This window comes from Luteimonas sp. A482 (assembly GCF_054072655.1).
Genome location: NZ_JBSVRO010000003.1, coordinates 1 through 399,119 on the forward strand (window position 1 = coordinate 1; position 399,119 = coordinate 399,119).

The 399,119-nt window shown below is 69.4% G+C and carries 324 protein-coding genes, 7 pseudogenes and 2 riboswitches; of the genes and pseudogenes, 157 read left to right on the forward strand and 174 right to left on the reverse strand.

Annotated elements, in window-relative coordinates; translation table 11 throughout:
• Positions 1 to 150 precede the first annotated feature (150 nt).
• From ACW5DW_RS10830 to ACW5DW_RS10855, 6 genes are all read right to left on the reverse strand, one after another.
• Positions 151 to 444, reverse strand: coding sequence for an immunity 53 family protein (locus ACW5DW_RS10830; RefSeq protein WP_457018870.1), 294 nt, complete (start codon positions 442 to 444; stop codon positions 151 to 153).
• A 64-nt stretch (positions 445 to 508) separates the two neighbouring features.
• A complete protein-coding gene (locus ACW5DW_RS10835) occupies positions 509 to 1,159 on the reverse strand; it encodes a hypothetical protein (RefSeq protein ID WP_457018871.1) in 651 nt (216 codons plus the stop codon).
• A gap of 74 nt (positions 1,160 to 1,233) precedes the next feature.
• Positions 1,234 to 2,031, reverse strand: coding sequence for a hypothetical protein (locus ACW5DW_RS10840; protein WP_457018872.1), 798 nt, complete (start codon positions 2,029 to 2,031; stop codon positions 1,234 to 1,236).
• Between the two features lie 554 nt (positions 2,032 to 2,585).
• Positions 2,586 to 5,744, reverse strand: a complete 3,159-nt coding sequence (locus ACW5DW_RS10845) for a TonB-dependent receptor (RefSeq protein WP_457018873.1) — start codon at positions 5,742 to 5,744, stop codon at positions 2,586 to 2,588.
• A gap of 484 nt (positions 5,745 to 6,228) precedes the next feature.
• Positions 6,229 to 9,219 (reverse strand): TonB-dependent receptor, encoded by a 2,991-nt coding sequence (locus ACW5DW_RS10850; protein WP_457018874.1) that lies wholly within the window; start codon positions 9,217 to 9,219, stop codon positions 6,229 to 6,231.
• A gap of 288 nt (positions 9,220 to 9,507) precedes the next feature.
• The gene (locus ACW5DW_RS10855; RefSeq protein WP_457018875.1) at positions 9,508 to 10,479 is read right to left on the reverse strand and encodes a LysR family transcriptional regulator; all 972 of its coding nucleotides are present in this window, start codon (positions 10,477 to 10,479) and stop codon (positions 9,508 to 9,510) included.
• Positions 10,480 to 10,674: 195 nt separating this feature from the next.
• On the opposite strand from ACW5DW_RS10855, the gene ACW5DW_RS10860 reads away from it, so the two are divergent.
• The 5 genes from ACW5DW_RS10860 to ACW5DW_RS10880 are packed head-to-tail and all read left to right on the forward strand — an operon-like array spanning position 10,675 to position 15,998.
• Positions 10,675 to 11,298 carry a 2-dehydro-3-deoxy-6-phosphogalactonate aldolase gene (locus ACW5DW_RS10860; protein WP_457018876.1) on the forward strand — a complete coding sequence of 208 codons (624 nt, stop codon included), beginning with the start codon at positions 10,675 to 10,677 and terminating at the stop codon, positions 11,296 to 11,298.
• Positions 11,295 to 12,446, forward strand: coding sequence for a galactonate dehydratase (dgoD, locus tag ACW5DW_RS10865; RefSeq protein ID WP_457018877.1), 1,152 nt, complete (start codon positions 11,295 to 11,297; stop codon positions 12,444 to 12,446). The genes ACW5DW_RS10860 and dgoD overlap by 4 nt, the downstream gene beginning before the upstream one ends.
• 4 nt (positions 12,447 to 12,450) lie before the next feature.
• Positions 12,451 to 13,368 carry an SMP-30/gluconolactonase/LRE family protein gene (locus ACW5DW_RS10870; protein WP_457018878.1) on the forward strand — a complete coding sequence of 306 codons (918 nt, stop codon included), beginning with the start codon at positions 12,451 to 12,453 and terminating at the stop codon, positions 13,366 to 13,368.
• Positions 13,365 to 14,267 carry a 2-dehydro-3-deoxygalactonokinase gene (locus tag ACW5DW_RS10875; RefSeq protein ID WP_457018879.1) on the forward strand — a complete coding sequence of 301 codons (903 nt, stop codon included), beginning with the start codon at positions 13,365 to 13,367 and terminating at the stop codon, positions 14,265 to 14,267. The genes ACW5DW_RS10870 and ACW5DW_RS10875 overlap by 4 nt, the downstream gene beginning before the upstream one ends.
• 27 nt (positions 14,268 to 14,294) lie before the next feature.
• On the forward strand, positions 14,295 to 15,998 hold the full coding sequence (locus tag ACW5DW_RS10880) for a glycoside hydrolase family 43 protein (RefSeq protein ID WP_457018880.1): 1,704 nt from the start codon (positions 14,295 to 14,297) through the stop codon (positions 15,996 to 15,998).
• Between the two features lie 192 nt (positions 15,999 to 16,190).
• Here ACW5DW_RS10880 and ACW5DW_RS10885 read toward each other — a convergent pair whose 3' ends face one another.
• Positions 16,191 to 17,873: a 4Fe-4S dicluster domain-containing protein gene (locus ACW5DW_RS10885; protein WP_457018881.1), complete on the reverse strand. Its 1,683-nt coding sequence runs from the start codon at positions 17,871 to 17,873 to the stop codon at positions 16,191 to 16,193.
• A gap of 161 nt (positions 17,874 to 18,034) precedes the next feature.
• Here ACW5DW_RS10885 and queD point away from each other — a divergent pair, with 161 nt between their 5' ends.
• Positions 18,035 to 18,388 carry a 6-carboxytetrahydropterin synthase QueD gene (gene queD / locus ACW5DW_RS10890; RefSeq protein WP_457018882.1) on the forward strand — a complete coding sequence of 118 codons (354 nt, stop codon included), beginning with the start codon at positions 18,035 to 18,037 and terminating at the stop codon, positions 18,386 to 18,388.
• Between the two features lie 144 nt (positions 18,389 to 18,532).
• Positions 18,533 to 18,937: a phasin family protein gene (locus ACW5DW_RS10895; RefSeq protein WP_457018883.1), complete on the forward strand. Its 405-nt coding sequence runs from the start codon at positions 18,533 to 18,535 to the stop codon at positions 18,935 to 18,937.
• A 577-nt stretch (positions 18,938 to 19,514) separates the two neighbouring features.
• Here the strand turns inward: ACW5DW_RS10895 and ACW5DW_RS10900 are convergent.
• Both ACW5DW_RS10900 and ACW5DW_RS10905 read right to left on the reverse strand, forming a co-directional pair.
• Entirely contained in the window at positions 19,515 to 22,670 is a 3,156-nt protein-coding gene (locus tag ACW5DW_RS10900) for a multidrug efflux RND transporter permease subunit (protein WP_457018884.1), read from the reverse strand.
• A 6-nt stretch (positions 22,671 to 22,676) separates the two neighbouring features.
• Entirely contained in the window at positions 22,677 to 23,918 is a 1,242-nt protein-coding gene (locus ACW5DW_RS10905; protein WP_457018885.1) for an efflux RND transporter periplasmic adaptor subunit, read from the reverse strand.
• Positions 23,919 to 24,383: 465 nt separating this feature from the next.
• Here ACW5DW_RS10905 and ACW5DW_RS10910 point away from each other — a divergent pair, with 465 nt between their 5' ends.
• Both ACW5DW_RS10910 and ACW5DW_RS10915 read left to right on the forward strand, forming a co-directional pair.
• Complete coding sequence (locus ACW5DW_RS10910; RefSeq protein WP_457018886.1) at positions 24,384 to 25,574, forward strand: efflux RND transporter periplasmic adaptor subunit; 1,191 nt, start codon at positions 24,384 to 24,386, stop codon at positions 25,572 to 25,574.
• A gap of 79 nt (positions 25,575 to 25,653) precedes the next feature.
• Positions 25,654 to 28,827, forward strand: coding sequence for an efflux RND transporter permease subunit (locus ACW5DW_RS10915; RefSeq protein WP_457018887.1), 3,174 nt, complete (start codon positions 25,654 to 25,656; stop codon positions 28,825 to 28,827).
• Between the two features lie 81 nt (positions 28,828 to 28,908).
• Here the strand turns inward: ACW5DW_RS10915 and bioD are convergent, their stop codons facing one another.
• Positions 28,909 to 29,580 carry a dethiobiotin synthase gene (bioD, locus tag ACW5DW_RS10920; protein ID WP_457018888.1) on the reverse strand — a complete coding sequence of 224 codons (672 nt, stop codon included), beginning with the start codon at positions 29,578 to 29,580 and terminating at the stop codon, positions 28,909 to 28,911.
• Between the two features lie 126 nt (positions 29,581 to 29,706).
• On the opposite strand from bioD, the gene ACW5DW_RS10925 reads away from it, so the two are divergent.
• The 3 genes from ACW5DW_RS10925 (at position 29,707) to ACW5DW_RS10935 (ending at position 32,827) form a co-directional block, all read left to right on the forward strand.
• The gene (locus tag ACW5DW_RS10925) at positions 29,707 to 30,189 is read left to right on the forward strand and encodes a GAF domain-containing protein (RefSeq protein ID WP_457018889.1); all 483 of its coding nucleotides are present in this window, start codon (positions 29,707 to 29,709) and stop codon (positions 30,187 to 30,189) included.
• Positions 30,186 to 30,566 (forward strand): TfoX/Sxy family protein, encoded by a 381-nt coding sequence (locus ACW5DW_RS10930; protein WP_457018890.1) that lies wholly within the window; start codon positions 30,186 to 30,188, stop codon positions 30,564 to 30,566. Before ACW5DW_RS10925 ends, ACW5DW_RS10930 begins: the two co-directional genes overlap by 4 nt.
• Before the next feature lie 49 nt (positions 30,567 to 30,615).
• A riboswitch (cobalamin riboswitch) is annotated at positions 30,616 to 30,848 on the forward strand.
• Between the two features lie 113 nt (positions 30,849 to 30,961).
• Positions 30,962 to 32,827: a TonB-dependent receptor domain-containing protein gene (locus ACW5DW_RS10935; RefSeq protein WP_457018891.1), complete on the forward strand. Its 1,866-nt coding sequence runs from the start codon at positions 30,962 to 30,964 to the stop codon at positions 32,825 to 32,827.
• Between the two features lie 52 nt (positions 32,828 to 32,879).
• Here the strand turns inward: ACW5DW_RS10935 and ACW5DW_RS10940 are convergent, their stop codons facing one another.
• From ACW5DW_RS10940 to polA, 4 genes are all read right to left on the reverse strand, one after another.
• Positions 32,880 to 33,359, reverse strand: a complete 480-nt coding sequence (locus ACW5DW_RS10940) for a hypothetical protein (RefSeq protein WP_457018892.1) — start codon at positions 33,357 to 33,359, stop codon at positions 32,880 to 32,882.
• A gap of 55 nt (positions 33,360 to 33,414) precedes the next feature.
• Positions 33,415 to 34,116, reverse strand: coding sequence for a phosphoglycolate phosphatase (gene gph / locus ACW5DW_RS10945; protein WP_457018893.1), 702 nt, complete (start codon positions 34,114 to 34,116; stop codon positions 33,415 to 33,417).
• A gap of 52 nt (positions 34,117 to 34,168) precedes the next feature.
• A complete protein-coding gene (dinB, locus tag ACW5DW_RS10950) occupies positions 34,169 to 35,245 on the reverse strand; it encodes a DNA polymerase IV (protein ID WP_457018894.1) in 1,077 nt (358 codons plus the stop codon).
• A gap of 781 nt (positions 35,246 to 36,026) precedes the next feature.
• Entirely contained in the window at positions 36,027 to 38,804 is a 2,778-nt protein-coding gene (gene polA, locus ACW5DW_RS10955; RefSeq protein ID WP_457018895.1) for a DNA polymerase I, read from the reverse strand.
• 141 nt (positions 38,805 to 38,945) lie between these two features.
• Between polA and ACW5DW_RS10960 the strand changes: the two genes are divergently transcribed.
• A complete protein-coding gene (locus tag ACW5DW_RS10960) occupies positions 38,946 to 39,242 on the forward strand; it encodes a DUF2782 domain-containing protein (RefSeq protein WP_457018896.1) in 297 nt (98 codons plus the stop codon).
• A 40-nt stretch (positions 39,243 to 39,282) separates the two neighbouring features.
• On the forward strand, positions 39,283 to 40,326 hold the full coding sequence (locus ACW5DW_RS10965) for an oxidoreductase (RefSeq protein WP_457018897.1): 1,044 nt from the start codon (positions 39,283 to 39,285) through the stop codon (positions 40,324 to 40,326).
• 9 nt (positions 40,327 to 40,335) lie between these two features.
• On the opposite strand, the gene ACW5DW_RS10970 is transcribed toward ACW5DW_RS10965, so the two are convergent.
• A complete protein-coding gene (locus ACW5DW_RS10970; protein WP_457018898.1) occupies positions 40,336 to 40,785 on the reverse strand; it encodes a universal stress protein in 450 nt (149 codons plus the stop codon).
• A 93-nt stretch (positions 40,786 to 40,878) separates the two neighbouring features.
• A complete protein-coding gene (gene gnd / locus ACW5DW_RS10975; RefSeq protein WP_457018899.1) occupies positions 40,879 to 41,784 on the reverse strand; it encodes a phosphogluconate dehydrogenase (NAD(+)-dependent, decarboxylating) in 906 nt (301 codons plus the stop codon).
• 144 nt (positions 41,785 to 41,928) lie between these two features.
• Here gnd and ACW5DW_RS10980 point away from each other — a divergent pair, with 144 nt between their 5' ends.
• Positions 41,929 to 42,171, forward strand: a complete 243-nt coding sequence (locus tag ACW5DW_RS10980; RefSeq protein ID WP_457018900.1) for a hypothetical protein — start codon at positions 41,929 to 41,931, stop codon at positions 42,169 to 42,171.
• 19 nt (positions 42,172 to 42,190) lie between these two features.
• Here the strand turns inward: ACW5DW_RS10980 and uvrD are convergent, their stop codons facing one another.
• From uvrD to ACW5DW_RS11020, 8 genes are all read right to left on the reverse strand, one after another.
• Positions 42,191 to 44,371 (reverse strand): DNA helicase II, encoded by a 2,181-nt coding sequence (uvrD, locus tag ACW5DW_RS10985; protein WP_457018901.1) that lies wholly within the window; start codon positions 44,369 to 44,371, stop codon positions 42,191 to 42,193.
• Between the two features lie 59 nt (positions 44,372 to 44,430).
• A complete protein-coding gene (locus ACW5DW_RS10990; RefSeq protein ID WP_457018902.1) occupies positions 44,431 to 45,687 on the reverse strand; it encodes a cation:proton antiporter in 1,257 nt (418 codons plus the stop codon).
• 70 nt (positions 45,688 to 45,757) lie between these two features.
• Positions 45,758 to 46,468, reverse strand: coding sequence for a DUF6445 family protein (locus ACW5DW_RS10995; RefSeq protein ID WP_457018903.1), 711 nt, complete (start codon positions 46,466 to 46,468; stop codon positions 45,758 to 45,760).
• A 7-nt stretch (positions 46,469 to 46,475) separates the two neighbouring features.
• Entirely contained in the window at positions 46,476 to 48,104 is a 1,629-nt protein-coding gene (locus tag ACW5DW_RS11000; protein WP_457018904.1) for a tryptophan halogenase family protein, read from the reverse strand.
• A gap of 94 nt (positions 48,105 to 48,198) precedes the next feature.
• A complete protein-coding gene (locus ACW5DW_RS11005) occupies positions 48,199 to 49,221 on the reverse strand; it encodes a cupin-like domain-containing protein (RefSeq protein WP_457018905.1) in 1,023 nt (340 codons plus the stop codon).
• A gap of 2 nt (positions 49,222 to 49,223) precedes the next feature.
• Complete coding sequence (locus tag ACW5DW_RS11010) at positions 49,224 to 49,970, reverse strand: SapC family protein (protein ID WP_457018906.1); 747 nt, start codon at positions 49,968 to 49,970, stop codon at positions 49,224 to 49,226.
• 191 nt (positions 49,971 to 50,161) lie between these two features.
• On the reverse strand, positions 50,162 to 53,380 hold the full coding sequence (locus ACW5DW_RS11015; protein ID WP_457018907.1) for a TonB-dependent receptor: 3,219 nt from the start codon (positions 53,378 to 53,380) through the stop codon (positions 50,162 to 50,164).
• Between the two features lie 590 nt (positions 53,381 to 53,970).
• Positions 53,971 to 54,624: a TIGR00645 family protein gene (locus ACW5DW_RS11020; RefSeq protein WP_457018908.1), complete on the reverse strand. Its 654-nt coding sequence runs from the start codon at positions 54,622 to 54,624 to the stop codon at positions 53,971 to 53,973.
• 353 nt (positions 54,625 to 54,977) lie between these two features.
• On the opposite strand from ACW5DW_RS11020, the gene ACW5DW_RS11025 reads away from it, so the two are divergent.
• On the forward strand, positions 54,978 to 56,426 hold the full coding sequence (locus ACW5DW_RS11025; protein ID WP_457018909.1) for an MFS transporter: 1,449 nt from the start codon (positions 54,978 to 54,980) through the stop codon (positions 56,424 to 56,426).
• Positions 56,427 to 56,486: 60 nt separating this feature from the next.
• Here ACW5DW_RS11025 and ACW5DW_RS11030 read toward each other — a convergent pair whose 3' ends face one another.
• The 3 genes from ACW5DW_RS11030 to ACW5DW_RS11040 form a co-directional block, all read right to left on the reverse strand.
• Entirely contained in the window at positions 56,487 to 57,503 is a 1,017-nt protein-coding gene (locus ACW5DW_RS11030; RefSeq protein ID WP_457018910.1) for a cupin-like domain-containing protein, read from the reverse strand.
• A gap of 114 nt (positions 57,504 to 57,617) precedes the next feature.
• Positions 57,618 to 60,683: a TonB-dependent receptor gene (locus ACW5DW_RS11035; RefSeq protein ID WP_457018911.1), complete on the reverse strand. Its 3,066-nt coding sequence runs from the start codon at positions 60,681 to 60,683 to the stop codon at positions 57,618 to 57,620.
• Between the two features lie 341 nt (positions 60,684 to 61,024).
• Entirely contained in the window at positions 61,025 to 62,035 is a 1,011-nt protein-coding gene (locus tag ACW5DW_RS11040) for a LacI family DNA-binding transcriptional regulator (RefSeq protein ID WP_457018912.1), read from the reverse strand.
• Between the two features lie 276 nt (positions 62,036 to 62,311).
• On the opposite strand from ACW5DW_RS11040, the gene ACW5DW_RS11045 reads away from it, so the two are divergent.
• From ACW5DW_RS11045 to ACW5DW_RS11055, 3 genes are all read left to right on the forward strand, one after another.
• Complete coding sequence (locus tag ACW5DW_RS11045) at positions 62,312 to 64,909, forward strand: glycoside hydrolase family 3 N-terminal domain-containing protein (RefSeq protein ID WP_457018913.1); 2,598 nt, start codon at positions 62,312 to 62,314, stop codon at positions 64,907 to 64,909.
• 184 nt (positions 64,910 to 65,093) lie between these two features.
• Positions 65,094 to 65,804 (forward strand): glutathione binding-like protein, encoded by a 711-nt coding sequence (locus ACW5DW_RS11050; RefSeq protein WP_457018914.1) that lies wholly within the window; start codon positions 65,094 to 65,096, stop codon positions 65,802 to 65,804.
• 63 nt (positions 65,805 to 65,867) lie between these two features.
• Complete coding sequence (locus ACW5DW_RS11055) at positions 65,868 to 68,165, forward strand: DPP IV N-terminal domain-containing protein (RefSeq protein WP_457018915.1); 2,298 nt, start codon at positions 65,868 to 65,870, stop codon at positions 68,163 to 68,165.
• A 259-nt stretch (positions 68,166 to 68,424) separates the two neighbouring features.
• Here the strand turns inward: ACW5DW_RS11055 and ACW5DW_RS11060 are convergent, their stop codons facing one another.
• Positions 68,425 to 69,114 (reverse strand): YdcF family protein, encoded by a 690-nt coding sequence (locus ACW5DW_RS11060; RefSeq protein ID WP_457018916.1) that lies wholly within the window; start codon positions 69,112 to 69,114, stop codon positions 68,425 to 68,427.
• Positions 69,115 to 69,225: 111 nt separating this feature from the next.
• Here ACW5DW_RS11060 and ACW5DW_RS11065 point away from each other — a divergent pair, with 111 nt between their 5' ends.
• From ACW5DW_RS11065 to ACW5DW_RS11080, 4 genes are all read left to right on the forward strand, one after another.
• Positions 69,226 to 70,428 carry a beta-ketoacyl-[acyl-carrier-protein] synthase family protein gene (locus tag ACW5DW_RS11065; protein ID WP_457018917.1) on the forward strand — a complete coding sequence of 401 codons (1,203 nt, stop codon included), beginning with the start codon at positions 69,226 to 69,228 and terminating at the stop codon, positions 70,426 to 70,428.
• Positions 70,425 to 71,204 carry a beta-ketoacyl synthase chain length factor gene (locus tag ACW5DW_RS11070; RefSeq protein WP_457018918.1) on the forward strand — a complete coding sequence of 260 codons (780 nt, stop codon included), beginning with the start codon at positions 70,425 to 70,427 and terminating at the stop codon, positions 71,202 to 71,204. Before ACW5DW_RS11065 ends, ACW5DW_RS11070 begins: the two co-directional genes overlap by 4 nt.
• The gene (locus ACW5DW_RS11075; protein WP_457018919.1) at positions 71,197 to 72,000 is read left to right on the forward strand and encodes a glycosyltransferase family 2 protein; all 804 of its coding nucleotides are present in this window, start codon (positions 71,197 to 71,199) and stop codon (positions 71,998 to 72,000) included. The genes ACW5DW_RS11070 and ACW5DW_RS11075 overlap by 8 nt, the downstream gene beginning before the upstream one ends.
• 67 nt (positions 72,001 to 72,067) lie before the next feature.
• Positions 72,068 to 73,744 (forward strand): NAD(P)/FAD-dependent oxidoreductase, encoded by a 1,677-nt coding sequence (locus ACW5DW_RS11080; protein WP_457018920.1) that lies wholly within the window; start codon positions 72,068 to 72,070, stop codon positions 73,742 to 73,744.
• A gap of 13 nt (positions 73,745 to 73,757) precedes the next feature.
• Here ACW5DW_RS11080 and ACW5DW_RS11085 read toward each other — a convergent pair whose 3' ends face one another.
• The 10 genes and pseudogenes from ACW5DW_RS11085 to ACW5DW_RS11130 all read right to left on the reverse strand — a co-directional run bounded on the left by ACW5DW_RS11085 (position 73,758) and on the right by ACW5DW_RS11130 (position 81,760).
• On the reverse strand, positions 73,758 to 74,222 hold the full coding sequence (locus tag ACW5DW_RS11085) for a hypothetical protein (RefSeq protein WP_457018921.1): 465 nt from the start codon (positions 74,220 to 74,222) through the stop codon (positions 73,758 to 73,760).
• A gap of 149 nt (positions 74,223 to 74,371) precedes the next feature.
• Positions 74,372 to 75,091, reverse strand: coding sequence for a 3-oxoacyl-ACP reductase FabG (fabG, locus tag ACW5DW_RS11090; protein ID WP_457018922.1), 720 nt, complete (start codon positions 75,089 to 75,091; stop codon positions 74,372 to 74,374).
• 106 nt (positions 75,092 to 75,197) lie between these two features.
• Positions 75,198 to 75,650, reverse strand: a complete 453-nt coding sequence (locus ACW5DW_RS11095; RefSeq protein WP_457018923.1) for a phosphotransferase — start codon at positions 75,648 to 75,650, stop codon at positions 75,198 to 75,200.
• A 113-nt stretch (positions 75,651 to 75,763) separates the two neighbouring features.
• Positions 75,764 to 78,073: pseudogene (locus tag ACW5DW_RS11100) on the reverse strand (MMPL family transporter); the annotation flags it as partial.
• Positions 78,070 to 78,732 carry a LolA-related protein gene (locus tag ACW5DW_RS11105; RefSeq protein WP_457018924.1) on the reverse strand — a complete coding sequence of 221 codons (663 nt, stop codon included), beginning with the start codon at positions 78,730 to 78,732 and terminating at the stop codon, positions 78,070 to 78,072. The pseudogene ACW5DW_RS11100 and the gene ACW5DW_RS11105, both read right to left, overlap by 4 nt.
• The gene (locus ACW5DW_RS11110) at positions 78,635 to 79,654 is read right to left on the reverse strand and encodes an LpxL/LpxP family acyltransferase (RefSeq protein ID WP_457018925.1); all 1,020 of its coding nucleotides are present in this window, start codon (positions 79,652 to 79,654) and stop codon (positions 78,635 to 78,637) included. Before ACW5DW_RS11110 ends, ACW5DW_RS11105 begins: the two co-directional genes overlap by 98 nt.
• Entirely contained in the window at positions 79,651 to 79,959 is a 309-nt protein-coding gene (locus tag ACW5DW_RS11115; RefSeq protein WP_457019260.1) for a hypothetical protein, read from the reverse strand. Before ACW5DW_RS11115 ends, ACW5DW_RS11110 begins: the two co-directional genes overlap by 4 nt.
• A 6-nt stretch (positions 79,960 to 79,965) precedes the next feature.
• Positions 79,966 to 80,802, reverse strand: coding sequence for a lysophospholipid acyltransferase family protein (locus ACW5DW_RS11120; protein WP_457018926.1), 837 nt, complete (start codon positions 80,800 to 80,802; stop codon positions 79,966 to 79,968).
• Between the two features lie 8 nt (positions 80,803 to 80,810).
• On the reverse strand, positions 80,811 to 81,494 hold the full coding sequence (locus tag ACW5DW_RS11125; protein ID WP_457018927.1) for a ketosynthase: 684 nt from the start codon (positions 81,492 to 81,494) through the stop codon (positions 80,811 to 80,813).
• Positions 81,491 to 81,760 carry a phosphopantetheine-binding protein gene (locus ACW5DW_RS11130; RefSeq protein ID WP_457018928.1) on the reverse strand — a complete coding sequence of 90 codons (270 nt, stop codon included), beginning with the start codon at positions 81,758 to 81,760 and terminating at the stop codon, positions 81,491 to 81,493. Before ACW5DW_RS11130 ends, ACW5DW_RS11125 begins: the two co-directional genes overlap by 4 nt.
• 181 nt (positions 81,761 to 81,941) lie before the next feature.
• Between ACW5DW_RS11130 and ACW5DW_RS11135 the strand changes: the two genes are divergently transcribed.
• The 5 genes from ACW5DW_RS11135 to aroE all read left to right on the forward strand — a co-directional run bounded on the left by ACW5DW_RS11135 (position 81,942) and on the right by aroE (position 87,356).
• On the forward strand, positions 81,942 to 83,309 hold the full coding sequence (locus ACW5DW_RS11135) for an NAD(P)/FAD-dependent oxidoreductase (RefSeq protein WP_457018929.1): 1,368 nt from the start codon (positions 81,942 to 81,944) through the stop codon (positions 83,307 to 83,309).
• Entirely contained in the window at positions 83,306 to 84,337 is a 1,032-nt protein-coding gene (locus ACW5DW_RS11140) for a chorismate transformation enzyme, FkbO/Hyg5 family (protein WP_457018930.1), read from the forward strand. The genes ACW5DW_RS11135 and ACW5DW_RS11140 overlap by 4 nt, the downstream gene beginning before the upstream one ends.
• Before the next feature lie 669 nt (positions 84,338 to 85,006).
• Positions 85,007 to 85,249, forward strand: coding sequence for a hypothetical protein (locus ACW5DW_RS11145; protein WP_457019262.1), 243 nt, complete (start codon positions 85,007 to 85,009; stop codon positions 85,247 to 85,249).
• 61 nt (positions 85,250 to 85,310) lie between these two features.
• Positions 85,311 to 86,300 carry a porphobilinogen synthase gene (hemB, locus tag ACW5DW_RS11150; RefSeq protein WP_457018931.1) on the forward strand — a complete coding sequence of 330 codons (990 nt, stop codon included), beginning with the start codon at positions 85,311 to 85,313 and terminating at the stop codon, positions 86,298 to 86,300.
• A gap of 216 nt (positions 86,301 to 86,516) precedes the next feature.
• Complete coding sequence (gene aroE / locus ACW5DW_RS11155) at positions 86,517 to 87,356, forward strand: shikimate dehydrogenase (RefSeq protein WP_457018932.1); 840 nt, start codon at positions 86,517 to 86,519, stop codon at positions 87,354 to 87,356.
• 290 nt (positions 87,357 to 87,646) lie between these two features.
• Here aroE and ACW5DW_RS11160 read toward each other — a convergent pair whose 3' ends face one another.
• From ACW5DW_RS11160 to ACW5DW_RS11195, 8 genes are all read right to left on the reverse strand, one after another.
• On the reverse strand, positions 87,647 to 88,132 hold the full coding sequence (locus tag ACW5DW_RS11160; RefSeq protein ID WP_457018933.1) for a GIY-YIG nuclease family protein: 486 nt from the start codon (positions 88,130 to 88,132) through the stop codon (positions 87,647 to 87,649).
• Positions 88,133 to 88,154: 22 nt separating this feature from the next.
• Entirely contained in the window at positions 88,155 to 89,525 is a 1,371-nt protein-coding gene (locus ACW5DW_RS11165) for a DUF58 domain-containing protein (RefSeq protein WP_457018934.1), read from the reverse strand.
• Positions 89,522 to 90,511, reverse strand: a complete 990-nt coding sequence (locus ACW5DW_RS11170) for an AAA family ATPase (RefSeq protein ID WP_457018935.1) — start codon at positions 90,509 to 90,511, stop codon at positions 89,522 to 89,524. Before ACW5DW_RS11170 ends, ACW5DW_RS11165 begins: the two co-directional genes overlap by 4 nt.
• A complete protein-coding gene (locus ACW5DW_RS11175; protein ID WP_457018936.1) occupies positions 90,508 to 91,626 on the reverse strand; it encodes a DUF4350 domain-containing protein in 1,119 nt (372 codons plus the stop codon). Before ACW5DW_RS11175 ends, ACW5DW_RS11170 begins: the two co-directional genes overlap by 4 nt.
• Entirely contained in the window at positions 91,623 to 93,200 is a 1,578-nt protein-coding gene (locus ACW5DW_RS11180) for a DUF4129 domain-containing protein (RefSeq protein ID WP_457018937.1), read from the reverse strand. Before ACW5DW_RS11180 ends, ACW5DW_RS11175 begins: the two co-directional genes overlap by 4 nt.
• A complete protein-coding gene (locus ACW5DW_RS11185; RefSeq protein ID WP_457018938.1) occupies positions 93,190 to 94,266 on the reverse strand; it encodes a stage II sporulation protein M in 1,077 nt (358 codons plus the stop codon). Before ACW5DW_RS11185 ends, ACW5DW_RS11180 begins: the two co-directional genes overlap by 11 nt.
• Positions 94,263 to 94,946, reverse strand: a complete 684-nt coding sequence (locus ACW5DW_RS11190; RefSeq protein ID WP_457018939.1) for an RDD family protein — start codon at positions 94,944 to 94,946, stop codon at positions 94,263 to 94,265. Before ACW5DW_RS11190 ends, ACW5DW_RS11185 begins: the two co-directional genes overlap by 4 nt.
• Positions 94,947 to 95,064: 118 nt before the next feature.
• Entirely contained in the window at positions 95,065 to 95,616 is a 552-nt protein-coding gene (locus tag ACW5DW_RS11195; protein WP_457018940.1) for a gamma carbonic anhydrase family protein, read from the reverse strand.
• Positions 95,617 to 95,668: 52 nt separating this feature from the next.
• Between ACW5DW_RS11195 and ACW5DW_RS11200 the strand changes: the two genes are divergently transcribed.
• From ACW5DW_RS11200 to xth, 4 genes are all read left to right on the forward strand, one after another.
• Positions 95,669 to 97,084, forward strand: a complete 1,416-nt coding sequence (locus tag ACW5DW_RS11200; protein ID WP_457018941.1) for an aldehyde dehydrogenase family protein — start codon at positions 95,669 to 95,671, stop codon at positions 97,082 to 97,084.
• A 3-nt stretch (positions 97,085 to 97,087) separates the two neighbouring features.
• Positions 97,088 to 98,002 (forward strand): hypothetical protein, encoded by a 915-nt coding sequence (locus tag ACW5DW_RS11205; RefSeq protein ID WP_457018942.1) that lies wholly within the window; start codon positions 97,088 to 97,090, stop codon positions 98,000 to 98,002.
• Positions 98,003 to 98,345: 343 nt separating this feature from the next.
• Positions 98,346 to 100,457, forward strand: coding sequence for a putative bifunctional diguanylate cyclase/phosphodiesterase (locus ACW5DW_RS11210; protein WP_457018943.1), 2,112 nt, complete (start codon positions 98,346 to 98,348; stop codon positions 100,455 to 100,457).
• A gap of 50 nt (positions 100,458 to 100,507) precedes the next feature.
• Positions 100,508 to 101,281, forward strand: a complete 774-nt coding sequence (gene xth / locus ACW5DW_RS11215; protein WP_457018944.1) for an exodeoxyribonuclease III — start codon at positions 100,508 to 100,510, stop codon at positions 101,279 to 101,281.
• A 17-nt stretch (positions 101,282 to 101,298) separates the two neighbouring features.
• Here xth and ACW5DW_RS11220 read toward each other — a convergent pair whose 3' ends face one another.
• The 5 genes from ACW5DW_RS11220 to ACW5DW_RS11240 all read right to left on the reverse strand — a co-directional run bounded on the left by ACW5DW_RS11220 (position 101,299) and on the right by ACW5DW_RS11240 (position 105,225).
• Positions 101,299 to 101,745: a hypothetical protein gene (locus tag ACW5DW_RS11220; protein ID WP_457018945.1), complete on the reverse strand. Its 447-nt coding sequence runs from the start codon at positions 101,743 to 101,745 to the stop codon at positions 101,299 to 101,301.
• On the reverse strand, positions 101,742 to 102,386 hold the full coding sequence (locus tag ACW5DW_RS11225; RefSeq protein WP_457018946.1) for a DUF5671 domain-containing protein: 645 nt from the start codon (positions 102,384 to 102,386) through the stop codon (positions 101,742 to 101,744). The genes ACW5DW_RS11220 and ACW5DW_RS11225 overlap by 4 nt, the downstream gene beginning before the upstream one ends.
• Before the next feature lie 191 nt (positions 102,387 to 102,577).
• Positions 102,578 to 103,018, reverse strand: a complete 441-nt coding sequence (locus tag ACW5DW_RS11230; RefSeq protein ID WP_457018947.1) for a PepSY domain-containing protein — start codon at positions 103,016 to 103,018, stop codon at positions 102,578 to 102,580.
• Positions 103,019 to 103,246: 228 nt separating this feature from the next.
• The gene (locus ACW5DW_RS11235) at positions 103,247 to 103,513 is read right to left on the reverse strand and encodes a GlsB/YeaQ/YmgE family stress response membrane protein (RefSeq protein WP_457018948.1); all 267 of its coding nucleotides are present in this window, start codon (positions 103,511 to 103,513) and stop codon (positions 103,247 to 103,249) included.
• Positions 103,514 to 103,845: 332 nt separating this feature from the next.
• Positions 103,846 to 105,225, reverse strand: coding sequence for an AMP-binding protein (locus tag ACW5DW_RS11240; protein ID WP_457018949.1), 1,380 nt, complete (start codon positions 105,223 to 105,225; stop codon positions 103,846 to 103,848).
• An 88-nt stretch (positions 105,226 to 105,313) separates the two neighbouring features.
• Here ACW5DW_RS11240 and ACW5DW_RS11245 point away from each other — a divergent pair, with 88 nt between their 5' ends.
• From ACW5DW_RS11245 to ACW5DW_RS11280, 8 genes are all read left to right on the forward strand, one after another.
• On the forward strand, positions 105,314 to 105,904 hold the full coding sequence (locus tag ACW5DW_RS11245; protein ID WP_457018950.1) for a 4'-phosphopantetheinyl transferase family protein: 591 nt from the start codon (positions 105,314 to 105,316) through the stop codon (positions 105,902 to 105,904).
• A 102-nt stretch (positions 105,905 to 106,006) separates the two neighbouring features.
• Positions 106,007 to 106,648 carry a 16S rRNA (guanine(527)-N(7))-methyltransferase RsmG gene (gene rsmG, locus ACW5DW_RS11250; RefSeq protein WP_457018951.1) on the forward strand — a complete coding sequence of 214 codons (642 nt, stop codon included), beginning with the start codon at positions 106,007 to 106,009 and terminating at the stop codon, positions 106,646 to 106,648.
• 179 nt (positions 106,649 to 106,827) lie between these two features.
• On the forward strand, positions 106,828 to 107,652 hold the full coding sequence (locus ACW5DW_RS11255) for a ParA family protein (RefSeq protein ID WP_457018952.1): 825 nt from the start codon (positions 106,828 to 106,830) through the stop codon (positions 107,650 to 107,652).
• Positions 107,649 to 108,557 (forward strand): ParB/RepB/Spo0J family partition protein, encoded by a 909-nt coding sequence (locus tag ACW5DW_RS11260; protein WP_457018953.1) that lies wholly within the window; start codon positions 107,649 to 107,651, stop codon positions 108,555 to 108,557. The genes ACW5DW_RS11255 and ACW5DW_RS11260 overlap by 4 nt, the downstream gene beginning before the upstream one ends.
• Positions 108,558 to 108,821: 264 nt before the next feature.
• Positions 108,822 to 111,530 carry a bifunctional acetate--CoA ligase family protein/GNAT family N-acetyltransferase gene (locus ACW5DW_RS11265; RefSeq protein WP_457018954.1) on the forward strand — a complete coding sequence of 903 codons (2,709 nt, stop codon included), beginning with the start codon at positions 108,822 to 108,824 and terminating at the stop codon, positions 111,528 to 111,530.
• Between the two features lie 258 nt (positions 111,531 to 111,788).
• Positions 111,789 to 112,025 (forward strand): 50S ribosomal protein L28, encoded by a 237-nt coding sequence (gene rpmB, locus ACW5DW_RS11270; protein WP_149103333.1) that lies wholly within the window; start codon positions 111,789 to 111,791, stop codon positions 112,023 to 112,025.
• 10 nt (positions 112,026 to 112,035) lie between these two features.
• Positions 112,036 to 112,200, forward strand: coding sequence for a 50S ribosomal protein L33 (gene rpmG / locus ACW5DW_RS11275; RefSeq protein WP_027070918.1), 165 nt, complete (start codon positions 112,036 to 112,038; stop codon positions 112,198 to 112,200).
• 358 nt (positions 112,201 to 112,558) lie between these two features.
• Positions 112,559 to 116,023, forward strand: a complete 3,465-nt coding sequence (locus ACW5DW_RS11280; protein WP_457018955.1) for a PAS-domain containing protein — start codon at positions 112,559 to 112,561, stop codon at positions 116,021 to 116,023.
• A gap of 116 nt (positions 116,024 to 116,139) precedes the next feature.
• Here ACW5DW_RS11280 and ACW5DW_RS11285 read toward each other — a convergent pair whose 3' ends face one another.
• Both ACW5DW_RS11285 and acs read right to left on the reverse strand, forming a co-directional pair.
• Positions 116,140 to 116,808, reverse strand: coding sequence for a response regulator (locus ACW5DW_RS11285; protein WP_457018956.1), 669 nt, complete (start codon positions 116,806 to 116,808; stop codon positions 116,140 to 116,142).
• An 87-nt stretch (positions 116,809 to 116,895) separates the two neighbouring features.
• Positions 116,896 to 118,839, reverse strand: a complete 1,944-nt coding sequence (gene acs / locus ACW5DW_RS11290; RefSeq protein WP_457018957.1) for an acetate--CoA ligase — start codon at positions 118,837 to 118,839, stop codon at positions 116,896 to 116,898.
• Between the two features lie 108 nt (positions 118,840 to 118,947).
• On the opposite strand from acs, the gene ACW5DW_RS11295 reads away from it, so the two are divergent.
• From ACW5DW_RS11295 to ACW5DW_RS11320, 6 genes are all read left to right on the forward strand, one after another.
• Positions 118,948 to 120,765 (forward strand): putative nucleotidyltransferase substrate binding domain-containing protein, encoded by a 1,818-nt coding sequence (locus tag ACW5DW_RS11295; RefSeq protein ID WP_457018958.1) that lies wholly within the window; start codon positions 118,948 to 118,950, stop codon positions 120,763 to 120,765.
• Between the two features lie 6 nt (positions 120,766 to 120,771).
• Complete coding sequence (locus tag ACW5DW_RS11300; RefSeq protein ID WP_457018959.1) at positions 120,772 to 121,395, forward strand: exonuclease domain-containing protein; 624 nt, start codon at positions 120,772 to 120,774, stop codon at positions 121,393 to 121,395.
• Between the two features lie 117 nt (positions 121,396 to 121,512).
• Positions 121,513 to 122,880, forward strand: a complete 1,368-nt coding sequence (locus tag ACW5DW_RS11305) for a DcaP family trimeric outer membrane transporter (protein WP_457018960.1) — start codon at positions 121,513 to 121,515, stop codon at positions 122,878 to 122,880.
• A 28-nt stretch (positions 122,881 to 122,908) separates the two neighbouring features.
• On the forward strand, positions 122,909 to 123,166 hold the full coding sequence (locus tag ACW5DW_RS11310) for a DUF4212 domain-containing protein (RefSeq protein ID WP_457018961.1): 258 nt from the start codon (positions 122,909 to 122,911) through the stop codon (positions 123,164 to 123,166).
• A gap of 10 nt (positions 123,167 to 123,176) precedes the next feature.
• Entirely contained in the window at positions 123,177 to 124,952 is a 1,776-nt protein-coding gene (locus ACW5DW_RS11315) for a sodium:solute symporter family protein (RefSeq protein WP_457018962.1), read from the forward strand.
• Positions 124,953 to 125,089: 137 nt separating this feature from the next.
• Positions 125,090 to 125,608, forward strand: a complete 519-nt coding sequence (locus tag ACW5DW_RS11320) for a hypothetical protein (protein WP_457018963.1) — start codon at positions 125,090 to 125,092, stop codon at positions 125,606 to 125,608.
• Between the two features lie 16 nt (positions 125,609 to 125,624).
• Here the strand turns inward: ACW5DW_RS11320 and ACW5DW_RS11325 are convergent, their stop codons facing one another.
• A complete protein-coding gene (locus ACW5DW_RS11325) occupies positions 125,625 to 126,881 on the reverse strand; it encodes a putative Na+/H+ antiporter (RefSeq protein ID WP_457018964.1) in 1,257 nt (418 codons plus the stop codon).
• Positions 126,882 to 127,351: 470 nt separating this feature from the next.
• On the opposite strand from ACW5DW_RS11325, the gene ACW5DW_RS11330 reads away from it, so the two are divergent.
• From ACW5DW_RS11330 to ACW5DW_RS11340, 3 genes are all read left to right on the forward strand, one after another.
• Positions 127,352 to 129,028: an MFS transporter gene (locus ACW5DW_RS11330; protein WP_457018965.1), complete on the forward strand. Its 1,677-nt coding sequence runs from the start codon at positions 127,352 to 127,354 to the stop codon at positions 129,026 to 129,028.
• A 635-nt stretch (positions 129,029 to 129,663) separates the two neighbouring features.
• A complete protein-coding gene (locus ACW5DW_RS11335) occupies positions 129,664 to 130,989 on the forward strand; it encodes an ATP-binding protein (protein WP_457018966.1) in 1,326 nt (441 codons plus the stop codon).
• Entirely contained in the window at positions 130,979 to 131,518 is a 540-nt protein-coding gene (locus tag ACW5DW_RS11340; RefSeq protein ID WP_457018968.1) for a response regulator transcription factor, read from the forward strand. The genes ACW5DW_RS11335 and ACW5DW_RS11340 overlap by 11 nt, the downstream gene beginning before the upstream one ends.
• A 264-nt stretch (positions 131,519 to 131,782) precedes the next feature.
• Here the strand turns inward: ACW5DW_RS11340 and sctU are convergent, their stop codons facing one another.
• On the reverse strand, positions 131,783 to 132,886 hold the full coding sequence (gene sctU / locus ACW5DW_RS11345; protein WP_457018970.1) for a type III secretion system export apparatus subunit SctU: 1,104 nt from the start codon (positions 132,884 to 132,886) through the stop codon (positions 131,783 to 131,785).
• Positions 132,887 to 133,092: 206 nt separating this feature from the next.
• On the opposite strand from sctU, the gene ACW5DW_RS11350 reads away from it, so the two are divergent.
• From ACW5DW_RS11350 to ACW5DW_RS11360, 3 genes are all read left to right on the forward strand, one after another.
• Entirely contained in the window at positions 133,093 to 133,398 is a 306-nt protein-coding gene (locus ACW5DW_RS11350; protein ID WP_457018971.1) for a hypothetical protein, read from the forward strand.
• A 39-nt stretch (positions 133,399 to 133,437) separates the two neighbouring features.
• Positions 133,438 to 134,118: a hypothetical protein gene (locus ACW5DW_RS11355; protein ID WP_457018972.1), complete on the forward strand. Its 681-nt coding sequence runs from the start codon at positions 133,438 to 133,440 to the stop codon at positions 134,116 to 134,118.
• 142 nt (positions 134,119 to 134,260) lie between these two features.
• Positions 134,261 to 135,124: a hypothetical protein gene (locus tag ACW5DW_RS11360; RefSeq protein WP_457018973.1), complete on the forward strand. Its 864-nt coding sequence runs from the start codon at positions 134,261 to 134,263 to the stop codon at positions 135,122 to 135,124.
• A gap of 9 nt (positions 135,125 to 135,133) precedes the next feature.
• Here the strand turns inward: ACW5DW_RS11360 and ACW5DW_RS11365 are convergent, their stop codons facing one another.
• Positions 135,134 to 135,928, reverse strand: coding sequence for a sulfite exporter TauE/SafE family protein (locus ACW5DW_RS11365; RefSeq protein ID WP_457018974.1), 795 nt, complete (start codon positions 135,926 to 135,928; stop codon positions 135,134 to 135,136).
• Between the two features lie 67 nt (positions 135,929 to 135,995).
• On the opposite strand from ACW5DW_RS11365, the gene ACW5DW_RS11370 reads away from it, so the two are divergent.
• Both ACW5DW_RS11370 and ACW5DW_RS11375 read left to right on the forward strand, forming a co-directional pair.
• Positions 135,996 to 137,933 carry a transglycosylase SLT domain-containing protein gene (locus tag ACW5DW_RS11370; RefSeq protein WP_457018975.1) on the forward strand — a complete coding sequence of 646 codons (1,938 nt, stop codon included), beginning with the start codon at positions 135,996 to 135,998 and terminating at the stop codon, positions 137,931 to 137,933.
• A gap of 189 nt (positions 137,934 to 138,122) precedes the next feature.
• Positions 138,123 to 139,388: a multifunctional CCA addition/repair protein gene (locus ACW5DW_RS11375; RefSeq protein ID WP_457018977.1), complete on the forward strand. Its 1,266-nt coding sequence runs from the start codon at positions 138,123 to 138,125 to the stop codon at positions 139,386 to 139,388.
• A gap of 82 nt (positions 139,389 to 139,470) precedes the next feature.
• Here ACW5DW_RS11375 and ACW5DW_RS11380 read toward each other — a convergent pair whose 3' ends face one another.
• From ACW5DW_RS11380 to ACW5DW_RS11400, 5 genes are all read right to left on the reverse strand, one after another.
• A complete protein-coding gene (locus ACW5DW_RS11380) occupies positions 139,471 to 140,559 on the reverse strand; it encodes a DNA topoisomerase IB (RefSeq protein WP_457018978.1) in 1,089 nt (362 codons plus the stop codon).
• Positions 140,560 to 140,607: 48 nt separating this feature from the next.
• Entirely contained in the window at positions 140,608 to 141,678 is a 1,071-nt protein-coding gene (locus ACW5DW_RS11385; protein WP_457018980.1) for an acyltransferase family protein, read from the reverse strand.
• A complete protein-coding gene (nagA, locus tag ACW5DW_RS11390; RefSeq protein WP_457018981.1) occupies positions 141,675 to 142,829 on the reverse strand; it encodes an N-acetylglucosamine-6-phosphate deacetylase in 1,155 nt (384 codons plus the stop codon). The genes ACW5DW_RS11385 and nagA overlap by 4 nt, the downstream gene beginning before the upstream one ends.
• 124 nt (positions 142,830 to 142,953) lie before the next feature.
• A complete protein-coding gene (locus ACW5DW_RS11395) occupies positions 142,954 to 144,000 on the reverse strand; it encodes an SIS domain-containing protein (protein WP_457018982.1) in 1,047 nt (348 codons plus the stop codon).
• Between the two features lie 5 nt (positions 144,001 to 144,005).
• Complete coding sequence (locus ACW5DW_RS11400; protein WP_457018983.1) at positions 144,006 to 145,106, reverse strand: LacI family DNA-binding transcriptional regulator; 1,101 nt, start codon at positions 145,104 to 145,106, stop codon at positions 144,006 to 144,008.
• 345 nt (positions 145,107 to 145,451) lie between these two features.
• On the opposite strand from ACW5DW_RS11400, the gene ACW5DW_RS11405 reads away from it, so the two are divergent.
• From ACW5DW_RS11405 to ACW5DW_RS11415, 3 genes are all read left to right on the forward strand, one after another.
• Complete coding sequence (locus ACW5DW_RS11405) at positions 145,452 to 146,504, forward strand: glucokinase (protein WP_457018984.1); 1,053 nt, start codon at positions 145,452 to 145,454, stop codon at positions 146,502 to 146,504.
• Positions 146,505 to 146,612: 108 nt separating this feature from the next.
• Complete coding sequence (locus tag ACW5DW_RS11410) at positions 146,613 to 149,420, forward strand: TonB-dependent receptor (protein WP_457018985.1); 2,808 nt, start codon at positions 146,613 to 146,615, stop codon at positions 149,418 to 149,420.
• Positions 149,421 to 149,514: 94 nt separating this feature from the next.
• Positions 149,515 to 151,851 (forward strand): beta-N-acetylhexosaminidase, encoded by a 2,337-nt coding sequence (locus tag ACW5DW_RS11415; RefSeq protein WP_457018986.1) that lies wholly within the window; start codon positions 149,515 to 149,517, stop codon positions 151,849 to 151,851.
• A 224-nt stretch (positions 151,852 to 152,075) separates the two neighbouring features.
• Here ACW5DW_RS11415 and ACW5DW_RS11420 read toward each other — a convergent pair whose 3' ends face one another.
• Positions 152,076 to 152,489: a VanZ family protein gene (locus tag ACW5DW_RS11420; RefSeq protein ID WP_457018988.1), complete on the reverse strand. Its 414-nt coding sequence runs from the start codon at positions 152,487 to 152,489 to the stop codon at positions 152,076 to 152,078.
• A 14-nt stretch (positions 152,490 to 152,503) separates the two neighbouring features.
• A complete protein-coding gene (locus ACW5DW_RS11425; RefSeq protein WP_457018990.1) occupies positions 152,504 to 153,682 on the reverse strand; it encodes a class I SAM-dependent methyltransferase in 1,179 nt (392 codons plus the stop codon).
• Between the two features lie 53 nt (positions 153,683 to 153,735).
• Here ACW5DW_RS11425 and ACW5DW_RS11430 point away from each other — a divergent pair, with 53 nt between their 5' ends.
• Positions 153,736 to 154,479: a pteridine reductase gene (locus ACW5DW_RS11430; protein ID WP_457018991.1), complete on the forward strand. Its 744-nt coding sequence runs from the start codon at positions 153,736 to 153,738 to the stop codon at positions 154,477 to 154,479.
• Positions 154,480 to 154,610: 131 nt separating this feature from the next.
• On the opposite strand, the gene ACW5DW_RS11435 is transcribed toward ACW5DW_RS11430, so the two are convergent.
• The 5 genes from ACW5DW_RS11435 to tsaD all read right to left on the reverse strand — a co-directional run bounded on the left by ACW5DW_RS11435 (position 154,611) and on the right by tsaD (position 158,884).
• On the reverse strand, positions 154,611 to 155,444 hold the full coding sequence (locus tag ACW5DW_RS11435) for a DUF6159 family protein (protein WP_457018992.1): 834 nt from the start codon (positions 155,442 to 155,444) through the stop codon (positions 154,611 to 154,613).
• A gap of 109 nt (positions 155,445 to 155,553) precedes the next feature.
• Positions 155,554 to 156,066, reverse strand: coding sequence for a 2-amino-4-hydroxy-6-hydroxymethyldihydropteridine diphosphokinase (folK, locus tag ACW5DW_RS11440; protein WP_457018993.1), 513 nt, complete (start codon positions 156,064 to 156,066; stop codon positions 155,554 to 155,556).
• A 73-nt stretch (positions 156,067 to 156,139) separates the two neighbouring features.
• Positions 156,140 to 157,408: a mechanosensitive ion channel family protein gene (locus tag ACW5DW_RS11445; RefSeq protein WP_457018994.1), complete on the reverse strand. Its 1,269-nt coding sequence runs from the start codon at positions 157,406 to 157,408 to the stop codon at positions 156,140 to 156,142.
• A 13-nt stretch (positions 157,409 to 157,421) separates the two neighbouring features.
• A complete protein-coding gene (folB, locus tag ACW5DW_RS11450; protein ID WP_457018995.1) occupies positions 157,422 to 157,778 on the reverse strand; it encodes a dihydroneopterin aldolase in 357 nt (118 codons plus the stop codon).
• A gap of 41 nt (positions 157,779 to 157,819) precedes the next feature.
• Positions 157,820 to 158,884, reverse strand: a complete 1,065-nt coding sequence (gene tsaD / locus ACW5DW_RS11455; protein WP_457018997.1) for a tRNA (adenosine(37)-N6)-threonylcarbamoyltransferase complex transferase subunit TsaD — start codon at positions 158,882 to 158,884, stop codon at positions 157,820 to 157,822.
• A 145-nt stretch (positions 158,885 to 159,029) separates the two neighbouring features.
• On the opposite strand from tsaD, the gene rpsU reads away from it, so the two are divergent.
• From rpsU to ACW5DW_RS11500, 9 genes are all read left to right on the forward strand, one after another.
• Entirely contained in the window at positions 159,030 to 159,245 is a 216-nt protein-coding gene (gene rpsU, locus ACW5DW_RS11460; RefSeq protein WP_457018998.1) for a 30S ribosomal protein S21, read from the forward strand.
• 160 nt (positions 159,246 to 159,405) lie between these two features.
• Entirely contained in the window at positions 159,406 to 159,852 is a 447-nt protein-coding gene (locus ACW5DW_RS11465; protein ID WP_457018999.1) for a GatB/YqeY domain-containing protein, read from the forward strand.
• 70 nt (positions 159,853 to 159,922) lie between these two features.
• Positions 159,923 to 160,810: a YihY/virulence factor BrkB family protein gene (locus ACW5DW_RS11470; protein ID WP_457019001.1), complete on the forward strand. Its 888-nt coding sequence runs from the start codon at positions 159,923 to 159,925 to the stop codon at positions 160,808 to 160,810.
• A 44-nt stretch (positions 160,811 to 160,854) separates the two neighbouring features.
• Complete coding sequence (dnaG, locus tag ACW5DW_RS11475) at positions 160,855 to 162,582, forward strand: DNA primase (RefSeq protein WP_457019002.1); 1,728 nt, start codon at positions 160,855 to 160,857, stop codon at positions 162,580 to 162,582.
• A 102-nt stretch (positions 162,583 to 162,684) separates the two neighbouring features.
• Positions 162,685 to 164,037 carry a hypothetical protein gene (locus tag ACW5DW_RS11480; RefSeq protein ID WP_457019003.1) on the forward strand — a complete coding sequence of 451 codons (1,353 nt, stop codon included), beginning with the start codon at positions 162,685 to 162,687 and terminating at the stop codon, positions 164,035 to 164,037.
• Between the two features lie 76 nt (positions 164,038 to 164,113).
• The gene (locus ACW5DW_RS11485) at positions 164,114 to 164,560 is read left to right on the forward strand and encodes a hypothetical protein (protein ID WP_457019004.1); all 447 of its coding nucleotides are present in this window, start codon (positions 164,114 to 164,116) and stop codon (positions 164,558 to 164,560) included.
• A gap of 432 nt (positions 164,561 to 164,992) precedes the next feature.
• Positions 164,993 to 165,304, forward strand: coding sequence for a hypothetical protein (locus tag ACW5DW_RS11490; protein ID WP_457019005.1), 312 nt, complete (start codon positions 164,993 to 164,995; stop codon positions 165,302 to 165,304).
• A 184-nt stretch (positions 165,305 to 165,488) separates the two neighbouring features.
• Positions 165,489 to 166,736, forward strand: a complete 1,248-nt coding sequence (locus ACW5DW_RS11495) for a DNA/RNA non-specific endonuclease (RefSeq protein ID WP_457019006.1) — start codon at positions 165,489 to 165,491, stop codon at positions 166,734 to 166,736.
• A complete protein-coding gene (locus tag ACW5DW_RS11500; RefSeq protein WP_457019007.1) occupies positions 166,733 to 167,122 on the forward strand; it encodes a hypothetical protein in 390 nt (129 codons plus the stop codon). The genes ACW5DW_RS11495 and ACW5DW_RS11500 overlap by 4 nt, the downstream gene beginning before the upstream one ends.
• 132 nt (positions 167,123 to 167,254) lie before the next feature.
• On the opposite strand, the gene cyoE is transcribed toward ACW5DW_RS11500, so the two are convergent.
• The 4 genes from cyoE to ACW5DW_RS11520 form a co-directional block, all read right to left on the reverse strand.
• Complete coding sequence (cyoE, locus tag ACW5DW_RS11505; protein ID WP_457019009.1) at positions 167,255 to 168,190, reverse strand: heme o synthase; 936 nt, start codon at positions 168,188 to 168,190, stop codon at positions 167,255 to 167,257.
• Between the two features lie 72 nt (positions 168,191 to 168,262).
• Positions 168,263 to 169,453 carry a COX15/CtaA family protein gene (locus ACW5DW_RS11510; RefSeq protein ID WP_457019010.1) on the reverse strand — a complete coding sequence of 397 codons (1,191 nt, stop codon included), beginning with the start codon at positions 169,451 to 169,453 and terminating at the stop codon, positions 168,263 to 168,265.
• Positions 169,450 to 170,019, reverse strand: coding sequence for a hypothetical protein (locus ACW5DW_RS11515; protein ID WP_457019011.1), 570 nt, complete (start codon positions 170,017 to 170,019; stop codon positions 169,450 to 169,452). The genes ACW5DW_RS11510 and ACW5DW_RS11515 overlap by 4 nt, the downstream gene beginning before the upstream one ends.
• The gene (locus ACW5DW_RS11520; RefSeq protein WP_457019012.1) at positions 170,016 to 170,729 is read right to left on the reverse strand and encodes an SURF1 family protein; all 714 of its coding nucleotides are present in this window, start codon (positions 170,727 to 170,729) and stop codon (positions 170,016 to 170,018) included. Before ACW5DW_RS11520 ends, ACW5DW_RS11515 begins: the two co-directional genes overlap by 4 nt.
• Positions 170,730 to 170,794: 65 nt before the next feature.
• Here ACW5DW_RS11520 and ACW5DW_RS11525 point away from each other — a divergent pair, with 65 nt between their 5' ends.
• The gene (locus ACW5DW_RS11525; protein ID WP_457019013.1) at positions 170,795 to 171,025 is read left to right on the forward strand and encodes a twin transmembrane helix small protein; all 231 of its coding nucleotides are present in this window, start codon (positions 170,795 to 170,797) and stop codon (positions 171,023 to 171,025) included.
• 172 nt (positions 171,026 to 171,197) lie between these two features.
• On the opposite strand, the gene ACW5DW_RS11530 is transcribed toward ACW5DW_RS11525, so the two are convergent.
• The 5 genes from ACW5DW_RS11530 to coxB are packed head-to-tail and all read right to left on the reverse strand — an operon-like array spanning position 171,198 to position 175,481.
• Positions 171,198 to 172,097 carry a cytochrome c oxidase subunit 3 gene (locus ACW5DW_RS11530; RefSeq protein WP_457019014.1) on the reverse strand — a complete coding sequence of 300 codons (900 nt, stop codon included), beginning with the start codon at positions 172,095 to 172,097 and terminating at the stop codon, positions 171,198 to 171,200.
• Between the two features lie 25 nt (positions 172,098 to 172,122).
• Positions 172,123 to 172,710, reverse strand: coding sequence for a cytochrome c oxidase assembly protein (locus ACW5DW_RS11535; protein ID WP_457019016.1), 588 nt, complete (start codon positions 172,708 to 172,710; stop codon positions 172,123 to 172,125).
• The gene (locus ACW5DW_RS11540; RefSeq protein WP_457019276.1) at positions 172,707 to 172,847 is read right to left on the reverse strand and encodes a hypothetical protein; all 141 of its coding nucleotides are present in this window, start codon (positions 172,845 to 172,847) and stop codon (positions 172,707 to 172,709) included. The genes ACW5DW_RS11535 and ACW5DW_RS11540 overlap by 4 nt, the downstream gene beginning before the upstream one ends.
• A 1-nt stretch (position 172,848) precedes the next feature.
• A complete protein-coding gene (gene ctaD / locus ACW5DW_RS11545; protein ID WP_457019017.1) occupies positions 172,849 to 174,483 on the reverse strand; it encodes a cytochrome c oxidase subunit I in 1,635 nt (544 codons plus the stop codon).
• 26 nt (positions 174,484 to 174,509) lie between these two features.
• Positions 174,510 to 175,481: a cytochrome c oxidase subunit II gene (gene coxB, locus ACW5DW_RS11550; protein ID WP_457019018.1), complete on the reverse strand. Its 972-nt coding sequence runs from the start codon at positions 175,479 to 175,481 to the stop codon at positions 174,510 to 174,512.
• Positions 175,482 to 176,049: 568 nt separating this feature from the next.
• Here coxB and putA point away from each other — a divergent pair.
• Positions 176,050 to 179,382, forward strand: coding sequence for a bifunctional proline dehydrogenase/L-glutamate gamma-semialdehyde dehydrogenase PutA (gene putA, locus ACW5DW_RS11555; protein WP_457019019.1), 3,333 nt, complete (start codon positions 176,050 to 176,052; stop codon positions 179,380 to 179,382).
• 685 nt (positions 179,383 to 180,067) lie between these two features.
• Here putA and ACW5DW_RS11560 read toward each other — a convergent pair.
• Positions 180,068 to 181,378, reverse strand: a complete 1,311-nt coding sequence (locus ACW5DW_RS11560; RefSeq protein WP_457019020.1) for an OmpP1/FadL family transporter — start codon at positions 181,376 to 181,378, stop codon at positions 180,068 to 180,070.
• 207 nt (positions 181,379 to 181,585) lie between these two features.
• Here ACW5DW_RS11560 and ACW5DW_RS11565 point away from each other — a divergent pair, with 207 nt between their 5' ends.
• The 3 genes from ACW5DW_RS11565 to crcB all read left to right on the forward strand — a co-directional run bounded on the left by ACW5DW_RS11565 (position 181,586) and on the right by crcB (position 183,129).
• Positions 181,586 to 182,278, forward strand: a complete 693-nt coding sequence (locus ACW5DW_RS11565; protein WP_457019021.1) for a rhomboid family intramembrane serine protease — start codon at positions 181,586 to 181,588, stop codon at positions 182,276 to 182,278.
• Positions 182,279 to 182,415: 137 nt separating this feature from the next.
• Positions 182,416 to 182,736, forward strand: coding sequence for a DUF1820 family protein (locus ACW5DW_RS11570; protein ID WP_457019022.1), 321 nt, complete (start codon positions 182,416 to 182,418; stop codon positions 182,734 to 182,736).
• A gap of 3 nt (positions 182,737 to 182,739) precedes the next feature.
• Positions 182,740 to 183,129, forward strand: coding sequence for a fluoride efflux transporter CrcB (crcB, locus tag ACW5DW_RS11575; RefSeq protein WP_457019023.1), 390 nt, complete (start codon positions 182,740 to 182,742; stop codon positions 183,127 to 183,129).
• Between the two features lie 377 nt (positions 183,130 to 183,506).
• Here crcB and ACW5DW_RS11580 read toward each other — a convergent pair whose 3' ends face one another.
• From ACW5DW_RS11580 to gpmI, 3 genes are all read right to left on the reverse strand, one after another.
• Positions 183,507 to 185,138: a S41 family peptidase gene (locus ACW5DW_RS11580; protein ID WP_457019024.1), complete on the reverse strand. Its 1,632-nt coding sequence runs from the start codon at positions 185,136 to 185,138 to the stop codon at positions 183,507 to 183,509.
• A 139-nt stretch (positions 185,139 to 185,277) separates the two neighbouring features.
• The gene (locus tag ACW5DW_RS11585) at positions 185,278 to 186,522 is read right to left on the reverse strand and encodes a murein hydrolase activator EnvC family protein (protein ID WP_457019026.1); all 1,245 of its coding nucleotides are present in this window, start codon (positions 186,520 to 186,522) and stop codon (positions 185,278 to 185,280) included.
• The gene (gene gpmI / locus ACW5DW_RS11590) at positions 186,519 to 188,075 is read right to left on the reverse strand and encodes a 2,3-bisphosphoglycerate-independent phosphoglycerate mutase (RefSeq protein WP_457019027.1); all 1,557 of its coding nucleotides are present in this window, start codon (positions 188,073 to 188,075) and stop codon (positions 186,519 to 186,521) included. Before gpmI ends, ACW5DW_RS11585 begins: the two co-directional genes overlap by 4 nt.
• Before the next feature lie 119 nt (positions 188,076 to 188,194).
• Between gpmI and ACW5DW_RS11595 the strand changes: the two genes are divergently transcribed.
• The 3 genes from ACW5DW_RS11595 to ACW5DW_RS11605 all read left to right on the forward strand — a co-directional run bounded on the left by ACW5DW_RS11595 (position 188,195) and on the right by ACW5DW_RS11605 (position 191,352).
• The gene (locus tag ACW5DW_RS11595) at positions 188,195 to 188,869 is read left to right on the forward strand and encodes a hypothetical protein (RefSeq protein WP_457019028.1); all 675 of its coding nucleotides are present in this window, start codon (positions 188,195 to 188,197) and stop codon (positions 188,867 to 188,869) included.
• Between the two features lie 153 nt (positions 188,870 to 189,022).
• The gene (locus ACW5DW_RS11600; protein WP_457019030.1) at positions 189,023 to 190,711 is read left to right on the forward strand and encodes a M28 family metallopeptidase; all 1,689 of its coding nucleotides are present in this window, start codon (positions 189,023 to 189,025) and stop codon (positions 190,709 to 190,711) included.
• Between the two features lie 242 nt (positions 190,712 to 190,953).
• Positions 190,954 to 191,352, forward strand: a complete 399-nt coding sequence (locus tag ACW5DW_RS11605; RefSeq protein ID WP_457019032.1) for an MAPEG family protein — start codon at positions 190,954 to 190,956, stop codon at positions 191,350 to 191,352.
• 99 nt (positions 191,353 to 191,451) lie between these two features.
• Here ACW5DW_RS11605 and tyrS read toward each other — a convergent pair whose 3' ends face one another.
• Entirely contained in the window at positions 191,452 to 192,669 is a 1,218-nt protein-coding gene (gene tyrS / locus ACW5DW_RS11610; protein WP_457019034.1) for a tyrosine--tRNA ligase, read from the reverse strand.
• Between the two features lie 174 nt (positions 192,670 to 192,843).
• Here tyrS and ACW5DW_RS11615 point away from each other — a divergent pair, with 174 nt between their 5' ends.
• Positions 192,844 to 194,334, forward strand: a complete 1,491-nt coding sequence (locus ACW5DW_RS11615; protein WP_457019035.1) for a peptidoglycan DD-metalloendopeptidase family protein — start codon at positions 192,844 to 192,846, stop codon at positions 194,332 to 194,334.
• A 312-nt stretch (positions 194,335 to 194,646) separates the two neighbouring features.
• On the forward strand, positions 194,647 to 195,747 hold the full coding sequence (locus tag ACW5DW_RS11620; RefSeq protein WP_457019037.1) for an anhydro-N-acetylmuramic acid kinase: 1,101 nt from the start codon (positions 194,647 to 194,649) through the stop codon (positions 195,745 to 195,747).
• Positions 195,748 to 195,898: 151 nt separating this feature from the next.
• Here ACW5DW_RS11620 and ACW5DW_RS11625 read toward each other — a convergent pair whose 3' ends face one another.
• The 8 genes from ACW5DW_RS11625 to ACW5DW_RS11660 all read right to left on the reverse strand — a co-directional run bounded on the left by ACW5DW_RS11625 (position 195,899) and on the right by ACW5DW_RS11660 (position 203,104).
• On the reverse strand, positions 195,899 to 196,996 hold the full coding sequence (locus tag ACW5DW_RS11625) for an alpha/beta fold hydrolase (protein WP_457019038.1): 1,098 nt from the start codon (positions 196,994 to 196,996) through the stop codon (positions 195,899 to 195,901).
• A gap of 174 nt (positions 196,997 to 197,170) precedes the next feature.
• A complete protein-coding gene (locus tag ACW5DW_RS11630; RefSeq protein WP_457019040.1) occupies positions 197,171 to 198,502 on the reverse strand; it encodes a glycoside hydrolase 5 family protein in 1,332 nt (443 codons plus the stop codon).
• Positions 198,503 to 198,837: 335 nt separating this feature from the next.
• Positions 198,838 to 199,101 carry a hypothetical protein gene (locus ACW5DW_RS11635; RefSeq protein WP_457019041.1) on the reverse strand — a complete coding sequence of 88 codons (264 nt, stop codon included), beginning with the start codon at positions 199,099 to 199,101 and terminating at the stop codon, positions 198,838 to 198,840.
• A complete protein-coding gene (locus tag ACW5DW_RS11640) occupies positions 199,098 to 200,399 on the reverse strand; it encodes an AmpG family muropeptide MFS transporter (RefSeq protein ID WP_457019043.1) in 1,302 nt (433 codons plus the stop codon). Before ACW5DW_RS11640 ends, ACW5DW_RS11635 begins: the two co-directional genes overlap by 4 nt.
• Positions 200,396 to 201,196: an exodeoxyribonuclease III gene (locus ACW5DW_RS11645; protein ID WP_457019044.1), complete on the reverse strand. Its 801-nt coding sequence runs from the start codon at positions 201,194 to 201,196 to the stop codon at positions 200,396 to 200,398. Before ACW5DW_RS11645 ends, ACW5DW_RS11640 begins: the two co-directional genes overlap by 4 nt.
• A gap of 301 nt (positions 201,197 to 201,497) precedes the next feature.
• Positions 201,498 to 201,848 carry a zinc ribbon domain-containing protein YjdM gene (locus ACW5DW_RS11650; protein ID WP_457019046.1) on the reverse strand — a complete coding sequence of 117 codons (351 nt, stop codon included), beginning with the start codon at positions 201,846 to 201,848 and terminating at the stop codon, positions 201,498 to 201,500.
• Between the two features lie 60 nt (positions 201,849 to 201,908).
• A complete protein-coding gene (locus tag ACW5DW_RS11655; protein ID WP_457019047.1) occupies positions 201,909 to 202,682 on the reverse strand; it encodes a cytochrome-c peroxidase in 774 nt (257 codons plus the stop codon).
• Positions 202,683 to 202,729: 47 nt separating this feature from the next.
• The gene (locus tag ACW5DW_RS11660) at positions 202,730 to 203,104 is read right to left on the reverse strand and encodes a hypothetical protein (RefSeq protein ID WP_457019049.1); all 375 of its coding nucleotides are present in this window, start codon (positions 203,102 to 203,104) and stop codon (positions 202,730 to 202,732) included.
• 127 nt (positions 203,105 to 203,231) lie between these two features.
• Between ACW5DW_RS11660 and pyrE the strand changes: the two genes are divergently transcribed.
• Positions 203,232 to 203,894 (forward strand): orotate phosphoribosyltransferase, encoded by a 663-nt coding sequence (gene pyrE, locus ACW5DW_RS11665; protein WP_457019050.1) that lies wholly within the window; start codon positions 203,232 to 203,234, stop codon positions 203,892 to 203,894.
• A 25-nt stretch (positions 203,895 to 203,919) separates the two neighbouring features.
• Positions 203,920 to 204,564, forward strand: coding sequence for a hypothetical protein (locus tag ACW5DW_RS11670; RefSeq protein ID WP_457019051.1), 645 nt, complete (start codon positions 203,920 to 203,922; stop codon positions 204,562 to 204,564).
• Between the two features lie 283 nt (positions 204,565 to 204,847).
• Here ACW5DW_RS11670 and ACW5DW_RS11675 read toward each other — a convergent pair whose 3' ends face one another.
• Positions 204,848 to 206,095, reverse strand: coding sequence for a TIGR03862 family flavoprotein (locus tag ACW5DW_RS11675; RefSeq protein WP_457019053.1), 1,248 nt, complete (start codon positions 206,093 to 206,095; stop codon positions 204,848 to 204,850).
• Between the two features lie 84 nt (positions 206,096 to 206,179).
• Here ACW5DW_RS11675 and ACW5DW_RS11680 point away from each other — a divergent pair, with 84 nt between their 5' ends.
• The gene (locus tag ACW5DW_RS11680; protein ID WP_457019054.1) at positions 206,180 to 207,301 is read left to right on the forward strand and encodes a Gfo/Idh/MocA family protein; all 1,122 of its coding nucleotides are present in this window, start codon (positions 206,180 to 206,182) and stop codon (positions 207,299 to 207,301) included.
• Between the two features lie 311 nt (positions 207,302 to 207,612).
• On the opposite strand, the gene ACW5DW_RS11685 is transcribed toward ACW5DW_RS11680, so the two are convergent.
• The 3 genes and pseudogenes from ACW5DW_RS11685 to coaBC all read right to left on the reverse strand — a co-directional run bounded on the left by ACW5DW_RS11685 (position 207,613) and on the right by coaBC (position 211,648).
• Positions 207,613 to 209,952, reverse strand: a complete 2,340-nt coding sequence (locus tag ACW5DW_RS11685) for a phosphomannomutase/phosphoglucomutase (protein WP_457019056.1) — start codon at positions 209,950 to 209,952, stop codon at positions 207,613 to 207,615.
• A 21-nt stretch (positions 209,953 to 209,973) separates the two neighbouring features.
• Entirely contained in the window at positions 209,974 to 210,444 is a 471-nt protein-coding gene (dut, locus tag ACW5DW_RS11690; RefSeq protein WP_457019058.1) for a dUTP diphosphatase, read from the reverse strand.
• A pseudogene (coaBC, locus tag ACW5DW_RS11695) lies at positions 210,441 to 211,648 on the reverse strand (bifunctional phosphopantothenoylcysteine decarboxylase/phosphopantothenate--cysteine ligase CoaBC). Before coaBC ends, dut begins: the two are co-directional and overlap by 4 nt.
• 195 nt (positions 211,649 to 211,843) lie before the next feature.
• Here coaBC and radC point away from each other — a divergent pair.
• From radC to ACW5DW_RS11720, 5 genes are all read left to right on the forward strand, one after another.
• Entirely contained in the window at positions 211,844 to 212,518 is a 675-nt protein-coding gene (radC, locus tag ACW5DW_RS11700) for a RadC family protein (protein WP_457019060.1), read from the forward strand.
• A gap of 61 nt (positions 212,519 to 212,579) precedes the next feature.
• Positions 212,580 to 214,268 carry an arginine--tRNA ligase gene (argS, locus tag ACW5DW_RS11705; protein ID WP_457019062.1) on the forward strand — a complete coding sequence of 563 codons (1,689 nt, stop codon included), beginning with the start codon at positions 212,580 to 212,582 and terminating at the stop codon, positions 214,266 to 214,268.
• A gap of 12 nt (positions 214,269 to 214,280) precedes the next feature.
• Entirely contained in the window at positions 214,281 to 215,021 is a 741-nt protein-coding gene (locus ACW5DW_RS11710; protein WP_457019064.1) for an SPOR domain-containing protein, read from the forward strand.
• A gap of 33 nt (positions 215,022 to 215,054) precedes the next feature.
• Positions 215,055 to 215,471, forward strand: coding sequence for a hypothetical protein (locus ACW5DW_RS11715; RefSeq protein ID WP_457019066.1), 417 nt, complete (start codon positions 215,055 to 215,057; stop codon positions 215,469 to 215,471).
• Between the two features lie 167 nt (positions 215,472 to 215,638).
• Entirely contained in the window at positions 215,639 to 216,391 is a 753-nt protein-coding gene (locus ACW5DW_RS11720) for an SDR family NAD(P)-dependent oxidoreductase (protein WP_457019068.1), read from the forward strand.
• Here the strand turns inward: ACW5DW_RS11720 and ACW5DW_RS11725 are convergent, their stop codons facing one another.
• Together ACW5DW_RS11725 and speA are read right to left on the reverse strand one after the other, a co-directional pair.
• Complete coding sequence (locus ACW5DW_RS11725) at positions 216,392 to 217,345, reverse strand: MBL fold metallo-hydrolase (protein ID WP_457019069.1); 954 nt, start codon at positions 217,343 to 217,345, stop codon at positions 216,392 to 216,394.
• Positions 217,346 to 217,573: 228 nt separating this feature from the next.
• Positions 217,574 to 219,463: an arginine decarboxylase gene (speA, locus tag ACW5DW_RS11730; protein ID WP_457019263.1), complete on the reverse strand. Its 1,890-nt coding sequence runs from the start codon at positions 219,461 to 219,463 to the stop codon at positions 217,574 to 217,576.
• 244 nt (positions 219,464 to 219,707) lie between these two features.
• Here speA and speE point away from each other — a divergent pair, with 244 nt between their 5' ends.
• Complete coding sequence (gene speE / locus ACW5DW_RS11735) at positions 219,708 to 220,565, forward strand: polyamine aminopropyltransferase (protein WP_457019070.1); 858 nt, start codon at positions 219,708 to 219,710, stop codon at positions 220,563 to 220,565.
• A 68-nt stretch (positions 220,566 to 220,633) separates the two neighbouring features.
• Here speE and ACW5DW_RS11740 read toward each other — a convergent pair whose 3' ends face one another.
• A complete protein-coding gene (locus tag ACW5DW_RS11740; protein WP_457019071.1) occupies positions 220,634 to 220,888 on the reverse strand; it encodes an SHOCT domain-containing protein in 255 nt (84 codons plus the stop codon).
• 147 nt (positions 220,889 to 221,035) lie between these two features.
• Positions 221,036 to 221,374 (reverse strand): P-II family nitrogen regulator, encoded by a 339-nt coding sequence (locus tag ACW5DW_RS11745; RefSeq protein WP_457019073.1) that lies wholly within the window; start codon positions 221,372 to 221,374, stop codon positions 221,036 to 221,038.
• Between the two features lie 165 nt (positions 221,375 to 221,539).
• On the opposite strand from ACW5DW_RS11745, the gene ubiK reads away from it, so the two are divergent.
• From ubiK to ACW5DW_RS11760, 3 genes are all read left to right on the forward strand, one after another.
• Positions 221,540 to 221,818 (forward strand): ubiquinone biosynthesis accessory factor UbiK, encoded by a 279-nt coding sequence (gene ubiK, locus ACW5DW_RS11750; RefSeq protein ID WP_457019075.1) that lies wholly within the window; start codon positions 221,540 to 221,542, stop codon positions 221,816 to 221,818.
• A 10-nt stretch (positions 221,819 to 221,828) separates the two neighbouring features.
• Positions 221,829 to 223,343 (forward strand): YifB family Mg chelatase-like AAA ATPase, encoded by a 1,515-nt coding sequence (locus ACW5DW_RS11755; protein WP_457019076.1) that lies wholly within the window; start codon positions 221,829 to 221,831, stop codon positions 223,341 to 223,343.
• Positions 223,344 to 223,421: 78 nt separating this feature from the next.
• Complete coding sequence (locus ACW5DW_RS11760) at positions 223,422 to 225,503, forward strand: S9 family peptidase (RefSeq protein WP_457019078.1); 2,082 nt, start codon at positions 223,422 to 223,424, stop codon at positions 225,501 to 225,503.
• A gap of 244 nt (positions 225,504 to 225,747) precedes the next feature.
• Here the strand turns inward: ACW5DW_RS11760 and ACW5DW_RS11765 are convergent, their stop codons facing one another.
• Positions 225,748 to 227,598, reverse strand: coding sequence for a putative bifunctional diguanylate cyclase/phosphodiesterase (locus ACW5DW_RS11765; RefSeq protein WP_457019080.1), 1,851 nt, complete (start codon positions 227,596 to 227,598; stop codon positions 225,748 to 225,750).
• A 194-nt stretch (positions 227,599 to 227,792) separates the two neighbouring features.
• Between ACW5DW_RS11765 and ACW5DW_RS11770 the strand changes: the two genes are divergently transcribed.
• A complete protein-coding gene (locus ACW5DW_RS11770; RefSeq protein WP_457019082.1) occupies positions 227,793 to 231,500 on the forward strand; it encodes an indolepyruvate ferredoxin oxidoreductase family protein in 3,708 nt (1,235 codons plus the stop codon).
• 12 nt (positions 231,501 to 231,512) lie between these two features.
• Here the strand turns inward: ACW5DW_RS11770 and ACW5DW_RS11775 are convergent, their stop codons facing one another.
• Positions 231,513 to 235,400 (reverse strand): hypothetical protein, encoded by a 3,888-nt coding sequence (locus tag ACW5DW_RS11775; RefSeq protein ID WP_457019083.1) that lies wholly within the window; start codon positions 235,398 to 235,400, stop codon positions 231,513 to 231,515.
• Positions 235,401 to 235,672: 272 nt separating this feature from the next.
• Here ACW5DW_RS11775 and ACW5DW_RS11780 point away from each other — a divergent pair, with 272 nt between their 5' ends.
• Positions 235,673 to 236,554, forward strand: coding sequence for a hypothetical protein (locus ACW5DW_RS11780; RefSeq protein ID WP_457019085.1), 882 nt, complete (start codon positions 235,673 to 235,675; stop codon positions 236,552 to 236,554).
• 77 nt (positions 236,555 to 236,631) lie between these two features.
• On the forward strand, positions 236,632 to 237,066 hold the full coding sequence (locus ACW5DW_RS11785) for an I78 family peptidase inhibitor (protein ID WP_457019086.1): 435 nt from the start codon (positions 236,632 to 236,634) through the stop codon (positions 237,064 to 237,066).
• Between the two features lie 45 nt (positions 237,067 to 237,111).
• On the opposite strand, the gene ACW5DW_RS11790 is transcribed toward ACW5DW_RS11785, so the two are convergent.
• The 10 genes and pseudogenes from ACW5DW_RS11790 to ACW5DW_RS11835 all read right to left on the reverse strand — a co-directional run bounded on the left by ACW5DW_RS11790 (position 237,112) and on the right by ACW5DW_RS11835 (position 249,362).
• Positions 237,112 to 238,362: a TCR/Tet family MFS transporter gene (locus ACW5DW_RS11790; RefSeq protein WP_457019088.1), complete on the reverse strand. Its 1,251-nt coding sequence runs from the start codon at positions 238,360 to 238,362 to the stop codon at positions 237,112 to 237,114.
• 235 nt (positions 238,363 to 238,597) lie between these two features.
• A pseudogene (locus tag ACW5DW_RS11795) lies at positions 238,598 to 239,743 on the reverse strand (lytic murein transglycosylase); the annotation flags it as partial.
• Positions 239,744 to 240,100: 357 nt separating this feature from the next.
• Entirely contained in the window at positions 240,101 to 240,481 is a 381-nt protein-coding gene (locus ACW5DW_RS11800) for a YchJ family protein (RefSeq protein WP_457019090.1), read from the reverse strand.
• Positions 240,481 to 241,086: a GTP cyclohydrolase I FolE gene (gene folE, locus ACW5DW_RS11805; RefSeq protein ID WP_457019091.1), complete on the reverse strand. Its 606-nt coding sequence runs from the start codon at positions 241,084 to 241,086 to the stop codon at positions 240,481 to 240,483. The genes ACW5DW_RS11800 and folE overlap by 1 nt, the downstream gene beginning before the upstream one ends.
• A gap of 138 nt (positions 241,087 to 241,224) precedes the next feature.
• Positions 241,225 to 242,685, reverse strand: a complete 1,461-nt coding sequence (locus tag ACW5DW_RS11810) for an efflux transporter outer membrane subunit (protein ID WP_457019092.1) — start codon at positions 242,683 to 242,685, stop codon at positions 241,225 to 241,227.
• Positions 242,679 to 243,410 (reverse strand): SDR family oxidoreductase, encoded by a 732-nt coding sequence (locus tag ACW5DW_RS11815; protein WP_457019094.1) that lies wholly within the window; start codon positions 243,408 to 243,410, stop codon positions 242,679 to 242,681. Before ACW5DW_RS11815 ends, ACW5DW_RS11810 begins: the two co-directional genes overlap by 7 nt.
• Before the next feature lie 106 nt (positions 243,411 to 243,516).
• Entirely contained in the window at positions 243,517 to 246,696 is a 3,180-nt protein-coding gene (locus ACW5DW_RS11820) for an efflux RND transporter permease subunit (RefSeq protein ID WP_457019095.1), read from the reverse strand.
• 365 nt (positions 246,697 to 247,061) lie between these two features.
• A complete protein-coding gene (locus ACW5DW_RS11825) occupies positions 247,062 to 248,243 on the reverse strand; it encodes an efflux RND transporter periplasmic adaptor subunit (protein ID WP_457019265.1) in 1,182 nt (393 codons plus the stop codon).
• A 7-nt stretch (positions 248,244 to 248,250) separates the two neighbouring features.
• Positions 248,251 to 249,093 (reverse strand): SDR family oxidoreductase, encoded by an 843-nt coding sequence (locus tag ACW5DW_RS11830; RefSeq protein WP_457019097.1) that lies wholly within the window; start codon positions 249,091 to 249,093, stop codon positions 248,251 to 248,253.
• A gap of 23 nt (positions 249,094 to 249,116) precedes the next feature.
• On the reverse strand, positions 249,117 to 249,362 hold the full coding sequence (locus tag ACW5DW_RS11835; RefSeq protein ID WP_457019098.1) for a hypothetical protein: 246 nt from the start codon (positions 249,360 to 249,362) through the stop codon (positions 249,117 to 249,119).
• A gap of 126 nt (positions 249,363 to 249,488) precedes the next feature.
• Between ACW5DW_RS11835 and ACW5DW_RS11840 the strand changes: the two genes are divergently transcribed.
• Positions 249,489 to 250,520 carry a LysR substrate-binding domain-containing protein gene (locus ACW5DW_RS11840; RefSeq protein ID WP_457019099.1) on the forward strand — a complete coding sequence of 344 codons (1,032 nt, stop codon included), beginning with the start codon at positions 249,489 to 249,491 and terminating at the stop codon, positions 250,518 to 250,520.
• A gap of 16 nt (positions 250,521 to 250,536) precedes the next feature.
• Here the strand turns inward: ACW5DW_RS11840 and ACW5DW_RS11845 are convergent, their stop codons facing one another.
• The gene (locus ACW5DW_RS11845; RefSeq protein WP_457019100.1) at positions 250,537 to 251,514 is read right to left on the reverse strand and encodes a zinc-binding dehydrogenase; all 978 of its coding nucleotides are present in this window, start codon (positions 251,512 to 251,514) and stop codon (positions 250,537 to 250,539) included.
• A 127-nt stretch (positions 251,515 to 251,641) separates the two neighbouring features.
• Between ACW5DW_RS11845 and ACW5DW_RS11850 the strand changes: the two genes are divergently transcribed.
• Both ACW5DW_RS11850 and ACW5DW_RS11855 read left to right on the forward strand, forming a co-directional pair.
• Positions 251,642 to 252,838: a mechanosensitive ion channel family protein gene (locus tag ACW5DW_RS11850; protein ID WP_457019102.1), complete on the forward strand. Its 1,197-nt coding sequence runs from the start codon at positions 251,642 to 251,644 to the stop codon at positions 252,836 to 252,838.
• 99 nt (positions 252,839 to 252,937) lie between these two features.
• Positions 252,938 to 253,432 (forward strand): lipocalin family protein, encoded by a 495-nt coding sequence (locus ACW5DW_RS11855; RefSeq protein WP_457019103.1) that lies wholly within the window; start codon positions 252,938 to 252,940, stop codon positions 253,430 to 253,432.
• A 469-nt stretch (positions 253,433 to 253,901) separates the two neighbouring features.
• Here ACW5DW_RS11855 and ACW5DW_RS11860 read toward each other — a convergent pair whose 3' ends face one another.
• Both ACW5DW_RS11860 and ACW5DW_RS11865 read right to left on the reverse strand, forming a co-directional pair.
• Positions 253,902 to 254,468 (reverse strand): TlpA family protein disulfide reductase, encoded by a 567-nt coding sequence (locus ACW5DW_RS11860; protein ID WP_457019105.1) that lies wholly within the window; start codon positions 254,466 to 254,468, stop codon positions 253,902 to 253,904.
• 376 nt (positions 254,469 to 254,844) lie between these two features.
• Positions 254,845 to 255,399: a YdeI/OmpD-associated family protein gene (locus tag ACW5DW_RS11865; RefSeq protein WP_457019106.1), complete on the reverse strand. Its 555-nt coding sequence runs from the start codon at positions 255,397 to 255,399 to the stop codon at positions 254,845 to 254,847.
• A 111-nt stretch (positions 255,400 to 255,510) separates the two neighbouring features.
• Here ACW5DW_RS11865 and htpG point away from each other — a divergent pair, with 111 nt between their 5' ends.
• Positions 255,511 to 257,394, forward strand: a complete 1,884-nt coding sequence (gene htpG, locus ACW5DW_RS11870) for a molecular chaperone HtpG (RefSeq protein ID WP_457019108.1) — start codon at positions 255,511 to 255,513, stop codon at positions 257,392 to 257,394.
• A gap of 270 nt (positions 257,395 to 257,664) precedes the next feature.
• Here the strand turns inward: htpG and ACW5DW_RS11875 are convergent, their stop codons facing one another.
• A complete protein-coding gene (locus ACW5DW_RS11875; RefSeq protein WP_457019110.1) occupies positions 257,665 to 257,889 on the reverse strand; it encodes a hypothetical protein in 225 nt (74 codons plus the stop codon).
• Positions 257,890 to 258,057: 168 nt separating this feature from the next.
• Here ACW5DW_RS11875 and ACW5DW_RS11880 point away from each other — a divergent pair, with 168 nt between their 5' ends.
• The 4 genes from ACW5DW_RS11880 (at position 258,058) to ACW5DW_RS11895 (ending at position 261,655) form a co-directional block, all read left to right on the forward strand.
• Entirely contained in the window at positions 258,058 to 258,513 is a 456-nt protein-coding gene (locus ACW5DW_RS11880) for a PA2169 family four-helix-bundle protein (RefSeq protein WP_457019111.1), read from the forward strand.
• 222 nt (positions 258,514 to 258,735) lie between these two features.
• Entirely contained in the window at positions 258,736 to 260,049 is a 1,314-nt protein-coding gene (gene egtB / locus ACW5DW_RS11885; protein WP_457019113.1) for an ergothioneine biosynthesis protein EgtB, read from the forward strand.
• The gene (gene egtD / locus ACW5DW_RS11890) at positions 260,046 to 261,005 is read left to right on the forward strand and encodes an L-histidine N(alpha)-methyltransferase (protein WP_457019114.1); all 960 of its coding nucleotides are present in this window, start codon (positions 260,046 to 260,048) and stop codon (positions 261,003 to 261,005) included. The genes egtB and egtD overlap by 4 nt, the downstream gene beginning before the upstream one ends.
• A 98-nt stretch (positions 261,006 to 261,103) precedes the next feature.
• Positions 261,104 to 261,655, forward strand: coding sequence for a DUF6630 family protein (locus ACW5DW_RS11895; protein ID WP_457019115.1), 552 nt, complete (start codon positions 261,104 to 261,106; stop codon positions 261,653 to 261,655).
• 87 nt (positions 261,656 to 261,742) lie between these two features.
• Here the strand turns inward: ACW5DW_RS11895 and ACW5DW_RS11900 are convergent, their stop codons facing one another.
• Genes ACW5DW_RS11900 through ACW5DW_RS11915 form a run of 4 tightly spaced genes read right to left on the reverse strand, consistent with a single transcriptional unit; the run spans position 261,743 to position 263,628 of the window.
• Positions 261,743 to 262,120, reverse strand: a complete 378-nt coding sequence (locus ACW5DW_RS11900; RefSeq protein ID WP_457019116.1) for a hypothetical protein — start codon at positions 262,118 to 262,120, stop codon at positions 261,743 to 261,745.
• A gap of 14 nt (positions 262,121 to 262,134) precedes the next feature.
• Positions 262,135 to 262,563, reverse strand: coding sequence for a hypothetical protein (locus ACW5DW_RS11905; RefSeq protein ID WP_457019117.1), 429 nt, complete (start codon positions 262,561 to 262,563; stop codon positions 262,135 to 262,137).
• A gap of 13 nt (positions 262,564 to 262,576) precedes the next feature.
• On the reverse strand, positions 262,577 to 263,056 hold the full coding sequence (locus ACW5DW_RS11910; RefSeq protein WP_457019118.1) for an RES family NAD+ phosphorylase: 480 nt from the start codon (positions 263,054 to 263,056) through the stop codon (positions 262,577 to 262,579).
• Complete coding sequence (locus ACW5DW_RS11915) at positions 263,053 to 263,628, reverse strand: antitoxin Xre/MbcA/ParS toxin-binding domain-containing protein (RefSeq protein ID WP_457019119.1); 576 nt, start codon at positions 263,626 to 263,628, stop codon at positions 263,053 to 263,055. Before ACW5DW_RS11915 ends, ACW5DW_RS11910 begins: the two co-directional genes overlap by 4 nt.
• A 204-nt stretch (positions 263,629 to 263,832) precedes the next feature.
• Between ACW5DW_RS11915 and ACW5DW_RS11920 the strand changes: the two genes are divergently transcribed.
• Entirely contained in the window at positions 263,833 to 264,240 is a 408-nt protein-coding gene (locus tag ACW5DW_RS11920) for a hypothetical protein (RefSeq protein WP_457019120.1), read from the forward strand.
• Between the two features lie 262 nt (positions 264,241 to 264,502).
• On the forward strand, positions 264,503 to 266,656 hold the full coding sequence (gene dcp / locus ACW5DW_RS11925; RefSeq protein ID WP_457019121.1) for a peptidyl-dipeptidase Dcp: 2,154 nt from the start codon (positions 264,503 to 264,505) through the stop codon (positions 266,654 to 266,656).
• Positions 266,657 to 266,722: 66 nt separating this feature from the next.
• On the opposite strand, the gene ACW5DW_RS11930 is transcribed toward dcp, so the two are convergent.
• Together ACW5DW_RS11930 and ACW5DW_RS11935 are read right to left on the reverse strand one after the other, a co-directional pair.
• Positions 266,723 to 267,151 carry an Sbal_3080 family lipoprotein gene (locus ACW5DW_RS11930; protein WP_457019122.1) on the reverse strand — a complete coding sequence of 143 codons (429 nt, stop codon included), beginning with the start codon at positions 267,149 to 267,151 and terminating at the stop codon, positions 266,723 to 266,725.
• Complete coding sequence (locus tag ACW5DW_RS11935) at positions 267,042 to 267,344, reverse strand: helix-turn-helix domain-containing protein (RefSeq protein ID WP_457019267.1); 303 nt, start codon at positions 267,342 to 267,344, stop codon at positions 267,042 to 267,044. The genes ACW5DW_RS11930 and ACW5DW_RS11935 overlap by 110 nt, the downstream gene beginning before the upstream one ends.
• Before the next feature lie 76 nt (positions 267,345 to 267,420).
• On the opposite strand from ACW5DW_RS11935, the gene ACW5DW_RS11940 reads away from it, so the two are divergent.
• Positions 267,421 to 267,858 (forward strand): hypothetical protein, encoded by a 438-nt coding sequence (locus ACW5DW_RS11940; protein ID WP_457019123.1) that lies wholly within the window; start codon positions 267,421 to 267,423, stop codon positions 267,856 to 267,858.
• Positions 267,859 to 268,310: 452 nt separating this feature from the next.
• Entirely contained in the window at positions 268,311 to 269,750 is a 1,440-nt protein-coding gene (locus ACW5DW_RS11945; protein ID WP_457019124.1) for an NAD(P)-binding domain-containing protein, read from the forward strand.
• A 132-nt stretch (positions 269,751 to 269,882) separates the two neighbouring features.
• Here the strand turns inward: ACW5DW_RS11945 and ACW5DW_RS11950 are convergent, their stop codons facing one another.
• Positions 269,883 to 270,800 carry an AEC family transporter gene (locus ACW5DW_RS11950; RefSeq protein WP_457019125.1) on the reverse strand — a complete coding sequence of 306 codons (918 nt, stop codon included), beginning with the start codon at positions 270,798 to 270,800 and terminating at the stop codon, positions 269,883 to 269,885.
• 178 nt (positions 270,801 to 270,978) lie between these two features.
• Between ACW5DW_RS11950 and ACW5DW_RS11955 the strand changes: the two genes are divergently transcribed.
• Positions 270,979 to 271,242 (forward strand): helix-turn-helix domain-containing protein, encoded by a 264-nt coding sequence (locus tag ACW5DW_RS11955; protein ID WP_457019127.1) that lies wholly within the window; start codon positions 270,979 to 270,981, stop codon positions 271,240 to 271,242.
• A gap of 4 nt (positions 271,243 to 271,246) precedes the next feature.
• The gene (locus ACW5DW_RS11960; RefSeq protein ID WP_457019129.1) at positions 271,247 to 272,569 is read left to right on the forward strand and encodes a type II toxin-antitoxin system HipA family toxin; all 1,323 of its coding nucleotides are present in this window, start codon (positions 271,247 to 271,249) and stop codon (positions 272,567 to 272,569) included.
• A gap of 121 nt (positions 272,570 to 272,690) precedes the next feature.
• Here the strand turns inward: ACW5DW_RS11960 and ACW5DW_RS11965 are convergent, their stop codons facing one another.
• The 3 genes from ACW5DW_RS11965 to ACW5DW_RS11975 form a co-directional block, all read right to left on the reverse strand.
• Entirely contained in the window at positions 272,691 to 273,788 is a 1,098-nt protein-coding gene (locus tag ACW5DW_RS11965; RefSeq protein WP_457019131.1) for an alpha/beta hydrolase, read from the reverse strand.
• Between the two features lie 72 nt (positions 273,789 to 273,860).
• Positions 273,861 to 274,079 (reverse strand): polyprenyl synthetase, encoded by a 219-nt coding sequence (locus ACW5DW_RS11970; RefSeq protein ID WP_457019133.1) that lies wholly within the window; start codon positions 274,077 to 274,079, stop codon positions 273,861 to 273,863.
• Positions 274,080 to 274,176: 97 nt separating this feature from the next.
• On the reverse strand, positions 274,177 to 274,608 hold the full coding sequence (locus ACW5DW_RS11975) for an excalibur calcium-binding domain-containing protein (protein WP_457019134.1): 432 nt from the start codon (positions 274,606 to 274,608) through the stop codon (positions 274,177 to 274,179).
• A gap of 497 nt (positions 274,609 to 275,105) precedes the next feature.
• On the opposite strand from ACW5DW_RS11975, the gene ACW5DW_RS11980 reads away from it, so the two are divergent.
• Together ACW5DW_RS11980 and ACW5DW_RS11985 are read left to right on the forward strand one after the other, a co-directional pair.
• Entirely contained in the window at positions 275,106 to 276,152 is a 1,047-nt protein-coding gene (locus tag ACW5DW_RS11980; RefSeq protein WP_457019136.1) for an AI-2E family transporter, read from the forward strand.
• A gap of 174 nt (positions 276,153 to 276,326) precedes the next feature.
• A pseudogene (locus ACW5DW_RS11985) lies at positions 276,327 to 276,602 on the forward strand (hypothetical protein); the annotation flags it as partial.
• Here ACW5DW_RS11985 and ACW5DW_RS11990 read toward each other — a convergent pair.
• The 9 genes and pseudogenes from ACW5DW_RS11990 to recC all read right to left on the reverse strand — a co-directional run bounded on the left by ACW5DW_RS11990 (position 276,583) and on the right by recC (position 294,804).
• The gene (locus tag ACW5DW_RS11990) at positions 276,583 to 278,463 is read right to left on the reverse strand and encodes an ATP-dependent nuclease (RefSeq protein ID WP_457019138.1); all 1,881 of its coding nucleotides are present in this window, start codon (positions 278,461 to 278,463) and stop codon (positions 276,583 to 276,585) included. The pseudogene ACW5DW_RS11985 and the gene ACW5DW_RS11990 sit on opposite strands and share 20 nt — an antisense overlap.
• Positions 278,464 to 279,004: 541 nt before the next feature.
• Positions 279,005 to 279,898 carry a nuclease-related domain-containing protein gene (locus tag ACW5DW_RS11995; RefSeq protein WP_457019139.1) on the reverse strand — a complete coding sequence of 298 codons (894 nt, stop codon included), beginning with the start codon at positions 279,896 to 279,898 and terminating at the stop codon, positions 279,005 to 279,007.
• Positions 279,899 to 280,114: 216 nt separating this feature from the next.
• Positions 280,115 to 280,882, reverse strand: a pseudogene (locus ACW5DW_RS12000) (ATP-binding domain-containing protein); the annotation flags it as partial.
• Positions 280,883 to 281,171: 289 nt separating this feature from the next.
• A complete protein-coding gene (locus ACW5DW_RS12005) occupies positions 281,172 to 282,404 on the reverse strand; it encodes a sensor histidine kinase (protein WP_457019140.1) in 1,233 nt (410 codons plus the stop codon).
• A complete protein-coding gene (locus tag ACW5DW_RS12010) occupies positions 282,404 to 283,081 on the reverse strand; it encodes a response regulator transcription factor (protein WP_457019268.1) in 678 nt (225 codons plus the stop codon). Before ACW5DW_RS12010 ends, ACW5DW_RS12005 begins: the two co-directional genes overlap by 1 nt.
• A 41-nt stretch (positions 283,082 to 283,122) precedes the next feature.
• Complete coding sequence (locus ACW5DW_RS12015) at positions 283,123 to 285,507, reverse strand: TonB-dependent receptor (RefSeq protein WP_457019141.1); 2,385 nt, start codon at positions 285,505 to 285,507, stop codon at positions 283,123 to 283,125.
• Between the two features lie 284 nt (positions 285,508 to 285,791).
• A complete protein-coding gene (gene recD / locus ACW5DW_RS12020) occupies positions 285,792 to 287,732 on the reverse strand; it encodes an exodeoxyribonuclease V subunit alpha (protein ID WP_457019143.1) in 1,941 nt (646 codons plus the stop codon).
• A complete protein-coding gene (locus ACW5DW_RS12025) occupies positions 287,729 to 291,406 on the reverse strand; it encodes a UvrD-helicase domain-containing protein (protein WP_457019145.1) in 3,678 nt (1,225 codons plus the stop codon). The genes recD and ACW5DW_RS12025 overlap by 4 nt, the downstream gene beginning before the upstream one ends.
• Positions 291,403 to 294,804 carry an exodeoxyribonuclease V subunit gamma gene (gene recC / locus ACW5DW_RS12030; protein ID WP_457019146.1) on the reverse strand — a complete coding sequence of 1,134 codons (3,402 nt, stop codon included), beginning with the start codon at positions 294,802 to 294,804 and terminating at the stop codon, positions 291,403 to 291,405. The genes ACW5DW_RS12025 and recC overlap by 4 nt, the downstream gene beginning before the upstream one ends.
• 163 nt (positions 294,805 to 294,967) lie before the next feature.
• Between recC and ACW5DW_RS12035 the strand changes: the two genes are divergently transcribed.
• The 4 genes from ACW5DW_RS12035 (at position 294,968) to zapE (ending at position 299,394) form a co-directional block, all read left to right on the forward strand.
• A complete protein-coding gene (locus ACW5DW_RS12035) occupies positions 294,968 to 295,483 on the forward strand; it encodes a c-type cytochrome (RefSeq protein ID WP_457019148.1) in 516 nt (171 codons plus the stop codon).
• Positions 295,484 to 295,557: 74 nt separating this feature from the next.
• On the forward strand, positions 295,558 to 297,306 hold the full coding sequence (locus ACW5DW_RS12040) for an ExeM/NucH family extracellular endonuclease (RefSeq protein WP_457019149.1): 1,749 nt from the start codon (positions 295,558 to 295,560) through the stop codon (positions 297,304 to 297,306).
• A gap of 251 nt (positions 297,307 to 297,557) precedes the next feature.
• Positions 297,558 to 298,229, forward strand: coding sequence for an alpha/beta hydrolase (locus tag ACW5DW_RS12045; RefSeq protein ID WP_457019150.1), 672 nt, complete (start codon positions 297,558 to 297,560; stop codon positions 298,227 to 298,229).
• The gene (gene zapE / locus ACW5DW_RS12050; RefSeq protein ID WP_457019152.1) at positions 298,222 to 299,394 is read left to right on the forward strand and encodes a cell division protein ZapE; all 1,173 of its coding nucleotides are present in this window, start codon (positions 298,222 to 298,224) and stop codon (positions 299,392 to 299,394) included. Before ACW5DW_RS12045 ends, zapE begins: the two co-directional genes overlap by 8 nt.
• 296 nt (positions 299,395 to 299,690) lie before the next feature.
• Here the strand turns inward: zapE and ACW5DW_RS12055 are convergent, their stop codons facing one another.
• The gene (locus ACW5DW_RS12055) at positions 299,691 to 300,449 is read right to left on the reverse strand and encodes a helix-turn-helix domain-containing protein (protein ID WP_457019154.1); all 759 of its coding nucleotides are present in this window, start codon (positions 300,447 to 300,449) and stop codon (positions 299,691 to 299,693) included.
• A 168-nt stretch (positions 300,450 to 300,617) separates the two neighbouring features.
• On the opposite strand from ACW5DW_RS12055, the gene ACW5DW_RS12060 reads away from it, so the two are divergent.
• Positions 300,618 to 301,583, forward strand: a complete 966-nt coding sequence (locus tag ACW5DW_RS12060; protein ID WP_457019156.1) for an alpha/beta hydrolase fold domain-containing protein — start codon at positions 300,618 to 300,620, stop codon at positions 301,581 to 301,583.
• Complete coding sequence (locus ACW5DW_RS12065; protein ID WP_457019157.1) at positions 301,580 to 302,173, forward strand: FMN-binding negative transcriptional regulator; 594 nt, start codon at positions 301,580 to 301,582, stop codon at positions 302,171 to 302,173. The genes ACW5DW_RS12060 and ACW5DW_RS12065 overlap by 4 nt, the downstream gene beginning before the upstream one ends.
• A 395-nt stretch (positions 302,174 to 302,568) precedes the next feature.
• On the opposite strand, the gene ACW5DW_RS12070 is transcribed toward ACW5DW_RS12065, so the two are convergent.
• Together ACW5DW_RS12070 and ACW5DW_RS12075 are read right to left on the reverse strand one after the other, a co-directional pair.
• Positions 302,569 to 304,857, reverse strand: coding sequence for a prolyl oligopeptidase family serine peptidase (locus ACW5DW_RS12070; RefSeq protein WP_457019158.1), 2,289 nt, complete (start codon positions 304,855 to 304,857; stop codon positions 302,569 to 302,571).
• Positions 304,858 to 305,048: 191 nt separating this feature from the next.
• The gene (locus ACW5DW_RS12075) at positions 305,049 to 307,334 is read right to left on the reverse strand and encodes a TonB-dependent receptor (RefSeq protein ID WP_457019159.1); all 2,286 of its coding nucleotides are present in this window, start codon (positions 307,332 to 307,334) and stop codon (positions 305,049 to 305,051) included.
• A 375-nt stretch (positions 307,335 to 307,709) separates the two neighbouring features.
• Positions 307,710 to 307,936, forward strand: a riboswitch (cobalamin riboswitch).
• 168 nt (positions 307,937 to 308,104) lie between these two features.
• On the opposite strand from ACW5DW_RS12075, the gene ACW5DW_RS12080 reads away from it, so the two are divergent.
• The 5 genes from ACW5DW_RS12080 (at position 308,105) to purU (ending at position 313,708) form a co-directional block, all read left to right on the forward strand.
• A complete protein-coding gene (locus ACW5DW_RS12080) occupies positions 308,105 to 310,579 on the forward strand; it encodes a ribonucleoside-diphosphate reductase subunit alpha (protein WP_457019160.1) in 2,475 nt (824 codons plus the stop codon).
• A 139-nt stretch (positions 310,580 to 310,718) separates the two neighbouring features.
• Positions 310,719 to 311,780: a ribonucleotide-diphosphate reductase subunit beta gene (locus ACW5DW_RS12085; RefSeq protein ID WP_457019162.1), complete on the forward strand. Its 1,062-nt coding sequence runs from the start codon at positions 310,719 to 310,721 to the stop codon at positions 311,778 to 311,780.
• A 160-nt stretch (positions 311,781 to 311,940) separates the two neighbouring features.
• Positions 311,941 to 312,420 (forward strand): flavodoxin, encoded by a 480-nt coding sequence (locus tag ACW5DW_RS12090; protein WP_457019163.1) that lies wholly within the window; start codon positions 311,941 to 311,943, stop codon positions 312,418 to 312,420.
• On the forward strand, positions 312,392 to 312,718 hold the full coding sequence (locus ACW5DW_RS12095) for a thioredoxin family protein (protein ID WP_457019164.1): 327 nt from the start codon (positions 312,392 to 312,394) through the stop codon (positions 312,716 to 312,718). Before ACW5DW_RS12090 ends, ACW5DW_RS12095 begins: the two co-directional genes overlap by 29 nt.
• A gap of 138 nt (positions 312,719 to 312,856) precedes the next feature.
• Positions 312,857 to 313,708: a formyltetrahydrofolate deformylase gene (purU, locus tag ACW5DW_RS12100; protein ID WP_457019165.1), complete on the forward strand. Its 852-nt coding sequence runs from the start codon at positions 312,857 to 312,859 to the stop codon at positions 313,706 to 313,708.
• Positions 313,709 to 313,900: 192 nt separating this feature from the next.
• On the opposite strand, the gene ACW5DW_RS12105 is transcribed toward purU, so the two are convergent.
• The 8 genes from ACW5DW_RS12105 to ACW5DW_RS12140 all read right to left on the reverse strand — a co-directional run bounded on the left by ACW5DW_RS12105 (position 313,901) and on the right by ACW5DW_RS12140 (position 325,649).
• A complete protein-coding gene (locus ACW5DW_RS12105; protein WP_457019166.1) occupies positions 313,901 to 314,530 on the reverse strand; it encodes a nicotinamidase in 630 nt (209 codons plus the stop codon).
• Between the two features lie 67 nt (positions 314,531 to 314,597).
• A complete protein-coding gene (locus ACW5DW_RS12110; protein ID WP_457019168.1) occupies positions 314,598 to 315,491 on the reverse strand; it encodes a fructose bisphosphate aldolase in 894 nt (297 codons plus the stop codon).
• 150 nt (positions 315,492 to 315,641) lie between these two features.
• Positions 315,642 to 316,820, reverse strand: a complete 1,179-nt coding sequence (locus ACW5DW_RS12115) for a CaiB/BaiF CoA transferase family protein (protein WP_457019169.1) — start codon at positions 316,818 to 316,820, stop codon at positions 315,642 to 315,644.
• A 124-nt stretch (positions 316,821 to 316,944) separates the two neighbouring features.
• On the reverse strand, positions 316,945 to 318,840 hold the full coding sequence (locus tag ACW5DW_RS12120) for a glycoside hydrolase family 127 protein (protein ID WP_457019171.1): 1,896 nt from the start codon (positions 318,838 to 318,840) through the stop codon (positions 316,945 to 316,947).
• Positions 318,833 to 321,034, reverse strand: coding sequence for a formylglycine-generating enzyme family protein (locus tag ACW5DW_RS12125; protein ID WP_457019172.1), 2,202 nt, complete (start codon positions 321,032 to 321,034; stop codon positions 318,833 to 318,835). Before ACW5DW_RS12125 ends, ACW5DW_RS12120 begins: the two co-directional genes overlap by 8 nt.
• A 108-nt stretch (positions 321,035 to 321,142) precedes the next feature.
• Entirely contained in the window at positions 321,143 to 322,141 is a 999-nt protein-coding gene (locus tag ACW5DW_RS12130) for a ribokinase (protein WP_457019173.1), read from the reverse strand.
• Positions 322,138 to 323,283: a serine hydrolase domain-containing protein gene (locus tag ACW5DW_RS12135; RefSeq protein ID WP_457019174.1), complete on the reverse strand. Its 1,146-nt coding sequence runs from the start codon at positions 323,281 to 323,283 to the stop codon at positions 322,138 to 322,140. The genes ACW5DW_RS12130 and ACW5DW_RS12135 overlap by 4 nt, the downstream gene beginning before the upstream one ends.
• A 224-nt stretch (positions 323,284 to 323,507) precedes the next feature.
• Positions 323,508 to 325,649, reverse strand: coding sequence for a TonB-dependent receptor (locus ACW5DW_RS12140; RefSeq protein ID WP_457019175.1), 2,142 nt, complete (start codon positions 325,647 to 325,649; stop codon positions 323,508 to 323,510).
• Positions 325,650 to 325,892: 243 nt separating this feature from the next.
• Here ACW5DW_RS12140 and ACW5DW_RS12145 point away from each other — a divergent pair, with 243 nt between their 5' ends.
• On the forward strand, positions 325,893 to 327,572 hold the full coding sequence (locus tag ACW5DW_RS12145) for an alkaline phosphatase (protein WP_457019176.1): 1,680 nt from the start codon (positions 325,893 to 325,895) through the stop codon (positions 327,570 to 327,572).
• A gap of 30 nt (positions 327,573 to 327,602) precedes the next feature.
• On the opposite strand, the gene ACW5DW_RS12150 is transcribed toward ACW5DW_RS12145, so the two are convergent.
• The 3 genes from ACW5DW_RS12150 to ACW5DW_RS12160 form a co-directional block, all read right to left on the reverse strand.
• Positions 327,603 to 328,478 (reverse strand): LysR substrate-binding domain-containing protein, encoded by an 876-nt coding sequence (locus ACW5DW_RS12150; protein ID WP_457019177.1) that lies wholly within the window; start codon positions 328,476 to 328,478, stop codon positions 327,603 to 327,605.
• Between the two features lie 97 nt (positions 328,479 to 328,575).
• Positions 328,576 to 330,939, reverse strand: a complete 2,364-nt coding sequence (locus ACW5DW_RS12155) for a sodium:solute symporter family transporter (protein ID WP_457019178.1) — start codon at positions 330,937 to 330,939, stop codon at positions 328,576 to 328,578.
• A gap of 11 nt (positions 330,940 to 330,950) precedes the next feature.
• Positions 330,951 to 331,829, reverse strand: a complete 879-nt coding sequence (locus ACW5DW_RS12160; RefSeq protein WP_457019180.1) for an HpcH/HpaI aldolase/citrate lyase family protein — start codon at positions 331,827 to 331,829, stop codon at positions 330,951 to 330,953.
• 245 nt (positions 331,830 to 332,074) lie between these two features.
• On the opposite strand from ACW5DW_RS12160, the pseudogene ACW5DW_RS12165 reads away from it, so the two are divergent.
• Positions 332,075 to 332,614 (forward strand): annotated as a pseudogene (locus tag ACW5DW_RS12165) (mechanosensitive ion channel domain-containing protein); the annotation flags it as partial.
• A 589-nt stretch (positions 332,615 to 333,203) separates the two neighbouring features.
• Positions 333,204 to 334,499: an amidohydrolase gene (locus ACW5DW_RS12170; protein WP_457019181.1), complete on the forward strand. Its 1,296-nt coding sequence runs from the start codon at positions 333,204 to 333,206 to the stop codon at positions 334,497 to 334,499.
• 152 nt (positions 334,500 to 334,651) lie between these two features.
• Here ACW5DW_RS12170 and ACW5DW_RS12175 read toward each other — a convergent pair whose 3' ends face one another.
• Positions 334,652 to 335,437 (reverse strand): TSUP family transporter, encoded by a 786-nt coding sequence (locus ACW5DW_RS12175; RefSeq protein WP_457019182.1) that lies wholly within the window; start codon positions 335,435 to 335,437, stop codon positions 334,652 to 334,654.
• 124 nt (positions 335,438 to 335,561) lie between these two features.
• Between ACW5DW_RS12175 and ACW5DW_RS12180 the strand changes: the two genes are divergently transcribed.
• The 9 genes from ACW5DW_RS12180 to ACW5DW_RS12220 all read left to right on the forward strand — a co-directional run bounded on the left by ACW5DW_RS12180 (position 335,562) and on the right by ACW5DW_RS12220 (position 345,039).
• Positions 335,562 to 336,866, forward strand: coding sequence for an amidohydrolase (locus ACW5DW_RS12180; protein ID WP_457019269.1), 1,305 nt, complete (start codon positions 335,562 to 335,564; stop codon positions 336,864 to 336,866).
• Positions 336,867 to 337,175: 309 nt separating this feature from the next.
• Entirely contained in the window at positions 337,176 to 337,988 is an 813-nt protein-coding gene (gene queF / locus ACW5DW_RS12185) for an NADPH-dependent 7-cyano-7-deazaguanine reductase QueF (RefSeq protein WP_457019184.1), read from the forward strand.
• 147 nt (positions 337,989 to 338,135) lie between these two features.
• Positions 338,136 to 338,510: a LysM peptidoglycan-binding domain-containing protein gene (locus ACW5DW_RS12190; RefSeq protein ID WP_457019185.1), complete on the forward strand. Its 375-nt coding sequence runs from the start codon at positions 338,136 to 338,138 to the stop codon at positions 338,508 to 338,510.
• A 51-nt stretch (positions 338,511 to 338,561) separates the two neighbouring features.
• On the forward strand, positions 338,562 to 339,044 hold the full coding sequence (locus ACW5DW_RS12195) for a hypothetical protein (RefSeq protein WP_457019187.1): 483 nt from the start codon (positions 338,562 to 338,564) through the stop codon (positions 339,042 to 339,044).
• A 153-nt stretch (positions 339,045 to 339,197) separates the two neighbouring features.
• Complete coding sequence (locus tag ACW5DW_RS12200; RefSeq protein WP_457019188.1) at positions 339,198 to 341,423, forward strand: NADP-dependent isocitrate dehydrogenase; 2,226 nt, start codon at positions 339,198 to 339,200, stop codon at positions 341,421 to 341,423.
• A gap of 391 nt (positions 341,424 to 341,814) precedes the next feature.
• On the forward strand, positions 341,815 to 342,681 hold the full coding sequence (locus tag ACW5DW_RS12205) for a class I SAM-dependent methyltransferase (protein ID WP_457019190.1): 867 nt from the start codon (positions 341,815 to 341,817) through the stop codon (positions 342,679 to 342,681).
• Positions 342,682 to 342,867: 186 nt separating this feature from the next.
• A complete protein-coding gene (locus tag ACW5DW_RS12210; protein WP_457019192.1) occupies positions 342,868 to 343,272 on the forward strand; it encodes a PPC domain-containing protein in 405 nt (134 codons plus the stop codon).
• 12 nt (positions 343,273 to 343,284) lie between these two features.
• A complete protein-coding gene (locus ACW5DW_RS12215; protein WP_457019271.1) occupies positions 343,285 to 343,839 on the forward strand; it encodes a pseudouridine synthase in 555 nt (184 codons plus the stop codon).
• Positions 343,840 to 343,938: 99 nt separating this feature from the next.
• On the forward strand, positions 343,939 to 345,039 hold the full coding sequence (locus tag ACW5DW_RS12220; protein WP_457019194.1) for a hybrid sensor histidine kinase/response regulator: 1,101 nt from the start codon (positions 343,939 to 343,941) through the stop codon (positions 345,037 to 345,039).
• Positions 345,040 to 345,205: 166 nt separating this feature from the next.
• On the opposite strand, the gene ACW5DW_RS12225 is transcribed toward ACW5DW_RS12220, so the two are convergent.
• A complete protein-coding gene (locus tag ACW5DW_RS12225) occupies positions 345,206 to 345,571 on the reverse strand; it encodes a hypothetical protein (protein ID WP_457019196.1) in 366 nt (121 codons plus the stop codon).
• A 223-nt stretch (positions 345,572 to 345,794) separates the two neighbouring features.
• Positions 345,795 to 348,281, reverse strand: a complete 2,487-nt coding sequence (hrpB, locus tag ACW5DW_RS12230; RefSeq protein ID WP_457019197.1) for an ATP-dependent helicase HrpB — start codon at positions 348,279 to 348,281, stop codon at positions 345,795 to 345,797.
• Between the two features lie 112 nt (positions 348,282 to 348,393).
• Between hrpB and ACW5DW_RS12235 the strand changes: the two genes are divergently transcribed.
• Positions 348,394 to 349,197 carry a TatD family hydrolase gene (locus ACW5DW_RS12235; RefSeq protein WP_457019198.1) on the forward strand — a complete coding sequence of 268 codons (804 nt, stop codon included), beginning with the start codon at positions 348,394 to 348,396 and terminating at the stop codon, positions 349,195 to 349,197.
• Positions 349,198 to 349,260: 63 nt separating this feature from the next.
• On the opposite strand, the gene ACW5DW_RS12240 is transcribed toward ACW5DW_RS12235, so the two are convergent.
• From ACW5DW_RS12240 to ACW5DW_RS12260, 5 genes are all read right to left on the reverse strand, one after another.
• On the reverse strand, positions 349,261 to 349,404 hold the full coding sequence (locus ACW5DW_RS12240; RefSeq protein WP_457019199.1) for a YadA-like family protein: 144 nt from the start codon (positions 349,402 to 349,404) through the stop codon (positions 349,261 to 349,263).
• A gap of 127 nt (positions 349,405 to 349,531) precedes the next feature.
• The gene (locus ACW5DW_RS12245) at positions 349,532 to 352,183 is read right to left on the reverse strand and encodes a protein kinase domain-containing protein (RefSeq protein WP_457019201.1); all 2,652 of its coding nucleotides are present in this window, start codon (positions 352,181 to 352,183) and stop codon (positions 349,532 to 349,534) included.
• Positions 352,184 to 352,187: 4 nt separating this feature from the next.
• Entirely contained in the window at positions 352,188 to 352,412 is a 225-nt protein-coding gene (locus ACW5DW_RS12250; protein WP_457019202.1) for a hypothetical protein, read from the reverse strand.
• Positions 352,413 to 352,417: 5 nt separating this feature from the next.
• Positions 352,418 to 352,939, reverse strand: a complete 522-nt coding sequence (locus tag ACW5DW_RS12255) for a hypothetical protein (protein WP_457019203.1) — start codon at positions 352,937 to 352,939, stop codon at positions 352,418 to 352,420.
• Positions 352,940 to 353,125: 186 nt separating this feature from the next.
• Positions 353,126 to 353,665: an ECF-type sigma factor gene (locus ACW5DW_RS12260; protein WP_457019204.1), complete on the reverse strand. Its 540-nt coding sequence runs from the start codon at positions 353,663 to 353,665 to the stop codon at positions 353,126 to 353,128.
• Positions 353,666 to 353,796: 131 nt separating this feature from the next.
• Between ACW5DW_RS12260 and ACW5DW_RS12265 the strand changes: the two genes are divergently transcribed.
• Positions 353,797 to 354,927, forward strand: coding sequence for a hypothetical protein (locus tag ACW5DW_RS12265; RefSeq protein ID WP_457019205.1), 1,131 nt, complete (start codon positions 353,797 to 353,799; stop codon positions 354,925 to 354,927).
• Here ACW5DW_RS12265 and ACW5DW_RS12270 read toward each other — a convergent pair.
• Positions 354,909 to 355,196: an OmpA family protein gene (locus ACW5DW_RS12270; RefSeq protein WP_457019206.1), complete on the reverse strand. Its 288-nt coding sequence runs from the start codon at positions 355,194 to 355,196 to the stop codon at positions 354,909 to 354,911. The two genes, ACW5DW_RS12265 and ACW5DW_RS12270, sit on opposite strands and share 19 nt — an antisense overlap.
• An 89-nt stretch (positions 355,197 to 355,285) precedes the next feature.
• On the opposite strand from ACW5DW_RS12270, the gene ACW5DW_RS12275 reads away from it, so the two are divergent.
• Positions 355,286 to 355,441, forward strand: coding sequence for a hypothetical protein (locus ACW5DW_RS12275; RefSeq protein WP_457019207.1), 156 nt, complete (start codon positions 355,286 to 355,288; stop codon positions 355,439 to 355,441).
• A 173-nt stretch (positions 355,442 to 355,614) separates the two neighbouring features.
• On the opposite strand, the gene panE is transcribed toward ACW5DW_RS12275, so the two are convergent.
• Genes panE through ACW5DW_RS12290 form a run of 3 tightly spaced genes read right to left on the reverse strand, consistent with a single transcriptional unit; the run spans position 355,615 to position 358,312 of the window.
• Positions 355,615 to 356,547, reverse strand: coding sequence for a 2-dehydropantoate 2-reductase (panE, locus tag ACW5DW_RS12280; RefSeq protein WP_457019208.1), 933 nt, complete (start codon positions 356,545 to 356,547; stop codon positions 355,615 to 355,617).
• Positions 356,547 to 357,347, reverse strand: a complete 801-nt coding sequence (locus ACW5DW_RS12285; RefSeq protein ID WP_457019272.1) for an ABC transporter permease — start codon at positions 357,345 to 357,347, stop codon at positions 356,547 to 356,549. The genes panE and ACW5DW_RS12285 overlap by 1 nt, the downstream gene beginning before the upstream one ends.
• A 5-nt stretch (positions 357,348 to 357,352) precedes the next feature.
• On the reverse strand, positions 357,353 to 358,312 hold the full coding sequence (locus ACW5DW_RS12290; protein ID WP_457019209.1) for an ABC transporter ATP-binding protein: 960 nt from the start codon (positions 358,310 to 358,312) through the stop codon (positions 357,353 to 357,355).
• Positions 358,313 to 358,402: 90 nt separating this feature from the next.
• Here ACW5DW_RS12290 and ACW5DW_RS12295 point away from each other — a divergent pair, with 90 nt between their 5' ends.
• The 5 genes from ACW5DW_RS12295 to ACW5DW_RS12315 all read left to right on the forward strand — a co-directional run bounded on the left by ACW5DW_RS12295 (position 358,403) and on the right by ACW5DW_RS12315 (position 363,184).
• Positions 358,403 to 359,167, forward strand: coding sequence for a ferredoxin--NADP reductase (locus tag ACW5DW_RS12295; protein ID WP_457019211.1), 765 nt, complete (start codon positions 358,403 to 358,405; stop codon positions 359,165 to 359,167).
• A 277-nt stretch (positions 359,168 to 359,444) separates the two neighbouring features.
• Complete coding sequence (locus ACW5DW_RS12300; protein ID WP_457019212.1) at positions 359,445 to 359,645, forward strand: helix-turn-helix transcriptional regulator; 201 nt, start codon at positions 359,445 to 359,447, stop codon at positions 359,643 to 359,645.
• Positions 359,642 to 361,159, forward strand: a complete 1,518-nt coding sequence (locus ACW5DW_RS12305; protein ID WP_457019213.1) for an alpha/beta fold hydrolase — start codon at positions 359,642 to 359,644, stop codon at positions 361,157 to 361,159. Before ACW5DW_RS12300 ends, ACW5DW_RS12305 begins: the two co-directional genes overlap by 4 nt.
• Positions 361,160 to 361,259: 100 nt before the next feature.
• The gene (locus tag ACW5DW_RS12310; RefSeq protein WP_457019214.1) at positions 361,260 to 362,018 is read left to right on the forward strand and encodes an ABC transporter ATP-binding protein; all 759 of its coding nucleotides are present in this window, start codon (positions 361,260 to 361,262) and stop codon (positions 362,016 to 362,018) included.
• Positions 362,015 to 363,184: an ABC transporter permease gene (locus tag ACW5DW_RS12315; protein WP_457019216.1), complete on the forward strand. Its 1,170-nt coding sequence runs from the start codon at positions 362,015 to 362,017 to the stop codon at positions 363,182 to 363,184. The genes ACW5DW_RS12310 and ACW5DW_RS12315 overlap by 4 nt, the downstream gene beginning before the upstream one ends.
• Before the next feature lie 568 nt (positions 363,185 to 363,752).
• On the opposite strand, the gene ACW5DW_RS12320 is transcribed toward ACW5DW_RS12315, so the two are convergent.
• The 5 genes from ACW5DW_RS12320 to rpmH form a co-directional block, all read right to left on the reverse strand.
• Positions 363,753 to 364,793, reverse strand: a complete 1,041-nt coding sequence (locus ACW5DW_RS12320) for an energy transducer TonB (RefSeq protein WP_457019217.1) — start codon at positions 364,791 to 364,793, stop codon at positions 363,753 to 363,755.
• 189 nt (positions 364,794 to 364,982) lie between these two features.
• The gene (gene mnmE, locus ACW5DW_RS12325; RefSeq protein ID WP_457019218.1) at positions 364,983 to 366,329 is read right to left on the reverse strand and encodes a tRNA uridine-5-carboxymethylaminomethyl(34) synthesis GTPase MnmE; all 1,347 of its coding nucleotides are present in this window, start codon (positions 366,327 to 366,329) and stop codon (positions 364,983 to 364,985) included.
• A gap of 49 nt (positions 366,330 to 366,378) precedes the next feature.
• Positions 366,379 to 368,094 carry a membrane protein insertase YidC gene (gene yidC, locus ACW5DW_RS12330; RefSeq protein ID WP_457019219.1) on the reverse strand — a complete coding sequence of 572 codons (1,716 nt, stop codon included), beginning with the start codon at positions 368,092 to 368,094 and terminating at the stop codon, positions 366,379 to 366,381.
• A gap of 13 nt (positions 368,095 to 368,107) precedes the next feature.
• Positions 368,108 to 368,542, reverse strand: coding sequence for a ribonuclease P protein component (gene rnpA / locus ACW5DW_RS12335; RefSeq protein ID WP_457019220.1), 435 nt, complete (start codon positions 368,540 to 368,542; stop codon positions 368,108 to 368,110).
• 52 nt (positions 368,543 to 368,594) lie between these two features.
• Positions 368,595 to 368,735: a 50S ribosomal protein L34 gene (rpmH, locus tag ACW5DW_RS12340; protein WP_027070414.1), complete on the reverse strand. Its 141-nt coding sequence runs from the start codon at positions 368,733 to 368,735 to the stop codon at positions 368,595 to 368,597.
• A 217-nt stretch (positions 368,736 to 368,952) separates the two neighbouring features.
• Between rpmH and dnaA the strand changes: the two genes are divergently transcribed.
• From dnaA to ACW5DW_RS12390, 10 genes are all read left to right on the forward strand, one after another.
• Complete coding sequence (dnaA, locus tag ACW5DW_RS12345; protein ID WP_457019221.1) at positions 368,953 to 370,287, forward strand: chromosomal replication initiator protein DnaA; 1,335 nt, start codon at positions 368,953 to 368,955, stop codon at positions 370,285 to 370,287.
• Positions 370,288 to 370,778: 491 nt separating this feature from the next.
• Positions 370,779 to 371,879 (forward strand): DNA polymerase III subunit beta, encoded by a 1,101-nt coding sequence (gene dnaN, locus ACW5DW_RS12350; protein WP_457019223.1) that lies wholly within the window; start codon positions 370,779 to 370,781, stop codon positions 371,877 to 371,879.
• A gap of 115 nt (positions 371,880 to 371,994) precedes the next feature.
• A complete protein-coding gene (gene recF / locus ACW5DW_RS12355) occupies positions 371,995 to 373,089 on the forward strand; it encodes a DNA replication/repair protein RecF (RefSeq protein ID WP_457019224.1) in 1,095 nt (364 codons plus the stop codon).
• Positions 373,090 to 373,252: 163 nt separating this feature from the next.
• Positions 373,253 to 375,700, forward strand: a complete 2,448-nt coding sequence (gyrB, locus tag ACW5DW_RS12360; protein WP_457019225.1) for a DNA topoisomerase (ATP-hydrolyzing) subunit B — start codon at positions 373,253 to 373,255, stop codon at positions 375,698 to 375,700.
• Positions 375,701 to 375,858: 158 nt separating this feature from the next.
• Positions 375,859 to 376,650 carry a M48 family metallopeptidase gene (locus ACW5DW_RS12365; protein ID WP_457019226.1) on the forward strand — a complete coding sequence of 264 codons (792 nt, stop codon included), beginning with the start codon at positions 375,859 to 375,861 and terminating at the stop codon, positions 376,648 to 376,650.
• An 83-nt stretch (positions 376,651 to 376,733) separates the two neighbouring features.
• The gene (locus tag ACW5DW_RS12370; protein ID WP_457019227.1) at positions 376,734 to 377,939 is read left to right on the forward strand and encodes a tetratricopeptide repeat protein; all 1,206 of its coding nucleotides are present in this window, start codon (positions 376,734 to 376,736) and stop codon (positions 377,937 to 377,939) included.
• Positions 377,940 to 378,077: 138 nt separating this feature from the next.
• Positions 378,078 to 378,746: a TonB family protein gene (locus ACW5DW_RS12375; RefSeq protein ID WP_457019228.1), complete on the forward strand. Its 669-nt coding sequence runs from the start codon at positions 378,078 to 378,080 to the stop codon at positions 378,744 to 378,746.
• A gap of 72 nt (positions 378,747 to 378,818) precedes the next feature.
• A complete protein-coding gene (locus ACW5DW_RS12380) occupies positions 378,819 to 379,559 on the forward strand; it encodes a MotA/TolQ/ExbB proton channel family protein (RefSeq protein WP_457019230.1) in 741 nt (246 codons plus the stop codon).
• Between the two features lie 23 nt (positions 379,560 to 379,582).
• Positions 379,583 to 380,014 carry an ExbD/TolR family protein gene (locus tag ACW5DW_RS12385; RefSeq protein WP_457019232.1) on the forward strand — a complete coding sequence of 144 codons (432 nt, stop codon included), beginning with the start codon at positions 379,583 to 379,585 and terminating at the stop codon, positions 380,012 to 380,014.
• Positions 380,015 to 380,029: 15 nt separating this feature from the next.
• Complete coding sequence (locus ACW5DW_RS12390) at positions 380,030 to 380,446, forward strand: ExbD/TolR family protein (protein ID WP_457019234.1); 417 nt, start codon at positions 380,030 to 380,032, stop codon at positions 380,444 to 380,446.
• 99 nt (positions 380,447 to 380,545) lie between these two features.
• Here ACW5DW_RS12390 and ACW5DW_RS12395 read toward each other — a convergent pair whose 3' ends face one another.
• The 3 genes from ACW5DW_RS12395 to cls form a co-directional block, all read right to left on the reverse strand.
• Positions 380,546 to 381,301, reverse strand: a complete 756-nt coding sequence (locus ACW5DW_RS12395) for a pyridoxine 5'-phosphate synthase (RefSeq protein WP_457019236.1) — start codon at positions 381,299 to 381,301, stop codon at positions 380,546 to 380,548.
• 28 nt (positions 381,302 to 381,329) lie between these two features.
• Positions 381,330 to 381,605, reverse strand: a complete 276-nt coding sequence (locus tag ACW5DW_RS12400) for a hypothetical protein (RefSeq protein ID WP_457019237.1) — start codon at positions 381,603 to 381,605, stop codon at positions 381,330 to 381,332.
• 88 nt (positions 381,606 to 381,693) lie between these two features.
• Positions 381,694 to 383,133: a cardiolipin synthase gene (cls, locus tag ACW5DW_RS12405; RefSeq protein WP_457019274.1), complete on the reverse strand. Its 1,440-nt coding sequence runs from the start codon at positions 383,131 to 383,133 to the stop codon at positions 381,694 to 381,696.
• Between the two features lie 63 nt (positions 383,134 to 383,196).
• On the opposite strand from cls, the gene ACW5DW_RS12410 reads away from it, so the two are divergent.
• From ACW5DW_RS12410 to ACW5DW_RS12420, 3 genes are all read left to right on the forward strand, one after another.
• Positions 383,197 to 384,297, forward strand: a complete 1,101-nt coding sequence (locus ACW5DW_RS12410; RefSeq protein ID WP_457019239.1) for a PA0069 family radical SAM protein — start codon at positions 383,197 to 383,199, stop codon at positions 384,295 to 384,297.
• Positions 384,298 to 384,414: 117 nt separating this feature from the next.
• Complete coding sequence (locus ACW5DW_RS12415; protein ID WP_457019241.1) at positions 384,415 to 385,443, forward strand: sensor histidine kinase; 1,029 nt, start codon at positions 384,415 to 384,417, stop codon at positions 385,441 to 385,443.
• Entirely contained in the window at positions 385,440 to 385,880 is a 441-nt protein-coding gene (locus tag ACW5DW_RS12420; protein WP_457019243.1) for a response regulator, read from the forward strand. The genes ACW5DW_RS12415 and ACW5DW_RS12420 overlap by 4 nt, the downstream gene beginning before the upstream one ends.
• A gap of 163 nt (positions 385,881 to 386,043) precedes the next feature.
• Here the strand turns inward: ACW5DW_RS12420 and ACW5DW_RS12425 are convergent, their stop codons facing one another.
• Entirely contained in the window at positions 386,044 to 386,745 is a 702-nt protein-coding gene (locus ACW5DW_RS12425) for a 2OG-Fe(II) oxygenase (protein WP_457019245.1), read from the reverse strand.
• A 152-nt stretch (positions 386,746 to 386,897) separates the two neighbouring features.
• Here ACW5DW_RS12425 and ACW5DW_RS12430 point away from each other — a divergent pair, with 152 nt between their 5' ends.
• The gene (locus ACW5DW_RS12430) at positions 386,898 to 388,364 is read left to right on the forward strand and encodes an FAD/NAD(P)-binding protein (RefSeq protein ID WP_457019247.1); all 1,467 of its coding nucleotides are present in this window, start codon (positions 386,898 to 386,900) and stop codon (positions 388,362 to 388,364) included.
• Here the strand turns inward: ACW5DW_RS12430 and ACW5DW_RS12435 are convergent.
• From ACW5DW_RS12435 to phhA, 3 genes are all read right to left on the reverse strand, one after another.
• Positions 388,295 to 390,454, reverse strand: coding sequence for a TonB-dependent receptor family protein (locus ACW5DW_RS12435; protein WP_457019248.1), 2,160 nt, complete (start codon positions 390,452 to 390,454; stop codon positions 388,295 to 388,297). The two genes, ACW5DW_RS12430 and ACW5DW_RS12435, sit on opposite strands and share 70 nt — an antisense overlap.
• Positions 390,455 to 390,836: 382 nt before the next feature.
• Positions 390,837 to 392,033: an amino acid aminotransferase gene (locus ACW5DW_RS12440; RefSeq protein WP_457019250.1), complete on the reverse strand. Its 1,197-nt coding sequence runs from the start codon at positions 392,031 to 392,033 to the stop codon at positions 390,837 to 390,839.
• A gap of 175 nt (positions 392,034 to 392,208) precedes the next feature.
• The gene (phhA, locus tag ACW5DW_RS12445) at positions 392,209 to 393,102 is read right to left on the reverse strand and encodes a phenylalanine 4-monooxygenase (protein ID WP_457019252.1); all 894 of its coding nucleotides are present in this window, start codon (positions 393,100 to 393,102) and stop codon (positions 392,209 to 392,211) included.
• Between the two features lie 159 nt (positions 393,103 to 393,261).
• On the opposite strand from phhA, the gene ACW5DW_RS12450 reads away from it, so the two are divergent.
• Positions 393,262 to 393,738, forward strand: a complete 477-nt coding sequence (locus tag ACW5DW_RS12450; RefSeq protein WP_457019253.1) for an Lrp/AsnC family transcriptional regulator — start codon at positions 393,262 to 393,264, stop codon at positions 393,736 to 393,738.
• A 37-nt stretch (positions 393,739 to 393,775) separates the two neighbouring features.
• On the opposite strand, the gene ACW5DW_RS12455 is transcribed toward ACW5DW_RS12450, so the two are convergent.
• Both ACW5DW_RS12455 and ACW5DW_RS12460 read right to left on the reverse strand, forming a co-directional pair.
• The gene (locus ACW5DW_RS12455; protein WP_457019255.1) at positions 393,776 to 394,693 is read right to left on the reverse strand and encodes an SMP-30/gluconolactonase/LRE family protein; all 918 of its coding nucleotides are present in this window, start codon (positions 394,691 to 394,693) and stop codon (positions 393,776 to 393,778) included.
• Positions 394,694 to 394,935: 242 nt separating this feature from the next.
• Positions 394,936 to 395,943, reverse strand: coding sequence for an integron integrase (locus ACW5DW_RS12460; RefSeq protein WP_457019256.1), 1,008 nt, complete (start codon positions 395,941 to 395,943; stop codon positions 394,936 to 394,938).
• Positions 395,944 to 397,011: 1,068 nt separating this feature from the next.
• Between ACW5DW_RS12460 and ACW5DW_RS12465 the strand changes: the two genes are divergently transcribed.
• The 3 genes from ACW5DW_RS12465 (at position 397,012) to ACW5DW_RS12475 (ending at position 399,031) form a co-directional block, all read left to right on the forward strand.
• Positions 397,012 to 397,476 (forward strand): hypothetical protein, encoded by a 465-nt coding sequence (locus tag ACW5DW_RS12465; RefSeq protein ID WP_457019257.1) that lies wholly within the window; start codon positions 397,012 to 397,014, stop codon positions 397,474 to 397,476.
• Positions 397,477 to 398,057: 581 nt separating this feature from the next.
• Positions 398,058 to 398,414, forward strand: coding sequence for a hypothetical protein (locus ACW5DW_RS12470; protein WP_457019258.1), 357 nt, complete (start codon positions 398,058 to 398,060; stop codon positions 398,412 to 398,414).
• Positions 398,415 to 398,536: 122 nt separating this feature from the next.
• Positions 398,537 to 399,031 (forward strand): hypothetical protein, encoded by a 495-nt coding sequence (locus ACW5DW_RS12475; RefSeq protein WP_457019259.1) that lies wholly within the window; start codon positions 398,537 to 398,539, stop codon positions 399,029 to 399,031.
• Here ACW5DW_RS12475 and ACW5DW_RS12480 read toward each other — a convergent pair.
• A pseudogene (locus ACW5DW_RS12480) lies at positions 399,005 to 399,119 on the reverse strand (IS30 family transposase); the annotation flags it as partial. The gene ACW5DW_RS12475 and the pseudogene ACW5DW_RS12480 sit on opposite strands and share 27 nt — an antisense overlap.

Consider the following 399,119-nt stretch of genomic DNA (forward strand, 5'->3'; position numbering starts at 1 on the left):
CGGACTGCGGTCGCCTTGAAGGTCGTGCTGTAACGCGGGGTCGTACGTGGGCCTGGTTTCGGCATGGGAGCATCTCCTGATTCGTTAGGTCAGGGTGTCCACTAAAGCGAAGGAAGTGCCGGTTCGGCTTGAATGAATTGTTAGGCCGCGCTACCGACCCGCCCACGTGAGGAATTGCTGTAATAGCTCAGCTAAGTTGCCCGCGCCGCCAGAACCAAAAAATTTCTCTGACTCCACTTTGCAGTGAATCCAATCTGCATCGTCCTCAGAGTCTCCCCGACTGATCGCACTGAACTCCTTGCCGCTCAACTCAGTCTCGCGAAGATCAACTTCTAGCGTCCAGCCAGGATTGTCGAGCGTTTCGATCTTGACGCCGAACGAATGCTCCCAGTCCTCGTTGCATTGGGACGTGTACCAATCTTGCAGTCCCTGAAGTTCTTTCATAGCGGCCTAACGCTTGAGTTAAGCCGAACCGCGAAGCGGTTTCGGCTTGAATGAACTGTTAGGCCTACGCGCTGAGGAGGTCATGAAGGTGAGGGCAGCATTCGTTGCAGTAGTGCAGGAATGCAGAGGTCTCCTCATCTTCGAGTTCATCATATGTCATTAGATCCTGCTTCTCCGGCAAACTCACGCCCGCATTTCGGGCGCGGTCCCAGCTGTCCTTAGGCATTGGGGCATAGGACAGAGCGAACATCCCTCGAACAATTGCGGGGTGACAGATGCCGACCGCTGCACCATCTAGAGTGTCAGTCCAAAGATCAGACATGACAGTTTTAGAATCCACCTTGCTCAATGCGGATTTACTCATGAAACTTGCTAAGTCGTGGGTCCCATTCAACCCCATCAGATCAGTGAGCACGTAATCCGAGAATTTCATGTTTTCGTTCACATGAGTTGGAACGAGATTCTCAGATGCTAGTTTTGCGACTTGTCCGCCGCTCTCCGCGAGTCCGAACATTGCGTGATAGAAGGTGTCAACGCGGTCACGGTAGCGAGAGCCGAGAATACAACCCAATTGAAAGAAGTAGCTTCGAAGCGCGTAGCTTTGAGCCAACTTCATGTAGGGCCCTCCAAAAATTCTGGAGCTTTGTTCATGCTTGACGCGGGCGCCAATCAACATCCGGGCATAGCCTGCAATGTCGCCGGTGCGTTCGATCATCTTTCGGGCTCCAGAAGTAGGCCTAACGCCTGAATTAAGCCGAGCCGCGAAGCGGCTTCGGCTTGAATGAATTGTTAGCCCTCTGCTGCGCCACGCTCAACGAGCTTGATCTTGTTGTCCTCAATGGCCCAGAGGGTTCCATTTGGCGGCGTGGAAACATACATGGTTTTCTTGGCCCAAAGGCTCCAAAACACGTGTGCCTCTGTGGGAACAGGGTCGAGCAAGTGCGTGATCATTAGCCCTACTGAACGAGGATTAGTTTGCAAGGCGATACAAGTGCGGGTAAATCCGCGCCGCGAAATCACCTTGGAGCCATCAGTCTCGACGCGGTAGGTGCCCCCTATCGGGACGACGTTGCTCTTTGTGGTTCCAGGAAGCAGGTACACAACCCAGCTCTGAGTGGGGGCGCCATTGCCCGGCAACACAACGGAGTTGTAGTCGTTGGAGCACGGCTGAAAGTTTGAAGCTAATGCTGTGACGCGAGCCGCAGCAGCGCCAGACTCAAACTCGGTCAGAGGGGTGGGCGCGTCAAGCACAGCGATAGGGCCAACGAGCCTGCCGGTGTTTGAAACTATGGCGCGGTACAGCGCTGCAGGAGCTTGATCGATGAACGTAACGGTGATCTCGCCTTGTCGCTCCTCAGTGATCCAACCCTTTACGCGCTTGTCTTTCTTGAATGCACGAATCTCAAGAGCCGCATCCGTAGCAACTGCAGCAGCCCGATCATGGCGATAGATGGCCGATCCCGTAGCTTCAGCCGCTTGTAGTGCGACAGCTTCTTGGTCAGCTGGCAATTCAACGGGTAGTGGTTCCTGTGCAGCAGCCGATTGGCAGGCAAAGGCGAGGGCAAGCGCTAGAAAGTAACGGGTCATATGGATCTCGGTTAAGAGGGCTAACTACGATTAGACCGACAGTATCGGCATAATCCCGATTCTCCGCTTCAGATCTCTGCCACGTCAACGGGAACTTTCCGTTCCCAGTCAGGCGCTTGGGACCCCGGATGGACATGGGCGCCGTCCGATGCGGCAATGTTTATCCGGTGTGCCCGCGGTCATATCGCATATGACGGCCATGTCACCGCATATCGGGGCGCAGGGGACGTACGGTTGCGGGAGTGCCCACCGCTTGATTCGCATGGAGGCGGGCCGTCTCTCGCCGAGCGCGGGACCGTCTATCCAGTCGTCCGTTGCCACCAGATGGGCGGGATATGCGGCGAGAATCCTTCGGAAGCTGCGTGCATTGACTGGCCCGCTGCGGCGCAATTCTCGTAGGCGTGTGCACGCACACGCCATGCATGGCTCGCGCCAGCGCCTGAGGGGCCGCGATCCCTTAGCGCGCTTTCCGGCGTTAGTGGTACCGGGCCGCATCCGGCTCTAACGCAAAGCCACCGCGCGGCTGGGCCGCGCGGTGGCATTTGCTCGTCGGCTTACCAGCTTGCGCGCAGCACCGCCGAGTAGCGGCGGTCATTCTCGAACCAGGCGCGGTTGTAGAGCGTCTCGTCCACGAAACCATCGCGGCGGTAGCCGCGCGGGCCCATCAGCAGCTTGGTGGTGCTGTTGGTGATGTTGTTCACCTGCAGGCCCAGCTGGATGTTGTCGGTGAGGTTGTAGAAGAACGAGCCGTCGAGCTGGCCGTAATCGTCATTCCACACCGGCTGGCGCATCGCCGGCATCACGTCGCTGCTGGTCAGCAGGTATTGCGAACGCCAGTTGTACGCCAGGCGGAACGACACCGGACCGCGTTCGAAGATGCCGATCACGTTGTAGCTGCGGCGGGACAGTCCTTCCAGCGGCAACTCGAGGGCGACCTCAGGGACCACGGGCGCGCCGGTGGGAATGCCCACGTCGACGTTGGTGCCGCCGGAGCTGTCCACGAAGGTGTAGTTCGCCTGCACACCCAGGCCGGGCAGGAAATCGAAGAACTGCGAATAGCCGAGCTCGAAGCCCTTGATCTTGCCTTCGTCCAGATTACGCGTGCGGTTCATCTGGTAACTGCGCCCATCGATGATGTCGGTGCCCAGGGACGTGGCGAAGTAATCCTTCACGTCCTTCTTGAACACCGTGATGTACGCGCTGTTGGCAGGACCGAAGTACCACTCGAGTGCGGTGTCGAACTGGTTGGCGCGCATCGGCTTCAGCTCGGGATTGCCGCCGCTGCCGCTGTAGGCCAGGTCATCGGGCCCGCACAACTCGGTGCGCAGTCCATCGCGCCGGGCCTGGGAACAGCCTGCCGCATTGGCCGACAGGGTGATCCAGTTTTGCATCAACCGAAATTCCGGCCGGGCAATGGCCTTGGACGCCGCAAAACGCCACTGCAACCCATGGTCGAAGCGCACGCGCAGGTTCAGGCTGGGCAGGACGTCGGTGTAGGAGGTGCTCACCTGGCTGGTGAACGCCTGTCCATAGAACATATCTGCCAGTTCCGGCACCACGTCTTCCACGTAGGAGCCGACCATGTTCGGCATCAGGCCACCACCCAGGCTCTTGACGCTGGTCTTGACCACGCGCACGCCGACGTTGCCGTCGACCGGATTGGCCAGCTCGTCGTTGCCGAAGTACAGGATGCCGTAGCCGGCCTGGGTGCGCTCGCGCTGCTGGTTGATGGCGTCAGGCGTGAAGCTGATCGGGCTCCACTGGGCACCCGTGATCGTCCCCAGGGTCCCGTCGACCCTGTCAATGTCCACGAAGCCGTCCTGCGCCGCCCAGAACTGGGTCGGGACATTGGCGTCGCCGCCGAAGAAATCGTTCATCGTGTACAGCGACGACTCGGTGGGGTAGAACTGGTCCAACCACGCCACCGGCGGCCGGGTCGGATCCGGGTTCTCGATCCTGTTCCAGTCGTCGCTGATGGGCTGCCAGTTGTAGCCGGTGGACTGGCTGGTGTACTCGCGATCGGCGACGCGCACACCGAATCGCGCCATTTGCAACCAGCTGCTGTCGACGAAGTTGTACTCGAAGTCCATGCGACCGGCACGCTCGTGGCCTTCGTTGTCGGCCAGGTGGTCCATTGCCGAGCGCCAGAAGTAGCTGTCCTGCTGCAGGACCCTGCTCGAATCATCGAGCGTCACCGACGGGTACTTGCCGGTCAGGTCCAGATGGATGCCTTCCAGCAAGGTCGACGTATGGACGGAGAAGTCGACCTGGTCACTGGTGGCCTTCACGTACTGGAAGTCACCCCGCACGAGGAAGTTGTCGGTAATGAAGTGCCTGAAGCCGGCCGACCAGTCAGTGGTCTTGGAGGACTGCACGTTGTAGCGATTGCCGGCCGCGAACTGGATGCCGGGACCCTGGTACATGCCGTTGGAATCGTCCCCCGGCTGCCCGCGCCAGCCACCCAGGCGAATGTTGCCCCGGAGGAACCGGCCGTTGTCGTCATACTCGAACTGCGTACCAGGCATCGGGATGATCCTGTTGGTGCGGTCCGCCAGGCCATCGCCACCATCGTAGGCGTTCCCGAAATAGTTGGGGTCACCGGTCCAGTTGTCGGTGTTGTTGGCTTCGCCCGCTCCGGCGTACTCCATGAAGTGCTCGCGCCACGTCATGTCGTACTTGGACGTGATGAACTGGGTGTAGATCTCGGTGTCGTCATTGGGACGCCACTGGAACGCAAAGGCGCCGCCCTGGCGCTTGCGATCGAAATCGGTGCGGCGCCAGTTCACGCCGCCCGGCACGAACACGTGGTCGCGGTCGGTGCCTTCCAGCAGGAGATCGCGCTGGCTGTCGGACGACACCCAATTCTCCTCCTCCCAGTCGTACACATAACCTTCCCCGTTTGGCAGGCCTTCCGGCTGCTCGGCCGGCGTGCGGCCGCGACGCGAATAGGGCTGGATCTGGATGCCGTCGGACTGCGTGGCCAGTTCGGAGTAAGAGACGTTGGCCAGGAAGCCCATCTCACCCACGCCGGTCTGCCAGCGGTCGCTGAACAGGAACGAGGCGGACGGGCGGGCGTCCTTGGCCTTGTCGCCGTAGTTGTAGTCGACGCTGCCGGCGATCTTGCGGCCCTGCTCGTCAAACGGCATGCGGGTACGCAGGTTGATGGTGCCGCCCAGCCCGCCTTCGATGATCTCGGCCGACGGGTTCTTGTACACGTCCACGCCGGCCATCAGCTCGGCCGACACTTCCTCGAAGCTGATGCCACGGCCACCGTTGGCGGTGAACACGTCGCGGCCGTTGAGCTCGCCGCGCACGAAGGTCAAGCCGCGGATCATCACGCCGCTGCCCTCGGCCGAAAAATGGTCGGTATCGTCGCGCGCAGCGAAGCCGGTGACGGTCAGGCCACTGATGCGCTTGAGGGTCTCGGTGACGCTGCGGTCGGGCAGCGCGCCGATGTCCTCGGCGGTCACCGAATCGACGATCTGCGTGGCTTCCTGCTTGATCTCCTGGGCGCGCATGACGCTGCCGCGGATGCCGGTGACCACGACCGTATCGAGGTCGACGGCCGCGTCATCGGCGACCGGCGCGGCCTCCTGGGCGAGAGCCGGGCCGGCGAGCAGGGCCGAGACCGCGAGGGCGATGGCGCTGCGCCGCAGCGTGCGTGAAGTGGCCTGGCGGCCGCCTGGATGACGGTTGTTTCGAAGTGTTTGCATGTTCCCCTCCCAAGGAATACGAGCAGACATGTACGGCAGCACGGACCCGCGTCCCGGCAGTCTGCCGAGCCGCTACGCCTGCAGTGGTATCGCGTTTATTGCCCCCTTGCTGCAATCGCGGCGCCGCCCTCGGGCACGACACGTGCAGCAACCTGAAACGGCGGGAATCCGATTCCCGTTATTCTCGTGGCGGTCTGTGCCGCAGGGCGAAGTTACCGCTAACACCGCGAAGCCGTCAATGCATCGGTGCGCCCGAAACCATCACGCGACGGGCGGGGGCTGCATCGGGTTTTGCCGGGTGATGCCGCCGCAAGCGCCGGCAACGGTGTGCGCAGCCGCGGAGGGGTGCGGCCGGCCCGATGGAACCAGGCCGCCCTCCCGGCCTGGTCCGCTGGTGGTGAGGTCCCAGCGGATCCGCGGAATGGCCGCGGCCAGGTCGGGATTGCGGTCGTCGACGCCCGCCCGGGCGGGCGGGCGCTGGCGATCAGAACGACAGGCGCACGGTCGCGGCGTAGCGACGGTCGTTGACGTACCAGGAGGTGATGCGGCTGCCGGCGCCGTTCTGATCCATGATCGTGCGCTGCTCGGCGTTGTTGAGGTTGTTCATCTCCAGCCCGACCTGCACGTGGTCGGAGAACCGGTAGAAGATCGAGCCGTCGAGCTGGCCGAAGCTGTCGCTGTAGACCGGCAGCTTCCAGGCGATGGTCTGCTGGGTGTCGGGCGTCGTGTACTCTCCGTTGTAGCCATTCGGCCCCACCGCCAGCAGGTACTTGCTGCGCCAGTTGTAGGCCAGGCGCACCTGCCACGGGCCCTTCTCGTAGAAGACCGCCGCGTTGTAGGAGTTCTTCGAAAGACCGTCGGCCGGCAGGTTGTCGAATGTGCTGCCGTCGGTATCGACCGGCACCGCGTTCGATCCGCTCGGGATCCGCGTCGAACTGTCGATATAGGTGTAGTTGGCCGACATGCCCAGGCCATCGAACGGCGCGGGCAGGAAGTCGAAGAACTGGTTCCAGCCGAGTTCCGCGCCCTGGATCTTCGCGGTACCGATGTTGACCAGCCGCGAAACCAGGTAGTTGTACTCGTTGCCGTCCGTGCCCGGGTACGGCACCAGCTCGGTCTGCTGGCGGAAGTAGTCTTCGACATCCTTGTAGAAGAAGTTCACCCAGGCCATGCCGCCGTGGTCGGGCGCGAAGTACCACTCCAGCGACAGGTCGAACTGGTTGGCCTTCATCGGCTCCAGGTAGGGGTTGTCGTTGGAACTGCCGGTGAGCTCGAGGTCGCTGACGGGCGGCAGGCTGCCATCGGTCGGCGGATCGATGCCGGACCGCATGCTCGCATTCAACAGCTGATAGGCCTGCATGTCGCTGAAGTTGGGGCGGGCGATGGCCTTGGACGCGGCGAAGCGCGCGATCAGGTCCGGCGCGAACTCCCATCGCAGATTCAGGCTCGGCAATACGTCGGTGTAGGAGTTCTCCGCGGTGATCGGCGTTGATTCGCCGGCACCCAGATATGGCGCGTAGACCAGGTTCGGGTAGACGGTGAATCCATTCGCTGAATTTCGGGTACGGACCACGCGCACGCCTACGTTGCCGTCGAATGCAGCGTCGACGGGACCGAAGCTGAGCATCAGGTAGGCGCCATCGGTCGACTCTTCCTGCTCGTTCAGGTGTTGCGGGCCCGGGAGCATCGGGACATAGGGCGCAATTGTGGGCGAGCCGTCTGCGTTCCTCAGGTAATAGGGGTCGGCGGCATCGTGAATCGCCTGATAGCTGTTCGGGTATCCCAGCGCGGTCGAGAGAATGGGTGCGTAGAGTCCACCGGGAGCGCCGACATCACCGCGATAGAAGTTCTGGAACTGGTTGAGATGGACCAGGCTGGAGTTGACCTCGCCGTTCAGATCGAGGCCGGGCAATGGCTGGTCGCCCGGCAGTGCCCACCACTGCATCCATGGCTGGATGACCGCCACCCAGTTGTAGCCAGTGTCGATGCTGGTGGCGTCGCGCCGGGTCATGCGCACGCCACCTTCGATCGACCTGAAGAACCCCGCATCGAAGCTGTGCTTGAGGTCCGCACGCCAACTCACCTGCTCGGCTTCATTGTCGTCCTGGTGGTCCATGGTGAACCCCCAGTAGTAATTCGCCGGGTTTGTCGTGAACTGGCCATCGACGTTGATGGAGGGCAAGCCTCCACCCAGAGACACGTCGATGTATGGCACCCGCAAACCCAGGGCCACGGTGGAGTCCAGACTCTTCGTGGTCGACTTGATGTACTGGATGTCGGTGGACAGTTCGTTCCTGTCGCCGATCAACCATTTCAGGCCCGCCGAGAAGTCGTTGGTCTTGGATGCGCGGTGTGATGCACGGATGTCAGTCCCCATTGGCACGCCGCCAGGCTGGGTGATCCGCCCGGAACGGAACACGCTTCCGTCCAGTTCGTACGGTTGGCTGGCGTCGAGCGCGACCTGCGTCGGATCGTTGTCGACGAAGATCGCATCTTCATACCAGAGTTCGTCGTACTTGCTCTGGAAAGCCGTCGCGAAGACTTCGACACGATCGTTCGGTCGCCACTGCAGGGCGACGTAGGCACCTTGCCGTTCGCGTTCGTACTCGAGCGTGCGCCAGTCGGCGCCACGCGGCAGCCAGAGGTCATCGGCGATCCCGTCGCCACCAAGATCGGTATTGCCGTTGTTGAAGAACGGCCGCACGAACATGCCGTCGGTGCGGGTGGCCAGTTCGGAGTGGGCCAGGTCGACCAGGATGCCGAACTCGCCGGCGTCGGTTTCCCAGCGGTTGCTGTAGAGGATCGACCCGGAGGGTTTGACGTGTTCGGCAAAATCGCCGCGGTTGACGCTGAAGGACGCGCTCAACCTGCTGCCGTCAAAGTCGAGCGGCATGAAGGTACGCAGGTCGACGCTGCCACCAAGGCCACCCTCGATCATCTCGGCGGTCTGGTTCTTGTACACGTCCACGCCGGCCATCAGTTCGGACGGGACGTCCTGGAAGCTCAGCGCGCGACCGCCAGAGGCGGAGAAGCTGTCGCGCCCGTTGAGCTCCGAGCGCACCTGGGTCAGGCCGCGCACCTGCACGCCGCCACCCTCGGCGGAGAAGTGCTCGGGATCGCCGACGGAGAGGAAGCGGTCGATGGTCACGCCCGGAATGCGCGAGAGCGTTTCGGTGACGCTGCGGTCGGGCAGCGCGCCGATGTCGAGCGCGGTGACCGAATCGACGAAGGTGGCGGCCTCGCGCTTGATGTCCTGCGCGCGATAGACCGAGCCGCGGATGCCCGACACCACCACAGCATCGAGAGTCTTGGCTTCTTCCTGCGCGGCGGCGGGCGGATCGGCCTGCTGCGCATGCAGCGGGGCGGCGAATACGGCAGCCACGCCCAGGGCGATGGCGCTGCGGCGGAGACTGCGGACGGCGTGGTGTCCCGCGGACCGGCTTGCAGCCGGGCGGCGCTGGTCGAGCGTTGACATGATGTTCCCCTCCCAAGGGCACATGACAAGCGGTTCGGATGTCTTTGCTGGCCTGGTGGCGGCCTCTTCGCGGTACGCGGCAATCCGGCATGACAACGCCAGACACTGCGCTCAGGGCGAGCATAGGAGCGCCGATCCATGCGCTACCAATGAATTTTTAGGCTCGAGCTAGTCCGGCCCGGAATATCTCGCTCACCGGCGCGCCAAGTGGGAGGCCCGCGCGAGGCCAAGGATGACACCGCTGGACAGCCAAGGCAGCGCATGAGATGGCGCTGCCACAACGGCGGCTCAGGCAGCCGGTCCCAGCTCCGGCAGCGGCGGATAGATCCGCCGCGCGGTCGCGCGCAGGGTTTCGAGCATGTGCGCCACGCCGGGGGCCGGCGCCTTGTCGCGTCGGCGGATGATGCCGAAGTACTCCATGCGCACGTCCAGCTCGATCGGCAGCACCTGCATCTGCGCGGTCTGCAGGTAGGGGGCGACGCATTCCGGCGGCAGTGCGGCCAGCAGGTCACTGTGGCGCAGCAGGTGGATGATCACCGGCAGCGAGGCGGTCTCGACCAGGTTCTGCGGCGAGCGCAGGCCGTGCTGGTGGAATACCGCGTCCAGCCGCGTACGCAGCACGCTTGCCGCCGGCGGCATGATCCAGCCGTAGTCCTGCAGGTCGGCGTGCCGCACCTGATCGCGCATCGCCAGCGGATGCCCTGCCCGCACGATCACAGAATGCGGCTCGTCGGCCAGCGGTTCGAATTCAAGTTCGGCCGCGCCTTCTGGCCCCATGATGCGGCCGATCACGACGTCGAGGTGTCCGTCGAGCAGGCGCGCGACCAGCGGCCGGCTGTAATCCATCTCCACTTCGACCAGGATGCCCGGGTAGTCGCGCTTCATCGCCGCCACCGCCTGCGGCACCAGGGTGGTGCCGGGGTTGACCACGGTGCCGATCGCGACCTTGCCCAGTCGGCCTTCGCGCAGGGCGGCGATCTCCTCGCCGCCGCGCTCGATCTCCGACAGCGCCGAACGCGCGCGCCGCACCATCGCCAGGCCGTACGCAGTCGGCTCCACCCCGCGCGCATGGCGGTCGAACAGCTGCACGCCCAGCAACGACTCCATTTCGGCCAGCAGCTTGGACGCCGCCGGCTGGGTCATGTTGGCCGCCTCGGCTGCACGCAGCACCGAGCGCTGGTCGTGCAGGTGCAGCAGCAGCGCCAGGTGGCGCGTCTTCAGACGGCTTGCGCTGGTCCAGCCACCGGCGGCTTGCGCCATGCCCTGTCTCCCTGCACGCTATTCGGTCGTGGAATAGCGTACGCCGAATATTTCATTTGTCGTACATACCCCACCACGCCAGCCTAGTCCCGCCGCGACGGGCAGGCAGCCCCTCAGGCGACCTGTCGCACTAACAACCTCTGCCTCATCCCCAACGGATGCGCCGCAGATCCACCGGAGCCCCACCGCAAGCCCATGGACGACCCGCACCCGCCCTTCGCTCCCCCGCTGATCGCGATCCTGCGCGGCATCACGCCGACCGAGGTAGCCGCACACGTCGAGGTGCTTCTGGAAGCAGGCTTCGGCGCGATCGAGATCCCGACCAATTCGCCGGAGTGGGCACGCAGCGTGGCGATCGCGGTCGCGGCCTGCGGTGACCGGGCCGCGGTTGGCGCCGGCACCGTGCTCGAGCCGTCCCATCTGGACGCACTGCAGGCGTCCGGGGGGCGCCTGGTGGTGACGCCCAACGTGCGTCCGGCGCTGATCCGGCAGGCGCGCGAGCGCGGATTCACCATCGCCGCCGGCTGCGCCACCGCCAGCGAGGCCTTCGACGCGCTCGAGGCCGGCGCACACATGCTCAAGCTGTTCCCGGCATCGGTGTATGGCCCGGCGCTGGCGCGGGCGCTGCGCAGCGTGTTGCCGCCGGTGCCGCTGCTGGCCGTGGGCGGCATCACCCCGGACAACCTCGGCGAGTACCTGTCGGCCGGGTGCAGCGGCGCGGCCATCGGTGGCGAGCTGTATCGCCCGGGCCAGGCGCCGGCGCAGACGGGGGCAAACGCGCGCCGCTTCCTCGATGCGTGGCGGGAGCACGCCGCATGAAGATCACCCGCCTGACCACCTGGCACGCGCCGCCGCGCTGGCTGTTCTTGAAGATCGAGACCGACGAGGGCATCAGCGGCTGGGGCGAGCCGGTGATCGAGGGCCGTGCGGCCACGGTCGAGACGGCCGTGCACGAGCTGGGCGAACTGCTGGTCGGCCGCGACCCGGCGAACATCAACGACCTGTGGCAGCTGATGTACCGCGGCGGCTTCTATCGCGGTGGCGCGATCCTGATGAGCGCGATCGCCGGCATCGACCAGGCGCTGTGGGACATCAAGGGCAAGGCGCTGGGTGTTCCGGTGTACCAGCTGCTGGGTGGCCTGGTGCGCGAGCGGATGAAGACCTATCGCTGGGTCGGCGGCGACCGCCCGGCCGACATCGTCGCGCAGATGCAGGCGCACCGTGCGCTCGGCTTCGACACCTTCAAGTTCAACGGCACCGAGGAGCTCAAGCTGATCGACAGCCCGCGCGCGATCGACGCGGCGGTGGCGAAGGTGGCGGCGGTGCGCGAGGCGGTGGGCGACACGATCGATTTCGGCATCGATTTCCACGGTCGCGTCAGCGCGCCGATGGCGCGGGTGCTGCTGCGCGAGCTGGTGCCGTTCAAACCGCTGTTCGTCGAGGAGCCGGTGCTGCCCGAGCAGTGGGAGTACTACCGGCCGCTGTCGGACGCGACGTCGATCCCGCTGGCCGCGGGCGAGCGCATGTACTCGCGCGCCGAGTTCAAGCCGGTGCTGGCCGCGGGCGGGCTGGCGCTGCTGCAGCCGGACCTCTCGCACGCCGGCGGCATCACCGAATGCATCAAGATTGCGGCGATGGCCGAGGCCCACGACGTCGGCCTGGCGCCGCATTGCCCGCTCGGCCCGATCGCGCTGGCCGCCTGCCTGCAGGTGGATTTCGTGTGCTGGAATGCGATGCTGCAGGAGCAGAGCATCGGCATCCACTACAACCAGGGGGCGGATCTGCTCGACTACGTGCTCAACAAGGACGATTTCCGCTGCGACGCAGACGGCTGCATCGCCGCACTGCCAGGTCCCGGCCTGGGCGTGGAGATCGACGAGGAACTGCTGGCGCGCGTGAGCCGCGAGCCGCCGCAGTGGCGCAATCCACTGTGGCGCCACGCCGACGGCAGCATGGCCGAGTGGTGAGGCGATGAGCCGCGTGCACGCTGCCGATTCCGTCGCGACGCTGGCGGTCGACAGCCGCTGCCAGCTGGGCGAAGGCATCGTCTGGGACGAGCGCACGCAGCGCCTGTACTGGACCGACATTCTTTCATCGCGGCTGTGGATGCACGCACCCACAACGGGCGAGACGCATCGCTGGGACTTGCCTGAGCCCCTGGGCTGCCTGGCGCTGTGCGAGGACGGTCGCTTGCTGCTTGTCCTGGCCAAGTCGATCCGCATCGCCGATGCGCCGGTGCCGGATGCCCCGCTCGTGCTCGACACCCTGTGCGCGCTGGAGCCGGAGCTGGGCGCATCCACGCGCAGCAATGACGGCCGCTGCGACCGACACGGCAACTTCGTGTTCGGCACCAAGGACGAAACCGGCGCCGATCCGCCGCTGGGACGCTACTACCAGTTCTCCATCGCACACGGCCTGCGCCCGCTTCCATTGCCGAGTGCCGCGATCCCCAACTCGATCTGCTTCTCGCCCGACGGCGCGACAATGTACTTCTGCGATTCGGTGGTCCCGCGGATCCTGCGCTGCAGCTACGACCCGGCGGCGGCCACGGTGTCCACGCCGGAACTGTTCGCACAGGTCGAAGGCGGCGGCGCACCCGATGGGTCGACCGTCGATGCCGAAGGCCATCTGTGGAACGCGCAGTGGGGCGCGGGCCGCGCGGTGCGCTACGCGCCCGATGGCCGCATCGAGCGCATCGTCGCCATTCCCGCAGGCATGCCGTCTTGCTGCGCCATCGGCGGCGAGCGCCTGGACACGCTGTACGTCACCACCGCGCGCGAGGACATGGACGCGGCCGCACTGGCGATCGCGCCCACCGCCGGCAGCGTGTTCGCACTGGCGCTCGGCGCGCCGCTGGGCCTGCCCGAAGCGCGGCTGCGCAGCGCATGATCGCGGTCGACTGGGGCAGCACACACCTGCGCATGTACCGGCGCGGCGGCGACGGCACGCTGCACAAGCGCGTGCGCAGCGGCCAGGGCACGCTGGCCAGCAACGGCCGCTACGGCGAGGTGCTCAGCCGCGAACTCGCCGACTGGGACGAAGGCCCGGTGCTGCTGTGCGGGATGGTCGGCGCCCGCGGCGCCTGGCATGAGATGCCCTACCTGGACTGCCCCGCCGGCATCGACTCGCTGGCAGCCGGCATGCGGCGCGTGCAGCTGCCCGACTTCGCCGATCGCGAGCTGTGGTTCGTGCCCGGCCTGCGCGACGCCGGCGCGGACGCGGTGCCGGACGTGATGCGCGGCGAGGAAACCCAGGTCGCCGCCCTGCTCGATACGCTGCCCGACGGCGTGCATCACGTCTGCCTGCCCGGCACGCACAGCAAATGGGTGGGCATCCGCGATCGCCGCGTGCAGCGCATCCGCACCTTCATGACCGGCGAGCTGTACTCGGTGCTGCGCGGCCACAGCATCCTCGGCGCGCTGATGGACGGCGACGACAGCCGCTTCGACGCCGAGGCGTTCGATGCCGGGCTGCGCCGCAGCGGTGAGCCCGGCGGCCTGACCCACCATCTGTTTGGCGTGCGCACGACCGGCCTGTCGGGCCAGTTCCGCGGCGAGGCCCTGTCCTCGTATCTGTCGGGGCTGCTGATTGGCCATGAATTGCACGGCGGACTGGCCGAAAACGGGGCGCGGCCGGGGCTGGTGCATCTGGTCGGCAGTGAGCGCCTGCTCAACGTGTATGCCCGCGCGCTGACCGCATTCGGCATCGGCGTCCAACGCCACCCCGAAGACCTGGCCGCGCATGGCCTGCATGTGCTGTGGCAGCGGCGCATGGCGGCCGCGGCCTGAGCCTTGCTCCACACGAGGAGCACGCCGATGCGCGCGTACCTGATGCACGGATTGACCGGGCTGCTCGCCAGCCTGCTGGCCGCCGGTGTCTGCGCCGGCGAGGCGCGCTTCACCGCGATCGACTACCGCGGTGACGATGGCGGTCCGCCGCCCCTGGCATCGCAGTTCCGCAATCCGGTGGTCGCGGGTTTCCATCCCGATCCCTCGGCGATCCGGGTCGGGGACGATTTCTACCTGGTCACCTCGAGCTTCGGCTACTACCCGGGGCTGCCGCTGTTCCACAGCACCGACCTGGTGTCGTGGCGGCAGATCGGCAACGCGATCGATCGTCCGCAGCAGATGCCCTATGGCGATGGCGAGGAGCTGACCCGCGGCCTGTTCGCAGCGACGCTCAGCCATGACGGGCGCCGCTTCTACATCGCCAACACCTGCTTCTACTGCCCGGGCCGCGGCATGGGCAATTTCATCATCACCGCCGACGATCCGGCCGGGCCCTGGTCGGATCCGGCATGGCTGGACATCGACGGCATCGATCCTTCGCTGTTCTTCGACCGCGACGGCCGCGCCTGGCTGGTCAACAACGGTGTGCCCGAAGGGCCGATGCGCTACGACGGACATCGCGCGATCTGGATCCAGCAGTTCGACCCCGGCACGCTGTCGCTGACCGGACCGCACATCCAGCTGGTGGACGCGGGCGTGGATCCGGCCAGCAATCCCGAACACGTCGAAGGCCCGCACGTGTTCCGCCGCGGCGACTGGTACTACCTCACCGCGGCCGAGGGCGGCACCGGCGAGCAACACGCGCAGATGATCTGGCGCAGTCGCAGCGTCACCGGCCCTTACGAGGCATGGCAAGGCAACCCGACGCTCACCCAGCGCGACCTGGATCCAGCGCGCGAAGTACCGGTCACTTCCACCGGCCATGCGCAGTTCGTCGAGCTCGCCGATGGCTCGTGGTGGTCGGCGTTCCTCGCCACGCGCCCGTATCGCGGCAACCAGTACAACCTCGGGCGCGAGACCTTCCTGCTGCCGGTGGAATGGCGCGACGACTGGCCGCAGATCCTGCCGCGCGGCGCGCGCGTGCCGATGGCGCTGGAACGCCCGGCGCTGCCGCGCAGCGAGCAGCCACTTCCCAGCAGCGGGCCGATGGCGTGGACGGAAAGCTTCAGCGGCGATGCGTTGCCGCATGCATGGGTGATGCTCGATCCGCCGGCGAGTTCGTGGTTCTCCACGGGCGCCGATGGGCTGCGCATGACGCCCTCGGCGACGCCGCTGGGCAGCCACGGCACGGGACACGGCCAGGCCTCGTACCTCGGCCACAGGCTGCAGCACCATCGCGCGAGCATTGCCACCACCATCGATGCGTCCGCGCTCGATGCCGGCGAACTCGCCGGCCTGGCGCTGCTGCAGGACGAGCGTCATCACTACGTCGCGGCGATCGAGCGGGACGGAGATGGTGCTTGGCTGGTGCTGCTGCGACGTGCCGGCGAGGCTGATCCCCTGCACGGACATGAACTCGCACGCGTCGCCCTGCCATCGCTGCCTGCGCAGGCCTGGCTGCGGATGCGCCTGGATGCGCCACGCCTGGACGTGGACTACGCGCTTGCGCCCGGCGACTGGCAGCCGCTGGCCGAGGACCTCGACGCCAGCGTGCTCAGCGTCGACACCGCTGGTGGCTTCATCGGCAACACCTTCGGGCCATATGCGGTGAAGCGCGAAGGCCAGCCGTAGGGATCTGTCAAGGCGGCTTCGATTGACGCCGACGTTTCGACCGACGTTGTCATTTCGAACCGAAGGGAGAGGCGCTCTTCAACGGCGAAGCCGGTAGATCTTCGTTCCAATGCGACGGAAACGGATTTCTCCCTCCGGTCGAAATGACAGGCGCAGTGGAATGCCGATGTCCGCCACAACCGGCGCCAGTCGCTACATTCCTGCGTAGTTCGGCCCGCCGCCACCCTGCGGCGCCACCCACACGATGTTCTGGGTCGGGTCCTTGATATCGCATGTCTTGCAGTGCACGCAGTTGGCGAAGTTGATCTGCAGCCGTTCGTTGCCAGGCTCCCCCACGAACTCGTACACCGCCGCCGGGCAGTAGCGCGCCTCGGGGCCGGCGTATTCCTTCAGGTTCACCTCCACCGGCACCGACGCGTCCTTCAGCGTCAGGTGGCTGGGCTGGTTCTCGTCATGGATCGTGCTTGACAGGAACACCGAGCTGAGCCGATCGAAGGTCAACACGCCGTCGGGCTTTGGATACTGGATGCGCGCGTGCTGCGCCGCCGGCTCCATGCAGGCGTGATCGGGCCTGTCGCGATGGATCGTCCACGGCGGGTTGCGGATGCCGAGCTTCGGCAGCAGCCACTGTTCGATGCCGGTCATCAGGGTGGCGAACGTGCGCCCCTTCTTGAACCACTGCTTGAAATTCTTCGATTGCAGCAGCTCGGCGTGCAGCCAGCTGCCCTCGAACGCCTGCGGATACGCAGTAAGTTCGTCATGCGCGCGGCCTTCGCCCAGTGCCGCGAACGCGGCCTCGGCGGCGAGCATGCCGGTCTTGATCGCGGCATGGCTGCCCTTGATCCGGCTGGCGTTGAGGAAGCCAGCCTCGCAGCCCACCATCGCCCCGCCCGGGAACACGAGCTTCGGCAGCGACAGCAGGCCGCCCGCGGTGATCGTGCGCGCGCCGTAGCCGATGCGCTTGCCGCCCTCCAGATGCTTGCGGATCGCAGGATGCGTCTTCCAGCGCTGGAATTCCTCGAACGGGCTCAGCCACGGATTCGCATAGTCCAGGCCAAGCACGAAGCCGACCGCGATCTTGCCGTCCTCGGCGTGGTACAGGAACGAGCCGCCGTAGGTATCGTCGGCCAGCGGCCAGCCGGCGGTGTGCACCACCAGGCCCGGCTGGTGTGTCGCCGGATCGGCCTGCCACAGCTCCTTGATGCCGATGCCGTAGCTCTGCGGGTCGCGGCCCTCGTCGAGCCGGAACTTCGCGATCAGCTGGCGGCCGAGATGGCCGCGCGAGCCTTCGGCGAAGATCGTGTACTTCGCGTGCAGCTCCATGCCCAGCTGGAATTCAGCGGTCGGCTCGCCGTCCTTGCCGAGGCCGAGGTTGCCGGTGGCCACGCCGCGCACCGCGCCGGCCTCGTCGTAGAGCACCTCGTCGGCGGCGAAGCCGGGGAAGATCTCCACGCCCAGCGCTTCTGCCTGTGCGCTGAGCCAGCGCGCGACCGCGCCCAGCGAGACGATGTAGTTGCCGTGGTTGTTGAAGCAGTCGGGCAGGAAGAATGCCGGGGTGGACTTCGCGCCGGATTCGTCCAGGAACAGGAACTCGTCGCGCGCGACCGCCTGCTTCAACGGCGCGCCGCGCGCTTCCCAGTCGGGGAACAGCTCGGCCAGTGCGCGCGGATCGATGATCGCGCCCGAGAGGATGTGCGCGCCCGGCTCCGAGCCCTTTTCCAGCACGCAGACCGAAACTTCGCGCCCGCCCTCGGCGACCAGCTGCCTGAGCCGGATTGCGGTCGCCAGCCCGGCTGGGCCGGCGCCCACCACGACCACGTCGTATTCCATGGCCTCGCGCGGGCCGTAGGTGGACAGAAGTTGTTCGGGCGTCATCGGCTTTGCTCCTTGCGGGGCATGGCGGGGGTGGGAACTGCACGCGGCGGTCGTCGGCACAAACCGCGGGCGGCGCTACCGGAGGTGCCGTACGCTACCGCATCGCCCCCGCAAACCCCAAGCGCGATTGCCGCCCAGCGGCCGCGCGCGGACAATGCGGCATGGAAATCTTCAAGAGCTTCACCCTCGAGGCCGCGCACCGCCTGCCCAACGTGCCGCCGGGCCACAAGTGTGCGCGCCTGCACGGGCATTCGTTCGGGGTGGAACTGCACGTGGCCGGCGAGCCCGGTCCCGATACCGGCTGGGTGATGGACTTCGCCGACATCAAGGCCGCCTTCAAGCCGCTGTACGAGCAGCTCGATCATCACTACCTCAACGACATCCCCGGCCTGGAGAACCCGACCAGCGAGCGCCTCGCGGCCTGGATCTGGGAGCGGCTCAAGCCCGCGCTGCCGCAGCTGAGCGCAGTCGTGATCCGGGAAACCTGCACGTCGGGCTGTCGCTACAGCGGCTGACACACGCAAGCCATTGATTCTCTTGGTAGATGAATCCTTGCTGTGCCGTTCGTCGGGAAATGTTGCATCGCAACAATAGGGCGGATATGCTGCATCGCACAAACCGGCAATCCGTGCCGGCACCTGTCCGCCAAGGAGATTCCCATGAACTACCAGTACAACGAGCAGTTCGCCGCCGCGTCGCGTCAGTTCGCCGACACCGCCGCGCGCATCAACCAGCTCACCCTCGAGAACGCGCAGAAGGCGTTCGGCCTGCAGCTGGCCACGCTGGAAGAGAACGCGCAGGCCGCCTTCTCGTTCTTCGGCGAGGCTGCCGAGGTGCGTGACTTCGACGGCTTCAAGACCCTGCTGCCCAAGGGTGTGCAGATCGCCCGCGAGAACGTCGAGCGCAGCATCGGCGCCGGCCAGGAAGTCTTCGGCAGCACCGTGAAGACCAACGAAGCCATCGCCCAGATCGCCAAGTCGCAGCTCGAGACCGCCACGGCGAAGGCCCAGGCTGCCGCCGAGACCGCGACCGCCCAGGTCACCAAGTCGGCCAAGCGTCGCTGATCCAAGCGGGTCCCCAAGCCGACGCGATCCCTCCCCTCTCGCGTCGACGCAACCCGGCAGCTACGGCTGCCGGGTTTTTTTATGGGCGCTCCTCCCGTTCGAGTCCTGTTCGAGGGGAGTCGGCTGCTGTGCAAGCGATTGGATCAGGCCTGCGGTCGGAGTCGTCCCGGCCCGGGGGTTGCTCCCCGGCTCGGTCAGCCATCCATGGCTGACTCGCCGCCGCAGCGCATCCATGCGCTGCTTTCCGCAACCCCCGGCCCGGGACGACCATCGGCGAGTCGCTGTCGCGGCTTCGAAAAAAGCTCCCACCGAAGCATCGCAGCACCAGTCGCAGTGAGCCGCGTCCTGGCGACCGGGGATCGCGGAAAGCAAAACATGGATGTTTTGCGCGCGAGTCAGGACAGGATGTCCTGACCGAGCGAGAAGCGATCCCCGGTCGACAGGGCGCGGCGTCCATTCGAAGCCCGCGCCGGACTTCCGGCAACCGGGGCCGCTCTCTCCCTTGGCTGGGAAAGAACCATGAAAAAAGCCCGCCCCTGCAACAGGGGCGGGCTTGATCAATCGCGTCGCCGACCGGTCAGTCCTGCGGCTGCGCCGGCTGCTTCTGCGGCAATGGCTCGTCCATCTTGTCGCCGAGCATCCTGCGCACCGCGACGAAGAACACCGGGATCAGCAGCAGGCCCAGGAAGGTGGCGAACAGCATGCCGCCGATCACGCCGGTGCCGATCGCGTGGCGCGCGTTGGCGCCAGCGCCGGTCGAGATCGCCATCGGCACCACGCCCATGATGAAGGCCAGCGAGGTCATCAGGATCGGGCGGAAGCGCAGGCGCGCGGCCTCGATCGTCGCATCGCGCAGGGTCTTGCCCGCCGCGCGCTCGAGTACCGCGAACTCCACGATCAGGATCGCGTTCTTCGCAGCCAGGCCGATCACCGTCACCAGGCCGATCATGAAGAAGATGTCGTTCGACAACCCGCGCAGCATCGTGAACACCACCGCGCCGAGGATGCCCAGCGGCACCACCAGCAGCACCGACACCGGGATCGACCAGCTCTCGTACAGCGCCGCCAGGCACAGGAACACCACCAGCACCGACAACACCAGCAGCAGGGTCGCGGTATTGCCGGCGATGATTTCCTGATAGGACATGCCGGTCCAGTCGGAGCCGATGCCTGCCGGCAACTGCTCGGCAACGATGCTCTCCATCGCCGCCATCGCCTCGCCCGAGCTGCGGCCCGGCGCCGGCGAGCCGTTGATGTTGACCGCCGAGTAGCCGTTGTAGCGCGTCAGCGAGGGCGTGTTCATGCCCCACTCCGAACGCACCACGTTGCTCAGCGGGATCATCGCCGGCGTGCCGTCTGCAGTCAGCTGGCTCGAGGGCGAATAAAAGCGCGAGAACGAATCCTGGCCGGTGCGGAAGGGCGCATCGGCGCGCATGACCACGCGCTTGATGCGGCCGTCGGCGAAGTAGTCATTGACGTAAACCGGCGCCAGCATCAGCTGGATCGCGTTGTACACGTCGCCGGTCGACAGGCCCATGGCCTCGGCCTGCGCGCGGTCGACATCGAGCTGCAGCTGCGGCGCATCGGCCAGCGTGTTCGGACGCACCCCTGCCAGCAGGTCGGGCTGCTGCGCCGCGGCCCCGAGCAGGGTGCCCTGCGCCTGGGCCAGCGCCTGCCGGCCGAGGCCGGCGCGATCCTGCAGGTACATGTCGAAGCCGCCGAACTGGCCCAGGCCCTGGATCGTGGGCAGGTTGACCACGAAGATCGACGCGTCGCGGATGCCGTACAGCGCGCCATTGGCCTGCTGGATGAACTCGGGCACGGTGACGTCGCGGTCGTCCCAGTCCGTGAGCTTGATGAAGGCCATGCCGACGTTCTCGCCCTGGCCGACGAAGCTGAAGCCGGCGATCTGCATCATGCCCTCGTAGCCGTCCAGCCCCTCCAGCGTGCCGCGCACCTGTTCGAACACCTTCTGCGTGCGCTGCAGGGTGGCACCCGGCGGCAGCTGCACGATCGCCATCGCGTAGCCCTGGTCCTCTTCCGGCACGAAGCTGCCCGGCAGGCGCGTGAGCAGCACGCCGCAGGCCACCGTCAGCACCGCGAACACCACCATCCAGCGCGGCGTGTGCCGCACGGCGCTGCCGATGTGGCCGACGTAGGTGCCCGCCACCCGGTCATAGACGCGGTTGAAGCCGCGCACGAAGCGGTTCTCCTTCTTCTCGCCAGGGGCCGCATGCTGCTTGAGGAAGGTTGCGCACAGCGCGGGAGTGAAGCCCAGCGCGAGGAACGCGGAGAAGCCCATCGCCACCGCGATTGTGATCGCGAACTGCTTGTAGATCTCACCCGAGGCGCCGCCCTGCAGCGCGCTGGGGATGAACACCGCCGCCAGCACAACGGTGATCGCGACCACCGCGCCGGTGATCTGGTCCATCGCCTTCTCGGTGGCCTCCAGCGGTGGCAGGTGCTCCTCGGCCATGATCCGCTCGACGTTCTCGATCACCACGATCGCATCGTCGACCACGATGCCGATCGCAAGCACCATCGCGAACATGGTCAGCTGGTTGACGGTGAAGCCGATCAGGCTCAGGACCAGGAAGGTGCCCAACAGGGCGACCGGAATCACGAGGGTCGGGATGATGGTGGCGCGCAGGTTCTGCAGGAACAGCAGCATCACCAGGAACACCAGGATCATGGCCTCGATCAGGGTCATGATCACGTTGTTGATCGACAGCCGCACGAAGGTCGTGCTGTCGAACGGCGAGAACCACTCCACGCCGGGCGGGAACGACGCCTGCAGCTCGTCCATCCGCGCGGTGACCGCCTCGGCCACGCCCAGCGCGTTGGCGCCGGGCTGCAGCATGATCGCGACCGCGCCGGTGGGCTGGCCGTTGAACTGCGCGTCGAAGCCGTAGCCCTGGGCCCCGACCTCGATCCGCGCCACGTCGCCCAGGCGCACGATCGCGCCGCCCTCGTCCGAGCGCAGGATGATGTTGCGGAACTCTTCGGGCGAGCTGAACCGCCCTTCGGCCGAGACTGTGGCGGTGAAGCCCTGTCCCTCGGGCGCCGGGTCGGCGCCGATCGAGCCGGCCGCGAACTGCGCGTTCTGCGCGCGCACTGCCGACAGCACCTGGGTGGCCGACATGCCGAAGCCCTGCAGCCTGGTCGGGTCCAGCCAGATGTTCATGGCGTACTCGGAGCCGAAGTGCTGGGTGTTGCCGACGCCGGGCACGCGCGCCAGCGGCTCGAGGATGCGCGAGGCGATCAGGTCGTTGAGCGCGTTGCGGTCCATGTCCGGATCGCTGGAACGCAGGCCCACCACCATCAGGAAGCCGCTGTTGGCCTTGGCCACCACCACGCCCTGCTGCACCACCTCGGTGGGCAGGCGCGGCGTGGCCAGCGAGACCTTGTTCTGCACCTGCACCTGGGCGATGTCCGGGTCGGTGCCCGTTTCGAAGGTGAGCGTGATCGAGGCCCGCCCCGACGAGCTCGAGGTCGAGTTGAAATACAGCAGGTTGTCGATGCCGGTGAGCTGCTGCTCGATGACCTGGGTGACCGCCTGCTCGGCGGTCTGCGCATCGGCGCCGGGATAGGTGGCGCCGACGGTCACCTGCGGCGGGGCGACGTTGGGATACGACTCCACGCCCATGTTGAGCACGGCGATCACGCCCGACAGCGAGATCAGGATCGCGATGACCCACGCGAAGATCGGGTGGTGGATGAAGAACCTGGACATGGCGGATCAGCCTTCGGCGGAGTCGGTGGCCGCAGGCGCATCTGCAGCAGGGGGCTGCGATGACGGAGCTTCGTCGGCAGCGGGCGCGTCGCCATCGCTGGCGGGTGCGGCGTCTGCCGGCGCCTGGCCAGCCGCGCCGGCCGGCGTCCATGGCACGGCCTTGGCGGGCGCGCCTTCGCTGATCTTCTGCAGGCCCGAGACGATGACCTGGTCGCCGTCCTGCAGGCCGGCGGTGACGATCCAGCTGCCGCCGTCGGCGCGGTCGAGGGTGATGTCCTGGCGCGCCACATTGCCGTCCGCGCCCACCACCATCACGTAGGCGCTTCTTGCATCACGCTGCACCGCGGCCTGCGGGATCGAGTACACGCCCTGCATCTGGCCCAGGCGCGCGCGCAGGGTGACGTAGGTGCCCGGCAGCAGGCGACCGTTGGGATTGGGGATCAGCGCGCGCATGGAGATCGCACCGGTGGCCGGGTCGACGATGTCGCCGGAGAAATCGAGCGTGCCGGCGTGCTCGTAGGCGCTGCCGTCGGCCAGGACCACCTCGACCGTCGATTCGGCGCCCTGCGCGGCTTCGCGCGCGCGCCGGATCTGCTCCAGTTCGCCCACGCCGATGGAGAAGTTGGCGTACAGCGGGTCGACCTGGTCGATCGTCGTCAACAGCGTCACCGTGCCCTGCCCGACCAGCGCGCCTTCGGTGACCTGCTGCTTGCCGGCACGGCCGCTGATCGGCGCGCGCACGGTGGCGTAGCCGAGGTTGATGCGCGCGGCGTCCACCGCGGCCCGGCCGGCCTGCACGGCGGCGGCGGCGCTGCGTTCGGCGGCCAGCGCGTTGTCCAGGTCGGAGCGTGAGATGAATTCGGTGGGCGCCAGCTGGCGCGCGCGGTCGGCGTTGGCCTTGGCGTTGGCGAAGTTCGCCTGCGCCTGCGCCAGCGAGGCCTGCGCGGTGCCGAGCGCGGCCTGCAGGGGGGCCGGATCGATCAGGAACAGCACGTCGCCTTCCTTCACGTCGCTGCCTTCCTCGTACACGCGCTTCTGCAGCACGCCCGGGACGCGCGCGCGCACGTCGGCGCTGCGGAAGCCGGCCAGGCGGCCGCCGATCTCGCGGGTCAGCGGCAGGTTGGTGGCGCTGGCCTCGACGACGCCCACTTCGGGCGGCGGCGGCTGGGCGGGCGCCTCTTCTCCACCGCAGGCGGCGAGCAGGCACACGGAAAGGACGAGCGGCAGGGCGGCGGCGGTACGGAGCATCGGGGAGGACCTGTCTGGGCCTGCACGCGGCAGGTGGCGGCGAGGTAATTTCTGAACCGGGCAGTATACTTGCTCGCTGGATGAACGGAACCCTGCCACAGGTCAGGTTTGCTGGCGGTGTTTGCAACGTTCCGGCGGTGCTCCGCTTCCGCCCTGCGTGATGGGTCACCGGATGTGTCAGTCAGGCCCGGTCCATGGCGGACGAGGGACTGACGATCGGCCCATGGATCCTGTGTCTGGGCATGCATACTCTGGCGCAGCAGCGGGGCCTGCTGGATCCGGCCATCGGCGAGCCCTACCGGCTGCTGTTCCAGCACCCGCACTACTGCTCAACGGCCATGGCTGGCAGCCGCTGTTTGGCCCCGGCGACGACGATGCGCTCGACCGGTCGGTCGAACGCCTGTGCCGAGACGTGTTCGACGCCCACTGTCCGTACCCGCCCACTGACGTTCACGGAAGACTCCCATGTCCACCGCCCCCACGAAGCGCAAGCCGCGGTTCGCGCTACGCCTGATCCTGATGCTGGTGCTGACGCTGCTGGTGTTCGGCGGCGTGTTCGCCGTCAAGGCGATGATCGGCGCGCAGACCAACAAGTTCTTCGACAACATGCCGCAGCCGGCGGCCGCGGTGAGCGCGGCCACCGCGACCACCGAGCGCTGGAGCGACGACGGCGAGGCGGTCGGCACCCTGGTCGCGGTCAACGGCACCGACGTCACCACCGAGGCCGGCGGCGTGGTGCGCGCAATCGAGTTCGAGGCCGGGCAGCCGGTCAAGGCGGGCGAGGTGCTGGTGCGCCTGAATACCGACAACGAGCTGGCCACGCTCAAGTCGCTGGAAACCGCGGCCAAACTGGCCGACGTCCAGGCCGAACGCTGGCAGCAGCTGGGGCGCGACCAGCTGGTCTCGCTCGACGAGATGCAGCAGCGCGTCGCCGCGGCCGCCAGTTCGCGCGCGCAGGCCGACGCGCAGCGCGCGCTGATCGCGCAGAAGACCATCCGCGCGCCCTTCAGCGGCGAGCTCGGCATCCGCCGGGCCAATCTCGGCCAGTTCCTTTCGCCGGGCGATCCGATCGTGAGCCTGCAGCAGCTCGACCCGATCTACCTGGACTTCAGCCTGCCCGAACAGCGCATGGATACGCTCGCACCCGGCACGCGCATCCGCGCCACCGTCGACGCGCTGCCGGGCAAGGTGTTCGAAGGCGAAGTGACGGCGGTCGAGCCGCGGGTCGATCCGAACACCCGCAACTTCACCGCGCAGGCCACGCTGGACAACCCCGACGGCGTGCTGCGCCCGGGTGCGTTCGCGCGCGTGGGCTTCTCGCTCGGCGGCGAGCGCGAGGTGGTGGTGATCCCGCAGACCGCGGTCAGCTTCAATCCCTACGGCAACGCGGTGTTCGTGATCGGCAAGGTGCCCCGCAGGGAAGGCGAAACCGACATGCAGGGCAATGCGCTGACCGGCGACAAGCTCGTCGTGACCCAGCGCTTCATCCGCACCGGCCCGACCCGCGGCGACCTGGTGACGGTGACCGAAGGCCTCAAGCCCGGCGAGCAGGTCGCCACCAGCGGCCTGCTCAAGCTGCGCAACGAGGCCGAGGTGACGATCAACAACAAGGTGCAACCAACGGCTGAGGCGGCGCCGGAGGCGCAGAACCGCTGAGCGATCGCCTTGCTCCCGCGCTGCGCGCGGGCCCCCACCCCGTCCCTCCCCCGCAAGCGGGGGAGGGGGAGTTGCCGCCATGAAGTTCACCGACATCTTCATCAACAAGCCGGTGCTGGCGCTGGTCGTCAGCCTGTTCATCCTGATCTTCGGGCTGCGCGCGTTCACCGAGCTCAACGTGCGTCAGTACCCGGAGCTGCGCAACGCGGTGGTGAACGTCAGCACGGTGTACTACGGCGCCGATGCCGACCTGATCCAGGGCTTCATCACCACGCCGCTGGAGCGCGAGATCGCCAGCGCCGAAGGCATCGACTACCTCAGCTCCACCAGCTCGGCCGGGGTGAGCACGATCCAGGCCTACATCCGCCTGGACCACGATCCCAACGAGGCGCTCACCCAGATCGCGGCCAAGGTCAACAAGATGCGCGGCCAACTGCCGCCCGAGTCGGAGGACCCGGTGATCGACCTGCAGCAGGGCCAGCAGATCGCGGCGATGTACGTGTCCTTCGCCAGCGAGACGCTCGACAACAACCAGATCACCGACTACCTCACCCGCGTGGTCCAGCCCAAGCTGGTCACCGTGGACGGCGTGCAGCGCGCCGACATCCTCGGCGCCGGCACCTTCGCCATGCGCGTGTGGCTCAAGCCCGACCGCATGGCCGCGCTGCAGGTGACCGCGAGCGACGTGTCCAACGCGCTGCAGTCCAACAACGTGCTCTCGGCGGTGGGTTCGACCAAGGGCCAGATGGTCGCGATCGACATGACCGCGCGCACCGACCTGCGCAACGCCGATGAGTTCCGCCAGCTGGTGATCCGCGAGGAAGGCGGCGCGATCGTGCGCCTGGGCGACGTGGCCGACGTGGCGCTGGGCTCGGAGAACTACGGCACCTCGGTGCGCATCAACGGCGAAGCGGCCACCTTCATGGGCATCTTCGTCTCGCCCGACGCCAACTCGCTGGACGTGATCGGCGAGGTCCGCGAGCTGTGGCACGGCGAGATCGTGCCGCAGCTGCCCGAGGGCGTCGTCGCCACGATTCCCTACGACAGCACCGAGGCGATCCAGGACGCGATCAACGAGGTGGTCAGCACCATCATCGAGGCGGTGATCATCGTGATCGTGGTGATCTACCTGTTCCTGGGGTCGCTGCGCAGCGTGCTGATCCCGGCGGTGACCGTGCCGCTGTCGCTGGTGGGCGCGCTGTTCCTGATGCTGCTGATGGGCTTCACCATCAACCTGCTGACGTTGTTGGCGATGGTGCTTGCGATCGGGATAGTGGTAGACGACGCGATCATCGTGCTGGAGAACATCCACCGCCACATCGAGGACGGCCTGTCGCCCTTTGACGCGGCGATCAAGGGCGCGCGCGAGCTGGCCTGGCCGGTGGTGGCAATGACCACCACGCTGATCGCGGTGTACCTGCCGATCGGCTTCCAGGGCGGCCTGACCGGCGTCCTGTTCACCGAGTTCGCCTTCACCCTGGCCGGAAGCGTGCTGCTGTCGGGCGTGATCGCGCTGACGCTCACGCCGATGATGAGTTCGAGGATCCTCAAGCCGCACGGCGAGGGCAGCAAGGGCCGGCTGGAGGCGTGGCTGGACGCGCGCTTCGACAAGATCCAGCGCGGCTACCAGCGACGCCTGCATGGCGCGCTGGAGACCAAGGCGATCATCGCCCTGTTCGGCGGGATCGTGCTGGTGTCGTGCGTGTTCCTGTACATGACCGCGCCCAAGGAGCCCGCGCCGCTGGAGGACGAGGGCTTCGTGTTCGCGATCTCGCAGGCCGACCCGACCGCGACGCTCGACTACGTCGAGAGCTATACCGAAGAGATGTCCGCGATCGCGCAGGGCATACCGGAGGTACAGGACTACTTCCTGTTCAACGGCGGCTTCGGCGGCAGCGGCGGCGGCGCGAGCCCGATGGCGATGGCCGGCTTCGTGCTCAAGCCCTGGAGCGAACGCAGCCGCTCGACCAAGCAGGTGCTCGAGCAGGATCTGCAGCCGAAGTTCAGCGACGTCACCGGCCTCAACACCTTCGCCCTGGTGCCACCCTCGCTGCCCAGCGCCGGCGGCGACGGCGGCGGCGAGTTCATCATCGGCGGCGTGGGCGAGCTGGCCCAGCTCGCCGAACTGGCCGACGCGATCCTGGCGCGGGCGATGGAGAGCAAGCGCTTCATCTTCCTCGACAAGGACCTGAAGATCGACAAGCCGCGCATCGAGGTGCACATCGACCGCGACAAGGCGGCGTCGCTGGGCATCGACATGCGCACGCTCGCGGCCGACATGGCGGCGATGCTCTCGGGCGGCTACACCAACCGCTTCGCGATGCAGAACCGCTCCTACCTGGTGATCCCGCAGGTGCAGCGCAGCGACCGCCTCAACGCCTCCGACCTGCAGAACTACTACACCCGCACCCGCAACGGCGACCTGATCCCGCTGTCGACCCTGGTCACGCTGCAGGAAAGCGCGCAGCCGCAGTCGCTAAAGCGCTTCCAGCAGCTCAATGCGGTGTCGATCACCTTCGCCCCGCGCCCCGGCGTGAGCAAGGGCGAGGCGCTGGCGATCCTGGACGAGGCCGCGCGCGACGTGCTGCCGCAGGGCTACACCGTCGACTACGCCGGCGAGTCGCGACAGTTCAAGCAGGAGGGCTCGGCGATGCTGATGACCCTCGGACTGGCGCTGATCGTCATCTTCCTGGTGCTGTCGGCGCAGTTCGAGAGCTTCCGCGATGCCACGATCATGCTGCTGACCGTGCCGATGGCGATCTGCGGCGCGCTGCTGACGCTCAACGTGCTGGCGATCGCCAGCGGCGTCCTTGGTTTCGCCGGGATCGAGGCGTTCCCGGGGATGAGCATCAACATCTACACCCAGGTCGGCCTGGTGACCCTGGTGGGCGTGATCTCCAAGCACGGCATCCTGATCGTGGAGTTCGCCAACAAGCTGCAGGAGCAGGGCCTGTCCAAGCGCGAGGCGATCGAGCAGGCCACCGCGATCCGCCTGCGCCCGGTGCTGATGACCACCGCCGCACTGGTGTTCGCGATGATTCCGCTGCTGATCGCCAAGGGGCCGGGCGCGGCTTCGCGCTTCTCGATGGGCACGGTGATCGCCTCGGGCATGACCATCGGCACGATGTTCACCCTGTTCGTACTGCCGGCGTACTACCTGTACCTGGCGCGCGACCATGCGCGCGACCGGGGCCGTGAGGACGCGGCCGAAGCGGATGACGCACCGGAGGCGCCACAGCCGCAGCACGGTTGAGGGGACGCGCTCGCGCCTGAACCGAGCTGCCGACTGCCCCAACCCTCCCCCGCGTGCGGGGTGGGGGCAGGCCGCAGCCGCTCACTCCGGCAGCACCAGCTCCTTCGCCGCAACAGCACCGTCGCCACCCACCGCATGCCGCAGCACGCCCATGCACGGCGCGGGCAGCGCCTCGCGCAACAGCGCCAGGTAATCGTCGACGCGATCGAATGCCGGATCGACGCGGTTGCCGATCCACCCCGCCAGCCGGCAACCGTCTGCTTCGATCGCCTTCGCAGTCAGACGTGCATGGCTGAGGCAGCCCAGCCGCAGCCCCACCACCAGCATCACCTGCCCGCCCACCGCGCGCGCCATCGCCGATTGCTCCAGGCCATCGCCCATCGGCGCCAGCCAGCCGCCGGCACCCTCGACCACCACTGCATCGGCGCTGGCCGACAAGCGCGCGAACGCATCCAGCAGCGGCGGCAGCGTCACCACGATGCCCGCATCGCGCGCGGCAAGCTGCGGCGCGGTGGCAACCGGCAGTGCGAACGGATTCACGTCGGCGTAGTCCGGCACTGGATCACTCGCGGCCCGCAGCGCGAGCGCATCTTCGTTCTGCCAGCCATCGGCGCCATGTTCGCAGCCGCTGGCCACCGGCTTCATCCCGACCGCACGCAGCCCGCGCGCGCGCAACGCATGCAGCAGCGCCACCGACGCGAAGGTCTTGCCCACGCCGGTGTCGGTGCCGGTGACGAACCATGCCTGGCTCACCGCGCGCCCCCGTCCTTCCGTTCCGACGTCCGCAGCGCGCGTATGCACAGGCAGGCCGCGGCGCGTTCTGGACCGTGTTTCATCCGTCCTCCGGAGGGGTCGTGCACGCGCTGCTACACTGCCCGCATGTTCACTGCAGCAAGTCTAAGCGGCGACAAGCCGCAGCAGTACGCCCAGCTCGCACAACAGGCACGCGCGCTGCTGCATGGCGAACACGACCGCATCGCCAACGCCGCCAACCTGTCCGCGCTGGTCTACCACGCGCTGCCCGGGCTGAACTGGGTCGGCTTCTATTTCCATGACGGCACCGAGCTGGTGGTCGGCCCGTTCCAGGGCTTGCCCGCCTGCGTGCGCATCCCGCTCGACAAGGGCGTGTGCGGCGCGGCCGCAAGCAGCCGCCAGACCCAGCGGATCGACGACGTGCACGCCTTCCCCGGCCACATCGCCTGCGACTCCGCGTCGCGATCGGAGCTGGTGGTGCCGCTGCTGCACGGAGACACGCTGGTTGGCGTGTTCGACATCGACAGTCCGGAGCCGGCCCGTTTCGACGTTGAAGATCAGGAAGGGCTGGAAGCCATCGCCCGCATCTGGGTCGAGTCCCTGTCATGAATGCACCGCTGAAGATGCGCAACATCGGTCCGAAATCCGCCGCCTGGCTGCGCCAGGTGGGCCTGCGCACCGAGCAGGACCTGGTTGGCGCCGGCCCGGTGGACGCCTTCATGCGCGTGCGCCGCGCCGGCTTCAAGCCCAGCCTCAACCTGCTCTATGCACTCGAAGGCGCGCTGCGCGATTGCCACTGGCAGGAAGTGCCGGAGCAACGCCGCGTGGAGCTGGTGGCCGCAGTCGAGGCCGCGACGGCCGAGCTGCCGCTGCCGCGCGGGCGTCCCGCCGCCGCGCCGGTCACCACCACCCACCATCAGGAAGAAACCCCGTCCGCCTCGTTCGGCTTCCTCGATGAGCCCGACCGCGGCGGCGACCGCGACTGAGCCACCTGCGCGCGTCGCAGCACGCGCCGCCGCACGCACCCTTCCCGTACAATGCCGCCAGCTCCAGGGTGGCCCGCGGATCTTCGTCCAAGGGCTGAAACGGGAAGCCGGTGACGCCGGCGTCGCAACGCGCGACGCGGTCATCCCGGCACTGCCCCCGCAACGGTAAGCGAGTACGGCCGCCGCATCCGCCACTGTGCACACGCATGGGAAGGCGCGGCGACCGGGGCACACCTGCCCCAACCCGCGAGTCCGGAGACCGGCCCTGGAGTCCACTGGTTGCGATGCGGAGGGCGTCGCGGCGTGCCGTGCGCCGTCGTGTGCCCGTCCGCCATCTCTCCGCGCGCAACTCCATGCCATGCAAGGCGCGCGGGGCGCGCGATGGAGCCGATGCGATGTTGAACCGTTGTTCCCTTTCCCTGATCTCCGCGGCGGTGGCCGCGGCCCTGCCCATCGTGGCACTGGCCCAGTCGGCCACCGACCTCGACGAGGTGGTGGTCACCGGCACACGCACCGAGGTGGCCCTGGCCGAAAGCCTGGTGCCCGCCCAGGTGATCGACCGCGCGCAGATCGAGCGCAGCCAGGCGCGCGACCTGATCGGCCTGTTGCGCGGGCGCGCCGGCATCGACGTCGGCAACACCGGCGGCCGCGGCAAGCTCAGCAGCCTGTACCTGCGCGGCGCCGAGTCCGACCACGTGCTGGTGCTGGTCGACGGCATCAAGATGAACTCGGCCACCGCCGGCATGCCCGCGATCCAGGACCTGCCGCTGGCGCAGATCGAGCGCATCGAGATCATCCGCGGCCCGCGCTCGAGCCTGTACGGCTCCGAGGCGATCGGCGGCGTGATCCAGATCTTCACCCGGCGCGCGCAAACGCAGGGTCTGGCGCCAAGCCTCGCCCTCGGAATGGGCAGCCACGGCAGCCGCGAGCTGGGGGGCGGCTTCGACCTGCGCGGCGCGCGCGGCTGGCTCGGCGTGCACGGCGCCTACGATTCCACCGACGGCTTCAACGCCTGCCGCGGCTCGGGCGCGCTGTTCCAGGGTTGCTTCGCCGACGAGCCCGACGACGACGGCTATCGCAACGTCTCGCTGGGCCTGCGCGGTGGAGTGCAGATGGGCGAGGCGTTCGAGCTGGAGGGCAGCTTCCTGCAGGCCGATGGCGACACCGAGTTCGACGGCTCCTGGACCAACCGCTCCGAGGTGCGCCAGCAGGTCAGTGCGCTGCAGCTGCGGCATGCGCCGCAGGGCGGACGACTGGAACTCACTGCGGCCCTGGGGCGCAGCCAGGATCGCTCCGACGATTACCAGGGCGAGGAACTCCGCAGCGCCTTCGTCACCCGCCGCGACAGCGCTTCGCTCCAAGGCGACCTGGAGCTGCGTCCCGGCCATCTGCTGACCGCAGGCATCGACCATCTGGACGACCAGGTCGACAGCTTGGTCCCCTATACCGTCGATGCCCGCGACAACACCGGCGTGTTCCTCGCCTACGACGGTCGCATCGGCAGGCAACGGCTGCAGGCCAGCGTGCGCAACGACGACAACGCGCAGTTCGGCAACCATCTCACCGGCAGCCTCGGCTGGGGCACCGCGCTGGGCAACGGCCTGCGGTTGTCTGCCAATGCCGCGACCGGCTTCAAGGCGCCGACCTTCAACGACCTCTACTACCCCGGCTCCGAAAGCCCTTGGCTGCAGCCGGAAACCTCGCGCAGCCTCAACCTCGGCCTCTCGCGCACCGCGGCGGGCCACCGCTGGTCGCTGGACGTGTACGAAAGCCGCATCGACGACCTGATCGTGTTCGTGTACCCGCCGCCGGACTTCCTCGGCGTGGGCAGCAACATCGACCAGGCGCGCATCCGCGGCGCCGAATTCACCGTCGACACCGCGTGGGCAGGCTTCGACCTGTCGGCCCAGCTCAGCCACACCGACCCGCGCGACCGCAGCGGCGGTGCCAACCACAACCGGCTGCTTGCGCGGCGCGCGCGCACCACCGCCCGCATCGACATCGACCGCGACTTCGGCCCCCTGCGCGCGGGCCTGAGCGTGCAGGGCGCCGGCGCGCGCTACGACGATGCCGCCAACCGCGTGCGCCTGGGCGGCCACGCGACCACCGACCTGCGCCTGGAGTACGACCTCGGTCGCGACTGGAGCCTCGCCGCGCGCGCCAGCAACCTGTTCGACCGCCAGTACGAGTCGGTGGCCTGGTACTACCAGCCCGGGCGCGAGTACCAGCTCACCCTGCGCTGGCGGCCCGCGCCGCGCTGAGCCCTTGCACTGGCCCCGCCCATCGCGCGCCTGGTGCCCGCGGTGGGCGCGGTCAGTGCAGCACGGTCCCGCCGGGGGCGGAGAGCATGCGCGGGTCGCGCAGCGCGCGTACGCCCTGCAGCACCGCGACCAGCTCGCGGTAGCTGGCGGCCAGGCGCGCGAACAGCTCGGCATAGGCGTCGCGCCCTGCTTCGGCCACGCCCTGGTAGGCGCCGCGCCCCAGGTCGACGAAATAGTCCACGCTCACCCGGCGCCGCTTCGCCAGCGCCGGGAACAGCCCGGCCACCAGCAGGCAGCGGTCGCCCACGTCGCGCAGCGCATCCGCGCGCGCGCTGCCCGTCTGCTGCTGGGCGTCCAGCCATTCCAGCGCCTGGATCCGCGCCAGCAGCCGCTCGTCTCGCTGGTGGCGCAGCAGCACGAACACCAGATAGCTTTCCTGCGACTCGTCGAGTGCGCGACCGCCGCCCTCGCAGGCCTCACGGATCGCCGATTGCCACAGTTCGGCCGCGGCCCCCTGTCGGATATCGCCCACGCCAGTCCTCCGGTTGCACGCGCCGAGACTAGCGCCGGCGCGCGCGGAGGTGTTGTCAGCAGTCGGGTCGCGCTGCTGCCAGCACGAACGCCTCGCCGGGCTGCAGCAGCGCGCGCAGGTCGCCGACCACGCGCCAGGCGCCGGCGCCATCGAGGTCGAAGTCGCGCCGGTAGCCATAGTCGACCAGGGCCAGCGGCATCGCCGCGGCCGCGGCAGCGTCTGCGTCGGTGCGCGAATCGCCGACCATCAGGCACTGCTCCGCTGCCAGGCCAAAGCCCTCGGCGATGTGCAGCAGCGGGCGCGCATCGGGCTTGCGCTCGGGCAGGGTGTCGCCGCCGACGATGGCCTGGAAACAGTCTTCCCAGCCGAGCGCCTCGAGCAATGGCGCGATGAAGCGCGCCGGCTTGTTGGTGCAAAGGGCGATGGGCACGCCCCGTGCCTGCAGCGCCTGCAGCGCTTCGGCGGCGCCCGGATAGGCCACGGCCTGGCGCGGCAGCGATTCCCCGTAATGCCGCATCAGCAGCGCATACGCCGCCTCGAAGCCGTCGCCGTCCGGCAGCGTCGCACCGGCGTGGTCGAGCGCGCGGCGCAGCAGCAGGCGCGCGCCATCGCCGATCCAGCTGCGCACGGTGGACTCGTCCTGCGCGGCGTGGCCCAGCGCCAGCAGCGTGCGGTTGACCGCCTCGGCAATGCCGACGGCGCTGTCGATCAGGGTGCCGTCCAGGTCGAACAGCACGGCGCGGAACGGAAATGTCATCGGTCGACCATCGGCAGGGGGCCGGCCAGTGTATCGGCCTCGCGCAACCGGCTCAGGCGCAGGTCGCGGCCTCGAACAACTGCGCCTGCACCGCGCGCTCTTCCGGATCGTGGAAATTCGACAGGCCCACGCCCACCAGCCGGTAGCGGGTGGCCTGCGGCAGCGCCACCCGCGCCAGCAGCGACAGCGCGATCGCGCTGAACGCATCCAGCGTCGCCGGTGGCGTGTCGGGCGTCAGGCTGCGGGTGAGGATGCGGAACTGCGCGGTCTTGAGCTTGAGCACCACGGTGCGGCCGACGCGCGGCGTCTTGCGGGTGGAATGCCAGGCCTTCTCCGCGATGCGCCGCACGTGCGGCGCCAGCTCGTCCAGCGGCAGGTCCTGGGCGAAGGTGTCCTCGGCCGAGATCGACTGCACCGGCTGGTCGGGTTCGACCGGCCGCTCGTCGATGCCGCGCGCGCGCCGGTACAGCGACGCGCCGTAGCTGCCAAAGCGTGCCTGCAGCGCCTCCAGCGGCAGCCCGCGCAGCTCTCCCACCGTGCGCACGCCCAGTTCCTCCAGCTTGCCCTGCATCACCTTGCCCACTCCCGGAATGCGTCCCACCGGCAGCGGGGTGAGGAAGGCATCGACCTGTGTTGGCCGGACCACGAACACGCCGTCGGGCTTGTTCCAGTCCGAGGCGATCTTGGCGATGAACTTGTTGGGCGCGACGCCCGCGGATGCCGTGAGCCGCGTTTCCTCGCGGATGCGCGCGCGAATCGCCTGCGCGGTGGCGGTGGCGCTGGGCGATGCGATCTTGGGCGCGGTGACGTCGAGGTAGGCCTCGTCCAGCGACAGCGGTTCGACCAGGTCGGTGTGCTCCAGGAAGATCTCGCGGATCTGCCGCGACGCCGCCTTGTAGCGCGGGAAGTCCGGCGGCACGAACACCGCGTCCGGGCACAGCCGCTCGGCGCGCATGGCCGGCATCGCCGAGCGCACGCCGTAGCGCCGCGCTTCGTAGGAAGCCGCGCACACCACCGAACGCGCGCCGCGCCAGGCCACGACCACGGGGCGGCCGCGCAGCGACGGATCGTCGCGCTGTTCCACGGATGCGTAGAACGCGTCCATGTCGATGTGGATGATCTTGCGCACGGCTGCGCCATTCTAGTGCGCCGCCGCGAGGCGGCCGCTGCCCTGCATCCGGGTCCGGCCTTCGGACGGACGCCACGCCCTGTCGGCCGGGGATCGCTTTTCGCTCGGTCAGGGCCGCTGCGCGGTCCGGCCCGGCAAAGCATACCGGGCGCTCGCGTGGATGCGCGGCATGCCGCGCAAGCCATCCACGCTTTCCCTGCCCTGACTCGCGCGCAAAACATCCATGTTTTGCTTTCCGCGACCCCCGGCCGCCAGGACGCGGCTCGCTGCTGCTCCTGCTGTGATGCTTCGGCGGGAGCTTCTTTCGAAGCCGCGACAGCAACTGGGCGATGGTCGTTCCGGGCTGGGGGTTGCGCAAAGCAGCGCATGGATGCGCTGCGGCGGCGAGTCAGCCATGGATGGCTGACCGAGCCGAAGAGCAACCCCCAGCTCGGAACGACCCCAACCGGAGGCCCGGATCCACCGTCGTCAATCCTTTCGCAATGCGGAGAACACCCACAAAAAAGCCCCGCAGGCAGGGGGGGCCGGCGGGGCTCGGGGAACGGGACTCGGGGAGAAGTCTTACGTTCCGGATCTTCCCCAGGGGAATGGGAGGAGATCAGCGACAGACCTTGCATCTGTCGCGACCTATATGACCACTTCCAACATTGAGACTTCGTGAAGAAGACGCTATGCCGTCCGAATAATTCAGCCACCGTTTACCCGGTGGATTCCCGGACAATATCCGTGCCGAAAGTCATGATTTATGCCGAGATACGCGCAAAGCGTGATCGGGTCCGCATCAATGGGCCTGATCCCAGTTGGTGCCCACGCCAGAGTCCACCACCAGCGGAACACGCAGTTCCGCTGCTGCCGCCATTCGCGCCGAAGCCTCGCCCACGAGCACGTCGACAAAGGCCTCGTCGACCTCGAATACCAGTTCGTCGTGCACCTGCAGGATCATCTGTGCCGCGCCGCCCTGGGCCGCCAGCCAGCCGTCGATGTCGATCATCGCGCGCTTGATGATGTCGGCCGCCGTTCCCTGCATCGGCGCGTTGATCGCGGCGCGCTCGGCGCCGGCGCGCTGGGCCTGGTTGCCGCGCTGGATGTATTCCAGGTAAAGACGCCGGCCGAACACGGTTTCGACGTAGCCCTGCTCGCGCGCCTGCTGGCGGGTGCGCTCCATGAAATCGCGCACGCCCGGATAACGCGAGAAATAGGTGGCGATGTATTCCTGCGCCTCGCCGCGGCCGATGCCCAGGTTGCGCGCCAGCCCGAACGCGCCCATGCCGTACATCAGGCCGAAGTTGATGGCCTTGGCCGCGCGCCGCTCGCTGGTCGTCACCTCCTCCAGCCGGCGGCCGAAGACCTCGGCGGCCGTGGCGCGGTGGATGTCGGCGCCGGCCGCGAAGGCCTCGAGCAGGCCGGCGTCCTCCGACAGGTGGGCCATGATCCGCAGTTCGATCTGCGAATAGTCGCAGGCGACCAGGCGCCGTCCCGGCGGGGCGATGAAGGCCTTGCGGATGCGGCGGCCGTCCTCGGTGCGGATCGGGATGTTCTGCAGGTTGGGATCGCTGGAGGCCAGGCGGCCGGTGGCCGCGCCTGCCTGGTGGTAGCTGGTGTGCAGGCGGCCGGTCCCGGGATTGATCATCTCCGGCAGCTTTTCGGTGTAGGTGCTGCGCAGTTTCGCCAGGCCGCGGTATTCGAGGATCACGCGCGGCAGCTCGTGCTGGTCGGCGATCGCCTCCAGCGCCTCCTCGTTGGTGCTGGGCTGGCCCTTGGGCGTCTTCACCAGCGCCGGCAGTCCGAGTTCGTCGAACAGCAATGCCTGCAGCTGCTTGGGCGAGTCGAGGTTGAAGCTGCGCCCGGCCATCTGGGTGGCAGCCTGCTGGGCGGTGAGCATCCGCCGCGAGAGGTCGGCGGTCTGCCGGCGCAGCTCATCCGCGTCGATCATCACGCCATTGGCCTCGATGCGCGCCAGCACCTGCACCAGCGGCATCTCGATGTCGCGGTAGACCGACTGCAACGAAGGCACCTGCGCCAGGCGCGAGGACAGCTCACCGTGCAGGCGCAGGGTGATGTCGGCGTCCTCGGCGGCATAGCCGGTGGCGTCGTCGATCGCGACCGCATTGAACGGGATCTGTTTCGCGCCCTTGCCGGCCACCGCTTCGTAGGGGACGGTCTCGTAGCCGAGCAGGCGTCGCGCCAGCGAATCCATGTCGTGGCGCTGGCTGGAGTTGAGCACGAAGCTCTGCAGCATCGTGTCCTCGGCGTAGCCGTGCACCTCGATGCCGTGGCGCCGGAACACGTGCAGGTCGTACTTGCCGTGCTGCCCGATCTTGCGCACCTGCGCGTCCTCGAGCAGCGGGCGCAGCGCCTCGAGCGCGGCCCCGCGATCAAGCTGCGCCGGCACGCCGGGATAGTCGTGTCCCAGCGGCAGGTAGGCCGCGCGCCCGGACTCGGCAGCGAAGCTGATGCCGATCAGGTTGGCCCGCAACGGATCGAGCGAATCGGTTTCGGTGTCGAGCGCGAAACAGCCGGCCTGGCGCAGTTCGTCGATCCAGGTCGCCAGCTGCCCGGCATCGAAGATCGTCTCGTAGCTGCCCGGTGCCGCCAGCGCCGGATCGGGCAGCGGCTCGTCCGGCGAGGCCGGCGCGGCATAGCGGCCGCTGCCGCGCGCCCGTCCCGGCTCCTTCTCGGCGGCGTCGGCGACGCTGCCGCCGTCGAGTTCCCTGAGCGCCTGGTTGAAGCCGTAGCGCGCGTACAGCTCGCGCAGCGCCTCGACGTCGCGCTCGCGCAGGGCCAGCGTCTGCGGCGTGGCATCCAGCGCGACGTCGAGCTTGATCGTGGCCAGCTGCCGGCTCAGCGGCAGCTGCCCCAGCGCCTCGCGCAGGCTCTCGCCGATCTTGCCCTTGACGCCATCGGCGCCGGCGATCACCGCGTCGAGGGTGCCGTGCTCGGCCAGCCACTTGGCGGCGGTCTTGGGCCCGCACTTGGGCACGCCGGGAATGTTGTCGACGCTGTCGCCCATCAGCGCGAGCATGTCGACGATCTGGTCCGGGCGCACGCCGAACTTCGCCATCACCGCCTCGACGCTGTCCAGGCGACTGCCGGTCATGGTGTTGACCAGTTCGACCAGGCCCTGGCCGGGCGCCGGCTCGCGCACCAGCTGCGCGAAATCCTTGTCGCTGGTGGAGATGGTGACGTCGATGCCGTCCGCCGCGCCCTGCACGGCCAGGGTGCCGATCACGTCGTCGGCTTCCACGCCCGGCTCGCGCAGGATCGGGAATCCCAGCGCCTCGACGATCCTGCACATCGGCTCGACCTGGGTGCGCAGGTCGTCGGGCATCGGCGGACGGTTGGCCTTGTAAAGCGGGTACAGCGCCTCGCGGAAGGTCGGACCGCTGGCGTCGACCACGAAGGCGACGTAGTCCGGCTTCTCCTTGAGCGTGGCGCGCAGCATGTTGACCACGCCGAACAGCGCGCCGGTCGGCTCACCGTCGCCATTGGTCAGCGGCGGCAGCGCGTGGAAGGCGCGGAACAGATAGGAGGAACCGTCGATCAGTACGAGTCTGGGCATGGACTGATTCTACGCGCGGCATGGGCCGGGCCCGGTCGACCGGATCCCACGCGGCGCGCCCGGGCCGGCGCTGTCTTCACGCTCGCCCCGCCTTGATCGGGCATGCGCATAATGAACGTCCAGCCACGCCGGATGATCTCCATGCACGCCAGTCGCCTGCTCCTGCCCCTCGCCCTGTCTGCGCTGCTGACCCTGGGCGCCTGCGCCACGACTGCGCCTGCGACGGTCGAGATCCCGCCGGGCGCCGAAGAGAACGTGCGCACCGAGGCCAACGGCGACGTGATCACCGAATACCGCGTCAACGGCGATCTGCGCGTGGTCCAGGTGCAGCCTTCGCGCGGGCCCACCTACCTGCTGTACGTCCGCGACGGACGCGTGCTGTCCACGCGCGAAGGCGACGATTCGCCGCAGACCTATTTCAAGCTGTTCGGCTGGTGAGCTGGGCGCGCCTGGGCAGTCGGCCACCAGGCCTGCACGCATGAACCCGCCGTTGAACGTCGCATTGGTCGGCTACGGCTACGCCGGGCGGGTGTTCCACGCACCGCTGGTCGCGCATACGCCAGGGCTGCGGCTGCACACCGTGGTGTCGAGCGATGCTGCGCGCGTACAGGCGGATTTCCCGCAGGCCGACGTGGTCGCGGATCCGGCAGCAGCGTTCGCGCGGCCCGACATCGATCTGGTGGTCATCGCCGCGCCCAATGCGGTGCATGCGCCGCTGGCGATCGCGGCGCTGCAGGCCGGTCGCCACGTGCTGGTCGACAAGCCCTTCGCCACGACCCTGGAGGAAGCGCGACAGATTGCTGCCGCGGCGCGGGCCGCCGGGCGCATCGCCAGCGTGTTCCAGAACCGGCGCTGGGACGCGGATTTCCTCGCCCTGCGCGGACTGCTGGACTCCGGCGCGCTGGGCGAAGTGGCCGAGCTGCATTCGCACTTCGACCGGTTCCGGCCGCAGGTGCCCGACCGCTGGCGTGAGCGCGCCGGTCCCGGCGCCGGACTGTGGTTCGACCTGGGGCCGCACCTGGTCGACCAGGTGCTGCAGCTGTTTGGCCCGCCGCTGTCGGTGCAGGCGGATATCGCCGTGCAGCGCGAGGGCGCGGTGGTCGACGATTTCTTCCATGTTGTGTTGCGCTACCCGCGCTTGCGCGCGGTCCTGCATGCGGGCGTGCTGGTGCCGGCAAGCGGCCTGCGCCTGGCTGTGCACGGCACGCGCGGCAGTTTCATCAAGCACGGGCTCGACCCGCAGGAAGCCGCGCTGCGCGATGGCATCGCACCCGACGGCCCGGACTGGGGCCTCGATGAACAGCCCGGCCTGCTGACCACGATCGACGGGGATGGTCGCGCGCTGGAGCGCGTGTTTCACGGACCGCCCGGCGACTATCGCGCCTGCTACGCCGCTATGCGCGATGCCGTGCTCGGGCGTGGCCCGCCGCCGGTGGCGATCGAACAGGCGCTGGCGGTGATGCGCGTGCTCGAGGCCGGATGCGAAAGCGCTGCCGGTGGCCGCGCGATCGCATTCAATTGAGCGACGCGCTCAGCGCACCACGAGCACCGGCAGGTGCCCGCGGCTGACGACCGACTGGGTCTGGCTGCCCAGCAGCAGTTTGCGCAGCCCACGGTGGCCGTGCGAAGCCATCACGATCAGGTCCGCGCCACAGCTGGCGGCGGTTTCCAGGATGGCCTCGTCGGCCAGGCGTTCGGGCACGTAGACGGTGTCCAGGGCCACGCCGCTGTGCGTCGCCCGCGCCCGTGCGTCATCGATGACCGACTGCGCCTGCGCCTGCTTTTCCCGGCGCCGTTCCTCGCGCAGCTCGGCGCCCAGCGCCATTCCCGATGGCTCGGCTGCCATCATCGCCTGCCAGGGATCGGACACCGTCACCAGGGTCGCCCGGGCCTGCAGCGCCGCGGCCAGCGCGAGGCCGGCGTCGAGGCCCTTGCCGGCCAGCTCAGAGCCATCGCTCGCGATCAGGATATGCCTGTACATCGAAGAACACCTCCGCTGTCGTGGACGCTGCATGGAACCACGCCCGGCCCCTGCATGCATTGATCCGGAGCAAGCCCGGCTTGCCGGCCGCACTCAGCCCGGCTTTACGCCATGTCCGCCAAAGCCCGCGCGCATCGCCGCCAGCATCCGGTCGGCGTAGGCATTGTCCTGGCGCGAGCGCAGGCGTTCGATCAGCGACTGGGTGATGACCGGAGCGGCCACATCCAGTTCGATCGCCTCGGCGACCGTCCAGCGTCCCTCGCCCGAATCGGGCACCCAGGGCGCGATGCCTTCCAGCGTCGGATTGTCCGCCAGCGCCGCCGCGGTGATGTCGAGCAGCCACGAGCGCACCACGCTGCCGTGCCGCCACAATTCGGCCAGGCCGGCGATGTCGGGGATCAGATCGGGCCGACGCTCCAGGATCGCGAAGCCCTCGGCATAGGCCTGCATCATTCCGTACTCGATGCCGTTGTGGATCATCTTCGCGTAGTGGCCGGCGCCGTCCGGGCCGACGTGGGCCCAGCCGCGCTCGGGCGCGGGCGCCAGCGAGCGGAACAAGGGCGTGAGCGCGGCGGCGGCATCGGCGTCGCCGCCGACCATCAGGCTGTAGCCCTCGTCTAGCCCCCACACGCCGCCGCTGGTGCCGACGTCGACATAGGCGATGCCCGCCTCGCGCAGGGCCTGCGCGCGGCGCTGGCTGTCGCGGTAGAAGGAATTGCCGCCGTCGACCAGCACATCGCCCGGCGACAGCAGCGGACGCAGCGCCTCGATCGTGGCGTCGACCACCGCGCCGGCGGGCACCATCATCCACAGCGCGCGCGGGGTGCCGCTGCGCTCGGCCAGTCCGTCGAGCGTCGTTTCGGTGGCGATGCCATCCGCCGCCAGCGCTGCGCGCGCGTCCGCCGATGGATCGAATCCAGCGACCTCATGCCCATCGCGCTGCAGGCGCCGCGCCATGTTCGCGCCCATCCGGCCCAGTCCGATCATGCCCAGCTGCATCGAATGCTCCTTGCCTCGTGGTCAGGCCATGATGATGCATCACGCCGCGTAAGCGCTGCATGCCCGCGCCGCGACAGCTGCCCAACCAGCCCGGGATGCAGGTTTTCACATGTCGTGCAGGGCTGCGCCGCAACACTTGTCGACATGTACGGACGTGAGCGACGCCAGCGGCAGGAAGATGCGCGCGCGCTGCGCGAGGGCCTGACGGCTGCACAGCTGCAGGCGCTGGAGACCCTCGAGCACTTTCACTGGACGCTGGAGTTCGTGCGTCGGCCGATGTTCGAGGACCCGATCCCGGTGGTCATCGACCGTTACGGCGAGCGTTACGCGGTGCTGCGCGCGGACGGCAGCCTGGATGAATCGCCGGGCTTCCCGATCCGCAAGTAAGGGCATCGCCGCTGCGCCGCTACCCCGGCGTCAGGTTGGCGTACGCCAGCACCAGCCACTTCGATCCGGCGTCATCGAAGTTCACCTGCACGCGCGCATGCGCGCCGCCTCCTTCGAGGTCGGTGACCACGCCACTGCCGAATTTGGCGTGCACCACGTTCTGGCCAAGTCGCAGTCCCGGTGACTGGTCGAGCGAGGCATGGCCCCAGTCGCGGCGCGGCTGCGGCGTGAACGCCGGGCGCGAGACCTGCACGCGCGGACGCACCTCGTGCAGCAGCGTTGCGGGAATCTCGCGCAGGAAGCGCGAAGGCATGCCGTACATGTCCTGGCCGTGCAGGCGTCGCGACTCGGCGTAGCTGAGCACCAGCTTCTGGCGCGCGCGGGTGATGCCCACGTAGGCCAGCCGGCGCTCCTCCTCCAGGCGCCCGCTCTCCTCGATCGAGCGCGCGTTCGGAAACAGGCCTTCCTCCATTCCGGCCAGGAACACCAGCGGGAACTCCAGACCCTTGGCGCTGTGCAGGGTCATCAGCTGCACCCCGTCCTCGCCCGCCTGGGCCTGGCCTTCGCCGGCCTCGAGCGAGGCGTAGGCGAGGAAGGCCACCAGTTCGCTGAGCTGCGCCGCATCGTCCTCGTCGCCCCTGACAAAGCGCGAGGCCACCGACACCAGCTCGTCGAGGTTGTCCACGCGCGAATCGGCCGCGCCCTTGGATTCGTTGGTGTAGTGCACGCGCAGGCCCGAGCGCAGCAGCACGTGGTCGATCTTGTCCTTGAGCGGCAGTTCCGCCGCTTCGCCCTCAAGCGCGTCGACCAGCGTGTGGAAGCCGGCCAGCGCGTTGCGCGCGCGCGCCTGCAGCGCGGCGCCCTGCTGCACGCGCAGCGATGCCTCCCACAGCGTGATGCCGCCGGCGCGCGCCTGCCGCCGCACTTCGTCCAGGGTGCGCTCGCCGATGCCACGCGTGGGCGTGTTCACCGCGCGCTCGAACGCCGCGTCATCGGCGCGATTGGCGACCAGCCGCAGGTAGGCCAGCGTGTCCTTGACCTCGGCGCGCTCGAAGAAGCGCACGCCGCCGTACACGCGGTAGGGCACCTGTTCGGCGAGCAGCGTTTCCTCGAACGCGCGCGACTGCGCGTTGCTGCGGTAGAGGATCGCGCAGTCGCCGTGGCTGCCGCCGCCCTGCACCCACTGGCCGATGCGCTCGACCACGAAGCGCGCCTCGTCGATCTCGTTGTAGGCCGAGTACAGGTCGATCGGCTCGCCTTCGCCGCTGTCGGTCCACAGCTGCTTGCCCAACCGCTCGGGGTTGTGCGCGATCACCGCGTTGGCCGCGCCCAGGATGTTGGCGCTGGAGCGATAGTTCTGCTCAAGGCGGATGGTCTGCGCGCCGGGATAATCGCGCAGGAAGCGCTGCATGTTCTCGACCTTGGCGCCGCGCCAGCCGTAGATCGACTGGTCGTCGTCGCCGACCACGAACACCTGTCCCTGCTCGCCGGCCAGCAGCCGCACGAAGCCGTACTGGATGGCGTTGGTGTCCTGGAACTCGTCCACCAGCAGTTGCCCGAAGCGCTGCCGGTAGTGCGCCAGCAGCGCCGGCGTATCGCGCAGCAGCTCGTGCGCGCGCAGCAGGATCTCGGCGAAATCCAGCAGCCCGGCGCGGTCGCAGCGCTCCTGGTAGAGCGCGTAGCTCTTGAGCATCACCTCCGACCACTCGTCGCCGCCCGACTGGATGTTCTGCGGCCGGCGGCCCTCGTCCTTCTGCGCGTTGATCCACCACGCGATCTGCCGCGGCGGGAAGCGCGCCTCGTCGAACTCCAGCTGCTGCACAACCCGCTTGACCAGGCGCAGCTGGTCGTCCGAATCCAGGATCTGGAAGCCTTCGGGCAGCCTGGCGTCCTGCCAGTGCAGCCGCAGCAGGCGATGGGCGAGGCCGTGGAAGGTGCCGATCCACAGGCCGCGCGCGCCGTTGCGCAGCTGCGCGTCGATGCGGTGGCGCATTTCGGCCGCGGCCTTGTTGGTGAAGGTGACCGAGAAGATGCCGTGCAGCGGCACCCCGACCACCTCGTGCAGCCAGGCGATGCGGTGGGTCAGCACACGGGTCTTGCCGCTGCCGGCGCCGGCCAGGACCAGGTAATGGCCGGCCGGTGCGGACACGGCTTCGCGCTGGGCCGGGTTCAGCCCATCAAGCAGGTGGGAAACATCCATGCGCCCATTCTAGGCGACCGCTGTCGCAGCCCCGGGAACCCCGGCCGGCCGTGCGTATCTCAGGAGGCCCGTTCGGCCCCCGCATCGGCCGCCTCCGCGTGCTGGCCGCGGTAGAGCAGACGCACCAGCGGCGAGGCCATCACCGTGGTCACCAGGGTGACGGCGAACAGCATGGTGAACAGCGCCGGCCCGATCAGGCCGGCGTCGTAGCCGATCTTGATCACGATCAGCTCCATCAGGCCGCGCGCGTTCATCAGCGACCCGACCGCCAGGCTGTCGCGCCAGCCGTAGCCGTTCAGCCGCGCGCCCGCCGCGCAGCCCACGACCTTGCCGGCGATGGCCACCAGCAGGATCAGGCCGAACGCGCCGATGCCGGCGCTGCCAAACGCATCGGGCGTCGCGCCCTGCCCGGCCACCACGAACATCACCGGCATCAGCAGCCCGATCGCCAGCGGCTCGATGCGCCTGGCGAACCAGTGCAGCAGGCGGTCGTCGCGCGGCAGGCAGGTGCCGAACAGGAAGGCGCCGAAGATGGCGTGCAGGCCGATCCATTCGGCGAACGCGGCGCAGGCCAGCAGCCCCAGCAGCACCGGCGTGAGCGCGGATGCGCGCGGCTCGCCGTCGAGCGTGGCCGGGCGCAGGAGGCGGGCATACACCGGCTTGAGCAGCCCGAAGGTCACCACTACCAGGGCGACCGCGCCTGCGACCGTCAACGCGACCCCGCCTGCCGAGCCGCCGCCGGCCAGGGCCAGCACCGCGGCCAGGAAGATCCACACGACGCCGTCGTTGACCAGTCCAGCGGCCAGCGCGAGCCGGCCCGGCGTGGAGCGGGTCAGGCCGCGGTCCTTGAGGATGCGCGCCAGCACCGGGAATGCGGTGACCGAGATCGCTGCAGCGATGAACATCGCGAACGGCCAGTAGCCGACGCCATCGGGTGCGAACGCGCGATACAGCGACGGCGCGATCGCCAGCCCAAGCGCGAACGGGAGCACGATGCCGAACCCGCCGATCGAGATCGCGGCACGCACCTGCCTGGCGCTGCCCTCGGGCGCGCGCAGCTCGGCGCCGACGATGAACATGAACAGGCTCACGCCCAGCGTGCCCAGGCCCGCGAGCATCGGCAGAGACGCGGCCGGGAATACGGCCGCATGCACCTGCGGTGCCCACGCCCCGAACACCAGCGGCCCCAGCACCAGGCCCGCGGCCATCTCGCCGATCACCGGCGGCTGGCCGAAATGGCGCAGCACGGCGCCGCAGAGCTTGGCTGCGGCGAGCACCAGCACCAGTTGCAGCAGGAGCAGCAGCATCGGGCTCACGCCGACACCTGCGCGCGGCAGGCGACGATTCGGCAGGACCGGCCCGGACCCACGTCGGCAGCAGCCCGGCTCACTGCGACGGCTCCAGGACGTCGATGAAGCTGTTGATCGACAGGCGTCCGGCATGGACGTCCGCCGGCGGAACGCGGGTGCTGTCGATGTTGCCCGAATGCAGCACGTTGCGCCGGTAGACCACGATGCGGTTGTAGACGCCCTCGACGCTGCCGATCTGTTCGAACAAGGTGGAATCCCCGTTGATATACCCCATGCCGGTCGCGTCTTCGCGCCGGCTCTCTTCCTGCAGGGTCTGGTAGTAGGCCTGATGCCGCGAGGCGTCCACGGACTCGAAGCCGGTGGCGCGGTGACGGTAGAAGGCGGTGCCTCCCCAGTCGCCGCGGAACAGATAGTGGACCGTGGCCAGGCCATTGGCCTGCACCGAATCGATGTGCGGGATCTGCTGCAGGAAGCTCAGCCGCTGCGGCGGCAGCGTCACCAGCGAATAATGGCAGGTCGGAAACGCGAACCGTCCCTGCGCCGGCAGCCCGAAGTGTTCGGCCAACAGCGGCCGGATCAGCTGCTCCAGGAACACTTCATAGGAAATCGGCGCGCGGATCCGCACGCCGGGAAACATCGCCCCGTGCGGCGCGAAATGCCCGCGCGCCGCCTTGCGCACCAGGCGATCGGGGTCGGCCACCGCCTGGTCGATGACCAGCAGCGGCGCCTCTTCCGCGCCGATCCGCCGTACCTGAAGGCGCAGTCCGGGGTGCGCCTGGATCAGCACCTGCGCGTCACCTGGTCAGGTCTCCGCCGACGCCCGCGACCTTGCCGGTCACCCGCTCATGCTGCCGGGCGCGTGCGTACATCTGTTCCCAGGCCGAGGCCGGCGCCTTGCAGTAGCTGTCGAGAAACTGCTGGTGGCTGGGCATGGCTGCTACCGCGCCATCGATCGGCTTGCGCACGCCCTCGAGCAGGCGCTTGAGATCGGCATCCGACAGCGCGCGGGTCAGCGGGTGGTGGTTCTGGGGCACCACGCCCTGGCCGAGCATGCAGTGGGTCCAGGAATCGAGGCGGAACAGCTCGTCCTCCCCCTGCCACGCGTAGCCGGTCTCGCGGAACACCTGGATGCGCTCGGCCAAGCCCGGCGGCAGCTCCATTTCGCGGCACTGCTTCCACAGGGGCTCGTCGCGCTGGTTGAGGTGGTAATGCAGCACGACGAAGTCGCGAACGTGCTCCAGCTCCTGGCGGCTGACCTGGTTGTAGCGGTCCACCGCCGCCTGGCTGATCCCCTCGAACGGGAAGAACTGCACCAGCCGGGTCACCGCGCTCAGGGTCAGGTGGATGCTGGTGGACTCCAGCGGCTCGATGAAGCCGCTCGCCAGTCCGAGCGCGATCACGTTCTTGTTCCAAGCCTTGCGCCGGCGTCCGGTGCGGAACGGGATGATCCACGGGTCGCGCAGCGGCTTGGCCGGGTTCTCGGCAAGCAGCTTGGCGGTCGCCTCGTCGTCGGACATGTGCGCATCGGAAAACACGATGCCACACCCGATCCGGTGCTGGAGCGAGATCTTCCAGTGCCAGCCGGCCTCGTGCGCGATCGCGCGCGTGTACGGCACCGCCGGTCCATCGGCTTCGGTCTGCAGCGCCACCGCGCGGTTGCTTGGCAGCCAGTGGTTCCAGTCCTCGTAGCCGGTGTGCAGCGCCTGCTCGCTCAGCACCGCGCGCGCGCCGGTGCAGTCGATGAACAGGTCGCCTTCGATGACCTGCCCGTCCTCCAGCACCAGCGCCTGCACGAAGCCGCTGTCCGGGTCCTGGCGCACCTGGGCGATCCTGCCCTCGACCCGCTTGAGCCCGCTGCCCTCGCACTTGATGCGCATGAACGCGGCATACAGCCCGGCGTCGAAGTGGTAGGCATAGCTCACATCTTTACGCTCCATCGCGGCCGCCTGGGTCCAGCGCATCGACCACTGCTGGGTGCTCTGGCCGGTATTGAACAGGGCGAAGCGGTCCTGGCGTGCGGCGGCGGTCTCCAGGCAGTAGTCGCCCAGATCGCTCTGCATGCCGCGGCGGCGACTTTCCAGCCAGAACTGGTGGAAGTCGCAAGACCAGGTGTTCACACCGGTGGTGCCGAACGGATGGAAGTAGTGCGAACCCGGACGGATCCAGTTCTCGAACGAGATCGACAGCTTGAAGCTGCCGGCCACGGCGGTGAGGAATTCGCGCTCGTCGATCTGCAGCAGCTTGTGGAAGGTGCGGATGGTCGGGATCGTGGACTCGCCCACGCCGACGGTGCCGATCTCCTCGGACTCGACCAGGGTGACGTCAAGCAGGTCGCGGAACTGGTGGGTCAGTGCGCACGCCGTCACCCAGCCCGCGGTGCCGCCACCGGCGATGACCACCTTGCGGATCCGGTTCTTTTCCAAGGTATCCCCTCCATTCAAGGGCCCGCCGCGAAGGCGGCTGGCGAAGTAACGACGTCGCACCAGCGCGGCGCCGGAATCCGCTGCCCGCAGGCGGTCAGCGGTTGAGTCTGGACAGCAACGCCGCGCGCATGCGCCGGGCGGCGGTTTCGTCGAACGGGCCCAGCTCGCCGCGGCCCTGCTCGGGCAGGTGCGCGCCGGCCAGCCCGGCCGGGCCGAACACGTAGTACTCGAACAGTTCCCGCCAAGCGCGCTTCTCGTGCTCGGGGCGGTCGCGGATGGACCACAGCGCCATGTTGAGCGCATGCATCGGCGTGGGGATCCACTCCGGCATGCTGCTCCACCAGTAGTTGACCAGCACGGTGAACGGATCCAGCCCCTTCACGTGGTGCCACCACAGGCTGGGAATGAAGATCGCGTCACCAGGCTGCAGCACGACGGTCTGGCCGGCCTCCATCGCCGCGGCGAAGCGCGGGAAGCGCTCCAGGTCCGGGGCATCGAAATCCACCACGCTCACTGCCTGGCCGCCGGGCGTGGGCTGCAGCGGGCCCGGGTACAGGTTGTGCACCTGCTCGGGAGGGAACACGGTGAAGCGGCGACGGCCGACAGCACAACAGGCGATGTTGTTCGGCGCGTCGTAATGGCAGGACGCGGTCACCCGGTTGCCGATCCAGATGCTGGGCGGCGCCTGAACCCCCTGCTGCTCCAGACCCAGGTCGTTGTGCTGGCGCAGGGTCGGCAAGGAGGAGTCGACCAGCAGCGAGGCCACGTAGTAGGTGGGCGGCGCCGGGTCGTCCAGATGCGAGGCCAGCTCGTCCAGCACCTGGTCCAGGGTGCCACGACGCACCTGGCAGTTCAGTGCGGTGAAATCATCGTTGTAGAACGGTCGGCCGCTGGTGGCCGGCTCGCCCCAGCTGTACTGCACCGGGCACCCGTTGTAGCTGGCACGCAGCTGTTCCATCGCCGTGCGCGGCGACTCCAGCCCGGCCTGCACCAGGCTCCACTGGCGAGCCACGCCCGGAAGCACGGTGGGCAGATTCTCGGCAATGAGGCGATCGACCGGCAAGGTCCCGGCGCTGAAACCCTCCAGGACACGCACCTTTGGCAGCCGGTCAAACATGCTCAGGCCGCCCGGCCCGCTGCCTGTGCGTGCAGCCTGCTCTGCTTCTCGGCGACCAGCCGTTGCATGTTGTGCAGCGAGGACACCAGCAGGTAGACGCCTTCCAGCCAGCCGGCGCTGTGCAGCTGGTGCAGCTGGGTGGCGTCCAGCGCGGCCAGGCGCTCGCGGTCGATGCCGTACAGGCCTTCGAGGTTGATCTGGCTGTCGTCGTCGAAACGCACGTCCAGCTGCACCGGCTGGATCAGCTCCAGGCGCTCCAGCTCTGCGTACATGGTCTTGGCCGCGCCGGCGCCGGCATGCAGCCCGCGCAGCACCCGCATCACCTTCTCAAGGTACGGGCTATGGCCGCCTTGCGGCGCGAACACCGGGTGGCCGTGGCCATCGCGCACGCGCGGATGTTCCAGGTCGACGTGCAGCACCGGCTCGTTGCGCAGTTCGCCGTCGACCATCTGCTCCTGGAAGCCGATCAGGAACGGACCACGCGCGATCACCGCCGGCAGGTAGTTGGCCTGCCATGCGTCATCACGTAGGTACAGGTTCTCGTTCGGCCCGAAGCCGAGCAGTGCAACGGCATGGAACGAACCGTCGGAATCCTTGCGGAAGAAAATCGGGTATTCGCGCTGAATCTCGGCGAACTCGGTCGGGAATGCCTCGACCATGCCGACGTCATCGCCGTAATCGGCGCTGAAACGCGCTGACACGCGCAGGTGGCTGTGCGCGACGTTGTTGAGCAGTTCGTAACGGGCCATTTAGGCTCCAACTTGTCCTTCGGACCGCAGGGGTCCCTTCCCGGAAGCAGTGCTTCCCCCCGAGGACCATATCGGCAACCGGGTATCGCCCGCAAGCGGCGCGCGGCCTGCAGCAGGGCAGAGAAAAAAGGGACCGTCGCCGAAGCGACGGTCCCTGCCTTTCCATGGAACTTGCTACATCACTGTTGCGGTCAGAACACGTAACGCAGACCCACCATGTAACGCGGGGACTGGTCGACCACGCGCACGAACTGGTTATGCGAACGCGCGCTCCAGCGGGTGTCTTCGCCGGTAACGTTGATCGCTTCAGCCGCAACCGTCAGTTGGTCGGTCAGCTGGTAGCTCACGCTCAGGTCGATCTGCTCGTACTCCTCGACGAAGTACGGGTTGCGGTTGTTGCCGTTCTGGTTGGCAGCCAGCAGGTACTCGTCACGCCAGTTCCAGGCCACACGCGCCGACCAGCCGTACTTCTCGTACATCAGCACGGCGTTGGCGGTGTCGCTCAGACCGGTCAGGGCAAACACGTCCGTACCCGGATCAGCGGCACGGTCCACGCCCACGTCACCCTTCACAACGGTGTAGTTGGCCTGCATGCCGAAGCCAGTGTCACCGAAGAAGTACTGGCCGCCAATTTCCCAGCCGCGCAGCTTGGCCGCACGCTGGTTGACAGGGCGATTGACGTCGAACATGTACAGCGGGTCGCCAAGGGCGGCATCGCCGATGATGTCGTACTGGGCCTCAAGCGCGAGCGACTGCGGGCCGGAACCGTCGTACGCCGCCAGGCCGCCGGTCTCGCCGGCGTAACGGAGCAGCGCGGTGGCAGCGAACAGGGTGGTGTAATTCTGGTTGCAGCCCTCGGCAGGGTCGCCACCCGCCGCAGTCACCTGCGCAGCACATGCCGGGCTGGCCAGGAACGCATTGGCCGCCTGCGCGTCCGCGCCGGTGGTCGGGTCGAGCAGGTCGTACAGGTTCTCGCGTACCACGGTGTTGCCGATGAAGTTGGTGACGCGCTTGTTCCAGTACGTCACGCCGATGAAGCTGGACGGAGCGAAGTACCACTCCACGCCGAGGTCGAGGTTGTCGGACTCGAGCGGCAGCAGCGACGGGTTCTGGGCGTTGCCCGTGGCACGGAACTGCTCGCCGAAGAGGGTCGAACCGCTCGGGCCACCTGCGGTCGGGCCGGCATACAGGTTGCCGTACGGGGCGCGGGCGATCGTCTTGCTGAACGACGCACGGCCCTTGAGGTCGGAAGTGAAGTCGATGCTGAAGTCGAGGTTCGGCAACAGGTAGCTGTAGCTGTTGGTCTCGCTGAACGGCTGGGATTCAGGCGAGGTCCGCACCTGGAAGTCGTTGTTCGACAGCCACGCCATGCTCCCCGGCACCTGGATGACCGAAGTCGATGTCAGGTCGGTCTTCTCGTAACGCAGGCCGGCAACCGTGTAGGTCGGGAAGTCGCCAAGCATGCCGTCCTGCTCCCACTGGACGTACACCGACTGAGTCTTCTCCCGGACCTGGTTGTCAGCGTCATACCTGTCACGGACCTGGGATGAGATGTTGTCGCAACGGTTGTTCGCCGCCCACGCCGCGGGCGCGGTACCGGCGGCGCAAAGGCCTTCGGCCCACTGGGCCATCTCGCTGGCGTTGCCGATCCACACGTTCGAGTCAGCTTGGCCGACGTTGAAGTCGTTGAACTGGTCGGTGATGCTGAACGGGTTCAGCAGCGAAGCGATGTCGGCGATCTGGCCGCGGTCGGTCGAGCCCCAGTCACCCAGGGTCATCAGGTGCGTATGGCCGTCGACGTTCAGGCGCCGCATCTTGGTATCGCTGGTGTCGACGCCGAACAGGAAGCGACCGTTGTCGAACGCGAACTCACCGTCGACGCGGCCCTGCATGACCTCGCTGTCCTGCCGGGTCGACCAGATGCGCATGATCTGGCTGCCGAACTGCTCCGGGGGGAAGTCCGGGTTGACCACGCCATTGGTGTCGGCCAGCGCGTCCGCGGTGGTCGGATACAGCGTGTTCCACGCGATCGGCAGGCCGCTGCCGAACTCGTATTCCTGGGTCCAGTTGTTGGTGCTCGGATCCGGGGCGAAGCCGCCGAAGCTGAACGCCGTGGAGCTGCCCCCGGTGATCGGGTCGTTCGGACGGCTGCTGTTCTTGGTGTTGTGGGCGTCGACGCTCAGCGTGAAGCTATCGGTGAGGGCCCACTTCATGTTCAGGCCGATCGAGTCGAGCTCGGACTTCTGCTCGTCGCGCTGCTGCTCGAAGCCGAAGTCCTTGCCGCCGCCCGCCAGGTCGCGGATGTAGGACGGGGTGGCCACATCCGGGTTGCCGTCGAAGGTCACGTGGGTCAGGTTGTTCTGCAGCCACAGGGTCTGCTCGCCACGATTCTGGGCGATCTCGTTGCTCGAGTGGGTGTAGTCCAGGGTGAAGACCACCGCGTCGGTCGGGGCGAACTGCAGCACCGCCTGCGCGTTGAGGCGCTCGCGCTCGAAGTCCTGGTACGCGTAACGCACGTCGTTCGGCATGGAGTACAGCTGGCCGATCGCCGGCGCGTTCTCGACCACCGCGTCCGGGCGGAAGCGGCTGTCCGAACCGGTCCAGCGGGCCACGTTCCAAGTGTTCTGGGTGGCCTGGACCGAGCCGCCGTGACGCTTCTGGTGGCTGGCATTCACGCTCACGCCCCAGGTCTTGTCCGGGTTGGCGTAGCTGAAGATACCCGAGACTTCCGGGGTGATGTCGCTGTCGAGGATCTGCGACTCGTCGGACATCGCCTTGATTCCGCCGCTGGCGATGATTTCGCCACCGGGGTGGTTGAACGGACGCGAGGTCAGGATGTCGATCGTGGCGCCGATGCCGCCGCTGGGCTGGGAAGCACGGCCAGTCTTGTACACGGTCACGCCGCTGACGGCCTCGGAGGCCAGCTGGGCGAAGTTGAAGCCACGGGAACCGGAACCGACGCCGCCGATCTCAAGGCCGCCGCTGCCGAAACCGTCGGCACCCGGGATCTGGCGACCGTTGAGGGTGACCAGGTTGTAACCCGGGCCGAAGCCACGCGCGGTGACCTGGGCGCCTTCGCCGTCGCGGCGCTCGATCGAGATGCCGGTGATGCGCTGCAGCGACTCGGCGAGGTTGGTGTCGGGGAACTTGCCGATGTCCTCGGCGCTGATCGCGTCGACGATACCGCTGTTGTCGCGCTTGATGTTCATCGAGTTTTCGAGGCTGTTGCGCAGCCCCGTGACCACGACTGTATCGAGCGTCGACGCGTCCTGGGCCGCGGCCTGGGTCTGCTGCGCGACGGGTTCGGGCTGTGCCGGATCCTGCGCGAATACCGGGTTGATGATCAGCACGCCACCGACGAAGGTGAACATTGCCTTTGACTTCAACCCTTTCAACTTCTTGTTGCTCATGGAATATGTCCTCAGCACTGGATTAGAGCGAAGAAAAGCGCGTCGCTGCACACGGCGGCCTGTTGGCCGCGCCAGTGCGGAACTTCCAGGATCCTGTTCACCCTCATTCGACTGCCCTCCCCGTAGATTCATGACTTCAGTAGGTGTTTCGGCGTTGCGCCCTTCCTCCGGGCTGCACGGGACCTGGGGCCCACGCGCTTTTCAACAGACCTCGATCGACTCCTATCCCGCCCGCCGTCCCCCTGTCGGACTACCGGCCGTGTTGCGCGGGAGGTGGCGCTTCCCTGCATGTTTTCCCGTTCTTATTCTTGTTAGCGCTAACACACGCGCGCCGACTTGATAACATATCGTTACGCGGGGTGTCACCGTGCGGTGCAGCAAGCCGCCACGGGCCGCATGACAGCGCAGTCGTTGCCCGCGCAACCACCGCCTGCAGTGCCGGGATGCGCGGAGATGATGCGGTTTTTCGCCGCATCGCGGCTGGCTGCAGGCCTTGGTGCGGCGGTGGCGGCGTGGAGACGCGGCCTCGGGGTCGGTCCCTACCTATCGCGGCTGAAGCCGCTCCTACACGAGAGCGGGGTGTATCGGGATCAGTGTCCGGTCGCGTGTTCGCGCTTGGCGGTGCTGCCGGTCATCAGCTTGTCGGTGTAGGCGATGCCGATGGCCGACAGGATGAAGGCGCCGTGGATGATCGACTGCCACATCACCCCGGCCGTGGTGACCTTGGTGCATGCGGGCGCCGCCAGGACAAGGCCGTTGGCGACCGCCTGCGCATGCGCACCGAGTGCGGTGATGTACTCGAGCGATCCGCACAGCGGCGCGCCCACTTCGCCGGCGGCGATGAAGGTCTTGAGCAGGTGGATCGAGGAGATGCCGATGATCGCCATCGCCAGCTTCACCTTGAGTACGCTGGCGTTGACGTGGCTCAACCACTCCGGCTGGTCGGGGTGGTTGTGCAGGCCCAGGCGCGACACGAAGGTCTCGTAGCCGCCGACGATCACCATCACCAGCAGGTTGGAGATCATCACCACGTCGATCAGCCCCAGCACCAGCAGCATGATGCCCTGCTCGGTCAGGGCATTGGCGTCCTGCACCAGATGCAGCAGTTCCTTGACGAACAGGAACACGTACACGCACTGCGCCACGATCAGGCCGAGATACAGCGGCAGCTGCAGCCAGCGCGATCCGAAGATCACCCAGGCGAGCGGGGACAGGCGCGGGGTGGGGCTGGCAGTGGACGACATCGGCGCTCTGGCGGGGGAGGGAGCGCGGAGATTAAAGGTGTCGCGGGAGGCTGCCAAGCGCGCTGCGCGATCGACTTCAGGCAGTCACTGTAGCCGCTGCACGGTGTCATGCTGCAGCGCATCCAAATGCTCGCGGAATCAAAACGTTGCGATGGATCCCTGGTCGATCCGGCGGAAACATTTGACAACGTTGTCACGAGTCCGTACAAGCGTTGCGTCGCCTGTGTCAGGCGCGGCGGTGCGAGGAGAGGCGCACCGCGGCGACGGCATTTGGGGACATGGCGGCGGCCGGATGGGGAAATTCGGCCGCCGCCCTTTTACTTTCCCGACCTCAACTCGCAACGGCAGGACCCATGGCCACCCAACAGACCCGCTGGTCGCAGTTCGGCGTGCTCGTCACCGTGTTCTTCTTCTGGGGCTTCGTTGCCGCCAGCAACGACATCCTGATCCCGGTCTTCAAGAACGCGTTTCATCTCACGCAGCTGCAGAGCATGTACGTGGCGTTCGCGTTCTATGTCGCGTATACGGTCGGCTCGATCATCTACTTCGCCACATCGTGGGCCACCGGCGGCGATCTGCTCAACCGGATCGGCTACAAGAACGGAATCTGCCTGGGCCTGCTGATCTCGGCCGCAGGCTCGCTGCTGTTCTATCCGGCGGCCAATGCAGCCTCGTTCGGGCTGATGCTGTCGGGCCTGTTCATCGTGGGGCTGGGCTTCTCGCTGCAGCAGATCGCCGCCAACCCCTTGGCGATCGTGATGGGCAACCCGGCCACCGGCGCGCAGCGACTGACCCTGGCCGGCGGCGTCAACAACTTCGGCACCACGATCGGGCCGCTGCTGGTGAGTTTCGCGATCTTCGGCGGCGTGCTCAGCGGCGGCACCGAGGCCAGCATCGAGAGCGTCAAGATTCCCTATCTGGTGCTGGGCGCCGCCTTCGTGCTGGTCGCGGTCTTCCTCAAGTTCTCATCCGTGCCCAACCGCATCGACCTGGATGAGGTCGCGCGCGACGAGGCCGAAGACCCGAGCCATCTGGTGCACAAGAAGTCCGCCTTCGCCTACCCGCAGCTGGTGCTGGGCATGATCGCGATCTTCGTCTACGTCGGCGTCGAGGTCTCGACCATCGCCAACCTGCCCGCCTACCTGGAAGAGGATCTCGGCATCCCGACCTCACAGCTTGCGCCCTACGTGTCGCTGTACTGGGCCAGCCTGATGATCGGGCGCTGGGCCGGCGCCGCTGGCGCGTTCGAGGTTGGCCTGACCGCACGCCGCATGCTGACCGTGTTGCTGCCATACCTGGCCTTTGTCGTCTTCCTCGCGGTCAACGCCATCGCCCGCCACGAGGTCACGCAGTTCTTCGGCTATGCGGTGGTGATCGTGCTGATGATCGCGGCCACCTTCGCCAGCCGCGGCAATCCGGCGCGCATGCTGCTGATCTTCTCGCTGTGCGGCATCGCCGCGCTGCTGCTGGGCATGGCCACCACGGGCAGGGCCAGCATCGTTGCCTTCGTCAGCGTCGGCCTGTTCTGCAGCACGATGTGGCCGTGCATCTTCGCCCTGGCCATCACCGGCCTGGGCCGCAACACCAACCAGGGCAGCAGCCTGCTGATCATGATGATCATGGGCGGCGGCGTGGTGAGCTTGTTCCAGGGCTGGCTGGCCGATGTCACCAGCATCCACATGAGCTTCATCGTGGGCGTCGCCTGCTTCGCCTACCTGGCGTTCTATGCAGCGCGCGCACCGGCAATCCTCAGGAAGCAGGGGATCGACCTGGACAAGCTGGCCGCTGGCGGCGGGCACTGATTCCCGACGGCTTGCGCTGACGGCACGGCGCGAGCCCAGCCGCCGCGAGGCGACAGCCGTTCAGCGCTGCAGGCGTTGCACCAGGTGCGCCCTGAGATTGGTCGCCCTGGCTTCATCCAGCGGCGCCAGCACGCCACGCGCCGGTTCCGGGATATGCCCCGCCACGGCTGCCTCGTCGAACTCGAATACGTGGTGGCGGAACACGTCCTGCCAGATCGCGCGTTCGTGCGCGGGCAGCTGGCGGATGCACAGGATCGCCGCCATCAGGGCGGTGATCGGCGCGTCCATGTACGCCGGCACCCGACGCCACCAGTAGTTGACCAGCACGTTGAACGGATCCAGCGCCTCGATGTGGTGCCACCACATGCCGGGGATGAAGATCGCATCGCCCGGCCCGAGATCGGCCACCACGGCATGGTCCCAGGCCTCGGCAAACTTCGGATAGCGGGCCAGGTCTGGCGCCAATGGATCGACCAGGCTCACCGGCTGGCCTGCGGGGGTCACGTCCAGCGGCCCGATGTACAGGTTGGCCAGCTGGCTCGGCGGAAACAACAGGAAGCGACGGTGCCCGGCGGCGACGCAGGCCAGGTTGTCGGGCAGGTCCTGGTGGACCGGTACGCGCGAGCGGTTGCCGATCCAGATGCTGGCCAGCGCCTCGCGTGCGCCCAGGTCCACGCCGTTGGCCGCGTCCAGGTCGGGCAGGTAGGTCTCGAGCGTGGTCGCGCCAAGGTAGATCAGCGGCGGATCAGGCTCGTCGCGGTACTTGAGCAGCGTGTCCAGCGCCACGCCGAGCGGAATCTTTTCGCGGCGGAAGTCGAAGCCGCGCATCGTCGCGTCGTAGAAGATGCGTCCGCCCGCCTGCGGCGGGGCGATGGTGGCGATCGCTGGCAACGCCGGATTGGCGAACTGCCTGAGGTATGACACCGCATCGGCGTCCGAGCGTCCGGCGGCCTGCACCAGCGGCCAGCGCTCGACAAGCCCACGGATGACGCGCGGCTGCTGCGACGCCAGCACGTCGTGCAGCGCCGACACCGGCGCCTCGGGAATGCGCGGGAGCGCATCGATGGCTTGCAGCATTGGATGGCCTCCGGCATCGAACCCTGCCCTGCCCGGGAGGCGTTCCTCCGGGCAGGGTAGCGGATCGGATGCCGTCGCTGCGGCGCGATGCCGGCCGCAGCGACGGGCGCGACTTCAGAAGCGGTAGCGCAGTCCGAGCATGTAGCGCGGTCCGGTCTGGGTGGCATAGAACACCTGCCGCTCATGTCGTCCGTGCGATCGCATCGTCTCGTCGGTCAGGTTGATCGCCTCGGCGTGGAGCGAGAGGTTCTCGTTGACCCGGTAGCTCACGTTGACGTCCACCTGACCGTAGGCTTCGACGTAGACCGGGTTCGGCCGCCAGCTGTCGAAGGTGCTCGACAGGAACTCGTCGCGCCAGTTGTAGGCCGCACGCACCTGCCAGGGCCCCTGGTCATAGAACGCCACGAAGTTGGCCGAGTCGCTCAGCCCCACCAGCGCGAACTGGTCGCCGAGGTTGTAGTCGTCGTAGGTGAGGTCGGATTCGACGATGGTGTAGTTGGCCGACATGCCGAAGCCACTGCCGCCGAACATGTGCTGGACGTTGAGCTCCCAGCCGTCGAGCTGCGAGGATTCCTTGTTCACCGGCACGCTGACGCGGAACACCGCCAGCGGATCGCCGGGCAGGCCGGCAATGGTGCCCAGCGGCTGCCCGTCCTGGCCGATGCCGGTCTGGACCACGCCCGGCGCGCCTGCGTAGTTGTCGAAGATGTAGCTGCGCACGCAGCCGCGGAAGTCGATCGCGCCCTGCACGCAGCCATCGGCGATGGCCTCGTTGAAGTAGGCGCCGCCCACCGGCGTGCGCAGGTCGAATGGCGAGATCTCGACGACCGACGTGCCGATGTAGTTGTCGATGTCCTTGCGGAAGTAGCCGACGGACAGGTAGCTGCCCTCGCCGTAATACCACTCGAACGAGAGATCGAAGTTCTTCGATTCCAGCGGCTTCAGGCCCGGGTCGCCCTGCGAGCCGGTGCCGCCCTCGTAGCCGGCGAACGAATCGAGCGTCTGCCCGCCCTGGATATGGTTCCACTGCGGCCGGCCGATGCTGTGGCCGTAGCTGCCGCGCAGGACCATGCTGTCGGTGATCTCGAGGCCCAGATCCACGCTGGGCAGCCAGTAGTCGTACTTGCCGCGCAGGGTGGTGAAGTCGGGATCACCGAACTGCACGGAGAACTCGTTGTTGCCCGTCCACAGCAGCCCGGTCGCGATCGGCACCAGCGCGCTCGAGGTCACCTCGGTTTCTTCGTAGCGCACGCCGACGGCCACGTTGAGCGGCATGCTCAGGTCGAAGGTGTTGCTCCATTGCACGAATGCGCTCTGGGACTTTTCCGTGGTGCGGCGGTCGGTCGAGAAGTAGTCCGGCGGCAGGTAGGCCGCCTCGTCCCCGCCACGCGCGGCGATCGCGGCCTCGCGCAGGCGCGCGAAGTCGAACAGGTAGAACTGGCCGAAGGCATCGCCGCTGCCCGGGAACTGGTCGAAATAGCGGCTGATGTCGTCGGCGATCCACAGATCGTCCGCATAGTCGCCCGCGCCGCCGCCGAAGCCGCCCCAGTCGTCGCGCTGGGTGAAGTGGTAGGCGGTGCGGTTCTGCACCTCGGTGTACGCGACGCCAAAGTCCAGGCGCGAGTAGTTGTCGAAATCGAAGCGGCCGCGCACCTGGCCCTGGTCGACTTCCGACTTCATGTGGCTGTTGCGGAAGGACGAGCCGGTCACCATCATCTCGTCGGCGCCCACCGTGGACACGCCGGGCGGCAGCAGCACCGACAGCACCGGGAAGTCGCCGCTGAAATCCACGTTGGTCACGCCGCGCGCGAAGGCCGCGGTGCCGATCACATTGTTGGAGCCGAACGGGCTGTTCGCGCCCGACTCGGCGCTCGAGCGGTGGTAGTCGAACTCGAGGTCGAACGCGTCGGTCACTTCCCAGGCCACGTTGAAGCCGAGCGACTTGTTCTCGTTCTTCGTGGAGTTGAGCGATCCAGCCATCGCCAGGTCGCCCCATCGCGGCTCGAAGCCGGCCGGACAGACGTTGGCCACGTCGCTGGCGGTCCACTGATCGGTGGCCGGGTTGAAGCAGCCGGCGTACTCGGTGTAGCTGGTCGGTGCCGCGATCGGGCCGTCGGTCCACGCGGTTTCGGAGGCCGCCTGGTTGAACCAGGTGGACAGCTCGTGCCGGCGCGCCTGGATCCTGTTCTCGGCGTAGGTGTAGTCAAGCGTGGCGGTGATGCTGTCGGTCGGCGCCCACTGCAGGGTGGCCTGGCCGTTGGTGCGCTGGCGCTGCACGCCGTTGACCGCGTAGATCAGGTTCTGCGGGATCGAGTAGATGTCGCCTGCGCCGGGCGGATTGGCTGCGTTGGCGGCCGGATCCGCGTTCGCCAGCGGGCCCTCACCACCCGGGAAGGCGTACCAGCCGCCGCCCACCGCCGCCTCGTTGTAGCCGAAGTCGCGGTCCTGGTAGCTGCCGCTCAGCGCGATGCCGACGCGACCGTCGGCGAAGGTGTCGCTGAAGATGCCGGACATCTCGCCGGTCCACTTGTCGCCGCGCATCGCGCCGGGCAGGTTGTCGACGGATGAGTCATTCACCGCCTTCAGGCCCACGCTGGCCAGCGGGCCGCTGTCCAGCGGACGTGCTGTCTTGATGTTGATCGTGGCACCGATGCCGCCGGTGGGCGTCGACGCGCGGCTGGTCTTGTACACCTCGACACCGGAGATCGATTCCGAGGCCAGGTTGGCGAAGTCGAAGGCGCGCGAGTTCGATGCGTTGGTGGCCTCGATGCTGGACGCGGGCATCTGGCGCCCGTTGAGCAGCACCAGGTTGAAGTCCGGACCCACGCCGCGGACGGTGACGCGCGAGCCTTCACCCATCGACCGGTCGATCGACACGCCGCTGATGCGCTGCAGCGATTCGGCCAGGTTGGTGTCGGGGAACTTGCCGATGTCCTCGGCGACGATGCCGTCGACGATGCCCTGCGCGTCGCGCTTGAGGTTCATCGACGATTCCAGGCTGGCCCGGATGCCGGTGACGACAATGGTGTCGAGTTCCGAGGGTTCGCCGGTCGCCTGTTCGGCGGCCGGCGTCGGCGCGGTGTCCTGCGCCAGGGTTTGCGCCGCGAGCGGCGTGCTCAGCGCGAGCAGCAGCGCCGAGGTCAACAGGCGCCGCCGGGGCGCTGCTTTGTTGGTTGTCATGAACCTTCCTCTCCCAAGGTCGTCACGAATCAGGTTGAGATGCCGCATCCGGCATGCCGGCGGCGGGCTGGATTAGGAAGGTGCCTGACAGCGTTGTCAACCCTTGAATTCAAGGCTCCGCGACTGTTAGCGCTATCTTTTTGCAACGCGCCTTGTCGCGCCGCAGGACAGCCCTGTCCCATGCCAGACACGCGTCATCGGGGACGTCAAATGCTGCGTGACAGGTCAGCAGATGACCTGGCGCTGTCCGTGCCTACCATGGGCAAGACACGGCGCGACGCGGCGCTGCCACGCCCGGAAAGGGGCGCAGCGGACGCGGCAGACAAAGCGATGGATTGTGCTCAGACCCTTCGCGGGCCGGTCGATCGGCGCAGCTGCAGCGCGTACGGCACGGTCACCATGCCGCCGCTTTCGCGGTCGCGGATTGCCTTGAGCAGTTCCACGCCGGCAAGCCGGCCCATCTCCCGCGTGGGTTGGCGCACGGTGGTGAGCGAGGGATAGATGTGGCGCGCGATCGGCGTGTCGTCGAAGCCGCAGACCGAGATGTCGCGCGGCACCGACAGGCCGCGTTCGCAGATCGCGCCGATCGCGCCGGCGGCCATGTCGTCGTTGGCGGCGAAGATGGCGGTGGGCGGGTCGGCCAGGTCGAGCAGATGGTTGGTCGCGTCGAAACCCGAGTCGTAGGAGAACTCGCCGTCGGCGATCAGCGTTTCGTCGAGCTCGAGGCCGGCGCGCTCCATGCCTGCGCGAAAGCCGGCCAGCCGCCACTTGCTCGCGCCGTGCGCGGGGTGGCCCTTGATGTGGGCAATGCGGCGATGGCCGAGCGAGGCGAGGTGGTCGATCATCTCGGCGACTGCGCTGGGTTCGTCCACGACCACGCCGATGCGGCGGTTGCGCTCGGTCGGCGAGATGCTTGCCCAGGGGATGTCGAGTTCGTCCAGGCGCGCCAGCAGCGCGGCGTCGTCGGTGATCGGCGGCGTCAGCACCACACCGTCCAGGCGCGACTGCAGCACCAGCGATTCGACCTTGGAGACGATGTCCTTGGCGTCGTACACCAGCGGCGCCAGCATCAGGTTGTAATGCTGGGCCTGGCAGGCGTCGAGCACGCCCTGCTCGACTTCCATCAGGTAGTTGCTCGACGGGTTGTCGTAGAGCATCGCCACCAGGTAGGACTTGCGCCCGGCCAGCACGCGCGCCGACGGATGCGGCCGGTACTGCAGGCGCTCGACGACCTCGCGGACGCGTTCGCGCGTTTGTTCAGAGACATTGGGTTCTTCGTTGAGCACGCGCGAAACGGTCTTCATCGACACGCCCGCTTCCGCCGCCACATCTTCGATCCGTACGCGCACCATCGGTTTGCAGATCCCCTTCACAAAGCCAGCGGATTCTGCCAGACCCTCGCCGCTGGCGGCGGATTGTGCGCTCGTGTCCGGACGATCCCTGTCGCCAGTGCCCATTGATTTCCCCGGTCGCGCCCGCTTGTGCTGTGCAGCAAGCATCGTTGGCGCAGAGCGGGTATGGTGCGCGATCTGACAACGCTGTCATGTCGCGGCGCAGCATCGCGGGCGTGCAGCGCGGGACATCAGCCCGGATCAGATCCGCTTACGAAGCCCTGGGGACGTCCGCACATGAGTACACCTTGCACCTCCTTGTCCGTCGCACGTCTGGGCGCCGCCCTGGCCGCCGCGCTGCTGCTTGCCGCCTGCGGCGGCGAGCGCGCAGGCCAAGCCAATGCCGCCAACGCACAGCCGGCCGAAGCCTCCGCGGCGACGTCGGACGCAGGCGCGGTTGACGCGTCCAACTGGCCGCAGCCCGAATGGCCGTTCGCCGATGATCCGGCGCTGGAAAAGAAGGTCGACGACCTGCTGGCGACGATGACGGTCGAGGAAAAGGTCGGCCAGATCGTGCAGGGCGACATCGGCAGCATCACGCCGGACGACGTGCGCAAGTATCGGCTCGGATCGATCCTCGCCGGCGGCGGTTCGGATCCGGGCGGCAAGTACAACGCCAAGCCTAGTGAGTGGCTGGCGTTGGCCGACGCGTTCTGGGAAGCGTCGATGGACACCAGCGACGGCGGCAAGCCGATCCCGGTGATCTGGGGCATCGACGCGATGCACGGCCAGAGCAACATCGTCGGCGCGACGCTGTTCCCGCACAACATCGGCCTGGGCGCGACGCGCAACCCCGAGCTGCTGCGCGAGATCGCGCGCATCACCGCGATCGAGACGCGCACCACCGGCATGGAGTGGACCTTTGCGCCCACCGTGGCGGTGCCGCAGGACGACCGCTGGGGCCGCGCCTACGAAGGTTATTCGGAAGATCCGGCGCTGGTCGCCAGCTACGCCGGCGTGTTCGTCGAAGGCCTGCAGGGCAAGCCCGGCACGCCGGAGTTCCTCGACGACCATCACGTGATGAGTTCGGTCAAGCACTTCCTCGGCGACGGCGGCACCGCCAACGGCAAGGACCAGGGCGACACCGTCATCAGCGAGGCGAAGCTGCGCGACATCCACGCGGCCGGTTACGTGCCATCGATCGCGGCCGGCGCGCAGGCGGTGATGGCCTCGTTCAACAGCTTCCACGGCGAGAAGATGCACGGCCACAAGCCGCTGCTGACCGACGTGCTCAAGGAGCGCATGAACTTCGGCGGCTTCATCGTCGGCGACTGGAACGGCCACGGCCAGGTGCGCGGCTGCACCAACACCGACTGCGCGCAAACCTATATCGCCGGGCTCGACATGGCGATGGCGTCCGACAGCTGGAAGGGCATGTACGAATCCACCCTGCGCCACGTCAAGGACGGCACCCTGCCGATGGCGCGGCTGGACGATGCGGTGCGCCGCATCCTGCGGGTGAAGTTCCGCGCCAACCTGTTCGAGAAGCCGAAGCCTTCCGAGCGCGCGCTTGGCGGGAAGTTCGAACTGCTCGGCGCGCCCGACCACCGCGAGGTCGCACGACGTGCCGTGCGCGAATCGCTGGTGCTGCTCAAGAACCAGAACGGCATCCTGCCGCTGTCGCCCAAGGCCAGCGTGCTGGTCGCCGGCGACGGCGCCGACAACCTCGCCAAGCAGTCGGGCGGCTGGACGCTGACCTGGCAGGGCGACGGCACCACGCGCAAGGACTTCCCCAACTCCGATTCGATCTGGGACGGGCTGAAGGCGCAGATCGACGCGGCCGGCGGCCACGCCGAGTTCGTCGAGGACGGCGCTTACACCCGCAAGCCGGACGTGGCGGTGGTGGTGTTCGGCGAGGAGCCGTATGCCGAATTCCAGGGCGACCTGTCGAACCTGATGTTCAAGTCGGGCACGTCGGGCGACCTGGAGCTGATGCAGAAGCTCAAGGCCGACGGCATCCCGGTGGTCGCGGTGTTCCTGAGCGGACGCCCGCTGTGGCTCAACCGCGAGATCAATGCCGCCGATGCCTTCGTCGCCGCGTGGCTGCCGGGCTCGGAGGGCGCCGGCATCGCCGACGTCCTGCTGCAGGGCGCCGACGGCAAGCCGCAGCACGACTTCAAGGGCAAGCTCAGCTTCTCGTGGCCGCGCCGCGCCGATCAATACGACAACAACGTCGGCCAGGACGGCTACGACCCGCTGTTCGCCTTCGGCCACGGCCTGACCTACGCCGACAAGGGCGACCTGGCCGCGCTGCCGGAGGATCCGGGCATCGATCCGGACGCGGCATCGGCCAATACCTGGTTCGTGCGGGGCGCACCGACCACCGGACTGACCCTGCGCCTGGTGGGCGCCGACGGCGCCGCGATGGACGTGGTGCACCCGGCGGCGAAGACCGCGGACGGTTCGCTGGACATGACCGCGATCAACACCGAGGTGCAGGAAGGCGCGCGCCTGTTCGCCTGGACCGGCGAGGGCGTGATCCAGCTGCTGTCCTACCAGCCGGTGGACGTGTCGCGCGAGACCAACGGCGACGTGCCGGTGGTGCTGGAACTGCGCGTCGACGCATTGCCGGCCAAGCCCAACGCCACGCTGGCGGCCAGCTGCGGCGAGGGCTGCAGCGGCGAGGTGGCGATCGGCGACGCGCTGGCCAAGCTGCCGCGCGGTGAGTGGACGCGCCTGGCCGTGCCGCTGAAGTGCCTGCGCCAGGGTGGCGCCGATACCGCGAAGCTCGTCGTGCCGTTCGCGCTGCGCGCCGCCGCGGGCACCACGCTCGCGCTGACCGGCGTTTCGGTGAGCACCGAGTTCGACCATATCGTCGAGTGCCCGACGGGCTGAAGCTTCCTCCGCCGGGACGCGCCGATCGGTGATCGGCCGTCCCGGTCTTTTTGGGACAGAGTCCGTCGATGTCGTCAGGGGGCTCATCGGGACGCGGCTGACGCCGATCCCGCAGGAGTCCGGCGTGATCCGGCGCGAACATGACAGCGGATAGACTCGTCGGTCCTCCCGAGCGAGCACGCCGATGATCGACCTCCACTACTGGCCCACGCCGAACGGCCACAAGATCACCTTGCTGCTCGAGGAGCTGGCCGAAGCCGGCGCCGGCCTCGAGTACGCCATCCGCCCGGTCAACATCGGACAGGGCGACCAGTTCAAGCCGGACTTCCTCGAGATCTCGCCGAACAACAAGATGCCGGCGATCGTCGACCACGCGCCGGCAGACGGCGGCGCGCCGCTGAGCGTGTTCGAATCGGGCGCGATCCTGCTGTACCTGGCGGAGAAGACCGGGCGCTTCCTGCCGGCCGACCCGCGCGGACGCACGGCTGCGCTGGAATGGCTGTTCTGGCAGATGGGCGGCCTCGGCCCCATGACCGGGCAGTACGGCCACTTCCACGTCTACGCGCCCGAGTCGATCGACTACGCGAAGCAGCGTTATGCGAGCGAGGTCAAGCGCCTGCTTGGCGTGCTCGACCGGCGGCTCGAAGATTGCAGCTTCATCGCCGGCGACGAGTACAGCATTGCCGACATGGCCACATACCCGTGGATCGGCGTGTACGACAATGCGCCAATCGACCTGGCGCCGTATCCACAGCTGCAGCGCTGGCAGGCGGCGATCGCCGCGCGTCCGGCCACGCAGCGCGCGTATGCACTGGCCCGCGAGGTCAACCCCGATCTCGGCAAGCCGATGAGCGAGGAGCAGAAGAAGGTGCTGTTCGGGCAGTCCCCGCGCTGACCAACGCCAAACGCGCCCGTCGCGGCCTCCTACAATGGGGCCGATGTTCGCCGGATACCGCCCATGCGCCTCGCCGCCCTGCTCGCCATGACCCTGATCGCCGCCACGACCGCGCACGCCGCGGCCGACACCAGCCCGCGCAAGCTCAGCCTCGAGGCCATCACCGGCGACGCGCCGCTGTCCGGGCCGACGCTGATGAAGCCGCAGGTCGCGCCTGACGGCTCGCGCGTGACCTTCCTGCGCGGCACGGACCAGGACCGCAACCGGCTCGACCTGTGGGAATACGACGTCGCCAGCGGACAGACCCGGATGCTGGTCGATTCGCGGGTGGTGCTACCCGGCGAGGAAACGCTGAGCGACGAGGAGAAGGCCCGACGCGAGCGCCAGCGCATCGCCGGGCTGTCGGGCATCGTCGACTACCAGTGGGCGCCGGATTCGAAGCGGCTGCTGTTCCCGCTTGGCGGCGAGCTGTACCTGTACGACCTGGAGCGCAGCGGCGGCGCCGCGGTGCGCAAGCTGACCGATGGCGAAGGTTTCGCCACCGATCCGCGCATCTCGCCGGCCGGCGGCTACGTCAGCTTCGTGCGCGCGCGCGACCTGTGGGTGATCGACCTGCGCAACGGCAAGTCGCTGCGCCTGACGTCTGACGGCAGCGACACCATCGGCAACGGCGTGGCCGAGTTTGTCGCCGACGAGGAGATGGACCGCCACACCGGCTACTGGTGGGCGCCGGACGATTCGGCCATCGCCTTTGCCCGCATCGACGAGTCGCCGGTGCCGCTGGTGCGCCGCTACGAGATGTACGCCGATCGCACCGAGGTGGTCGAACAACGCTATCCGGCCGCCGGCGAGCACAACGTGCTGGTGCAGCTGGGCGTGATCGCGCCGAAGGCCGGTGCGAAGCCGCAGTGGATCGACCTCGGCAAAGAGCGCGACATCTACCTCGCGCGCGTGGACTGGCGTGACCCGCAGCGATTGACCTACCAGCGCCAGTCGCGCGACCAGAAGCGTCTGGACCTGGTCGAGACGGTGCTTGCCACCGGCGCCCAGCGCACGCTGGTCACCGAAACCTCGAAGACCTGGGTGCCGCTGCACAACAGCCTGCGCTTCCTGCCCGACGGCCGCTTCCTGTGGTCGTCCGAGCGGGACGGCCATGAGCACCTGTACCTCGCGTCCGAGGATGGCAGCCAACTTACCCAGCTGACCCGCGGCGACTGGCCGGTCGACGCGCTGCTGGCGGTGGACCAGGCGCGCGGGCTGGTCTACTTCAGTGCAGGCATGCGCACAGCGCGTGCCGGGCTGGCCAGCGATGCAGCGTTGCCCTCGCCAGTCGCTGCGCCGACCGAGCGCCACGTGCACGTGGTGCCGCTGGAAGGCGGGCCGATCGGCACGCTGTCGCGCGAATCGGGCCTGCACAACGCCAGCTTCGCGCGCAATGCCAGCGTCTATGTCGACAGCTGGTCGAACACGGCCACGCCGCCTCAGATCGAACTGTTCGGCGCCGACGGCGCGCGCATCGCCACGCTGCTGCCCAACGTACTGGATGATCCCGACCATCCCTACGCGCCCTATCGCGACGCGCATCGCCCCACCCGCTTCGGCACGCTGACCGCGGCCGACGGCAGCACCCCGCTGCACTACAGCCTGATCACCCCGCCCGGTTTCGATCCGGCGAAAAAGTATCCCGTCGTTGCCTACGTCTACGGCGGCCCCGCCGCGCAGACCGTGCTGGACAGCTGGCCCGGGCGCGCCGACGCGTTCTTCAACCAGTACCTGGCGCAGCGGGGTTACGTCGTGTTCTCGCTCGACAACCGCGGCACGCCGCGGCGCGGGCGCGACTTCGGCGGCGCGCTGTACGGGGTGCAGGGCACGGTCGAAGTCGACGACCAGCGCAAGGGCGTGGAGTGGCTGCGCGCCCAGCCCTGGGTCGACGGCGAACGCATCGGCGTGCACGGCTGGTCGAACGGCGGCTACATGACCCTGATGCTGCTCGGGCGCGCGCCGGGCGACTACGCCTGCGGCGTGGCCGGGGCGCCGGTCACCGACTGGGCGCTGTACGACACCCACTACACCGAGCGCTACATGGACCTGCCCGACGCCAACCCAGACGGCTACGCGGCCGCACGCGTGCTTGCGCATTCGGCCGGCATCCGCCCGGGCGCGCTGCTGCTGGTGCACGGCATGGCCGACGACAACGTGCTGTTCGGCAACTCGACCGCGCTGATGAGCGACCTGCAGTCGCGCGGCACGCCGTTCGAACTGATGACCTATCCCGGCGCCAAGCACGGCCTGCGCGGCCAGGATGCGCTGCACCGCTACCGGCTTGCCGAATCCTTCCTCGGCCGCTGCCTGCGACCGTAGGCGAGGCCGGGGATGCAGCCGGGTGCGCATCCAGTGACGCGCAGGCGGATGCGCGGCGATGTGGGACGCCGATCGCGGCTGAAGCCGCTCCTACAGTGTGTTGCATGCGCTGATGCGCGGCTGAGGCCGCTCGTGTAGGAGCGGCTTCAGCCGCGATGGCCGGCAGCCATCCCGATCTTCCAGCGCCAGAGCGCCTCGACCCGGCGCTCCGGGGCAAGCGATGCAACCGAAAAGCCGCGCCCACCCACGCCCGGGCAGCTCAGCTCAACCTCGCCAGCATGCGCTGGTGGCCGATCAGCCGCGCCCAGCGCGTGGCCAGGTCCATCCAGCACACGTAGGCCGCCTCGCCGGCCAGGCGCCACAGCTCCGACGGTCGCCATGTGAACGTGGGCTCGGCCGCACACAGTTCCCAGCGCATGCCCAGTTGCCCGGCCAGCAGCGCACAGCGCGCCAGGTGGTAGCGGCTGCTGAGCAGGGTCACCGTCTCCGCCGCTGCGTCCACCTGCCACAGCGCGCGCGCGTTGCGCAGGTTCTGCAGGGTGTCGCGCGAACGATCTTCCAGCACCAGCGGCGCGTCGGCGGGCACCCCCAGTTCAAGCAGGCGCGCATGCGCCAGCGCGGCTTCGCTGGGCGCGCCGGCCGGCCCCCCGCCCAGCAGCATCATGCTGCGCGGCGGACGCTGCCGCCACAGCGTGGCGGCACGCTGCAGACGCGCCTGGAAGTCCGGGTCGGGGCGGCCGCGTGGCGCATGCTTGCCGAACAGCAGCACGGTCTGGCCGCGCACCGGTTCGCAGGGCGCGCTGCGCGCGATGCGGACCACGTGCACGAGGTAGCCCACGTAGACCACGCCCAGGCTGGCCGCGCATGCGAGCGCAGCCACCGCAAGCGAGTGCAGCGCGTCGCGATCGGTCAGCAGGGCCAGCCTATGGGCAAGGCGAGTGCGGGGCATCCGCAGCGTCCGTGATCGGTGGAAACTGAAGTCTATCCTCACCGCGCGCTGGCTATACTTTGGCGCCTTTCGCCAGGACACGCCGTGCCCGCAACGCTCCTGCCCCGTCCCATGCCGCCCATCGCCATCCGCGCATTCAGCGCGACCACGGCCCTGGGCCGCGGCGTGGCGGCGCAGTCGGCGGCACTGCAGGCGCGTCGCGGCGGGCTGCGTCGCAACGATTTCGGCCCCGATCCGCTGCCCACGTGGATCGGACGCGTGGACGGGATCGAGGATGCGCCGCTTCCGGCATCGCTCGCCGGCTGGGAGTGCCGCAACAATCGCCTGGCGTGGCTGTCGCTGCAGGCCGATGGGCTATTGCCCGCGCTGGAAGGGCTGGTTGCACGCCATGGCGCGGAGCGCGTCGCGCTGGTGGTCGGTACTTCGACCTCGAGCATCGGCGCCAGCGAGGAGGGCTACGCGCGCGCGCAGGTCGACGCGGACGGCAACGCCTGTTTTCCCGAAGACCTGCAGCGCCCGATCGTGCACACGCCGCATTCGCTGGGCGATTTCGTGCAGCACGCCACCGGCCTGCGCGGCCCCTGCGTGACCGTGGCCACGGCCTGTTCGTCCAGCGCCAAGGTGTTCGCGCAGGCCGCGCGCCTGATCCATGCCGGCGTGGTCGACGCGGCCCTGGTCGGCGGCGTCGATACGCTGTGCGGCAGCGTTCTGTTCGGCTTCAACGCGCTCGGGCTGGTGTCGGCGCAGCCATGTCGACCGTTCGACGCGGCGCGCGATGGCCTGTCGCTGGGCGAGGCCGGCGGCTTCGCCCTGCTCGAGCGCGCGGCGCCCGGCGATGGCGGCCTGCAGTTGCGCGGCTATGGCGAATCCAGCGACGCCCACCACATGTCGGCGCCGCATCCCGAAGGCCTCGGCGCCACGCTGGCGATGCGCGATGCACTGGCGCGGGCCGGCATCGAAGCCGGTGAGGTCGGCTACCTCAACCTGCACGGCACATCGACCCCAGCGAACGATGCGATCGAAGCAGGCGCGGTGGCTGCGCTGTTTCCGGAGTCGCTGCACGCCAGCTCCAGCAAGGGCTGGACCGGGCATACGCTGGGCGCGGCGGGCATCGTCGAATCGGTGTTCGCGCTGATCGCCCTGCGCGACGGCCTGCTGCCGGGCACGCTCAACAGCGATACGCCCGATCCGGAGTGCGGTCCGCAGATCCGTTTCGACAATACGCAGCGCGACATCGATTACGCGATGAACAATTCCTTCGGCTTCGGCGGCAACAACTGCTCGCTGGTGTTCGGCCGTGGAACCGCGGCATGAGCGCGCTCACCGCGCGCATCGCCGGGATCGGCTACTGGAGTGAGGGCCTGCCGGACTGGGTCGCCGCACGCGCGTTTGCATCGTCCGGCGCACTGCCCGCCGAGGCGGTTGCGAAACCCGCGCCGCAGCTGCTGGCGCCCAACGAACGCCGCCGCGCGCCGCCCTCGGTGCTGGTCGCGCTCGAGGTTGCGCTCGCCGCCTGCCGCGATGCCGGCATCGCGCCCGACACGATGCCGTCGGTGTTCACCTCGACCCACGGCGACCTGGGCATCACCGACTACATGTGCGCCACGCTGGCGCAGGCGCCCACCGAACTCTCGCCAACAAAGTTCCACAACTCCGTGCACAACGCTGCCGCGGGCTACTGGACCATCGGTGCCGGCTGCATGCACACGGCTACCGCGATCAGCGCGCACCGGGCCAGCTTCGCCCAGGGCCTGGTCGAGGCGATGGTGCAGCTGGCCACCGATGGCGATGCGGTGCTGCTGGTGGGCTACGACACCAGCGCCAGCGGCCTGCTGGGTACGGTGACCCGCAGCGAGGGCCTGCTTGGCGCGGCGCTGGTGCTGGTGCGCGACGGCAGCGGCCCGCGCCTGTCGGCCCGCTTCGATGACGGCGACGCGGCCGGCGGCACCGGGCCGCTGTCCATGCGCATGCCGGGCAACGCGATGGCGCCGATGCTGCCGCTGTTCGACGCGCTGGCCGCGGGTGACACCGCCGTGGCCCTGCACGCCGGCCCGCATCGTCGCCTGCTGCTGGACATCGCGCATGCCTGAGCAGCCGCTTCTGCATCGCGGCAATGTCGCGGTGGTGATCCCGGCGCTCAACGAGGCGCTGCGCATTGCCGACGTCGTCGCTGGTGCGCTGGCGCAGTCCGACCTGGTGATCGTGGTCGACGACGGCTCGGACGACGACACCGCCGCGATCGTGGGCGCCACGCCGGCGGTGCTGCTGCGCCATCCGCAGCGCATGGGCAAGGGTCGTGCGCTGCGCGACGGCTTCGCCGAGGCCCTGCATCGCGGCATGGCCGCGGTGGTGACCATGGATGGCGACGGCCAGCACGACGCACGCGACATCCCGCGCCTGGTCGCGGCGGCCAACGCGCACCCGCGCAACATCGTCAACGGCGCGCGCCTGCGCAAGCGCAGCAGCCAGCCCTGGTACCGCCGCCTCGGCAACGATTTCGGCGACTGGGGCATTGCCTGGGGCTGCGGCTTCCGCCTGCTCGACAGCCAGAGCGGCCAGCGCCTGTATCCCGCGCCCGTGCTTGCATTGCGCGACGTGCCCGGCGAGGGCTTCGTGTTCGAGGCGCAGATCCTGATTTCGGCCGCGCGCGAACTCGGCTTTGGCGTGGTGTCGGTGCCGGTGGAAACGCGCTATGCGGTGGCTGGCGGCAGCGAACAATTCCGCAGCAGCCACTTCCGCCTGTTCCGTGACCTGTCGCGCATCACCACGCATGTCCTCGGCCAGGTCCTTGGCCACGGCCAGCTGCTGCGCGCCTACCGGGGCACGCGCAGCCGCGCGCCGGTGATCTTCGATCCGGACGCCGCCGGCGATACCCGCCAACCGTGAACAGGACGCGCGCCAGCTGCTGCTAGGCTCCGCCTGCCCTCCCCTTTCCCAGAGACGATACGGCCCGATGCCCCAGTCCAGCGCAGCCACAAGCCCCGATACCGACGTCGACATCCTCATCCTCGGCGGCGGCCTGGCCGGCCTGACCCTGGCGATGCAGCTGCGCCTGCAGCAGCCCGAACGCACGGTGACGGTGCTCGAGCGGCGCGCGCATCCGGTGCGCGAAGCCGCGCACAAGGTCGGCGAATCCACGGTCGAGGTCGGCGCGCACTATTTCGCCGAGGTGCTGGGCCTGCGCGAACACATGGAGAGCCAGCAGGTCCGCAAGTACGGGCTGCGCTACTTCTTCAGCGATCGCATGGAGCAGGTGCAGGACTGCAACGAGATGGGCGTGAGCCAGCTGCTGCCCACGCCCTCGTGGCAGCTCGACCGCGGCCGCTTCGAGAACCACCTGGGCGATCGCGCACGTGAGCTCGGCGCGGACTTCCGCCACGGCGCGGTGGTACGCGGCATCGAACTGTCCGACGACGGTGGCGTGCATACGGTCAGCTTCGAACACGAAGGCGCCAGCCACGTGCTGCGCGCACGCTGGGTGGTGGATGCCGCCGGCCGCGCCGGCCTGATCAAGCGCAAGCTCGGGTTGGCACAGGCCAACGACCACGACGTCAACGCGGTGTGGTGGCGCGTGGACGGTCATATCGACCTCGATGCGTGGTCAGGCGAGGGCAACTGGCCGACGCGCTTCCTGCCCGCCGAGCGCTGGAAGTCGACCAATCACATGTGCGGTCCCGGTTACTGGTTCTGGCTGATCCCGCTGGCCTCGGACTCGCACTCGCTGGGCATCGTCTGCGACGCGAAGATGCATCCGCTGGACACGATGAATACCCACGACAAGGCGATGGACTGGGTGCGCCGCCACCAGCCGCGCGCGGCGCGCGCGCTGGAGCAGCCGCAGCACCGGCTGCAGGACTTCCTGTTCCTGCGCCACTTCTCGTACGGCTGCAAGCAGGTGTATTCCGGCCAGCGCTGGGCGCTGACTGGCGAGGCCGGCGTGTTCCTGGACCCGTTCTACTCGCCGGGCAGCGACTTCATCGCGATCAGCAACACCTATGTCGCCGAACTGGTGCGGCTGGATTTCGCCGGCGAGCCGGTCGGGCCCTATGCCGACATCTTCCAGCAGCTGTACTTCTCGTTCTACGAGAACACGCTGACGCTCTACCAGGACCAGTACCCGATCTTCGGCCATCCGGTGGTGATGCCGATCAAGGTGCTGTGGGACTACGCCTACTACTGGTCGCTGCTGGCGCCGCTGTTCTTCAGCGGCCGCCAGGCGAAGCTGTCGGTGTTGTCGAAGCTGCGGCCGCACTTCGACGCCGGGCGCCAGCTCAACCTCGGCATGCAGGCGCTGATGCGCGACTGGGGGCTGCGCGACGCGGCGCCTGCGCTCGATGGCGCGCGCGCCTACGACCAGCACGCGGTGGACTGGTGCCGACGCATGAACGGCGCGCTCACCGACGTGGTCGACGACGAGGCCTACCTTGCACGCACCCGCGATGACATCGCCGGCATGCGCCAGCTGGCGGCGGAGGTGCTGGCGCTGGCGCGTGCGGCCTTCCCCGATATCGACAGCCACGGGCTCGATGCGCTGCTCGCGAACCATGATGCGGACGCGTGCGAACCCATGCTTCCTGCGCAGTGGTTCGCGCCGGTGACCGCGCAGACGCCCGGGATCGCGATCGCCTGAGCGGCATCCGCCATCAGGGCGTGGCGGGCTCCAACGGCGGCGGATTCGCGACCCAGACCGCGATGCCGCTGGCATAGGTCTGGGTGGGCGAGATGTTCACGCCCACGCCCACGCCCACGCTCGATGCGCTGCGTCCGCCGAACCTGCCGACGCCGCCACCGACGCTGACCGCAGTGTTGTCCGGGCCCTGGCCGGTGCCCTGCAGCAGCACCCCGTTGGCACCGAGGCGCGCGGCCTCCTTGCGCAGGTTGCGGATGACGGCGTTGGACTTGTTCGTGGAGCCATAGGTGAACGCACCGCTGCCCACGTCCAGGCGCGCGATCTCTTCATAGCCACCCGGCGGCGGCCCGTAATAGATGCGTACCTGCGACGGGTCGATGGCGGGACGCGGCGTGCCGGTCAGGACGTGCGAGCTGGCGCAGGCGGCGAGCAGCGCGACGACGGCGCAGAGCAGGACAAGTGCGGCGGGACGGGCCATGGTGGCGATTCCGGAAGGACCGCGGCAAGTGTCCGCCGAGCGGCGTGAACGCAACGCGACCCATGTGCCGACGTACTCGGATCTGGCCGATTCGGCAGACGGCGCCGCGAAGCGCGGCCGCGTCATCAAACCCGCGCCTGCCGGCGGCGTCAACTCATGCCGCCGTCGATGCCGATCACCTGGCCGTTGATGTAGCCGGCCTCGTCCGAGCACAGGAAGGCCACCAGCGCAGCGACCTCATCCGGCGTGCCGGCGCGTGCGGCCGGCACCATCTGCCGGATCGTGGCCGGATCGAACGCGGCCTCGCTCATGCGTCCGGCGACCACGCCTGGCGCCACCACGTTGGCGGTGATGCCGCGCGAGCCCATCTCGCGCGCCAGCGATTTGCTCGCACCGTGCAGCGCCGCCTTGGCCGCGGCGTAGTTGGCCTGGCCGCGGTTGCCCAGCACCGCCGCCACGCTCGACATGCTCACGATCCGGCCCCAGCGCGTGCGTGCCATCGGCAGCAGCAGCGGCTGGGTGACGTGGAAGAAGCCGTGCAGCGACACGTCGATCACGCGCTTCCACTGCAGGTCCGACATCCCCGCCATCGGCGCATCGTCATGGATGCCGGCGTTGTTGACGACGATCTGGATGGGACCGGCCTCGAGCAGCGCCTCGACCGCGGCGCGTGCCGCGTCGCCGTCGGCCACGTCGAATGCAATGGCCTCGGCGCTGCCGCCGGCCGCGATGATGTCGTCGGCCACCGCCTGCGCACGCGTGCGGTTGCTGTTCGCATGCACGATGACGTGCATGCCTGCCGCGGCAAGCCGCGCGCAGATCGCACCGCCAAGATCGCCGCTGCCGCCGGTGACGAGTGCCCGTTTCATCGCGTGTCCCGTGGTGTGGATGGTCGATTATGCGGGGTTCGTGCGCGCGGCACGCGTCATCCGCTTCGCGCAACATGTCTGGGCCTGCGCGGCGACAGCCTCGAACTCAGAGTCCGCCACCCTCATCGGGCGCACCCAGCATCACCGTTGCACGTCCTTCCGCAAGCAGCTGTTCCTGGTGCAGGATGCGGAAGGCGTACAGCTGGCTGGCCTCGCTTGCAGCGAGCTGTTGCGCCTCGCATTCCAGCGCGCCGGGAAGCTCGTCGATGCGACCCACGTGCAGGACGACATCACGCAGCGCAACCAGCATTCCGGGCCTGGGCACGGTGCCAGGCGCCTGCGCCAACAGCCCGCCGTGCACCGCCATCGCCTGGGCGCCGTATTCGCACAGGTGCAGCGCGCGCAGCTGGCCTTCGCTGCGCAGCGGGTGTGCCGGATCACGATGACCGCTGGAGCGCAGCACGATGCGCTGCGCATCCCATTCCAGCACTTCGTCCCACAGGCACATGGCGTGCTTGTGCGGGATGAGCGCTTCGATGGCGGCGCGCGACAGCGTCATGCGCGGGTTCCGGGCATGCCTGGAGCCGACTGCGGTGCGTTTGCATGCGCGTCGGCAGATATCTCCGTGGACACACCCTGTACTGCCGCGGCACCACCTGCCCCACCACCGCCCGGAGCGCGTGACACCAGCAGCGACAGCACGAAATTGAACAGCACGCCCAGCGCGACCGTGCTGCCGATCGCGCGCAGCACCGGGATGCTCGACAGTGCCAGCAGGCTGAACACCAGCATGGTCATCAGGCTGCACACGATGACCGCGTGCAGGGTGCGCAGCTGGTCTTCGCGCGAATCGCCGGCGTGCTCGAAGAACAGCGCGTAGTCCAGGCCCAGGCCCGCGGCCAGGATCAGCGAGATCAGGTGGAACAGGGTCAGCTCGACGCCGATCGCGCGCAGCAGCGCCAGCACCAGCAGGGTGGTCAGCGCCATCGGCAGCAGCACGCGCAGGGTCCGGCGCGGACTGCGCAGCGCGATCCACACCGTGGCCACCAGCAGCAGCGCCGCCAGCGCCAGCGCGCCGAGGATGCGCGCGCGGTAGTCGGCCACCAGCGACTCCGACGCCTGCTTCATGTCGAGCAGGCGCGCGCCGTTGGCTGCGGCCACGCGCGCAACGGCCTCCACGTCGTGCAGTCCGCTGAGCGAGACCAGTGCGGTCGCGCGATCCTCGCCTCCCACCAGCAGGCCCTCGACCGTCGAGGCCAGCGGCGTGCCGTCGAGATCGCCCGGCTGCAGTGGCGGCGCGGCGCGCGCGGTGGCGACGTCGGCGAGGAAGTCCTCGAAGGCATCGCTGCGGAACGGCGAGTCCACCAGTGCGGCATCGAGCGAGCCGCGCAGCACCGCGGGCGACGGCAGCGCCTGCTGGCGCGCGTGCTGTGTCGCGACGCTGGGCAGGTAGCGCGCGGCCATGTCGTATGCATCGAGCGCGCCGGCTTCGACCAGGGCATCGAGCGCCGGCCGCAGCCGCTCGCTGGCCTGCAGCGCGGCCTGCGCGTCGCCTGCCTGCACTGTCAGCACGTAGCGCACGTCCGGCGCGCCGAGCTCATCGCGCAACTGCGCGTCGCGCTCCAGCAGCGGCGCGGGCACCGGCGTCAGTTTCGCCAGGTCGTTCTGCCAGAACGCGCCCGGCCGCCAGGCGATCACCGCCAGCGCCAGCAGCGCGATCACCAGCAGCGACCAGCGCGGCCGCGGCAGTCGTTCGATTCCATGCCACAGCGCCTGCAGCCGCGCCGATCCGGCAACGTCGCGCTGCTCGGGATCGATCAGCCCGGGCAGCACGAAGCGCGTGCACAGCGCCGCGGTGGCCATCGCGACGATGGTGAACACCGCCAGCTGGCGCAGCCCGTCGACGCCGGAGAACAGGAAGGTGAGATAGGCGATGCAGGTCGCCGCCACGCCGGTGGCCAGGGTCGGCCACAGCGCGCGCACGCTGCGCCACGGCGACAGCCCGGCGCGCTGCTGGCTGAAGAAGTGGATCGGGTAGTCCTGCACCACGCCGATCAGGGTGAAGCCGAAGGCGATGGTGATGCCGTGCACGCGATCGCCGAACAGCAGCACCAGCGAGGCCATTCCGGCGAGCCCGGCGCTGGCCAGCGGCAGCGCGCCGAGCAGCGGGATCTTCCAGCTGCGGTAGGCGATCAACAGCAGCAGCACCAGGCCGATGCTGTCGATGGCGCCGATCCAGCCGGCCTCGCGCGCGGTGCGCGTGCCGATCTCGTCGGCGAACGCGCCGGGGCCACTGAGCTCGACCGTGCCGCCGCCTTCGCCGCGCGCTTCAGCATGGGCGGCGTGGATCGCTTCGACCGCCTCGCGCTGGCCGTCCGGATCGAAGCCGGCCGCGCGCGTTTCCAGCAGCAGCAGCGCCTGCGCGCCGGCGCGGTCGAACCACACCTCGTGCAGGGTCTGCGGCGCGCGCGCCGGCAGCCAGGCCTCGGCCAGGCGCAGCGTTTCCAGGGTGGGATCGGACGGCAGCAGCGGCTCGATCAGCTCGCCCGCGGGCGAGCCCAGGTCCTGCACGCGCTGCTCGATCTCCGCGCGCAGGAAGTCAGCATCCAGCGCCTGCGCATCGAGCGTCGGCGAGAGCAGGTAGCGGTACGGGCGCAAGCCTTCGGGTATGGCGTCGAGGCCGCCGCCGGCGCCGTTGGCGACGAAGCCGAAGCGCGCATCGCCCGCCAGCGTCGCGGCCATGGCCTGCGATTGCGCTGCGAGCTCTTCCGCATCCGCGTTTGCAAGCGCGACCAGCAGCAGGCGCGATCCCGGGCCTTCGCCCAGCTCGTCGATCAGCAGCGTCTGCTCGGGCGTGCGCGGATCAGGCAGGAAGCGGCGCAGGTCGCCGCTGAACGACAGCGTCTGCGACAGCCACGCGCCCACGGCGAGCAGCAGCACCATCCAGCCCAGCGCACAGGCCAGGCGCGCGCGGGCACTCATCCGGCGTCGTGGTCGCCGCGGCACAGGGCCGCGATGTCGGCGTCGTCGCCTGCGCGCAGCGCTGCCTGCGCGGCGCCTGCCATCAGCGTGCGCTGGGCCGGCCCCTTGGCCGGCGTGGTCTCGATGCAGCGCAGTTCGTCGTCGCCGCCGTGCAGGACGATATCCTGCAGCCGCTGCGCGAGCTTTGCATCACGCGGCAGCAGGCGCAGCGACCAGCGCGCGGCCGTGCCCTGCACGTCGACCGTGTAGTGCGCGCGCAACGCCTCGACATCGCCCGACAGCAGCGCACCGAAGCTGGTCTGCAGCGCCGCCAGCTCGGGCGCGCGCGACAGCGCGAAGCGGCGCTCGGGCTTGCCGGCGCGCGCGAGGATGGCGTGGCCGTCGCGGATGGTGGTGGTCTCGCTGTAGGGCGCGCGCACTTCGCGCACCAGGGTGGCGGCATCCGGGCGCCGGTATTCGCCCGACAGGCGCAGCGGCGCCTTCAGCATCGGTGATTCGCGCACCTCGACGAAAGCCGTGGCGGCCGGCACCGGGCGCGCAAGTCCGCGCAGGATCGCCGCGCTATCCGGGCCTGCCTGCGCCCACGCCAGCGGCGTGGTCGCCAGCAGGCACAGGCAGGCCGCCAGCCGTCGCGTCCGGCTGGGTGGGGTCCTGCGCAATCCCGCTTGGCGGTTGCTCTTGTTCATCGACATGCCAGAAATCGTAGAAGTTGAACCAGTTGTAGGGCGCTTGCCGGGCGTGATATTCCAGCCTGGCCGCGTAACCTTCGATGAGCGCGGCCAGCGCCTCGTCGCGACGCCCGCGCGGCAGGTCGATGCCGTCACTGCAGGGTTCGAACGCCAGCGTGTAGCGGTTGCCGCCACGATACAGGCCAAAGCCCAGCACCACCGGCAGCCGCAGCACCGCCGCCATCTGCCACGGCGCCAGCGGGAACCGCGCCGGCGCGCCGAAGAACGGCACCTGCACCGCGCGCTGCCCCGGCAAGGTGCGATCGACCAGCAGCGCCACCAGCGCGCCCTCGCTCGCCGCCTGCTGGATCTGCAGCATCAGCGCCGGGCCGGGCTGGCCGGCGTCGATCACGCCGGCGGCGATTTCCGGCGCCAGCGCGTCGAGCATCTGGGTGATGGCCTGGCTGTGCGCCTTGTCCAGCACCACCCGCAGCTTCAGACCGGGGCGCTGGCGCGAGAGCGCGCGCATGACCTCGAAGCTGCCCAGGTGCGAACCGAACAGCAGCACGCCGCGGCCCTCGTCGACCTTGCTCGACAGCGCCTCCAGCCCGGTCACGTTGATGCGGAACCGGCTTTCCTTGCCGTCGAGCAGGAACAATCGGTCGAGCGTGGCCGATGCGAAGCTGTGCACGTGGCGGGCGCAGTCGCGCAGCCGCGCCGGCCGGCCCAGGGCGCGGTCGAGGAAGGCGATCGAAGCGCGCCGCTCCGGCCCGCGCCGCAGCAGGAAGTACAGGCTCACCGGGTACAGCAGCAGGCGCGCCAGCGGACGTCCGCCGTGGCGGCCCACCGCGCGCATCACCCACACCGCCAGGCGTCCACCGCCTTCGGGCCGTTGCTTCCAGTCCACGCTCATGGCTGCGGTCGCGCGCCCCCTGCGCCGACGTCTCCACTGGCGATTGTCGCCTGCGCGCGCAGCACGCGGAACCGCCAGCGCGCATCCGGCAATGGCGCCAGCTGCTCGAGTTCGATCCGCGCGCGCTCGCCGGGCAACAGCGGCTGCAGGAACTTCACCCGCGGCAGCCGCAGCGACGGCAGCGGGCCATGCATGGCTTCGATCGCGGCCACGACCCGGTCCAGCACCACCACGCCCGGCACCACCGGCCGGCCGGGAAAGTGGCCCGGCAGGCACGGATGCACGGGCTCGATCACGAACTCCAGCACCGCCTACTCCCAGCCGTCGAGGATCGCCTGGACCCGCGCCTGGGCGCGCTCGGCCAGTTCCTGGCGCGCGACCGGGCGTCCGTCCACGCGCGTGGGCAGTGGTGCGCCGAAGCCGACCCGGATGGTGCCGGGACGTGCCCGGAACAGGCCCTCCACCGGCAGCACCTGGCCGGTGCCGTACAGGGCCACCGGCACCACGTCCACGCCGGCGTCGATCGCCGGCTGCAGCGAGCCGGCCTTGAACGGCGCCATCTCCCCGCTGCGGCTGCGCGTGCCCTCGGGAAACAGGCACAGGCTCTGGCCGTCGGCCAGCAGGGCCGCGGCCTGGCGCCGGAACAGGGCGCCGGCACGCACGCTGTCGCGCACGATGAACAGCATGCCCGTGGCGCAGGCGTACCAGCCCACGAACGGCGCCCGCCGCATTTCCTCCTTCAGCAGGAAGCGCAGCGGCACCGGGATCGCGCTGAACAGCGCGCAGATATCGATGATCGATTGATGATTGGCCACGAACAGGCAGGGGCGCGAAAAGTCGATCCGCTCCCGGCCCTCGATCTGCAGCCGGACAGGCCCGGCCAACAGCAGTCCCGGCGCCCAGCAGCGGGCGGCCATGCGCAGCGGCAGCCGCGCGCGCGGACCCGACCAGGGCCGCACCAGCAGCGCCAGCATGATCCAGCCCGCCGTCCAGACCAGGGCGTAGACGAACTGAAGCGCGTTGCAGATCCGCCAGGCCACGGCCGCGATTCCCGCGTGCCACGCCTGCGCGGCCGGCAGCTCACGCCCGATCGCGGGCGCGGACAGGGTCGCGTCGTGCGCGTCGGTGCGGAGCCCGGGGCCGCCCATGCCGTCCATCAGCGCAGGAAATCACGCCAGAAGGCGGGGCCAAGCCCGCCCAGGCGACGCAGGAAACCGACGAAACCCTGCTCGCGGTCGGGGAAGCGGCGCCGCCGCCACTGGAACTCCAGCGCAAAGAAGCCGCCGACCAGGCCGTAGTTGAGCAGGTTGGCAAACCACGACCACTGCTCGTGCGTGATCGGATATGGCGATGCCAGCCCCGCCTGCGCCAGCAGGCCGGCCGGCTCGGCCAGCAGCGCCAACACCAGGTTGGCCAGGCCCAGCAGCAGCAGCACGCCGGTCCACATCCCGGTCAGGGTGCGCGCATAGGCGGCGACGTCAGGCGGCAGGCGCTCCGGCGGCACCCCGTCCAGGCCCGACACGATGCGGGTGATCAGCGGCACCCGGCCGGCCATCAGGCTGCGCCCGAACACCCAGGCCACCAGCGCCACGAAGGCCACCGGCGCCACCAGCAGCGGCAGCGTCACCAGCCCGGCCCGGTACAGCCACCAGCTCCCGGCCAGCAGCAGGGCCGTGACCGGGAACGCCCACGCCCGCAGCCGCAGCAGCGGCAGGGCCATCATCAGCGCGACCAGGACCAGCACCGCGGCCAGGGCCAGGCGCTCGTCGCCGCCGGCGCTGGCGCCATGCGCCAGCAGCGCGTAAGCCACCGCCAGGACGATCTGGAATACAAGAATCAAGTCGTTCGATGCTGCTGGACGTGTTCGGACAGGGCGCGCAGGGACGCGAAGATGCGCCGGTTCTCGTCAGCATCCGTGCGTAGCTGGAAGCCGTAGCGCTTGCTGATCGCCAGCGCCAGCTCCAGCGCGTCGATCGAATCCAGGCCCAGCCCGGCATTGAACAGCGGCGCTTCCGGGTCGATTTCGGCCGCCACCACGCCGTCCAGGTTCAGGCTGTCGACCAGCAGGTCGGCGAGTTCGCGTTCGGCATCGGTTTGCACAGGCATGGCACGGAAGTTGTGTGACAGGGCCGCAACGATCCTGCATCGGGCCGCCCGGCGCAAGCGCGAACGCGCCCGCAGCAGGCTCCGGCCGGCGGCCGCTGCAGGCCCCGCGCCTTCAGGAAGCGTCCGGGGCGTCCGCTATCATGCGCACCCGTTCAGCCAACATGCGCCCGCCCAATCCCGGATGGCCAGCCCAGAAACGCCCGCCGCCCCTGCAGTTCCCGTGGACTGCGATGTCCTGGTGATCGGCGGCGGTCCCGCCGGCAGCACCGCGGCCACCCTGCTGGCCCGCCGCGGCTGGCGCGTGGTCATGCTGGAGAAGGATGCGCATCCGCGCTTCCACATCGGCGAATCGCTGCTGCCGATGAACCTGCCGATCCTCGAGCGCCTGGGGGTGCTGGACCAGGTCCGCGCCATCGGCGTGTACAAGGCCGGCGCCGATTTCCCGGTGCACATGCCCGGCCAGCCCTGGGACGGGACCACGCACGTGTTCCGCTTCGACCGGGCGCTCTCGCCGAAATTCGGCCACGCCTACCAGATCCGCCGCTCCGAGTTCGACCAGCTGCTGTTCGAACACGCCCGCGCCAACGGCGTCGACGCGCGCGAGCGCACCCGGGTGCAGCGCGTGGACACCGGCGACGACGGGCGTCCGGCGCAGGTCCATGCGACCGGCGCGGACGGGCAGGCGCTGGCGTTCCACCCGCGCTACCTGGTCGACGCCAGCGGCCGCGACACCTTCCTGGGCGGCAGGTTCAAGCTCAAGCAGAAGAGCGCCAGGCACCAGTCGGCGGCGATCTTCAGCCACTTCCGCGGCGTGCGCCGGCGCGAAGGCGAGGACACCGGCAACATCACCATCGACCGCTTCGAGTACGGCTGGTACTGGCTTATCCCGCTGCGCGAGGACGTGATGAGCGTCGGCGCGGTGTGCTTCCCCGAATACCTCAAGCAGCGCCGCGGCGACAACGAGGCGTTCTTGCTGCAGACCCTGCAGCGCACGTCCAGCGTGTGGGAGCGCATGCAGGACGCCGAACGCGTGGCGCCGGTGCACGCCACCGGCAACTACTCGTATCAATGCAGCCGCATGCACGGTCCGGGATGGGTAATGGCGGGCGATGCCTTCGCCTTCATCGACCCGGTGTTTTCCTCGGGCGTCTACCTGGCCATGAACAGCGCCGAGCACGCGGTCGACGTGGTCGATGGCGCGCTGCGCGAACCTTCGCGCGAGGCGGCGCTGCAGCAGGCGATGGACCGGCGCCTGCGCCGCGGGCTGAAGCATTTTTCCTGGTTCATCCACCGCTTCACCACGCCGGTCATGCAGCGCCTGTTCTCGGCGCCGCGCAACGACTGGAAGCTGGAGCAGGCGGTGGTCTCGATGCTGGCCGGCGACGTGTTCGACAACCGCGAGGTGCGCTGGCGCCTGTACCTGTTCCGCATGATCTACATGCTCAATGCCGTGGCGATCGCGCCGCAGGCGCTGCGCGGCTGGCTCACCCGCCGCCGCCAGGTCGGCGCCAGCTTCAGCGGCGACACGCTGCACGAGGGCAACCCGTGAGCCGGCCCGCGCCCGTGCCGCCGCCCGCGCCACGCCTGCGCGTGGAATACGTCGACGACGCAGGCCCCGCCGAACTGCTGACGCGCAGCGACGTGCTGGCCGTGCTCGGCTTTGGCGATGGCGCGCCGCGGCTGGACGATCCGCGCTACCTGCGCGTGCCGCTGCAGCCATACGGGCCCGCGCCGCTGGAGGTCTGGCACGCACAGGCGCCGGTGCGCAGCGGGCACGAGGGCGAGATCGCCTGGTCCTGCGACGGCCAGCTGCTGTTTGGCGCGATCGAGGTCGATGAACCCGCCGGGCACACCGGCGATGGCGACAACAGCGGCATCCTGCTGGCCGCCGACCACGCCTACCGCCAGCTCACGCGCTTCATCGGCGGCAGCGAGTACCCGCATCTGCTGCGGATCTGGAACTACCTGGACGCGATCACCCTGGGCGAGGGCGACGCAGAGCGCTACCGGCAGTTCTGCGTCGGGCGCGCGCGCGGGCTCGGCGATTTCGACGCCACGTCGCTGCCGGCCGCCACCGCCATCGGCCGCTGCGACGACGCACGCACGGTGCAGGTCTACTGGCTGGCCGCGCGTGCGCCGGGCGCGCCGGTGGAAAATCCGCGCCAGGTCAGCGCCTACCGCTACCCGCGCCAGTACGGCCCGCAGCCGCCGAGCTTCGCGCGCGCGATGCTGCCGCCGCCCGGCGGCACGATGCCGCTGCTGCTGTCGGGCACCGCGGCGGTGGTCGGGCACGCCTCGTGCCATGCCGCCGACGAGCTGCTGGCCCAGCTGGACGAAACCTTCGCCAACTTCGACGCGCTGCTGGGCGCCGCCCGCGAGCGCCAGCCGGGGCTGCCCGACCGCTTCGGCGCCGGTACCCGGCTCAAGGTCTATGTGCGCGATCGCGCCGACCTGGCCGTGGTCGAACGCGCCCTCGACGCGCGCTTCGGCGACCGCGTGCCGCGGATCCTGCTGCACGCGGCGATCTGCCGCCGCGAACTGGCGGTGGAGATCGACGGGGTGCACGACGCGGGTTGAGCGTCTGTTCCCGCGCCCGCCACGCGACATTGTCATCTCGACCGCAGGGAGAGATCTCCGTCACCACGGCCCGGACAGATCCGGGATCTTTCGGACCACGACGAAGAAGCGCTCGCTTCGGACGGGCCGCAGCGCCCCGGGCGGGGATGGCGCCCCGCTCGGGCAGACGTCCCTGTCCGCACTCGCGGCCGCGGCACATCCATGTGCCGCTGGCCCCATCCCCGCCCGCGTCACTGCGGCTTCGCGACGTTGACGTCATCGCTTCGGTTTGCGCATTCCAGTGCTCCTGAAACCCGGCACGCAAAGCGCACCCGAAGAGCTTCAAGACGCGCCACCCCGGTTGCCCTGCTTTTGAGGAAGGCCGCCACCGAAGCGTCGCAACAGCAGGAGCGATGAGCCGCGTCCTGGCGGCCGGGGATCGCGACAAGCAAAACATGGATGTTTTGCGCACGAGTCAGGGCACGGATGCCCTGACCGAGTGAAAAGCGATCCCCGGCCGACAGGGCGCGGCGTCTACCCGAAAGCCTGGCCGAGCTGGGCGGCCCGGAAGCTCCCATCTCACGAAGCAGCGTCCACAGGCCCGCCGCCGCCCGTTGGGTCACAATCGGCCCGCACCTGCCGTCCCGTCAGCGGGCATCACGCCTGCACTTCTGGAGAACACACATGGGAATGATCAGCCTGGTCTGGGGCATCCTTGCGATGGTCTGGATGGTCTTCGCCCTGATTCCGCTGGTTGGCATCACCAACTGGCTGCTGATTCCGTTCGCAGCGGTCGGCGCGATCATCGCCGCGGCCGGGCTGTTGTTCACCCGCAGCGGACGACGCGGCCGCGCCAAGGCCGGACTGGTGCTCAACGGCATCGTGATCTTCGTGGCGATCTGGCGCCTGGGGTTGGGCGGCGGCCTGATCTGACGGCGCTGGCGGGACATTCCGTCGCCGCCCTGGGCATGGGGCGGCGCGTAGAATGTCCGTCATGGCCTATCCCGACACACGACTGCGGCGGATGCGCCGCGACGAGTTCTCGCGCCGGCTGATGCGCGAGACCGTGCTCACCGCCAACGACCTGATCTACCCGGTGTTCGTGCACGAATCGGCCGGCCGCGCGCCGGTGTCCTCGATGCCGGGCGTGGAGCGCCTGTCGATCGATGAGCTGCTGCGCGTGGCCGAAACCGCCAGCGAACTGCGGATTCCCGCGCTGGCGCTGTTCCCGGTGACCGCGCCGGAGGCCAAATCGCTCGACGCCGCCGCGGCCTGGGACGACGACGGCCTGTGCCAGCGCGCGGTGCGCGCACTGAAGGCGCGCTTTCCGCAGCTGGGCGTGATCACCGACGTCGCGCTCGACCCCTACACCGCGCACGGCCAGGACGGCCTGCTCGATGACGGCGGCTACGTGATGAACGACGCCACGGTCGACGCGCTGGTGCAACAGGCGCTGTCGCACGCGCGCGCCGGCGCCGACGTGGTCGCGCCCAGCGACATGATGGACGGGCGCATCGGCGCGATCCGCGTCGCGCTGGAGGAAGCCGGATTCGTCGACACCCGCATCCTGGCCTACGCCGCCAAGTACGCCTCGGCCTTCTACGGCCCGTTCCGCGATGCGGTCGGGTCGGCCTCCGCACTTGGCAAGGCCGACAAGACCACCTACCAGATGGACCCGGCCAACAGCGACGAGGCCCTGCGCGAGGTCGCGCTCGACCTCGAAGAGGGCGCCGACATGGTGATGGTCAAGCCGGCCCTGCCCTATCTGGACATCGTGCGCCGGGTGAAGGACGAGTTCGGCGTGCCGACCTTCGCCTACCAGGTCAGCGGCGAGTACGCGATGCTCAAGGCCGCCGCAGCCAATGGCTGGCTGGACGAGCGCGCCTGCGCGCTGGAGGCGCTGCTGTCGATCCGCCGCGCCGGCGCCGACGGTGTGCTGACCTACTACGCGCTGGACGCGGCGCGCTGGCTGCGCGAGGGCTGAGCTGGCGAGCCACGTCCGCAAGCTTGCAGCGATAGGGCCGTCCGGGGCGCGGTGCGGGGACGCCGCAGATCCCGACTGCCGCCGGCGGCAGTGACCCTTCGCGAGGCGCCGGCTGCCGCGCTGCGCCGTGCAAAGGCCCGCACCGACGTTCTATGCTGCGTCTGGCCAGCGCGCTGCGCCCCGGCCCATGCCGGGCCGACACCTCGAGGAGACTGCATGAGCAAGTTCGCCGTGTTCGGCCATCCGGTCTCGCATTCGCTTTCGCCGCAGATCCATGCCGCGTTCGGCCGCCAGGTCGGCATCGCGCTGCAGTACCAGGCGATCGATGCCACGCCCGAACGCTTCTTCGAGATGCTGGAGACCTTCGCCGCGGCCGGCGGCGCAGGCGCCAACGTCACCCTGCCGCTGAAGGAATCGGCCTTCGCACTCAGCGCGACGACAACCGCGCGCGCGCGCCGGGCCGGCGCGGTCAACACCCTGGCCCGGCTCGACGGCCAGTGGCACGGCGACAACACCGATGGGGCGGGCCTGGTGCGCGACCTCACCGGCCGCCACCAGTTGGACCTGCGCGGGCGGCGGACCCTGCTGATCGGTGCGGGCGGCGCGGCCCGCGGCATCGCGCCGTCGCTGCTGGACGCGGGCATCGCCAGCCTGTTCCTGGTCAACCGCACCCCGCAGCGCGCCGACGCGCTGGCCGACGCCCTGGGCGATCCGGCGCGGGTGCATCCGCGGCACATGGCCGACCTGCGCGAGCTGGGCGAATTCGATCTGGTGGTCCACGCCACCTCGGCCGGGCGCGGCAGCGAACTGCCGCACCTGCCCCGGTCGCTGCTGGGCATGCGCAGCGTGGCCGTGGACCTGAGCTACGGCGAGGCCGCCATCCCCTTCCTGGCCTGGGCCCGCGCCCACGGCGCCCACCGCGCCATCGACGGCCTGGGCATGCTGGTCGAACAGGCCGCCGAGAGCTTCGCCCTCTGGCACGGCGTGCGCCCGCACACCGACGAGGTCTTTGCCGAGCTGCATGCGCGGCATGCGGCGCTGGTGACGGCGGATTGAGGCTACGGCGTCGACCGTGATGGTGGCAGGAAGCGCTGGTTGCGGCGGATTGATTGCGCCTTCGAGGGTCAGGAAGTAGCGTGCGGCGCGGGCTTCGGAGAGCAGATTTCTCCCTTCGGTCGAAATGACAGCGCAGAGGTTGTGGACAGCGCAGGTGTTGGGGACAGCGCAGAGGTTGAGGACAGCGCAGAGGTTGAGGACAGCGCAGAGGTTGAGGACAGCGCAGAGGTTGGGGGCAGCGCAGAGGTTGGGGGCAGCGCAGGTGTTCCACTTCGACAACGCCGGTGTTGTCATTTCGACCGAAGGGAGAAATCCACTCCAAGGTCGCGCCACTGCGGGTTCATCGACGCCACCAGCGCGTTCTTCTTCTCCCGCCGCCATTTCTTGAGTTGCTTCTCGCGCTCCAGCGCGGCAAGCACATCGAAGGTTTCCTCGAAGGAGACCAGCGTCTCCACGCGATATTTCGCGGTGAATCCGGCGACCGCATGCGTGCGGTGCTCATGCAGCCGCCGGCCGAGATCGTTGGTCATGCCGATGTACATGACCTTGCGACTGCGATTGGTCAGGATGTAGACGAAGTAGCGGTGTTCTTTCGGCACGGGTTCTTCCTTGAACCTTGCATCGATCCGGACGATAGCGGGCTGCTGTGGAGATTTCTCCCTGCGGTCGAAATGACAGGATTTGGCTTTCCCTCGCCTGTTTGCCATTTCGACCGCAGCCCCGCTTGTCATTTCGACCGCAGGGAGAAGCGTTCTTTCAACGGCGAAGCCGGTCAATCTTGCTTGCGCCCTGCCCGCCCTACAACAACCCCTCCCGCTTGATCGCCAGGTAGCGCTCCACCAGCGCCGCCGGCAGCTGTTCGGCGGTGACGTCGAGGACCTGCACGCGGTGGCGGCGCAGGGCGTCGTGGGCGGCGGCGCGCTGGGCCAGGTAGCGAGCGGTGGCGCCTGCGCGCACCGCGGCCTGCAGGTCGTGCACGTCTTGGTCAAGCACCTCGTCGAGCGCGCGTTCGCGCAGCGAGGCCACCACCACGAGATGCCGCTTCTGCAGCATGCGCACCGCGGCCAGCACGTCCTCGATGTCCTCGTCGCGCAGGTTGGTCACCAGCATCAGCAGGGCGCGGCGGCGCTGGCGCAGCGAGAGTTCGGTGGCGGCGGCGAGGTAGTCGGTGGCGACCGGCTCGGGCTCGAGGTCGTAGCTGGCGCGCAGCAGGGTGTCGATGGCGGCCATGCCGCGCCGCGGCGGCACCCAGCGGCGCTCACCGCCGATGGCCAGCAGGCCGACCGCATCGCCCTGGCGCAGCGCCAGGTAGGCGACCAGCAGCGAGGCGTCGAGCGCGTGATCGAAGTGCGCCAGCGCGCCGCCAGCCTTCTCGAGGGCAGGATCGCGCGCCAGCATGCGGCGGCCGGTGTCGAGCACGACCACCAGCTGCTGGTTCTTCTCGTCCTGGTACTCGCGCGAGATGAGCTTGCGCGCGCGCGAAGTGGCCTTCCAGTCGATCTGGCGCAGGCTGTCGCCAACGCGGTACTCGCGCATCTGGTGGAAGTCGGTGCCTTCGCCGCGGCGACGCTTGACGTGCGCGCCCATCAGCCGCGAGGCCTGCTCGGCGCTGACCAGGGCGAACTTCGTCAGCGGCGCGAAGTTGGGGAATACGCGCACCCGCTGCGACGCGCCGGCCAGGCACAGCTGGCGCCACAGCCGCAGCGGCGAATGCATCAGCACGTGCACGCCGTCGAAGGCGAAGCTGCCGCGCGCATCGGGGCGCAGCCGGTAGTCGAAACCCGACACGCTGCCCGGCGACAGCTTCAGCCGGCGCGGCAGTCCTTCGACCTGCCAACCACCCGGATGCAGGTCGTGCACGTCCACGCGCACGCCGCGCGCACCGGGTTCGAGCTCCAGACGGACCTCGCGCTCCACGCCCAGCGCCAGCGCCTCGGGGACCTGTCGCGCCACGTCCGGCAGCGGCGTGCGCAGCAGCGCGATGAGGTCGAGCGCAACCAACAGCGCCAGCGTGGCGCCGGCCAGCGTCCAGGCGGCGGCGGCCAACCAGCCAATGCTGGCGGCCACGCCCAGCAGCCCCCAGGCCACGGCGGCCACGACCAGGGGCGACGCGGGCCGCGGCAGGAAACGGCGGCGGACGGGCCCCGCGTTGGCAGGTACGGAGCTCACTTGCGCGGCGCATCCACCCTGGCCAGCAGCGCGCGCAGCACCTGGTCAGCGTCCTGGCCCTCGATCTGCAGCTCCGGCGCCAGCGCGATGCGGTGGCGCAGCGCCGGCAGCGCGATCTCGCGCACGTCGTCGGGGGTGACGAAATCGCGGCCCGACAGCACCGCCTGCGCGCGCGCAGTGCGCACCAGCGCCAGGCTGCCGCGCGGGCCGGCGCCGAGCGCGATGCCCGGCCAGTTGCGCGTGGCTGCGGCGATGCGCACCGCGTAGTCGATCACCGCCGGATCGAGCGTGGTCGCAGCGGTGCCCTGCTGCAGCGCGACGATGCCATCGGCGTCGAGCACCTGCGCCACCTGATCGAGGTCGAAACCTGCGGCGACGCGGTCGTGGCTGATCGCGGTCACCATCGCCACCTCGTCGGCGTGCGCGGGATAGTCGATCAGCACCTTGAGCAGGAAGCGGTCGAGCTGCGCCTCGGGCAGCGGATAGGTGCCCTCCTGCTCGACCGGGTTCTGCGTGGCGAGCGTCATGAACGGCGGCGGCAGCGCGAAGCTCTGGCCCTCGATCGTGACCTGCTGCTCCTGCATCGCCTCCAGCAGCGCCGACTGGGTCTTGGCCGGCGCGCGGTTGATCTCGTCGGCCAGCAGCAGGTTGGTGAAGATCGGGCCGCGGCGCATGCTGAAGGTCTCGCTGCGCGCGTCCCACACCGCGTGCCCGCTGACGTCGCTGGGCATCAGGTCGGGGGTGAACTGGACGCGCGCATGGCCGCAGCCGAGCGCGCGCGCCAGCGCCCGCACCAGCAGCGTCTTGCCCAGGCCGGGCACGCCCTCGATCAGCACGTGGCCACCGGCCAGCAGCGCGACCAGGATCTGGTCGAGCACCTCGGCCTGGCCGATGAAGGCTTTCGATACCTCGTCGCGCACGCGCGCGACGCGCTCGACCAGGGCATCGCCGGTGATCGGCGCGGGCGGGAAGTGGGTTTCGGTCATAGTCGTTTTCTCATTTCGACGAGTCGGGCCACGCGCAGGCGGAAGTCGCCGGCATCGCGCGGACGCGGGGAACGCAGGGCGTGTTCGATGTCCGGCGCGGGCAGGCCGGTGCGCGCGGCGATGGCCTCGGCCTGGGCCACGCCTTCGAGCGCGGCGGCGAGCGGGTCGCGGCGCCGCAGCCGCGCCAGGAAGGCGTCGCGCATGGCGCCATGCAGCAGCGAGGACAGGCCGTGGCGACGCAGGTGCTCGCCGCTGGCCTGCACGTGTTCGAGCAGCGAACGCCGTTCCGCCGGTGGCGGCGGCAGCGCCGGGCCAACGCGCTGCACGCGCATCCACAGCCAGGCCAGCAGCGCCAGCAGCAGCGGCAGCCACGCCATCCACGCGCGTTCCAGCAACAGCCGCCACAGCGGCGGCACGTCGGCCGCATACACCAGGTGGATGCGGCCATGGCCGTAGTTGGGCGCCAGCAGCTGCCGGGTCAGGGCCAGGTGCGGCACTTCGCGCAGGCCCTGGTTTTCCATGAAGTCGGCCTGCGCGAGCACGTCGACCAGCCCTTCGCCGCGTGCCAGCCGCGCATGCACGAAGCCGGCCTCGAAATCGCCCCAGGAAGCTTGTGGATCCACGCGCGGGGTGAAGCGGGTGCCGTTGCAGAACTCGATGTGCCGTTCCTGCCCAGGCACGTGCAGCGCCTCGCAGCGGCTGCGTCCGGCCTGCAGCTCCAGCCCGAGCCGCTCCAGCAGCTCGGGCGCGCGCATCGCCGACCCGCGCGCGGCGCGCGGCGTGGTGACCAGCAGGTGGCCGCCGGCGTCCACCCAGTCGAGCAATGCGTCGATGTCGCGCGTCGCCAGCGTGCGTGGATCGCCCAGCAGGACCACGGTGTCGCGTCGGCCGGGGCGATGGTTGGCCAGGTCCAGCCGCTGCCGCGACTGCGCATCGACACCGTCCGCGCGCAGCGCCAGCTTCAGCGCGTACAGCGGGTTGTACGCGGCCTCGCCCGCGGGCGGCAGCGCGCGCGTTTCCGGCACCCGGTGGTAGCTGTGGTTCCACCACGCCGCCAGCAGCGCCATGGCCGCAACGGCGAGCGCCAGCAGCCCGAACGGGCGCAGCCGGCTCATGGGGCCCACCCGAAGCGCAGTGACAGCTCGCCCAGCAGCGACTCGAACTCTTCATCGCGCGGCAGCCGCTGCGCGTAGGCCGCCAGCTGCCAGACCCGCACGATGCGCGCAAACGCTTCGCGATCGGCCGGCTCGGGCATGCCGCGCGAGGCGCGCAGGCACTGGGCCTCGGTCGCGCCCGGCACCAGCGCGCTGCCGATGCGCGCGGCCATCGCCTCGACGCTGCCGCGGTAGAGCAGCGCCAGCGCGCGTCGCGGCCGGCCTTCGCGCCACAGGCGGCGGGCCTGCCCGGCGAGGTCGTCGGGCAGCAGATCAGGTTCGGGCGCGGCGCTGACGGTGACGTCGCTGTCCGGCGTCCGCGTCGCGCCAAAGCCGCGCATCCACGGCAGCCAGCGCCGCGCGGTCAGCGCCAGGGTGAGCACCACCAGGCCCAGCACGATCCACAGGCCGAACTCGGCGGCCACGGCGAGCAGTTGCCCCGCCTTGCGCAGCCAGGGCGGCATCGGACGCTGTGGTGGGGGCGTGTCCTCCTGCCGCTTCTGCCAGACCAGCCGGGTGCGGCTGCGGTCCAGCAGTGGATCCTCGTAGGCGCGCTTGACCGCCTGCCGGAACGGCGCATGGTCGACCACCGCGTCCTCGCCAAACACGCGCGCCAGCGTCGCCGCGGGCGTGCGCTGTTCCTCATCCGCGTCCGCCCTGGCGCTGGCGCGCTGCCTGGCCAGCTCGCGCTGCTCCTGCAGGCCGTGCCCGACCTGCGCCTGCGCCTGCGGCGCCAGCAGCGGCAGCGCCGCCACCGCCAGCAGGAGCAGCGCGGCCTGGGCCAGGCGCGCGCGCATCCGGCGCAGCACGATCTCGATGTCCCAGGCCTCGATCCGCACCCGGCGGTTGAGGTACAGGCCGAAGCCGGCGCCGATGTGGAAGGGCTCCACCGCCGAGATCGCGATCCACAGCGCGGCGTTGAACGCCAGCTGCGCGGCGCGCGGCGGATCCCGGGTAACCAGCGTCCACATGGCGCGCGCAGATTCGGACAGCAGTTGTTCGGGCACGAACATCAGCACCAGCGACAGCAGCGAGAACACCAGCACGGCGACGAACAGCAGGCAGGCGCCGGCCAGCAGCAATCCATGGCCCTGGATGCCGTCGACGATCACCGCGCGCCGGCCTGCCAGCACCTGTCCGGGGCCGCCCTCCAGCAGTTCCACCGGCATCGCGATCGAGCGCCACGGGCTGGGCCGGCGCCAGCCCAGGCGCGCGCCGATGCCGCGCCAGCTGCCGCTGCGCTGCGCGGCCAGGGTCTGGCGCGTCGTGGGCGCATCGCCAAACACCGCGCGCGACAGCACGAACAGCACGATGCGGTCGAACAGCGGCAGCAGCCACCACATCGCCAGCGCCGCCAGCCACAGCACATCCATCGCCCAGGCTGCCGCGTTGAGCAGGGCGAACACCGGCAGGGTCGCGATCGCCCACGGCCGCCAGATCGCCCGTGCGTGGCGTCGCACCAGCGCATTGCCCAGCTCCATCGCCTCCCAGGGCGAGCGCGGGCGCAGTTCGACGCGGACCTGGTCAAGGCGCACGGTGTGGTTCCTTGCCGTCCCGCCGCTGCAATCCATGGCGGGACACCGGCATCCCCTGATCGCTCGGCATGACGGCGCGGCCGTGTCGCGCCAGCGCGTCATTGCCGCGCCCACCCAGCGCCAGCCAGCCCAGCACCAGCGCCCACAGCAGCGCGCCCACGCCAAACTTCAGCGGCGCCGGGATTGATCCGGTCGACGACCAGAACGCCTCGACGAAGGCCGCGAACACCAGCATCGCCAGGATCCCCAGGCACAGCCGCGCGCCGACCCGCCCCGCCTCGGCCAGCGCGTCGACGCGGCGCAGCCGTCCCGGCGCCAGCAGGGCCAGGCCCAGGCGCAGGCCGCCTGCGCCCGCGATCACGATCGCGCTCAACTCCGGCGCCGAATGCCCGGCCACGAAGCGCCAGAACGGATCGCCGTGCCCGATCGCCTGCAGGTGGCCGGCGACCACGCCCAGCACCACGCCGTTGAACACCAGCACGAACGCGGTGCCCACGCCCGCCAGCAGGCCCGTGGCGAAGGTGCGGAAGCCGATGCTGACGTTGTTGTAGATGTAGTAGCCGAACATGGCCATGTCGCTGCCGCTCTCGCGGCCAATCCGGTGGCGGCTGTCGGCCGGGTCGTACATCGCCTCGAACCTGGCCAGCTGCTGCGGATCGAACACGCTGTGGGCCAGCTCCGGCCACTGCTGTACCGCGAGGAACAGCGCCACGCCCGGCACCACGAACAGCACCGCCGCCAGCCACAGGCAGCCGCGCTGGGCGCGGACCAGGCGCGGAAAGTCTGCGACCAGGAAGCGCAGCGCGCGCCGCCAGGCCGGTGGCGGTGCGCGGTAGAGCACGTCGTGGCCGCGCTGCATCAGCGCCTGCAGGTGCTCGGTCACCTGCGGGCTGTAGCCGCGCCTGCGCGCCAGCGCCAGCTGCTGGCACAGGCGCCGGTAGCGCGTGGGCACTTCCTCGTCGCGCGGCACGCCGTCCACGCGCCGCGCCGCGCCGCGCGTGTCCAGCCAGCGTTCGAATCCGCGCCACTCCTGCTCGTGGCGGGCGACGAAGGCTTCCTGCCTCATGCGCGCCGCCCCAGCAGCCACTGCGCGATGGCCGACAGTCGCCACACGCCGGCCTCGCCAGCCATGCCCGTGAGCGGCGCGGCGATGCCCGCAAGCTCTTCCTGCCGCTGCGGGGTGAGCGTATGCGCACGCTCGGCGAACGCGATCAGCGCGGCCTGCTCGTCGGGCAGCAGCGGCACGGCGGGGGCAACAGCATTTGCGGGCGGCAGGGCGGCGCTGGCACCGCGGCGCGGCGCATGCACCACCATCGTGCGCGCCACGATGTCGCCCAGGCGCCGGCTCCAGGGATCGACCAGGCTGGAGGCCAGGCCGAACGCATAGCCCAGCGGCAGCATGTCGACGGTGCGCATCAGGTTGCGCACGAACGAGGCCATCCAGCCCACCGGCGCGCCATCGGCCGACACCACGCGCAGGCCCATCGCGCGCTTGCCCGGCGTCTGCCCGTGCCACATCGCCTCGAACACGACCGGGTAGGCCCAGACCACCAGGAACAGCAGCACCAGGTAGACGCCGGTGCCGAAGCGCCCGAGCATCACGAACACCGTCGCGGACAGCAGCACCAGGCAGAAGCGGATCACCAGGTCGATCAGCCAGGCGAATGCGCGCGGCACCGGGCCGGCGGCAGGCAGGCGCAGCGCGACGCCCTCGGGCGTGTGGATTTCGCGGACCGTATCGAGCATCAGCCGGTCGACACCGCGCACGCGGCCGGGCCCGGCACGCGCTTCCCTGCGTCCAGCCCCATGGGCCCCTGTTTGCGCTGCTCCCCGTGCACGGGGCTACTGTACGCGAGCGCCCCGCTCAGAGGGAGGCGGCGTCAAGCAGGTAGTCGTCCTTGAGCCGCACGTAGTGCTGCGCGCTGTAGTACAGGCCTTCGATCTGCGCGTCGTCGAGCTTGCGCACCAGCCGCGCCGGATTGCCCAGCCACAGCTCGCCCTCGCCGACCACCTTGCCCGGCGAGACCAGGGCGTTGGCACCGACGAAACCGTGCTTCTTCACCACCGCCCCGTCCATCACCACCGCGCCCATGCCGATCAGGCAGGCGTCCTCGATGCGGCAGGCGTGGATGATCGCCCGGTGGCCGATGGTGACGTCCTCGCCGATCACGGTGGCGAAGCCGCCGTCCTTCAGGTGCGGGCCGTCGTGGCTGACGTGCACCACCACCCCGTCCTGCAGGTTGCTGCGCGCGCCGATGCGGATGAAGTTGACGTCGCCGCGGACCACGGCCATCGGCCAGATCGAGACGTCGTCGCCCAGCACCACGTCGCCGATGACCTGGGCGGAGGGGTCGACGAAAACGCGCTCGCCCAACTGGGGCAGGCGGCCGCGGTAGGGGCGCAGGCGGGATGTCATGGGCGCCATTGTAGGGCAGGGCGCGCGCGCCGCCGCGACTACACTGCCGCGCATGGAAGCCGACACCGACACGCCGCTCGCCGAGCTGGCCCCGACCCTCGCGCGACTGCGCAGCGCCTGGCAGGACGCGAAGCCGGACCTGGACCAGCGTCGCGGCGACCTCTCGCGCCTGCGCGCCGCGCTGCGGGCGCGGCTGCCGGAAATGGCCGATGCGATCGCCGCCGACTTCGGCCACCGCTCGCGGCATGAGTCGCTGGTGGCCGACGGCGCGACCGTGCTGGCCGGGATCGACCACCTGCGCCGCCACCTGCGTGGCTGGATGCGCCCGCGCCGGGTGGCCGTGGGCTGGCGCTTCTGGCCGGCGCGCGCGCAGCTGCGCAGCGAGCCGGTGGGCGTGGTCGGCGTGATCTCGCCCTGGAACTACCCGGTCAACCTGGCCCTGATCCCGCTCGCCACCGCGATCGCCGCCGGCAACCACGTCTTCCTCAAGCCCTCCGAACACACCCCGCGCAGCGCGGCCTTCCTGCGTTCGCTGCTGGCCGACGTGTTCCCGGCCGACCGCGTCGCCGTGGCCACCGGCAATGCCGACCTCGCCGCCGCCTTCGCCGCGCTGCCGCTGGACCACCTGGTGTTCACCGGCTCGACCGCGGTCGGGCGCAAGGTGATGGCGGCCGCCGCGCCCAACCTGACGCCGCTGACGCTGGAACTGGGCGGCAAGTCGCCGGCGATCGTGTGCGCCGACATCTCCATCGAGCGCGTGGCCGCGCGGCTGGCCACCGGCAAGTGGTTCAACGCCGGCCAGACCTGCATCGCGCCCGACTACGTGCTGCTGGTGGGCAATGCCGCGCGACGCGACACGCTGGTGCAGGCGCTGCGCGTGGAAGTGGCTGCGCGCTACGGCGACTTCCGTGACACCGACGACTACAGCCGCATCATCAACGACGCCCAGTTCGCGCGCCTGCAGGCCTACCTCGACGACGCCCGCGCGCGGGGCCTGCAGGTGCTGGCGCTGGCCGATGCACACGACGCTTCGCAGCGCCTGTTCGCGCCGACCCTGGTGCTGGATCCGGATGCGGACGCGCCGCTGATGCGCGAGGAGATCTTCGGCCCGATCCTGCCGATCGTGCGCGTGGATTCGCTCGATGCCGCCATCGCCTTCGTCAACGCGCGCGAACGGCCACTGGCGCTGTATCTCTTCAGCGAAGAGCGCACCAGCGTCGAGAAGATCCTGCGCGCCACCCTGGCCGGCGGCGTCACCGTCAACGACACCCTGGTCCATTTCGGCATCGACGCCCTGCCCTTTGGCGGCATCGGCGCCAGCGGCATGGGCGCCTACCACGGCCGCGCCGGTTTCGACGCGATGGGCAAGCAGCTGCCGGTGCTGTGGCAGCCGCGCCGCGCCGGCAGCGACCTGCTCAGGCCGCCGTATGCACGGGTGGCCCGGCTCATCGATTTCCTGGTGCGTTGAGCCATGGACGCGCCGCTCCCGCGTGAGCTGGACGATGCAGAGATCGAACTGCGCGACAGCCTGCCGCGGCCGCCGCCGCTGCAGCCGCTCGCAACGACCGGGGTCTGGATCGTGGAGTGGCGCAGCGACGACGGGCCCAGGCCCGGGACGGCGCTGCGGCAGTGGCTGCAGGCGCGCTATCCGGGCTGGTCACGCCTGGTCGCGTGTCGCGGCAGGAACGACCTGGTCGCCGCGATCAAGGCCGCCACCTGGTTCGCGCGCGACGCCAGGGCCAGCCCGATCCTGCACCTGGACGCCCGCTGCGACGCGGACGGCGTGGAAGGTCCGAGCCACGACGGCCAGACCGAGCGGATCACCTGGCGTGAGCTGGCCCCGCACCTGGCCGCCCTCAACATCGCCACGCGCTGCAACCTGATGCTGGTCTGCGGGGCGGGCGAGGGCGTCGCCGCGCAGCTGGCCATGACCGGACAGCGCCTGCCCTGCATCGCGGTCGTGGCGCCAACGGCTGCGGTCGCGCCCGCGCCCTGGCTGATCGGCATGCGAAGGCTGTACCGGTGCTGGCACGACGGCCTGCCGGGCGTGGAGGATGCGTCGGCGGCGCTGGCGCCAGCCAGCCTCGAGGCCACCTCGGTGCCGGGACTGGCCTATGAAGGCCTGGTGGCGCGCCTGCTGCACGCCACGCGCCCCGAACAGCGGGCAGCGGGTGGCAATGCGGCTGCGGTCGTAGCGTGGCTGCGCGGCATCACGCCCGACGCCGTCGCGCCGGCAGAGGCACGCTGGCCGGCGCTGCCACGACAGGTACAGCGCTACTGGCGCTCGCTGCTGCTGACCGACCTGCACCCGCTCAACCTGCCCCGGTTCGACTTCGACGCCAGGACCGCGGTGTGGCGGATCCTGCAGGCGCGCGGGCTCGCCTGAGCCGTCAGGGCGCGGCAGGACCGGGACTGCAAACGTCCGCCGGCAGCGCGCGCCCTTCAGGAACAACGCACACCGCCGTTACAGAAGCGAGACACCCCGCCCGCCAACATCGCGATTCCATGAGCATGGCCATGCGCCGCCAGTCCCGGATGCCTGCAGTCCACGGATACCCGCCGCCGGACCAGTTGCGGTATGCGTTCGCCAAGTCGCGGCCGTGCGCTCCTGGCCGGCGGGCGGCGCGACTGGTCCCCGCGGGGCACCCACAACGGCAGCCGGGACGATGAGCCCGCACGACCTCCCCGGCCCGCCACCGCCGTTTCCACCTGCGCCCGATGGGCAGCCGATGGACCAGGTCTGGATCAGCAACCTGCTCGATGCAGGTGACGAGGTCATCTATTTCAAGGACCTGCAGAGCCGCTTCATCCGGGTCAGCCTGGGCATGGCCGAACTGCACGGCTACACGCAGGCACAGATATACCTGCTCACCGACTTCGACCTGTTCGACGAAGTGCACGCCGCCGCCGCGCTTGCCGACGAGCAGCGCATCATCCGCACCGGCGTGCCGATGGTGAACCAGGAAGAGCGCGAGAGCTTCGTCGACAGGCCCACGCGCTGGGTGGCTACCAGCAAGTTCCCGCTGCGCGACCTCGACGGCACGATCATCGGCACCTTCGGCATCTCGCGCGACATCACCCGGCGGGTCGTCGCCGAACAGGCGATGGAGCGGCTGGCCGAGCGGTCGGCTGCCGCCAATGCCGGGCTCGCACGCGTCGAGGCGCAGCTGCGCTCGGTGCTCAATGGATCCTCCGACGCGATCGCCCAGTACGCACCGGACCTTCGCTACCGCTACATCAACCCCGCCGGCGAGCGCCTGCGCGGCAGGCCACTCGCGGAACTGGTCGGCCGCACCGACCGCGAAATCGGGCCCGACACGGAGGCGACCGCGGGCTGGGAAGCGGCACTGCGCCAGGTGCTGAACACGGGAACGCCGGGCGAATTCGAGTTTTCGATGATCATGCCCGACGGCGGGGAGGGCTGGTTCCACAGCACCCTGTCGCCCGAGACGGATCTGTCCGGCGCCGTCATCGGCGTGCTCAGCTCCACCCGCGACGTCACCGTGGGCAAGCTGGCCGAGCGGGCGCTCGCCCACCAGGCCCTGCACGACCCGGTGACGGGCCTGGCCAACCGCTACCTGCTGATGGACCGGCTGGGCCAGTCGCTGCTGCGCATCTCCCGGGTGCCGGGGCATGTTGCCCTCATCTTCGTCGACATCGACCACTTCAAGGCGGTCAACGATTCCTACGGGCACGAGGTGGGCGACGAGGTCCTGGTCGAACTGGGGCGGCGGCTGTACAAGCTGGCGCGCCGCGAGGACACCGTGGCCCGGCTGGGCGGCGACGAGTTCGTGGTGCTGTGCGAGAACGTGAACACCGACCGCAACGTGCGCGCGATCGCCGGCAGGATCGTACGCGCCCTGGCGGAACCGTTCGACCTGGCCTCGGGACTGCAGGTGCGCCTGTCGGCCAGCGTTGGCGTAGCCGCCACCCGTGACGCGACGACGCGGGCGAGCGACCTGCTGCGTGACGCCGATACCGCCATGTACCGGGTCAAGCAGCAGGGTCGCAACGGCTTCTACATGTTCGACCCCAGCGCCGACGGCGAGGTCGGCGACCAGCTGCGCTTCGAGACCAACCTGCAGCACGCGCTCGGCCGCGGCCAGCTCGCCCTCGCCTACCAGCCGCTGCTCTCGCTCGCGGACCAGCGCGTGCTCGGCTTCGAGGCGCTGCTGCGCTGGCGGCACCCGACCCGCGGCACCCTGCTGCCGGGCGACTTCCTCGCCACCGCCGAGCGCATGGGGCTGATGGGGCTGATCGGCGCCTGGGTGCTCGACACCGCATGCAGCCGCCTGGCGGCCTGGTCGCAGGGTCCTGGCCTGCGCGCCGACCCGGCGCCGCTGAAAATGGCGGTCAATGTCTCCGGCAGCCAGCTGCGGGCGGCGGGGTTCGCCAATCAGGTCCGCGCCGCGCTGAAGGCGCATGGCGTCGCGCCATCATCGCTGCGCCTGGAGATCAGCGAGCGCGAGCTGATCCACGACGACGCCCGGGTCGCGGCAGCGCTGGACGAGCTCGGTCGCGTCGGCGTCGAACTGGCGGTGGACGATTTCGGCGCCTCGGTGACCTCGCTGGCGCGGCTGCCCAGGATCCCGGTCAGCGTGGTCAAGCTCGGGCGCTTCACCGACCTGCGCCAGCGTGAAGTCGTGGCCGCCGTGATCGCCACCGCCCACGGCCTGGGCATGAGCGTGGTCGGCGCCGGGATCGAAGACGCCGGGCAGCTCGCCGAACTGAGCGCGCTGGCCTGCGACGACGGCCAGGGCTTCCTGCTGGGCCCGCCGCTGGAGGAATCCGATGTCGAGCAACTGCTGCGCGACGGGGCAGCGGTCGCGGGAATCCAGTAGCCAGCGCGCGAACCGGCATAATCAGCGGTGGTCGGACGGATATCGTCGAAATGCGCATCGCCAGCTGGAACGTCAATTCGCTCAACGTGCGCCTGCCGCACCTCACGCAGTGGCTGAAGTCGTTCGCGCCGGACGTGGTGGGCCTGCAGGAAACCAAGATCGACGATGCGCGCTTTCCCGATGATGCGCTGGCCGCGCTGGGCTACCGCAGCGTGTTCTGCGGGCAGAAGACCTACAACGGCGTGGCGATCCTGGCCCGCGAGCGCACGCTCGGCGAGGTGCAGTACGGTATCCCCGGCTTCGAGGACGAGCAGCAGCGGGTGATCGCGGCAACCGTGGGCGACGTGCGCATCGTCAACCTGTACGTGGTCAACGGCCAGGACGTGGGCACGGACAAGTACGCCTACAAGCTGCGCTGGCTGGACGCGGTGCACGGATGGCTGGCCGACGAGCTGCAGCGACATCCGCGGATGGTGGTGCTGGGCGATTTCAACATCGCGCCGGATGCGCGCGACGTGCATGACCCCGCCGTCTGGAACGAGCACCACATCCTGACTTCGACCGCCGAGCGCGCGGCGCTGGCGCGGCTGCAGGCGCTGGGGCTGCACGATGCCTTCCGCCTGCACAGCGACGAGGCCGGCATCTTCAGCTGGTGGGACTACCGGCAGGCGGCGTTCCGCCGCAACCTCGGCCTGCGCATCGACCTGACCCTGGTCTCGGACGCGCTGCGTGCGCAAGCGGTGGAGTCGGGCGTCGACCGCGAGCCGCGCACCTGGGAACGGCCCAGCGACCACGCGCCGGCGTGGGTCACGCTCGCCGGCTGAGTGCGGCGCAAGTTCGCTCAGCGCGCGTCGGCAGCTGGCGACCGTGCGGCCAGACGCCGCTGGAAGCAGTGCGGGCCCGCGGGGTGTTGCCAGCCTTCGGCAACCTGATCGCCACGTCCGTGGCGCCCGCCGCGGCTGTCGGTGATGAACACCGCGCAGAGGCGGTAGCGTTCGGCCCCTTCGATTCCATAGCCGTAACCGGTTCCCGTGTCCGGCTCGACCAGCGACAGGCTGTGGTCGGTCGCCTGATCGAGTCCATCCAAGGCGTCGGGCAACGCGTCGTGCTGGCGCGCGTAGGCCTGCACTGCCGCCTCGATGCGCTGCAGGTCCTGCACGCGCCGCGCGTCCATCCGCGCATCGCGCTGCTGCGCGGGCGATCCGCCCACCATCAGCGCAGCCGCCACGGTGGCGACGATCACCACCGCGGCAACGGCGACCAGGGCACGTCCATCGGCCCGGATCATGCGTCGCGCTCCTCACGACGCAGGTCGCCCAGATACCACGCGAAGATCGCGCCGGCGATCAGCGCGGCGACCAGCACCTTGAGTCCGAAGCGCAGGCTCAGCTCTCCGCCAAGCACGTTGTAGACCAGGGTGATCAGGTCGCCGATCAGCACCGCGGCGGCGATGAACAAGGTCAGATACGTCAGCCAGCGGCGCACCGCCGACAGGCGCCTGGACGCGTCGCGCCCGAGCTCTCGGCCAATGCGATGCGCGGTGAATGCGAACACCGGGAACGCCACCACGAGCGTGGCCACCGACCAGCGCATCGAGCGTTGCAGACCCTGCACGCGGTAGGCAGGGTCGGCAGAATCGGGCAGCAGGATCTCGATCAGGTCGAACAGCAGGCTGCCCAGGTGCCAGGCCGACAGGTACAGCGTGGTGAACAGCACCAGGTACTGGAAGGCATCGCGCGCGGACAGGTACGGGCGCGGCCTGGGCACGGGCACGGCAAAAGGGACATCGGCCCAAGCCGCAAGCGGGGCACGGATCTGCTCGGCCGGCCAGCCGGCAGAGATGAGCGTGGCTTCGACCTCCTGGCGCGAGGCGCCTGCGGCCAGCGCGTCATGGACGAAGCGTTCGAGTTCCTGCGTGGCCGATGCCATGGGTTCTGCCGTTGCGCGTTGGGGTGTCGACGCTGCACCGGCCGGGCGCGCCGGTCAAGGCCGGCAACGCGGGTAGAGGATCCGTCGACCTCGCGGTGCATGGAACCACCCGGCCGCGCGCGAGGTGCAACTGGCCGGTTCGATAACGCCAACGGCACGCCCGCGGGCGTGCCGTCGCCATTGCATCAGGCTCAGTCGCGCACCTTGCCGATCACCTTGCCCGTGTCCGGGTCGAGGCGCAGCTCCACATCCTTGCCCTGCGCATCCTCGGCCTCGGCCTTCCAGACGCCGTCGTCGAACTTGATGTCATGCACATTGGCGTAGCCGGCGGCCGTGAGCTTGGCCTCGATGTCGGCCTCACCCTGGGTTGCCACCTGCTCGTCGGGATAGACCTCGCCGGTCTTCGGATCGATCGACAGGTCGACGCGGTTGCCGTCGGCGCTGCGCGCGTCGGCGGTCCAGACACCGTCCTCGAACTCCACGTCATTGACATTGGTATAGCCCTGCACCTCGAGCTTGGCGCGCACTTCGGCGGCCGTCAGCGCGTCCTGCGCCATCGCCGGCAGGCCCGCAACAAGCATCGTGGCCGCCATGGCAAGGGCGGTGGGACGGAAAACGGCTCGCTTGGACATGTTGGATTCCTGACATTTGCGTAGGAGTGCGCATGCTGGATGGTCGGACTGCAAACCCCGGTGAAGGCGGCCGGGACGGGTCGGCGGCAGTTCAGCGATGCGGTCGTGACGCGAAGACGAGTGCGGCCAGGGAGCGGCGACACGGGCCGGGTTGGAACCGGAACGCGGACAAAAAGAAGGCCCGGCGATAGCCGGGCCTTCAGTGCGTCCGTGCGTGACGTGGTCGCGTCAGCGGACGCTACCTCGGCGGAACAGGTTGATGATCGCGAGCAGGATCACCGCGCCGATCAGCGAGACGACGAAGCTCATAACCGTGATGCCGGCGTTGATCGAACCGGCGCCGAGCCACGGGCCGATCAACCAGCCACCGATCAGGGCGCCGACGATGCCGACGACGATGTTGAGCAGGATGCCCTGCTGGCCATCGCGCTTCATGATGATGCTCGCCAGCCAGCCGACGATGCCGCCGACGATCAGCCAGATGATGATGTTCATACCTGTCTCCCGGTAAAGGTGTGGGACTCCTGTTCGGAGTGCGAGCCATGCTGGCAGCGGGATCGTGAGGGCCATGTCAGTGGATGCGCGCCGCGCGGGCGGCGATATCTCGCGGATGCCGCCGCCCCCAGCGGCATGACGCACGAATCCAGCGGCGGATGATCGCGGTGCATTCCGCGCAGCGCGACCGTGCTGCGCGAGCAAGGCCGCAGTCAATGCATGTCAACGCGGTGAATACGCCCTGCACCGGGACAGCGGGATCAACCAGTCCCGCTGCTGCGGGATTTCCCGCCGCACGCGAGTGGCGCGCGGCTTGCCGGCCTTTCGCCGGACTAGGCTTCGCCGCAGTGCAGCAACGCCAGCAGCGCCGCGCGCGGCAGCTTGCCGGTCTCGTTGCGCGGCAGGGTGGCGACGCGGCGCAGTGGCCGCGGCAGGAAGACCGGATCGATGCCGTGCCGCAGCGCCTCGCGCACCGCGGCCTCGTCAAGCGTCTCGCTGACGAAGACCGCAGCGATGCGGCGCACGCCGCCGGCACCGGCCTCGAGCTGGAACATCGCGCCATCCCGCACGCCCGGCACGGCCAGCAGGCGCCGGGTGAGGTCGGCCAGCGACGCACGCTTGCCGGCGATCTCGAGCAGGTCGGCCTGGCGGCCACGCAGCACGAAGCCGCCGTCCGCCTGCAGTTCGACCAGGTCGGCCAACAGTACCGGCTGCGCAAGATGCGCCGCCGACACCAGGGTGCCGTCCGGGCACGGCTGCAGCCGCACGCCGGGATACGGCGTCCAGGCCACGTCGCGGGCCGTGCGGCGGAAGGCGAAGATGCAGGTCTCGGTGGAACCGAAGGTCTCGCGCACCTCGCAGCCGAAGCGCGCCTCGGCCTCGGCCGCCAGTTCCTGGCCCAGCGGCGCAGTCGCGGTGACGATGCCGGCCAGCGGCGGCAGCGACACGCCGGACTCGAGCAGCGCACGCAGGTGCACCGGCGTGCTCACCAGCAGGCGCGGCGCCTCCGCCTCGGCCAGCGCACGGGCGATGTCGTCGGGGAAGAACGGACGGCCGCGATGCACGGCGGCAGCGCTGAGCAGCGGCAGCATCACCGACAGCTCCACGCCGTACATGTGCTGCGGCGGCACGGTCGCCACCACGCTGGGCGCTGCGCCCGGCGGCCACAGGCTGGCCAGCGCGGCGAGGTTCTGCGCGGTGCTGGTGCGAAACGAGCCCATCGTCTTGGCGTTGGGCGTGGGCCGGCCGGTGCTGCCGGAAGTGAAGCCGATCGCGACGACGGCCGCGTCATCGACCTGCAGCGGCGCGCCGTCGAGCGCGGGCAGTTCGAGCGGCAAGGTCACGAAGTGCGCGTCCGGCTGCAGCCCCACCACGCAGCCGCAGGCATCGCCGTCGCCGATGCAGTAGCTGTCGGGATACTGCGCGCGCACCTCGTCGATCGCCGCAGGTGTGCGGCTGGATGGCAGCAGGTTGACCTGGCCGCGCACGGCGACCGCGCAGAATGCGACCAGGAAACGGTAGCGGTCCTCGCACAGGTTCACCGCATGCCCGGCATCGGGCAGGCGCGCGGCCAGCGCGCGCACATGGGCTGCGAACCGCGCCCGCGTGGTGGCGCCAGCCGCATCGAAGGCAAAGCACTGCGCGTCCGCGCCTGCCGGCAGCGGAGCGCCCGTCGAAACCGGCTGTGTGCTGTGCTGGATGACTGCCGCCATGCGCCTGGACCGGCGGTTCCGTTCACGCCGCCACGCCGCCTAGCTTACGCTGGCGCGTCGTTTCGACGAAGAACCCGCGCCTTTCCGCATGTCCAGCATCGAACACAGCCTCGCCATCGGCCCGGTCCGCTGCGCCTGGTTCCCCTATCGCCGCGGCACGCCGGCCGAGCCGCAGGCGCGGCGCTGGCTGGCGCAGGCGCTTGCGACGCCCGAAGCCACGCTGGGCCTGCACCGCGACGCGCACGGCCGGCCGCAGCTGGCGCCGTCGGCGCTCGACCATGACGCCAACTGGAGCCACAGCGGCGAGCGCCTGCTGGTGGCGCTGGCCCAGGGCGCGCGCGTGGGCGCCGACATCGAATGGCTGCGACCGCGCCCGAACGCGATGACCCTGGCGCGGCGTTTCTTCACCGCCGGCGAGGCCGACGCGCTGGCCGCCCTGCCGCACGACCAGGCCGAGCGCTGGTTCGTGCGCCTGTGGTGCGCCAAGGAGGCGGTGCTCAAGGCCCATGGCCGCGGCATCGCCTTCGGTCTGGAGCGGCTGGAGTTCAGCCGCGACGGCGAGGGCTGGCGGTTGAGCGCCTGCGATCCGGCCCTGGGCGCGCCGGACGACTGGCGCCTGCACGCGTTCAGCCCCGTCCCCGACTACCTGGCCACCCTGGCCTGGCGCCCACAATTGTAGGAGCGGCTTCAGCCGCGAAAGCCTTGGCTGTGGATCCGGAATCGGGAATCGGGAATCGGGAGGCAAGGGCATCGCGACTGAAGCCGCTCCTACAATGGCGGCATGACCGATCCCAACGCCCCGGCGCTGCGCGCCGAACTCGAAGCCGGGCTCGCCACGCTCGGCCTGGACCAGGCGCTGGCCGCGCCGCTGCTCGACTACCTGACCCTGCTGCAGCGCTGGAACGCGACCTACAACCTCACCGCGATCCGCGAGCCGCGGCAGATGGTCACCCTGCACCTGCTCGATTCGCTGGCGATGCACCAGCACGTGGCCGGCATCGACACCCTGGCCGACCTCGGCACGGGGCCCGGCCTGCCCGGCATCCCGCTGGCGCTCGCGTTTCCGGCCCTGCAGGTGACCCTGGTCGAGTCCAGCGGCAAGAAGGCGCGCTTCCTGCGCGAAGCGGTGCGGACGCTGCGACTGGGCAATGCGCGGGTGGCCGAGAGCCGCGCCGAGGCGCTGGACGAAGCCGGCGGGTATGCCGCGATCACTGCGCGCGCGCTGGCCACGCTGGCCGACATCCTCGCCGTGGGCGGCCACCTGCTGGCCCCCGGCGGCCGCCTGCTGGCGATGAAGGGCGTACGCCCGGACGCGGAGATCGCCGCCCTGCCCGCCGGCTGGCGGGCGCAGGCGGTCCATCCGCTGCAGGTGCCGGGGCTGGCGGCCGAACGCCACCTGGTGGTGGTCGAACGGCAGGACTGAGGCCGGCGGCTGCCCGTGGCGCCTGTCGGAACGGAAAAGCGCGCGGTACGTCCGGGAACGGCGCCCGCGGCGGCGGGTTTGGCATCGACGCGCCGCATTGGGCCGCGGCGCGGCATAATCCCCCGTCCGGGCCGCGCCCTGCGGCCAACTCCCCGCCGCAACCAAAGGCACCCGGACCCATGGCCCGCATCATCGCCATCGCCAACCAGAAGGGCGGCGTCGGCAAGACCACCACCGCGGTCAACCTGGCGGCCGCACTCGCGGCCACGCCCAGGCGGGTGCTGCTGATCGACCTCGACGCCCAGGGCAACGCGACCATGGGCAGCGGCATCGACAAGCGCGACCTGCACGCGTCCACCTGCGACGTGCTGCTCGAGGAGTTGCACGCCGAGGATGCGATCGTCGAGACCGCCGAAGGCTACGACCTGCTGCCGGGCAACAGCGACCTGACCGCGGCCGAGATCGAGCTGATGGACGAGGACGGCCGCGAGCAGCGCCTCAAGCGCGCGCTCGAACCGCTGCGCCCGCGCTACGACTACATCATCGTCGACTGCCCGCCGGCGCTGTCGCTGCTCACCCTCAACGCGCTGACCGCGGCCGACTCGGTGCTGGTGCCGATGCAGTGCGAGTACTACGCGCTGGAAGGATTGAGCGCGCTGCTGGAGACGATCGACGCGCTCAAGGCGCGGCTCAACCCGCAGCTCGAGATCGAAGGCGTGCTGCGCACCATGTTCGACGTGCGCAACAACCTGGCCAACGCGGTGTCGGCCGAACTGGTCCAGCATTTCGGCGACAAGGTGTTCCGCACCATCGTGCCGCGCAACGTGCGCCTGGCCGAAGCGCCGAGCCACGGCCAGAGCATCATCGGCTACGACCGCAGCTCGCGCGGCGGTATCGCCTACCTTGGCCTGGCCGGCGAGGTGGAGCGTCGCCGGCGCGAACGCGAGCAGGCCGCCCGCCAGACCCCGCAGAAGGAACCGGATGTGACGGAGACCCCGGCATGAGCACCGCCAAGCCAGCGCCCGCCAAGAAACGCGGCCTCGGCCGGGGCCTGGAAGCCCTGCTCGGCCCCAAGGGCGCGGCCGAGGCGCCGAAGCTCGAGGCCACCGAGAACGACACGCTGCGCACGCTGCCGGTCGACGCGCTGCGTGCCGGCAAGTACCAGCCACGCCGACAGTGGGATGCGGGCAAGCTCACCGAGCTGGCCGAGTCGATCAAGGCCCAGGGCGTGATCCAGCCGATCGTGGTGCGCGCCCTGCCCGATCGCACCTACGAGATCATCGCCGGCGAACGCCGCTGGCGCGCCGCCAAGGAAGCGGGCCTGGCCGAGATCCCGGCGGTGGTGCGCGAGGTCGACGACCGCACCGTCATCGCGATGGCGCTGATCGAGAACATCCAGCGCGAGGACCTCAACCCGCTGGAAGAGGCGCAGGCGCTGCAGCGGCTGATCGACGAGTTCGACCTCACCCACGCCGCCGCCGCCGGCGCCGTCGGCCGCTCGCGCGCGGCGGTGTCCAACCTGCTGCGCCTGCTGGAACTGCCCGCAGCGATCCGCGTCCTGGTGGAGGCGCGGCGGCTGGAGATGGGCCATGCGCGCGCGCTGCTGACGCTGGCGCCGGAGCTGGCGGTGAAGCTGGCCAACGAGGCCGCCGAACACGGCTGGTCGGTGCGCGAGGTGGAGCACCGCGCGGCGCAGTTCGCCGCCGGCAAGCTGCCCGGTTCGTCGAAGAAGAAGTCCACCGGCAAGGCCGCTGCCCCCGACATCTCCACCCTGGAGAACGAACTGTCCGAGGCGCTCGGCGCCAAGGTCAGCATCCACAACGGCCGCGCCAACAAGGGCAAGCTGGTGATCCACTACGCCAACCTGGACGCGCTGGACGGCGTGCTGGAGCGGCTGCGCAGCCGGTAGTGCGTGGGCGCGCATGCGACCCCGTTCGCCGCGGCCAGGCGGATGCGCGAGGCCGGCTTGTCATTTCGACCGAAGTGAGAAATCCGGCGGCGGGGACAGCAGATTTCTCCCTCCGGTCGAAATGACAGGTGCTTGTCGCGATCTCCTTTTGGGAGGACACCGCCCGACCGACGTGCGCCGGGATGGCGTGCGAGAGGTCCAGCGCTTCGGCTGTCCCGACGCGCCGTCATGCCCGGGCAATGGGCTGGGCGATACTGTCGATCCATGAGTACCTGGCGCCTGGATTCGGTGTTTGCCCCGGCCTCGGTCGCGGTCGTCGGCGGAAGTCCGCGCGATCGCTCGGCCGGGCGCGCGGTGGTGCGCAACCTCGCCGCATCCGGCTATGCGGGCAGGATCGGCTGGGTCACGCCGCGCCACCGCGAGATCGACGGCATCGCCACCGTGCGCCGCCTGCGCGACCTGGGCTGGGTGCCCGACCTGGCCATCATCACCGCGCCGCCCGCGGTGGTGCCGGAGCTGGTCGAGGAGGCCGCAGCGCTCGGCGTCGGCGCGGCCGTGCTGCTCACCGCCGAACTCGGCCCCGGCCGCGAGGCCTTCCACGCGCGCATCGATCGCGCCGCGCGCCCGCGCGGCATGCGCATCCTCGGGCCGCACTGCCTGGGCATCGTCTCCACCCACGCCGGACTCAACGCCAGCATCGCCGCCAGCACGCCGCAGCCGGGCGAACTGGCGCTGGTGTCCGAGTCCAGCGCGATCGCTGCGGCGCTGATCGAATGGGGCACGGCGCGCTCGGTGGGTTTTTCGAAAGTGGTGTCGCTGGGCGACGCGCTGGACGTGGACTTCGCCGACCTGCTCGACTACCTCGCCACCGATCCGCACACGCGCTCGATCCTGCTCTACGTCGAGCACGTTGGCGATGCCCGCAAGTTCATGTCGGCCGCGCGCGCGGCGGCACGCGCCAAGCCGGTCGTGGTGGTGAAGTCGGCGCGGCCGCAGCCGCCGCAGAGCATTGCCGAGATCGGGATGCGCGCGCTGGCGCCGTCGGCGGCGGTGCACGCGGCCGCGTTCCGCCGTGCCGGCCTGCTCCAGGTCGACGCGCTCGACGACCTGTTCGCCGCCGCCGAGACGCTCGGCACGCTGCGCACCTTCCCCGGCCGGCGCCTCGCGATCCTGGGCAACGGCGGCGGCGTGGGCGTGCTGGCCGCGCAGCAGCTGCAGCAGATGGGCGGCACCCTGGCGACGCTGGCCGACGATACGGTGCAGACCCTGGAGGGTCTGCTGCCGGGCGGCTGGTCGGGGGAGAACCCGGTCGACATCGTGGTCGACGCCGACGGCGCGCGCTATGCAGCCGCGGTCGAAGCGCTGCTGGCTGACCCCGGCAACGACGCGCTGCTGGTGGTGAACGTGCCGACCGCGTTTTCCGCGCCCACCGAATCGGCGCAGGCACTGGCTGGCGTGCTGGCGCAGCGCCGTGGCGCGGCCGCGCGCAAGCCGGTGTTCGCGGTATGGCTGTCCAACGATCCGGCCGCGCGCGCGGTATTGCACGCCGCGCACGTGCCCAGCTACGCCACCGAAACCGAGGCCGTGCACGGCTTCATGCACCTGGTGCACTACCGCGAGGCGCAGCAGGCGCTGATGGAAACCCCGCCCAGCCTGCCGGCCGGTTTCACCGTCGATGCGACGACCGCACGCGCACTGGTGCAGGCCGCGGTGGCTCGCGGGGAGGTCCAACTCGATCCCCAGGCGACCGCGCACATCCTCGCCGCCTACGGCCTGTCATACGAGGCGCCGCTGGCCGCCTCCGATCCCGAAGGCGCGGTCGAGGCCGCCATGCCGCTGCTCGCAGCCGGCCGCGCGGTCGCGGTGAAGATCGATTCGCCCGACATCCCCCACAAGACCGTGGTCGATGGCGTGCGCCTGAACCGGGGCAGCGCCCAGTCCGTGCGCGACGCCGCCGCCGACGTGCTGCGGCTGGCGCGCGAACGCCGGCCCGATGCGCGCATCCGCGGCGTCACCGTGCAGGCGATGGTCGATCGGCCGCAGGCGCGCGAACTCATCGCCGCGATCGCGGACGACCCGGTGTTCGGCCCGGTGATCGTGTTCGGCCGCGGCGGCACCGCGGTGCGCGTGGTCGACGACCTGGCGCTGGCGCTGCCGCCGCTGGACCTGCGCCTGGCCCACGAGCTGATCGGGCGCACCCGCGTGGCGCGACGGCTCAAGGCGCACCGCAACCAGCCCGCCGCCGACGAGCGCGCGGTCGCGCTGGCGCTGGTGAAGCTGGCGCAGCTGGCCGCCGACGTGCCGGAGATCCGGCAGATGAGCCTGAACCCGCTGCTGGCCGATGCCGACGGCGCGGTCGCAGTCGATGCGCGGATCCTGGTCGGCCCGGTGCAGGCGCTGCACCGGGGCCGCGGCCATCCGCGCTTCGCGATCTTCCCCTACCCCAGCGAGTGGGAGCGCACGATCACCCTGGACAGCGGCCAGCCCGCCTTCGTGCGCCCGGTGCGGCCCGAGGACGATGAGCTGTTCCGCGAGTTCTTCACCCACGTCACCGACGAGGACCTGCGGCTGCGCTTCTTCCAGTCGGTGAAGCATTTCAGCCACGAGTTCATCGCCCGGCTCACCCAGATGGACTACGCGCGTTCGATCGCGCTGCTGGCGCTGGACCAGTCCGGCGCGATGCTGGGCGCGGTGCGCCTGCACGCCGACGCCAACTACCGGGCCGGCGAGTACGGGATCCTGGTGCGCTCCGACCTCAAGGGCCAGGGCCTGGGCCGCCAGCTGATGACGATCATGATCGAGGTCGCCGGCTGGCTGGGGCTGGAGGAGGTCGAAGGCCAGGTGCTGCGGCAGAACCGCGGCATGCTGGCGATGTGCACGCAGCTGGGCTTCGCCATGCAGTCCGATCCGGACGATCCGGGGCTGGTCGTCGTGCGCCTGCCGGTCGCGGCCGGCGCCGCGCCGGGCCCCTGAGCCAGCCAGTCCAGCCCGGTCCGCGAGCGGGCGCCACGCACGCCTTGTCCACAGCCCCGGCAGCGGGCATAATGCCCGGCTCGCTGCGCCCGGACCCTTCGTGTTCCGGGCCCGGAGCGGCCGGACACGCGACCTTCCGCCCGCCTCCGCACCAGCGAGCCTGACCCGCAACGCGTGGCAGGCATGGCCTTGCGCCGTGCCCGCCGGGGCCGCCGCCTTCCTGGCCAAGGGGGGCACCATGACAATCCGAGGTGTGCAATGTCCCGAGTCTGCCAAGTCACTGGCAAGCGTACGACGACCGGCAACAACGTGTCGCACGCGATGAACAAAACCCGCCGCCGCTTCATGCCCAACCTGCACGAACGCCGGTTCTGGGTCGCCAGCGAAAACCGCTGGGTGAAGTTGCGCGTTTCCGCGGCTGCCTTGCGCACCATCGACAAGAACGGCATCGACGCCGTGCTCGCCGACCTGCGCAAGCGCGGCGAGAAGGTCTAAGGAGTAGAACATGGCAAGCAAGCGCGACAAGATCCGTCTGATTTCGTCGGCCAACACCGGCCACTTCTACACCACGGACAAGAACAAGAAGAACACCCCCGGCAAGATGGAGATCAAGAAGTACGATCCCGTCGTCCGCAAGCACGTGATCTACAAGGAAGGCAAGATCAAGTGACGCAGTTGTCCGCGCCTCCGGCGCGGCAACAATTGCGTCATCCCCGCGAAAGCGGGGGTCCACGGAAACCCGCCGCAAGGCGGGTTTCTGCTTTCCAGACCCGGAGAGGCCCGCCGCAAGGCGGGCTTTTTCGTTGCCGGCGCAGTACATCGTCGGGATTTCGCGCGGGGACCGCAGCGGCATGCCTTGGGCTCCTTCCCCCGCTTGCGGGGGAAGGTCGGGATGGGGGCCGGGTCCGCCGTGACGTGCTCCGGGCTCCCCCACCCCAACCCTCCCCCGCAGGCGGGGAAGGGAGCGGGAGCGGTGCCCCAACCAGCCCGCGCTACACTCCCCGCGCGCATCAATCGGGGGAGGGTGGATGCTGCCAGGCTGGGTTCTGCTGCTGGTATCGGTCGGCTACGCGGCACTGCTGTTCGCGGTGGCGTGGATCGGTGACCGCTATCCGCTGTATCCGCAGCGCCCCTGGCTGCGCCCGCTGGTCTACAGCCTGGCGCTGGCGGTGTACTGCTCGTCCTGGACCTTCTACGGCGCGGTCGGCACCGCGGTGCGCTCGGGCATCGGCTACGTGCCGATCTACCTGGGCCCGCTGCTGCTGCTGCTGTTCGGCTGGCGCATCCTCGAGCGCATGGCCAAGGTGGCACAGAGCCAGAACACGGTCTCGATCGCCGACTTCATCGCCTCGCGCTTCGGCCGCTCGCAGCCGCTGGCCGCGCTGGTGGCGACCATCGCGCTGATCGCCGCGGTGCCCTACCTGGCACTGCAGTACAAGGCGGTGGCGATCAGCGTCGTCGTGCTGGCCGGACAGGACCCCAACGGCCCGGCGCTGGGCGACCCTGGGCTGTACGTGGCGGCGCTGATGGCGCTGTTCGCGATCCTGTTCGGCACCCGCCAGGTCGATGCCACCGAACACCGGCCGGGCATGATGCTCGCGGTCGCGCTCGAATCGCTGGTCAAGCTGGTGGCGCTGGTCGCGGTCGGCCTCTTCGCGACCAACTGGCTGGGCGCGCGCGACATCAACTACGTGGCCGCCACCCGCGCCCTGATCGACGTGGCCCCGCCGGTCGGCTTCGCCGCGCAAAGCCTGCTCGCGTTTGCCGCGATCTTCTGCCTGCCGCGGCAGTTCCACGTGGCCATCGTCGAATGTGGCAACGTGGCCGACATCCGTCTCGCGCGCTGGATGTTCGGCGCCTACCTAGTGATCGTCACGCTGATGGTGGTGCCGATCGCCAGCGCCGGCATGGTGCTGTTCGGCAACGCCGGCGACGTCGCACCGGACAGCTTCGTGCTCGCCCTGCCACTGGCGGAAAAGCGCGACACGCTGGCGCTGCTGGCTTACGTGGGCGGCTTCTCGGCCGCCACCGGCATGGTGATCGTGGCCAGCGTGGCGCTGGCGACCATGGTCAGCAACGACCTGGTGATGCCGCTGCTGCTGCGCCGCGGCTGGGCCGAACGCCACGGCGGCGACGTCGCCGCGACCGTGCTGTGGATCCGCCGCATCGCCATCATCTGCATCGCCGGCATGGCATGGGGCTACTACCGGGCGAGCGGCAGCGACGCGTCGCTGGCCTCGTTCGGGCTGATGTCCTTCGCCGCGGTTGCCCAGTTCGCGCCGGCATTGATCGGTGGGCTGTACTGGCACGGCGCCAGCCGCCGCGGCGCCGAGGTCGGGCTGCTGCTCGGATTCGCGGTGTGGCTGTACACGCTGCTGCTGCCGACGCTCACCGATGCCGGCTGGTTCGATCCGACCTGGGTGCGCGACGGGCCGTTCGGCATCCACTGGCTGCGGCCGCGCCAGCTGTTCGGGCTGTGGGGCTGGGACCCGCTGACCCACGGCACCTTCTGGTCGTTGCTGTGCAACATCGGCGCGCTGCTGCTGGTGTCGGCGCGCTGGCGCCCCAACCTCGACGAGCGCCTGCGCGCCGCGCCCTTCCTCGACCCCTATGCCGAACGCAGTGCGCTGTCGGGCGGCGAATGGAAGGGCAACGTCACCCTCGGCGACCTGCTGGTGCTGGCCAGCCGCATCGTCGGCGAGCGCACCGCGCAGCGCGCGTTCGAGCAGCACGCGCACGAACTGGCGCAGGAACTGCAGCCGCAGTCACGCGCCGACCGCAACTGGGTGCAGTTCACCGAACGCCTGCTGGCGGCGGCCGTGGGCGCGGCCTCGGCGCGGCTGGTGGTGACCAGCGTGCTCAAGGGCTCGGGCATGGAGGTCGGCGAGGTCGTGGCCGTGCTCGACGAAGCCGGGCAGGAGCTGCGCTTCAACCGGGAGATCCTGTCCAACACCCTGGAAAACATCGACCAGGGCGTGAGCGTGGTCGACAGCAACATGTGCCTGGTGGCCTGGAACCGCCGCTACCAGCAGCTGTTCGGCTATCCCGACGGCATGCTCTACATCGGCCGCCCGGTCGCCGACCTGATCCGCTACAACGCCGAGCGCGGCGAACTCGGCGCGCTCGGCCCGCCCGAGATCGAGGCCGAGGTGGACAAGCGCATCGGCTACATGCGCGCCGGCTCGGCGCACGTGAGCGAGCGCGTGCGCGGCAGCGGCCAGGTGCTGGAGCTGCGCGGTCAGCCGTTGCCCGGCGGCGGCTATGCCACCAGCTACAGCGACGTCACCGACTACAAGCGCGTGGAGCGCGAGCTGCGCGAGATCAACGAGCACCTCGAGCAGCGCGTGGCCGAACGCACCCGCGAAGCGGAGATCGCACAGGAATCGCGTTCGCGCTTCCTCACCGCAGTCAGCCACGACGTGCTGCAGCCACTCAATGCCGCGCGCCTGTTCACCTCGGCGCTGCGCGAGAGCACGCGGCCACAGGAGCAGGCGCACCTGGCCGAGCGCGTGGATACCGCGCTGCGGGCGGCCGAAGACCTGCTCGACGGCCTGCTCGACGTCTCGCGCCTGGACGCCGGCAAGCTCAAGCCCGAGATCGTCGATTTCGACGCAGGCGCGCTGCTGCGCGAGCTGGCCGCCCAGTACGCGCCGATGGCGGCGGCGCGCTCGATCAGCATGCGCGTGCATGCGCCGCTGCAGTCGGTGCGCAGCGACCGCAGGCTGCTGCGCCGGGTGCTGCAGAACTTCATCGCCAATGCGCTGCGCTACACCCCGCGCGGCCGGGTGGTGCTGGCGGTGCGCCCGCGTGGCGACCAGGTCGCGCTGCAGATCTGGGATTCGGGTCCCGGCATTCCCGAGCACCACATGCGCCAGATCTACGACGAGTTCCACCGCTACGAGCAGCCGTTCGACTGGGACGGGCGCGGCCTGGGCCTGGGCCTGTCGATCTGCCAGCGCATTTCGCGCCTGCTCGGGCACGCGCTGGACGCGCGCTCGGTGGTCGGGCGCGGCAGCATGTTCTCGATCGTGGTGCCGCGCGGCGCGGCGCTGGCGGAGCGTCCCATCGGCGCGGCCCGCGTCGAGATCGGCCAGTCCCTGGACGGGCTGAGCGTGCTGTGCGTGGACAACGACCGCGACATCCTGGCCGGCATGGAGGCGCTGCTCTCGCGCTGGCAGGTCGCCACCGTGCTGGCGACCACCGTCGACGAGGCGCTTGAGAAGGTCGTGCAGTCACCGCCGGACGTGCTGCTGGTGGACTACCACCTGCACGACCGGCTCGACGGACTGGACACGCTGGACGCATTGCGCGTGACCGCCGGCCGCCAGATCCCCGGCGCGCTGCTCACCGCCGACGGCAGCGATGCGCTCAAGCAGGCCGCGCGCCTGCGCGGCTACCGGGTGCTGACCAAGCCGGTGAAGCCGGCCTCGCTGCGTGCTTTCCTGACCGCCATGCGCCGCGTTGAGACGCACGCGGATTCCGGCCCGCTGTAGGAGCGGCTTCAGCCGCGATTGATCCATCCGATTCCTCGCAGGCCTGACCGGAATCGCGGCTGAAGCCGCTCCTACATGGGACAAGGCCGCTCGATGAATCCCCAGCCGCGTCCGGCTTACTCGCCCTCGTCGTCCAGCGGCACCAGCGGCTCGGGATCGACCGAAAGCCGTCCCGCCATCAGCACCGCCTGGGTCCGGTTGGACGCACCCAGCTTGCGCAGGATCGCGCTCATGTGCGCCTTGATCGTGGCCTCCGATACGCCCAGCTCGTAGCCGATCTGCTTGTTGAGCCTGCCCGAGCCGAGCATCTGCAGTACGCGGAACTGCTGCGGCGTGAGCTCGCGGATGCGTGCGGCGACATCGCGTTCGTCCGGCGCCGTTTCAGGCGCCGAGCCGGCGATCTCGGGGACCCAGCGATCGCCGTCCAGCACCTGCCGCAGCGCCGCGCCCAGCGCCTCGGCGTTGGACGACTTGGGGATGAAGCCCATCGCGCCGTGGTCGAGCGCGCGACGGATCACCGCCGGCTCCTCGCGCGCCGACACCATCACCACCGGCAGCTGCGGGTGCAGGCCGCGCAGGTGCACCAGCGCGCTGAAGCCCTGCGCGCCGGGCATGTTGAGGTCGAGCAGGAGCAGGTCGGCGTCGGGATGGGCGTCGGCCATGGCGTACAGCCCCTGGGCATTCTCGGCCTCATGCAGATCGACGTCGGGAATGCTGCGGCCCACCACGCCACGCAGCGCTTCGCGGAACAGCGGATGGTCGTCGGCGACAAGGATCGTGGTCATGCGGCGAAGCCCCGCCTCCTGCAGGACAGATCACGGCGCCGGCGAAGCACCGGCGCGGATACGACAGATGCAGCCACGGGCAACGGGTCAGGCGCCGTGGCGGTTCTTCACCAGCGAATCGACCACCGACGGATCGGCCAGCGTGCTGGTGTCGCCCAGCTGGTCCGGCGCGTTCTCGGCGATCTTGCGCAGGATGCGGCGCATGATCTTGCCCGAGCGCGTCTTCGGCAGCGCCGGCGCCCACTGCAGGAAGTCAGGCGAGGCGATCGGTCCGATCTCCTTGCGCACGTGCGCGACCAGTTCCTTGAGCAACTCGTCGCTTTCGACCTCGCCCGCCACCAGGGTCACGTAGGCGTAGATGCCCTGGCCCTTGATGTCGTGCGGGAAACCCACGACCGCGGCCTCGGCGACCTTCGGGTGCAGCACCAACGCGCTCTCGACTTCGGCGGTACCGATGCGGTGGCCGCTGACGTTGATCACGTCGTCGACGCGGCCGGTGATCCAGTAGTAGCCGTCGGCGTCGCGGCGGCAGCCGTCGCCGGTGAAGTAGGTGCCCGGGTACGCGGCGAAATAGGTGTCGAAGAAGCGCTCATGGTCACCGTAGACGGTGCGCATCATGCCCGGCCAGGCGTCGAGGATGACCAGGTTGCCCTCGGCCTCACCCTCGAGGAAGTTGCCGGCCGGGTCCACGATCGCGGGCTGCACGCCATAGAACGGCCGCGTGGCCGAGCCCGGCTTGGTCGGCCAGGCGCCGGGCAGCGGCGAGATCAGGATGCCGCCGTTCTCGGTCTGCCACCAGGTGTCGACGATCGGGCAGCGGCCGTCGCCGACCACGTCGTGGTACCAGCGCCAGGCTTCGGGGTTGATCGGCTCGCCGACGCTGCCGAGCAGGCGCAGCGACTTGCGCGAGGTGCGCTTCACCGGCTCGTCGCCCTCGCGCATCAGTGCGCGGATCGCGGTGGGCGCGGTGTAGAAGATGGTGACCTGGTGCTTGTCCACCACCTGCCAGAAGCGCGAGGCGTCCGGATAGCTCGGCACGCCCTCGAAAATCAGCGAGGTGGCGCCGTTGGCCAGCGGGCCGTAGACGATGTAGCTGTGGCCGGTGACCCAGCCGACGTCGGCGGTGCACCAGTAGACGTCGTCGTCCTTGAGGTCGAACACGCATTCGTGGGTGAAGGATGCGAACAGCAGGTAGCCGCCGGTGGTGTGCAGCACGCCCTTGGGCTTGCCGGTGGAACCGGAGGTGTAGAGGATGAACAGCGGGTCTTCCGCGTTCATGCGCTCGGGCTCGCAGGTGTCGGGCTGGCTGTCGACCACGGCGTCGTACCAGCGGTCGCGCGGCATCTGCATGTCGACCGCGCCGCCGGTGTGGCGCACCACCAGCACGGTTTCGACGGTGGTGGTGCCGGGCAGCTTGAGCGCGGCGTCGACGTTGGCCTTCAGCGGCACCTTCTTGGTGCCGCGCAGGCCTTCGTCGGCGGTGATGATCAGCTTGGCCTTGCAGTCGCCGACGCGGTCGGCGATGGAATTGGCGGAGAAGCCGCCGAACACCACGTTGTGCACCGCGCCGATGCGGGCGCAGGCCAGCATCGCCACCGCGGCCTCGACGATCATCGGCAGGTAGATGGTGACGCGGTCGCCCTTGCCGATGCCGAGGCTGCGCAGCGCGTTGGCCAGCCGGCAGACGCGGGCATGCAGGTCGCGGTAGCTGACGCGCAGTGCCTCGCCGTCGGGGCTGTCGGGTTCGAAGATGAGCGCGGTCTTGTCGCCGCGGGCGGCAAGGTGGCGGTCGAGACAGTTGACGCTGACGTTGAGCTCGCCGTCGGCGAACCATTGGATCCGGAAATCCTTGCGGTCGAAGCTGACGTCGCGGATGCGGGTGGGCGGCGTCATCCACTCCAGGCGCTGCGCGATGCGGCCCCAGAACGCATCCGGATCGCGGATGGACTCGGCGTAGTCGCGCTCGTAGTCGGCCGGCTTGACGTTGGCCTGTGCGGCGAAGGCCTCGGGAACGGGATAGATATCGGACATGGCGGATCATCCTCTGGAACGTGGCCGCTGCAGTTTGCCGCATTGCAGCGCGACGCGTTTTAGACCTTCGTCTATTCCGCGCCCGGCGCGGGCGACGCACAATGCGCCATGGACCCCGTTCCCGGCCTGGACCTGAGCCTGCCGCCCTTCGACCTGCTCGATGACGCGAGTCGCCGGCGCCTGGAGGCCAGCGTCGACATCGGTTTCCACCCCGGCGGCACCACCCTGATCGAGGCGGGCAAACCCTCGGCCCACGTCTTCATCATCCTCAAGGGCCTGGTCCACGCCTTCCAGGTGGACGACCGCGGCCGCGAGGAGCGCTTCGCCGACTACGGGCCGGGCGACGTCATCGGCGCATGGGCGGTCATGGCCGGACGCGCGCGCCTGAGCTACCGCAGCGAAGGCGACTGCCTCAGCCATCTGGTCCCGGCCGACACCTTCCGCCAGCTGCTGGCCGACAACCCGGGCGTCGCGGCGTATTTCAACGAGGGACTGGCCACCAAGGGCCGGCTCTCCAACGGCAGTGAACGACGCGAAGCCGCCGAACTGATGGTGATCCGGGTCGGGGAAGCCGACCTCGCTCCCCCGGAGCGCGTCGACGCGACGACCACCATCGCCGAGGCCAGCGCGCGCCTGCGCGAGCGGCGCGTCGACTGCCTGCTGGTCTACGACCGTGCGCACGACACCCCCGGCATCGTCACCCGCACCGACCTGCTGGAAGCGCTGACGCAGCTGCGCCTGCCGCTGGACACGCCGATCGGTCCGCTGGCCAGCCGCCCGCTGGCCACGATCGGCACCGGCGAAGTGCTGTTCCAGGCGCTGATCGACATGACCGAGCGCCAGATCGAGCGCGTGGTGGTCACCGAAGGCAGCCGGATCGCCGGCACGCTCGGCATGGCCGAAGTGCTGGCGCACTTCGCCAGCCACTCGCACCTGATCAGCCTGGGCCTGGCCCGCGCCCGCGATATCGACGCCATCGCCAGGGCTGCCTCCGGCATGACGCACCTCGTGCGCAGCCTGAACGTCAACGGCACCCGCATCCCCTACATGATGGAGCTGGTGAGCGCGCTCAACAGCCGCATCATGGGCCGCATCTTCGAGCTGGTGATCCCGGTCGAGCTGCGCGACCGCATCTGCCTGCTGGTCATGGGCAGCGAAGGGCGCCGCGAGCAGCTGCTCAAGACCGACCAGGACAATGCGCTGGTGCTGGCCGACGACCTGGACTGGCCGGGGCTTGCGGAGGCGATGGACCGTTTCAGCGCAGCGCTGGCGAAGGTCGGCTATCCGCCCTGCCCCGGCCGGGTGATGGTCGACAATCCGCACTGGCGCATGCGCGCGGCCGAGTGGCGCCAGCGCATCGGGCAGTGGAAGCACGTGCATGGCGGCCATGGCGCGCTGGACCTGTCGATCGCGCTCGATGCGCGCCCCATCGCCGGCAACGCGGCGCTGTTCGGGCCGGTCAAGGATGCGCTGATGGCGCTGGGCGGGGACGACATCCTGCTCCATCACCTGGCCGCGGCCACGCTCGAGTTCGATACGCCGCTGACCTTCTTCGGCCGGGTCAGGAGCGGCGGCAGCGGCACCGACATCAAGAAGGGCGGCATCTTCCCGGTGGTGCACGGCCTGCGCTGCCTCGCGCTGCGCCATGGCATCGCCGCCACCGCCAGCCGCGAGCGTTGCGCCGCGCTGGTCGAATGCGGCGAACTGTCGCCCGCGCTGGGCCGCGACCTGCCGCAGGCGCTCAACGTGTTCCAGCACATGCGCCTGGACGCACAGTTCGCCGCACTGGCCGACGGCCGCGAACCCGGCAACCACATCGATCCCGCGCGCCTGCGCCGGCTCGATCGCGAACTGATGCGCGACGCGCTGCACGTGGTCAAGGATTTCCGCGCCCGCGTCCGCCAAAGCTTCCACCTGCGGGACTGAAGGCCCATGTTCCGGCGCTGGTGGCTGCGGCGAACGGCCGGTGGCGGCGAATGGGCAGGCCTGCTGCGGCCCGCGCCGCCCGGCGAATGGGTCAGCCTGGACATGGAAACCACGGGCCTGGACCCGAAGCAGGACCACATCCTCAGCCTTGCCGCGGTCCCCGTACGCGACGGGCGGGTGCTCACCTCCCAGCGCTTCGAGCGCCGGATCCGCGCCGACCGCGCCTTCGGCATCGAGTCGATCCGCCATCACCGCATCACCCCCGACGAAGCGGCCGAAGGCGTCGCGGTCACCGGCGCGGTGCGCGATTTCCTGCACTGGCTGGAGGGGCGCACCCTGCTCGGCTATCACCTCGGCTTCGACCTGGCGATGCTGTCGCCGCACGTGCGCGCGCTCACCGGCTTCGCGCTGCCCAATCCGCGCGTGGACCTGGCCGATGCCTTCGCCGCGCGCGCCCGCCGCGCCCAGCCCAACGCGCCGCCCAACCTCGACTTCCAGCACATCGCCGACAGCCTCGGGGTGCCGGTGCTCGGCCGTCACAGCGCACTCGGCGACGCGGCCACCGTCGGCCTGTGCTGGCTGGCATTGCAGGCCGCGCGCAGCCCCGCCTCGGGCGAGCGCGATCGCTAGCACGGCGCGTGCCGGTTGCCGGCCTATTCGACCAAAGGCGAATAGGCGGGCGCGCCCCCCGCGGTCAGGCTCCGGGACACCGCGCGCTGCGCGGACGTCCTGTGGGAGGGAGCGATGATGACGAAACGACGCTATTCACGGCGGTTGCTGGCAACCGCGGTCCTGGTGGCGCTTGCAGCCCCCGGCATGGCCTTCGCCCAGAGCGCGAAGGAAGTGGAGCTCGAGGCCCGCGTGGCCCAGCTCGAGGCACAGATCCAGACCCTGCTGCAGGGCCAGCAACAGCAGCAGGACAGCATCACCCGGACCCAGGCACAGCTCGACCAGGTCCAGGTCGCGCAGCCGGCGGTCAAGCCGGTCCAGTCCAAACCGATCCTGGCCAACCCGGATGCGGTGTTCACCTACGGCGGCTTCATCAAGTTCGACGCCATGGTCACCGACACCAGCGACGGCGCGATCGCCGAGGGCTCCGCGGGACGCATGTTCTACGTGCCCAGCACGATCCCGGTGACCGCCAACGGCGCCGAGCCCGAAACCGATCCCTACACCGACATGCACGCCGCGTTCTCGCGGTTCTGGTTCGCGGCCGACCACACCACCGAAGGCGGCGACAAGTTCCGTGGCTACATCGAGGCCGACATGTACGGCGGCGGCAGCGCCAACCTCGGCAACGAGGTGAACACCAACACCCACGGCGTTACCCTGCGCCAGGCCTTCGTGACCTGGAACAGCTGGCTGGCCGGCCAGACCTGGTCCAACTTCCAGGACGTGGCGGCGCTGCCCGAGGCCGTGGACTTCGTCGGCGTCACCGAAGGCACCACCTTCGTGCGCCAGGCGCAGGTCCGCTACACCAGTGGCCCGTTCTCGGTGGCACTGGAGAACCCGCACACCACGGTCAGCAGCATCACCAATGCCGCGCGCAACAACGCCGGTGGCAGCGACAGCCTGCCCGACGTGACCGCGCGTTACGTGATGAAAGGCGACTGGGGCCACTTCAGCGCCGCCGGCCTGCTGCGCCAGCTCAAGTCAGGGGACGAGAGCGACACCGGCGCGGCGGTCAGCCTGTCGGGCCGCTTCAACATCGGCGCCAGCGACGACATCCGCTGGATGGCCAACTACGGCAGCGGCATCGGGCGCTACCTTGGCTTCGGCCTGGGGGCCGACTCGGTGGTCGACGCCAACGGCAACCTGCACGCGCAGGATGGTGCCGGCGGCTTCGTTGCATGGCGCCATGCCTTCAACGGCAAGCTGCGCAGCAACCTGATGTATTCAGTGGCCGAGTTCGACAACGATCGCAGCCTGGTGGGCTGGGGGCCGGCCAGCTTCGCCGCCACCGAGCGCGCCCAGTCCTTCCACGCCAACCTGATCTATTCACCGTTCCCCAAGCTCGACATCGGCGCGGAGATCGGCTGGGGCCAGCGTGAGCTCGAGGACGACCGCAAGGGCGACCTCTCGCGCGTCCAGACCACCGTCAAGTACACCTTCTGATCGACCTGCCTGAGGAGCAAAGACAGCCATGTCCGAGAAATCACCACAAAACTACTGGAAGGCCAATCTCCGGATCATCTTCATCTGCATGGGGATCTGGGCGCTGGTGTCGTACGGGTTCGGCATCATCCTGCGCCCGCTGCTCGCGGGCATCCGCGTCGGCGGCACCGACCTGGGCTTCTGGTTCGCGCAGCAGGGTTCGATCCTGACCTTCATCGCGCTCATCGTTTTCTACACCTGGTACATGAACCGGCTCGATCGCGAGTACGACGTGGACGAGCAATAAGGGGCCGACCATGGATCAATTCACTCTCAACCTCATCTTCGTCGGCGGCTCGTTCCTGCTCTACATCGCGATCGCGATCTGGGCGCGTGCCGCTTCCACCTCCGAGTTCTACGCCGCGGGCCGCAGTGTCCATCCGGTGATGAACGGCATGGCGATCGCCGCGGACTGGATGTCGGCAGCCTCGTTCATTTCGATGGCAGGCCTGATCGCCTTCGTCGGTTACGGCAACTCCGCCTACCTGATGGGCTGGACCGGCGGCTACGTGCTGCTGGCGATGCTGCTGGCGCCCTACCTGCGCAAGTTCGGCCGCTTCACCGTGCCCGAATTCATCGGCGACCGGTACTACAGCCGGACCGCGCGCCTGGTGGCGGTGGCGGCGCTGCTGATGATCTCGATCACCTACGTGATCGGGCAGATGACCGGCGCCGGCGTGGCGTTCTCGCGCTTCCTGGAGGTCGACACCAACACCGGCCTGCTGATCGCCTCGGCGGTGGTGTTCGTGTATGCGGTGCTGGGCGGCATGAAGGGCATCACCTACACCCAGGTGGCGCAGTACATCGTGCTCATCATCGCCTACACCATCCCGGCGGTGTTCATCTCGCTGCAGCTGACCGACAACCCGATCCCGCAGCTGGGCCTGTTCTCCACCCATGTCGACAGTGGCATGCCGCTGCTGGCCAGGCTTGACCAGATCCTCGTGGACCTGGGCTTCAACGACTACACCGGCCTGCATGATTCCACGCTCAACATGACGCTGTTCACGCTGTCGCTGATGGTCGGCACCGCGGGCCTGCCACACGTGATCGTCCGCTTCTTCACCGTGCCCAAGGTGTCCGACGCCCGCAAGTCGGCGGGCTGGGCACTGGTGTTCATCGCCCTGCTCTACACCGTGGCCCCGGCGGTGGGCGCAATGGCACGCCTGAACATCCTGACCACGATCTACCCCCAGGGCACCCAGGCCCCGTCGCTCACCTATGAGGCGCGCCCGGACTGGATGCACAACTGGGAGCAGACCGGCCTGCTGGCGTTCGAGGACAAGAACGGCGACGGCATGATCCAGTCCTACAACGAGGCCAGCACCGAGTTCGCCGCGGTCGCGGCCGAGCGCGGCTGGCAGGGCAACGAGATGGTCACCTTCAACCAGGACATCCTGGTGCTGGCGAACCCGGAAATCGCGGGCCTGCCCGGCTGGGTGATCGCCCTGATCGCGGCCGGTGGCCTGGCGGCGGCGTTGTCGACGGCGGCGGGCCTGCTGCTGGCGATCTCCTCGGCGGTGAGCCATGACCTGATCAAGCGCACGTTCAAGCCCGACATCAGCGAAAAGGGGGAACTGCTGGCAGCACGCGTGTCGATGGCGGCGGCAATCGTGGTGGCCACATGGCTGGGCATGAATCCACCAGGATTCGCGGCCCAGACCGTGGCCTTCGCCTTCGGGCTGGCGGCAAGCTCGCTGTTCCCGGCGATCATGATGGGCATCTTCTCCACGAAGATGAACTCGGCCGGCGCGGTGGTGGGCATGCTGGTGGGCCTGATCTCCACCAGCGTGTACCTGTTCACGTACAAGGGCTGGTTCTTCATCCCGGGCACGAACATGCTGGCCGATACTCCGGAGAACTGGCTGTTCGGCATCTCGCCGCTCGGCTTCGGCGCGATCGGCGCGCTGCTCAACTTCATCGCCGCCTACATCACGATGAAGATGACCAAGCCGGTGCCGGAGCACATCCAGCACCTGGTCGAGGACATCCGCGTCCCGCGCGGCGCGGGCGCGGCCACCGCGCACCACTGATCCACCTGCTGTCGTGACACGGCGGCCCGCTCCCGGCGACGGGGGCGGGCCGCACTGCTTTCCGGGCCACGAAACCGGGCGTTCCGGGGTCCGACTACAATCCGCTTCCACCTGTCACCACCGCATCGGGAGCATCCATGCTGCTGGAGTTCATCGCCATCATCGCCGCCGGTTTCGGCCTGGCCGGCATCGCGCTCTCGGTCAACATCGCGCTGCGCAGGCGCCTTCCGCAATGGGTCGTGCCGGCCGCGGCTGGCGCCGGGATGCTGCTGATGGCGATCTGGCTGGAGTACTCGTGGTTCGAGCGCACCGCCGGGACCTTCCCGGACGGCGTGGAAATCGCCTCCACCAACCAGGTGCGCTCCTGGTACCGACCCTGGACCTACGTGGTGCCGCTGACCAACCGCCTGATCGCCGTCGACCGCCGCTTCGACCGGCGCCATTCCGACATTCCGGGCCAGGTGCTGACGCGGGTCATCCTCGCCGGCCGCTGGGAGCCCACGCGGCAGTTCGGCGTGGTCTACGACTGCAATGCGCACCGCCGCGCCGACCTGCTAGACCAGGTCGAGCTGCAGGACAGCGGGCAACTGAAGAACGCGAACTGGGTGCAGCTGTCCCCGGACGATGCGGTGCTGCGCACGGCCTGCCAACGCTGACCGCTGGCAACAGCCGCTACAGCCAGCGCAGCGCCACGATCGCCACCAGGGTGGGGGGCAGGGCCGCGAGCAGCAGGCCCAGCGGATGCACCGACTCGTCGTTGAAGTGGCGCCGCACGATGGACATGCCGGCGGGGTTGGGCGCGTTGGCGATCACCGTCAGGCCACCGCCGGCCACCGCACCGGCCACCAGCATGTACTTGAACTCGTCGCTCAGGCCCTCGACCAGCGATCCGAGATAGGTCAGCGCAGCGTTGTCGGTAATTGCGGTCAGCGCGGCTGCGCCGAAGAACACCGCATCGCTGCTCATGCTCATCAGCAGCGGCTCCAGCCACCACTGCTGCTTGCCGCCCAGCACCACCAGGCCGGCGAGGAAGAAGGCGACCAGCAGGCCCTCGCGCAGGATCAGGCGGTCCTGGTACTGGCGGTAGGCGGTGGCGACGCCGAGGAACAGCAGGAAGATGCCCATGAACACCGCCGGATGGTGCGCGAACACCACCAGCCCGAGCAGGAACAGCAGGTGCACGATCACCAGCGGGATCGACATCGGCGCCGTGGTGCCCTGCTCCGACGAGGGCAGTTTTCCGAGCTCCTTGCGGAACACGAACACCACCAGGGCAGCATTGACCACTACCGCGATCATCGCCTTCCAGCCGAAGTTCGACATCATGAAGACGAAGTCCCAGTTCCACTTGGCCGCGACCATCAACACCGGCGGCGCCGCAAACGGCGTCAGCACGCCACCGATCGAGACATTGACGAACAAGGTGCCGAGCAGCGCGTACTTGACCTTGTTGGACACGTTCACCGCATAGACGCGGCGGGCCAGCATCATCGCCGCCAGCGTCATCGCGGCGGGCTCGGTGATGAACGAGCCCAGCAGCGGCACCAGTGCCAGCACGCTGAAGCAGAATTCCAGGCCATTGCGCCAGGGCAGGAGCCTGGCGAGCCCGTCCACGAGATGCGTCGCCGCCCACAGGATGGGCCGGGTACCGGCGATCACCATGATCGCGAACACGAACATGGGCTCGGTGTAGTTGCGCGAGTCCACGTAGGCGGTGGCATCGCCCACGCCGTCGACGAGTGCGATTGCCATCACCAGCAGCATCGCCCAGAAGCCGAACACCACTTCCACTTCGCCCAGCAGGTGCCAGCTACCGGCGTGCGCCGGTTGCCGGTTCGCCAGGCGCAGGAAGTACTTGGTGCTGAAGGTGTGCACGATCGCGAGGGCGAACAGTACGGAGGCGACGATTTCGATCGTTGCCGGATTCATGGACGAACTCCCCTGCATCCCCGCAGGCGATCGATGTTAGCAGCCCGGGGCACCACGAGTGGCCGCCCCTACCAAAGACGAATATGCAGCGCCGGCAGAGACGCGCAGCCTCGCCGGGCCGGTGTGCACACGTGTTCCTTTGGGGGGAGTACAGATGACAAGACACAGGACACTGCAGCCGCTGGCGCCCGGGGTGGCGCTTGGTCAGACGGCGAAGGAAGTCGAGATCCCAGCCTCGCCGGCCTGCTGCGCCAGCCCAAGTCAAGAGCCTTGCAGGCTGGGGCCGGGCTAGCTACGCGGCCGTCGAACGCGTCCGGTCTTTCCACGCCAACTTGATCTATTCACCGCTCCCGAAGCTCGATATCGGGGCGGAGCTCAGCTGTTGCGAACGCGCGCTTGAGGACGACCGCGAGGGCGATCCCAGGCGCATCCATACGACCGTCAAGTACAGCTTCCAAGGGAAAGCACCGATGTCAACTGCAGCAACCACTCCAGCGGTCCAGACCGGCCGCATGAGCAAGGAACACCGCAAGGTCATCATCGCCTCGAGCCTGGGCACCGTGTTCGAGTGGTACGACTTCTACCTGTACGGCTCACTTGCGGCGGTCATCGCGGTGCACTTCTTCTCGTCCCTGGCACCGGGGCCGGCATTCATCATGGCGCTGCTCACCTTCGCCGCGGGCTTCGCGGTGCGGCCCTTCGGCGCGATCGTGTTCGGCCGGCTGGGCGACCTGATCGGACGCAAGTACACCTTCCTCATCACGATCGTGATCATGGGCGTGTCGACCTTCCTGGTCGGCGTGTTGCCCACCTACAACACGATCGGCATCGCGGCCCCGATCCTGCTGGTGATCCTGCGATGCCTGCAGGGCCTGGCGCTGGGTGGCGAGTACGGTGGCGCGGCGACCTACGTCGCCGAGCACGCGCCGATGGGCAAGCGTGGCCTGTACACCAGCTTCATCCAGACCACCGCCACCGTCGGGCTGTTCCTGTCGCTGCTGGTGATCCTGGGCTGCCGCCTCGCGCTGGGCAACGAAGCCTTCGCCGAGTGGGGCTGGCGCATTCCGTTCCTGATTTCGTTCGTGCTGCTGATCATCTCGATCTGGATCCGCATGCAGCTCAACGAGTCGCCGATGTTCCAGAAGATGAAGGAAGAGGGCACGCGCTCCAAGGCGCCACTGACCGAGAGCTTCGGCACCTGGAGCAACGGCAAGATCGTGCTGCTGGCCCTGTTCGGCGCGACCGCCGGCCAGGCTGTGGTGTGGTACGCAGGCCAGTTCTACGCGCTGTTCTTCATGACCCAGACGCTGAAGGTCGATCCGATCACCGCCAACCTGTTCATCGCGGCGGCGCTGGCGATCGCCACCGGCGGCTTCGTGTTCTTCGGCTGGCTGTCGGACAAGATCGGCCGCAAGCCGATCATCATGGCCGGCTGCCTGCTGGCCGCGCTGACCTACTTCCCGCTGTTCAAGGGCCTGATGTACTTCGGCAACCCGGCGCTGTACGCCGCTGCGCAGGAGAGTCCGGCGGTCGTGATCGCCGATCCCAGGGACTGCTCGTTCCAGTTCGTCCCCGGTGAGCTGAAGAGCCACGTCAAGTTCAGCAGCTCCTGCGACATCGTAAAGAACCTGCTCAACTCGCGCAGCGTGACCTACACCAACGAAAGGGCACCGGCCGGCAGCCTCGCGACCGTGCGCATCGGCGACACGGTGATCGAGAGCGTCAACCTGCGCGCGCTCAGCGGTGACGAGGCCGCGGCCGCCCAGGCCAAGCTGCAGGCCGACCTGACCGCGGCGATCGATGCCGCCGGTTATCCGATGGCTGCCGACAACAGCCAGATGAACAAGCCGATGATGCTGTTGATCCTGACCATCCTGGTGCTGTACGTGACCATGGTGTACGGGCCGATCGCGGCGTGGCTGGTCGAACTGTTCCCGACGCGCATCCGCTACACCTCGATGTCCTTGCCCTACCACATCGGCAACGGCTGGTTCGGCGGCTTCCTGCCCACCACGGCCTTCGCCCTGGTGCTGCTGACCGGCAACATCTACGCCGGCCTGTGGTATCCGATCGTGATCGCGGTGATGACCTTCATCATCGGCACCTTCTTCCTGAAGGAAACCAAGGACGTCGACATCAGCAAGTAGCATCGCTGCACGATGCGAGACACGCCGCCGGCCCCAGGGCCGGCGTTTTTTTTGGCTCTTCTCTTGTTCCATGGGAGTCGGCCGGGTGGGCGGGATCAAGCCTGCGGCCGGGAGTCGTCCCGGCCCGGGGGTTGCTCTTCGGCTCGGTCAGCCATCCATGGCTGACTCGCCGCCGCAGCGCATCCATGCGCTGCTCTTCGCAACCCCCGGCCCGGAACGACCATCGCCCGTCGCTGTCGTGGCTTCGGAACCGCTGGCGATCGAGACATCTCAGGAAGAGCAGCGGAGAGCCGCGTCCTGGCGGTCGGGGATCGCGAAAAGCAAAACATGGATGTTTTGCGCGCGAGTCAGGGCAGGGAGAGCGTGGATGGCTTGCGCGGCATGCCGCGCCATCCACGCGAGCGCCCGGCACCCTGTGCCGGGCCGGACCGCGCAGCGGCCCTGACCGAGCGGAAAGCGATCCCCGGCCGACAGGGCGTGGCGTCGGTCCGAAGCCCGGACGTAAGGCTTCTTCCCTGTTGCATGCGGCTTCCCCTCGAATGGGAGAAGAACTTTTCTTGATGGTCGCAGCGGAAGCGGGCTGGCCGAAGGATACGCCCGGTGACCATCCCGGCACCGTGCTAGGGTTTGCCGCCATGCCGCAGCCCCTGTCTTCCATCGCCGCCGCCCGTCATGCGCAGGACGGTCCCGACAGCGCCGGCGTCAACAGCATGCGCCAGCTGGTGCAGCTGCGCTGGATCGCGGTGGCCGGGCAACTGCTGACCATCTCGCTGGTGCACGCGGGCCTGCGCATCGAACTGCCGCTGCTGCCGATGTTCGCGGTGCTGGCCGCGCTGGCGGCGTTCAACCTGGCCGCGATGCTGCGCTGGCGCGGCCGCGAGCGCGTGACCAATGCCGCGCTGTTGCTCGGGCTGCTGGTCGATGTCGCCGCGTTGACCGTGCAGCTGTACCTCAGCGGCGGCATCACCAACCCCTTCGCCTTCCTCTACCTGCTGCAGGTGGGCGTGGCCGCTGTGTTGCTCAGGGCGTGGTCAAGCTGGGTGGTGGCGGCCCTGGCCAGCCTGTGCATTGTCGGCCTGGCGCTGTTTCCCGGGCCCGTGCACCTGCCGGCGAACCCGGGCGGCGGACTGTCCGATCATTACGTGCAGGGCCTGCTGCTGTGCTTCGCGCTGATCGCGACCCTGCTGGTGGCGTTCGTGATTCGCATCGAGCGCATCGTGCGGGCGCGCGATGCGCGGGTCGCGGCGCTGCGCCAGCGCGCGGTCGAGGAGGAACACATCGTGCGCATGGGCCTGCTGGCGTCGGGCGCGGCGCATGAGCTGGGCACGCCGCTGGCCACGATGGCCGTGATCCTGGGCGACTGGCGGCACCTGCCGCAGTTCCGGTCCGACCCGGAGCTGCTGGAGGACGTGGCCGAAATGCAGGCGCAGGTGCTTCGCTGCAAGTCCATCGTCTCGGGCATCCTCGCCACGGCTGGCGAGACCCGCGCCGAGGCGCCGCGCGGTACCACACTGCGCGCCTTCCTCGACGGCCTGGTGGAGGAGTGGGAGCGCAGCCGCAGCGTGCGCGGCTTCGATTATCGCGACGAGGTGGAGGGCGAGTACGCCATCGTCTCCGATACCGGGCTGCAGCAGATGCTGTGGAACGTGCTCGACAATGCGCTCGAGGCCTCGCACTCGCGCGTGGCGATGGAGGCCAATGTCGACGCGGGAATGCTGGTGCTGCGGGTCGACGATGACGGCCCGGGCTTCGCGCCGGACATCCTCGAGCGCCTCGGCAAACCCTACAACTCGAGCAAGGACGCGCCCGGCCGCGGCCTGGGCCTGTTTCTTGCATTGAACGTGGCACGCACCCTGGGCGGTACCATTGACGCACGCAACTGGCCGGCCGGCGGTGCCACGGTGACGATCACCCTGCCGCTGGCCGCACTGTCGCTGGAACAGGAAGACGATGAACAATGAAACCCGCCGCCTGCTGATCGTCGAGGACGATGCCGCGTTCGCGCGTACGCTGATGCGCTCGTTCGAGCGCCGCGGCTACGAGGTGCGCGGTGCGACCAGCGTCGACGGCCTGCCCGCGGTGCTGGAGGGCTTTGCGCCCACCCATGCCGTGGTCGATCTCAAGCTTGCCGGCGGCAGTTCGGGGCTGACCTGCGTCAAGGCGCTGCACGCACACGATCCGGACATGCTGATCGTGGTGCTGACCGGTTACGCCAGCATCGCCACCGCGGTGGAGGCGATCAAACTGGGCGCGCACCACTACCTGGCCAAGCCGTCCAACACCGACGACATCGAGGCCGCGTTCAACCGCGAGGGCGGCGATGCCGAGGTCGAACTGACCCGCCGCCAGACCTCGATCAAGACCTTGGAGTGGGAGCACATCCACGAGGCGCTGGCCGCGGCCGACTTCAACATCTCCGAAGCCGCCCGCCAGCTCGGCATGCACCGGCGCACGCTGGCGCGGAAGCTGGAGAAGCGGCGGGTGAAGTAGCCCGCGGTTGACGGTGTGGCTGCATCAGCGGAGGAGTAAAGGCAACTCCGCCATGTCATCGACCGCATGTTCTTGTCATTTCGACCGCATGTTCTTGTCATTTCGACGGCAGGTTCTTGTCATTTCGACCGGAGGGAGAAATCTGCTTCCGGCGTCGGGTAGCAGATTTCTCCCTTCGGTCGAAATGACAGGTTTTGTTGTTGACGGCCGCCGCCTCTCCCAGCAGGCAGCTTCAGCTGGCCGGCCTTCCCAACAACCCCGGGCTCATTCCGCGTCCGGCTCCCGGTACACCGTCTCGATGTCGTCGCCGCGCTGGCGGCGCATGTTCTCGGCCCAGTGCAGCACCTCGGCCACGGCATCGAAGAACTCGCCGGAGATGTAGTCGTCCAGCGCGACCTGCTCGTTGAGGCCGCGCGCCAGCGGCACGTTCTGCAGGATCGGAATGCCTTCCTCTTCCGCGGTCTTCTTGATCAGCTCGGCGAACGCCCCCTCGCCCTTGGCCACGACCACCGGCAGCTCGGTCTCGCCGGGCTCGTACTGCAGGGCGATGGCGATGTGGGTGGGATTGGTCACGACGACGTTGGACTTGCGCACCGAGGTCAGCATGTTCTGCTGCGACCACTCCTGGTGCAACTGCCGGCGGCGCTGCTTGACGTAGGGGTCGCCCTCGTTTTCCTTGAGCTCCTGGCGGATGTCGCGCCGGCTCATGCGCAGCTTCTTGGTATACGAGAACTTCTGGTACCACACGTCCAGCGCGGAGACGAAGAAGAACACCGCGATCGTCCACACCGCGATCCACTTCACGCCGTGCCAGAACGCCGCGGCCATCGCCGAAGGCGGCGCGTAGGGCAGCTTGAGCAGCCACTCCATCATCCCGCGCAGCACGATGTAGCCGATGCCGATCAGCGCCACGCACTTGAGCACCGACTTCACCAGCTCGACCAAGTTGTCCATCGAGAACATCCGCTTGATGCCCTCAACCGGATTCATCTTGTCCATGTTCGGGGTGATCTTCTTGATCGAGATCACCGGCCCAACCTGCAGGAACTCGATCACCACTCCCAGCGCCAGCGCCATCCCCATCAGCGGCAGGCAGATCCACAGCAGGGTCTCGACCGCGAGCTGGCCCAGCTGCGGCAGTACATCGTGGAACGGCTCGCTCACCGCCTGCAGGCTCTGGTTGAACAGCCCGGCAATGCGGCCATAGATGTGCGAGGCCAGCATGCCGCCCAGCGCAATCCAGCCCAGCAGCAGCACCGTGCCGGTCAGCTCCTTGCTGCGCGCGACATTGCCTTCCTTGCGCGCGTCGCGGATCTTTTTCGGGGTCGGCTTTTCGGTCTTGTCGGCGCCCTGGTCCTGCTCGGCCATGCGATGGTCCCGTGGCTGTCGTAGACGCGGCCCGAGGCTAGCATGGGACGGATCCCGGCCCGTCGAGGTCGCCGCCGTCGCAGGTGAACGGGCCGCAGCCCCGCGAGCGTTCCTAGGGTCGGCCCGAGGGTGTTCGCAGATGACAGCTTCGCTACAGTGTGCCTGTCGCCGCCACTGCGGCCCCTGCGGATCGCCCCCAGACCACCATGAGCAGCATCGGCTCCACGCCTCCCGGCTTCGGCCCGACCGGCTTCGGTTCGGCCGGGCAGGTCTCGCTCGACGAGGCCCGCCAGCAGGGCCTGCTGCGTGCCGATGCGGAGCTGGCGGTCGCCGAGGCCACGCCGACTGCGCTGCTGGACCCGGGCGAGTCGGTGCTGCAGCTCTCGGCCTGGGACGGCGCCGACGCGCCGCATACCCTGCCGCGCGACGCTGCGTTTTCAGCGCGACTGGGGACAATGGACCGGGCCGAAGCGGCCAATGCCGGCGTGGACGACATCCTGTCCGCGCTCTGACCGCCTCCCCAGCTGTTCGCGCTGGCCGATAATGGCGCGGTGAACCTCGACACCCCCTCTCCTGCGCAACTGCGCGCGGCCGCCGCGCGCCTGGTCTCGGCGCTGGCCGCGCACGATGACGCCGAATATCGGCTGGCGGTGCTCAAGCGCCTGTCGCGGCGCCTGGGCGAGGACCACTATCCGATGTTCCTGCGCCTGCTCGCCGTGGTCGCCGAGAGCGACGATGTCGAGGCCAAGCGCCTGCTCGCCGACACTGTCGCCACCGCCCTTCGACGCTCGGACCTGCCCGGCGGCGCGCTCAGTTCCTGGGGCGCGACGCGGCTGCCGGACAACGTGACCGGGATGAGCGCCGGCGCTCTGTCGGGCGGATTCTTCGGCAGCTCGCCGCGGCGGATGCTGGGGCCGGTCGAATACCTGGTGGTCTGGCACCTGCAGCGCACCCAGCGCACCTCCTTGGGCGCCGACACCTTCCGTCGCCACCTTGCGCTGCTGGTCGACCTGCTCAACCACAGCGGCGAGGCCGCGACGCTGTATCCGCAGAAGCTGGCCGCCGACGCGCAGAACGAACTGGAGGGCGCCTACACCCGCGCCACCCGCGACCGGCTGGCCGCCATCGCCCGCGCCTGGCAGTCCGGGCTGCCGCCTGACGCGGTCGCGCAGGCGGCGATCGACGCCGGCCATGTCGACATGCCGGCCGGCTGGGTGGTGCGCGACCTGTAGTACGAGGGGCCATCCCACGACGGAGCCTGTCATTGGAATGCCAGGTCCGAAACCGCCTACGCCACCCCATTCCCGCACCAGCGTTGTTGCCCCCACCCCCCGCAGCCGCCAAGATGCGGCGCACCCAGGGGAAAGGTCTGCGATGGGGAACCGCACGATCACAGCGCTGCTTGTGCTGCTGGCCATGGCGCTGGCCGTGCTGGCCGGCTGTCGGCGCGAGCCGCCCGCCGAGGCCACGCCTGCCGAAGCGGCAACGCCCGGCGAAGCGGTGCGTCGCCTCACCACCCACCTGCAGGCCGGCGACCTCGAGGCGTTCGCGCGCGATGCGGTCACGCCCGCGGTGCACGCACGCCTGCAGACAGCATGGAGCGAAGGCCGCACCCGCTGGCCGCTCGACCAGCTGCCGTTCGCGCAGCACATCCCGCGCGGCATGGCCGCGCTGTCGGCGCCTGAAGCGCCGCAGACCCTGCAGCGCGGATTCGAGCGCCAGCTGGCCGGCGCCAGCCTGCAGGCGGCAGCCGAATTCCTGACCCTGTTCACCGTGCAGTACATCCTGCAGCAGGGCGAGTTCAGCGTGTCCGAGCGCGAGCACTACCCGCAGCTGGTGCAGGCCTTCGGTGCCTGGGTCGGCGGCGCGCCCATCGGCGACCGCGACCGCGCCCGCGCCGCGATCGCGGCCATGACCGCGGCCGCGCGCGAGGCCGGGCTCGACAGCGATGAGGCCTTCGCGCAGGCCGGGATGACCGGGTCGCTGCGACGCATGTCGCAGGTGCTCGCCACCGGCAAGCGGGTGCTCGCCTCCTACGGCTTCGACCTCGACGCCGATCTCGCCGCGATGGACGTGCAGCTGCAGTCGCAGACCGGCGACGTGGCCCGCGTGCGCATGCAGTACGCGCTCGCAGGCACGCCTATCGACACGATCGTCAACCTCGAGCGCCGCGATGGCGTCTGGTACGTGAGCGATTTCCTGCGCCACGCCGAGGATGCGGTGGCCAGCGCCGACTGACGCGCCCGATCACAGCAGCACGCTGATCCCCACCAGCACCATGAACACCGCGAATACCCGCTTGAGCGCGGCGCCGCTGATCGCGTGCGCCAGGCGCGTGCCCAGCGGCGCGGCCAGCACCGACGCCAGCGCAATGCCGATCGCGGCCGGCAGGTAGACATAGCCCAGCGCGTGCGCCGGCAGTACCCCGGCCGGCGCGTGCAGCGCGTAGCCCGTGGCGCTGGCCAGGCCGATGAAGATGCCGCAGGCCGAGGACGTGCCCACCGCGCGCACCGGCACCACGCCACGCCAGACCAGCAGGGGCACGGTCATGCTGCCGCCGCCGATGCCGACGACCGCCGAAACCGCGCCGATGCCGCCGCCGGCCGCGGCCATCGGCAGGCCGGTCGGCACCACGTCCGCATCCGACGTGCCGCCACGGCGGCCGCCGAAGGCCATCTGCGCCGCCATCAGAAAGCAGTACAGCGCCACGCACCAGCGCAGCACCTCGCCCTGCAGCCCGACCGCCACGAAGCTGCCCAGCCAGCCGCCGAGCAGCAGGCCCGGTACCATCCACCACACCGTCGGCCACAGCACGCTGCCGCGGCGATGGTGCGCGCGCGCCGACGAGGACGCGGTGAGCACGATGCTCGCCAGCGAGCTGGCCAGGGCGGTGTGCATCGCCGCTTCCTGCGGAATGCCGTAGGCCGGCAGCAGCCACACAAGCGCGCCGATCAGCACCAGCCCGCCGCCGATGCCCAGCAGCCCGGCCAGCACGCCCGCGGCCACGCCCAGCAGCGGAAACACCCACCAGCCTTCGATCATGCGGCGCCCCCGGCGCGCGGCGCGGGCTCTGAAAGGATGTTCATGCGCATCTGGCTATAGTCGGCGGATGTCGAAACGGCTGCCCATCCTACTCGCCACGCTCGCGCTGCTGGCCCTGCCGGCCGCGCAGGCGCAGGACGATCCCGCGCCCCTGCGTGCTGCCCTCGAAGCCGCCGAAGGCGGCCTGGCCGCGCCGGCGCTGGCGCCCACGCACCCGGCGCGGCGCTGGGTCGAGATGGCCACGCTGCGGCGGAATATCGACACCCTGCCCAACGCGCAGGCGCAGGACTTCCTGTCGCGTTACCAGGGCGAAGCGGTGGCGGAAGTGTTCCGCGAGTCCTGGCTGCGCGCCCTGCTCAAGCGCCGGGACTGGAGCGGCTTTCGCGCGGCATGGTCGCCGTCGGTGCGCAGCGGCGCGCTGCGCTGCGCCGAACTCGACGCGCGCCAGCGCACGGGCGCGATGGATGCCCAGTGGACGCGCGACGCCCAGGCGATGTGGCGCAGCAGCGGCAAGTCGCTGCCCAATGAATGCGATGCGGTGTTCGCCGCGCTGGCCGCCAGCGGTGGGCTGGGCGACGCGCTGCGCTGGGAGCGCATCGATCTTGCCGCCGCGGAGTGGGAGCCGGGCGTGATGCACTCGGCCGCGCGGGGCCTGCCCGCCGACCAGTTGGCCTTGGCCCGCGACTACGCCGCCTTCATGACGACGCCGCACGCACGCGCCGCAGGCTGGCCGAAGACCGCGCGCAGCCGCCTGGTCGCTTCGCACGGGCTGGCGAAGTTCGCCAAGGACGACCCGCTGGGCGCGGAAGCGCGGCTGCCGGCGATCGCCGCGGCACTGGAGTTCGGCGAAACCGAGCGCGGCCGCGTGCTCTATCAGGCCGCGCTGTGGACCGTGGCCTCGTACCTGCCCGATTCGGCGCGCCTGCTCAACCTGGTGCCCGAGTCGGCCTATGACGAGCGCCTGCACGAGTGGCGCGTCCGCGAAGCGCTGGCGCGCGCGGACTGGAAGGCGGCGCTGGCGGCACTGCAGAAGATGGGTCCGGCGCAGCGCGGCAACTCGCGCTGGCAATGGTTCGAGGCGCGGATGCGCCAGCTGACCGGCGACCGCAGCGGCGCGCAGGCGCTGTTTGCGCAGGTGGCCACGCAGCCGGACTTCCATGGCTTCCTCGCCGCCGATCGCCTCGACCAGCCCTACGCGTTGTGCCCGTGGATGCCCGAGCGCAGCGCGGCGGAGAAGAGCGCCGTGGCTGCGGATCCCGCGCTCGTGCGTGCGATGGCGCTGTACCGCGCCGATCGCAGCGGCTGGGCCACGCGCGAATGGCAGGATGCACTGTCGCGCTTCGACGATGCGCAGCGGCGCATCGCGGTGGAGGTCGCGCAGGAGCACGGCTGGTTCGACCGCGCCGTGTTCGACCTGGGCAAGACGCCGGACGAGACGCGGCTGTACACGCTGCGCTTTCCCATCCACCACGCCGACATCATCCAGCGCGAGGCCCGGAAGAACGGGCTCGACCCGGCCTGGGTGGCCGCCGAGATCCGCGCCGAGAGCACCTTCAACCCGAACGCGCGTTCACCCGCCGACGCGCGCGGGCTGATGCAGGTGCTGCCGTCCACCGGTGCGGCGGTCGCGCGCCGGCTGGGCATGCCATGGAACGGTGCACAAGGCCTGTACGACCCTGAAACCAACATCGCCATCGGCACCGCCTACCTGCGCGAGAAGGAGGCGATGTACGGCAAGCCCTACGTCGCAATCGCCGCCTACAACGCCGGACCCACGCCGACCTCTCGCTGGCTGTCGCAACGGCCGCAAATGGATCCGGACCTGTGGATCGAGACGATCAGCTATCGCGAGACGCGCGAGTACGTTGCCCGCATCCTCGCCTTCAGCGTGCTCTACGACTGGCGCATGTTCGGCGCGGCCACGCCAGTGACCGATCGCATGCGCGGCGTGGCGTCCGCTGCACGCAAGAAGTTTGCCTGCCCGGCGCCCGTCGCGACACGCTGATCTGCAGCCGCTAAGCTGGCGGCGCATCCGCCGCGAGACCGCCATGGGCCTGCCTGACGCACTGACGCGAAACATCACTGAAGCACCGGCCGACAAGGTCGCGGCCGAGTGTGCCGGTCGCCAGAACGTTCGGCCGCAGGGTCTGCGTCATGCTTGGCCTGCTCAGTGCGCGGGTGCTGCGCTGACGTGATGCAGACCTATCTCGTCGGCGGCGCGGTGCGCGACCGGCTGCTGGGCCTGGCGCCCGGCGATCGCGACTGGGTGGTGGTCGGCGAGTCGCCCGAGTCGATGCTGGCCGCGGGTTTCCGGCCGGTCGGGCGCGATTTCCCGGTATTCCTGCACCCGCACACCGGCGAGGAGCATGCGCTGGCGCGCACCGAACGCAAGAGCGCACCCGGGCACCGCGGCTTCGTGGTCCACGCCGATCCGTCGGTGACGCTGGAGCAGGACCTGGAGCGGCGTGACTTCACCATCAATGCGATCGCGCAGGACGCAGCCGGCAACCTGGTCGATCCGTTCGGCGGCGTGCGCGACATCGAGGCGCGCCTGCTGCGCCACGTTGGCCCGGCCTTCGTCGAGGACCCGCTGCGGGTGCTGCGTGCGGCGCGCTTCATGGCGCGGCTGGCGCCGCTGGGCTTCCGCGTGGCGCCCGACACGATGGCGTTGATGCAGCGCATGGCCGCGGGCGGCGAACTCGCCAGCCTGGTGGCCGAGCGCGTCTGGCAGGAGCTGTGCAAGGCCCTGGCCGCGGCGCAGCCGGCGGCCTTCCTGCGCACCCTGCGCGAAGCCGACGCGCTGGCGGTGGTGCTGCCCGAGGTCGACGCGCTGTACGGCGTACCGCAGCGCGCCGAATACCATCCGGAAGTCGATACCGGACGTCACCAGGAGCTGGTCAGCGACATGGCCGCAGCGCTCGCGGCGGGCGATACCGTGATCGGCTTCGCCGCGCTGACCCATGACCTCGGCAAGGCCCTCACGCCCGCGCACGCGCTGCCGCGCCACATCGGCCACGAGCAGGCCGGCCTGGCGCCGCTGCGCGCCCTGTGCGAGCGGCTCAAGGTGCCGCTGGAGCATCGCGACCTGGCCCTGATCGCCTGCCGCGAACACCTCAACGTGCACCGCCTGCGCGAACTGCGCGATGCGACCGTGCACGACCTGCTGCAGCGCTGCGACGCGTTCCGCAAGCCGGCGCGCATCGCGGCACTGGCGCTGGTCTGCGAGGCCGACAAGCGCGGCCGCCTGGGCCTGCAGGACGAGCCGTACCCGCAGGGCGCGGAGCTACGGCGCCTGCATGCAGCGGCGCTGGCGGTGAATGCGCGCGACATCGTTCGCGAGGGCATGGACGGCCCGCAGATCGGACAGGCGCTGCGCAAGGCGCGCGTGCAGGCCATCGGCGCTGCGCGGGCGTCGGCCGAAGCCAACGACGCGAGCGATCCTGCACAACCCCCCCTGTAGGAGCGGCTTCAGCCGCGATGGTTGCATGCAGGTATCACGCGTGCGGGGACGCCGGATACGACGATCGCGGCTGAAGCCGCTCCTACGAGGGGCGTTTCGGCGCGCGGGCGCCGCGCGACAGGAAACCGAGCAGCGCCGCCTCCCACTGCCTCGGTCCACGGGCATGCCGGGCCTTTCGATGCAGCGTTCCGTCGCGCCAGCCATCGAACACGCGCGGGTCGACATAGCTCTTGCGGCACACGGTGGGCGTGTTGCCCAGCATCGCCGCGACCGACGTCACCACCTCGCGGCACACGCCGGCGGCTGCGGTGTCCGAGGTCGCCGCGTCGGCGGGAATCTCCGCCAGCTGCCGGAACGCGGCCTCGGTCGCGCCCCAGGTGCGAAAGTCCTTGGCGGTGAACGCATCGCCCATGCACTCGCGCAGGTAGGCATTGACGTCGTTCGATTCCACCGGCACCAGCTCGCCGCCTTCGTCGCGGTACTGGAACAGGCGCTGTCCCGGCAGCTCATGCATGGCGCGCACCAGCCGCAGCAGGCGCGGATCCTGGATGCCGGCCTCGTGCGCGCGCCCGCCCTTGCCGTTGAACTGCAGCCGCAGTTCCTTGCCAAGGAAGCGCGCGTGCCGGGTGCGCAGCGTGGTCAGGCCGAACGATCCGTTCTCGCGCGCGTAGCAGTCGTTGCCCACGCGGATCAGGGTGTTGGCCATGATCGCGACCACGCCGGCAAGCACCTTCTCGCGCGGCAACCCGGGCAGCGCGAGGTCGGCGCGCACGCGCCGCCGCAGCTTCGGCAGCGCGCGACCGAAGGCGACGATGCGGTCGAACTTGTTGGCATCGCGCAACGGGCGCCAGTCCGGGTGGTAGCGATACTGTTTGCGGCCGCGTGCGTCGCGTCCGGTCGCCTGCAGGTGGGCGCGCGCCGAGCGGCAGATCCACACCTCGCGATAGGCCGGCGGAATGGCCAGGGAGCGGATACGCGCCAGCGTGTCCGCATCGCGCAGGCTGCCGCCGTCGGGATCCAGATAGCGGAAGCCGCGGCCGCAGCGCTGGCGTTGGATGCCCGGCGCGGTGTCGCTGACGTAGTGGAGCCCCGCCTCAACGGCATCGCGTTCGGCCGGCGTCAGCGGCCGGCGCGGTGTGCGGCGGCTTCGGCCGGTTGTGGTTACGCGCATGCGGCAAGCGTAGCGACGCGCCGTGATCCGGCGGTGAACCGCGCCGCGTCAGATCTTCAGGATCCAGCCGCGCCGGTCCATCCCGCGCACGATGGCCCACCACAGTGCGACGAGGGCCAGCGCGAAGGCCAGTGACGGCAACCACGGGCCGGTATGGGGTGTCATCCACGCAAAGCCGTGGCGGTAGATCGCGCTCCACGCGCCGATGCCCGCCAGCCCGTAGACCATCAGCGCCGACCCGGCGTAGGCGGCGATCGCATTGACACCAAAACTGCGGCCGATCGCCGGCCAGCCGCGGCGATCGATGAGCAGGTGCGCCAGCGCCAGTGCCAGTGCCGCCCAGCCGGCGCTCCACAACACGTAGGACGAAGTCCACAGCGCCTTGTTGATCGGCATCGCCAGCGACCACAGCCAGCCCAGCGCCAGCATCGCCAGTCCCGCGCACACCAGCGCGCGCAGCTGTCCGCCGCGCAGCCACGCGCCTGCGCGCACGCCAAGCAGGACGGTCGCAATCGCAGGCAGGGTCGCCGGCAGTCCTTCGGGATCGTGGCCGCGCCCGCTTGCGGCCTCGAAGTCGTAGAGCCAGGGCGCCAGCAGCGCGGTATCGATGCGGTCGGCGAGATTGGCGTAGCGCTCGTAGCTGTCGCCCGCGGCGAGCAGCAGCCACCAGCCCAGCAGCAGCGCCGCGATCAGCAGCCATTGCGCGCGCGGGCGCAGGTGCAGGGCCAGCGGCGCGGCGACCAGGAAGCACAGCCCGATCCGCTGCAGCACGCCCGAAATGCGGTAGTGCGCCATGTCGAACGCCCACCACGCCGCCAGGTGCAGCAGCAGTCCCAGCGCGATGATGCGCAGCCCGCGCGAGAGGATCGAGCGGTGCAGCGTGCGCGCATCGACGCCGCGCTCCAGCTGCGGCACCAGGCCAAGCGCGATCGACACGCCGACCACGAACAGGAAAAACGGAAATATCAGGTCGGTCGGCGTGCAGCCGTGCCAGGGCGCATGCAGCAGCGGGGCGTAGACGTGGCCCCAATCGCCGGGATTGTTGACCAGCAGCATCGCCGCCACCGTCAGGCCGCGCAGCGCATCGACCGAGGCAAAACGTCGCGCGGCGGTGTTCAAGCGGCGTGGCGCTCCATGGCGCCGGCAATCCAGGTCGCGCGCACCTGCAGCGCTTCATCGAGCAACACGAAGTCGGCCGCATATCCCGGCGCGACAGAGCCGTAGCGATCGCCCAGGCCAAGGAACTGCGCGGGATAGCGCGAAGCCATGCGCGCGGCTTCCTCCAGCGGCAGGCCGAGCAGGCGCACCGTGTTGCGCACCGCACTGGCCATGTCGAGTGCAGAACCCGCCAGCGCGCCGGCGGCGTTGCGCACCACGCCATCGACGGCGCTGATGGTTTCGCCATAAAGCGAGAATGAAGGATCGTCCGCGCCGACCATCGGCATCGCGTCGCTTACCAGGAACAGCTTGCCGCGCGGCTTGGCCGCCAGCGCCACGCGCAGGCTGGCCGCGTGCACGTGCACGCCGTCGACGATGATGCCGCACCAGCTGTCGCGGTCCTCGAGCGCGGCGCCAACCGTGCCGGGATCGCGCCCGAGCAGCGGCGACATCGCGTTGTAGAGATGGGTGAAGCCGCGGATGCCGGCGTCCAGCGCCGCGCGCGCTTGATCGTAGCTGGCGGCGGTGTGGCCGGCCGCGACGATCGCGCCGCGCGCGAGCAGGGCCGCGAGCGTCTCCGGCGGCACCTGCTCGGGCGCGAGCGTGAGCAGGGTCACGCCGTTGTCGAGCGAGGTCGCCAGCGCGATTTCGTCCGCATCCGGCACGCGGAACATGCCGGCGTCGTGCGTGCCCCTGCGCGCGGGGGCGAGGTAGGGGCCTTCAAGATGGATGCCGAGTACGCCGGGCACCCGCTGCGCGATGGCGTCGCGCACGGCGCCAACGGCTTCACGCATGACCTGCGCGCGATCGCTGATCAGGGTCGGCAGCAGGCCGGTGGTGCCGAAACGGCGGTGCGCGCGCGCGATCGCGCGAATGCCCTCGACGCTGGGCGTGTTGTTGAACAGCACGCCGCCGCCACCGTTGACCTGCACGTCGATGAAGCCGGGCACCAGCGTGCCGCCCTGCAGGTCGATGCGCTCGGCATCGCGCACGCGCCGGTCATCCGCCTGCGTCACCGCGACGACGCGGCCGTCCTCGTGCAGGACGGCGATCCCATCGCCGAACCCGTCGTCGAGCAGCACGCGCCCGTTGACCAGCGCCGTCATCGGCATCGTCCCGCTCCCGGAAATGCTGCCGCGCCGCGTGCACGCATGCATGCACGCTTGCGAGACCTGGCGAGGCCCCCACCCCTACCGGGATGTCCACGCAATGCCGCACTGTAGGAAAGGCCAGGCACTAGACCGTCTCGGTGACCTTGTTGAGGTGCGGCGGCGTGTCCGGATCGAAGCCGCGCGCCAGCGACAGCGCGTTCGCCATCCGGTAGAAGGCCTGCACCTGCAGCAACGGCGTGCACGCCGGGTGCGGCGCGGCGGGCACGGGCAGCTCCGCGCTATCGCCGTCGTCGGCCAGCCAAACGCTGGCGCCGCGCGCGCGCAGTTCGTCCGCCAGCGCGCAGGTGCCCGGACCGGTGCCATCGGGCTGCACCAGCATCAGCACCGGGAAGCCGGCGCCCACCAGGGCCATCGGCCCATGCCTGACCTCGGCCGAGCTGTAGGCCTCGGCGTGCAGGCCGCAGGTTTCCTTGAACTTCAGCGCCACTTCCTGGGCCGCGCCCAGGCCCAGGCCGCGGCCCAGCACGAACAGGTTGCGCGCAGCGAGCAGGCCTTCGTGCGCCGGAGACCAATCGCAGTCCCAGGCCTGGCGCATCGCCGCGGGCAACGCGTCCAGCGAGGCCGTCAGTGCCTCGTCGCCGCGCCACAGCGCCACCAGCTGCAGCAGCGCCGAGAGCGATGCGAGATAGCTCTTGGTCGCCGCCACGCTGTGCTCGGGACCGGCGTGCAGCGGCACCACCACGTCGGCCAGCGCCGCCAGCGGCGAATCGGCCACGTTGACCAGCGCGACCACGCGCGCACCGGCCTCGCGCGCGGCCTCGGCGTTGCGCAGCAGGTCCGGGCTGCGGCCCGACTGCGAGATCGCGATGAACAGCGCATCGCCCAGCCGCTGGCGCACGCCGTAGACCGAGCCCACCGACGGCGATACCGACGCGGTGACCAGGCCCAGCCGGGTCTCGATCAGCGCCTTGCCGAAGGTCGCGGCGTGATCGGAGCTGCCGCGCGCGCAGGTGGCGACGAATGCCGGCGGCCTGCGCCGCAGATCGGCCCCGAGCGCGGCGAGCAGGTCGCGGTTGGCGGCGAACTGCGCCTCCACCACCGCTGCAGCCTGCGCCGCCTCGCGGAACATCGAGGTGGTACTGGCGCACGCAGGCGCGGAATCTGCGGTCATGGTGTTCATTGGTCTCCAGCGGGAGCGGGGGCCGGCGCGTGCGCGTGCGCCGGCGCACGCGGCCGCACCGGTGCGGTCGAGCCGCGCACCACCAGCTGCGGCACGAAGGCCTGGTTGGGCTGCGCGGCCGCATCCTGGCGCAAGCCCGCGATCAGCATGCGCGCAGCGTGGCGCGCGATCTCCTCGGTGGCCTGCTTGGCCGTGGTCAGCGCCGGCCACGACTGGCGCGAGAACGGGCTGTCCTCGAAGCCGGCGATCGACAGATCAAAGGGCACGTTCATGCCCGCCGACTTGGCCGCGGCCAGCACGCCGGCGGCGATCTCGTCGTTGGATCCGAAGATCGCGGTGGGCGGATCGCGCAGCGCCAGCAGCCGGCGCGCGCCGCGGAAGCCGTCGTCGAAGGTGTAGTCGCCAGGGATCACCAGGTGCTTGTCCAGGGTGATGCCGTAATCCTTGAGCGCCTGTTCGTAGCCCAGGTAGCGCTCGGAGCTGGACAGGTGCTCCTGCCCGCCCCACAGGAAGCCGATGCGCTGGTGGCCAAGCTGGACCAGGTGCTCGGTGATCTCGTAGGCGGCGTCGCGGTCGTCGACATAGACGCAGGGGTAGCCATCGCGCGGGTCTTCGGCCGCGGCGATGATGCGGGTGGCGCGCACGCCGGCCTTCGCCAGCGCCTCGATCAGTTCCATCCGCTCCGAAATCGGCGCAGTCAGCACCAGCCCGGCCAGGCGCGAGCGCTGCACCAGCTCCAGCAGTTCCTCGGCCAGCAGCGGCGAGCTGGCGTCGCAGGGGTGGATCTGCAGTCCGAATCCGGTTTCGCGGCAGGCCGAGAGCACGCCGTTCTGCAGCCCGATGATGTGGTACGGGTTGGGGTTGTCGTAGACCAGGCCGATCACGTAGGCGCTGGCACTGCGCAGGTTGCGCGCAGACGGGTCGGGCTCGTAGTCGAGCTCGGCGATCGCCTGCAGCACGCGCGCCCGGGTCGCCGGCAGCACCGCCGGCTCGTTGTTGATCACCCGCGAGACGGTCTTGAGCGACACCCCGGCGCGTTCGGCCACGGTGCGGATCGTCGGTTTGCGCGGGCTGCCCTGCTCCTCGTTGATACGCATGTCGTCGTCGCTTGTCCTGCCCCCGGGGTGCGTGACTAACGTTGTCATACTTCCCACAGGAATTCCAGCCACAGGCCCAGCCGGGCGCCCCTGGGGCCTGCGCAATCGGGTGCTGTCCTGCAGCACGGGACATTCCGACAGCGCGGAGCCATCCCGGGACATCAGGCGGGTTTTACCGACAAATGTGCAACGACCAACATCTGTGACGGCTTATTTTCGCGTCCGTATCGCTAATGCCGGATGCCCAGGGGGCGCTCGGTAGCGCCTGCTTGACATCGTTGTCACCACGTCAGCACTCTGCGGCCACACCGCTGCAACCCGTAGCGGTGGTTTGCAGGAGTCCTCGTGGGAGCAACGACCCGCCACTTGCCCGCCAGCCCTGGCCCGCTGCCAGCGCCGGCGCCATTCCTGGCCGCCGATGTCGGCGGCACGCATGTGCGCGTCGGACTGGTGGACAGCCGTGCGCCGGACCGCCTGCTGCACTACCGCAAGTACCCCTGCGCCGGCTTCGCCGGCCTGGCCGAGCTGCTGCAGGCCTTCCTGTCGACCCTCCCCGACGCGGCCACGGTGCGGCGCGGCGTGATCGCCTGCGCCGGACACGCGCGCGAGGATGGCACCGTGCTGTCGGTCAACCTGCCCTGGCCGGTGGCGCCGCAGCGCATCCGCGACCAGCTCGGTTTCGAGGAGCTGCTGCTGGTCAACGACTTCGAGGCGGTCGCGCACGCGGTGGCCGCCACCGATGCGCATACGCTGCTGCGTCTGTCGGGGCCCGATGTCGCGCCCTCCGGGCCGACGCTCGTGGTCGGACCCGGCACCGGACTGGGCGCGGCGGTGCGCATTCCCGGTCGCGACGGCCGCGCGCAGGTGCTCGCCACCGAAGCCGGCCAGGCGGCACTGACGGTATCGACCGAACTGGAGATGGCGGTGCTGCGCGAGTTCCTGCGCGAGCGCCGCCATGTGCCGATCGAACACGCGCTGTCGGGGCCGGGGCTGTTGCGCCTGCATGTGGCGCTGGCGCAGGTGCGCGGCCTGGCGCCCTCGCAGGCGACGCCCGATGCGATCAGCGGCGCCGCCATCGCCGGCGACGACGCCCTGGCACGCGAAACCCTGGAGCTGTTCTGCGGCCTGCTCGGCAGCGCGGTCGGCGACATGGCGCTTCTCTACGGCGCCCGCGGCGGCGTCTACCTGGCCGGCGGAATCCTGCCGCAGATCCGCGGCTTCCTTGCCGGCAGCAGCTTCGTGCAGCGCTTCCTCGACAAGGGGCCGATGCGCGAATCGCTGCTGCGCATTCCCGTGACCCTGGTCGAGCACGGGCAGCTGGGCGCGATCGGCGCCGCCGGCTGGTACCTCGACCAGCGACGAAACGACAACCAACGCACGGATGCGCACCTGACCTGACCCCGGCCCGCGCGCCGCCACCAGGGCGGACGCAAGGGCCAGCCACGGGCCACCGGACCCCCGGCCGGCGGCCACAGCCACACCCATTTTCGAAGGGAGAGAACCGTCATGAAGCACCGCACATCCATGCTGTCGGCCGCGATCGCCGTGTGCCTCGGGGTTGCCGCGCAGGCGCAGGCACAGGACGCCGCCGCCGGGACCACGTCCGACGAGGCCACCAGCCTCGACCGCGTGGTCGTCACCGGCATCCGCGCCAGCCTGCAGCAGGCGCTGGACACCAAGCGCAACTCCGACGCGATCATCGATGTGATCACCGCCGAGGACGTGGGCAAGTTCCCGTCGACCAACGTGGCCGAGGCGATGACCATGATCCCGGGCGTCACCATCGACCGCCTGTTTGGCCAGGGCGAACGCGTCAGCATCCTCGGCACCGATCCGGCGCTCAATCGCACCCTGCTCAATGGCCAGTCGGTGGCCTCGGCAGACTGGTTCATCCTCGACCACCCCAGCCGCACCTTCAACTACTCGCTGCTCGCGCCGCAGATCGTCGGCAAGGTGACGGTGTACAAGTCGCCCGAGGCGCACATCGACGAGGGCTCGATCGGCGGCACCGTGATCGTGGAGACGCGCAAGCCGCTCGACCTGGACGATAGTTTCATGGTCAGCGGCCAGCTCGGCTACCTGTACAACGACCGCGACGAGGACGGCAAGCCGCAGGGCTCGCTGATGCTGGGCTGGAAAAACCAGGCCGAGAACTTCGGCGTCGTGTTCTCCGCACAGCGCCTGGACGAAACGATCCGACGCGATGGCATCGAAGCCTATGGCAGCGTGTCGGCGCGCGACTATCGCGATGGCCAGGGCGGGGGTGGTTCGGTCAACAACCTGCCGGCGGACTGGTCGCAGCCGCCGAACCCCGACGGCTCGCAGCCCACCCTGCCGGCCTCCTGCGTGGGAGCCTGCGCCGACACGCTGGAGGCGAACCTCGACGCGCGCGGCCCCAACTCGCTCAGCGCCTCGTTCTTCGAGCAGCAGCGCGAACGCAACAGCTACTCGCTGGCGCTGCAGTTCCGCCCCGTCGAAGAACTCGACATCGAGTTCAACGCGCTCAAGATCGACGCCAGCTACGACAACATCAACCAGTCGATGTTTGCCTTCATGGGCAACGCGTGGAACAGCCTGATGCGGCTGACCGACGTCACCGTCGAGGACGACATCATCACCCGCGGCACGTTCCGCAACGCGCTGTCGGTGTTCGACGTGCAGAACCGCAAGTCCACGGTCGAGACCGAGTCCTACGACCTGAAGGCCAAATGGGACGGCGAGCGCTGGTTCGCATCGGCGCACGTGGGCAACACCAAGGCCACCGGCGGCACCGACCAACAAGTGTTCGGCGAATTCCTCAACCGGTCCGACTACAGCTACGACATCAGCCAGGCGCCTTCGCACCCGGGCAGCCTGAGCTACCAAGGCCTGAATCCGTTCACCGATCCGTCCGCGTTCCGCATGGACGGTGGCTGGGGCGCCGACCCGACGCAGCCGCCGCCTTCCTGGAACACGGGCTGGGGCGGCAACATCGTGTTCAAGCCGACCTGGGATGAGGAGACCTACGGCCAGGTCGACTTCGGCTTGAAGCTCGACTCGCCGGTGTATCTGCTCCGCTTTGGCGCGAAGCGGCGTGAGCATGAAACCGAGCAGAAGATGGGCGGCGTTTCGCTGGCCTCGGTCGCCGGTTACGGCGACGCGACCGCCGACATGTTCAATCCGCAGCCGGTGCCGGGCAACTATCTCACCGGCTTTTCGGGCTACGGGGACCTGGGCGACCGGTTCACCATCGATGGCTGGGCCCTGGCCGACTACATCCTCAGCGGCGACTGGCTCGCACCGTGGCAGACCATGCCCGAACCGAGCACATTCAACGACCCGTCGTTTGCCGCCAATACCTGGCGCATCGTCGAAGACATCAACGCGGCGTACGTGCAGGCGGACTTCAGCCTGAACGGCCTGCGTGGCAACTTCGGCCTGCGCTACGTGCAGACCGAGACCGAGAGCCACAGCTGGCAGTGCGTGCGTACCGATGCGCCTCCGCCCTGCCCGGCGAACGGCTACGCGCCGAACGTGGTCGGCAAGAAATACAACAACGTGCTGCCGAACGTGAACCTGGCCTACGACCTGGCCGACGACGTGGTGCTGCGCTTCTCCGGCGCCAAGGTCATCGCCCGTCCGAACTACAGCGACATGTCCAGCTACCTGTGGCTGGGCGACCAGACCCTCACCGGCGGCGGCGGCAATCCGGAACTCGACCCGTATGAATCGACCAATTTCGACCTCTCGGCCGAATGGTACTTCGCCGAGGACGCCATCCTGGCCGCCTCGCTGTTCTACAAGGACGTGGACAACTACATCCTGACCACGACCCGACCCGAACAGCACTTCAACCAGTCGCAGGATGAGGTGAGTACCTACCAGGTGGGCCGCCCGGACAACGCCGGAACCGCGAAGATCCAGGGTGTCGCGCTGGCCTGGCAGCAGCAGATCGCGGCCGGCTTTGGGCTCGTGGCCAACTACACCTACGCCGATGCCGAGGCGAGCTCCGGCGATCCGATGCCGTACAACTCGAAGTACCAGCTCAACATCAGCCCCTACTTCGAGAACGATCATTTCACCGCGCGGCTGAGCGCCTCCTGGCGTTCGGAGTACTTCACCAACGTGGACCGCGGCGACAACCTGTGGGTGCGCCCGTACACCTCCATGGACCTGTCGCTGGGTTACCGGTTCAACGACAACGTCAGCCTCAATTTCGATGCGATGAACCTGCTCGACGAGGCCTACCACAGCTATGCGGACACAGCGCAGCTGACCCGCGGCGTCTATCGCTCCGGCCGACGTTACCTGACCACACTGCGCGTGCAGTTCTGAGACCTGACGGCATCCCCTCCCGATCGATGCCGTAGTTCGCGCGGGTCCGGACTGTCTGGACCCGCGCATTTTTTTTGCTCACCGAGGAGTCGCGATGAGCCTGATGCCTCGCGCCTGGCGGCCTTTTGCCGCCTTGGGCTGTTTGATCCTGCTGGCCGCATGCAGCAGCCACGCGGACACGGCGGTCGATGCCGTCGCCGAGACCGTGGCCACACCGGCGCTGATCCCGGCACCGGCCTCGCTGGTGCCGGCGGAAGGGAGCTTCCGCTTCGATGCCACGACCCGCCTCCGTGCCGAGGGTGACATTGCGCGGCGCGTGGCCGGCGAGTTCGCCCGCATGGTCAAGGCAACCAACGGCGTCGAGCCGGCGCTGGCCGACGACGGCGATGCTGGCGGAAGCCGCATCGTGTTCGCGATCGATCCCACCGCCTCGCCCGATGCACCCGAAGGCTACGTGCTCGAGGCCAATCGTGACGGCGTGCGCGTCGCCGCGAGCGACGAGCGCGGCCTGTTCTATGGCGCGGTCACGCTCTGGCAGCTGCTGTCCTCGGCGCAGGGCGAAGCCGTGCGCATCCCGGCGCTGCGCATCGAGGACGCGCCGCGCTTCGCCTGGCGCGGGCTGATGCTCGATTCGGCACGCCATTTCCAGTCGGTCGACCAGATCAAGCAGCTGCTCGACACGATGGCGCGGCACAAGCTCAACACCTTCCACTGGCATCTCACCGATGACCAGGGCTGGCGCATCGAGATCCCCAGATATCCGCGGCTGACCGAAGTGGCCGCCTGCCGCATCCCGGCTGGCGAGGCCGGCACCGATCCGGCCACCGGGCAGACTCGGCCCTACTGCGGCTACTACACGCAGGCGCAGATCCGCGACATCGTCGCCCATGCCGCGCGGCGGCACATCACCATCGTGCCGGAGTTCGACATGCCCGGCCACGTGCAGGCCGTGGTGGCGGCCTATCCGCAGTACGGCTCGCTCGGCGACACCCCGGCCGTGTCCAACGAATGGGGCGTGCACCAGTACCTGTTCAACGTGGACGAGGACACCTTCGGCTTCATCGAGCACGTACTCGACGAGATCATCGAACTGTTTCCCTCGCCGTACATCCACATCGGCGGCGACGAGGCGGTCAAGACCCAGTGGCAGGCCTCGGCCAGCGTGCAGGCGCGGATGAAGGAACTCGGCATCGCCGACGAGACCGCGCTGCAGAGCTGGTTCATCAAGCGCATCGGCACCTATCTGGAAGGCAAGGACCGGCGTCTGCTGGGCTGGGACGAGATTCTCGACGGCGGCATCGCGCCGCAGGCCACGGTGATGTCATGGCGTGGCACCGAAGGCGGTATCGCCGCCGCACGCGCCGGCCACGACGTGGTGATGACACCAAAGGAAAAGCTGTACCTGGACTACCAGCAGACGCTGTCGCCGAACGAACCACCGGGCCGCCCAACCCAGGTCACCCTGCGCGACGTGTACGACTTCGATCCGGTGCCCGGTGTGCTCACGCCGGCGCAGCGCGCGCATGTCCTGGGCGTGCAGGCCAACGTGTGGACCGAGCACCTGCGCTCCTGGGACCGGGTGCAGCATGCCTGGTTCCCGCGCGTCGCGGCGCTGGCGGAATCGGCGTGGTCGCCGCTCGAACACAAGGACTACGCCGGTTTCCTGACACGCCTGCCCGCGCAGCTGGCGCGCTATCGCGCCTTCGACATCGCCTACGCGCAGACGCCCTTCGAGGTGATGGCAAGCGCCGAAGGCGACCGCGCGGCCGGCAGCGTGCGCGTGACGCTGGACAACGCCCTCGACTACGCGGTGCGCTACACCACCGACGGCAGCGAACCGGACGCCGATTCGCCGCTGTACGAAGCGCCGATCGACGCGCCGCTGCCGCTCGACATCCGCGCCGCGGCATTCCACGGCACCACCGCGCTCGGCCCGGCCACGCATCACGCCTACAGCGCCGCAAGCCTGCTGGTGCGCAGCGACGAGCAGCTGGCGAGCTGCCCGGACAGCGGGCGTCTGCTGCTGCGACTGGAAGACGACGGCCCCGTGGATGGCGAGCGCGCGCTCTACAACGTGACGATCTTCTACCCGTGCTGGCTGTGGGCCGGCGCCGATCTGGACGGCATCGGATCGCTGAAGGTGCGCCTGGGGCGGCTGCCGTACTACTTCCAGCTTGCCGGTGACGAGCCGGGACGCAGGTTCATGGCCGCCGAAACGGAGCACGGCGAGCTGCTGGTGCAGTCGGGCGGCTGCAGTGGCGACACGGTAGCAAGGCTGCCGCTGCCGGCGCACACCGGTGAGGATGGCTTCGTCGAGCTCGAGCTGCCGCTGGCGGCTGGCGAAGGCCGCAGCGACCTGTGCTTCACCGCCACCGGCGATACGCGGCCGATGATGTGGGTGCTGGATCGGGTGCAGCTGGTGCCGCGCTGAGGGCTGTCGGCATCGGCTGTGATCGTCACGGGGGCGGGTGACGTCGCTTCGTCTCGCCCCCACCCCAGCCCTCCCCCGCAGGCGGGGGAGGGTGAACACGCCTTGTGCTTCTGCTCCCTCTTCCGCTTGCGGGGGAGGGTGAGCGCGCTTCGTGCTTCTGCTCCCTCCTCCGCTTGGGCTGGGGTGGGGGCGAAGCGCCGCGGATCCGCACCGAAGCGCAGCGCTCAGCTCGCGGCGTCGCGCCTGCCGTCGATCCGCAGCAGCAGGTCATGCAGCGGCGTCAGGCGCGTCGCCAGTCCGGCGATGACGCCCAGCGTGTTGGCCAGCGCGTCCTGGGCGTCGGCCATGCGGGTGACGGTCAGGCTGCCCTGCGCCTGCTCGATCCCGATGCCCAGCAGCACCAGGCCCAGCCCCGCACCCAGCAGCGCGGGCCAGTTGCGGAACAGCTGCACCGCACTCGCGGACAGCGCGAAATAGGCGATGAAATGCGACCACTTGTCGCTGTTGTCGAAGTCCGGCATCGGCGGCGGCGGCAACAGCGAAAACACCACCACCCCCGCGATCGCCAGGCACCACAGCGCGACCCACGGCCACGGATGCCGCAGCGGCTTGAGCGAGCGGCCAAGCCTGGACGCCAAGCGCGGTGGCCGGCTCACAGGCGGAAGCACAGGTCGCCGACAAGGAAGGCCGCGTCCAGCGGCGCGTCACGCGCGAAGCCCATCACCTGGAAGCGCTCGCCCATGCCGCCGGGAATCGTGAGCGCCTTGGCCTGCTGGCGCAGCCCGTAGCGCGCGGCCTCGTCAGCGGCGTGCGCCTCGTGCGCAAGCAGGCGCTGCTCAAGGCCGTTGCCGATCAGGAAGCTGGCCTGCGAACAATAGCCGGCCAGCTCGAAGCCGGCGCCGGTGCCGGCCTCGGCCAGCGCGGTGAAATCGACCGAAGCGGTGATGTCCTGCAGCCCGAGGCGCGCGAACACGTCCTCCACCATGCGGTGGCGATGGAACGCACGCAGGGTGCCGTCGCGCCGGCGCGGGTCGTAGTACTCGCGGCGCGGATAGCCGTAGTCGACGAACAGCATCGCGCCGGACTGCATGCCGCCCGCCACCGCCTGCAGCCAGTACGGCAGCTGCGGCAGCAGCTCGGCGCGGTGGCCGTCGGCAAAGGGCGCATCTAGCTGGCGTTCGACGTGGCGCACCGCGGCCGACAGCATCGCGTCGGCGGGACGGTCGGTCCGGCAGAAGCGGTCGCCATCCAGCGCGACATGCTCCTCGAAGACCTCGCCGCCCTGCAGCGAGAAGCGCGGCGTCGGCAGCGCGTCGAGGACCTCGTTGGCGAACAGCACGCCGCTCCAGTCGTCGGGCAGCGGCCCGTCCAGCCACTCGACGCGGGCGAAGGCCTCCGCGGGCAGCGTCTGCGCCAGATGCGCCCGCTGGCGCTCGCGCAGGTCGGCGCTGGGTTCGAGGATGGCGTAGCGCGCCGGCATCGCCTCGAGTTCGAGCAGCTGCGCGATCGCATCGCCGGCAAAGCGGCCGCTGCCTGCGCCGATCTCGAGAAAACACGCGGCCTCGCCGCAGTAGCGCAGCGCCGGCGCGAGCGCAGTGGCCACGCACTCGGCGAACAGCGGGCCCAGCTCCGGCGCGGTGACGAAATCACCGGCGGCGCCGAACTTGGTGGCACCGGCGCTGTAGTAGCCCAACCCGGGCGCGTACAGCGCCAGCTCCATGAAGCGCCAGAACGGGATCGCACCGCCGGCCGCGGCGATCTGCTCGCGGATCAGCGCCTGCAGGCGCGCGCTGTGGGCAAGCGCGTCGTCGGAAAGTGGGGAGTCGGACATCAGCGGTGTCTGCGGCGACAATGCGTCAGGATAACGGTAATCCGGAGCACGTCATGCCAGCCTCGTCCCCCGTGGCCCTGGTCACCGGCGGCGCACGCCGCCTCGGCGCGGCGATCGTGCGCCGGCTGCATGCGGCCGGATATTCCGTTGCCGTGCATTGCCGCGCCTCCGCTGCGGACGCCCACACGCTGGCGGCGGAACTGGAGGCCGTGCGGCTGGGCAGCACCCTGGTGCAGGAAGCGGACCTGGCGCGATTCGACGCCTTACCCGAACTGGTCGCCCACACCGTCGGCCGCTTCGGCCGGCTCGACGCGCTGGTCAACAATGCCGCCGCCTTTTTCCCCACGCCCGCGGGCACAGTGACCCCGGCGCAATGGGACACGCTGCTGGCGACCAACCTGCGCGCGCCGTTCTTCCTGTCCCAGGCCGCGGCCCCGCACCTGAAGGCCACGCGTGGCGCCATCCTCAACATCAGCGACGTGTATGCGCGCCAGCCGCGCGCCGACCTGTCGGCCTATGCGATCAGCAAGGGGGCACTGGAGGCGATGACCCGCGCCCTGGCCGTGGCGCTGGCGCCGGAGGTCCGGGTCAACGCGCTCGCGCCGGGGGCGATCCTGTGGCCGACGGAGGCACCCGATCCGGCGCTGCAGGAACGCATCCTGGCCCACACCGCGCTCGGCCGGACCGGCAGCGTGGTGGAGATCGCGGCGACGGCGCTATGGCTGCTGCGCGATGCGACATACACGACCGGCTCGGTGGTGTCGGTCGACGGGGGCCGCAACCCGCTTGGCGATTGAGCAGGATCCGAGATCCCTCACTTCGTTCGCGATGACACCTTCCCGGTTGTCATCTCGACCGCAGGGCACCTGTCATCTCGACCGCAGGGAGAGATCTGCGGGAGCAGCCGTCCTGGCCGCTCCCAAACGCCTCACTGCCCCTTCGGCAGGAATGCCTGCCCCAGCCCGGCTTCGCGGAACGCGGGCGGCGTTTCATGCGAGACCGCATAGCGATACAGCGCCGCCGAATAGATTGCGCTCAGCGCCGCCTGGTAGATCCCCACCAGCAGCACCACCAGCAGGAACAGCGCGCCCACCACGATCGCCAGCGCAAACGAAGCCTGTGCCGCGAGCAGGGTCAGCGCCGCGCCCACCAGCACCACGGCGAAGGTGACCAGGCCAAACGCGGCGCCGATGCCAACCTGGCCAACCGCGTTCTCGCCCCAGGTGCTCTTGAGCAGGGACACGCTCTGCTTGAGCGCATCGACCGGGCCGATGTTGCGCGACACCAGCACCGGCACCACCAGGAACGCCGCCAGCGTCCAGGCCGCACCCAGCGCGCTGCCCATCAGGCGCACGAGAAAGTTGTCCTTCTGCTTCAGGCCCTGCAGCAGCACGCCAACCGTGGCCGCGATCGCCGCGTAGCCGAGGATCGCCGGGATTTTCGCCCTGGCGGCATTGAAGCCGTCGGCCAGCGTCGGGTTGCCCCCGTCCAGGCGGATCATCGCCGCGCCGACCAGCGCGCAGTTGAAGAAGATCATCACGCTGTACTGGACGAAGTAGAACGCAAAGCCGAACACCACGCCGCCCAGGCCGATCCCGTCGGCGAAGATCCGCAGCGCGAACATCGGCAGCAGGAAGGTCGCCAGCACCAGCAGGGTGGCGATGCCGGAGATCACCGGGAACAGCATCAGTTCCTTGTCCGAGCGCAGCACCGACGCGCTGGCCTTGACCAGGTCCCAACTGCGGGAGAATTTCTCGAACATGGCGTCGCCTCAGGTGGATGGTCCGCATCCTGTCCGGGCGCCTCGGCGCCCGCAATGCGCGGATATGGTCTGGAAGACGCGGCAAGCGGCGACGATGTGACAGCCGGCGTCAGCCCAGCTCCACCAGCTCGAAGGCCACGCCGTGGTCCGGATGCGCCGCCCACAGCGCGGCAATGCTGTCCCGTGACACCGGATGTCGCGCGTCCGGCGCGATGTCGGCCAGCGGCTTGAGCACGAACGCGTGGCGCAGCTCGTCGCGCGGGACGCGCAGCACCGGCGTCGTGCCGGCGGCGGTGGCAGGACCGGGGCCTTCGGCGATCAGTTCGTCGAACAGCACGATGTCGATGTCCAGGGTGCGGTCGCTGTAGCGCGGGCCGCTGCGGTCGCGCCCGTGCGCGTCCTCCAGCGCATGCAGCCAGGCGTTGAGCGCGTGCGCATCCAGCTCGGTGCGGAGCATGGCGGCGGCGTTGAGGAAGTCCGGGCCGTCATAGCCCACCGCCGGGAAGCGGTAGAACGGCGACACCTGCAGCCCGTCGAAGCGCTCGCCCAGCCCCTGCACGGCGACGCGCAGGTGCCGCTCGGGCTCGAGGTTGCTGCCGAGGCTCAGGTAGGCGGTGTGCATGGGGCGCTCCGGAAGGGCGCACATGATCGCGCATCCGCCGCGGCCGCGGCGAGCACCACGCGCGCGCCGGCGCTCAGTCGGCGGGGTCGGGCGCGGCCGCCGGGCGATGCAGGGTGACGTCGAGGGGCGCGTCGCCCATCGTCTGGTACACGCGCAGACCGAATTCCGGCAGGATCGCCAGCAGGTGGTCGAAGATGTCGGATTGCGCGGTCTCGTAGAAGGCCCAGCGCACGTCGCTGGTGAAGCAGTAGATCTCCAGCGGCAGGCCTTCCGCCGTCGGCTGCAGCTGCCGCACCAGCAGGGTCATGTCCTGGTTGATCCGCGAATGGTGGCGCAGGTACTGCTCGACGTAGGCGCGGAACGTGCCGAGGTTGGTGACGCGGCGCTGGTTGACCGGCTCGGCGCCGCGTCCGGCCAGGGTCGCGTTCCATTCGCTGATCTCGGATGCCTTGGCATCGAGGTAGCTGTCGATCAGCACGAAGCGGTGCATCCTCGCCACCTCGCCCTCGTCCAGGAAGCGCACCGAGCGCTGGTCCAGGTACAGCGCGCGCTTGATCCGGCGGCCGCCCGATTCGCTCATGCCGCGCCAGTTCTTGAACGAATCGCTGATCAGCTTCTTGGTCGGGACGGTGGTGATCGTCTTGTCCCAGTTCTGCACCGTCACCGTGTGCAGGGCGATGTCGATGACGTCGCCATCGGCGTTCTGCGAGGGCATCTCGATCCAGTCGCCGATGCGCACGCGGCCGTCGTTGCTGATCTGCACGCTGGCCACCAGCGACAGGATCGTGTCCTGGAAGATCAGCATCAGCACCGCTGTCATCGCACCGAGGCCGGTGAGGATGTGCAGGAACTGCGCACCGATCAGGGTGGCCACGATCGAGATCGCCACCAGTGCGAACATCACGATCTTGGCCACCTGCAGGTAGCCCTTGATCGGCTTGTTGCGCGCGTCCGGGCGGCGCTCGTAGACCTGGTTGACCAGGTCGAGCGCGCGCGAAAGCGCCAGCGCCACGGTGAGCACGATGAAGGCCTGGCACAGCGCGCGCACCACGGCCACCACCTGCGGAGGGAGATCCGGCACCACCGAGATGCCGGCGGCGATCACCATCGCCGGCACCACGTTGGCCAGCCGCGGGATCACCCGCATCCGCACCTCGCCCCCGTGCGCCTCGTGGCGCGCGGCAGTCGCCGCCAGCGCGCGCTGGATGCCGCGCAGCAGCACCCGCTTGGTCAGCCAGTTGGCCAGCCACGCCGCCAGCAGGAGCGCCACGACCACCAGCCCGGTATAGGTCGATGGATACGGCGCCAACGCCGCCTGCAGACTCTCCAGCTGCTCCTGCAATTCGCCTTCCTCTTCAGCTTGAACGCGTGCGTTCGATGATGACGCCGACCGCGCGCGCACCGCGCACCGCACCCGGCTTGCTCAGCTTCAAGCGTAGCCAGTCGATGTTGAACTCGCCCATCACGATCTCCGCGCAGCGCTCGGCCAGCGTTTCCACCAGGCCGAAGTCCGATTGCGACACGTAGTCGACCAGGCGCTTGCTGACCGCCTTGTAGTTGAGCGTATCGGCGATGTCGTCGCTCGCGGCCGGCACGCGGTTGTCGAAGCCCATTTCCAGGTCGAACACCAGCGTCTGCCGGATCCGTCGCTCCCAATCGTAGATGCCGATCAGGGCGTCGATCTCGAGGGCTTCGATGAAGACTTTGTCCATGGGCTGTAATCGGGGATCAGGGTTGGGGCTGGAATTGCCAATCACGAATCAAGGACTGCCTCCACCGGCAGCAACGACGCCATGTCCCAGCGCGGCGTCACGTGCACCGCAAGGCCGTCGTGCTGGCCGGCCTGCAGGCGCAGCGCGCCGGCGAAGGCGATCATCGCGCCGTTGTCGGTGCACAGCGACGGCCGCGGGAAGCAGGCGCGGCCACCGCGCTGTTGCGCCATCTCGTGCAGCCTGGCGCGCAGGCGGCGGTTGGCGCCGACGCCGCCGGACACCACGATCACGTCGCTGCCGGCCGCGTCCAGCGCGCGCCCGCACTTGATCGCCAGCGTGTCGACCACCGCATCCTCGAAGCCGCGGGCGATGTCGGCGCGGGTCTGTGCGGACTGGTCGCTGTCCCGCCAGGCCAGCAGCACCTGGGTCTTGAGCCCGCTGAAGCTGAAGTCCAGCCCGGGACGATTGGTCATCGGCCGCGCGAAGCGGAACCGCCCCGGCGTGCCCTGTTCGGCCAGCGCGGCCAGCTGTGGCCCGCCTGGATAGGGCAGGCCCATCAGTTTGGCGGTCTTGTCGAAGGCCTCGCCGGCGGCGTCGTCCAGGGTCTCGCCCAGCAGCCGGTAGTCGCCGATGCCGTCCACCGCGATCAGCTGGGTGTGTCCGCCCGACACCAGCAGGGCCACGAACGGGGGCTGCGGCGGGTCGTCCTCCATCAGCGGGGCCAGCAGGTGGCCCTCCATGTGGTGCACGCCCACCGCCGGCACATCCAGCGCCCAGGCCAGCGACCGGGCCACGCCCGCCCCCACCAGCAGCGCACCGACCAGGCCGGGACCGGCGGTATAGGCCACACCGTCGATCTCACGGACGCCGAGACCGGCCTCGGCCAGGGTCTGGCGGATCAGCGGCAGCAGCTTGCGCACGTGGTCGCGGCTGGCCAGCTCCGGCACAACACCGCCGTACTCGGCGTGCAGCGCGATCTGGCTGTAGACCGCGTGGGCGCGCAGGCCGGCCTGGCCCTGGCCCGAGCCGGGGGCGGCGGGACGGCCGGTGTCGTAGACGGCGACGCCGGTCTCGTCGCAGCTGGATTCGATGCCGAGGACCTTCATGCGGGGGGAAATGGGCGCCGGTTGCGCCGTTGCAAGGCGAGCGGCTATCATACGCGGCTCCCCCGGCCTGCCAGGTCGGGACGTGCGAGTCCCTTCGCAGAGACCGGCCATCCGGGCCGGACTTTCCAGAGAGCCAGAGATCCCTATGCCAAGCGTCAAAGTCCGCGAAAACGAGCCGTTCGAGTTTGCCCTGCGTCGCTTCAAGCGCACCTGCGAGAAGGCCGGCGTGTTGGCCGAGACCCGCAAGCGCGAGTTCTACGAGAAGCCGACCCAGGAGCGCAAGCGCAAGGCGGCCGCCGCGGTGAAGCGCCAGGTACGCCGCGTGTCGCGCGACGTCACCAAGCGCCAGCGCCTGTACTGAGCCGCGTCGCTTTGCAGGAAGCCGGCACGCGCGAGCGTCGCCGGCTTTTTGTGTTTGGCGCGGGCGGCGTGGACGCAGTATCCGGAACGGTCATCGCCCGACCCCACCCGGATCGACGCCCGGCGCCCTTCCTTCCCACCACCCATTGCGGCCACCCGACATGACCCTCAAGCAGCAGCTCACCAACGACATGAAGACCGCGATGAAGTCCGGCGAGAAGCACCGCCTGGGCGTGATCCGGCTGGTCAATGCCGGGATCAAGCAGCGCGAGGTCGACGAGCGTATCGAGCTCGACGACGCCGCGGTGCTGACGGTGCTGGAGAAGATGCTCAAGCAGCGCAAGGACTCGGTGAGCCAGTTCGAAGGCGCCGGCCGCGAGGACCTGGCGGCAATCGAGCGCGCCGAGATCGAGGTCATCCAGACCTACCTGCCGGCGCAGCTGGACGAGGGGCAGATCCAGGCGGCGATCGACGATGCGGTTGCCAAGACCGGCGCCAGCGGCCCGGCCGACATGGGCAAGCTGATGGGCGTGCTCAAGCCGGCGCTGGCCGGGCAGGCCGACATGGGCCTGGTCTCGAAGCTGGTGAAGCAGAAGCTGGCAGGCTGAGGGCGCGACGGCGCGAGCCGTCGGCGCGCGCTGACGCGGGGTCGACGCCGGGTCGGACATCATCCCGCCCATGCAAGCCACCGACCGCCTCCGCCAGCTCAACGAACGCTTCCAGGCCAGTCTGCCCGGCGCGTTGCTGCAACGCTTCGTCGAGGCCGGGTTGATGACCCAGGCCGCCTCGCTGGCCTTCTACGCGCTGCTGTCGCTGGCGCCGCTGCTTCTGCTGTTGCTGTGGATCACCGCGTCGCTGTACCCGCCCGCGCAGCAGTCGCTGATCGACCAGCTTGGCGAGCTCGCCGGCCCGGGCGCGGCCACAGTGGCCGAAACCGTGATCCGCAACGCCACCGAGCAGCCCGACGTGGGATCTCTGGCCGGGCTCTGGAGCACGATTCTGCTGTTCGTCGGCGCCACGGTGGTGTTCGCCCAGCTGCAGGGCGCGCTCAACCTGATCTTCCGCAGCGAGGCGGAACGCTTCACCGGCCTCGTGGCGTGGCTGCGCAAGCGCGTGTTCTCGCTGGGCGTGGTGTTGGCGATCGGCTTCCTGCTCATCATCTCGATGGTCGCCACCACGGCGCTGCAGATCGCCTTCGCGCGCATGCCCTCGTTGCTGCCCGCGGTGGGCTATGCGGTCACCTTCCTGATCTACGTGGTCACCTTCGCCTTCCTCTACCACTACCTGCCCGACCGCCGCGTGGCCTGGCCGCAGGCCTTCCTGGGTGGCGCGATCACCGCCGCCCTGTTTGCGGCCGGACGCTGGGCAATCGGCCTGTACCTGGCCCAGGCCGCGCCCGGCAGCGCCTATGGCTCGATGGGCGCGCTGGTGCTGCTGCTGATATGGATCTATTACGGCGGCGTGGTGTTCTTCATCGGCGCACTGCTGACCGCGGTGATCGACGAACGCGCCAACAACCGGCCCGAGGCGCACAAGCCAAGGCCGGCGGCGGCGGGAACGCTGTAGGGGATCGCCTGCGGCCCGGGGCAGCTGCGGCATACACTAGCCGCATGGCCCGCATCCCCGACGCATTCATCGATGACCTGCTTGCCAGGACCGACATCGTGGAGGTGGTCAATGCGCGCGTGCCGCTCAAGCGGCAGGGCAAGGAGTACTCCGCGCGCTGCCCGTTCCACGACGAGCGCTCGCCCTCGTTCACCGTCTCGCCGACCAAGCAGTTCTACCACTGCTTCGGCTGCGCTGCGCACGGCACGGCGATCTCGTTCCTCATGCAGTACGACCGCCTCGAGTTCCTCGACGCGGTTGACGAGCTGGCGCGCCAGGCCGGCATGGAAGTGCCGCGCGAGACCCAGCAGCGCAATGCCAATCCCGACATCCAGGAGTTGTTCAACGCGCTGGAAGCGGCCTCGCGCTACTACCAGCGCCAGCTGTCCACGAGCGACAAGACGCGCGCCTACCTGGACGCGCGCGGCGTGGGCGAGGCGGTGTGCACGCAGTTCGCGATCGGATATGCGCCCGACGGCTTCTCCGCGCTGAAGGACGCGCTGGGCACCGACCCACGCCGGCTGCAGCTGCTCGAGCGCGGCGGGATGTTGTCGAAGAACGATCGCGGCCACGTCTACGACAAGTTCCGCGACCGGGTGATGTTTCCGATCCTCGACCGCCGTGGCCGCGTGATCGCCTTTGGCGGCCGCGTGCTCAGTGCACCGTCCGACGGCAAGGACGCGGGCCCCAAGTACCTCAACTCGCCCGAGACCCCGCTGTTCCACAAGGGTCGCGAACTGTACGGCCTGTGGCAGGTGCGGCAGGCGAACGCGAAGATCGAGCGGCTGATCGTGGTCGAAGGCTACATGGACGTGATCGCGCTGTTCGAGCACGGCGTCACCCAGGCCGTGGCCACGCTCGGTACCGCGACCACGCCCGACCATGCCGAGCTGCTGTTCCGCAACGCGCCCGACGTGTACTTCTGCTTCGACGGCGACCGCGCCGGGCGTGGCGCGGCGTGGAAGGCGCTGGAATCGGTGCTGCCGCGCATGCGCGACGGCCGCCAGGCGTTCTTCCTGTTCCTGCCTGACGGCGAAGACCCCGACAGCATCGTGCGCAAGGAAGGCGCGCTGGGCTTCGACGCGCGGTTGCGCGAGGGCACGCCACTGTCGCAGTTCTTTTTCGACACGCTGTCGGAGGGCGTCTCGCTGTCCACGCTCGACGGCAAGGCGCGGCTGGCCGAGCGCGTCAAGCCGCTGCTGGCACAGATCCCCGACGGTGCGTTCGGCGACCTGATGCAGCAGCGCCTGACCGAACTCACCGGCGTCGGCGCGCGCCAGCCGCCCGCGCAGGCCCCGATCCGCCGCCAGGGCAGCCAGCCGCTGGCGCCGCCCCGGCGCAGTCTGGTGCGGGGTGCCATCGCCCTGCTGCTGCAGCAGCCTTCGCTGGCGCTGGATCTGGCACCGCCGTTCCACTTCGTCGCGCTGCGCCAGCCCGGCGTCGAGCTGCTCACCGAACTGATCGCCCTGGTCAGCGCGCGCCCGGACATCACCACCGGCGCGCTGCTCGAACACTTCGCCGACCGCGAAGATGGCGCCGCCCTGCAGAAGCTCGCCAGCCAGAACCTGCCCGGCGACGCGCCCAAGTGGCGCGAGGAGTTCCAGGACGTCATCGCCCAACTGGACCGGCAGACGCAGCAGCAGCGCATCGACGAACTGCAGGCGCGCATGGGCCAGCTCGACGGCACCGAGAAGCAGGAACTGCGGCAGCTGCTCAGCGGGCTCGCGGGCTGAGCCACCCTCGGGTCAACCCCAGCTGGGGTCGGCACGGATGTTGCCGGCGGCACCCGCGGCGCTAGCCTGCCGGCAGCCCCCACTTCCTCCCGAAGGTGCCCCATGAGCGACATCAGCAGCGCGGTCGATACCGTCAAGGATCGACTCGACCAGGGCATCTTTGACTGGGACGTGACCCATGGCGACCTCACCGACATCAGCAAGGCGGTCGCCGACCTGTCGCCCGACGAGCGCAACGGGCTGATCAGCGAGCTCAGCGACGACGATCTGAAGAACTGGACGCAGGAAATCGACGGCCTCAACGGCTCGCTCAGCGCGCAGGAGCGGCAGGACCTGTTCAACCAGCTGGCCGAGGGCCTGGATGGCGAACAGATCACGCGCCTGGTCGAGGCCTTCGACGGCAGCCCGGGCGGGCGCGACGCGCTGGGCGCGGCGGTCGCCGATCACGCCTCGCCGGAGGCCAAGGTCGTCTTCGTCGAAGCCATGGCCGGCAGCATCCACGCCGACTATTCCGCATCGCAGGGGCGCTGGGGCAATGCCGAGACCGCGGTGGTCGGCAACGTGCTGGCCAGCCTGTCGAGCGACCCGGAGGCGCTGTCGCAGGCGCTGGAGACGCTCACCGATTCGCAGCTGCGCGACGTGATGGAGGTCGGCCTGGGCCGCACCTACATCGCCAGTGCCTACAGTGCCTCGACCAGCGTCAATCCATCGGTCACCGCCGCCATCATCAGCGGCGCCGCCGCGGTCGACGACCCGGCGCTGAAGGCGCGCGTGTTCGAGATCGGCTCGCAGCAGATCGGCGAGATCCGCGACAAGACCATCAACCCCATGGGCGGCGACGACGCGCCCGCCGCCGCGATCACCGAAGCGCTGACCACCCTGCTCGACAGCGACACCACCGGCATCGTGCGTGGCCTGGAGACCAGCTATCGCGACGGCAAGGGCCTGACCAGCTATCTCACCGAGCAACTGGAGAACGGCGGCGAATCCGGCCAGGAGCAGGTCGGCGAATTCATCGCCAAGCTGCAGCGCGGCAACGACCTGGGCGAGGATCCGGCCACGCGTTTCCAGGCCACCGACAGCAGCGGCAACTACCGCAACGCGCAGACGCTCGGCTACTTCATGGGCGGCGTCGAGGCCTCGATCAACCAGGTCACCGACAACCGCACCGACCAGGCCAACCTCGTGGCCAACGTGTTCAAAGGCGTGGTCGGCGCGATGGGCGCGATCAATCCCGCCACCGGCGTGGCCGCCAGCGGCGTGTCCACGCTCACCGACCTGGCCGTGACCCAGGCCGCCGACAACTACAAGAACGAAGCCTCGGCGCTGCGCGACACGCTGACCTCGCTGGCCTATCCGCGCGACGCCAACGGCCAGCCCTTCGAGGGCGAACGCGCCGAGACCCCGTACGACACCGCCCTGCTGCGCGTGGTCAACGCCAACCGCTTCGAGTGATCCGCGCCTGCCTGGTGATTCGCGCTGCGCCGTCGCCACCACCACGTGGCGCCGCGCGCGCGCGTATGCTGAGCCCATGAGCGCACACGTCTTCCGCCTTGCCCGGGCCGCGGCAATCGCCTGCCTGCTGGCAACCGCCCTCGTCGCGGCCGGTTGCTCACGGAGTCACGTCACCATGCCCGCCACGCCCGCAAGCGCCCGCCCGTTGCCCGCCACCGGCTCGCACGAGGTGCGCACCGACCTGATGGTCGCCGACATGTACGCGCGCTACGGCGCCGCGTTCCGCGGCTTCAACGTGCAGTCCTACCTGCTCGACGGCGCCGACTGGTCCAGCGTCGAAGCCCATTACGCCGCCGCACTGCGGGACTGGAGCGCCGACGAGCGCTTCGGCCCGCGCAGCGGCAGGACACAGGGCCGGACCTGGGTCGACGGAGATCGCGTGCTGGTGGCCGAGATGTTCGACGCGGACGGCACGCCGGTTCTGCTGGTGGGCAGCAACGCCAGCGACGCAGGGCAGAGGTAGCAGCGCAGGGCGCGGGCCGCGAGCAGCCGGCCCATGGATCCTGCCGATGCTGCGATCGGCGACGTCTCTCTTGCAGCTTTTGGCGTCTTGCCCTGCTGCGGCATTGGCTCGTTCCCGGCGGTGCTTTGGCTCCTTCCCCCGCCTGCGGGGGAAGGCTGGGATGGGGGCGCTCGACGCAAGCGACGCCTCCGGAAGACCGCGCCGCCGGTCGCCCCACCCCGGCCCTCCCCCGCAGGCGGAGGGTGAGATATGAGGCCGACACGCGGCGCGACCTGCGGCGTCGGGTTAGGCCCCAGGTCAGGGAGCCACCGCACTTCGACTTCGGCTCGGATAAACAAGGCGGCACCATCGGCAACGCAGCCCCACGACCGCGTCGCGCGCATCCCCGTATGCTTGTCCGCCACCTGGATGGGACCGGCAGGAGGTGCAGCGATGGACTATCAACTCGTGGTCAAGTTCTGGCGCAAGTCGCTGGAGAGCGAGGATTTCCTGGCGACGATCGAGAACCAACTGAGGGCGGCGCTGGGCGAGTCGGTGGAGCTGGACGGGTATGACGTCAGTCCGAAGGAGATCAACCTGTTCATGATGACGGCTGATCCGCGCCACTCGTTCCGCCGCGTCAGGGATGTGCTGGAGGGCCTGGGCATCCAGCATGGTGTCTCGGCGGCGTTCCGGCTGGTGGGCGGCGCGCAGTTCACGTCGATCTGGCCGGCGCGGCCGATGCGGAAGTTTTCTTTGCCGTAGGGGTCGGCGGATGCGCATGGAAGGACGGATTCGGATGGATCTGGCGGTGGTCGCGGCTGAAGCCGCTCCTACAGGTTGCGGGTGCAGGGCCGACCACGGGTTTTCCCCAATGTCGTGGCGCCGCGCGGCCGCGTAGCCTCATCGTCGGAAGGTGCCATACGGCGCCGCATGCATCCGACCCGCCATGTCGTTCGAGACGTTCCGGTTTCCGCCGTCGCTGCCACCGCCGGGTTTGCAGGGGCCGATCCTCGGGCCGCGCCCGGTCGATCCGGCAGATGTGCGCTTCGATGAGGCGCTGCTGTCGGCAGACCCGGCGGACGTGGAGTTCGCGCTGGACCGCGGCTCGGTGCGCATCCAGGACGAACGCGAGGGCCAGGGGAGCACCACGTGGTCAGCTTCGGGGGAGATGTTTGTCTCCGCGCCGGGCGCCGAGGCGCAGATGGTGCCGGTGCGCTTCGAGGCGACGATGCGCAACGAGGACGCCACTCCGGCCGGGATGCGCGCGCTCAATCCCTTCGACCCGGCCACGATCCCGCCGCGCACGCGCATCGAGGTGCATGGCCGCGACTACGCGGGCACGCCGATGGAGGCAAGCTTTCGCGCGCTGGCCGCGGCCAACGGACTGGCCTCGATCGAGGACCTGCGCCTGTCGCTGGAGATGACCGCCGACGGCGAGCTGCGGGTGATGACCGGCGCCCACCGGCTGTTCGATGCACCGCGCGATGGCGGGCCGGCCTCGTACCCGGCCGAACGCGAGGATTTCATCCGCCACACCGCGCTGCTCGACGATGCCGCGGGCATGGATCGCGCCGCCTACAGCCGCATGCTGCTCGACGGCACGCCGCCCGCGCAGACGGTGCGCATCGGCGAGGACGTGCAGGGTGGCACGATCACAGGCGTGGTGACCGAGACCGGCAGCGGCGAGTCCAACGAGGTGGTGTGGACACTCGACGACGCGGGCCGCCCGGCATCGGCGGACGCGGTGCTGACTTGGGAACCGGGCAGCGGCGGGCGCGATTCGGACCGCATCGAAGCCAATGCGCAGAGCCGCTTCCGCAGCGACAACGAGATGAAGGGCAGCGGTGACGACGTCGGCCACATGGTCGCCTACCGCTTCGCCAACGGGCACGGGCCGGTGAACATGTTCCCGCAGGAAAGCCACTTCAACCAGCGCGTGTTCGCGGGCATGGAGCAGGAGTGGTCGGACTGGCTGGCCACGGGCATGGAGGTGCACGTGGAGATGCGGCTGGAGGCGGGCAAGAGTGACAGCGCGCGGCCGGACCAGGTGCGCGTGGATTACGCGGTGATCGATCCGGCCAGCGGGAAGGCGGTCTATGATCCGCAGCTCATCGTCTTCGACAACGAGGCCGGCCAGGTGTTCGACCGCATCGCGCGCAGCGACATGGACGACATGATCGGAATGCGCTCTTGAACCGCCCCGATCGCGACACGCTGGTGCGTGGCATCGGCGAGCTGCTGCTGCGCGACATTGCCACCGCCGGACATGACCTGGACGGCTACGCGTTGATTGCCGACTACGCCGATGGCGCGCGCAGGCTCAGCGGATTCGGCTATCGCGACGGGCACGCGCCGGTAGCGGCGACGCCGAAGACCGAGGCCGACACGATCGGCGCGCGACTGGATGAACTGCGCGAGGCGACGCAGCTGGAAGGCCAGGCGCCATGGACGGTGTGCGTGGTGCAGCTGCAGCGCGCGGGTGGTCGCCTGCATGCTGACTTCGTGTACGAGGATGCGGAGCGCTGGCGGATTACGCCGGAAACGCTGGACGAGGTGGCGGAGCGCGCGCGGCCCGCGTGATGCGGTGGGGCGGAGGCGGGGCCCCTGACGCGCATCGTCGCTTCGTCCATCGCGGCTGAAGCCGCTCCTACAACGGCAAGCGCATCGTGATCTTCTGCGGGAGCGGTTTTGGGCGGCGATGGGTGCCGGCGGTCAACCCACCCGCTGCAGGTCGAACGCCTGCAGCGGTGCCGGGTCCAGCCACGGCAGCAGCCAGTGGTCGACCAGCAGGAAGGCGAACAGCGCCATCAGGTAGACCACCGAATAGTTGAAGACCTTCATCGCGAACAGTTCGTCCGGCGGGTCGAGCAGGCGCCAGGCATACCAGAGGAAGGCCAGGCCCAGCACCACCGCGCCGCCGAGGTAGAACAGGCCGCTCATGCCGATCGCCACCGGCAGCACGGTCACCACGCACAGCAGCACGGTGTAGAGCAGGATCTGCCAGCGCGTGTATTCCACGCCGTGGGTGACCGGCAGCATCGGCACCAGCGCGCGCGCGTAGTCGTCGCGGCGGAAGATCGCCAGCGCCCAGAAGTGCGGCGGCGTCCACACGAAGATGATCAGCACCAGCAGCAGCGCGTGCGCCCAGTCCCACTGGCCCTGCATGTTGGTCACCGCGGCCCAGCCCAGCAGCGGCGGCGCGGCGCCGGCGATGCCGCCGATCACGATGTTCTGCGGCGTGGCGCGCTTGAGGAAGCCGGTGTAGACGACGGCGTAGCCGATCAGCGAGGCGAAGGTGAGCGCGGCGGTGAGCGGATTGACCAGCGCGATCAGGAGCGTCATCGACAGCGCGCCCAGGCATACCGCGAACACCAGCACCTGCGATGGAGTGAGCGCGCCGGTGGCGAGCGGGCGGTCGGCGGTGCGCACCATCACCTTGTCGATGCGCTGGTCGATCAGGTGGTTGATCGCGGCGGCGGATGCCGCCGCCAGCCAGATGCCGAGCAGGCCGAACACGCTTTCGCGCAGCGGCGGCAGCCCGGGCACGGCCAGGAACATGCCCACCAGCGCGGTGAACACGATCAGTGCGACCACGCGCGGCTTGGTCAGCGCCCAGTACTCGCGGTAGATCGAACGCGCGCGGCTCATCGTGGTTCCGGGCGGGTGCGGGCGATGGCCCGCGTGGCGTGTGGATGCATCGGTGTGCTCATGCCGTGGAGCCTAGCCCGGACGCCGCAGGCGCGCGAGCAGGGACACCAGCAGGAACAGCAGCAGCGCCGCGCCGCCGTTGTGCAGCACCGCCACCGGCAGCGGCAGCGACAGCTTGACGTTGAGCACGCCCAGCAGCACCTGCGCGATCGTCAGCAGCGCGAGTACCAGCGCCCAGGCGCGCAAGCCCGGCGTACGCATCGTCCGCCACGACAGCAGCAGCAACGTAGCCGCGGCCACCACCGCGAACAGGCGGTGCGCCATCTGGATGGCGATGCGCGAGGCACCGTCGAGCACGCCGCCCTCGTAGTCGGCGCCGACGCCGCGCCACAGCACGAAGCCTTCGCTGAAATCCGACGGCGGCCACCACTGGCCGACGCAGCGCGGGAAGTCCAGGTAGTGGTGCTGCTCCGTGGTCCAGCCACCGGCGCCGCAGGCCAGCGCGGCGTAGTTGGCGCTCACCCAGCCGCCGAGCGCGATCTGCACGCCCAGCACTGCGATCGCGGCCAGCAGCCAGCGCCGCAGCACTGTGGCATCGACCAGCACGACCGGCAGGTGGGTGGCGCGCCACGCCATCCAGGTCAGCAGCGAGAAGGTGAGCATGCCGCCAAGCAGGTGGCCCATCACGATGACCGGCTTGAGCAGCATGGTCACCGTCCATTTGCCCAGCAGCGCCTGGAAGATCACCACCGCCAGGGTGAGCGCACCGACGCGCGCCATGTCCACGTTCGACCAGCGCAGCGCGGCGACCAGCAGCAGGCCTTCGCCCAGCGCGGCCACGGCCAGCGCAGGCACGATGTGGCCCTGCATGTAGAGCGGGATCGCCGCGGCCACCAGCAGCGATGCACCCAGCACCAGCGCCAGGCCGTGTCGGCGGCGGCGCACGGCCAGCAGCGCAAGGGCCAGCACCAGCACGCCCAGCGTGGCGGCCAGGTGGCGGTGGACCTGCTCGCGCCAGGCCTTGTGGGTCTCGAACGGGCGGATCGCGCTGGCGGCGTGGTCGCTCACGTCCTGCGCGGCCTGCGGCCAGGCGGCGCGGCCATAGCAGGTCGGCCAGTCCGGGCAACTCAGGCCCGCATCGGACAGGCGCACGAAGGCACCGAACACGATCACGCCAAGCGTGAGCGCGACGGCGAGCCAGGCGATCCGGTGGAAGTGCCGGTGGACCTGCGGACGCGAAGGAGTGGAGGCAGGAGGCTTCATCGCAGCTTGAGCAGGCGAGCCACGTCCGCGCGCAGGTGGCCCGGATCGAAGCCGGGAGCGTAGCGCAGGATCACGAAGCCGTTCGGGTCGATCACGTAGACGGGGGTGCCCGCGGGATCCTGGTGGCGCGGCAGCGCGTCGAGCAGGGCGGGTGCGGGCGCGAGCTCGTGCCAGGCCGCGTTGCGCTGCACGCCGGCCGGCGGCGTGCCGATCCAGAGGATGTGCACGTGGTCGGCGCGATGGGTGAACAGCTGCCACACCGTGTCCAGCTGCTGCGAGAGCTGCACGCACTCGCTGGCACAGCCGGCGGCCGGCGCAAGCGCGATGCGCCAGGTGCGCTCGGTCGGGTTCCACACATAGTCGCCGCCTTCGCGCAGGGCGGGCACGACCTGGCGCAGGTCGCCCGGCGGGTCGAGCAGTTCGCCGTGGTTCTTCATGCCGTGCGGACGCCAGCCCGAGAAGCGCAGCGCGCCGGCAACGATCGCGCTGCCCAGGAACAGGACCACCACCAGGATCAGCATGCCGCGGTTGCGGCCGCGCTGCTGCGGGGAAACGGGAGCATTCATCGGCGGAACCGGAAGGTCAGGACAAGGGCGGTGACAAGCACGGCCACGGCCAGCCCGAACCACTGCACGGCGTAGCCCAGGTGCTTCCGCGGCGGCAGGGTGTTGGGCAGCACGTCGAGGTCGCGCGCATGGCCGAGCGGGAGGTCGGGATCGAGCTTGAGTACGCGCGGCGGCAAGGCATCCAGGCCCAGCAGGGCGGGCAGGCCGGGCGCGTCCAGGCGCACCGCCAGCACGTCGCCAGCAGCGGTGGCCGCGGACAGGCCCTTGGCCAGGCCAGCCGATGGCGGCGGTGCCAGCAGGCCGCGGATGCGCTGCCGGCCCTCGATCGGCTCGGGCTGCGGCATCGCGCGGTCACCGGGCAGCGGCAGCCAGCCCAGTTCGACCAGCAGCGGGGCGCCGCCGGTGGGCGCGAAGGCGCGGTAGACGCGCACGCCCGGACGTCCCTCACGCTGCTGGTTGTCGAGCAGGACGGCGGGCGCGGCGAGGAAACTGCCTTCGCCCTGGGCCCAGTCGAAATCGCGCGCACGGGCGGGATCGGCGGCGGCGGCCAGCGGCAGCGGCTGGCGCTGCTCGAGCGTCGCCGCCACCTGGTCGAGCATCGCCTGCTTCTGGTCCATGCGCCCCAGCTGCCAGCGCCCCAGCGCGGCGAACAGCGCCATCACCAGCAGCGCCAGCGTCCAGCCCAGCAGCCGCGTGTAGCTTGCGCTCACTCGCGCCACGACAGGGCCTGCGATAATGGCGGCGACCGGCGCGCGTTGCGCCGTGGAACACGGCAATGAACGATTCGCTCAAGATCCTGGTGGTGGTCGGCTTCCTGGCCCTGATCCTGTGGAACCTCGGCGCCGGGCTGTACTACATGCTGACCGACAAGGGCCAGAGCAAGCGCACCGTCAACGCGCTGACCAAGCGCATCGCGCTGTCGATCGCGCTGATCCTGCTGGTGGTGCTGGCCAACTACATGGGCTGGATCGAGTTCCACGGCGTGGGACGGAATCCGAACTCCTGAAGATCCCGGACGGCGGGCGCGCCCGGCCGGCAGGTTTGCGCGGTTCGAAAAAGCGGAAAGCGCCGGCATGCCGGCGCCCTGCCCTGTCGGATCCGGTGGTGAGTGCCTTGCCGAATTCCCGATCCCGATACGCCTCATGACAGCCGCAGGCTGGTCATTGCGCAGCCTGTCGTCAAAGCACGTAGATGAACAGGAACAGGCCCAGCCACACCACGTCGACGAAGTGCCAGTACCAGGCCACCGCTTCGAAGGCGAAGTGGTTTTCCTTGCTGAAGTGGCCCTTGGCGCAGCGCAGCCACATGATCGCCAGCATGATCGTGCCCAGGGTGACGTGGGCGCCGTGGAAGCCGGTAAGCATGAAGAAGGTCGAGCCGTAGATGCCCGAACCCATCGTCAGGTTGAGATCGCGGTAGGCGTGGACGTATTCCTCGATCTGGAAGAACAGGAACAGGCAGCCCAGCAGCACGGTCAGGCCCAGGAACACCAGCAGCTTGGTCCGCTGCCCGGCACGCAGGGCGTGGTGGGCAATGGTCACGGTGACGCCGGAGGTCAGCAGGATCAGCGTGTTGAGCAGCGGCAGGCCCCAGGCCGGGATGGTCTGGAACTGTCCGCCCACGCCGGCCGGGCCGCTGCTCGGCCAGGCCGAGCTGAAGCCTTCCCACAGCAGGTAGTTGGTCGCCACGCCCTGGCCGGAGCCGCCCAGCCACGGCAGCGCGAACTGGCGGGCATAGAACAGCGCGCCGAAGAAGGCGGCGAAGAACATCACTTCCGAGAAGATGAACCACACCATCCCCAGCCGGAACGAAACGTCGACCTGCTTGTTGTAGTAGCCCGACACCGATTCGAGGATCACGTCGGCGAACCACTTGAACAGGATGAAGGCCAGGCTGGACACGCCTACGAAGAACACCGCGCGGCCCCCGCTGATCTCGCTGAACCAGCTGGCCAGTCCGATCATGGTCAGGAACAGCGCCATCGAGGCGAACAGCGGCCACTTGCTGTGGTGCGGCACGAAGTACGCGATCGGGTCGCTGCCGTGATCGGCTGTGGTGTCAGCGGGGGCCTGGGCCATGGCGAAAAGTCCGGATAGCGGTGGGTCAGGGTGCCGAATGCGGCACGGTGGACGATGGCGCGGCCGCAAGGCGGTCGGTGAGCACATCGTTCTTGAAGAAGGTGTAGGACAGGGTGATCGTGTGGACGTCGCGCGGCAGCGCCGGGTCGATGATGAAGCGCACCGGCAGGTCGCGCGTCTCGCCCGCCTGCAGGGTCTGCGCGGTGAAGCAGAAGCACTCGGTCTTGCTGAAGTAGCCCGACGCCCGCGCCGGCGCCACCGACGGCGTCGCGCTGCCGACGACGGCGCTCTGGCTGGCGTTGTGGGCGGCGTAGGTGGCCTCGTACTGCTCGCCCACGCGCACGCGCATGCGCGCGGCGTTCGGGCGGAAGCCCCAGGGCAGCTTCGAGTTGACCGAGCCGTCGAACTCGACCGTTACCCAGCGGTCGACCGGCACCGCCGAGGTGATCGCCGAAGCGTCGGCGGCGCTGTTGTCCAGGCGGATGCCGAACACCTTCTCGCAGGCGAGGCGGTACAGCGGCACCAGCGAAAAGGTGAAGGCGAATGCGCCCAGCGAGATCCCCAGCAGCTTGAGGATGCCCTTGTTGGACACGTTGCCGCGCGGCGCGCTCATCGTCCGATCACTCCCGAGGCGATGAAGGCGGCGTAGATCGCGAACGCGATGGCGCCAAACAGCAGCGCCGTGCGCACGACGCGGCGGCGGCGCGCGGCTTCATCGGTGGGTCGTTCGGGGCCGTTCATCACCAGCATCTCAATGGCTGATGTCGCCGTGCGCCAGGTCGCCGTCGCGGATCACCGGCGGCGTGGCGAAGGTGTGGTGCGGGGCCGGCGAGGGCACCGTCCACTCCAGGCCGCGCGCCGACTCCCACGGGCGCGCCGGGGCAATCGCGCCCTTCTTCAGCGAGTGGAACAGGATGCCGAACATCAGGAACGGCGTGACGAACATGCCGAATGCGCCGATCGAGCTGACCAGGTTCCAGTCCGCGAACACCACGTTGTAGTCCGGGATGCGGCGCGGCATGCCGGCCAGGCCCAGGAAGTGCTGCGGGAAGAACAGCAGGTTGACGAACACCATCGTCCACCAGAAGTGGAACTTGCCCCAGGCTTCGTTGTACATGCGCCCGCTCCACTTCGGCCACCAGTAGTAGGCCGCGGCGATGATGCCGAACAGCGCGCCGGTCACCAGCACGTAGTGGAAGTGCGCGACCACGAAGTAGGTGTCGTGGTACTGGAAGTCGGCAGGCACGATCGCCAGCATCAGGCCGGAGAAGCCGCCGATGGAGAACAGGACCACGAACGCGATCGACCACAGCATCGGGGTCTCGAAGCTGATCGAGCCGCGCCACATCGTCGACGCCCAGTTGAAGATCTTCACCCCGGTCGGGATCGCGATCAGCATGGTCGCGAACATGAAGTAGATTTCGCCGCCCAGCGGCATGCCCACCGTGAACATGTGGTGCGCCCACACGATGAACGACAGGAACGCGATCGCGGCGGTGGCGTAGACCATCGCCTGGTAGCCGAACAGCGGCTTGCGGCTGAAGGTCGGGATGATCTCGCTGACGATGCCGAACGCCGGCAGGATCATGATGTAGACCTCGGGATGCCCGAAGAACCAGAAGATGTGCTGGTACATCACCGGGTCGCCGCCGCCGGCCGCGTTGAAGAACGAGGTGGCGAAGAACTTGTCGGTCAGCAGCATCGTCACCGCGCCGGCCAGCACCGGCATCACCGCGATCAGCAGGAACGCGGTGATCAGCCAGGTCCAGCAGAAGATCGGCATCTTCAGCAGGTCGATCCCGGGGGCGCGCATGTTGAGGATGGTGGCGATCACGTTGATCGCGCCCATGATCGAGCTGATGCCCATCATGTGGATGGCGAAGATGGTGAACGCCACGTTGTGGCCGCCCTGCAGCGACAGCGGCGGATACAGCGTCCAGCCGCCCGCCGGACCGCCGCCGGGCAGGAACAGGGTCATCAGCAGCATCGCGAAGGCGAACGGCAGGATCCAGAACGACCAGTTGTTCAGCCGCGGCAGCGCCATGTCCGGCGCGCCGATCTGCAGCGGGATCATCCAGTTGGCCAGGCCGACGAAGGCCGGCATCACGCCGCCGAAGATCATCACCAGCGCGTGCATCGACGTCATCTGGTTGAAGAAGTGCGGGCTGACGTGCTGCAGGCCCGGCACCGCCAGCTCGGCGCGGATCACCACGCTCATCGCCGCGCCGATGATGAACATCGTGAAGGAGAACAGCAGGTAGAGCGTGCCGATGTCCTTGTGGTTCGTGGAGAAGAACCAGCGGTCGACGAAGGACTGCTTGTGGCCGTGGTCGTCGTGGTCGACGTGCCCGTGGGGCGCGGCGGCGGGGATCGTGTGCGTGGACATAGGGCGGTCTTGCCTTCGGTATTCGATCAGCCGGCGCTGGCGGCGTCGGCGGGAGCGGCGGCGGGCGCCTGCGGGGCGGCGGGCTCTTCGCCCTGCTGCACGTCATCGACCATGTCGGGATCGACCGAGCGCGGCGCGGTGCCGTCGCCGCCCTCGGGCACCTGCGAGGGTTCGGCCGGGGCCTGGCCCGCGGCCTTCTGCGCGGCCAGCCACTGCGCGAACTCTTCCTTCGGCACGGCCTTGACCACGATCGGCATGAAGCCATGGTCCTTGCCGCACAGCTCGGCGCACTGGCCGCGGTAGATGCCTGGCTCGAAGATTTCGGTCCAGGCCTCGTTGATGATCCCGGGGATGGCGTCCTGCTTCCAACCCAGCGCCGGCACCCACCAGGAGTGGATCACGTCGTCGGCGGTGATCACGAAGCGGATCTTGGTGTCGACCGGGACGACGAGCGGGTTGTCGACGTCCAGCAGGTAGGCCGGATGCGCGTCGAGCTCGGCGCGGGTGGTGTTGCGGTTCTGGCGCAGGCGGTCGCTCTCGCGATCGAGGCGACTGGTGATCTCCACATCCTCGCCCAGGTACTCGTACTTCCACAGCCACTGGACGCCGGTGACCTTGACGGTCATCTCCGACTCGCGGGTGTCGTACATCGCGATCAGCTTGGCGGTGGCCGGTACGGCCATGATCACCAGCAGGATCACCGGGATCACGGTCCACAGGACTTCGAGCTTGGTGCTGTGGGTAAAGCTGGTGTCCGGCACCGCGCCCTTGGAATGGCGGAACTTGAACATCGCGTAGCCCATGGCGATGAACACCACGGCGCCGATGGCCAGGCAGACCCAGAACGCCAGCATGTGCGCCTCGTAGGCGTTTTGCGCCGACGCGGTCACGCCGCGACCCATGTTCAGCTGCCAGCGCTTCGGGTCCGCCGCCATCGCCGCAAGCGGCAACGACGCCAGAACTGCCAATCCCCACCGCGAAAAACGCGCCTGCCTCATGCCTGGACCCCAAATGTCATCGATCGCGGCCTCCCGGCCGCCAGCGAACTGGTAATGAATCGCCGCGGTCGGCCTCGTATCCGGACGGGCGCGCCACGCGATACCGCGTTGCAACGACGCGCATCCGCCTGTGCGAACGCGCGATAACTGCCGAATGGTAGCGGCCGCAGCGCTAGAGGGGCAAGCCGACCGTGCGCAGATGTGCGGAAAATGGCCCGGCCTCGGGGCGCCGACGGCCGACCGCGCGGCGGCGCGGACCCCGGATCATCGTCGGCTTCACGCGACATCGCGCCGCAGCCCGCGCCACGTCGTGCCCTGCGTCCCCGCCTGCGCGCGTGCATGTCGCGGGGCCGCCCGCGCAGGGTGGTTCGACGTCCCCGCACCGCCTTGCCGGCCCCAGCCGGGGCGGTCCACGCCCTCACGCGCCGATTTGCGCAGGTTTGTGCCGGCGCAGGCGCGTGGGCCGCGGGAAACGTTCAATCCGCGCCGGCATGACGGGGCGAGAATGGCGTTCTTCCCGCGCATCGTGCCCGCTCCCGGGCCGCGGCGCCCTGCCTTGGCCCTGCCGATGAATACACCGCCTGTCCCCTCCGCCTCCCCGGCCGCCGCCGATGTTCCGGCGCTGCGCGCCGCGATCACCGCCGCCTGGGCGCTCGACGAGGCCAGCCACGTTGGCGGCATGCTCGCCGTCGCCCGCCAGCCCGCTGCCGGCTGGAGCGAGGCCGATCGCGCCGCGGTGCGCGCCACCGCCACCGACCTGGTGCAGCGGGTGCGCAAGCGCGCCACCGACCAGGGCGCGATCGAGGCCTTCATGCGGCAGTACGATCTGGGCAGCGAGGAAGGCGTGCTGCTGATGTGCGTGGCCGAGGCACTGCTGCGCATTCCAGACGAGGACACCGCCGACCGCCTGATCCGCGACAAGCTCGGCGATGCGGACTGGAAGCGGCATATGGGCCGCTCCGACTCCGTGCTGGTCAACGCCTCGACCTGGGGACTGATGCTGACCGGCCACCTGGTCGACCTGGCCGACGACACCAAGCGCGACGTGCACGGCGCCTTCAAGCGCCTGGTCGGACGCGTCGGCGAGCCGGTGATCCGGCTGGCGGTGCGCCAGGCGATGCGGATCATGGGCCACCAGTTCGTGATGGGGCGCAGCATCGGCGAGGCGCTGGCGCGCTCGCGCAAGGGCGCCAATGCCGCCTACCGCTACTCGTTCGACATGCTGGGCGAGGCGGCGCTGACCGCGCGCGATGCTGACCGCTATCTCAAGGCCTATGGCGACGCGATCGACGCGATCGGCAGCACCGGGCCATTCGTCGACGCCATCACCGCACCCTCGATCTCGGTCAAGCTCTCGGCCCTGCATCCGCGCTACGAGCACGCCAAGCGTGAGCGCGTGCTGGCCGAGCTGGCGCCGCGGCTGCTGCAGCTGGCGCGCCAGGCCCGTGGCCACAACATCGGCCTGACCGTGGATGCGGAAGAAGCCGACCGCCTGGAGCTGTCGCTGGACGTGATCGAAGCGGCGTGGACCGACGTCTCGCTCGAGGGCTGGGACGGCTTCGGCATCGTGGTCCAGGCCTACCAGAAGCGCGCGCCGTTCGTGATCGACTGGGTCGCCGCGCTGGCCCGTCGCCATGGCCGCCGCATCCCGGTGCGGCTGGTCAAGGGCGCGTACTGGGACAGCGAGGTCAAGCGCGCACAGGTCGACGGCCATGCGAGCTACCCGGTGTTCACCCGCAAGCCCAACACCGACGTCAGCTACCTGGCCACCGCGGCGCGGCTGCTGTCGGGCACCGACGCGATCTATCCGATGTTCGCCACGCACAACGCGCAGACGATCGCGGCGATCCATCGCATGGCGCAGGCGCTGCTGCCTGCTTCGCTGCCCTCCTCCGCCTTGCTCCCTTCCCCCGCTCGCGGGGGAAGGGTTGGGGGTGGGGGCGTGTCGGGTGCGTCGCGACCTGAAGTGCCCCCATCCGCCCCTTCGGGGCGACTTCCCCCGCAGGCGGGGGAAGTGCCGACACATCGTTTTGAATTCCAGAAGCTGCACGGCATGGGCGACGACCTCTACGCCGAGGTGATCCCGGCCGACCGGCTCGACGTGCCCTGCCGCGTGTACGCGCCGGTGGGCTCGCACGAGGACCTGCTGCCCTACCTGGTGCGGCGCCTGCTGGAGAACGGCGCCAACTCCAGCTTCGTCAACCGGATCAGCGACGAAGATGTTTCGATCGACGATCTGGTGCGCGATCCGGTCGAGGTCGTGTCCGGCTTCGACGTCATCCCGCATCCCCGCATCCCGCTGCCGGTCGATCTGTATCGCAGCTTCGGCATTGAAAGGAGCAACTCCATGGGCGTGAACCTCGCCGACGACGACCAGCTGCGCAGCCTGGCCGCGCAGATCGATGCCGCGGCCGCCGACTGGCGCGCCGGCCCGCTGGTGCCGGGCGCGCAGGTGTCCGGCCCCGAAATCACGGTGACCAATCCGGCCGACCGGCGCCAGCGCGTGGGCCAGTGGCAGGCCGCCGATGCCGCCACCGTCGAGCGCGCGCTGGCCAATGCAGTGGCCGCGCAGCCGGGCTGGGACGCCACGCCGGCCGCCTCGCGCGCGACGATCCTGGAACACGCGGCCGACCTGCTCGAGCAGCGCATGCCGCAGTACATCGCGCTGTGCACCAGGGAAGCGGGCAAGACCATTCCCGACGGCGTGGCCGAGGTGCGCGAGGCGGTCGACTTCCTGCGCTACTACGCCGCCCAGGCGCGTCAGCTGTTCACGCCCGAGGCGCTGCCCGGCCCGACCGGCGAATCCAACACCCTGCAGCTGGGCGGGCGCGGCGTGTTCGTCTGCATCAGCCCCTGGAACTTCCCGCTGGCGATCTTCGCCGGCCAGGTCGCCGCGGCGCTGGCCGCCGGCAACGCGGTGATCGCCAAGCCGGCCGAGCAGACCAACCTGGTCGGCTGGCACGCGGTGACATTGCTACACGAGGCCGGGATTCCGGCGCAGGTGCTGCAGTTCGTGCCCGGCGACGGCGCCACCGTGGGCGCGGCGCTGACCTCCGATCCGCGCGTGGCCGGCGTGGCCTTCACCGGCTCGACCGACACCGCGCGCGCGATCAACCGCGCCATGGCCGCGCGCGATGCCGCGATCGGCGTGCTGATCGCGGAAACCGGCGGCCAGAACGCGCTGATCGCCGACTCGTCCGCGCTGCCCGAGCAACTGGTCAAGGACGCGCTGGCCTCGGCCTTCACCTCGGCCGGCCAGCGCTGCTCGGCCGCACGCGTGCTGTTCGTGCAGGCCGATATCGCCGACAAGGTGATCGAGATGATCGGCGGCGCGATGGCCGAGCTCAGCGTCGGCGACCCGGCGCTGCTGTCGACCGACGTCGGCCCGGTGATCGACACCGATGCCAAGTGCCAGCTCGACGAGCACGCCGGCCGCATGCAGGCCCAGGCGCGCCTGATCGCCGAGGCGCCGCTGGGCGCCGGCACCGGACACGGCACCTTCTTTGCGCCGCGCGCCTGGGAGCTGGACTCGCTCTCGCAGCTGACCCGCGAGAACTTCGGCCCGGCCCTGCACGTGATCCGCTGGAAGGCCAGCGAGCTCGACGCGGTGGTCGACGCGATCAACGCAACCGGCTTCGGCCTGACCCTGGGCATCCACTCGCGCATCGACCAGACGGTAGAGCGCATCGTGCAGCGCGCGAAGGTGGGCAATGTCTACGTCAACCGCAACCAGATCGGCGCGGTGGTCGGCGTGCAGCCCTTCGGCGGCCAGAACCAGTCCGGCACCGGCCCCAAGGCCGGCGGCCCCCACTACCTGCCGCGCTTCGCCACCGAGAAGACCGTGACCATCAACACCACCGCCGCCGGCGGCAACGCCTCGTTGCTGACGTTGGGTGAGTAGCTGCCGCTTGCGCGGCACTGCCGCGCGCAGCTACGAACGCCCGCTGCGCTGCAGCGGGCCGGACGCTTGGCGCGTTCAAGGAGCACGGCTGCGTACGCCTACGAACGCCCGCCGTGCTTCGGCGGGCCGGACGCTTGGCGCGTTCACCAGGCACTGCCGCGCGAACGTCCGTCACGGCTGACTGCGCGCCACACCGCAAAAAAAGGTTCTTCTCCCATTCGAGGGGACTCGGCCGGATTGCAACCTCTAGATCAGGCCTGCGGCCGGGGTCGTCCCAGGCCGGGGGTTGCTCCTCGGCTCGGTCAGCCATCCATGGCTGACTCGCCGCCGCAGCGCATCCATGCGCTGCTTTCCGCAACCCCCGCCCCGGGACGACCATCGCCCAATCACTGGCGTGGCTTCGAAAAGATCCCACCGAAGCATCGCAGCTCCAGTCGCAGTGAGTCGTGCCCTGGCGACCGGGGGTCGCGGGAAGCAAAACATGGATGTTTTGCGCGCGAGTCAGGACAGGATGTCCTGACCGAGGGAAAAGCGATCCCCGGTCGACAGGGCGCGGCGTCGATCCGAAACCCCGACGTGGCGCTTCCTCCCCTGTTGCCTCCAGCTTCCTCTCGAATAGGAGAAGAACCATAAAAAAAGCCCCGCCGAAGCGGGGCTTTTCCATGCAGCAGTTTGTCGCGGAAAATCAGAAGCGATACTGCGCCGAAACACCGAACAGATTGGCGCTGCCGTCGAACGGGCCGACGATGCGGGCGCCGTTGTTGGCCACGGTCGCGTCGATCTTCGGGTCGTCCGGCTTGATGTGCGTGAACGCGAAGTTGACGTCCAGCGCATCGCTGAATGCCCAGGTGGCGCCGATCGAGTACCAGCGGCGATCGTCGTCGGGCAGGCGCGGGGTGCGGTGCACGAGGCTGGTCGGGGTCTGGTCGTCGGCGATGCCGCCGCGCAGGGTCCAGCTGTCGTTGAGCTTGTACTCGGCGCCGATCGAGGCGAAGGTCGAATCGCTCCACTCGAAGGGCTCGACCGCGTCCGGATCGGGGTTGTCGAACTGGACGCGGACCTCTTGCAGCGACGACCAGCCGGTCTCGGCAAAGGTGGCCGACAGCGCGAGGCGATCGTTGACCTGCCAGTTGGCGCCGATGGTCAGCACCGACGGCGTGGTCAGGGCAGCGCCGCCGGGGCCGGTGCGGTACAGCGGCTGGGTCAGCGGATTGCCGTCAAGCGCACCACGCACGTTGCCCGGCACGTCCCACTGGGCGGTGCCATTGAGTTCGTAGTCGATCTCCGAACGGTAGCTCACGCCGAAGGCGACGCTGTCGGTCGGACGGAAGTGCGCACCGACCAGCCAGCCGAAGCTGTTGTCGTCGCCCTGGATCTCGACGAAGCCGTCGGCTGCCTGCGGCGCGCCGAGCGCGGCGCCGAAATCGACCGACTTGGACAGGGTCACGTCCGCGCGCGAGACGATCGCGCCGATGCCGACCGAGAAACGGTCGGTGATGTCGATCGCGCCCGACATGGTCAGGTCGACGATGCGCATGTCGGAGGTGTGGGCGAAGTAGCGGCCCACCCAGTTGTCTTCGTATTCGGTCTTCAGGCCGAACGGTGCGCTGATCATCGCGCCCACGGCGGCGCCGTTGTCGAGCTTGCGGATGTAGGACATCGCCGGGACCGGGGTCACGGCGCCGGCGTTGCCGCCGTTGCTGCCGGTCATCGGGCGGCCCAGGGCGTCGGTGGCGGTGCCTTCGAACTCGTAGTTGAGGTCGATCGCGGTCAGGTCGGCCTGGAAGGTGTTGCCCTCGAACTGGGTCATCACCGCCGGGTTGTTGACCACCACCGAGGAGTCGCCGGTCTTGGCGGCGGTGCCGGCGAAGGCGCTGCCCATCGACTTGACGCTGTTTTCCTTGAGCTGGAAGCCGGCGGCCTGGACGTTGGAAGCGAAGGCCATGGCGCCGGCGATGCCGAGTGCCAGGACGGTGACGTGGGGAATCTTGCGCATTGCGGGGGTCTCTCCGGTGACGGGATGTGCTGCGTCGCAGTGCTGGCGGGCTGTGTTGCCCGTCTTGCCTCCCGGAACTCGCCCTCCCGGACCCACGACGCGGCGCGCACTATACCGTACTGCAGCGTGTGGTGAATGTGCGTTCCGGCACGCGACACGGGGACGCTGCGTTGCGCCTGGCGCGGCGCGAGCGGGTAATCTGCCCCCATGTTCGTGTCCGTCCCCACCCGTACCCGTGCCCAGTTGCGCTGGGCCACGCCGCTGCTGGCTGCGGCCCTGTGGGCGGCCTTCGTGTGGGCGATCTCGCGCTCGGACGCCTCCCAGCGCGCGCTGATGCTCGAGTGGGGGGCGCTGACCGGGGGTCCGGCCGGCGCCGACCTCTGGCAGCCGTGGATGGACGGCGGCCACTGGCTGCGCCTGCTCAGCGCGCTGTTCCTGCACGCGGACTGGGCCCACCTGCTCGGCAACCTGGTGTTCCTGCTGATCTTCGGCCTGCCCGCCGAGCGGGTGATGGGCCCCTGGCGCTTCCTGGCGCTGTTCTTCGTGGGCGGCGCGCTGGCCAACCTGTTCGCGGTGCTGGTGATCGGCGCGCCCGACCGCCTGATCATTGGCGCCAGCGGCGCGGTCTCGGCCCTGATCGGGGCCTACCTGGCGCTGTTCCCGCAGGCGCGGCTGGGCGTGGTGGTGCCGCTGGGACTGTTTCTGGAGTTCGTGCGCGCTCCGGCTTCTCTGCTGATCGGGGTCTGGGCGGCGCTGCAGATCGTGTTTGCCTACATCGGCCCGGCCTTCGGCGCGGTCGCCTGGGCGGCGCATGCGGCCGGCTTCCTGTTCGGGATCGTGTTCGCGATCGCCTCGCGCGGCGCCATCGCAAAGCGGCTGCGGCGGTTGAAGGGATATTGATGGCGTCGGGATGAGGGCGGCCGTTGCCGGCATGGACTTGCCAAGTGCCCGAGGCACCCTCACCTTCAGGTCGGATCCGCTCCAAACACCAACCCACCGCTTATTCACCCTTGACCCGCTTCCCGCCCCCGAATCCCATGTCCAAACCGCTCTACAAGGTCAGCTTCCTCAACCTCGGCAAGGTCTACGAGCTGTACGCGCGGCGCGTGGACAGCGGCCGGCTGTGGGGCTTCGTCGAGGTCGCCGACCTGGTGTTCGACGTGCACGCCGGGCTGGTGGTCGACCCGACCGAAGAGCGCCTGCGCGACGAGTTCGGCAATACCCGCGCCCTGCACCTGCCGATGCAGGCGATCGTGCGCGTCGAGGAAGTGGAGAAGAAGGGCCAGTCGGCGATCCGCGACGCCCAATCGGGCGAGAAGGTCGTCACCCCGTTCCCGCTGCCTGCGAAGCCGCGCTAGCCGATGGGGCTGCAGGCGATCGCGCTGGTTGGCCTGGGCGGCGCTGTCGGTTCGATCGCGCGCCATCTGCTGGCGACATGGACGATGCAGGCGACCGCGCCACAGAAATTCCCGCTCGGCACCTTCGCCGTGAACCTGCTCGGCTGCCTGGCCGCCGGCCTGCTGGCCGGATGGGCCGAGCGCCATCCCGGCTGGCTGTCGCCCGAGCTGCGCCTGCTGTTGCTGGTCGGGGTGCTGGGCGGCTTCACCACGTTCTCCGCCTTCGGGCTGGAAACCGCGCAGTTGCTGCGCCGCGGCGACTGGCTGGTTGCCGGCGGCTACGTCTGCGGCAGCGTGCTGCTGGGCCTGGCCCTGGTGCTGCTGGGCTTCCGCCTGGCGGGCCCCGCGGGCTGAGCGCTGGCGGCTACGGGGTGGTGGCGCCGCGCATGCCGCGCATGCCGCCTCACGCCTCACGCCTCACGCCTCACGCCTGCAGCGCTAACACGCCTGCGCACCACAGCCTGTCATTTCGACCGCAGGGAGAAATCCCTGCAGATGGCAGTGTCCCACCTCACGCGCTGATGCCTCTCGCAGCGGAAGGCTGACCGGGAACCGCGGACGCGCCGGCGGGAGATTTCTCCCTGCGGTCGAAATGACAGTGAAATTCGTGTTCGAGAGAACTTGCTTGTGAGACTTCGCCATCGAAATGACAGTGGAACTTGCGTCCGACAGGACAGTGGGACGCTGCCGTCGAAGTGACAGCGGGCTGGGCCCTGGCGCAGCGGCCGGGTCTAGTCGCGCGTGGCTGCCGGCGCCGCCGGTGCGGTGGCTGCACCGGCCCGCATCTTCTTCAGCTCCGCGAGCGCGGCCTGGATCGGGGCTTCGCCGGGCAGCACGTCACCGGCGGTCGCGCCTTCCTCTTCGTCGCCGCGCAGGTGGCCGGGCAGGGTCGCCTCGGTGTGCCTCGGCACCGCGGCGCCTTCCGCATCGGTCTTCTCGGGCGTAAGCACGACGTCCGGATCGATGCCGCGGGCCTGGATCGAGCGGCCGCTGGGCGTGTAGTAGCGCGCGGTGGTGAGCTTGACCGCGTCGCCGTTGCCCAGCGGCAGCAGGGTCTGCACCGAGCCCTTGCCGAAGCTGCGGCTGCCGACGATGCGCGCGCGGCCGTTGTCGTGCAGGGCGCCAGCCAGCACCTCCGAGGCGCTGGCCGAACCGACGTCGATCAGCACCACCACCGGCGCGCCCTGCAGCAGGTCGCCCGGGGTGGCGTTGAACTCGGTGTCGTTGGCGTCGATGCGGCCGCGGGTGCTGACGATGCCGCCCTTCTCCAGCAGGTCGTCGGCCACGCGCACGGCCGCGGTGAGCAGCCCGCCAGGATTGCTGCGCAGGTCGAGCACCAGCCCCTGGAGGCGGCCACCAGCCTCGTCGCGCAGACGCGCAACGGTGCGCGAGAAGTCCTCGCCGGTTTCGACCTGGAAGGCGCTGAGGCGCACGTAACCGTAGCCCGGCTCGAGCATGTGCCCGCGCACGCTGGCCACGCGGATGGTTTCGCGTCGCACGGTGATGTCCAGCGGCCGCGGTTCGCCTTCGCGCAGCACGCCCAGCACCAGGCTGGTGCCCGGCGGCCCGCGCAACGGGCCGCCACCTTCGGCGTCGGATGACGTCAGCGGCCGGCCATCGACCGAGACGATGGTGTCGCCGGCGCGGATGCCGGCCTTGGCCGCGGGGGTGTCGTCGATCGGTGCGATCACCCGAACCTTGCCGTCGGGCAGCTGCATCACCTCCACGCCGATGCCGTCGTAGGCGCCGGTGGTGCCCTCGTTGAAGGCCTCGGCGGCGCTCTTTTCCAGATAGGCGCTGTGCGGGTCGAGGTCGAGCAGCAGCCCGCGGATGGCGGAGTCCATCAGCTTGCGGTCGTCGACCGGATCGACGTAGCCGCCGCGGATCGCGTTGAACAGGCCCACGTAGCGGCGGATCTCCTCCAGCGGCACGCGGGTGGTGGCGCTTTCGACGGCGTCGGGATCGTCGCTGGGGCCGGAGACGCCTTCATCGGGTGTCTGCGCGTCGGGAGCGGGAGCGGGCTCCTGCAGGTCCTGCGGGTCTTGGGCCTCCTGCGGGTCCTGCGGGTCCTGCGGGTCTTGGGCCTCCTGCGGGTCCTGAGCCTCCTGGGCCTCTTGGGCCTCCTGCGGGCCTTGCGCTTCCTGCGCTTCCTGTTCCTTCTGGACCTGGGGTTCGGGCTCCTGCGCCTGTGGCGCCGGTGCTTCGGGAGCGGCCTGCGCCCCGGCGTCCGCCGGATCGACAGCGGCCGGCGCGTTTGGCGCGCCAACCTGCGTGGCGGCCTCCGCTTCCTGCGCCAGGGCGGGCGACACGGCCAGCGCCAGCGGCAGCAGGACAAGGAGCAGCGGCGAGGTGCGGACGGGCATGCAGGAACTCCGGAAGGGAACGGCTCGGCCCGGCGGGGCGGCCGCCCGATTATGCGGGCGCGTCAGAGGTTTTCGTGAAGCGGGACTGGCTGCGTGCGCGGGCAGTCGCTCCCATCTCTGCCCGGGCACGGCGAACGACTCAGCGACGCTGCAGGAAGCTCGATGGATTCACCGGCTGGCCGTTGCGGCGCAGCTCGAAGTACAGCGCCGGCTGGCCCTGGCCGCCGGAGTTGCCGACGGTGGCGACCGCATCGCCACGTTTGACCGGGGTGCCGGCCTCCTTGAGCAGCGTCTCGCAGTGTGCGTACAGGCTCATCGCGCCGTTGCCGTGGTCGACGATCAGGATCATGCCGTAGCCGGTCATCCATTCGGCGAAGACCACCGTGCCGTCGGCGACGGCCTGCACCCGGGTACCGGTCGGGGCGCCGATCAGCACGCCGCTGCTGCTGCGCCCGTCGGGCATGCGCCCGCCATAGTTGGCCAGCAGTGCGCCCGACAGCGGCCAGCCCAGGCCACCCACCTGGATCGGCGGCGTGCGCGCGACTGCGGGTGCGGGGCTGCGCGTCGCGCGCGGAGCGGTGCCGGCCGATTGGCGCCGCGCCGCGCGCTCGGCCGCAGCGCGGCGCTCGGCTTCGGCCTTGGCCGCAGCCGCCCGCAGTCTTGCCAGCAGGCGTTCGAGCGATTTCGCATCGCGTCCCAGCGCCTGCTCACGCGAGCTGCGGTCGCGGTAGCGGCGGTCGAGCTGGGCCACCGCCTGCGCGTGCTTGCGGCGGTCGCCATCGAGCGCGGCCACCTGCGCGCGCTGCTGCTCGCGGGACTGCTCCAGCGCCGCCCGCCGGTCGGCGATGTCGCGCTCGAGCGCGTCGAGTTCGGCCAGCTCCTGGCGCAGCGCATCGATGCGTTCGGCGCGCTGGCGCTGCAGGTAGCGGTGATAGGTCAGCGCGCGGCTGGCGTCGGCCACCTGGTCCTGCGCCAGCAGCAGCTTCAGCGGCGCCGCGCTGCCGGTGGCGTAGACCGAGCGCAGCAGCGCGTGCAATTCGTCACGCTGCGCGTCGGCGCGCGCCTGCAGCGCATCGCGCCTGCCGGCCAGCTCCGCGAGCGTCGCCTGCTGCCGCGCCAGCTCGGCCTCGGTGTCGCGCAGCGTGCGCGCCGAGCGTGCGACCTGCTCATCGGCCGTGCGCAGCTGCCGGGCGGCGTTACCGCGCTCGCCTTCGAGCCGGCGGCGCTCGCTGGCGACAGCGCCAAGCTCCTTGCGCACGCGCTCGAGCCGGCGCTCGGCCTCGCGGCTGCCCTGCTGTGCCAGGGCGACGGGCGCCGGGGCGAGCGCGGCGGCGAGCAGCGCCAGCGCCGCGCACGCCAGCCGCACGCGCGCCGCATGGATCATCCCTTGCCGGCCAGCAGGGTCGATCCGGTCATCTCGGCAGGCTGGTCGACGCCGAGCAGGTCGAGGATCGTCGGCGCCAGGTCGCGCAATGCACCGCCGCTGCGCAAGCCCGCGGCACGGCTGCCGACGTAGACCAGGTCGACCGGCCCGACCGTATGCGAGGTGTGCGGCTCGCCCGTCACCGGGTCGCGCATCATTTCGCAGTTGCCGTGGTCGGCGGTGACCAGCAGTTCGCCGCCCTTGGCGCGCACCGCGGCGATGATCTCGCCCACCGCGCGGTCGACGGTTTCCACCGCCGTGATCGCCGCCGACAGCACGCCGGTATGGCCAACCATGTCGGGATTGGCGAAGTTGCACAGGATGACGTCGAAGCGCTCTGCCTCGACCGCCTCGACGAGTCTTGCGCAGACTTCCGGCGCGCTCATTTCGGGCTGCAGGTCATAGGTGGCGACCCTGGGACTGGGCACCAGGATGCGTTCCTCGCCCGGATACGGCTGCTCGCGACCACCGCTGAGGAAGAAGGTGACGTGCGCGTACTTCTCGGTCTCGGCGATGCGCAGCTGGGTCAGGCCGCGCGCGCCCAGCACTTCGCCCAGGGTGTTGGCGAGGTTGTCGGGGGCGAAGGCAAGCGGCGCCGGCAGGCTGGCGTCGTATTCGGTCAGGCAGGTGTAGCGCGCGAGCGCCGGGCGCCGCACGCCCGCGCCGAAGCCCTTGAAATCCGGCGCCACGAATGCCGCGCTGAGCTGGCGCGCGCGGTCGGCGCGGAAGTTCATGAACACGATCGCGTCGCCGTCGCAGATCGGCTGCGCGCCGGCCAGCGCGGTCGGGGCGACGAACTCGTCGTTCTCGCCGCGCGCGTAGGCGGCCTGCAGCGCCGACAGTGCGTCGGGCGCGTCGCCCTGCGCTTCGACGACCGCATCCCAGGCCAGGCGCACGCGCTCCCAGCGCTGGTCGCGGTCCATGGCGTAGTAGCGGCCGGACACGCTGGCGATGCGCGCGTTGCCGAGCGCGTCGCACTTGTCCTGCAGCGCGCGCAAGCTGGGCTGCGCCGAGCGCGGCGGCATGTCGCGGCCGTCGAGGAAGGCGTGCACCGCCACCCGCGGCACGCCGCGGCGCGCGGCCAGCTCGAGCATCGCGAAGACGTGCCGTTCGTGGCTGTGCACGCCGCCCGGCGAGAGCAGGCCCATCACGTGCAGGGTGCCGCCGCTGGCCAGCACCGTGTCGCAGGCCGTCTGGAGTTCGGCATTGGCGAAGAAGCTGCCGTCCTCGATCGCCGCGTCGATGCGCGTCAGGTCCTGGTAGACGATGCGGCCGGCGCCGATGTTCATGTGGCCGACTTCGGAATTGCCCATCTGCCCGTCCGGCAGACCGACGTGGCGGCCCTCGGTGTGGATCAGCGTGGTCGGGTGCTCGGCCAGCAGGCGTCGCCAGTTGGGCACATTGGCCAGCGCGATGGCGTTGTCGTGCGGATCGTCGCGGTGTCCCCAGCCATCGAGGATCAGCAGCACGACGGGCCTGGGGCGCGGAGCGGGCGTAGCGGAAGCGGCTGGCACGGACGGGAGTCCCGGTGACTTTCGACCGGTGCGATTGTAGCCAAGCGGGCGCAAGCTGTCGGGGACGCAAACAGCCAACGCAACCGTTGCAGCGGCAACCGCGCCCGGAGGATCCCCCCATGTCACGCACCCGCCTGTCCCTTTCCCTGGCCCTGCTCGCCCTGCTGTGCGCGCCGCCGGTGCTGGCGCAGCAGGACATCAGCAAGGTCAACGGCGGCATCACTGCCCAGGCGGGCCGCCCCTATGGCGACGTGGACACGGTGAACGGCAGCATCACCATCGAAAGCGGCGCCATCGTGAAGGACGCCGAGACCGTGAACGGCAGCATCCGCGCCGCCGACGACATCCACGCAGACAGCCTGTCCACCGTCAATGGCAGCATCCGCGTCGGCGAGCGCGCAACGGTGCGCGACAGCGTGGAAACGGTGAACGGCAGCATCTTCGTCGGTGCGGGCGGCCGCATCGGCGGCAACGTCGAGACCGTGAACGGCGCGATCGGGCTGGTCGATGTCGACCTGGCCGGCGGCATCGAGACGGTGAGCGGCGATATCACCGTCGGGGTCGGTTCGCACGTGGCCGGCGGGCTCAGGATCGACAAGCCGTCGGCGAACTGGTTTCCGGTGCAGGTCAGCAAGCGCAAGCCGAAGATCGTGGTCGGCCCCGGCGCCGTGGTCGAGGGCGAGCTGAAGTTCGAGCGCGAGGTCACGCTGTACGTGCACGACACTGCACGCATCGGCAAGGTCACCGGCGCCACGCCCGTGGCCTACAGCACGGCGCGCTCGCCCGCGGACTGAGAAGCGAGAGGCGAGGGGTCGGACTCGACTTTCCCCCGGGATGGGTCGGACGGCGAGCATAGGGTGGGAAAGTCGACTCTGACCCCGGTGCCGGGCAGCCGCCGGCGCCGGCCGCGTAGAATCAGCCGCACTGCTTTCCCTGGAGTTTCCCGAATGCGTTCAACCCTGATCCTCGCCTGCGTCGGCAGCCTGCTGCTGGCCGCCTGCAGCCGGGAGCCTGCAGCGCCAGCCGGCGATGCCGCGGCGCCCGCCGCCGCGCCGACGGCCGACCACGTCTTCAAGCCCGCGATCGACGCCGACGACCTGCAGACGCTGATTTCCACCCTCGCCTCCGACGAATTCGAGGGCCGCGCCCCCGGTTCGGCCGGCGAGGAGAAGACGGTCGAGTACATCAAGGCGCAGTACGAACGCATCGGCCTGCGGCCCGGCGGCGACAACGACAGCTTCTTCCAGACCGTGCCCATGGTCGAAACCACCGCCGACGAATCGACGGTGCTGCAGCTCGACAGCAACGGCACTGCGCGCGAACTGAAGTTCGGGCCGGAGATGGTGATCGGCACCCGCACCGGCCAGGCCGAGGTGTCGGTCAAGGACAGCGAGCTGGTGTTCGTCGGCTACGGCGTCAACGCGCCCGAGCAGGACTGGAACGACTACGCCGGCCTCGACGTCAAGGGCAAGACCGTGGTGATCCTTGTCAACGACCCGGGCTTCCATGCCAACGACGAGTCGCTGTTCGACGGCAACCGCATGACCTATTACGGGCGCTGGACCTACAAGTTCGAGGAGGCCGCCCGCCAGGGCGCCGCCGCGGCGCTGATCATCCATGACGAGGCCGGTGCGTCCTACGGCTGGGACGTGGTCAAGAACTCCTGGTCGGGCCCGCAGTTCGACCTGCGCGCCGAGGACGATCCGGACCCGCGCCTGCCCGCGCAGGGCTGGATCAGCGGCGACGTCGCGCGCCAGCTGTTCTCCGAGTCCGGGCTGGAGCTGCAGGACATGTACGCCGCCGCCAACCGCCGCGGCTTCACCTCGGTGCCGCTCAAGGCCAAGGTCTCGTTCGACCTGCGCAGCACGGTCAGCGAGAAGTCCTCGCGCAATGTGATCGGCTACATCCCCGGCACCGAGGCGCCTGAGGAAACCGTGATCTACCTCGCCCACTGGGACCACCTGGGCAAGCACGAGGGCGAAGGCGACACGATCTACAACGGTGCGGTCGACAACGCCACCGGCGTGGCCGGCATCATCGAGATCGCCGAGAAGTTCGTGACCGCGCCACCGCGGCGTTCGGTGGTGTTCCTGGCGGTGACGCTGGAGGAGTCGGGCCTGCTCGGCTCCAAGTACTACGTCGCGCAGCCCTCGTTCCCGCTGGAGAAGACGGTGGGCGTGGTCAACCTCGACGCGATGAGCGTCGGCGGCCGCGCGCGTGACGTTGTGGTCACCGGCAAGGGCAACTCCGAGCTGGAGGACATCCTGCTCACCCACGCCACCGGCCAGCAGCGCACGCTGGTGGAGGAAGGCAACCCGGCCGGCGGCTTCTACTTCCGCTCCGACCACTTCAACTTCGCCAAGGCCGGGGTGCCGGCGCTGTATGCCAAGGGCGGCAGCGACCTGCTCGAGGGTGGCGCGGATGCCGGCAAGCTGGTCGGCGAGGACTACGCGCGCCGCTACCACCAGCCCAGCGACGAGGTCCACGACGGCTGGCGCTTCGACGGCATCGCCGAGGACCTGGAACTGCTGCACGCGGTGGGCCAGGAACTGGCCGCCGGCGAGACCTGGCCGAACTGGTACGAAGGCAATCCGTTCAAGGCCGCACGCGACACCCAGCGGGCGGCGGTGGAGTAGGCGCTCGCGGGATGCATTGATTGCGTTTCACTGGAACGGCGCCGCGAGGCGCCGTTCCTGTTTTTGTCGAGTCGGTGGCCCCCACCCCGGCCCTCCCCCGCAGGCGGAGGAGGGGGAAAAGCCGATCCCACGCCGAGCCTGTACTTGCTCCCTCCCGCCTGCGGGGGAGGGTTGGGGTGGGGGCCGGGAGCACGTCGCGGCCGACCTGCCCTACCCTGCACTCCCCCACCCAGGAGACCGCCATGACCCTCGCCACCGCCTACTGGTGCGTGCTGATCGCCGCGCTGCTGCCCTACATCTGGATCGGCTTCGCCAAGACCGGCGCGCAGAAGTACAACAACCGCAATCCGCGCGCCTGGATGGCCAAGCAGGACGGCAACTACCGGGTGCAGCGCGCGAACGCCGCGCACCTGAATGCGTTCGAGGCCTTCGCGCCATTCGCGGCCGGCGTGGTCATGGCGCAGCTGGCCGGCGTGACCGCCGCCACCATCGCGATGCTCGCGCTCGCCTTCATCGTGCTGCGCGTGCTGCACGGCGTGTTCTACCTTGCCGACATCGCGCTGGCGCGCAGCCTGGTGTGGCTGGGCGGCTACGGCTGCGCGATTGCGCTGCTGGTGCTGGCGGCGATGCGGGTGGGCTGAGGCAGTCGCTTTCCGACGCTGCCAGTCGGCTATTCACTGGCGTCAGCCGTGGCGACGGCATCATCTGCCGGCCGTCGGCGCGTCGCTCGCAGCGCGGCGTCAGCCGGCGACCAGGCGGACCCGCGCGAAGTTGCGCTTGCCCACCTGCAGCACGCCTTCGAAGCCCGGGGCGAACTCCAGGGCGGCGTCCTCGACCACGGCGCCGTCCACCTTCACCGCGCGCTCCTTGAGCTTGCGGTTGGCCTCGGAGTTGCTGGGCGTGATCCCGGCGGCGGTGAGCAGGGCGGCGATGCGGATCCCGTCCGCCGGCACGGCCACGTCCTGCAGCGGCAGCAGCGAGGTGTCGCCCTGCCCGGTCACTGCGGCATGCCAGCCGCCGATCGCGGTCTCGGCCGCGGTGGCATCGTGGAAGCGCGTGGCCAGTTCGCGCGCCAGGCGCAGCTTGATGTCACGCGGATTGAGCCCGGCGGCCACCTCCGTCTTCAGCCCGGCGGCCTCGGCAATGGAGATCTCGAAGCTCAGCAGGTCGATCCACTTCCACATCAGCTCGTCGCCGATCTTCATGGTCTTGTTGACGATGTCGATCGGGGCTTCCGCAATGCCGATGTAGTTGCCGAGCGACTTGCTCATCTTGTTGACGCCGTCCAGGCCCTCGAGCAGCGGCATGGTCAGCACCACCTGCGGCGCCTGGCCGTGTGCTTCCTGCAGCCCGCGGCCCATCAGCAGGTTGAACTTCTGGTCGGTCCCGCCCAGCTCCACGTCGGCCTTGAGCGCGACCGAGTCATAGCCCTGCACCAGCGGATACAGGAACTCGTGGATCGCGATCGACTGCTGCGCCGCGTAGCGCTTGGCGAAGTCATCGCGCTCGAGCATGCGCGCCACCGTGTGCTGCCCGGCCAGCCGGATCATGTCGGCCGCCGACATCGCGCCGAACCACTCGCTGTTGAAACGCACCTCGGTGCGCTCTCGGTCGAGCACCTTGAACACCTGCGCCTCGTAGGTGCGCGCGTTGGCCAGCACGTCCTCGCGGGTGAGCGGCTTGCGGGTGGCGTTCTTGCCGGTGGGGTCGCCGATCATCCCGGTGAAATCGCCGATCAGGAAGATCACCTGGTGGCCGAGGTCCTGGAACTGACGCATCTTGTTGAGCAGGACGGTGTGCCCAAGGTGCAGGTCCGGCGCGGTCGGGTCGAAGCCGGCCTTGACCCGCAGCGGGCGGCCTGCGGACAGGCGCGCGGCCAGGTCCTCGCGCTTGAGGATCTCGTCGGCGCCGCGGGCCAGCAGGTCCAGGGCGGCGGGATCGGCGTCGGGAAGGTTCATCGGCGAATCGTCCAGGCACGGCGCAGTTGTGTGACGCCGGTCATAAGAAAACATTAAATAAGTGTAAAGCCGTGGACCGCCATGAAAACCCTTGACGGACAAGGGTTTGACGCTCCCACTTCATGTGCTTATCGTACCGCGCTGACGTGCCCGTCACGCCCTTTGGACAAGCCAATGACGCAGCTGCCCCAGACGTCACCGGATGACGCCCAGCACCAGTCCATCCGGGAACAGAACCTGCGGGCCGCCGCCGAGAACACCGCCAACGAGTCGCGCTATGCCGACCATGGCGATGCGGCCGCGCGGTTTTCCTTCAACGGCCGCTGGACCCGCCGCGACTGGGCGCACGCCAGCCTGTTCGCCACGCTGGGTGCGCTGGTCATCGGCCTGGTGCCCGGCTTTTCCAACGCCATGCGCCTCGATGGACACGCGCCGGAACTGACCACGCTGTCGCTGCCGCTGCCGCCGCTGCCGGCGTCGGTCGCGCGTGTCCCGGCGCAGCAGCAGCGCGCCTGGGACCTGGTGAAAGTCGAGAAGGGCCAGACGCTGGGCGCCATCTTCGAATCGCGCCAGATCCCGGCCACGCTCATGCACCAGTTGCTGGAGGCCTCCAGCGAGCGCCAGGCGCTGGCGCGCCTTCGCCCCGGTGCGGAGCTCGGCTTCGACCAGGCGCCCGACGGTACGCTGGTGGCGTTCCGCTACGACCGCAGCGACACCCAGCGGGTCGAGCTGTCGCTGGCTGGCGACAAGGTCGCGGAGAAGGTGATCGAGCGGCCGGTCGAGGTGCGCACCGCGGTGATCAGCGGCAAGGTCGGCAAGTCGCTGTTCCACTCCGCGCGCAAGCTCGGGCTGAGCCCTTCGGTGATCAACACCCTCACCGACGACGTCTTCAAGTACGACATCGATTTCGACCGCGACGTCACCTCCGGCGACCGCTTCAGCGTCGTCGTCGAGCAGACCTGGCGCGAAGGCGAGCTGATCCGCAGCGGTCCTGTGACCGCGGCGGTGTTCACCGCCAAGGGCAAGCCGTTCACCGCGGTGCGCTTCGAGCGCGACGGCAAGGGCGAGTACTTCACCGCCGAAGGCCGGCCGCTGAAGAAGAGCTTCATCCGCAGCCCGATCCAGTACGCGCGGCTGAGCTCGCGCTTCGGCAACCGCCGCCACCCGGTGCTGGGCACCTCGCGCATGCACAAGGGCGTGGACTACGCCGCGCGCAGCGGCACGCCGATCATGGCCGCGGGTGATGCGCGCGTGGTGTCGTCCGGTTGGCATGGCGGCTATGGCAACACGGTCGTGCTCGACCACGGCAAGGGTCACTCAACCCTGTACGCGCACATGTCGCGCACCGCCAGGCTCAAGCGCGGCGAGCGCGTATCGCAGGGCCAGGTGATCGGCTACGTCGGCTCGACCGGCATGTCCACCGGCCCGCACCTGCACTACGAATTCCGGATCAACGGCGTGCACCGCAACCCGCTGCAGCACACGATGCCGCCGCCGGAACCGCTGAGCGGCACCGCGCTGGCGCAGTTCCGCCAGCAGACCGCGCCGGCGCTGGAGCGCATCCGCGACGTCGAGGAAATCCTCTACGCCACCGTCCCGGCGCGACCGTCGCAGGACGATCCGCAGGTGGCGGCGGCGACGCTGCCCCGCGCCAGCAAGGGCTGAGGTACGCGGTTCCCGCCGGCAGGACTAGAACGCACGCCACGGATCACACGGATACCGCGGATCAGGCAGCGCATTCGCGTGGCTCAGGTGCGGCATGGCCCCCTCCTTTCCGCGCTTGATCCGCGTCATCCGCGTCATCCGTGGCAAGACCCTGCTTATCCGGAAGCGACAGCACGGGTCTCGGCCCACCACCGTAGATCGCTCACTGCCTCCGCGACCACATCCTGGCTGCGTCATCGCTGCTCGAGCGCCAGGGCGGGGCGACGCATGACCGATGCGAGCTCTCGCACGCGCGCGCCGTAGAATCCCGGCATGTCCGATCTTTACCTTGGCCTGATTTCCGGCACCAGCGCCGACGGCATCGATGCCGCGCTGGTGGACTTCGACGACGGCCACGCGCGCCTGCTGTTCGGCCGCACCTATCCCTGGGACCCGGCGCTGCGCGCGCAGCTGGTGGCGCTCGGCCAGCAGGGCGCCTCGCTGTCGCTGGATGCGATCGCCGAACTGGACGTGCGCGTGGCGCGCGCGTTCGCCGAGGCCGCCAACCTGGCGCTGGCCGACAGCGGGACTCCCGCATCGACCGTGCGCGCGATCGGCTCGCACGGACAGACCCTGCGCCACCGCCCGTGGGGCCCTTATCCATTCACGCTGCAACTCGGCGACCCATCGACCCTGGCCGAGCGCACCGGGATCACCGTGGTGGCCGACCTGCGCCGCCGCGACATTGCCGCCGGTGGCCACGGCGCGCCGCTGCTGCCGGGGCTGCACGCGGCCCTGCTGCGCGCGCCGGGCGAGGACCGCGCCGTGCTCAACCTCGGCGGCATCGCCAACCTGACCCTGCTTCCCGCGCAGGGCGAGGTGCGCGGCTTCGACACCGGCCCGGCCAACGCGCTGATGGACGCCTGGTGCCTGCGCCACCTGGCCGAGGACTTCGACCGCGGCGGCGCCTTCGCCGGCCGCGGCAGCGTCGATGCGTCCCTGCTCGAACGCCTGCTCGACGATTCCTGGTTCAGCCAGGCGCCACCCAAGTCCACCGGGCGCGATCATTTCCACCTCGGCTGGGTCGAGGCGCGGCTGCGCGGCGACGAAGCCCCCGCCGATGTGCAGGCCACGCTCAACGCGCTGACCGCGCGCACCGTGGCCAATGCGCTGCTGTCGACCCAGCCCACCACCGGCCGCGTCATCGCCTGCGGTGGCGGCGTGCACAACCCGCTGCTGATGGCCGCGCTGGCGGCCGCCCTGCCCGGTGTCACGGTCGAATCCACCGTCGGCCACGGCCTCGATCCGGACCACGTCGAGGCGATGGGATTCGCCTGGCTCGCGCGGCAGACCCTGCTGGGGCTGCCGGGCAACCTGCCCAGCGTCACCGGCGCGGCGGGACCGCGCGTGCTGGGCGGGATCTATCCGGCCTGATCCAGCGCGGGCGTGGCACGCGGGGGCGGGCGCGAGAGCAGATCTCTCTCTGCGTTCGAGATGACAAACGTGCCTGCTGCGTTCGCGATGACGGCCTTGCCTGTTGCGTTCGCGATGGCACGCGCTCGCACGACGTTCGGGCGCGGCTGCGCTACTCGCGCACCAGCGGCCGCACGATCTCGAGCAGCGCGACCAGCGTCTTTCCCGGCTCTTCCCAGGGGATCATGTGCGCGGAACGTTCGAACCACACGCCGCGCTTGAACGGCGCCTCCACCCGCGCGAGCCAGTCGGCGGTGGGCTGGGAAGGCGTGGTGTAGTCGTGGCGGCCCATCAGCATCACCACCGGGATCGGGAATTCGCGGACCGGGTTGAAATCGACCTGCACGAATTCGTCGAGCAGGCGTTCGAGCGTGAACAGGCTGCCTGCGTTGAGCGCGGCGCGATCGTCGGCATCGTAGTCGGGCGAGAGGCGCGCGGCGCCGAAGAACCACAGGTTGGTGGCGTCGCGATAGGCGGCCATGCCGCCGTAGTGCTGCGGCCACCTGCGCGCGGCGACGATGCGTTCGCGGGTGAGCGGCCCGGTGCCGGGATACGGCAGCAGCGCTTCGATCTCGCGCACCGCATCGGCGTCCCCGCGACGCTTCGCTTCGGCCAGCCCGTACTCGATGCTGATGCGCTCGTTCTCGCGCACGTTGATCACCTGGCCGATACCGACGTAGGCATGGAACAGGTCGGGCCGCGCCAGCGCCGCCCGCATCGCGGGGATCGTGCCCCAGCTGTGCGCCATCAGCACCAGACGCTGCTTGCCGAGCTTCGCGCGGACGTGCTCGGCGATCGCGACCAGGTCGTCGACATAGGTCTGGATGCGGATCGAGTCGGCGACCGCCTCGGAATGATCCTCGCGCCAGGTCTTGCCGGCGCCGCGCTGGTCGTAGTTGACCATCGTGAACCAGTCCTCGAGCGGGCGCTGGAACTGCCACAGGCTGGGGATCGTCGGCGTGGCCGGGCCGCCGTGCACGAACAGGATCACCGGATTGGCGCGGTCCTGGCCGCGGACGCTGATCCAGTGGTCGACGCCGTTGATGCGCTGGCGGTAGGTCTCCTGCACCCCGTCGGGATTGGGGATGCGCATCAGGTCCGCGACGACCGCGCGGGCGCGGGCGGCGTCATCGATGGGCGGTGTCTGTGCGCCGGCCGATGCGGCGAGCGCGCAGCAGGACAGGAGGATGGCGATCAGGAATCGGAGCATGGTCGATCCGTGGAGTGTTCGTCCACGTAGATACCGCCAGCGCCATGACGGTTGCAGCCGCGGCCACTGTAGGTGCGGCTTCAGCCGCGATGGATGCATCCAGATGCAGGGATGCCGGAGACAACGATCGCGGCTGAAGCCGCTCCTACAGATGTGCGTGGCGCTTGGGCAAGCTCAATCGATCGCGCGCATCGCCTTCGCGTGCGCCGACACGAGCTCCAGCGTGGAGGCATCGCTGTCAAACAGCGAGAACAGGCCCTGTGCTTCCTGCGGCGGATCGCCGGTGAACGGATCGCCCGCCTTCCACATCCAGTCGGCGTTGGTGGTGCGGCCACGGCCGCCCCAGGCCCAGAAGTTGGAGCCGGCGATGGCATCGCCCGCCTTCGCGCGCGCCAGCACGCGGTCGAAGATCGCGCTGTAGAAGCGGTCGCGCGCAGTGACGCCGGAGGCGGGATCGTACGAGCCGCCATCGCGGTTGAGCCCGAACTCCGACAGCACGATCGGCTTGCCGAGCTTGCCGGCGATGTCGATGTGGCGATCGATGTAGGCCAGCGAGGTCGCCAGGCCCGATTCCAGCCGCGCCGCCGGGTCGTGGTGGTCGATCCAGCTCCAGTTCGACGGCCACAGATGGAAGGTCAGGTAGTCCACGTTGGGCGAGGCGTGGGCGATGATGAAATAGTCCTCGTCGCCCAGCGATCCCTTGCTGCCTTCGCTGCCGGTGCTCACCAGCTGCTTCGGCGCGAGGCCGCGGATGTAGCCGGCGGTCTCGTGCACCCATTGCCGGTAGCCGGGGAAGTTGGGCGCGCCGCGGGCGTCGCTGCCGGGCCGCGGCTCGTTGGCCAGCTGCCAGGACATCACCGTCGGGTCATCGACATAGGCGATGCCGTTGACGCTGTTGGTGCGGCCGATGACGGTGCGGATCGCGTCGCGGTACAGCGCCTGCGCCTCGGGGATCGCGTAGAAGCGCGCGGAGTAATCCATGAACGCGTTCCAGTCGCCGCTGCGGTCCGGGTCCGACAGCGGCTCGCCGGTGAACCACGACACGTACTGCGCCATGCCGCCCGACCACTGCCAGAAGTTGTTGAGGTAGAGCACAGCCTTCATGTCGCGGCTGCCCATCTCGGCGAGCAGCACGTCCAGGCCCTGCAGCAGGCGCTGGTCGTACTCGCCAGGCGCGGTCATGAAGGCGGGGCGCACGCCGCGGCGAAAGCCGCTGGCCTCCGACATCGCCAGCACGCGCAGGTTGTCGATGCCGGCGGCCTTGAGCTGGTCGAGTTCGGCGCGCAGGCGCGCGCGGTCGCCCACGCCATCTTCCGCGCCCAGGTAGGCGCCGTACCAGAAGTTGGCGCCGGCGAAGCGGTAGGGCCTGCCGTCGAGCATGAAGCGCGAGCCTTCGACGCGGACGAAGCCGTCGCTTCCCGCCGCCACCGCCTGCGTCGCGCACAGCGCCAACAGCAGCGCCAACAGCATGGCGTCCCAGCGGCGCCGGATCGTCTGCCTCTTCATTGCATCCCTCCCCAGGGCGATCGTGTCGTCTGCAACGGTGTGGGCGAGGCGCCGCGTTCCGCTGCAGGGATCACAGGGTAGCGTTGTAGGGCGTGGTTTGCTCCGCTGTCGCAGTACTTCCCGCTGTCGCAGCCCCTACTGTCATTTCGACCGCAGGGAGAAATCTCCCGCAGGCCGCCGGGTCCTGGACGCAGGCAGCGCCGGAGGGTCGGGCGACCGGGTCGCAGATTTCTCCCTGCGGTCGAAATGACAACAGGGTTCGAAATGACAGAAGGAATGTCGGTCCGGCGAACTGACAGGCGCGAGCGCCTGTGCAGGCCCCAGCACCCTTCCGCTCAGCCCTCGTCCATCCGCCGCACCCGACCGATTGCCGCATAGCCCGGATCGTCGGGCACCTGCTCCAGCGCCCTGACCATCGCCTGCAGCGCGTCGGCTTCGTCGTTGTCGAAGCGCACCGACCCGTCGCCCTCGTACATGTGCAGGCCCTGCTCGAGCAGGTACTGCAGCGCATGCGGCAGGTCCCATCCGCGCGCATCTGCCACGCGGCGGATGCGGTCGAACAGGATCGGGTCGGCATCCTTGAGCACGATGTCGGTCATCCCGGCGCTTCCCGTGACGAGGTGGCCGCGCCATCGTCCGACAACAGCAGCCTGGGTTTCAACCAGAAGAACAGCGCCACCGCCGGCACCGCCACCAGGGTGGTGATCGTGAAGTAGACCCCGTAGCCGGTGACCTCGACAATCCCGCCGGACACCGCGCTCAGGACCTTGCCCGGCAGCATCACCAGCGATGAGAACAGCGCGTACTGGGTGGCGGTGAAGCGCTGGTTGACCAGAGCCGACAGGAAGGCCACCAGGGTGGTGCCCTGGAAGCCCTGGGCGAGGTTCTCGCCGGAGATCACGAAGGTCAGCTTCCACACATCCCCGTCGGCGCCGATCAGCCACAGATACAGCAGGTTGCTGGCGGCGCCGAGGATCACGCCGGCCAGCAGCGGCCACTTCACGCCCCAGCGCGCGACCGCGATGCCGCCGAGGAACACGCCGGCGATCCCGACCCAGATCCCGTACACCTTCGACACCGCCGCGATCTGGGTCTTGGTGAAACCCTGGTCGAGGTAGAACGGCGCCATGATGCCGCCGCCCAGCGACTGGTCGGAGATCTTGGCCAGCAGGATGAAGGCCAGCAGCCCCAGCGCCAGCGAGCCACCGAAGCGCCTGAAAAAATCGGCGAAGGGTTCGACCACGCCCTCGCGCAGGCCCTGCGCCCAGGTCTCGGCGCGCACCCGCAGCACGTCGGGTTCGCGCGCGATCAGCACCGCGACGATCGGGACCAGCATCACCAGCGCCATCACGCGGTACACCACCGGCCAGGCCACGTGGTCGGCCAGCACCAGCGCCAGCGCGCCGGTGACGATCAGGGCGATGCGATAGCCCAGCGAGTACGTTGCCACCAGCGCGCCCTGCGATTCCCTCGGCGCGATCTCCACGCGGTACGCGTCCACCGCGATGTCGAGCGTGGCGCCGGCAAAGGCGGTCATCAGCGTGATCCACACGAAGGCGGCGAGGCGATCGGGGGTGAGCTCGGCCATCATCAGCAGGCCGGCGGTCACCACCACCAGCGCCAGCAGCAGCCAGCCCCGGCGCTGGCCAAGCCGGCCCAGCAGCGGCAGGCGCCAGCGATCGACCAGCGGCGCCCACAGGAACTTGAGCGAGTAGGTCATGCCGGCGCTGGCGATCAGGGTGATGTTGCGCAGCTCGATGCCGTTTTCCTTGAGCCAGTACGCGAGCGTGCCGGCGACCAGCAGGAACGGCATGCCCGAGGCGAAGCCGAAGAAGAACATCGTCCACGCCGCGGGCTGCGTGAACGCCTTCCAGGTCGACGGCTTGGCGCCACTCACGCGTCGTAGTCCACGACGTAGGGCGCGTGGTCGGAGAAGCGCGGCTCGGGTGCCACAAAGCAGCCGGTGATCGATTCGGCGATGCCCGGCGTCGCCAGCTGGTAGTCGATGCGCCAACCGACGTCGTTGGCGCGCGCCGCGCCGCGGTTGCTCCACCAGGTGTATTCGACCGCATCGGGCTTGGCGACGCGGAAGCTGTCCTTCCAGCCGCGCGCGGGCGGCTCGACCAGGCCGTCGCCGTGCGCGTCGGCGATCATGCCGTTGAGCCAGGCGCGCTCGGGCGGCAGGCAGCCGGAGTTCTTCTGGTTCGACGTCCAGTTCTTGATGTCGTTACGCGCGCGCACGATGTTCCAGTCGCCGCAGAGCACGTACTCGCGCCCGCTGGCCAGCCACTCGTCCATGATCGGCTTGAGCCAGGCCATCACCTCGAACTTGAAGCCCTGGCGCAACTCGCCCGACGAACCCGACGGGATGTAGAACGAGACCACGCTGAGGTTGCCGTAGCGCGCTTCGATATAGCGGCCCTCGTCATCGAACGGCGCCCAGCCCAGCGAGGTACGCACTTCGTCGGGCTCGCGACGGCTGTAGATCGCCACGCCGCTGTAGCCCTTCTTGGTGATCGCGTCGCGGTAGTAGCAGTGGCCGAGCGGGCGGAAGCAGGGATCGGCGAGCTGGTGTTCCTGCGCCTTGGTTTCCTGCAGGCAGACGATGTCGGCCTGCTGGGCTTCCAGCCAGCCGAAAAAACCCTTGGTCGAAGCGGAGCGGATGCCGTTGGCGTTGAAGCTGATGATGCGCATGCGGGGGCCTGCGGAAAGCGTCGCGCAAGCCTAGCCGAAATCCCGGTGACCGCCCTCTGCCGGAGCCTCCGCAAGGTCAATGACGGAGAGGCCACGGATTCACGCGGATGACGCGGATGAACGTGGTGCCCGCCCAGATGAGGCCCGCGGCCCTGACCGGGCGATGGTGGTGCGAAGCAGCTCAGCCACGGATTTCGCGGATTTCACGGATCAGGGGCAAGAAGGGACAGAAGCGACCAACCCACATCGGCGTAATCCGCGTCATCCGTGGCAAACACGGCTTCGTGCAGGTATCGGGAGTTCAAGCCTTGCGCACGAACTCCGACTTCAGGCCCATCTGGCCGATGCCGTCGATCTTGCAATCGATGTCGTGGTCGCCCTCGACCAGGCGGATACTGCGGACCTTGGTGCCGACCTTGACCACCAGCGAGGAGCCCTTGACCTTCAGGTCCTTGATCACGACCACGCTGTCACCATCGGCCAGCGGCGTGCCGTTGGCATCGCGGACCTGGGCAGCGGCCTGCTCCGCGGCGGCCTGCTCGGCCTGTTCGGCCGGCGACCATTCGTGCGCGCATTCGGGACAGACCAGCAGCGCGCCGTCCTGGTAGGTGTAGGTCGATGCGCATTGCGGGCAGGCGGGCAAGCCGGACATCCGGGCTCCTTGGTTTCAGCAGGGAACCCGGGATTGTCGCATCCAGCCAGCCTGCGCCGGTTATTCCGGCCGCGGCGTGCGCGCGGTGCTCGGCGGCAGGATCGGGTATTGCACGGTCGGCTGGCGCCCGGTCAGGGTGCGCAGGAAGGCGGCGATGGCCCTGGCTTCCTCGTCGTTGAGCTCGCGGCCCAGCTGCGCCGTGCCCATGATCGCCACCGCCTGCTCGAGGTCCCAGACCTGGCCGCTGTGGAAGTAGGGCGCGGTCAGCTCGACGTTGCGCAGCGGCGCGGCGCGGAACACGTACTCGTCGCTGGCGGTGGCGGTGACCTCGAAGCGGCCCTTGTCGCCCAACGGCAGGATGTCCGCGCCGGGGCGCTCGATCACGCCGAACGGGAAGTAGGTCTGGCCACCGAAGTTGCGCCCGTTGTGGCACGAGGCGCAGCCGCTGGAGACGAACAGCTCCAGGCCGCGACGCTCGGTGGCGTCGATCGCGCCCTCGTCGCCCAGCACCCAGCGGTCGAAGCGCGAATCGGGCGTCACCAGGGTGGCCTCGAAGGCTTCCAGCGCCAGCGCCATGTTGTCGAAGCTCACCGGCGTCGCGCCCGGGAAGGCCTTGCCGAAGCGGTCGACGTATTCGGGGATGCTCTGCAGCGTCTGCACCACCAGGTCCGGCGTGCTGTTCATCTCGACGCTGGCCTGCACCGGGCCCTTGGCCTGCTCGGCGAGGTCGGCGGCGCGGCCGTCCCAGAACTGGGCGGCGTTGAACACCGCGTTGAACACGGTCGGCGAGTTGCGCGGGCCGCGCTGCCAGCCGTGGCCGATCGAGACCTGCACGTTGTCGGCGCCGCCGGTGCCGATGCTGTGGCAGGTGTTGCAGGTGATCAGCTGACTGGGCGCGACAGGCGCGGATCGAAGAACAGCATGTGGCCCAGCTCGACCTGTTCGGCCGACAACGGCTTGCCGCGCAGTTCCTCGACGCGCTCGGGAATGGTGCCGAACAGGGCCGCGGCGGCGGCGGCCGGATCAGCGGCCGCGGCGGTCGGCGCGGTGCCGGGGACGCCATCGGTCGTGACCGGTCCGCCGGCAGGAGTGGTCGCAGTCGCGGTCGCAGTCGACGTTGCCGCCGGTGCCGCAGTCGTCGCCGTGTCCGCGCTGCCATCGGCCGGCGCGGCGCGATCGTCGTCGGTCTGCCCGCAGGCCACCGCCACCAACAGGGTCGCCACGATCGCCAGCCCAAGCCTGGACCGATTCCGCATGTCACTCCTCCGCCACAGGGATTGCGTCCGCTTGACCATAGGCCATCCCACGTCAGCCTGGCGTTGATCCGGGTCAATGCCGTCCGGGTTGCTACCATGGCGACCCCGCGGCCGCCTTGCACACGCCATGCCCGACCATCGCACCCGGTTTCTGCGCCTGGCATTGCAGGCTGAGGCCCTGGGCTTCGGCGAGTTCACCCTCAAGTCCGGCCGCAGCAGCCCCTATTTCTTCAACGCAGGCCGCTTCGATTCGGGCGCGGCGCTGGCCGTGCTGGCCGGCTGCTATGCGGATGCCATCGACGCCGCGGGCCTGGACTTCGACCTGCTGTTCGGCCCGGCGTACAAAGGCATCCCGCTGGCCACCGCGCTCGCCTGCGAATACGCGCGCCGCGGCCGCGACCTGCCGCTGGCGTTCAACCGCAAGGAAGCCAAGGCACACGGCGAGGGCGGCAGCCTGATCGGCGCGCCGCTGGCCGGGCGCCGGGTGCTGATCGTGGACGACGTGATCACCGCCGGCACCGCGATCCGCGAGGCGCTGGCCATCATCGGCGACGGCGGCGGCACGCCGGTCGGGATCGTGATCGCGCTCGACCGGCAGGAAATCGCCGGCGAGCGCCAGTCGCAGTCGGCCGCGCAGGCGGTATCAGCGGAGACCGGGATCCCGGTGATCGCGGTGGCCACGCTGGACGACCTGCTGGCTTTTGCCGACGCAAGTGCATCGCTCGCCGACGAGCGTTCACGCCTGCTGGCCTATCGGGTGCAATATGGCGTCCGCGACATCCATCGCTGATTCGAGCCGCGGGGGGCGGAATTCGATGAAGATCCAGGCAATGCTGGCCATTGCGGCACTGTGCGTGCTGCCCACGGCCGTCCAGGCCCAGGCCCGCCCGGCGCAGGCCGAGAAGAAGCTCTACTGCTGGAACGAGAACGGCCGCAAGGTCTGCGGCGACGCGCTGCCGCCCGAGGCGGTGGACGCTGCGCGCACCGAACTGAGCGCCAGCAGCGGCCGCCCGCTGGCCCGGCTGGGCGAGCAGCTCACGCCCGAGCAGCGCGCCGTCGCCGAGGACGCCGCCCACCTGGACCGCATCGCCGCCAACGCGCAGGCCGCGCGCCTGCGCCGCGAGCGGGCGATGGCCGAGTCCTATGAAACCGAGGCCGACCTGCGCAGCGCATTCGGCGACCGCATCGTGCTGGTCGACGAGGGCCTGAAGACCTCGCGCATGGGCGTGGCCAACCTGCGCCAGAGCCTGGTCTCGCTGCTGCGCCAGGCCAACGACGTGGAGCTGCAGGGCAAGCCGGTGGCCCCGGCACTGGCCGGCAACATCCGGTCCCAGCACGCCGACCTGCGGCGCCAGCAGGCGATCATGCGCCAGCAGCTGGAGGAACGCGCCTCGCTCGACGCCGAACTCGAGCACGCCGTCGAGCGCTACCACGCGCTGCGGACGCCCAAGAGGGGTTAGGCGGGCTTCAAGGGCAGGCGCCCTGCGTCCGGCCCGGACGGAGGGATAAGGCCACCGGGCAGCCCATCGGGGACCCTGCGGTTTCGACCGGCGAACGCAGGCACGGCCCCGCCCGAACGCATCACCCGCCCCGTCATCCCTGCGCAAGCAGGGATCCATGGTGACTTCGTCCACGCCCATGCCCGCATCGCGCATCGGCCTGCCGCCAAGCCCGTCCCTGGCTTGCGAGGGATGACAAGTCAGCTGTCACCACACGTGTCCTCGGACTTGCTGCGCGGCGCGATCAGCTGGTTGCCGCTTGGCCCAGCCAGTCGATCACCCCGTCCGCCGCGACCAGGCCGCTGGCGAAGCTGGCGGTCAGCAGGTAGCCGCCGGTCGGCGCCTCCCAGTCCAGCATCTCGCCGGCGGCGAACACTCCCGGCAGCGCGCGCAGCATCAGCCGTTCGTCCAGGGCTTCCAGGCGCACGCCGCCGGCGCTGCTGATCGCCTCGGCGACCGGGCGCGGGCGCAGCAGGCGCAGCGGCAGGCGCTTGATCGTCGCGGCCAGGCGGCCGGCGTCCTGCATCGCTTCGGGGCCAAGCACCTCGCGCAGCAGCCCGGCCTTGGCGCCATGCAGCGCGGTGCTGCGGCGCAGGTGCTCGGACAGGCTGCGGCCGCCGCGCGGGCGCGCCAGCGCCTGCCGTAGCGCCGGTTCCTCGCGCCCGGGCGCCAGATCCAGGGCGAGATCGGCGTAACCGTCGCGCTCGATCAATGCGCGCAACGTCGCCGAAACGGCATAGATCACGCTGCCTTCGAGCCCTGTCTGGGTCACCACGCACTCGCCCTGCAGCGCATGCGCATGGCCCTGCGCATCGCACCAGTGCACGACCACCGGCTTGAGCGGCGCGCCGGCGTGGCGCTGCGCGAAATGCGCCGACCAGCCGACATCGAACCCGCAGTTGGCCGAACGCAGTGGCGCGACCTCCACGCCGCGCGCCACGAGTGCCGGCACCCAGCCGCCATCGCTGCCCAGCTGCGGCCAGCTGGCACCGCCCAGCGCCAGCACGGTGGCATCTGCGAACACCTGCCGCCCGCCGTCAGGCGTGCCGAAGCGCAGCGCGCCATCCTCGGCCCAGCCAAGCCAGCGGTGGTGCACATGGAACGCCACGCCCTGCTCCCGAAGACGCCGCACCCAGCCGCGCAGCAGCGGCGCGGCCTTGCGGTCGAGGGGAAACACCCGGCCCGAAGTGCCGACATAGGTCTCCACGCCAAGATCCCGCGCCCACTCGCGCAGCGCCTGCGCATCGAAACGCGCCAGCCAGCGCGCGACTTCGGCCTCGCGCTCGCGGTAGCGGCTGGCGAACAGGTCCGGCGGGTCGGAGTGGGTGAGGTTGAGCCCGCCCTTGCCGGCAATCAGGAACTTGCGCCCCACCGAACCCTTGCCCTCGTACAGGTCCACCGCCAGTCCAGCCGCACGCAGGCGCTCGGCGGCGATCAGCCCGGCCGGGCCGCCGCCGACCACCGCGACGCGTCGGGTGTGCAGGCCATGCATGTGCGCATTATCGCCGGCCGACGGCCCCGGCCGGTCCGGGTGAGCGCTAACATGCAGGCGACACCCGGGAGGAGGGAGTACACGATGGGCAAGCAAGGCAGCAACGGCTGGACCCGGCGCGCAGCGCTGCAGTCGATGGCGGCGGCGGGCGCGGCGGCGGCCTGGACGCCACGCGGACTGGCGCAGGACCGCAAGATCGGCGTGGCCCTGGTCGGCCTCGGCCACTACGCCGGACAGCTGCTCGCGCCGGCGCTGCAGCTGACCAGACATTGCCAGCTCACCGGCCTGGTCAGCGGCACCCCGCCCAAGCTCGATGAATGGCAGGGCAAGTACGACATCGCCGACGGCAGCGTCTACTCCTACGAGGATTTCCACCGCATCGCCGACAACCCGGCGGTCGACGTGGTCTACATCGCCACCCCCAACCACGTGCACAAGGACCTGGCCCTGGTCGCGGCCAAGGCAGGCAAGCATGTGTGGTGCGAGAAGCCGATGGCGATGAACGCGGCCGAAGGCGAGGCGATGATCAAGGCCTGCCGCGACAACCGCGTGCAGCTGGCCGTCGGCTATCGCATGCAGCACGAACCCAACACGCGCCGCTTCATGGCGATGGCGAAGGAGCGGCCGTTCGGCAGGATCATCAAGCTGCGCGCCGACGCCGGCTGGTTCGGCTGGCGCGACGGCGCCGACGAGGCCTGGCGCCTCGACCCGGTGCGCGGCGGCGGCGCGATGTACGACATGGGCGTGTACTGCATCAACGCCGCGCGCTACTCCACCGGGATGGAGCCGATCGCGGTCCAGGCCTGGGACGAGACCGCGCGCCGCGAGCTGTTCAAGGGCGTGGACGAGACGATGCGCTTCCGGCTGGAGTTCCCCGAGGACATCGTGGCCGAGTGCGTGACCAGCTTCGGCCACAACCTCAACACCCTGCAGGTCGACTGCGAGCGCGGCTGGTACACCATGACCCCGTTCCAGGGCTACGAAGGCAACGCCGGCCGCGCCAGCGACGGCACCGTGTTCGAGCCGCAGCTGGGCAAGACCCCGCGCATGCAGGCCGAGCAGATGGACCAGGACGCGCTGGCGATCATCGGCGGCACGCAGCCGCGCGCGCCGGGCGAGGAAGGCCTGCGCGACCTGCGCGTGCTGGATGCGGCGTTCGCCTCGGCCAAGGCCGACGGCAAGCGGGTGGAGATCGTGCAGGGCTGAGCGGCGAGGCGCCAATCGGCGGCGCCGCCAGTTGCGGCGTGACCCGGGTGCGCTGCGCTTGCCCCGGGCTACGTGGCCCGGACCAGGCGCCGCGCCGTGCGCGGCGCAACCCCCCAAGTCTGTCATTTCGACCGCAGCAAGTCTGTCATTTCGACCGCAGGGAGAAATCTCAACCCGGTCGCGCGGGCGGCGAGATTTCTCCCTGCGGTCGAAATGACAGCTGATACAACGGGTTGAAAGACGGTTGACGTCGCCCGGGCAAGACCGAAAGCCGCATCTGCGGGCACACGTCGACGATCGCCACCAGCGCGTCAGAACGGCAGCTGCAGCTCCGGATCGACCCGCGCGATCTGCGCGCGGAAGTCGGCCACGATGCGGTCCAGCGCGTCCTGGTCGTCGGCGTCGAAGCGCATCACCAGCACCGGGGTGGTGTTGGAGGCGCGCACCAGGCCCCAGCCGTCGTTCCAGTCCACGCGCAGGCCATCGATGGTGGACAGGCGCGCACCTTCGAACCTGGCCTGCTTCTGGAAGCGCTCGACGAAGCCATGCGGGTTGCCGTCGGCGACCTCGACCTTGATCTCCGGCGTCGATACGCCGCCCGGCAGCGCCTTGAGCGCCGCACTGGGTTCGCCCGGATCCAGCGCCAGGATCTCCAGCAGCCGCGCGGCGGCATAGATGCCGTCGTCGAAGCCGTACCAGCGCTCCTGGAAGAAGAAGTGGCCACTCATCTCGCCGGCCAGCTCGGCCTCGGTCTCGCGCATCTTGGCCTTGATCAGCGAGTGCCCGGTCTTCCACATCAGCGGGCTGCCGCCGTGGCGCAGGATGTGGCCCGGCAGGCGCCCGGTGCACTTGACGTCGTACACGATCACCGCGCCCGGGTTGCGATCGAGCACGTCGGCCGCGAACAGCATCAGCAGGCGGTCGGGATAGATGTTCTCGCCGTCCTTGGTCACCACGCCGAGGCGGTCGCCGTCGCCGTCGAAGGCGATGCCGAGGTCTGCGTCGAAACGCTTGACCGTGTCGATCAGGTCCACGAGGTTGTGTGGATCGCTGGGATCGGGATGGTGGTTGGGGAAGGTGCCGTCGATCTCGCAGAACAGCGGGATGACCTCGGCGCCGATCGCCTCCAGCACGCGCGGGCCGATCTCGCCGGCCGCGCCGTTGCCGGCGTCGACCACGACCTTGATCGGCCGCGCCAGCTGCACGTCGTTGCTGATCCGCTCGACGTAGGCATCGCCGATGTCGCGCTCGCTGGAATCGCCGGGCTCCGGTGCGTCATGCAGGCGGCCATCGGCGATGCGCGCATGCAGGTCGGTGATCGCGTCGCCCGACAGCGTGTGCCCGCCGACCACGATCTTGAAGCCGTTGTAGTCGGGCGGGTTGTGGCTGCCGGTGACCGAGATGCAGCAGCCGGTGCGCAGGTGGAAGGCGCCGAAGTAGATCACCGGGGTCGGCGCCAGGCCGATGTCGATGACGTTGCGCCCGGCCTTGCGCAGGCCGCGGATCAGGCCGGCGACCATGTCGGGTCCGGACAGGCGGCCGTCGCGGCCGACCACCATGTCGTCCAGGCCCTGCTCGTGCATCAGCGAGCCGACCGAATGGCCGATCAGCTCGGCCACGCCGGTATCCAGGGTCTGGCCGACGATGCCGCGGATGTCGTAGGCGCGGAAGATGCTGCGATCGATGTTCACTGGGGCAGGCCTTGGCGAGTCCTTCAGGACGATGGCGGGCACCGTCTCGGCGCCCGGTGAAGCGACATCGCCCGCGGGTGCGGCGATCAGCGTCTCGGCCAGCGTCGGCGTCGGGCCGTCCTCGGGCGCCTGCGCTTCCAGTGCGCGCCGCATCGGCGCGGGCAGGCGCCACAGCAGGTAGGCCAGCAGCAGCAGTCCACCCACGGCCACGAACAGCGGCGTGCCCTCCAGCCCCAACGGCGCGGTGACAGCGGGCGGCAGTGCGGCGGCCACGCGCAGCGAGGTCCCGGTCACCGGCACCGCCATGCGTTCAGCCGCCTCGGCCTGGGCCGCGTCGCCGCGCTCGAGCAGGGTGAACCCGCCCTGGCGCAGGGCGACATAGGTGGCCGGGTCCACGTCCACCGCCTCCAGCCCCAGGGTGGCGCGCGACAGCGGCAGTTGCACGAGCACCACGCCGACAAGCGTGTCGCCGACCCGGGCAGGCGCAGCCACGGCCACGCGCGCGCCTTCGCCGACGCGGATCACCGACACCACCGGCGCGTCCTCGACCAGCGCCGCCTCCAGCACCGACACCGGCCCGAACCCGCCCTCGGGCAGGGCCGCATAGCGTGCGGACAGGTCGGCCGGATGCATCTGCGCCTGCTCCAGGTGCGGCCAGTCCACGGCCAATGCCCGGGCCGCGGCTTCGAGATCGCCCGCCTGCAGTGCAGCCTGCACGTCGGAACGCGCCAGGTGTTCCTCCATGCGCTTGCGTTCGCCGCCCAGGTTGGACGAGGCCACGCTCGCGGCCGTGTCGCGCGCCAGGCTTGCGCTGTTGCGGCGCGACTCCTCCTGCAGCCCGCGCCAGCCGCTCCAGGCCAGCCATACGGCCAGCAGCGCCACGGCCAACGCCAGCCACGGCAGCAACGGCCGTGCCTGCGCGAACACACGTGCCCTGGATGATCCGCTCGTATCGCTCATGTCGTTGTCCCCTGTCCCCTGTCAGCGCACGCCGGTGTGGCCGAAGCCACCCGCGCCGCGCGCACTGTCGCTGAAAGTATCCACGACCTGCAGCTGCGCCCGCACCACCGGCAGGATCACCAGTTGCGCGATGCGGTCGCCCGGTTCGATGGTGAAGGTGTCACGCCCGCGGTTCCACACGCTGATCAGCAGCGGCCCCTGGTAGTCGGCGTCGATCAGGCCGGTGCCGTTGCCGAGCACGATGCCGTGTTTGTGGCCGAGGCCGGAGCGCGGCAGGATCACCGCGCACAGCGACGGATCGCCGATGTGGATCGACAGGCCCGACGGCACCAGTGCGGCATCGCCCGGCGCCAGCGCCAGCGAGGCGTCGAGCGCGGCACGCAGGTCGAGCCCGGCGCTGCCTTCGGTGGCGTGCGACGGCAGCGGCCATTGCCCGCCGAAGCGGGCGTCGAGCAGCTTCACCTGCAGCACGAAACCGGGATTGCCGGTCATGCCGGGAGTCGCTCCGCGATCAGGCGGACCAGCTGCGCGGCGACCTCGGTCTTGGGCGCGGGGCCGAGCCGGCGCTCGCCGCCCTGCCAGTAGACGACCAGCGCGTTGTCGTCGCGCTCGAAGCCGCCTTCGGCCGCGCCGACGAGGTTGGCGGCGATCAGGTCGAGCTTCTTCCTGTCGAGCTTGCCGCGCGCGTAGTGCTCGAGCTCGTGCGTTTCCGCAGCGAAGCCGGCCACCAGCGCAGGCCGCCGCGGATGCGCGGCGACCTCGGCCAGGATGTCGGGCGTGCGCACCAGCTCCAGCACCAGGGTGTCGCTGCCGGCGGTCTTCTTGATCTTGTGTTCGGACACGCTGCGCGGGCTGAAGTCGGCGACGGCGGCCGCACCGATGTAGACGTCGGCCGGCAGCGCGCCCAGCACCGCGGCATGCATCTGCGCGGCCGAGCGCACGTCGATGCGCTGCACGCCCTGGGGCGTGGGCAGGTGCACGGGACCGGCCACCAGCACCACTTCGGCGCCCAGCGCGCGCGCCGCGGCGGCCACGGCGAACCCCATCTTGCCGCTGCTGCGGTTGCCCACGAAGCGCACCGGATCGATGTCTTCAAAGGTCGGCCCGGCGCTCACCAGCACCCGCCTGCCCGACAGTGGCCCGTTCATGCGGCCTCCAGCGCGGCGACGATCGCGGCCGGTTCGCTGAGCCGGCCCGGCCCGGATTCGCCCTCGGCCAGCGGCCCGTCCTCCGGCCCGATCAGCATCGCGCCGCGCTCGCGCAGCAGGGCGATGTTGGCCCGGGTGGCCGGGTGCAGCCACATGCGGTGGTTCATTGCCGGGCACAGCACCAGCGGCGCGGTCGTGGCCAGGCACAGGGTGCTGACCAGGTCGTCGGCGAGCCCATGCGCCAGCTTCGCCAGCGTGTTGGCGGTGGCCGGCGCGACGACGATGCGGTCGGCCCAGCGCGCCAGTTCGATATGGCCCATCGCGGCTTCCGCCGCCGCATCCCACAGGCTGGTGCGCACCGGCCGCCCGCTCAGCGCCTGGAAGGCCTGCGCGCCGACGAAGCGCTGCGCGCTGTCGGTCATCGCCACCTGCACGGTGGCCCCGGCATCGCCGAGCCGGCGCACCAGTTCGGCCGCCTTGTACGCCGCGATGCCGCCGCAGACGCACAGCAGCAGGCGTTGTCCTCGCAGGCCGCGCTGCGCTGCCATCGTCAGGAAAGTCCTACGCCGGATCCGGCCGACAGCTTACCCGATGGCGGGTCGACGCCCGGCTGCGCCGTCGCGGCCGCTGCGCTCCAATCGTGGCCATGCTGGCGGCCGGGCCGATGCGGCGCCCGACGCGATTTCCCCTGTCCCGCCTGGCCCTCGCGCCGGCCGCCAGCGCCCGTTCTCCGAGCATCGATCATGCATATCCGCGACTGGCCCAGCCTCGAACGTCCCCGCGAAAAACTGCTGGCGCGCGGCGCCGGCGTGCTCTCGGACGCCGAGCTGCTGGCGATCTTCCTGGGCTCGGGCCTGCGCGGCCAGGACGCGGTGACCACCGCCCGCCAGTTGCTGGAGCGCCACGGCCCGCTGCGGCGTCTGCTGGAGCTGCCGGCGCCGGAGCTGGCGCGCCTGCCCGGCCTGGGGCCGGCGCGCGCCAGCCAGCTTTCGGCGGCGCTGGAGCTGTGCAACCGCTGGCTCGCCGCCGGACTCGAACGCGGCGAGGCGCTCACCGACCCGGCCTCGGCCGGCCGCTACTTCGCCCAGCGCCTGCGCGGCCAGGCGATCGAGGTCTTCGCCGTGCTGTTCCTGGACACGCGCCACCGCGCGCTGGGGTTCGAGGAACTGTTCCGCGGCACCATCGACGGCGCCGAGGTGCATCCGCGCGAGGTGGTGCGGCGCGCGCTGGCGCACAACGCCGCCGCGGTGATCGTCGGCCACAACCACCCCAGCGGCAATCCAGAACCCAGCGCCGCCGACCGCGCGGTGACCGCCCAGCTCAAGCAGTCGCTGGCGCTGGTGGACGTGCGCCTGCTGGATCACTTCGTGATCGGCGACGGCGCGCCGGTGTCGCTGGCCGCGCGCGGCTGGGTGTGAGGCCGGGGCGGGAGGTACGCTCGCGTACAATACCCGGCTGTCGAACCCTGACGCCGACCCCGTGAAATCCAAGCTCCGCGGCCTGATCGAACAGGCCATCGCCGACCTGCGCGACGCAGGTGCCCTGCCGGCCGACCTTGCCGTGCCCGACTTCGTCGTCGAGCGGCCGAAGGATCGTGCGCACGGCGATTTCTCGACCAACGCCGCGATGCTGCTGGCCCGACCGGCGAAATCCAACCCGCGCGCGCTGGCACAACAGCTGGTGGACGTGCTGCCGCAGGGTGGCGACATCGCCGCGGTGGAGATCGCCGGGCCGGGCTTCCTCAACTTCCGCGTCTCGGCCGAAGCCTGGCGCCAGCAGTTGGCCGACGTGCACGCGCAGGGCGCCAACTACGGGCGCAACGCCAGCGGTGCCGGACGCACCGCTGGCGTGGAATACGTCTCGGCCAATCCCACCGGCCCGCTGCACGTCGGCCATGGCCGCGCCGGGGTGATCGGCGACTGCATCGCGCGCGTGCTCGACGCCAACGGCTGGAACGTGCGCCGCGAGTTCTACTACAACGACGCCGGCGTGCAGATCAACAACCTGGCGCTGTCCACGCAGGCGCGCGCAAAGGGCCTCAAGCCCGGCGACGACGCCTGGCCGCCCGACGCGTACAACGGCGACTACATCGGCGACGTCGCGAGCGCCTACCTGCGCGGCGACAGCATCGAGATCGAGGGCCATCTGGTCACCGGCAAGGACGATGCCGACGACCTCGACGCGATCCGCACATTCGCCGTGGCCTGGCTGCGCCGCGAACAGAACGCCGACCTGGCCGCCTTCGGCGTGTCGTTCGACGTCTACTTCCTCGAGTCCTCGCTGTACACCGGCGGCAAGGTGGAAGAGACCGTGCGCGCGCTGACAGCCAACGGCCACACCTACGAAGAGGGCGGCGCGCTGTGGCTGAAGACCACGGACTTCGGTGACGACAAGGACCGCGTGATGCGCAAGTCCGACGGCACCTACACCTACTTCGTGCCGGACGTGGCCTATCACCTGTCCAAGTGGCAGCGCGGCTACGAGCGCGCGATCACCGAGCTGGGCGCCGACCACCACGGCTCGCTGGCGCGGGTGAAGGCCGGCCTGCAGGCGCTGGACAAGGGCATCCCGCAGGGCTATCCGGAATACGTGCTGCACCAGATGGTCACGGTGATGCGCGGCGGCGAGGAAGTGAAGCTGTCCAAGCGCGCCGGCAGCTACCTGACCCTGCGCGACCTGATCGACGAAGTCGGCATGGGCGCGGTGCGCTGGTTCCTGGTCGCGCGCCGGCCCGATTCGCAGTTGGTGTTCGACATCGACCTGGCGCGCAGCCAGTCGCTCGACAACCCGGTCTACTACGTGCAGCTTTCGCATGCGCGCATCTGCGGACTGCTGCGGCAGGTGGACGAGCGCGGCCTGGCCTTCGACCTCGGCAACGGCCTGGCGCAGCCGCTGGACCTGGGCGACGGCCCGCTTCGCGACCTGCTGATCGACCTCTCGCGCTGGCCGGAGATCGTGACCGCGGCCGGCGAGCAGCTTGAACCGCACCTGATCGCGGCCTACCTGCTCGAACTGGCGCAGGGGTTCCAGACGTATTACAACGACCATCAGTTCCTGGTCGACGATGCCAGCGTGCGCGACGCGCGCCTGGCGCTGGCGCTGGCGGTGCGGCAGGTGCTGGCCAACGGCATGCAGTTGCTGGGCGTCAACGCGCCCGAACGGATGTGAGGCAGTAGCACGATGGCGGCAAGACGCGGCAAATCGCAGGCAAGGCGCAACGACGGCAACGGGCTGCCGGGCTGGGCGTGGATGATCCTCGGCATCGTGATCGCGCTGGTCGCGGTGCTGGTGGTGCCGCGCTACCTCAAGTCCGACGGCAACGACGGCTTCTTTCGCCCGCAGCCCAACACGGCCGCGCAGCCGCCGGTCCGTGCGACCGACGATGACGAGGTGCCGGACCAGGCGCCGACGCCAGGGCGTCGTCCAGCCGCAGCGGCGACCCCGGCGCCCGAAGTCCCCGAATACGATTTCTACACCGTCCTGCCCGAGCAGGAAGTGGCGTTGACCGACGCCGAGCTGGCCGCCAGCGCACGCGAGGAAGCCGAGCGCCAGCGCCGCACCCTGGCCGCGCAACGCCAGCGCGAGCAGCAGGTGGCCGCGGCCGAACAGGCCACCACCCCGCCCGCGACGCCGCCGGCAGTTGCGGCCGCCGCGACCCCCGCGACGGCGGCTGCGACCCCATCCGACGGCGCCCGCTACATCCTCCAGGCCGGTTCGTTCAGTGCGTCGGACGATGCCGAAACGCTCAAGGCGCGCATCGCCCTGCTGGGCCTGAGCGCGCGGGTCGAATCGGGCACCGCCAACGGCAAGACCGTCTACCGCGTGCGAATGGGCCCCTACGGCACCGCCACCGCGCTGGCCGAGGCCAAGCAGAAACTGGGCAACGGCGGCCTGCCGGCGCTCGCGATCAAGGCGAACTGAGCGGCCCGTCGCAGGCCGGTCGCAGGCCTCGCGATGGCGCGGCCCGACACTGGCGGTGTTCGAGGAGACACCGCCATGGCGATCGAAGCCGCACTGATCAAACCCGTCGTCGACGCCCTGCTGGCGCTGTTCCGGGAAAGCAACGACCTGCAGCTCAAGCGCAGCGCCGACCGCGCGCTGCGCGAGGCGATCCGCGAGTTGCTGCAGGCCAATCCCGACGAAAACCGAGCGCAGGCGCGGATCGCGATCGCCAAGGCCGCGGGCATCCTGTCCGAGGACGTGGTGCTGGCCGAGGGCATGCTGGAAAAGCACCGCGCGACCAAGGCCAGGACCCGCGGCAAGTCGGCGACCGGGCGCAAGCGCGCGGCGGGCGCGGGACAGGACGAGGCGGGCGCGGGGAAGGCCGTGAAGGCGGCGCCGAAGCCTTCGGGCGGGAGCGGAGCGTCGTGACTGCCGTGGCTCCGTTCGCCCCCACCCCAACCCTCCCCCGCACGCGGGGGAGGGAGTCCATGCGTCCAGGGAAACCCCAAAGCGCCACGACCTGCAGGCTACTGCTCCCTCCCCCGCGTGCGGGGGAGGGTTGGGGTGGGGGCCCGTCCCCGGCATAGAATCCCCCCATGCCCAGGACCATCCTCATCACCGGCGCCACCGCCGGCTTCGGCGCCGCCGCGGTGCGGCGCTTCCTCGACGACGGCTGGCGCGTGGTCGCCACCGGGCGGCGCGCCGAGCGCCTGCAGGCGCTGGTGGACGCGCACGGCAGCGAGCGCCTGCACGTGGCCGCCTTCGACATCCGCGACCCCGTCGCGATGGACGCCGCGCTTGATGCGCTGCCTGCGGATTTCCGTGGCATCGACGTGCTGGTCAACAACGCAGGGCTGGCGCTCGGCACGGCGCCGGCGCAGCACGCCGACCTCGCGCAGTGGCGGCAGATGATCGACACCAACATCACCGCCCTGGTCACGCTTACCCACCGCCTGCTGCCGGCGCTGATCGAGCGTCGCGGCGCGATCATCAACATCAGTTCGATCGCCGGCAGCTATCCCTATCCCGGCGGCAACGCCTACGGCGGCACCAAGGCCTTCGTCACCCAGTTCTCGCTCGGCCTGCGCGCCGACCTGCACGGCACCGGCGTGCGCGTGACCTCGATCGAGCCGGGCATGGCCGAAACCGAGTTCACCCTGGTGCGCACCGGCGGTGACCAGGGCGCGTCAGACCGGCTCTACTCCGGCGCCCAGCCGATGACGGCCGAGGACATCGCCGACCAGATCCACTACGTCGCCACCCTGCCGCCGCACCTCAACATCAACCGGCTGGAGATCATGCCGGTGACGCAGTCGTTCGCCGGGTTCCAGGTGCATCGCGCCGGCTGATCACGGCGCCGGCACCCAGGCGAAGCCGTGGTCGCGACGTTCGATCCGGCCCACGCCCGGGAACGGGAAGTGCGGCGAGGACACCGGCAGCGCTTCGTCAGCGGCGCGCGCCAGCAGCGCCTCGCGGCTGTCCTCGGCAAGCGGTGCGTCGCCGTCGAACTGGATCGTCCAGCGCGGTCGCTGCACCGAGATCACGTGGTGGTGGGCGCTGTCGCCGATGTACAGCAGGCGCGCATCGCCCTCGCCGATCAGATAGGCGCTGTGCCCGGGCGTGTGCCCGTCCACCGGCACCGCGCTCACGCCCGGCACCACGTCCTGCACGCCGGGGGCGAAGGCCTGCACCTGCGGGGCGATCGCCTGCGCCAGCGCCGCCTGGCCCTCGTCTGCGCGCAGCGCGGCCCATTCGGGCTCCGACAGCCGGACGGTCGCATTGGGGAAGGCGGGCTGGCCGTCGCCATCGACCAGGCCACCGACATGATCCTGGTGCGCATGGCTGATGAACACATCGGTGACCTGCGCCGGCTCGAAGCCCGCTGCGCGCAGCGACGGCAGCAACCGCCCGCCGTCGGCCCACTCGGCGGCGCCGACGCCGGTGTCGAACAGGACCACCCGCTCGCCCGCCTCCACCAGCAATCCCTGGATCGCCAGGCGGAGCGGGTCGGTGGACTCGCCGGCAGCCGCCAGCAGCGCGTCGACCTCGGCCTTGGGCTCGCCCATGGCGACGATCGAACCGTCATTGGGCAGGGTGATGTCGCCGTCGCGCAGCACGGCTGCCTGCAGCGCGCCGATGGTGAACCGATGCACGTCGGGCGAAGGCACAGGCGCGGCATCCGTAACAGGCGGGTCGGCCTGTGCGCCGGTCTGCGGCGACGGCTGCGTGCAGGCCGCGCACGCGATCAAGATGGCGCCGGCGAGCGCCAGCAGGCTGCGTGGTGATGTCGTTCGGCTTGCCATTCCAATCCCCGGTTGCGTCCCTGTCGAGCGGCGAGGATAGCAAGCCTTGGACCTGCACCACGCCGCATGCGATAGCGGACCACGCGGCACATGCATCCCGTAGTTCCCGCACGTCGAGCACGCATCCACACACGCCGAGCGGGAGCATGGCGCTCGCGTCGCGCGATCCACGTGGCAGCCCTCGGCGATGGCGACGCGGCGTGTCGCGTCGCGTCGCCGCAACGACGCTCACTCCAGCGGCGAAGCGTCCAGATAGGTGTAGCCGGTGAGTCCGGCCTCCAGCGCCTCGTTGAGGCGTGCGGCTTCACCCTTGCCCAGGTCGACCGCGCCCACCCGCGCGCGGTAGATCCGGCGCAGGTCGTCGAGCTTGTAGCCGACGTAGTCGAGCATCACGTCGGTGGTGTCGCCGCGGCGCTGCTGGGTGATGGCATAGCCGTCGCCGGACAGCCTGACCTCGACCGCATCGGTGTCGCCGAACAGGTTGTGGATGTCGCCGAGGATCTCCTGGTAGGCACCGATCAGGAAGAACGCCAGCCGGTAGCTTTCGCCCGGCACCAGCGGGTGCAGCGGCAGCGAGCTGTCCAGGCCCTCGTTCTCGACGTAGATGTCGATCTTGCCGTCCGAGTCGCAGGTCATGTCGGCGATCATGCCGCGCCGCTCGGGCATCTCGTCGAGGCGCTCGATCGGCATGATCGGGAACACCTGGTCGATCGCCCACACGTCGGGCATGGATTCGAACACGCTGAAGTTGACGAAGTACTTGTCGACCAGGCGCTCGGCCAGCTCGTCGAGCACGACCCGATGGTTCTTCTCGTCGTAGCTCAGGCGCGCGCGTACGCCGTGGGCGATGGCGTAGAACAGGTCGTCGATGCGCGCGCGGTGCACCAGGTCGACCTGGCCCAGCGCATAGGCGGCCAGTCCCTCGGCGTGGAAATGCTGCGCCTCGTGGAACAGCTCCACCGGTGGACGTTCGTCGAGTTCGGCGTGGATCACGCGCAGGTGGCGGATCACGCCTGGCTCGTCGTCGTGTACGTCGGGCACGCGGCCTTCGGGCGCCTGCTCCACCTCGACCACGTTGGCCACCAGCATGGCGTGGTGGGCGGTCATGGCGCGGCCGCATTCGGTGACGATGCGCGGCTGCGCCAGGCCGTGTTCCTCGCAGGCCGCGGCCAGCGGCTGCACGATGTTGCCGGCGTAGGTGTCCAGGCCGTAGTTGATCGAGCAGAAGCTGCGCGAGCGCGTCCCCTCGTAGTCCACGCCCAGGCCGCCGCCGACGTCGACATGGCTGATCTTCGCGCCCAGCTTCGACAGCTCGACGAAGTAGCGCGTGGCCTCGCGCATGCCGTTGGCGATGTCGCGCACGTTGGAGATCTGCGAGCCCATGTGGAAGTGCAGCAGGCCCAGCCAGTCGCTCTTGCCGGCATCGCGCAGCGCCTTCCACAGGTCCAGCACCTGGCGCGGCGAAAGACCGAACTTGGCCTTGTCGCCGCCGCTGTTCTGCCACTTGCCGGCACCCAGCGAGGCCAGGCGCATGCGCACGCCAATGCCGGGCTCGACCCCGAGCGCCTGCGCCTCCTCCATGATCAGGCGCAGCTCCGACGGCTTTTCCACCACGATGAAGGTGTCCAGGCCGAGCTTGCGCCCGATCAGCGCCAGGCGGATGTACTCGCGGTCCTTGTAGCCGTTGCACACGATCAGTCCGCCCGGACGCGAGAGCGCCAGCACCGCCATCAGCTCGGGCTTGCTGCCCGCCTCCAGGCCGAAGCCCTCGCCGTGGTGCGAGGCGAGCGTGCCGGCGACCGCAGCGTGCTGGTTGACCTTGATCGGATAGACCGCGGTGTAGCCGCCGCTGTAGCCGTTGGCGGCCTGCGCCTGCTCGAACGCGGCCTGCAGCTTGCGCAGGCGGTCGCCGAGGATGTCGGGGAAGCGCACCAGCAGCGGCAGCTTGGCGCCGCGCTCCATGGCCTTGTCGACGATCTCCGGCAGCGGGACGGCGATGCCCGCCTCGCCCAGCGGGCGCACCAGGACGCGGCCGGCTGCGTCGACATCGACATAGCCTTCGGACCAGTGCGGGATCGAGTAGGTCTTGCGCGCGTGCTCGGGCGACCAGGCGGTCATCGCAGGCATCCGTGGATCAGGCCGGACATTCTAGGCCCTGCGGCGCCGCGGCCGTGCCAGGGCCAATTCCCGGGCGAAAAACCGCGCGCGCACGCATGGGCGCCGGAACTCGCCAGGGAGACGTGCCGGTTTCGCACTGTCGCGGGGCCGTCGTCAACGGTCCGCTACAATGCGCGCCCGCCGCGGCGCGCCAATGTCGCGCCCGGCTCGTTGCCGACTCCACCCGCACCACAGGACGCGCCCCATGACCGCCAGCAGCTGGCTGCACGAACAGTTCGAGCCGACCGGCTCGTCGATCGGTTTCCGCATCACGCGCAAGCTCGACGAGGTGCAGTCACCGTTCCAGAAGATCGAGATTTTCGAATCGACCGACTGGGGCAACGTCATGCTGATCGACGGCGCGATGATGGTCACCACGCGCGACAACTTCCTCTACCACGAAATGATGTCGCACCCGGCGCTGTTCACGCACCCGGATCCGAAGCATGTCGTGATCATCGGCGGCGGCGACTGCGGCACCCTGCGCGAGGTGCTGCGGCATCCGGGCGTGGCGAAGGCGGTGCAGTGCGACATCGACGAGCAGGTCACGCGCATGGCGGAGAAGTATTTCCCCGAACTTTGCGAATCCAATGACGACTCGCGCGCCGAGGTGTTGTTCGACGACGGCATCGCGTACATGCAGAACGCCGCGCCCGCCAGCCTGGACGTGGTGATCGTGGACTCCACCGATCCGGTCGGCCCGGCCGAAGGCCTGTTCAACCGAGCCTTCTACGAAAGCTGCTTTCGCGCGCTCAGGGACGACGGCATCCTGGTGCAGCAGTCCGAATCGCCGCTGGTGCTGCTGGACCTGATCCGCGAGATGCGCACGGAAATGGGCAAGGCCGGCTTCGCCACGTTCCAGACCCTGCCCTTCCCCCAGCCCTGCTATCCCTCGGGCTGGTGGAGCTGCACGCTGGCGCGCAAGGGCCAGGGCTTCGACTTCCGCGAGGCCGATGCGCGCGCCAAGACGTTCGCCACGAAGTACTACAGCGCCGACATCCACAAGGGCGCGCAGGTGTTGCCGCCGTTCGTGGCCGAGGCGCTGGGCGAAGCGCAGGGTTGAAGAAACCGCGCGGCGCGATCCGGGGCCGGCAGCGCCGTTCCCGGATCACGCACGCTGCCGGCAAGCACTCAGCCGGCAAGGATCTTGGCCTTCTCGGCCGCGAATTCCTCCTCGCTCAGCAGGCCGCCCTTCTGCAAATCGCCCAGCTTCTGCAGCAGGGCGATCTTGTCCTCGGTCATGCCCGCCGGCGCTGCAGCGGCGGCCGGCGCGGCCGGTGCTTTCGCCGAGGGTGCGTTGCCACCCCTGCCCATCACCGCCTTGGCTGTCCCGGTGATGACCGCAGTGCGCGCGGCCGTCCCAAGCAGGCTCCTGGTTCTCCTCATTGCCGTTCTCCGTCATGTCCCCGCGGCAGGGCGCGGTCCCATGCCGTCCACAGCCGGGCGGCCGATCCACTCTACGCCCGGGTCCGGGCGCGGACGGTAAGGAGGCGTGAAATCCGACCGGCGGCCGCATCGGGGCCGCCGCTTGCGCTAGAGCGCGTCGCCGTCCAGTTCGCCGGTACGGATCCGCACTGCGCGGCCGAGGTCGTAGACGAACACCTTGCCGTCGCCGATCTTGCCGGTGCCGGCGGCCTTGACGATGGCTTCGGTGACCGGCTCGACCTGGTCGTCGGTGACCGCGATCTCGAGCTTGACCTTGGGCAGGAAGTCGACCACGTACTCGGCGCCCCGGTAGAGCTCGGTGTGGCCCTTCTGGCGACCGAAGCCCTTGACCTCGGTGACGGTGATGCCGGCCACGCCGACCTCGGCCAGCGCCTCGCGCACGTCGTCGAGTTTGAACGGCTTGATGATCGCCATCACCATCTTCATCTGCGGGCTCCACGGATCCGGTTGGTCGCCACGGCAGTCGCGGCGCGGCGTTAGCATACCCTCGCCGGCGGTCGGAGTTTTCCTACAGCCGGCCGCGCCAGCTACCGACTGCATCCTCACGCGGCGCGGACGAAGCTGGACGCATCCACGCACCGGAGCAGCGGCATGATCGACCTCAACCACATCGACGACCTCGCCCGCCGCCTCAGCGGCCTGGTCCCGCCGGGACTGCGCGAGAGTCGCGAGGAGCTGCAGGAGAACTTCAAGGCGGTGCTGCAGTCGGGCCTGTCCAAGCTCGACCTGGTCACCCGCGAGGAGTTCGAGGTGCAGCGCGCGGTGCTGCTGCGCACCCGCGAGAAGCTGGAGCAGCTGCAAGCGGTCGTGGCGGACCTCGAAACGCGCCAGGCCGGGTCCGGCCCGGCTCCCCGCACGCCGGCCCACTAAGCCCGCCGCCGTGGGGCTTGCGCTCGTGCATGGACGCGCGCGTGCCGGCGTGCGCGCGCCCCCGGTCCAGATCGAGGTCCACCTCGGCGGCGGACTGCCGTCGATGTCGATCGTCGGGCTGCCGGAGGCGGCGGTGCGCGAGGCCAAGGACCGCGTGCGTGCGGCGATCCAGTGCGCCCAGTTCGAATTCCCGGCGCGCCGCATCACCGTCAACCTGGCCCCGGCCGACCTGCCCAAGTGCGGCGGCCGCTTCGACCTGCCGATCGCGCTGGGGATCCTCGCCGCCAGCGGCCAGATCCCGCGCGAGCCGCTGGCCGCCTATGAATTCATCGGCGAGCTGGGCCTGACCGGCGAGCTGCGCCCGGTCGACGGCATCCTGCCTGCGGCGCTGGCGGTGGCGCAGGCGGGACGGCGCCTGGTGGTGCCGGAAGCCAATGGTCCCGAGGCAGCGCTGGCCGCAGGACGCGTGGCAGTGACCGCCCGCACGCTGCTCGAGGTCTGCGCGCTGCTTGGCGGCAGCAAGATCCTGCCCGATGCCGTCGCGCCCCAGCAGCGCGCGCCGGAGCGGCCCGACATGCGCGACGTGCGCGGCCAGTCCCAGGCCCGTCGCGCGCTGGAGATTGCCGCCGCCGGCGGCCACCACCTGCTGCTGGTCGGTCCGCCGGGCTGCGGCAAGACCCTGCTGGCCTCGCGCCTGCCCGGGCTGTTGCCCGAGGCCAGCGAGGCGGAGGCACTGGAGACCGCGGCCATCGCCTCGGTCAGCGGCCGCGGGCTGGACCCGGCCTGCTGGCGCATCCGCCCGTTCCGCGCCCCGCACCACACCGCCAGCGCGGTCGCCCTGGTTGGCGGCGGCGGCGAGCCACGGCCCGGCGAGATCTCGCTGGCCCACAACGGCGTGCTGTTCCTGGATGAACTGCCCGAGTGGCAGCGACATGCGCTGGAAGTGCTGCGCGAACCGCTGGAGTCGGGCGTGGTGACGATCTCGCGCGCGGCGCGGCAGAGCGAGTTTCCCGCGCGCTTCCAGCTGGTGGCGGCGATGAACCCCTGCCCCTGCGGCTGGGCCGGCGACGGCTCCGGCCGCTGCCGCTGCTCGGGCGAGGCGATCGCGCGCTACCGCGGCCGCATTTCGGGGCCGCTGCTGGATCGCATCGACCTGCACGTCGATGTCCCGCGGCTGCCGCCGGCCGAACTCCGGCCCGATGCGCCGCAGGGCGAGTGCAGCGCCACGATCCGCGAACGCGTTGAAGCCGCACGGGCCATCCAGCAGCAGCGCGCCGGCTGCGTCAACGCGCAGCTGTCGCAGGCCGGCACCATGGCCTGGTGCCGGCTGCAGGCACATGACCAGGCGCTGCTCGAGCGCGCGATCGAAGCGCTGCACCTGTCGGCACGCTCGATGCACCGGATCCTGCGCGTGGCCCGCACCATCGCCGACCTGGCCGGCAGCCCCGCCATCGCCAGCTCGCATCTCACCGAGGCCCTGGGCTACCGCCCCGCCGATCGCGGCGCGGCGCGGCAGGCGGCCTGAGCGGGCAGGACGACCGGCGGGCGCAACCACCGCCGCCCGGGCCGTATCCTCTCCGGTTCAACCTGCCTGGAGTTGCCCATGCCGCGTCTTCTGCTTGCGTCCGCCATCACCCTTGCCCTGGCCGCGTGCGGCGGCGGCAAGGCCGATGAACCCAGTGCCGCGGCCAAGGCCGCGCCGACCTCGATCGACGGTGTCGAGCTGATCCCGCGCGAGGCGCTGTTCGGTAACCCCGAGCGCGCCAACGTGCAGCTCAGCCCCGACGGCAAGTACCTGAGCTGGGTTGCGCCGCTGGACGGCACGCTCAACGTCTGGATCGCCCCGGCCGACGACCTGTCCGCGGCCAAAGCGGTGACCCGCGACACCGCGCGCGGCATCCGCAACTACTTCTGGTCCTACCGGCCCGACACGCTGCTGTACCTGCGCGACAGCGGCGGCGACGAGGACTTCCACCTCTACGCGGTGGACCTGACGTCCGGCGAAAGCCGCGACCTCACCCCCCATGAGAAGACCACGGCGCAGGTGGTGGGCGTGAGCGACCGCCATCCGGACACCGTGCTGGTCGGCATGAACGACCGCGATCCGCAGTGGCATGACCTCTATCGCGTCGACCTGGCCAGCGGCGAGCGCAGCCTGGTGGAGAAGAACACCCACCAGATCGGCGAGTACGTCGCCGACGCCGACTACAGCCTCCGCTTCGCTACACGCTCGCGCCCCGACGGCGGGCTTGACCTGCTGCGCCGCGCCGGCGAGGCCTGGGACAAGTACGACGAGGTCCCGTTCGAGGACGGCATGACCACCGGCTATTCGGGCCTCAGCAAGGACGGCAGCACCCTGTACATGCGCGACTCGCGCGGTCGCAACACCAATGCCCTGTTCGCGGTCGACACCGCGAGCGGCACCAGGACCCTGGTCCACGAGGACCCGCGCGCCGACATCGGCGATGGGCTCGCCGACCCGGCCACCGGCGAGGTGCAGGCGGTCGCGGTCAACTACCTGCGCGAGCAGTGGGCGGTGCTCGACGATGCGATCAAGGCCGACCTGGAGCGGCTCGATGCGATCGGCCCGGGAGAGGCCTCGATCAACACCCGCACGCTCGACGACAAGACCTGGATCGTGGCCTATTCGGCGGCCGAGTCGCCGGTCGAGTACTACCGCTACGACCGCGACGGCAAGGGCGGCGGCGAGCTCACGCGCCTGTTCTCCGGCCGGCCCGCGCTCGAGGGCAAGCCGCTGGTGCCGATGTGGCCGCAGGAGCTGCAGTCGCGCGACGGCAAGACCCTGGTCAGCTACCTCACCCTGCCCGCGCACGCGGATGCCAACGGCGATGGCAAGGCCGATCGTCCCGTGCCGATGGTGCTGCTGGTCCACGGCGGCCCCTGGGCGCGCGACGCCTATGGCTACAGCAGCTACGACCAGTGGCTGGCCAACCGCGGCTACGCGGTGCTGAGCGTGAACTTCCGCGGCTCCACCGGCTTCGGCAAGGACTTCACCAACGCCGGCGACGGCGAGTGGGCCGGCAAGATGCACGACGACCTGGTGGACGCTGTGCAGTGGGCGGTCGAGAGCGGCGTGACCACGCAGGACAAGGTCGCGATCATGGGCGGCAGCTACGGCGGCTACGCCACCCTGGTCGGCCTGACCTTCACCCCCGACACCTTCGCCTGCGGCGTGGACATCGTCGGTCCGGCCAACCTCAACACCCTGCTCTCGACCGTGCCGCCGTACTGGGCCAGCTTCTACAAGCAGCTGGTGCGGCGCATGGGCGACCCCGAGACGGAAGCAGGCAAGGCCTGGCTGAGCGAGCGCTCGCCGCTCTCGCATGTCGACGCGATCAGCAAGCCCTTGCTGATCGGCCAGGGCGCCAACGACCCGCGCGTGAAGCAGGACGAGAGCGACCAGATCGTCGACGCCATGACCGCCAAGAACATCCCGGTGACCTACGTGCTGTTCCCCGACGAAGGCCACGGCTTCGCGCGGCCGGAGAACAACAAGGCCTTCAACGCGGTGGCCGAAGGCTTCCTGTCGCAGTGTCTGGGCGGCCGCGCGCAGCCGATCGGCGAGGAGTTCAAGGGTTCGAGCATCACGGTGCCGACCGGCGCCGACGGCGTGCCGGGCCTGGCCGAGGCGCTGCAGTCGCATACGCAGGAAGTGCGGAAGTAGCGCGGAAGGCAACGCGTCCTGCGGAGGTGGGTTGGCGTGTTGGCCCCCACCCCAGCCCTCCCCCGCGAGCGGGGGAGGGAGCAAAAGCGCGGCAGTTCCGGCTCCCCGCCCGGGGAAGGATTCAACTCCCTCCCCCGCCCGCGGGAAGGATTCAACTCCCTCCCCCGCCTGCGGGGGAGGCCTGGGGTGGGGGCAAGCCGAAGCCGCGGATGCCGGGCAGCGTGCTTGGATCCGGGCAAGCGGCCTATCCGCCGCGCCTGAATCCTTCGACCAGCTCCGCGTCCTCCACCGCCGCCGAGAACAGGTAGCCCTGCGCGCGCTCCACGCCGCATTCGCGCAGGGTGCGCGCCTGGGCCTCGGTTTCGACCCCTTCGGCCACCACGTCGATGCCGACCCGCCGCGCCAGCGTGGCCACCGCCTGCACGATCGCCAGGTCGTAGGGATCGTCCGGCAGGCCGCTGACGAAGCTGCGGTCGATCTTGATCACGTCGATCGGCAGGCGCTTGAGATAGGCCAGCGACGAGTAGCCGGTGCCGAAGTCGTCGAGTGCGATCGAGACGCCCAGCTCGCGCAGGCGGGTCAGGGTCTGCGCCGCCACGGCGAAATCGGGCAGCAGGATGCTTTCGGTCAGCTCCAGGCACAGCCGGCCGGGCTGCAGGCCGCTGCCGGCCAGCGCCGCGGCCACGTCGTCGACCAGGCTGGCCTGCTCGAACTGCCGCGTCGACAGGTTCACCCGCAGCTTCGGGCCAATCCCGCCATCGCGCGTTGGCCACTGCCGCGCCAGGCGGCAGGCTTCGTGCAGCATCCAGCGCCCGATCGGCACGATCAGGCCGCTGTTCTCGATCACGTCGATGAAATCCTGCGCCACCCGGCAGCGCCCTTCCTCGTCGCGCCAGCGCAGCAGCGCCTCGGCCGCAACCCAACGGCCGCTGGACAGTTCGACCTCGGGCTGGAACTGCACGCACAGCCGCCCGGCCTCGTAGGCCTCGCGCAGCGTGCGCTCCAGCCGCAGCCGCTCGACCAGGCCGCGGTGGTGCTCGGCATCGAAGATCTCGCAGCGGTTGTGGCGATGGCGGTTGCGATGCGCCTCGTGGCTGGCGGTCTCGGCGTTGCGCAGCAGGTTGTCGGCCGACGGCGCGGCGAGGTCGCGCGAGAACGCGATGCCGGCGGTGACGATCACCGCGATGCCCTGCTCGTCCAGGCAGGCCTGCACCAGATCCACGCAGCGCTCGGCGAGGATCAAGGCCTGGGTTTCGTGCAGGTGGCGGTGCGGCAGCACGGCGAAGGCGTTGCCGCGCACACGTGCCAGGGTGGCCTCGCCATCGAGTTCGCGGCGCAGGCGGGACGCAGCTTCGACCAGCAGCTCGTGCCCGGCGTCGCCCTCGTGCGGCGAGGCGTCGAAGTTGAGGTGGATCGCGACCAGGCCATTGTCGGCGCCATGCATCGGCCGCAGCGCCGCATGCACCACGCCCAGCAGGTGGTCGCGATTGGGCAGGTCGGTATGCGGGTCGTGCAGCTCGAGGTAGCGCACGCGCCCCTCGAGCCGGCGGCGGCGGTCGATCTCGAACGCCATCGCCACGTAGTCACCGATGCTGGCGGCAAAGGCCTGGTCCTCCGGCGACCACGCGCGCGGCGGCCCCACGTGCTCGTGGCAGATCACGCCCAGCAGTTCGCCGGCCGAGCGCACCGGCGCATCCAGCAGCGAGCCGATGCCGTGGCGGTGCAGGTACTCGCCCAGGTCATCGTCCGCGTCGCGCGCGGCGTTCTGGTTGATGACCCGTACCTCGTCCAGGGCCGCGCTGTAGTCGCGGCCCACGCTGAGCACGGTATCGGGGCGGTCGGCGCGACGATGGCCGCGGTTGCGCTGGAAGTGGTGCAGGCAGTGCAGGCTGCCGCTGCCCGCGTCCCAGCGCCAGATGTTGACGCGCTCGACCTCGAGCGTGCCGGAGGCGGTCTCGCAGATCAGGGCGAAGGCGCGTTCGAGGGTGCAGTCGTCCTGCCAGACGCGCCGCGCCAGCGACACCAGCGCGTGGTTGTGCCGCCTTGCCCAGGCACCGCGCTCCTGCGGCGTGTCAAGCTGACTGCCGGGTAACATCGTCCCCCCAATTTCCGGCCTATCCTGCGCGCCGGCGACCCCCGTCGCGCCTTTGTATACCCATGCCTGCAGCCACGCAAACGGGCCAGCGCAGGCACCGCCACTGTTACACTTGACACGTTTACCCGGACCCGCGGCGTCCGTGCTGCGTCCCCCGCCAGCGGCCGTGCGCCGCCCGCCAAGCCAAGACGCCAATGACCAGCACAGCCGAACTCTCCTCGCCCGCCTCCGCCCACACCGGCCTGACCCGGGGCGTCACCGACCCCGACTACACGCTGGAACACAAGTACAGCCGCACCGAAGGCCGCATCTACCTGTCCGGCGTGCAGGCGCTGGTGCGGCTGCCGCTGATGCAGCGGCTGCGCGACCAGGCGGCCGGCCTGAACACCGGCGGTTTCATTTCCGGCTACCGCGGCTCGCCGCTGGGCGGCTTCGACCTGGAGCTGTGGCGCGCGAAGAAATACCTCGCCGATGCCAACGTGAAGTTCCAGCCAGGCATCAACGAGGACCTGGGCGCGACCATGGTCTGGGGCACGCAGCAGACCAATCTGTTCCCGGGCGCCACGGTCGATGGCGTCTATGCCATGTGGTACGGCAAGGGTCCGGGCGTTGACCGCAGCGGTGACGTGTTCAAGCACGGCAACGCCGCAGGCACGTCCAGGCATGGCGGCGTGCTGGCGCTGGCCGCCGACGACCACGCCTGTCGTAGCTCCACGCTGCCGCACGGCAGCGAGGGCGAGTTCACCAGCGCGATGATGCCGATCCTCAACCCGGCCGGGGTGCAGGACATCCTCGACATGGGCCTGGTGGGCTGGGCGATGAGCCGCTTCACCGGGCGCTGGGTGGGCTTCAAGACCATCGCCGAAACGGTAGAGTCCTCGGCCTCGGTGGACGTCAATCCGCTGGCCCTGCACATCGCCACGCCCGAGGACTTCGAACTGCCGCCGGGCGGGCTCAACATCCGCTGGCCCGATCCGCCACTCGACCAGGAGATGCGCCTGCATCGCTACGCGGTCAAGGCCGCGCAGGCCTTCGCACGCGCCAACCGGATCGACCGCATGGTGCTCGATGCGCCGGACGCGCGCTTCGGCATCGTCACCACCGGCAAGAGCTACCTGGACGTGCTGCAGGCGCTGGAATACCTGGGCCTGGACGTCGAGCGCTGCCGCGAGCTCGGCATCCGCGTCTACAAGATCGGCATGACCTGGCCGCTGGAGCCGCTGGGCATCCGCGCCTTCGCGCGCGGCCTGCGCGACATCCTGGTGGTCGAGGAGAAGCACGCCTTCATCGAAAGCCAGATGAAGGAGTTGTTCTACAACTTCGATGGCGATCGCCCGTCGATCGTCGGCAAGTACGACGAGGAAGGCAACTGGATCCTGCCGTCCACCGGCGAACTCACGCCCGCGACCATCGCCGGCGTGATCGCGCGGCGCCTGCAGCAGTTCGTGCCCGAAGGCAGCCGCGACACCCAGCACATCCACGAAGTGCTGCACTGGATGGAGCAGAAGGAAGGCGAACTGGCGCTGCCGCGCGCGCAGTTCCCGCGGGTGCCGCACTACTGCTCGGGCTGCCCGCACAACACCTCGACGGTGGTACCGGACGGTTCGCGCGCGCTCGGCGGCATCGGCTGCCACTACATGGTCACCTGGATGGACCGCAGCACCGACACCTTCACCCAGATGGGCGGCGAAGGCGTCACCTGGTGCGGGCAGGCGGGCTTCACCGAAACCGCGCACGTGTTCCAGAACCTGGGCGACGGCACCTACTTCCACAGCGGCTCGCTGGCGATTCGCCAGTCGGTCGCGGCCGGCGTCAACATCACCTACAAGATCCTCTACAACGACGCAGTTGCCATGACCGGCGGCCAGCCGGTCGACGGCACCCTGAGCGTGCCGCAGATCGCGCACCAGGTGCGCAGCGAGGGCGTGTACACGATCGTGCTGGTCAGCGATGACCTGTCCAAGTGGCGCGACCGTTCGCAGTTCCCGGCCGGCACCGAGTTCGAGGACCGGCGCGAGCTCGACGCGGTGCAGAAGCGCATGCGCGAGGTGAAGGGCGTTTCGGTCCTGATCTACGACCAGACCTGCGCCACCGAGAAGCGCCGCCGCCGCAAGCGCGGCAAGATCCCCGATCCGCAGAAGCGCGTGTTCGTGAACACCCTGGTGTGCGAGGGCTGCGGCGACTGCGGCAAGAAGAGCTTCTGCGTCTCGGTGCTGCCCAAGGACACCGAGTTCGGGCGCAAGCGCGAGATCGACCAGAGCAACTGCAACAAGGACTATTCCTGCGTCGAGGGCTTCTGCCCGAGCTTCGTCACGGTGCACGGCGGCAAGCCGCGCAAGGGCAACAAGGCCGCGACCGCGGCGCGCCTGGCCAGCCTGCCGCCGCCGGCGTTCGCCAGCGACCTGTCGCAGCCCTGGAACATCCTGATCACCGGCGTCGGCGGCACCGGCGTGGTCACCATCGGCGCGCTGCTGGGCATGGCCGGGCACCTGGAGGGACGCGGTTCGACCGTGCTCGACCAGACCGGGCTTGCGCAGAAGGGCGGCGCGGTCACCACCCACATCCGCATCGCGAAGGCACCCGACGACATCCACGCCGTGCGCATCGCCGCCGGCGAGGCCGACCTGGTGCTGGGCTGCGACATGGTGGTGGTCAACGACTACTGGACACTGTCGAAGCTGCGCGCCGGCCGCTCGCAGGTGGTGCTCAACACCTGGGAAGCGATGCCGGGCACCTTCACCACGCGCCCGGACATGCAGTTCCCGGCCGCCGACATCGTCTCGGCCGTCACCCAGGCCACCGGCGGCCAGGCGCCGCTGCAGATCGACGCGACCGAGCTTGCGACCGCGCTGATGGGCGATGCGATCGCGTCCAACCTGTTCATGCTCGGCTACGCCTGGCAGCGCGGCCTGGTGCCGCTGTCGCTGGACTCGTTGATGCGCGCGGTCGAACTCAACGGCGCGGCAGTCGAGATGAACAAGACCGCGTTTGCCTGGGGCCGCCTGGCCGCGATCGATCCCGAATCGGTGTACGACGCTGCCGGGGTGGTGCGCAACGCGCCGACCACAGCCGAAGCCACGCCGCGCGCGCTGGCCTCGCTGCCGCCGGGCGAATGGGAAAGCACCGAATGGGGCGCCACCTCCGCGCCCCGTCCGCTGCGCGCCGAGGACGAGCTGCGCCACGTGCCCGCGCATGCCGGCACCGATGCGGTCGCGTTCCTGCCGATGGACGACCTGCGCCTGTCGCGCTCGCTGGACGAGCTGATCGCGCGCCGCATCGAGTTCCTCAGCGACTACCAGGACGCGAAGTACGCACGGCGCTATTCGGATTTCGTCGCGCGCGTGCGCGAGGCCGAACAGCTGAAGGCGCCGGGTTCGAACGACCTGTCAGAAGCGGTGGCGCGCTACTTCTTCAAGCTGATGGCCTACAAGGACGAGTACGAAGTGGCGCGGCTGTATACCGGCGGCGAGTTCCGGCGCCGCGTCGAGCAGCAGTTCGACGGCGATTACCGCCTGCACTTCCACCTCGCGCCGCCGCTGCTGTCCAAGCGCAACGGCAAGGGCGAGCTGGTCAAGCGCGAGTACGGGCCGTGGGTGTTCAAGGCCTTCGGCCTGCTGGCCAAGCTGCGCTTCCTGCGCGGCGGGCCACTGGACGTGTTCGGGCGCACGCAGGAGCGGCGCATGGAGCGCCAGCTGATCGAGGACTACGCGCGCACGGTCGGCGGCCTGCTGGAGAAGCTGGACGCAGGCAACGTCGACCTCGCCGCGGAAATCGCCGGCATTCCCGAGCAGATCCGCGGCTACGGCCACGTCAAGGAAGCGCACCTGCACGCCGCCAAGGCACGCGAGGCCGAGCTGCTGCGCGAATGGGACAACCCGCTGCGGATCGTGCAGGCGGCGTAGCAGTCGATCCGCTCAGTCGGCGGGCGGCGCCTGCCGCCTCGCCTGCCTCGCCTGCCGCGCCTCGCGCGCAGCGCGCGCCGCATCGTTGCGCGCACGCTGGCGCCTGCGCGCCAGCGCCAGTGCGCCTTCCAGCCACTGCCGCACCTGGGCGGCACCGCGGTTGCGGCACACGCCGCCAAGTCCGTACCAGCCGCCACGGATGTCGACCGCCTCGATTACCTCGCGGTTGATCAGCAGGCGCATGAACTCGGTCGCCAGGCCAAGCCGGCGCACGTGGTCCTGGACGCGCAGCAGGCGCAGCGTGCCTTCAGCCATGGCCGCGACGCCCAGCGTGGTGTCGGCAAGCCCGCCGCCAGCGCTCACCAGCGCGGCCGACCACTTCAGCCGCAGCAGGTACAGGTGGGTCGGCCGCACCGCATGCGCGCACAGGGGTTCGGCCAGCAGGATCGAATGCTCGACGTGGTTGATCGTGCCCTGCGCCATCAGCCGGTCGCACATGCCCTGCCAGCCCTCGTCCCCGACCGGCGCGTGCCGCTCCATGCGCAGCACGCGGTGGCGGTCTTCGGCATCGTTGTCCAGCCGCGGCAGGTCCAGGCGCTGCTGGCAAAAGGCGACGAAGCGTGCGCCGATCATCGGCGCGCCGATGATCCAGGCGATGCGGAACATCGGCGCCCAGCTCCAGTGGCGGAAGGCGTTGAGCCAGCCGCGGTTGTCGGGATGGTCCCAGGCGTGCTCCAGGTCGAGGTCGTGGTAGACCGCCTCCATCAGCCGGATCAGCGCCTGGCAGAAGTAGAAGCAGGCGCGGAAGTCCTCCGGCTGCGGGAGCTTCGTGCGCCGCTCCAGCGGTGATGGCGGCAGCAGCCCCTCGTATTCGGGCACGCCTGCGACCAGGTCGGTCCAGGCCGGATGGAACTGTGCATCGAGCACCGCCAGCGCAGGCGTGTCGCGCAGCTCGCCGAACAGCGCCGCCAGCGCCTTGCCGTGCAGCGCGAAGCGGTCGGGCACGCCCGGCACCGGCGCCACCCAGCGCTGGCGCAGCGCGATCAGCAGCTTCTCCTTCAGCGCCGAGTCGTGCACGGTCAGTTCGTCGTGGCGCGGCATGCCCGGCTCGGCGCCAATGCGTTCGAGCACCGGCGCCAGCGCGCGCGTGGCGATGTCCTGGCCGAGCCGGCGGTAGCTTTCGAACTGCGCCTCGTCGAAGAACTGGTCGGAGGTCGGCTCATGCGGGAAGCATGCGTGGCTGCGCGCGTAGTGCGCGATGTCGGCGGGCTCCTCGCCGGTGAGCGTGGGCTTGAGGTAGAGCAGGGTGCCGCTGCTGCCGTCGGCGTAGCGGATGCGGCCGACCGCGCAGCTGCGCTCGGCCAGGCCGTCCTGACCCGGGGCGAGCGCGGACACGTCGATGTCGATGTCGGCGCCGAAGTCGACCCGGCACTTGTGCACCGCGTTGCCGAGGTCGCCAAACGCGCGCTCGCCGTCGGCGGCCGCATCCACGCACAGCACGAAGCGGCAGCGGCGGCGCACCAGTTCGTACAGGCCCAGGTTCTCGAAGTGGCCACCGTCGGACAGCTGCACGAACTTGCCACCGGCGTGGGTGCGCCCGAGCAGCTCGGCCAGCAGCCAGCGGCCGAAGAACGGCGCACTGTCGGCGCGCGGGTGTTCGGGATGGCGCGGGTTGGGCAGCCACCAGCCCAGGCGCGCATCGAACAGGGTCAGCAGGAAGGTCACCGCCGGCGAGCTGTGGTAGCCCATGTTGGGATTGACCGCGGCGCCGGAGATCGCGATCGCGCTGCCCAGGGTGAGCGATGCGGCCAGCGGATCGTTGCGCCCCGCCGGCGCGCCAGCGGCGGTGCCGGCCGTGGCCGCGCACCGGTCGCCAATCGGCGGCTCGCCACGGCGCGAATCCGGCGGCAGGTGCCCGCACCAGCCGGGCGACAGGCAGAACGAGGCGGCCTTGCGATCCTGCCAGTCCAGCTGCTTGGCCGCGACCAGGTTGAGCGCGGTGCCGATCAGCGGATACAGCGGGCGCGCGCCGTCCAGGCGCTGCACCTCGACCAGGTCGGCCAGCACCAGGTCGTCCTGCAGGTCGAAGTTGGTGGTCGGCTCGGGATTGCGATGCTCGTTGCTGGCGCCGAGGTAGCAGCGCACCAGCCGGTTCCGGTAGAAGGCGTTGAGACTGAACTCGTTGACGTTGACCGCCCAGCCGAACAGCAGCCACACCGCCAGCGCCGCGGCCACCAGCAGCGCCAGCGCGCGTGGATACGCGGTCACGGTGGCATCCAGCGCGCGCAGGTATGCGGCCAGCCCGGTACCGTCGGCCGGCGCCGGAAGCACCGGGTTGCCACCGGCCAACCGCTCCAGCGCCGGCCCGGCCGCCTGCAGCAGCACGTGCCCGGCCAGGCTGAGCGCGACCAGCAGGCCCAGCACGAACACCCAGGGCGCGAGCCGTGCGACCAGGTCGAGCAGGCGCGAGCGCCGCGATCCCGCCTTGCCGGCGCGCACGCCGTGCGCGGCCAGCAGTCCGATCCCCGTGGTCGACAGCCACGCGAGCGCGCCGGCCCAACCGGCGCCGGACAGCGCCTGCACGCCCTGGCCCGCGCCCGTGCGCAGCAGCCAGGGGCCGTAGAGCGTCAGCGACAGCGCCAGGGTCATGCCCAGCGCCACCAGCGCGCAGGTCTTGCCGCCCACGCGCGCCCAGATCTCGCGCTGCAGGTCGCTCATCGCCGGCCCGGCCAGGCCCAGGTGCACGATCGCGGTCAGCACCACCGCCGACACCACCAGCAGCGGGCCGACCACCAGCACGTGCCACAGCCCGTCGGTCGCCGCCCAGCCCGCGAGCCAGCCGCGCAGCAGCACGATCGCCACGCCCGCGAACGCGGCCGCGCCCACCGTGCCCAGCACGAACCGCCAGGGATGCCGCTGCAGCGGTGGCGGCGGCGCATCGCCGGTCGCCACGCGCCGCGAATACCAGGGATCGAACACCAGCCAGGCGTGCCAGACCAGCAGATAGAGCGCGGCGGTGACGATGCCCAGGTCGGCGCCGCCGGCGCGCCAGCCGGTCGGCAGCCAGCCCAGCGCACTGCCGAACAGTCCCGGCAGGCGCTCGAAGCGCGCCAGCCCAAGCGCGCCGAGCATGCACGCCAGCGCCAGCCCCAGGATCGTCGCCAGCGCCGCCAGCACCAGGCGGCGCGGCGGCTGCGGCGGCTCGCCGTCGACCGGCACCGGGCGGCGGTTGGCGAAGGTGCTGACCCAGGCCAGCAGCGACACCGCGAGCATCCCGATCAGCCCCGCCAGCGACAACGGCAGGGTCGGGTTGCGCACGCTGAGCGTGTCGGCGCCGGCGTACAGCAGCAGCGGCAGCAGGCACAGCGCCAGGATCAGCGCGCACAGCTGCACCTGCACCAGCAGCACGTTGCGCACGTAGGTGCCGACCATGCCCAGCGTGTCGCCGGAGAACGGCGATTTGCGCGGCGCCAGGTAGTTGCTGTACTCGCGCAGGTGGCGGATCGGACGCGCGCCCGGCCCCTCGTCGTCAGCCGCGGCCGCGCCGCGCATGCCGGCAGCCAGGGTCGCGAACGCCTGCGTGAAACCGTGGCGCCGGATCAGCGCCTGCAGGAACGCGCCGATGTAGCCGCCGCCCGACACCGTCGACTGGTAGTGGAAGCAGCGCAGCAGCCCGAGTCGCGACAGTGCCTGCAGCACGCCCAGGCCGAAGGTGGCGCTGCGGATACCGCCGCCCGACAGGGCCAGCCCCCAGGTCTCGATCGCGGCCGGGTCCTCGCCCGCGTCCTTGCCGAGGATGGTCCGCAGCTCGGCGGCGCGCACCGATTCCAGGTCGGGCGTGGCCGGTGCAGCGCTCCAGCGCTCTTTCAGGGCAGTCGGCAGCAGGTTCTGCAGGCGCACCACATCCTCCATGTGCGTGGCGAATCCCCCGGCCGGCCACTGTAGTGCAAACGCGGCGCGGCAGAGCGGGCGGACGTGACCGCCGCAGACGGTGTCGCGCGTTGGTCGTTTGGGGCGGCAACGCCACCGCAGGCACGGTCGTGCCGACGCACGCATCCGCTCGCGTGCAATCTGTCTGCGTTTGTCGGCGGGCGTGCGGCGTCGCTGCCGTCCTGCACCCTCACTGCACCGCCGTGCCTTATCGCAGCAGACTTGCCCCAGGAGACCCCGGCATGGCGCTCAAGCGCATCTACGACAACTGGCAGCAGCTGCGCGGGGCCAGCGGCACGCCCTCGTCACGACAGCGGCGCGAATGGAACGCCTACCTGGAGAAGCGGCCGCTGATCGCCTACTGGGGCGATTCCTGGTTCAGCACGCCGCTGTACCGCAACCTGTGCTGGAACAGCTTCGCGCGCATCGACGGCATGTCGATCCGGCTCGGCGGCCCCGGCCTGGCCGCGGCGCAGATGCTGACCCCGGCCGCGTGCCGCGACAACGCCGAACGCTTTGCCTCGCGCGGCTTCGACCTGCTGTGCCTGAGCATCGGCGGCAACGACTGCCTGGGCGAGCGGCTGGCAGCCGTGTTCGCGGGCGCGCCGCGCATGGATGCCGATGCCGCGTTCGAAGCCCTGGTCGCGCATGGCGTGTTCGAGCGGCTGCGCGCGCGCTACGACCTGCTGCTGTCGGCAATGTCCGGCGTGGGTGGCCTGCGCGTGGTCGGCCACGGCTACGCGCCGCTGTCGCGCCACGCGATCGGCAAGGAGGGCGCGCTCACCGTGCGCAACCTGGGCCTGGCGGCGATGGTGATGGGCACGGTCGGGCCGTGGCTGTGGCCGGTGATGCGGCCGGTGCTGGGCAGCAAGGCCGAGGCCGAACGCTTCGCCTGGCGGCTGCTGGTGGACGGCTTTCGCGACCAGGTGCTGGCACCCAGCCGCGCGGCATATCCGGGGCTGTTTTCCTTTGCCGATTTCTCGGCGATCGGTTCGATCGCGGACAGCGGCTTCTGGTACGACGAGATCCACCCCACCGAGGCCGGCTTCGGCGTGCTCGCCGTCGGCTTCAACGCGATGGTCCGCAATGCGCTGCCCGCGGCCAAGCGCGGCGCGGTGGGCTGATCGCACGCTGGCCGCGATCCGGCCGGTCTTCACGGGCGCGGCGCTATCTTCGCCGTTCCCTCAGAGGAGACTCCGCCATGGCTGGTTCAACACCCCTGTCCGCGCTGCAAACCGCACTGCTGTCGAGCGCGCTGGTCGCGCTGCTCGGCGCCTGCTCGCCCAACCGCGATACCGCCGATGCTCCGGCGACGGTCGACCCGGCATCCGCGGCGGCACCCGCCGACCCGGCCGGCAGCGCGAACGCGCCGACGCAGCCCGTCGACGGCGCGATGTCCACGGCCCCGGCCACCGATGCCGCTGACCCCGAAGCGATCTGCAATGCCGACGGCCTGCAGGCCCTGGTGGGCCAGCAAGCCACCGAAACGGTCACCGCCAAGGCCACCGCCGACAGCGGCGCCACCAGCGTGCGCGTGCTCGGCCCGGACGATGCGGCCACGATGGATTTCCGCGAGGACCGTCTGAACATCCACACCGACGCCGCCGGCGTGATCCAGTCTCTCAACTGCGGTTGAGTCCACTGCCCGGCCCTGCGCGCAAACGTGCGCGGGGCCGGTGTTTCAGCCTGTCGCCTCTTCGGCCGGTGCTGCCGTGTTGCGCGGCGCATGCCGCCACGCGATCAGCGCGCCCGTGGCCAGCAGCATCGCGGCCAGCAGCCAGGGCGCGCCTGCGAACGCCACCGGCGCACGTTCGCCGATGAACAGGCCGAACACGCTGGCGAAGGAGATTGGCGCGATGATGCCGGCCACCGATACCAGGCTCATCAACGCGCCCTGGATGCGGCCCTGCATGTCCGCTTCGACCTGGCGCGTGATCAGCGCCTGGCTGGCCGGCGAGGCGATCGCCCACAGCGCGCTCACCGGCAACCCGAGCAGGAAGATCCAGCCCTGCCCCGCAAACGCATAGACCACGAAGCCCAAGGTGCCGCAGCACAGGCCGAGGATCAGCGCGCGCCGCTCGCCCAGCGCGCGCACCACGCGCCCGACCACCGCCACGTTGACGATCACGCTGCACACGCCGACCAGGAACAGCACCCAGCCCACCTGCCACGGCCCCCAGCCAAAGCGCACGTCGGCAAACAGCACGAACACGCTGGGATACACGTAGTGCGCGAGGTTGGCGATGAACACCACCGCCGCCAGTCCGATGATCGCCGGGTAGCGTCCGATCAGCAGGATCGCCGCATACGGATGAGTCGCGCGCCAGTCGAAGCGCTTGGCGTGCGATTGCGGCGGCAGCGACTCGGGCAGCACGAACAGGCCGTAGCAGAAGTTGAGCAGGGCCAGCCCCGCCGCGAACCAGAACGGCAGGCGCAGGTCGACCTCGCCCAGCCAGCCGCCGAGCACCGGGCCGATGGTGAAACCCACGCCGAACGCAGCGCCGATCATGCCGTAGCTCCTGGCCCGCGCGTCGGCCGGGACGATGTCGGCGACATAGGCGTTGGCGGTGCTGAAGCTGGCGGAAAACGCGCCCGAGAACACGCGCGCCAGCAGCAGCCACCACAGCGATGGCGCCAGCGCCATGATCACGAAGTCCAGGCCCAGGCCCAGGCACGAAAGCAGGATCACCGGGCGGCGTCCGTAGCGGTCCGACAGCGCGCCCTGGATCGGTGAGGAGATGAACTGGACTGCGGCGAACACCGTGCCGAACACACCGATCCACAGCGCCGCGCGCGCGGTGCTGCCGGTGAATTCCTCGACCAGGTGTGGCAGCACGGGGATGATCAGCCCGAACGCCAGCACGTCGATCAGCACGACCAGGAAGATGAAGACCAGCGCGGCCTTGCGCCGGACAATTGTCGGTTCGCTCACGCAGGCGGGCCGGGAATGGGGGCGCGCATTATCGGCCAATCAACCAGGAGGGGCGGGGTGATGGGCCCCGGATGAGTCCGCTCGCGACGTGCGGCAGGCGCTCTTCTCCTTCCCCCGCGTGCGGGGAAGGCCGGGATGAGGGGCGCGCGAAGCGCGCGTCAAGTGACGCGGCGATCGGCCTGCCCCCACCCCAACCCTCCCCCGCATGCGGGGGAGGGAGCAGAGCGCGCCGTCAGGGCCCCGCGCGCAGCGCCTTGAGGATGCGTAGGCCGGCGCGGCCGTCCGCAGGCTGCAGGCCCAGGCGCTGTTGCTCGTCGCGGATCGCGCGGCGCGTGGCGGTGCCGACCATGCCGTCGACCTCGCCGATGGCGTGGCCGCGCGCGAGCAGCAGGGTCTGCAGTTCCCGACGCTGCGCGCGCGACAGGCCCGGATCGTCGGTCGGCCAGGGCGTCGCCAGCCCGCTGCCGCCGCGCAGGCGGTCGGCCAGCGTGGCGATCGCCAGCGCGTAGCTTTCGGCGGCGTTGTAGGAATAGATCGCGTCGTAGTTGCGGAACACCAGGAACGCCGGTCCGCTGCGCCCGGCAGGCAGCACGATCGCGCTGCGCGCGTCGGAGGGCGCGATCGCGCTGCCGTCCACCCGGGTCACGCCGCGCGCGACCCAGTCCGACAGCGGGCGGCGGCTGGTGCGTCCGGCCAGCGCGGTATCGAAGCCACCCGGAAGCCTGACCTCGTAACCCCAGGGCCGTCCCGTCTGCCAGCCGCTGCGCTTGAGGTAGTTGGCGGTGGAGGCGAGCGCATCGGGAACGCTGGTGACCAGGTCGCGGCGCCCGTCGCCGTCGAAATCGACCGCGATCCGCGCGTAGGTGGTCGGCATGAACTGGGTGTGGCCGAACGCGCCGGCCCAGGACCCGGTGATGCCGGGATCGCGCAGGTCGCCATCGTGCAGCAGCTTGAGCGTGGCGAGGAACTCGCCGCGGAAGAACTCCTGGCGCCGGCCGAAGCACGACAGCACCGACAGCGACTGCAGCAGCGGCCGCTTGCCCGACACCCGGCCGTAGTCGCTCTCCACGCCCCACACCGCGACCACGGTTGCGGCGTCGACGCCGTATTCGGCCGCGACCCGCGCAAGCAGCTCCCGGTGCGTGTCGAGCATGGCCTTGCCGTCGGTCACGCGTTCCTCGTCGACTAGGCCGGCCAGATAGTCCCAGATCGCCGTGGTGAACTCGGGCTGCGCGTCGAGCAGGTCGAGCACGCTGCGGTCGGGCGTGATCCCCGCCATGTAGCGGTCGAAGGCCTCGCCCGGGATGCCGCGCGCGACGGCCTGCGGACGCAGGCGGTTGACGACGCAGGCGGTGTATTCGGGGTCGCTGGCGGGCGCGATTTGCTGCGCCGGAGTCGCCTGCTGCGGTGGGGCGGCTTCAGATGCCGGCGCGGCGCTCGGGGCGGGGACGGCCTGCGGTGCCGGAGCGGCTTGCGACGCCGGCACAGGCGTCGTCACTGGCACGGATACCGGAACCGGCGCTTGCGCCAGCGTCATCGCGGGCAGCGTGCAGCCCAGGGCGAAGGCGGCGACGCGGAGCGCCGCAGCGGGTCGACGGTCGGCAACGGATGTGCGGGACATGCGGGCACCTGCGCGGGTGGGCCGTGCAGGATATCGGCGCGCGTCCACTCCTTCATGCGCGGGCGCGGCGCGGTTGCTGCGCGTTCATGGCGATCGCCGGCGCGGCGCGCGCCGGGCTCAGTGCTCGACCGCATCCAGGTAGTACCAGTGCCCGTCCTCGCGCAGGAAACGGCTGTGCTCGCGCATGCGTACCGCGCTGCCGCCGCCGACGCGGTAGCGGGCGATGAACTCGACCTCGGCCGTGTCTTCGCCGGTCACGAGGTGGCGCAGCACTTCGAGCTTCAGCCAGGTCGGGCGCGGGTCGTCGAAGGCCAGCGCGTCCGGACGCGTCGATGGGTGCCATGTGCGCAGCAGGTAGGCGGCGTCCTCGCGCACGTAGGCGCTGTAGCGCGAGCGCATCAGCGCCTGCGCATCGGCCGCGGGTGCGGGTGCGCCTGCATGCAGCGGCCCGCAGCACCCGTCGTAATCATGGCCGCTGCCGCAGGGGCAGCCGGCCATCAGCGGCGGCCGCCGCCGGTTTCGATGAAGCGCAGGAATTCCGCACGCGTGCGCGCGTCCTCGCGGAAACTGCCGAGCATGGTCGAGGTGACCATGCTCACCCCGCGCTTGTGCACGCCGCGGGTGGTCATGCATTCGTGGCTGGCGTCGACCACCACGCCGACCCCGTGCGGCGCCAGCACGCGCTGGATGCAGCCGGCGATCTGCGCGGTCATCTTCTCCTGCACCTGGAAGCGCTTGGCGTAAGCATCGACCACGCGCGCCAGCTTGCTGATGCCTACCACCTTGCCGTCGGGCAGGTAGCCCACGTGCACGCGGCCGATGATCGGCGCCATGTGGTGCTCGCAGTGGCTTTCGAATTCGATGTCGCGCAGCACGATCATCTCGTCGTAGCCGGCCACTTCCTCGAAGGTGCGCCCCAGGTATTCGTCCGGATCGAGCGCGTAGCCGCTGAACCACTCGCCATAGGCCTTGACCACGCGCTTGGGCGTGTCGAGCAGGCCTTCGCGCTGCGGATTCTCGCCGGCCCAGCGCAGCAGGGTGCGCACCGCGTCCTCGGCATCCGCGCGCGATACGCCGTGGCGGGCGTCGTCGGATTCGTTCACGGGCGGGCTCCTCAGGGTCGTCGATCGGGCCGCACATGGTAGCGCGCCACCAGCCCGGGGCCTGGCGACAGCAGATCGTGCGGTGACCTGTGGCAGCGTCTGCAGGCGCGACCCGGCGACCAGGCCATAGCCCGGCGCTCAGCGCCGTCCGGCAATCCGCTCGCGCTCGGGCACCACCTGCGGCCAGCCTCCGGCCAGCGCGCGATACAGCGCCACCGCGCTGCTTGCACTGCGGGTGCGGCCATCGGCGAAGGCATCCTGCGCCTGCAGCTGCACGCGTTCGGCATCGAGCACTTCGAGCAGGCCGGACGCGCCGGCCTCGAAACGCACCCGGGCCAGCTGCGCGGCCTGCGCGGCGTCGATCGCGGCGCGCTCCAGGTGCGCGTCCTCGCTGCGCGCGCGAGCGTGGCGCACCAGTGCGTTCTCGGTGTCCTCCAGCGCCAGCAGCACCGATTGCTGGTAGCGCGCGAGTTCACCCTCGGCCTCGGCATTGGCCGCGGCAATGCGGGCGCGCACGCGGCCGATGTCGAGGAACGACCAGTCGATGCCCAGCGCGACGATGCGCGTTTCGCTGTCGCGTTCGAACAGCGCACTGCCGTCGATTGCCTGGCTGCCGATCAGCCCGCCCAGGGTGAAGCGCGGGAACAGGTCGGCGGTCGCCACGCCGATGCGCGCGGTGGCGGCGTGCAGGCGCGCCTCGGCGGCGGCCACGTCGGGGCGCACGCGCAGCAGTTCGCCGGGGGCACCGGCATCGATGCGCGGCGGCAGGGTCGGCAGCGGCCGCGGCGGCGCGAGGATGGCCACGAGCGCCCCCGGGTCGCGTCCGCTCAGCACCGCCAGCCGGTGCATCGCCACCTGCGCCTGCGCTTCCAGCGCCGGGATCCGGGCCGCGGTGGTTTCCAGCTGGGCGCTGGCCCTGGCGGTATCGAAGTCGGTGCCGGCGCCGGCGTCCAGCCGCGCCTGCACCAGGTCGAAGGTGCGCTGCTGGTTGTCGCGATTGGCGCGGGCGACGCGCAGCCGCTCCTGGGTGCCGCGCAGCTCGACCCAGGTGCGCGCGACCTCGCCGGCGACGGCCACCTGCAGCGCGCGCAGGTCGGCCGCGCTGGCGCCGGCTTCGGCGCTCCCGGCCTCGATGCCGCGGCGCACGCGGCCGAACAGGTCCAGCTCCCAGCCCGCGGCGATGCCGGCATTCCACTGCTCGCCGTCGCGCGCGGCGCGCGGCACGCCCGGCGCCTGGTCGGCGCTGCTGCGCACGTCGGCCGCCTCGCCCTGGGCGGTGATGGTGGGCAGGGCATCGAAGCGGGTCCTGCGCAGCAGGGCGTTGGCGCGGTCCAGGCGCGCCAGCGTGATGCGCAGGTCGTGGTTGGCGTGCAGCGCCTCGTCCACCAGTTGCGCCAGCAGCGGATCGCCCAGGCCCTGCAGGAAGGCATCGTCGAAGGCGGTCAGCGCAGCCGGCGCGGTGGCGGGGCTGTCCGCGGCGAGGTCGCCGGCGCCGAAACGTTCGGGTACGACCACATGCGGCCGCACGTGGTCCGGTCCAACCGCGCACGCAGAAAGCAGCGCGGCAGCCAGCGTGCCCATGACGAGGCGCCTTACCATGGCAGCGTCTCCCCGAGATGGCTGAAGGTGCCGCTCGGACCATCCGCAGCCAGCAGTGCCATCTGCACGCTGCTCTTCGCACCTTCGGTGACATCCAGTTCCGCGCCGGGGTTCATCTCGGTCTTCACGTTGCCCGGATGGATCGCATTGACCTTGATGCGGCTGTCGCGCAGTTCGTGCGCGAGCTGGGCCGTCCATGCGTTCACGGCGGTCTTGGACACGCTGTAGGCCGGCACCTTGATGGCGTAGTACACCGACTCCGGATCGGACTGCAGCGCAACCGAACCCAGCACGCTGGATACGTTGACGATGCGCGCCGCCGGCGATTGCTGCAGCAGCGGCAGGAAGGCCAGGGTGACCGCGACCAGGCCGAACAGGTTGGTCTCGAAGGTTTCGCGCCACACCCCGAGCGACTGCTGCGACGGCGACTTGTCCCAGTCGTCGAGCGCGATGCCGGCGTTGTTGACCAGGATGTCGAGCCGGCCGTGCCGGCGCTCCACCTCGGCCACGGCCGCCGCGATGCTGGCTTCGTCGCTGACGTCAAGCGCAATCGCCTCCACCGGCAGGCCCTGCGACTGCAGGGCCAAGGCGGCTTCGACGGCCCGCTCGCGATTGCGGCCGGCCAGCAGGGTGTGCACGCCGGACTGGGCAAGCTGGCGCACGGTCTCCAGGCCGATGCCGCGGGTGGCGCCGGTGACCAGGGCGATGCGGGAAGTGGTGTTCATCTGTGTTGTCCTTGGCTTGGGGAATGGCAGGCCGCGGCGGGCCGCGGCGTCGTATCAGTGTTGGACCCGGCCCGCGCATGGCGCACCGGATCCGGATATCAATGGCTCATGCGTCGATCCGCGCAGCCATCGGCGCGGCGTGCGCTGGCGCATGCGAGACCAGCGGCTTGTTGGCCAGCTTGCGCAGGGCGACATAGAACACCGGCGTCAGGAACAGGCCGAAGATGGTGACGCCGAGCATGCCTGCGAACACCGTGACGCCGGTGATCGAACGCACCTCCGCGCCCGCGCCGCTGGACAGCACCAGCGGCACCGTGCCGGCGATGAAGGCCACCGAGGTCATCACGATCGGGCGCAGGCGCAGGCGGCTGGCTTCCAGGGCGGATTCGACGATGCCCTTGCCCTGCATCTCCAGCTCGCGGGCGAACTCGACGATCAGGATCGCGTTCTTGCACGCCAGCCCCATCAGCACCACCAGGCCGACCTGCACGAAGACGTTGTTGTCGCCGCCGGCCAGCCACACGCCGAACAGTGCGGACAGGATGGTCATCGGCACGATCAGAATCACCGCCAGCGGCAGGGTCCAGCTTTCGTACAGCGCGGCCAGCACCAGGAAGGCCAGCAGCACCGCCAGCGGGAACACCACCAGCGCCGCGCCGCCCTGGCTGGCCTGCTGGTAGCTCAGGTCGCTCCAGCCGATGTCCATCCCGGTCGGCAGCGCCTGCTGCGCCAGTTCGGTCACCCTGGCCATCGCCTCGCCCGAGGACAGCACGCGGGGGTCGGCCTCGCCCATCAGGTCGGCGGCGGGATAGCCGTTGAAGCGGATCACAGGATCGGGGCCATAGGTCTGGTGCACGCTCACCATCGCGCCGATCGGCACCATGTCGCCGGCGGCATTGCGCGTGCGCAGGTTGCCGATGTCCTCGACCTGGTCGCGGAATTGCCCGTCGGCCTGCGCGATCACCTGCCAGGTGCGGCCGAACATGTTGAAGTCGTTGACGTAGGCCGAGCCGAGGTAGGTCTGCAGGGTGTCGAACAGCTCGGTCAGCGGCACGCCCTGGGCCTTGGCCTTGACCCGGTCGACCTCCGCATCGAGCTGCGGCACGTTGGCCTGGTAGCTGGTGATCGGATAGCCCAGCCCCGGCGTCTGCGCGGCCGCGCCCTGGAAGGCCTGCACCGCGTCCTGCAGCGCGCCGTATCCCAACCGGGTGCGGTCCTCGACGAACAGCGACCAGCCCGATCCGTTGCCCAGCCCCTGGATCGGCGGCGGCATGAAGGCGAAGGTGAAGCCTTCCTGGATCGCGCCAAGCTTCTGGTTGAGCTCGGCGGAGATCTCCTCGGCGCTGCGCGAGCGCTCCGAGAACGGCGCCAGGGTGAAGAACACCACGCCGTTGTTGGGGGTGTTGGTGAACTGCAGCGGGTTGAGGCCCGGGAACGCGATCTCGTGCTCGATGCCGTCGATCTCCATGGCGATCTGCGCCATCTTCTTCATCACCGTATCGGTGCGCTCGATCGAGGCGCCCTCCGGCATCTTGACCCCGGCGATCAGATACAGCTTGTCCTGCACCGGAATGAAGCCTGCCGGCACCACCTTGAACATCAGCGCCGCGCCCGCCAGCAGCACCAGGTAGACCACGAACACCGCGCCGCGCCGCCCCAGCGCACGCGCCACCGAGCTCTCGTAGCGCTGCGAGCTGCGGTTGAAGAAGCGGTTGAAGGGACGGAAGATCCAGCCGAACAGTCGGTCGATCACGCGCGAGGGCGCATCCTTTTCGGCGCCATGCGGCTTGAGCAGTTTGGCCGCCAGCGCCGGGGAGAGCGTCAGCGAGTTGATCGCCGAGATCACGGTCGAGATCGCGATGGTGACCGCGAACTGCTTGTAGAACTGGCCGGTCACGCCGTCCAGGAAGGCCATCGGCACGAATACCGCGCACAGCACCAGGGCGATGGCGATAATCGGCCCGGACACCTCTTTCATCGCCAGGTGCGCGGCTTCAAGCGGCGTCGCTCCGAGTTCGATGTGCCGTTCGACGTTCTCCACCACCACGATCGCGTCGTCGACCACGATGCCGATCGCCAGCACCAGCCCGAACAGGGTCAGCGTGTTGATCGAATAGCCCAGCAGGTGCAGCACCGCGAACGTGCCCACGATGGACACCGGCACCGCCAGCAGCGGGATGATCGAGGCACGCCAGGTCTGCAGGAACAGGATCACCACCAGCACCACCAGCGCGGTGGCCTCGAGCAGGGTGGTGATCACCGACCGGATCGAATCGCGCACGAACACCGTTGTGTCGTAGATCGACTGGATCTCCACGCCCGGCGGCAGGCTCGGACGCAGCTCGTCCATCTTCGCCACCACCGAATCGCGGATCTCCAGCGCGTTCGCGCCCGGTGCCTGGAAGATGCCGATCGCCGCGGCGTTCTTGCCGTCCAGGCGCGCGCGCAGGGTGTAGTCGCCGGCGGCCAGCTCGATGCGGGCGACGTCGCGCAGGCGCACGATCTCGCCGCCGGCGCCGGCCTCCAGCACGATGTCGCCGAATTCCTCGACGCTTTCCAGACGGCCGCGGGCATTGATCGGCAGCAGGAAATCACTGCCGTTGGCCATCGGCTCGGCGCCAAGCTGGCCGGCCGAGACCTGCACGTTCTGCTCGCGCACCGCGCGCAGCACGTCGCCGGCGGTGAGTCCGCGCGAGGCGACCTTGTCCGGATCCAGCCACAGCCGCATCGCGTAGTCGCCGCCGCCGAACAGCTGCGCGTCGCCGACACCGTCGATGCGCGAGAGTTCGTCGCGCACGTGCAGGCGCATGTAGTTGCGCAGGTACAGCGAGTCGTAGCGGCCATCCTCCGATGTCAGGTGCACCACCATCAGGAACACCGGCGACTGCTTCTGCGTGGTCACGCCCTGGCGGCGCACGTCTTCGGGCAGCCGCGCCAGCGCCTGCGAGACGCGGTTCTGCACCTTGACCGTGGCCTCGTCCGGATCGGTGCCGGGCTTGAAGGTGACGGTGAGCTGCAGCACGCCGTCGGAGCCGGCGACGGACTTCACGTACATCATGTCCTCGACGCCAGTGATGGCTTCCTCCAGCGGCGTGGCCACCGTTTCGGCGATCACCTTGGGGTTGGCGCCGGGATAGACCGTGCGCACCACCACCGAGGGCGGCACCACTTCGGGGTACTCGCCGATCGGCAGCAGCGGGATCGCGATCAGGCCAGCGGCGAAGATCACGATCGACAGCACGGCGGCGAAGATCGGGCGATCGATGAAGAATCTGGAGAAGTCCATGGGGCGTGTCCTTGCGGCGGGGCCGCGACCGCCGCGCGGAGCGCGGCCTTGGTTGGAAAAACCGGTCCGGCGGCCTTCCCTGGGGAGGGGATCGGGAAGACCGCCAGCCGGACGGGCCGAGGGGAACGGCCCGGGGAACGGGGTACTGCATGCGCAGTAGCGTCTGCTCCTCCCTCTGTCCGCACAGCGGACGGGGGAGGTTGGGAGGGGGGCGCTTTTGCCTTTCGTTGAAGCGCAGAGCACCCCCACCCCGGTCCGTCCGGTCCGGCGCAGCGCGCCGGTCGTTCGGGCAGCCTGCACGGCATGCCGTGCAAGCAGGCTTCCCTCACCCCCCGCTGCGCGGAGGAGGGAGTGAAAAGCAGTGACTAGCGGGTGCTTGCCACGCTTTCGGCGGCCGCCTTCGGCGCCTCCATCGCCACCTGCGTCGCTGCCACCGGCATGCCCGGCATGAACACCTTCTGCAGGCCGTTGACGATCACTTTGTCTTCCGGCTCCAGGCCCGACTGCACCACGCGCAGGCCGTCGACCACGCGACCGAGCACCACGTCGCGGCGCTGCGCGGTGTCGCCCTCGCCCAGCACGTAGACGTACTTGCGGTCCTGGTCGGTCATCACCGCCTTGTCGTCGACCAGCAGCGCGTCGAACCTGGCGCCGCCCTCGAGCTGGACGCGCGCAAACATCCCGGGCGTAAACAGCCCGTCGGGATTGCGCAGCACCGCGCGCGCGCGGATCGTGCCGGTGGCCGGATCGACGCGGTTGTCGACGAAGTCGACCGTGCCCGCATGCGGATAGCCATCCTCGCCGGCCAGGCCGACGCGGACCGCACTGTCCGAACCGGCGCGCTCACCGTCGCGCGCCGCGCGGCTGTAGCGCAGCCAGGTCTGCTCGTCGGCCTCGAAGTACACGTGCACCGGATCGTGCGAGACCACCGTGGTCAACAGGGTGGCGTCGGCCTGGGCGAGGTTGCCGACCGTCACCATCGCGCGACCGGCGCGGCCGTCGATCGGCGATCGCACCTGGGTGAACTGCAGGTCCAGCTGCGCCGCGGCGACCGCGGCCTCGGCGGCACGCACCGACGCATTGCCCTGGGCGGTGGCGGCATTGCGCGTCTCGAACTCTTCCCGCGAGATCGCACGCGCCTCCACCAGCGCCTGTGCGCGCACGTTCTGCGCGCTGGCCAGCTTGGCTTCGCTGCGCGCCCGCTCCAGCTCGGCCTGGGCGCGATCGAGCGCGGCGCGGTAGGGGCGCGGATCGATCTCGAACAGCAGGTCGCCCTTGCCCAGCACCTGCCCTTCGTCGTAGGCCACGCGATGCACGTAGCCGCTCACGCGCGGGCGCAATTCGACGGTCTCCACCGCGCTGAGGCGGCCGGTGAAGTCGTCCCATTGCTGCACCGGCCTGGCGATGACCTGGGCGACGCTGACCTCGGGCGCGGGCGGCGCGCCGTCGCCGGGCGAGGCGTTGCTGCTGCAGGCCACGGCAAGCGCGGCGGCAAGCAGGACGGGGACCAGGCGCATGCCGTGCAGGCGGCGGGCGGCGGCGATCATGTGGCGATCAGCGGTGTTCATCGTGGAAGCTTCCTGGAGACGTGGGGAATTCAATGGCGCCGAGCAGTGCGCGCGCGGCGCGCAGGTCGCGTGCGGGCAGCACGTCGGCGGGACTGGCCGCATGCGCGCGCTGGCGTCTTGCCGGCGACGATGCAGTGGATGCCGCTGCGCTGGCGATGACGCCGGAGGCAGGCGACGCGGCGTAGTCGACGATCGGCGCGGGGCAGCTGCGGCGCGCGGCCTCGAGCATGGCCAGCGCGCGATGCCCGAGTGCAACGGCTTCGGTCGCGGCCTTCGCGCCGAGCGGCGCGTCCATCGACAGCAGCTGTACGCGCTGTCCCTGGCGCCCGGCTTCGTCGTGCAGCACGCGCGCCATCATCCGCAGCGCGGCGGCCGCGATCGAACAGTGGCCGTAGCCGGCCCAGGGATAGCGCCCGCCGGGCCCGCCGACCAGCACGTAGCCGGCGCTGTCGTCAGCCAGCAGCGGCAGCAGGTGGCGGGCGGCGAACAGGTGCGGCAGCAGGTCCTGGTCGAGCGTGCGCTGCAGCACCTCGGCCGGCTCGTCCATCAGCCGGCCGCAGGGATGCACGCCGGCGAGGCTGGCGATCACCCCGTCGATCCGGATATGCAGCGCGCGCAACCGCAGCGCAAGCACGGCGGCATCGGCATCGCTGCCGATGGCCGCGTCGATCGCGATGAGCCGCGCCTGCGCCCGGCCAGCCAGCAACGCGTGGCGCGCGCCTTCGTCCATGCCGACCGCGACCACGGCGCGGCCCGAATCCAGCGCCGCCTCGACCACGCCGGCACCAACGGTACCGCCGGCGCCCAGCACGACCAGGGCGCGGGCCATTGTCCCGGAATCGATTATCCCGCTCACGGGAATGTTCCTCCCGCGATCGGGATATTCCTGGCCGTACGGGCCGCCACGAACACCCGGTCGACCAGCCCCAGCAGGGCCGGCAGCAGGACCAGGGTGAGCGCTGCACCGAGCACCCAACTCCAGCCACGACCAATCGCAAGCCATTGATCGATAACAAGAGAGCTCAATGCGAGCAGGTCGACGGCCAGCAGCATCAGGAGGCTGGCGTGGGACAGGTGGCGGCGCGGCGCGGCGTGCATGGCGGCGGTCCATCAGCGGGGATGGCGCACATCCTGCGCTTCGAATCAGGACTTGATTAGTCCGCAATTAAGGGAATAATTGTCCAGCAGGTGGGCCAATCAACCGATGTAACGCAGGAGACGGCAATGACGCACGATCTCAACGACACCCTGATCTTCGTCAAGGTGGTCGAGCACGGCAGTTTCGTGGGTGCGGCGAAATCGCTGCGTCTTCCCAAGACCACGGTCAGCCGCAAGGTGCAGGAGCTTGAATCGCGCCTGGGCGCGCAGCTGCTCCATCGCACCACGCGCAAGCTGGGGCTGACCGAGGCCGGCAACGTGTACTTCGAGCACTCGCAGCGGATCGCGCGCGACCTCAACGAGGCCGAGAGCGCGGTCAACCAGCTGCAGGCTGGCCCGCGCGGATGGCTGCGGTTCACCGCGCCGTACTCCATCGGGATCGACAAGATCGCGCCGCTGCTGGGCGAGTTCCACATGCGCCATCCGGAAGTGCGCGTGGAGATGATCCTGTCGAACGAACCGCTGGACATGATCGCCGGCGAGATCGACGTCGCGCTGCGGCTCGGCCCACTGCCCGATTCGAGCTTCGTCGCGCGCCGGCTCGGCACGCTGCACACGCAGGTCTACGCCGGCAACGCCTACATCGAGCGCTACGGCGAGCCGCTGCATCCGGACGAGCTGCAGTACCACCGCACGCTGGCGATGCCCAAGCATCGCCACGGCCAGGGCTATGCGTGGACGCTGGACGACGGCAACGGCCGCCAGCAGTTCCCGATCAACCCGATCCTGGTGGTCAACGACCCGGCCGCGCTCAAGGGCGCGCTGCTGTGCGGCGAAGGCCTGATCATCGGCGCCGACGTCATGGTCAAGCCGGCGGTCGAGCACGGTGCGGTCAAGCGCGTGCTGGCCGGCTGGACCGGCGGCGACTACGAGTTCAACGCGGTGTTCCCGCGCGGGCACGGCCAGTCACCCAAGGTGCGCGCCTTCGTCGATTTCCTGCTCGAGCGGCTCAACCTCGAGATCGACTACATGTCCGAACACTGCCCGCTGATGGCGGCGCGCTGCGGCAGCGTGCATGCGGCGGGCGCGGAAGCGGCAGAACAGGCCGAGAACATCGCCACCGGCAAGCGCATTCTCGAAACGGTGACCGCCGGATAGGCGGGCATCGCGCGACTCAACCGCGCAACAACACCTTGCCGGCCCGACCCGGGCGCTGGCTTGCGGCAGCGGCTTCGGCGGCCTGCCCCAGCCCGTAGATGCCGTCCACGGGCAGGCGCAGTTCGCCGCTGGCCGCGCGCTGCACCAGTTCGGCCAGCAGCGCCCGCTTGTGCGCGGCGGGCATCTCGCGGCTGGTCTTGCTGCCCCAGAAGCCCTTGACCACGAGGTGGCGAAAGATCATGTCGCCGGATGGAATGACCATCGGCTCGCCGCCCATCGAGCCGAACGACACCAGCACGCCCTCGTCGCCAAGCAGCGCAACCAGTTCGGCGCTGGCCTGGCCACCGATCGAATCCACCGCCGCACGCGCGCGGCCCTTGCCCAGCAGCGCCCTTGCCGCGTCACGCCAATCCCCGCTTGCGGTGCACACCACGTTGTCGATGCCCAGCGAGGCCATCTCCTCGACGCCGGTTTCGCGCCGCACCAGGCTCAACACGTGGACGCCGCGCGCGGCCCCCAGCATCGCCAGCGTCTTGCCGACCGCGCCGTTGGCCGCGTTCTGCACGATCCACTGGCCGGGCTCCACGACCAGGAACTCGAGCAGCATCAGCGCACTGAGCGGCATCGCCACCAGCTGCGCGGCCAGTTCGTCTTCGATCGCATCGGGGATCGGCACCAGCATGCGCGAGGAGGCCACGAAATACTCCGCCCACGTCCCGTGGCCGGAGGCGGCGGTCACGCGCTGGCCGACCGCGATGCCGTCGACACCTTCTCCCAGCGCATCGACCACGCCGAATCCTTCGCTGCCGCCGATGGCAGGCAGCTCCGGCTTCCAGCCGTACTGGCCGCGGACGGTGATCAGGTCGTGGTTGTGGATCGGCGCCAGGCGCATGCGCACGCGCACCTCGCCGGGTCCGGGCTCGGGCACGGGACTGTCGTTCGCGACGAGGACCTGGGCCGGATCGCCAAAGTCGTGGTGCATGACGCTGCGCATGGCGTCTGTCTCCTCGTGACGGTGCGTCACGCTAGCGCAGCGCGGCGCGCAATGCGAACGACGCGCGTTCGACGCCTTGTATACGGCACGTGTGCGAGCCTGCGCGATTGCCGTGACTGGAGGAGTGATGATGTCCGACTGGCAATTGGCCATCGCGGTTGTGTGGCCACTGCTGGTGGCGCTGCTGCTGGGCCTGGTGGTGCGCCTGGTGCTGCTTGGCATCGCGCGGCGCGCGCGCAGGCACGTCGATACGCACACATTCGCGCGCGTGGTACGGGTGATCGTCGTGCCCGCGGCTGTTGCGTTGCCGCTGCTGTTCCTGGCGATCGCGATCCGGTACACGCCGCTGCCGGGCGAGGCCATCGCGGGGCTGCAGCACTGGCTCGGCATCGGCGTGCTGCTGTGCGCGGTCTGGCTTGCGGTGCGCGCGGTCGATGCACTGCAGGCGCGGATCCTGCGCGAACACCCGGTCGACATCGAGGACAACCTCGCCGCGCGCCGCATCCAGACGCAGACGCGGGTGATCGCACGCGTGATCCAGGGCGCGATCATCCTGGTCGGCGTGGCGCTGGCGCTGATGACGTTCCCGGCGATCCGGCAGATCGGCGCCACCCTGCTGGCCTCGGCCGGCATCATCGGCCTGGTTGCCGGCATCGCCGCCAAACCGGTGTTCGGCAACCTCATCGCCGGCCTGCAGATCGCGCTGGCACAGCCAATCCGGCTCGACGACGTGGTGATCGTGGAAGGCGAGTGGGGCCGCATCGAGGAGATCACCAGCACCTACGTGGTGGTGCGGGTCTGGGACGAACGCCGCCTGGTGGTGCCGCTGCAGTGGTTCATCGAGAACCCGTTCCAGAACTGGACGCGCACCAGCGCGCAGCTGCTGGGCACCGCCTTCCTGTGGCTGGATTACCGCACGCCGATGGCGGACGTACGCGCCGAGCTACAGCGCATCTGCGAGGACGACGCGCGCTGGGACGGCCGCGTGTGCGTGGCCCAGGTCACCGAAACCAGCGAGCACACCATCCAGGTGCGCCTGCTGGTCAGCGCAGGCAACTCGGGCGAGCTGTTCGACCTGCGCTGCGTGGTGCGCGAGCGCATGATCGCCTACCTCGAGCGCTGTCATCCGCAGGCGCTGCCGCGCCTGCGCGCCGACCTGTCGCGCGAGGATCGCGCGGTACCGCAGCCGTCCGGTGCGCCGGGACCGGACGCCTCGGATACAACATCACCCGGCGCCGAGGCAGGGCTGGACGAGCTTGCTGCCGCGGAAGCGGCCGAAACCGCTGCAGGCACCGAAGCAGCGCGGTCACCGGCGGGCGACTGAACCCGCTCGGCGCGTGCCCGATCGGCGGCGCGACGGATGCTTCACCGCCCCGGGCCTATACCTGCCGCTGCCTGCCAACCGTCTCAACAAGGATCCCCCATGGCCGACCAAGCCGAACTGCGCACTGTCGCCAGCGTCGACATCGCCCGCTACATGGGCACCTGGTACGAGATCGCGCGCCTGCCCATGCGCCACGAACCGGAAGACGGCACCGACGTTTCGGCGACCTACACGCTCGAAGGGGATGGCTCGGTGGAGGTGCGCAACCGGATGCGCCGCGACGGCAAGGTGGAGGAGGCGGTGGGCCGCGCCACGGCCGTCGACGACACCGCCAGCAAGCTGGAGGTCACCTTCCTGCCGGAAGGGCTGCGCTGGATTCCCTTCACCAAGGGCGACTACTGGATCATCGCGCTTGATCCGGCCTACACCGTCGCGCTGGTCGGCAGCCCCGACCGCAAGTACCTGTGGCTGCTGGCGCGCGAACCCGCGCTCGACGAAGTGACGCGCAACCACTACTGCGCCATCGCACGCCAGCAGGGCTTCGACCTCGGCCCGCTGATCCACACCCCGCACACCGGCCAGCCGACGGCCTGAGCGCGCAGCGTCGCGTGCAGGCCCGCGCGGATCAGCCTGCGCGCGGCCTGCGCGCAAATCCCATCCACCCTGCATCCGCCACGCGTTCGGCCGCGTTCACCGCGCGATCCGCCTGTAGGAGCGGCTTCAGCCGCGAACAGTCGATCAGCATCGTGGATACCCGCCATACCTATGCCGCCACTTGCCCAGCGCGCGACAGCAGGACACCGGAAAGCCTCCGCATCGCTCGCGGCTGAAGCCGCTCCTACAGGAGTTGCGGGGCGTGTGCGCAGCCGCAAGCTCGCCAGGGCGCCGAAGGTGCGGGGGAAATGGATTCCCGCTTGCACGGGAACGGTGGAACAGAGGGACGTGTCGCGCTCGCGCTGGATTGACCGAACCCGGCTGCGCGCTTCGCCCGCACCGACATGAGGTCCGGCACGCGCGTATCGCGTACCGGCACCGACCAGGCCAGGGCCACTGCGGCCGGGCTTCAGGCGCCGCCGGCTGCCGACGCCTGCGGCGCCACGACATCATCGTCGGCCGGCGCCACCGGTCGTGGATCGGGCTCGGCCAGCAGCTCGTTGAGGATCGCGATCGTCTGCGCCGCGGACTCTTCCGAGTAGCCGCCGCGCACTGCGGCCAGATCACCGGCCTTGTCGAAGATGAGCATGTACGGCACGCCGTCCACGCCAAAGACGTCGGAGAGCGCGCCATCGCTGTCGTGGGTCCAGGTCACCGGCGATTTGCGCAGCGTGCGACGGATCCTGCGGTAGTCGGACGCGGGCTCCTGGTAGTTCACCACCACCACGCGCAGCCGCGCGGGGCCGACCGCGTCCTGGACATGCTCGAGCAGCGGGAACTGCCTGCGGCAGTAGCCGCACCATGACGCCCAGAAGCTCACCACCATCACCTTGCCGCGATGCTCGCTGATGCGGATCTGCTCGCCTTCCGGGGTCGTGCCGAGCAGGTCGACCGGCGACGGCTCGCCGATGACCGGCGCGGCCTGGACCAGGCTCGCGAAACACAGCACCAGCAAGGCCGCGGCCTTCCGGAGCATCCCGTATGTACGCATCCCCCTTCCCCCTGCGCGTCCCGCGCCGGCACAACATCCGCTGCAGGCGACGCGCCGTCAAGCGGGCGGCGGGGTCATTGTCATTGCGACCGCAGGAAGGGATCCGGCTCCGCGGCAAGGACCCTGTCATTTCGACGCAGGGAGAATTCTGCTGCCGATTGTCATTTCGACCGCAGGGAAGAAGCTGCTGTCAATTGTCATTTCGACCGCAGGGAGAAATCTGCTGCCGGTCGATGCGTTGCCGAGATTTCTCCCTGCGGTCGAAATGACAGGAGATGTTGGCGATGGCATGCGGCGGCCTGGCGACCGGCGGCCTGGCGACCGGCAACCTGCCACCGGCACACGCGGGCGTTGTGGGCTGCTACTCCGCCGCCACCGGCGCCGCCATCGACTTGCTGTACATGCCCGAACGATCGAAGCAGCAGGCGCGGCGCTGGCCGGAGGCGAGCTTGTCGCAGGCGGTGGCGATGCGCTTGATCCGGGTCTCGGCCTTCTTGCCCGAGCTGATCCAGTGGATCCAGTCGCGGCGCGCCACCGCGCTGATGTCGTCCCAGGTGGCGCGCGCGGCGGGGTGTCCAGCCAGCGCCTTGCGCAGGTCCGGCGGCAGCTTTGGTTCGGGTTCCTGCGCCACCGGCGTGAGTACCAGCGGCACCGTGTCGCCCGCCTCGACGCCGGCCGCCTCGCGCAGCTCGCGTTCGACCTTTAGCCAATGGCTGCCCTGCCCGTCGGGCTCCAGCGTGGCCTGGAACGGTTCTCCGGCCAGCTCGCCCTCGACGCTGACCATGCTGCGCGTAGGCAGTTTCGCGCTTGCCGCCGCCGGCAGCACCAGGAAGGTCCAGCTGGCGTTCGCCGGCGTGGCCGGGCGCAGCAGCCTGGCCTTGCAGCGCACAGTGGGCCTGGCGGTTGACTGGGGCATGCGCGGACGATAATCCCCTCCCCGCGGTTCGACAAGAGACCAGCCTGCGCTTGAATTCGCCGCCATCGCACGCATATCCCGCCCCTGCATGGCCAAGCGAGGGAGCCCTCCATGAACACCACCACTGAGACGCGCAAGTTCGAAGCCGAGGTTGCCCAGGTCCTGCACCTGGTGACGCACTCGCTGTATTCGCACAAGGAAATCTTCCTGCGCGAGCTGATCTCCAATGCTTCGGACGCCTGCGACAAGCTGCGCTTCGAGTCCATCGCCACGCCCGACCTGCTGGCCGGCGAAGCCGAGCTGCGCATCGACGTGAGCTGGGACAAGGACGCGCGCACGATCACCATCCACGACACCGGCATCGGCATGAGCCGCGACGAGGTGGTGGCCAACATCGGCAGCATCGCCAGCTCCGGGACGCGCCGCTTCCTGGAGGCCATGGGCAGCGAACAGAAGGCCGACGCGCGCATGATCGGCCAGTTCGGCGTGGGCTTCTACTCGGCCTTCGTGGTCGCCGACCGCGTCACCGTGCTTACCCGCCGCGCCGGCGATCCGGCCGAGGCGGGCGTGCGCTGGGAGAGCGACGGCCGCGGCGAGTACACGCTCGAAGCGGCGGCGCTCGCGCAGCGCGGCACGACCGTCACCCTGCATCTGAAGGAGGGCGAGGACGAGTTCCTCGACGGCTGGAAGCTGCGTTCGCTGGTGCGCAAGTATTCCGACCACGTCGCCTTCCCGATCCGCATGCCCAAGGATCCAGAGGCGTCGGGCGAGGACAACGACGACGCGCCCGGCTGGGAAACGTGCAATGACGCCTCGGCGCTGTGGACGCGCCCGAAGTCGGAGATCAGCGACGAGGAATACCAGAACTTCTATCGGGCGCTCGGCCACGACTTCAACGACGCCGCGGCCTGGTCGCACAACCGCGTCGAAGGCAGCCAGAGCTTCACCACCCTGCTCTACATCCCCTCGCAGGCGCCCTTCGACCAGATGATGGGCGGGCGCGACGAGCGCAAGGGGCTCAAGCTCTACATCAAGCGCGTCTTCATCATGGATGCCGCCGAGGAGCTGCTGCCCAACTACCTGCGCTTCGTGCGCGGCGTGGTCGATGCCGACGACCTGCCGCTCAACGTCAGCCGCGAGATCCTGCAGCACAATCGCCAGCTCGAGCGCATCAAGGGCGCCTGCGTGAAGCGCGTGCTGGACCTGATCGAGAAGCTCGCGCGCGACGAGCCCGAGAAGTTCGCCGCCTTCCTCAAGGCCTTCGGCAATACGCTCAAGGAAGGCATCGTCGAGGACCACGGCAACCGCGAGCGCATCGCCAAGCTGCTGCGGTTCGCCTCGACCAAGGGCGATGGCGAGGCGCGCAGCGTGTCGCTGGACGATTACGTCGCGCGCATGGGCGAGGGCCAGGACGCGATCTGGTACGTCACCGCGGACGGCTATCGCGCCGCCGTGGGCAGCCCGCAGCTGGAGGGCTTTCGCGCACGCGACATCGAAGTGCTGCTGATGTCGGACCGCATCGACGAGTGGATGCTCGGCCACCTGCGCGAGTACGACGGCAAGCCGCTCAAGCACATCGCAAAGGGCGAGCTGCCGCTGGACGAGGCGGAAAAGGCCCAGCAGGAGGAAGCCACGCAGGCCGCGGCGCCGCTGCTGGAGCGGATCAAGTCGCTGCTTGCTGACCAAGTGGACGCGGTGCGCGTGTCGGCGCGGCTGACCGATTCGCCTTCATGCCTGGCCCTGTCGGAATGGGAGATGGCGCCGCACCTGGCGCACCTGCTGCGCGAGGCCGGCCAGGACGTGCCCGAGCAGAAGCCGACGCTGGAGATCAACCCGCAGCACGCGCTGGTGCGCAGGCTGCTGGGCGAACACGACGACGCGCGCGCGGGAGATATGGCCAACCTGCTGCTGGAGCAGGCGCAGCTGGCCGCGGGTGCACCGCTGGCGGATCCGGCGGCATTCGTGCAGCGGATGAACCGGTTGCTGGCGGGCTGAGGCCAGGCAGGCAACCATTCTGCCCGGGGGCGCTGCGGTGGCCCGGGCTACGGGGCTTCGGCCTGCCCCCACCCCAACCCTCCCCCGCAGGCGGGGGAGGGAGCAAAGCCGGTGCGCTGTTGCTTCCGCTGCACGCGCGCCAACGCAGCAACGCCGATGACCGGGACTCCCTCCCGCCTCCGCCCCGTCCGGCTGCGCACCCGTTGCGCCAGCGTGGCCGGGCCGTTGAGCGTCCTGTCCAACTGCGTGGGTCCGGTCCACTGCGCGCGTTCAGTCCAGCCGCTCCGCGTAATCGTCACGGACGTGCTGGTTGATATAGGTGTTCAGCCCCTCCCCGGAATCGGCCAGGCGCTGCATCTCCATCACCTGCAGCGCCCCGGGGTGGCGATCGTCGTAGCGGTAGGTACCGCCGCGGTGGAAGCGGATGATGATCCAGCCCGGCCCGCACTCGTAGGCGGCCACTCCGGACTCGTCCGCCGACTTGTAGCGCTTCACGGCCTTTGCCCTCACTTGGGCTGCCGACGTTCGCAGCGGTGTGCGCACGACCACGTGAAGCCGAGCGGGGATGTACGACGTGAACGCGAAATGGCAGCCACGTTCAGATTGCACGCTCGCTTCATCGCGACACATGGAAAGTAGGTCCCACTTTCCAGGAGACAGCCGATGAACACCGACAAGAAGATCCAGCACAGCCTCAACGACCTGATCGAGATTGCGCGCGACGGCAGCGACTTCTATACCGAGGCCGCCGGCAAGGTCGACAACGCCGAACTCGCCGCCCTGTTCCAGCAGATGGCCGGGCACAAGCGCGACATCGTCGCGGGCCTGACCGCAGACGTGGCCGCGGTCGGCGGCGACCCGGCCGACCACGGCACGATGGTGGGCTCGATGCGGCAGGTGTACGCCAAGGCACGCGCCGCGATGGGCAATACCGACTACGCCTACGTCGCCGAACTCGAGGAACTCGAGGACCGCCTGATGCACGCGTTCCAGGACACCGTCAAGGACAGCGACACGCCGGCCGCGGCCAAGGCCGCCGCGCAGAAGTACATGCCGCGCGTGGTCGAGTGTCACGACATCATGCGCAACCGCAAGATGGCGCTGAAGAACGCCAGCTGACGCGCACCGCGGCATGACGCGGCACGCTCTGGGCCCCGGCAATGCCGGGGCCTTTTTTGTGCGGAAGCCCGGCGAGGTGAACCGACGAGCGACCGCAGCCGTGAAGCCGGTCGGCCTGACACTGCTGTAGGAGCGGCTTCAGCCGCGAACGGGCGCGCAGTATCGACGACTCTCCCGGCGCCTCCACCTGGACGTAAACCCGCCGGTGCTAGGCTCCGGGCCATGCCGATCCCACAGGCCAGCAGCGCGCCCGCGACGACCATGGCCGACGCCATGCCGGGCCTGCGCGCCCTGTATGCGGAGGTCCGCGATCGCACGCGCGCGCTGGCCGCGCCCCTGAGCGCGGAGGACGCGCAGCTGCAGTCCATGCCCGACGCCAGCCCGGCCAAGTGGCACCTGGCGCACACCACCTGGTTCTTCGCGCGCTTCGTGCTTGAAGACCAGTCAATCATTCCCGACGGCTGGGACGTGTTGTTCAACAGCTACTACGTCGGCGCCGGCGAACGGCGTCCACGCACGCAGCGCGGCCTGCTCTCGCGCCCGTCGCTGGACGGGGTACTGGCCTGGCGCGAGCAGGTGGATGCGCGCGTGCTGCGCAGCATCGATGACGCGCGGTTCGCCCCGGCGCAGCGCCAGGTGCTGCTGATGGGTCTGCACCACGAGCAGCAGCACCAGGAGCTGCTGTTGACCGATATCAAGCACGCGCTGTGGTGCAACCCGTTGGCGCCCGCCTACCGCGGCGATCTGCCGATCAGCCAGGGCGCGACCGCGACCGCGGATGCGTCAACGCACTGGCTGCGCTGCGACGAAGCCATCATCGAGATCGGCGCGCCACGCTGGCCCGACGCCGGCGCCGGCTTCGCCTACGACAACGAGACCCCGCGCCACCGCGTGCTGCTGCCCGCGCACGCGATCGCGCAGCGACCCGTGTCCAACGCCGACTACGCCGCCTTCATCGCCGACGGCGGCTACACCACGCCCACCCTGTGGCTCAGCGATGGCTGGGACCGGCTCGAACGCGAACGCTGGCGCCGCCCCCTGTACTGGCACGAGGACGGCGCGCGCGAGTTCACCCTCGCCGGCTGGCGCGAGCGCGAGCCGCACGCGCCCGTCTGCCACCTCAGCCACTACGAAGCCGACGCCTATGCGCGCTGGGCTGGCGCACGCTTGCCCACCGAAACCGAATGGGAAGCGGCCGCGGCCGCGTGCGCCGTCGATGGCAACTTCGCCGACGGCGCCGCGCCGCTGCATCCGGTCGCGCGCCGCCCCGCAGCCGCCGCAGCCGACGCGCCGCAGGACCTGTTCGGCAACGTCTGGGAATGGACCTCCAGCGCCTACGCGCCCTATCCGGGCTTCCGTCCGCTTTCCGGCACCCTGGGCGAGTACAACGGCAAGTTCATGAGCGGCCAGCTGGTCCTGCGCGGCGGCAGCTGCGCCACCCCGCGTGGCCACGCGCGCGCCAGCTACCGCAACTTCTTCCCGCCGCACGCGCGCTGGCAGTTCTCCGGGCTGCGCCTGGCCAGGGACCTCGATTGAACAGCCCCGAACTCACCGACCTGCATCCCAGCACCGACGACATCGCCGGCGACGTGCTGCGCGGGCTTGCGCTCGCGCCCAAGCGCCTGCCGTCGAAGTACTTCTACGACCAGCGCGGCTCGGAGCTGTTCGAGGCCATCACCCGCCAGCCCGAGTACTACCTCACCCGCGTCGAGCTGGCCCTGCTGTCCGACCGCGGCGCCGACATCGCTGCCGCCGTAGGCCCGCGCGTGCACGTGGTGGAACCGGGCAGCGGCAGCGGCCGCAAGACCCGCCTGCTGCTCGACGCGCTCGACGACCCGGTGGCCTACACGCCCATCGACATCTCGCGCAGCGCGCTCACCGCCAGCGCCGGGCGCCTGGACCGCGAGTTCGGCGACGTCGAGGTGCTGCCGGTGCTGGCCGACTTCACCCGGCCCGTGCCCTTGCCCACGCCCGCGCGCCCGGCCGACTCGGCGCTGGTGTTCTTCCCCGGCTCGACCCTGGGCAACTTCACCCGCGACGAATCGGTGCGCCTGCTGTCCGCGATGCGCGCCACCATGGGCGAGGGCGGCGCCGCCCTGCTGGGCTTGGACCTGGAGAAGGACCCGGCCATCGTCGAGGCCGCCTACAACGACGCCGCCGGCATCACCGCCGAGTTCACCCTCAACCTGCTGCGCCGCCTCAACCGCGACGTGGGCAGCGACTTCGACATCGACGCCTTTGCGCACCGCGCCCGCTATGTGGCCGACGAAGGCCGTATCGTCACCACGCTGATGAGCCTGCGCGACCAGGTGGTGACCGTCGAAGGCCACCGCTTCCACTTCGTGGCAGGCGAGCAGATGCACGTGGAGCAGAGCCAGAAGTACACCGACGCGCGCATCGCCTCGCTGGCCGCCGAAGCCGGGCTGCGGGTGGTGGACGGATGGAACGATGCGCGGGACTGGTTCGGGTTGCGATTGCTGCGGGTTGGGTAAGCGTGGCGCGCAGGCATTAGCATGCGCGCTGCGAGACCCGGCTCCTGCCGGATCCGACAGACTTTTCATCACCACAGACCACAGCGGATACGCACACAATGACCCTCCCCGACCATGAATTCGATCCGGACGACAACTACACAGGCGACGCCGAACGCGCCGAGATCGACGAAGACGCCAGCGCCGAGGCGCTGGTCTGGCAACTGCTGCTGATCATCAACCCCGGCGACGAGGACGCGGCGCTGCAGCAGTTCGGCGCGTTCCAGGAGGCGCTCGACGGCGGCGACGCCGAGGACATCGACGCGGTGTGGCTGCTCAAGGACGTGATCGACTGGAAGTCCGGCTTCTACATCGAAGAGACCGAGACCGGCGCCCTGATCGACTGCATCGTCGAGCTTGCCGCGCGCTTCAACCTCAGCATCGACTGGGGCGTGGAGGACCCGACGGACGAGTCCTTCCTGGCGCGCGTGTCGACCGACGGGATTCTCGAGACCGCGTACGACCAGCTGCGCCTCGACGGCTACACACTGTGGACCTGGGAGACCGGCACCGACGCGCGCGCGGGATGGATGACTCTGTCCAGCGATGACGAGGCGATGCGGGTGATCGCCCCCGCGCTGGGAATCGACGTGCGGCCTGCCGACGTGTGATCCGCCGGCGGGTGACGTCGCGCCAGCGTCGATCGATGACATGCGCCCCGGAGCGGGTGCCCCGCGCGTGCCGCCGGATCGCGGCCCTCAACGCGCCTGCAGACGCAGGCGCTCCAGCGCTTGCGTCGCCTTGCCCTCTCCCAGTTCCGCGGCCATCTCCAGCCACGAGATCGCTGCAGCGTGGTCGCCGTTCTCCACGTGCATGAGCCCGGCGTTGTAGGCGCCAGTGGCGCTGCCCATCGTGGCCGCGCGTTCGAACCAGCGCAGCGCCTCCGCCGGACACAGCAGCAGGACGTCATGGCTGATGCCCGCTTGCACCAGGCCCTCAACCATGCCCATGGCTGCGAACTGAGCCCCGAACTGCCCGAGCGCGCCAGGCACCAGCGCCATCATCACGTCCTCGCCCTTGGCCACGGTGTAGGGCCCGGTCTTCCAGATTGAAGCGGCCTGGTGCGTGGTCCGCATTCCGCCGGCAGGCGTCAGCCAGAGGAAGCCGTCGCTGCCGTCAACCGGAAGGCCATCCAGCGCCGCAGACAGCCTGCGCGCCAGCGTCTCCGCGCCGCCGTCCACGATCCCACCAGGTGCACGCGCCGGTCGCTGTCCGGGCGCGCGGCGCGGATCGCAGCAGCGAGTTCCTCCACGGTCAGGATCCGTCCCTCGGCGTCGTACATGCGCCACGGACTGGTCTGCAGCCCGACAGTGAAGACATCGGGGATGTCCAGCGCCTCGAGCGCCTCGAACACCGCCTGCGCGCCCGGCACGCATGCGTCATCTTCGTTAGCGGGATCGCACTGCGGGACCGACAGTGTCCCGGTCAGCGTCGGGGCATCGCCGCAGGCATGACCAAGGCCCGGCAGCAACGCCAGTGCCAAGGCCAGCGCGCGGTATCGGAATGGGTGTCTGCTCATCGCCTCGTTCTTCCTAACGATTACCGCGGAAAAGAAGGTTGTACTGGAATCGCCTGGTCGCGCGCGCCGTGATCCGGTGCGAGTCGGGATGTCGCGCATTGATCATGACGATCGGCTCCTCGGGCACGATGACCGACGGCAGCTCGATGATCGCGTGGCGGTTCGCCGTGTACCAGGCCGAACCAGCGTCGACCGAGACGATCCCGTGCGGGATGGCGTCCCAGCCGGCAGGAAGATCGTCTGCAGTGAGTGCCAGGCGCTTGAGCCAGACACCATCCGGCACCTCGATCTCGATAACGTACTTGTTGAGTGGCAGGCCACTGTCATCGATGTGCGCAGCGGTCTCGAGTGTGGCCATGGCGAGTGTGGGTGCCGCGTAGATCACCATCTCGCCGGGTTTGTTCCAGCGGCCGGGCGAGTGCGCGGCACCCGCACCAGTCATATCGTCCGGCCGCCAAGTGGGGCCGGTGGACGCGATGCGCGCCAGCTTCACTGATAGGCGCCGCTTTGGATCGCCCCCAGGACCCGCATCACCGATTCCCGGCCGGACGGGGTGTCCATCAGCTCGGCCGGGGTCATGCCGCCCAACGCGGGTTGAGGCCGCTGGATCCAGCCGCCTACCCACTTCTCCACGTCGAAATCTGCCGCTTCGGGGTTGTCCTGCTCGGCTGCGAGCATGTCTTCGACGCGGTTGAGCAGGTCCATGAAGCCGACCACTGATTGCCCGGTTGCACCAGCGAACTGCTGTTGCTCGCGCATCTTCTTGGTGAAGGTCGCTTTGGGGATTCCGACGTAGACCTGGAAATCGGTGCTGCTTACGCCGATCTGGTCGATGAGCGCTTTGACGACCTTGGATGGGACGCCTTCGCGCTCGATCCGGATACGTTCGGTCAGCGGCGCCGTGCGAAGCAGAGCACGGAACGCTTTGACTGGCGGGCGCTGCTTCGCGCTCTTCGCCGACGCCGCATCGCGCACCGAAAACGCCGCCTTCTTGCCTTGCCCGATGGTGGTCCCGGCCCGCTTGGGGGCTGGCCTCGGCGCTTGCTTGGGGATGGGCTCGCTCATGATCGACTCCGGCTGAGACTATATCTGCTCCCACTGTAGCGCATTTATGCCCTGCTTGGCGGGTGGCGATGTGCCTGCCGCGATCACCCGGGCTGATACGTCGCAGATCCGGGCGATGGACCACTTCAGCAGCAGCGCGCTCATGGCGCCTCGCCCTTGGCCTCGCCATGCTGTTGGTCCCGCCTTGCCATGGAGCCCGGTTCGATGGCCCTGCTGTTCGCGTCGCTGCTGATCGGTCTGGCCTGGGGACTCGGCGCGCTGCAGCTGTGGCCGCGCACGCGCTGGGTCGGCGACGTGCTGCCGTGGCTGGGGGGCGCGCTGGCGCTGGCGGTCGGGGCGTGGGTGGTGCTGGACATCGCCGGGATGCTGTTGCCGCTTGGGGACTGGCAGTCGCCATCGACCGGGCAGGCCGTGCACCGCCTGTTCGGCGAGGGCACGCTGGCGATGCGCCGCACGGACTGGGCGTGGCTCAACCGGGCCGCGAATGTCTATCTGAATCTCGACGTCGCCTGGACGCTGCTGGCACTGTGCCTGGCATTGCTGCACGGGTTGGTGTTCTGGGCCGGCGTGGCCGAGCGCGTGCGGCAGGCGCGGGTGCGTGGCACGCGATGAAGCCTTGGGCATGCCGGCGCAGTAGGCGGCGCGGCGCGCTGGCAACTGTGTCCCTCGAAGCTGCCCGGCACGCTGATAGCCGCGGGCACGGGCACGCGTAACGCGCGGCGACCCGCGCCGGCCCGCGACGACCGCGGCGGCGAAGAAATCACCGCCCTTGCCACCAAGTTCGGCCCCCTGCCAATCGGCACCTCCCGCAGCGGCCGCCGCGGGCGCATCCTGAGCGGCCACCCTTGTCCTGCCCCCACCGGAGCCCCCATCCATGTTGCGTACCCTGCTGCTGTCTTCCGCGATCGCGCTCGCCCTGGGCGCCTGCGACCGCACCCCCACCGAGTCGCCGATGCCGAACACCGCCACCGCACCCGCCGCGCCTACACAGGGCGAGAACCCGCTCCTCGCCGCCAGCACCCTGGCCTTCCAGGCGCCGGTGTTCGACCGCATCCAGGACGCCCACTACCAGCCGGCGATCGAGGAAGGCATGCGCCAGCACCTGGCCGAGGTGCGCAAGATCGCCGACAACACCGAGGCGCCGGACTTCGCCAACACGATCGAAGCGCTCGAGCGCAGCGGCGACCTTCTGACGCGTGCCGCCTCGATCTTCTTCGCCATGACCTCGGCGCACACCAATGAGGCCTTGCAGGCCGCCGAACAGGCGCTGGCGCCGAAGCTGGCCGAGCACACCGACGCCATCCACCTCGATCCCAAGCTGTTCGCGCGCGTGAAGAGCTTGCACGACCAGCGCGCGCAGCTCGGCCTCAACCCCGAGCAGCTCACCGTGCTTGAACACAGCTTCGACAACTTCGTCCGCGCCGGCGCCGAACTCGATGCCGAAAGCCAGGCCGAGCTGCGCAAGCTCAACAGCGAAGAGTCCTCGCTGACCACCACCTTCTCCAACAAGCTGCTGGCCGCGACCAAGGCCGGCGGCGTACTGGTGGACGATGTCGCCAAGCTCGATGGTCTCGACGATGCGGCGATCGCTGCCGCCGCCGAAGCCGCCAAGGCCGACGGCCACGAGGGCAAGTGGCTGCTGGTGCTGCAGAACACCACCCAGCAGCCGGTGCTCGCCTCGCTCAAGGACCGCGGCCTGCGCGAGCAGGTCATGGCCGCTTCGCTCGAGCGCGCGCAGAAGGGCGACGGCAACGACACCCGCGCCACCATCCAGCGCCTGGCCGAGCTGCGCGCGCGCAAGGCGCAGCTGCTGGGCTACGAGAACTACGCCGCCTACAGCATCGCCGACCAGATGGCCGGCACGCCCGAGGTGGCGCTGAAGTTGCTGACCGACACCGTGCCCGCCGCCACCGCACGCGCACGCGCCGAACTGGCGAAGATCCAGGCCGTGGTCGACACCCAGGGCGGCGGCTTCCAGGCTGGCGCGGCCGACTGGGACTTCTACGCCGAGCAGGTGCGCAAGGCCGAATACGATCTCGACGAAGCGCAGATCAAGCCCTACTTCGAACTCGACCGCGTGCTCAAGGACGGCGTGTTCTTCGCCGCCGAACAGCTCTACGGCATCACCGCGAAAGAACGCACCGACCTGCCGCTCTACCACCCCGACGTGCGCGTGTTCGACATCTTCGATGCCGACGGCACCCAGCTGGCGTTGTTCTACCTCGACCCGTTCCAGCGCGAGAGCAAGCAGGGCGGCGCCTGGATGGGCAACTTCGTCGAGCAGAACGGCCTGACCGGCGATATCCCGGTGATCTACAACGTCTCGAACTTCACCAAGCCCGCGGACGGCCAGCCGGCGCTGCTGAGCTGGGACGACACCACCACGCTGTTCCACGAGTACGGCCACGCACTGCACGGCATCTTCTCGAACACCACGTATCCGAGCGTGGCGGGCACCAACGTGCCGCGCGACTTCGTCGAGTTTCCCTCGCAGTTCAACGAACACTGGGCGCTCGACCCGAAGGTGTTTGCCAACTACGCCAAGCACTACCAGACCGGCGAGCCGATGCCGCAGGCGCTGGTGGAGAAGATCGTGCGCGCCCGCACCTTCAACCAGGGCTACGCGACCACCGAGTACCTGTCCGCTGCACTGCTGGACATGGCCTGGCACACGCTACCCGCGGGCGATGCGAAGAAGGACGTGGACGCGTTCGAGCGCGAGGCGCTGGCGAAGTACAAGGTCGACCTGGCGGCGGTACCGCCGCGCTACCGCACCAACTATTTCAGCCACATCTGGGGCGGCGGCTACGCGGCGGGCTACTACGCCTACTTCGGCGCGGAAGTGCTCGACCACGACGCGTTCCAGTGGTTCCGCGAGAACGGCGGACTGACGCGCGAGAACGGACAGGTGTTCCGCGACAAGATCCTCTCCATCGGCCACTCGCGCGACCTCGCGGCGGCGTATCGCGAGTTCCGGGGCAAGGAGCCGAGTGTGGAGCCGCTGCTGGAGCATCGCGGGCTGAAGTAAACCGAGACCCGCGCTCGGTTTGTTGCCGCGCCGTCGGAGACCAGTTGCGTCTCCGCCGGCGTTCTCTCAATGGCCGGCCCGGGCGCCCGCAAGCAGCTGGTCGATGACCGGATCCATCTTCTTCTTTGTCCCCGCAAACTTCGTCAGGGCGAAGCCTCCACGATGCCGGTAGTCGGCAGCGCCGATCTGACGTCCGTCACGCCAAAGCCTGAGTTCCGCTTCGTCGAGGTAGGGCACAAGATCCCAGCCGCGGGCGGCCGTATACGTCAGCGTGGTTTCGCATGCATCGGCTTGCGCAGGCTGGACCACGCTCGTGGCAATGCCGTGCCGCTCGAAGCCGTCCCTCAGTACCGAGAGGAAGTCGTCGACCAGGACTTCATCATTCTCAACGATGCAGGCCCGTTCGAGTTCTGCTCCCGCTGCGACGGGCCGCACGTCGATCGAAGTGCATCCGACCAACAAGACCAGCGAGAAGGCTGCTGCGATCAATTTCATAACCATCCACTCCCCAGAACACGTCCAGCGAACATGCATGATCCATGCCAATCGGGACGAAGTGCGCCGACATCGTGGGCTTGGAGACATCGAACTGGTCGCTCAGCTCCCCGGCGCTCAGTGGCCCGCTGCGCAGCAGCTGCAGCACGCGCCGGCGGGTGGGATCGGACAGGGCCGCGCCACCATTGGTCATGGCCACTCACGACACTTCTGCAACCGTGCGCGATCGCCAACCATCGGCATCGACACGACAACGCGGGTGCTCGCGCATGGCAAACGGCATTTCCACCCTGCGACTGTGGCTGCTGCGCGCGATGTACGCGCTCATCGCAGTGGGCCTGGGATTGACCATCTGGCCGCTGATCCTCGCCCCGCCGGCCACCGCGGACGAAGGATCGGTGATCCATGCCCTGCTGGGCGCGCTGGCGGTGATGGCGGCGCTGGGCGTGCGCTATCCGCTGAGGATGCTGCCGCTGCTGCTGTTCGAGCTGCTGTGGAAGCTGCTGTGGATCGCCGCGTCCGCGCTGCCGGTGTGGCTGGGTCCCGGCCTCGACGCCTATGGCACCGAGACCTTCTTCGCCTGCCTGATGGGCGTGGTGCTGGTGCCGCTGGTGGTGCCGTGGGGATACGTGCGCGCGCAGTACTTGCAGGCGCCGGCCGAGCCGTGGCGGCGTCCGGCGCAGCTGCCGGCGCGGGAGCAGGCGTAAGCGCCGCTACCGACGCAGCGCGGTCTTGAGCGGGCCACACCGCGACACGACAACGCGATGGATGGTCGCGCAACACGTGGGATACGGCTCGGCAAGCGCGTTCAGCGTAGCGTTCGGACGGCATGTCGGGATGGCGCCGGGGCGGTATGCGGCTTTGGCGCGGGTTTCCAGCTGACCGGACGCGGCCCGGGGCGGCGACCTCCCCTGTGCTAGAATCGCCGCAGTTTCGTGCATTTTGCCGCCAATCGCTTCGTTTTCAGCGAAGTTTCGGCCCGCTGCGGCCGTGCATTGGTGATGCCCCATCGCGCGAGCGCCATGCCCGGTATCGGCAGGAACGGAGCCAGGCTCCGGTCGGAGTTCCGACGTGCTCTTCCAGCGGTCCATCGGGTGCAGCCCTGCTGCCGCCGGGTGCCTGCCTGCCGGCGCGACACACCCAAGGAGATGACACCAGCATGACCCAACGAATCGCCGTCCTCGGCGCCGGCCCCAGTGGCCTGGCCCAGCTTCGCGCCTTCGATGCCGCCCGCCGCGCCGGCGCCGACGTCCCCGAGATCGTCTGCTTCGAGAAGCAGTCCGACCTGGGCGGGATGTGGAACTACACCTGGCGCACCGGCCTGGACCAGCACGGCGAGCCGGTGCACGCCAGCATGTACCGCTACCTGTGGTCGAACGGGCCCAAGGAGTGCCTGGAGTTCGCCGACTACAGCTTCGAGGAGCACTTCGGCCGCCCGATCGCTTCGTATCCGCCGCGTCCGGTGCTGCGCGACTACATCATGGGCAGGATCGAGCGCAGCGACCTGCGCCACCAGACCCGCTTCAACACCGCCGTGCACTCGGTCGAGTACAGCGAAGACACGGGCAAGTTCACCGTCACCGTGCGCGAGCTCAAGGACGACCGCATGGTGAGCGAGGAGTTCGACTGGGTGGTGGTGGCCACCGGCCACTTCTCCACGCCCAACGCGCCCGCGTTCGAAGGCCTGTCGCAGTTTCCCGGCCGCGTGCTGCACGCGCACGACTTCCGCGATGCCTGCGAGTTCACCGGCAAGGACCTGCTGCTGGTCGGCAGCAGCTATTCGGCCGAGGACATCGGCACGCAGTGCTACAAGTACGGCGCCAAGTCGGTGACCTTCAGCTACCGCAGCGCACCGATGAGCTACGACTGGCCGCAGTCCTTCAGCGAGCGCCCGCTGCTGGCGCGGGTGGAAGGCAATACCGCGCACTTCGTCGACGGCAGCAGCCAGGACGTGGACGCGATCATCCTGTGCACCGGCTACCAGCATCACTTTCCGTTCCTGCCCGACGAGTTGACCCTGCGCACCAGCAACCGCCTGTATCCGCAGGCGCTGTACAAGGGCGTGTTCTGGATCGACAACCCGAAGCTCATCTACCTCGGCATGCAGGACCAGTACTACACCTTCAACATGTTCGATGCGCAGGCATGGTTTGCGCGCGACGTGGTCCTGGGCCGCACCGCGCTGCCCGACACCGACGCCATGCGCGCCGACAGCGACGCCTGGTTCGCACGCGAGAACGCATGCGCCGGCAGCGATGACGACATCGATTTCCAGGCCGCCTACGTGCGCGACCTGGTCGACCGCACCGACTATCCCGAGTTCGCGATCGAGAAGATGGGCGAGATGTTCAAGGAGTGGATGCGCGACAAGCAGGCCGGCATCCTCGACTACCGCGACAGGAGCTACCGCTCCACGATCACCGGCACCCTGGCACCGCGGCACCACACGCGGTGGATGGAGGCGATGGATGATTCGCTGCAGGCGTTCCTCGAAGACTCGCGCGAGCTCGAAGACCAGCTCGAGGTGACGCGGTCAGCGGTATCGGCAGGGGCGGACCTCCGTGGTGCTGCGACCGAGCCGCTCCGGCGACGCGCCTGAGGCTATGGGTCGCCAGCCCTTTTCCAGAGCTGCCGGCCTGAAGGCCCGTCCGGTGCGACGGGTCCACCATGACGCGCTCCACAAGCGCCGCGTCCGGCGCGCCGACGATGCCCGATCGGCGCCCTCGCGAGGTCAGCCTTCCAGCCGCTGCAGCACGAAATTCCACGCCGGCAGCGTGACCATCGCCAGCACGATCCCGTAGCCGACCAGCGCCGCGGCCAGCCGTGGCGCCATGCGGTGCGAGATCGCCAGCGCGGCGGCAGTGACCATGGTCGGCATCGCCGACTCCAGCACCGCGACGTGCCGCATGTCGCCCTCCAGGCCGAAGGCCAGCGCCAGTGCCAGGGCCAGCGCCGGCAGCACCGCCAGCTTGAGCGCCAGCCCCAGCGCCAGCGGCCCGACCTCGTCGCGCGGCAGCCGCAGCTGCACCGTCAGGCCCACCGCCAACATCACCAGCATCAGCATCACCCCGGCCAGCTGGTCCAGCGCGGCCGCGATCCACGCCGGTGGGTGCTCCGGCATCAGGGTCAGGCCGAACACCAATGCCCACACCGGCGGAAAGCGCGCGATCCGCAGTGCGATCGCGCGCGCCGTCGGCGGCTCGTCGCCGCCGTAGCGCGCCAGTACCACCAGCCCCAGCGTGGACAGCATCACGAAGGTGCCGAACTGGTCGTAGACCACCGCGTAGGGCAGCGCCTGCGCGCCGAGCAGTGCCTCGATCATCGGATAACCGATGTAGCTGGTGTTGCCCAGCATCGTGCACAGCAGCAGCGCCCCCAGCTCGTCGCGACGCAACCGCATGCGCGGCGCCAGCAGGCGCAGCAGCAGCCAGCTCGCCGCGGCCAGCAGCCAGGGCACCGCTACCAGGCCCAGCAGGTCCGGTTCGAAGCGCAGCCTGGGCACGTAGACCAGAATCGCAGCCGGCAGGCAGACGTACAGCACCACCAGGTTGAGTGTGTCCGCGGCGCCCTCGGGAAACACCCGCAGGCGCGCGAACAGCATGCCCAGCGCCAGCATTGCCAACATCAGGGCGAAGGCGTCGAAGGCCATCGCGGGCTGTTACTCGTCGTGGGGAGCGGCCATGATAGGGACCGGGGCAGGACGCGCCATCCGCCGTTGGGCGAAGCCTCGCAAGCAACTTGCATCTGCAGAAAGCAAGCTATCTGTTGCCTTTTGTCAAAGCAAGCGATACCTTGCATGTTGGATATGCAAGTCGAAGGTTGCGCACATGGCCGGATTTCCTCCGCTGCACATCATCCGGACTCCGCAGCAACTCGGCCCGCTGCTGCGCGCCCTGCGGAAGCAGGCAGGCCTGACCCAGGCCGACGTCGCCGGCCAGCTGGGAGTCACCCGCCAGGCGGTCAGCGAGCTGGAGAACCGCCCCGAGGCGGCCACCTTCGAGCGCCTGATGAAGCTCTGCGGAGTGCTGGGCGTGGAGATCGCACTGCAACCCCGGGACATGTCGGGCCGTGCCCAGGCGCCGGAGTGGTAGGGCGATGAGCACCCTGCAGGTATGGATGAACGGCGAAATGGTCGCCGCCTGGGAGCGCGGTGATCGCGGCGGCGGCCTGACCTATGCGCCGCAGTGGCTGGAATCGTCCGCCAACCGGCCCCTGTCGCTGTCGCTGCCCCTGCTGCCGGCCGGCCAGGGCCACCGCGGCGAGGCAGTGGGCAACTGGTTCGAGAACCTGCTGCCAGACAGCAGCGACATCCGCACCCGCATCCGCGACCGCTTCGGACTGCGGTCGACGGCAACGTTCGAACTCCTGCAGGCCATCGGCCGCGACTGCGTTGGCGCGGTGCAACTGCTGCCGGAAGGCACCCGGCCGGACGGCCTGCACGACATCCACTTCCGGCCGCTGGACCAGGCGCAGGTGGCGACCCTGCTGCGCAGCGTCGTGGCGCCGTCCGGGCCGGGGCATCAGGCGGGCGACGATGATGCATTCCGCATCTCGATCGCTGGCGCACAGGAAAAAGCCGGCCTGCTGCGGCACCAGGGCCAGTGGTGCGTGCCGCTGGGCAGCACGCCCAGCACGCATATCTTCAAGCTGCCACTTGGGCTGGTGGGCAACGTGCGCGCAGACATGCACGACTCGGTGGAGAACGAGTGGCTGTGCCTGCGGCTGATGGCCGCCTTCGGCATCCCCGTGGCCGAGGCCGCGATGGACAGTTTCGACGGACAGCGGGTGCTGGTGGTCTCCCGTTTCGACCGCCGCCTGGCGGGCGACGGCAGCTGGTGGATACGACTGCCCCAGGAGGACATGTGCCAGGCGTTCGGCCTGCCGCCGTCGCGACGCTACGAAAGCGACGGCGGCCCCGGGATCAGCCGGACCATGGAGCTGCTGCGCCGGTCCGAAGAACCGGCAGACCGGGCCACCTTCTTCAAGAGCCAGATCCTGTTCTGGATGCTGGCAGCGACCGACGGACACGCCAAGAACTTCAGCCTGCGCATGGAGGCGGGTGGCCGGTTCCGCCTCACTCCGCTGTACGACGTGCTGTCCGTCTACCCGATCATGGGCCGGGGCCCGCGCCAGCTCGATCCGCACAGGGCAGAACTGGCGATGGCGGTCAGCGGCAGCAACCGCCACCGCCGCCTGGACACCATCCGTCGCCGCCACTGGAACGAGACCGCGCGGGCGTGCGGGATCCCCGACGGAGGGGAATCGTGGATCGCGGAGTTGCTGGACCGTGTAGAGCCCGCCATCGCAAGCGCCGAACGGCAATTGCCGGACGACTTCCCGGACCGGCTGGCAAGCAGCATTTTCGCGGGGCTGCGAGATGCGGCGCGACGGCTTGCGTCCCAGGGGCCCGAGGGCTGATCACCAGCCGGTTCAAGTGGTAAAGCAGGGCTGCCGTTCGCGTCCCTGCGCACGACTGGCAGAAGGCGCTGGGCGGCTCGACCTGACGCCGTCACGCGACCCGCAGGCACGGGCACGTCCGCTATTCGCGGCCGCGCAGGAACTCCAGCATCGAGCGGAGCGCGACCTGCCCTTCGTCGCTGTCGAGGTCGAATGGATACAGGTGCGGCAACCCCGGCACATGGTCGTCGGGCCAGAACAGCGAGGTCACCGGCACCGCGAGGGCCTCCAGCCGCGCGGCGAAGGCCACAGAGTGGCCGGCCGTGAGCGGATCGGCATTGCCACCGGTGATCCAGACCGGCGGGAAATCCGCGGTGAGATGCAGGATCGGCGACATCTGCGCCAGCACCGGGCTGTCCGGATCGCGCGTGCCGGCATAGGCCAGCACGGTGGTACCCGTGCCCCAGCCGAGCAGCCGCGAACCACCACGCTCGCGCCGCACCAGGGCCGGCAGGTCGAGCACGCCGCACTGCAGGACCACCCCGCGCACCACGTCGGGCGTAAACACGGCCGGAAGCCCGACCTCGGCCGCATAAGCCGGATTGCTGCCCATTGCCGCGAGCTGGGCGGCCAACTGCGCGCCGGCTGAATCACCGGCAAGGAACAGGCGCTCGGGATCGATCGGATAGTCGCCCGCATGGCGCTCCAGCCAGGCATGCAGTTCGGAGAGCTGCCGCAGCGGCTGCGGATAGACCGCCGCCGGCGCCAGCGAATAGTCCGGCGCCACCACCGCATAGCCCTCGGCGGCCAACAGGCGGAACAACGGCGCCGCATCCTGCCGGCTGCCCGACAACCAGGCACCACCGTGGATCCACACCAGCACCGGCAGGCGCGCGTCGGTCGATGCCGCGGACGCGGGATAGTGGATATCGAGCAGCGCGTCGGGATCACCGGCACGATAGGAGAGGCCTTCGACGGAGGTGACTGGAACGGCGGGCAGGTGCTCCGCCATCGCGCGGCGCGTGCGCGCGCCCTCCCGGTTGAACGCAGCACGGATCATGCCCACACCGATGCGCCGGTTCAGCGGCAGCCGTGCAGTGGCGGCGGCCGGCGGCGATGCGGCGGACTCATCCACACCGGGTACTGGTTCGTTCGCTGTCGCGAACCCGAGCGGCAGCACCAGCAGCAGTAGCAGAGCCAGGCACAGGATGCGCAATGCGCACGGGAGAGGTGTGTTCATGGACGTTCTTCGTCGAGCCCTCTTTGGCTTGTGTCGACCAGCGATCTGATCGTGCCATGCCGGCTTCCGGACTCAGCGCTTGAGGCCGGCCACAATCTCCGACACGTCGACGCCCATCTCGAGTTGCACGCGCACGTACTCGCGCTCCTTGCGCGACAGGACGCGGCCGGCTTCGATGCGCACGTCCTCTGCCTGCAGGATGCGCATGATGCGCGGCAACGCCGACCCGATGGCATCGGGCCCGTAACCTGCTTCACGAAGGGCTGCGAGGAGAAGAGCTTCAACGTCCATGCCAGGTCCTGGTCGTGCGGGGGGCTGTGCATTGTGCGTCATGGGGCAGTGCGCCATCTCGCGAGATAGGCCTCAATCCGCCCGGCAGGCATGCGGATCAGTTACACCACTGCTGCTCGCAGGGCTCACCATCGTTGTTGCCGTCCATCTTCGTATTTGGACAGTTGCGGAGGAAGTATTCCGCCTCCGCGCACGACGTCATCTGCGAGCAATGGGTGCGGCCGTCGCACTGGAACGTTGCGGCGGCGGCGACTGGTAAATTCGAGGTCCCAGGAGCCACTCTGGAAGCGCCCCAAGGGGGATCGCCTGCCGGCGCCCTGGCTTGCGGGGCCTGCACCACGGGTGCCTCGGGGCGGTCGGCCATACGGGTCCTGTACTGGTCGAAGCCAACCAGGGCGACGATGCCCAGCCCAATCAGTGCCAGGAAATGTGTGAGCTTCATTGAAGCCTCCGGATCTTCGATGACATCCCTGTACGGGCGCTCGGGTTCGACACGCGATTCATCCACCGGGCCCTTGTCGGATGCCATGGCCCGGATGTGACCCGACTCCGGGCCAGCGGCCGGTCCATCCAGCCGTTCGGCCATCGCTCGGGCGACCAGACCCGACCACCCTGCGACCGGTCCACCGAGGACACGGACCCAGTCGAGGCAACCGAGCGCGACGGTTGTGGTCGCTGAACCGGCTATCGCTGTAGCTCGCACACCGCTGGCGCCCTGATTCGCCTAGCAGCCCCGCCGACGGAAGCCTGTCAAGGCTAGAACGGGTAAGTGAACCTGACCAACGAGGGTGGTCATGGCGGGATTCCTTGCGCACGCGTCCGGCAGTGGACACGGCACCAGCGTGCGGGCCGCGCATCGCGCGTGGCAAGCACCGCGCGACCGGGCCAGGGATCGGCCGATGGAGCCCGGCCCGTGGCGATGAAACCCGCGGGCTGCACGCCGCGCCGGGATTGCAACACAATGGACGCCTTGCCGGTCCGGGAACCGGACCGGCAGGCCCGTTCCGCCGCACAGGCCGCATCCGCATGAACGAAAGATTCCGGGCGCTCGTGTACGCCACCGTGTTCGCGGTGCTGCTGGGCTGGGTGCTGTACATCGGCCGGGAGATCCTGGTGCCGATCGTCTTCAGCATCATGGTGATGTACGTGATCCTCGGCGCGGCGCGGCTGCTGTCGCGGGTGCCGGTGATCGGCCCGGCGCTGCCGGTGCAGGCGCACTACGCCCTGTCGACGCTGCTGATGCTCGGCGCGCTGCTGGTACTGGGCTGGCTGGCGATGGACAGCGTGGACCAGTTGCTCGCGCGGGTGCCCCATTACCAGTTGCAACTGGTGGCGCTGGTGCAGCGTGCCGCTGCGCTGGTCGGCATCGAGTCGGAACCGAGCTGGGATGGGATCCGCGCGGCCGTCCTCGCTCACGTCAACCTGCAGCGGCTGGCCGGTTCGACCCTGGGCTGGGCCGTCGGAATGATCGGCGGCCTGACCGTGGTCGGTCTGTACGTGGCGTTCCTGATGATCGAACGCCGCCACTTCGACGCCAAGATCGATCGCCTCTCGCCCGACCCGGCGCGCGGCACGCAGGTGCGCCGGATCATCGGCGACGTCAACCGCCGGATCGGCGCCTACCTGGCGCTCAAGACCCTGCTCAGCGTGCTGCTGGGCCTGGTCAGCTGGATCATCCTGGCCGCGATGGGCGTGGAGCTGGCGCCGTTCTGGGCGCTGGTGATCGGCCTGCTCAACTACGTGCCCTACATCGGCTCGGTGCTGGGCGTGGCCCTGCCGGTGCTGTTCGCGCTGCTGCAGTTCGGCGACATCAGGACGGCGCTGGTACTCACCGGCGCGCTGTCGCTGGTCCAGTTCCTCAATGGCAACCTGCTCGATCCCTGGCTGATGGGCAGCTCGCTCAACCTCAGTCCGTTCGTGATCCTGGTCTGCCTGACCGTGTGGACCGCGCTCTGGGGCATCCCCGGCGCGTTCCTGGCCGTGCCGGTCACCGCGAGCATCGTGATGGTCCTGGCCGAGTTCCAGGGCAGCCGGCCGATCGCGGTGCTGCTGTCGAAGAAGGGCGAGGTCTAAACCCTGCCCGTCGCTGCAAGCGCGCTAGTTCGCGATGCAGCGACGGACCGTGCCCAGGGTCCGGGTGGTGATGTTCTTGCCGAAGGTTTTTTTAAGCAGGACCATGAAAACCGGATCGTTCGGTCGCGGCTCGTAGGCTGAACCCCATGCCCGCGACAATTGTCCCTGGCACGATTGTTTGGAGTGGGCTGCGAGGCCACGGGCATCCCCCAATGGCTCTTGCCAATCGGGACCAAGCGCAAGCTGTACTTGACATTGCGTGTCGGCCGCGAGGCCCTGGTCAGACAATGGCCGATGGAGCCTGGCTCCCGATGGCTGGATCGACTGCGATCACTGGCGCGCGGTGCTCAGTCAGATGACTTGTCGGTTTGCGAACGTGGGGACACTTTAGAACCCGACGCTATTCGCGGGAAGATGATGTCCCGCATAGCTATTCACCTTTCGCCTTAGCAAGAATTTGCAATAACACTTCAGGCACCACTCCCTCTGCTTTGAGTGTTGCCGCGCGGTATGCGAGCTCGTTCTTTGCGAGGCAAATTCCGGTACTAGTCTCCAAGTCTTGGCAGGCTGCAATCCACGCCTCCCAGTTCCCAGCAAGGAATCCCTCAAAATGATCCTCCAGAATAGCTACATTCTCAGACGTCCTAGCGGCCGGGAAGTCTTCCGGGGTCAGACCAAAATACTGAAGCAACTTTCTGTTCTCTTTCGCATTCTGATTGCGTTCATCGTCGATGTTCTTTTGTGTCTTCCCAGCAGCCGTCGCTCGCGCCACACAACCAGCGTCGGCATCAAAGAGAGCATATGCGGGAATTCCTATCGAATCCAGAATTGCATGAGCGATTGGAATCGAGGTCTTTCCATTCACACAAACTATGGAAAGTCCTGCCGCCTCAAGTGAGCCCGGAGAAGATCTGTCGCCAACACCATAGAACACGGAGGCTTCCGTTCGGCCTTCCACCAAGAACGCACGATTGGCAAAGAGCGCAATTGCTAGCTGGTCGGCTACGTTATGATCGAGTCGACGATCTACTATCTCCTCGTCAACGATCCCTTGAAGCTTAAATTTCACATCGGCGACGGTTGCATAGTGAACAGAAACGACTGGGGCCTCATCAGCCGATCTCGTCAGCCGTCTGACCTGATCAAAATGGCGGTCCTCCAGAAAATACGGACTGTGCGTAGCGTAGGTTACCTGAATGCGTTTTTCTGCATCTTCAGCAAGCGACCTGAGTATCTTTGCGAATGCTTGCGCCTGAACAGGATGCTGAAAGAGCTCAGGCTCTTCAATTGCGAGGCAAATTACTCCTTCGGCCGACGCGGCTCCAGACTGTGCCAAGAGTTGTAGCGCGGAGATCAGAACCGTGCGCTGAAATCCATGCCCTTGGCGTTCCACTGCGGTCTCGGTTGTGCCATCAAGCACTGCTACCTCAAACGTAGTCCGTGGCGCTTTAAGCTCAACCTCCGCAGGTGCAACGGTGACAGATCTACCTGGTGAGTAAGAGGCGACAACTTCATTTAGTTGTGCTGTGATTGCATCCAGCTGACCTTTGAATTTTTCTTCATAAACTTTTTGCTGTTTAGTTCTCGCTTCCTCGACGATCTTCGCAATGTCCTCATCGGCTGCGGTGCGATCAACTGAACGTTCAAGGATTCTGCCAATGATGCTTGATTTACCATCGATAGACTCTTCGCTTGCGCGAAGATCGGCAGTAACCAAGACGAAGTCGAAGAGTCCACTCATCTTGCCGCCACTGTTGAAGCCGAAGAAGTTTGTCTGAAGCGCTTCGGGCGCATCGACCAACTCGTCCGTGTGAGCTGTTTCCCATTCGGTCATCGACTGGTCAACGGCTGCTCCACTACTTGCTGCTGGGAGATTCAGATCTGGGCGGCTGCGCCGAAGATCGGCATATAGAACTTTCTTCGCTGTAGCACCAGTCGCCGCTTTGATTGGGTTGAAATCCGGGAAACTTTTTGCATTTGCAGAGAGCACATCAGAGCCATCTGGAGATCGTCGCCTCCATGCGGTGAATGTGGTCGCCCCTTCCGGCGTGTACTTGCCAAGTGCGTCGCGATCCCTTCCTGTGAGTTCAGCGAACGTGATCTGGACCTCTATATCTTCATCAATCGCGCCAAAAGAGCAGTCTTTTTCTGTCAGAGACCCAGACCTACCATTGAAGAACCAGTCGAGCGCACGAAGTACAGTTGATTTTCCAGTTCCATTTGGTCCGATGAATGTGGTGACGGAGTCGAACGGTACAGACACGGACTTTAGGGCGCGAAAGTTTCTTATTTTGACTGATAGTATTTTCATGCGGCGCAACTCCTTGCTTAATCTTCCTTACAATTCAGGCATGAAGCTGAAACTAGGCGCTTAGGCCGCGGACACTAGGGCTGTCTTCGTCCGTTACAGCAATAGCCATTGATCCGATGCATTGGCCTACGTTATCTGGCCACACCGATTTCTGGCGGCATCCCCTACTATTAAGCTCGCACCTGTGCGTCAAGATTTTGAGGAATACATAGTCTTAACATCTTGGTTTTTATTGATGTACGCGTTTAGCCCATCGCCGGAGTCCGCCAATTGTTTCATTGCACTCAGATGGGCTAAGCCGATCTTTGAAGACCGATATTCATAGGTCCCTCCGTACTTGAATTGCACACGAATCCAGTCCTCACCGTAGTCGTACGCGATCGCGCCAGAGTCACCGTTGACGTCTTTATAGGGTTTCATTTTATGCCCTCAAAGTTAACTGTTGAATTGTGCACATGGCCTTGGAAATCCCGGGGTCAACGTGCGGCCAGAAAACTGGTTGGGTTCATTTTCGATGCCTCCGCAGCCGCTCAATCTAGGCCTAATCACTGATGACGGGAAAACGCAAAGCCAGTGCCTCGGCAATGGCTTTGCGCTTGTCGCCGGCGATGTTCTCAATGGGCTTGCCCATGAAGTTGGAACCACCTCCCATCGGTGAAAACACTTTGACCTTCGATGCCCGCCATGCTTCTTCGGATTGCTCCACGCGCCATCCAGGCAGCGCCAACGCGGGTACTACGGGAACGTCGAAACCGGCATCGCGCAATGTCCGAGCAAGCCAGCTTGCATAGCGCTCTGCCTGCGCAATCGCGTCGGCGTTCGACATATCGGGAAAGCGCAGCGTCTTGCCGTCGAAGGCGACCCGGTAGTTGTCTCCCTTAGGCACCTTCAACGGTTTGCGGAATGACTTCGTCTCCACGGCGTAGACGGCCCGTGGTGCTACCACGATGTGGTCGATATTGAACCCATCGGCAGGTAGGTCATGCAGCACCGTACAACTCTGGGCGACAAGGCGATTGAGCTGCATTCCGGTCACTTGCTCAGCGATCCATCCATCACGTGCATTCTCACGCGACCGATAGTTCCTGATGTAGTCACGCAGCCCCCATGCAAACATCGCTGCTGCGCCGACAACGAAGAACCAGTCGACCACTCCGATCCTGACGTTCGACCATGGCAGACGGAATGTCATCCAGATCATGAACATCAACGGAAGTGCCGTGAACATCGTCGAGATGGACGTAAGCACTTCCGTGTCGTGATGCTGGATGCGGACCAACAACTGCTGCCCTGGCAGATGTCCGACGCGTCGATCCTGCATCGGGCTGCGACGACGACTCCGCCTGTGCATGAGTTTGAAAGCCACGACGCTGATCAACATCAGGGCGAAGGACACCGCGATGACCAGATGTCCGATCCAATGGCCCCACTTCATGCCCATGCGTCCTCGGGTACGCGGTGCTTAGCGTGGGAATCGAGCACGCCCAGCTCAGCCGGCCAGGACAGCGGCTTACGATAATCGAGTACGCGGTGGCTTCCGCTTCCCATGCGGCACCCCAAATTCGTTTCCCCGCGCCGACCATAGCGCGAACGTCACGCCTGAGAAAGCCCGCCCGGCTCCGAAGATGTGCGCGGTAACCAGCTCAGTTCGTCAGAGCTTGGCTGCAGAGAGCCGCCAGCCCAACCTCGACCATCGACTTGCATGTCTCGACAGTGCTTCGCGAATCACGCTTTCGCCGCCAGCTACATGCAGCTCACTCCGCCCTCGGGTAAGCCCTGTGTAGACAAGTTCGCGTGAGAGCACGCGGTTGCTGCGCCCAGGCAGTACCAGCCAGACCTCGTGGAACTCCGAGCCCTGCGCCTTGTGCACCGTCATCGCGAATGCGCTGTCGTGCGCGGGCAGTGCGGCGGGATGGAACGGCCGTGGGTTGCGCGCGTGGTCGCCCGGGAACCACGCCATCAACATGCCGCTGTCGTCGCGTAGGCAGATGCCGATGTCGCCATTGAACAGGCGGTGGCGATAGCTGTTCTCGGTGATCAGCAGCAGGCGGCCGTGGAAGTAGCGGCTGGCGGTGGATGCGGGGCCGGCGCCGCGGCGGGTGCCGGCGAGCAGATCCTCGATGCGGGCGTTGAGGCCGCGGGCGCCCTGCGGGCCTTCGCGCACGGCGGTGAGGATGCGCAGGCGGCCGGCGCGTGCGAGGGCTTCGGCCGGGTTGCTGGCGTCGGCGAGTGAGGTCCAGTGTTCGAGGAGGTGGTCGCGGTGCGACTGCAGCGGGTCGGCGTTGCCTTCGTGGAAGTGCACGCTGGACAGCTGGCAGCTGCGCAGCAGTGACAGCGCGGTGGCGGTGTCGCCTTCGCGGACGGCGGCGGCGAGGGGGGCGAGGTCGAGGGAGGCGCTCTGGCGGTAGCCGCGGGTGAGGTGGATGTGGCGGACGGGGAAGCTCGAGATTCCTCGCTGCGCTCGGAATGACAGATCGGGGTTGTCCGCGGCTTCAATGGTGGCTGATGCGGAAGACTCGGCGGCGCGCGGGATGCCGGCAAGCACTTCGCCCACTTCGACCGATGACAGCTAGTCGGGCGCCGGGCAGGATCAGGCTCGCGCGAACGGGCGCGGCTTCGACCAGCTTGCCGTCCCACGCTGCGCGCCGCGCCTTTCGGTCGCGTTGATTGCAGTTACCTGCTGTTTGCGAAGGAGCAGTCTGTCCTGCTTACCAGGAAAGACGGGCGGTCACACGCGCCTCGTCCGCGTGCAGCGAGAATGCCCAGCCGTTGCGCTCACACAATCGTTGAACGATGCCAAGACCCAAGCCATGCCCGTTGGAAGAGGATGAGCCGGCCGCCGTGATGCGGCCAACTTCGTCACCGCTCAGCCGATTGGTGACCAGCAGCTCGTGCTCCTTGATGAGGACTGTGATCGGTCCCTGCCCGCCAGGCGTTTGCTCGAACGCATTCCGAACCAGATTGGTGACCGCGATCAGGAAGGCCTGTGGATGCCCGTGAACGACTGGTGTTGCGAGACTTTCGACGTCGACTTCGACGCACTTGCCGTTCAGCAGGTAGCGCTGCTGGTCGACCGCCCGGCTCACCAGTGGCGCCACCAGGAACTGTTCGCCGTACAGCCCGTCGTCGGCTTCGCGAGCGATGCACAGGAACATCTCGATCGTGGACTTCATCTCGAGCGTCGCACGCCGGATCCGATCCACCGCCCTCACGTCTTCGGCCGACAGATCACTTTGCTCCAACAGCTCGAGCGCGCCTGTTATCACCGTGATAGGCGTCCGCAGTTCATGACTGGCAGAACCGGTGAAGTCCCGCTCTCGCACGACGAACGCACTGATGCGCTCGAGCGTTTTTTCGATGGCCCCGGCGAGGACGCCGACCTCATCCCTTCCGAACCGGCTGGACTCGATGAGCTTGTGGTCCCCAGCCGACAGATGCTCCAAGTCGATGCCCGCGACCACTTCGGCGAGCTGCACCACCGGGGAGACCGCTCTGCGCATCACCAGGACGCCCAGCCCGAAACCCAAGGCACCGAGCAGTCCCACCACCCCAGTGATGACGAGGAGCCACCACCAGTCCTCGGAGGACGCAGCCTCGATCCCGGCGACATCGAACACCACGAATGCGCGCCCCCGTGCGTTGTCGGCGGGGACGACAGCGACATGCAGCTCTTCGGAGACGAACTCGTACAGACCCTCGGCAGGACCTGCCTGCGCCCACTCCCTCAGGGGTTCGGGCAAGCTCCCGGCGTCGTCGTAGCCGCGAAGGCTCATCGTGAGATCGGGGTAGTTCTCGGCGGCGCGCTGCAGCTGGTTGACCAGCACGCGGTCTTCGCTGAACCTGATGGCAGCGTAGAACGCGAGCCCCCAGGCCACGCTGAGTCCGACAACACACAGCGCGAACGCATACTCGACACGTTTGCGCAGACTGTGCCGCGACACTACTGGGCGTCCTCCGCGATTCGATATCCGATGCGATGCACCGTATGGATCAACAGCCGATCGAACGGCCTGTCGATTGCCTGGCGCAGCTTGTACATGTGCGAGCGAAGCGCATCGCCATCCGGCCTCTCGTCGGCCCACAGCAGCGTTTCAAGCTCGTCGCGATCCACGACCGACGGGGACTCTTCCATCAATCGTCGAAGCAACTTCATGCCGGCAGGGTTGATCTCGACACGCCGCCCCGCCCGGTGTACTTGCAGCGTGGACCGGTTCAACGTCAGATCGCCAACCGTCAGCAGGTTGTCGCCGTTCCGGCGACTCCGCTTGTAGAGAGCCCGGATGCGCGCATGCAGCTCCTGCAGTGCGAATGGCTTGACCAGGTAGTCGTCGGCCCCGGCGTCGAATCCCCTGAGCCTGTCGTCGAGCGTGTCCCTGGCCGTCAGCATGAGGACAGGCGTTTCGATTTCGGCATCGGCCCGCAGTCTCTGGCAGAAGGTAAGGCCGTCCATCCTCGGGATCATCAGGTCCAGAACGATGACGTCGAACGGATGTGTCAACGCCAGGTTCATTGCGGTGACGCCGTCGTGGGCGAAATCCAGAACGTAGCCGAGCTTTTCGAGGTACGCGGCAATGTTCGCGCAGATGTCGCGGTTGTCCTCGACGATCAACGCCCTGATCGGCGCCGCATCAAGAGCGCGTGCCATCTGCCGCCTCCCTTTTACCAAGCGTAGTCTAGCCGAAGTCCGATCAGCGGCTCGGCCTCGCTATCGTCCTTCACGTTGACACCCCTGCGGTAGTCGAACTCGGTGTCGTCGGTCGATGCGGCCGACGTGACGTTGATGACATCGAGAAAGGCCGTGACGTCGACCGGGCCGAATGCGCGCCGATAGTCGACACGCAGGTTGAGCACGCCGTAACTGGGCCGGCGGCCCACATTGCGCTCGATCGTCTCCCGCGAGTAGCGCAAGGGCTGTCCGGGCCCCAGCACGTCTTCGTGGATGATGTAGGCGTCCTCCGGCCTGCCGGACAGATACTTGTAACGCCCGGCCACTTTCCAGCGGTCCGTGATTTCCCAGGTCAGCCCGAGGGTCGCCACATGCTCGCGGCTGAACTCGTCGGTGACCGAGCCAAGGCCGTCCTTCCGGTCCACTTTCGCGTCGTTGTAGGAATAGGTCGCGGCTGCGTAGAGCCCTTCGCGGATCGTGCCCCTGACCACGACGTCGAAGCCGTATGAACTGCCATCGCCGATGTTGGCGAACGTCCCGCCCGCCCGATCCAGGTCGACCACGAGATTGGCCAGGTCCTGGTAATAGGCTTCCGTCAACACCGACCAGCTCTCGTTCGGGAAGTACTCCAGGCCGATACTCCCGTGCGTGATCTCCTCGTTTTCGAGCGTGTTCGCCGCATTGGCTGCGAGGTCCAGGAACCGTGGCGATTGATGGAAGAGCCCTGCAGTCGCGAAGTACCTGAAGCTTGTGTTCGGCTGCCAGTTCACCCGGAACCTGGGCGACACGAGGTTTTCGTCCGTCAGGCCGTCGCGCTCCAGGCGGACGCCCGTGCGGATATCCCAGGAGCCGATCTTGAAGGCCTGGTCCACGTAACCTGCGTAGCTCGTCGCTTTCCGGCTCAGCGAAGAGTCGATGTTCGCCGGGGTCAGCACGATGAAGCGCTGATCGGGGTCGGGCCTGGAGTCGTCGCCGTCGTAGACGTACCGGATCCAGTCGCCATCCAGCACGGTGCTGTAGTCCAGTTCGAGCTGCGTCACCTGCATGCCTGCATTGAACGCGCCCCAGCGATTCACCGTTTTGAAGTCGCTTCGCCAGCCGATCTCGGTCTCGTCTTCGGTCACGGTGATGATGTCTTCGCGCACCGGGAAACTGGAGGCGGGCGAGCCGTCGGGCACGAGATCGGGAAACGCCTCGCCCTCCGAGCTGATCTTGTTGCTGACCCGGTGGTAGACCTTGTTGGTCCAGACAGCGTCCTGACCGATCAACGACCGCAGCGTAAAGCCGTACAGGTCGCTGTCCTGTTCGAAATCAAGAAGCGCAGCATCTTCGAAGTTTGGCGACTCGAAGACGTGGGTGACGTCGCGCGTGTATGTCTCGCGCGTATCGATGAGCAGCACCTCGAGCGTGTTGGACGGATTGATCGGCACGGCCGACTTGACGATGATGTCCCTCAACACGGGGTTTCCGATGTCCAGTTCTTCGATATCTTCGAAAAAGGCACCGAAATCCAGTCGGCGGGCGGAAACGAGCACGGTGGAACCTTCAGTGATGCCGAGCGGCCCGTCGTAGCCGACCTCGGTGCCGGCAAGGTCGAGGCGCAGGCTGGCCGACGGGCTTGGACTGCCGTCGGCGACTTCGAGCTTGAGCAGCGACCCGGCCCGACCACCATACGCAGGGCCCCACCCGCCCGGTGAGAACTCGGCGCCGCTGATGACGTTCGGGGCGAAGATCGAGAAACGGCCGCCACCGCCGATGTCCTCGTCCTCACCCAGTGTCGCGTCGAAGTGTATCGCTTTGTCGAAGGGGAACTCGTCGACGAAGATCAGGTTATCCCGGGGGCCCCGGCCGCGTACGCTAAAGCTCGCGAACTCGCTGGCGGAGGCCAGGCTAGGCAGGCCGTCCAGCGAGAGGAGCGGATCTGCGCCACCGCCGACAGCACTTCGCAAGGCTTCCCGATCGAGATAGGTGCTGGAAGGCGATACGAGTGCATCGATTGGCCGCGCCTGGACCACCACTTCCTGCAACAGCGGAATTCCCAGTTCGAATTCGATCCTGGAGTTCTTCCGCGTGATCACGCGTACGCTTGGCTCGTATATTGAAGCGAACCCGACCTTGGTGATGTTGACCGTGTAGAGGCCGGGGTCGAGCTGTTCAACGAGGATGCGACCTTGTGCGTCGGTTTCCAGGGATCGCGCGGAGGCGGTTTCCCGTTCCGTGATCGTGACCTTCGCGTTTGAAAGTGGCCGGTCGGTATATTGATCCTTGACGATGATGGTCAGGGCACCGGGTGCTTCCGCTGCGTGCGCGTACAGTGGAAAGCCGATCAAGTGCGCCGAAAGGGCCAACCACAATGCGCGTCGGGCGTGCCTACTCATATCGCTCTGCCTCCGGGAATGGGCCGTCTCACTCCATGAACCGGTGCGAGATTAGCGAGGCAAATGTCGCCAAAAGGTCGCCGGCTTGGCGCAGCAGTGACTGTCGATGCCGGTGTGGGTGCGCTCGATACGCATCCGCGTGCGCTCCAGCTGCCACCCGACGACCGCAACAGCGTCGCCAGGGCCAACCGGGGTTCGGTCCTCGCATCGAACTCGCGGGTCCATTCGGAGCTGCGTTCGGCTATTACTCGACAGACTGCCTCGGGTCGAACGCGGGCACTCGGCTAGCTCCCGAGCCGACGTCCCAGGCCTGACCACCTTCCCGTATGTCGCGCAAGCGCGTTCGCAAGTACCTCAGCGCTCCCACCCATGTGCAGAACGCTCCGCGCCCGCGTCAGCCCCGTGTACACCAGCTCCCGCGACAGCACGCGGTTGAAGCGCTCCGGCAGTACCAGCCACACCTCGTCGAACTCGCTGCCCTGGGCCTTGTGCACCGTCATTGCGAAGGCGCTGTCGTGCGCGGGAAGCGCGGCGGGATGGAACGGGCGCGGGTTGCTTGGGTCATCACCAGGGAACCAGGCCATCAACGTGCCGCTGCCATCGCGCAGACAGATGCCGATGTCGCCGTTGAACAGGCGATGGCGGTAGCTGTTCTCGGTGACCAGCAGCAGGCGGCCGTGGAAGTAGCGGCTGGCAGTGGACGCGGGGCCGGCGCCGCGGCGGGTGCCGGCGAGCAGGTCCTCGATGCGGGCGTTGAGGCCGCGGGCGCCCTGCGGGCCTTCGCGCACGGCGGTGAGGATGCGCAGGCGGCCGGCGCGTGCGATGGCTTCGGCGGGGTCGCTGGCGTCGGCGAGCGAGGTCCAGTGTTCGAGCAGGTGGTCGCGGTGCGATTGCAGCGGATCGGCGTTGCCTTCGTGGAAGTGCACGCCGGACAGTGCGCCGCTGCGCAGCAGTGACAGGGCGGTGGCGGTGTCGCCTTCGCGCACGGCGGTGGCCAGGGGGGCGAGATCGAGCGAGGCGCTCTGGCGGTAGCCGCGGGTGAGGTGGATGTGGCGGGCGGGGAAGCTTGAGATTCCTCGCTGCGCTCGGAATGACAGGTGCGGGTTGTCCACGGCTTCATTGAGGGCTGATGCGGATGCTTCGGCGGCGCGCAGGATGCCGGCGAGCACGTCGCCCGCTTCCACCGAGGGCAGCTGGTCGGGGTCGCCGAGCAGGACCAGCCGCGCGCCATCGGGTACGGCTTCGACCAGCTTGGCCATCAGCGGCAGGTCGATCATCGAGGCTTCGTCCACCACCACCACGTCGAAGGGCAGCGGGTTGTCGGCGTGGTGCCGGAACCGTGGGCTGTCGGGGATGGAGCCGAGCAGGCGGTGCAGGGTGGTGCCGGTGGTGGGCAGCTGGGCGGCGAGCGCGGGGTCGATGCCGAGTGTGGGCAGGGCCTGGATGGCGTTGCGCACGCTTTCGGCCATGCGTTCGGCGGCGCGGCCGGTGGGCGCGGCCAGGGCGATGCGCGGCGGCGGGGCGCCGGCGTCGCGGGCCTGGGCGATGAGCGCGACGAGCATGCGGGTGATGGTGGTGGTCTTGCCGGTGCCGGGGCCGCCGGTGATGAGGAGGAGGGTGTGGTGGAGGGCGGCGGTGACGGCTTGGGATTGGGGGTCTTCGGGGGGTGGCGCGGGGGTGCCCCCATCTGCCCTGCGGGCCTCTTCCCCCGCAAGCGGGGGAAGAGGTAAGGCCGGGGCGGCGTTGCCGATGCGGCGCAGGCCTTCGGCCAAGCGGCGTTCGTATTCGCGGTAGCGGCGCAGGTAGATCAGGCCGTGCTCGAACACGAGCGGGGCGTCCGCGGCGGATTCGGCGTCGCCGGTGTCCGGGCGGGCGACCCAGGGCGAGGATTCCAGAGCTGCGCGCCAGGCCTCAATCGAGGGCCAATCAATCGGGGCGTCGACCAGGCGCTGCGGGTCGGCGGGGTCGAAGCCGGCGTGGCCGGAGGCGACGGCCAGCGAGGCGAGCGCGGCGGCGGCCAGCACGGCATCGGGCGTGTCGGGAGCCAGCCGACGCAGGCTTTGGGCCAGGGCGTGGTCGAGGGTGCGCAGGGCACCGGCCTTGGTCAGTTGCTGCAGCAGGCCGGTGGGGCGCGGTGCGTTCGGCGGCGAGACGTCGCGTGCGTTGGCGTTGCTGGCCGTGGCGTCAACAGGCTGGCCTTTGGGAAAGAGCGGGAGCGTGCTCATGCTGCAGCCTCCGTGGCCTGGCCTGCGAACAGCGCGTCGAGCGCTTCGACCAGCCCGGGTTCGAAGCGCCAGGCCTGCACGCCTTGCGCATCCGTGCGCGTCGCATCGAGGCCGCGGCAGAACACGTAGCGCACGCCGCCGAAGTCGCGGGCGTAGTCGTAGCTGTCGCCCATTCGGAAGCGCAGCCAGCGGTGCAGGGCCAGGGTGTAGATCAGCGCCTGCAGCTCGTACTCGCTATGCGCCATGGCCTCATCCAGCTGCGCGGGGCCATAGCCGGGCAGGCGGTTGGACTTGTAGTCGAGCACGTACCAGCGGCCCTCAAACACGTAGGTGAGGTCGATCAGGCCGGTCATCAGGCCTTCCAGCCTTCGGCGCGCGCCGAAGCCCTGGCGCGAGGTGACCAGGCCGTGGCGGTGCAGCAGCGCGAGCAGGGCGTCGATGCGGGTGGGCGCGAGCGCGAACTGGAACTCGATCTCCGGGCGACGCTGGCTAGCGGGCACGTCGGCCAGGCGCACGCCTTCGGGCAGGGGCACGGTGAGGGTGTGGCCGATGAGCGGGGTGAGCACCTTGATGCCGTCGTCGATGTCGTCGGCCGGGTAGCCGCCGGCACGCAGGCGTTCGGCGATCAGGTCGGTGTCGTCGGTGGTGGGCGCGGGGGCATCGGGCGTCCACGCAGACCAGCGTGCGAAGTCGGTGCGTTCCAGCACGTCGTGCAGCACGACGCCGAAGCGGGTGCCGGCGAAGCGCGGGTCGTAGATGTCGGCATCGGTGCTGGCATCGACATCGGCATCCGCCGCGGGTTCATCCTGGCCGCCGGGCGCGGGCTGGGTGGCGCTGGCCGACGCATCGCCCTGGCCTTCGGCGTTGGCGAGCTGGGTGAAGCTGTAGACCCACCAGTCGCTGGTCAGCGAGCGCGCGGCGATGCGCGCGGGCGGCACGGCTTCGGTAGTGGCCGGCGGCAGCCACGGCAATTTTTCCGGCGGCGTGCTGTCGTCGATGGTGCCTGCGGTGCCCAACGCCGCGGTGAGCGCATCGGGCGTCGCCACCATGTGCTGCAGCGGTGACTTGTCGTAATTGCAGAGCAGGCCGCTGGCCAGCCACAGCGCGTGCCGCGCGCGGGTGAGGCCGACGTACAGCAGGCGTGCGTCCTCGGCGCGCTGGGCGAGGGTCCAGGCGTCCTTCGCCGCTTCCCAGCCGGACTGCGAGGCCAGCAGCTTCCAGTGCAGCACGCGACCCTCGATGCCATTGACCACGGCGCGCTGGCCGGGATTGCGCGCATGCGCGCCGATGGCGGCGAAGGGCAGGAACACCAGCGGGTACTCCAGGCCCTTGCTCTTGTGCAGGGTCACCACCTGCACGCGGCGAGCGTCGGACTCCAGCCGCAGCAGCTGGCTCTCGTCGTTGGCATTGGCATCGGCGATGGCGTTGGCCAGCCAGTCGACCAGGCCGTGCAGGCCCAGCGCGCGCGCCTGCGCGTCCTGCAGCAGTTCGGCCAGCTGCAGGTAGTTGGTGAGGCGTCGCTCGCCGTCGAGCAGGCCGAGCAGGCGGCCGGCGTGTTCGGCACAGAGCGCGTTGACCAGGGCCAGCGCGCCGCCGCGCTGCAGGCGCTCGCGCCAGGCCAGCGCTTCGAGCTGCCAGTGGCGCAGCGCCTCGCCATCTTCGTCGAGCGCGGCGATGGTGGTGGCGTCCAGGCCGATCAGCACGGTCGACAGCGCCATGCGCAGGCGGCCGTCGTCGGCGCCGTGCAGCAGGGCGAGCAGCAGCGCGTGCAGATCGCGCGCCTCGGGCGTTGCGAACAGGCTTTGCCTGCCGGCCGCGACCGCCGGAATGCCGGCCATCGCCAACGCGTGGCGGATGCGCGTGGCCTCGTTGTGCGAGCGCACCAGCACGGCGATGTCGCCGGGCTGCACGGGGCGGCCTTCGATGCTGGCGTTGCCGTCGCGCGCATCGCACAGCACGCGATGGATGGCGGCGACGCAGGCCTGGGTTGCGAGTTCGCGCGAGCGGCCAGCCTTGTACGGCCTGGGCTTGCCCTTGCTGTCGACCTCGTCCGGTAGCGGTGCGCGCCACACGGTGAGCGCGGGCGCTGGCGTGCCGTGGCGGATGAAGTCGTCGTCGCGGCGCACGCCACCCGGCTGCACTTCGCGAAAGCCGATGCGCGGGTCGATGAAGGGTGGCGGCACCCTGTCGTCGGCATCGGCGGCCGCTTGAGCCTGCGCGTACAGCGTCGACACCGCGCGCAGCACGGATGGGCGCGAGCGGAAGTTGCTCGACAGCGGCGGCGCCTCGCGCGCCGTGTCGCGCGCGGCGAGGTAGGTCTCGACGTCGCCGCCGCGGAAGCCGTAGATCGCCTGCTTGGGATCGCCGATCACGAACAGCGCCGGCGCCTGGCCGTGCAGCGTGGCGCTGGCGGCACCGAACACGTGGTCGAAGATGCGCCACTGGCGGGCGTCGGTGTCCTGGAACTCGTCGACCAGCGCCACCGCGTACTGCGCGCGCAGGCGTTCGACCAGGTCGGCGGCGTGGGGGCCATCGATGGCGTCGGCGACGCGGTCGATCAGGTCGTCGTAGGTCTGCACGCGCTGCTGACGCTTGGCGCGGGCGACGCGCTGACGCGCATCGGTACGCAGGCGGTGCAGCAGTTCGACGCGGCGCGCGTCCTGCCATTCGGCCATCGCGGTAAGCGCATCGAGATAGGCGGGCACGGCGTCGCAGACCGGCGAGTCAGGGGTGCGGCCGGCGCCGGCCTTGCTGGTGCGCAGCTGCAGCGTCTCGCGCGTGAGTTGCGGCAGCTTGGGATGCTCGAACGGCACATTGCGTTCGCTGGCGTTGCACCACTGGTGCAACGAATCGAACAACGCGTTGATCCAGTCCAGCTTGTAGCTGCCGCCGTGCAGCACCTTGCCCTCCACTGCCGACACCAGCGAGGCGCGGAAATCGTCGCCATGTGCGCGGAAGGCTTCGGCCAGCGCTTCGCCAGTGGCGTGCAGGCGTGGCACGGGATCGTCGGGCAGCTCGGCCAGCGTGGGGCGCAGCGTGCGTTCGCGCACCAGCAGCGGCAGGTCGCAGGCCAGCGCCTGCGGGCCGCCCGGCCATAGCGCGAGCAGGTCGTCGGCGGACTCGGCATCGCGACCGTGCTTGCGCCACAGGTCGACGGCGATGGCCTCATGCAGCGGCGCGTCGCTGGTGAGCAGCTCGGGCGCATCGAAGGCCTGCCCCGCTTCCAGCGCATGCTCGCGCAGCACGCGCGCGCAGAAGCCGTGGATGGTGAAGATGGCGGCGAGGTCGATGTCGTTGGCGGCGGCGTGCAGTCGGCGGCGCAGCGCCTCGGCGGTTTCGGTGCCGCGCGCGAGGTGTGCGTCGAGCACGGCGCGGGTGAGCGCGGCTTCCGGCGCGACGTCGACGGCGATCGGCGTGCCGACAATTTCGCCGGCCAGCAGCAGGCGCGCGCGGATGCGGCTGCGCAGCTCCTGGGTGGCGGCTTCGGTGAAGGTGACCGCCAGCACCTGGCCCACGCGCAGGCCGCGTTCGACCACCAGGCGCACCACCAGCGTGGCGAGGGTGTAGGTCTTGCCGGTGCCGGCGGAGGCTTCGATGGCGTGGACGCCGTCGAGGTCGAGGTCCAGGTAGGGGTCGCTCGCGTGCGTGTGGATGGCGCTGGTGTCCGCGCTCATTCCGCTTCCTCCAGGTCGAGCGCGTCCGCGATCGCGTGCAGCGCGGCCGGATCGGTGCCTGCGTAGAACTCGCCCTTCACCACTGCCAGGTAGATGCCCATTGCCAGGTCGATGAAGGCGACCTGCGTGGCCTCGTCGCTGAAGGGGTCGCGCCCGCGCAGCGCCAGGCGCAGCGCTTCGCCGCTGCTTTCTGCCCAGCTGAAGTCGCTGCCGTGCCATTTCTTCGCGGCAGCCTCGAGCCCCTTGCGCATGTCGCCGGCGCGGAAGAACTCCCAGCCGCTGTAGGGCGCGAACGGCAGTGGGCTGCGCAGGCCCCGCTCCTGCAGATCGACCAGCGTGCGCAGCAGCGCGCGTGCCTGCACGGGATCGAGCGGGTCACGCACGTGCGGGCCCGCGCCAAGCTCGCGGTCCTCGTGGAATTCGACCAGCGGCCTCGCAAGACCGGCGGCGCTTGCCAGCAGCCAGTCGAGGCCGTTGCGGATCGCGGACTGGCCGGCTGGCGGATCGAAACGCACCCGCACGATGCCGTGGTCGTAGATGTCGGCGATGCGGCCCTGCAGGGTCAGCGCGTCGAGCGGCACTTCGAGGCGATGCGCCTCCGGCTGCGCATCGCCGCGCCAGCCGCCGAAGGCCAGCGCATACGGATCGACCTGTTCGCGCACCTGCTCCAGCGCACGCCGCCCCAGCGGCCCGGAGGGCAGCAGGCCGCGCGCGCGCAGCAGGGCTTGGGTGGTGGCATCGTCGTCGCCACGCAGCACGGCATCGAACACCGCCTTCTGCAGCGCGTGCCGGGCGAGGCCGCGGCCCGGCGCCAGCAAGGGTTCAACGTCCTCGTCGATCTCTTCGACCTCGGCCAGGCGCAGCCCCAGGCGCTGGCGCAGGAAGACCTCGGCCGGCGCCTGCAGGAAGCGGCGCAGTGCGTCGAGCGACAGCGTGGCGTCGCCGCTCGCGACATCGTCGGCATCGATTGGCGCCAGCGCTGCGCCACCGAACCATGCCGGCAGCGCCACGCGCCGCGCCGATGGCTGCGCGGCCGCCGGCCACCACTGCGCGCTGTACGAGAACCGCCGTGGCTCGTCGTCGCCGCCAAACGCGGTCGGCGCGAACGGCTGCAGCGGATGCCGCACCACCAGCGCGTCGCCCGCCTGCGCCTCCGCCGCGTGCTGCGCGTCGGCCGCGGCCAGCAGGTCGGCCACCAGCACCGAGGGTTCGCGCACGCTGCCGTCGCGCGGGTCGGCGCCCTGGTAGCTCACGTAGAACACGTCCTGCGCCGCGGCGAACAGCTGCAGGAACAGGAAGCGGTCGTCGTCGCGGGTGGAGCGGTCGCCGCGCAGGCGCCGGCCGCCGGCGAGGTCGGCGGCCAATCGGTCGAGGCCACCGGCAGGATCGCGACGGGGAAACGCGCCATCGTCCATGCCCAGCAGGCAGATCACGCGGAACGGCAGCAGGCGCATCGGCACCATCCGCGCGACGCTGACGCCGCCGGTGAGCAGCGGCGCGCGCGTGTCGGCCTCCGACAGCGCGGCGGCGAAGTGCGCGCGCACGATCTCGGCCGGCACCGGCGTGTTGACGCCGGCACGCCGCGCATCGGCGGCGAAGTCGTCGATCAGGCTGCGCAGGCGGTCGAGCGCGCGCTGCGTGGCCGCTGCCGACGGCGCGGGCGGCAGCAGCGCGTCGAGCAGGCCGAGCAGGCGCTCGCGCCAGCCGTCCGGGGTCAGCGCCTCGTCCAGCACGCGGGCGTGGCGCGCGAGCACGCGCAGCAGCCGCACCAGGGTGTCGAGCGCGTCGAGCGCGCTGCCTTCCAGCTCCGGCATCGGCGCGACCAGTTGGCCGCTGGCGCTGGTGATCGGCGCGTCGCTGCCGGTGGCGTGGCCGAGCAGCAGGCGGTCGAGCGCGAAGGCCCAGGTGTAGGCATCGTCGTCCGGCGCATCCAGGCGCGCGCGGTGTGCGGCATCCAGGCCCCAGCGCGCGCCGGCGGCGTGCAGCCAGGCGTGCAGGCGATCGAAGGCGGCGGCATCCAACGCCGCCGCTTCGGCCAGCGGCGGGCTGGCGAGCAGGTCCAGCGTTTCCACCAGACCAAAGCGCGCCACCGGCAGCGCCAGCAGGCGCAGGAACACATCGGCCAGCGGCTCGCCGGCCAGCGGGCTGGCATCGGCCACGGCATAGGGAATGGCATCGCTGCGGCCACGGCCGCCGAACACGGCGTCGAGGTAGGGCAGATAGGGATCGATATCCGGCGCCAGCACCGCGACCTCGCGCGGCTGCAGCGGCGGATCGAAGCGCTGGTCCTCGAACAGGCCGCGCAGCTGGTCGTGCAGCACCTGCAGCTCGCGCAGGCGGGTGTGGCAGGCGTGCACCTGCAGGCTGGGGTCGTCGCGGCGCAGCGCCGGCAGCCGGGTGCGGGCGTCGTCCGGCGTCGGCGCCAGCGGCGGCGACGGCCGGCGGTGGAACAGGTCGGACTGCAGGCGCCGCAGCAGGCTGCCCTGCAGCGCGCCGCCGCCCTCGCCGGGATCGGCGTCTCCGCGGACCTCGATGTCCGGGTGCACCACTTCATAGCTGCCCAGCACCGCCATGAAGTCGCGCCCGGCCGCGCCCCAGGCGCGCAGCAGCGGGTTTTCGCCTGCGGCCGCGTCGGGGTCACCGCCGCGCACGCGCTGCAGGTCCCCCCAGTAGTCGCGGCTGGGCGAGGGCACGTAGAGATGCAGGGTGCCGACGCGCGCCTGGGTGGCGATCACGCGCAGCACGTCGGGCGAGACGTTGAGGATGGCGAAGGCAAACAGGCGCTGCGGCAGGCCGGACGGCAACGACGCATCGGGCTCGGCGAAACCGCGCAGGTAGGCATCGATGCGGCGCGCGCGGTGCTGCGTGCCGCCGGCCACGCGCCGCCACAGCGCGGCCTGCGGGTCGCGCGGCGCCTCGCCGGCCTCCCAGGCCAGCAGCCATTCGCGGCGCCAGGCCTTGTACTTCTCGAAGGCCTGCGCGAGCTCGCCCGACAGCGACCAGCCCTTGAGCGGATCGGGCGCGTCCTCGAGGTAGGCACGCAGCGGCTGCTGCGCGCGCGCGCGCAGCAGCGCCGGATCGGCGAGCGCGGCGTGGATGCGCCAGCGCAGCGCGGCCGCGTCGAGGTCCTGGCCGCGCCCCGGCACATTGGCGTCCAGCGCGCGCTGCACGAATTCGCCCGGGGTCAGGAACTCGAGGTTGGCCGCCACCCCGTGCGCTTGCGCCAGGGTGGCCTGCAGCCAGCGCCGCAGCGCCACCTGCGGGATCAGGATCACGTCCGGTTCCAGCAGGCCCTGGCCCGGGGCCGGCGTGCGCAGTTCCCTGGCCAGCAGCCCGGCCAGCACGTCCAGCGCGTTGGAGTGGTAGAGGCGGAAGTCGGTCCGGGCGTCGGTATGCATGCGTCCGGGCATTGTGCAGGAACCGGTCTCAGCGCCCGATACGGGAGCGGCGGAGCCCGCTGCTGGCGCCGCGTGGATGGGGCGGGGTGGGTCCGGCGGTGTTTGGTGTTTATACTTCGCCGCTAGCTGCGGCTCCGTGTGCCGCGGGCCATATGGGTGTTCCGTGCGCAATTACGACCTCGAATTCCTCAAGCGCTTCTCGATGGTGCTCGGCTTCCTGACGTTGGTGACGTTGGGGCTGATCATCGCGGCCGTGTTCCTGCACCGGACGCTGCCCCTGGAAGTGGACCCGGCCGCGGCCAAGCGCACCGAGAACCGCATCGCGCCGGAAGGCGCAGTCTATGCCGGCAGCACCGGTGCCGCTGCCCAGGCCGCGGCTGCGGCTGCCGCCACCGCGCAGGCCGCTTCGCAGGTCGCCTATGGCGGCACGCTGGACGGCTCGGTGGTCTACCAGAACCTGTGCGCGGGCTGCCACGCCTCGGGCGTCGGCGGCGCGCCGACCCTGGCCCGCGCCCAGTGGACCGACCGCCTGGCCCAGGGCACCGAGACCCTCTACAGGCACTCGATCGAAGGCTTCACCGGCAACACCGGCCTGATGCCGGCCAAGGGCGGTAACCCCGCCCTGTCGGTCGAGCAGATGCACGCCACGGTCGACTGGATGGTCGCCAACCTGCAGTGACGCGACCGCCCGCAGCGGTCGCGATGACGCCGCCTCCGGGCGGCGTTTTCGTGTCCGCGCCCGAGGAATCCCGTATGGCCATGCCCCTCCCTCCCCTGTCTTTCGTGCTGGTCGGCCTGCTGGCCGGCTGCGGCATGCCTGCCGTCGAAGCCCCGGCCGCGGTGCCCCGGGCGGAGGGCGTGCTTGCGATCGGCCAGGTGCAGGGCGATGGCGCGGCCAGCCCGCTGCTCGACCGCAGCGTGACCGTCGAGGGCGTGGTCACCGGCAACTTCGGCCGCCACCTGGGCGGCTGGTTCGTGCAGGACGAAGGCGACGGCGATGCGGCCACCTCCGACGCCATCTTCGTGGTCGCCGACGCCGATCCCGGCCTGCGCGCCGGCGACCGGGTCCGCGTGCACGGCCGCGTGGTCGAACACGGCGAGCGCGGGCGCGGCACGCTCACCTCGCTGCAGGCCGCGTCGATCGAGGTGGTCGGGCGTGGCCAGATGGCGCCGCTGGTGCTCGACGCCGCGCCCGCCGACTGGGAGCCGCTGGAAGGCATGCACGTGCGCATCGACGCGCCGCTGACCATCGGCGGCCAGCACGAGCTTTCGCGCCGCGGGGTGCTGCACGCCAGCTTCGGCGAGCGGCTCTACACCCCGACCGAACTCGCGCCGCCGGGCCCGCAGGCCGCGCGCGTGGCCGCCGACAACGCGCGCCGGCGCCTGCTGCTGGACGATGCGAAGGCGCAGGAGCGCCCGAGCCGGGTCTGGTACCTGGAGGGCGGGCCGGCGCCGCGCTCGGGCAGCGTGATCACCCGCGCCGAGGGCATCGTCGACCAGCGCTGGGGCGACTGGCGGCTGCAGCTGACCGCCGCGCCGCGCATCGAGCCGGCCGCGCGCCCGCCGGCGCCGACCGTGCCAGGCAGCGTGCGGCTGGCCTCGTTCAACCTCGGCAACCTGTTCAACGGCAACGGCCGCGGCGGCGGCTTCCCGACCGCGCGCGGCGCCCGCACCCCGGCGCAGTGGCAGGCGCAGCTGGCCCGTGCCGCGGCCACGCTGCAGGCGCTGGACCCGCACGTGGCGGCGCTGATGGAGCTGGAGAACGACGGCTACGGCCCGGAATCCGCGCTGGCCCAGCTGGTGGACGCACTCAACGCCGGCGGCGGCGACTGGGCTTTTGTCGACGCTGGCCGGGGACCGGGCAGCGACGCGATCCGGGTCGGCATGGTGTACCGCAGCGGACGGCTGCGGCCGCTGGGCCGTCCCGTCACGCTTGAGGACGGCCCGCTCGGGCGCGGCAGCCGGGTGCCGCTGGCGCAGGCGTTCGTGCCGGTGGCGCAGGGTCGCGAGATCGGGCCGGCGTTCGTGGTCGTGGCCAACCACTTCAAGTCCAAGGGCTGCGGGGAGGCCAGCGGCGACGAGGCCGACCAGGGCGATGGCCAGGCCTGCTGGAACCCCAGGCGGGTGGAATCGGCGCGCCGGCTGGCGCGCTGGCTGGACACGGACCCGACGGGATCCGGTAGCAATCTGGTCGCGATCGTCGGCGATCTGAACGCTTACGCGCAGGAAGATCCGATTCGCCTGCTGCGCTCACAGGGCTGGAGCGATGCCCTGTCGGCTGATGCGCCGCGGCACAGCTTCGTGTTCGACGGCATGGCGGGACGGCTGGACCATGTGTTGCTCAGTCCGTCCCTGGCGAAGCGTCTGGCCGGTACGGCGACCTGGCACAGCAATGCCGATGAACCCGCCAACGCCCGCGATCGTGCAGGCAACGGCGGTGATCGTGAGACGCCTTGGCGCAGCTCGGACCATGACCCGCTGCTGGTGGGGTTGGACCTGTAGGAGCGCGCTCGCTGTCATTTCGACCGCCACCCTCGCTGTCATTTCGACCGCAGGGAGAAATCTCCGCAGGCGCCGCGGCCCGGGATTTCTCCCTGCGGTCGAAATGACAGTGTGTGGGCCTTTCCACGGCCCAAATGACAGCATCGGGGTCGGCAGCAAGGGGCGGCGGCGGCATGGGGCCGTCGGCGCCCGTGATTCCCTGCCGCAGCAGGTCACCGGCCCCTTGCAGGCGCCCGGGTATCATGCCGGGCATGGCCACCCTCCCCGACTTTCCCGCCGAATCCGGCACCCTGCTGCTGCCCGGACCCGCGGGCGCGCTGGAAGTCGCCGTCGACCCGCCCGATGGCGAGGTGCAGGCGCTACCGCTGGTCGCGATCGTCTGCCATCCGCTGCCCACCGAGGGCGGCACCATGCACAACAAGGTCGTGACCATGGCCGCGCGCGCGCTGCGCGAGTCGGGCGCGACCACGGTGCGCTTCAACTTCCGTGGCACCGGCGGCTCCGAAGGGGAGTTCGACGATGGCGAGGGCGAGCTCGACGACCTGCGCGCCGTCGCCGCCTGGGTGCGTGCACAACGGCCGGGCGACACGCTGTGGCTGGCCGGTTTCAGCTTCGGCGCCTATGTCTCGCTGCGCGCGGCGGCCGAGCTGCGGCCCGCGCTGCTGGTTTCGATCGCGCCGCCCGCCGGGCGCTGGGACTTCGACGCGATCACCCTGCCGACGATGCCGTGGCTGGTGATCCAGGGCGAGTCCGACGAGATCGTCGACCCGCAGGCGGTGTACGACTGGCTGGAGCAGACCGGCGCCCAGGCCGAACTGGTGCGCATGCCCGATACCAGCCACTTCTTCCACCGCAAGCTGATCGACCTGCGCGGCGCGATCAAGCACGGCGTGCGCGCCTACCTGCCCACCGCGGATGACTGAGCCGGACCTGGCGTCGCTGCCGTCGGCGCACTACCGCGCCGGCGTCGAACGCGGCGACTGGAGCGAAGACCCCGCACAGCTCGATGCGCTGCGGGCGCTCGACCGCATCCATGCCGCGCTGCTGCAGGCTGCGCCGCGGCGCAGCCTGCTCGACCGCCTGCGCGGCCAGAGCGTGCCCGACGCGCCGCAGGGCCTGTACCTGTGGGGCGGGGTCGGTCGCGGCAAGACTTTTTTGGTCGACCTGTTCTACGCCACCCTGCCGCTGCCCGAAGTGCGCGGCGCCGCCCTGGCCAGCGGCGCGCTGCCGCAGCCTGCGCCGGGGCGTGGCGCGGCCGGCAAGCGCCGCACCCACTTCCATCGCTTCATGCGCAGCGTGCACGCCCTGCTGCGCGCGCACGCCGGCGAGCGCGACCCGCTGGCGGCGATCGTGCGCGAGTGGCGGCGGCAGCTGCGCGTGCTGGTGCTCGACGAGTTCTTCGTCAACGACATCGGCGACGCGATGATCCTGGCGCGGCTGCTGGAGCGCATGTTTGCCGAGGGCATCGTGCTGGTGACCACGTCCAACGTCGATCCGCCGGACCTGTATCAGGGCGGCCTGCAGCGCGCGCGCTTCCTGCCGGCGATCGAGCTGATCCAGCGCCACTGCCAGGTGGTGCACCTGGACAGCGACACCGACTACCGGCTGCGCGCGCTGACCCGCTCGCCGGTGTACCGCACGCCGCTCGACGCCGGCGCCAATGCCTGGCTTGAGTCGCGCTGGCGCGAGCTGGGCGGCGACGAAGCGCACCGCGACGCCGGCATCGAGATCGACGGCCGCCGCATCGCCGTGCGCGCGCGCTGCAAGGACATGGCCTGGTTCGACTTCCAGGCGCTGTGCGAAGGCCCGCGCGGCAACGCCGACTACATCGAGATCGCGCGCGAGTTCCACACCGTGCTGCTGGGCGGGATCCCGGTGCTGGACGACCAGCGCAACGATGCCGCGCGCCGCTTCGTGCACCTGGTCGACGAGCTGTACGACAGCCAGGTCAACCTGGTCTGCACCGCCGCCGCGCCGCCGCATGCGCTGTATGCCGGCGAGCGGCTGTCGGGTGCATTCGAGCGCACCGCCTCACGGCTGATCGAGATGCAGGGCACGGACTACCTGGCGACCGAACACCGCGGCTGAGCGACCCAGCTGTCATTTCGACCGCAGGGAAAGGCGCCCCTCAACGGCGGAGCCGGTAAATCTCTGCGGGACCGCGAAACCGACACCCTGTCTCTGCCTGCCTGGAGAAGCAGATTTCTCCCTTCGGTCGAAATGACAAACCACGGGTCGAAATGACAAGCCTCGGGTTGAAACGGCAAGCCTCGGGTTGAAACGGCAAGCCTCGGGTTGAAACGGCAAGCCTCGGGTTGAGACTGCAAGCCTCGGGCTGAAATGACAAGCTCGGGTCGAGATGATGGAAGCCTCCGCCCCGCCGCTCAACGCCCCATGTACGCACTCGGCGGCTCGCCGAAGGCACGGTGGAACATCGCGGTGAACGCACTCGGGCTTTCGTAGCCGACGTCGAAGGCGACCGAGGTGATCGAGCGCCCGGCGGCGAGCAGCGACACCGCCTGCATCAGCCGCACCTGCTGGCGCCACAGCGCAAAGCCCATGCCCAGCTCCTGCTTGAAGGCGCGGGTGAAGGTGCGCCGGCTCATGCCGATCTGCGAGGACCAGGCATCGATGTCGCGCTGGTCGGCGGGGTTGGCGATGATCGCCTGGCACACGCGCGACAGCCGTGGCTCGGCGGGCATCGGCACGTGGTAGGGCGCGCCGGGCATGCGCCGGATCTCGTCGAGCAGCAGCCAGACGATGCGGCCCTCGCGTCCGTCCAGGTCGTATTCGGCGGGGAACTTCACCGCTTCCAGCACCAGCGCCTTGAGGAATTCGGAGACCTCGAGCACGCGGCAGGCGTGCGGGGCGGTGTCGTGCACCGGGTCGATGTACAGCGTGCGCAGCGACACCGCGCCGCGGCAGGACACCTCGTGCATCATCCCGGCCGGCAGCCACAGCGCGCGCTGCGGCGGGATCACGAAGCTGGTGGTGGGCGTGACCACCGACATCACGCCCGAGGACGCGTACAGGAACTGCGCGTGCGCGTGGCTGTGGCGCGGGTCGACGAAGCCGGGCAGGTACTCGTCCTGCAGCCCGATCATCGGCCGCGCCCTGAGCGGATAGTCCTGGCTGTGTTTCATCTCGGTGACATCGGCAGCGAACGTCCGATCACACCGCAATCACGCGCGCGGCGCAACCACGCCGACACGCGCCCGCGACGGCGTGGCCCGACCGCGGGAGTCTGCGACCTGTCCCCGTGGCACGGTCCGGGCGTGCGGCGCTAACGTAACGCCGCACAAGGAGAGCGCATGCACCCACAAGGTTCCAACCCGCCGCCGGCACAGGACGACGACGTCGACCCGCAGCTGCGCCAGTTCATGCTGCGCATGGCCGAAGGTTATGTCGGGCATCCGCCGCTGGACGGGCTGCCGCTGGACGATGTGCGCCGCATCACCGCCCGCGTGCGCGAGCAGTGGGGCAGCGGCGGCCCGGAGATGGCCACGCGCGAGGACGTCGATGCCGATGGCGTGCGCGTGCGCATCCTGCGCCCGACCATCGATGCGGCGCAGCCGGTGCTGGTGTACCTGCACGGCGGTGGCTGGACCCTGTTCAGCATCGACACCCACGACCGGCTGATGCGCGAGTACGCCGCGCGCGCCGGCGTGGCGATCGCTGCCGTCGACTACAGCCTGTCGCCGGAGGCGCGCTATCCGCGCGCGCAGGACGAAACGGTGGCGGCAATCGCCTGGCTGCGCGCGCACGGCGCCGCGTATGGGATCAATCCCTCGCGCATGGCCGTCGGCGGCGATTCGGCCGGCGCCAACCTGGCCATCACCAGCCAGCTGCGCCTGCGCGACGCAGGGCTGCCGACGGTCTCGGCGATGCTGCTCAACTACGGCGTCTTCAGCGACCAGGCCACGGCGTCCTGGTCGCGCTACGATGGCGCCCGCTACATGCTCGAGTGCGTGGAGATGCAGGCCTTCTGGCACAACTACCTGGCCAACCAGGCGCAGCGCACCGATCCGCTGGTGATGCCGCTGCTGGCCGACCTGCGCGGGATGCCGCCGGCGTTCATGGCGATCGCCGGATGCGACATCCTGGCCGACGGCAACCACGCGATGGCTGCGGCGCTGCGCGAAGCGGGCGTGGCGGTGGAGGCGCGCGAGTACGCGGGCGCCACCCACAGCTTCCTCGAGGCGATGTCGGTGTCCGACCTGGCCAATCGCGCGATCGACGAATCCTCGGCCTGGCTGCGGCAGGCGCTGTCGGCATGAGCGGATCGTTCGATCCGCGCGGGCCGGAGGACATCCTGGCGCTGGTGCAGGCGCATCCGCTGGCCTGGCTGGTGCCACGCGATGGCGACGCGGCGGCGACGCCGCTGCCGCTGCTCGCCGAATGCGATGGTGAGGGACGCATCATCGCGCTGTTCGGACACATGGCGCGGCGCAATCCGCTGTTTGCCGCGCTGCAGGCGCAGCCGCGCACGCTGGTGCTGTTCCAGGGTCCGCAGGCCTACGTGCCGCCGCGTCTGGTGTCCAAGCCGGACTGGGGTCCGACCTGGAACTACGCGGTGGCGCGCTTCGATACGCGGGTGGAATTCGTGCCCGACGAGACCGACGCTTCGCTGCGGCGGCTGGCCGCGCATCTGGAGCAGCACCGCGCCGAGCCCTGGACGGTGGAGCGCATGGGCCCGCGTTACGCGCAGTTGCGCGAACACGTGATCGCCTTCCGCGCGCATGTGCGCGATGTGCACGCCACCTTCAAGCTGGGCCAGGACGAGGCGCGCACCAGCTTCGACGAGATCGTCACCGGGCACGAGGATGCCGCGCTGCGCGAGTGGATGCTGCGCTTGCGGCAGGATTGAGCGCGGGTCCGAGGCGGGAGATCGCTGCAGCCATGGGGACGCGGATCGCCCAACCCGTTGCGAAATGTCCACACCTTTCCCGCCCGGAGCGGGACTTCGGATGGACGCCCGGTCCCGTCGGCGGGAAGTCGCTCTTCCCTCGGTCAGGGCTTCCTGCCCTGACTCGGGCGCGCGCCATCCATGGCGCGCTTGCCGCGACCTCCCGCCGCCGGGACCGCGCTAGTCGCGCATCTTTTCTCGCCCTTCGGCGAATCACCTTCAGTTGTCGCGGTTTCTGCCGTTTCGCATATGAGCGGGCAGCCCTGTCGGTGTCCTGATGGCAGAGCCTTCCTTGGGGCCGCAGGCACGCAGCACGGGCGGATGCCGTTGCGGTCAGGCCATCGCGCGCAGCGCGGTCATGCGCGCTGCGGCACGGCGCCCCATCGGTTGTCGGCGGCCCAGATGGCGAAGGCCAACAGTCGTGCTTCCTGCGCGCGCGTGGCGCTTGCGCCGCTGTCGCCGGCGTGGCCGGCGGCCATGGCGATGCGCACCATGATCGGACGCTGGCCGGTGGTGAGCGCGCGCGCCTTCGCCGCGAACTTCAACGGCTCGTAGAAGGCGACGCGTTCGTCAGCGACGGCGCCGGTGGCAAGCAGGGCAGGATAGTCGGCCGCAACGAGTTGCTCGTAGGGCGACCAGGCCTGCATCGCCGCGTGGTCTTCGGGGATGCGCGGATCGCCCCAGATCGGCAGCGCGCCCGCGCCCAGCGGATGCGCGTCGAAATGCTCCATGGTGTTGAGCGGATCGACGAAGGCGACCTCGGCAATCGCGCCAGCCCACAGTTCGGGCCGCATCGCATACACCGCGCCGGCCAGCAGCCCGCCGGCCGACATGCCGCGCGCGACGATGCGGCGCTTGGACGAGTAGCCGGCCGCGACGAGATGTTCGGCGCAGGCGATGAAGTCGGTGAACGTGGTCTTCTTGTTGCGGGTGAGCACAGAGCGCCACCAGTGGGTGCCCTTCTCGGCGCCGCCGCGCACGTGCGCGATCGCGTACACCCAGCCCTGGTCGACCAGCGCGATGTTGGACGGCTGGAACAGGGCCTCGACTGACGATCCGTAGGAGCCGTAGCCGTACAGCAGCAGCGGACTGCTGCCGTCGAGCGCGGCGCCGCGGCGCATCAGCACGGTGACGGGGATGTCGGCGCCATCAGGCGCGCGGGCGGACAGGCGCCGCACTTCGTAGCGCTGCGGGTCGTAGGCGGGCAGCGAGGGTGAAGACGCCGTTGCCACCGTGCCGTCGTCGAGATTTGCGCTGCAGGCGACCTCCGGCAGCCGCGGCGACTGCATGCCGAACACGATCTGTTTCGCGTGCCAGTCCTGCTGTGGCGGCATGCGCAGCGCGTAGGCCGGCTCGTCGAAGGCCAGCGTGTGTTCGCCGCCGTCGCGCCGCATCAGCACCAGTCGCGGCGCTGCGTCGCGCCACTCTTCGCGCACCAGCGCCTCGCCGAACGGATGCACGGCGGTGATCAGGCGACCGGCTTCGTGCTCGACCAGCGGCCGCCAGTGCGCCATGCCGGGCGTGGCCGGGTCGGCCTGCATCAGCTTGAAGTCGGCGGCGCCATCGGCGTCGGTGAGGATCAGCAGCTGGCCGTTCCAGTCGTCGACGTCGTAGTTCAGGCCCGGCGCGCGTGGTTCGACCAGGATCGGCATCGACTCCGGCGTGTCCATCGGCACCAGCCGCACCTCCGACTGCGCGCCGTCGTAGCTGCGCAGGACGACGTAGCGGCCCGACGCGGTGGTGCGCATCAGCAGGAACGGGCCGGGCTGCTCGACGCGGTACACCAGGGTGTCGCTGCCATCGCGCAGGTCGCGGCGATGCAGGCGGTCGGCGCGGCCCACCGCGTCGCGCCCGACCCAGTACAGCCAGCGCCCGTCAGGCGACAACGCAAAGGTGCCGTAGGCCTGCGCCACTTCGGTGACGATGCGACCGCTGTCGATCTCGCGCACGCGGATGGCGTACTGGCCGGAGCCGACGCGATCTTCCGACCAGGCGAACAGGCGCCCGTCGCCGCTGCGCACCGGTTCGCTCCAGTGCAGGGCGTAGTAGTCGCTGCCTGCGGCCTCGACATTGGGATCGAGCAGCACTTGCTCCGCACCGTTCGCGACGGGGCGGCGCAGCCAGGCGGCGTACTCCGCGCCTTCGGCCTGGCGCTTGAAGTACAGCCAGTCGCCGGCCTGCACCTCCAGCTGCGCGGCGCCCAGCGGTTCGAGCGCGGCGATGCGCGCGGCGAGTGCATCCTGCAGCTCGGCCGTGGGCGCGAGCATGGCCTCGACATAGTCATTCTCGGCCTCCACCGCGGCCTTGATCGGCGCGTCGAGCGAGGCCGGGTCGCGCAGCACCGCCAGCCAGTCCTTCGGCCGGAACCAGGCGAACTCGTCGATGCGGCTGTGGCCGAAGCGGCCGACCTCGGTCGGGATGCGCGGATGCTGCGGCGGCAGCGGCCAGCGCGCGGCGGCTGCGGCAGCGACCCCGGCGAGCGCGCGATGCGGATGCAGGACCAGTGCGCCGATGCCGGCGAGGCTGGTGGCCAGGAAGCTGCGGCGGCTGCTCAGTTGGGACTCCTTCGGGTGTTGCGGCCCTGCAGTTTGCGTTGTGCCGGGGAGTACTTGGACGGGAAGGCTCCGTTCGCCCTCAGTCGTCATCCCCCGCAAAAGCGGGGGATCCATTTTTGGCGACCTGCAGAATGGATGATCAGCCTTCGGCTGTTGAAAGGCGCTTCCAGCGTTCGCTGGCATGACGTCTGGGTTCGCTGGGATGACGGGAAGGTTGCTGGGATCCGAAGCCGGCGATTGCCAAAGGGGATCACCGGCTCTGGATAGGCAGCACCCGCCAGCTAGTACCGCCAGTGCACCGTCACCCCAAACGTGCGCGGCCGCAGGAAGCCCTGGCCCAGGCCGTAGGCCTCGGGCACGGTGCGGGTCACGCCGCGCTCGTCGGCCAGGTTGGTGCCGAACAGGGTCACGTCGGTGTTGCCGAAGCTCATGCGGAAACGCGCATCGAACTGGTGGTAGTCGCCCTGCTCGTTGGGTGCCACGCCGGGCACCGCCGAGTTGAGGTCGCTGATGCCTTCGGACAGGTAGGTGTGCGAAAGCATCAGGGCCGGCGCGTACGTGCCGTCGAAGCGCCAGGCCAGCTGGTTGGCAATGGACCAATCCGCCGAGCCGGGCAGGCGCGAGCCCTTCGGCGCGGTGCCGTACCAGAGGATGAACACGTCCTCGTCCAGCCGTGCCTGCTGCCAGGTCACGCTGCTGGTCCAGTCGAACGCCGCGGTCGGGCGCCACTGCGCCGACAGCTCCACGCCCCTGCTTGAGGCCTTGCCGCCGTTGCCGGCGTAGTTGACCACCGGTTCGGGCGTCTGCAGGCGCAGCTGGATGTCGCTCCAGTCGATGTGGAACACGGTGGCGTCGAGCAGCAGGCGGCCACCGGCGAGGTCGGTGCGGAAGCCGAGCTCGTGGTTGACCAGCGAGTCGCTGCGCGAGCCTTCCGGGATGTCGTGCTGGGTCACCGAGGAGTTGTTGGGCACGCCGAACCGGAAGCCCTCCGAACGCAGCGCATAGACCATGAAGCGGTCGCTGGGCCGGTAGCGCAGCGAGACCTTGGGCTGGAAGCCGCTCTCCTCGGTGTTGTCGTCGGCGGTCTGCGCCGACGGCAGCGGATATACGTCGACGCCCGAGGTGGTGTCGACCACCCGCACCTGGGTCTTGAAGGCACGTCCGCCCAGTCCCAGCGTCCACTGCGGATTGAGGTGGATCGAGGCTTCGCCGAACAGCGCCTGCTCCTTGCCGGTGACCTTCGAATAGAAGGCGTTGAACACATCGCCGTCGGGCGAGACCACCGCGCCGGTGCCCGGTCCGAAGCGCGGGTTGGTGGAGCCATCGAGCTGCGCGGCGAAGCCCGGCGCGCCCAGCTGCTCGTACAGGTGTTTCTCGGTGTCGAACACCATCGCGCCCAGCAGCCACTCGAAGCGGTCGTTGTCGGCCGAGGCCAGGCGCAGCTCGTAGCTGTTGCCGGTGCTTTCGCCGCCGCTGTTGACGAACAGCGGGCCGGCCGAATCGGTGCCCAGGTCGGCGTTGTAGAAGTCCAGGTAGGGCGTGAGGTCGAAACGCCAGTCCTGCGATTTCTGCTGGCGCGAGGCCAGCGCGGTCAGCGTGCCCCAGCCCAGGTCCTGGTCCCAGCGCAGGCTGTGCAATTCGATGTCGGTCTCGGTGAACTCGGGCGTGGAGGTGTAGCGCACCAGGTCACCGAGTTCCGGGATGCGGTAGGCGTTGTCGTCCGAATCGATGGTCTGCAGCAGGCTCAGCCAGGTCAGCGTGGTGGCCTCGCTCGGGGTCAGCACCATCGACAGGCGGCCGCCGGAGACGGACAGGTCGTTGGCGCCGTCCTCGCCGGTGCCGAGGTTGTCGATGTAGCCCGGCGCGCTGCGCTGCTGCGCCACGGCGCGGATCGCGAACACGTCCTGCTTCACCGGCACGTTGACCATGCCCTTGAGCGTGTAGCCGATATCGGCGTTGCGCGTCGACGACAGTCCGGCCTCGACCGCAGCATCGAAGCCGGAGGCATCGGCGGTGTTGGCGATGTAGTTGATCGCCCCGCCCATCGAGGCCGAGCCGAACAGCGAGCCCTGCGGGCCGCGCAGCACTTCCACCCGGTTGAGGTCGAAGGCGTCGATGTCGGGGATCGCGATGGTCCAGCCCGGCTCGATCAGCGGCACGTCGTTGAGGAAATAGCCGGTGGTCGGCTGGCCCTGCGGATTGCCGGCGCTGGTGGAGATGCCGCGCACCACCACGTGCGAGACGCCCGGCTGGTAGCTGTTGAAGACCACGCCCGGCGTCTTCTGCACGTAGTCGGCCAGCGACTGCGCGCCCAGGTCCTGCAGCTGCTGCTGGGTGACCGCCGACACCGACGCCGGCACTTCGCGCACCGACTGCTCGCGCTTGGCGGCGGTGACGATCACGCGGTCGAGTTCGATGGCGCCCTCTGCAGCCGCGGTGTCCTGCTGCTGCGTGTCCTGCGGTGCGGCAGCGGCCAGGCCGGCGCTGCTCGCCAGCGCGATGGCGACGGCCAGGCGCAGGCGCCGGCAGCCGTGCGCGACAACGTCGTATCCGAAACGGTTCTGCATGTCTGTCTCCCCATGTGTTCCGGCCAGCCCGGCCCTGCAGGTCGCAGGGGAGGCGCCGACACTTCGAATATGCGCGCGGCAATGGGAACCAGTTGCGTCGCGGGGGCCGGATGCCGTCGCATTCAGGCCAAGCGGGGTGAATGCAGGCACGGCGCGCACACAGACGCGCATCTGTCGGGAGTCGCCAGGCTTCGCGACGTTTCGGATTCGGTGCGCGAAGGGCGCGGCTGGCCGACGTGGAGGCCGACTGCGCATCTCACGCATTCGGTGGAGGGCGCACGGGTGGCCGTGTCGGGGCAGGCGTGGACGTTCGCGCGCGGCGGTCGTCGGTTCCACAGACCACAACATTTTCGGTTGACCGCAAAACCCGACCACACTATCTTGTGCCCTGTCGGTTCTCCGCACCTGGTGCGGGGATGAAAAGGGAAGCCGGTGACGCCAGCCCGCAAGGCTCGGCCAGTCCGGCACTGCCCCGCAGCGGTAATCGGGAACGAACCCGCCACCAGCACTGGAGCCTGCGCTCCGGGAAGCGGCGGGGGAGGTGGACGCCACGGCGTCCGGGCCCGTGAGTCCGAAGACCTGCCGACAGCCGCGCGCATGCACGCCGCGCGGTGCCGGCCGCGGAATCTCCGGGGGGAGATGGCTGGTGGAGCAGTTCGGGCCGCGCCATGCGCAGTCCCGGATTCTGCGACGCCGCCTGTCCACCCTGCCTCCAACGCCACGCTCGCCTGCGAGGGACAGGCCGGCCGTGCGCCACGCATGGAGGACGCATGAGCCAACACCACGACACCCGCGGCGACATCGCGGTCGCAACGCGCGCCGGCGCCACCGGCTCCGACGCGCCCTCGCCGGGCCGTGACCACGACATTGCGGACGCGCGCGACGACATCGTGCCCGCGCCCGGCGCCGATCCGGGCCGCGCCGACACCGCGGCCGTCGCCGTCGCGGCATCCACCTGGATCACCAAGGAAGCCGGCAACCGCCGCATCCCCTTCGACCGCGCCCGCCTGGAGCGCGCCATCGACCGCGTCCACGCCGAGTTCCCGCAGCTGGACATCGCCGACTACAAGCGCAGCGTGCTGGGCTTCGTCGAGCGCAAGGACGCGGTGAACGCCGACGATCTGGTCGACCACCTGATCCGCGAGGCCGAGGCACGCGTCGACGTGGCCGCACCGGAATGGGAGATGTTCGCCGCACGCCTGTACCTGCATCGCCTGTACAAGCGCGCCGGCCGCAACCGCTTCTACGACGTCGAACAGAAGTACGGCTCCTATGTCGGCCTGCAGGAATCGCTGGCCGACCGCAACATCTATTCCAACGACATCCTGCGCGCCTACTCCAAGGAAGAGTTGATCGAGGCCGGCAAGATGATCGATCCCGGGCGCGACAGGCTACTGGCCTACAACGGCCTGTACCTGCTGGCCACGCGCTACCTGGCCACCGATCACGCGCGCAACGTGTACGAACTGCCGCAGGAGCGCTGGCTGACCATCGCGCTGTACCTGATGCAGGACGAGCGGCCGCGCGGGCGGCGCATGCAGCTGGTGGGCGAGGCCTACTGGGCGCTGTCGAACCTGTACATGACCGTGGCCACGCCGACGCTGCAGAACGCGGGCAAGGTGGGCGGGCAGCTGTCGAGCTGCTTCATCGACACGGTGGACGATTCGCTGCAGGGCATCTTCGATTCCAATACCGACATCGCGCGCGTGTCCAAGGGCGGTGGTGGCGTCGGCGCCTACATGGGCTTCGTGCGCTCGTCGGGATCGGCGATCCGCGGCGTGCCCAATTCGTCCGGCGGCGTGGTGCCGTGGATCAAGCAGCTCAACAACACCGCCGTATCGGTGGACCAGCTGGGCCAGCGCAAGGGCGCGGTCGCGGTGTACCTCGACATCTGGCACCGCGATATCGAGGCCTTCCTCGACCTGCGCCTCAACAACGGCGACCAGCGCCTGCGCGCGCACGACGTGTTCACCTCGGTCTGCATCCCCGACCTGTTCATGGAGGCGGTGGAACGCCGCGGCGACTGGTACCTGTTCGACCCGCACGAGGTGAAGCGGCTCAGGGGCTGGTACCTGCAGGACTTCTACGACGAATCGAGGGGCGAGGGCAGCTTCCGGCAGAAGTACGAGGAGGTGGTCAACGACGAGCGCATCGGCCGCAGGACGGTCAAGGCGATCGACCTGTTCAAGCGGATCATGGTGTCGCAGCTGGAGACCGGCAACCCGTTCATGTTCTACCGCGACGAGGTCAACCGGAAGAACCCGAACAAGCATGCGGGCATGGTGTACTCGTCCAACCTGTGCACCGAGATCCTGCAGAACATGAGCGCGACCCGGCTCATGCAGGAGATCATTTCCGGCAACCAGATCGTGACCACGCGTCAGGCCGGCGACTTCGTGGTCTGCAACCTGTCCTCGATCAACCTCGGGCGCGCCGTGCTGCCGGCCGAAGACCAGGGCGACCTGATCACCGACGTGCTCGAACGCCTGGTCCCGATCCAGGTGCGCATGCTCGACAACGTGATCGACCTCAACGCGTTGCCGGTGCCGCAGGCCACGATCACCAACCGCAAGTACCGCGCGATCGGCCTGGGCACCTTCGGCTGGCACCACCTGCTGGCGCGCAAGGGCATCCACTGGAACGAACCCGCGGCCGAGGACTTCAGCGACACGCTCTACGAGCGGATCAACTACCTGACCATCCAGGCCAGCATGGCGCTGGCGAAGGAGAAGGGCACCTACCCGGTGTTCACCGGCAGCGACTGGCACACCGGCGCCTACTTCCGCGACCGCGGCTACCACAGTCCGCAGTGGCTGGACCTGGCCGCGCAGGTCGGCGTGAACGGGCTGCGCAACGGCTGGCTGCTGGCGGTCGCGCCGAACATGTCGACCGCGCAGATCGCCGGCTCCACCGCCTCGATCGACCCGATCTACTCCGCGTTCTACTACGAGGAGAAGAAGGACTACCGGCGTCCGGTCGCCGCACCGGGCCTGTCGCTGGAGACCTGGCCGTACTACGAGAAGGGCGCGTACAAGCTCGACCAGTTCGCCAGCGTGCGCCAGAACGCGCGCCGCCAGCGGCATGTCGACCAGGCGATCAGCTTCAACCTGTACGTGCCCTCGACCATCCGCGCCAGCACCCTGCTCGAGCTGCACATGAGCGCCTGGCGCGAAGGGCTGAAAACCACCTACTACGTGCGTTCGAACGATATCGACATTACCGAATGCGAATGGTGTTCGAGCTGACGCGCTGATCTCCCTTCCCCCGCTTGCGGGGGAAGGTGCCGAAGGCGGATTGGGGGCATTCGAAGCGACCGGCTCGCCCCCACCCCAACCCTCCCCCGCAAGCGGGGGAGGGAGCAACAACAACCGACGAGATAGCACCATGTCCACAGCAGCCCCCCGCACCTCCACGCCACTCGAGCGCATCCGCATCCTCGAGCCACGCCATCCCAACCGTTCCACCGGGATCATCAACGGCAAGACCTCCGGCATCCTCAATTGGAACGACATTCCTTATCCGTCGTTCTACCGCGCCTACAAGGAGCTCTCGACCAACTTCTGGATTCCGGACGAGGTCGACATGAAGAGCGACGCGCGCCAGTACGGGGAGCTGTCGGCGCGCGAGAAGAACGCTTACGACTCGATCATCGGCCTGCTGGCCACGCTCGACTCGCCGCAGACACGCTTCATCTACAACGTCGCCGAGTACATCACCGACCCGGCCGCGCACGCCAACGCCGCGATCATCGGCCAGCAGGAAGTGATCCACAACGAAAGCTACAGCTACGTGCTGGCCTCGATCACCGACCTGGCCAACCAGAACCGGGTGTTCGAGCTCGCACGGACGCATCCGACAATCATCGCGCGCAACGCGCCGATCATGGCCTCGTACGACGACTTCATGCGGGAAAAGACCGCCGAGACCCTGCTGCGCGCGCTGGTCCAGTCCTCGATCCTGGAGGGCATCAACTTCTATTCCGGCTTCGCCTATTTCTACAACCTGGTGCGCCAGAACCGGATGGCCGGCACCGGCAAGATCATCAGCTTCATCAACCGCGACGAGCTGGCCCACACCAAGTTCATCAGCGAGGTGATCCGCGCCATCGTCGGCGAGAACCCGCAGCTGCAGACCCACGAGCTGACCGACTACGTGCACACCGCCTTCGCCCACGCGATCGAGCTGGAGACGCAGTGGACCGGCGAGGTGCTCGACGGCATCGACGGCATCGACGTGGACGAGATGATCCGCTACGTGAAGTACCGCGCCAACAAGATGGCCGGCATGCTCGGCATCGAGTCGATGTACCCGGACACCACCGACAACGTGATGCCGTGGATCAAGGCCTACGCCGACAATTTCACCGAGACCAAGACCGACTTCTTCGAGATGCGCAATGCGTCGTACAAGAAGACCAACGTGGACAACGGATTTGACGATCTGTGAGGCCGGTCGTGGTGCTCCCGTCGCGCGACTGGACGACCCGTGATGCCATCTTGCCCTGTAGGAGCGGCTTCAGCCGCGATCTCCCGATCCGGCGCCGCGCCTCCCTGATGCTCGCGGCTGAAGCCGCTCCTACAGGGGGCGGGGCAGCCGCCTTTACGCCATGCGCATCCTGATCGCCTTCACCTCGCTCAGCGGCAACACGCGCGACGTCGCGCGCATGGTGCGCGCGCGCTGCGAGCAGCGCGGGCATGCGGTGAGCTGGGTCGAGACCGATATCGCCGGGCTGGCCGCGGCCGGTCCCGACCCGCACCACGACCTCTACCTGCTCGGCGCCTGGTCCGACAACGCGGGCCGCACGCCGGCGGCGATGAAGCGCTTCATCGCCGCACTGGTGGAGGCGGTGGGCAAGCCGGCGCAACTGGCGGTATTCGGTACCGGCGAGACGCAGTGGGGCGAGGAGTATTACTGCGGCGCGGTGCGGCGCATCGCCCACTTCTTCGATTCGTCGTTCCCGCGTCTGGAGATCGAGCAGATGCCACATGGCGAACGCGACGCGACCCGGATCCGGCGATGGGCCGATCACATCCTAAATTGCATCGAGAACCCACGACATGCGGACCCTGCACGCGCCATCGCCTGACGACTACCACGCCGCCATCAAGGCGCATCCACGCCTGCTTGTGGACTACGGCAAGCACGACTGCCCCGGCTGCAGGATGCTGGACATGTCGCTGCGCAAGTTCGCCGACCAGGCCGCGGCCAGCGATCTGGTCCTGCTCAAGGTGAAACTGGAAGACGTGGGCGAGGAATTCTTCCGCGGGCTGGGCCTGCGGCAGACGCCGACGCTCTCGCTGTTCCGCGATGGCGCCGAAGTGGCGCGGCTGGCTGGCTTCCGGTCGCCGGCGCAGCTGGAAGAGGCGGTGGATTCGTGCCTGTAGCGAGCGCGCCTGCCGGTTCCGGGTGCACTGCGCGTACCCGGGCTGCGTGGCCGTGGTCGTTGCGGGGGAAACGGTGTTTCGTGCGACGCCACGGCGTGTGACATAGTCGCGCGCCTGTCCTGCCGTGCCGGCAATCCCATGCCCCGCGACCACGTCCTCGTCCTGTCCTGTCCCGACCGCACCGGCATCGTCCATCGCGTGTCGGGGCTGCTGTTCGAGCACGGCTGCAACATCCTCGACGCACAGCAGTACGGTGACGCCGAGTCGGGGCGGTTCTTCCTGCGCGTGCACTTCGACGTGCCGGCCGCCAGCGACATCGATATCGTGCGCGCGGCCTTCGAACCGCTGGCCGCCGCCCATGCGATGGCCTGGGACATGCACGACGTGCGCCGCCGCGCGCGCCTGCTGGTGCTGGTGAGCCGGCAGGGCCACTGCCTCAACGACCTGCTGTTCCGCACCCACAGCCGGCAGCTGCGCGCGGACATCGTCGCAGTGGCCTCCAACCATCCGGACTATGCACAGCTGGCCGGGTCCTACGGCGTGCCCTTCCACCACTTCCCGGTCGACGCGGCGACGCGCGAGGCGCAGGAACAGCAGGTCCTGGAGCTGGTGGAGCGCGAGCGCATCGACCTGGTGGTGCTGGCGCGCTACATGCAGATCCTCTCGCCGGCGCTGTGCGCGGCACTGGCCGGGCGCGCGATCAACATCCACCACAGCTTCCTGCCCAGCTTCAAGGGCGCGCAACCCTACCACCAGGCGCACGCGCGCGGGGTCAAGATCATCGGCGCGACCGCGCACTACGTGACGCCGGACCTCGACGAGGGCCCGATCGTCGATCAGGACGTGGCGCACGTGGACCACGCGATGACCCCGGCCGCGCTGATCCGCATCGGCAGCGACGTCGAGTCGCGGGTGCTGGCGCGCGCGGTGCGGCTGCACGTGGAGCACCGGATCCTGCTCAACGGGCACCGGACGGTGGTGTTCCGCTGAGGCGCCGGCAGGCGCCTCCGCAGGGCCCACCGGATACGCAACGACTGTCATCCCGAGCGCAGCGAGGGATCTCTTCTTCAGCGAGTCGGATGGAAGATCCCTCGCTGCGCTCGGGATGACAGTCCGGGGACAGGGCGCATCGATCCACATCACCTGCGGGTCAGACCCGTCGCTCTCGCCTGCCCGGGAACCTCACGCCTCCAGCGCCACTCCCGCTGCCTGCAGCGCCGCGCGCGTGGGCGCGTCGCTGTCCGGGGTCACCGGCCGGGTGAGATTCCACAGCACGCAGGCGCGCAAGCCCGCGGCCACCGCGTCCTGCGCCGACCACAGCACGCAGTAGTCACGCGCCAGGCCGCACAGGTGCACTTCGGCGATGCCGCGCTCGCGCAGCCAGCCGGCCAGGCCGGTCAGCGGGCGCATGCCGTCGGGGCCGATGTTCTCGCGGAAGGCACTGTAGGAATCGACCTGCCCCCGGGTGCCCTTGCGCAGGATCAGGTCGGCCAGGTGCCAATCCACGCGAGGGTCGAGCGCGGCGCCCGGCGTGCCCTGCACGCAGTGGTCGGGCCACAGCATCTGCGGGTGGCCGTGCAGTTCGATCGTCTCGAACGGGTCGCGGCCGGCGTGGCTGGAGGCAAACGAGGCGTGGCCGGGCGGGTGCCAGTCCTGGGTCGCGACCACGGTGCGGTAGGCGCGCGAGGCAACCAGGGCGGCGACGCCCGGCACCACCGCGTCGCCTTCGTGGCACGGCAGCGCGCCGCCGGGCATGAAGTCCGGCTGCAGGTCGATGACGAGCAGGGCGGTGGTATCGGGGTGGATGGGCATCGGTGCGTCCCCGCGAAGAGGCTGGAGCCCGGCGCGGCGCATGGCGCCGGGCCGGACCTAGATCCCCTCAGGCGATCGACGCGCGGTAGATCGACCCGATCGAGGCATCAAGCGCCTGGTTGTACGCGCCATCATCCTGCTGCGCGCTCAGGCCTTCGGTCAGGGCGCGGCTGAAGCTGGCGATCACGCCCGGGTTCCTGGCCAGCCTGGCGTTGGCGTCGTCGCGGCTGTAGCCGCCCGACAGCGCCACCACCTTGAGCACCGCCGGATGCTCGACCAGCGCCTGGAAGTAGCCGTCCACGTCGGGCAGGGTCAGCTTGAGCATCACCGGCGACGATGGATCGAGCTTGTCCAGGCGCGCGAGCAGGCCCTGCCTGAGCTCGACCTCGATCGCCTGCTTGTCGGCGGCGTTGATGTCGACCTCCGGCTCGATGATCGGCACCAGGCCCGCGTCCAGCACCTGACGGCCCAGCTCGAACTGCTGGTCGAGCACCTCGGCGATGCCCTTGGCGTTGTTGGCCTTGATCACCGAGCGCTCCTTGGTGCCGAACACGCCGCGCGCCTTCGCGCGCGCCAGCAGGTCGTCCAGGCCCGGGATCGGCTTCATCTTCTGCACGCCGTCGGCCTCGTCGGCCAGGCCCTTGTCGATCTTCAGGAACGGCACCACGCCCTTGTCTTCCCACAGGTAGGCGACCGCGTTCTTGCCGCCGAAATCATCGTCCATGGTGCGCTCGAACAGGATCGCACCGAGTACGCGTTCGCCGCTGAAGGCCGGGCTGGTGACGATGCGCGCGCGCATCGCGTGCACCTGCTCGAACATCTCCTGCTCGTTGGAATAGGCCGATTCCTCGACGCCGTAGAGCTTGAGCGCCTTGGGCGTGCTGCCCCCGCTCTGGTCGAGCGCGGCGATGAAACCCTTGCCGGAAGCGATGCGGTCACGTTGCTGCGGATTGATGGTCACAATCGATGTGTTCCTGTGCGATGGGCGGGACATGCGCCGGAGCCGGGGATGATAGCGCCGCCCGCAGGCAACTGCCGGCAGGCAAGGCAGCGGCCGCGCATGGTGCGCTGCGGTGCGAGCCGGCGGCAGGGTCCGGCGCGCCGCTCCAGCTCAGGTGTCGCTGTCGCCGCCCTCGCCGGCCGCGGCCGCGATCTCGCCGGTGTGCTGGCCCAGGGTAGGCGCGGCGAACGGCTCGGGGCCCGGCGTGCGGCCGAAGCGGATCGGCTGCGCCACGCCGCGGTAGCTGCCCAGGACCGGATGCGGGATCTCCGCGATCATGCCTTCGGCCAGCACTTGCGGATGGTCGAACATGTCTTCGACCTGGCGCGCCGCCGCACACGGCACCTCCTCGCCGAAGATCTCCTCCCATTGCAGCGCCGTGTGCGCCTGCAGCGCCTGGTGCAGCTGCGGCAGGATCTCGTCCGCATGCCGGGCGCGCTTGCGCACGCTGTCCAGGCGCGGGTCGTCGGCCAGCGCGTCCAGGCCGGTCTTCGCGCACAGCGCGCGCCAGAAGCGCGGCGTGTTGGCCGAAATGTAGAGGAAGCCATCGCGGGTGGGATGGATGCCGGTCACGCCGCCCGAGCGCATGTCGCGGCTGATGTCGTGGTCCTCGCCCTGCGCCCAGACCATGCGCGCGGACTGCATGGTCAGTGCGCTGCGCAACAGCGACACGCCCACGTACTGGCCCTGCCCGCTGCGCTCGCGCTCGTACAGCGCCGAGGACACGCCGGCGGCCAGCAGCGCGGCCGCGTAGTAGTCCACCACCGAGCCGTAGATCAGCTCCGGCGGGCCACCGCGCTTGCCCTGCATGGCGCACATGCCGGTCATGGTCTGCAGCACCTGGTCGTAGCCGGCCTTGTCCTTCAGCGGCCCGCTCTCGCCGTAGCCGGTGACCGCGCAGTACACCAGCCGCGGGTGCAGTGCCGACAGCGTTGCGTAGCCGATGCCCAGCCGCTCGGGCACGCCCGGGCGGAAGTTGTGCACCAGCACGTCGGCCTCGCGCAGCAGGCGGTAGAGCACGGCGCGCTCGTCGTCGCGCTTGAGGTCCAGCAATGCGCCGCGCTTGCTGCGGTTGACGCCGAGGAAGGCGCGGCTCTCGGCATCAAGCGTGGACGGGTAGTTGCGCAGGTTGTCGCCGCCGGGCGGCTCGATCTTGATCACGTCCGCGCCCTGGTCGGCCAGCAGCGTGCAGCCGTAGGGGCCGGCGATGTAGGCGCTCAGGTCGAGTACGCGCACGCCGGCCAGCGGGCCGGCATCGCCCTGGCGGTCGGGGTGGAAGACAGGACTCAACGGGGCCTCCAGCGGGTCGTCCATGGTCGGGGGTTCGCAAGTCTTGCCGATGGTCCGGCAACGGGACAGCGCGGGCGCCTATCTTCAGCGCACAGGGAATCTTGCTTGAGCGCGGGCGCCATGTTCACAGCGCGCCGCAATCGTCCTCGGCGCGCCCCTCGGGCGACGGCGCCAGGTGCAGCCAGGTCAGGCGCCAGCTGCGGTCGCGGCGCTCGTCGACGGCGTACCAGGGCTCGAAGTCGAGCGGCGCGCGGTCGTCGAAAAGCAGGCGCAGGCGGGTGCCCGGTGCACCTTCGGCTGGCGCCAGTTCCTCGATGCGCAGCGCGGCGTCGTCATCGGGCAGGCGCACGGTCTCGCGCGGCTTGTAGCCGTCGATCAGCCCGGTGGCATAGGCCAGCGGACCGCGCGACAGCGCCAGCCAGGCGTTGTGCACCACCTGCTGGCGCACCAGCGAGCCGTCGGGCGCGCGCGATTCCTGCACGTTGCGGTGCACGCGCCGGTGCACGCGCGGACGCATCGGCAGCTTGAGCACGAGCGCATCACCGGGCGACCACTCGCGCTCGACGTCGGCGTACTCGCCAGCGGCCACGACGACGGCCAGCTCGCCGCCGACTGCCAGGGTCGCGCCGTCGGCCCACGCCGGTACCCGCAGGCGCAGGCGGAAGCGCGTCGGTGCGTCGGGTTCGACTTCGATGCGGACCGTGCCGGCGAAGGGATAACCGGTGCGCTGGTGCAGCCTGGCGCTGCCGCCGCCGGGCAGCGCCAGCTGCGCCTCGCCCGGTCCCAGCAGGTTGACCACCACGCCTTGGGCATCCACGGCCCAAGCGATCGCCGGCAGTTCCTCCAGCGCCATCGCGCCGCTGGACTTGCAGCAGCGCCAGTAGTTGGTGTGGATGCGGCGGCCGTTGGCGAACGAGTAGTAGACCCAGTCCTCGCCGTCGGGCGCCTGCGCGCCGATCAGATCGTTGTAGGCGCTGCGCTCGATCTCCTCGGCGTAGCGCGCCTGGCCGGTGATCGCCAGCAGCTCGCGGTTGAGCTGGATCCAGGCCAGCACCGAGCAGGTCTCGACGTAGGCCTCCGGGTCGAACACGCCGGCCGGGTTGAACACCTCGCGCGAGCGGTGGCCGATGCCGCCGAACGGCCCGCCGCCCAGGCTGAGGTGGTGGTCGCGGATCGCCTGCCACTGGCGGTCGACCGCCTCGCGGTAGTCGGCGCGGCCGGTGGCACGGTGCAGCCGCGCCAGGCCGACCAGGTTCCAGCACAGCTGGTAGGCCTTGCCGGTGGCGATCTCGGAGGGATCGGCGCCCGACTGCGCGCGCTCCAGCAGGGCCAGCCGGGGGTTGGCATTGGCCTGCGCCAGCACCCGCTCGGCGAGCTCCAGGTAGCGCTGCTCGCCGGTCAGCAGGTGCAGCTCGGCGGCCGGGTCGAGCAGCACCGTGGCCGACATGCCGTGGTGGTTGCCGACGCTGGTGATGTCCAGTCCGCCTTCGCAGAAGCTGCGCCAGCACAGGTCGGCGATGCGCTGCGCGGCCTCGAGGTGGCGCGCCTGTCCGAAGCAGCGATACACCTCCACCAGGCCCAGCAGCAGGTAGCTGTGGGTCCAGATGTCCCAGGTGCGCAGCGCCGGCTCGCCGTTCCAGCTTTCCGGCTTGGGCGGTTGCGGCACCATGAAGCGGCGCTGCGGCGCGTAGTTGCCGAGGTAGCCATCGTCGGCCTGCACGTCGGCCAGATGGTCGGCCACCGCCAGCACGCGCTCGCGCAGCGCGGCATCGTCGCTGCGCGCGGCGGCCTTGGCCGCGGCCGCCAGCCACTTGCCGGCGTGCTCGCCGTACCAGTCGCCTTCCTCGTTGTGCTCGCGCTGCGGCGGATCGAAGATCGCGATCGCCGGGCTGTCCGGGCCGGTGATGAAGTGCGACAGCCGGCCGCGCCGGTTGGCGTCCAGCGCCTCGCCCAGCACGCCCTCAAGCTGCACCTGCCCGGGCCGCGCGAAGTGCTGCGCCTGCGCGCCGCGCTCAGTCACGGGCCGGCTCCGCGTCGACCACGCAGCGGAAGCCGACCGTGCCGGAGCGATCCTTGCACGGCGCCATCAGCAGGTACTTGCCGTGCTGGTCGAGCCGGTAGGCCTGCGGGAAGTACCAGTGCGAGGTCTGCGGCTGGTAGCTGCTGCCGCCGCGCAGGATCGCCGCGCGGGTGTGCTCGTCGACGAACTCGTCGGTCCACTGCCAGACATGGCCGACCAGGTCCTCGACGCCAAACGGCGAGGCGCCCTGCGGGTTCTGCCCCACCTTGTCGGGCGGCAGCAGGCGACGCCCGCGGTTGACCCGCGGCACGTAGGCCTCGTTCCAGTCATTACCCCAGGGGTAGAGGCGGCCGTCGCCGCCCTGCGCGGCGTACTGCCATTCCCATTCGCGCGGCAGGCGCTTGCCCGCCCAGGCCGCGTAGGCGCGCGCGTCCTCCAGCGAGACCCAGGTCACCGGCCTGTCCTCCCAGCCCGGGCGCGGCGCGCCGTCGACCCAGTGACGCAGGAAGTTGGCCGCATCGCGCGGCACGTAGCCGCTGCCCTGCACGAAGCGCTGGAACTGCGCGTTGGTCACCGGATGGCGGTCGATGTGGAACGCGGCCAGCTGCATGCGCCGGTGGTGGTGGCGGCGCGGCGTGGGCTCCCAGGGGTATTGCACGTCCACCCCGGCCCAGTTGAAACCTTCGATCTCGATGCCGTCGACCTTGAACAGGAACTCGCCCGCCGGCACGGTGACCATGCCTTCGGGCTTGGCGGCCTGCGGCGCGGTCGGCGCCACGTCCACGATGGCCTGCGGCAGGTGGCGCCAGGCGGCCGAATGGGCGTTGAGCGGCGTGTGCGCCTGCGCGGCGATTGTGGCGAGGAAGGCCTCGAGCCCCGCCTCATCGGCGTCGGGCGCCAGCGCCAGCACCGCGCCGAATCCGCGCGCTTCCAGCGACAGCTCGACCAGCGCCTGGCCGTCGATCACGCGCGGCGACAGCGCGCGGCCGTGCCAGGCGTCGTAGTAGCGCGTGCCTTCGACGTGTTCGATGGCGAACTGTTCGCCGTCCACGTCGTACTCGTTGCGGTTGGCCAAGGTCCACAGCACGCGGCCGTCGCCCGGGAAGCGGCTGATGAACACGTTGCGTTGTGCGGTGAGCTGGTACGGCGCCCAGTCCATGCTGACCACCAGCGACGGGAACTGCCGGTAGATGGTGGCGATGCGGCGCAGCGCCTCGGCGTTGCGCGGCGTGAACTGGTTCCAGATGCCCCAGATGTTTTCCCAGGCGTTGTAGCCGATGCCGTTGAGGAAGCAGTACTGCAGGTCGTGGGTGCGGTCGCGGCCCCAGCGGTTCTCGTAGTTGACCATGTGGCGCGGCTCGAGCCACTTCCACTTCGATACCGGCGGCACCGGGCCGTCGGGCGCCTTCTTGCCCCAGCTCTGCACGTTCCAGATCAGCTGCTCCTCGGCGCTGATCGTCGACTCGGGCTGCACCACCACCGGATGGTCGAGCCGCTCGCAGGCGTCGAAGAACGCGCGCGGCACGCCGTTGAAGGTGTCGCCGTTGATGCCGTCCGCGCCGACCGCCTTCACGATCGCCGCCAGCCCGTCCCAGTGCGTGCAGTCCGGGTCGCGGGTGCCGTGGTCCCAGGGCTTGGCCGGCAGGAACACCTTGACCCCGCGCCGGTGGAAGTCATCGACCGCGCGCTTGAGCCCATCGAGGCCGCCGGGCAGGTCGTGCGCCAGGTCGAACTGGTTGCGGTCGTCGACGCCGATGTTGGGATAGATGTACCAGATCAGCACCGAGTCCAGGCCGCCGAAACGCTGCTCGAGATCGTCGAGGTAGCGGTCGACCGTGTACTGCCCGGTCTCGACGTCGAAGAAATGGCGGTCCTCGACCATCATCTGCGCGTGCACGAAGTTGCGCTGCGCCCACTGCAGCTCCGGGCGGCGGTAGTTGGCATCGTCGTAGCCGATGCGCACCAGGTGTTCGCGACGCCAGTCGCGCAGTTCGACCAGCCAGTCGGCGCCGCCTTCGTTGGCGTCGATCATCCAGTGGCCGATGTCGGCGAACGGCCAGGCCGGCGCCTTGCCCGGGGTGGGCAGGTAGCGCCCGGTGGTGACGTGCGAGAACTTGTGTTCGGTGCGCAGCGGCGCCGGGCCGTGGTCGGCGCTGGCGGGATCGTGTTCGGGGATGTCGTAGGGAGAGGTCATGGTGTGCCCGGTGATCGTAGGGGAATGCGGGCCAGCCCGCAGGCATCGCGCCATGGCGGCGCGCTCGTCGCATCGGTGCGGCGCACAGGTCGCCGGCACCTGCGGCGCTCAACCAGGCGCCATGTCATCGAGCGATGCCGCGCCAGGCGCGCGCCGCGTGGCGTGATCGGCCAGCACCGCGAATGTCCCGTCGGCCCGGTGTGCGCACTCGGCCGCATCGAGCAGCGCGAGCACCGCCGCCCTGGTGGGGATGCTCGACTGCGCGCCGGCCGTGATGCAGGCCAGCGCCGAAGCCGCGCTGGCCTCGCGCAACGCGTGCGCCAGCGCATCGCCACGCGCCAGTGCGGCCACCAGCGCGCCACAGAATGTATCGCCGGCCGCGGTGGTATCCACCACGTCCACGGCGAACGCGTGCTGGCGCAGGATCGCCGCGCCCGCGCGCGCCACGCAGCCAGCGCTGCCCAGGGTCACGATGGCGCAGGGCACCGGCAGGCGCCGCAGCGCAGCCTCCAGGTCGGCGGTGTCGCCGGCCAGCATCGCCAGCTCGCCCTCGTTGACCACGAGGATGTCGATGGCCGCCAGCAGTCGCGGCGACAGCACCCGCGCCGGCGCGGCGTTGAGCACCACCGTGACCCCGGCCGCGCGCGCGCATTCGGCGTAGGCGGTCACGCTCGCCAGCGGCGTTTCCAGCTGCAGCAGCAGGTGGCTGATGCCATCAAGCGGCGGCAGGTCTTCGGCGGCCAGCAGGTCGTTGGCGCCGGGCGCGACCACGATCGAGTTCTCGCCCGAATCGGCGATGCAGATGAAGGCCACGCCGCTGGCGGCGCCGACGGCGCGCTTTTCCACCAGCGCCACGCCGGCATCGCGCAGCGACTCGCGCAGGCGCGCGCCGGGCGCATCGTCGCCGAGCGCGACCAGCATCGTGGTCGGCGCATCGCCGGCACGCGCACAGGCCACAGCCTGGTTGGCGCCCTTGCCGCCGGGAAAGGTCTGCAGTCCGCCGCCGAGCACGGTTTCGCCGGGGGCTGGCGCGCGCGGCGCGCGCACCACGAAGTCGAGATTGGCCGAGCCGGCCACCAGCACCCGGGTCCTGGGCATTGCGTTCATCGCGCCAGCACCTGCTGCACGTGGTTGTAGAAGGGCAGCGCCACGCGCGGCAACTCGCTGTCCGACTCGCCGGGCAGGTGCTGCAGCATCAGCAGGCCGATGCCGCCGGTCGCCGGGTCGATGACGAAATAGGTCGAGGCCGCGCCGCTCCACCCGGCCTGCCCGGGCGCGCCATCGCGGCTGGCCGCCGCCGGGTCGAGCAGGACCGACATTCCCAGCCCGAAGCCGCGGTCGCGTGTGTCGCCGGTCCAGGGATGGGCCAGGCCCATCGGCGCGAGCTGGTCGCGGAACATCGCCTCGACCAGCGCCGGGGGTACCAGCACGTCATCGCCGTGGCGGCCACGCGCGAGCAGCATGCGCGCGAACGCGAGGTAGTCGTGGGCGCTCGCGTACAGCCCGCCGGCTGCACTTGAATACGGGCGCAGCGGCGCGCCGGGCACACGGCCACGCGCCCTGTCGTCGGACTGCAGCCGGCCATCTGCACCGGTGCGGCTGATCTCGACCACGCGGTGACGCTGGCCGGCCGGCACCGAGAACGCGGTGTCGTGCATGCCCAGCGGGGAGAAGAATGCCGCCTGCAGATAGGCTTCCAGCGGCTGGCCGCTCCAGACCTCCACCAGCCGGCCCAGCACATCGGTGGCCAGCCCGTCGTAGACGAAGCGCGTGCCCGGATCGCGCTCCAGCGGCACCCGCGCAGCGCGTTCCACCAGATCGGCCAGGCCGGCGCTCTCCTCCAGCCGTTGCGCCTCGCGCAAGCGCAGTGCCTGCGCCCCGGTCACCGCGAAACCGGCGGTGTGCGTGAGCAGGTGGCGGATCGTCGGCACGCGCACCGGCGCCCGCAGACGTCCCTCTTCAAGCACCTGCAGTCCTTCGAAGGCGGGCAGGTGCAATGCCAGCGAATCATCCAGCCCCGCATGGCCTTCGCCCACCAGTCGCAGCACGGCGGCCGAGACCACGGGCTTGGTCATCGAATAGATCCGGTAGATCGCGTCTTCGCGCAACGGGCGTTGGCGCGCGATGTCCGCATGTCCGGCCGCGAGGTCCACCAGCACCTCGTCGCCGCGGGCCACCAGCAGGTGAGCACCGGGATAGCCGGCGCCGAGCACCGTCGCGCGCAGCCAGGCGTCGGAGGCGTCCGGCACTGGCGTCGCGCTGGCGACGAGGGGACATCCGGGCCAGAGCGCGACCAGGAGGAGAAGACGAAGGAGCGTCTGGCGCATTGCGTGATGTAAAAGGCGCGTGCCGCACCACGACCTGCAGGGGAGGGCAAGACGATGTGGTGCAGCACCGCCGAAACGGAGCGTCGGGCCGACGGCTGCGGCCCGGCGCGGTGGCAACGGGAACATGGTCCGCCGCCGGCTTGCGATCAGAACGTGATCGTGTGGGTCAGCGAGTACATGCGGCCACGACCGGCCATCCAGTCGTCGTTGCTGTTGCTCGCCTCGGATCCGAACAGGATGTACTGGCGGTCGAGGAGATTCTCGATGCCCAGGGACAGGCGCCCGAAGCGGCGGGTGTCATAGCCGACGGTCAGGTCGAGCAGCGCCCGCCCCGAGGTGTGTTCACCGGTGTTGAGCGAGCGGCCACGGTAGGTGGTCGAGGACAGCACCGCCTCGGCGTTGGGCGCGAAGCCCCATTGCACGTTGAGGCCGAACTTGTCCGGGCTGATGTCGTCGGCACCCATGTGTTGGGTCAGTGGTCCGCCCGCCGTCCACCACGTCCTGCCGAGGATGCGCGAGTACATGGCATTGACCTTCAGATCATTGGTGAAGGCGTAGCTGCCCAGCAGTTCGATGCCGTCGATCTCGACCGGTCCACGCCTCATGATGAAGTCGCCGGTGACCGGGTCCGTGCTCAGCGACACCCCGAACTCGGAGAAGCTGCGGTAGGCCGACATGCCCGCGGTCAGCCGGTCGCCGCGGTAGTTGAGGCCCACTTCCTTGTTCTCGACGACGATCGCCTGCAGATCGAGGATGCCAGCGACGCTCTGCCCGGGCGTGTTGATGTTGCGCAGCGGGATGCCCACGTTCGGAAGGCTGAAGCCCTCGCTGTAGGACGCATAGGCCGACAGCTGGTCGGAGAACCGCCACACCATGCCGACGTTGGGCAGCACGGCGCTGTAGTCCAGCGTCCCGCCTTGCACGAACACGCGGTTGTTGTAGTAGGTCGTGGTGTAGTCGTCGATCGACAGCTCGCCGCTCTCGCGGCGCACGCCGCCGCTCAGGGTCAGCTTGTCGGTGTCGTAGGACACCTGCGCGTACGGCGCGGTGCTGTTGTATTCCATCGGCGGCACCCACACGCGCTGGGTCAGGGCCAGGCGCTGGTCGGTCGTGTCCTCGACACGGTCCACGCCGCCGCGCACTTCCAGCCCCTCGACGCCGAACGCATCGGGACGGGCGTAGGAGGCGCGCACGCCGCGCTTGGCGGAGTTGACCTCAGACTGGTCCCACAACTCGCCGAGCGGTGCGATCAGCGGATCCTGGCGGTCGCTGCCGTCTTCTGCCGGATAGCGCATCGCCTGGTCGGCGCGGTAGGCGTCGACCAGCAGGCTGCCGCCGAGCAGATCGTCGTGACGGTACTGCAGGTGGAACTGGTCGAAGTCGTTGAACTCTGGACGCGCGCCCACCGGGATACCGCCGATCACCGAGTTGGTGATGTCGTTGGCGCGGTCGCCGTCGGTGCCGGTGTAGTTGCCCTTGCCCACCAGATTGAAGCGGCTGATCGTGGCCTGCAGGCGCTGCATATCGTCTTCACCGAAGTTCATGCCGAACTTCAGGAACAGGTTCTTTGACTCGGAGTCGTTGATCGTGCCCGAACCGCGCATGCCGATCGCGCGACCGTTGCCGTCGTAGGCCATGCCCCGGTCGACGAACGAGGCCGACATCAGCACGTCGTATTCGTCCTGGCCGTGGCCGACGGTCATGCCGACCTTCCAGCCGTCGCTGTCGCCGTGACCCTGAGTCGTCCAGCGCGTGGTCAAGCTGGCCTCGGTGCCCTGCACCGGGCGCTTGGAGATGTAGTTGATGATGCCGCCCGCGGCGCCGATGCCTTCGGCCGCGGATGGGCCGTTGATCACCTCGATGCGGTCGACGATGCCGAGGTCGGTGAAGCTGCCGGCGCGGTTGGTCTCGCGCAATGGCGAGGTCTGCGGCACGCCGTCGAACAGGCGCAGTGCGATGCGGCCGCGCAGGGTTTCGCCGGAGTTGGTCAGCGCCTGCGAGGATTCCGAATAGCCCGGGATCATCCGCGACAGCACCGCGGTGGCGTCCTCGGTCAGGCTCAGCGAGTTGCCGATTTCCTCCTTGGTGATGATGCTGACGGCGCCGGGGATGCGGTCGGCCGCGCGCGGCATCCGCGTGCCGGTGACGATTACGTTGTCCAGCGTCGCCGGAGTCGTGGCTCTGGATTCGTCCGCGCCCGCGTCGGCACCCTCGTCCTGTGCGTGCGCGGGCTGGAGCGTGCTGAGGACTAGCGCCGTCGCGACAGCGAGACTGAGCGGCTTGAGCATGGCTGGATGGCTCCAATGTGTTGCTGGAATGCGGGACGACGAAGGTCCCGGGACGGAGCGAATGGTAGGTGCGCGTGAACACGGCACGGGCCGCGCAACGCTACGTTCACTCGACAGTTTTTATTGCCTTTGATGTCAGGCATTCTATGTTGCGACGCAGCAACACTGTCGCGGGGACGCCTTCCAGTTGCTGCAGCGCAGCCGCAGCGCCCTGCCCACGTCATCGCAACAGGAACGTCCGGCATGAGTCCATTCCGCATCCCATTCACCGTGGCCCTGCTGGCTGTGTCGGCGGCTGGCTGCACGCACCGACCGCTGCCGCAGCAGAAAACGCAGGCGCCGGCGGCGGTGATCGCGGACGACGACGCCCCCGTGGCCGAAAGCGCGGCGTGGTGGTATCGCAATGGCGCGCTGCACGCGCATCGCCTGGGCGCGGGCAAGGCCGCGGCGCGCAACGTGATCGTCTTTCTCGGCGACGGCATGAGCCTGACCACCGTGGCCGCCGCACGGATCATGGAGGGGCAGCGCCAGGACCTGAAGGGCGAGGAGCACCTGCTCGCCTGGGAGCATTTCCCGTACACCGCGCTCAGCAAGACCTACAACACCGACCACCAGACGCCGGACTCGGCCGGCACGATGACCGCGATCGCCACCGGCGTGAAAACCCACATGGGCGCCATCGGCGTTTCGGCCGGGCGGGTCGGCGACTGCGCCGGCAGCCAGGCCAACCATGTGCTGTCCTGGCTGCGGCTGGCGTCCAGCGCAGGCATGGCAACAGGCATCGTCACCACCGCGCGCCTGAGCCACGCTACGCCGGCCGCCACCTATGCACACACGCCCAACCGCGGGTGGGAAAGCGATCGCGAGATGCCCGCCGAGGCGATCGCTGCCGGCTGCCGCGACATCGCGCAGCAGTTGCTCGATTTCGCGCCCGGCCGCGGCCCGCGCGTGGCGCTGGGCGGCGGCCTTGGGCGCTTCCTTCCCGAATCCGCGCAGGACGCCGCGGCACGCGGACGCAGGCGTGATGGCCGCGACCTGACGCGCGAATGGGCCGCGCGCCATCCCGGCGGCGTGGTCGCGCTCGATACTGGCCAGCTGCGCCGCGTCGCCGGCGCGCCCGCGATCCTGGGACTGTTCGCGACCGAGCACATGCCCTACCACCACGATCGCGATCCGGGTGCACGCGGCACGCCCGACCTGGCGGAGATGACGGGCATCGCGATCGAGCAACTCTCGGGCGACCCGAACGGATACGTGCTGCTGGTGGAAAGCGCGCGCATCGACCACGCCCACCACGCCGGCAACGCCTATCGCGCGCTGGACGAAACCATCGCCATGTCGCGCGCGGTGGAAGCGGCGCTGGCGGCGACCTCGGCGCAGGACACGCTGATCGTGGTCACCGCCGACCACGCCCATACGCTGAGCTTTGCCGGGTACCCGGCGCGCGGCAACCCGATCCTGGGCACCGTGCGCGGCCGCCTGTCGCCACAGGGCCACGAGGACGGCGAGATGCTCGACAGCCTCGGCCTGCCCTACACCACCCTGGCCTATGCCAACGGCTCGGGCTACGTCGGTGAAAGCGCCAGCCAGCCGGCCGGTCCCAAGCGCTTCCCACACAAGCCCGGCGGCTTCTCGGCCGCGCTCGGGCGTCCGGACCTGGCTGGGGTGGACACCGCCGATCCCGACTACCTGCAGGAAGTCCTGGTGCCGATGCACGATGAGTCCCACGGCGGCGAGGACGTCGGCGTCTGGGCACTAGGCCCGGGCAGCGATGCGTTCCGCGGCACGATGGAGCAGAACGTGCTCTACCACCTGATCGTGCAGGCCGCGCCGCGGCTGCGCGAGCGCCTGTGCGCCGCCGGCACCTGCAACGGCGAAGGCGTGCCTGTGGGCCTGCCGGATCCGGCCGCGTTTCGCGATTGAGTCCGCGCCGCGGTTCGGCGGGCATCGCCGCTAGAGCGTGGCACACACCTTCAGGCACTCCTCGCGCAGCGCGGCCACCGCGCGTGCGCGCACGCTGCTGCTCGACCACACGATGCCGATGCGCCGCGCTTCGCTCGCTTCCGGCAGCCGCAGCCGCGCCAAGCGCAGGCCCTCGGGCCAGGGCGGCAGCCAGTCCGGCACCAGCGACACGCCCAGGCCGCGGTCGACCATGACCGCGATGGAGTTGAGCGCGTTGAGCTCGAAGCGCTCGCGCGGCACGATGCCGACGCGACGCAGGTATTCCTCTGCCAGGCGCCCGCCCCACTGGTGGCGGTCGTAGCGGATCAGCGGTTCGCTGGCGAGCACCTCGTGCGGGTCGCGGTGGGCGAACTTCTCCGGCACCAGCACCACCAGCGGTTCTTCGCGCAGCAGCTCCCAGCGGCAGGTCTTGGGCAGCTCGAACGGCGCCTGCAGCACCAGCGCCGCATCCAGCTCGCCGCTTTCAACGTCGCCGTAGAGCTCGGCCGAGTGCCCGGGCTTGATGAACACGTTGATCTGCGGAAAGCGGCTGACCATGCGCGCCAGCACGTCCGGCAGCATGCCCACCAGCACCGTCGGGCAGGCGCCCAGGCGCAGTTCGCCGGCAATCGCGCGGTCGTTGGCGACGCTGCGCAGGTCGGACACGTCGCGCAGCACCGCGCGCACGCGCTCCAGGATGCGCGCGCCCTCTTCGGTGACATTGACCGTGCGCCCGGCGCGCGCGATCAGCGGCACGCCGAGCTCGCGCTCCAGCGTGCGGATCTGCTGCGCCACCGCCGCGGGGGTGATGTGGAGGAAGCGCGCCGCCGCCGCCATCGAGCCGCGGTCGGCGACGTTCACGAACGTATAGAGAAACTGCGTATCCACCTGTCCTGCCCGATCGCGCTCCGCATGCGGCGGAAGAATGCGGACGCCATGATGACACCCGCGTGCCGCGCGCGCCGCCGTTGCCGGTCGCCGGGGTTCAGCCTGGGGCCGGTGTGTAGATGGTCAGCCCTTCCAGCGAGCGCGACGGCGGCGGGAAGAACAGGCTGGCGATGTAACCGATCACGATGCACAGCGCGATCGAGATCGCCAGGTAGAAATACGGGTGCACCAGGTCCATCGTCCAGCACACCACGGTGATCACGATCGAGCCGGCCACGCCGATCGCCACGCCCGGCGAGTTCGCGCGCCGGGTGAACATGCCCAGGGTGTAGGCGCCGGCGAAGCCGCCGCCGAGCAGGCCGGCCATCTCGATCGACACGTCGAACAGCGACTGGATGTCGTAGCGGCTCATCACCAGGGCGATCAGGATGCCGGCCACGCCCACCATCACACCCGCCCACTCGGCGACGCGCACCGAGGTCTTCTCGTTCGGGGCCTTGGCCAGCTTCTGGTAGAAATCCACCGAGACCAGGGTGCCGACCGAGTTGATGATGCTCGAAAGCGTGGACATGGCCGCGGCGAAGATGCCGGCGATGATCAGGCCGGTGACGCCGGACGGCAGTTCGGCGGCGATGAACAGCGGGAACGTCGCGTCGATCGGCAGCAGCGGGTTCAGGCGCTCGGGGTTGTTCCTGTAGTACATCCACAGCGCGGTGCCGATGCCGTAGAACACAACGCCGCCGGGGATCATGATCGCGGCGAACGCCCAGATCGAGCGACCCGCGGCCTTGTCGTCCTTGGTCGACAGGGTGCGCTGCATCAGCACCTGGTCCTTGGGGAAGGTCAGCACCACGTCGAACAGGACCAGGAAGATGAAGCCCCAGACGGTGGCCTTGGTCAGGTCGAAGCTGAAATCCAGCAGCTTGGTCTTGTCCTGCGCCGCGGCCGCGTCCATCAGCTGCGGCAGGTCGGCGCCGGAGTGCCAGAAGATGAAGCCGACCGCGAACAGCGCGCCGCCGAACATCACCACCACCTGCACCACGTCGGTCCAGATCACCGCCTTGGAGCCGCCGACGGTGGAATAGATGATGGTGAACACCCCCATCATCAGGATCGACCACACCACGTCCAGCCCGGTGATGGTGGAGATGGCCAGCGCCGGCAGAAACAGGATCACGCTCATGCGCGCGCCGACCTGCATGACGATGCACAGCGCGCTGGAGAGCATGCGGATGGCGGGATGGAAGCGCGTCTCCAAGTAGGAGAACACGCTCATCAGGTCCAGCCGGCGCAGCAGCGGCACGATCCACACCGCCACGAACGTCAACCCGACGACCGCCATCAGGTTGTTGGTCATGTACTGCCAGTTGGTGTCGAAGGCCTTGGCCGGGATCGCGATGAAGCTGATCGAACTGGTGTTGGTGGCGTACAGGCTGATGCCGGCGGCCCAGAACGGGATGCTGCGCCCGCCGACGAAGAAGTCCGAAGTGCTTTCGTTGCGGTCGCGGAAGTAGAACCAGAAGCCCATGGCGAGCATCGCGGCCAGGTAGACCACGATCACCACCCAGTCCAGCGTGCGCAGCAGGTGCTTGCCGCCGTGCAGCCGGGTCTCGACCAGGCTGCCGTCGGCGCCGGCCCAGAGCACGCCATTGCCGCGCGCCAGTCCGGCGGACGTGGACGGCGTCGTCCCGGGCCAGTCCGACCAGGCGTCGGTGATCACATGGAACAGGCGCGGCTGCTCGCCCACCGGCGACGCCAGCAGGTAGAGCAGGTGCGCCTGTCCGATCGGGCTGGCCTGGCCCCGCACCACCGGGCCGGGCAACTCGCCGCGCTGCGACCAGCCCGCGTCGGCGGTCCAGCGCCACAGCGCGCCATCGGCGGCGGCGAGGTAGAGCGCGGCCTTCTGCGCGACCAGGGCCTGCGGCGCGCCATCGCCGGGCCAGCCGTCGTGCGAACGCCAGCTGCCCTTGCCGGCCGTGGCCAGCACCCACAGCCGGGTGCGACCGTCTTCGTCCAGACCGGCCACGTGCAGGCTGTCGCCAAGCACCGCCGCCCGCGGCGCACGCAGCGGCTCGGGAAGCATGGGCAGCTCGCTGGCCACCAAGCGGTCGCCGGACCAGGACAGGTCCTCGATCCGCTGCAGCTGCTGGTCACCCATCAGGCGATAGGCGCGGGCGCCCTGGCCGACGGACGCCAGCAATTGCGCGCCGGCATCGTCGGGCAGCTGGACCTGCCGCCAGGCCGTCGCGTCCGGGGCCAACGCCCAGGCCGCGCCATCGCCGGTGGCGACCACCTGCCCGGCCAGCAGCGCCAGGGAGGCCGGATTGGCGCCCGCCGGCAGCCGCGGCAGCTCGGTCTCCCGGGTCTCGACCACGCCCTCGGCATGGACCGGCAACATGGCGCTGGCCATCAGGGCCAGCAGCAATGCCAGCATCACCCCTGGCCGGGACCAGCCCGGCATGCGTGTCGACCTCACGATGCGGCGGCGTCGCAGGCGCCGGATGGGCCCATCTGGGCCAGCAGGCGTTCGGCGCGGCGCAGGTAGGGCGGGTCGACCATGCGCCCGTCGACCGCGAACGCCGCGCGCGACTGCGCGCGGGCCTCGGCGGCGGCGGCCACCACCTTGCGCGCCCAGGCCAGCGCGGCCTCGTCGGGCGTGAACACCGCATGCGCCCAGGCGATCTGCCCCGGGTGGATGCAGCTCTTGCCGACGAAACCCAGCCCCTGCGCGATCCGCGCCTCGTGCTCGAAGCCGGCCGGCTCCTGGAAGTCGGGATGCGCGCCATCACAGGCGAAGACGCCGGCTTCGGCCGCGGCCAGCGCCACGCGGAACATCGCAGCGTGCACGTTGGCCGGGTCGTCGCGGCGGATTCCCTGCGCTTCGAACAGGTCGCCAAGGCCCAGCTGCAGGCCGGCCACGCGCGGATGCGCGGCCGCGATCTCGGCCGCGTGGCGCAGGCCGCGCGGGGTCTCGATATTGAGCAGCAGGCCCGGAACAGCGGCACCTAGCGTGCGTTCGGCCACGCGCTCCAGCTGCGCGGCCACTTCGCGCACCTGCGCGGCGGATTCGAGTTTGGGCACGTTGATCAGGTCGGGCTGCGCCGGCACGATCGCGGCCAGGTCGGCCGCAAAGTATGGGCTGTCGGGCGCATTGACGCGGACGATGCTGCGCTTGGCGGTGGCGGCGGACGGATGCACGGCCAGGAACGCGGCCACGTCGGCGCGCGCCTCGGCCTTCCGGTCCTCGGCCACCGCGTCCTCCAGGTCGAAGGACACCGCGTCGGCCGCGCTCGCACATGCCTTGGCGAACAGATCCGGGCGCCCGCCCGGTACGAACAGCTTGCTGCGCATCACGTCTCCCGCAATCGCGGCCAGTGTGCGCAATCCACATCGCGATCAAAGACGGCGCCGGGATGTTCAGAAGATAATTTTGCTTGCGTTCGCGCTTGCCGGCGCAGGGCCTCTGCTGCAAGCTTGCCGCCCTCGATCCGGCGCCGCGAGCCGGCTGGAATTTGCATGCGCCCGCCTTCCCCTGCCGCTCCCGTCCCAGGCCACACCGGCGCGCGTCCGCGCAGAACCGGCTGCGTGGGGCCGCAATGACCCGTTTCCTGCCGCCCTGGCTGCAGTCCTGGCTGGGAGAGATCACCGCGCTGGTGCTGGTGGTGCTGATTGTGCTGTGCGCGCTGCTGCTGCGCTGGCTGCTGCTGCGCCTGGTGCGGCGGGTGGCGCGGCGCTACGAGCTGCCGGCCGAGATCGTGATCATCGCCCGGCGCACGATCGGCTTCTTCGTGGGCTTTGCCGCGCTGCTGCTGGTGCTGCGCGTGCTGGGGGTGTCGGGTGGGGTGCTGTGGGGCGCGTTCACCGGTTTCGCGACCGTCGCGGCGGTCGCGTTCTTCGCGCTGTGGAGCGTGCTGACCAACGTGTTCTGTGCGCTGTTGATCCTGATCACGCGTCCGTTTCGCCTGCTCGACCACATCGAGCTGGTGGAGAGCGGGGACAAGGTCGGCCTGCGCGGGCGGGTGATCGACATGAACCTGGTGTACGTCACGCTTGAGGAAACCCATCCCGGCGGCGGCGAGAGCGTGCTGCGCGTGCCCAACAGCCTGTTCTTCCAGCGCGCGACCCGGCGCTGGCGCGGTGAGCCGCCGCCGCAGCTCCAGGCCACCGCCACGGGTCCTTCGGCTGGCGACGACAGCAGCCCACGCCCGCCGAGCGGCGGCGGTGGCAGTGCGGTGATGGGCAATTTTCCGTAGCGCGTAACGGGTGCCGTGCTGTAGGCCGACGGCCGCTTCGGATGGGCGCTTCGGATGGGCCGCAGCGCCCCGGGCGGGGGTAGCGCACCGCTCGGGCAGACGTCCGTGTCCGCACTCGCGGCCGCGGCACATCCATGTGCCGCTTGCGCTACCCCCGCCCCGGTCCCTCCGGCATCGCAACCTGGATGTCGTCCCTTCGGCTGGGGAACCTGTGAACAAGCGGGAAGCGCTTTGTAACGGACGAACGTCCGGTCATCCAATGGCTTTGACCTCCACGGCTTGGGGTCACTGGATCCCCGCCTGTCCAGGCGGCGGCTGTTGCAAAGCACGGCTTCGGGACACGCACGGTCAGAACGGGAAGACACCCGTTGGCTTCGGGTCATCCTGGACGGAATGCGTCATCCGTGCGCGACGGCCCGCCACGGGCACCGCGCTCGCATACGATGCGGGTTCCCGTGCCACGGACATCCCCATGCCCCGTCCCGTCCTCGCCATGCTCGCACTTGCACTCGTCCCCGCGCTGTCCCTGGCGCAGGTCTCGGCCGACATCGACGCCGCCGCGCACGCCGTGCAACCGAAAGTGGTCGAGTGGCGCCGCGACCTGCACCAGCATCCGGAACTGGGCAACGAGGAAGTGCGCACCGCGCGCGTGGTCGCCGATCACCTGCGCGCGCTGGGGCTGGAGCCGCGCACCGGCATCGGTCCGACCGGCGTGACTGCCGTGCTCAAGGGCGGCAAGCCCGGTCCGCGCATCGCCCTGCGTGCCGACATGGACGCACTGCCGGTCACCGAAGCCACCGGGCTGCCGTTCGCCTCCACCGTGAAAAGCGAGTATCGCGGCCAGCCGGTCGGGGTGATGCACGCCTGCGGACACGACCTGCACGTGGCGATCCTGATGGGCGTGGCCGAGGCACTGGCCGGGATGCGCGAACAGCTGGCCGGCGAGGTGATGTTCGTGTTCCAGCCGGCCGAGGAAGGCCCGCCGGTGGCGGGCGAGGTCGCGGGCGCGAAGCGCATGCTCGACGAAGGCATCTTCGATGACTTCAAGCCCGACGCGGTGATGGGCCTGCACGTGTGGTCGCGCCTGCACGCCGGCCAGCTCGGCGTGCGCGCCGGCCCGTTCATGGCCAGCGCCGACGAGTGGACGCTGAAGATCAGTGGTCGCCAGACCCACGGCTCGCAGCCCTGGGCGGGCGTGGATCCGCTCACCGTTGCCGCGCAGGTGCTGCTGGGCGCGCAGTCGATCATCGCCCGCCAGGTCGACATCACCGCGCATCCGGTGGTGCTCACCGCCGGACAGATCCAGGGCGGCACGCGCTTCAACATCATTCCCGACGAGGCGACCATGGTGGGCACGCTGCGCACCTTCGATCCCGGCGTGCGCCAGGACGTGATCGATCGCTTTCGCAACACCGCAGAACACTTCGCTGCCGCCAGCGGCGCGACGGCCACGCTTGAAGTGGCGGCGAACGCACCCTCGACCAGCAACGATCCGGCCCTGCTCGAACGGCTGCGCCCCTCGCTGGAAGCCGCCGCGGGCAAGGGCAACCTGGTCGAAGTGCCGCGCTACACCATCGCCGAAGATTTCTCGCAGTTCGCCAACGTGGTGCCGGGGCTGTACTTCTTCGTCGGCACCACCCCGCGCGACCAGCCGCTCGAATCGGCACCGATGAACCACTCGCCGCAGTACGCACCGGACGAGTCCGCACTCGACCTGGGCGTGCGCGCGATGCTGCAGGCCACCGTGGATTTCCTCGCGGGCGGCTGAGGCCTATTGGCCCGGCCCCACGATGTTTGAACTTGTCATCCCGAACCGCAGGTGAGGGATCTCGATCACCGACGCAGGCCTGACAGAGCGAGATTCCTCACCCGCTGCGCGGGTTCGGAATGACACGAGTCAGGACTTCGGATGGCGGGTCACTAGAGCCCCAGCCACTGCCGCAGCGGATGCGCCGGATCGGCCAGCAGCCGCAGCGCCAGCGCGATCGACACCACCACCAGCAGCGGCCGGATCACGCGCGCGCCCTGGCGCATGGCGAAGTGCGAGCCCAGGCGCGCGCCGATCCATTGCCCGGCGCCCATCACCAGGCCCACCTTCCAGATCACCGCGCCGGCCGCCAGAAACACCACCAGCGCGCCGACGTTGGAGCCGAAGTTGAGGAACTTGGTGTGCGCGGTGGCCTTGAGGATGCCGAAGCCGGCCAGCGACACGAAGCCCAGCATCAGGAACGAGCCGGTGCCCGGCCCGAACACGCCGTCGTAGAAGCCGATCGCCGGCACGAACAGCAGGCCAAACAGCAGCGGGCTGATCCGGCGCTGGCGCTCGATCTCGCCGACGCCGCGCTTGAATCCGAAGTAGAGCGCGATCGCGACCAGCAGCACCGGCAGCACCGCGTGCAGCCAGTCGGTGGGCAGGACGGTGGCCAGCAGCGCGCCAGCGGCCGCGCCCAGCGCTGCGGTGAGCACCATCGGCCACTGCCCGCGCAGCTCGACGTGGCCGCCGCGCGCATAGCTCCAGCTGGCCGCGCCTGAGCCGAACACCGCCTGCAGCTTGTTGGTGCCCAGCACCTGCAGCGGCGGGATGCCGGCCAGCAGCATCGCCGGAATGGTGACCATGCCGCCGCCACCCGCGATCGCGTCGATGAAGCCGGCCAGCAGCGCGGCCAGGAACAGCCACGCCAGCACCTGCACTGCGATTTCGTACATTGCAATCCAGGCGTGCGCGCAAACGCCGCGCGAAGGCGGCAATTCTACGCGGGCGCAGCAAACCCGATCCGGTAGCATCGCGAGGATTCCCGACCGGAGAGACGCGATGCGCCAGCCCCGCCCCATGCCGACCTTGCTGGCGCTCATGCTGGCCGCATGCCTGTCGCTGCCGGCCACCGCACAGGACGCACAGCGCGCGGAGGTGGCCGAGGCCGCGCGCACGCTGCAGGCCCAGGTGGTGGAGTGGCGCCGCGACATCCACCAGCATCCCGAGCTCGGCAACCGCGAAACCCGCACCGCCGCGCTCGTCGCCGACCACCTGCGCGCGCTGGGGCTGGAGCCGAAGACCGGCATCGCCACCACCGGCGTGACCGCCGTGCTCAAGGGCGGCAGACCGGGCCCGCGCATCGCACTGCGCGCCGACATGGACGCGCTGCCGGTCACCGAGCGCAGCGGCCTGCCGTTCGCCTCCACGGCCACGGCAAGTTACCGCGGCGAGACCACCGGCGTGATGCACGCCTGTGGCCACGACGCGCATACCGCGATCCTGATGGGTGTGGCGCAGGCGCTCGTGGGAATGCGCGAGCAACTCGCGGGCGAGGTGCTCTTCATCTTCCAGCCGGCCGAGGAAGGCCCGCCCGACGGCGAGGAAGGCGGCGCCGAGGAGATGCTGGCGCAGGGCCTGTTCGACGGCTTCAAGCCCGAGGCGGTGTTTGGGCTGCATGTGTTCTCGACCATCCACGCAGGCCAGATCGGCGTGCGTGGCGGCCCGCTGATGGCGGCGTCGGACCGCTTCAATATCGTGGTGCAGGGGCGGCAGACGCACGGCTCGCGGCCCTGGGGCGGGATCGACCCGATCGTGGCTGCCGCCGACGTGGTCGGCACCGCGCAAAGCATCGTCAGCCGCCGCCAGAACATCTCCAGGCAGCCGGTGGTGGTGAGCTTCGGCTCGATCCGCGGCGGCATCCGCTACAACATCATTCCCGACAGCGTCGAGCTGGTCGGCACCATCCGCACCTTCGACGAGGACATGCGCCAGCAGGTCTTCGCCGACCTGGCCAATGTCGCCGACAAGGTGGCGCAAGCGCACGGCGCAAGCGCCGTGGCCAAGGTGCCCGACAGCAAGGGCAATCCGGTCACGGTCAACGATCCGCAGCTCACCGCGCGCATGCGGCCGAGCCTGGAGAAGGTGGTGGGCGCCGGCAACGTGATCGATCCGGGCCTGACCATGGGCGCGGAGGACTTCTCGTTCTATGCGCGCGAGGTGCCGGCGATGTTCTTCTTCGTCGGCGCCACCCCGCCGGGCCAGGATCCGATGAAGGCGCCCAGCAACCATTCGCCCGAATTCTTCCTCGACGAATCCGCGCTCGATGTCGGCCTGCGCGCGATGCTGCAGGTGAGCCTGGACTATCTCGCCGGCGAGCCGTAACGCGGACAAGGCCAGAGACTGCATGCCTGGCTCGCCGCGTCATCGACAGGGCCGGGCACGGGCCTGAATTCGCATCCGTCGCCTGGAGCGGGGCTTTTGCCACGGATCACGCGGATCACGCGGATACGGGCCGCTCGCTTCGTCCTGTCCCGCCTCGATCCGCGTGATCCGCGTGATCCGCGAAATCCGTGGCCGGCTTCGCCTTCGACACCTCGTCCGGCCAGGGCCACGGCCGCATCCGGGGGGCGGTCGACCACGAAGGCGCTTCACCCGGCGCGGGCGATTCGCGCCCGACGATAGAATGCGGTCATGTCCCGACCCGAAGATTCGCTGCTCGGCCGCGAAGTCGCCTATCCGCGGCACTTCGACCCCGCGCTGCTGTTCCCGATCCCGCGTGCGGCCGGCAGGCAGGCGCTGGCGCTGGCCGGCGCGCTGCCCTTCATCGGGCACGACCGCTGGCACGCCTACGAGCTGTCGTGGCTGGACCCGCGCGGCAAGCCCGTGGCCGCAACCGCCACGCTGGGCGTGCCGGCCTCGACCCCGAACCTGGTCGAGTCCAAGTCGCTCAAGCTCTATCTCAACTCGCTCAACGCCACCCGCTTCGACGATAACGAGAGCGTGCGCACGCGCATCGCGGACGATCTGTCGCAGGCGGCCGGCGGGCGCGTGGAGGTCCGGTTCGGCCTGCCGCCGCTGTCCGGCGATGACCAGGCCATCTGCATCGACGCGCTGGACGTGGAGATCGACAGCTACGGCCCGCCCGATCCCGGCCTGCTCCGCTCCGAGCCCGGCGACGATGCCGACGAGACCCTGCGCAGCGAACTGCTCAAGTCCAACTGCCCGGTCACCGGCCAGCCCGACTGGGCCACGGTCGACATCGCCTATCGCGGCCCGCGCATCGACCACGCCAGCCTGCTGCGCTACCTGGTCTCGTTCCGCGAGCACGCCGGTTTCCACGAACAGTGCGTCGAGCAGATCTTCGTCGACCTGCTGGCCCGCTGCGGGCCGCAGCGGCTGTCGGTCGAGGCCCGCTACACCCGCCGCGGCGGCCTGGACATCAATCCCTGGCGCGCCACGCCCGGCTGCCCGCCGCCGGCGCCCCGGCGCGATCCGCGGCAATAGGCAATAGGGAACCTCTGAACAACTGTCGCCATCCCCGCGAACGCGGGGAGCCATAGCTGAACGACGCAGCTGCCGGGCCGCGATGCGCCCTTAACGCCCCGCGTGCCACCGTCCTCCCGCACACCCATTGGCGAGGAGCGTCCGCGCATGAGCAACGACCGGAAACCCGATTTTTCCAGCGTCCAGAGCGGCGCCAACACCAAGCCGGCCGGCGGGCAGGAAGGGGGCGGCGGCGGCGGCACGCTCGCTGGCGCCAAGCCCGATTTCTCCAATGTCCGCAGCGGCGCCGACACCGTGCCCACCGACCAGGGCGGCGCGCGCAGCTACACGATCGAGCAGGGCGACACCCTGTCGGCCATCGCCAAGCGCGTCTACGGCAAGGCCAGCGACTGGCAGCGGATCTTCCAGGCCAACCGCGACACGCTCGACAACCCCGACCGCATCTTTCCCGGGCAGGTGATCACGCTGCCCGAGATCGAGGAAGACGGCGAAGGCAAGGCCCCACCGCCCTCTGCGGCCTGATCCAGACCTGACGACTCCATCCAAGACGACCCCATTCAAGAGGACAACACCATGCGCCATACCCGTCTCTCGCAAGCCCTGCTGGTCGCCGTCGTCGGCGCTGCCGCCCTCGTTGGCTGCCGCAAGGACGAGCCCGCACCCGTCGTACCGCCGGTCACGCCGGTCGAGACTGCGCCCACCGCGCCGACCCCGGCGCCGATGGCCACTCCCGCCGTCACCTCCGGTGCGGTCACCCTGGGCAATGCGATCGGTGCCAACAACACGATCGCGATGCCGCTGACCTCGTTCGCCGCCGGCGACACCATCCATGCTTCGGTCGCGACCGACGGCACCGCCCCCAGCCGCCTCGTCGCGAAGTGGACCCACCTGGACAGCAACCAGACCGTCGCCGAAGAAACCAAGGACGTTGCCGCCGGCGCACAGACCACCGACTTCCACATCAGCAACCCCGACGGCTGGCCGACCGGCCGCTACCGCGTCGAGGTGTCGCAGGACGGCAGCGTGATCAACACCAGCGAGTTCGACGTGCGCTGACACACGCGAGCCTCGTGCTCCATCGAAAGCGCGGCGAAAGCCGCGCTTTCCTGTTTTCAGGCGCCCCGGATATCCCGGCCTTTTGCCCCATCCCCGTCGAAGCGCGACAATGGCGCGCTTGCCATTCCGCTGCTCGACGAGAAGAGAACCTCCATGTCCGACACGCCGAAGATCATCTACACCCTCACCGACGAGGCGCCGTTCCTGGCCACTGCATCGCTGCTGCCGATCGTGCAGGCGTTCGCCGGTGCCGCGGGCATCTCGGTGGAGACACGCGACATCTCGCTGTCGGGGCGGATCCTGGCGCAGTTCCCGGACAGGCTCGCGGACGCACAGAAGGTGGCGGACGACCTGGCCGAACTCGGCGCGCTGGCCAACACGCCCGAGGCCAACATCATCAAGCTGCCCAACATCAGCGCCTCGGTGCCGCAGCTCAAGGCCGCGATCCGCGAACTGCGGGCGCAGGGCTATCCGCTGCCCGACTATCCCGACGAGCCCAGGGACGATGGCGAGCGCGACGTCCGCGCCCGCTACGGCAAGGCCCTGGGCAGCGCGGTGAACCCGGTGCTGCGCGAGGGCAATTCCGACCGCCGCGCGCCGCGTTCGGTGAAGGAGTTCGCGCGCAAGCATCCGCACCGCATGGGCAAGTGGAGCGCTGATTCGCGCTCGCACGTCGCGCACATGGACGATGGCGATTTCTACGGCAGCGAGCAGTCCGCGACGATGGCCGCGGCCGGCAGCCTGCGCATCGAGTTCGTCGGCAGCGACGGCGGCACGACCGCGTTGCGCGCTCCGCTGAAGGTGCAGGCTGGCGAAATCGTCGACGCCGCGAGCATGTCGCGCAAGTCACTGGCCGCCTTCATCGCCCGCGAGATCGAGGACGCGCGCACGCAGGGCGTGCTGTTCTCGCTGCACCTGAAGGCGACGATGATGAAGGTCTCCGACCCGATCATGTTCGGCGTCGCGGTGACCGAGTTCTACCGGCCGGTGCTGGAGAAGCACGCCGACGCGCTGGCGCGGGCCGGCTTCAATCCCGACAACGGCATCGGCGACCTGTACGCACGCCTGGACGCGCTGCCGGGCGACGCGCGTGATGCGATGCGCGCCGAGATCGACGCGCTGTACGCACGGCGGCCGTCGCTGGCGATGGTCAACTCCGACAAGGGCATCACCAACCTGCACGTGCCCAGCGACGTGATCGTCGACGCCTCGATGCCGGCGATGGTCCGCGACTCGGGCGGCATGTGGAACGCGCAAGGCAAGCTGCAGGACACCAAGGCGGTGATCCCCGACCGTTGCTACGCCGGCATCTACCAGGCGGTGATCGAGGACTGCAAGGCCAACGGCGCGTTCGACCCGGCGACGATGGGCAGCGTGCCCAACGTCGGCCTGATGGCGCAGAAGGCCGAGGAGTACGGCAGCCACGACAAGACCTTCCAGGCGCCGGGCGACGGCGCCATCCGCGTGATCGACGACGCCGGCAACACGGTGTTCGAGCATGCGGTCGAGGCTGGCGACATCTGGCGCATGTGCCAGACCCGGGACGCGGCGATCCGCGACTGGGTGAAGCTGGCCGTCGATCGCGCCGCGCTGAGCCACACGCCGGCGGTGTTCTGGCTCGACAGCGCGCGCGCGCACGACGCCCAGGTGATCGCCAAGGTCGAGCAGTCCCTCAAGCAACACACGCTCGACGCGCTCGACATCCGCATCCTGCCGCCGATGGAGGCGATGAAGCTCTCGCTCAAGCGCATCCGCCGCGGCGAGGACACCATCTCGGTCACCGGCAACGTGCTGCGCGACTACCTCACCGACCTGTTCCCGATCATGGAGCTGGGCACCAGCGCCAAGATGCTGTCGATCGTGCCGCTGATGGCCGGCGGTGGGCTGTTCGAGACCGGGGCCGGCGGCTCGGCGCCCAAGCACGTGCAGCAGTTCATGGAGGAGAACTACCTGCGCTGGGATTCGCTGGGCGAGTTCCTGGCGCTGGCCGCTTCGCTCGAGCACATCAGCCAGCGCTGGCTGAACTCGGCGGCGCCGGCGCTGGCCAAGGCGCTGGACGAGGCCAACGGCCGCATCCTCGACGAGAACCGTTCGCCGGCGCGCAAGGTGGGCCAGCTCGACAACCGCGGCAGCCACTACTACCTGGCCCTGTACTGGGCGCAGGCGCTGGCCGCGCAGGACGAACATGCCGGGCTGAAGCAGAAGTTCGCGCCGCTGGCCGCCGCGCTGGCGGACCAGCAGGAGCGGATCCTCGCCGAACTCGTCAGCGTGCAGGGCCGCCCCGTGGACATCGGCGGCTACTACCGTCCCGACACGCGGAAGGTGTCGGCGGCCATGCGTCCAAGCGACACCTTCAACAGCGCGCTGGCGGGTCTGTAGCGCGCGCCCAGCGGCCTGCTACACGTCGAAGCCCGGCCATCGCGCCGGGCTTCGCGTTTGTACCGGCCGCCGAGTGCAACGTGCTGCGGGGACCTCGCAACCGCACTGTCTACTGTCATCCCGAACGCAGTGAGGGATCTGCGTTTGCGGTGGACGCCGCGCGGTCGCATCCGAAGCAATGCCCTGCCACGGATGACGCGGATGACGCGGATCAAACGCGGATGTGTTGAAGGACGTCCCCACAGCACCGAGTCTTCGCCTGCTGCTGCCTGATCCGCGTCATCCGCGTAAATCCGTGGCCTGCACTGCTGCCCTGCGGCGCGTCAACGCACCGGGATCCACCCGGGACAGCCGTGCTAGCCTCGCGCGATCACCCGTCAGGAACACGCCCATGATCCGACACACGATCCTCCGCGCCGGCCTGCTGGCCCTGGCCCTGTCGACCGCGCTGCCCGTGCTGGCTGCCGAACCCGCGAGCGACGCTGCCGACGCGGCGCAGCCCGCTGCCGACGCCGCGCTCGCTGCCGCCATCGCCGGCGACTGGCGCAGCGAAGACAACCGCGTGCGCGATGCCCATCGGCATCCGGCCCAAACCCTGGCCTTCTTCGGCATCGCACCCGACCAGACCGTGGTCGAGATCACCCCGGGCGGCGGCTGGTACGCCGAGATCCTTTCCCCCTACCTGCGCGAAGGCGGCCGCTACGTGGCCGCGGTGGTCGATCCGCAGGCGCTGGCCGAAGGCCGCCGCGACTATGCGCAGCGCTCCAAGGACGGCATCGAGAAGACGTTCGCGGACGCATCGGCGCAGTTCGACCGCGCCACGGTCGTGGCCTATGACCCGGCCGCGCCGAAGTTCGGCGAGCCCGGCTCGGCCGACCTCGTCGTGACCTTCCGCAACGTGCACAACTGGCGCGGCAGCGGCCAGGCCGAGGGCATGTTCAAGGGCTTCTTCGACGTGCTCAAGCCCGGCGGCGTGCTGGGCGTGGTCGAGCACCGCGCCAAGGCCGACGTGGCGGCCGACGACCGCTCCGGCTACGTCGGCGAGGCGCAGGTGATCGCGATGGCCGAGGCCGCCGGGTTCACGCTCGACGCCAAGAGCGAGGTCAACGCCAACTCGAAGGACACCAGGGACCACCCCAACGGCGTGTGGACCCTGCCCCCGGGCAACAACCATGACGCCGCGGACGCGGAGAAGTATCGCGCGATCGGCGAGAGCGACCGGATGACGCTGCGCTTCGTGAAGCGCGCTCGCGAGTAGTCCGCAGCAGCGATCCGCCCGCACCGCGCGCGCGGGCGACATCCGTCTGCCCGCGCGCTTTGCTTCGGCACCCGCTCGCGCGCGCCAATCCAGACCCACTAAGCTATGCGCCGCTCATCGACCGGCCTGAGCGACTGCCGCGCCGCGGCAGCCGATCGACGCGCGCACCCACTCGACAGGAATCCCATGCGCAAGACCCTCCTCGCCCTGAGCCTCGCCGCCGCCGCAGTTCCCGCCATCGCCGCCCAGCCGCTGTCGGTCGGCACGACCGTGCAGGGCCAGCTGCTCGCCACCGACCGGCCCAGTGACCGCGGTGGCCGCAGCCACGACTACAGCCTGCGCCTGCAGCAGGGCCAGCTGGTCGCGGTGACGGTGAAGTCCGGGGATTTCGATCCGGTGGTGATCGTGTTCCGCCCCGACGGCGACCAGCTGGGCGAGAACGACGACCGCGACGACGGCAGCACCAACGCGCTGCTGGTGGTGACCGCGCCGGAGACCGGCAGCTACACCGTGCGCGTGAATTCACTGCCGATGGGCGAAGGCCACGTGGGTGGCTACAGCGTGCGCGCAAGCGTGATCAGCGACGACTAGGCCGGCGTGGCGCTGATCGCGCTCAACAAGCCATTCGGCGTGCTGTGCCAGTTCACCGACCGCAGCGTGCCGCCGCGGCGCACGCTTGCGGAATTCGGGCTGCCGCCCGGGGTGTATCCGGCCGGCCGGCTCGACCACGACAGCGAAGGCCTGCTGCTGCTGACCGACGATGGCGCGCTCGCGCACCGCATCACCGATCCGCGCCACAAGCAGCCCAAGACCTACCTGGTGCAGGTGGAAGGCGCGCCATCGCCGGAGCAGCTGCAGCGGCTGCGCGAGGGCGTCGACCTCAACGATGGCCCGACCCGCCCGGCGCAGGCGGCGCTGATTGAAGCGCCGACGCTGTGGCCGCGCGATCCGCCGGTGCGCTACCGGCGCAGCGTGCCTGACGCCTGGCTGCGGCTGGTGATCGGTGAAGGGCGCAACCGGCAGGTGCGGCGCATGACCGCCGCGGTCGGCCTGCCGACGCTGCGGCTGGTGCGGGTGGCGATTGGAAACCATGTTCTGGACGGCCTGGCGCCAGGCCAGTGGCGCGAGATCGACCCGTTCCAGAGCGCTCTTCACTAAACTGAACGGGCCGGGTTCCGGCCCTGCCCGCCCGTCTGATAACGTGACCGGCCGGCAGCCATTGCGGCATGCCGGCATTGAAAGGACTCGCGCGCGCAGATGCCGACAGCGAAGACCATGGCGGGGCGGGTAGTGGTCGTCGACGACCAGCCATCCAACCTTCGCGTCATCAGCGCGCTGCTGTCGCGCCAGGGCTATACGGTGCACACCGCCGAAAGCGGCGCCGACGCGCTGCAGCTGCTCGAGCGCCAGGGCGCCGACCTGTTGCTGCTGGACATGATGATGCCCGGCATGGACGGCTTCGAACTGCTGGAGGAGGTGCGCCAGAATCCGGACTGGTCCTCGGTCCCTGTGGTGTTCCTGACCGCCGCGCACGACCGCGAGCTGCTGCTGCGCGCCTTCGATTCGGGCGCGGTGGACTATGTCACCAAGCCGTTCATGCCCGAGGAACTGCTGGCCCGCGTGCAGGCCCACATCGGCCTCAAGCTCACCCGCGACCGGCTCGAGCGCGTGGCGCACGAGCGCCAGGAGCTGGTGAACCTGGTCGCGCATGACCTGAAAAACCCGCTGACCAGCATCTTCTTCGCCAGCGACCTGTTGATCACCGGGCAGACCCGCGAGGACCGCATCCCGCGCTACCTGCAGATGGTGCGCGACAGCGCCGAGGATGCGCTGGACTACATCCGCCGCTACCTGGAAACCCAGGCCTCGGCCCGTCCGCGCGCGGACGACGCGTCGGCGCGCGCCTGCCTGACCGAACTGGCGCAGTGGATCGAGCAGCGCTACGCGCTGCAGCTGGAGGAGCGCGGTTCACGACTGCGCATCGACGAGCTGCCGGAGCAGACATCGGTGGCGATCGATGCGCTGGTACTGCGCCAGGTCTGCGAGAACCTGATCAGCAACGCGATCAAGTACGCGCCGGGCAGCGACATCGACCTCGTGCTGCGGCCCAGCGCACCGGGCTACTGGCAGCTGCGCGTGGAGGACCGCGGCCCGGGTATTCCCGAGAGCCAGCATTCGTCGCTGTTCACGCCGTTTTTCCGGATCAGCACCGGCGACGCGGCGACCGATGCTGCGTCCACGGGGCTGGGGCTGTCGCTTGCGCGCCAGATCGTGGCGGCGTCGGGCGGTGAGTTGCGCTACGAAGACCGCGACGGCGGCGGCGCGTCGTTCGTGCTGGAGCTTCGGCAGGCGGTTTAGGGCAACGCTGAAAAACTGTCATTTCGAGCGTAGCGAGAAGTCTCTGCTCCTGATTTCCGAGATTCCTCACTGCGTTCGGAATGACAAACGGTACTTTTCAGCGTTGCCCCTTAGACGGCGGCGCGCACCTTGCCGATGCCCGCCGCGCGTCGTCACGACAGGTTGCTTACTCGCCCGATCCGGCGCTCTCGGTGCCTGCCTTGCGTTGCGTGCGCGGTGCCGACTTGCCCGGCGCGCGGCGCGACTCGACCCTGCGTGCCTGTCCATCGATCGTCTGCCCGGCGGCCTGCTTCTTGCGATAGCGGTGGACCGCATACCATGCGGCGCCCGCACCGACCACCGTGGCCACGAGCCACGCCGGATGGCGGCGGACGAAGTGCCCGGCCACGCGCGAGCCGGTCTTGGCCATGCCGAGCGCCGCACCGGTCTGCAGCAGGGTGCCGGCGCGGGTCGGCATCCCGTCACGGATGCTGTCGCCCACCTGGCCGACGAGGTCCATCACCCTGTCGGAAATCGAATCGAGTCTGGTCATAGGGGTGTCCTGGGTTGCGCTACGGGTGGAGTGTGCGACAGGAAACGTAGCTGCGGCGTGATTCGCGGCGCGCGTCAGCTGTCGCCAATCGCTCAACTGCCCCGCGGCTTCGCCCGATGCGTCGCCACCGCATTCCATGGATCCTCGGGCCGCGCAGCGCAGCGCCAACCGCCTCCGGCCTGTCGCACCGTCGCCACGGGCGATACCAGTGACTCGCCAATTCTCAGCTCCCCCGCGGCTTCGCCCGATGCGTGGCCACCGCATTCCATGGATCCTCGGGCCACGGATGCTTGGGATACCGCCCTTTCATTTCCCTGCGCACCTCCGGCCACGTCCGCTCCCAAAACCCGCGCAGGTCGCGGGTGACCTGCAGCGGCCTGCCGGCAGGCGAGAGCAGGTGCAGGGTCAGTGGCACCCGGCCATCGGCGATGGCGGGCGTCTGTCCCAGGCCGAACAGCTCCTGCAGCTTCACCGCCAGCACCGGCGGCTGCGGGCTGCCGTCGTGTTCGAGCGCGTAGTCGATGCGGCGCTCCATGCCCGAGGGCACGCGGATGCGCGACGGCGCGAGGCGCTCGACCTGCTGGCGCTGGTCCCAGTCCAGCCGCGCGCGCAGGCCTTCGCCCAGCGCTTCCTCCGACAGCGCATCGATGCGGGTGGCGCCCGCGAACAGCGGCCGCAGCCAGGCATCGCGGCTGGCCAACAGCACGCCGTCGGAAAGATCGGGCAGGCCCAGCCCGGGCATCCACGCGCGCAGCGACTGCACGCGTGCGCGCCACTGGCGCAGGCCGTCGCTCCAGGGCAGCGCGTCCAGCCCGAGGCTCGCCACCGCATCGGTCAGCGCCTGCGCGGCCCGCGCAGGATCGACGCGACCGGCGGGGCGGGCGTCCAGCACGATGCCATCGAAGCGGCGCACGCGTTCGGCGACCAGGGCGCGGCGCGCGGCGTCCCAGCGCACTTCGTCGCGTTCGATGAAGCGCTCGGGGAAGGTCTCGCGCAGCAGCGCCTCGTCCACCGGCGCGCCGCGCAGCAGCAGCGAATCGCGGTGTTCGAAGCGCAGCTCGCTGGCCACGATCCAGGCTTCGCCGCGCAGGCTGCTGTCCTCGGCCAGGCGCGCCATGCGTCCGTTGGCCAGCTGGCAGCGCAGCAGATCGCTGCCGTGGCGACGGCCGATGCGGTCGGGAAAGGCATGCGCGAGCAGGCCGCCGAGTGCGTGCGCTGGCGCATCCGGCGCAGGCCCCGGATCGCGGCCGAGGCGACGGCGCCACTGGCGCGCGGCCGCGTCGATCGTCGCCAGCGTGGCGCGATGGGCGTCGGGCCCGACGCGGTTGCGACGGAACGCCGCCAGCGCCAGCCAGCGCTCGCGCCAGCCGTCGCTGCGGCTGCGCAGGGGATCGCGCGCCTCGACCAGCGCGGCGAGGTCGCAGGCCAGCGCGCGCGCGCCGTCGTCGCGCGCCGCCAACAGCATCGCCGCCAGCCGCGGATGCGTGCCCAGCGCGAGCATGCGCCGGCCCTGCGCGCTGATCCTGCCGTCCGCATCCAGCGCGTCGAGCCGCTGCAGCAGCTCGCGCGCGGCGGCCATCGGCCCGGGCGGCGGCGGGTCGACGAAGCGCAGTGCGTCGCTGCCCCAGGCGGCCAGCTCCAGCGCCAGCGAGGCGAGTTCGACCTGCGCGATTTCGGGACGACGCTGTGGTTCGAGCCGCTGCGACTGCGGCCACAGCCGATAAGCCCAGCCCTCCGCCACGCGACCGGCGCGACCGGCGCGCTGGTCGGCCGAGGCCTGCGAAATCGCCACCGTCTCGAGTCGCGAAAATCCGCTGTTGGGGTCGTGCCGCGGCTCGCGCGCCAGGCCGCTGTCGATCACCACGCGCACGCCGGGCAGGGTGACGCTCGACTCGGCGACATTGGTCGCCAGCACCACCCGGCGGCGGCCGTCGCCCGCCGGCTGCAGCACGCGCGCCTGCTGGTCGACGGGAAGGTCGCCGTGCAGTTCGAGGACTTCGACGTCGGCTTGACGGCCCAGCGCCATCGCCAGGCGCGCGATCTCGCGCCGCCCGGGCAGGAACACCAGCACGTCGCCCGGATGCTGCGCCAGCGCGTGTTCGACCGCGCGCCGGGCCTGCGCTTCCAGCGCCTCGTCGCGGCGCGTGGCGAGGTGTTCGATGCGCACCGGAAAGCTGCGCCCCTCGCTCGACAGCCGCGGCGCATCCAGGAACGCCGCCAGCCGCTCGCCATCGAGGGTGGCCGACATCACCAGCAGCCGCAGGTCCTCGCGCAGCCCGGCCTGCACGTCGAGCGCCAGGGCCAGGCCGAGGTCACCGGCCAGGTGGCGCTCGTGGAATTCATCGAACAACAGCGCGCCGACGCCCTCCAGCGACGGATCGTCCTGGATCATGCGGGTGAGGATGCCTTCGGTGACCACCTCGATCCGGGTCCGCGCAGAGACGCGGCGCTCGAACCGGATGCGATAGCCGACCGTGTCGCCGACCTCTTCGCCCAACTGCCGGGCCATGAACATCGCCGCGCTGCGCGCCGCGACACGACGCGGCTCAAGCATCACGATCTTCGCGCCGCCCAGCCACGGCGCATCGCGCAGCGCCAGCGGCACCTGGGTGGTCTTGCCGGCACCCGGCGGCGCCTCCAGCACCAGCCGCGGATGCGCGTCGAGGCTGCGCAGCACGTCGGGCAGCAGCGGCGTGATCGGGAACGTCATCGCCCCATTGTAGGAGCGGCTTGTAGGAGCGGCTTCAGCCGCGATGCGTTGCCCGGGGGCCCGGCGCGAGGGGGAGAGCCTTCGCGGCTGAAGCCGCTCCTACAATGGGCGCATGGAACTGATCGATATCGGACTCAACCTCACCCACGACAGCTTCGACCACGACCGCGATGCGGTCTGGCAGCGCGCGCGCCAGGCGGGCGTGGGCCGCGCCATCCTCACCGGCGCCAGCCGCGAGCACTCGCCGGCTGCGCTCGAGCTGGCGCGCACCCGTCCCGGCGAATGGTTCGCCACCGTCGGGGTGCATCCGCACCACGCGGTCGAGTACACGCCCGAATGTGACGCGGAAATGCGCGCGCTGCATGCGCATCCGGAAGTCGTGGCAGTGGGCGAATGCGGGCTGGACTACTTCCGCGATTTCTCGCCGCGACCCGCGCAGCGCAAGGCGTTCGAGCGGCAGCTGCAGATCGGCGTCGACACCGGCAAGCCGCTGTTCCTGCACCAGCGCGATGCGCATGCGGATTTGCTGGCGATCATGAAGCAGTTCGACGGCCAGCTCGGCCCGGCGGTGGTGCACTGCTTCACCGGCACGCGCGAGGAGCTGTTCGACTGCCTCGACCAGGACTGGCACATCGGCATCACCGGCTGGCTGTGCGACGAGCGCCGCGGGCAGCACCTGCGCGAGATCGTGAAGAACATCCCGGCCAACCGGCTGATGGTCGAGTCCGACGCGCCCTACCTGCTGCCGCGCACGCTCAAGCCCATGCCGAAGGACCGGCGCAACGAGCCGGCCTTCCTGCCGCATATCGTCGAGGAACTCGCGCGCGATCGCGGCGAGGCCGTGGAGACCACCGCGGCGACCACCACCGCGACCGCCAGCGCGTTCTTCCGCCTGCCCGGCGCAGCGGCCGGCTGATCGGCGCAAAGCCGGGCGGACTGCGGCGCCGGGTGGCCGGCGCCGCGATCCCGCGGCGCGCTGTCAGAGGTCGATGCCCAAGCCGATGCCGCCCGAGCGCTCGCCGCCGCTGAAAGCGCCGCCCACCGGGAACGAGGCGCGCTGGCCGATGCGCTTGCCGTAGCCGATCGACAGCGCCTGCTCGCCGCCGTTGAAGCCGGCGCCCACGGCGATGCGCCAGCCCCGGGGCGTCAGCTGCCACCTCGGCTTGTCGTGTCGCCGGCCGGCGCGTCCGGGGCACGCGGCGGTCGCGGGCGACTGCGCCGGGATCACCCGGCCAGGCCCGCTCAGGACCTCATGGAAACGCCGGGCATGCCGCGGCCAGGTCGCTGGCATCCAGGCAGGGGCGGGCCGGTTGATCGGCCATGTGCGGCTGCAGCTGCGCACGCAGGCGCGCTTCGAGCGGAGCGTCGCCGGTCTCCTTGGCGACGTGGACCGACAGCAGCCAGGGCCGCAGCCAGCGCCTGGTCACCTCACCGGCTGGCAAGGTCTCGCGCAATCCCGCCAGGATGGGGGCTGCGGCGGCGGCATCGCCCTGCGCGATGTGGACCTCCGCACGCGCGAGCGCGAACAGCGGAACGGGCTCGCTGTCCGCCGGAGCATGCTGGTCCTGGCACGAGGCAAGCTTGGCGGCAGCGTCCGCAGGCGCGCCGGCACCGAGTTGGAGCAGCGCGTCCAGGGCACAGTTGTTCATCCACTCCGCCGAGCGCTGCAGTTCCAGCACCGTCAGCATCCGGCGATCCTCGGCGAGGTCGTCGCTGGCCGCATCGGCCTTGCCCAGTGCCGCCAGCGCGAACGCGCGGCCGAAGCGGCAGGAGCGGGCGTGCAGGTCGTTCCGCTGGAGCTGCTCGTCGACCCCGATCGCGTGCGAGTAATGTTCGAGCGACTCCTGCATCCGTCCGCTCTGGGCAAGCAGCGCGCCCAGGTTGCAGCTCGCCACCGCCGTGAACATGTGCGGTTGTGCGTAGATCCGCCCGGTGATCGCCACCGCTTCGCGCGCCATTTCCTCGGCCCGCGGGAGCGATCGCGCATCCCGACGCAGGGTCGGGACGGTATCGGCCAGGGTATAGGCGTACCAGCCGTTGTCGGCGCCATACAGCACGCGGCCAACCTGTACGCGCTGCTCGTGCAGGGCGATCCGCTCCTCCAGCGGCCCGTTGCTGCGCGCCAGCACCGAGGTCAGCGCGTTCAGGGCGTCCATGTGCACCTGGGTGCCTTCGATGCCCATTTGCGGGATTTCGAGCAGCACCGCGCGCAGGCGCTGCTCGGCCTCTGCCATCTGGCCGTACCTGGACCAGGCACTGGCGAGTGCGACAGCGGCGCTGACGCGCTCCTCGGGCGGCGCGTCCCACTTCGCCTGCCATTCCACGGCGGCGAGATGGTGCTCGAGCGAACGACGCGTGCCGCGCATCTTGTAGAGCACGCCCAGGCTCCAGTGCACCCGCGACAGCTCCGGCGGCGACGGCTCCGGCAGGCCCTCGAGGATCTCCAGCGCCTGCAGTAGGTCCGCTTCGGCGCCGTCCAGATCGTTGAGCGCATTGCGCGCGCTGCCGGTGATGGCCAGCACGTCGGCCGCAGCCAACGGGCTGGTCGCACGGAGTTCCTCGCGGGCGCGCTTGGAGCCGGTTTCGAGTATGTCCAGCGCGTTGGGGATCTCGCCCTCCGAAGGATCACTCGAGGCCAGTACGTCGGCCAGGAAATCGCGGACGATCGACGCGCGCGCGGCCTGCTCGCGGGCGTGGTGCTGCTGCATGGCGATCTGCCCGGCAGCGGCGGCGCCAAGCACCAGGAATGCGAGCAGCGCAGCGGCGGCGGCGCGCCGCCGGGCGATGAGCCGCCCCAGGCGGTAGCCCAGGCTCGGCGCCCGGGCGCGGACGGGACGTCGCTGCCGCCAGCGCTGCAGGTCCTCAGCCATCGCCTCGATGCTGGGGTAGCGGTCCTCGGGGCGTTCGGCCAGGGCCTTCATCACGATGGTGTCGAGGTCGCCGCGCAGCCGCCGTTCCCACGACCCGCGGGTGGCCGTGCCGCGCCGTCGCTGCGGCCGCCTGACGCGCGATGGCGGCGGCGGGCGCTCGGTGCCGCGCTCGCCTCCGCCGTGCGGCGGCTGCCCGGCAAGCAGGCAGTAGGCGAGTGCGCCAAGACCGTAGACGTCCATTGCGGTTCCGGGCGCACCGCCGGTGAACTGCTCCGGTGCGGCGTACTGCGGCGTCAGCGCGCGCAGGGCGGTGGCGGTGCGCTCGGGCTCCAGCTCGTCGGCGAGGCGGGCGATGCCGAAATCCAGCAGTCGCGCGTGTCCATCCTCGTCGACCAGCACGTTGGACGGCTTGATGTCGCGGTGGATGACCAGGTTGCGGTGGGCGTACGCCAGCGCGCCGGCGACCTGCAGCAGCAGGCCGATGCGCGTGTCCACGTCCGCGGCGTGCTCGCGGCACCACGTGTCGATGCGCTTGCCATCGACCAGCGCCATGGCCAGCCACGGGGTTCCATCCGCGGCCACGCCGCCCTCGTAGAGCGGCACGATGCCGGGATGGCGCAGGCGCGCCAGCAGCTGTTGCTCGCGCAGGAACCGGTCATGGCCACCCGCGGCCAGCGCGCCCAGGGTCAACACCTTGACCGCGGCCAGCTGTCCGACGGGCGCCTCCTCCGACTCTGCGCGATACACCGCGGCCATGCCGCCGCGGCCGATCTCCTCGCGCAGTCGCCAGCGGCCCAGCCGCCTGCCGACGGCGCCGTCGCCGGTTGGATCCAGGCCGTCAAGGTCGGGCCGGGCACCGAGCGGGCCACTGCCGCTGGCATGCGCGGCCAGCAGCCGCTCGACCATGGCGCGCAACTCCGCGTCGGGCGTCGCCGCCGCCAGCGCCGCCGCACGCTGTTCGGGCGGCAGGTCGAGCAACTGATCGAGGATGCGGTCGGCCTCGCGCCATGCCGCCATGTGGTTTGCGTCCATGAGCTCAGGTGGCCATCGGGGCGGTGCCCGCGCGTAGACAAAGGCACAGTGCGCGCTGTCGATGAGCGGCGGGATCGCCCTGCAGGTCGAGGTATGCGCAGCAGGCCTGCGGGTCGAACACGCCGTCGACCAGAAGGTGAGCAGCCTCGTCCTCAACCGGGGTGCCGTCCAGGTTCATCTCCTGCCGCGCGCGCCGGATCACACGGCGGCTGCACCGCATCGGCGCCATTGCCCTCATCGCCGCTGGTAGCGCTGCACGATGGGATGGGCGCTGCCCGGAATCGGCATCCGGGTTTCAAGCGTGTCGCCCGAACAGGCGTACTCGTGGACGGTCGTCTGCGCCGTCGACCTGGGCAGCGCAAAGCCCGTGGAGCGTCCGTCGCCGGCGCGCATCTCGACCCTGCCCTCGGTGTCCGATGCCGTGGGGACCAGCGTGAGTCTGCCGTCGGCACTGGTCCAGCGGCCCTGCGCGGAGAACGTTCCGTCGCTGCGTGCGCTGCGCCCCTGTTGGCCGGCTTCCGCGCGCAGCTGGGCGCCCAGGCTGTAGCTGCCGTCGCCGCCCAGGTGCAGGGTTGCCACCTGCTCCGTGACGGCCATCTTCATCCCCGGCACCTGGCGCTGCATCCACTCGGCCGCACCGTTGCCCACCGGGCTCCAGTCGCCGGCCAGGCAGGCATCGCCCGCCGCCGCGTGGGGCGCGGCCACGGTCGCAGCCAAGACCAGCAGCAGGCGGGGGATCCTCGTCTCGCTCTTCATCGCGTCCTCCAGTCAGGTCCGGCCGGATTGCCGGCAACCTGCGGGGCATCCGCAAACTACGCCCTGCGGCTGCCAGGTGCACCGGCGCGGAGCCGCGGTTGCCACGCCACTTGCCGATCCCAGGCGCAGCGCATTCGGGAATGGCGCCAGCCGCCCGCTGCCAAGCGCATGCCGGCCGATGGCGGCTTACTCCAGCTGGGCGTGCAGGAACGCGCGTGCCCGCTGCCACTGCCGGTAGACCGTGCGCTCCGAGACCTCGAGCAGGCCCGCGATCTCGACAAACTCGAGCCCGCCGAAATAGTGCAGCTCGACGATGTCGCGTTGCTGCGGGGCAATCTCGCCCAGCGCTTCGAGTGCCTCGTGCACCCCGAGTACGTCGGGCGCCTGGGCGCCGGGCAGCGACTCGGTCAGGGTCACCTCCAGTAGATCGCCACCGCGCTTGCCGGCGGCGCGGCGGCGCGCGTGGTCGACCAGGATCCAGCGCATCGCCTTGGCCGCGGTAGTGAAGAAATGGCGGCGGCTGCTGGCGGTGAGCGGTTCGCCGCTGGTCGCGCGCAGGTACAGCTCGTGCACCAGCACGGTCGGCGTCAGCGTGCGTTCGCCCGAATGCAGGCGCGCCGCGGCAATCTGGCGAAGCTGTGGGTAGAGCCGCTCGAAGACTTCGGAGAGCTGCCCGGGCTCGCCGGCGCTGACCCGCTCCAGCAACTGCGTGATCTCGTTCCCCATGCGCGGCAGTCCCATGCCCGGGCGCAGGCCCGGATTACAGGGTAGCCAAAATTGCCGCCGGGTGGCGGGTGGCAGTCGCGGGCTGTCGTCTGCGGATGTGCTGGGGACCATCCTCTCTGCCGGAGTACTCCATGACCGTCCTGCCGCTGCGCCCCTCCCACCTGTCCGCCACCCTGCTGCTGTGCCTGGCCGCAGGCCTGCCCGCTGCCGCCCAGGTCCAGGTCACACCACCGCCGGCGCGGTCCGGGGTGCAGGTGACCCCGCCGCCGGAGCGGTCGCAGGTGCAGGTCAAGCCGCCGCCGCAGCGGCCGGTGACGCGGGTGGTGGTACCCACCCGGCACAGCGGTGCGGTGGTGGCGCCCACGCGGGGGAGCCGGGTGGCAGCACCGCCGCCGCGCGGCCATCTCGAGCTGCACCGCGCCCAGATCCAGGGCCTGCGCGACAGCGGGGCGGCCGCGATCGACAAGCCGCTGCCCGGAGGCTGGGCGCTTGCCGGGTTCGAACTTCGCTTCCTCAACGGCGACCACAAGCTGCGCCGCATCGGCCTGCTGGGCGAGGATCGCTTCGTGCGCCTGGCCTTGGCCGACCAGAACGGCGACGACCCGTTCGGCGGCCGCGTGCTGCTGACCTCGCTGCCGGGCGCGAAGGTGCAGCAGGTCACGGCCGATGGCGGCGGCAAGTTCGACATCCGCCTGCCCGGCGCCAGGCCGGCGGATTCAACCCTGGTGCTGTCGGGCTTCGAGTTCCGCCGCGCCAACGGCAGCGACGCCAACCTGCGCAACATCGCCGTCTGGCTGGACCCGGAGCGCAACGTCGCCCGCGTCTCGCTGACCGACGACCAGGGCCTGGATTTCCGCGGCCTGGAGGCCAGCCTCGGTGCGATGGCCGCCAGCATGCTGGTGCCCTTGCCCGGCCTGCTGGAAGTGGGCAGCGTGGTCAGCGGCACCGGCGCCGCCAACCGCGCGATCAGGCAGGCCTCCGGGCAGTACCGCGGCTATCGCGTCAGCGTGCAGTACGCCTGGATCCCCAACAGCCAGGTGGCCAGCCGCGGCGGGCTCACAGGGACCGATCGGACCCGCTCGACCCTGCCGGCCAACGCCCGCATCGATGCGCTGCAGGGCTTTGAATTCACCTTCACCAACAGCGACCACCACCTGCTCGGATTGGGACTGAACAGCGACGGCCGCGGCGCGGCCCTGTTCCAAGACGGCAACGCAGGCGATCCGATGCAGTGGTCGGCGACCTACCTCACCTTGAAATAAGGCAGCGGGCGGGACCCACGCGCCGCGCGCGCCTGCGACAGCGCGCGGTTGTGCGCGGCGCCGCCGCTGTCGTCGGTATGCCCTTCCATCGACAGCTGCAGCGCAGGCGCCTGCTTCAGCAGCGCCAGCACCTGTTCGATCTGCGGCTGCGAGTCGGGCAGGATCTCGGCCCTGTCGACCGCGAAGTTGCCCTGGATCGCGACCCGGCCAGCGGCGTCGAGCTGCTGCTTCAGCGCATCGGCCGGCAGCAGCGCCGCGGTCTGCGCCAAGCCTGGATGCGCCGCCATAGCCGGCGGGCGTCGACAGCCAGGGAAACGCGTCGCCCCAATGCGCGCTCTGCTCGAACGGACGCTGGTCGATGACCACCATCGCCGCCTGTTGCGTGTCGATCGACAGCTGCACCCAGACCGTACGACCCGGCTGGCGGATCACGTACACCGAGGTCGGCATTTTTGCGTCCAGGTTGACGCCGTCGATGAAGCCCTGGCCGATCTCCTGCTCGAGCTGGCCGTAGTACAGGTCGCGCAGCAGCGGGCCGTCGAAGACCTTGTGCGCGCCCGCCTGCTCGAGCACCGCTTCGAGGTTGCGGCGCAGCTCCAGCGCCGAGAATTCCTTGTCGCGGCGGCGCTCGCGCTCGATGCCCAGGCGCCCGTCCCAGGCCGCGTCTTCGACCCAGTGCAGGCGAGGCTATCCGATCGCGATTTGGTGGCACTGCAGGTGCACCCACGCCGCCTGCAGGCGCGGTGCGTCGATGCCCGCCGCCTGCGCGCGCCGCAGCATGTCGCCGACGATATGCGCCGCTTCCACGCGGCCGCCGGCTTCGAGGTCGCGCAGCATCGAGGCCTTCACCTCCGATGCGGGGTCGACCAGGCTGGCGCGGGCGATGCCGCGTGCCTTGTCCGGCACCGGCTGGCCTTCGGCGGCGGCCACTGCCAGGCATTCCCCGTGCAGTGCGGCCATGAACGCCGCGCCGCCGTCGCAGGCGACGATGTCGCCGACGCTGGCGCGCATCAGGCAGGTTCCCGCTGCCAGCGTGGCAAGGAAGCTGAACTTGATCCACTGCTCCTGCGCGATGTCGTCGCTGGCCCGGTGATCAATGCCCGCCTGCGCGCACAGCGCGGCGAAGGCGTCCACGCGCGCGCTGGTGCCACCGCTGCGTTCGCCGAAGGTGATCGAGGCCGGCCGGCCCAGGTGCGCGATGCTGCCGTCGTCGTGCTTGACCACGCTGATGAAACACAGCCCGCCCAGCACCGTGTCGCGGCCGAAGCGGGCGTCGAGCGCGTCGTAGTGGACCAGGCCATTGAGGATCGGCATCAGGCTGGTGTTATCGACCATCGCCGGCGCGACGGCGTCGATCGCGCCCTCCAGGTCGTAGGCCTTGCAGCTCAGCACCACCAGGTCGAACGGCGCTTGCGCCACGGCCGCGGCCAGTGTCTGCGCGGTCAGCGTGCGCGCGGCGACGTCGGCATCCCCCAGGGGGCTGCGGATACGCAGCCCATCGCGCTGCAGCTCCCCGGCACGCGTCGGACGCACCAGGAAGCTGACGTCGGCGCCCGACTGCGCCAGCCGCCCACCGAAGTAGCCACCGGTGCCGCCGGCGCCGAGCACCAGCACGCGCATCAGCTGCGCAGCCCCACGCCGCGCTTGAGCAGCCACAGCGACAGCCCGCCCAGCGCCACGACGAAGAACAGCATCAGCGCGTAGGCGATCCACAGCGGCACGTCGCTGGTGCCAAGCAGGCCGTAGCGGAACGCGTTGACCATGTAGAAGATCGGGTTGGCGTGGGTCGCCGCCTGCGCCCAGCCGGGCAGCAGCTGGATCGAATAGAACACGCCACCCAGATAGGTGAGCGGGGTCAGGATGAAAGTCGGCACGATCGCCACGTCGTCGAACTTCTTGGCGTAGATCGCGTTGACGAAGCCGGCCAGCGAGAAGATCGTCGCGCCCAGCAGCACCGTGCTCAGCGTGACCAGCGGGTGCGGGATGCGCACGTCGGTGAACAGCATCGCGATGCACAGCACGACCACGCCGACCATCAGCCCGCGCGCCACCGCGCCGGCGACATACCCGCCCAGGATCACCCAGCCCGGCATCGGGCTGACCAGCAGCTCCTCGACGTGGCGGCCGAACTTGGCGCCGAAGAAGCTCGAGGAGATGTTGCCGTAGCTGTTCTGGATCACGCTCATCATCACCAGGCCCGGGACGATGAACTCCATGTAGGTGTAGCCACCCATGTCGCCGATGCGCGCGCCGATGAGCTGGCCGAAGATCAGGAAGTACAGCACCATGGTGATCGCCGGCGGCACCAGGGTCTGGCTCCAGATGCGCAGGATCCGCATGATCTCGCGGCGCGCGACCGTTGCCAGCGCGATCCGGTTGCGGCGCGCACTGTCGGCGGATGCGACGCTGGTGCGGGAGATGGCGTTCAAGCGGCCTGCTCCTGCGGCCTGGCGGTCATGCGCACGAACAGCTCCTCGAGGCGGTTGGACTTGGTGCGCATCGAACGCACGCGGATGCCGGCCGCATCGAAGATGGCGAACACGCGGTTGAGGTCCATCGCCCGCGGCATGTCGAGGTCGAGCGTGTGGTCGTCGAGCGCGACCAGGGTGGCGCCCTCGATCTCCGGCAGCGTCGCCGGCAGCGCGCCCTGGACGTCGAACAGGAATCCCTCGACGTCGAGCTTGGCCAGCAGCGCGCGCATCGGCCCCTGCTCGACGATCCGGCCGTGGTCGATGATGGCCAGGTTGCGGCACAGCGACTCGGCTTCCTCCAGGTAATGGGTGGTGAGGATGATCGTGGTGCCTGCGGCGTTGATCTCGCGCAGCACGCGCCACATGTCGCGGCGGATCTCGATGTCGACGCCGGCGGTGGGCTCGTCGAGGATCAGCAGCCGCGGCCGCGTCATCATCGCCCGCGCGATCATCAGCCGCCGCTTCATGCCGCCAGAGAGCGTGCGGCTCATCTGCCCCGCCTTGTCCCACAGGAAGGCGCGCTTGAGCTCTTCTTCCGCGTGCAGCAGCGCCTGCGCGCGCGGCACGCCGTAGAAGCCGGCGTAGTTGACCAGGATGTCGAGCGGCTTCTCGAACATGTTGAAGTTGATTTCCTGCGGCACCAGGCCGATCTGGCGCATGGCCGCGCCGCGATCGGTGGCCAGGTCGATGCCGAACACCGAGACCTCGCCGCCGCTCTTGTTCACCAGCGAGGAAATGATGCCGATCAGGGTGCTCTTGCCGGCGCCGTTGGGGCCGAGCAGGGCGTAGAAATCGCCCGGATGCACGTCCAGCGAGACGCCCTTGAGCGCCTGCACGCCGTTGTCGTAGGTCTTGCGGAGGTCGCGGATCCGCAGCGCGGGCGCGCCCGGGGCCGCTTGGGATTCTGGGATCATCGCGTGGGCCTTGACCGCGTGATTCGCGGCAAGCCGTTAGTATAGGCGGCCCATCGGCCCACTCCCGGGCCGCACCGTCCCATTCCCGATTTGGCCATCGTCCAGTTCCCGCTCAAACTCACCGGTCGGCGCATGCTTGCGCCCTCGGTCGCGCACCTCACGTTTAGCCGCGATGACGGCCAGCCGCTGGACTACATCCCCGGCCAGTTCATCCAGGTGCACTTCCAGTACGCCGACGGCACGCCGACCAAGCGCTCGTACTCGCTGGCGACGATCCACGACCATGCGCTGGGGGCGGGCGATGCGGTCGAGATCGCGGTGAGCTACGTGCCCGGTGGCGCGGCGACCGCGCTGTTCGAGGGCCTGGACGAAGGCAGCACCGTCCAGGCCAGCGGCCCGTTCGGACGCTTCTGCCTGATGCCGGGCGATGCCAACCGTCGCTATGTGCTGATCGGCACCGGCACCGGCGTGACGCCGTATCGCGCGATGCTGCCGCTGCTGGAGAAGGCGATCGCCGAGCGCGGAATCGAAGTGGTGCTGCTGTTCGGCGCGCGCACGCCGGACGAGCTGCTGTACGGCGACGAGTTCCGCGCATTCGCGCAGCGCAATCCCGCATTTCGCTTCGTGCCCTGCTTCTCGCGCGAACTGCCAGTCGTCGGTTCGCCGCAGGCGCATGACGACGTGCGCCACGGCTACGTACAGCAGTTCCTCGCCGAGTTCGCGCCGGATGCGGCGACCGACATCGCCTACCTCTGCGGCAATCCGAACATGGTCGATGCCTGCTTCGAGGCGCTGAAGGAAGCGGGGCTGGCAGTGCCGCAGATCCGCCGCGAGAAGTACGTCAGCAGCAAGTAGCGGCGGCGGCACCCCTCGGCATCACTGCCGCGAGTCGGCTCGGGATTTCCCTGTCAAGCTCGCTTGACACCAACGTCGCTCCCGCACATCCTGCCTGTCAAGCACCCTTGACACCCCAGCATGCACGCCTGCCGGATCGAACCCCGCTTCTCCCCGCCCCAGCCGGGGTCGCCGCCATGGTGGTGAGCCCCTGCCGCGTGCTGGTCGCGACCGCCGTCGTGCCGGGTTCCGCCGCACTGCTGCTGCCACGCCAGGGCCCGGCGGCGCGGAGCCGGCGATGAGAAGCCGGGTCCGCGAACTGCGCGAGGCGCGCGGCTGGTCACAGACGCAGCTGGGCGAACGTCTGGAAGTATCCCGACAGACCGTCAACGCCATCGAGACCGGCAAGTACGATCCCAGCCTGCCGCTCGCGTTCCGCATCGCCGCCGTGTTTGAAACCAGCATCGAATCGATCTTCTTCCCGGAGGCACCTGCATGAAGTCCCCGCTGTTTCCCCTGTCCCTGCTCGCCGCAGGCCTGCTGCTGGCGGCCTGCGACGGCGGTCCGCGGCAGCAGTCCGGTCCGCGCGCCGATGCGCAGGGCAGCCTGCATTACGGCGCGCTCGCCTTCGAGCCCTGCGCGCTGGCCGGGCCCGGCGGCAGCTCGGTCGAGGCGCAGTGCGCGACCCTGGCCGTGCCCGAGGACCATGCCGCGCCGGACGGCCGCATGATCGACCTGGCGATCGCACTGGTCCCGGCCAAGGGCATGGCCGAGGCCGACCCGATCTACATGATCGCCGGCGGGCCCGGCCAGTCGGCGATCGAGAGTTTCCCGATGGTGGAGGGCGCGTTTTCCGACGTGCGGCGCAACCGCCACGTGGTCCTGGTCGACGCGCGCGGCACCGGCGGCTCGAACCCGCTGCACTGCCCCGGCTTCATGGATGACGAGGTCCTGGCCAATCCGGAGAACGAGACGCCCGAGGCGGTGGTCCGGCTCACCGAGGCCTGCCGCGACGTCCTGCAGAAAACCGCGGACCTGCGTTTCTACACCACCGGCGACCACGTCCGCGACCTCGACCTGGTGCGGCAGAAGATCGGGGTCGAGCGCATCAACCTGGTCGGCATCTCCTACGGCACGCGCGTCGCCCAGCAGTACGCCGCCGCCTATCCGCAGCACACCCGCAGCCTGGTCCTCGACTCGGTGGCGCCGAACTCGCTGGTGCTCGGGCAGGACCACGCACGCAACCTCGAGGACGCGCTCGATGCGCAGTTCCAGCGCTGCCGCGCCAGCGAGGCCTGCCTGACCAACCTCGGCGATCCGCGCCAGCAGCTGACCCTGGTGCGCGAACGGCTGCAGGCCGGCGGCATCGCGCCGGTGCGCTACCGCGACCCGGTCTCGGGCGAATGGCGCGAGGAGGTACCGCGCGACGGTCATCTGATCGGATTGCTGCGGATGTACGCCTACCAGCCGTCGATGGCGGCCACCTTGCCGCTGCTGCTGCACGAAGCCGCCCAGCAGCGCTACGAAAGCCTGCTCGCCCAGTCGCGCATGCTGTCGTCGCAGATGAACGACTCGATGGCGATGGGCATGGGCCTGTCGGTGAGCTGCAGCGAGGATGCCGCCGAGTTCCGCAGTGCCGCCGACGACGACGCAACCGTGCTCGGCAACCTGCTGGTGGACCTCATGCAGCAGCAGTGCGCGGTGTGGCCGAAGGGCGTACGCAGTGAAGGCTTCCGCTCGCCGCTGTCAGGCGAGGTGCCGGTGCTTGCGATCAGTGGTGAACTCGATCCGGTCACACCGCCGCGCTACGGCGACGAAGTGGTGGAGACGCTGCCCAACGGACGCCACCTGGTGCTGCCGGGCCAGGGCCACAGCGTGCTGGGCAGCGGCTGCATGCCCAAGCTGTTCGCCCAGTTCATCGAATCCACCGATGCCCATGCAATGGATGCCGGTTGCCTGGACCGCCTGTCCGCGCAGCCGCCCTTCGCCGGCAACTACGGCTGGGAGCCGTGACAGGGCGCGTCGTTGTTGATCCGCGATGGACGGCATCCGCCGCCATCCGGATCCGCCTGATCGAACCAGCGTTCAACACTCCACGCATCACGGACATCCCATGATCCGCATCGACAACCTGCACAAATCCTTCAAGAGCAAGACCGGCACCGTGCACGCGGTGAAGGGCGTGGGCTTCGAGGCACGCGACGGCGAGATCACCGGCCTGCTCGGTCCCAACGGCGCCGGCAAGACCACCACGCTGCGCATGCTGTACACGCTGATGACGCCCGACCAGGGCCGCATCGAAGTCGACGGCATCGACGTGGCGAAGGATCCGACCGCCGTGCGCCAGCGCCTGGGCGTGCTGCCCGACGCGCGCGGCGTATACAAGCGCCTGAGCGCGCGCGAGAACATCGCCTACTTCGGCCGCCTGCACGGGCTGGACGAGACCACGATCCGCGACCGCACCGCGGCCATGGCCAAGACGCTGGTGATGGAGGATTTCCTCGACCGGCGCACCGAGGGCTTCAGCCAGGGCCAGCGCACCAAGACCGCGATCGCGCGCGCGCTGGTGCACGACCCGCGCAACGTGATCCTCGACGAGCCCACCAACGGCCTGGACGTGATGACCACGCGCGGACTGCGTGGCTTCCTGCGCGGGCTGCGCGACGAGGGCCGCTGCGTGATCTTCTCCAGCCACATCATGCAGGAGGTCGCCGCGCTGTGCGATCGCATCGTGGTGATCGCGCACGGCGAGGTGCGCGCGATCGGAACGCCGGACGAATTGCGTGAACAGACCGGCCTGGCCGACCTGGAGGACGTGTTCGTGCGGCTCGCCGGCCTGGAAGCAGAAGCTGCGATGGGAGAGCAGGCATGAAGGCGATCTGGACTGTCGCGAAGAAGGAACTGCTGGACCTGTTCCGCGACCGCAAGACGATGATGCTCGGCCTGTTCCTCGGGCCGATCGTGATCCCGGCGCTGATCCTGGGCATGGGCGCGCTGGCCGAGAAGAAGATGCGCACCCAGCTGGAATCCACGCTGGAGCTGCCGGTGATCGGCGCCGAGCACGCGCCCAACCTGGTCGCCTTCCTCAAGGGCCGCAACATCGAGGCCAAGCCGGCGCCGCAGGATCCGGATCGGGAAGTGCGCGACCAGGACTGGGACGTGGTGCTGAAGATCGATCCGGAATTCGGCGAACAGTGGCGCGGCAGCCGCAGCGCGAAGATCGAGCTGATCTATGACAGCTCGCGCCAGGACTCGCAGATCCCGGTCAACCGCCTGCGCGGCGTGCTGCTCGAGTACAGCCGCACCGTCGGCGTGCTGCGCGGGATCAACCGCGGCGTCAGTCCCGAGGCGGGCTTCGCGCTGCAGGTCGGGCAGCGCGACGTGGCCACGCCAGAGGCGCGGCGCGGCATGCTGCTCGCCTTCCTGCCCTACCTGCTGATCCTGCTGAGCTTCCTGGGCGGCGCGGCACTGGTGATCGACGTCACCGCGGGCGAGCGCGAGCGCCAGTCGCTGGAGCCCCTGTTGGCGACGCCGGCGGCGCGCGCGGCGATCATGAGCGGCAAGATCCTCGCCGCCTGCCTGTTCGGCATGCTCTCGCTGCTGCTGATCGTGCTGTCGCTGAAGTTCGCGTTCCAGCTGGCGCCCGGGCCGATGCAGCTGGTCGATGTCTCGCTGCCGGTGATGGCCCAGCTGCTGCTCGTGCTGCTGCCGATGGTGCTGATCGGCACCACCCTGCTGACCCTGATCGCGGCCAGCGTCAAGTCGGTGAAGGAGGCGCAGAGCTACATGAGCGTGCTGATGTTCCTGCCGATCATCCCGACCATCGTGCTGATGGTGAACCCGATCAAGAACCAGCTGTGGCAGTTCGCGGTGCCGTTCCTGGCGCAGAACCAGATGATCCTCAAGCTGGTGCGCAGCGAAGCGATCAGCGCGCAGGAATGGGCGGTGTACATGGGCGCCGGCTTCGGCCTGGGCCTGGTGCTGTGGCTGCTCGCGGCGCGCCTGTACCACCAGGAGAGGCTGGCGATCTCGGCCTGAGCCGCGGAGCCAAGAGGTTCTTTCCCATTCGAGGGAGTCGGCCGGACTGCAAGCGAATGGATCAGGCCTGCGGTTGGAGTCGTCCCGGGCCGGGGGTTGCTCCCCGGCTCGGTCAGCCATTCATGGCTGACTCGCCGCCGCAGCGCATCCATGCGCTGCTTTCCGCAACCCCCCGCCCCGCAACGACCATCGCCCAGTCACTGGCGTGGCTTTGAAGAAAGCTGGCCATCGAGGCATCGCAGCGCCAGTCGCAGTGAGCCGTGCCCTGGCGACCGGGGATCGCGGAAAGCAAAACATGGATGTTTTGCGCGCGAGTCAGGGCAGGGAGAGCGTGGATGGCTTGCGCGGCATGCCGCGCATCCACGCGAGCGCCCGGCATGCTGTGCCGGGCCGGACCGCGTAGCGGCCCTGACCGAGCGAAAAGCGATCCCCGGTCGACAGGGCATGGCGTCCATTCGAAGCCGGCCCGAGACTTCCAGCAACCTGTCCGCCTTCTCCCTCAATTGGGAGAAGAGCCAAGAAAAAGCCCGGCGAGTGCCGGGCTTTTCTTGTTGCCGCGATGCCGCGATTACTGCGACGGGCTGAAGCTGATCGTGCGGCGGGTGGTGACCGGTGCCGGGACCGGCTCGAAGCGCCAGCGCCGGACCGCGTTGATCGCCTCGCGGTCGAAGGTGCGCGGCGGGTCGGCGCGGACCACGCGCACTTCGCCGACCGAACCGTCCAGGCCCACGGTGAACTCGACCTGCACTTCGCCACCGGTACCGGCGCGCAGCGCATCGGGCGGATAGCGCGGCGCCGGCGTGCTGATCGCGCGCAGGTCGCTGGCGCTGGCCGCCGGACGGTTGGCTGGCCGGTTGGCGGCCTGGCGCGCGGCTTCCTGGCGAGCCGCTTCCTCGCGCGCGGTCTCCTGGCGGGCGGCTTCCTGGCGCGCCGTTTCCTGGCGCTGTGCGTCCTGGCTGGCCTGGGCCTGCTGCGTGGCGAGTTCGCGTGCGGCCTGCTCCTGGGCCAGGCGCTGCTGCTCCAGGCGGTCGCGCTCGAGCTGCTGGCGCCGCTCGCCTTCCTGCTCGGCGGTGAGCTGCTCCTGCTGGGCACGACGCCCGGCCTCGGTCTCGGCGCTGGCGATGGTGTTCTTCAGGCGATCGACCGCCGGGTAGGACGAGTCGGTCTTTTCGATCAGGGCCAGCAGGCGACGGGCCTCGTCGAAGTCGCCGCGGTCGCGGCTCTGCTCGGTCGCGATCACGGTCATCGGCAGCAGGTCGACCAGCGCGCTGGACACCCCGGCATTGGCCGGATCCTTGTCGCGCAGCGCGAGGTAGTACTCCATCGCGTTGTCACCGCCCGGGGCGTACAGCCGGCTCTCCTGGTAGGCCTTGGATGCGGCCTCGCGCAGCTGGTCGGCGCTGAGCGCGGCCACTTCGGCCGACACGGCCTCGGCGGGTGCCTGCTGCGCGGCCGGCGCATCCGGCCCCGCTGCTGGCGTGGCAGCCGGCGCGTCGGCGGGTTCCTGTTTGCATGACGCGAGCAGCGTGGCCAGGCTCAGTGCAAGTGCGGCGCCGGCCAGCAGTCGACGCGGCCCCCTCCGGCCGCCCGCGGTGGTGTTGATGAACATCGGTTTCCCCTGTGTGGAACAGATCACGTGGCGCCTAGGACGCGACAGCGCGTCGCGTTTGTCAACTGACGCCGTGGTCGGCTTCGAGTCTGCGTGCCTGCGGGCCGGCAAAACTGTGACGGCGTTTGCGAAAACGCGCACATGGCGCGCTGGCCTGGCCTACGGTCCACCTGACCCGCGACGGCGACGCTACTTGCCGATGCAGAACGTCGAAAAGATCCGGCCAAGCAGGGCGTCGGGCAGGGTGCGCCCGGTGATTTCGCCCAGCGCATCCTGGGCCAGGCGCAGGGCTTCGGCAGCAAGGTCGAGGTGGTCGTGGGCCAGCACCGCAGTCGCGTCGCCCAGCGCCTGACCGGCGCGACGCAGCGCGTCGACGTGGCGCGCGCGCGCGGTGAAGGCACCCTCGGCCGGCGCATTGCCCTCGGCCGCCTGGCGCAGGCCCGCATGCAGCAGGTCCAGGCCCGCGCCGGTACGCGCAGAGACGGCGATCGCGCCTTCCGGCAGCGACGCCGCGGGATCCGCCAGGTCGGACTTGTTGTACACGACGAGGCGCTGCGGCACGCCGATGATGTCGGCAGCCACCGCGCGCAGGCCGGCGTCGGGGTCACGCGCATCCAGCACCACCAGCGCAAGGTCGGCGCGTCGCAACTCGGCGCGCGCACGACGCATGCCCTCGCGCTCGATCGCATCGCCGTCCTCGCGCAGGCCCGCGGTATCGACCAGGTTGAGTTCAAAGCCGTCGATGCGCAGGGTTTCGTGCAGCAGGTCGCGGGTGGTGCCGGCGATCTCGGTGACGATCGCACGCTCGCTGCCCGAGAGCGCATTGAGCAGTGAACTCTTGCCGGCGTTGGGCGGGCCGACGATCACCGCGTGCAGGCCGTCGCGCAGCTTGCGGCCGCGCTCGGCGGCGACCAGCAGCGTGTCGAGCTGCGCGCGCGCCTCGGCCAGGCCCTTGTTCAGTGCGTTGCCGCCCAGGGTTTCGATGGGTTCGTCGGCAAAGTCGATCGCCGCCTCCACGTGCACGCGCAGCGCCATCAGGCGCTCGGCCAGCGCGTCCACGCGCATCGAGAACTCGCCTTCCAGCGCGCGCCGGGCGGCGCGGGCGGCGCGCTCGTCGCCGGCCGCGATCAGGTCGGCGACCGCTTCGGCCTGGGCCAGGTCCAGGCGTCCGTTGAGGTAGGCACGTTCGCTGAACTCGCCCGGCCGCGCCATCCGCGCGCCCAGGGCGCAGCAGCGCGCCAGCAGCTGACGCAGCACCGGCGCGCTGCCGTGGGCCTGCAGCTCCACCACGTCCTCGCCGGTGAAGCTGGCCGGGGCGACGAAGGCCAGCGCGATGCCGTCATCGATCACGCCGCCCTCGGCGTCGCGGAAGCGCACGTGGTGCGCGTGCCGCGGCTGCAGCACGCGTCCGCACAGCTGGCGCGCGATCGCCGCCGCCTCCGGCCCGGACAGGCGCACGATGCCGACGCCGCCGGCGCCCGAGGGCGTGGCGATGGCGGCGATCGTGTCGCTGGTCTCGGCGCGGCGGGCGTTCATGGGTGCGGAACGAGGAAGCCCGCCGGCTGGCGGGCTTCGCAGTGGCCGATCAGGCCTTGGCCGGTGCCGGCTCGCCGTACTTGCGCAACATGTACCACTGCTGCAGCAGGCCCAGGCCGCCGTTGGTGACCCAATACAGCACCAGGCCGGCCGGGAAGAAGACCATCATCACGCCGAACACCAGCGGCATCATCTGCATCATGCGCTGCTGCATCGGATCCATGCCGGTCATCGGCGAGAGCTTCTGCGTGGCCCACATCACCGCGATGTTGATCACCGGCAGGATGAACCAGGGGTCACGCGCGGTCAGGTCCTGGATCCAGCCGATCCACGGCGCGTGGCGCAGTTCCACCGACTCCAGCAGCACCCAGTACAGGGCGAAGAAGATCGGCATCTGCAGCACTACCGGCAGGCAGCCACCGACCGGATTGATCTTCTCCTTCTTGTACAGCTCCATCATCGCGACCTGGAACTTCTGCTTGTCGTCGCCGTAGCGTTCCTTGAGCTGCGCGATGCGCGGCTGGAACCTGCGCATCTTCGCCATCGACTTGTACTGCGCGGTCGCCAGCGGGAACAGCAGGATCTTCACCAGCATCACCAGGCCGACGATCGCCCAGCCCCAGTTGCCGATCAGGCCGTGCAGCTTGGCCAGCACCCAGAACAGGCCTTCGCCCAGCCAGGCCATCAGCGAGAAGCGGCTGTAGTCGACCACGCGGTCCAGGCCCGGCACCTGCTGCGCCTTGATCTGGCCGACGAGCTTGGGGCCGACCCACAGCCGCGCGCTGTCGACCACCTGCTGCCCGGGCGCGACCACGACCGGCGCGCTGGCCATCTCGCGGATCAGGTAGCGCGGCGCGCCGCTGCTGGTGTCGGTGTCGAGAGTGATCGCCTTCTTCGCGCCGGCGGTGTCGCCCGGCAACCATGCACCGAAGAAATGGTGCTGCACGAACGCGGTCCAGGTGTTGCTGTCGGTCGCGTTGATCGCGCCGTCTTCGTAATCCTTGAACCAGCGGCGCGTGTAGCCGCCTTCGTCGCCGTACCAGGTCGCGCCGGTCAGGCTGAACGACTCTGGGTTGGTCATGCCGCGCTTGACGTTGGGCGAGCCGCGCAGCAGCTGCCGGTAGGGATAGCCCTGCCAGGGCTGGCTGCCCTGGTTGATGATCTCGTCGCGCACACCGATCGCGTACTGGCCGCGCGTGAGCACGTAGCTGCGGCGGATCTCGACGCCATCGGGTCCGCGCCAGACAAAGGGCACCACCAGCTGATCCTGGCCCGGGGCGAGGACGAAGCTGCGTTCGCTGCCGGCCGGCACGAAGCCCTGCTCGTGGTTGGGCGCCGGGCCGCTGCTGGCCCAGCCGCTCTGCGCGGCGTAGAAGTGCTGCGGGGCGCTCTCGAACAACACCACCGGCGGGCTGGCCTCGTCGCGGGTCTGTGGATAGTCGAGCAGCTCGGCGCGCAGCACGCTGCCGCCATCGATCACCAGCCGCAGCACGTCGGTCTCGACCTGGACCGCGCTGGCCTGCGCCGGCGTGGCGCGGCTTTCCGGGATCACGCCCGGGGCCTGCGGCACGGTGGGCGCGTCGGGCACGCCGGCCGCTCCGGCTGCGCCGGTCGGCGGCGACACCGGCACCGCGCCGGCGCCGGCAGGCAACGTCTGCAAGGTGTCCTGCGGCGGTGGCGCGGCCTTTTCCTTGTTCCATTCCATCCACAGCAGCACCGCCACCATCAGCCAGGCAACGATCAGGAAGGTGCGGGTCTGGTTCATCGGACAGGCAGGCTCATTCGCCGGAAGGACACGGCGCGGTGGGAGGAGGCGGGGATGCCGTGCGGGAATCGGCAGCGGGCATTGTGCCGTCCGGCGCCGGGTGCGGCAACGCACCGGCACGACGCAGCAGCGACATCATGGCTTCGCGCAGTGCTTCAGGCGAGGCTGCGGCGGCAGGCGGACGCGCAACCAGTACGTAGGCGCCGGCGGGCAGCGTGCCGCGCTCGTGCCGGAACTGGTCGCGCAGGATGCGTTTGATGCGGTTGCGGCCCACCGCACGGCGGTCAACCTTGCGTGATACCGCCAGCCCCAGCCGCGATGGTTGCCCGTCGGCCAGCCAGTGCAGGGCAAGCATGGGCAGCGCCACGCGGCGCCCGCCCTTGAAGATGCGGTCGAAATCCGCGCTCGCGCGCACCCGCGCATCTCGCGGGAAGCCGGCGTCGGTCATGGATCAGGGGTCCCGGCCGGTGTGGCGGCCGGAGGCAGCAGCTTGCCGCGGCTCAGGCCGACAGGCGCTTGCGGCCCTTGGCGCGGCGGCGGGCAAGGATCTTGCGGCCGTCGGCGGTCGCCATGCGGGCACGGAAGCCGTGGTCGCGCTTGCGCTTGAGGTTGCTGGGCTGGTAGGTGCGCTTGGTGGCCATGGCGTTTACTGACAATGCAGCGGGCGGAAAGAACCGGCAATTCTAGCGACGCCCCCCGGGCACGGTCAAGCGGGCGCACTTTTCGGACCGGTGCGGGCGGATGCGCGGGTCTGGTGCGGGTGGTAGTCTGCCCTCCCCCTTTGTGCCCCTCCCGACCGGCCGCAGCCGCGCGCCGGGCGCCCTCCTTTTCCCCTCAAGACTGTTGCGCGAACGCTCTATGGATGCCTGGCCCCGCTGCCTCGAACGTCTGGAAGCCGAACTGCCGGCCGAGGACGTGCACACCTGGCTCAAGCCGCTGCAGGCGCGCCGCCAGGACAGCCGGACCGTGCTGTATGCGCCCAACGCATTCGTGCGCGACGAGGTGGAAAGCCGCTACCTGCAGCGCATCCGCGAGCTGCTGGCGCACTTCGCCGGCAGCGGCGACGTGCAGCTGGAGATCGGGTCGCTGCCGCGCGCCACGGTCGCCCCTGCCGCCAGCACGGCGCACGGCGCGCCCGCCGCGGCCACGCCTGCGCCGATGGTGTCCTTCGCCGGTCACCTGGACAGCCACTACACCTTCGACAATTTCGTCGAGGGACGCAGCAACCAGATGGGCCGGGCCGCCGCCTGGCAGGCCGCGCTCAAGCCCGGCGACCGCTCGCACAACCCGCTGCTGCTCTATGGCGGCACGGGGCTGGGCAAGACCCACCTGATGTTCGCCGCCGGCAACGCGATGCGCCAGGCCAACCCGGCCGCGCGCGTGCTGTACCTGCGCTCGGAGGAGTTCTACAGCGCATTCTTCCGCTCGATCCAGGAACGGACCTCGGACCAGTTCAAGCGCCAGTTCCGCCAGATCGATGCGCTGCTGATCGACGACATCCAGTTCTTCGCCGGCAAGGACCGCACCCAGGAAGAGTTCTTCCACACCTTCAATACGCTGTTCGACAGCCGCCAGCAGATCATCATGACCTGCGACCGCTACCCGCGTGAGGTGGACGGCCTGGAGCCGCGGCTGAAGTCGCGCCTGGCCTGGGGCCTGTCGGTGGCGATCGACCCGCCGGACTTCGAGACGCGCGCGGCGATCGTGCTGGCCAAATCACGCGAGCGCGGCACCATGGTGCCCGACGAGGTTGCCTTCCTGCTGGCCAAGAAGATGCACGGCAACGTGCGCGACCTTGAGGGCGCGCTCAATTCGCTGGCCGCGCGCGCCAACTTCACCGGTCGCACCATCACCGTGGAGTTCGCCCAGGAAACCCTGCGCGACCTGCTGCGCTCACAGCAGCAGTCGATCGGCATCCCCAACATCCAGAAGGTCGTGGCCGACTACTACGGCCTGCAGATGAAGGACCTGCTGTCCAAGCGCCGCACCCGCTCGCTGGCGCGTCCGCGGCAGATGGCGATGGCGCTGGCCAAGGAACTCACCGAACACAGCCTGCCCGAGATCGGCGACGCCTTCGCCGGCCGCGACCACACCACCGTCCTCCACGCCTGCCGCCAGATCCGCAACCTGATGGAGACCGACGGCAAGCTGCGCGAGGATTGGGACAAGCTGATCCGCAAGCTGAGCGAGTAACCACAGGCCGGGCCGCGGTGACCTCGACGCAGCCAGGGTCGGCATCTCCAGCACAACCTGGCGTTGTCATCTCGACCGCAGGGAGAGATCCCGCAGCTGCCGGACTGCAACCGTCCCTGCGGGGCTTGCGAGACGTTCCACGGCGCTTGTCTGCCAGTCTGCGACCCTCCCCCGCCGCGTCGCGGTGGCCGGGCGTCTGCGTCGGCGCACGCTGCCGGAAAGCCGCCGCCCCGCGCCCTGAAACCTTCGCTACACTAGATGTTGTGGTGCCCGTGGACAGCACTGGCACAAGCTGTGGACAAGTTTCGAGGCTGGAATCCATCCACAGCTTGCCCCCGCCAGGCAGTGCACCTTGTCCACACCAGAAAACCGCTAGAAAAATCATGAAAAACAACGGGTTAGCGTCGTTATGCCCGCTGTGCAGGCCCCCCAAGCACCACCGCTTTTGAAGTTCTTACTGTTTTAAAAGCCTTGTTACAGGAACCCAACGCATGCGTTTCAGCCTGCAACGCGAAGCCCTCCTGAAGCCGCTGGCGCAAGTGGTCAACGTCGTTGAACGACGCCAGACCCTGCCCGTCCTGGCCAACCTGCTGACCCAGGTCGCGGGCGGCCAGCTGTCGCTGACCGGTACCGACCTGGAGGTCGAGATGATCTCCCGGGTGACGGTCGACGACGCGCAGGACGGGGAGACGACCATCCCCGCCCGCAAGCTGTTCGACATCGTTCGCGCCCTGCCTGACGGCAGCAAGGTCACGGTCTCGCAGAACGGCGACAAGATCACCGTGCAGGCAGGGCGCAGCCGCTTCACGCTGTCCACCCTGCCGGCCAATGATTTCCCGTCGGTGGACGAGGTCGAGGCCACCGAACGCGTCAGCGTGCCCGAAGCCGCGCTCAAGGAACTGATCGAACGCACCGCCTTCGCGATGGCGCAGCAGGACGTGCGCTACTACCTCAACGGCCTGCTGTTTGACCTGGCCGACACGCGCCTGCGCTGCGTGGCGACCGACGGGCATCGCCTGGCGCTGTGCGAAGCCGCGCTGGAAGAAGCCGTCGCGACCAAGCGCCAGATCATCGTGCCGCGCAAGGGCGTGCAGGAGCTGCAGCGGCTGCTGGAGGGCGGCGATCGCACGGTGGTGCTGGAAATGGGGCGCAACCACATCCGCATCAAACGCGACGACGTGACCTTCACCAGCAAGCTGATTGACGGGCGATTCCCGGACTACGAGGCGGTGATCCCGATCGGCGCGGACCGCGAGGTCCTGGTCGATCGCGAAGCCCTGCGCGCCTCGCTGCAGCGTGCGGCGATCCTGTCGAACGAGAAGTACCGCGGCGTGCGGCTGGAGATGTCGCCGGGCCTGGTGCGGATCAACGCGCACAATCCCGAGCAGGAAGAGGCGCAGGAAGAGGTCGAGGCCGAGACCAAGGTCGACGGCCTGGCGGTGGGCTTCAACGTCAATTACCTGCTCGATGCGCTGTCCGCACTGCGCGACGAGCAGGTGGTGCTGCAGCTTCGCGACGCCAACTCGTCCGCGCTGGTGCGTGAGGCCTCCAGCGAGCGCTGCCGTCACGTGGTGATGCCGCTGCGCCTCTGATGCCGGTTGCTGTGTTCCACGTGGAACCTGCGCTTCGCCCGGCTTCGGCCGGGCGAAGTCGTTTGGCGGAGCCGGAATGCGCGCAGCCCGCCTGCGCTCGTGCCGGGGTTGGCGCATGCGCCTGACCCGACTGACCGCCACCGGCGTCCGCAACCTGGAGCCGTTGGACCTGGCGCCCGGGCCGCAGCTCAACCTGATCCTTGGCGCCAACGGCGCCGGCAAGACCAGCGTGCTCGAAGCCATCCACCTGCTCGCCTACGGTCGGAGCTTTCGCGGGCGGGTCCGCGACGGACTGGTGCGGACCGGATCCGAGTCGCTCGAGGTCTTCGCCGAATGGGCTGAGCCGGTCGATGTCCGCAGGCGTGCGGGGCTGCGCCACAGCGGGCAGGCGTGGACCGGTCGGCTCGACGGTGAGCCGGTTCAACAGCTGGGCGATTTGTGCGCAGCACTTGCGGCCATCAGTTTCGAGCCCGGCAGCCATGCGCTGGTGACGGCCGGGGCTGAGGCGCGGCGCCGCTACCTGGATTGGGGCCTGTTCCACGTGGAACAGGGTGAGGGGCAGTTCCGTCCGGTCTGGCGCCGGTTTACCCGCGCGCTCAAGCAGCGCAACGCCCTGCTCAAGCAGCGGATCGCCGCCGGCCAGCTCGAGGCCTGGGATGCGGAGCTTGCAGCAGCGGCCGAACTGCTGGACCAGCAGAGGCGTGACTACGTCGAGCGCCTGCAGCCCCGCTTCGGCGCCCTTTCCGCAGCCATGGCGCCGCAGCTGGGCGAGGGCCACATCGAGTACCGGCCTGGCTGGCGCCGCGATCAGCTGTCTCTGGCCGACGCGCTGCTGCTTGCCCGCGACAGGGACCTGGCCGCCGGCTTCACCTCGGTGGGCCCGCATCGTGCCGACTGGCGTGTCGTGCACACAAACCGCCCTTCGGCTGAAACCCTGTCGCGCGGGCAGGCCAAGCTCACCGCGCTGGCCTGCCTGCTGGCGCAGGCGGAGGACTTCTCCGCGTGCAGGGGTCACTGGCCGGTGTTCCTGCTGGACGACCTGGCCTCCGAGCTCGACCGCGAGCATCAGCGTCGGCTGCTGGAGCGCCTGCATGGCAGCGGCGCCCAGGTGTTCGTAACCGGGACCGAGGCTGGCCCGGTACTGGCAGAGGTGGGTGCGTGGCCCCTGACAGTGTTCCACGTGGAACATGGCGTGGTGTCCGCCGTCTGAAGCCCGCTGTGCCGCCGATTGCAGCTGAAGCCCAACCGGTCCGTCCGCGGCCCACGGCCCAGCCATGGCGCCTGGCGCGGTATAATTCGCGCTTCCGTTCCAATAACTTAAGTGTCGTGGCGCCCGACCAGCTCCCGCGCGGCGTCACTACGGTGGTGTGCGAATGACCGAAGAAACCCAGATCCCGGCGGCTGCCCCCGTCCAGGCCTACGATTCGAGCAGGATCACCGTGCTGCGCGGCCTGGAGGCCGTGCGCAAGCGGCCCGGCATGTACATCGGCGACGTGCACGACGGCACCGGCCTGCACCACATGGTGTTCGAGGTGGTGGACAACTCGATCGACGAGGCCCTTGCCGGCCACGCCGACGAGGTCGTGGTGACGCTCCACGAGGACGGCTCGGTGTCGGTGTCCGACAACGGCCGCGGCATCCCGGTCGACATCCACAAGGAAGAAAACCGCTCGGCCGCCGAGGTCATCATGACCGTGCTGCACGCCGGCGGAAAGTTCGACGACAACAGCTACAAGGTTTCGGGCGGCCTGCACGGCGTGGGCGTGTCGGTGGTCAATGCGCTGTCGTCCAAACTGACGCTGGACATTTGGCGCGACGGCTACCACCACCAGCAGGAATACGGCCTCGGCGAGCCCGTCTATCCGCTCAAGCAGCTGGACGCCTCGCCGCGGCGCGGCACCACGCTGCGCTTCTGGCCGGCGAAGGAGATCTTCTCCGACACCGAGTTCCACTACGACATCCTGGCGCGCCGCCTGCGTGAGCTCTCGTTCCTCAATTCCGGGGTCAAGATCACCCTGGCCGACGAGCGTGGCGAGGGTCGCCGCGACCTGTTCGAGTACGAGGGCGGCATCGCCAGCTTCGTCGAGCACCTGGCCCAGCTGAAGACGCCGCTGCACCCCAACGTGATTTCAGTGACCGGCGAGCAGAACGGCATCACCGTCGACGTGGCGCTGCAGTGGACCGACTCCTACCAGGAAACGATGTTCTGCTACACCAACAACATCCCGCAGAAGGATGGCGGCACCCACCTGATCGGCTTCCGCTCGGCGCTCACGCGCACGCTCACCAACTACATCGAGCAAAACGGGATCGCCAAGCAGGCCAAGGTCAGCTTCACCGGCGACGACATGCGCGAGGGCCTGATCGCGGTGCTGTCGGTGAAGGTGCCGGACCCAAGCTTTTCCTCGCAAACCAAGGAAAAGCTTGTCTCATCAGACGTGAGACCGGTGGTTGACAGCACGTTCGCGTCACGTCTGGAGGAGTTCCTGCAAGAACACCCCCACGAAGCCAAGGCCATCGCCGGCAAGATCGTCGACGCCGCGCGCGCGCGAGAGGCCGCCCGCAAGGCCCGCGACCTGACCCGCCGCAAGGGCGCGCTGGACATCGCCGGCCTGCCGGGCAAGCTGGCCGACTGCCAGGAGAAGGATCCCGCCCTGTCGGAGCTGTTCATCGTCGAGGGCGACTCGGCCGGCGGCTCGGCCAAGCAGGGCCGCAACCGCAAGAACCAGGCGGTGCTGCCGCTGCGCGGCAAGATCCTCAACGTCGAGCGTGCGCGCTTCGATCGGATGCTGGCGTCGGACCAGGTCGGCACCCTGATCACCGCGCTGGGCACGGGCATCGGCCGGGACGAGTACAACCCCGACAAGCTGCGCTACCACCGCATCATCATCATGACCGACGCGGACGTGGACGGATCCCACATCCGCACCCTGCTGCTGACCTTTTTCTACCGGCAGATGCCCGAGCTGCTCGAGCGCGGCCACATCTACATCGGCCTGCCGCCGCTGTACAAGATCAAGCAAGGCAAGACCGAGCTGTACCTGAAGGACGACGCGGCGCTCGATGCCTACCTGGCCGGCAACGCGGTCGAGGGCGCCTCGCTGGTGCCCGCCGTCGGCGAGCCTGCGATCGAGGGGCCCGCGCTGGAGAAGCTGCTGCTGGCCTACGCCGGCGCGCGCGAGGCGATCGCCCGCAACACGCACCGCTACGATCCGCTGCTGCTCGAGGCCCTGATCGACTTCACCCCGCTCGATCCCGCGGCGCTGAGCGCCAACACCGACGAGCGCCATGAGCTCGACGTGCTGGAAAAACGCCTCAACCAGGAAGGGCTCGGCCGCCCGCGCTACGCGCTGGAATGGCAGCCGGAGCTGGAAGACCGTCCGGCCGCGCTGATCTCACACCGCCGCCACATGGGCGTTGAGGCGATCCAGGTGCTGCCGCTGTCGGCCTTCGAGGGTGGCGAACTGCGTGCGCTCAAGGAAGCCGCCGCGCTGCTGCACGGCCTGATTCGCGAGGGCGCGCAGATCCTGCGCGGCAATCGCGCCCAGCCGATCGCCAGCTTCGCCCAGGCGCAGGCCTGGCTGCTCGAGGAAGCCAAGAAGGGCCGCCAGATCCAGCGCTTCAAGGGCCTGGGCGAAATGAACCCCGAGCAGCTCTGGGACACCACGGTGAATCCCGAGACGCGGCGCCTGCTGCAGGTGCGGATCGAGGATGCGGTCGCCGCCGACCAGATCTTCAGTACCCTGATGGGCGACGTGGTGGAACCGCGTCGCGCGTTCATCGAGGACAATGCGCTCAAGGCGTCCAACCTCGACATCTAGGCGCGCCGCGCCCGGCCCGGTCGAACCAGACCGGGCCTCTGGAGTCACACGCAGCGGACCCTGCACAGCCGCCCGATGGCCACCGCGCCAGCGAGGGGGTTGACGAAACCTTAAGACACCCGCCGCCACACTCGCGGCGAACAGCAGGGGTCGCGTACATGAGGCACACCATTGCAGCACTGGTTATCGTCGCATCGCTTGCGGCGTGTGCCACCACCACCTCGTCGACGGGCCGCACCCAGTACGTGGGCGGCGTGTCGCAGGACCAGCTCAACCAGCTTGGCGCGCAGGCCTTCACCGAGGCCAGGCAGAAGGGTCCGCTCAGCACCGATGCCCGCCAGAACGCCTACGTGCGCTGCGTGGTCGATGCGCTGGTGCGGCAGCTGCCCGCTGACCAGCGCGCCTTCGCGTGGGAAAGCGCGCTCTTCGCCGAGAAGGAGCCCAACGCCTACGCGCTTCCGGGCGGCAAGGTGGGAATCAACACGGGCCTGTTCACCGTGGCCAAGAACCAGGACCAGCTGGCCGCCGTGGTCGCGCACGAGATCGGCCACGTAATCGAGCGCCACCATGACGAGCGCATCACCCGCCAGATGGGTGCATCCGGCGCGGTCCAGCTGCTCGGCGCGCTTGCCGGCGACTACGGACAGCTGGCGACGCAGGGCGGCGGCCTGCTGGCCCAGACCGGCTTCCTGCTGCCCGGCTCGCGCGCGCAGGAAAGCGAGGCCGACGTCGTCGGCCAGCGGATGATGGCCCAGGCCGGCTTCGACCCGCGCGCGGCCGTCGCACTGTGGCAGAACATGATTGCCGCCGGTGGCAGCCGCCCGGCGCAATGGCTGTCCACCCACCCGGATCCGCAGAGCCGAATCTCCGAACTGCAGGCGCGCGCCACCCAGCTGCTGCCGACATGGGAACAGGCACGCGCTGCCGGCCGTCGCCCCAGCTGCGGCTGAATCTTCCGGGCTTCCCGCCCGAACCCTTTCCCGACCTCCTTCCAAGCCCTTGCGCCCCTGGCGCATGAAACCAGGTGATACCCATGCCCAAAAAGAACCTACCGACCCGCCTGCTGACCGCGATGATGGCCACGGGCTTGATGCTGGCGACGACTGCCGCGCTGGCGCAGAGCTCCAGTACGCGCGCGGAAGAGCGTCGCGCCCAGCGCGGCAAGTCCGATGCGGAGGCGAAGGTCCCGCGCTACCCCGAGGCAACGCGCAAGGAACCGGATGCCAAGACCTCGTCGCGCTCGGCCGGCACGCGCCTTGGCAAGTTGTCTGACGCCTATGAGGCGCAGGACCTCGAGCAGACGCCTGCACTGGCTGACGAGATCATCGCCGACGAGAAGTCCAACGCGTATGAGAAGTCACTGGCCGCCCGGATCGCGGGCGCCCTGCTGATCGGTCAGGACGACGCCCGGTCGCTCGCCTACCTGCAGCGCGCGCTGGAATTTGATGGCCTGAAGAACGAAGAGCACTACGAGGTGATGAGCATCATCGCCCAGCTGCACGCGCAGGAAGACCGGTTCGACGAGGCGCTCGCCACCATGGAGCGACTGGAGACCGAAACCCGCAGCCAGGACCCGGCCCTGCTCGCCCTCAAGGGCAACATCCTGCTGCGCCAGGAGCGCTACCCGGAAGCCATCGCGCTGCTCAAGCCACTGGTCGACTCGCCGGAAGCCAAGCCCGAATGGCAGCAACTGCTGATGGCGGCCTACGCCGAGTCGGGCCAGGGCGCGGAGGCATCGAAGCTCGCCCAGCAGATCGCGGCAAGCACCCCCGACGACAAGCGCTCCCAGCTCAACCTCGCCGCGACCTACCTGCAGACCGACCAGTACGACAAGGCAGCCGCCGTGTACGAGGCACTGCGCGCCAAGGGCGAGCTCACCGAGGAGCGCGAGTACCGCAACCTGATGGCGTCCTATCTGAGCCTCGACGATGGCCAGGCGAAGGCCATCGAGGTCATCAACGAGGGGCTGGCGAAGAACATCCTCAAACCCGACCACCAGACCTACGTGGCGCTGGCCCAGGCGTACTATTTCGGCGAGCCGCAGCAGATGGCCGAGGCCATCGGTGCCTACCAGAAGGCCGCGCCGCTGGCGCCGACCGGCGAGACCTGGCTCAATCTGGCCAAGCTGCTTTCCAACGAAGGAAGGCTGCCGGAAGCCAAGCAGGCAGCCCAGTCGGCACTTGACAAGGGCATCAAGAATCCGGACGAGGCCAAGCGCATTCTTTCGCGCAGCAACTGATCCTTCGTCACGATGGAAACCGGTTGGTATCGCGCCCACTGATTGGTATAAGCTTGGCCGTTCCCGTCACCGAAAAGCCGGTGACGGATACGACACGAACCCGGACGCGCTGCGTCCGGCCAGACTTGAGTTCAACGCATGACCGAACGCTTGCCGAAGACCGACAAGAACGACGAAGACGAAGGTCTGGATTGGGCGCGAATTGCCGGTTTCACCTTGGTGGTCGCGATCCACGCCGGGGCGCTGCTGCTGCTGCTGGCACCCGCGACGCCGCCCCAGGCCGAGCAGCAGGACGACGCCGCCACCCGCGTGGTGATCATCGAACCGCCGCCGCCCCCGCCGCCGCCGCCGCCGCCGCCGCCCGAGGCCCCCAAGCCGACGCCGATCAAGGAGCTGGTGCCGCCGCAGCCCTCGCCGCTGCCGCCGCCGCCCGAGGAGCCGCCAGTGGTGTTCGACGATCCCTCGCCGGTCGATACGCCCGCGCCGCCGCCGGCACCGCCCGCGCCGCCGCAGGCGCAGCCGGACATCGGTGCCAGCGTCGACATTTCATCCAAGGCCATGAACCCGCCGCAGTACCCGGCCGCCGCGCTGCGTGCCGGCATCGAGGGCACGGTCATCCTGGTCATCGACGTCGACGCCAACGGCAACGTCACCGACGTGTCGGTCGAGAAGTCCAGTCGCAACCGTGACCTCGACCGAGCGGCGATGCAGGCCGCGCGTCGCTGGAAGTTCAGCCCGTCGGTCGTCAATGGCCGGCCGGCCGCAGGGCGCGTCCGCGTGCCGGTGGACTTCAACCTCGGCGGCTGATCGACCAATACAGATTCACGCGTTACAACGCTCCACTCCCAACACTTCAACAACATCCAAAAGGTAAGCGTCATGCTGCAGGAAACCACCGCCGCCCCATCGACCGGAGGCAACGCCGAAGCACTGACCCAGATGGGCTTCGCGAACCTGATCCAACACATGACAGTGGTCAACTGGATCGTGTTCATCGTGCTGATCATCATGTCGGTGCTGTCGGTCTACTGGATCATCTACAACTTCTTCAAGCACATCCGCCTGAGGAGGAGTTCCGATCGCGTCATCGCCACATTCTGGGAAACCTCCAACGCGCAGGATGCGATTCGCTTCATGGAAGAGCAGCCGCGCAGCGAACCGTTCTCCAAGGTCGCGCTCGACGCTGCACAGGCCGCCGCGCACCATCAGCGCCACGATGCTTCGCGCCTGGCCGAGTCGCTCAGCCGCTCAGAGTTCGTGGACCGCGCCCTGCGCCAGGCCGTGACCCGCGAATCCCTGGGCCTTGAAGCCGGCCTGACCGTGCTCGCCACCGTCGGTGCAACCGCACCCTTCGTCGGCCTGCTCGGTACGGTGTGGGGCATCTACAACGCGCTGATCCGCATCGGTGCCACCGGCCAGGCCGACATCGGCGCGGTCGCGGGCCCCGTGGGCGAGGCGCTGATCATGACGGCCCTCGGTCTCGCGGTCGCGATCCCGGCGGTGCTGGGCTACAACTTCTTCGTCCGCCTCAACCGCGGCGTGAACAACAAGCTCGACACCTTCGCCCACGACCTGCACGACTTCTTCGCCACCGGCGCGCGCGTCGGCGAATCGCGCTGATCACTGACTGACGGAGATCCGACATGGCCTTCAGCTCAGGTGGTGGTGACGGCGGCCACAACAGCGTCAACGCCACGATCAACATCGTGCCGTTGGTCGACGTGATGCTGGTGCTGCTGATCATCTTCATGGTCACGGCACCGCTGATGGCGCACAAGGTCCAGGTCGAGCTGCCGCAGGCAAACCTCGACCAACGCCCGGACCAGGCGCCGCTGGCGGCTCCGTTGACGGTCGCGATCACGTCCAACGGCACGCTGTACCTCAATGACCAGCCGGTCACGATGGACCTGCTCGACAGCACGCTTGCAGTGGAAGCGCAGAAAACGCCTCAACCGCCGGTCAACGTGCGTGGCGATGCCACGACGCCGTACCGGATTGTCAACGAGGTGGTCACCCTTGCGCAGCAGAAGGGCATGCGCAAGGTGGGCTTTGTCTCGGCCCGCGAAAAGAACTGATCGGAGTAACGCACGATGGCCTTCTCATCAAGTGGTAGCGATGGCGCGCCGATGGCCGACATCAACATCATTCCGCTGTGCGACGTCATGCTGGTGCTGCTGATCATCTTCATGGTCACGGCCCCGCAGGTGTCCTATCCGATCGACATCGACCTGCCGCAGCGTTCGTTGAACCCGCCGCCCAATCCGCAGGATCCACCGGAGCCGATCCGGCTGCGGATCGATGCCGGCGGCACCGTCTACTGGAACGACAGCCCGACCCCCGTGTCGGCGCTGCGCGCCATGATGGATGCCGAGATCCAGCGCGACGTCAACAACCAGCCCACGCTGGAAATCGACATGAGCGGGGATGCGGAGTACGGCGTGCTGGCCAAGGTGCTCGCCTCGGCCAAGAACGCGCACATGCAGAAGATCGGATTTGTAAAGAAGTAACGCTGGACCGTCCGGCGTCGCCTGCAGCGCGCCGGCCGCTTACCGCAACAACTTTCAGCGCCGCCCGATTGGGCGGCGTTTTTTTTGCTCTCCGGGACGTCAACCGGCGTGGTCGATGATCGCCAGGTAGCGTGACACGGTGGCGGCGAGACCTTCGTAGAGCGCTTCGCCAATCAAGGCATGGCCGATCGAGACTTCCTCCACGCCCGGAACGGCTGTGAGAAAGGCGCCGAGGTTGGCCTGGCTGAGGTCGTGACCCGCATTGATCCCGAGCCCAGCCTGGCGGGCAACCTGCGCGGTGTCGGCGAAGGCGGGCAGGGCCGCATCACCGCGGCCCGCGGCGAAGGCCTCGGCCCAGGGCCCGGTGTAGAGCTCGATGCGGTCGGCGCCGATGGCGGCCGCGCTGGCCGCGTCGCAACCTGCATCGGCGAACAGGCTGACCCGGCATCCCACTGCCTTGAGCCGGACGATGAGCGGCCGCAGGGCTGCGCCGTCGCGAGCGAAGTCGAACCCGTGGTCGGAGGTGAGCTGGGCGTCGGCATCGGGGACCAGGGTCGCCTGCGCCGGGCGCACCAGCTCGCACAGGGCGAGGAACCCGGCGTAGCCCTCGCGCGGCGGTGCGAAAGGATTGCCTTCCAGGTTGAACTCGACGCCGCGCGCGCGGGTCAGCGCGGAGAGCGCGACCACGTCGTCATGGCGCGTATGCCGCGCGTCCGGTCGCGGATGCACGGTGATGCCGTGCGCGCCGGCATCGAGGCACGTGTGCGCTGCCTGCAGGATGTCGGGATCGCCGCCACCGCGCGAATTGCGCAGAACGGCGATCTTGTTGAGGTTGACGCTGAGCCGGCAGCTCATGCTCGGCCACTGGCACGCGACAGCATGCTCAAAGCACGTGTGGCTCGTCCGCGGCAGCGACCGGAGCGGCGGCCGCTGCGCGACGCGCCTCGGCCAGCTCGCGCAGGCGCTGCAGCTCGCGCGGATCGAGCATCTGGCTGTCGTCGCGGCTCTGCGTATCGATCCGCTGCGAGAGCAGGCCCAGGATCCACAGGCAGAGCAGGACCAGTGCCGCCAGCAGGCAGATCCCCACCAGTGCCACGGACGAGGTCATGAAGGCGATCGCCAGCGCGGCGATCGCGAGCAACAGGAACAACCAGGGCATGGGCAGGCTCCGCTGCGGATGTCGGGCAAGTCTAACGCCAACCGTCGCGGCCGCCTGCCGTTCGGCCAGCTGCGGGAGCCGCTGGTCGCTACAGCAGCGGCGACAGCAACCGCGCCAGCGCCTCGGGCAGGCGCGCGGTCAGCAGGCCGCGGGGGCGGTCCTGGCGCACACGCGGCGCGCTGGCCAACTCGCCCTCGATCAGCTGCGCCAGTGCCGCGGCCATCTCCGCGTCCTCGAGCAGCACCGAGACCTCGAAGTTGAGGCGGAAGCTGCGATGGTCGAAGTTGGCACTGCCGACCAGGACCGTGCTCTCGTCCACCAGCAGCGCCTTGGTGTGCAGCATGCGCGGCCCGTACTCGTAGACCTTGACCCCGGCCTCCAGCAGCGGGCCGAAGTACGAACGCGCGGCGAAGGTCACCAGCCGCGAATCGCTCATCCGCGGCACCACCAGGCGCACGTCCAGGCCGGCCAGCGCGGCCGAGGTGAGCGACATCATCGCCGCCTCGCCCGGCACGAAGTAGGGCGTGACCAGCCACACCCGCCGCTTGGCCGCATGGATCGCGCCGACGTGGGCACGGTGGATCGCCTCCCAGTGCGAATCCGGCCCCGAGATGATCACCTGGGCGCAGGTATCGCCGGCGGGCAGCCGCGGCGTCTGCCGGACCACGTCACCGATGAAGTCGCGCTCGCCGGTGGCATAGGCCCAGTCCTCGACGAACACCAGCTGCAGCGCCCGCACCACGTTGCCTTCCACGCGCAGGTGCAGGTCGCGGTAGGCGGCCTTGTTGACGCGCTCGTTCTGGTCGTCGGTGATGTTCATGCCGCCGGTGTAGCCGACGCGGCCGTCGATCACGACGATCTTGCGATGGGTGCGCAGGTTGGTCCACGGCCGCTGCCAGACGCGCCCGAACCGGGTCGGATGGAACCAGGCAAGCTCGCCGCCGGCCTCGACCAGGCTGTCGAAGAGGCGATGGCAACGCGCAGCGCCGAGCGCATCGACCAGCAGCCGCACGCGCACGCCCGCGCGGGCGCGCTCCACCAGCGCATCGCGCAGCGCGGTGCCGCTGTGGTCGGGATGCCAGATGTAGTACTCGAGGTGGATATGGTCGCGGGCGCGGGCGATGTCCTCCAGCAGTGCGTCGTACTTGGCGGCGCCGTCGATCAGCAGCTGAAGCCCGCTGGCGGTGGTCATCGGCAGGCCGGTGGCCGCGCGCACCATGCGCGCCAGCTCCGCGACATCCTCGTTCTCCGCCAGCGATTGCGCGGGCAGCTCACCGCGCACGCGCGCACGGCGCAGGCGCTGGCGTTCGATCCGCTGCGGACCGAACACGTGGTAGATCAGGAAGCCCACGTAGGGCAACAGCGCCAGGCCCAGCAGCCAGCTGACCGTCGCCACCGGTTCGCGCTTTTGCAGGACGATCCAGCCGCCCAGCAGCAGCAGGTACAGCGCCCAGCCCAGGGTCAGGTACAGGCGCAGGTAGGGCATGGAGGCAAGCGCGACCCAGCCCTGGTGGAGGAGATCGAGAATCGGCACGATGGATCCGTCGTCGCGGCGGCTGCGACGCCCTGGCGCTAGGCTAGCTGGATGTCGATGGCGACGAAAGCGAAGGCCGGGCCCGGCGCGCCGATCAAGGGCCGCGGGGCGGCTTCGTACGTGCCCGGCCGCTACGAGACCGCGACCGTCCAGGCGCAGGACGACGGCTGGGATTGCCTGCATGCGCGCGACGACACCGACCCGGCGCCGCATCCCGACACGCGCGTCCACGAGGAAACCGCGCGCAGCATCATCAGCCGCAACGATTCACCGGACGTCGGCTTCAGCCAGTCGGTCAATCCCTATCGCGGCTGCGAGCACGGCTGCGTGTACTGCTTCGCGCGCCCGTCGCACGCCTACCTGCAGCTCTCGCCGGGGCTGGACTTCGAGACGCGGCTGTTCGCCAAGACCAATGCCGCGCAGCGGCTGCGCGCCGAACTCTCGCGCAAGGGCTACCGCTGCGCGCCGATCGCGTTGGGCATCAACACCGATGCCTACCAGCCGATCGAACGCCGCTACCGCATCACGCGCTCGCTGATCGAGGTGATGGCCGAGTTCCGCCAGCCGTTCAGCCTGCTCACCAAGAATGCGCTGGTCACGCGCGACCTCGACCTGCTTGCGCCGCTCGCGCAGCAGGGCCTGGTGACGGTGCACTTCTCGGTGACCACGCTCGACAACCGGCTCTCGGCGCGGATGGAGCCGCGCGCGTCGGCACCGCACGCCCGGCTGCGGGCAATGCGCGAGGTGGCGGCAGCGGGCGTGCCGGTCGGGGTGATGGTCGCGCCGGTGGTCCCGGCGATCAACGACCACGAGATCGAGGCGATCCTGGGAGCCGCGCGCGAGGCCGGCGCGCGGTCGGCTGGTTACGTGCTGCTGCGGCTGCCGCACGAGCTCAAGGAGATCTGGCGCGAGTGGCTGCAGCTGCACCATCCCGATCGCGCCGCGCACGTGATGAGCCTGGTGCGGCAGATGCGCGGCGGCCGCGAGTACGACAGCGGCTTCGGCACGCGGATGCGCGGCCAGGGGCCGTTCGCGGATCTGCTCGAGGCACGCTTCAGGCGCGCGCGGCGCGAACTCGGCTACGGGCGCATGCCGCCGCTGCAGACCGGCCTGTTCCGCGCGCCGACGGTACCCGGCGACCAGGGCCAGCTGTTCTGAACGTGGACGCTGCTGTTTCACCTGTCCTGCACCGACCCTGCACACCATTGTTACGTAGACTGTCGCCCGCCGGCCCATGCCGTTTCGACGTGACCGATCGTGCAGGTTGATGTGTCCATGTACCAGGAGGCGTTCGCCCGCGCGGGCGCCGGCATGGCGCTGCTTGCAGCCGGTGGCGAGTGGTTGGCGGTGAACCCGGCGCTGTGCCTCCTGCTTGGCCGCGACCAGGCGGAGCTGGCCGGCACGCGCGCGCATGAGGCGCTGTTCGATGCGGCGACCGTGCAACGCATCGGCCTGGCATTGGCGGGCGCCGACATGCAGCAGCACATCAACGTCGATGGAATCGGTGGGCATGCCTGGCGGATGTCCCTGGCGCAATTGGACAGCGGCGCGTCCGGAGTGCTGTTGCTGCAGCTGGAGCCCGACCAGGACGCGCAGACACGCGCAGCCGCGGCACGCATGCAGGATCACCTGGTCCATGGCATTTCCCATGACCTGCGCGCGCCACTGCGCGGCATCGCCGGCTTTGCCGCGCGGCTGGACGAGTCGACCACGGTCGCCGAAGCCGACAGGGCTGACATCGCCCGCATCCGCAAGGCCGCGGCGAGGGCCGAGCACCTGGTCGACGCATTGCTGGAGCTGCTGCGCGCCGCACGCCTGTCGATGCGCGAGCAGGAAGTCGACGTGAGCCTGCTGTGCGAGTGGGTGGCGGGCGAGCTGCAGGACGCAGATCCGTCGCGTACGGCGCGGATCGAGGTGGCGCCGGACCTGCGCGCGCGCGGTGACGAACACTGGCTCAAGACATTGCTCGGACACGTGCTGGACAACGCCTGGAAGTTCTCCGCCGCGCGCGAGTGCGTCGACATCCGTGTCGAAGGCGCGGCGGCCAACGGTCTCCTGCAGCTGGCGGTGCACGACGCCGGCTGCGGTTTCGACATGCGCTATGCTGACAAGCTGTTCCTGCCGTTCCAGCGCCTGCACGGGTCGGAACAAGGGGGCGGCAACGGCCTCGGCCTGGCGATTGCCCATCAGATCGCCGAGCGCCATGGCGGCCGCATGTGGGCGACATCGCGCCCGGGCGAGGGCAGCACCTTCTTCATCGAACTTCCGGCCCCGACCGGACGCGACCTGGACGCTCCACCATGACGCACAGCGAAATCCTGCTGATCGAAGACAATCCCGACGACGCCGAGCTGACCCGCATCGCGTTTGCAGAGGCCGGTATCGACCATCAACTGGTCGTGGTGCGCGACGGCGCCGAAGCGCTCGACTACCTGTTCGCAAGTGGCCGCCATGCCGGGCGCGACGTCTCGCAGCTGCCGGCGATCGTGCTGCTCGACCTCAACCTGCCCAAGCTCGACGGCCGCGAAGTGCTGCAGGCGATCCGCGGCGATGCGCGCACGCGCTCGCTGCCGGTGGTGGTGCTCACCACCAGCGACGAGCCGTTCGATGTCGAAGCGACCTACGCGCTCGGCGTGAACAGTTACATCCGCAAGCCGGTGGATTTCGACCAGTTCGTCGGCGTGGTCAAGCAGATCGGGCTGTACTGGCTGGTGCTCAACCAGCCGCGCGTCGCGGGCTGACGCGAGCGCCGCAACGGCAGCCGCGACCTCACCCGCGACCGCAACCGAAATTCCTGTAGGAGCGGCTTCAGCCGCGATCAGTGCGACCGCGGCTGAAGCCGCTCCTGCACGGGGCTGGGTGATGCATGCCGCGGGTGCTGCCATCGGCCTTCGGCCGCGTCGCCTACGCCGCCCCGTACAGCGCTTCGGCGCGCTGGAACAGGATCCAGCTGGTGGCAATGAACTTGTCCTGGCCTTCGGGCCGGTTGCCACGATGGGTATGGGTGAAGGCCGTTGGCGCGATCAGCAGGTCGCCGGTGCGTGGCGCGACCTTGCGCTGCTGGAACAGGAACTCGGTTTCGCCCCCGGCAAAGCCGTCGTTGAGGTAGAGCGTCCACAGCAGATGGCGGTGCAGGGTCTCGCCATCGCCGGCGCGCGGATACAGCTCGCAGTGCCAGTACGGATAGCCGCCCTCGCCGGCGCGGTACCACTGCAGGTTGACCGGCCCCGGACGCAGGCAGGTGCGCGCGAGCTGGCCGAGCGCGCGGTCGTCGAGCGCGGCGATGTCCTCGGCCGACAGGCGCCGCAGTCCACCACTGCCGTCGGGCTGCTGCAGCATCAGCGGCGCGACCAGCGCCTGCGGGTAGCGGCGCAGGTAGGCCAGCAGCCCGGCGTACACGGCGACGTTGAGCGCCTGTGCAACATCGGCCCAGTCCGCGCGGTCGCTGATCGACAGGTCGCGGCTGTGCTTGAGCTCCGGATGCACGCCGCCGCCCACCTCGCCGGGCTGCAGCGCATCGCTGCCGCGCAGCCGCGCCACGATCGCGTCGCAGGCCTCGACCGCGAGCGCGCCGGGATAGACCTCGATGAAGTCGGCTGCGGACACGACCCGATTCTAGCGTCCATCGGCCGCGCAGCGTCGTCATGCCGGCCGGGCATAAGCATCCAACCAATGCGCCTGCCCGGATAACGCGCGCTTTACGCGGTCGCCGCCACGCCTGCGTAAACAGGCATGTGCAGGGACGACGGGAGCGGCAGATGCGGATCACGATCGTGGGAGCGGGCTTTTCCGGGGTTGCGCTGGCCGCGGCACTGCAGCGCAGTGCACCGGCCGATGCGCACATCCATCTGGTCGGCGTCGACCGCGGCTATGGAGGCGGCGTGGCCTATGGCGAGGCGCGCCCGGAGCACGTGCTCAACGTGCGCGCGCGGGACCTCGGCCTGGCGCCCGACGCGCCGGAGGACTTCGCCGACTGGTTCAAGCTCGGCGACCGCGGCCGCAACGCCTTCCTGCCGCGGCAGCTGTATGGCGACTACCTCCGCGATCGCGTGCACGGGATGGTGCACGCCGAGGGCGCCCAGGTGCATGCGGTGCGGCGCGAGGTGGTGGCGATCGAACGGCTGGAGCGCGGCTTCGCGGTGCGGCTGGAGGACGGTGCGGCCATCATCAGCGATCAAGTGGTGCTGGCGGTCGGCGCGCTGCCGCCGCCGCCGCTGGCGGGCGTCGGCCCGCGCCTGGCGGTGCACCCGGCCTACATCGGCTGGCCGTGGCAGGAACACGCGATCGAACGCATCGACCCGGATGCGCGGGTGCTGGTGGTCGGCACCGGGCTGACCATGGCCGACGTGATCGCGACCCTGCGCCAGCGCGGCCATCGCGGCCCGATCCACGCACTGTCGCGGCACGGGCTGCTGCCGCGCGAGCATGCCGAGCAGCCGCTGCCTGCGGTCGAACTGCCCCCGGCGATCCTGCAGGCGCTTGCAGCGCATGACCTGCGCGAACTGCTGCGCCGCATCCGCGCACTGTCGAAGCTGGTGGACTGGCGCGCCCTGGTCGATGCGCTGCGTCCGCACACCCAGGCGTTCTGGCGCGGGCTGCCCGCACCGCAGCGGCGGCGGTTCCTGCGCCACCTGCGTCCGTGGTGGGAAGTTGCGCGGCATCGCGTCGCGCCGCCCGTCGCCGCCCACATCCACGCGCTGCGCGAGAGCGGCCAGCTGCGCGTCATCGCCGGTCGGCTGGTACGCGCCGGCAGCGCCGGGGATTGCGTGTCGGTGCTGATCCGCCCGCGCGGTGCGCCGGACGTGCGCCACGAGCGCTACGACGTGCTGCTGCGCGCCACCGGACTCAACACCGACGTCGCCCGCACCACGCACCCGCTGCTGGCCCAGCTGCGCGAGTCGGGGATGCTGCGCGCCGATGCGCAGGAACTCGGCCTGGACACCAGCGACGGGTTCGAGGTGCTGGACGCGCGCGGGCGCACGGTGCCAGGCCTGTACTGCCTCGGGCCGCTGCTGCGCGGCCGCTACTGGGAGATCACCGCGGTGCCGGAACTGCGCGTGGCCGCGGAGCGGCTGGCGCAGGCGCTGGTGGCCATGCACGTCGGGGCCCGCAGCCAGCGCGATATCCCTGCAGCGGCGCGCATCGACGCGCCCGATCAGTCCGCCCGCGCCTGCCAGTCCCAGCGCAGCCCCAGCAGCACGCCGCGCCCGGGGCCGGGTTCGTAGTAGCGGCCGTTGCCTTCGTTGACGATCACCGAACCGACGTGGTGGCGGTCGGCGAGGTTGTCGATGCGCGCGAAACCGCGCAGGCGTCCGCGCGCGGTGTTCCAGCTGCGCGCCGCTTCCAGATGCGCAAGCACGTGGCCCGGCGCAGACCGCGCGTCGCTGTCGCTGACGCTGATCGAAGAGCTGCCGGTGGCTTCGAGCGCGAACGTCCAGTCGCGCGGTTGCCACTGCAGCCGGGCATGGGCCTGCTGGCGCGCGGTGCCCGGAATCGACGTGCCGGCCGGGACCATCACCGAGGGATCGGTGCAGCCGGCGCCGGTGCAGATCGGGAAGCTGTCGCTGAAGTGCGCGTCCAGCCAGGTCCATGCCAGCCGCAGCGACCACGCCTCGCCCAGCGGCAGCCCGGCCGAGAGTTCCGCGCCCTCGCGTCGCGCGCGGCCCACGTTGCGGTAGCTGCTGCGGCCGCCGACATTGCGCGCCACCGCAAGTTCATCGTCGGTGTCGGCGCGGAACAGCGCCGCTTCCACATGCGCGCCGGCATCGTTGCGCCACTTCGCGCCGAGCTCGATGTTGCGGCTCGTCGCCGGCGCCAGATCGAAGGCCAGCCCGGCGCCGCCGTCGGCGCGGTAGCCCAGCTCGTTGAAGGTGGGCGTCTCGAAACCGCGGCCGGCCGAGGCGTACACCCGCCAGTCCGACGCCGGCGCGAACGTGATTCCCAGCACCGGCGTGGTCTCGGCGTAGTCCACGCGGCCGCTGTCGTCGGGATTGGCCGCGGTGACATAGCCGTCGTTTGACCGGAAGCGCAGCTGGCTGCGGCGCGCGCCGGCCAGCAGCGACCAGCGGTCCGCGAACTGCCACCAGGCCTGCGCGTAGAGGTCGCGGTTGTCGACGCGGTTGCGCTCGTCGCGCCGCAGCGTGCCGCGCACGCCCAGCGTGTCGCCGACGAAGTTCTCGTAGCCGCGCCGATGCTGGCGCTGGCGGTCGGCATTGCCGCCGGCGGCGAACTCCAGCGCACGCCCGGCCAGGGAGCCGGCCCAGCGCCAGCGCAGGTCGAGCCCGCCATAGTCGTTGTCCAGGTCGATCACGCCGCCGGAGCTGAGCGGGTTGGCCTGCGCCCCGACCGGCACCGACAGGAACTGCTCGATCGAGCGGCGTCCGCCGTAGCCCATCGCCTCGATGGCGTGGCCACCGCCCAGCGGCTGCTCCCAGCGCAGGCCCAGCTGGTCCTGGCTGGCGGACTTGCGCGTGCGGTACTGCGTGGCCACCGACGTAGCCTGGCGCGGATCGTCCTGCACCTGGCCCCAGTCCAGGCCCAGCGGATCGAGCGCGTTCGGTGCGTCGAAATGGTTGCCGACCAGCAGCAGGCGGCCCTCGCGCGGCAGCTCGGCGTGCAGCTTGAGGTTGAGCCAGCTGCGGCGCGCGGCACTGTGGTCACGCCAGCCGTCGGTCTCGAAATGACTGGCGGCCAATGCATAGCCCAGCGTGTCGTTCGCGCCGCGCAGGCTGGCCGAGGCCGCGCGGCTGCTGTCGCGTCCGGCGCTGGCCTGCAGGTGGCCGCGCGTTGGCGATTCGCCCTCCGCGCTGAAGATCTGCACCACGCCGCCGGACGAGTTGCCGTGCAGCGCCGAGAACGGGCCGCGCAGCACTTCGATGCGCTCCGCGCCCGCCATCACGAAATGCGAGACCTGGCCCTGGCCGTCGGGCATCGTCGCCGGAATGCCGTCGGCGTACAGGCGCAGTCCGCGTACGCCGAAGGTCGAGCGCGCGCCAAAGCCGCGGATCGACAGCTGCGTGTCCTGGGCGAAGTTCTGCCGCTCACGCGCCGCGAGCCCCGCCACGCCCGACAGCGCCTCGGACACGCTGGTCCCGGCGCGCGCCTCGCTGCCGTCGAGCACGATGCGGTCGAAGGAGGCGGGCACGTCGAACGGCGCGACATGCTGCAACCGCGTGGCCGTGACTTCGATGCGGTCGAGCGTCACGGGGTTGAGCGCGTTATCGGCGGACAGCGCCGGTGCACACGCGGCGGACAACGTGGCCAACAGCGGCCACGCGCGCGTGCAGCGGCGCCGGGAAGAGGGTGTCGCGCGCATCAGCAGGAAATCCGGAGGGTGTTCATCGCGCAGCAGTCTAGGGGCAAGCGATGAAGAGGCCGTGGTTGCGCAGCACAGCAATCTTGCGCAAAACCACTGTGTGCGGGCGTTGCGGCGTGGAGACAAGGACAGGCGGAGTGGGCGAGGGTGCCCGAGCTCCAGGACAGCGCACCACCCACAAGCCTGTCATCCCGAGCGCAGCGAAGGATCTGACGCCGCGTCATTCCTGACAGAAGATCCCTCGCTGCGCTCGGGATGACAGGGTATGTGGCGCAACTCGCACGACGGACACAGCCGCCGCGACGCCCTTGCTCTTTCATCCGGCGAGGCGGCCTGTCTACACGCCGGGGCAGCAAGCCCACACACCCGCCGCGCCACTCCCTCAGCTGACCGCCGCCACCGCCTTCGCCACGTAGTCGAGGTTGCCCGCGCTCAGCGCGGCCACGCAGATGCGGCCGGTGCCGACCGCGTAGATGCCGAACTCATCGCGCAGGCGTTCGACCTGCGGCTTCGACAGCCCCGAATACGAGAACATGCCGGCCTGGCGCTGGATGAACTCGTACTGCGGCGCGCCGTGCGCGGCCAGGCGTTCGACCAGGCCGGCGCGCAGGGCGTGGATGCGCGTGCGCATCTGGCCCAGTTCGTCTTCCCACTGCGCGCGCAGCGCCGGCTCGTTGAGCACGCCCGCGACCAGCGCGGCGCCATGCGTGGACGGGCTGGAGTAGTTGGCGCGGACCAGGCGCTTGACCTGCGACTGCACGCGCTTGGCCTCGTCGCCGCTGTCGCTGACCACGGTCAGCGCGCCGACGCGCTCGCCGTACAGCGAGAACGACTTGGAGTACGAGCTGGCGACCACGAAGTTGCGAATCGGCGAGGCGGCCAGCAGGCGGATCGCCAGCGCATCCTCGGCAATGCCCTGGTCGAAGCCCTGGTAGGCCATGTCGATGAAGGGAAACAGGTCGCGATCGTGCAGCAGCGCGATCACCTGCTCCCACTGCGCCGGGGTGAGGTCGGCGCCGGTGGGGTTGTGGCAGCAGGCGTGCAGCAGCACCACGGTGCCGGCTTCGAGCTTGCGCAGGTCGGCGAGCATGCCGTCGAAATCCAGCCCGTGCGCGGCAGCGTCGAAATAGGTGTAGTCCACCACCTCGAAGCCGACCGCGCCGAATACCGCGCGATGGTTTTCCCAGCTCGGGTTGCTGATCGCGATGCGCGCGAACGGCAGCGTCTTCTTCAGCAGCTCCGCGCCGGTGCGCAGCGCGCCGCTGCCACCGATGGTCTGGGTGGTCGCGGCGCGGCCTTCGGCGATCAGCGGCGAATCGCCGCCGAACAGCAGCTCGCGGGTGGCGCGGGTGTAGTCGGGCATGCCGTCGATCGGCAGGTAGCCGCGCGGCTTGCTCTGCTCGGCCAGCTGGCGCTCCACATGCTGCACCGCGCGCAGCACCGGGATGCGGCCGTCCTCGTCGTAGTAGATGCCCACGCCCAGGTTGACGCGCGTGGCGCGGGTGTCGGCGTTGTACGCCTCGGTCAGGCCCAGGATCGGATCACCGGGGACCAGTTCAACGTTCGCGAAAAAGGACACGGCAGGAGTCGTCGCAGAAGGGAAGGGGAGGGCGCCGGCATACGGCGAAAAACCGCGTGATTCTAGCAGCGATCGCGCCGGCGGCCGCTTTCGTTGCGCCCGGAACCGTAGGCAGACGCCCTGAGAGAGGCGGCCCGACTACACCACGGCCGACAGAAGCTGCCCCACAGTGCCGTCAGACGTCGCCGTCGCCAGCCCAGCCCTCGCCATTGCCGCGCTGGAAGACCTGGTCCTCGCCAAGCACCTCGCCCGCCGGGACCGAGCGCTGGTCCGCCAGGCGTGCATAGATCGGGGTGAAGTCCGGGCGCGTGGCCTCGATCAGCTGTTCGAAGCTGTCGATGACGAAATACGTCTTCTGGAACGTGTCGATGCGGTAGCGCGTGCGCATGATCCGCTCCAGGTCGAAGCCGATGCGGTTGGGCACGGCGCTTTCCAGCGCATGGATCGATTCGCCCTTCGACGAGACGATGCCACTGCCGTAGATGCGCAGGCCGCCGGCCTCGCGGATCAGCCCGAACTCGACCGTGTACCAGTACAGGCGCGTCAGGTTCTGCAGCGCGTCGGCGCCGATCGCGTGCGCCTTCACCCCGCCGCGGCCGTAGGCCTGCATGTAGTCGGCGAACAGCGGATCCATCAGCAGCGGCACGTGGCCGAACAGGTCGTGGAAGAGGTCGGGCTCTTCGATGTAGTCGATCTGCCCGGGATTGCGGATCCACCAGGTGACCGGGAAGCGGCGGTTGGCCAGGTGGTCGAAGAAGTCCAGTTCGGGCAGCAGGCCCTCGACGCCGATCAGCTGCCAGCCGGTGGTCTCGCCCAGCACCCGGTTGAGTTCGGTGTACTTCGGGATCGCGTGCGGCGTCATGCCCATCGCGTCCTGCGCGCGCAGGAACGTCTCGCTGGCGCGCCCGACCAGGATCTCGCGCTGGCGCGCGAACAGCGTCGCCCAGGTCGCGTGGTCTTCGGCGGCGTACTCGTCCCAGGGCTGCTCGACGATCCCGGTGGCGTAGACCGGCACCTTGCCCTTGTCGGTGTGCAGGTTCTCGACGCGGCGTGGCTGCTGGGCGGACATGGTGGTCTCCGGCGCTGTGCCCGCCGCCGTGGGCGATCCGGGCTGGGGAATGCGATCACCGCAGCGTAGCCGTCCGGCGGCGCAACAGGCTTGCGAAGTTGCGCGAGCAGGCGGCAATGGCGCACGATTGTTGCGCCTCTAGGGCGCCCGGAGCACGAAATGTCAGGAAGCGAGCTCGACCGCACTGATCTGATGCTGTTGGCCGAGCTGCAGCGGGCCGGCCGCCAGACCAACGCCGAACTGGCCGAACGCGTGCACCTGTCGGCCTCGGCCTGCCTGCGCCGGGTGCAGCGGCTCGAGCGCGAGGGCGTGATCGCCGGCTATCGCGCCGAGCTCGACGGCGAACGACTGGGCCTGGGCCTGCAGGCCTTCGTGCGCGTGCACCTGGCCAGGCACGATGCCGCGTCCATCGCCGCCTTCGCCGCCCACGTCAACGAGTGGCCGGAAGTCATCGCCTGCCATGCGCTCACCGGCGAGATGGACTATCTGGTGCACGTGGCGGTTGGCGACCTCGAGCACTTCTCGCGCTTCCTGCTGGACAAGCTGCTGGCCCAGGCCGGCGTGGCCGACGTCAACTCCAGCTTCGTGCTGCGCACGGTCAAGGCGTTTCGGGGCCTGCCGCTGCCGGCGGGGTGAGCCGCAGTGCACAGGCCGCTTGCACCGGCCCTGCGGATCAGCGGCCGCCCGCCTCCCGCCCCGGCCACGCGCTGCGGAATGTTTCGATCGCGCCGCGGTCCTGCAAGGTGACGAACACGCTGCGGCCGTCGCTGCCGCCAAAGGCCACGTTGCTGGGCAGGGCACCCTTGAGCGCAACCTCATGCAACAGCGCACCATCGGGCGAGACGATGGCGACGCTGCCCGCGCCATAGCGTGCGATGTAGAGGTTGCCCGCCGCATCCGTCCGCATGCCGTCCAGGCCGTGGTCGTCGAAGCGGATCAACAGGCGCTTGCCAGACAGCGCGCCGCCATCGCCGATGTCGTAGGCCCAGACCCCGCGCTGCACGCTTTCGTTGACATACAGGCTGCGGCCGTCGGGCGACACCTCAATCCCATTGGTGGTGCCCATGCCGGTCTCGAGCAGGTGCGTGCCGCCATCCACGTCGATGCGCCACAGCTGGCCGTCGCCGTGCGACCAGCGCGGATCGCTGGCGTAGAGCGTGCCGTCGGGCGCGATCGCGATGTCGTTGGGTTGGTGCATGCGCGGGTCATGGGCATGCACGGCGATGCTGCGGTCGCGGGGGTCGATGCGCAGGATGCGGTGTCCGACATAGTCGGCCACGTACATATGGCCGCGTGCATCGAAGCGGATCCCGTTGCCGACGCTGTCACCGGGCAAATCGACAAACAATTGTGCATGGGCCACGCCCGCTTCGATTGTGACCCGCCCGATCGTGCCTTCGCGACCGAAGTTGACCGCGTACAGCGCGCCATCCGGCCCGCTCGCCGGCCCTTCGACGCCGGTGGTGAAAGTTCCCTCGCCGACGTGGTCGCTGGCGACGTACAGCGGTTCGCCCGAGGCAGGAATCGCAGCCAGCGCGGCGGCAAGGATGATCCACGCAAACCGCGGCAGAAGGAGCTGTGCTGTCGACATGGTGCGCGACGCTAGCACGCCGACCGGCGTGCATCCGCGCGCGGTGCAACATCCGGCCGGGGCCTTGATCGATTCCGCCTGCGCGCGCCAAGGCGAGGACAATTAGTGGTCGTGCACGCACGCAGACAAGCCAGACGGATGCCCTGTCGAAAACGGACAAGCCAACGCGCAAGGCATTGCCTGACCAGGGTCGCGACGCCCTATCGGCGTGGTGCGCCGTGACGGATCTCACGCGGTGGTGTTCAGCGGTCGAGCGGACTCAACACTCCACCCGCGCCGCGGTTCAGCACGTGCGTGTAGATCTGCGTCGTCGCGACATCCTTGTGGCCGAGCAACTCCTGGATCGTGCGGATGTCGTAGCCCGATTCAAGCAGGTGGGTGGCAAAGCTGTGGCGCAGGGTATGTGGCGTGACCGGCTTCGCCAGGCCGGCGCGCTGCGCCGCGCGTTTCACCGCACGCTGCAATACGTTCTCGTCGAGGTGGTGGCGTTTGGTGCGCCCATCCCGGGGGTCGCGGGCACGCCTTGCAGCCGGAAACACGTACTGCCAATGCAGGGCGCTCGCCGCACCGGGGTACTTGCGCGCCAGCGCATGCGGCAGGGCCACTTCGCCGAAACCCTGTGCCAGATCCTCGGCGTGCAGGATGCGCATCGCCTCCAGCTGGCGCTGCAGCGGCTCGCGCAAGCGCGAGGGCAACATCGTGCGCCGGTCCTTGCCGCCCTTTCCGTCACGCACCGTGATCTCGTTGCGTGCGAAGTCCACGTCCTTGGCCCGCAGGCGCAGGCACTCCATCAAGCGCAGGCCGCTGCCATACAGCAGGCCAGCCATCAGGCTGTCGCGCCCGCACAGTTGCACAAACAGCCGGTCGACCTCCTCGATCGAGAGCACTACAGGCAACCGTGCCGGCCGCTTGGCGCGTACCACGTTCGCCATCCATGGCAGGTCCATCGCGAGCACCTCGCGATAGAGGAAAAGCAGTGCCGACAGCGCCTGGTTCTGTGTACTCGCAGCCACGTTGTCGCGCGACGCCAGCCGACTCAGGAAGCCTTCCACGGCGCGGCCGTCAAGCGTGCGTGGATGGCGCATTCCGGAGCTGCGGATATACCGGCGGATCCAGTACAAGTACGCCTGTTCGGTACGCAAACTGTAGTGCTTCAGGCGCAATCGGGCTCGAACCTCGTCCAATAGTCTTGGTCGCGCGCCCGCTCCATCCTCACCCAATACGCCGGTCTCGCCGCCGCCATATTCCATTTGATCCGCCTCCTTGCCGGCATATCGCGGATGGTGGCTTCGAGGTGTTGCAGCCCACAGTCGGGATAAGCCGATGATTCCTGTAGGAATATCCCGATTGACTCCATGCAGGGACCAGCGCAGAGTCGGCGCTACGCCCCGTGTTGGGGCCTACTAGTTGTTAGGCAGAAAAGAGCACTGCCCCGTCGCCTCGGGGAGAAGCCTGACACGAGAAAGCGTACTTGCCTGATTGACCCCATCGGCCCAGCGCTCAGAATCAACCAAGCGCTCCGTCTGGTCGGACAACGGAGTTGGTCCGGCCAGACGGAGCGCTTGGTTGGTTGAAGCGGACCCACATGGTCGCTGCGGTCACTTTCCTTTGAGATCAACGAGTCCCGCGTGTCGTGGAGGGCAGTGCTCTTTCTCCCTAACTAGTCGTTCAAGCCGACACCGCCCAGGCCGGCGCGCCCTCGTCCAGATCGTGGTAGAAATCGCTTCGGAAGGAGCCGCGAGCGGCGCGGCTTAACTCAGGTTGTTAGGTGCCTTTGGTGAGAAATCGGCGATTCATTCCAGCAGTCATTGCGTTGCCAATTTTTCTTGGCGGCTGCCCGAGCGCAGACTATCCCACGTGCTCAAGCGCTCCAGTCACTCACCCTGGCGGTCAATGCTCTGCCTACTACTACCAAATAAACTATGGCTCCGGCGGCGTAACAACCCAAGCCATGACGGACTGTGTCATTGACTCGCATCGCCTTGGTGGCAACATCGTGGCCTTTCACACGCTGGAGCATGGCATCGGCCTTCGTTGGCTTGACGCCAACACTCTCGAGGTCTCTGTGCCTGACGGTGTCAAACTGGAGAATCAACGCACAAATGACGTCTACTTGGGCTATCCACTGGCCTACACGTATCTTAGTCTGCCCTCGGACAGTCCAGAGTTTGCGGGGTGCAAGCCTAAGCGTCGTTCGGGCGGCACCTAACAATGCGTTCAAGCCGAAACCGTTTCGTTCCGCAAACCACACGGCAGGTACAGCTTGCCATGTGGTTCGCTCCACTACACGGTTCGGCTTAACTTAGGTGTTAGGCCTCATGAAGAGCATCCTCGCGAGCGTTCTCCTTCTGAGTTCATCCGTCGCCACAACGTCGACTATTTCGGACAGTGAACTGAGCCTCGCTGGTGTCGCTCTCGGAGACTCGGAAGCACAAGTGCTTGCGATGCTTGGCCCCGCGCCAAAGCGATCTGAGACTGGTGAGGGCACGGTCCTTGAGTACGGCGGTCTAACCGTTCTTGTTGGCTGGCTAGAGCAGCAGGCCCCAGGCGAGCAGCGCCGCGTGTTCCAGCTCAAGGCGACGGCACCTAATGCTTGCACCCCGGCAGGCCTGTGCCCCGGTACGCCTGCGGCAAAAGTGGTAGCCACCTATGGTCAACCTGTTCACGCCGAGCGGGAGTCTGGTAGCTTCCTCGAGTACTACAGCCATCAATCATCCTGTTGGCTTCAGGTGGACACTTCGGGCGAGATCATTCGCTCAATCAGTGCGGTGTGCCAGCCATGAGGCCTAACAATTCGTTCAAGCCGATGCCGCTTCGCGGCACGGCTTAACTCAAGCGTTAGGCCCCTATGGCGAGAAGACTGCGACTGGGAGGTAGGCTGCTTGCAACAGTCGCATTGCTCGCAGTTCTTCTGCTGGCACTGGAAGGCTGTGAGTTCAACCCAGCTCCTCTTTCAGCGGTGTCGCACAGCGAGGGAGCTGAGCAGGTTGTAGAGGTGGCCATCAGGTCTTCGGACGCGCGGACCATCAAAAGACGTCAGTTCTACTTCTCCGTCGTCATCTTCAACTGCACGGCCCCCAGCACTCGCTATCCGGCTCATCCAAACATTGGAGGCGATACCACGGGCGGATTCAAATTCCCCATCGATGGCGAAACAGTTCTAATTACCGCCCGGGTTCCGTCAAGAATCTTCAACCAGTACCAGCAGCCTTGCGCGTTCCTCGAAGGCGGCGGATACTTCAGTGGCACCATTAGGTCCAAGGTGATCCCTGTGCAACAAGTTCCGCGCGCGGGGCCTAACAATTCGTCCAAGCCGACGCCGCTTCGCGGCGCGGCTTAACTCAGGCGTTAGGCGGCAGAAGACATGATCGCAACCCTTCTCATCACACTCCTTGTTGCTGGTGCGCCCGCTGAGCAACCTTCCGAGCAGCCGGCTCTCCAGTGCAACATTGGCCCGGCTGTAAAGCAATTCGGAGGCAATGACTGGTTGGTATACGGCTGTGCTGACGGACACTCTGTAGTCGTGACTGCCGGCTTACCAAATCCCGCTACCCCTTTCGTCTTCATCATCACCCCTGACGGTAATGGCGGCATCGAGTTGCACGGTGAGGGTACTGGTGCCAAGTCTGCTACAAAGCCGGCATATGACAATCTCAGCACTATGTCCAGCTCAGACTTGGCCGAACTCTTTCAGGAGGCGCGTCAGGCCAATGGACAGTAGCTGCCGCCTAACAATTCGTTCAAGCCGAAACCGCTTCGTTACACCAAAGGCATGGCAGGAAAAGCTTGCCATGCCTTTGGCTCCACTGCGCGGTTCGGCTTAACTCAGGCGTTAGGGTGTTTATGAAGTGGCGTGAGCCGTGGTCGGTTTCGCTTAAGCAACAGCAGCGTTTCAATCTCTTCGGCAAAGAGATGCTGAGAGGGGCAATTCTGTGGACCGCGATCCTCGTGGCCGTCGGGTTGCTGGCGAACCTTGGCGAGGACATTGCCACTCAATTGGAGCGCACTTCCCGTCTCTGGATTGCCCCGGCGATCGGTGTCCCTCTAGGTCTACTCATCTATGTCACGGGATGGCTCAGCCCTAGGCAAATCGACTCTGGCCCCAATGGCATCGTGATCGTGAAAGGAGACCAGATCTCCCTCATCTACTGGCCGGCCATTGAGAGCTACATGCTAGGTCGTGACTCCGGCCACAATGTCTTGCACATTGCTGATGAATCGGGAGGCCGCCATACGCTTTTCCTTGCGGACAAGGTGCAGCCACAAGAGGTAGAGAGGGAGCTCGTGAGAATGACCGGGAAACACGGTGAATTAACACTCCAAGTGCAACACCCCTGAAGTTTGTTGTAGTCGTTGTTCCGGGGTCTGGAAGCCATAGCGTTTCCTCGGTCGTTGGTTGAGTTTAGCGACAACGGTGTTGCAGTCG

Bases quoted from the DNA above. Each gene is read 5' to 3' on its own strand.
- ACW5DW_RS12095 (WP_457019164.1), top strand. From the start codon at position 312,392: ATGCGGACCCTGCACGCGCCATCGCCTGACGACTACCACGCCGCCATC.
- ACW5DW_RS12245 (WP_457019201.1), bottom strand. From the start codon at position 352,183: ATGGACGCAAACCACATGGCGGCATGGCGCGAGGCCGACCGCATCCTC.
- ACW5DW_RS11200 (WP_457018941.1), top strand. From the start codon at position 95,669: ATGGAAGCCGACACCGACACGCCGCTCGCCGAGCTGGCCCCGACCCTC.
- ACW5DW_RS11930 (WP_457019122.1), bottom strand. From the start codon at position 267,151: ATGAAATTGATCGCAGCAGCCTTCTCGCTGGTCTTGTTGGTCGGATGC.
- dnaA (WP_457019221.1), top strand. From the start codon at position 368,953: ATGGATGCCTGGCCCCGCTGCCTCGAACGTCTGGAAGCCGAACTGCCG.
- ACW5DW_RS12190 (WP_457019185.1), top strand. From the start codon at position 338,136: ATGAGCAACGACCGGAAACCCGATTTTTCCAGCGTCCAGAGCGGCGCC.
- ACW5DW_RS11990 (WP_457019138.1), bottom strand. From the start codon at position 278,463: ATGAAAATACTATCAGTCAAAATAAGAAACTTTCGCGCCCTAAAGTCC.
- recD (WP_457019143.1), bottom strand. From the start codon at position 287,732: ATGAGCACGCTCCCGCTCTTTCCCAAAGGCCAGCCTGTTGACGCCACG.
- radC (WP_457019060.1), top strand. From the start codon at position 211,844: ATGCATATCCGCGACTGGCCCAGCCTCGAACGTCCCCGCGAAAAACTG.
- ACW5DW_RS12420 (WP_457019243.1), top strand. From the start codon at position 385,440: ATGACGCACAGCGAAATCCTGCTGATCGAAGACAATCCCGACGACGCC.
- ACW5DW_RS11465 (WP_457018999.1), top strand. From the start codon at position 159,406: ATGACCCTCAAGCAGCAGCTCACCAACGACATGAAGACCGCGATGAAG.
- ACW5DW_RS11880 (WP_457019111.1), top strand. From the start codon at position 258,058: ATGAACACCGACAAGAAGATCCAGCACAGCCTCAACGACCTGATCGAG.
- ACW5DW_RS10875 (WP_457018879.1), top strand. From the start codon at position 13,365: ATGATCGCGGTCGACTGGGGCAGCACACACCTGCGCATGTACCGGCGC.
- ACW5DW_RS12410 (WP_457019239.1), top strand. From the start codon at position 383,197: ATGGCGACGAAAGCGAAGGCCGGGCCCGGCGCGCCGATCAAGGGCCGC.
- folK (WP_457018993.1), bottom strand. From the start codon at position 156,066: ATGCACACCGCCTACCTGAGCCTCGGCAGCAACCTCGAGCCCGAGCGG.
- ACW5DW_RS12015 (WP_457019141.1), bottom strand. From the start codon at position 285,507: ATGAGTAGGCACGCCCGACGCGCATTGTGGTTGGCCCTTTCGGCGCAC.
- ACW5DW_RS11995 (WP_457019139.1), bottom strand. From the start codon at position 279,898: ATGAAGTGGGGCCATTGGATCGGACATCTGGTCATCGCGGTGTCCTTC.
- ACW5DW_RS12070 (WP_457019158.1), bottom strand. From the start codon at position 304,857: ATGACGACTGAGGGCGAACGGAGCCTTCCCGTCCAAGTACTCCCCGGC.
- ACW5DW_RS12220 (WP_457019194.1), top strand. From the start codon at position 343,939: ATGCCGACAGCGAAGACCATGGCGGGGCGGGTAGTGGTCGTCGACGAC.
- ACW5DW_RS11065 (WP_457018917.1), top strand. From the start codon at position 69,226: ATGCCGCCCATCGCCATCCGCGCATTCAGCGCGACCACGGCCCTGGGC.
- cyoE (WP_457019009.1), bottom strand. From the start codon at position 168,190: ATGAGCCGCGCGCGTTCGATCTACCGCGAGTACTGGGCGCTGACCAAG.
- dnaG (WP_457019002.1), top strand. From the start codon at position 160,855: ATGGCCCGCATCCCCGACGCATTCATCGATGACCTGCTTGCCAGGACC.
- ACW5DW_RS11835 (WP_457019098.1), bottom strand. From the start codon at position 249,362: ATGCACGCCGCGCCGCGCCGCCACCTGTCCCACGCCAGCCTCCTGATG.
- ACW5DW_RS11265 (WP_457018954.1), top strand. From the start codon at position 108,822: ATGAGTACCTGGCGCCTGGATTCGGTGTTTGCCCCGGCCTCGGTCGCG.
- ctaD (WP_457019017.1), bottom strand. From the start codon at position 174,483: ATGTCCACGCACACGATCCCCGCCGCCGCGCCCCACGGGCACGTCGAC.
- ACW5DW_RS11010 (WP_457018906.1), bottom strand. From the start codon at position 49,970: ATGGCCCGTTACGAACTGCTCAACAACGTCGCGCACAGCCACCTGCGC.
- ACW5DW_RS12380 (WP_457019230.1), top strand. From the start codon at position 378,819: ATGCTGCAGGAAACCACCGCCGCCCCATCGACCGGAGGCAACGCCGAA.
- ACW5DW_RS12430 (WP_457019247.1), top strand. From the start codon at position 386,898: ATGCGGATCACGATCGTGGGAGCGGGCTTTTCCGGGGTTGCGCTGGCC.
- ACW5DW_RS11055 (WP_457018915.1), top strand. From the start codon at position 65,868: ATGCGCCTCGCCGCCCTGCTCGCCATGACCCTGATCGCCGCCACGACC.
- recC (WP_457019146.1), bottom strand. From the start codon at position 294,804: ATGCATACCGACGCCCGGACCGACTTCCGCCTCTACCACTCCAACGCG.
- ACW5DW_RS12105 (WP_457019166.1), bottom strand. From the start codon at position 314,530: ATGCCCATCCACCCCGATACCACCGCCCTGCTCGTCATCGACCTGCAG.
- sctU (WP_457018970.1), bottom strand. From the start codon at position 132,886: ATGGCCGAGCAGGACCAGGGCGCCGACAAGACCGAAAAGCCGACCCCG.
- ACW5DW_RS12235 (WP_457019198.1), top strand. From the start codon at position 348,394: ATGGAACTGATCGATATCGGACTCAACCTCACCCACGACAGCTTCGAC.
- ACW5DW_RS10965 (WP_457018897.1), top strand. From the start codon at position 39,283: ATGAACCCGCCGTTGAACGTCGCATTGGTCGGCTACGGCTACGCCGGG.
- queD (WP_457018882.1), top strand. From the start codon at position 18,035: ATGGAAATCTTCAAGAGCTTCACCCTCGAGGCCGCGCACCGCCTGCCC.
- ACW5DW_RS11080 (WP_457018920.1), top strand. From the start codon at position 72,068: ATGCCCCAGTCCAGCGCAGCCACAAGCCCCGATACCGACGTCGACATC.
- ACW5DW_RS12130 (WP_457019173.1), bottom strand. From the start codon at position 322,141: ATGAACGCAATGCCCAGGACCCGGGTGCTGGTGGCCGGCTCGGCCAAT.
- coxB (WP_457019018.1), bottom strand. From the start codon at position 175,481: ATGAGGCAGGCGCGTTTTTCGCGGTGGGGATTGGCAGTTCTGGCGTCG.
- ACW5DW_RS11210 (WP_457018943.1), top strand. From the start codon at position 98,346: ATGGACCAGGTCTGGATCAGCAACCTGCTCGATGCAGGTGACGAGGTC.
- ACW5DW_RS11920 (WP_457019120.1), top strand. From the start codon at position 263,833: ATGGCCCTGCTGTTCGCGTCGCTGCTGATCGGTCTGGCCTGGGGACTC.
- ACW5DW_RS10925 (WP_457018889.1), top strand. From the start codon at position 29,707: ATGTTCACTGCAGCAAGTCTAAGCGGCGACAAGCCGCAGCAGTACGCC.
- ACW5DW_RS12315 (WP_457019216.1), top strand. From the start codon at position 362,015: ATGAAGGCGATCTGGACTGTCGCGAAGAAGGAACTGCTGGACCTGTTC.
- ACW5DW_RS11565 (WP_457019021.1), top strand. From the start codon at position 181,586: ATGTTCGTGTCCGTCCCCACCCGTACCCGTGCCCAGTTGCGCTGGGCC.
- fabG (WP_457018922.1), bottom strand. From the start codon at position 75,091: ATGAAACGGGCACTCGTCACCGGCGGCAGCGGCGATCTTGGCGGTGCG.
- ACW5DW_RS11050 (WP_457018914.1), top strand. From the start codon at position 65,094: ATGATCGACCTCCACTACTGGCCCACGCCGAACGGCCACAAGATCACC.
- ACW5DW_RS11430 (WP_457018991.1), top strand. From the start codon at position 153,736: ATGCCAGCCTCGTCCCCCGTGGCCCTGGTCACCGGCGGCGCACGCCGC.
- ACW5DW_RS11280 (WP_457018955.1), top strand. From the start codon at position 112,559: ATGCTGCCAGGCTGGGTTCTGCTGCTGGTATCGGTCGGCTACGCGGCA.
- ACW5DW_RS10885 (WP_457018881.1), bottom strand. From the start codon at position 17,873: ATGACGCCCGAACAACTTCTGTCCACCTACGGCCCGCGCGAGGCCATG.
- ACW5DW_RS12395 (WP_457019236.1), bottom strand. From the start codon at position 381,301: ATGAGCTGCCGGCTCAGCGTCAACCTCAACAAGATCGCCGTTCTGCGC.
- ACW5DW_RS11525 (WP_457019013.1), top strand. From the start codon at position 170,795: ATGAACGATTCGCTCAAGATCCTGGTGGTGGTCGGCTTCCTGGCCCTG.
- dnaN (WP_457019223.1), top strand. From the start codon at position 370,779: ATGCGTTTCAGCCTGCAACGCGAAGCCCTCCTGAAGCCGCTGGCGCAA.
- ACW5DW_RS11235 (WP_457018948.1), bottom strand. From the start codon at position 103,513: ATGAACATCATCATCTGGCTGATCGTCGGCGGCATCGTCGGCTGGCTG.
- ACW5DW_RS10835 (WP_457018871.1), bottom strand. From the start codon at position 1,159: ATGATCGAACGCACCGGCGACATTGCAGGCTATGCCCGGATGTTGATT.
- ACW5DW_RS11860 (WP_457019105.1), bottom strand. From the start codon at position 254,468: ATGCTCCGGAAGGCCGCGGCCTTGCTGGTGCTGTGTTTCGCGAGCCTG.
- ACW5DW_RS10870 (WP_457018878.1), top strand. From the start codon at position 12,451: ATGAGCCGCGTGCACGCTGCCGATTCCGTCGCGACGCTGGCGGTCGAC.
- ACW5DW_RS11935 (WP_457019267.1), bottom strand. From the start codon at position 267,344: ATGACCAATGGTGGCGCGGCCCTGTCCGATCCCACCCGCCGGCGCGTG.
- ACW5DW_RS12175 (WP_457019182.1), bottom strand. From the start codon at position 335,437: ATGTACGAAATCGCAGTGCAGGTGCTGGCGTGGCTGTTCCTGGCCGCG.
- ACW5DW_RS11025 (WP_457018909.1), top strand. From the start codon at position 54,978: ATGGCCACCCAACAGACCCGCTGGTCGCAGTTCGGCGTGCTCGTCACC.
- ACW5DW_RS11230 (WP_457018947.1), bottom strand. From the start codon at position 103,018: ATGTCCAAGCGAGCCGTTTTCCGTCCCACCGCCCTTGCCATGGCGGCC.
- ACW5DW_RS11175 (WP_457018936.1), bottom strand. From the start codon at position 91,626: ATGAGCCGGCTGCGCCCGTTCGGGCTGCTGGCGCTCGCCGTTGCGGCC.
- rpmB (WP_149103333.1), top strand. From the start codon at position 111,789: ATGTCCCGAGTCTGCCAAGTCACTGGCAAGCGTACGACGACCGGCAAC.
- recF (WP_457019224.1), top strand. From the start codon at position 371,995: ATGCGCCTGACCCGACTGACCGCCACCGGCGTCCGCAACCTGGAGCCG.
- ACW5DW_RS11650 (WP_457019046.1), bottom strand. From the start codon at position 201,848: ATGTCCGGCTTGCCCGCCTGCCCGCAATGCGCATCGACCTACACCTAC.
- ACW5DW_RS11365 (WP_457018974.1), bottom strand. From the start codon at position 135,928: ATGATCGAAGGCTGGTGGGTGTTTCCGCTGCTGGGCGTGGCCGCGGGC.
- ACW5DW_RS12465 (WP_457019257.1), top strand. From the start codon at position 397,012: ATGAAGAGCATCCTCGCGAGCGTTCTCCTTCTGAGTTCATCCGTCGCC.
- ACW5DW_RS11815 (WP_457019094.1), bottom strand. From the start codon at position 243,410: ATGAACACCACTTCCCGCATCGCCCTGGTCACCGGCGCCACCCGCGGC.
- ACW5DW_RS11135 (WP_457018929.1), top strand. From the start codon at position 81,942: ATGGCCAGCCCAGAAACGCCCGCCGCCCCTGCAGTTCCCGTGGACTGC.
- ACW5DW_RS11560 (WP_457019020.1), bottom strand. From the start codon at position 181,378: ATGCGCAAGATTCCCCACGTCACCGTCCTGGCACTCGGCATCGCCGGC.
- ACW5DW_RS11595 (WP_457019028.1), top strand. From the start codon at position 188,195: ATGTCACGCACCCGCCTGTCCCTTTCCCTGGCCCTGCTCGCCCTGCTG.
- ACW5DW_RS12250 (WP_457019202.1), bottom strand. From the start codon at position 352,412: ATGGCGCCGATGCGGTGCAGCCGCCGTGTGATCCGGCGCGCGCGGCAG.
- ACW5DW_RS11410 (WP_457018985.1), top strand. From the start codon at position 146,613: ATGAAGCACCGCACATCCATGCTGTCGGCCGCGATCGCCGTGTGCCTC.
- speE (WP_457019070.1), top strand. From the start codon at position 219,708: ATGACCGCCAGCAGCTGGCTGCACGAACAGTTCGAGCCGACCGGCTCG.
- ACW5DW_RS11490 (WP_457019005.1), top strand. From the start codon at position 164,993: ATGGACTATCAACTCGTGGTCAAGTTCTGGCGCAAGTCGCTGGAGAGC.
- ACW5DW_RS11295 (WP_457018958.1), top strand. From the start codon at position 118,948: ATGGACCCCGTTCCCGGCCTGGACCTGAGCCTGCCGCCCTTCGACCTG.
- ACW5DW_RS11375 (WP_457018977.1), top strand. From the start codon at position 138,123: ATGCAGACCTATCTCGTCGGCGGCGCGGTGCGCGACCGGCTGCTGGGC.
- zapE (WP_457019152.1), top strand. From the start codon at position 298,222: ATGACTGAGCCGGACCTGGCGTCGCTGCCGTCGGCGCACTACCGCGCC.
- ACW5DW_RS12155 (WP_457019178.1), bottom strand. From the start codon at position 330,939: ATGCCGGGCTGGTCCCGGCCAGGGGTGATGCTGGCATTGCTGCTGGCC.
- ACW5DW_RS11675 (WP_457019053.1), bottom strand. From the start codon at position 206,095: ATGCATGGCCTGCACACCCGACGCGTCGCGGTGGTCGGCGGCGGCCCG.
- ACW5DW_RS10895 (WP_457018883.1), top strand. From the start codon at position 18,533: ATGAACTACCAGTACAACGAGCAGTTCGCCGCCGCGTCGCGTCAGTTC.
- ACW5DW_RS12400 (WP_457019237.1), bottom strand. From the start codon at position 381,605: ATGCCCTGGTTGTTCCTGTTGCTCGCGATCGCCGCGCTGGCGATCGCC.
- ACW5DW_RS11760 (WP_457019078.1), top strand. From the start codon at position 223,422: ATGCCGCGTCTTCTGCTTGCGTCCGCCATCACCCTTGCCCTGGCCGCG.
- ACW5DW_RS11005 (WP_457018905.1), bottom strand. From the start codon at position 49,221: ATGTTTGACCGGCTGCCAAAGGTGCGTGTCCTGGAGGGTTTCAGCGCC.
- ACW5DW_RS11305 (WP_457018960.1), top strand. From the start codon at position 121,513: ATGACGAAACGACGCTATTCACGGCGGTTGCTGGCAACCGCGGTCCTG.
- queF (WP_457019184.1), top strand. From the start codon at position 337,176: ATGTCCCGACCCGAAGATTCGCTGCTCGGCCGCGAAGTCGCCTATCCG.
- ACW5DW_RS11425 (WP_457018990.1), bottom strand. From the start codon at position 153,682: ATGTCCGACTCCCCACTTTCCGACGACGCGCTTGCCCACAGCGCGCGC.
- ACW5DW_RS10855 (WP_457018875.1), bottom strand. From the start codon at position 10,479: ATGGCGCAAGCCGCCGGTGGCTGGACCAGCGCAAGCCGTCTGAAGACG.
- ACW5DW_RS12205 (WP_457019190.1), top strand. From the start codon at position 341,815: ATGATCCGACACACGATCCTCCGCGCCGGCCTGCTGGCCCTGGCCCTG.
- ACW5DW_RS12435 (WP_457019248.1), bottom strand. From the start codon at position 390,454: ATGCGCGCGACACCCTCTTCCCGGCGCCGCTGCACGCGCGCGTGGCCG.
- putA (WP_457019019.1), top strand. From the start codon at position 176,050: ATGAATACACCGCCTGTCCCCTCCGCCTCCCCGGCCGCCGCCGATGTT.
- ACW5DW_RS12455 (WP_457019255.1), bottom strand. From the start codon at position 394,693: ATGTCGACAGCACAGCTCCTTCTGCCGCGGTTTGCGTGGATCATCCTT.
- nagA (WP_457018981.1), bottom strand. From the start codon at position 142,829: ATGCCGATGACGGCGCTGGTCAACGGGCGCGTGCTGCTCGACGACGGG.
- ACW5DW_RS11220 (WP_457018945.1), bottom strand. From the start codon at position 101,745: ATGATCCGGGCCGATGGACGTGCCCTGGTCGCCGTTGCCGCGGTGGTG.
- gph (WP_457018893.1), bottom strand. From the start codon at position 34,116: ATGACATTTCCGTTCCGCGCCGTGCTGTTCGACCTGGACGGCACCCTG.
- ACW5DW_RS11495 (WP_457019006.1), top strand. From the start codon at position 165,489: ATGTCGTTCGAGACGTTCCGGTTTCCGCCGTCGCTGCCACCGCCGGGT.
- uvrD (WP_457018901.1), bottom strand. From the start codon at position 44,371: ATGGATGTTTCCCACCTGCTTGATGGGCTGAACCCGGCCCAGCGCGAA.
- ACW5DW_RS11075 (WP_457018919.1), top strand. From the start codon at position 71,197: ATGCCTGAGCAGCCGCTTCTGCATCGCGGCAATGTCGCGGTGGTGATC.
- ACW5DW_RS11580 (WP_457019024.1), bottom strand. From the start codon at position 185,138: ATGCCCGTCCGCACCTCGCCGCTGCTCCTTGTCCTGCTGCCGCTGGCG.
- ACW5DW_RS11340 (WP_457018968.1), top strand. From the start codon at position 130,979: ATGAACAATGAAACCCGCCGCCTGCTGATCGTCGAGGACGATGCCGCG.
- ACW5DW_RS12305 (WP_457019213.1), top strand. From the start codon at position 359,642: ATGAAGTCCCCGCTGTTTCCCCTGTCCCTGCTCGCCGCAGGCCTGCTG.
- ACW5DW_RS11965 (WP_457019131.1), bottom strand. From the start codon at position 273,788: ATGAACACACCTCTCCCGTGCGCATTGCGCATCCTGTGCCTGGCTCTG.
- ACW5DW_RS12390 (WP_457019234.1), top strand. From the start codon at position 380,030: ATGGCCTTCTCATCAAGTGGTAGCGATGGCGCGCCGATGGCCGACATC.
- ACW5DW_RS10830 (WP_457018870.1), bottom strand. From the start codon at position 444: ATGAAAGAACTTCAGGGACTGCAAGATTGGTACACGTCCCAATGCAAC.
- tyrS (WP_457019034.1), bottom strand. From the start codon at position 192,669: ATGAACCTTCCCGACGCCGATCCCGCCGCCCTGGACCTGCTGGCCCGC.
- ACW5DW_RS12450 (WP_457019253.1), top strand. From the start codon at position 393,262: ATGTCAGGAAGCGAGCTCGACCGCACTGATCTGATGCTGTTGGCCGAG.
- ACW5DW_RS11950 (WP_457019125.1), bottom strand. From the start codon at position 270,800: ATGGCCTTCGACGCCTTCGCCCTGATGTTGGCAATGCTGGCGCTGGGC.
- ACW5DW_RS11120 (WP_457018926.1), bottom strand. From the start codon at position 80,802: ATGGGCGGCCCCGGGCTCCGCACCGACGCGCACGACGCGACCCTGTCC.
- ACW5DW_RS11765 (WP_457019080.1), bottom strand. From the start codon at position 227,598: ATGTTACCCGGCAGTCAGCTTGACACGCCGCAGGAGCGCGGTGCCTGG.
- ACW5DW_RS12260 (WP_457019204.1), bottom strand. From the start codon at position 353,665: ATGGGGAACGAGATCACGCAGTTGCTGGAGCGGGTCAGCGCCGGCGAG.
- tsaD (WP_457018997.1), bottom strand. From the start codon at position 158,884: ATGAAGGTCCTCGGCATCGAATCCAGCTGCGACGAGACCGGCGTCGCC.
- mnmE (WP_457019218.1), bottom strand. From the start codon at position 366,329: ATGAACGCCCGCCGCGCCGAGACCAGCGACACGATCGCCGCCATCGCC.
- ACW5DW_RS11195 (WP_457018940.1), bottom strand. From the start codon at position 95,616: ATGACATCCCGCCTGCGCCCCTACCGCGGCCGCCTGCCCCAGTTGGGC.
- ACW5DW_RS11810 (WP_457019092.1), bottom strand. From the start codon at position 242,685: ATGGTAAGGCGCCTCGTCATGGGCACGCTGGCTGCCGCGCTGCTTTCT.
- ACW5DW_RS11110 (WP_457018925.1), bottom strand. From the start codon at position 79,654: ATGAGCGTGGACTGGAAGCAACGGCCCGAAGGCGGTGGACGCCTGGCG.
- ACW5DW_RS11620 (WP_457019037.1), top strand. From the start codon at position 194,647: ATGTCCGATCTTTACCTTGGCCTGATTTCCGGCACCAGCGCCGACGGC.
- ACW5DW_RS11625 (WP_457019038.1), bottom strand. From the start codon at position 196,996: ATGCTCCGATTCCTGATCGCCATCCTCCTGTCCTGCTGCGCGCTCGCC.
- ACW5DW_RS10850 (WP_457018874.1), bottom strand. From the start codon at position 9,219: ATGTCAACGCTCGACCAGCGCCGCCCGGCTGCAAGCCGGTCCGCGGGA.
- ACW5DW_RS10960 (WP_457018896.1), top strand. From the start codon at position 38,946: ATGCACGCCAGTCGCCTGCTCCTGCCCCTCGCCCTGTCTGCGCTGCTG.
- ACW5DW_RS12290 (WP_457019209.1), bottom strand. From the start codon at position 358,312: ATGATCCCAGAATCCCAAGCGGCCCCGGGCGCGCCCGCGCTGCGGATC.
- yidC (WP_457019219.1), bottom strand. From the start codon at position 368,094: ATGAACCAGACCCGCACCTTCCTGATCGTTGCCTGGCTGATGGTGGCG.
- ACW5DW_RS11255 (WP_457018952.1), top strand. From the start codon at position 106,828: ATGGCCCGCATCATCGCCATCGCCAACCAGAAGGGCGGCGTCGGCAAG.
- ACW5DW_RS11015 (WP_457018907.1), bottom strand. From the start codon at position 53,380: ATGAGCAACAAGAAGTTGAAAGGGTTGAAGTCAAAGGCAATGTTCACC.
- ACW5DW_RS11830 (WP_457019097.1), bottom strand. From the start codon at position 249,093: ATGGCCCGCGCCCTGGTCGTGCTGGGCGCCGGCGGTACCGTTGGTGCC.
- ACW5DW_RS12085 (WP_457019162.1), top strand. From the start codon at position 310,719: ATGTCCACAGCAGCCCCCCGCACCTCCACGCCACTCGAGCGCATCCGC.
- ACW5DW_RS11635 (WP_457019041.1), bottom strand. From the start codon at position 199,101: ATGACCGACATCGTGCTCAAGGATGCCGACCCGATCCTGTTCGACCGC.
- ACW5DW_RS10900 (WP_457018884.1), bottom strand. From the start codon at position 22,670: ATGTCCAGGTTCTTCATCCACCACCCGATCTTCGCGTGGGTCATCGCG.
- ACW5DW_RS11800 (WP_457019090.1), bottom strand. From the start codon at position 240,481: ATGGCCGGCTGCCCCTGCGGCAGCGGCCATGATTACGACGGGTGCTGC.
- ACW5DW_RS12125 (WP_457019172.1), bottom strand. From the start codon at position 321,034: ATGACCTCTCCCTACGACATCCCCGAACACGATCCCGCCAGCGCCGAC.
- ACW5DW_RS11825 (WP_457019265.1), bottom strand. From the start codon at position 248,243: ATGATCGCCGCCGCCCGCCGCCTGCACGGCATGCGCCTGGTCCCCGTC.
- ACW5DW_RS11330 (WP_457018965.1), top strand. From the start codon at position 127,352: ATGTCAACTGCAGCAACCACTCCAGCGGTCCAGACCGGCCGCATGAGC.
- ACW5DW_RS12065 (WP_457019157.1), top strand. From the start codon at position 301,580: ATGAGCGGATCGTTCGATCCGCGCGGGCCGGAGGACATCCTGGCGCTG.
- ACW5DW_RS10915 (WP_457018887.1), top strand. From the start codon at position 25,654: ATGAAGTTCACCGACATCTTCATCAACAAGCCGGTGCTGGCGCTGGTC.
- ACW5DW_RS11360 (WP_457018973.1), top strand. From the start codon at position 134,261: ATGGGGAACCGCACGATCACAGCGCTGCTTGTGCTGCTGGCCATGGCG.
- ACW5DW_RS12195 (WP_457019187.1), top strand. From the start codon at position 338,562: ATGCGCCATACCCGTCTCTCGCAAGCCCTGCTGGTCGCCGTCGTCGGC.
- ACW5DW_RS11315 (WP_457018962.1), top strand. From the start codon at position 123,177: ATGGATCAATTCACTCTCAACCTCATCTTCGTCGGCGGCTCGTTCCTG.
- ACW5DW_RS11710 (WP_457019064.1), top strand. From the start codon at position 214,281: ATGGCGGCAAGACGCGGCAAATCGCAGGCAAGGCGCAACGACGGCAAC.
- ACW5DW_RS11570 (WP_457019022.1), top strand. From the start codon at position 182,416: ATGTCCAAACCGCTCTACAAGGTCAGCTTCCTCAACCTCGGCAAGGTC.
- ACW5DW_RS12370 (WP_457019227.1), top strand. From the start codon at position 376,734: ATGCCCAAAAAGAACCTACCGACCCGCCTGCTGACCGCGATGATGGCC.
- ACW5DW_RS10845 (WP_457018873.1), bottom strand. From the start codon at position 5,744: ATGCAAACACTTCGAAACAACCGTCATCCAGGCGGCCGCCAGGCCACT.
- ACW5DW_RS12200 (WP_457019188.1), top strand. From the start codon at position 339,198: ATGTCCGACACGCCGAAGATCATCTACACCCTCACCGACGAGGCGCCG.
- ACW5DW_RS11630 (WP_457019040.1), bottom strand. From the start codon at position 198,502: ATGAAGAGGCAGACGATCCGGCGCCGCTGGGACGCCATGCTGTTGGCG.
- ACW5DW_RS11335 (WP_457018966.1), top strand. From the start codon at position 129,664: ATGCCGCAGCCCCTGTCTTCCATCGCCGCCGCCCGTCATGCGCAGGAC.
- purU (WP_457019165.1), top strand. From the start codon at position 312,857: ATGCCCCGCGACCACGTCCTCGTCCTGTCCTGTCCCGACCGCACCGGC.
- ACW5DW_RS10980 (WP_457018900.1), top strand. From the start codon at position 41,929: ATGTACGGACGTGAGCGACGCCAGCGGCAGGAAGATGCGCGCGCGCTG.
- ACW5DW_RS11085 (WP_457018921.1), bottom strand. From the start codon at position 74,222: ATGGCCCGTCCCGCCGCACTTGTCCTGCTCTGCGCCGTCGTCGCGCTG.
- ACW5DW_RS11245 (WP_457018950.1), top strand. From the start codon at position 105,314: ATGTCCAGCATCGAACACAGCCTCGCCATCGGCCCGGTCCGCTGCGCC.
- ACW5DW_RS11780 (WP_457019085.1), top strand. From the start codon at position 235,673: ATGGCGCTCAAGCGCATCTACGACAACTGGCAGCAGCTGCGCGGGGCC.
- ACW5DW_RS11310 (WP_457018961.1), top strand. From the start codon at position 122,909: ATGTCCGAGAAATCACCACAAAACTACTGGAAGGCCAATCTCCGGATC.
- ACW5DW_RS11260 (WP_457018953.1), top strand. From the start codon at position 107,649: ATGAGCACCGCCAAGCCAGCGCCCGCCAAGAAACGCGGCCTCGGCCGG.
- ACW5DW_RS11070 (WP_457018918.1), top strand. From the start codon at position 70,425: ATGAGCGCGCTCACCGCGCGCATCGCCGGGATCGGCTACTGGAGTGAG.
- ACW5DW_RS11485 (WP_457019004.1), top strand. From the start codon at position 164,114: ATGAGCGCACACGTCTTCCGCCTTGCCCGGGCCGCGGCAATCGCCTGC.
- ACW5DW_RS11040 (WP_457018912.1), bottom strand. From the start codon at position 62,035: ATGGTGCGCGTACGGATCGAAGATGTGGCGGCGGAAGCGGGCGTGTCG.
- dut (WP_457019058.1), bottom strand. From the start codon at position 210,444: ATGACCGGCAATCCCGGTTTCGTGCTGCAGGTGAAGCTGCTCGACGCC.
- ACW5DW_RS11745 (WP_457019073.1), bottom strand. From the start codon at position 221,374: ATGAAGATGGTGATGGCGATCATCAAGCCGTTCAAACTCGACGACGTG.
- ACW5DW_RS11415 (WP_457018986.1), top strand. From the start codon at position 149,515: ATGAGCCTGATGCCTCGCGCCTGGCGGCCTTTTGCCGCCTTGGGCTGT.
- ACW5DW_RS11900 (WP_457019116.1), bottom strand. From the start codon at position 262,120: ATGCGGACCACGCACCAGGCCGCTTCAATCTGGAAGACCGGGCCCTAC.
- ACW5DW_RS11060 (WP_457018916.1), bottom strand. From the start codon at position 69,114: ATGCCCCGCACTCGCCTTGCCCATAGGCTGGCCCTGCTGACCGATCGC.
- ACW5DW_RS12310 (WP_457019214.1), top strand. From the start codon at position 361,260: ATGATCCGCATCGACAACCTGCACAAATCCTTCAAGAGCAAGACCGGC.
- ACW5DW_RS11205 (WP_457018942.1), top strand. From the start codon at position 97,088: ATGGACGCGCCGCTCCCGCGTGAGCTGGACGATGCAGAGATCGAACTG.
- panE (WP_457019208.1), bottom strand. From the start codon at position 356,547: ATGCGCGTGCTGGTGCTCGGCGCCGGCGGCACCGGTGGCTACTTCGGT.
- ACW5DW_RS12265 (WP_457019205.1), top strand. From the start codon at position 353,797: ATGACCGTCCTGCCGCTGCGCCCCTCCCACCTGTCCGCCACCCTGCTG.
- ACW5DW_RS12255 (WP_457019203.1), bottom strand. From the start codon at position 352,939: ATGAAGAGCGAGACGAGGATCCCCCGCCTGCTGCTGGTCTTGGCTGCG.
- ACW5DW_RS11740 (WP_457019071.1), bottom strand. From the start codon at position 220,888: ATGAGGAGAACCAGGAGCCTGCTTGGGACGGCCGCGCGCACTGCGGTC.
- xth (WP_457018944.1), top strand. From the start codon at position 100,508: ATGCGCATCGCCAGCTGGAACGTCAATTCGCTCAACGTGCGCCTGCCG.
- ACW5DW_RS11030 (WP_457018910.1), bottom strand. From the start codon at position 57,503: ATGCTGCAAGCCATCGATGCGCTCCCGCGCATTCCCGAGGCGCCGGTG.
- aroE (WP_457018932.1), top strand. From the start codon at position 86,517: ATGAGCAAGTTCGCCGTGTTCGGCCATCCGGTCTCGCATTCGCTTTCG.
- ACW5DW_RS10970 (WP_457018898.1), bottom strand. From the start codon at position 40,785: ATGTACAGGCATATCCTGATCGCGAGCGATGGCTCTGAGCTGGCCGGC.
- ACW5DW_RS11400 (WP_457018983.1), bottom strand. From the start codon at position 145,106: ATGCGTATCAACGAGGAGCAGGGCAGCCCGCGCAAACCGACGATCCGC.
- ACW5DW_RS11975 (WP_457019134.1), bottom strand. From the start codon at position 274,608: ATGGCATCCGACAAGGGCCCGGTGGATGAATCGCGTGTCGAACCCGAG.
- ACW5DW_RS12475 (WP_457019259.1), top strand. From the start codon at position 398,537: ATGAAGTGGCGTGAGCCGTGGTCGGTTTCGCTTAAGCAACAGCAGCGT.
- ACW5DW_RS11660 (WP_457019049.1), bottom strand. From the start codon at position 203,104: ATGCGGAATCGGTCCAGGCTTGGGCTGGCGATCGTGGCGACCCTGTTG.
- ACW5DW_RS11130 (WP_457018928.1), bottom strand. From the start codon at position 81,760: ATGCCTGTGCAAACCGATGCCGAACGCGAACTCGCCGACCTGCTGGTC.
- ACW5DW_RS11185 (WP_457018938.1), bottom strand. From the start codon at position 94,266: ATGAGGCAGGAAGCCTTCGTCGCCCGCCACGAGCAGGAGTGGCGCGGA.
- ACW5DW_RS11715 (WP_457019066.1), top strand. From the start codon at position 215,055: ATGGCGCGGCCCGACACTGGCGGTGTTCGAGGAGACACCGCCATGGCG.
- ACW5DW_RS11980 (WP_457019136.1), top strand. From the start codon at position 275,106: ATGAACGAAAGATTCCGGGCGCTCGTGTACGCCACCGTGTTCGCGGTG.
- ACW5DW_RS12365 (WP_457019226.1), top strand. From the start codon at position 375,859: ATGAGGCACACCATTGCAGCACTGGTTATCGTCGCATCGCTTGCGGCG.
- ACW5DW_RS12080 (WP_457019160.1), top strand. From the start codon at position 308,105: ATGAGCCAACACCACGACACCCGCGGCGACATCGCGGTCGCAACGCGC.
- ACW5DW_RS12375 (WP_457019228.1), top strand. From the start codon at position 378,078: ATGACCGAACGCTTGCCGAAGACCGACAAGAACGACGAAGACGAAGGT.
- ACW5DW_RS11720 (WP_457019068.1), top strand. From the start codon at position 215,639: ATGCCCAGGACCATCCTCATCACCGGCGCCACCGCCGGCTTCGGCGCC.
- dgoD (WP_457018877.1), top strand. From the start codon at position 11,295: ATGAAGATCACCCGCCTGACCACCTGGCACGCGCCGCCGCGCTGGCTG.
- ACW5DW_RS11530 (WP_457019014.1), bottom strand. From the start codon at position 172,097: ATGGCCCAGGCCCCCGCTGACACCACAGCCGATCACGGCAGCGACCCG.
- ACW5DW_RS11240 (WP_457018949.1), bottom strand. From the start codon at position 105,225: ATGGCGGCAGTCATCCAGCACAGCACACAGCCGGTTTCGACGGGCGCT.
- htpG (WP_457019108.1), top strand. From the start codon at position 255,511: ATGAACACCACCACTGAGACGCGCAAGTTCGAAGCCGAGGTTGCCCAG.
- ACW5DW_RS11600 (WP_457019030.1), top strand. From the start codon at position 189,023: ATGCGTTCAACCCTGATCCTCGCCTGCGTCGGCAGCCTGCTGCTGGCC.
- hrpB (WP_457019197.1), bottom strand. From the start codon at position 348,281: ATGACGTTCCCGATCACGCCGCTGCTGCCCGACGTGCTGCGCAGCCTC.
- ACW5DW_RS11955 (WP_457019127.1), top strand. From the start codon at position 270,979: ATGGCCGGATTTCCTCCGCTGCACATCATCCGGACTCCGCAGCAACTC.
- ACW5DW_RS11770 (WP_457019082.1), top strand. From the start codon at position 227,793: ATGACCAGCACAGCCGAACTCTCCTCGCCCGCCTCCGCCCACACCGGC.
- ACW5DW_RS12275 (WP_457019207.1), top strand. From the start codon at position 355,286: ATGACCACCATCGCCGCCTGTTGCGTGTCGATCGACAGCTGCACCCAG.
- ACW5DW_RS10880 (WP_457018880.1), top strand. From the start codon at position 14,295: ATGCGCGCGTACCTGATGCACGGATTGACCGGGCTGCTCGCCAGCCTG.
- pyrE (WP_457019050.1), top strand. From the start codon at position 203,232: ATGCCCGACCATCGCACCCGGTTTCTGCGCCTGGCATTGCAGGCTGAG.
- egtB (WP_457019113.1), top strand. From the start codon at position 258,736: ATGCCGATCCCACAGGCCAGCAGCGCGCCCGCGACGACCATGGCCGAC.
- ACW5DW_RS12145 (WP_457019176.1), top strand. From the start codon at position 325,893: ATGAGTCCATTCCGCATCCCATTCACCGTGGCCCTGCTGGCTGTGTCG.
- ACW5DW_RS10910 (WP_457018886.1), top strand. From the start codon at position 24,384: ATGTCCACCGCCCCCACGAAGCGCAAGCCGCGGTTCGCGCTACGCCTG.
- speA (WP_457019263.1), bottom strand. From the start codon at position 219,463: ATGACCGCCTGGTCGCCCGAGCACGCGCGCAAGACCTACTCGATCCCG.
- ACW5DW_RS12300 (WP_457019212.1), top strand. From the start codon at position 359,445: ATGAGAAGCCGGGTCCGCGAACTGCGCGAGGCGCGCGGCTGGTCACAG.
- ACW5DW_RS11855 (WP_457019103.1), top strand. From the start codon at position 252,938: ATGGCCGACCAAGCCGAACTGCGCACTGTCGCCAGCGTCGACATCGCC.
- ACW5DW_RS11680 (WP_457019054.1), top strand. From the start codon at position 206,180: ATGGGCAAGCAAGGCAGCAACGGCTGGACCCGGCGCGCAGCGCTGCAG.
- ACW5DW_RS11865 (WP_457019106.1), bottom strand. From the start codon at position 255,399: ATGCCCCAGTCAACCGCCAGGCCCACTGTGCGCTGCAAGGCCAGGCTG.
- ACW5DW_RS12210 (WP_457019192.1), top strand. From the start codon at position 342,868: ATGCGCAAGACCCTCCTCGCCCTGAGCCTCGCCGCCGCCGCAGTTCCC.
- ACW5DW_RS11685 (WP_457019056.1), bottom strand. From the start codon at position 209,952: ATGAGCGATACGAGCGGATCATCCAGGGCACGTGTGTTCGCGCAGGCA.
- rpmG (WP_027070918.1), top strand. From the start codon at position 112,036: ATGGCAAGCAAGCGCGACAAGATCCGTCTGATTTCGTCGGCCAACACC.
- phhA (WP_457019252.1), bottom strand. From the start codon at position 393,102: ATGTCCGCCCAGCAGCCACGCCGCGTCGAGAACCTGCACACCGACAAG.
- ACW5DW_RS10930 (WP_457018890.1), top strand. From the start codon at position 30,186: ATGAATGCACCGCTGAAGATGCGCAACATCGGTCCGAAATCCGCCGCC.
- ACW5DW_RS11170 (WP_457018935.1), bottom strand. From the start codon at position 90,511: ATGACCGAAACCCACTTCCCGCCCGCGCCGATCACCGGCGATGCCCTG.
- ACW5DW_RS12470 (WP_457019258.1), top strand. From the start codon at position 398,058: ATGATCGCAACCCTTCTCATCACACTCCTTGTTGCTGGTGCGCCCGCT.
- ACW5DW_RS12320 (WP_457019217.1), bottom strand. From the start codon at position 364,793: ATGTTCATCAACACCACCGCGGGCGGCCGGAGGGGGCCGCGTCGACTG.
- crcB (WP_457019023.1), top strand. From the start codon at position 182,740: ATGGGGCTGCAGGCGATCGCGCTGGTTGGCCTGGGCGGCGCTGTCGGT.
- ACW5DW_RS11845 (WP_457019100.1), bottom strand. From the start codon at position 251,514: ATGCGCAGCGTCATGCACCACGACTTTGGCGATCCGGCCCAGGTCCTC.
- ACW5DW_RS12025 (WP_457019145.1), bottom strand. From the start codon at position 291,406: ATGAGCGCGGACACCAGCGCCATCCACACGCACGCGAGCGACCCCTAC.
- ACW5DW_RS11540 (WP_457019276.1), bottom strand. From the start codon at position 172,847: ATGCTGGTGATGAACGGCCCCGAACGACCCACCGATGAAGCCGCGCGC.
- ACW5DW_RS12060 (WP_457019156.1), top strand. From the start codon at position 300,618: ATGCACCCACAAGGTTCCAACCCGCCGCCGGCACAGGACGACGACGTC.
- acs (WP_457018957.1), bottom strand. From the start codon at position 118,839: ATGTCCGATATCTATCCCGTTCCCGAGGCCTTCGCCGCACAGGCCAAC.
- ACW5DW_RS11035 (WP_457018911.1), bottom strand. From the start codon at position 60,683: ATGACAACCAACAAAGCAGCGCCCCGGCGGCGCCTGTTGACCTCGGCG.
- ACW5DW_RS11970 (WP_457019133.1), bottom strand. From the start codon at position 274,079: ATGGACGTTGAAGCTCTTCTCCTCGCAGCCCTTCGTGAAGCAGGTTAC.
- ACW5DW_RS12075 (WP_457019159.1), bottom strand. From the start codon at position 307,334: ATGCAGAACCGTTTCGGATACGACGTTGTCGCGCACGGCTGCCGGCGC.
- ACW5DW_RS11190 (WP_457018939.1), bottom strand. From the start codon at position 94,946: ATGCTCGATACGGTCCGCGAAATCCACACGCCCGAGGGCGTCGCGCTG.
- ACW5DW_RS11840 (WP_457019099.1), top strand. From the start codon at position 249,489: ATGACGCACGATCTCAACGACACCCTGATCTTCGTCAAGGTGGTCGAG.
- ACW5DW_RS11300 (WP_457018959.1), top strand. From the start codon at position 120,772: ATGTTCCGGCGCTGGTGGCTGCGGCGAACGGCCGGTGGCGGCGAATGG.
- ACW5DW_RS11940 (WP_457019123.1), top strand. From the start codon at position 267,421: ATGGCAAACGGCATTTCCACCCTGCGACTGTGGCTGCTGCGCGCGATG.
- ACW5DW_RS11285 (WP_457018956.1), bottom strand. From the start codon at position 116,808: ATGACCACGATCCTTGTCGCCGACGACCATCCGCTGTTCCGCGAAGCG.
- ACW5DW_RS11480 (WP_457019003.1), top strand. From the start codon at position 162,685: ATGAGCGACATCAGCAGCGCGGTCGATACCGTCAAGGATCGACTCGAC.
- ACW5DW_RS12170 (WP_457019181.1), top strand. From the start codon at position 333,204: ATGCCCCGTCCCGTCCTCGCCATGCTCGCACTTGCACTCGTCCCCGCG.
- ACW5DW_RS11895 (WP_457019115.1), top strand. From the start codon at position 261,104: ATGACCCTCCCCGACCATGAATTCGATCCGGACGACAACTACACAGGC.
- ACW5DW_RS11535 (WP_457019016.1), bottom strand. From the start codon at position 172,710: ATGAGCGCGCCGCGCGGCAACGTGTCCAACAAGGGCATCCTCAAGCTG.
- rsmG (WP_457018951.1), top strand. From the start codon at position 106,007: ATGACCGATCCCAACGCCCCGGCGCTGCGCGCCGAACTCGAAGCCGGG.
- ACW5DW_RS12225 (WP_457019196.1), bottom strand. From the start codon at position 345,571: ATGACCAGACTCGATTCGATTTCCGACAGGGTGATGGACCTCGTCGGC.
- ACW5DW_RS11515 (WP_457019011.1), bottom strand. From the start codon at position 170,019: ATGAATGCTCCCGTTTCCCCGCAGCAGCGCGGCCGCAACCGCGGCATG.
- ACW5DW_RS11145 (WP_457019262.1), top strand. From the start codon at position 85,007: ATGATCAGCCTGGTCTGGGGCATCCTTGCGATGGTCTGGATGGTCTTC.
- ACW5DW_RS11785 (WP_457019086.1), top strand. From the start codon at position 236,632: ATGGCTGGTTCAACACCCCTGTCCGCGCTGCAAACCGCACTGCTGTCG.
- ACW5DW_RS12090 (WP_457019163.1), top strand. From the start codon at position 311,941: ATGCGCATCCTGATCGCCTTCACCTCGCTCAGCGGCAACACGCGCGAC.
- gnd (WP_457018899.1), bottom strand. From the start codon at position 41,784: ATGCAGCTGGGCATGATCGGACTGGGCCGGATGGGCGCGAACATGGCG.
- hemB (WP_457018931.1), top strand. From the start codon at position 85,311: ATGGCCTATCCCGACACACGACTGCGGCGGATGCGCCGCGACGAGTTC.
- ACW5DW_RS11905 (WP_457019117.1), bottom strand. From the start codon at position 262,563: ATGAGCAGACACCCATTCCGATACCGCGCGCTGGCCTTGGCACTGGCG.
- ACW5DW_RS10905 (WP_457018885.1), bottom strand. From the start codon at position 23,918: ATGCTCCGTACCGCCGCCGCCCTGCCGCTCGTCCTTTCCGTGTGCCTG.
- ACW5DW_RS11020 (WP_457018908.1), bottom strand. From the start codon at position 54,624: ATGTCGTCCACTGCCAGCCCCACCCCGCGCCTGTCCCCGCTCGCCTGG.
- ACW5DW_RS12160 (WP_457019180.1), bottom strand. From the start codon at position 331,829: ATGCGCAGCAAGCTGTTCGTACCGGGCGGGCGCCCGGATCTGTTCGCC.
- ACW5DW_RS12385 (WP_457019232.1), top strand. From the start codon at position 379,583: ATGGCCTTCAGCTCAGGTGGTGGTGACGGCGGCCACAACAGCGTCAAC.
- ACW5DW_RS11225 (WP_457018946.1), bottom strand. From the start codon at position 102,386: ATGGCATCGGCCACGCAGGAACTCGAACGCTTCGTCCATGACGCGCTG.
- ACW5DW_RS11380 (WP_457018978.1), bottom strand. From the start codon at position 140,559: ATGCGCGTAACCACAACCGGCCGAAGCCGCCGCACACCGCGCCGGCCG.
- ACW5DW_RS12045 (WP_457019150.1), top strand. From the start codon at position 297,558: ATGGCCACCCTCCCCGACTTTCCCGCCGAATCCGGCACCCTGCTGCTG.
- ACW5DW_RS11725 (WP_457019069.1), bottom strand. From the start codon at position 217,345: ATGGCAAGCCGAACGACATCACCACGCAGCCTGCTGGCGCTCGCCGGC.
- ACW5DW_RS11510 (WP_457019010.1), bottom strand. From the start codon at position 169,453: ATGAAGCCTCCTGCCTCCACTCCTTCGCGTCCGCAGGTCCACCGGCAC.
- polA (WP_457018895.1), bottom strand. From the start codon at position 38,804: ATGCCCAGACTCGTACTGATCGACGGTTCCTCCTATCTGTTCCGCGCC.
- ACW5DW_RS12040 (WP_457019149.1), top strand. From the start codon at position 295,558: ATGGCCATGCCCCTCCCTCCCCTGTCTTTCGTGCTGGTCGGCCTGCTG.
- ACW5DW_RS11670 (WP_457019051.1), top strand. From the start codon at position 203,920: ATGAAGATCCAGGCAATGCTGGCCATTGCGGCACTGTGCGTGCTGCCC.
- ACW5DW_RS11395 (WP_457018982.1), bottom strand. From the start codon at position 144,000: ATGACCGCAGATTCCGCGCCTGCGTGCGCCAGTACCACCTCGATGTTC.
- ACW5DW_RS12415 (WP_457019241.1), top strand. From the start codon at position 384,415: ATGTACCAGGAGGCGTTCGCCCGCGCGGGCGCCGGCATGGCGCTGCTT.
- ACW5DW_RS11435 (WP_457018992.1), bottom strand. From the start codon at position 155,444: ATGTTCGAGAAATTCTCCCGCAGTTGGGACCTGGTCAAGGCCAGCGCG.
- ACW5DW_RS10860 (WP_457018876.1), top strand. From the start codon at position 10,675: ATGGACGACCCGCACCCGCCCTTCGCTCCCCCGCTGATCGCGATCCTG.
- ACW5DW_RS11820 (WP_457019095.1), bottom strand. From the start codon at position 246,696: ATGGACTTCTCCAGATTCTTCATCGATCGCCCGATCTTCGCCGCCGTG.
- rpmH (WP_027070414.1), bottom strand. From the start codon at position 368,735: ATGGCCACCAAGCGCACCTACCAGCCCAGCAACCTCAAGCGCAAGCGC.
- rpsU (WP_457018998.1), top strand. From the start codon at position 159,030: ATGCCAAGCGTCAAAGTCCGCGAAAACGAGCCGTTCGAGTTTGCCCTG.
- ACW5DW_RS11585 (WP_457019026.1), bottom strand. From the start codon at position 186,522: ATGATCCATGCGGCGCGCGTGCGGCTGGCGTGCGCGGCGCTGGCGCTG.
- ACW5DW_RS11320 (WP_457018963.1), top strand. From the start codon at position 125,090: ATGCTGCTGGAGTTCATCGCCATCATCGCCGCCGGTTTCGGCCTGGCC.
- ACW5DW_RS11095 (WP_457018923.1), bottom strand. From the start codon at position 75,650: ATGACGCTGTCGCGCGCCGCCATCGAAGCGCTCATCCCGCACAAGCAC.
- ACW5DW_RS12140 (WP_457019175.1), bottom strand. From the start codon at position 325,649: ATGCTCAAGCCGCTCAGTCTCGCTGTCGCGACGGCGCTAGTCCTCAGC.
- ACW5DW_RS11350 (WP_457018971.1), top strand. From the start codon at position 133,093: ATGAGCAGCATCGGCTCCACGCCTCCCGGCTTCGGCCCGACCGGCTTC.
- ubiK (WP_457019075.1), top strand. From the start codon at position 221,540: ATGATCGACCTCAACCACATCGACGACCTCGCCCGCCGCCTCAGCGGC.
- ACW5DW_RS11325 (WP_457018964.1), bottom strand. From the start codon at position 126,881: ATGAATCCGGCAACGATCGAAATCGTCGCCTCCGTACTGTTCGCCCTC.
- rnpA (WP_457019220.1), bottom strand. From the start codon at position 368,542: ATGACCGACGCCGGCTTCCCGCGAGATGCGCGGGTGCGCGCGAGCGCG.
- ACW5DW_RS11945 (WP_457019124.1), top strand. From the start codon at position 268,311: ATGACCCAACGAATCGCCGTCCTCGGCGCCGGCCCCAGTGGCCTGGCC.
- ACW5DW_RS11850 (WP_457019102.1), top strand. From the start codon at position 251,642: ATGATGTCCGACTGGCAATTGGCCATCGCGGTTGTGTGGCCACTGCTG.
- gyrB (WP_457019225.1), top strand. From the start codon at position 373,253: ATGACCGAAGAAACCCAGATCCCGGCGGCTGCCCCCGTCCAGGCCTAC.
- ACW5DW_RS12180 (WP_457019269.1), top strand. From the start codon at position 335,562: ATGCCGACCTTGCTGGCGCTCATGCTGGCCGCATGCCTGTCGCTGCCG.
- folB (WP_457018995.1), bottom strand. From the start codon at position 157,778: ATGGACAAAGTCTTCATCGAAGCCCTCGAGATCGACGCCCTGATCGGC.
- ACW5DW_RS10840 (WP_457018872.1), bottom strand. From the start codon at position 2,031: ATGACCCGTTACTTTCTAGCGCTTGCCCTCGCCTTTGCCTGCCAATCG.
- ACW5DW_RS11045 (WP_457018913.1), top strand. From the start codon at position 62,312: ATGAGTACACCTTGCACCTCCTTGTCCGTCGCACGTCTGGGCGCCGCC.
- ACW5DW_RS11615 (WP_457019035.1), top strand. From the start codon at position 192,844: ATGACGCAGCTGCCCCAGACGTCACCGGATGACGCCCAGCACCAGTCC.
- ACW5DW_RS11370 (WP_457018975.1), top strand. From the start codon at position 135,996: ATGTCGAAACGGCTGCCCATCCTACTCGCCACGCTCGCGCTGCTGGCC.
- ACW5DW_RS11915 (WP_457019119.1), bottom strand. From the start codon at position 263,628: ATGAGCGAGCCCATCCCCAAGCAAGCGCCGAGGCCAGCCCCCAAGCGG.
- ACW5DW_RS12055 (WP_457019154.1), bottom strand. From the start codon at position 300,449: ATGAAACACAGCCAGGACTATCCGCTCAGGGCGCGGCCGATGATCGGG.
- dcp (WP_457019121.1), top strand. From the start codon at position 264,503: ATGTTGCGTACCCTGCTGCTGTCTTCCGCGATCGCGCTCGCCCTGGGC.
- ACW5DW_RS11605 (WP_457019032.1), top strand. From the start codon at position 190,954: ATGACCCTCGCCACCGCCTACTGGTGCGTGCTGATCGCCGCGCTGCTG.
- ACW5DW_RS11470 (WP_457019001.1), top strand. From the start codon at position 159,923: ATGCAAGCCACCGACCGCCTCCGCCAGCTCAACGAACGCTTCCAGGCC.
- ACW5DW_RS11960 (WP_457019129.1), top strand. From the start codon at position 271,247: ATGAGCACCCTGCAGGTATGGATGAACGGCGAAATGGTCGCCGCCTGG.
- ACW5DW_RS10935 (WP_457018891.1), top strand. From the start codon at position 30,962: ATGTTGAACCGTTGTTCCCTTTCCCTGATCTCCGCGGCGGTGGCCGCG.
- ACW5DW_RS11645 (WP_457019044.1), bottom strand. From the start codon at position 201,196: ATGCGCATCATCAGCTTCAACGCCAACGGCATCCGCTCCGCTTCGACC.
- ACW5DW_RS12460 (WP_457019256.1), bottom strand. From the start codon at position 395,943: ATGGAATATGGCGGCGGCGAGACCGGCGTATTGGGTGAGGATGGAGCG.